This window comes from Sphingobium sp. B7D2B (genome assembly GCF_025961895.1).
GTDB lineage: Bacteria > Pseudomonadota > Alphaproteobacteria > Sphingomonadales > Sphingomonadaceae > Sphingobium.
The window spans coordinates 2,215,957-2,671,836 of record NZ_JAOQOM010000001.1; the positions used below are offsets into that span (position 1 = coordinate 2,215,957).

The following is a 455,880-nucleotide window of genomic DNA, read 5'->3' on the forward strand; positions in this document are numbered from 1 at the left end:
TTCCACCGTGAGAAGCTCGTTAAGACGTTTGGTGCCGTGGCGCGGGGATTTATCGCATCGGTCCGCCAAGGCGATCTCTGCCGCTTGCACCCAAGGATCTCCCTTAACAGCATCACTCCGCCATATGTACGCGAGAGCCCTTTCTGGATCACGCAAACTCTCAAACAGTTGTGCCGCACTGCGCAGCACGAACCTATTGTCGGGTGCCAATCGGAGCGCCATCTCGAGGGCTGCTTGTGCCTGCCGATGCTGACCCGAGAGAAAATACAACCGCGAGAGTTCTGTGTACGAAATAGCATCGCGAGGATGCTCTAGCAGCAACTTTTTCAGCGATCCAATTAGCCTCGAGCGGCCAGCGTGATTGGAAATCCAAGAACCAGAATAATTTGTAGCTTCGTGCGGCTTGACTTCACCCGTTATGCATCGGGCTAGCCGGACCGCATCAGGTTGAACGCGTTCCTTATTCCGCAAAATCCATATCGCTGCTTCTTCGCCAGTTGCCTCATTGCCGAGCAGTATTGACAGCTCCATCATCTCGCAGGCGGTTTCGACGGTCTTTGCGCCTGACCATCTTCGCGACTCAGACGAGCGGTGAATATCCACCACAGGAGTAGGTAAAGACCTCCGCTGAGCAGATTTCAGTTCATGAGCCGGCGTATTCGGCAACGTGCGCCACCGAGGAAGAACCTGTCGTTCATTAGATTGAGAAGAATCATCCATCTATTTTCAGCTCGGCTTTCCTTCGCATGCTATCGAACATGGAAATGTACCGTTCAACGCTGTACCGGTTCTGCGTTGAACTTCTACTAAGAGGATGCCCTCGCAACTCTGGCTGAGGCTCGCACAACTCCGACACAACTTTGAACAGTTGATGCCTTAAATCTGCAAGGTGCTCAGGCACCACCGAATTCAGCCTCTCACTAAAGTCAGTCATCAGGCGAGCAAAAGCTTCGCGCCAATATGGCTCTACGTCCTTGTAACTGCCGTTCCATCCGCCAGAGTGAAGTGGTGGCCGATGTTCGCGCGCCAAGCGGCTGAGAACCTGGGGGGTCATCATCGTCCCGGTCATCAAAAAATAAATCATACTGCCCAAATTATAGAGGTCGGCGGCGCGTCTCTCGTCAAACCGACACAATGCAGCTTTCTCTCCTTCATTGGCAGCATAGATGATTTCCGGTGCAGCATACTTCGGATCACCAGCATCATGGCTATCTTCATAGAGACTCTGTTCGTGGGCCCTCGTGGCACAACCCAAATCTGCGATCTTGTGGAAAATCTTTTCAAAAACTAAACAATTAGCAGGCTTGATATCGTTATGAGTTACGTTGCCTAAATGCAGTTGCTTAACCCCTACGGCAAGTTCGTGCATGGCGCTGAGGCACCATGCCAAACTGAAATCTCGCGCTTTATCTGTACGAACCCGCATATCGTGATCTGCGAGCTCGAAAATGATAAAAAAAAGAAACTCGTCTCGGCCGTCAAATGGGAGCATCGTCTCCCCGTAGTCTATAGCAAGAACGACTCTATCCATTCTGCTTCCGCGACAGTATTCTAATAGTTCTCGCTCAAATTTATGGCTTAGGGTCGCGGCGAAAATACGGTCGACGTAACTTCCTTCCTCAATCGTAAGTAGAGACAAGTCGCTGGCTTTTAAAAAGGCCTGCCGCCCGTCAGCGCTTCGAACACGGTAACCAACGGAGCATTTCGCGTTCGATTTTTCTTCCTCGACCCACAACCTCTCTTCTACGGTCCATATTTTCTTGGATTTCATCCCCTGTAAACTGCGGCCTACGAGGCATTCGGCCAACGTCGATTTGCGATCAGCTAGCACCGCACTACTCCCCGCGGCGTTCACTGATTATTCCCCTTCGTAAAGCCATATGAGAGGGCTGCACCACCTATGGACGAAATAATACCTGTCGCCCATGCTCTCAATGCCGCATCATCAGTGATAAAAGATAGAGCAAGAATTGTGCTTGCAATTGCTAGACACAAATAAACAATGACAAGTGCAGCTTTAGTCTTGGTAATGTGAACATTCTGCACCTCATTATCAGGGATCACTCTGTCTGAGATTATAATCTCTTTTTCTTCCCCCCTTTGCATCAATTCTTCTCCTAACTATCAAGAATTCCTACGATTTCAGCATCGAGCTTATCTGCATCGCTCGTAAAGCCTATGTGATTTCGGCCTTTGCCCTTCTGTGTTTTGTAAGCCTTCAAAACCGAGATTGCGCGCCGAACGATCTCCGTTTTTGTGGTTGCTTCCTCGGAGGCAATCTGCTCGAGAAATGAAGCAACATCTTGACTTACCTCGATATTCATCCGAACCTTTGACATAGAGCGACTCCATTTACACACATATAATGCGGATTATATACACATTTTCTGCGCATTTGCAAGGTCGCGCTCGCCCGATGGGTACTCAATCGCAACCGTCATTTGGTCGACCGCTCCGGCGTCCGCGCACTTCGGAAATCCAGGTTCGACCTCACGCGTTACAAAAGCGGGACTGCCAAACGGTCACGCAAGGGCGCAAAACGACCCCGCCACAATTGTGTCCGGAGCCCATGGCCGCATGTCCCCCCGGCCATGGGCTCCTACGGGGAACACCCATGTGATCAACCGCCGAGACGTCCAGATCGCCGCCGATATCCGGTTGATGGCGCTCTCGCTGCGCAAGCTGTGCGGCGCCAGTCGCGACAAAGCGCCGGTCATTACTGGCATGACCCGCGTGATCCATGAATGCGACCGCATCATTGCGGCCGGGCCGAGCGAGTTCCACCACATCACCGCCGAAGCGGCCAGCCCTGAAGTCATCGCGCTGGATCTGCGCCAAATGGCTTACGGGCGCCGCCGGGGCTGACCTGAGCGCATAGCGGGAGGCAGACCGTGATCGACATCGATAAGCTGCGCAAAGAAGCGCGCGACAGCCATGAACAGGTTGGTGTGACGCGACGTTGGCTCAAGGCTGTGCTGGTCGAGCTGGAGCAAGCACGCAGCCGCGTGACTGCTGATCTGCTCGACCACGATCCGTCTGGCGGTATTACGCGATGAGCGAGCTGGCCGATCCCGTCCGCGTCATCGATGGCGCCCGCTACATGGTCAACGCCGATGGCGGGCTGATCCCCGAGAGCGTGGTCAAGCCGGTGGACAAGCTGCAGGACGAGCTGGTCCGCAAGATCATCGGCTTCGCCCTGCCCCTTTCGGCCCAAGTGACGCGCTTCCGCCAGCACAGCTTCGGTGATGTCGATGACTTCGTTTCCCTGCTCGAGCAGGAATATGGCGCGCGACGTGGCGGGTCGAAGGGCAACCTGACATTCACCAGCTATGACGGGCTGCTGAAGATCGTCGTGCAGGTATCCGAGCACATCGTGTTCGGGCCAGAGTTGCAGGTGGCCAAGGGCATCATCGATGAGTGCCTCGTGGAATGGTCCGCCACCAGCGGGCCGGAGATCCGCGCAATCATAAATCGGGCCTTTGACGTGGACAATCATGGCCGGGTCAACCGCAACGACCTGCTCTCACTGCTGCGCCTCGAGTTTGCGGACGAGCGCTGGAAGAAGGCGATGCAGGCGATCCGCGACAGCTTCCGCGTGGTGGGCTCGAAGCGGTACATCCGCCTCTATCAGCGCGACGCCGGGGATGGCCAATGGCGGGCGATATCGATCGACATAGCGGCGGGCTGAACCGTCGAGGCCGCACGTCCCTCCCCCCACCCCCCTCGCGGGTCCTTCCGGCGCCGCTGGCTATACGGGGGGCGAAGGCGCGGGAGTTTTCTAGATATAGGGATTTTCCCTACTTCATCATCCTAGGGCGCTAAACTCATGAATTTGGCTGAATATCGGCCAACTTTGAATGAAGTTGCCAAATTGGTGGGGAAATCCTCCCGCTGGATCGCCAACCTCCGCGCTGAAGGCGAATTGCCCGGCGATGGCGCCACGCTGACCGAATGGGTCCAGGCCTGGACAAGTTATCAGGTCGGCGCCGGCAAGCCGAAGGAGAAGGAGGTCAACGAAGCGCGCATCCTCCGCGCCCAGGCCGACATTGCCGAGGCCAAGGCGCAGGAAATGAGGAAGCAGCTGCTGCCGCGCCATGAAGTCTCGAGCGCTGTTCAATCCGCCTTTGCCCGCGTGCGGGCGAAGCTGCTCAGCCTGCCCGCCAAGTGCGCCCCTCTCGTCCATGCCAAGCCGACGATCGCAGCCGTGCAGGACAAGCTGACGGAGCTGGTGCATGAAGCGCTCCTCGAGCTCGCGTCGACGAAAATCGCCACCGCTGATCCCGACCATCACGTCGATGGTGGTGGCGAGCGCGGCGATGGCGGCCACGGTGGCGACCTGGTGGCCGGTCCTGACGCCGCCGCCGAAACTGACGGTCAGCCAGTGGGCGGACACAAACCGGCAACTCAGCGCCGAAGCAAGCGCCGAGCCGGGTAAATGGGACACGTCCCGCGCGGAGTTCCAGCGCGGGATCATGGATGCGGTCAGCGATCCGCTGATCCAGGACATCGTCGTGATGAAGTCCGCCCAGGTCGGGTGGACCGAAATCATCGGAAACGTGGTCGGCTATTTCGTCGACCAGGATCCGGCGCCGATGCTGGTCATGCAGCCGACGCTGGAAATGGGCGAGGCATGGTCGAAAGACCGGCTCGCACCGATGATCCGGGACACGCCGTGCCTGACGGCAAAGATTTCGGACAGCAAGGCGCGGGATAGTGGCAACACCATCCTGCACAAGAAGTTCGCCGGCGGTCATTGCACGATCGCCGGTGCCAACAGCCCGGCTTCGCTCGCTTCGCGTCCGATCCGGGTGGTGCTGGCGGATGAGGTTGACCGTTACCCGGCATCGGCCGGCGCCGAAGGCGATCCACTCAGCCTCGCCTTCAAGCGCACCACGACGTTCTGGAATCGCAAGCGCCTCGCTGGATCGACCCCGACCGTCGCCGGCGCCAGTCGGATCGAGGCAGCCTTCGAGCTGTCCGACAAGCGCTATTACTTCATCCCGTGCCCCAAATGCGGCACGAAACAGCGGCTCAGCTGGTCGCAGGTCAAATGGGAGAAGGACGAGGCAGGCAAACACCTGCACGAGACCGCCTATTACGAATGCGCGGCTGCAGATCCTGAGACGGGCGAGCTCTGCCAGCACCACTGGACCGACGCCGAACGTTGGGAATCGGTCCGCAGGGGCGAATGGCGGGCAACGGCACCGTTCAACGGCATCGCCGGCTTCCATATTTGGGAGGCTTACTCCTCCTGGGTGAAGCTGGCCGACACGGTGAAGGCGTTTCTGGATGCCAAGGGCAACCCGGAAACGCTGAAGACGTGGACCAATACCGCGCTCGGCGAGACATGGCAGGAAAAGGGCGAGGCCCCGGACTGGCAGAGGCTCTACGACCGTCGATCGAGGGAGCTGGTGTTGGAACAGGTCCCGGAATGGGCCGGCGCCATTACCGCCGGCATCGACATTCAGCGCAATCGCATCGAGTGCGATATCTGGGCCTGGGGGCCTGGCCTCGAAAGTGCCCTGGTCGACCACATCGTCATCGATGGCGATCCGGCAAAGGCCGAAATTTGGGAGGAAATGGACGCGCTGCTCGGGCGCGAGTGGGAAACCGCCTCCGGACGGCGCCTGCGGCCGCTGCGCTGGGCGATCGACACTGGCGACGGTTACTCGACCACCACCGTCTATGCCTGGGCACGAAAATATCCGCGCCACGTCATGGCGATCAAGGGCACCGGCAAGTTCGACAGTTCATCGCCAGTCACCGGCCCGACTTGGGTGGATGCCACGGTCAATGGCCGGAAGCTACGCCGCGGCGTGCAGCTCTGGACGATCGCCGTCTCGGTGTTCAAGTCCGAGACCTATGCCTGGCTGAACCTTGATGCTCCGGTCGACGGACAACCGCACCCGCCGGGCTACATCCACCTGCCGCAGGGCACGAACGAGACCTGGATCAAGCAGCTGGTCGCCGAGCAGCTGGTCAGGGTGAAGAGCAGATCTGGTTTTGGCCGGCTTGAGTGGCAAATCACCAGCGGCACCCGCAACGAGGCGATCGACATGCGGGTGTATGCCCGCGCAGCGGCCTATGCGGTCGGTATCGATCGATGGACAGCCCGACACTGGGCCAGGGTTCGCGGCCAGATCAGCGACCCGGGCGCAGTCCCGCAAGCAAAGCCGGCCGAACAACCGGCCCAACCGACTGAAACCCCTCCAGCGCAGTCCCAACAAGGCAGCGACTGGATCAACGGCGGCCGCTCTGACGGCGGCAGCTGGCTTTAGGATTTGAGCATGGCCTTGCAGCAGAGCGATATCGACGCCCTCAAATCAGCGATCGCGACCGGCGCCACGCGCGTGCGCTATCCGGACGGCCGCGAGATCCAGTACCGTACGCTCGACGAGATGCAGCGGATCCTCCGCATGGCGCAGAAGGACATCGCCGCTTCATCGTCCGCTGGCCGCCCGGCGAGCCGCACCAGCGTGGCAGGGTTCTGACGTGAACTGGCTCGATCGCTCAATTGGGTGGGTTTCACCCACCTCGGCGTTGCGGCGTGTCCGCGCGCGCGCAGCGCTGCAGCTCGCCACCCGGGCTTATGATGCTGCACGGCGCGATCATCGCACCATGAGCTGGAAGGCGGGTGGGACCGACGCCAACACCGAGATCGGCGCGGCCGAGGAGACTGTGCGCAACCGTTGCCGGGAGCTCGCGCGCAACAGCGGCTATGCGGTGCAGATCCTCGACACGTTCGCGGACAATGTTGTCGGGACCGGTATCGTTGGCGCACCGACCGGGCTGTCCAAGCGCAACCAGAAGATCGTTGCGGGCCTCTGGACCGCCTTCAAGGACGAGTGCGACTTTGACAACGACCATGATCTCGACGGGCTGCTCTGGCTGGCGTGCAAAGCCATGGCGGAATCGGGCGCAGCGATCATTCGGTTCCGCCGGCAGCGTTTCGACGCCAGCACGACCCGCACGCCGCTCAAGCTGCAGCTGCTCGAGCCGGATCTGATTGACGTCACGAAAACGACCATGCTGGCGGACGGCTATATCGACCGCGGTATCGAATACGACAGCGAGGGGCGCGTTCGTGCATGGTGGCTCTACCCGGGCCACCCGGGAAACATGGCGAGCTGGCGCAGCCGCGCCATGACCAGCGAGCGGATTCCGGCGAGCGAGATCGTGTATCTCTATGACAAGCTGCGGCCGGGGCAGGATCGCGGCATGCCGTTGCTGGCGCCGGCGGTCATGCCGCTGCACGATCTGCGCGGCTATTTCGATGCGGAACTGGTCCGCAAGCGGATCGAGAGTTGCCTGGCGGCCTTCATCAAGCCGGGCCTCGATGGCGCGGACGGGCCGATCGGCACACAGACCGAAGGTGTGCGACCTGGCAAGCTCGCCGAGAAGTTCGAGCCTGGGATGCTCTATCGCCTGCGCGATGGCGAAGAAGTCACTGTCAGCACGCCAGGCAGTTCGCAAGGGGTGGAGGAATTCGCGACGCTCTACCTGCGCGAGATCGCGGCCGGCGCCGGCGTCATGTACGAGCACGTTACCGGCGACTTCAGCCGCGTGAACTATTCCAGCTGGCGCGCCGGCGGGCATGGCTTCCGGCGTCGCATGGAGCGCAAGCAGTGGCACATCATGATCCATCGCGCCTGCAAGCCGATCGGCGCGCGCTTTCGCGAGGCGAGCCTCGCCGCCGGGCTGTTGCCGGCGCAGGATTTCAGCATGCGCTGGACGCCTCCCGGGTTCATCTCGGTCGATAAGTACAAGGACGCCCAGGGCGACCTCCTCGACCTTCGCCTGGGCAAGGTGACCCCGAGCCAGCTCGTCGAGGCCAATGGCTACGACTATCTCGAATTCCTGGAGCAGCTCTCCCAGGATCTGGCCGCAGCCGACAACGCACTCGGTCCCGGCGTCCATTTCGACGGCGACCCCCGGAAGGCCGCACCCAACCAGGCCAGCGCCAACAGCGAGAACAATCAGGACAGCGGCAAAAAGGCCGCCTGACCCCCGGAAAGGACCGACATGTCCCAACGCAATACTGGCGCGGATCCCGTGCCGGCGCAGGAGACGCGCACCCACGATATCCCGATGGTCACTCGGGAGCTTCAGCTCCGGACCGACACCTGGAACGAGGCCGAGCGGACGATCGAGGTGGTCTTCACCACCGGGGCGCGGGGCGCGCGGTTCGACTGGAATCGCTGGGAGTTTATCGACGAGGAGCTCGCGACCGAGCCGGCCAATGTTCGCCTCGAGCGGCTCAACAACGGCGCCCCTGTCCTCAACACGCACGCCCGTTACCAGCTCAGCGACCAGATCGGCGTGGTGGTTCCGGGCAGTGCCCGCATGGAGAACGGCCTAGGCATCGCCACGCTGCGGCTGTCCGATAGACAGGAAGTTGCCGGGATCGTCGTCGATATTGCCGCCGGCATCATCCGCAACGTCTCGGTCGGCTACATCGTTCACACCTACGAAATCACCGAGCGCGACGGCCAGCGCGCGCTCTACCGGGCGATCGACTGGGAACCCTCCGAAATCAGCTTCGTGCCGGTGCCGTTCGATCACGGCGCCCAGTCGCGAAGCCAGACAACCGCGCAGGGCGGCTCCCCCTGCACCTTCCGCCGCATTTCGCCGGCACCCACCGTGGAGAACGAATCCATGCCTGCACGCAACTCGCAGGCCGGTAACGAGCCGGCCAACCAGAACGACCAGACCCGAAACGCGCCGGAGGGCGGCGACCAGGGCAATCAGAGCAACACCAACCAGGAGCGCAGCAACGAGGATGACGCCGGCGCACCGGCTCCCGAAGTGCAGCGCTCGGCTGTTCTGACCTCGGCGACCGTCCTGACGCTGTGCCGCAATGCCGGCCTCGATGCCGACGCACAGACCGCCCTGGTCGATGCGCATGTCGCGACGCCGTTCACTCGCGCGGCTCTCATGGCCGAGCTTGGCGAGCGCTTTGTGGCGCGCGACGCCCCCGCCCCGACCAACGGCCGCGTGCCTGCCCGCGCGGGTAGCGGCGTGACGATGGTGCGTGCGATGACCGACAGCCTCGTCCATCAGATGGCGCCCAACGCGCAACTGAGTGAGGCCGGCCGGGAATTCCGTGGCCTGTCCATGTATCGCATGGCGGAGGAGATCCTCGCGCAGTCCGGCGTGAACACGCGCGGGCTCTCCCGCCTCGAGATTGTCGAGCGCTCGCTTCACAGCACCAGCGATTTCTCGGCACTGATGGGCGAGACGCTCCGTCGCCGGCTGCGCATGGCCTATGAGGAGAATCAGCCGACCTATCGCATCTGGGCGCGCCGGGCGCCGAATGCGCCTGACTTCCGCAAGGTCGACGTCGTACAAATGTCGGCCATGCCCGAACTGCTGCGGACCAACGAAGCGGGCGAGTTCAAGTACGGCACCGCCTCGGATGGCAAGACCAGCTATGGTCTGCTGACCTACGGTCGCATCATCGGCGTATCGCGGCAGCTGCTCGTGAACGACGATCTGCGCGCGCTCGAGCGGATCACCGTCGGTTACGCTGCAGCGGCCGCGCGGCTCGAGAACCGCACTGTCTACGCGCAGCTGACGTCAAATCCTGCCATGAACGATGGAACTCCGCTGTTCCATGCCGACCATGGAAATCTCGCCGGCTCTGGCGGCGCGATCTCGGAGACGACGCTCGGGGCCGGTCGCACCCGTATGCGTCTGCAGAAGGGCATGCAGAAGGAGGAGCTCAACCTTGCGCCTGCCTATCTGATCGCGCCGGCGACGCAGGAGCAGAAGGCCTATCAGTACACCAGCGCGCAATATGTCCCGGCGAAGGCCGCGGACACGAATGAATTCCGTGCCGGTGGCCGCACGTCCGTGGAACCCGTCATCGACGCGGTTCTCGATGGGGTCAGCACCACGGCCTGGTACCTCGCTGCGAGCAACACCGCGGTCGACACGATCGAGTACACCTATCTCGACGGCGCCGAGGGCGTGCAGCTGAGCTCCCGGCCGGGCTTCACCGTCGATGGCATGGAGTTCAAGGCCAGCCTCGACTTCGCGGCCTCCACCATCGACTGGCGCGGCCTCGACAAGAACCCGGGCGCCTGATCGGACGGCTCGATTGATCAGCGACCGGCTTCACTGGCCGCTGATTTATTTCCCCTCATATTGATGGAGACACCGTCATGAAGAATTTCGTGCAGGATGCCGAGACGATCGAAGTCCCGGCCCCTTATGACGTCGCATCTGGCGGGGCCTTCCTCGTCGGCGCGCTCTTTGCCGTGGCCCTCGGCGCGGCCAAGTCCGGCGAGCTCGTGCGAGGCAAGCGCCGCGGCGCGATCACCCTCCCCAAAGCCACCGGCGCGGCGTGGGCGATCGGCGACAAGCTCTATTGGGACAACACCAACAAGGTGCTGACCAAGACAGCCTCCTCCAACACCCTGGTCGGCGTCGCGCTGGCAGTGGCGGCTTCCGGCGACGAGAGCGGCCTCGTGCTGCTCACCGGCCAGATCGCCTGACCCCACAACGACAAGGCGGCGCCGCATCGCTCCGATCGGCGCCGTTGTTCTTCAGCCAGCGTGGAGATCGCCATGGGCCTGCCAACCGCCGGTCTGGCGACCATCCATCGCACCCTGGCCGATCCCATTATTTACACCGGCGCCGGCGTCGTGGAGAAACCGATCACCGGCATCCATAGCGACGTGCCGGCCGACACGTTCACGGGCGCCGGCGCCACGGCCCGACATGTCTCTTTCGAGATCCAGTTTGTCGATCTGCCCGGCATCCCGGCCAAGGGCGACGTGATTGTCCACTCCACGGGACGCTGGGCCGTGATCGATCGCGGCAAGGACGACAGCGTCGGCGCGTGGATCCTATCGGTGGCGGCCGCATGATCGCCATTCGCGACCAGATCATGACCGATGCGGAGGCGTGCCTGCAAGGTAAAGCCGCGGAGATCGAAGTCATGCCGAGCGGCGATCCGATGCAGTTCGATGCGCTCCACATTTACGATGACGGGCAGCGGCCGGACCAGCGCACCGAAACCGGGACGCAACGCCAAGGCATGACGCTCAGCATCGAAGGCTTTGTCGAGGACGCTGGCGGCCGAGCCGCGCTCACGCGCCTCAATGCACTCTACGCCGCAACCGTGAGGGCGATCTTTGCGATGGCCGACGCCTCTTTGCTGATCGAGGACATTGAGGAAGGCGACATGCGGATCAATCGCGTGCCGCTCGGCAGCACCCACCGCCTCGCCTTCTCGATCGACTTCCTCATCACATTCCCGACCCGCCGCGGCGACCCGACCGCAACCTGACCCTCCGACCAGAAGCGAGACACCGACATGGACCAGACGATCCGTCCGGCCAACAGCGTGATGCTGTTCAAGCTGGAAACCAACGAGGGCGTTGACGCAGGCCCGACCGCCGCGAACGCCTTTCCCTTCGAGGCTGATGGCTTCAGCTACAACACGCCGTTTACCGAGGAGCAGAGCAACGAAGCCACCGGCAGTCTGGTCAGTGGCGCGCCGTTGATCGTTGGGCAGCCGGCCGAGGTGACGATCCGCTTCCGGATGAAGGGCGCAGCTGCTGCGTACACGGCGAGCGTCAAGCCGCCGCATCATGATCTCCTGGCCTCGTGTGGCCTGCGCGGCGTGTTCCAGGCCGCGATCGCGGCGGCAGCTTTGACCGCCGGCAGCGCGACCAGTGCGACCCTCGGGACGGGCTTTGCGACCACCGCGCAGCTCTATCGCGGCATGCCGCTGGTCCTCTCCGGCGGACCCGGCGACGGCCGCACGACCCTGATCGCCGATTACACGAGTGGCAAGGTCGCGACGCTGGTCGACACGTTCGACACGCCGCTGACCATAACCACGCAGGCTGCGATCCCGCCGAACTGGACCTACGCCGGCACCTCTCCGGCTGACGCGGCCGCACGGCTTACGGACCACCCGTCGGGCACCCTCTATCTTTACGAGGACGGCGTGCTGCTGAAGTTCGTCGGGTGCCGCGGCATTGTCCAGGAATGGGGTGGCGACACCGCCAAGCCGGGCTTCATGACCGTCAAGCTCATGGGCGTGTTCGCCGGGCGCACGGATGCCGCGGTGCCGGTTGTTTCGGTGGCCGCACACGCCGCGCCCATGCTCGTCCAGGGGGTCAACCAGCCCAATCCCGCCTTCCTCATGAACCGCAAGGGTCTGCCGATCGACCGCTGGTCGATCAACCTGCAGGCCGAACAGGAATCGCCCGGCGACGCTCCGCGAGATCAGCGGCAATGCCAGCGTGGGTGCGGCGACCGCGCGCATGGCCGGCGGCAACAGCCTTGGCGGTGCCTTCGGGGGCGCGATCGGCGGGGAGATCGGCAAGCGCCTTGAGAAACCGCTGACAGACGTGCTCGGAAAGACCCTCGGCTCGATAGCAGGGCCGCTGGGATCGATTGCCGGCGGGCTGCTTGGCGGCGTGATCGGCGGGCTGTTCAAGAAGACGCCGATGGGCTCGACCATCGTGACCGCCAACACAACGAACCCCGTCATCTCCGGGACCAAGGATGCCGGCGTCATCGATTCCCTCACGGGCATGTCCAAGGGTCTGCAGCAGAACATCCAGCGCATCGCCGACCAGTTGGGTGCGGAAGTCGGCCAGTATGCGGTGAGCTTCGGTCAGCGGGGGAGCTATTACCGCGTTGCCGGCACCGCGACCAATGCGGTCGGGAACAAGCACCCGTCACGCACACCGGGAATCGAGCTGCTCTACGATGGCGAGGATCCGGAGACGGCCATGCGGCTCGCGGTGCTCAACGCCCTGCAGGACGGCGCGATCAAGGGCGTCCGCGAAGGCACCCAGAAGCTGCTGCGAGAGGCTGGGGATATCGAGACCGGCCTGAGTAAGGCCCTGAGCTTCGAACAGGCGTTCAAGGATCTGAAGCGCTACACCGACCCGGTCGGCGCCGCGCTGGACGAGGTAAACCTCAAGTTCAAGCAGCTGGTGAAGATCGCCAAGGAAGCCGGCGCAACCGACGAGGAAATGCGGCAGCTCGAGCAGCTTTACAAACTGCAGCGCGACGAGGCGGTCAAGGCGGCCGGCGTCGCCACCGATGCGCTGAAGGACTTCCTGCAGTCGCTGAAGGCAGGCAGCAATTCGCCCCTGTCGCTGCGCGAGCAGCAGGCCAATGCCCGGGCCGCGCTGGATCCGTTCATCACTGACATCAACGCCGGCAAGAACGTCGACACCGCCAAGTTCCAGGAGGCCGCCCAGACCTTCTTGCAGATCGAGCGGGACATCAACGGCTCGACCAAAGAGTATTTCGCCCAGTACGACATGATCACCAAGCTCACCGAGCAGGCGATCAGCGCGATCGACAAGCAGAACGCCAACACCGGTACCGGCACCGAAAACCCGTTCGAGAAGGCGATCGCGAAAAACAGCGAAGCGACCGCCAACATCCTCGAGCAGCAGAGCTCCATGCTGGCCGAACAGACCCAGTTGCTGAAGCAGATCGCCGGCGGCGGCGGCAACCTCGATGCCTGGTGGCAAGCCCAGCGCGGATATTGACGAGGATCCATGGCAGCACTTCCCGAAGACGTCGCCGCTTCATCGCGGGCGGCGGCGATCGTCATCGTGTCCGACACCGCGCTGCTGGACCGCTTTCCCACGGCTCGGGACGGCCAGAAGGCGCCGGCCGAGGGCTATTGCGACAGCGCAGCCGACACCGAGACGATCCTCAATGCGCGGGCCGCGCTGATCGGACAGCAGGGGCGCCGGCGGTTCGCCGTCAAGATCGCCGCGGTCCTGGACGTCAGCCTCGATGGCGGCGTGCCCTGCTTCCGCCTGACCGATGACGAGCAGCTGGTCGACACCCCGATGATGGTCGGCCGCCTCGAGATCGATCTCGAGGAAGAGATGAGCACCCTGGAGCTGTTCGGATGAAGGCGACCGTCTGCAGGATCGATGCCTGGTCGGGTGCGACGCCGACCACTCTGCGGCTTTCCAATGTCGACGACGAACGCGTCTGCCATCTGGACGGTGCCAGCTGGCGGCCGGCGATCGCGCGTCTCCCCAAGCTGCGCTACGATATCTTCGATGGTTCATTTGGCAGCCAGCTGACGGCACCGAGTGGCGAGCTCGCCGTCCAGCTCGCAGCTTGGCCCGAATTGCCAGCGCTGGACCTCTACGATGGCCGCGTGCGCCTGTGGCAGGGCGAGATCGGCGCCTCCTGGAGCAGTTACACGCTGATCTTTGACGGCCGCGTGCGCGAGCAGCCTCCCAGCGGCGAAGGTGCCGTACCCTTGTCGATCGGCTGCGATGACGCTTGGCTGGATGAGCCCCTGCTCGATACCTATGCCGGCACCGGCGGCGTCCAGGGCAGCATCGAGCTCAAGGGCAATGTCATCCCCTGGCTGATCGGATCGCCGCGCTTCGTCGAGGGCGTCCTGATCGACGCGGTCGACAATATCTACCAGCTCAGCGGCGGCAGCATGGCGGGCGGCCAGATGGCGTTCGACCGGCTCAGCCGTCTCGGACCGCCGGCGGCCAACTATGCCAGCTTTGCCGCGCTGAAGGCGGCGACGATCGCCAATGGCGACTGGGCCACGTGCGCGACGCTCGGCCTGGTCCGGCTCGGCGCACCGCCGGCCGGCCTGCTCACCTTCCATGCGCTGGGCGATAATGGCGGCGCGCGCGCCTGGGTGCGCCGGCCCGGGTCGATCATCTATCGCATCGCCGAGCGCCTCGGGAAGCTGGACCGCGTCGTGGTTGCGGATCTCGACGCCCTCGATGCCGCCTGCCCCTACAATTTGTCCCTGGCGCTCACCTCGCAGACCACCGCCCGCGATGTCATTCTGAGCATTGCGCAGAGCGTCAATGCCACGGCTCTGATCGACTGGCTCGGCCGCCTGCGCGTGAAGGCGGTGCAGATCGGGACGCCGATCGGCACGCTCGCCTCGGATGGCAGCAGCTGGCCGCCGGTCGCAACGGTGGAGCAGATGTCGGTCAGCACGCCCTATTGGCGCCTGGCGCAGAAGGCCGCGGTGACCAATCGCGTTCACACCCTTGGCGAAATGGCACTGAACGACCCGGCACTGGCCGCCGCGATCGCTGCCCAGGAAGCAGCGGACGCAGCGAGCGTGCGTATCGGCCGCATCACGTCGGACGGATGGCTGACCGCCGGCGCCGACAAGCAAGGCCTCATGCGCGAGCATGACTCGCTCACCACCCGATTCACCGCCGCCTATGACAAGGCTGCGGATCTCGGCGTGGCAGCATCCGAACGCGCTACCGCACAGGCCGACATGGAGGCATTGCTCGACTTCCTCGAGGCAATCACGCCCGACTGGGATAATGCCGGCGTCGACAGCCCCGTAAACGGGCCGGAACTCGATGCGCTGTTCTACGCTGCGAGCGTGACTGTCGCGATTCTGGAGAGTGCGGTACGTGGCCTTCCGGGTGATCCCGGGCCAGAGGGGCCGCCGGGCGTCGACGGTTACAATACAGCGGTCGTGTTCCTCTTCAGGCGAGCGTCCAGCACTCCTCCTCCCCCGTCCACGGTCGCTACCTACACGTTCGCGACCGGTGTTCTCACAGGTCATAATAGCGGCTGGTCACAAGAGCCGCCGCCAGGCGGCGAGCCGCTGTACATGATATCGGCGACCGCACGCTCGAAGCTCGCGACCGATACGGTCGAGGCCTCTGACTGGAGCACGCCGCGCATTCTCGCCCAAAATGGGGCGCCCGGCGCCGCTGGACCTGCCGGCGCTTCGGCGATCGGCTTCGTGCAGGATGACCATCCAGGCTCTGGCCAGTTCGTCTCACAGACCTGGTACCGCCCAACGTCAAAACAATGGTTCCGGTGGACGGGCGGCGACTGGGAGCGGATCCTCGGCGCCATTTCAGCGCTCGACGTCGTCGCTGACAGCGCATTTCTCGGCAACGCCGTCGTCGTGAACGCGAAGATCGGCAACCTCGAAGTCAACACCATCAAAATTGCCGGGAATTCGGTGACCGACAAAGGCTCAGTCCAGATGGTGTCGGGCGTGACGGTGGCTCGCTTTGCTACGCAAACCTTGATGACGCTCACCAAGACGAAGATCGAATCCGCATCTGACCTCGACTTTGATGTCACGTTGTTCGTTCAGACCAATGACGATCTGAACGGCACTGTTGTTCTGCGCACCGCAGCAGAAACCTTCGACCCGTATTTCGGTTATAATGTGCCACTCTTTCAATATGTCGTGCCGATGCGAGCTGGCGGAACGGGCCCCGGATTTGGGATGCCGTTCAGCTGGGGCATCAGCCTGGGCGGGTTCGCTGCCGGCACCCACACGTGGCAGCTCCTCTACACGAACAATGGCGGCGACTTCGTCAACGCGCTCACCGTTCTGGGCGGATCCAATCTTCGTTATGGAGAGGTGAAAAGATGACACCGGAGCGAGAGTTCTGGCTCGTGTGGTCCGATGCTTCTGGCAGTGTCGTGAGCAAGGGACACGGCATATCAGGCGACTTTGGAAGCCAGCAGTTCACGGATGGATTAAGAGGGGTTCCGGTCGATCAGTCTGCCTGGATCAAAAACGCAAACTGGACGGCTGAGGACGTTCGCGATGCCTTGCTTGCACAGCTGTCGAGGCAATTTGCGCTGGAGGTAGAGGCCGGCTGTCCATCACCGCTCGGCCGGATCTGCTGCGATGATCAGGCGCAGTCTCGCTTCGACAGCACCCTGCGATATCTGAACGGCGCGATCAGGCGGGGCGAACCGGTATCTTCAATCAACTGGACGATGTGGGATCGGTCACAAGTGCCGCACAGTCTCACAGAATTGGAAGACATGGGCTACGCAATGGATGGGGGCTTCCAAGCCAAAATGGCCGTCCGACAAGCTAAGGAAGCTGCCCTGCGTGACCCCGGCGCGAGTTTCACAGCGTTGATGGCAATCGACATTTTCGCTGGTTGGCCGCCGAGCGAATAAGCCTCCGAAAACGCGCCTCTGGCGGCAGCGATCCGCAACGCCGGGATCGCAGCGACCTGCCCTACCGCCTCCCCTAAGCAAACATCGCGAGAACCGACCGATGAGCAACGCAATGATCATGCGGCCGCTGCCGGTCGCCGTCCTGAGCGGGACGAACAGCCTACCCGGGTATCAGCCATCCAATATCGCCAACGACTGGCTCGGCATGGTGTGGAAGGGGCAGGCGGCCGGGACCGCCAGTCAGTCCTTCATCGTCGACCTGCGGGAAGACCTACCGGCTGACACTATTGCCCTGCTGGGCCTCTCCGGCGCGGCAAGCAGCTGGCTGCTGCAGGTGAGTGCCGCGACCGACGCACAAGGTGCGTTTACCGGCGCCAGCCACGCTTGGCCGGCGGTTCCCCTCCTCGCCGGCAGCGTCATGTTCCCGAGCGGACGTGGCCGCTCCTATTGGGAAAAGCCCGCGACCGGACCTAGCGCAGCTCGCTACTGGCGCGTCACGATCACGACGCCGGCGAACAACACGCCGGTTACGGTTGCACGCGTGGTGATCGGGCAGCGCCTGCAGCCGGAGCGCAATTTTTCCTTCGGCGCCGCGTTCGGCATCCGCGATCACGGCAAGGCCGAATGGTCGACCAGGGCGGTTCTTCTTCGTCGCCGAGGTCTAAAGCTGCGCAGCACAGGCCTGTCCTTCGCCTCGCTGTACCGCGACGAAATTGAGAATCTCGTCGACCCGATCCTTGCGGCGGTCGGCGCGACCGATCCAATCCTGCTTGTGACCGATCCGGATCCGCATGCACAACGGCAGAACAGGATCTACTTCGGGCCGCTGATCGGCGACATCGGGACCATATGGGCGCGCGCCAACGCCGGCTTCCAGTGGCAGGCGAATGTCGTCGACCTGGAGCCGATCGGCGACGTCGGCGCCAGCTTCATCCCGCCCACCCCGACGCCGGCGCCGAACTGGACAAGTCCGCCCTCCGTAAGCGGCGCTGGATCCCCGCCGCGCGTCGGCGATGTGCTGACCGCCAACGGCGGAACAATCCTCAATGGTGATCATGCCGGATGGCGCTGGCTCAGAGACGGCGCGCTGATTTCCGGCGCAACAGGAGTGACATATGTGCTGACGATTGACGATCTCGCGGCGCTGGTCGGACCGCGCCAGCTGGCGTCTGGACCGGGCGGTAGCGGCTCCAACGACGGCGACCCTGTCGGGCCGGTCAACCCCACGGTGCCGGCGGTCATTTCCGGTCTGACCGCGACAGCCGGGGATGGTCAGGTGGTGCTCACCTTGTCAGCGCCGGCCAATGGCGGCGCCGCGATCACCGACTATGTGTATCAGTACAAGCTGAACTCCGCGTCGACGTGGACGACTTTCAGCGATGGCGCTTCGGCGACGCCGGGCACGACAATCACGGGTCTGACGAACACACAGGATTACAATTTCCGCGTTGCCGCGGTGAACAGTGTGGGCCAGCAAACAACGTGGTCGAACGTCGCTAATGCCACACCCGTCGCAGCTGTTCCTTCCATGCCGGCGGTCGGCAATCTCGTCATGCACTTCCGTGTCGAGGATATTCCGGCACAAGCGGACAATACGGCCTTTGCCGGCAACTGGGTAGACAGCGTTTCAGGCGCTGCGATTTCGCAAGCAACCACGGCGTGGCAACCGCTTTACCGGACCAGCCGTTCGGGTGGCAAGCCTGCGCTACAGGTCAACGGCACGAGCTACCTGAGCGTGGGCCGGCCGGCTGCGATGATCGCGGCAATGAACAACGCAACCACCGACACTGGCTGCACGGCGTTCTTCGTCCTCAACATCGCAGAGAGCACAGTCGACGATTTCCGGGTGTTCTGGGGTCCAAGGAACGTCAACGACGGCGACCGTAGCTTCATCGCATCGAAGACCAAGGTAACCACCAGAGGGGGTACGGCGGACTTCACCAACCGTGTCGGCTACGCGATTATCGTCGTTCGCCAATCGAGCCTGTTGAACGCACATTTTTTCGATCAGGGGAACGCGCACTTCAGTGCGACGGGCCCCTTGTCGCCGCATAGCTCCAATAACTACGCCTATGGGCACAGCTCTCAGGGGTACGACGGCGTCAACCCGACAGACGAATGGGGTTTCCGTGGCGACCTGATGGATTTCGGCTTTTATAACAAAGCCCTGACCAACGCGGAGATTTTCCGGCTTATCAAAGCGATGAACGCTAAATTCGGTCAGCCGCTGCCTTGGGCTGGGGCTTCATTTTATACCTTCATTGACGGCAATAGCTATACTTCCGGCCGGAAGAACTGGGCGGCGCTGCTGCTCAATAACAAAGGGGTGCCATTCGGCGCGTCGAGCAATCTCGCAATTTCAGGCCGCACGATCTCGCAAATGCGCGGTGCTGTGAATGCGAACTTCGCGGGTGTCGCCGACGAACTTGGTATTCCAATCGTGCTTCTCGCCAACGAGTTCTACAATTCGGCCGATGCGACTTCAGCCAGTTACATTGCTTATCTGAACGAGGTCAAGGCGATCGTCCCAGGCATCCGCAGGGGCTGGCTCGACGCATGGGACAACGCACGTCCTGTAGGACAGGGGCCACGGGATAACCGGGCAGCCTCTAATGCAGCTATGGCATCGGCCACGACGGCAAGAGAGGTGTTGATCCCGATCAGCGGTGACGCCACCGTTGGCTTAGAAGGCGCATGCCCTGAAGAGCCGGGCCCGTACGGCCCCTATTTCGCGGACAATGTGGGCCATCCGACGCCTGCCCTGAGTAGCTATGTCGCATCTTTCGCCGGCCCCTATTGGGATACGCTGGTGACGGGCCTGTGATGGCCAGCACGGGAGCGCCGCGATGATCGATCGCCACGACCTCATCAAGCGCAGCTTCGACGCCGGCGCGATCGCCACCGCCTTTGGAGGCCTTATCGAGATGCTGCCAGCCATCGCCACCAGTCTCTCGATCATCTGGATGGTGCTGCGGATCTACGAGATGGACACCACCCAGCGCCAGCTCGGCCGCGCCCGCGCCACGATCGCGCGGCTCAATGCCTGGCTGAGGAAAGGACGATAGATGGCAGACGCAAAGATGCTCGCGACTGGCGTGGCCAGCGCCATGCTGGCGATCGCCGTGCCCTTCGGGATCAGCTGGGAGGGCATGAAGCTCAACCCCTATAAGGATCTCGTCGGGGTCTGGACCGTCTGCGGCGGCGCCACGCACGTTCCCATGCGTCCCTACACCGAAGCCGAGTGTCGCGAGATCACCCTCGCCCAGTACCGGGACTTTGGTGAGGGCGTGCGCGCCAGCGCGGCCGGGATCGATCGCGAGCCTTGGCAGTGGGCATCGCACACCACATTCGCGTCCAACATCGGGATCTCGGCCTATGCCCGCTCGAGCGTGCGGCGGCTGTTTGTCCAGGGGCGCTATGTGGAAGCATGCCGGGCGATGCGGCTCTACAAATATGCGGGCGGCAAGGTTGTCGCCGGCCTAGTGTATCGCCGCGAGGGCAAAGACCGCCGCGTCGGTGAGTATGAGCTTTGCATGGTCGGCGCGGTACCGGCCGAGCTCGGAGGCGCTTGACCATGTCCTTCCTCATCCGCGCGCTGCCGCATGTCCTGGGCGTCAGTGCGATCCTGGGCGCGCTCTGGTGGCTCGATAACCGCGGATATGTCCGCGGCCAGGCCGACGCCGAACGCGAGCGCATGATCACCGCCGTCATGTTGACGCGCAGCGCGCGCGAGACCGAGCAGGCGATCGGCGAGCAGATCAACGCTGCAAGCGCGCGCTACGAGCAGGGACGCTCCGCCCTGCAGGCGACCAGAACCATCATCCAGCCCACCGTCACGAAGGAGATCATCCGTGAGCCGCGTCTTTCCGATCCTGCTGCTGGCCTCACTGACGGCCTGTACCGTGAAGTCAATCGGGCCCGGGGAGCGGTTGGCGCCTGTGCCTCCACCGCTGCCGGCGGCATTGTCTGCCCCCTGCCCGGCGCCGGCGCAGCTGACGGACAAGAGCATCGGTGAACTGGCGCAGGGCGATATCGACGCGATCCTGGAATCACATGACTGCCGCCTGCGCCATGCCGCGACGGTCAACGCCTATGTGGCGGCCCGCCAGGCCTCGATCGATTGGAACCAAGCGAAGCAGCTGAACGGTAAGCCGCTCAAGGCGCCGGCGGCGCGTAACGGCCAATTGACATCAACTGGCTCGGATAAGGGGCCGCGAGACTGAGTGCATCGTCCAGATCGGTGCGAAGCCAACGGTCATAGTCCTCGGGGTGAAGGATCACGGGGCAGGCCTTCGGATGGATGGCGCCGACAACATGCGTCGCCGGGTCGCCCTCATAGCCGCAGGTGAGAAAGGAATAGACCGGATCGGCTTCGGTCGGCCGCCAGATGCCCGCAAAGGCAAATGTGGGCTGTGAGGGCACTGTGAACCAATAGGGGCGCTTCTTGCCCGTCTCCGGGTCCGCCTGGACGCTCCACTCCTGGAATTCATTGACCGGGACGAGGCAGCGCCGCGCGGGATTGGCCAGCGCCGATTTCCAGAATGGTGAGGTGTAGTTGCGCACGTTGGTGACCGGCTTGCCCTGAAAGGGGAAGCCCCAGTTCATCACCGAGAGAAGGCGCTCGCCATCTTGCTCACGCACAACGTAACCCGGCTTGCCCGGGGCCACGTAATCCTTCTCGACAACGAGGCGATCCGCAGGATCCGGCAGGGCGTCAAACCGCGCGAGATAGTCCTTCAGCCCGACTTTGACGCTGTACAGATTGCACATTGGTGCCCCCTACCCCCTGAACCGATTTGCGGCGCGTCGCCATTCGCTTTTCGGAGGAAGCGGTGGCTGTTCGCCAGTCGGGTCCTCACGCGTCAATCTGACCTGTATCTGCTTAGAGCGGCATTGGGTGCAGCGAAAATGTCGCCCGAGCTGCTTTAGATGATCGTTCCAACCCTTGCGCTGAAACAGCCACCAGAGAGCGTGGGGATCGTAGATCTTCAAATGACCGCAATGCCGACAACGGATCGTGACGGTGTACTGGAACGCAGCTGCCTCGAAAATGCAATCAGGGCCGGTGTGCAAGGGCATGAACGAATGGAGAACATCTAGACCCCGAGTCGGTCAATAGTTGGGGTACCGATTGGGGTATCGGCTCGTCGCAAAGCGCCGAAATGAGCGGCCGGGGCGGAGGGAATATCCGTCCTATACAAGCTAAAAGGGCCGAGGCATTCTACCATCTAGAGACCGCATAAGCGCTGCTAACTCTCTGAGGGCGACCTGAAAGGCCTCATCCGTTTCAACGTCGCGGAGCTTGAAGGCATGAATCGCATTTCGGTTATGTTGGAGCCGCCTGCAGAGGGCCAATTGGTTGTTGGGCAACAGTTCGCTCTTCTCGTACGCATCGAGCATATTGTCGAACGTCAAATTGCTGGGCAAGGTCAGCACCTGATACTTTTTATTGAATGCGCGTGATTCCAGCATTTTCTTATCTTTAAGATAGTCCGCCAGGAAGACGGTGAGAAAAAGGCGCAATGCGCCTTCGAGAACAGCGCCTAAATTGGTCCAAGCTAGAACGAGGTCCCCGTCCGACAGCGGCTCGTCCCGAATCCATTGTTGAGTTGAGTGTGCAAGACTGGCCACTCGCCGAAGATTAGCTTCAGCCAACGCCGCTGCAGCCTCTGCCGGCGCCCACCCATCAACCTTTATCCAAAACCCAGCCCAGTCGTCAGCGATCATCGCTATCCGCTGAGCGATTGCGGAAAGGGGTAGATTCGTGGCCCCAGCCACCCAGTCGCTCTGCTGTGTTTCCAGAAACACCATCATGTCGTCTTTCATGGCGTCACCCTCCTCAAGCGAGATAGTCATGCTCACCAACGCAGCGGTCAAGGCCGCGCGGATCCAGCCGCGCGCCTACAAAATGTTCGATGAGCGCGGGCTCTTCCTGTTTGTCGCGCCTAGCGGCCTCAAGTCCTGGCGGCTCAAGTACCGCGCCGGCGGAAAGGAGCAGCTGCTCTCCCTTGGCCGGTGGCCCGACATGTCTCTGGTCGAGGCGCGCGCCGGCGCCGATCGGGCGCGATCGCTGATCGCGGCCGGGCTTGATCCTCGCGATCGCGAGGCCGCGGCGCATTCCGACCAGTTTGAGACTGTTGCCCGCGCATGGTTTGAGGACCGGCGCGGACGCTGGTCGGCCGAACATGCTCGCGATGTGATCTTGAGCCTCGAGCGCGACGTTTTTCCCCTCCTGGCGAAAAACCCCATCGGCGGAATCGAGGCCGTGCAGCTGCTCGAGATCGTGCAGTCGATCGAGGCGCGAGGCGCCATCGAAACCGCGCGTCGGATCCGGCAACGCCTGGACGCGATCTTCTCCTATGCGATTGTCCGCGAGCTCTGCACGACGAACCCGGCCGCAGCCCTGCGCGCGGAGCTGGCGCCGCCGCCGAGCGTGCAGCGGCACCCAGCGCTGGTCGATATCGAACAGCTGAAGGCGCTGCAGGTCGCCGTTGACGCGCTGGACGCGGCGCCGCGCGTCCAGCTGGCCTCGCGGTTCCTTGCCCTGACCGCCGTGCGCATTGGCGCGCTGCGCCTCGCGCGCTGGGCTGAGATCGAGGGCCTGGACGGCCCTGCCCCGCTCTGGCGGATCCCGGCCGCGCACATGAAGCTGACCCGCGTGCGCAAGGCGGACGCGGCCAATGATCATCTGATCCCGCTGAGCCTGCCGGCGGCCGAGCTGCTGCGCGCTGCCGCCGAGAACGGGTACGATACCCATTCTCCGATCTTTCCGATCGGCGCCGGCGCGATCGGCGATCTCTACAATCGGGCCGGCTATGCCGGCCGGCATGTCCCGCACGGTTGGCGCGCGAGCTTCTCGACCATCCTCAACGAGCAGTGCCCCACCGAAAAGGACGTCATCGACCAGGCCCTCGCGCATGCGCCGACCAACAAGGTCGAGGCTGCCTACAACCGCGCGGAGCATCTGGCGCGCCGACGCGATCTGTTTTGCCGGTGGGCAAAGCTGCTCATTAATTAGTCAGCGGCCCCGCCAGGTTGCCTGTATAACCATGAGATCTCGCAGCTGGATCAAGCCGGCGCGGCCAGCTTCCGTGCAATTTTGAAGCTGCGCTTCAACACCTGCGATTGCAGTCTCCCATGTAAGCGCAGCAACATCCTCGACAGCCTCAGCAAAATCAGTGGCAACTCTGCGCTTCGCTTTCTCGAAACCGCTCTTGGGCAGGTGCGCGCACAAATCATACTCCGACAGGACGACGCCGCGCATTGCCTCAATCACGCCCGGTTCGCCCTCAGTGACGGCATTCCACCCAATCGCGGCGTTGGCGCTCAAATTGTCCCGCCATTGATCTGTGTAATCGGTCATTGGTGATAATCCTCCGGTGCGTCGGGGCGATCATATTCGGTGCCCGTCACGAGCAGCGTCGCTGCGAGCATTAATGACTGCAACAGTTCATGCGGTGACCGGTCGTAAAACTCCCCGAGTAACGCCTCACACCGGGCTACTGCAGCGGTCAGCCTTGTCCGGTCCAGCGGGGAAATTAGACCTTCGACAATGCAGCGCTGATAGGCCGTCGATGATCCGAGTATATTCAACACTTCCGTCGGCGCCAGTTCGGAGAAATCGTCGATAAGCAGCATCAACTCAGAACGCGCCCAGTCGATCATAGCGCGCTGGTCATCAGTCAAACGCCACAGGTGCGGCGGCGCCAGCATAGCAGCGGCGGTGGCAAGTCGGGGTTCCGGAAAGAAGACGCGCGTGATAGGCGCTAGCACAGCTTGGTTCATGGGGTCCTATCCCTGATCTGAGTTAGGAGCGGTGCAAGGTTGCCGCCTTGCGCCGCTCTGCTTTTTTAAGTACACCTAAATCATGAGCGGGTCAAATATAAAAGGTGTGCCTAAAAAGAGGGGCCGTCCGGCTACCGGCAAGGATCCTACGTTGACGTTCCGGGCGCCGGCCGATCTGATCAAACGGATCGAGAAATTCGCCGCAGCGAATGAGGTGCCGCGTTCCGAGGCGCTCCGCCAGCTGGTCGAGAGTGCCCTTCCGGCGAAGGACTGATCTTCTTATCCCAACAATGAGCCTGGGCGTCTGCGCTCTGTCGTCCCGCGACTCCGCTGCGGGATTGGCACAGTTCATGCCCGGTATCCCCCGTGGATACCCCCCGGGCCGGCCCAAGCCGGTTCGGTCCCGCCATTGCAGTGGCAGGATGACATCGCCTCATGGACACTTCTGGTGGGATGACCGCTTAAATTGCGCCTGCCGAAGGCAGTCCTTTTATCCTTTATCTTCTGGGAACCGAGAATAGTGAGCCGTTTATGGACTCGCACTCCCCTTCCCAAGATGCCCGTTGAGCCGCCCCAGATTCAACAGCAGGTTGCGGGTGATGGGGCACTTGATCCCGGCAATGCTTGCCTCGGTTTCACTTTGGCCTTGGACGACACGGCGGGGAGAATCCGCAGCCTTCTGGTTAAATACGCCCAGGAAGATGTGCGCTTGATTCCGCGCTGCTTGTCCGATGCGGGCCAAGTTTCGCTTGAGCGTGCACCAGAAGTCTTGCCAAGCTGCCTTGGACAAACGGCGGCGCAAGTCGAAGTAGTAGGCATTCGGCGCCTGCTTGCGTCGGGGACCGGGTTGTCCATCAATGACGTCGTCACGCTTCTCGCTGCGCCGGACACGAGAGATGAATCCCCAATACTCCAATCGTTCAATGGCGCGGATTGCTGCCTTTCGGTCTTTTCCAATTCTGCGTGCCATCGTGCTGTAATCGACATAGAAGTCGCCGCTGTCGTAGCGCAGGAAATCTAGCGCACGTTCAAGGACGGCGATGTCCGTCCACTGCAGCTTGCCGTAGTCACGGTAGCCCTCTCGATGCTGCCGGATCAGTTCGCGCTTGGCGGCCGCAAGCAATGCGCTTTTGAATGCGCCGCCATGCTCGGCGGAGCCGTTGCCGATCTTTCGACCTGGCTTTGCGCGTCGGTCATCCACGTCATAGCTGCAGCGCATGACGGGATCTCGGACGAGGCGCGCTCCCACGGACGGGAGCATCATGCTCGCGCTCCAGCGAGCTTGTTCAGTCGATCGGGAGCAACGATGCTGCGGGCGGCGCGTCCTTCAGGAGCATGTCCGCCCAAATCTGCGCCAGTTCGCGCCGGCGGGGCATATAGGCGGCCCGATTGTATGCGGCTTCGACGTCGCCACGCATGTGGGCCAGCATCAGGTCGATGATCGCGCGGTCGAGGACGTTGTCGTTCTGCGCGGCCATTTCGTTCATGATGGTTGAGAAGGTCGCGCGCCAGCCATGCGGGACGTGTCGCCCCTGATAACCCGCATCCCGATAGATTTTGCTCAGCGTACTGTCTGAAATCGGCCTGGTTGCCTTCACCGTATTCGGGAACAGATAGGGCCGGCCGTCCGAGACGACAGCAGCGGCCTTGACCACTTCCACGGCCTGCCTCGCTAGCGGTACGACGAACTGATATGCCGCGTCGGCCTTGCTCTCGCGTGACAGCTTCATTTTCGCGGCCGGAATGCGCCAAAGTGGCGCATTCCCGTCGAGATCCTCGAACTCGCCCGGCTCGGCCAGCCGCAACACACCGGGCCGGACCGCTGTCAGCGCCAGCAGCCGCGACGCGAGCTTGGTCCCCACATAAGCGTCGGTCGTCGCCTCCACTGCGGTGATCAGGGCGCGCGCCTCCTCGATCCTGAGCACGGCAGGACGCAACGTCCGCGTGCGCGGTTTCAGCGCCGGCTGGACGACATTTGCTGGATCCGTCTCGGCCAATCCGGCACCAATCGCGAAGACGAAGATCGACGAGATATGTTGCCGGACGCGCTGGGCCATCACCAGCGCATCGCGCGCTTCGATCGACCGGATGACTTTGAGAACCGTCGCTGCGGTGATGTCGGCCAGTGGCATGGCGCCGATGGATGGGAAGACGTCCGTCTCTAGCCGGTCGAGGATCTGGCCGGCATAACGAGGCGCCCGGACAAGAGACTGATGCTTGTGCCAGTCCCGGGCAACCTGCTCGAAGGTCGGCAGCGCTTCCAGTTGCGCCGACTTGGTGCCCGGGTCGCCGCCTGCCCGCAATGTCCTGCGCGCTTCGTCGCGCAGCTCGCGCGCCTTCGCCAACGACACCTCGGGGAATTGGCCGAACGAGAGTTTCTTCTCGACGCCGCCAATACGGTACTTCCAACGCCAACTGCGCGTCCCTGAAGGCAGGACGTGCAAATAAAGCCCATTCGCGTCCGCAAGCTTGTATGGCTTCTCCCGCGCCACGGCATTTCGGCACGCCAAAACTGTCAGCAAACAGGCCCCCACTGGCCCCCAACGGAGCCCCCAATTCGACAGTGCTGCACCGGGACAGCCCGAGACAGCAAGGGAAGGCGAATTGCCTAATTTCATGCATTTGGCAAGAGTTGTGAGAAACTGTGGGAAGAGAGGAGCAGGCCCCGATGCTGCTACTCGGGGAGCCACTTTCCACAGATCGCCGGCCTGCTCGGCCGGACCTGCCGGCCCGCACTGCCGCAAAAAGGGTTAGCCGCGTTGACAGGCTCGCCTCTCCGCTCCCATGAGCGGTCGGCCATGAAACTTGCTTATCTTCTCAACATGTATCCGCTGATCAGCACGACGTTCATCCGTCGCGAGATCGGGGCGATCGAGGCGCTTGGTCAGCCGGTCGAGCGCTTTGCCCTGCGGCACTGGGATGGCGAGCTGGTCGACCCTGAGGATATCGCCGAGCAGGCGCGCACGCACTATATCATCACCGGCAGCAAGGCGGCGCTGCTGTGGGACGTGCTGCTCACCTGCCTGCTGCATCCGGTCAGAACGCTGCGGGTGCTGCCGCTCTGGTGGCGGGTGTGGCGCAACGCGGGGCGAAACCTTGTCGCCCATGTCGCCTATCTGCTGGAGGCCATGGCTTTCGCCCGCCGCGCCAATGCGCAAGGGATCGATCACGTCCACACCCACTTCTCCACCAACGCGACCACCGTGGCGATGCTGGCCCGGCGGCTGGGTGGGCCGTCCTACAGCTTCACGGTCCATGGTCCCGATGAGTTGGTGCCCGGCGAGCCGGCCCGCCTCTCCATCCGCGAGAAGGCACGCGATGCGGTTTTCATCGTCGCCATCACCCGTTACTGCCACGATCGCATCGTAGCGGAGGCCCCAGAGGCGGCCCAGAAGGTCCGCATCGTCCATTGCGGCATCAACCTCTCCGACTTCCCCTATCAGCCTGCCCCGCCCGAGAGCAGCCGAGTGATCTGCATCGGCCGCCTGTGCGCCAACAAGGGCCAGATTCATATTCCGCCCGCCGTCGCTGCCGTGATCGGGGAGTTTCCCGACTTGGTGGTCGAGCTGATCGGCGGCGGGGACGACGAGCACGCGCTACGGCAGGCGATCCGGGCACATGGCGTCAAGGATCATGTCATCCTGCACGGCTGGGGCACCGGTGCCTATGTACGGGAGCAATTGCTGGCCGGTCGCGCCATGCTGCTGCCAAGCTATGCCGAGGGCCTGCCCATCGGGATCATGGAAGCCTTCGCCATCGGCCGACCGGTGCTGAGCACGACCATCGCGGGCATCCCCGAGTTGCTTGACGAGCGCTGTGGCTGGATTTTCGCGCCTGGCGATGAGGACGCCATTGCCGAGGCCCTACGCGGCATCATGCGCGCCACGCCAGAGCAGCGGGCTGCGCTGGGCGCCGAGGCGCGGCGCCGGGTGGAAGAGCGGCACGATCTGTTCAAATCGGCCCTGACCTTGCTCGATTATTTCAAGGCGGACGCAGCCTCCGGCCGGCAGCGTTAAATCAAACAAAAAGGCGCCGGACCCGATGGTCTGGCGCCCTTTTTTAGAAGGCCGACGGTTAGACGGCCATCCGATCAGCCGACGATTTCTTCCGGCTTGAAGAAGTAGGCGATCTCGATCGCGGCATTCTCTTCGCTGTCCGACCCGTGAACGCTGTTGGCTTCGATCGACTCGGCCAGTTCCTTGCGGATGGTTCCCGGCTCGGCATTGGCGGGGTTCGTGGCGCCCATGATGTCGCGATTGCGCTTCACGGCGTCTTCGCCTTCCAGAACTTGCACGACGACCGGGCCCGAAATCATGAACTCGACCAGCTCACCGAAGAAGGGACGCTCCTTGTGCACCGCGTAGAAGCCCTCGGCCTGCTCGCGGCTCATGTGGATGCGCTTGGACGCCACGACGCGCAGGCCGGCTTCCTCCAGCATCTTGGTGACAGCACCGGTCAGGTTGCGACGGGTCGCGTCGGGCTTGATGATCGAGAAGGTGCGGGTCGCCGCCATGAGAAATGCTCCGGTAAAGAAAACGAAAGAGTTGAGGTCGCGCGCGCTCTACCCGCGAAGCGACGGCCGATCAAGAGCAGCAGGCGTCCACGGGTTACGATCAATTAAGCGCTTTGAGTTCACATTGTTAAAGTTTGCCATGATTGGGTGCGCAAAGGGGGAATGGGAACATGCAGGGCGCGGAGGCAAAGGAATCCATTTATCGGATCGACAGGCATGATGACGGGTCGCTGCGCTTTCACAGCATTGCACCGGAACAGCAGCGCTGCTTTCCGGAGGTGGCGACGGTGACGACGCCCTGCCTGACCTTACCAGCAGAGGCGGCGAAGCCAGCACTGGTTCGAGCCGCCGCGCGCAAAAGCTCCTGCAACCGCGCTCCCGAATATCCGGCGATTTGCTGGCCGGATCTCGGACCGGGCGAGAGCCTGAATGCCTTTGGCATGTTCTGGAAACGCGAACTGGTGTCCTGGTCCGGACAACCCCTCCTCCTCGGCCGGCGCACGAAGGGGGCGCCATTGTTCAACTTTGCCCGTCAGGTGGGCCTCTACCTCCTACAGGATGGCGCGCGGACCGTCTATGTCGGGCGTGCGAGCAACGATCTCTATGCGCGACTCAAGACGCATACGACCGACCGACTTGCCGGCCGGTGGAATCGCTTTTCCTGGTTCGGCCTGCGAGACGCCAGTCAGCATTTGCCTTTCGCGCAAAGCGCGTGCTGGAGCGAAGCCAATATGCTCAGGACCATGGAAGCGCTGTTGATCGAAACGCTCGAACCGCCGCTCAACCGACGCGGCGGAGACGGGCTGAGCGGCCGTGAATTTCTTCAGGCCAGCGCACCGACGTCCCTCAAGAGTCGTCATGCAGAAGCGCGCGCCGATACCAGCAAGAAGCCGCGTCACATGCGGTGAGCGAATCCGGCGCGCCGGCGGTGCCTCAAGGCCCTTGGCGCCACCGCCCGCCATCCTGCTTCCAGAAGCGCGGCGTGATGCCCTCGGATCGACTCAGCGCCTTCCAGGCCAGCCGCGCACCGGCCACCGTGGCATCATCGAAAAAGTAGAAAACCCGCTCGAAGCCCAGCGCTTCATCCCGCCACAGGCCATCGGCCAGCGCGACATGGCGCGCACCATTGGCGGCATCACAGCTCGGCGCGAGGAGGATCGGCTGGACCTGCGGCATGGGTGCATCCGCATGATCGTTGGCCAGATAGCTCTCCGGCCCAGCACTCCACAGACCCTCGGAGATACGGTCGAGCTGGTCGCGCTCGGCGGAAACGACCAGCAGGCGCCCGCCGCCATCAAGCACCCTGCGCGCGATGGCGGGCACCGTCGCCTCGACGGGATCCCGGCTGAGCTGATAGAAATCCACCTGCATGTTGCGGCTCTAGCGCGATCCGGCCCGGCTGCGAAGGCCGGGCCGAAATATGCGCAAGACCTCAACCGGCCTGATAGTGATCGCGGATCAACTGATCGAGCAGGCGCACGCCATAGCCGGTAGCGCCTTTCTCCCATGTCGCGCCGGGCTTGTCGGCCCAGACCATGCCGGCAATGTCCAGGTGCGCCCATTTTACGCCCTCCTGCACATAGCGCTTGATGAACTGCGCCGCCGTGATCGAGCCGGCATAACGCGGGCCGATGTTCTTCATGTCGGCAATGGGGCTGTCGATCAGCTTGTCATAAGCTGGCGACAGCGGGAAGCGCCACAATTTGTCACCGCTCTCGCGACCGGCCGCGAGGAGCTGTTCGGCAAGGTCATCGTCATTGCTGAACAGGCCGCCATGCTCGCTGCCGAGCGAGATCAGCATCGCCCCGGTGAGGGTCGCGAGGTCGATCACAGTCTCGGGCTTGTAGGTCTGCTGGGTCCACCAGATCGCATCGCACAGCACCAGACGCCCCTCGGCGTCCGTGTTCAGCACTTCCACGGTCTGGCCGGACATGGTTTTGACGATATCGCCGGGACGCTGCGCGCCGCCGTCCGGCATATTCTCGACCAGCCCGCAAATGCCGACGACATGCGTGGGTGCTTTGCGCAGGGCCAGCGCCTTCATCGCGCCGGCAACTGCCCCAGCGCCGCCCATATCCCACTTCATGTCTTCCATGCCCGCACCGGGCTTGAGCGAAATGCCGCCAGTATCGAAGGTGACGCCCTTGCCGACCAGCGCCAGCGGCTTGGCCTGCGCGCCATTGGTGCCGTCCCAGCGCATCGCAAGAATGCGCGGCTTGCGCACCGAGCCCTGTGCCACACCCAGCAAGGCACCCATGCCGAGATTGGCCATATCCGTCTCATCCAGCACGCTGATTTCAATGCCGAGATCGACCAGATGCCGACAGCGCTCTACGAAGCTCTCGGGATAGATGATATTGCCTGGCTCGGCGACCAGTTCGCGCGTGAATGCAACACCTTGTGCGACGGCTTTGGCATCATCTACGAGCGCCGCCAGATCGCCGGACTCATGAACCAGCGTTACGGTTTCGAGCGTCGGCTTGGCCTTCTCCGCCAGCTTCGTGCGATAGGTGTCGATGCGCCATGCGCGCAATTCCGCGCCCAGCGCGATCCGGGCGAGCGCGTCGGCGGTAAGCCCCGCGCTATCGATCGCGACATGCTTGACGCCGGAGGTCTGCAGCCGTGCCGTCACCGCGCCGCCTGCCTTCTCCAGATCGGCCGGCTTGCCCTCGCCCGTCCCGACGAGCAGGACGCGGAGAGTCTTGCCCGCCTCGGCCACGAACAGTTCCACCACGGCGCCTGCCTCGCCGCTAAAGCGCGATGCCGCCGCCGCCTGCGCCGCCAGAGCCTGCGCCTCGATGCCCGGCGACACGGCGGCGCCCTTTGCGACCGGGAAAACGAGGCAGTCCATGTCGGCAGGGCGACTGGCGGAAATGGCGATGTGCATGGATACAAGCTCCTGGAAAGGAATTATGTGGCCAGATGACCTGGTGTGAATATGGAAGCGGAATAGCGCCTTGCCAGGGGGTATGCCACGGCAAAGGGACCGTTAAGCGCGATTTCACGCTTGGGAAGGCAATTGCGGAGCGGGCGCTGCAGTGCAATAGGGCAGCGTTGCACACGGCGCGCGCAGACCGCGAGCCGCGCTGGGAGAATGACGATTGGTTGCCACGATGAGCCGTGACACGCGCGAGCGGACCATGATGCGCGTGCACCTGTGCATCAGCGCGCCAGCTCTGATTCTGGCGATGGTCATGGCCGCGCCGGCCTACGCCCAGACGCAGGCGGAGCCGCCTGCGCAGGGCGAACCCCCGCTCACCATCGACAATGTGGCGCCTCAGGATATTCCCGCCGGCGCTGAACCCGATTTTCAAGACCGCCCGGCCAAGGCAGAGGCCGAGACTGTCCCCATGCCGGCAGCGCCGGTCTCCAAGAGCGAGATCAATTTCCAGGCCGACCGGATCGACTACGACAGCAATGCCGATATCGTGCGCGCATCCGGCAATGTCCGCGTTGCCCGGCACGATGCCAATCTGTCCGCCGATCAGGTCGAGTGGGATCGCAAGGCCGGCACCGTCATTGCCCGCGGCGACGTGTTGCTCGTCAACGAGCGTGGCGACCGCGCTTATGCCGATGAAATGGACGTCACCGAAAGCCTGCGGGACGGCATCATCGACAATCTGCTGATCGTCACCAACAGCGAGAATCGTCTGGCGGCGGTGAAAGCCCAGCGCAATGACAATATCTACGTGCTGGACAAGGCGGCGTTCACGCCCTGCAAGGTCGAGACGGTCAAGGGCTGCCCCAAGGAGCCGACCTGGCAGATTCAGGCCGATCGCGTCATTCTGGACGAGGCTCGCCAGCGGGTGCGTTATGAGAATGCGCGCGTCAGCATGTTCGGCCTGCCCCTGCTTCCCCTGCCGGGCCTGCGCCACAGCATTGGCGATGAAGGAAGCAGCGGCTTGCTGGTGCCGGATATCGGCTATGATCGGCGCAACGGGGTGCAATATGTGCAGCCTTATTACTGGCGGCTTGCGCCAAATCGCGATCTGACGCTCACGCCCTATGTCTACAGCGCGGTGCTGCCGATGCTCGGCGCCAGCTATCGCGCCCTGCTGTCTAAGGGTGCCTATCAGATCACCGGCTATGGCACGGTCAGCGCCGTTACGCCGGTCACGGGCGAAACCGATGTCACCAGCGATGAGCGTCTGCGCGGCTACATCGCTGCCAGCGGCAAGTTTCAGTTCGACCCGCTCTGGTCGTTGACCGGATCGCTGCGTTACGCGTCCGACCGTACCTTCCTCAATCGCTATGACCTGAGCCACGAGGATCGTCTGCGCTCCACGCTCAATCTGGAGCGGATCGGCAGGCGCAGTTATCTCTCGATTGCCGGTTGGGCCTTCCAGTCGTTGCGCTCGGGGGACCGGGCCGGTCAGGTTCCCATCGCCATTCCCGCCATCGATTACCGCCTGCGCACCACCGATCCGCTGTTCGGCGGACGGGTGGAACTGCAGGCCAACAGCCTGTCGATCCTCCGCACGGATGGGCAGGATACCCAGCGCGCGTTCGTCGGCTTCACCTGGAAGCAGAGCCGGCTGACCGGCATGGGACAGGAAGTCTCGTTGACCGCTTATGCCCGCGGCGACGTCTACAACAGCGCGCAGAACGATCTTTCGCCAACGGTGGTCTATCGCGGTGAGGAAGGCTGGCAGACGCGAGGAATCGCCGCGTTGGCGCTGGATGTGCGCTGGCCGTTCATCGGGCAGGCTTTTGGCGGCACCCAGCGCCTGACACCACGCATCCAGCTGGTTGCCGCGCCCCGCCTCGCCAACCTGAATGTACCCAACGAGGATGCCCGCGCGATTGACCTAGAGGATTCCAACCTCTTCGCGCTCAATCGCTTCCCCGGCTATGACCGCTTCGAGGATTCGACCCGCATCACCTATGGGTTCGACTACCGCTTCGACGTGCCGAATTTCTCGTTCGATACCACCGTCGGCCAGAGCTACCGCATCGATGACCGCCCGTCCCTGCTGCCCAATGGCACCGGCCTGTCCGATCGGCTGTCGGACATCGTTGGTCGGTCGGAAATCCGTTACAAGGATTTCCTGTCCTTCACCCACCGCTTCCGCCTCGACAAGGATGGATTTGCCGTCCGCCGCAACGAGATCGAGGCGACGGTTGGTACGCGCCGCACTTATGCCGAGGTCGGCTATCTGCGGCTGGACCGGAACATCACGTCCGGCGTCGAGGATCTGCGCGATGTCGAGGAAATCCGCCTCGCAGCGCGCGTCGCCTTTGCGCGCTTCTGGTCGGTCTTCGGCTCGACGAACATCGATCTGACCGGCCAGCGGGACGATCCGACGAGCACGCTGTCCGGCTTCGAGCCGGTGCGCCACCGCCTCGGCATCGCCTATGAGGATGACTGCCTGGAACTCGGCTTCACCTGGCGGCGCGATTACCAGACGGTCGGCGATGCCCGTCGCGGCAATTCGTTTCAACTGCGGCTGGTATTTAAGAATCTCGGCCTGTAAAGACTCCAGCTTCGCAAAGGGTGTGAAGGCCGGGCGTCATCCGTCGCTCAGGCCCGGTTCAGCCGCCGCGCATTAATCCGCCGGGCAGGTCGCGGCCTCTTGAGGCCGCCTGCTTCTGAATGGAGAGCAAGTTTGACTGACGTGAACAGCGTGAAAAGGATTTCCTCCCGTTTCACCGCCCGGATTCTTGCAGGCGCCGCGACGGGCCTTTTGGCGTGCTCAGCCATTGCTCAAGCGCCGGAAGGCCAGACCGAGGATGCCGCCGGAGCCACCGCGTCCGCGCTCGATATTCCCGCCTCGGTGGTGCTCTTCGGCAAGCGCGACCCCAATGTCCGCACTGCGACGGCGCTGGTGAACGGCGAGGTCATTACCCAGACGGATGTGGAGCAGCGGCTCGCACTGGTGGTTCTCGCCAATGGCGGCAATGTCAGCGCCGAGGAAAAGGACCGCCTGCGCCTGCAGGTGCTGCGCAACCTCATCGACGAGACGCTGCAGATTCAGGAGGCAGCGGCCAAGGACATTCGCGTCCCCGCCGCCGAGCTTGACGAGAACTTCGCCCGCGTCGCCGCGAACTTCCGCTACACGCCGGACAATTTCGCGAAGTATCTTGCCGCGCAGGGCTCGTCCGCACGCAGCATCCGGCGCCAGATCGAAGGCGAGGTTGCTTGGAGCCGCCTGCTGCGGCGTCAGGTCCAGCCTTTCGTGAACGTCTCCGAGGACGAGGTCCGCTCGACCTATGAGCGCCTCCAGGCCGCCAAGGGCAAGGAAGAGTTTCACATCGGCGAGATCTATCTCTCCGCCAACCCGTCGAACAGCCAGCAGGTGGCCGAAAACGCCCAGAAGATCATGGCGCAGATTCGCCAGGGTGGCTCGTTCCAGGCCTATGCGCGGCAATATTCGGAAGCATCGACCGCCGCGGTCGGCGGCGACCTTGGCTGGGTGCGCGCCGCGCAGTTGCCCGAGCCACTGGCCGAAGCTGCGCAGCAGCTTCAGGTCGGCCAGATCGCCGGCCCGATTGCTATTCCGGGCGGATTTTCGCTCGTCTATCTGATCGACAAGCGCCAGGTGCTGATGGCCGACGCACGCGACGCCGTTCTGAGCCTCAAGCAGGTCGCCATCGACTTTCCCGCCGGCACATCGGCGGCCGAAGCCCAGCGCCGGGCCAACGCATTCGGGGAAGCCCTCAAGAAGCTTCAGGGCTGTGGATCGGTAGAGGCGATGGCCAAGGGCGTCGGTGCGACAGTCATCGAAAACGATATTCAGGCGCGCAACCTGCCGCCGCAGCTCCAGTCCATTCTGCTCTCGATGCAGGTCGGCGAATCCACGCCGCCCTTTGGCTCGGCAACGGAAGGCGTCCGCGCGCTTGTTTTATGCGGCCGGGACGATCCGCCAGACGCGAGCGCACCCTCGGTGGAGTCGATCATGGCGCAGATGGAGGAAGACCGCGTGAACAAGCGTGCACGCACATATCTCCGCGACCTCCGTCGCGATGCGGTGATCGACTATAACTGACGTCTTCCGCACGATGTATTCCGCGTCCGCGCTGCCGCGGCCGATCGCGATATCGCTGGGCGATCCCGCAGGGATCGGCCCGGAGGTCACCGCGAAAGCCTGGGAAGCGCGGGACGCGCACACTCTCCCGCCTTTCTTTGCGGTCGGTGACAGCGCCGCCATCGCTGCGGTCTGGCAAGGCCCGGTAGCGATGATCGGCGACCCGATCGAAGCCGATGCGGTGTTCGGCAAGGCGCTGCCCTGCCTGCAGGTCGCCGACGCCGGTGAGATCATCCCCGGCCAGCCCTCGATCGATGGCGCGCGCTGCGCGTTCCAAGCGCTGGAAGCGGCCACGGGGCTGGTGAGGGCGGAAAGCGCCAGCGCCCTTGTGACCGCGCCCGTCTCCAAATCCCAGCTGTCCCAAGTCGGCTTCACGCACCCGGGTCAAACCGAGTTCGTGGCCGAGCGCTGCGGCGTCTCGCGCGGCAATGTGGTGATGATGCTGGCGGGCCCTTCGCTACGGGTTGTGCCGCTCACCATCCATATTCCCTATACAGAGGTGCCGGAGGCACTCACTGCCGCGCTCATCCGCTCCCGCGCGTTGGCCACCGCGCGCGGTCTCAAGCGCCTGTTCGGCATCGAGAACCCGCGCCTCGCCATGGCCGGCCTCAATCCCCATGCGGGTGAGAACGGGATGCTCGGCGCGGAAGAAACAACGCTGATTGCGCCGATGCTCGAACAATTGCGCGAAGACGGCCTCGACATTTCCGGGCCGCATTCGCCGGATGCCTTGTTCACGCCCCGCGCCCGTGCGCTCTACGATGCAGCCTTGTGCTGCTACCACGATCAGGCGCTGATCCCGATCAAGGCGCTGGACTTCGATGAGGGCGTGAACATCACGCTGGGCCTGCCGATCGTGCGGACATCGCCCGACCATGGCACGGCGTTCGATCTGGCAGGCAAGGATCAGGCGCATCCCGGCGCGATGATCGCCGCCATTCGCATGGCGCAACAGGCCGAGCTCAATCGCCGCGCCTGGGTCGATCCCTGCCAGCCCTCATGACCCCACTTCCACCGCTGCGCGAGGTCATTGCCACGCATGGCCTGCGGGCCAGCAAGGCGCTGGGCCAGAACTTCCTGCTGGACGAGCAGTTGCTGGATCGCATCGCCGCGATTCCGGTGGATCTGACAGGCGCGCGCGTATTCGAGGTTGGCCCCGGTCCCGGCGGGCTGACCCGCGCTCTCCTTCGCGCCGGCGCCCAGGTCACGGCCGTCGAACGTGACGCCCGCTGCATTCCGGCGTTGGCCGAAGTTGCAGCGGCGTTTCCTGGCCAGTTGCGCGTCATCGAGGATGATGCTTTGCGGGTCGACCCCGTGGAGGCCTGCGGCGGACCGGCGCATATCGTCGCGAACCTGCCTTATAATATCGGAACGGCTCTGCTCGTCGGCTGGCTGGAGAGCGGCGTGTGGCCGCCCTGGTGGCTCTCCGCCTCGCTCATGTTCCAGGCTGAGGTGGCCGAGCGGATCGTCGCGCAGCCCGGCAGCGATGCCTATGGGCGGCTGGCGGTGCTGGCCCAGTGGCGCAGCCGTGCGCGCATCGCGATGAAAGTCCATCGGTCGGCCTTCACGCCGCCGCCCAAGGTCATGTCCGCTGTGGTCCATCTCGTCCCGGCCGACGCGCCCGGCGGGGTCGAGGTCGCAACGCTCAGCCGGTTGACGGCCGCCGCCTTCGGTCAGCGGCGCAAGATGCTGCGGCAGAGCCTCAAGGGGCTGCCGGGCGCGCTCGATGCTTTGGCGGAAGCCGGGATCGACCCCAGCCGCCGCGCCGAGACACTCAGCGTGGACGATTTCGTGATGCTCGCGCGCCTGATGGGGCGCTGAGCAAGTTCACAGCGCGAAATTTACTGCTGCTCGACCTTCGGTGCGTTGGTCACCGCCTCAGCCGTCGTCACCGGCGGCTTGGTCGTGGCGATCGCGGACGCCAGCTGATCCGCGCTGGCACATTGCGTCTTGCAGAGCAGGCGCAGCTTGGCGAGCGTCTCGCGGGCGCTTTCCACCGCGCCCTTGTCCAGCATCGCGAGCCCTTCGCCTTGCAGGGCCGCCTGATTGCCGGGCTCCAGATCTAGCGCGCGACCATAATAGCGGATGGCCTTGCCGGGGAGCTTCTGGGCGCGGGCGATCTTGGCCAGCGACATGAAGATGCCGGGCTGATCGGGCGCCAGAAGCAGCGCGGTTTCGTAGGCATCGCGGGCCTTGGTGAGATCGCCAGCATCTGCGGCGGCCTTGCCTTTTGCCATCCATTCGGCTGCGCGCGGGCTGGGCGCGGGCGTCGCGCTCTGCTGGGAAAATCCACTGCTTGCCGACAGGGCAAGCGCACTCGCAAGTAAAATGGAGGCGGGGGTAAACCGCATGATTGTCTCCCAGATCGAGCCCTGCGCAACAGACGCCATGGTCGACGACGCTAGCATGGTTTTTCGAGCACCGCGAAGAAAAAGCCGTCGGTTCCGTCATGTGCGGGCGTAAGCAATGTGCCCTCGCCCCATGAACGACCCGACGCCTGTTCCGACCCGGCAGAGTGTACCGGCTGCCATAGGGGATCGGTCCTGACGATTTGCTGAATTTGATCGCGCCCTTCCTGGTCGATCAACGAGCAGACCGCATAGACCAAGCGCCCGCCCGGCTTCACCAGCGGTAGCGCGAGCCGCAGCAGCCGCGCCTGAAGCGCAACCACGCGGTCCAGCCGCGCCGGCGTTAGCCGCCAGCGCGCCTCGGGGTTGCGTCGCCAGGTGCCCGATCCACTGCAGGGCGCATCGATGAGCACGATGTCGCACTGCCCGGCGAGCGGCTTGAGCGCCGCTTCCTCCCGACCGGAATCGAGCAGCAGCGTTTCGATCTGTCCGTCATAGCCGGCGCGCTCGGCACGCGGCGTCAACCGCGCGAGGCGGTCACGCACCGCATCGGCCGCGACCAGCCGCCCGGCAAGGGCGCCGTCTTTGACCATGTCCGCCGCCAGGGCGAGCGTCTTGCCCCCTGCCCCGGCGCACAGATCGAGCACGGTCAGGCCGGGCGTGGCGTGACAGGCCTGCGCGATCAGCTGACTCCCGGCATCCTGCACCTCGGCCATGCCATCATCGGGCACGTCCGTCCCGGCCGGCAGCGCATAGCCATATGTCGTTGCCTCGATCGGCCGGGCGTCAGGCCAACGCGCCAAAATATCCGCATCGCTTGCCCTCAGCGGGTTACGCCGAACGTGGAGAGGCGCACGATCGAGCAGTGCTTCCTGCTCGGCCTCATCGACCAGTTCCGCGAAAGCCTCGGCGGTCCAGCCCGGCAGACGCGAGCCATCCGGCCCCCGTTCCGCCTGGCCCAAGGGCGTCGGCGCATGGACCGAGCCATCAAACAGCGCCGCCAGCGCCGCATCCGCGCGCGCCAGACCCACCATGGCCGCACGGCCGGACAGCGGCGGATCGCCATAGGCCCGCACAGCGCGATAGACGAGGTCGCGCACCGCGCGGCGATCCTTCGATCCGGCATAGCGGCGCTCGCGAAAATAGCGGGCGATTAGCGTATCGGCGGCGGCGCCATCATCGCGCGCACTGGCGATGATGACATCGAGCAGATCGATGGCGGCCTGCACCCGCGCGGCGGGAGTCATACCGCTGCCCCCAATGCAGGGCTGATATCTTTATCGTGTCGGATAATTCGGCGCTTCACGCGTGATCGTCACGTCATGCACATGGCTCTCGGAGAGGCCGGCATTGGTGATCTGCACGAAGCGGGCGCGCTCCTGCAGTTCGCGGATCGTCTTGCTGCCGGTATAGCCCATGGCAGCCTTCACACCGCCGACGAGCTGATGGATGACATCGCGCGCCGGCCCCTTATAGGGCACCTGCCCTTCGATGCCTTCGGGCACCAGTTTCATCTGGTCCTTAATGTCCTGCTGGAAATAGCGGTCCGCGCTGCCGCGCGCCATCGCGCCGACAGAACCCATGCCGCGATAGCTCTTATAGGCCCGGCCCTGATAGAGGAACGTCTCGCCCGGTGCTTCCTGCGTGCCGGCCAGCATCGACCCGATCATCACCGCAGCGCCGCCAGCCGCCAGCGCCTTGGCAACGTCGCCCGAGGTGCGCAGGCCGCCATCGGCGATCACCGGAATACCGCTCTTGAGCGCTTCCTGCGCCGCATCCATGATCGCGGTGAGCTGCGGAACGCCGACGCCGGCAACCACGCGCGTGGTGCAGATCGAACCGGGGCCGATGCCGACCTTCACGCCGTCAGCGCCGGCGTCGATCAGCGCGCGCGTGGCCTCGGCGGTCGCGACATTACCCGCCACCAGCTGGATTTCATTGGAAAGCTTGCGAATACGCGCGACGCTCTCGGCCACCATCTTGGAGTGGCCATGGGCGGTATCGACCACGATCAGGTCGCATTCGGCGTCGATCAGCGCTTCGGTGCGCTCGATACCTTTGTCGCCGACCGTCGTTGCCGCGGCGACGCGCAGGCGGCCGGAAGCGTCCTTGGTGGCCTGCGGATAGGTGACGGCCTTCTCAATATCCTTCACGGTGATGAGGCCCACGCAGCGGAAGGCATCATCGACCACCAGCAGCTTCTCGATCCGGCGCTGATGCAGCAGGCGGCGGGCCTCGTCCTGCGAAACGCCGGTGCGCACGGTCGCGAGATTCTCATGCGTCATCAGCTCGCGCACCGGCTGTGCCGGGTTTTCGGCAAAGCGCACGTCGCGGTTCGTCAGAATGCCGACCAGCTTGCCGGTCGACTCCACAACCGGAATGCCGCTGATCTTGTGCCGCGCCATCAGCGCCTGCGCCTCGGACAAAGGCTGATCCGGGCCGATGGTGATCGGGTTGACGACCATGCCGCTCTCGAACCGCTTGACCGCGCGCACCGCCGCGCACTGCTCCTCGATGGAGAGATTGCGGTGCAACACGCCGATGCCGCCAAGCTGCGCCATCACGATGGCCATGTCTTCCTCAGTCACGGTATCCATGGCCGAGGAAAGAATGGGGATATTCAGCGAAATGTTGCGGCTGACCCGCGTGGACACATCGGCCTGACTCGGCAGCACATCGGACTCGCCCGGCTGAAGAAGCACGTCGTCGAAAGTGAGGCCGAGCCGAATGTCCATATATGTCGCCACCTGATCTGGAGAGACCCCTTGGGGGAATCAGTGGCGGCCCATGTAACCATTTCCCCCGTGCAGGGCTAGGGGGTCGTCAAAGAGAAGGGCGCGAAGGCTGGTTTGCGCCTATCCGAGGGCGGGACGGACCACCCCGCGTCCTACGCGAACACTGCGGCCCAACATCTGCGTCAGCACGAAGAGCAGAGCGGGCACGGCAAGCGTCCAGACCAGATCGGACAGTGTATCATCGAGGCGCAGCGACCGGTAATAAGCGGCCTGCAAGCTCTCGTTCATTAACTCGGCCAGCGCCACTACAGCCAATGGCAACGCCGGATGGCGGCGCGTGAGCGGCCAGACAGCGACCATAGCATAGAGCAGCAAGCCGCCGATCAGGTGCGCGCGCTCGTGCGAAATAGCGAGAAAGCGCAGGCTCCCCTCCGTCAGGGCGACATAAGCGGCGGGAATATCCATGTAGCGATTCGTAAAGAAAGCAGGTTAGCGATCCGTTACGAAGCGATCCAAAGCCTAGCTGCGCAGATGCTCGGCCCGGTCGATGATCGCCTTGGCTTCCTCGACGTGCATCGCCTCGATCATGCGCCCATCATAGCGCTGGGCGCCGCCGGTAAAGGCGTCGACCAATGCGCGGGCCTGTTCCACCGCCGGGCCGCTGGGCGAGAAGGCATCATTGGCGATGTCGATATGGCTGGGGTGGATGATGGTCTTGCCATCGAACCCCATCTGCCGCCCCTCGTCGCACTCCGCGGCAAGACCGGCCGGATCTTCCAGATTATTGTAGACCCCGTCGAACGCGGCCACTCCTGCGGCGCGCGCTGCCAGCACGATCGACTGCAGCGAATAGGAAATCGCGCTACGCGGCGCATCAGGCGGCACAGCGAGGCCCCGGCGCAGATCGTTGGTCCCGGCGACCAGCGCCGAGACGCCCGGCTCGCGCGCGATGGACAAGGCATTGATGATCCCCGCCGGGCTCTCGATCATCGCGATGACCGGCCGTTGCGTCACGCGATTGACGTCGTGAACCTGCCGCGCCTCGATCACCTTGGGCACGATGACATAGGGCACGCCAGCACTGCGCGCCGCGACCATGTCAAGCCCATGCTCGGGCCGCCCCTCGGCATTGATGCGGATGGCGCAGGGACGCCCATCGAACCCGGCCTGCACAGCCTCCACGGCGCGCTGCCGGGCCGCGTCGCGGTCTTCGGCGATCACCGAATCCTCAAGGTCGAGAATAATGAAGTCACAGTCGAGTTGGCGCGCTTTCTCAATCGCGCGCGGGCGCGAGGCTGGTACGAACAGCAGCGTCCGCACGAGGCGCAAAGGCAAATCAATTCTCTCGACCGGACGACGCTTCTGCATGCCTTTTCAATCCTCTTATCCTGCCGATTCCGCTTTCCGGCACTGTTCTGAAGGGCCATAGTAGCGACCGCAAGCGCAGGAGGCTATCGACCATGGATCTGGTCACGTTCGCAATGTTCATCGCCATTCTGGTGATCTTCTATCTGTTTGCCAGCGTGAAGATCGTCCGACAGGGCCATCGCTACACCATTGAGCGGTTCGGCCGGTTTACCGAAGTCGCGTCTCCCGGTTTCAACATCTACCCCGCCTTCTTCTACCGGGTTGGCCGCAAGATCAATATGATGGAGCAGGTGATTGATGTCCCGTCGCAGGAAATCATCACGCGCGACAATGCCATGGTGGCCGTGGATGCCGTGGTGTTCTTCCAGGTGCTGGATGCCGCCAAGGCCGCTTATGAGGTGAGCCACCTCAATACGGCACTGCTCCAGCTCTCGACCACCAATCTGCGCACGGTGATGGGGTCGATGGATCTGGACGAGACCCTCTCCAAGCGGGATGAGATCAACGCCCGGCTGCTGAGCGTGGTCGATCACGCCACCAATGCCTGGGGCGTCAAGATCACCCGCGTCGAGATCAAGGACATCCGCCCGCCGCAGGACATCGTGAACGCGATGGCCCGGCAGATGAAGGCCGAGCGTGAGAAGCGTGCCAATATCCTCGATGCCGAAGGGTTCAAGAGCGCCGAGATCCTCCGCGCCGAGGGCGCGAAGCAGGCGCAGATCCTCGAAGCCGAGGGTCGGCGTGAGGCTGCGTTCCGCGACGCCGAGGCCCGCGAGCGCGAGGCGGAGGCCGAGGCACGAGCGACGCAAGTGGTGAGCGAGGCCATCGCGGGCGGCAATGCCCAGGCGATCAACTATTTCGTGGCGCAGAAATATGTCGAGGCGGTGGAGAAGTTCGCGACCTCCAGCAACGCCAAGACCATCCTCTTCCCGGTGGAAGCTACCCAGCTCATCGGCACGCTCGGCGGCATCGGCCAGCTCGCCAAGGAAGCGCTGGGAGATCATGGAGCAACGCCGCCTGCACGGCCCGTGTCCGGCACCGGCGTGCCTCACACGCGGACGCCGTGACGCCGATGCTCGACGGCATGCATCCTTCCATCCTCTGGGGTGTGTTTGCGGTGATCCTCGCCGGGGCGGAGATCATCGTGCCCGGCGTGTTTCTCATCTGGCTGGGCGTGGCTGCGGCCCTCACGGCCGGACTCAGTCTGGTCCTGCCGATCAATCCGGCGTTCCAACTGCTCGCCTTCGCCATCTTCACGGCCATTTCGGTAAGCGGCGGACGGCTCTGGTATCTCGCCCGCCCGGTCGCCTCGCAAGACCCGATGCTCAATGACCGGGCCGCGCGCCTTGTCGGCCGCGAGTTGCTGGTGGTCGAACCGATCAATCATGGCGTCGGCCGGGTGAAGGTGGATGACGGAAGCTGGACGGCGACCGGGCCGGATGCAGATGCCGGCAGCTATGTGCGGGTGACGGGCACCAAGGGCGCGGCGCTGATCGTCGAACCCCTGCCCACTCCCCTCGCCCCGTCCGACTTGGCCCGTGACGGCAAGGACATGCCGGAGCCGGAATGACCGCTTTCGCCTTTATCGGCGCGGCGCTGGCAGAGATCGCCGGTTGCTTTGCATTCTGGGCATGGCTGCGGCTCGACAAATCACCGCTCTGGCTGCTCCCCGGCCTCGCCTCGCTGGCGGTTTTTGCCTGGCTTCTCACGCTGGTGGAAGCCGATTATGCGGGGCGGACTTACGCCGCTTATGGGGGTGTTTATATTGCCAGCGCCCTCCTCTGGCTCTGGCTTGCGGAGGGCACCAGGCCGGATCGCTGGGATCTGTTGGGCGGCGTTGTCTGTTTATGCGGCGCCGCGATCATTCTCTTTGGGCCACGCACCGCCTAGCGATCACCCCGCGTTCACGCGTTCGGTTACATCCCGCGCCAGCAGGCCGCGATGGCGGGGCAGCGCCTGAGGCATCTCATCGCGGATGAAGGCGAGCACCTTCTCACGGATTTCGCAGCGCAGGTCGAACGCCTCGCCCGCATTGCGGGCACTGGCGAGACCGCGCACCTCGATAGCGTCCGGGCGCACCTCCGTCACCTGAAGGACCTTCACGCGCCCATCCCAGAGCGGCGAGGCAGCCACGATCGCTTCATAGCGGACCCGCAGCTGATCGATATCGGCCGTTGGGTCGAGATGGAAGAAAACCGAGCCAAGTAATTGACTTGTTGAGCGAGTCCAGTTCTGGAAACTGTCTTCGAGAAAGCGGGAGATAGGCACGACCAGCCGTCGCTCGTCCCACACCGCCACGACCACATAGGTCATGTAGATCGCCTCGATCTTGCCCCATTCGCCTTCGATGATGACAACGTCATCGATGCGGATCGGCTCGGTGAAGGCTAGCTGAATGCCGGCGATCACATTTTTGAGCAAGGGCTGCGCAGCCGCGCCGACCGCCAAGGCCGCAAGGCCGGCCGAGGCCATCAGTGTCACGCCCACCGCCCGCACCGAGGGGATGCTGAACAGCATGAGGCAAAGGGTGATGAAGATCACCAGCACCACGGCGATCCTGCCGAGAATGCCCGTCCGCGTGCGCTTTCGCCGGGCGCGGAGATTGTCGGCCACGCTGATATCCGTCCGCTGCTCGACCACATCCTGCGTGCCGCGAATGAGGGCAACGGCCAGCCAGCCGATCAATCCCGGCACGATCATGGCCGCCGCCTGGCTCCAGATCAGGTGACCGCGCTCTCCCAACGTTAGCGACGGACGGAGGAACGCCAGCGCGAAGGCGACCAGCAGCCAGCGCGACGGCCATTGCGCCCGGCGGAGCAAGGCGAGGCCCCCTTCCGAATGCGCATGGGTCAGCAAACGGCGCAGCACCCTCACGCTGATCCAGTGCAGAACCAGAGCCGCCAGAACGGCGAGAACGCCCAGCATCAGCGATTCCAATAATGGCGGCAGGGTCCAATGGTCGGGAAACATGTCCCTTTTACTGCTCAGGCGCGATCCGGTTCCCGCGGCAGATAGGGAAGCAACGCCGCCAATGCTGGCGTATTCAGGTCCGGCGGCGTGTAGGACAGCCGCGCTTCGGCCGAGAAGAGACGCTCGCGCGACCAGAAATTGAGCGGCCAGTCCCGCGCGCTTTGTGCTGAGGTCAGCAGGCCATTGACCTCATTGAGCAGGTCACCGCCGATATGCTCGGCCCGATAAAGCCGCACTCCCCCGAGAAACGCGCGCGTGATCGTTTCATGATAGCCGTGGCGATCATCGTTCGGCACGCCCACGCTGGCATTGTAGCGACGGATGATCGGCGCGATCTCATGATCCAGATCGATGTCCGGCCGCTCCACCATCAGCCAGAAGCAGGCAGCAAGGTGGGCCTCATGCGTCCAGCGCTCGCGCGGCAAGGTGCAATCCAGCAGCCCCGCTCCAATTGCGTGGATGGGGGCGGCATCGCTGAACAAGCGATGATTGTTATCTGTCGTCACGACGGCGCCCTAAGCTTGCGCGGCATCATTTGCGACCGACAGGCCATTCCATATGCTCATGCGTACCCCCCGCAGATATGAGAACGGCGGCCACCCTAGCATGGGCAGCCGCCGCTCATAAGCCTCGAAAGGCGTCAATCGGCGCGCGTCAGGCCGCGACGGGAGCCTTCAGCACGTCGCGGACGGACGCGTCCACGTCGGCCTCGAACTGCGCGAAGTTGGCGACGAACTTGCCGACCAGTTCGGCGGCTGTCTCGTCATAGCGCGCCTTGTCGCTCCACGCGGCGCGCGGGTCGAGCATATTGGGGTCGATATCTCCCACGGCCACCGGCACCTCGAACCCGAAATTGGGATCGATGCGGAATTCGGCGTTATTCAGGCTGCCGTCGAGCGCTGCGTTGAGCAGCGCGCGCGTCACCTTGATCGGCATACGGCTGATGCCCGGATCGGTTGCCTTGCCGCCGGTCCAGCCGGTGTTGACCAGCCAGCACTTCACGCCGCCCTTGGCGATCCGCTCCTTGAGCAGATTGCCGTAGACGCTCGGGCGACGCGGCATGAATGGCGCGCCGAAGCAGGTCGAGAAGGTCGCCTGCGGCTCGGTCACGCCGATTTCCGTACCCGCGACGCGCGCGGTATAGCCCGAGAGGAAGTGATACATCGCCTGATCGGGCGTGAGACGCGCGATCGGCGGCAGCACGCCATAGGCATCGGCGGTGAGGAAGATGATGTTCTTCGGCACCGGGCCGAGATTGTCGGCCGAGGCATTGGGGATGAAGTCGATCGGGTAGGAACCGCGGCTGTTCTCCGCCAGCGTCGCATCGTCCAGATCGATCTCGCGCGTGTCAGGATCGATCACGACATTTTCCAGCACCGTGCCGAAGCGCTTGGTGGTGGCAAAGATTTCCGGCTCGGCCTCGGCCGACAGGCGGATCATCTTGGCATAGCAGCCACCCTCGAAGTTGAAGACGGCAGTATCCGACCAGCCATGCTCGTCATCACCGATCAGCGTGCGGCTGGCATCGGCGCTGAGCGTCGTCTTGCCGGTGCCGGAGAGGCCGAAGAACACCGCCGTATCGCCATTCGGGCCGATATTGGCCGAACAGTGCATCGGCATGATGCCCTTGGCCGGCAGCAGATAGTTGAGGATGGAGAAGACCGACTTCTTCATCTCGCCGGCATAGGCCGTGCCGCCGATCAGGATCAGCTTCTCGGTGAAGTTGACCGCGATAATCGTCTCGCTGCGGCAGCCATATTTGGCGGGGTCCGCGCGGAAGGTCGGCAGATCGATGATCGTATATTCGGGCTTGAAGCCGGCCAGCTCATCGCGCTCGGGGCGCACAAGCAGCGTGCGGATGAACAGGTTGTGCCAGGCAAACTCGTTGATCACGCGCACGTTGACGCGGTGCTCGGGCTGCGAACCACCGAAAAGGTCGGCGACGTAAAGCTGCTTCTTCTCGCCCAGTGCCGCGAAGAAATCTGCCTTGAGCGTAGCGAACTGCGCCGGCGTCATCGGCACGTTCACGTCGCCCCAGGCGACCGTGTCCTCGGTCGTACCATCGCGCACAATGAACTTGTCTTTCGCGCTGCGGCCAGTGTGCTTGCCGGTCTCGACAACCAGCGGCCCATCCTTGGCCAGCACGCCCTCGCCGTTGCGAACCGCTTCTTCCACCAACGGCGCGGTCAGAAGATTCCATTTGACGTCAGCCGACGTCGATATGCCTTGGTCGCCAAGACCAAAGGAAGAGATAACCTGCACACCTGTCTCCTAAGCAAAAACGCAGGGCGGGCTCCTACGGCCGTCCTCCGCGAGAAAACTTCAAATTCAGCCCCGTCCCCGGCGCATAAGGGTTTGATGGCCCAGCGTCAAACGCCACCCGTTGTGCAGTGCCGCGCATCTGCCGCTTTCGTCCGGTGGCGGGACAAATCAGCGGATTCCCTATCGTCCGCCCGGCCCAGGTTGCACCCGGTCCCGCGTTCGTCTAGGCCGAATGACCAGCAATAGTCAGAGGATCGGCGCAAAGCTCGATGAGCGCTACCATCGCCCTGGTCGACGACGATCGGAACATCCTGTCCTCGCTCAGCATCGCCCTGATCGCGGAAGGGTTCATGACGCGCCTCTATCCGGACGGTCAGGCTGCGCTCAAGGCGCTGATCGAGAACCCGCCGGATATCGTAGTGTGCGACATCAAGATGCCCAATCTGGACGGCATCGAGCTGCTCCGCCGGCTGCGGGAGAAGAGCGATCTGCCCTTCATCTTCCTGACCTCCAAGACCGACGAGCTGGACGAGGCGCTCGGCTTTGCGATGGGCGCGGACGATTATATCGCCAAGCCCTTCTCGCAGCGGCTGCTGATTGCGCGGGTGCGGGCGCTGCTCCGCCGCACGGCACTCAGCCAGCCGCGCGATGACAATGGCGGCGAAGGCGAGACCGAAACCATCGCACGCGGGCGGCTGAGCATGGACCCCGCCCGCCACCGGGTGCAATGGGAGGGCCGGGACGTCGCGCTGACCGTCACCGAGTTCCTGATTCTCGAAGCGCTCGCCCAGCGGCCCGGCATCGTGAAGACCCGCAATCAACTGATGGATGCCGCCTATCAGGACGACATCTATGTGGACGACCGCACCATCGACAGCCACATCAAGCGCCTGCGCCGGAAATTCCGCGAAGTTGCCCCCGAGTTCAACGCAATCGATACGCTCTATGGCGCCGGATATCGCTTCAACGAGGAATGAGGAACGCCTGGCGAGCGGCGAATGGACCACGCGCATCTCGCTCACCCGGCGGATCCTCGCGGTCAACATCTTCGCGCTTGCCATTCTGGCTGGCGGCTTCTTCTATCTCGACAGCTATCGGGCGCGGCTGATCGATGGCCGGCTGGTGTCGATCAGCAGGGAAACCGCCCTGATCGCCGCTGCGATGGAGACAGCCCCGGCCAGCGATCGCGCCCGGTTGCTGCTGCGCACAGCGCAGACCACGGGTTTGCGGCTGCGCATCTATGATGCGGACGGGACCAAATTGGCCGATAGCTTTCGCCTCGTCCCACCCAGCTACACGCTGCGTGATCCGATGCGCGATCCAATCCACATCCAGCTGGCGCGCGTGCTGGACCGCATTGTCGAGACCATCGCCTTGGCCGACCGCCCTGCCTATGTGAAGGAGCCGGCACAGGATCGCCGCGACGCCTGGCCGGAAGCCCGCGAAGCCGCCCGCACTCGCGCGCCCGCTTCGGCCTATCGGTTCGCACCGGACCGCACCCCTTTCCTCAGCGTCGCCCGCCCGCTCGATGAAGCCGGGCGCGGCGACGTGCTGCTCGCCACAGCCAACACGCGGGACATCACGGATATCGTCCGGGCGGAGCGCCTGCGCATTGCGCTCGTCTTTGCGGCGGCAATTCTCGTGTCCGTGCTGCTCTCGCTCTTTCTTGCCCGGACCATCGTGCTCCCGCTGCGACGACTGGCGCGGGCTGCGGTGCGCGTGCGCCTGGGGCGCGCGCGGGAAGTCATCGTGCCGCGCCTGCCGGATCGGCGCGACGAAATCGGGATGCTGGCCCGCGCCGTCTCCGACATGAGCCAGGCATTGCGCCAGCGCATCGATGCGACCGATGCCTTCGCGGCAGATGTGAGCCATGAGCTCAAGAACCCCATCGCGTCGCTGCGTTCGGCGCTCGAGGGGCTGGCCCAGATCAAGGACCCGGCCCTGCAGGCCAAGTTGCTCGCCATCGCACAGGACGATGTGCGCCGGCTCGACCGGCTGGTCAGCGACATTGCCGAGGCAACCCGCATCGACGCCCAGCTCTCGCGCACGCCGTTCGAGACCATCGATCTGGGGCGCATGATCGGAAGGATGGTGCGCAACCATGCGCCGCGGGAGGATGGTCCCGCCGTTCGGCTGAGCTATGCAGGGCCGGGCCGTGGCGCCGTGTTCGTCTCCGGTGACCCGCAGAAGCTGGTCCGCGTGGTGGATAATCTCATCGACAATGCCCGCTCCTTCTCACCCGATGGCGGGCGGATTCGCCTGACGCTGTCAGCCGAAGACGGCAAGGCTATCGCGGCGGTGGAAGACGAAGGTCCGGGCGTGCCGGAGAGCGAGCGGGAAGCGATCTTCCGCCGGTTCCACAGCGTGCGCCCGGAGCGGGACGGCTTTGGCAATCACAGCGGCCTGGGCCTCGCCATCGCCCGCACAATTCTGGAGGGCCACCACGGCTCCATCCATGTCGAGGCGCGCCTCGATGGCAAGGCCGGTGCGCGATTTGTCGTGACCCTGCCGCTGGCCGAGCAGGATGTGGCCCCGCCGAACAGCGCGAAGGCGCGCAGCGGCGCATGAGCGACGATCCCGCCCATTGCCAAACCATCCACGCTACCAGCGTCGCCATCGGGGGCAAGGGCGTGCTGCTGATCGGCGGCAGCGGGTCCGGCAAGTCGGACCTTGCCCTGCGCCTGATCGATCGCGGCGCGATGCTGATCAGCGACGATTACACCCGCGCCTCAAAGCGGGACGGCAGGCTGATCCTTGACGCGCCGGAAACCATTGCGGGCAAGCTGGAAATTCGCCACCTTGGCATTGTCGAAACGCCCCATGTCGGTGGCGTGATTGCGTGTCTTGCGATCAGACTGGATGAAGCGCCCGTGCGCATGCCTGACATCGGGTCCACATTCTCCCTTCTGGGTGTCGAACTACCGCTGGTCGTGCTGGCCGGTCTGGAGCCTTCCGCCCCGATCAAGGCCGAATGGGCATTGCTTAGTCTCGATGGGCAGGCGAAGGGGTAGGCATGGACCAGCCCCCTGCCCTGTCACCTGTCTCCCATGCTCCCGGCGCCAAGCGCATCCTGGTGGTCACCGGCCTTTCGGGTGCCGGCAAATCGACCAGCTTGCGCACGCTCGAAGATGCCGGCTGGGAGACGGTCGACAATCTGCCGCTGGTGCTGCTCGATCGGCTGCTCGCTGCGCCGCTGCCGGCCGGTCATGAGCAACAGGCGGGCCGCCCCGTCGCCATCGGCATCGACAGCCGCACGCGCGGCTTTGCGGCGGATACGATCCTCTCTGCAATTGCCGCCCTGCGCGAGCGCACTGGCTATGAGGTCGAGATGCTGTTCCTCGATTGTTCGGGCACGGTGCTTGAGCAGCGTTATGCCGAGACGCGGCGGCGCCACCCTCTCGCCCTTGATCGCCCGGCGGCGGACGGGATTGCCCGGGAGCGCGAGCTGCTGGAACCGCTGCGCCGCGCGGCCGAGCATGTCGTCGATAGCTCGGACCTCACCAGCAACGGCCTGCAGCAAGCGATCCGCCAGCGCTTCGCCGGCAGTTTCGAATCAACCCTGACCTTGCTGTCCTTCGGCTTTGCGCGCGGCGTTCCGCGCAATGCCGACCTGATGTTCGACATGCGGTTCCTGCGCAATCCCTATTGGGACGAGACGCTGCGCCCGCTCACCGGCCTCGATCCCGATGTCCGCGATTATGTGATGGCCGACACGCTGTTCGAGGCGGCCGTGGGCCAGATCGAGAAGCTTCTGGTCACTATCCTCCCGCGCTACAGCGAGGAGGGGAAAGCCTATGTCACCATCGCCTTTGGCTGCACCGGCGGTCGCCACCGCTCGGTATGCGTGACGGAAGAGATCGCAGAACGCTTGCGCCGGGCGGGCTTTTCGCCCACCATTGCGCACCGCAATCTGGATTCAGTCCAGTTGGACGCCTATGAGAACCGGCGCCAGGGCAAAAAAGAAATCGTACCAACGGAAATCGAAGGGCGGGGCGCACACTCACCATGATTGGACTCGTGCTCGTAACCCATGGCGGGCTCGCGACGGAATTTCGCGTCGCCATGGAACATGTCGTAGGGCCACAACAGGCCATAGAAACCGTCTGCATCGGCCCCGATGACGATATGGAGGTGCGGCGCGCCGACATCGCCGCCGCCGTGCAGCGCGTCGATGATGGCTCGGGCGTGATCCTGCTGACCGACCTGTTCGGCGGCACCCCCTCCAACCTCGCCATTTCCCTGCTCGACGCCGGGCGCGTGGAAGTCATCGCCGGCGTCAATCTCCCCATGCTGATCCGTCTCGAAAGCGCCCGCCGCAATATGAGCGTCACGCAAGCGGTCGCCGCCGCACGGGAAGCGGGCCGCAAATATATCAGCGTCGCCTCGGAGCTGCTCGGAGACGCCACTTGAGCGGCGAGACTGCCAGCGCGACCGTGCGCATCGCCAACCGGCGTGGCCTGCACGCACGGGCCAGCGCCAAGTTCGTCACCCTCGCGAGCAGCCTGCCGGCGACCATCATGGTGCGCAAGGATGGGCAGGAAGTGGTCGGCACCTCGATCATGGGCCTGATGATGCTGGGCGCCGCCATGGGCGATGATATCACCGTCTCGGTGAGCGGTGACGATGCCCCAGCGGCGCTGGCTGCCGTCATCGAGCTGGTCGAAAATCGCTTCGGCGAAGACTGATCCTGTGCGGCCCTGCTGACCATGCCCCGCGAAATCACCGGCTTCTCCAACCCGCTCGTCAAGCGCGTGCGCGGCTTGCGGGAAAAGAAGCTGCGCAAGCGCGAAGGCCTGTTTCTGGCCGAGGGCCTGCGCATCCTCACCGAAGCGCGCGAGCGCGGCATCCTGCCCGAGATGCTCTTCATGGCGAGCGATGCCCGCCCGCATCCGCTGGCCGACGAGCTGATCGCGGCGGTTGAGGCGCAAGGCGGCGATGTCATCCTCACCAGCGCGGATATTCTCGGCAAGATCTCTGGCAAGGACAATGCGCAGACGCTCGTCGGCGTCTATCCTGACCGGCTGACACCCCTCTCCGCGCTCGATCGCAGCGCGGCGCCAATCTGGTTCGTCGCGCAGGCCATGCGCGATCCCGGCAATCTGGGCACGCTGCTGCGCATCGGCGATGCGGTCGGCGCGGGCGGCGTGATCCTTGTGGATGACTGTGTCGATCCCTTCTCCGTCGAGACGGTGCGAGCCTCGATGGGCGCCCTCTTCACCCAATCCATCGCACAGGCAAGTTGGGCTGACTTCCTCACTTGGCTCCGCACGGGGCCGGGCCAGCTTGTCGGCACCAGCCTCAACACCGAGCATGATTATCAGGCGCCGCACTACGAGGCCCCGACCTTTCTGGTGATCGGCAATGAGGCGCGAGGCCTGCCCGCCGATTATGAGGCCGCCTGCGACCTGCTGGTCAAAATCCCGATGATGGGCCGTGCGGACAGCCTCAATGCTTCCGTCGCCGGGGCCGTGATGGCCTATGAAGTGCTGAACCAACAGCGCCGGCGCTGATCCCTCTCCTGTCACCCCCCATTCGCGCCATCTAGCGCTGCTGCCCGGAATTGAGCTAGGGCATCGCCGTCATATGTGAGGGGGGGCCGACTTTGAACGACGCAGCAACCGCCGGAACGCCGGCGCCCAGCGGCCTGTCCGCCATGGTGAAGCACCGCCGCGTGCTCGTCGCGAGTCTGGCCGGCACCACGGTCGAGTTCTACGATTTCTATATCTATGCGACGGCGGCGAGCCTCGTCTTCGGCCCGCTCTTCTTCCCCGCCACATCGCCGACAGCGCAGCTGATGGCGGCTTATGCCAGCTTCGCCCTCGCTTTTCTCGCGCGCCCGCTCGGCGCTGCCGTGTTTGGCCATTATGGCGACCGGATCGGCCGCAAATCGACGCTCGTCGCCTCGTTGATGCTGATGGGCGGCTCGACCTTCCTCATCGCCTTCCTGCCTACTTATGCCATGATCGGCTGGGTCGCGCCGCTGCTGCTCTGCATCCTGCGCTTTGGCCAAGGCTTCGGCCTTGGCGGCGAGTGGGGCGGTGCTGCGTTACTGGCGGTGGAGAATGCCCCGCCGGGCTGGCGCGCGCGCTTCGGCATGATGCCGCAGCTTGGCGCACCGCTGGGCTTTGTCGCCGCGAATGGCCTGTTCCTGCTACTTGGCCTTTGGCTGAGCGATGCGCAATTCATGGCGTGGGGCTGGCGCCTTCCCTTCCTCGCTAGCGCGCTGCTGGTCATCATCGGCCTGTGGGTGCGCTTGAAGATGGGTGAGACGCCCGAGTTCAAAGCGGCCCTGGAGGCCGAGCCACCGGCAGCCGTTCCGTTGGCGGAACTGCTCACCCGCCATGTGCGCGCGACCGTGGCCGGCACGCTCGCCGTCGTCTGCTGCTTCGCGCTGTTCTACATCTCCACGGCCTTCGCGCTGGGCTATGCCACGGTGAACATCGGCATGGCGCGCAGCGAGGTGCTGACCATACAGCTTGCGGCCATCCTGATGCTCGCGCTGGGGATCATCGTGGCCGGCTGGTGGTCAGACATGCGCTCGGCGAGCCGTGTGCTGATCGCCGGGTGCGCGGCGACGGTGCCGCTCGGCATCGTCTTCGGCGCCGGGTTCGACGCCGCCAATCCGCTGGCGCTCTTCCTCATCCTCGCCATGTCGCTGCTGCTGATGGGCTTTACCTACGGCCCGCTCGGCGAATGGTTGACCGCTCTCTTCCCGCCGCGCGTGCGCTATTCCGGCTCGTCCTTCGCCTTCAACGTGGGCGGAATCATCGGCGGGGCCATGGCACCCATTGCCGCGCAATATCTGGTGAGCACGCATGGCGTGGGCGCCGTTGGCCTCTACCTCTCTGGCGCGGCGGTGATCAGCCTCATCGGGCTGGTGTGGCTGGCGCCCAAGGACTCGCAGCCCGACTGACGGCCGCCGGGCGGACGTGACCGGGCTTTCGCCCGGCCATCAGATCCTCGTCAGGGTCGTTGTCAGGCGAGCGCGCCGTGACAATGCTTGTACTTCTCGCCGGAACCACAGGGGCACGGCGCGTTGCGGCTGATTTCCTCACCCGCATAGGGATTGCCCTCACCCACCGCCGCAGCCGTCGCGGCGCGCGGAATGGTCGTGGTGATGAACCCGCGCGTGCCGGCATCGATGTCCGCGCTGTTATCCTCGCCCGTGAACGGGTCGATATGGCTGGTGAGGAAGTCCGGCAGCTCAGGCAGCGGCGGCGGTGCCGGGTCCTGCATCTGGAACTGCACATGACTCACCGTGCGGCTGACATCCTCGCGGATGTTCTCGAGCATCCGCTCGAAGAGCGCGAACGCCTCCTGCTTATACTCGTTGATCGGCGTCTTCTGCGCATAAGCGCGCAGGTGGACGACCTGACGGAGGGCATCGAGCGTCGCCAGATGCTCTTTCCAGTGATGGTCGAGATTCTGCAGCAGGATGCTCTTCTCGATCTGCGCCCAGGTCTCGGGCTTGAGATCATTGACCTTCTCCGCCAGCGCGGCATCGGACAGCGCGGTGAGGCGCTCGACGAACAGCTCCGGATCGACCACGTCCTCGGTCAGCCAGCCATCGATGTCCGGAGTCAGACTCATCACCGCCTCAAGGCGCTCCTTGAGCTGCGGAATGTTCCACTGCTCGGGGTAGGTGCCCGGAGGACAGGCGGCGCCGACGATGTCGTTGATCGTCTCATGGCGCATCTCGGTGACGACGTCGCCGACCGTCTCGGCATCCATGATCTCGCTGCGCTGCTCGTAGATCACCTTGCGCTGGTCGTTCATCACGTCGTCATACTCGACGACCTGCTTGCGGATCTCGTAGTTGCGCTGTTCGACCTTTTTCTGCGCGGTCTCGATCGCCTTGCTCATCCACTTGGAGGGCGGAAGCGCCTCGCCATCCTCAAGGCTGGAGCGCATCATGCGCGCGAACAGCGTGTCCGGGCCGAAGATGCGCAGCAGATCGTCATCGAGGCTGAGGTAGAAGCGGGACAGACCCGGATCGCCCTGACGACCCGAGCGGCCACGCAGCTGGTTGTCGATACGGCGGCTCTCATGCCGCTCCGTGCCGAGCACGAACAGGCCGCCGGCGGCGAGCACCTGCTGGCGCTCTGCCTCGATTTCCGCTTCGATCCGCGCAATTGCGGCATCGCGCTCCGGGCCTTCCGGCATGTCCTTGAGCTCGTCCTCAACCCGGAATTCCAGGTTGCCGCCGAGCTTGATGTCGGTGCCGCGCCCGGCCATGTTCGTCGCGATGGTAACCGCGCCGAGCCGCCCGGCCTGAGCCACGATGCCGGCTTCCTGCTCGTGGAAGCGCGCGTTCAACACCGAGTGCTTGACGCCCTCTTCCTTGAGGAAGCTGGAGAGCAGTTCGGACTTTTCGATGGAGACGGTACCCACCAGCACTGGCTGACCCTTGGCGGCATGTTCGCCAATCGTCCGGGCGATGCCTTTGAACTTGTCCTCAAGGCTCTTGTAGAACAGGTCCTGATCGTCCTGACGCTGCACCGGCAGGTTGGTCGGGATGGTCACCACGTTCATCTTGTAGATGTCGTAGAATTCCGCCGCCTCGGTCGCCGCCGTACCGGTCATGCCCGAGAGCTTGGGATACATGCGGAAATAATTCTGGAAGGTGATCGAAGCCAGCGTCTGGTTCTCCGGCTCGATATTCACGCCTTCCTTGGCTTCCACGGCCTGGTGCAGACCGTCGGACCAGCGGCGCCCGTCCATCATTCGGCCGGTGAACTCATCGATGATGACGACCTTGCCGTCCTTCACGATATAATCGATGTCGCGCCGGAACATGAAGTTGGCGCGCAGAGCCTGGTTCACATGGTGGACGACCTGTGTGTTCTCGAAATCGTAGAGATTGGCGCCCTGAAGCAGCCCTGCGTCCTCCAGCATCCGCTCCACCTTCTCGGTGCCGTCCTCGGTCAGCACGATGGAGCGCTGCTTCTCGTCCTTTTCGTAATCCTCATCCGCGAGGTTCTTCACCAGCGCGTTGACGGACATGTACATCTCGGACTTGTCGTCCGTCGGGCCGGAAATGATCAGCGGCGTGCGCGCCTCGTCGATCAGGATTGAGTCCACCTCGTCGACGATCGCGTAATTGAACGGGCGCTGGACCATCTGGTCACGCTCATACTTCATGTTGTCGCGCAGATAATCGAAGCCGAGCTCGTTGTTCGTGGCGTAGGTGATGTCCGCGTCATAAGCCGCGCGACGCTCCGGCTCGGAGAGGTTGGGCACGATCACGCCCGTGGTCAGCCCAAGGAAGTTATAGAGCTGGCTCATCCACTCGCAGTCGCGCCGGGCGAGATAGTCGTTGACGGTGACGACGTGGACGCCCTTGCCGGGCAGCGCGTTGAGATAGGTCGCGAGCGTAGCGACCAGCGTCTTGCCTTCACCGGTGCGCATCTCGGCGATCTCGCCGCGGTGGAGCACGATGCCCCCGACCATCTGAACGTCATAATGGCGCTGGCCCAGCGCGCGCTTCGCGCCCTCACGCACCGTCGCGAACGCCTCGGGTAGGATCTGGTCGAGCGTCGCGCCGTCAGCGAGCTGGCTGCGGAACTTGGCCGTCTGCGCCTTCAGCTCATCATCGCTCATGGCGACCATCGTCGGCTCGAATGCGGCAATCTGATTGACCGTCTTGCTGAGAGACTTGACGTAACGCTCATTTGAAGAGCCGAAGAAGAATTTGGCAACGCCGCCGAGCATATCGGAAATTCCTGTCTGAAAACGGAAAGGTCGGGCGCCGGTTCACACACCGGCAAGCGAACGCGCCGGGAGCCAGCGCGCGAACAGCAGAATGGCAGACCGGCAACATGGCGGCCTGCGGCGGGCTTAGATCAGCCAGCTCTGCTTCAGAGAAAGATGGGTGCGGCCATTACGGGCCGGCAGCGCGAGTGCCGTAGCCTGATCTGCCCGTACAAGGACGGCCTCGGCCCGCGTGTCAGCACGAGACAAGACTCGCGCGACCGCAATCGCCTGCTCACTGGAGGGGGCCAGCTGCGATTCTGCACTCAGTTCCACCTGCGCAGGCGCCACGCGGCTCTCGCCGACCATCAGGCCGGAGAGCGACGCAAGAAGCGCAGACAGGAGGATCATCAATTGCAAGTCGCAGGCATCCCGGCCGGTAAGACGCACCCCACATAGGATGCGGCAAGCGGTTCGTCTACGCCCTTCACCATGAACGATCCGGAAACGGGCCGTCCATGGCTCGTGCAGGATCAGACGAGCCGGCTCTGCTTGAGCGCCGCCGCAATGAAGCTGGCAAACAGCGGGTGCGGATCGAACGGCTTGGACTTGAGCTCCGGATGGAACTGCACGCCGATGAACCATGGGTGATCCGGCCGCTCGACGATCTCCGGCAGCGTGCCGTCCGGCGACATGCCCGAGAAGATGAGGCCGCCCTGCTCAAGCGGTTTGCGATAGGCTGCGTTCACCTCGTAGCGATGCCGATGGCGCTCGCTGATATCGTCGGCACCGTAGATGCTGGAAACGACGCTGTTGCCGCTGAGCTTGGCCGGATAGGCACCCAGGCGCATGGTGCCGCCAAGGTCGGTATCGACATTGCGGGTCTGCAGCCCCTCGGCGCTCATCCACTCGGTGATGAGGCCCACAACCGGCTCGCTGGTCTCGCCGAACTCGGTGGTCGAGGCGCGCTCGATCCCGGCGGTGTTCCGCGCACCCTCGATGCAGGCCATCTGCATGCCGAGGCAGATGCCGAAGAAGGGCACGCCCCGCTCGCGCGCGAACCGCACGGAGGCAATCTTTCCTTCCGAACCGCGCACGCCAAAGCCGCCCGGCACAAGAATGCCGTGCATCGGCTCAAGCTGGGCCGCGATGTCGCTGTCTTCGGCCTCGAACAGCTCGGCATCGAGCCACTGGACCTTCACCTTCACGCGATTGGCCAGCCCGCCATGCACGAGCGCCTCGTGCAGCGACTTGTAGGCATCCGGCAAGCCGACATATTTGCCGACGACACCGATGGTCACTTCCCCTTCGGGGTGAACCTGCCGGTCCATGATGTCGAACCAGCGGGTCAGGTCCGGCTCGCGCGAGCCTTCGATGCCGAAGGCGCTCAGCACGGCGCGGTCCAGCCCTTCGCGGTGATACTGCACCGGCACGGCATAGATGCTGCTGGCGTCGAGCGCGGGAATCACGGCTTCCGTGCGCACATTGCAGAACAAGGCGATTTTCGCCCGCTCGCTGTCCGGCAGCGGATGCTCAGTGCGGCAGAGCAGAATGTCGGGCTGAATGCCGAGCGAAGTCAACTCGCGCACGCTATGCTGGGTCGGCTTGGTCTTCAACTCGCCGGCCGCCGCAATATAGGGCACCAGCGTCACATGCACGAGCACGGTCTGGCCGTGGCCCAGCTCATTGCGGAGCTGGCGGATGGCCTCCATGAACGGCAGGCTCTCGATGTCGCCCACCGTGCCTCCGATCTCGCACAGCACGAAATCGACATCGTCCGTCTCGGCCAGAGCGAAGCGCTTGATCTCGTCCGTCACGTGCGGGATCACCTGCACGGTGGCGCCCAGATAATCGCCGCGCCGCTCGCGCTGGATGATCGTCTGGTAGATGCGCCCTTGCGTCACATTGTCGGCCTGCCGGCTCGCAACGCCCGTGAAGCGCTCATAATGGCCAAGATCGAGATCGGTCTCCGCCCCGTCGTCCGTCACATAGACTTCGCCATGTTGATAAGGCGACATCGTGCCGGGATCGACATTGAGGTAAGGATCGAACTTACGGGTGCGGACCTTGTAGCCACGCGCTTGGAGGAGCGCCGCAAGCGACGCAGCCATAAGGCCTTTTCCAAGCGAGGAGACCACGCCGCCGGTGATGAATATGAACCGCGCCATGGGAGAGGAGGCTTACGCTGAACTCGAACGGAAGGGCAAGCGAACGAATCCGCTACCGGTGAAAAAAACTGGTGGATCGTTACTGCGCGAGCGGGGCGCCAGCAGCGCCATTGGCAGGCGCCGAGGCCGGACCGGCCGGTGCTGCCGCGCTGTTGGCCGCGCCGGAAATGCCATCACCATCGGCAATCGGCGCCGACATGTCGCTGGTGCCGGACTGGCCGACCAGCGAGGTATCGATCGTCGCTGCCCGGTGCTGCGTGGCGGCAATCACAGCCAGCACAATGCTCATGCCCACGAACAAAGTCGCGAGAATCTTGGTCGCCCGGCTGAGGAAATCCGCCGCGCCACGCGCCGACATCAGGCCGGACGGGCTGCCACCGCCACCCATCCCAAGCCCGCCACCCTCGGACCGCTGCATCAGAATGACAGTGACGAGCGCGAAGGCGATGATCGCCTGGACGACAAGGAGAAAGGTGAACAGCATGAGCGGTTAGGACATCCCGACGGGTGTTGAAGCAGCGCCCTTAGCGCGCATTGCGCCGGGCATCAACCTTTGCGGCAGGCCGGAGCAAATCCGCTCAGCCGTGGAAATAATCATAGACCGTCTGCGCGACCGCCGATGAAACGCCGGGCGCGCGCTGGAGGTCCTCGAGGCTGGCGTTGCGCACGGCGCGCGCCGTGCCGAAATGCATGAGCAGCGCCTTCTTGCGCGCGGGGCCGATGCCGGGGACCTCGTCCAGCGAACTGACAGTGATCGCCTTGGCCCGCTTCTGCCGGTGCGCGCCGATTGCGAAACGATGCGCCTCGTCGCGCAGCCGCTGCAGGTAGAATAGCACCGGGTGATTGACTGGCAGTTGGAAGTCCCGCCCGTCCAGCAGGTGGAACACTTCCCTGCCCTCGCGGCCATGATGCGGCCCCTTGGCGACGCCGACCATCGGCACATCCTCGATGCCCATTTCTTCCAGCGCCTTGCGCGCTGCGTTGAGCTGGCCCCGGCCGCCATCGATCAGCACCAGGTCTGGCCATTCCCCGGATTCGCGATCGGGATCTTCCTCGGCGGCGCGGCCGAAGCGGCGGCCGAGCACTTCGCGCATCATGCCATAATCGTCGCCCGCGACCGTCTCCGGGCGCTTGATGTTGAACTTGCGATAGCCGCTCTTGCGGAAACCCTCCGGCCCCGCCACCACCATGGCCCCCAGCGCGCTCGTGCCCTGGATATGGCTGTTATCGTAAATCTCGATGCGATTGGGCGGCCCTTCCAGACCCAGCAGTTCGGCCATGTCGGCTAGAATTTTGCCCTGCGCGCTGCTCTCGGCCTGACGGCGCTCCAGCGCTTCCTCGGCATTGCGCTGGGCCTGCTTGATGAGCTTCACACGGCCGCCCCGCTGCGGCACCTCGATGCGCACCTTGCGCTCCAGCTTCTGGCTCAGCGCCTCGGCGAGCAGCAGCGTCTCGGATGGTTCGCGGTCGCAGAGCACCAGCGGCGCCGGCGGCACATCCTCATAGAATTGCGCCATGAACTGCATCAGCACTTCGTCCTCGCCCACCTCGGCGGTGTGGACCGGGAAGAAGCTGCGATGCCCCCAATTCTGGCCGCCGCGAATGAAGAAGGCCTGGATGCACATGCCGCCATTGCGGCTGGCGAGCGCGAAGATATCGGCATCGCCCAACCCCTCGGCGTGGATCGCCTGACTGCCCTGGATGAAGGTCAGCGCCTTGAGCCGGTCCCGGTAGACCGCCGCCATCTCGTAATCGAGCGACTCCGCCGCCGCATTCATCGCCTCACCGAGCCGCGCCTGCACCGCCGTGGACTTGCCGCCGAGAAAGTCCTGCGCGTCCTGCTTCAGGGCCGCATAATCGGCCTCGTTGATCCGCCCGACGCAGGGCGCGGAGCAGCGGCGAATTTGGTAGAGCAGGCAGGGCCGCGAGCGATTGGCGAAGAAGCTGTCCGTGCAACTACGCAGCAAAAACAGCTTCTGCAGCGCATTGAGCGTCTTGCGCACCTGCCCTGCCCCGGCGAACGGCCCGTAATATTGCCCCTTGTAGCGCCGCGCGCCGCGATGAAGCTGCACGCGCGGAAAGGCGTGATCCTCGCGCAGCAGGATGAACGGGAAGCTTTTGTCATCGCGCAGCAGCACATTGTAGGGTGGCCGAAAGCGCTTGATGAGCTGCGCTTCCAACAGCAGCGCCTCGGCCTCGCTCTGGGTGGTGACGATCGTCATCGAGCGGGTCTGCGAGACCATGCGCTGCAGCCGGCGCGGCAGGCGATCGACCTGAGTGTAGTTGGACACCCGATTCTTGAGCGCCCGCGCCTTGCCGACATACAGCACGTCGCCGCGCGCATCCTGCATTCGATACACGCCGGGTCGCGTGCCCAAGGTCTTCAGCGTCTCGCGAATCGCCGCGACGCCGGCGTCCACGTCCGGCAGTTCACTGCCACGGATTGTGGAGGTCGCCTTTTCTTCGTTGAAGCGATTGGGGGACGATGGCCGCTCGGTCATCCGCGCCATTTAGGCGCCCGAGGCGAACAGGACAACGGCCTCCTGCCTCAACCGACCGAACCACGACCCTTCAAAAGCAGAAAGGCCGGACCGATCGCTCGGCCCGGCCTTTCTAAGCCATCAATCTGTAGGTCGTTCAGTGCGCGAGCTTGCCGATCACGTCGTCGACGAGGCCCTTGTCGGCCGCGGCACTGTGGGTCTCGCGGATCAGCACGCCGGCTGCTGCCGTCGCCGCTGCAGCCGCCTTGGCGCGCACATCGGCAATGGCCGCGCGCTCAGCTGCGGCGATCTTGTCTTCCGCCATCTTCTGGCGACGGACGACCAGCGCTTCAGCTTCCGCCTGCGCTGCGGTGATGAGATCGGCCGCTTCCTGCTCGGCGGCCGCGCGCATCGCATCGGCTTCCTTGGCGACGGAGGCGATCCGGCCTTCATACTCGGCCTTGAGCGCTTCGGCTTCCTTGCGGAGCCGCGCGGCTTCGTCGAGCTGATTGCGGATCGTCGCGATCTTGGCGTCCAGCGACCGGGCGATGAGCGCCGGCACCTTCTTCCAGATCAACACCGCGATGAAGACCAACATCGAAAGGCTGACCCAGCCCGTCGCGTCCATCCACAGCGCTGTGGGGTCCTGGATGTGCTCCTCAGGCCCGCCGACCGCTTCTGTCGCGGCATGAACGTCGCCGCTCAGGGCCTGGACCTTGTCGGCATTCTCGAGATTGAACTGGACGGCCTGCGATCCATTGTCGCTCGCCGATGCCGCATTGGCGGCCTGTGCCATGTGGGAATTGGCCATATCAGAGTACCGCCTTCACTGCCTTGAGCGCCGCATCCGGCGACACCTGCGTGCCGGCGACCTTCTGCACGATGTCCGCTGCGGCGTCCGCTGCAACGGTTTCGATCTGCGCCAGCGCCTTCACGCGGCCAGCCTCGATCTCGCCCTCCGCTGCGGCCAGCTTTTCGCTGAGCGCCGCGTCGGTCTTGGCCAGCGCAGCCTCGCGATTGCGAGCAGCTTCGGCCTTTGCCTGGGCCAGACGGCCCTGCGCAGCGGCACGCGCTTCATTTTCCTTCGCCCGCCAGTCGGCTTCGAGCGCATCGGCCTTGGCCGAATTCGCACGGGCCGCTTCGAGATCGTCGGCGATCTTCTTGTCGCGCGCATCCACCGTGGACTGGATCTTCGGCACCATGCCGCGACCGATCACGAAAAACACGAACCCGAATGTCAGCAGAACCCAGAAGATCTGCGACGAGTAGGTTGCGGCGAGCTGGGCTATCTGAGGCATATCACCTGTCCGTTTGCGCGGTCCGGCGGCAGCCCGTCATTGGGCAGCCGCCGGCTCCACATCATCGTCTGTCGTCTTGCGGGCGATCAGGCGACGAAGATCAGGATCATCGCGACGACGAACGCCAGCAGGCCGAGAAGCTCTGCGGCGGCGAAGCCGATGAACAGACGGCCCTGCTGGCCGTCGGCAGCGCCCGGATTGCGCAGCGCGCTCTCAAGGAACGAGCCGAAGACGTTACCCACGCCGAGCGCGGCCACGCCGGCACCGATAGCAGCCAGACCGGCACCGATCAGCTTTGCGGCTTCTGCGTCCATGTTACTTAACTCCTTTTCTGAAACTCGATTTGGTCGTTGGTTGAAACTCAGTGCAGATGCTCGGCGTCGTGGATGTACAGCGACGTGAGCAGTGCGAAAACATAGGCCTGGATGCCAGCGACCAGGATCTCCAGCGCGGAGATGCCGACCATCAGGGCAAAGCTGGGGATGCCGACGCCAAGGCCGGGCGCCACGCCGGCAGCCGAAGCGTTGATCACGAAGCCGGCAAGCACCTTGAGCAGAATGTGACCGGCGATCATCGCGACGAACAGTCGCAGGCCCAGCGAGAAGGGACGCACCATGAACGAGACGAACTCGATGATGGGGATCAGCCAGATCAGCCACAGCGGCGTGCCGTGCGGTACGAACAGCGAGAAGAACTTGAGGCCATGCTTCCAGAAGCCTACGATCAGCACGATCGAAAAGCTCAGGATCGCGAGAACGCCGGTGACCGTGAAGTGGCTGGTGAAGGTGAAGGGATGCAGGCCGAAAATGCCGATGGGCAGCAGGCCGAGCAGATTGGCGAAGAGGATGAACATGAACAGCGAGAAGATGTAGGGCACATATTTGCGCCCGCCCTTGCCGATATTGTCATCAGTCAGCTTCGCGATGAAGCCGGTCATCGACTCTACAGCCGCCTGCCAGCGCCCCGGCACCAGATCGCGCTTCATGCCGAGCAGCATGAAGCCCCACAGAACGACGACCGTGATCACCATCCACAGCGCGCTGTTGGTGAACGCAATGTTGTAACCACCGAGGCTCCACTGTTCGGTACCGAACAGCGGCTCGATGGCGAACTGGTGCATAGGATCGATCTTGCCGGGTTCTGCCACGTCTGATTCCCAAAAAGCCGTCTGCGATTATGACGAAAGCGCCCTTACTTCTCAGGACGCTTCATCGAAATCTTCCAAATATTCCTGAAGGCTACGATGATCCCCAGAAAGAGGAAAACCAGCAGGAGCCAGGGCGATGTGCCAATGAACCGGTCCAGGACCCATCCAATCAGCGCGCCGCCGACAAGACCGCCGATCAGCTCCGCAAGAACCCGGTTGCCGAGGCGATAATTCTTATCGCCGCCAACTTCCCGGTCCGCTCCGGTCCTGACCTTTTCGACTGCCTCGGCACGTTCCAACCGCTCGCTGAGCGACTTGATGCGTTCATCTTCGGCAATCGGGTCTCGCCCAGGTTCGGTCTCTGTCATCGTGCCAACTCCCGTTCACGCCAAGAGACGTAAAAACCAGCGCTGCATGACGTGCCTGAGCCGCCCCCGTCAAGGCGCGGCCCGTGTAGAAAGCGTTGGCGTGCAAGTCAACACTGGTGACCGCGCCGGAGGGATCAGGCGGATTTTCGAGGAAAATTAGGCCCTCAGTGGCGCGAATCGCTCAGCGTGTGGCGGTGGCGCAATAATCCGGCAGCGCAATCGGCCCGGCGCCTTTGGTCTGCCACGGACCATTGCCGATCCGGTAGATCTGCCCTTCCGAGACGCGCCCGGCCAGCGTCTGACAACCGGTCACGGCCGCCATGTCCTGCACGGTCACGCCACGCTTGGCCGCCAGATCGGTATAGGCCGCGCGGCGCTTGATGTTGAGCGCATCCACGGCGGCGCGCACATCGCTGCTCACCGAGCCGTTGACGCCCAGATAGCCATCCGACTGCTCACCGACCGTGCCGGCCGACTTGGCGGCGCTCACTACGGCGTCCTGCGCGACGGCCGGAGCCGCTCCGACGACGCTGAGACCGAAAACTGCCGCAAGCGCTGCGGCGCGAATGCTGTGCATATATGTCATTTCGGGAATAGCTCCGGATTGTTCTCGATGAGGTCCTTGGCGTCCTGCTGCAGGCGCACGACCACTTCCTGCTGAATCTTCACGTTGAGATTGATCTCGATCGGCTTTTCGGGCGCGCGCACCTGAATGCAGCCGCCTGCCGCTCCGGCAAGCGCCAGCCCCAAGCCCAGTCGCGTTGCGCGCGATATCCATCGTCGGTGCCTCATTTCCTGTCCCCTTCTATCCTCTTGTCGCTGTCCGCCGGCTGAACGGCCACCCCGGAACCCCGCGTGGACGCCCCGCTGCCGACGGGCACAAACTGGTCGCCCAGACTGCCATTGATGAGCTTGGTCGGATCGGAAAGCCCAGTCGCAGTGTTGAGCAGCCCCCGGAAGGGCGCCTCGATCCGCACATTGAACAGGAAGGGCAGGCCAAGGAACGGTCGCGCCAGGAAGCTGCGGCGCGTTTCTTCCGTGCCCTGATTGACCCCGTTGATGCTGACCTGCGTGACGAACTCGCCATCGATGGCGCCATCCAGCCGGATTGCGAGGCAGCGATAGCCCAAATTCTTGAGCGCATCGAAGGCCAGCCGCGCCATTGCATTGAGCTGCGCATTGGACACCTCACCCACGTAAGAAAGGCGTCCGGCCCGGCGCTCTGGATCGCATGGGATCGTCAGGCCTTGCGTGCTGGTGAGGTAGCGTGGCTCGTCGCCCTCTTGCCGCACAACCAGCAGGCCGCCAACGATCCGCCCGCCATCCTTGTCGAACACCATCGGCAGCAGACCATCGAAGGTGCCCGTCGCGGAAATGTTCTCCAGCTCCAGCGTGTTGATAAAGGCGCCCGCATCCAGCCCGACGACGCGGAAGGTGAGATTGCGCGGCTGGCGCGAATCCAGCGCGAGCGGCGCGGGCATCAGCTCCAGCATACCGCCGGAGAACGGCCAGCGCCCGCCCTCGATCTCCGCCACCTCGCTGGAGAGCAATTGATAGCGAATGGTGCCGTCGCGCACCTCGATGCCCGGGTTGACGCTCTCCACCGTCACCACCTGGCCGGGTTCGGTGCGCAGGCCAAGCAGGTCCGTGAAGCGGATCGTCGTCGACAGGCCGGCGACCGGGCCGAAGGCGGCCGCGAAAGCCATGTTCTCGGTCGAGAATGTCCCGTCGCTGGTCACCTTGTCGCCGGTCCAGCGGATCTGGCCGGCGCCGTTCACAACTCCAGCGACATTGGCGACCACGCCCAGCGAGAGCGGCGTGAGATCGTCCGGCTGAAGCGCATTGCCGAAGCGCAAGTCTTTCACCGTCAGATCGGCGCGGCCTGCGCCACGGCTGAGGTCGTGCCGGATCACCACATCGGCGACCTTGGCCTTTCGTTCCGGGTGCACCAGCACACCGGTCGCCTCGATGCGATTATCGGCCAGGGTCAGGTGCACCTGCTCGCCGGCCAGCGGATTGAAGCGCCGATCGGCTTGCGTATCCGCGACGCGCAGATTGCCATCGACGGCCAGACGTCCGTCGGCGAACTGCCATTGCCCTTCCATGGCGGTGAGATCGAGCGGCACAGAGCCGATCCGCCCACGCCCCGCCGAAATCGTCCCGGCGAGGCCACCCGCCGACCCACGTCCGCCCGTCAGGCGATCGGCAGCGAGCCGGACCGGGGCTTCGGCCGCGCCAATGCGCACGTTCGGCTGCTGGATTTCGAAGCGGCCAGTGGTGAGGCCGTAACGCGCGGCGCTGGCATCAAATGCGAAGGGATTGTCGCCCAGCCGGCCGCGCAATGCCACATCGCGGATCGCGGCCGCGCTCTCCCCCAGCCCGCAAACCTGCAACGCCGCAGGATCGAGCACGAGGCCGGACATGCTGAGCGAAGCCCAGCGCAACGGCACACAAGTCCCTGATAGACTGACCGACCCGCCTGCCCCGATGCGAGCATCCAGCGGCATCTGCAGGCCCTTGACCGCGCCGCCCGGCAAGGGACCGTCCAGCGTCACCTGGGTCTGCACGCTGCCGTGCCCCGCGCCATCCATGGCAAAGCGCAGCGGGGTGAGCGCGAGCCGCGCCCCGCCGGCATTATAAGGTCTCAACGTCGCGGTGCCAAGCACGCCGCCCTGCTCCAGCGTGGCGAACTCGATTCGGCCCTCCGGCAGATCGCCACCGGCGATGTCCAGCCGTCCCGACGCGCGCAGGCCACCGGGCCAGTCGATGCGCACCGCGCTGCCTTCCCAATTCTCGATCCGCGCGCCGCTCGCCGAGCGCAGCGCGAAGCGGTCAAGCCGGGCATTACCTTGCGCGCCAAGCATATTGACCTGGCCTGCCAGTTCGATGTGATTGCGCCGGCCGATCGCCTCGACTGCGCGCGCCAGCTTGTGCGCGATCGGTTCCAGTGGACTGCCATCGGCCGCCGAAGCGAGGCGCGCAAGATTGATCCCGCGAGCCGGCCGGGCATTTTCGATGGTCCCGGTGCCTTGCCACGCCAAAGCGCGATTGCGGGAATCGAGCTGCACCGCGAAATTGCCGCCCAGCTTCGCCGCGTCACTTTCAAGGCCGTCGACAAGCGCGCTAACGGCGGCAAGCGAAGCGCTCCCCCGCAGGGTATCGCCTTCGCCTTTAAAGGTAATGAGCCCGGACAGTTCCTTGAACTCGCGCTTGCCCCGCCCGTCCCCTTGCTCGGCCAATGGCGCTGCGAGGCTCACTGCACCGCCCAAGGGTTCCAACGCCAAATTTGTGCGGATGTTGAGATCGAGCGTGGGGGCCGTCAGCCGGAGCTTCGCCGCCTCGCATCCAACGCCGCTGACATGGGCAGGGCCTTTGAGGTGAATCTCGCCATTCTCGGTCGCCACGTCCACTGGCGCCCGCAGCGCCCGCAGCCTGCAATCGCCAAAGGCTAGCGCCGGGCTCGCGAGATTAAGCTGACCATTGAACCCCGACGATAACGGCCCGCTGCCATCCAGCCCCAGCTCGACCGTGCCGTTGTTGGTAACGATCCGCGCCTGTGCATCCTCGATCACCGCCGTCCAGTCGGGCAGCTTGGGATCGCCCGTGCCGCCTTCCAGCAAGCGACTGACCTGACCCAAGTCCAGCGTGCCATCGGCAATCCGCCCACGCAGCCGAACGCCGCTGGCTTCAAGGCGATCGATATAAGGCCCGGTCAGGCCCCAGGCGAGTTCGAGCTCGATGAAGCGGACCGTGAGATCGGGCGATTTCGGGTCGCCAATGACGAGATTGTCCAGCCGCTGGTGCTGCGGACCGATCCGCGTGATCTCATATCGGCCCTGTACGCCCCGCTTGGCCAGTTCCCGCGCGATGAAGCTGTCGGCAATCGGCTCGCGCGCCAGCCAGAGGCCGCCCGCGACCAGCAGCAGCGCCGTCGCGCTCCCGCCGGCAATCCAGCGCACACGTTGACGGCGCCGGTGCAGCCGCTCTGCTGCACCCGCCTCTAGTCCGTCATCCTCTTCGACCCACTCGGTCAGACGTTTATCCCCGTCATTCCCGCTTGCCGCTCTGCCGGCTCGCGCTTAGCTACAATGTTCATGGGCGAAGGGCGATCCCGGGGCAAGAGCGAGACGAGTCATGATGGCGTTGGCCACCGCGCCCGCCTGCGGCAGCGACTCGCGTCCGGACCGGATGGGCTGCTCGACCATGAACTGATCGAATATCTGCTCGCGCTCGCCCTGCCGCGCCGGGATACCAAGCCGCTGGCAAAGGCCCTGATCGCCCGCTTCGGCTCGTTGGGCGCCGTGCTCAGCGCCGATTGGGCCACGCTGATGCAGGTCGACGGCATGGGCGAGACCACGACCGCCGCGCTCAAGGCGACACAGGCCGCCGCCCTGCGGATGCTCCGCAACGAGGTGGCGGAACGGCCGGTGCTGGCATCATGGCAGGCCCTGCTCGATTATCTGCGCGCCGACATGGCCTATCTCTCGATCGAGCGCGTGCGCGTGCTTCATCTCAATGCCCGCAACATCCTGCTGCGCGACGACCATATGGGGGACGGCTCGGTGGATGAAGCTGCCATCTATGCCCGGCAAGTTGCCCGTCGCGCGCTGGAATTCGGCTCGGCCGGCGTCATTCTCGTCCACAATCATCCCAGCGGTTTGCCCGAGCCGAGCCGGCAGGACATCCTCATGACTCGCGACGTCATCGCCGCGCTCAAGCCCCTCGGCGTTACCGTGCACGATCATGTCATCGTCGCGACGGAAGGCCACCGTTCGATGCGGGCCATGGGGCTGATCTAAGGTCGCGGCGGGCTGATCAAGGCTCTGGTCAGCCCATCGACACGCGCACCGTCGCAGACGATTCGCCTCATGTTTCCGCAACCACCCATCAAAGGGATCGTTGTATTTTATTTATATATCGCAGTGTCTTGATTTGCAACCGCCGCCCTCACCCGCGTGATTTGCCCGTTTCGCCGCAGCCTGCTAGGGGCAGGCCGTCTCCAATCTGTCTCATCAGGAACCCGCCTCATGGTGCCTCGTTACGCCCGCCCGCAAATGACCGCGATCTGGGAGCCGGAAGCTCGCTTCCGCATCTGGTTCGAGATCGAGGCTCACGCGACCGAAGCGCTGGCCGAGTTGGGCGTAGTGCCCAAAAGCGCCGCCAAGGCCCTGTGGGACTGGTGGGCAACCAATCCCTCCATCGACGTGCCCGCCATCGATGCCATCGAGGCTGTCACCAAGCATGACGTGATCGCCTTCCTCACCTGGGTGGCCGAGCAGGTCGGCGATGAAGCCCGCTTCATGCACCAGGGCATGACCAGCTCGGACGTGCTGGACACCTGCCTCAACGTGCAACTTGCCCGCGCGGCCGATCTGCTGATCGCCGATCTCGATGCGCTGCTGGAAGCGATCAAGCGCCGCGCGTTCGAGCACAAGCTCACGCCGACCATCGGCCGCAGCCACGGCATCCACGCCGAGCCGGTGACCTTCGGTCTCAAGATGGCGGAAGCCTATGCCGAGTTCTACCGTTGCAAGGCGCGCCTGATCGCGGCCCGTGAAGACGTCGCCACCTGCGCGATCTCCGGCGCGGTCGGCACCTTCGCCAATATCGATCCCAAGGTAGAAGAGCATGTCGCGGCCAAGCTCGGCCTCACGGTCGAGCCGGTCAGCACGCAGGTCATCCCGCGCGATCGCCACGCCATGTTCTTCTCGACGCTGGCCGTGATCGCGGGCTCCATCGAGCGGCTCTCGGTCGAAGTGCGCCACCTCCAGCGCACCGAAGTGCTGGAAGCCGAGGAATATTTCTCGCCGGGCCAGAAGGGCTCGTCGGCGATGCCGCACAAGCGCAACCCGGTGCTCACCGAGAATCTGACCGGCCTGGCCCGCATGGTGCGCGCTTATGCCCTGCCCGCGCTGGAAAATGTCGCGCTGTGGCATGAGCGGGACATCTCCCACTCCTCGGTCGAACGCTTCATCGGCCCGGACGCCACGATCACGCTCGACTTCGCCCTCGGTCGGCTCACCGGCGTGATCGACAAGCTGCTCGTCTACCCCGAGCGGATGATGAAGAACATGAACCGGATGGGCGGCCTCATCCACTCGCAGCGCGTGCTGCTCGCCCTCACCCAGGCTGGCGTGAGCCGCGAGGACAGCTATGCGATGGTCCAGCGCAACGCCATGCAGGTGTGGCAGTCGGATGGTGCGCATTCGCTGCTCGATCTGCTCAAGGCCGACCCGGCCGTTTCCGCGCACCTCTCCGGTCCACAGCTCGAGGCACTGTTCGACCTCGACTATCATCTGAAGCATGTCGACACGATCTTCACGCGGGTGTTCGGAACCGCTGGCTGACACGCCCGTTCCGGAAGCTCCCATGTCCGCAGGGAGGCGTTGAACTGCGCCCCTAGGCAAGCCGTCGCGGCGCGCTTATGGTCAGGCTCTACGGACCAAGCAGAGGAAGAGAAGCCATGCAGTTCCTCCGGACAGCCTTCTGGGTCGTACTGGCGATCATCATCGTCATTTTCAGCTTCGCCAACTGGACCCCCGTAATGATCAATCTGTGGGGCGGTCTCCAGCTTGAAACCAAGCTGCCGGTTCTCGTGATCGTCGCGTTTCTCGCCGGTTCGCTGCCGTTCTGGGCGCTGCACAAGGCCACCAAATATCGGATGCGCCGGCGGCTCGACAGCGCCGAGCGCGCCCTCGCGGCTTCCGCGCCGGCTGCGACGGCGCCGGTGGTTCACACCCTGGACCACCCCGCGCCAACCGCCACGCCCGATCACATCACCCCCGCGGGATTCGACCCCGCACCGCCCGTTCGCACGATCGATGTGCGGGTGGACGACGATCTCAAACCGGCAGGCAGAACCGACACTCCATGACCAGCATTATCTATATCGCCATCGACACGCCCTCCCTGCCCCATGCGCAGGAGCTGGTTCAGAAGGTCCGCAACCATGTCGGCGGCATCAAGCTGGGGCTGGAATTCTTCTGCGCCAATGGCCACCATGGCGTGCATGAGATGCGCAAGTTCGGCTTGCCGATCTTTCTCGACCTGAAGCTTCACGACATTCCGAACACGGTCGCCAAGGCGGTTCAGGCCCTGCACGCGCTCGAACCGTCGATCCTCACCGTCCATGCCTCTGGCGGACGGGCGATGCTGGAAGACGCCAAGGCCGCGGCCGGGGTCCACACCAAGGTCGTCGCCGTGACGACGCTCACGAGCCTTGACCAGACCGATCTGGAGGAAACCGGCGTCCGCGGCGGTACGCAGGAACAGGTCGAGCGGCTGACCCTGCTCGCAAAGGAGGCCGGTCTCGACGGCATCGTCTGCTCCGGCAATGAGGTCGCCCGCGCGCGCAAGCTGTGGCCCGCCGGCTTCTTTGTCGTGCCCGGCGTGCGCCCGAGCGGTGCCAGCAAGGGCGATCAGAAGCGCGCGGTCACGCCGCGTGAAGCGGTGGATGCTGGCGCATCGCTGCTGGTCATTGGCCGCCCGATCACCCAGTCGCCCGAGCCTGATATGGCGGCACGCGAAATCGAGGCGACGCTTTAGGCGACAGACGACATACTCCCCTCCTCTTCAGAGGAGGGGCCAGGGGGTGGTGGCGATGCGTAGCATCGCTCTATCGGTGAATAACCGAGAGGTTGCTGCACCACCCCAACCCCTCCTCTGAAGAGGAGGGGCTAAATCCGGCCCTGAATACTTCGCGTAATTCAACAGCGGGATGTGCTTGGGCAACACGGCACGCATCGTCCACGACTCCGGCGCAGATCCGGCCCATTGCCCGAGCCGCGTCCCACCGCAAATACGCAAAACCTCGTATCAACAGCAGCGAGCCGCAGGCCGATCACTGGCTTCGCGACGAGGTGCTGCACAGGTTGGTGCGAGTCGGGTCAAGGCCCGGTTCGCCCACCATGGCTCCCCTCACGCAAAGGGGTGACATGGGATATAACCACATATGACAGACACTAACGCGCTGCGCATGAGCAAGCGTGATCTGCTGGCGCTCATTGGAACCACGGCGGGCGCATCGGCGATGTACATGGCGATGTCGAGCCTCGGCCAGGCTCAGGCCTCGACGTTCAAGGGACCGATCAAGCTGGAGGGCGGCGCGAAGGGCGCGAGCGTGCTCATTCTGGGCGCCGGCGTCGCGGGGATGACCGCCGCGCTGGAACTCAGCCGCGCCGGCTACAAGGTTCAGGTGCTGGAGTATAACGACCGCGTGGGCGGCCGCTCCTGGACGCTCAAGGGCGGCGACACCTACACTGAACTCGGCGGCGCGACGCAGAAGTGCGACTTCGCGCCCGGCAACTACATAAATCCCGGCCCGTGGCGCATTCCATGGCACCACCATGGCATCATGCATTATTGCCGAGAACTGGGCGTGGCCCTCGAGCCGTTCATGCAGGTCAACTATAACGCCTATGTTCACTCGACCAAGGCGTTCGGCGGGGCCCCGCAGCGCTACCGGCATGTGCAAGCGGATTTCTACGGCCATGTCAGCGAATTGCTCGCCAAGGCAGTCAACAAGAATGCCCTGGCGGATACGCTCAGCAAGGAGGATGGCGACATCCTGCTGGAATCCCTGCGGAGCTGGGGCGCGCTCGACAAGGATATGCGCTATGTAAAGGGCCGCGAGTCCAGCAACCGCCGTGGCTGGGAGAAGCAGCCAGGCGGCGGCCTGACTGCCGAGCCCATCCCCTCCGAGCCGATGACCGCCGAAACGGTGCTCCGCTCACGCCTGTGGCGCTCGATCGGCGGCAACCTCACCTGGGATCATGAGTTCGCCATCTTCCAGCCGGTCGGCGGCATGGAAATGGTCGCCAAGGGCTTTGAGCGGGCGGTCGGCCATCTGGTTCGCCTCAACAGCAAGGTCACGGCGATCAAGCAGGGCGCGAAAGGCGTCACGGTCGATTATGTCGACACCAAGTCCGGTGCCGCCGCGCAGGCCAAGGCTGACTGGTGCATCTGCACGATCCCGCTGCCCATCCTCGCGCAGATCGACATGAATGTCGGCCCCAAGCTGGCTGGGGCGATCCGTGCCGTGCCCTACTCGACCAGCGTCAAGGTCGGGCTGGAGTTCAAGCGGCGCTTCTGGGAGCAAGACGACCAGATCTATGGCGGCATCACCACCACGGATCTGCCGATCTCGCAGATCAGCTACCCCAGCAGCAATTATGGCGCCAGCGGCCCGGGCGTGCTTCTGGGCGCCTATACCGGCGGCTCGACCGGCTTCGAACTGACCGCGCTGCCGCCGGAAGAGCGGGTCAAGCGCGCGCTCGAATGGGGCGCGCAGATCCATCCGCAATATAAGGCCGAGTTCATGAACGGCGTGGCCGTCGGCTGGCACCGGGTGCCCTGGGTGCTCGGCTGCTTCGGGCAATGGACGGAGGAAGCGCGCGCCGAGCACTACCGGAATATGTGCGAATTCGACGGGCGGATCGTCCTGGCGGGCGAACATACCTCCTATATTGGCGGATGGCAGGAAGGCGGTATCACCTCCGCCATCGATGCGATTACGCGGCTCCATCAACGTGTCACCGCGAGCTAATATCATGAAGATCAGCACATTGGCCTTTGGCCTCGCCGCCGTCATTCTCACCGGCTCGGTTTCCGTCGCACTCGCGCAGGATGCTGCCCAGCCACGCCAGGGCGATCCCGCCGCTCTGGTCGCCCAGCAAGGCGATGCCGACGGGGCATTCGTGATGCCGGGGCGGTTCAGCGAACCCGACGGCGAAAAAATGTACAGGCGGGTCTGTGCCGCCTGCCACATGCCGGACGCAGCCGGCGCAACGGGCGCTGGCAAATATCCCGCGCTCGCCAACAACCCCAATCTCGCCGCCAGCGGCTATCCCATGCTGGTGACGCTCAAGGGCCTGAACGGCATGCCGCCGGTGGGGGAGATGATGACGGACCAGCAGGTCGCCAATGTGGTGAACTATGTCCGCACGCATTTCGGCAATCATTATGAGGACGCGATCACCGCCGAGGACGTCAAGGCGATGCGCTGAGCCGGTGCAAGCCCCGCCCTTAACGGCGGGGCTTGCGCGTCGGCGCATGGAAGTCCGCCGGCTTGCCGGCAACCCAGCGCAGAAAGGCAGCGAGCGCGGGATCACCGCGCAACGCCGCCTGATCGCGCCCCATGCGCGCCAGCTGGCCATTGCTGAAATGCGCGTGGATCGCGCGATGACAGATCGGATGCAGCGGCACCGTCTCCCGGCCGCCCTTGGCCTTGGGCACGGGATGATGCCATTCGATGCGTGCGCCCAATGGCCGCTCGCACAGCCAGCATGAATCAGGCGTGCGCTCCAACGCGTAGCTCAGCGCGCCAGCTTTTCCGCCCGCACCCGCCACGCGTCGGCGAGGACGCGGGTCTCGGCCAATTGTGCGACGCCCGCCGGATCGGCCTTATGTCCGCCTGCGATCAGCAGGTTGAACACCCGCGCAATCGGCCAGTCTTCCAAGGGGCGCTCCAGCAGGATCATCGCATCGCCTGCCTTGGCCTCACCCTGCTCGATCACGCGCAGATAGAGACCGCAATGGCCGCTCGCGATGGCCTGACCCAGCACGTCTTTGCGGCCGAAGCGCGCATTGAGCTTGGCGCAGGGCTGGCGGCCGTGGCTGATCTCCAGCACAGCGCTGCCCAGCGCGAACCGGTCTCCCAAGCACAGATTGGCTTCGGTGGCCCCGCGCGTCGCGAGATTTTCGCCGAACGCCCCCGGCGCGTCGAGCAGCGGATGATCGTCCAGCGCGCCGCGCCACCAGGCATAATGCTCATGCGGCACGAGGTGGACAGCCTTGTCATGCCCGCCATGACGAAGGGGGTCGGCGACGCTATCGCCCTCCAGCCCCAGCCAGCCGATCCGGACAGGCCCGCGCACCGCGCGTTTGCCCATGGCGCTCATCACGCCCGGCGCCAGCAAGGCCGGCGACCCGACCAGCAGCGCTTCGACGGAAAGGGAAAGGGAAAGCTCGTCCATGTCCTGTCATGACACGACCCCTGTGAGTCGCGCCAGTGCAACAACGGACGGACATGTTCCCGCCGACGGTGCAGCAGCACTTTGACCGCACGGCGCGCCTCGCTATAGGGCCTCGATGCTCCCCAGCGACCTCCGCATTGCCCTGTTCAGCGGCAACTATAATTACGTCCGCGATGGCGCCAATCAGGCCCTCAACAATCTGATGGCCTCTGCGCTCGCGAGCGGCGCCAGCGTGCGTGTCTATTCGCCCACCATCGATCCGCCGGCGTTCGAGCCGGCTGGCGAGCTGGTGTCGGTGCCGAGCTGGTCCATGCCGGGCGGCCGGGGCGAATATCGGCTCGCCAAGGGGCTTTCAGCGCAGACTCGGGCGGACCTTGCGGCTTACGCCCCCAATATCGTCCACGTCTCTGCGCCGGACATTCTGGGGCATCGCGCATCGAGTTGGGCGCGGCGGGAGGGCATTCGCTGTGTCGCCTCCCTGCACACCCGCTTTGAAACCTATCCGCGCTATTATGGCCTTGGCGTCATCGAGCCGTTGCTGGTGCGCCTGCAGACCCGCTTCTACAATCGCGTCGATCAGGTGATGGTGCCGAGCGGCAGCATGGCGACGCTGCTGCGCGAATGGGGCGTGACGACGCCGATCGGCATCTGGTCGCGCGGCATCGATCATGCCCGATTCAACCCGCAGCGGCGGGACAATGGCTGGAGGCGCTCGCTCGGCATCGCCGATGACGAGATCGCCATCGGGTTCTTGGGGCGGCTTGTTCTGGAAAAGGGCCTGGGCGTCTTTGCCGATGTGATCGCGGCGCTCAAGGCGCGCGGCGTTCGCCACCGGGTGCTGGTGATCGGTGAAGGACCCGCGCGCCAGTGGTTTGCCGAGCGGGTGCCGGAGGCGGTGTTTGCGGGTTTTCAGGGCGGCGACGATCTCGGTCGGGCGGCCGCCTGCATGGATATCTTCTTCATGCCCTCGGTCACCGAGACTTTTGGCAATGTGACGACCGAAGCCATGGCGGCGGGGGTGCCGGTGGTCGCCGCCCGCGCAACCGGCGCGATTGATCTGGTCGCGGACGGTGTGACCGGCTTCCTCGTTCCGCCGCGCGACGTGCAGGCTTATGCCGACGCCATTCAGCGCCTCATCGAAGATTCCGCCTTGCGCGCAGCGGCGGGGCAAGCTGGGCATCTGCGGGTACAGGATTACAAATGGGATCAGGTGAACGCCGCAATGATCGAAACATATTGCGGCTTGGCGAAACGCCGGGCCGGCTGACCACACCGCGACGAAGACTGAGTGTGACGGCCTGCAACCGTTCATCTCTCGGCGCGTTATGTGTCCGATGAGACAAAGGCCGCCCCTGCCCCGAATTGCGCCATTCCTTTCGCCGCGGCTCGCAAGATCACGCGTTGTATATTGCCGGCACGCGCTGTAAATTCACGGCAATGTCTTTCGATACTGATCCCGGCGTGGCGGAAATCCCGACAACAGCCGCGGCTCAGCCAGTGGCCTTCCATCAAGTCCTGAAGAAAGAGACGCGTGCTTACCACGACGAAGTCGACAGCCTGTTCAGCCAGTTCGATCTGACGAGCCGTGCGAGTTACGGCCGTTTTCTGTCAGCCCATGCAGCGGCGCTGGTGCCGCTCGAGCGCTGGCTGCGCTCAGCCTCGCCGAGTATCGACACGGCCGCGCGCGTACAGGCCCTTACAACCGACTTGAACGCCTTGGGCCAGGCCGTTCCCGAGGCCGAGCCGCTGACATGGGCCCCGAGCACGGCGGCTCATTGGGGTGCCGCCTATGTGACGGAAGGCTCCCGCCTTGGCGGCGCGATGCTCGCACGCCGCGTGCCTGACGATCTTCCGCGTGAATATCTGAGCGCCGTGCATCCCCAAGGCGCGTGGCGCGCCTTCATCGCCGCTCTGGAAGATCAGGCCCTGACTCACGGCCCCGTCTGGCAGCGGGAAACCCGCGCAGCAGCGACCCGGACCTTCGCCCTTTACCGAAATTGCGCCATCGCGATGGGAGCCAGACTTGGCCAATGATCCTGCCGGCTTTCGGGTCGATCTCACCAACTGCGACCGCGAACCGATCCATATTCTCGGGACGATCCAGCCATTCGGTTTCCTGCTCGCGGTGAGCGCCGATTGGATGATCGGTCGCGTCTCGGACAATATCGCCGCGTTCACGGGTAAATCGGCGGATGCGCTGCTCGGTTCCAAGCTCACCGATCTCATCACGCCCGCTGCCCAGCACGACATCCGCAACCGGATCTCGATGCTGCGCGGCAATGATTCCGTAGAACGCCTGTTCTCGCAGCCGCTGTTCGATGATGGCAAGCTCTACGATGTCGCCGTGCATTTCTCGGGCAACAGCATCGTCATCGAATGCGAGCCCGCGCTCGAAGATCCAGGCGAAGCGGCGACGCTGGTCCGCACGCTCATGTCGCGCCTCGCCCAGGCCGACACGCTCACCTCCTTCATTCGCGAGAGCGCCCGGCAGGTGAAGGCGATCACCGGTTTCGATCGCGTGATGGTCTATCGCTTCGATGCCGAGGGCTCGGGCGAGGTCGTTGCCGAGGCGCTGAGCGCTGGCGTCGACAGCTTCCTTGGCCTGCATTACCCCGCGTCGGATATTCCGGCACAAGCGCGCCAGCTCTATGTGCGCAATCCGTTCCGCATCATCGCTGATGTGAATGCAGAGCCGGTGCCGATCGTGCCGCAGACCGATCCCAGCGGCGCGGTCCTCGACCAGTCGCTCTGCCTGCTCCGCGCGGTTTCGCCCATCCATGTCGAGTATCTGCGCAACATGGGCGTCAGCGCGTCGCTGTCGATCTCGATCATCGTCGAAGGCAAGCTCTGGGGCCTCTTCGCCTGCCACCATTATCAGCCGCGCCTGCCTGGCCTCGCCATGCGTACGGCTGCCGAACTGTTCGGCCAGATCTTCTCGCTGATGCTCGAGAGCCGGGAACGCAGCGAGAATGCCGGCTATGAGTCGCGCGCGCGCGGCGCAACCGATCGCTTGATGGCCTCCATCGCGCAGGATGGGAATCTGCTGCGAGACGCGGACTGGCTTGGCGAGGTTGTGTTCGATACCATTCCCGCGGACGGCGTCGGGGCTTATGTCGATGGCTCTGTCTCGCTCAGCGGCCTGACGCCCTCACGCGAGCAGTTCATAAGCCTCGTCTCCATCCTCAATCAGCTTTCGCACGGCGAGGTCTTTGCGACGGACTGCATTACATCCGTCCTGCCCGAGGCGGCCGCCTATGCGGATGTCGCGGCCGGCCTCATCGCCATCCCGCTGTCACGTAAGCCGCGTGACTATGTGGTGTTCTTCCGCAGCGAGCAGATGCGCTCGGTGCGCTGGGGCGGCAACCCGGAAAAGCCGGTCGAGCTCGGCCCCAATGGCGACCGGCTAACGCCGCGCAAAAGCTTCGAAAGCTGGTCGCAACTGGTGAAGGGCCGCAGCCTGCCGTTCACCACGGTCGAACGCCGCGTTGCCGAAGCGCTGCGGGTCGGGATGCTGGAAGTGCTCATCCGCCTTTCCGAGAGCGCGGGCGAGGAGCGGCAGCGGGCGCAGGAGCGGCAGGAACTGCTGATCGCCGAGCTCAATCACCGCGTGCGCAATATCCTCTCACTCATCCGCGGACTCGTGTCGCAGACCCGCGACGGGGCGGCCAGCGTCGACGATTTCACGCGCAATCTGGACGATCGCCTGCAGGCGCTCGCCCGTGCGCACGACCAGGTGACGCGCGATCGCTGGGGTCCGGCGCGGTTGCGGGATCTTATCGACATCGAGGCCAATGCCTTCCTGCGCGACAAGCGGACCAATGTGGAGACCAAAGGCTCCAACATCCTGTTGCAGCCGGTTGCCTTCACCGTGCTCTCGCTGGTCTTCCACGAGCTCATGACCAATGCTGCCAAATATGGGGCGCTCTCCGACAGCGGCACGGTACTGATCAGCTGGCAGCAGGACGAGGATGGCAGCCTGTTGATCGACTGGTCCGAACTCGGCGGGCCGGCGGTCACCCCGCCCTCCCGCCGCGGCTTTGGGTCGACGGTGATCGAAAAGACCGTCCCGCACGATCTGGGGGGCGATGCGAAGATTCACTACCGACTGAGCGGTGTGAAGGCGCATTTCTGCATTCCCTCCCGCTTCGTGGCCGGCGTCGCGCCGGAGGACCGAATCGACGCGACGGACGGCGCGTCTGCCGATCTGCGCGAGCCGGCGAAGCTGCCGCTTGCCGGGCAGCGCGTGCTGCTCGTGGAAGACAGCCTCATCATCGCACTCGACGGGCAGGACGCGTTGATGGAACTCGGCGCCGAGAAGGTCGAGGTCGCCTCCAGCGTCACCGCTGCCCTGCGCGCCTGTGCGACCGTCCCGCTCGATGTGGCCATGCTCGATTATAATTTGGGCGCGGAGACGAGCGAGCCGGTTGCCAGGGCACTGGCCGAACGCGGCATCCCGTTCGTCTTTGCGACGGGCTATGGCAGCGGCCTCGATTCCTCGCGCTTCCACGCCGTGCCGATCGTCACCAAGCCTTATGGCACGGCACAGATCGCGGCCGCTCTTGCGGAACTGAAGACCGAACCGGCGGACTGATCGCGCCGGTTCAAACTCTCAAGACCAGGGGAAGCTGAGCGGCGCTTCACGGAACGCGAAGCGATCGAGATGGCGGGCGACCGTGTTTTTGAGGCCTTCGAGATGCTCCGGGCTGCTGGCGTCGATCGTCACGTCGAGCGTGTCGGGTTGCGCGACCATCGTCACCAGAGCGTCAGCCGGCCAATCGGCGCCGCGCGCATCGCGCGGAAACACGATCGTGCCGCGCTCGGGTGTGAACTCCACCTTGAGGTTGTGCGACCAGTGCTTGCACAGTTGCTGGAGGTAGCGGCTGCCGCTCTGCGTGGGCACCTTGGCTGTTGCGCTGTTCATGAGATTGTCTTTCTGTTGGTGGCTCCACCGTCGGCGGTGGAGCGAATGGAATTATGCTGGGCAGTCTTACAACCGCTCGATCTTCCGCGCTGCCTCATCGAGGATCGCGGCGATCTCGTGCGGCAGATCGTCTGTGGTCTCGCCTTCGCGCAGCCGGCCCATCAGAGCCGTTTTGAGATTGCCCATGGCGCGGCGGACCGGGCCGCTGTTGGATCGATGTTGCTCGGCGCCAAGACCGGCGAGCCGGTTCATCAGGCCGCCGATCTCGTCGGCCTTCTCGGCAAGATGGGCCTCGCCTGCGGGGGTAATCGCGTACAGCTTCCGCGCCCCTTCGCTCTCGCTGTCGGCGATGAGGTCCATTTCCGCCAGCAGGGTGAGGGTGGGATAAACGACGCCGGGGCTGGGCGCATAAGCGCCGCCGGTCAGTTCCTCGATCGCGCGGATGAGGTCATAGCCGTGGCGCGGCCCCTCGCCGATCAATTTGAGCAACACGAGTCGCAACTCGCCGCCATCGAACAGGCGTCCGCGACGGCCGCCGCGCGAACCCCCATGGCCGCCCTGCCCGTCCCACTCTGCGCCGCCCCAGCCGCCGCCGAAACGACCGCCCCGGCCCATCATGGCCTTGAGCGCGTGACGGTGCCCATTCGGGCCGCACCGTCCATGTGTGCGTGTGTGAAACATCAAAGATTCAATCCTTCCAGAATTCAGATTGATCTAAGATATATCTTAGACTGATTTCCACAAGGCCCTTTTGCAATTTTTTTGAGCGTACCCGCGAATGGCCCGCAATGCGGTGCAAGCTGGCCCGTGCAACCGGTGACGGGCCGACCTATATGAGTCCGCATGTCTGATCTCTTCGGCGGCCTTGCCGGCGCCTCCAGCCCTGCCGAGCCTCGCGCGGATGCGCCGCTGGCCGACCGTCTGCGCCCGCGCACGCTCGATGACGTGGTCGGGCAGGACCACCTCACCGGTGCTGACGGCGCCATCGGGCGCATGGTCGCGGCGGGACGGCTCTCCTCGATGATTCTGTGGGGACCGCCGGGCACCGGCAAGACCACGCTGGCGCGACTGCTGGCCGAAGCGGTGGACATGCGCTTCGCGCCGATCTCCGCGGTCTTTTCCGGCGTGGCGGACCTCAAGGCTGCCTTTGCGGCCGCGCGCGACGCCGCCCGTGCAGGGCAGCGCACGCTTCTGTTCGTGGATGAAATTCATCGCTTCAATCGCGCGCAGCAGGATGGCTTCCTGCCTTATGTCGAGGATGGCACAGTCACGCTGGTCGGCGCCACCACCGAAAATCCGAGCTTTGCTCTCAACGCGGCGCTGCTCAGCCGCGCGCAGGTGCTCATCCTGCGCCGGCTGGACGAGACCGCGCTCGATACGTTGATCTTCCGTGCGGAAGTTCTGACCGGCGCGCCGCTGCCGTTGACCGACGATGCCCGCGCCGCGCTCGTGGCTTCGGCTGATGGTGATGGCCGCTTCCTGCTCAATCAGGTGGAGACGCTGCAGGGCATCGGCCTCACCGAGCCGCTGGATCCGGCGGGCCTTGCGGCCCTTCTTCACCGCCGGATGCCCGTCTATGACAAGGATCGCGACGGGCATTACAATCTGATTTCCGCGCTCCACAAGGCGCTGCGCGGCTCCGATCCGCAGGCCGCGCTCTATTATCTCGCGCGGATGCTGGTCGCGGGCGAGGAACCGCTTTACGTCCTGCGGCGGCTGGTGCGCTTTGCCAGCGAAGATGTCGGCCTGGCCGACCCGCAGGCCCTCATCCAATGCCTGGCTGCCAAGGACGCCTATGAATTCCTTGGCTCGCCCGAGGGCGAGTTGGCGATCGTGCAGGCCTGCCTGTATCTCGCGACCGCACCCAAATCCAACGCCGCCTACAAGGCGCAAAAAGCTGCCTTCGCCAGCGCCAAACAAACCGGATCGCTGATGCCGCCCGCGAACATCCTCAATGCGCCGACCAAGCTCATGAAGGAAATCGGCTATGGCAAGGGCTATAGCTACGATCATGATGTGGAAGGCGGCTTCTCCGGCGACAATTACTGGCCCGAGGAGATGGCGCCGCAGACCTTCTACGCTCCTACCGAGCGCGGGTTCGAGAAGCGGATCGCCGAGCGCATCGCCTGGTGGGATGAGCGTCGGCGCGACTTGCGCGGTGACTGATCCCGCCCGCCACCCGTGAGCCGCTTCCGCCATTTCGCCGCAATCGACTGGTCGGGCGCACAGGGGCCGCGACAGCCGGGCATTGCCGTCGCCATCTGCGACGCGGATAGCGGCGCTGGCCCGGCGCTGGTCCGCCCCGGCCACATCTGGTCACGCCCCGACGTGCTCGACTGGATGCGCCGCGACATGCCGCGCGAGACGTTGGTCGGCCTTGATCTCGGCCCGTCCCTGCCCTTCGCCGACAAGGGCGCCTTCTTCCCGGGCTGGGATCGCACTCCACCCAACGCCCGCCAACTCTGGGCGCTTGTCGAGGACATCTGCGCCGACGAGCCGCATCTGGGGGCTGGCGCCTTTGTCGATCACCCGGAGGCCGCGCGGCATTTCCGGCGCCATGGGGGCCGGGAAGGCGATCTGTTCGGCGGGGGACGCGGGCGGCTGCGCCAGACGGAGCTGGCCCAGCAGGCGCAGGGCCTCAACCCCTGCAGCAACCTCAATCTTGTGGGTGCCGCCCAGGTCGGCAAATCCAGTCTAACCGGGATGCGGGTGCTGCACCGTATCCGGGCGGACATGCCGGTCTGGCCGTTCGACGCCGACCCCGGCTCGGGCAGTCTGATCGTGGAAATTTACACCAGCCTTGCCGCGCTCGCCGCCGGCAAGCGCAAGGGCCAGACCAAGGTTCGCGAGGCCGAGTTGGATGCCTGCCTCGCGCGTCTCGCCAGCGGGCCGCATGTGCCGTTCACGGGTCGCTATAGCGACCATGCGACCGACGCGCTGCTCAGCGCGGCCTGGCTGCGGCTGGTGCACGGCGAGCCGGCCCTGTGGGCACCGCAGACGCTGACGCCGGAACTGGCGCGGACGGAAGGCTGGACGTTCGGCGTGCTTTGACACGCGGACCGCGTAGCCGGCCGAGCTAAACTATCACCCCTGCAAAGATCGCTTGATTGCCGGAATCATGCCTCCCGGCTTAAACCCCTCTTGTCCGGAATGACGGGCGGCCCTGCCGCCTCCAGCCCGGAACGCGGCTTTTGATGTTTGTCAGCTTGCTCCGCGTCACCAACCGCTAAAGCGCACGAATCCCACGCGACAACGCCGGCTTCGTGCTCCGTATTGGAGAAACGATATGGCTATCCGTTCCATTCCCCGCCGTAGCCGTAATCATGCCCAGCGAGCCGGCCGCGCGCTGGCGCCGCTTCCGCACCCGAGCTGGCGACTGGCGCCTGCGGCCCCGCACGACTCGCCGCCCCTCGCCAGTGCCAGTGACTTCTGGTCGCGCCTCGGCCTCTGACGCTCATTTCGAGAGGCCAATGACGATGAAGCGCGCGCTTGTGATTCGGCACGTCCCCCATGAGGGCATGGCGGGATATCGGGAGCCGGTGGAAGCGGCCGGCTATGCGATCGACCGGATCGATGTGACCGACCCCGCCTTCGCCACGCTCGACCTGCGAGAACCCGATCTGCTCATCATGATGGGCGGGCCGATGGGGGTGTATGAGCAGGATCGCTATCCGTGGATCGCATGCCAGCTGCGCCGCCTGGCGCTGCGGCTGGCGGCCGACCGCCCCACGCTGGGCGTGTGCTTCGGCGCGCAGATGATCGCGGCGGCGCTCGGCGCGAAGGTCTATCCCGGCCCGGTCAAGGAGGTCGGCTTCCATTCGGTCAAGGTCAACGATGCCGGCCGCACCGGCCCGCTCTCTCATCTTGTCGACGTGCCGGTTCTGCACTGGCATGGCGACACGTTCACCCTGCCGGAAGGCACCCAACTGCTTGCGTCCAGCGACCGCTATACGCATCAGGCCTTCCGGCGGGGACAACATGTGCTGGCCCTGCAATTCCATGCCGAGATGGGCGAGGATGCGCGCTTCTATCAATGGATGGAGGAATGGCCGGAGGCGGCGGCGGAATCCGGCGGCTGCAACGACAGCCTGCGCGCCGCCCATGATCGGCTCGGACCTGGGGCCGTTTCCGCCGGGCGCGCCATGCTCGGCGACTGGCTGGCGGGACTGAAAGCGCCCGCGTGATGGAGCCCGCGTGATCCCCACATCACCAGTCTGACCAGCGCGCGAGCCATGCGTGCACGCCGCCTTTTGCAAGCCTCTCGCAACAACGCGATCCAGCGGTTTGCGCTTGCCAGCCGCGCAAAAAATAGGCAGTAACACAAACGAATTTCAGCAACGAAAGAAGACTTGGGAGACCCGCGCGCATGAGAGACGCCAAAGCCGATCGGCTGGACGAGATCATCGCGAGCCATAGCCGCCGCGAAGGGCCTCTTCTCCCCATCCTCCATGACGTGCAGGCCGAGTTCGGCTGCGTGGACGAGGCGTCCAAGCGCCAGATCGCGCTCGCGCTCAATCTGAGCCGCGCCGAAGTGCATGGCGTGGTGAGCTTCTATCATGATTTCACCGCCGAGCCCAAGGCGGCGCCGGTGCTCAAGCTGTGCCGTGCGGAATCCTGCAAGGCACGCGGCGTCGAAGCTCTGGTCGATGGCGCGGTTGCCGCGGCCGGCGAGCGCGTGAAGATTGAAACCATTTATTGCCTCGGCCTGTGCAGCGTCGGCCCCAATGCGATGATCGGCAATGCCGTTCACGCCCGGCTGGACGCGCCCAAGCTCGACAAGCTGATCCGGGAGATTGCCTGACATGGTCATGGTGCGCATTTCCGACGACGCGCTGGCCGTCGCCTGCGGTGCCGACGCGGTTGCCGAGGCCTTCGCAAGGGCGGGCGCAACCGTCGAGCGGGTTTCGAGCTGGGGCATGCAGTGGCTGGAACCGCTGGTGGAAATCGACGGCAAGGGCTTCGGCCCGGCAACGGCCGATGATGCTGCGGCGATTCTGGACGGCTCGTCGCCGCTCGGCATCGGCGTGATTGCCGAGCATCCGTTCATTGCCAAGCAGCAGCGGCTGACTTTCGCCCGCGCCGGCAAGACGCGCCCGACCGAGCTTGCGGACTATGAAGCGACCGGCGGCTGGAAAGGCCTTGCCCGCGCTCGCGAGATCGGCGCCGAGGCGACGGTCGAGGAAGTCGTGGCCTCGGGCCTGCGCGGTCGCGGCGGCGCTGGTTTCCCCACCGGCATCAAGTGGCGCACCGTCGCGGCGGCGGTAGCGGACCAGAAGTACATCGTCTGCAATGCCGACGAAGGCGACAGCGCGACTTTTGCTGACCGCATGCTGATGGAGGGCGACCCCTATTGCCTGATCGAGGGCATGGCGATTGCCGGCCTCGCGACCGGCGCGACCAAGGGTTATATCTACGTTCGCTCGGAATATCCCCACGCCATCGCCAAGCTGGAAGAAGCGATCCGCCGCAGCGCGCATCTCGTTGCGCCCTTCGTGCTGGAAGTGCGCGTCGGTGCCGGCGCCTATGTGTGCGGCGAGGAAACCTCGCTGCTCAACAGCCTGGAAGGCAAGCGCGGCGAAGTGCGGGCGAAGCCGCCGATCCCGGCACTGGTCGGCCTGTTCGGCAAGCCCACCATCGTCAACAATGTGCTCAGCCTTGCGGCTGTGCCTTACATTCTGGCCGAGGGTGCCAAGGCCTATGCCGATTATGGCATGGGTCGCTCGCGCGGCACGATGCCGATCCAGCTTGCTGGCAACATCAAGCATGGCGGCCTTTACGAAACGGCGTTCGGCATCACGCTTGGCCAGCTCGTCAACGAGATTGGCGGCGGCACGGACGACGGCTCGCCGGTCAAGGCCGCGCAGGTTGGCGGTCCGCTCGGTGCCTATCTGCACCCGGACCAGTTCGACATTCCGTTCGACTATGAGGCTTATGCCGCCGTCGATGCGCTCATCGGCCATGGCGGCATCACCGTGTTCGGCCAAGGTGCGGACATGGCCGGCATGGCGCGCTTCGCCATGGAATTCTGCGCGGCGGAAAGCTGCGGCAAGTGCACGCCCTGCCGCATCGGCTCGGTACGCGGCAAGGAACTGATCGACCGGATCATGGCGCGCGTACCGCGCCAGCGCGATACGCTCGAGGGCCTGCCCCAGATGCACAACGCCCCCACCGCGCCGCGCAGCCTTGAGGACGAGATCGTCCTGCTGGAAGATCTCTGCGAGACGATGAAGTTCGGTTCGCTCTGCGCCCTGGGCGGCTTCACGCCCTACCCGGTGATGAGCGCGCTCAAGCACTGGCCCGAGGATTTCGGCGCCCGCCAGATCCTCCCCGAGGCGGCTGAATGAGCTGCTGCGTCGGCCTGCTTCCCATCGATCGCGCGGCCGTTCTCGGCGCAGTGATCGCTGGCGGCAAGTCGACGCGCTTTGGCAGCGACAAGGCTGTGGCGACCTTCCATGGTCGCGCTTTGATCGACCATGCCATCGACGCCGTGGCCGTGCATAGCGCGCGGACAATCGTGGTGGGGCGTGAGCATGACGGTGTGGCCAGCATTGCCGACCAGCCCGCACCGCATATGGGGCCGCTTGCCGGCCTCGCTGCGGCCTTGCTCGAAGCGCAGGCGCGCGGGCTCCCCGCCGTGCTGAGCGTGCCGTGCGATGCCATCGATCTGCCGCAAGACCTCTTGCAGCGCCTGTCGCCATATCCAGCTTATGTCGAGAGCCTGCCGGTGATCGGCCTGTGGCCCGCCTCGGCGGCCGGCGACGCGCTCGACATCCTCAAGAGCGAGGGCGTGCATTCGATGAAGGCCTTCGCGAACCGTATTTCCGCGCGCGCCGTGCAATTGCCGCGCGAACCTGTTAATATCAACACTGCTGCTGACCTGGAGAGAGTTGAACGACATGGGCTATGAACCTCAGGCCGATTTCGGCACGCCCGCTTCCACATCGGAGAAGATGGTCACGCTGACCATCGACGGTCGCTCCGTCACCGTCCCGGAAGGCACGAGCGTGATGCGCGCGGCTGCCGAATGCGGCGGCGACATTCCCAAACTCTGCGCCACGGACAGCGTGAAGAGCTTCGGCTCCTGCCGCCTCTGCCTGGTCGAGGTCGACGGGATGCGCGGCACCCCCGCTTCCTGCACCACGCCGGCGATGGACGGCATGACCGTTCACACCCAGACTCCGCGTCTGCAGAAGCTGCGCAAGGGCGTGATGGAGCTCTACATCTCCGATCACCCGCTCGACTGCCTGACCTGCTCGGACAATGGCGACTGCGAACTTCAGGACAATGCCGCCGCCGTCGGTCTGCGCGATGTGCGTTATGGCTACACGGGCGATAATCATCTGGGTCTCCAGAAGGACACGTCCAACCCCTATTTTGATTTCGACCCCAGCAAGTGCATCGTCTGCTCGCGCTGCGTGCGCGCCTGTGACGAGGTGCAGGGCACCTTCGCGCTCACGATCGATGGCCGCGGCTTCGGCTCCATGGTGTCTGCGGGTGTCGCGTCCGACGATTTCCTCTCTTCCGAATGCGTGTCGTGTGGCGCCTGTGTGCAGGCCTGCCCCACCGCCACGCTTCAGGAAAAGGCGATGGTCGAGATTGGCAAGCCCGAGCGGGCCGTCGTCACCACCTGCGCCTATTGCGGCGTCGGCTGCACCTTCCGCGCAGAAATGCGCGGCGAACAGCTGGTGCGCATGGTGCCGTGGAAGGACGGCAAGGCAAATCGCGGCCATAGCTGCGTCAAGGGCCGCTTCGCCTGGGGCTATGCCAACCATCAGGACCGCATCACCCAGCCGATGATCCGCAAGAGCGTGGACGATCCCTGGCAGGTGGTGAGCTGGGACAAGGCGATTTCCTACGCCGCCTCTGAACTCAAGCGCATCAAGGCCGCCCACGGTGCGCGCGCATTGGGCGGCATCACGTCGTCGCGTTGCACCAATGAGGAAACCTTCCTGGTGCAGAAGCTGATCCGCGCAGGTTTTGGCTCCAACAATACCGACACCTGCGCCCGCGTATGTCACTCGCCGACCGGCTATGGCCTGAAGACGACCTTCGGCACGTCCGCCGGCACGCAGGATTTCGACAGCGTGATGGACAGCGACGTGATCCTGATCATCGGCGCCAACCCGACGGACGGCCACCCGGTGTTCGCGAGCCGCATGAAGCGCCGGCTGCGTCAGGGCGCCAAGCTGATCGTGATTGATCCGCGCCGGACGGACATGGTCAAGTCGCCACACATCGCCGCTCAGCACCATCTCGCGCTGCAGCCCGGCACCAACGTCGCCGTGCTCACCGCCCTGGCGCATGTGATCGTGACCGAAGGCCTGGCCGACGAAGCGTTCATCCGTGAACGCTGCGACTGGGACGAGTATCAGGACTGGGCCGCCTTCGTCTCGCAGGAGCGCAACAGCCCCGAGACGCTGGAACCTGTCACCCGTGTGCCCGCCGAGGAACTGCGCGGCGCCGCCCGCCTGTTCGCCACCGGTGGCAATGGCGCCATCTATTATGGCCTCGGCGTCACCGAGCATAGCCAGGGCAGCTCGACCGTGATGGCGATTGCCAACCTCGCCATGGTGACCGGCAATATCGGTCGCCGCGGTGTGGGCGTGAACCCGCTGCGTGGCCAGAACAACGTGCAGGGTGCCTGCGACATGGGCAGCTTCCCGCACGAATTGCCCGGCTATCGCCACATCAGCGACGATGAGACCCGCGCGCTGTTCGAGGCGGACTGGGGTGTCACCCTGGATGCCGAGCCGGGCCTGCGCATCCCCAATATGCTGGACGCCGCGATCGACGGCACGTTCCGCGCGATCTATATCCAAGGCGAGGACATCCTTCAGTCCGACCCCAATACCGCGCATGTCGCTGCAGGCCTCAAGGCGATGGAGTGCGTCATCGTGCAGGACCTGTTCCTGAACGAAACGGCGAACTACGCGCATATCTTCCTGCCCGGTTCGACCTTCCTTGAAAAGAACGGCACCTTCACCAATGCAGAGCGGCGCATCCAGCCGGTCCGCAAGGTGATGGAGCCCGCCAATGGCTATGCCGACTGGGAGATCACCCAGCTTCTCGCCAACGCCATGGAGCTTGGCTGGAACTACGAGCATCCCAGCGAAATCCTGGCCGAGATCGCCCGTCTCACCCCGTCCTTCGCAGGCGTATCCTGGGCGCGTCTGGAGCGCGAGGGATCGTTGCAGTGGCCGGTCAAGGACGAGACCCACGAGGGTTCGCCGATCATGCATGTGGACGGTTTCGTGCGCGGCAAGGGCAAGTTCGTAGTCACCGATTATGTACCGACGGACGAGAAGACCGGCCCACGCTTCCCGCTGCTGCTGACCACCGGCCGCATTCTCAGCCAGTATAATGTCGGCGCCCAGACACGGCGCACCGGCAACACCGCCTGGCACCCTGAGGATCTGCTGGAAATCCACCCGACGGATGCCGAGAATCGCGGCCTCAAGGATGGCGACTGGGTAAAGCTCTCCAGCCGCACCGGCGAGACGACGCTGCGGGCGACGATCACTGAGCGGGTGGCACCGGGTGTGGTCTACACCACCTTCCACCACCCCGCCACGCAGGCCAATGTCGTAACCACCGAATATTCGGACTGGGCCACCAACTGCCCCGAATACAAGGTGACAGCTGTCCAGATCACGCCTTCCAACGGCCCGACCGATTGGCAGGAGGATTATAACAGTTGGTCCGAGCGCTCGCGGCGGATCGTGGCCAGCCTCACGGCTGAAGCGGCGGAGTAAGCATCATGGAAGCCAGCCGCCTCATCTACATGGCGAACCAGATCGCGCGGAATTTCGAAGCGTTGGGCCACGACCAGGCGGCCCTCGCCACCGCCGACCATATCAAGATGTATTGGGATCCGCGGATGCTCGCCGGGATCAAGGCCGTCGACCCCACCGACATGTCGCCGCTCGCCGCGCGCGCGATCGCCATGGTGGACGGACCCGTGCCGCACATGACGCGGGCCACCGAATTCGCGAGCGCGGATGAGAACGATCCTGGCTATAACGACGCCGGCTGACCTCGTCGCCCTTCGACCGGATGGCTCCAGCCGTCCGGTCGCGCGCCCTTTTGCGCCGGAAGTGCCAGTCGCGCTGGAATATAACGGCCTTTCCTATGCCGTGATGATGGCCAGTCCGTTCGATCTGGACGACTTCATCACTGGCTTCGCCCTGACCGAGGGTCTGGCCACGCAACCGCGCGATGTCACTGGCATCGATATCGTCGAGACCGATCTCGGTTGGATCGCGCGTGCGACCATCACCTCCCTAGCACTCGAGAAACTCGAAGAGCGCGTGCGCACGCGCGTGGCCGAGTCGAGTTGCGGCCTGTGCGGCATCGATAATCTGGAAGCCGTTTCGCGCGCCCTCCCCCGGGTCGCCGCGCATGAGGCGCTCGCACCAGCGGCGATCTTCGCCGCGCTGGAGGGCCTGCGTGCGCATCAGCCGGGCAATCGCGCCACCGGGGGGATGCACGCCGCTGCCTTTGTGGCACCGGATGGGGCGATCCTGATGGCCCGCGAGGATGTCGGCCGGCACAATGCGCTGGACAAGCTCGTCGGCGCCATAGCCCGCGCAGGGCAGACGATGGACACCGGCTTTGTGCTTTCCACGGCGCGCTGCAGCTATGAGATCGTGGAGAAAACGGTCCGCGCCGGCGCCCACACCCTTGTGACCATCTCGGTCCCAACCAGCATGGCGGCAGCGCGGGCCGAGGCTGCGGGCCTCTCGCTCTATGCGCTGGCCCGGCCGGACGAAGTGCTCCGCGTCACGGCGGGCTGACCGCCTCGACCCCCTGCCCTCGTCACATCAGTCAGTATCTGACGATCCGCCGCCCCGCATAGAGGGGGCGGCGGACCCAGATCTCAGGCCTTGGCCTCGGCTTGAGCAATCGCATCGCCATCGCGCATCGGCAGCAACAGCAGCATGAAGATGGCGCATACCGAGCCAAGGCTCATGATGAGCGATACGGTGAGCAACTCGCCCTTGCCAAGCACGTCGAAGAGCAGGCCAGCCACGATGGGCGAGCCAGCCGCGCCGGCGCGCCCCACGCCGAGAACAAAGCCCGTACCCGTGGCGCGAGCATAGGCCGGGAAGCCCCGCGCGAAGGCGGCATAGAAGCCCACAATGGCCGCGTTGAGGAAGAACATCGACAGGAATGCCGCCACGCGCCATTCGCCAAGCTCGCCATGCCCCATGCCGAACCATGCCACCGCAACCACGCCGGCAATCATCATGGCAATCGTCGGCCCCTTGATGTCCCATTTCTTGAGCAGGAAGCCGAACAGGCCGCCGCCAATCGCACCGCCGATATTGGCCCAGGTGAGCGTGCTGGCAGCATCGGCCTGCGAGAAGCCGGAATCCGCGACGATCTGCACTGCGAACTTGAGGATGTAGTAGAAGGTGAGCGTGTGGAACATGTAGCCGAAGGCCAACAGCCAAGTGACCTTGCGCAGGCCCGGCTTGGACAGAATGTCGGTGACCTTGGGCTGCGGCCCTTCCGTGCGCAGCGGGGGCAGCGCCTCGATGGTCCGCTTGCGCAGCGCGCGGAGCGAGCGGTTGACCTTCTCGATCACGTTCGCGGGCCGGCGCGCGGCGTAGAATGCAGGCGTCTCCGGCACGAGGAAGAAGACAAGCGGGATCATGATCGCGGTCACCACGGCACCGAACATGAACACCGCGCGCCAATCATATTCCACCAGCAGCCAGCTTTGCGCGGCAAAGCCGCCCACCACGCCGCCAATCGGGTAGCCAATGACGTAAAGCGCCATGGCGAGGCTACGGGAGGATTTGCTGGTCGATTCCGCCGTCACGGCGTTGGTCGCCGCCAGCATCCCGCCGATGCCGAGGCCGGTGACGAAGCGCCACACCGTCAGGAGCGTCACGCCGGTCGCGGCATGGGCCAGATACATGCCGATCGCCATGACGACGAGGCAGATCAGCATCGTGTCCTTGCGGCCGATGCGGTCTGCGACACCACCGAGGATGACCGAACCGAAGCCCATGCCGACCAGCTCGGCCGAGAGGACGATGCCCAGCGCCGAGCGCGGGATGCCCCATTCCGCCGAAATGCCCGGCGCCGCGAAGGCGCTCGACAGCACGTCGAAACCGTCCAGCGCGTTCAGCAGGATCATCAAGACCACGACAATCCACTGCCGAACGGACATCGGCGACTCATTAATGATCTCAACAGGATCAGACGATGACATGGTTGGGCTTTCCTCTCCAGGCAGTGGACCGCATCGGCGACCTCACAGGCCGAATCTACTCGTGAATACGGCGCAATAACTCGATGAGCAACGTGGCTTCTTTCTTGGTGAAACGGGACTTGAGCCATTGCTCATGCTCGTCGATGCAGCGCCGCGCGTCGCTCAGGGCCGCCTGCCCGTCGGCGGTCAGCGTCAGCGTCTGCCGGCGCCGGTCCAGCGTGGAGGCGCCGCGCACCAGCAGACCGCGCGCTTCCAACCGGTTGATGATCGCCATCGTCGTCGCCCGGTCCATCTGCAGGCGGCGGCCGATATCGGCCTGCGCGATGTGCGGATGATCGCTGATCAGCCAGAGGACGGAGACCATCTTCTGCGTCAGGCCAAGCTCGGAAAAGGTCTCGGTGAAATGCCGGTAGGCCGCGCCATGGGCAAGGCGGATATGGAAGCCGATAATGTCGTCAATCGCGCCGATATCATCGTCGATCTGCGCGGGCGCAGGCGATGGCGTCGCACTTCCACCACCCTTGGCGGCCACAAGAGGACGTTGACGTGCGCGTGCTTCCAAAATCTTTACCCCCGAGAACCGGAACGGTTCGGCCATTGATTAAGCAATGGGAATTGCCCAATTGGTATGCATAGCATACAAACCTGCGCAAGAGGAGCAAGCTATGGCGCAATTCCCCAATACCCCCGCTTTCACAGGTTTCAACAGCCCGTCGCGCATCGAATGCGACATTCCGAATCTCGTGCATGAGGGCACGATTCCGCCCGAGCTGAATGGCGCCTTCTTCCGCGTGCAGCCGGACCCGCAATTCCCGCCCCGCCTGGGCGATGACATCAGCTTCAACGGCGATGGCATGATCACGCGCTTCCACATTCATGATGGCCAGTGCGACATCAAGCAGCGCTGGGCCAAGACCGCCAAGTGGAAGCTGGAGAACGAGGCCGGCAAGGCGCTCTTCGGTGCCTATCGCAATCCGCTGACGGACGATGAATCCGTCAAGGGCGAGTATCGCTCGACCGCGAACACCAACGCCTTCGTGTTCGCAGGCAAGCTCTGGGCAATGAAGGAGGACAGCCCGTCCCTCGTCATGGAGCCGGACACGATGGAGACCATCGGCTTCGAGAAGTTCGGCGGCAAGATGACCGGCCAGACCTTCACCGCGCACCCCAAGATCGACCCGCACACGGGCAACATGGTCGCCATCGGCTATGCCGCAAGCGGCCTGTGCTCCGACGATGTGTGCCTGTATGAGGTCAGCCCTGAGGGCGAACTGGTCCGCGAACTGTGGTTCAAGGCGCCCTATTATTGCATGATGCACGACTTCGGCGTGACCAAGGATTATCTGGTCCTGCACATCGTGCCCTCGATTGGCAGCTGGGAGCGCCTCGAGAAGGGCCTGCCGCATTTCGGCTTCGATACCACCCTGCCCGTCTATCTCGGCATCATTCCCCGCCGTGACGACGTGAAACAGGAAGACATCCGCTGGTTCAAGCGCGACAATTGCTTCGCGTCGCATGTGATGAACGCCTATCAGGACGGCACCAAGGTCCACATCGACGTGCCGGAAGCGGCGAACAACATGTTCCCCTTCTTCCCGGACGTGCATGGCGCGCCCTTCAACCCGCAGCAGGCGGCGAGCTACCTCACCCGCTGGACGGTCGACATGGCGTCCAACAGCGACGAGTTCGACAGCGTCACCCGCCTCACGGAGACGTCGGGTGAATTCCCCCGCATTGATGACCGCGTCACCGGCCTGCCCTATCGCTATGGCTGGATGCTGGAGATGGACATGAAGCGTCCGGTCGAGCTCAAGGGCGGCAGCGCCGGCGGCTTCCTGATGAACTGCCTGTTCCTGATCGACCACCAGACCGGCAAGGAGCAGCACTGGTGGTGCGGCCCCACCTCTTCGCTGCAGGAGCCGGCCTTCGTGCCGCGCTCCAAGGACGCGCCGGAAGGCGACGGCTGGATCGTGCAGGTCTGCAATCGCCTGGCCGACCACAAGAGCGACCTGCTGATCTTCGAAGCGCTGGACATCGAGAAGGGGCCGGTCGCCACGATCCATATCCCCTTCGCGCTGCGCTTTGGCCTGCACGGCAACTGGGCCAGCGCGGACCAGATCGGCCTGGAACGCGAAGCCGCCTGACCCTAGCGATCATCCAGCCACAGCCCCGGCGCGCGCTTATGCGGGCGCGCCGGGGTTGCCGCCTCAAACTTCAAGTCTCAAGGAAGCACGTTCATGATTCAGCCCGGGCTGGAATTCGTCTATGAAGCCGGCGGCGATCTCGGCGCGCCGGTGCCGCTCGGCAACACCGTCGATGGCACGCGCCGCATCATCCCCATCTTCGAGGGCGGCCGGGTCGAAGGCCCGCTCATCAAGGGCAAGCTGCTCGGCAATGCCGCCGACTTCCAACTCACCCGGCCGGACGGCGTCACCGTCGCCGATGCCCTTTACGCGCTGCAGACCGATGACGGCGTCGTCATCCAGATCCGCAATCGCGGTCTGCGCCATGGCCCGCCCGATGTGATGGCGCGACTGGCGGCAGGCGAGGAGGTCGATCCGGCGGACTATTATTTCCGCACCGTGCCGGAATTCATCGCGCCGGAAGGCAAATATGACTGGATGAACCGCAGCATCTTCGTCTGCTCGGGCGCGCGCTACAAGGCGGGCATCAAATTGTGGGTCTGGCGCGTCACCTGATCCCCAAGCCCCCCGCCTGCGACCGGTTGCGTAGCGGGGATGCCGATCCCATCTTGGATTGATGACCAAACTCAGCTTCCTCGACCTCGTCAACGTTGTCGAAGGCGAGAGCGCCGGCGATGCGATCAAACGCGTCGGCCCGCTCGCCGCCCATGCCGAAGCGCTCGGCTATCATCGCTACTGGATCGCCGAACATCACGGCATGGCAGGCGTGGCAGCAGCGGCAACCGCGCTCATCATCGCCGAGGCCGGGCGGGCCACCAAGACCATCCGCGTCGGCTCGGGCGGCATCATGCTGCCCAATCACTCGCCCTATATCATCGCCGAGCAGTTCGGCACGCTGGATGCGCTCTTCCCCGGCCGTGTCGATCTTGGCCTGGGTCGCGCGCCGGGCGCCGATGGCCGGCTGGCCCGCGCCATCCGCCATGACACCCGGCAGGAGGCCGAGGAGTTTCCCCGCAGCGTGGTGGAACTGCGCGCCCACTTTACCGGTGAGCCTGACCTCGGCCTGTTGGCCGTGCCTGGGCGCGGTGCGCAGATCGACATGTGGATTCTGGGCTCCAGCCTGTTCGGCGCGCAACTCGCGGCGGCACTCGGGATGCCCTACGCCTTTGCCTCACATTTCGCGCCCGATCTGCTGGATGAAGCGCTGACCATCTATCGCCGCGATTTCCGCCCGTCCGCCTCTCTGCGCGAACCCTATGCGGCGGCGGCGATGAGCGTCGTCGCTGCCGACACGGTGGCGGAGGCGGAATATGTCGCCAGCTCGATGATGCAGAACTTTGTCGCGCTGCGCACCGGTCGCCCCGGCAAGTTGCCGCCGCCGGTGGAGAGTTATGTCGCGAGCCTCGATCCATCGCTCAGCGCGACGCTGGGGCATGTCATGCAATGCAGCGCGTTCGGCACGGTCGATGATGTCGCGCGCGGCCTGCGCCAGTTCGTCCAGCGGACGCGGGTGGATGAGGTGATCGTCCACAGCCCCGCTTTCGATCCGCAGGCCCGCACCAAGTCGCTCACGCTGATCGCGCAAGCCTTCCATGAAATGACCGAAGCCGCCTGACGCGCAGGCGGCTTCGTTTTTCGTTCAGCATTGAAGCCGCACGCTGGCCCGTTCAGGCCGGTGCGAGTTTCTTCGCGTCTTCCAGAATCATTTCCGATCCTTTCTCGCCGATCATGATCGTCGCGGCATTGGTGTTGCCGGAGACGATCTTGGGCATGATCGAGGCATCGACCACGCGCAGGCCCTGAACGCCGTGGACGCGAAGACGCGCATCGACCACCGCCTTGGGGTCGCTGCCCATGCGCGCCGTGCCGACCGCATGATACAGCGTGCCGCCGGCGACCTGCGCATAGAAGAACATCTGATCGTCCGTCTCGCCGAACGGATCGGGGCCGGCCAGATATTTGGCGATTGCCGGCTGCTGCCAGATTTCGCGGATGATCTTGAGCTGCGTGACGGCCATCTGCTGGTCGATCGGGTCCTGCAGATAATTGGGCGTGATCTTGGGGGCCTGCGTGCCATCGGGCGAGCGGGCGTGAATGTGACCACGCGATTCCGGGCGAAGCTGGCAGGGGTTCGAGGCCATGCCCGGCTCCTTCTCCAACGCCAGCTGCTGCTTGGCGTTCAGCACTTCCAGATCCATGGACGCCGCCATGGTGTGGATCTGGATGTCCGGCGTCTCCAGCCCTTCGCGCGAGCGCAGGAAGGTGCAGCCATGCGCCACCGCGTAGGAGAGCAGGCCCTTGCGGGTCATGCCATATTTGAGCACCTGGCCGATCAGCGGCAGCCCGCTGGCCATTGAGTTGACCGACGGCGTGCCCGGCTTCAGCCGCGCCTGGCAGCCGATCATATAGTGGTCCTGCAGGTTCTCGCCGACGCCGGGCAGCTCGTGTACCAGCTTCACGCCCAGCTCCCGGACGACCCCGCCCTGCCCGATGCCGGAGATTTCCAGCAGCTTGGGGCTCTCGACCGCGCCGGCGGCGAGGATCACTTCCTTGCGCACCTTCACGCGGCGCAGGCGACCATGCTGGACGAACTCAACCCCCACCGCGCGCTTGCCCTCGAAGAGGATGCGGGTCGTCATGGCGCGCAGTTCGACCGTGAGATTGACCCGATCCATGACCGGATGGAGGAAGCCCACCGCCGTCGAGCAACGCTTGCCGTTGCGCGCGGTCATCTGGAACCAGCTCGTCCCTTCCTGATCGCCGTCGTTCAGATCATCCTTATAGGCATAGCCAGCCTCGACACAGGCATCGATGACTGCCTTGCTGATCGGGTGATGCTCGGGGAAGTCGGAGACAGCCAGCTCACCGCCCTGCGCATGGCCTTCCATGGCGCCACGGGTCTGGTCCTCGCTCTTCTTGAAATAGGGCAGCACGTCGTCCCATGCCCAGCCCTCATTGCCCATCTGGCGCCAGCCATCATAGTCGGCCGACTGGCCGCGCACATAGAGCATGCCGTTGAGGGACGACGAGCCGCCGAGCACCTTGCCCTTGGGCCATTTGTGGGGGCGCCCGCCCGAGCCCTCATCGACCTCGGTCTCGTACAGCCAGTTGACCTTGGGATCGTTCAGCGTCTTGCCGAAACCGATCGGTATATGGATCATCATGTTGGAGCGGAACTGGCTCAATTCCCGCGTCGGGCGATCATCGCCACCAGCCTCGAGCAGGACGACTTCCGTGCCCCGATCCGCCGAGAGCCGGTTGGCGAGAACGCATCCCGCGCTGCCCGCCCCGACGATCACGTAATCGACAGTTCTCTCGTCCGTCATGCTCTTGTCATCCTCTCATTGCACCGCGCACGTCCCCCGCGCGGCTCGACTCAGTTCTTATGACACAAAGCGCCATTTCGAACAAAGTCAACAATGCGAGGATGCTGAGCAGGTCAAAGCATCAGACAGGCTCCCCCGCTTCCCGGGCACGAACCAGAATGAGGCTCTCGTCCTTGCGGATGCGGGTGAGGAGAATGATGAGCAGGATGATGATGGGGATCGCCATCCAGTTGACGCTGAGGATCGCGGTGCGCAGATCGCCTGTGGCATCCGAGATCATCCCGACCAGATAAGGCCCCATGCCGAGGCCGAAAATGGTGGAGATGATGAGATAGGTGCTCGCGGTGATGCCGCGCATGCGAGGCAGCACAAGTCCGTAGATCAGCGAGTAGAGCGGCGGCATCCAGCAGGTGAGGATGACGCTGTAGAGCACGAAGCGGCTGTAGAAGCCGAACGCGTCCGGCGCATGATAGGTCCAGACCCCGATCAGCGGCGAGACGCCGAGCGCGAACAGGGTGAGATACACGCGCCCGGTCGCCGGCATGGACTTGTCGAACCAGTCAGCCAGAGGCCCCGAAATCATCGGGCCGATCACGCCAATCACTAGCGAGAGCAGGCCGAAGGTGACGCCCGTCTCAGCGGGCGAAGTACCATAGGTCTGCATGATGAAGGCGGGCGTGAAGCCCATGATGCCGTAATTGATCACCGTCTGCAGCGCGCCGACCGCAATCGCGATCATCAGGGCCGGCGAGCGCACCGTCACCTGATAGGTCGGCGGATCGGCAAGCGCCAGCCGCTGCAACAGGTTGAAGATCACGATGATGCCAAAACCCATCACGCCCCATTGCAGGATGTGGGGATTGAGCGGCACGCCACCGAAACTGAGCGCCGGGCGCGGCGAGAAAGCCGAAGCCAGATGCACGAACAGCGTCATCAGGCCGACCACGAGCACCATGACGCCGATATTGGCGGTCCAGTGGCGGGCACTGGCCTTGCTGGCGGCAAGGCTCAGCAAATTGGTGCCGGGCGTCACCGCACCGAGCAGCGCGAGGCTCGAGCGGAACGGCGCCGGATCGGGCCGGGACGCGATGCCATCCATCGCGCCGCGCTGAGGCTCCTTGAGGTGCCACAGCAGCAATGCGAGCAGAAATCCGGGCACCGAGGCAACCAGGAACGCAAACTGCCAGCCGGCAAGGCCCAGCGGCGCTGACTGAGCGGAAGGATAAAGCCCTTCCCACCAGCCCGCCGCGACCCCGCCGACCACGTTGGACATGCCAAGGCCGACGGCAATGGAGGCAGCAATCGTGCCCATCACGAGACCGCGCCGATGCTTAGGGAAATAATCGAACAGCAGCGATGTCCCCGCCGGCGACGTCGCTCCCTCGCCGATCCCGACCCCGAGGCGGGAAATGGCAAGCATGGCAAAGCCGCTGGCGAAGGCAGCGAGACCGGCGGAAAAGGACCAGAAGCCGATGGCGAGAGCCAGAATGCGCGTGCGAATCCAGCCATCCGACAGGCGACCGAGCGGCAGGGAAAACAACGCATAGAACAGCGCGAACACCGTTCCGTACAGCAGCCCCAGTTCGGCATCGCCAATCTGCAGGTCCGCCTTGATGCGCGGCGCGAGAATGGCGAGGATGTTGCGATCCAGCAGCGACATGGCGTTGGTGAGAGCCACCAACGCCAGCGCATACCAGGCGGTGCCGGTCACCCGGCCCGACACCGGCGGGGTCGTCACAGGTTGAAGACCCGCTCGGCGTTGGTCTGCATCAGCTTCTTCTTGGCTTCTGCAGAAATGTCGAGATTGTCGTGCGTGCGCACCTCATCGGCGACATATTCATAGGGATAATCCATCGCGTACATCACCCGGTCCTCACCCAGCTGATCGATGCACAGCTTGATCGCCAGCGGGCAGGCCATACCGCTCGTCGTCACGCAGACATTGTTGCGCATGTAGTGGAACAGGTCGTGGTTGAGCGGCTTGAGGCGCTCATAGCGCTTCGAGCGGACGCCTGCCTGATGCATGTAGTTCATGCGGAACAGCCAGTAGGGGATCGCCTCGCCGCCATGGCCGACGCACACGGTCAGGTTGGGATAGCGGTCGAACACACCCGTCGTCAGGATGCGCAGCAGATGATAGCCGGTCTCGACACCGAAGCCGAAGATCGCGCCATCGAGGCCAGCCTCGACCATGCCGGCGATCATCGCATCCGGCGGTGACTGCGGGTGGATGTACAGCGGCAGATTATTGTCGGCGCAGGCCTTCAAGATCGGGTCGAACTGCTCTTCATCGAGATAGTGACCCTTGGTGTGGCTGTTGACCATCACGCCCTTGAAGCCGAGCTCGTTCTTGCCGCGTGCGATTTCCTCGACGGACCACTGCACGTCCTGCGGGACGATGGAGACCATGCCGACATAGCGCGACGGGTGGCGCTCGCAGGCGGCCTTCAGAACGTCGTTGGCATTGCGGACCAGCGTCTTGGCTTCATCGGTCTCGAATGCCTGTCCGCCGGGCGATGTCAGGGAGAGAATGGCGACGTCGATTCCGGTGTCGTCCATCGCCTGGATGCGCAGATCGTCCAGATCGAGCAGCCGATCGCGAATGAACTGGGTCCGCTCGGAAGGCGAGGTACCGTAGAAACCCCAGAGCGATGTGGTCGCCTTGTCGGCCCGGCCCTCTTTGACCAGCTTCAGAAAGGCGTCGAGCTGTTCGGCCGTCGCAAAAGCCTCTTCGGTCGCAATGCGAAGATAGCCGCGATCGCCGCCGGTGTTGAGCGCGTGAGTCATGTTACTCTCCTGAGAAATGGGGAAAGAAAGCCCCGGCACCTGCACGGGCACCGGGGCTTGTATTCTGGATCAGCCTTCGTGGACGACCTTGGTCACGAGGCAGGCGTGGAGGCCCTCGGGGCCATCCTCATGGCCGTGGCCCGACCACTTGACGCCGCCAAAGGGCGAGTCCGCACCGCCGATGGCAACGCTGTTGACGCCGAGCATGCCGGTCTCGACTTCCCGCGCCACGCGGCGCTGCAGCTTGACGTCGTCCGTCCAGCTATAGGCGGCGAGGCCATAAGGCAGGCGATTGGCCTCCGCGATCATGTCGTCGACCTTGCCGAACGGATTGATGAGCGCGACCGGGCCGAACGGCTCCTCGTTCATGATCTCGGCATCGAGCGGGATCTCGCTAAGCACGGACGGGGCATAGAAGAAGCCCTGATTGCCGATGCGCTCGCCGCCCGCGTTGAGCTTGGCGCCGCTGCTGACAGCGCCACCGATGAGGCGCTCCATGGCGTCCGGGCGACGCTCATTGGCCATCGGGCCCATTTGGATGCCATCCTCAAGGCCGTTGCCGACCTTGAGCGCCTTGGCGCGGCTCGCGAACCCGTCACGGAACCGCTCGTAGACATTTTCCTGCACGATGAAGCGAGTTGGCGAGACGCAGACCTGGCCGGCGTTGCGATATTTGTGGCCGACCATGACGTCCAGCACGCGGTCCACGTCGACATCGTCGAACACCAGCACCGGGCCGTGACCGCCCAGTTCCATCGTGGTGCGCTTCAGGTCTTCGGCCGCCAGCTTGGCGAGATGCTTGCCGATCACCGTCGAGCCGGTGAAGCTGAGCTTGCGGATGATCGGCGAGGCCAGCAGGTGGCGCGACACCTCATCGGGCACGCCGAACACGGCCTGCGCGACGTCCTTGGGCAGGCCGGCATCGAGCAGGCACTGCAGCACGCCGAGCGCGGACGCCGGGGTCTCTTCGGCAGATTTCATGATCACCGAGCAGCCCGCCGCAATCGGCGCGCCCAGCTTTCGGCCAGGGTTGCCGAGCGGGAAGTTCCAGGGCGAGAAGGCCGCAACCGGGCCGACCGGCTCATAAGTCACCGTCGAGCGCATGCCGGCCGGGCGCACCAGCGCGCGGCCATAAAGGCGCGAGACCTCGCCGGCGTAGAAATTGAACAGGCCGGCGACCATCATCACTTCGATGCGGGATTCAGGCAGGGTCTTGCCCTGCTCCATCGTGGCGATACGGGCCAGCGTCTCCTGCCGCTCCATGAGCAGACGCGCCGCGCCGGAGAGTACCGCAGCACGCTCCTGCGCCGTGGAGTTGCGCCAGCGATTGAACCCGCGCTGCGCGGTTTCCAGCGCGCGGTCGAGATCCGCCGTGGTGGCCAGTGGCAGCTCGCCGAGGGTTTCGCCCGTCGCAGGATTGACGATGGTCTGCGTTCGACGATCACCGCCGGTCACGGCCTCGCCATCGATGATCATGTGCAGGGCAGGATAATTGGTCATAGCCATCCTCTCGGGACTCTCAGCAAAACAGAGTGACGCCGGACCAAAGCCCGGCGTCGCGCAATATCCCCTGTGAGAACTCAATGATGAGTCGTCAACTCCCCGCAGGCATTGCTTTGCTCACAGCCGCAGCTTCTGCTGCCTCCAGGCGCTCGATTTCCTCACGATAGGGCTTGCAGGCACGCCACATGCTGATCGTGGCGAGCGGCAGCAGCACGAGCGCGGTGATAAAGATCGCCTGCCACAGCCGCGCCTCATCCCGCACGACATATTGCGCCACCACACCGATCACGAGGCTGCCCATCGCGCCGAAGAAGGTGAACATGAACAGGTACAGTGCCGTGACCTGCCCGCGCATGGATTGCGGCGCGACCCGCTGCACGGCGGCATTCTGCGCCGGCGCGCCCGCGAGGCCGAAGAGCGTCGCCACGGCCATCGCGCCCATGGCGAGGTGCCCGGTCGGCATCAGCGGCGCGGCCAGCGTGCAGATGGTGACCGCGGTGAAGCAGATCGCCGCCGTGCGAACGTTCGCATCCTTATACTTGCGGCCGAACCACGAAACCATCAGGCCGCCGAGCACGAGGCCGGCGAGCTGCGCGACCAGAAGCATGGGCGCGAGCACCGCGCCAATCTGCGCCTCGTCCATGCCATAGGTCCGCACAAGAAAAGGCACGCGCCAGAAGCCGATGCCCTGGCTTTCCGTCGCGCTGAGCGCCAGCGCGATGAACAGCGGGTAATAGACCATGCCTTTCGCCTGAATGCCGCGAATGGCATCGAAGCCCATGAACGTGGCGATCTTGCGGCCGAAGCTGGCTTTCTGAGGCACTGCGATCGGGTCGGCCACAGCCGCCCGCCGCGCCGGCTCCTTCACCAGTAGGAACAGCAGCGCCGCCGGGAAGGACAGCAGGCCGAGGGCGATCAAGATCCACTGCCAGTTGAAGATGCGCAGGCCCCACACATAGCTGGTATCCCAATGCGATACCGCGCCGATCATCATACCACCGAACAGCACGCCAAGCGTGGTGCCGCCGATGAAGCCGAACTGCAGCAGCGCGAAGGCAATCGGGATTTTCTTCGGCCGGAACATGTCGACGATGAGAGAATAGGAGCCGGGGCCATGGGCCGATCCGCCCGCGCCCAACAGCATCCGCGCCGCGATGAACTGGCCGAAGCCCTGCGCCAGACCGCTGAGCATGGTGACGCCGCCCGTCACCGCCGCGCTGATCGCGAGGATCATCTTGCGCGGGTAGATATCCACGAGCCGGGCCAGCGGAATGCCGACGAAGACGTAGAAGATGATGCTTGCCGGACCACCCAATATGCCAAGCTGCGTATCGGACAGGCCGAAATCGACCTTGATCCGCTCCGCCAGCATCCCAAACACGGTGGCATCGAAAAAGCTCAGGAAGGTGGCGATGATGATGACAGTCAGCGCAAAATAGGCACGCGGGCTGGAGGGCCATTGCTGCGACGCGGCCCCAGCATCGTCGCCCGGCACGGAGTGTGCCGCCTGAGGTGCCATTGCCATGTCGTGAATTCCTCTCTGCTCGCCCTGGCGCCGCACCGGTTCCATTTCCTGCGGCTCGTTATCCTGCCAGTTTCAACCGCTGAGATTGATTCTGTCCAGCTTTAATTGCACAGGCGAAGCCCCTCGTCTAACCTCTTGCGAGCCTGCGCCATGGCACAGGCAGAGGAGAGGACATCATTATGCCGAACGAAACCGGGCGCCCTACAGCGGCGCAGGAGGATTATGCCGCCGATCGCGCCGCGATCATGCAGCTTGAAGCCGAGTATCTCATGGCGCTCGATTGGGGCGATGCCGAAAGCTACGCCGCCCTGTTCGCGCCCGAAGGCGTGCTGGAATGGGCAGGCGGCACCGCCGTCGGGCCGGAGGAAATCTATAAGGAAATCGGCGTCTACAAGGAAGCCATCAAGCAATATTATGGCGACGATGGCTCAGGCCAGCCTGTCACCCTGCGCCACTTCATCACCAATCAGGCCATCTATGTGCATGGCGATACGGCCAAGGGCGTGATCTACTGGTTCGAGGTAGCCAATAACGGCACGGGACATACCCCGCATATCGGCAGCTACGGCCATTATGAGGATAAGATGCGCAAGGTGGATGGCGCCTGGAAGTTCGTTAGCCGCAAGATCTTCAACGAGCAATTGCCGGGCCGTCGCGCCGGTGCCGAAAATCCGGGACGCGCCGCGCGCCTTCCCTGAGTTAAGACAGAGAATGGAGGGACAAAGGCTTGTGCTCCTGCGAAGGCAGGAGCCCAGGGCAGCCAAGACCTCTCGCGCCATCAAAGGTCGCGGGGCGCCCATATGAGCGCCCCACCCTATCTCAATCCCGATAGCAGACCTTGCGGGCAGCCTTCACGACCCGCGCCGCATCGATCAGCGCCGCCTTTTCGAGATTGGCCGCATAAGGCAGCGGCACATCCTCATTGGTCACGCGCAGCACCGGCGCATCGAGATCGTCGAAGCCCTGCTCCATGCAGACCGCCGCAATCTCGCTGGCGATGGAGCAGACCGGCCAGCCCTCTTCGACCACCACGAGGCGGTTGGTCTTCTTGAGGCTTTCCAGCACCGTCGCGGTATCGAGCGGGCGTAACGTACGCAGATCGATCACCTCGGCATCGATGCCATCGGCGGCGAGCGTTTCGGCTGCCTCGAGCGCCACGCCGACGCCTATGGAATAGCTCACCAGCGTCACATCCTTGCCGGGGCGGACGATGCGTGCCTTGCCGATCGGCAGGACATGATCCTCAAGCTGCGGCACCTCGAAGCTGCGCCCGTAGACCAGCTCGTTCTCAAGGAACACCACCGGATCTTCGCTGCGGATGGCCGCCTTGAGCAGGCCCTTAGCATCCGAGCTGTCATAGGGCGCGATCACGATCAGGCCCGGTACCGCTGCATACCACGGGCCGTAATTCTGGCTGTGCTGCGCACCAACCCGGCTCGCCGCCCCATTGGGGCCGCGGAACACGATCGGGCAGCGCATCTGCCCCCCGGACATGTAATTGGTCTTGGCGGCCGAGTTGATGATCTGGTCCATCGCCTGCATGGCGAAGTTGAAGGTCATGAACTCGACGATCGGCTTGAGGCCGCCCATCGCAGCGCCCGCGCCGATGCCGGCAAAGCCATGCTCGGTGATGGGCGTGTCGATCACGCGCTTGGGACCGAACTCGTCCAGCAGGCCCTGAGTGACCTTGTAGGCGCCCTGATATTCGGCGACTTCCTCGCCCATCAGGAACACGCGCGGATCGCGCCGCATTTCCTCGGCCATGGCATCGCGCAGCGCCTCGCGGACGGTCGTCTTGACCATCTGCGTGCCTCCCGGGATCGCCGGGTCCGTCACCGCGCTGGCCTTGCTGCCGGAGAGATTGGCGGTGCCGCTCTCGGCCTTCTTGGGCGCCTCAGCCTCGTCCGCAGCCTTGGGCGCGGCCTGCGCTTCGGCCTTGGGGGCTTGCGCAGCCGGTGCGGGCGCTTCTTCGCCTTCGCCGGAGAGCATCGCGATCACGGTGCCGACCTTCACATTGTCGGTGCCTTCGGCGATCAGGATCTTCTCGATGGTGCCTTCATCGACAGCCTCGAACTCCATCGTCGCCTTGTCGGTCTCGATCTCGGCCATGATGTCGCCGGCCTTGACCTCATCGCCTTCCTTGACGAGCCACTTGGCCAGCGTCCCCTCTTCCATCGTCGGCGAGAGGGCCGGCATCTTGATCTCGAGACCCATCAATACTGCTCCACCAGCACATCGGTATAAAGTTCAGCCATGTCAGGCTCGGGCGAAGTTTCCGCGAAGTCCGCCGCCTCGCTCACATCCTTGCGGATCTTCGTATCGATGGCCTTCAAATCCTCTTCCTTCACGCCGGCATCGGCGAGAATCTTCTTGAGGCCCTCGATCGGATCGGACGTGTCGCGCATGTGCTGCACTTCGTCGCGCGAACGATACTTCGCCGGATCGGACATCGAGTGACCGCGATAGCGATAGGTCTTCATTTCCAACAGGATCGGCCCCTTGCCGGAGCGGACATATTCCAGCGCCGCCTCGGTGGCGCCGCGCACGGCCAGCACGTCCATGCCATCGACCTGGATGCCCGGAATGCGGAAACTCTCGCCGCGACGATAGAGCTGATCCTCGGCGGAGGAACGCGCCACGGAGGTGCCCATGGCATATTGGTTGTTCTCGATCACATAGATGATCGGGAGCTTCCACAGCTCGGCCATGTTGAAGCTCTCATAGACCTGGCCCTGATTGGCCGCGCCGTCGCCGAAGTACGCGACGCACACGCCGCCATCCTCGTTATATTTGTGACCGAACGCCAGACCGGTGCCGAGGCTGACCTGCGCGCCGACGATGCCATGGCCGCCGAAGAACTTATGCTCGACGCTGAACATGTGCATCGAGCCGCCCTTGCCGCGCGAAATGCCGGCCTCCCGGCCCGTCAGCTCGGCCATGATGATCTTGGGATCGATGCCATAAGCGAGCATGTGGCCATGATCGCGATAACCGGTGATCACGCTGTCCTTGCCGGGCGTCAACGCCGACTGGATGCCGACCGCAACCGCTTCCTGACCGATATAGAGGTGGCAGAAGCCGCCAATCAGGCCGAGACCGTAAAGCTGCCCGGCCCGCTCCTCGAAGCGGCGGATGAGCAGCATCTGACGGTAGAATTCGAGCAGCTCTTCCTGGCTCGCGTCATAGGGATTGGGCTCACCGGGGCGCTCCCGGTTATGGTCCGCAGACGGCGCCGTGGCAGTGGATGCAGGGGCATTTTGCGCGCGTCTGGAAGCTGGCTTCGCCAATGTTTCAGGTCCTTCTCGCGTGGCTGTTACAGCCAGCTATAGGCACGGCACCGGCAGGAGCGCAATGTCCAGATAGGTTAAATGGGTGGCGAAATCTGGTTAGTCGACCGCACCCTTAGTCATTTCATCGGAACGACGACTTCATCGGGGTGCGTGACGCCGAGCTGCTTGCGGACCAGCTCGTCGACCATATCCGGATCGGCATGGCGCGGATCGAGCAGCTTCACCCGATTCTCCAGCGCGGCCTTCTGCTTGTGCAGCGCCGACAACTCGGCCTGCCGCTGCTTGAGCTGCCGGCTGTAATCGGACCAGGCGAGAATGCCGTTCGGGCCAATGATGGCATAGCCGATGAAGAGCAGGAGCAGGAAAATGGCAATGGCCGGCGTGAACGCCGAACCAAGAAGAAACCTCAATTTTGCCAGATGCGCCATAGGCCCTTGGAATCACGCCGACCGTCGCAATGCAAGCCCAAAATGAACGGATGCGACAAATTGCATTAACTTTGTAGACAAGCCGTCGGCCCGGGGGATGCGCAACGGATCGTTCGCCTCCACCCGGACCGTTAAAGCCTCAGCGGAAAATCGACGTTCCCGCATAATAAGCGCGGTCGCCCAGCTCTTCCTCGATGCGGATGAGCTGGTTGTACTTGGCGAGCCGGTCGGAGCGCGCCAGCGAGCCCGTCTTGATCTGACCGCAGTTGGTCGCCACCGCCAGATCGGCAATGGTCGCGTCCTCGGTCTCGCCCGAGCGGTGCGACATTACATTGGTGTAGCGCGCCCGGTGCGCCATATCGACGGCAGCCAGCGTTTCGGTCAGCGAGCCGATCTGGTTGACCTTGACCAGCATGGAGTTGGCCAGCCCCTTCTCGATGCCCATCGCAAGGCGCTTGGGGTTGGTCACGAACAGATCGTCGCCCACCAGCTGGCACTTGTCGCCGATCTTGTCGGTCAGGATCTTCCAGCCCTCGAAATCGTCCTCGCTCATGCCGTCCTCGATCGACTTGATCGGGTAGCGCGCGACGAGGTCGGCGAGATAGTCGGCCATTTCCGCCGGCGAGAGCGTCTTGCCCTCGCCGGAGATCACATAGCTGCCATTCTTGAAAAACTCGGTCGCGGCGCAATCGAGCGCCAGCACGACATTCTCACCCGGCTTGTAACCTGCCTTCTCGATGCTCTGCATGATGAAGTCGAGCGCTTCGACCGTCGAGGCGATGTTGGGCGCAAACCCACCCTCGTCGCCCACGCCGGTCGCAAGACCCTTGTCGTGCAGGCCCTTCTTGAGCGTGTGGAAGATTTCCGAGCCGATCTGCACGGCGTGGGCGATGCTCTCCGCGCCCACCGGCATGATCATGAACTCCTGGAAGTCGATCGGATTGTCGGCATGTTCGCCGCCATTGATGATGTTCATCATCGGCACCGGCAGCACATGGGCGGAGACGCCACCGACATAGCGGTACAGCGGCAGGCCGCGCGCATCGGCAGCCGCCTTGGCCGTCGCGAGGCTTACGCCGAGAATGGCGTTGGCGCCGAGCCGCGCCTTGTTCTCCGTGCCGTCCAGCTCGATCATTGCGGCGTCGACATCGCCCTGATCCTCGGCATCCATGCCGGTGATCGCTTCGGCAATCTCGCCGTTCACTGCATCGACGGCCTGGAGAACGCCCTTGCCGAGATAGACGGACTTGTCGCCATCTCGCTTCTCGACCGCTTCATAAGCGCCGGTGGATGCGCCCGAGGGAACGGCGGCGCGGCCGAAGCTGCCGTCTTCCAGCAACACGTCGACTTCCACCGTCGGGTTGCCGCGGCTGTCCAGGATCTGGCGGGCGTGAATGTCGAGAATTGCGGTCATGGCTGTGCCTTCCCCTTCCGTCTGGCAAATTATCGGCGCGGATTAGCGAGCGGACTCCCTCATGGCAATGGCGGGCGGCTCGGCTTATCTTGCTGTTTCTGTGCAATGGCGGGAACATTTGCCGCCGCAGGTCTGTTAAAGAGGGCGAGCCTTGCTATAACAGGCAAGCCTGTTCTGTATCAAAAGAGGAACCCGCCATGGCCGAGACCAATAGCACTGGAACGACCCGCAAGAGCACCTCGAAGGCGACGTCGGCGCGCAAGGCTGCATCTGATGCGACGAGCGCGAAGTCGGCTGCGCTGTCCACGGCAGCAGAGGCGCGGGGCGCGGAAACCGGATCGAGCTCCGACTGGCGCGAGCAGGCCGGCGAATTTGCCGAGCAGGCCAAGGCGACCGCACGCGGCGCCGCCACGACGGCCAAGAACACGACGGGCGATGCCCTTCATGGCCTCTCCAAGCTGATCGCCGAGACCGCCGAGACCGTCGATTCCAAGCTCGGCCCGCAATATGGCGATTATGCCCGCAAGGCCGCGGAAACCGTCGCCGGCGCGGCGGACTCGTTGGACGCCAAGGATATCGACCAGCTCACCGAGGAAGCGCGCAACTTCGTGCGCAAGAGCCCTGCGGTGGCGATCGGCGCGGCGGCCGTGGTTGGCTTTGTGCTCATGCGCATGATGCGGGGCTCGTCGAGTGACAGCTGAGGCTGGAAGGACCGGCCGGCATTGATCGATGAGTGATCCCGACACCATGCACACTGCGGCGGGCACCCCGCCGGACCCTGAAGACGCGCTTGAAAAGGAGACCATTGGCGAGAGCTTTTCGCGGCTGATTGCATCGGGCCGGGAACTCGCCGAGGCGGAATTGACGTGGGCGAAGCTCAAAGCGGCATTGATCGCCGCTGCGGCCCGACGCGCGGCGTTGTTCGGCGTCCTCGCCTTTCTGTTCGTCAGCCTGGCGCTTGTTACGCTGGTCGCGGCAGCCGTGATCGCGCTCGCGCCTTCTGTCGGTTGGCTCGGCGCCGCTCTGATCGTAGCCGGAGTCCTCCTGCTGCTCGCTCTACTTTGCGGCCTGATGGTCAAGCGTGCCCTCTCTCCCCTCAGCAAGGCAGACCGGCCATGAGTAGTGCGCCCTCCCCTCTCGAACTGGCCGAGGCACGCCAGCGCGCGGATGGTGCGAGAGAGCGCTTCCGCTCTGCACTGGACGGGGTTCGCGAACGGTTGAGCCCGGCGCATCTGAAGGACGACGTCGTCGAAGCGGTTCAGCATAAAGTTTCGCAGGCCAAACAGGCCGCGCGCGGAACGCTGCGTCGCCATCCCGTCCTGACGACGCTGGGCGCGACCGGTGCGGTCGGCCTTCTCTTCTGGCGCCCCGTGCGATTCATCTTGCTCTACGTGATGCGTGGTGCTTGGCTCGTCTGGTTGAATCGCGCTCTGTGGAGCCAGAAAGAGGACAGTTGATCAGACGATGACCGCCCCGAAGATGAAGAAAGGCCGCCCGACGGCTTCTACGCTTGATCAGGTGAAGGACAAGGTCGGGAGCACGCTCGCTACCGTGCGCGAACGGGGCGAGGACGTGGTCGCTGACACGCGCGAAAAGGCCTATCGCGCGGCCAATGAAACCAACCGGATGTTTCAGGAGCATCCCATCGCGGCGGTGGCCGCGGCGGCCGCAGCCGGGGCCGTCATCGCCATTTTCCTGCCGAAGCTCGCCCTGGGGTCAGCTGCGGGCAAGGCCGGGCGCGCCGCGCAGCGGGCCGTGCGAAACTCCGGCGCACGCCAAGCGGCGCAGACCATGTTCGCCAATCTTGCAAAGACGGAAAAGGCCGCGCTTCAAACGGCGGCGGTCGAAGCCGCCCGCCTGATCGGCAAGCGCATCAAGAAGCCGCGTTCGGACAAGAAATCGGACGCCTAGGATCGCAAGGCCAGTGTCGCCATTCTTGGCAGAACCGGCCGAGGCTGCTAGCAAATCGACAACGCCCAGGCGCCTCTTGCCGGGCATAAATCCGGAGCACTTTCTTGAGCCTCATGCACCTCGTGATGGGCGGTCGCGTCAAAGACCCGCAGAAACTCGAATTCGAAGATCTGAACGCCATCGACATCGTCGGCATCTTCCCGAACTATGCCAGTGCCGAAGCGGCGTGGCGCGGCGCGGCGCAGCGGACCGTGGATGACGCGGAAATGCGCTATGTGATCGTCCATCTGCATCGCCTGCTCGATCCGAGCGCGGATGATGCCGAGGATCACGCTCACTAACGGACTGGTTCGGGCGACGGTGCTAGATTAACGTTCGCACGCGCCTGTCAGGACGCCCGGAACCGCCGGGCCAGCAACGGGCGCGCGAGCAGCAGACCGGCGATGAAACCGCCGATATGGGCGCCCACGGCGATCCCGCCGAAGAAACTGTCAAACCCGCCGGCCAGCGCGATTAGCAATTGCAGGATGGTCCACGCCGCGCCAAGCCAGACCATGCGGACGATATAGGCCGGAACAGGCCCGATGGCCTTCACGCCGCGCTGGCTGTAGATGAACGCATAGGTTCCGAGCACGGCGGAAATCGCGCCGCTTGCGCCGATCATCGGCACCCAGCCCTCCCCTTGCGCATAAAAGAAGCTCGAAAGCCACTGCCCGAGCGCTGCGGCATAGGCGCCGACGACATAGATCACCACGAGCCGACCTGGACCGAGCAGATTTTCAACGAAGCGGCCGCAGAAGATCAGCATCAGCACATTGAAGCCCAGATGCATCCACCCGCCATGCAGCAGCGTGGCGGTGAGCGGCGTGATCCACAGCGGCAGCCACGGCACGTTGAAGGTCAGCGCTTCGGACGACGAGAGCAACGTGACGCGCTCGGAAATGAACCCGGCAATCAGCGCCGCGCGCCCCATCTCCCCGGTGAGATACAACGGCAGGAAGACGATAACGATGATCGCCGCCAGAATGTTGGTCGCCGGACCTTTGGGAAGCTGCATCGCGATGTCAGCCGGCTGCGGCGCGAACCGACAGCGTGAACGCTGCCGGTGCGGCAACCAGAAAAGACATAATCATGGCGCGGCTGCGGATCAGATGAATTCGATCTTGTTGACCAGATAGAACTTGTCGCCGGACGGCACCGTCACCTCGACATCCTCGCCGACCTGACGGCCGATGAGGGCGCGACCAAGGGGGCTGTTGTAGCTGATCATGCCCAGCTTCGCGTCCGCCTCGGCCTGGCCGACGATCTGGTAGCGCACCGGCTTGTCATCCTCGTCCAGCAAGGTAACCGTGGCACCGAAGATGATCTTGTCGCCCGACAGGGTTGTGGGATCGATAACCTGCGCGCGCGAGAGCTTGTCTTCCAGATCGGCGATGGTCGCCTCGACCTGGCCCTGACGCTCTTTTGCGGCATGATATTCGGCGTTTTCCGAAAGATCGCCATGGGCGCGTGCCTCCTCGATCGCATCCACGATCTTGGGACGCTCGGCCTTGAGCGCGCGGAGCTGGTCGGTCAGCTTGTCATAACCGACTTGCAGCATCGGCATCTTCTCAACGGTCGCCATCTCGACTCCCTATTTCCAGCGCAACAATGCGCGAACTCCCTAGTCCGCCGGGGATCCGGTCGGCCCGCAACTGATTTCTTGTGTTCTGGAAGATCAGTCGTGCGACGCATGATAATAGGATTGCAGCGACTTCACTTCAAGAGGACGCGCACGCAAAGCCTCAATTGCGTCCACGGCAGCCAGACTTGCCGCCGCGGTCGTGAAGCTCGGCACCTTGCCGCGCAACGCGCTCGTGCGGATCGCCTTGCTGTCCTTGAGCGACTGCCAGCCTTCCGTGGTGTTGAAGATGAGGTCCACCTCGCCATCCGCAATGCGATCGACAATATGCGGACGGCCCTGCGCGACCTTGTTCACCTTCTCCACCGGCAGGCCGTTCTCCGCAAGGAAATCGGCAGTTCCGCCGGTTGCGACGATCTTGAAGCCGAGATCGGCAATCTTGCGCGCGCCCGGCAGGATCACGCTCTTGTCGCTATCCTTGACGGAGATGAACACCGTCCCCTGTTTGGGCAGCACCGTGCCCGCGCCGATCTGCGCCTTGGCGAAAGCAGTCGCGAAATCGCTGTCGATGCCCATGACCTCGCCCGTCGACTTCATCTCCGGGGAAAGGACCGGATCGACGCCAGGGAAGCGATTGAACGGGAACACGGCTTCCTTGACCGCGATGTGGCGGATCGCATTGCGGTCGATCTTGGGCAGGCTCGCGAGCTTCTCGCCGGCCATCACCCGCGCGGCGATCTTGGCGATCGGCGTGCCGATGGCCTTGGCCACGAACGGCACCGTGCGCGAGGCGCGCGGATTGACCTCGATGAGGTAGACCAGCCCATCCTTGACCGCGAACTGGATGTTCATGAGGCCCCGCACGGAGAGCGCGCGGGCCAGCACATCGGCCTGCCGCTCGATCTCGGCGATGAGATAATCCGGCAGGCTGTAGGGCGGCAGCGAGCAGGCGCTGTCACCGGAATGCACGCCGGCTTCCTCAATATGCTGGAGCACGCCGGCGACGACGACATCCTCACCATCGCACAGCGCATCGACATCCACCTCGACAGCGTCGCGCAGATACTGGTCGATCAGCACCGGCGAGTCGCCCGAGACCTGCACCGCCGTGGCGATATATTCCTCAAGCTGCGCCTGGCCGTCGACGATCTCCATCGCACGGCCACCCAGCACATAGCTGGGCCGCATCAGCACCGGGTAGCCGATTCGATTGGCCACCGCGATGGCCTCTTCCCGGCTGCGAGCAATGCCGTTGGCCGGCTGGAGCAGGCCCAATTTCTCGATCAGCGCCGCGAACCGCTCGCGATCTTCCGCAAGGTCGATGGCGTCCGGCGAGGTGCCGAGGATAGGAATGCCGGCTTCTTCCAGCGCCTGCGCCAGCTTGAGCGGGGTCTGCCCGCCAAACTGCACGATCACGCCGACAAGCTCGCCCTTCGACTTCTCGACATGCAGGATCTCCAGCACGTCTTCCGCCGTGAGCGGCTCGAAATACAGGCGGTCGGACGTGTCATAATCGGTGCTCACCGTCTCCGGGTTGCAGTTGATCATGATCGTCTCATAGCCCGCATCCTCAAGCGCGTAGCAGGCGTGGCAACAGCAATAATCGAACTCGATGCCCTGGCCGATGCGGTTGGGTCCGCCGCCCAGGATCACGACCTTGCGGCTGTCGCTCGGCTGGCTCTCGTCCTCCGGCTCGCCGAAGCTCGGCGCCTCGTAAGTCGAGTACATATAAGGCGTCTTAGCTTCGAACTCGGCCGCGCAGGTGTCGATCCGCTTGAACACCGGACGCACGCCGAGCTTGTGGCGCAGCGCGCGCACTTCCTTCTCGGTCACGCCGCCAGTCATCGCCACCACGGCATCGCGGACGAGACCCGAGCCGCGCTTGATCGCGTTGTCCATGCCACCGGGGATGTTGGCCGACTGCAGCGCCAGCCAGGCAAGACGCTTGTCCGAAAAGCCCATGGACTTGAGCTTGCGCATGGCCTCTGCATCGCGCGGCAGGCCATTGGCCAGCACACCCTTCTCGGCCTCGACGATCTCGGCAAGGCGCTGCAGGAACCAGGGGTCGAACTTGGCGACGGCATGGATTTCATCCACGCTCAGCCCTTCACGCAGCGCCTGCGCTGCGATCAGCAGCCGGTCCGGTGTCGGCTGACCCAGCGCCGCAACAATATGCTCCTTGGGCGCCCCGACCAGATGATCGACCTGATTGAAACCGGCGAGGCCTGTCTCGAGTCCGCGCAGGGCCTTCTGCATGGATTCATGAATATTGCGGCCAATCGCCATCACTTCGCCCACGGACTTCATGGCGGTTCCGAGCAGCGGCTCGGCCCCCTTGAACTTCTCGAAGGCAAAGCGCGGGATCTTCGTCACGACATAATCGATAGTCGGCTCGAAGCTCGCCGGCGTAACACCGGTGATATCATTGGTGATCTCGTCCAGCGTGTATCCGACAGCCAGCTTGGCCGCGACCTTGGCGATCGGGAAGCCGGTGGCCTTGGACGCCAGCGCCGAGGAGCGCGACACGCGCGGGTTCATCTCAATGACGATCAGCCGCCCATCCTTGGGATTGACTGCGAACTGTACGTTGGAACCGCCTGTTTCCACACCAATTTCGCGCAGCACCGCAATGCTGGCGTTGCGCATGATCTGATATTCCTTGTCAGTCAGCGTGAGCGCCGGCGCGACGGTGATGGAGTCGCCCGTGTGGACGCCCATCGGATCGACATTCTCGATCGAGCAGATGATGATGCAGTTGTCCGCGCGGTCACGAACCACTTCCATCTCGTATTCCTTCCAGCCGAGCAGCGATTCCTCGATCAGCACTTCGGTGGTCGGCGACGCATCGAGACCGGAGGTCACGATGCGCACGAACTCTTCCTTGTTATAAGCGACGCCGCCGCCGGTGCCGCCCATGGTGAAGCTGGGGCGGATGATCGCCGGCAGGCCGGTGAACTCCAGCGCGGCCATGGCTTCGTCCATGGTGTGCGCGATGCGCGACCGGGCGCTTTCAAGGCCGATCTTGTCCATCGCATCGCGGAATTTGAGCCGGTCTTCGGCCTTGTCGATCGCCTCGGCATCGGCGCCGATCATCTGCACGCCGTATTTCTCCAGCGTGCCGTCGTTGAACAGCGCCAGCGCCGTGTTCAGGGCGGTCTGTCCGCCCATCGTCGGCAGGATCGCGTCAGGGCGCTCCTTCTCGATGATCTTGGCCACGATTTCCGGCGTGATCGGCTCGATATAGGTCGCATCGGCCATTTCCGGATCGGTCATGATCGTCGCGGGATTGGAGTTGACCAGAATGATCCGGTAGCCCTCTTCCTTCAGCGCCTTGCAGGCCTGCGTGCCCGAATAATCGAACTCGCACGCCTGGCCGATGATGATCGGGCCAGCGCCGACGATGAGGATCGAGGAGATGTCTGTTCTTTTTGGCATTATTTGTTCCGAGCCTCGTTCCCGGTGGAACCGATTTGAAGATCCTTGCGCGATCGCACCTTGTCGAGCGCGCATTGAAGGGCATTGGTCTCGCTGACCGATGGCAGGGCCTCGCGTCGCAGCATGTCAAAGCTCACCCTATCCGTGCCATGAGCCACCAGCCGGACGACCTGATCGGCGCGGCAGGTGGCGACCATATGATCGAGCTGACGCTGCAACTGGCCCTGATCGCCCGCCGCGCCCGCCGCAAGGAGCGCGAGCGCAATCACGCCAGCCCCTCCACGAACCGCTGGAACAGATAGAAGCTGTCCTGCGGCCCCGGCGAGGCCTCGGGGTGATATTGCACGGCGAAGGCCGGCTTGTCCGTAAAGGCGATGCCGCAGTTGGAGCCGTCGAACAGGCTCACATGGGTCTCGACGACATTGGCCGGCAGCGTGGCAGTATCAACCGCAAAGCCGTGGTTCATCGAGGTGATTTCCACCACGCCGTCTTCCAACCGCTTGACCGGGTGATTGGCGCCGCGATGGCCCTGATGCATCTTGGTGGTCTTCGCACCGGCGGCCAGCGCCAGCAGCTGATGACCAAGGCAGATGCCGAAGATCGGCACATTCTCGTCGAGCAGCTTTCGGATAACCGGCACGGCATAGTCGGCTGTCGCCGCGGGATCGCCAGGACCGTTGGACAGGAAAACACCGGCGGGGTTGAGCGCCTTGATCTGATCGTAGGAGGCCGTGGCGGGGAGCACCGTGAGTTTCGCACCGGCCTTAACGAGGTTGCGGAAGATATTGTCTTTCGCGCCGAAATCCATGGCGACGACATGGGGCCGCTCGCCCGCTTCCATCGCCTCATAACCGAAACCGAGGCGCCAGGCGCCGCCGGTCCACTCCCGCTGTGCACCGGTCACCTCAATGGCGAGGTCCATGCCCTCCAGGCCCGGCCAGGCCTTCGCCTTCTCATGCAGCGCCGCGAGATCGAACTGGCCCTGCGGATCATGGGCGATCACCGCATTGGGCGCACCCTTCTCGCGGATCAGGCGGGTCAGGGCCCGCGTATCGACACCGGCGAGACCGATCCGGCCGTTGGCCTTCAGCCAGGCATCGAAGGGCTGGACGTTGCGGAAGTTGGACGGCGCGGTCACATCCTCACGCACGATGCACCCAAGCGCCCAGGGCTGCTGGCATTCGACGTCATCGGCGTTGGTGCCGACATTGCCGATATGCGGGAAGGTGAAGGTGATGATCTGCCCGGCAAAGCTCGGGTCGGTCATGATTTCCTGATAGCCGGTCATCGCGGTGTGGAAGCACAGCTCGCCGACCGCATCTCCCTCGGCACCGAAGCCGCGCGCGAAGACGACGGTGCCATCGGCTAGAACCAATACCCCCGTCGCTCCTTTGGGCACGGTCGGGTATTTGGCGTTCGCCATGGCTGTCTGGTCCTTCGCTTTTTGCTTTCTGGCAGGCGCCCCAAGCGCCCGGCTAAACGGCCGGCTCACTATGGGTTCGCACATGCACGGTCAATCTATTAAAAATTCCGCGTCGCCGCTATATCTGATCCTTTCCCGCACGGTGACTCGGAGATTACGTGATGATTCGCGACGGCATCAAGGCTGCCCAGATTGAGGCGATGAAGGCCGGCGACAAGCCCCGGCTGGCCGCTGTGCGCCTGATCCTGGCCAAGCTGAAGGACCGCGACATCGAGCTGCGCACAGCCACCAGCACGCCCGATGACGACGTGATTGTCGTCGATGTGCTGCAGAAGATGGTCAAGCAGCGCCGCGAATCGATCACCATGTACGAACAGGGCGGCCGCGCCGAACTCGCCGCGCAGGAGCAGGCCGAGCTTGAGGTGATCGAAGGCTTCCTGCCCAAGCAGATGAGCGAGGACGAAACCCGCGCCGCGATCGAGGCCATCAAGGCCGAAGTGGGCGCCTCGTCCGTGAAGGACATGGGCAAGGTGATGGCCCTGCTCAAGGACCGCCACGGGACGGTGCTGGACATGAGCAAGGCCAGCGGGCTGGTGAAGGCGGCGCTGGGGTGATTGGGGGGACGGGAGTTTCAACCTGCTCTCTCTGACATTACTCCCTCCCCGTTCGTGTCGAGCGAAGTCGAGACACGGCTGGCACGGCGCTGAGGTGTCTCGACTTCGCTCGACACGAACGGGAAGAGTTGGGCACCACGGATAGAGGTTTTGGATGGCCTTCTGGACGTACATTCTGCGCTGCCGCGACGGCCGATACTATACGGGGCATACCGACGACCTTGAGCGTCGCATTGGCGAGCATCAGACGGGCGGCTTCTGCGCGTTTACAGCCACGCGCCGTCCGGTGACATTGATTTGGTCGGAAAGCTTCGGCTCGCGCGAAGAAGCCCTACAAGCGGAACTGATCGTGAAAAAATGGTCGCGCGCCAAAAAGGAGGCTTTGGCCGCCAGCGACTGGGCCAGATTATCGCACTTCTCCCGCCCGCCCTCAGAGCGTGTCTCGACTTCGCTCGACACGAACGGAGTTTTAGGGGCACGTGGAGGGGAGCAGCTCGGCGCTCAGGGGCAAATACCATGAGCCTCACCCCGCAATGGCTGGACGAACTCCGCGCCCGCACCACCCTCTCCACGCTCATCGGCAAGACGATCAAGGTCCAGAAGGCCGGGCGCGAATATAAGGCGTGCTGCCCTTTCCACAACGAGAAGACGCCCAGCTTCACGATCAACGACGAGAAGGGCTTCTACCATTGCTTCGGCTGCGGGGCGCATGGTGACGCGATCCGTTGGATGACGGATCAGCGCGGCCTGCCCTTCCTGGATGCGGTCAAGGAGCTTGCCGCCGCCGCCGGGATGGAGGTGCCCGCGCCCGATCCGCGCGCCGCCAAGCGGGCCGAGCAGGCGAAATCGCTGCATGACGTGACCGCCGCGGCGCAGAACTGGTTTGAGGATCAGCTTGGCGGGCTCGATGGCGCCGAGGCGCGCGCCTATCTGCATAAGCGCGCGCTTACGGACGCGACCCGCCGCGCGTTTGGGCTGGGTTTCGCGCCGGATAGTCGCGGCAAGCTCAAGACCGCGCTACGCGACTTCCCCGAGGACATGCTGGTCGAGGCCGGCATGCTCATCCGGCCGGAAGACAGCGAGCGAGACAGTTACGATCGTTTTCGCGGGCGTTTGATGATCCCCATCCGCGACCAGCGCGGGCGCGTGATCGCCTTTGGCGGACGGATTCTGGGCCAGGGTGAGCCCAAATATCTCAACTCGCCCGAGACGCCGCTGTTCGACAAGGGTCGCACGCTCTTCAACCTCGACAAGGCGGCGCCTGCCGCGCGCAAAGCGGGCCGCATCATCGTCGTCGAGGGTTATATGGACGTGATCGCCATTGCCCAGGCCGGCATTGCCGAGGCCGTAGCCCCGCTCGGCACGGCGCTGACGGAGGCGCAGATCGAGAAATTGTGGAGCATGGTGGAGACGCCCATCCTCTGCTTCGATGGCGATGGCGCCGGCCAGCGCGCGGCAATCCGCGCTGCCCACCGCGCGTTGCCACTGCTGCGCCCCGGTCATAGCCTCGCTTTTGCGACGCTGCCGGCCGGGCAGGATCCCGATGACCTGTTGCGGGCCGAGGGGCTTCAGGCCTTCGAGGCCGTGCTCGCAAGCTCGATCCCGCTGGCGGACCTCATCTGGCGCAGCGAGCATGATGCCGCGCCGCTGGCCACACCGGAAGAACGCGCTGGCCTCAAGCAGCGTCTCAATGCGCTCGCCGCCACAATCGCCGATAGCGACATCCGGGCGCTCTATTCTCGCCTGTTCAAGGAGCGTTACGACGCGCTGTTCTTCGCGCCGCGCGCCGCGTCCAACGCCCGCTTCGAGGGGCGATCGGCCAGTCGCGGGGGCGGCACGATGAAGGGTGGCCGCTGGATCGCCCCGCCCCCACCGGCCACGCAGGACGCGAAGGCGATCCGCGAAACCGGCGGAGACATGCTGCTTCTCCGCGCCGTTCTGGCCGGCCTCCTGCGCTTTCCGGGCGAGATCCTCGTCCACCGCGAGGCACTGGACAGCCTGTCGCCGCCCGACTCCGGGCTGGCAAAGTTGCTGGACGCGCTGCTCAAAGCGGCCGATCGCCAAGAAACTGTTGAAACCGAGGCGCTCCTTACCATATTGGGCAGCACTGAGCTGTATAATATGGCGAAGGGGTTGCTCCGCGCCGACGCGCTGCATTTCACCTTCACCCAGGCCGAAGCCGACGGATGGCGTGCACAGCGCGATCTGGCGGAAGCCATCGGGGTGCTGGTGGCGATGCCGCGAATCGAAGCGGAGCTGGCGGCGGCGACGAGAGCGATGGCGGAGAATCTGGACGAGGCGAGTTTCGCCCGCCAGCAAGCCCTGCGCAAGCTCAAGGAAGACCTGGCGGCACGAGCCGCCGAGCTGGCCCAACCCCTCGAAGAGTGAATAACTGGCCCGCGCGGCATCGCGCTTGGCCCGGAGCAAGGCAACGCATGGCGACGAAGATCAATGGAAACGCTGGAAACCCGGAGAGTGGCGAAGAAGGCGGCGATGCCCCCCTTCTCGATCTCAACGAAGCGTCCATCAAGAAGCTGATCGCCCGTGCCAAGAAGCGTGGCTACATCACCTATGACGAGCTGAACAGCGCCCTGCCGCAAGGCGAGATGTCCTCCGACCAGATCGAGGACATCACCTCGGCGCTCAGCGATATGGGCATCAACATCGTCGAGAACGAAGAACAGGGCGATGACGGCGAAGAGCAGCCCGAATCCGAAGTCGAGTCCATCGACAATGGTTCGGACGAGGAAGACGGCTCAGGCAACGTCGCCGAGAAGAAGCAGACGACGACCGACCGCACCGACGACCCCGTGCGCATGTACCTGCGCGAAATGGGCGCAGTGGAACTGCTCAGCCGCGAGGGTGAGATTGCCATCGCCAAGCGCATCGAGGCCGGTCGTGACACCATGATCCTCGGTCTGTGCGAGAGCCCGACGACGTTCAACGCGATCATCGGCTGGTCAACCGCGCTCAACAACGGCGAGATGCAGTTGCGCGAGATCCTCGATCTCGACGCGATGCTTTCCAAAGACCCGGCGCCGGAAAGCCTGTCGGAAGACGGCGAGGACGACGATGGCGAGATTTCCGAAAAGACCGCCGGCCCCTCGTTCAAGGACGAGGACGAGGTGAAGGACGAGCCGGAAGCCGACGGTGACGACGATGATTCCATGGTCGAACGCCGCACGGCGCGCCAGGAAGAGGACGACGAGGAGGATAACACCCTCTCGCTCGCCGCCATGGAAGAGTTGCTCAAGCCCGCCGCGCTCGAAAAGTTCGCGAACATCACCGAGCTGTATGGCAAATTCGGCAAGATCCAGCAGGCCCGGCTGGTCGCGCTCGGCAATGGCATGGAATTCCCGGCCAAGGACGAAGCGACCTATCACAAGCTGCGCGAGGACCTGACCGCGGAAGTCGAGAGCGTCCAGTTCCACCAGCAAAAGATCGAATATCTCGTCGATCAGCTTTACGCCTTCAACCGGCGCCTGACGACGCTGGGTGGCCAGATGCTGCGCCTCGCCGAGCGCCACAAGGTGCCGCGCAAGGACTTCCTCGACCAATATGTCGGCCAGGAGCTGGACGACGGCTGGCTGGAGAAGGTCAGCAAGCTCGACAAGAAATGGGCGGCCTTTGCGGCCAATGAGGTCGATGCTGTCGAGCGCATCCGCGCAGAAGTCTCCGAGATCGCGCAGTCGACCGGCACGTCCCTGCCCGAGTTCCGTCGCATCGTGAACATGGTGCAAAAGGGCGAGCGCGAGGCGCGGATCGCGAAGAAGGAAATGGTCGAGGCCAATCTGCGCCTCGTGATTTCCATCGCCAAGAAGTACACCAATCGCGGCCTGCAATTCCTGGATCTGATCCAGGAGGGCAATATCGGCCTGATGAAAGCGGTGGATAAGTTCGAATATCGCCGCGGCTACAAGTTCAGCACCTATGCGACCTGGTGGATTCGTCAGGCGATCACCCGCTCGATCGCCGATCAGGCCCGCACCATCCGTATTCCGGTGCACATGATCGAGACGATCAACAAGCTGGTCCGCACCAGCCGCCAGTTCCTCCACGAGCAGGGCCGCGAGCCCACGCCCGAGGAAATGGCGGAGCGCCTGAGCATGCCGCTCGAGAAGGTGCGCAAGGTGATGAAGATCGCCAAGGAGCCGATCTCCCTCGAAACGCCGATCGGCGACGAGGAAGACAGCCACCTGGGCGACTTCATCGAGGACAAGAACGCGATCATCCCGGTCGACGCGGCGATCCAGGCGAACCTCAAGGAAACGGTCACCCGCGTCCTGGCGAGCCTCACCCCGCGTGAAGAGCGCGTGCTGCGCATGCGCTTCGGCATCGGCATGAACACCGATCATACGCTGGAAGAAGTCGGCCAGCAATTCTCGGTGACGCGCGAACGTATTCGCCAGATCGAGGCCAAGGCGCTGCGCAAGCTCAAGCACCCGAGCCGCAGCCGCAAGATGCGCAGCTTCCTGGACCAGTAAGGTCCGAAATCAGATCAGGCGGCGGAGGCGTTGCGCGCTTCCGCCGCCTTTTTCGTGCGCGCATTACCTGCCAGCCGCAAGAACCCTAGCATGAGCCTGAGCGACCTGCGCGGCCGAGCTAATACTCTGAAATAAAACAGGCTCGCGTTGCTTGGTTGGAGCGTTTTCAACATCTTGTTAACTTCCTGCGCGTTACATCGCCGCGGGGAAAATTGCCGGCCCGTCGGTTCGGCATTCTAAGGCTTGATATGGACCCGCGCCCGCTTGATTTCGTTGAGACCGGCCTTTCCGCCCGAGTGCTTGCGCTTGTGGAGAGCGAAGGGTCCGCGACACATTCCTACTGCGCGCCCGTGCTGGCCGGCGAGCGGATATCCTTTGCGCGGCACTCGGCCGACTTTGCTGACTTCATCCACCTTCTCGTTCTGCTCCACGGCCAGATCCCGGGCGTTGTCGATCATGCCGCTGTTCACACCGCAGAGCCGGTCGCCCGCGATTGGCTGATCCGCTCGACCAGCGCCTTTGCCGAAGAACGCGACTATATGCATCGCCTCTGCGCTGCGGCCGGGCCGGTGCCGAGCACGCCGCGCCATAGTGAGGCGACTGCGGCCATCGCCCAGCAAAGCCATGCCATTGAGATGCTTGCCCAGTCGGAACGGCGCGGTTGCGCGCTCGGCACGGCGATCACGCTGGTGCTGGAATGGCAGGCCATCCGCAAGATCCTCGACGTCGGTGCGCTCAGCCTCGGCATTGAGCCGGCCGAAACCGCCCTCCCCAGCCAGTCCGATACGGTGGCTCTGCTGGACGACCTTCCCCAGGTCGAGCGCTTCTCGCGTGCCGTGCAATTCGGCGCCGATCAGTTGCTCGTGCAGCATCGCGGCATGTGGAACCTGCTCAAGGCCAGGGCCGGCGCGCGACAGAGCAGCCAGTAAGATCGAGTGAACGCCGGGCATATGCCGGCATGGCTTTTTTCCGGCTCATCACCGAGCCCATGCTGGCCGTCACAACCATCGCGATGCCGGCGAGCTGGAGGGTGCTGAGACGTTCGCCCAGCATGAACAGCCCCGCCAGAACGGCGAAGGCCGGTTCGAGGCTGGTCAGCACCGCAAAGTTACGCGCTGGCAACCTCGGCAACGCATAAAGCTCCAGCGACAAGGGAATGGCGGCGGACAGGATCGCCACCAGCAGCGCGAGCGGAAGCAAGGCGGGCGCGAAGAGACCCACCCCGTTCTGCATCATGCCCAACGGCACGACGAGAAGCGCGGCCACGCAGAGCGACAAGGCCGCACCTCCAGCGCCGAAGGATGTGGCCACCCTGCGGCCGCACAGGATGTAGCCTGCCCAGCAGGCTGCAGCGATGAGCGCGAACAACAGTCCCACCGGTTCCAGCGCGCCTTTGGCGCCATCGGCACCCACCAGGCACCAGATGCCGAGACCCGCGAGCGCGACCCATAACAAGTGGACGGCACGCTTCGCCATGCAGGCGGCGAGCGTCAATGGCCCTAGCGACTGGATGGAGATTGCGATGCCCAGCGGCAGATGCGCGATAGCGAGGTAGAAAAAGAGAATAGCCCCCGCAACGCAGGTACCAAGGCCCAGCAGCGCCAGCCAGTCCGGCCGCGCAGGCCACGCCCGCCACGGCCGGACCAACACCAGCAGAATGAGCGCCGCGAACAGGATGCGCAGGGCTGACGCCCCGATCGGCCCGACCAAGGGATATAGTCCCTTGGCGAAAGCCGCCCCGAACTGGAAACAAGCCGTCGAACCCACCACAGCCAGCACCGGCAACAGCGCCAGCCCCGCCGCCGGTTCTGGGCCACCCTTCATCCTCCCACCGCTCAGTAAAGCAGATGGGCCGCGCGGGTCTCCGCCCAGGCACGTTCATCGGCCTCGGCAATATCGTCCAAGTCCGCCGCCGTCGCGGCGCCATCATCCACCCACTCGCGGAGCAAGGGCGATCCATTGATGACGTCGATGGGCAACTTGCCGATCTCATATTCATAAGGGAAATCGCGCCAGAGCGGATAGTCCGGGTACAGTGCCCGGATCGCCTTGAACGCCAGTGCCTGCACCCGCCATGGGCGGAAGGCCTGATGCGCGTAAGCCGGCCCTTCGGCATGGATATGGACGCCCGCGCACAGAGTGCCGACATGCTTGTGAAAGGTCGGCTCGAACCAGCAGTCGCGAAGGATGCATCCGTCCAGCCATTGCGGGGCCAGCGCCTGCATCTTGCCGATCACCTTGCGCGCATCGATATCCGGCGCGCCGAATAGCTCAAGCGGGCGCGTCGTCCCCCGCCCTTCCGATAGCGTCGCGCCTTCCAGCATAACCGTGCCGGCATAACAGCGGGCCATGTTGAGATTGGGCGCGTTGGGACTGGGATTGACCCAGATGCGCTCGGTGGGCCAGCCGAACCCGGGGGCCGCCTCGGGCGCATAATCCTGCATCGCGATCACGCGATAATCCACGTTCAGGCCGAAATGTGCGATGAACCACTGCCCCAGTTCGCCCATGGTGAGGCCATGACGCATCGGCATGGGCCCCGCACCGACGAAGCTCTCCCAGCCAGACCTCAGCGTCAGGCCCTCGATGGGCCGCCCGGCGGGATTGGGCCGGTCCAGCACCCACACGCTCTTGCCGGTCTTCTGCGCTGCTTCGAGCAGATAGAGCAAAGTCGTCACGAAGGTGTAGATGCGGCAGCCTAGATCCTGCAGGTCGACGAGGAATACATCGGCCGAGTCCATCATCTGCGCCGTCGGCCGGCGCACCTCGCCATACAGGCTGAACACAGGAATGCCGTGGGCAGGATCGATGAAATCCGGCGATTCCATCATATTGTCCTGCTTGTCACCCCGCAGGCCGTGCTGCGGCCCCATGGCAGCAGTCAGCCGGATGTCGCCACAGGCCGCCAGCGCATCGAGCGCATGGGTGAGGTCCGCAGTGACCGAAGCGGGATGTGCCAGCAGACAGACGCGCTGGCCGGCAAGCGGTGCACGCAGCGCGGGGTCGGCCAGCAGGCGATCGAGACCAGTCAGAAAGCTCATGCCCGGTCCACTGGCGGAAGCCGCAGCGCGAAGCAATCCCGGTGGTGAAAGTCTGGCCGTCCGGGGGGATGGGCCAGCGACCAATAGCTCAAAGTGCCGTTCGCCTCCTGGATGACCGCGCTGGCGGCGATCGCCCCTGATCGATCCCACACCAGCGCGTCTTCGGTGAGACGAATGGACAGTGACAGCCGCTCGGCATCTGCCGCCTGCAGGATATGCGGCGCGGGGATGTCGAAGGGCCTCATGCCGGTGCGATAATGGTCGAAATGATAGGCCGCAAAGGCGCCGGAGGGCGAGAAATTATACTCGGCATAGGCATCATCGTCCTCCGCCACGAACAGCTCGAAGCAGGTGGTGCGCCATAGCTCATCGGTATGAATGCCTGGTGCGGCCTCGGGCAGACGCAGATCGGCAATCCGGCCCATGGCCACGAAGCCGATCTCCCAACCATGATCGTCGGTCAGCTCAATCTGCATGCCCAGCGCCGCCAGCGCATCGCTGGGCGTATCCGGATGGCAGACCAGAGCGGCGCGGGCCAAAATACTACTCATCCTTCCCATCCCATGCTAAGCGCCCCCGCGTTTCAATAACCCCGCGCTTCCCAAAGGGCGATCATGACAAGCTACAAGTCCGACCTGCTCAACCTGCTCGAAGAGCGGGGCTATATCCACCAGATTACCGACGCAAGCGCGCTGGATGCGCTCGCCGTCCGGCAGGTCGTTCCGGGCTATATCGGCTTTGATCCTACGGCGCCCTCGCTGCACGTCGGCTCGATGGTGCAAATCATGCTGCTGCGTCGCATGCAGCAGACCGGCCACAAGCCCATTGTGCTGATGGGTGGCGGCACCGGCAAGGTCGGCGACCCCAGCTTCAAGGATGAAGCGCGCAAGCTGATGACCGTCGAGACGATCAACAGCAACATCGCGTCCATCAAGACGGTGTTCGAGAACTTCCTGACCTTCGGCGATGGTCCAACTGACGCGATCATGGCCGACAACGCCGAGTGGCTGGACGCGCTCGAATATCTGCCGTTCCTGCGGGATTACGGCCAGCACTTCTCGGTCAACCGGATGCTCAGCTTCGATTCGGTCAAGCTGCGGCTGGATCGCGAGCAATCGCTGAGCTTCCTGGAGTTCAATTACATGATCCTCCAGGCCTATGACTTCCTCGAGCTTTCCCGTCGGGCGGGTTGCCGGCTGCAAATGGGCGGATCGGACCAGTGGGGCAATATCGTCAACGGTATCGAACTCTCGCGCCGGGTGGATGGCACGGAAGTCTACGGCGTCACCACGCCGCTCATCACCACAGCCGATGGCGGCAAGATGGGCAAGACGATGGCGGGCGCCGTCTGGCTGAACGAGGCGATGCTGCCGCATTTCGACTATTGGCAATTCTGGCGGAACACGGATGATCGCGATGTCGGGCGGTTCCTGCGCCTGTTCACCGATGTGCCGATGGACGAAATCCGGCGGCTCGAAGCGCTGCAAGGCGCGGAGATCAATGAGGCCAAGAAGATCCTCGCCAATGAGGCAACGGCGCTTTGCCGTGGCCGAGCCGCGGCGGATAGCGCTGCGGAAACCGCCCGCCTCACCTTCGAGCAAGGCGCGGCAGCGGCGGCGGATTTGCCCACCGTTCACGTAGCCGAAGGCAGCATCGCCCTGGTCACCGCCCTCACCCAGGCCGGGCTGGCTGCCTCCAATGGCGAGGCGCGCCGCAAGATCGCCGAAGGCGCTGTCCGCGTCGATGACGAACCTGTGCGCGACGAAAAGCATCTGATTGCGATTGGCGAGACGCCGGTAAAGCTCAGCCTCGGCAAGAAGCGGCACGCTCTGCTCAGCCGCTAAGCTGCCGGAGCGGGGCGTTCGCGCCTCGATTACGCCGAGTTTATCAGATGTTTACCGGTCCCTGACAGGATCAGACTCCGACTGGGAGTCTGATCCATGACGTTTGCCTTCTCGATGGACGAGCCGCGCCGCTACGAACGGGACGCCGTGGAAAGCCCCGTGCAGATCTGGGGGGGCACCCTCCCGCCATCGCCGGCCGTGCTCATCAACATTTCGCCGAGCGGCTGCATGATCCGCTGCGATCAACTGGTGTCGATCGGCGAAAGCCTCACCATCGATGTGCCGCAGATCGGTATGTTGCGGGGGCGCGCGATCTGGGCGAATAGTGCGCGCCTCGGTGTCGAATTCGAGTCCGCGATCGCGGACAAGGAGTATGACATCATGCTCCTGCGGCTGAAGGGCCCCGATCATCCCGGCCGCTGACCCTCACGCCAGCCGCGCCGGAGCCTGAACGATGGGCGACGAAGCGTGGAGCCGGGCTGTCCGATCCGAGCTGAGTCACAGCCGGCGCCGCGTCGTTTCACGCGATGCCATCTCCTTCCAGACCCATGTATCGCGGCCGCGCGGCGCGGACCCCATTGAGGTCGAGCTGATCGACTTTTAGGTCTGGGGATTTCAGGCCCGCTGCGGTTTCGCACGCTTCGAACGCGGCGAGCCGGTCGCCCTTCGCCTGCCGCTCATCACCACGCAGGATGCGCAAATCCGCTGGAGCCTGCGGGGATGCTTTGGCGCGCAATTCCTCCAGCCCATCGATGCGCGGGCCTATCTCGATATTCTGGCATGCATCACCCGGCCCCAGACCGAGGGCTGACGCTCAGCCGCTGGCCAGCAGACTGATCGCCGCATCCCGCTCGAACAGATAGAGGCAGAGCCGCGCGGCCTGCCCGCGCGGGGAGGCCAGCCCGCCATCGCGGTCCATGAGCAGCCGGGCATCGTCATGCGCTGCATCCAGCAGAGACTGGATCTGTTCCGGGCTGGCCAGCCGGAAGCGCTGCTCGCCCGATTGGCGCGTACCGAGGATTTCGCCAGCCCCGCGCAATTTCAGATCTTCCTCTGCGATGCGGAAGCCATCATTGGTCTCGCGCATCAGGGCGAGACGCGAGCGCGCTGTTTCGGACAAATTACTCCCGTGCAGCAACATGCAGAAACTGCGCTGGTCGCCGCGCCCCACGCGCCCGCGCAACTGGTGCAATTGCGCAAGGCCGAAGCGCTCCGCCGCTTCCACGATCATCAGCGTGGCATTGGGCACGTCCACGCCGACCTCGATCACCGTCGTCGCAACCAGCAGCTTGAGCTGCCCGCGCGAGAAGGCCTCCATGACCGCATCCTTCTCCGGACCGGGCATCTGCCCGTGGACCATGCCGACGACATCCGCGCCGAACCGCGCCTTGAGCATCGCAGCGCGCGCTTCCGCTGCCGCCTCGTCGCCATCCTCGCTTTGCTCGACCAGCGGGCACACCCAATAGGCCTGACGCCCCGCCGCAATATGGCGGCCGAGTGCGGAGACGATATCCTCCAGCCGATCATCACCGATCACCCGCGTGTCGATGCTCTGGCGGCCCGGCGGCATCTCATCGAGCCTTGAGACGTCCATATCGCCATATTGCGCCAGACAGAGCGTGCGGGGGATCGGGGTTGCCGTCATCACCAGCAGATGCGGCGTGCGCTCGGCCTTGGCGGTCAGCATCAACCGCTGCGACACGCCGAAGCGATGCTGCTCATCGATAACCGCGAGGCCGAGATTGCGATAGGTCACGGCCTCCTGAAAGATCGCATGGGTGCCCACGAGGATATGGATGCTGCCATCCGCCAGCCCCATCAGTGTCGACTCACGCGCCTTGCCCTTGTCTCGCCCGGTGAGGATCGCGACGTTCACCGGCAGGCCGGCCAGCATTGTCTGGAGGCTGGCATAATGCTGGCGGGCGAGAATTTCCGTCGGCGCCAGAAAGGTCGCCTGCGCGCCGGCTTCCACCGCATTGAGCAGCGCCATCAGCGCCACCAGCGTCTTGCCCGAACCGACATCGCCCTGCAGCAGCCGGAGCATCGGCACAGCCTGCGCCATGTCGCCCTCGATCTCGGCCGACGCGCGGCGCTGGGCGCCGGTGGGCGCGAACGGCAGGCGCAAGGCGTTGCGCAGATGCCCGTCCCCGGCCAGCGGAAGCCCGCGCCGGCGGCGGGTCGAGGCGCGCAGCAGCATCAGCGCAAGCTGGCTGGCGAACACCTCGTCATAGGCCAGGCGCTCGCGCGCGGCCTTTGCGCCCGGCGTTTCGTGCGTGGCCTTGAGCGCCTCCTGCCAGCTCGGCCAGCCCTTGTGGGCGCGCAGCCCCGGCTCGATCCACTCATCCAGAGCCGGGCCGCGCTCGACCGATTGCGCGACAAGATCGCGCAGTCGGCCATTGGTGATGCCCTCCGAAAGACCGTAGACGGGCTCGCAATCGGCAATCTGACCCGCCTCTTCCACCGGCACCACATGGTCGGGATGGACGATCTGCAACTCCTCCCCGAACTGATCGAGCCGACCGGAGACAAAGCGCGGTTCACCGAGCGGGAAGAGCTTGCGCGGCCATCCGCTGTTCTTGCCGAAATAGACGATGCTCACCGGGTCGCCGGCCATATCCACGGCGCGGATGCGGAACGGCGCCCGTGCCGTGCCCGAGGCGCGATACTCCTGCGCCGTCAGCACCAGCGCGACCATCCGCCCCGTCTCGGCTTCCGCGAGCCGCCGGACGCGCTGCCGCTCGATCCAGCTCACCGGCAAATGGAAGGCAAGGTCGACCACGCGCGTAAGGCCCAGGCGCTCCAGCGGCTTGGCCGAAGCGCTCCCCACGCCCTTGAGCGCCGTGCTTTCCGTGAACAGCGGATTGAGAATATCGGGCCGCATCGCTATCTGCCCTAGTCGAAGCTGGAGGGCCGGAAAAGTGCCCGCCGGCCAATCATGATAAATCGCGCACCCGAGCGCCGCGCGAAAAGGACCGGACATGATCGACGAGACCCGCCTGCGCCGCCTCAAATTCCGCGCCTGGCACCGGGGCACGAAGGAAGCGGATCTGATGATCGGCGGCTTCTTCGATGCCCACGCCGCCAGCTTCACGCAGGAACAAGCCGATCTGTTCGAGGCGCTGCTCGAGGAAGAGGATGTCGACATCATGGCCTGGGCCATCGGCACTCTTCCCTGCCCCGCGCATTACGAAGGCGCGATGATGGAAGCGATGCGCAGGCTTGATTATGTCCCGATTGCGAAGTGATCCCTCCCCTCTCTTGACCCTCCCAACCTCCGTTCGGTTCGAGCGTAGTCGAGAACCAGCGGGCCAACGCCAATCCCAAAGCGCTACCCGTGTCTCGACTTCAGCCTCTGGCTGAAGTTTATCCTGAGCGCCCGCCCTGCGGGCAGTCGAAGGGCTCGACACGAACGGAAGGCAGAGTCGAACACACTAATGACCGACATATCCCGCATCCTCTCGGCCAAGGCGCCGCTCACCCTGTCCGGCGTGCCTGCAGGGTTCCTGCCGGTTCTGCTGGCGGACCTCGCCCGCGCGGCGAAGGAGCGCGCCTGCTTCATCGCCGCCGACGGCCAGATGGCGGACGCGATAGCGCAGACCGTGCATTATTTCGCGCCAGAGCTGGAGGTGGTGAGCATCCCGGCCTGGGATTGCCTGCCTTACGACCGCGCTTCCCCTTCGCTGCGCGCCGCGTCCGAGCGGCTGGCGGGCCTGCACGCCCTGCAGGGCAAGCCCAAGGGTCCGCAGCTGGTCATCACCACCGTCAACGCGGTCACGCAGAAGACACTGACACCCTTCCGCATCCGCCAGATGGTCGCGCGCCTGGCTCCGAACGAGCGGATTGCCATCGACCGGTTGGTCAGCCTGCTCCAGTCTAACGGCTATGTCCGCACCGATACGGTGCATGATGCCGGCGAATATGCCGTGCGCGGCGGCATCGTCGACCTCTATCCCTCGGGCGAACCCGGCCCGCTGCGGCTCGATTTCTTCGGCGACGAGATCGAGACGCTGCGCCGGTTCGATCCCGCGACGCAGCGCACCACCGGTGCGGTCGATGGCTTCATGCTCCTGCCCGCCTCCGAAGCGCTGCTCGATGAGGAGAGCATCAAGCGCTTCCGCAGTCGCTATCGCGAGATGTTTGGCGCGACCGCCACGGGTGACCCGCTGTATCAGGCGGTGAGCGATGGCCGACGTCTGGCCGGCATGGAGCATTGGCTGCCGCTGTTCGAGGACCGGCTCGTCCCGCTCGCCGAACATCTGCCGGAGGGCACGCTGTGGATTCGCGAGGTCGGCACTGCTGGCGCGGCCGAGGCCCGCTTCGAGGCGATCCGTGACTATCACGCCAACCGCACGACCGCCGCAGCCGCCTCGCCGGGCAGCTATCGCCCGCTGGCGCCGGATCAGCTCTATCTGACTGCCGATCAATGGGCGCAAAGTATCGAGGCGCTGCCGATCCACCTCACCTCCAGCTTCCACGAGCCCGAGAGCGCCCATGTGCTCGATTTCGGCGTGGACAGCGCCCGCGACTTCGCGCCGGAGCGGGCGCAGGGCGGCAATGTCTATGAGGCAGTGGCCAAGCATCTGGAACAAAGCCAGCGCAAGGGCCGCAAACGCATCATCGCCAGCTATTCCATCGGCGCGCGCGAGCGGCTGAAGGGCTTGCTGGAAGATCATAAAGTGCGCGGCGTCATGCTGGTGGATAGCTGGCAAGAGGCGCTTGGCGCGCCCGCAGGCCGCGTCGCGCTGGCCGTGCTGCCGCTCGATCACGGCTTTGCCAATGCCGAATTGGAAGTGCTGACCGAGCAGGACATGCTCGGCGATCGTCTGGTGCGGCGTCAGAAGCGGCGCAAGAGCGCGGATGCCTTCCTGGCGGAACTCGCCACGCTCACCCCCGGCGATCTTGTCGTCCATGTCGATCATGGCATCGGGCGCTATGAAGGCCTGACCTCGATCCCGGTCGGCAAGTCGCCGCATGATTGCGTCGCGCTGGCTTATGCCGGCGGCGACAAGCTCTACGTGCCGGTCGAGAATCTCGACGTGCTCTCCCGCTACGGTTCGGGCGAGGATGCGGTCGCGCTGGACAAGCTGGGCGGCGAGGCCTGGCAACGCCGCAAGGCGCGGATGAAGGAGCGCATCCGGGAGATCGCCGGAGAGCTGCTTGCCACTGCTGCCCAGCGCGCTTTGCGCGCTGCCCCTGCCTATGAGGCGGAAAGCGCCGGCTATCCCGCCTTCGTCGACCGCTTCCCCTATGAGGAAACCGAGGATCAGGATCGCGCAATCAGCGATGTGCTGGACGATCTGGCCGCCGGCAAGCCGATGGACCGGCTGGTCTGCGGCGACGTGGGCTTCGGCAAGACTGAGGTCGCGCTGCGCGCCGCGTTCGTCGCCGCGATGGCCGGCGCGCAGGTCGCGTTGATCTGCCCGACCACCCTGCTTGCGCGCCAGCATCACCTCAATTTCGAGGAGCGGTTCCGCGGCTTCCCGCTCAAGGTCGGGCGCCTCTCCCGCCTTGTCGGCACCACCGAGACCAAGGCGACCAAGGACGGCCTGGCCGACGGCACCATCGACATCGTCATCGGCACCCATGCCCTGCTGACCAAGGGGCTGGAGTTCAAGCGGCTCGGGCTGGTGATCGTGGATGAAGAGCAGCGCTTTGGCGTGGTCCACAAGGAGCGGCTCAAGCAGCTCAAGGCGGACGTCCACGTCCTCACCCTCACCGCCACACCGATACCCCGCACGCTACAAATGGCGATGAGCGGCCTGCGCGAACTGTCCGTCATCCAGACGCCGCCCGTGGATCGCCTCGCGGTGCGCACCTATGTCATGCCGTGGGACGATGTCGTGCTGCGCGAGGCGTTGCTGCGCGAGCATTATCGCGGCGGGCAGACCTATTTTGTCGTGCCGCGCATCTCGGACATGCCGGACATGGAGGATTTCCTCCGCGAGAAGGTGCCCGAAGTGCGCGCCATTTCCGCTCATGGTCAGATGTCGGCCAGCGAGGTGGAGGAGCGCATGTCCGCTTTCTACGAGCGCAAATATGACGTGCTGCTCTCGACGACCATCGTCGAATCCGGTCTCGATATCCCGAGCGCCAACACCATCATCATCCATCGCGCCGATCGCTTCGGCCTCGCCCAGCTCTACCAGTTGCGGGGCCGGGTCGGCCGCTCGAAGACGCGCGCCTATGCCTATATGACGACTCCGGCCGACCGGCTGACGACGGAGACGGCAGAAAAGCGACTGAAAGTCCTGTCCGATCTCGATACGCTGGGCGCAGGATTCCAGCTTGCGAGCCATGATCTCGACATTCGCGGCGCCGGCAATCTCGTCGGTGACGAGCAGAGCGGCCACATCAAGGAAGTCGGCTTCGAGCTTTACCAGTCGATGCTGGAAGAGGCGATCATGGAAGCCAAGGCCGGCGGTGCCGCACTCGCCCCGGCACCGGACAAGTCCTCGCCGCAGATCAATGTCGAGGCGCCGATCATGATCCCGGAGGATTATGTGCCGGATCTCGACCTGCGCATGGGCCTCTATCGCCGCATCAACGAGCTGGAGGACAAGGGCGCAATCGAGGCCTTCGCCGCCGAGCTGATCGACCGCTTCGGCCCGCTGCCGGACCCGACCCAGAATCTACTGACCCTGATCGACGTGAAGCTCAATTGCCGCAAGGCGGGCATCGCCAAGATCGACATCGGCCCGCGCGGCGCGCTGGTGAGCTTCCAGAACGACCAGTGCCGCAATCTTCCCGGCCTGATCGGCTACGTCCAGAAACTCGGCGCCATCGCCAAGCTGCGGCCCGACAGCAAGCTGGTCATCCAGCGCGCCTGGGGCGACCCGAAGGCACGGTTGAATGGGGCGCTGAAGCTGAGCCAGGGGCTGGCGAAGAGTATTGGTTGAGGGGTGGATTACCGCGACGGCGCGCGATGTGGAGCATGTGTTGGGGCGGCGCTGGAGGGACGAAGCAGAGAATCCGGATTGTGAGCTTTCCTCGACACTGAGGAGCCATCATGGCTGCTGTCGATAAAAGCTCCCCGCCTGCGAACAAGCTATGGAAACCGGCCTTCTTCAACCGTTCCCGTTCGTGCTGAGTAGGGTCTGAGGAGCGCCGCAGGCGCGTATCGAAGAGCCGTATCGAAGCATCCCAGTGCACGGGCCGGTCCTTCGATACGCCGCTTCGACAAGCTCAGCAGCGACTCAGGACGAACGGAGGGAATTCCGACAATGGCGTCGCGCCTGATCAGTCCGTGTTCAACACCAACGTCGGACCACAGCCGTAGCCGCTTTGAAGCGGTGACGAAGGATCGGTGAACGACATGTTCTAGCGTGGGAAGCGGCCGCTCAAGCCGGAGCGCGTTTGTCGAAGAATGAACAAGGCTCAGGGATTTTGATAAGTGGGCTGAAATCAACCTTCCAAAGATCAAGTTCGTACAGATCCCCGTCTTGGTCCAGAATCAACCCAACCCTAACTTGCATCCCATCTTCGTCGTAAAAGGCGCAAGAGCCAGCCTCGCCTCCATATGTGCGTTCGAGCTTTTGCGATACAAATGACAGGCCTCCCATCCCGCCATCATCCATCTCCTCAACGAGAAGCTCAGGCGGTAGGGCGTTACTGCACTCGTTCACCTCCCAAAGGTAGGCAACCAACGCCCGCTCTTCAGGCTTAAGAGGGCGAGGTGCAGAGTGCATTTAACGTCAAATAAGGGATTCAATATTGACTGCAATGACATGGTATCTGGACAGGCAGGTTTTAAGATTGCCGATGATAGCTGACGTTCTTGCCACCAACCCACTTCACGGCCGCCCCTGGAAGCGTCCCGCCCGAACCGTCCTACTCAATCCATAGCCCATGCGCCCGGTGCCAGTCTTCCAGCCCCTCGTCTGGATAGCCGTCGAAGCACTGGTCATCCGACCCGATCTGCGGCTCGACCCAATTCGCCTTTGATCCGAGCATCATGTGCACCAGCGACGGCGGCTTGGGCAAATCGCCGTCGATCGCGGAAGCGAAAGGGTGGAGCAGGTCGGGATACTCTGGGCTGAACACCCAGAGCGCGCTCGCGCAGGACGGGCAGAAGTGCCGCTCGCCGGTGCTGACGCGGCATCCGCCCTCGCCCCCACCGCCGCCATCGTCCAGCGTTGCGTGATAGACGGCGGTCTCGCCTTTCACCTTGAGCGTGCGCTTGTCGGCGTGGAGATTGATGGCATAGCCGCCACCGCTGGCGGTCTTGCGGCAGATCGAGCAATAACAGCGCAGGAATGGCACCGGCGCGCGGCTGTTGACGGAAAAACGCACGGCGCCGCATCGACAGGAACCTTCGAGCTTGAGGGGCATGGCACGGTCCTCTTGTGGTGATCGTCTCTCGAGCTGAACCGCTCTTATCTCCGCCGGTTCCCTCAGCGCCCATTGCGCGCTTCCCCTTGCGGCCACTTAATCCTTGATCTGCGCGCGCATCCTCCGCATGGCGAGCGCGCCCGGTGCCCGGCCCATGTCCGGTGGCCGCGTGCCCTGGCAGGAGATGTCCGCCCGTGATCGTTCGCAACCGCCTTGGCTTGCTCGAAGTGCTGTTCGCCTATCGCGGCACGATCATGCCGCATATCCAGCATCGGCTGGCAGGCATCGCCGTGGCCAGCGTGGCGGCCATTCTGGCAGCGCGCGCCTGGCCAGGGCTATTCGCGCAGATCAGCGGCATTCCATTCGCCCTGATCGGCCTGTCGCTCTCCATCTTCATGAGTTTCCGCAACAGTGCCTGTTATGATCGCTGGTGGGAGGGCCGCAAGCAATGGGGCGCGCTGATCATCGCGAGCCGCTCCTTCGCGCGGCTCACCTCCTCGCTGCCTGAGGAGGAACGCACCCCGCTGCTCCGCGGCATCTGCGGCTTCACCAACGGTCTTGCTGCCCGCCTGCGTCAGCACGATGAGGCTGCCGCGATCGGCCGGTGGGTGAACGATGGACCATGGCGCACCTCCCCGAACCCGACCGACACCGTACTTTACGAGATGGGTGCGCGCTGCTTGCGCCTCTCCGCAGATGAAAAGATCAACCCCATCCACCACTCACTCATCGAGGCGCAGCTCCAGGCGCTCAGCGATGTGCAGGCGGCCTGCGAGCGGATCGCCAGCACGCCGGTGCCGTTCACCTATTCGCTCATTCTCCACCGCACGACCTACGTCTTCTGCCTGTTGCTGCCCTTCGCATTGGCTGGCTCGCTGGGCTGGTGGGCCCTCATTCCGGTGCTGGTGGCGAGCTATACCTTCTTCGGGCTGGACGCCTTGGGCGATCAGCTGGAAGACCCGTTCGGCTATGATCCCAACGATTTGCCGCTCGATGCGATGACGCGGACGGTGGAACGCGAAATGCTCGCCCGCCTCGGCGCGACCGACCTCCCCGCACCCATCGCGCCCGATCAGCACATCCTGACCTGATTGCTTGCTAGCGCGAGGCTGGAGCGCACCGAAACCTGAGATATTTGGCCGATCCGTGTTGACGTGGCTCGATTCGTTTCCTAAACGTTCTCCGTCCGTTCCATATTGGGGAACCACTCATGTTGACCGCCAAGCAACAGCAACTGCTCAGCTACATCAAGCAGCATCTCGATCAGGGTGGCGTCTCGCCCAGTTTCGAGGAGATGAAAGAGGCGCTGGACCTCAAATCGAAGTCCGGCATCCATCGGCTGATCAGCGCGCTGGAAGAACGCGGCTTCATCCGCAGGCTGCCCAATCGCGCGCGGGCGCTCGAAATCCTCAAACTGCCGGATGGTATGCCCGTGGCAGAGCGGACGGAAGAGCCGGCGGCGGCCACCAACGTGACCCCGCTGCACAAGGCGCCCACCGCGCCGGCGCGGACGATCCCCATCGCCGCCAATGACGTGATCGAAATTCCGCTGCATGGGCGCATCGCTGCCGGTCTTCCCATCGAGGCGATGGAGAGCGACACCATGTTGCCGGTCCCGGCCGCGTTGCTGGGTGCCGGCGATCATTACGCGCTGGAAGTCTCCGGTGACTCGATGATCGAAGCGGGGATTTTCGACGGTGACTTCGCGCTGATCCAGCGGACCGAGACGGCGCGGGATGGCCAGATCGTCGTGGCCCTCATCGACGAGAATGAAGCGACGCTCAAATATTTCCATCATGAGGGCCGCAAGGTGCGGCTCGATCCTGCCAATCGCGACCATGAGCCGCAAACCTATGAGGCGCGGCAGGTGCGCATTCAGGGCCGGCTCGCGGGGCTATTGCGGCGTTATAACTGAGGCGGGCTATATGGGACGCCGGCTCTAGCGCGAGCCGGTACCCACGATCCAGGGATGGCGGCTGCGCGGATCGTGGCCCGCCACGATCTCTCGACTGTCGAGCAGGATCAGTGCGCCGCCCATAGCGCTCAGCGCTGGCCGATCCAGCTTTGCCCAGCGCGGCACACATCCGGGTGGGAGGCGCCGGTCCGCGATCACCAGATCAGCCTGTGCGCAGGCGGCCACCAGCTCGGGATAGGGAACAAGCAGGCGCGAGCGACTGATCAGCAGGTGAACCGGCGGCTGGTCAGCACGGCCCGGCAATGTCATCGCGCACATGTCCCGCGTGCATCGCGTGTCCGGCGCCTGCGCGAGGGACGCAAACTCACCGTCATAGGCGCTCGCTTCAGCCAGAGTCGTGCGAACATAGTCCCCGCTTCGGTCCCGCAGCAGTGCCATGCGCCCATCGCGCAGGCGCACCGCCACATGATGGCCGTCGGCGGTGACGAGCACGTCGGCGGACGGTGCCAGAAATGTCAGGAAAAAGCCTAGCGCCGTCAGAGGCAGGCCCCACCAACGCAGCGCCGTGTGCCAGAGCATCAGCCACAAGAGGCCGATCATGGCGAGCGCAAAGGCCAGTCCGCTGGAGACGGGCAGCGATAGCGTCGCAAAGGGCTGACTGGCGACAGTATGCGCAATCCACAGCAGGAACTTGAGCGCCACACCGACCACCCACCAGACCGGCGCCCCCAGCCCCACAGCGTCGAGCACCAGCGCGAGCACCTCAGCCGGCATCACCACGAAACTTGTGAGCGGAATGGCGATCATATTGGCCGCCGCGCCAAGCAGGCCCGAGCGATGAAAATGGGCAAAGGCAATCGGCGTCAGCACCAGCTCGACCAGCAGCCCGGTCGCCAGCAAGGCGCCGAGGCTGCGGGTCCAGCGCTTTATCCGCCCCTCATCGCGTCGCTCGAACAGCCGCCGTGCGGGGGGATATTCGTAAAGCGCCACGATTGCGGTCACGGCCATGAAGCTCATCTGGAAGCTGGGGCCGATGACAGCCTCGGGCCAAAAGATCATCACGATCAGCGCGCCGGTCGCGATCAAGCGCAGCCCGATTGCCTCGCGGCCCAGAGCCATGCCCGCGATCACCAGCAGAGCGGCAATGCAGGAGCGGATCGTCGGCACCTGCGCCCCGGTGAACACAGTGTATCCGATGCCCGCCGCGCCGCCCACGCAGGCGGCGATCATCAGCACCGGCCAGCGCAGCGCGAGGGCCGGCGACAGCGCAAGCAGACTGACCATGATGAGAATCACGCCGCCGATCAGCGCGGAGACGTGCAAGCCACTGATCGAGAGCAGATGGGCAAGCCCGCTGCGCCGCATCGCGTCCGCATCCGCCTCGCTGATCCAGTTCTGATTGCCCGTGGCGAGCGTGATCGCGATCGTCCCTTCCGGTCCCGGCAACCGCGCGGCGATGTGGTGGGCGAGAGTCGCGCGCGCATCCCCGCCAGGGGGTGCCGCATCGAGGCGCTGCACTTTGTCGAGCGCCCGCCCGGTAGCGCCGAGACCGGAGAAATAGGCCGTCCGCGCAAAATCATAAGCGCCCGGCAGGGCAGCCGGTGCAGGCGGCATCAGCCGCGCGCGTAGGGCAATGCGGTCGCCAGCGGCAATCTCTTCGCCCATCTGAACGGGCGCCGCGTTGATGCGGACCCGCGCCGGCAGATCGGGACGGGACAGCGGCGCGACCTCCAGCCGCACCAGCCCTCGCGCAGCCAAAGGCGTCGCCGTGAGGACGCGGGCCTCCATCTCCACCACGGCAGCACGCGCGAGCGGCGGCTGCGCGACGAGCAGGGCCTTGGCCCAGATCAGCAGACAGCCCGCCGCCAGCAGCACCGCGCCAACGGCGAGCGCAGCGGGCAAGCGTCCTCCGCGCCCCACGGCGCCAAAGGCGGCGGCGACGCCCAGCCAGAAGGCGATCCACGCCATCCACTGCGGTGGCGCAGGCAAGGTGAACCAGGCGATGATCCCGGCGCCCAGCAGGATCGGCACCCACAGCGGTAGCTGCGCCCGCTCGGCCTCCAGCACCGATTCCGTCCACGCATGAAGCCGTCCCAACCAGACACTGCTGCGGCGCAACAACGGTATTTGTCGAGCCGGAAAAGGCGTGCTAGGGGCATTCTCGTTCACTAGGAAACCCACCCGCGACATAAGGGAAAAGCAGGCATAGCGTGGCAGAAGGACGGAAACAAACAGGCACGGTCGTCACCCGCTTTGCCCCCTCGCCTACGGGATATCTCCACATTGGCGGCGCACGCACGGCGCTGTTCAACTATCTTTTCGCCCGTCACCACGGCGGCAAGTTCCTACTGCGCGTCGAGGATACCGACCGCGCCCGCTCGACCGAATCCGCGATCGAGGCGATCTTCGACGGCTTGAGCTGGCTGGGCCTTGCAGGCGATGACGAACCGGTCTTCCAGTTCGCGCGTGCGGCACGCCATGCCGAGGTCGCCAACGCCCTGCTCGACGCCGGCCATGCCTATAAATGCTTCGCGACTCCCGAAGAGCTGGCAGCCCTACGCGAGCAGCAACGCGCCGCGCGTCAGCCGATGCGCTACGACGGGCGCTGGCGCGACCGCGATCCCTCCGAAGGCGGCGATGCCCCCTATGTCATTCGCCTGAAGGCGGCCCGCGAGGGCGAAACCGTCATCGAAGATGCCGTGCAGGGCCGTGTGGTCGTGCAGAATGCCGAGCTGGACGACATGATCCTGCTCCGCTCGGACGGCACGCCCACCTATATGCTGGCCGTCGTCGTGGACGATCATGACATGGGCGTCACTCATGTGATCCGTGGCGATGACCATCTCAACAACGCCTTCCGCCAGCTCGGCATCATCCGCGCGATGGGCTGGCCCGAGCCGGTCTATGCGCACATCCCGCTGATTCACGGGCAGGATGGCGCCAAGCTCTCCAAGCGGCATGGCGCCATGGGCGTCGATGCCTATCGTGACGAGCTGGGCATGCTGCCCGAGGCGGTGAACAACTATCTGCTGCGACTCGGCTGGGGCCATGGCGATGATGAGATCATCAGCCGCGAGCAGGCCGTCGAATGGTTCGATCTGCCGGGCGTGGGTCGCTCGCCGTCGCGATTCGACCTCAAGAAGCTCGAAAATCTGAACGGCCACTACATTCGCGAGGCCGATGATGGTCGCCTCGCTCTGCTCGTCGCCGAGCGGATGGATCCGCTGGACGACGATGCCGCGGCCCAGGCCCGGCTGCACCAGCTTGCGGCGATCATGCCCGCGCTCAAGCCCCGCGCCAAGACGCTGCTGGAGCTGACCGACGGCGCCGCGTTCCTGTTTGCCAAACGGCCGCTCGCGGTCGAAGAGGCTGCCGCCAAGCTGCTCGACGAGAATGCCCGAGCTCTGCTCGGCACGGTGGTCGAGCGGCTGCGGGCGCTGCCCGACTGGTCACTTGAGTCGCTTGAGGCGGCCATCCGCGCGATCGCGGAAGAGGCTGGCCTTGGCCTTGGAAAGATTGCACAGCCACTGCGCGTTGCTTTAACGGGACGGACGACGTCGCCCGGTATCTTCGACGTGCTACTCCATCTTGGTCGGGACGAAACCTTGGGCCGCCTGCAGGATCAGGCCGGACTCCTCCAGGCTTCCGGGTCCGGGCCGCAAATTTGAGCAATAAGGGGTGAAGGAATGAGCGACAGCACAGTCAAAATGACCGTCGAGGGCAAGGATCTCGAATGTAAGGTCGTCGAAGGTTCCGTCGGCCCCAAGGTCATCGACATTCGCAAGCTCTATGCCCAGACGGGCATGTTCACATATGATCCCGGCTTCACCTCGACAGCGAGCTGCGACTCGGCACTGACCTATATCGATGGTGATGAGGGCGTGCTCCTTCACCGCGGCTATCCCATCGATCAGCTCGCGGAGCAGTCGAGCTTCATGGAAGTAGCCTATCTGCTGCTGCGCGGCTCGCTCCCCTCGAAGGACGAGTTCGAGCTGTTCGAGCGGACGATCACGCGCCACACGATGGTGCACGAGCAGCTCTCCACCTTCTTCCGCGGCTTCCGTCGCGATGCCCACCCCATGGCGATCATGTGCGGCGTGGTCGGCGCGCTGTCCGCCTTCTACCACGACTCCACGGACATCACCGATCCGCACCAGCGGATGATCGCGAGCCATCGCCTGATCGCCAAGATGCCGACGCTCGCGGCCATGGCCTACAAATATTCGGTCGGTCAGCCTTTCGTCTATCCGAGCAATGACCTGAGCTACACCGGCAACTTCCTGCGCATGACCTTCTCAGTGCCCGCCGAGGAGTATGTGGTCGATCCCGTCGTCGAAGCGGCGATGGACAAGATCTTCATCCTGCATGCCGACCACGAGCAGAACGCCTCCACCTCGACCGTGCGCCTCGCCGGTTCCTCGGGCGCCAATCCGTTTGCGTGCATCGCAGCGGGCATCGCCTGCCTGTGGGGTCCGGCGCATGGCGGCGCCAACGAAGCGGCGCTCAACATGCTCCGCGAGATCGGCACCGTAGATCGCATCCCGTCCTACATCGCCCGCGCCAAGAACAAGGACGATCCGTTCCGCCTGATGGGCTTCGGCCACCGGGTGTACAAGAACTACGATCCGCGCGCGAAAGTGATGCAGGCGACCGCCAAGGAAGTGCTGGACAAGCTGGGCGTCAGCGACCCCATCTTCGACGTCGCCCGCGAGCTGGAGCAGATCGCACTGCACGACGAATATTTCATCGAGAAGAAGCTCTACCCGAATGTGGACTTCTACTCGGGCGTGATCCTGTCGGCGATCGGCTTCCCGACGGACATGTTCACGGTGCTCTTCGCCCTTGCCCGCACCGTCGGCTGGGTCGCGCAGTGGAACGAGATGATCTCGGACCCAGAGCAGAAGATCGGCCGTCCGCGTCAGCTCTACACCGGCCCGACGCAGCGCGATTATGTCCCGATGGACAAGCGCTGAGCCTCAGCTGGCTTATTCATGGATTAGAAAAAGGGGCGCCCGAAGCGCCCCTTTTTCTTGCCGGTCAATTTCGAAAACCAAGCCGCGCCGCAATGGGCGCGGAAGCTCAGGCGGCTTTGCGGGTCTTGGCAAGCTTCTTGAGCAGCATGTCCCGCTTCAGGCGAGACAGATGGTCGATGAACAGAATGCCTTCGAGATGGTCCATCTCGTGCTGCAGGCAGGTCGCGAGCAGCCCTTCCAGCTCTTCCTCATGAATCCGCCCCTGCCGATCCATCCAGCTGGCGCGGATGCGCGCTGGCCGCTCGACCTCGGCATATTGGTCCGGCACGGAGAGGCAGCCCTCGTTGTAGACCGAGCTTTCCGGGGAGCCATCAAGGATCTCCGGATTGATGAATACCAGCGGATTCTTGACCGGCGGGGCACCTTCCTCCTCGGACTCGGGCTCCTGCAGATCGATCACCAGCACCCGCTTGGGCACGCCGACCTGAATGGCCGCCAGCCCAATGCCCGGCGCATCGTACATGGTGTCGAACATGTCATCGATCAGCGTCTGCAAATCATCGTCGATCGCCTCGACGGGCGTCGAAATCGTCCGCAGAATCGGGTCCGGGGTCTCAAGGATCGGTCTAATGGCCATGCTGTCCAGATATGAAAGCCAAGGCGCGAGATCAAGCCGTTGTTAACGCTTTGTTCCGATCAGGCTGATCGAACGCGGCAGGATCTGCCCGCGTATCCGCCCCTCAACCAATCGGCCGCCGCGCCCGCAGCGCCTGCGCCAGCGTGCCCTCATCAAGATAATCGAGTTCGCCCCCGACGGGCACGCCATGAGCCAGTTGTGTCAGCCGCACCGGATAGGCCTCCAGCCGCTCCGCGATGTAATGGGCCGTCGTCTGCCCCTCCAGCGTGGCGTTCATCGCCAGCACGACTTCATCGATGCCGCCATCGGCGACGCGTTGGACAAGGCTGGCGATCGAAAGGTCTTCGGGCCGCACGCCATCCAGCGCGGAGAGCCGCCCGCCCAGCACATGGAACCGTCCCGGGAACAGGCGCGACTTTTCCAGCGCCCAGAGATCCGCCACATCCTCCACCACGCACAAAGCGCGGGCATCGCGGCGGGGATCGGCGCAAATGGCGCAGGGATCGATGGTATCGACATTGCCGCAGACCGAACAATGAACCATCCGCTCGCTCACGCTTTCCAGCGCGCGCAGCAGCGGCACCATCGCCGCATCGCGCCGCTGCAGCAGATGCAGCACCGCCCGCCGCGCCGAACGGGGGCCAAGGCCGGGCAGCCGGGCAAGCGCCTGCGTGAGCGCGTCGATCTCTGGCGAGGACATGACCGCCAAATAAGGGCTTGCGCTGCGATGATACAAGCGTTTCAGAGGGCCGCATGAAAGAGCCTTTGCGGATCGTCTTCATGGGAACGCCGGATTTCGCGGTGCCGACGCTCGATGCGTTGATTGATGCCGGTCATTCCGTGGTGGCGGTGTATACGCAGCCACCACGTCCGGCAGGTCGCGGCAAGGCGCCTCGCCCGAGCCCGGTGCAAGCCAGAGCGGAGGCGCTAGGCCTGCCGGTGCGGACGCCCCTTTCCCTGAATGACGCGGCCGAACAGGAGGTCTTCGACGCTTTCGAGGCGGACGTCGCCGTGGTCGCCGCCTACGGGCTGATCCTGCCGATCCCGGTCCTCCACGCCCCGCGCCTCGGCAGCCTCAACGTCCACGCCTCCCTGCTCCCCAGCTGGCGCGGCGCGGCACCGATCCAGCGTGCCATCCTCGCCGGCGACGAGCGTACCGGCGTCACCATCATGGCGATGGCCAAGGGTCTCGACACCGGGCCGATGCTGGCAAAGGTCAGCACGCCCGTGGACGGCAAGACCGCCGGCGCGCTGACCGAGGAGCTGGCGCATGCCGGCGCCGCGTTGATGGTCAAGGTCCTCGATCAGATCGGGGCCTATCCGCCGATCGTCCAACCCGAGGATGGGGTGACCTATGCGGCCAAGATCGACAAGGCGGAGAGCCACCTCGATTTCACTGCCGGGCCGGTCGCGGCCGAACGGCAGGTTCGCGCCTTCAATCCCGCGCCGGGCGCATGGTTCGCGCACAAGGGCGAGCGCTACAAGGTTCTGGCTGCCTCAGTCGATTCTCAGCCCGGCCCCGCGGGAACCGTGCTCGACGCGGGTCTGCTGATCGGGTGCGGCGAGCAGGGCTCGCTGCGCCCCACCCTCATCCAGCGCGCCGGCAAGGGCGCCATGGCAACCGCCGATCTGCTGCGTGGCACTGCCATTCCGGCCGGCACGCTTTTGGAATGACCCGCTTCGCTTTCACGGTCGAATATGACGGGCGACCCTATATGGGCTGGCAGCGCCAGGCCCATGGCCCGAGCGTGCAGCAATGCATCGAGGAGGCGCTGGGCCGCATCGCCGGCGGCGCGCCGATCGTCCATTGCGCCGGGCGCACCGACGCAGGCGTTCATGCCCTCGGCATGCGGGCGCATGTCGATCTGGACAAGGCGATCACGCCTTTTCGCCTGATGGAAGCGCTCAATGCCCATCTACGGCCCGAGCCGATCGCCATTCTGACCTGCGAAATCGTGCCGGAGGATTGGCACGCGCGCTTCTCCTGCGTCGCGCGCGCCTATGAGTATCGCATCCTTAACCGCCGCGCGCCGCTCACCTTCGAGAGCGGCCTTGTCTGGCGTGTGCCGCAAGTGCTGGATGCCGAGCGGATGCACGAGGCCGCGCAGGCACTGGTCGGCCGGCATGATTTCACCACCTTCCGCTCCGCGCAATGTCAGGCGGATAGCCCCCATCGCACCCTCGCCCGGCTTGATGTCGTGCGCGTCGGCGAGCGCATCACCGTTCACGCCAAGGCCCGCAGCTTCCTTCATCATCAGGTCCGCTCGATGGTGGGCTGCCTTGCCTTGGTCGGCACGGGCACATGGTCACCCGACGACCTCAAGGCGGCGCTGGACGCGCGCAATCGCGCCGCGCTGGGGCACAACGCCCCGCCGGACGGCCTTTATTTCATTGCGGCGGACTATCCCCTAACCGCCTGACAACACATTGTTAAAGCTCCCGGGCGCAGACTGGATGCTCAGATGGACATGCGAGCGGTGTCGCGAGGCAGGCTAAGACATGGAATTGGGGTATCTTCAGGCTGAACATATGGCGCTGCTCGAGCTGTGCCACCAAGTTACGAGCCCGGCGACGCAGCGATCCGGCGCAGAGGTTGGCGAACTGATCGCGCTGCGCAGCAAGTTGAACCGCATCTTGATCCGCCATCTGGCCAAGGAGGATAAGCACGTCTATCCGGCCCTGCGCGCAAGCGGCAACGGCAGGATCGCCACGCTCGCCTCGCAATATCACGCGGAGACCGGCCATCTGGGGGATCTATGGGCCGATCTGATGAAGGCCTGGCCGGACTGTCGGATTTTCCAGGAACCCGAAGCCTTTCGCGCCGCCCTCAGGCCCGCGCTGGAGGCTCTGGTCGACCGCATCCAGCGGGAAGAGCAGATGCTCTATCCGGCCTATCTGGAGTCGCAGGGCCTGAGTGGGATCGGGATTGCGCCCGATCAGGCATCAGCCGCCTGACGCGCATCAATCCTCTTCGACCAGCAACTCTGCGGCCGGGGCATGGCCCAAGAAGGCCGCCGGACTCGCACTCGCGCCATAAGCGCCGGCCATGAACAGCGCGACGAGATCGCCGACCGCGACAGGCGGGAGCATCACGGCATCGCCGAGCCGATCCAGTGGCGTGCAGAGGCACCCGACCACATGGACCGGCTCGCTCGCCGGCGGCTCATCGAAGCGGTTTGCCAGCGCTATCGGGTAATTGCGGCGGACCACGGTGCCGAAATTGCCGCTGGCCGCAAGCTGATGGTGCAGGCCGCCATCCACCACGACGAAAGTCTCGCCGCGGCTTTGCTTCACGTCGATCACGCGGCTGAGATAGATGCCGGCCTCCGCCACCAAGAAGCGTCCCAACTCGAGCGCGAACCGGCTCTCGCGCAGGATGGCGGGGCGGTCGGCCAGCAGACGGTTCAGCCCGTCGCCGATGACGGAGATGTCGAGCGGCAAGTCACCGGGGAAATAGGGCACCCCGAAGCCGCCGCCGAGATTGACCAGCGGCGGGCTTAGCCCCACCTCCTCCGACAAGCGCGCGACAAGCTCCATGGTGGCCGACTGGGCCGCAACGATGGCCTGCGCATCCAGCGACTGCGAGCCAGCAAAGACATGCCAGCCGCGCCATTCCGCTCCTGCGGCGATCAGGTGGCGGGTCAGTGCGGCCGCACGATCGGCATCCACGCCGAAGGGCCGCGCGCCGCCGCCCATCCGCATGCCCGAGCCTTTCAACTCGAAATCGGGATTGACGCGCACCGCGAGCCGGGGCCGGACATTGGCGCGTGCAGCCAGCGCGAGTGTGCGCTCAGCCTCGCCTTCCGACTCCAGGTTGATCGTCACGCCCGCCGCAAGGGCATCGACAAGCTCCCGGTCGGTCTTGCCCGGCCCCGCGAAGCTGATCCGGCTGCCGGCCATCCCGGCTACCCGCGCCATCTCCAGTTCTCCGGCGGAGGCAATGTCGAACCCGTCCACCAGCCCCGCCATGAGTGAGAGAAGCGGCGCGAAGGGATTGGCCTTCATCGCATAATGAAGGTCGACCCCGGCCGGCATGGCCGCCCGCAGAGCCGCCACGCGCTGGCGGAGCTTGCCGGCGTCATAGAGAAAGGCCGGCGTCTCCCCGACCTGATCGATCAGCGCGGCCACGCCCTGTCCGCCGACCAGCAGCATGCCGCCCTCACTCTCATAACCGGGCGGGATCGGCCCCATCGGCTTGGGCTTAAGGGGCGTCATGCGCCGCCCTCCCCGGCCAGCGCGGCGAGCGCCACGCGGTCGATCTTGCCATTGGGGTTACGCGGCATCTGCGACAAAATCCTGATCTCCGCCGGTTGCATGAAATTGGGCAGCGTCTGCCGCAACTGCGCGGACAGACGCTCGCCGAGCGCGTCGCGATCGGTCTCGCATAATGCCGCTTCCGCCCGCACGAACAGCACGATGGCTTGGCCAAGGCGCTCATCCGCGCGACCAAGCGCACATGCTTCGGCCACGCCCGCGACGGCCACCGCCGCCTCCTCGACCTCGCTGGGGCTGATGCGATTGCCGGCGCTCTTGATCATCGCGTCGTCCCGGCCGACGAAGCGCAGCAAGCCCTCGCCATCGCGCACCACGGTGTCGCCGGACCACACCGCCACGCCGCCATAAGCGGAGGCAGCCGGCGCCGGGCGGAAGCGCTCCGCCGTCCGTGCCGCATCGTGCCAATAGCCTTGCGCCACCAGCGGGCCACTGTGAACCAGTTCGCCGGGCTCATCATCGTCGGTCAAAGTGCCATCTGCCCGCACGACGAGCACTTCCGCGTCCGGTATCGCCTGCCCGATACTGTCAGGGTGGCGATCCAGAAGGTCGGGAGGGAGATAGGTGGAGCGAAACGCCTCGGTCAGCCCATACATGGCGAACACGTCCACACCGGGAAACGCCTCGCGCAGGCGGGCGATCAACGGACGGGTGAGCGCGCCGCCGCTGTTGGTGAGACGGCGCAAGGCATCGCGCGCCTCTGGTGGCCAGTCGATCTCGGTCAATTGCACCCAGAGCGGCGGGACGCCGGCCAGCGTCGTGATGGCGTGCCGAGCTGCGACTTTCGCGACCTCCCGCGGCAGCAGATAATCGAGCGGCACCACGCATCCGCCGGCCCACCATGTCGAGAGCAGTTGGTTCTGCCCATAGTCAAAGCTGAGCGGCAGGAGCGCGAGGGTACGGTCCGTCGCGTCGAGACCGAGGTAGCCGGCCACTGACCGCGCGCCAATCATCAGATTGGCGTGGCTGAGCATTACGCCCTTGGGCCTCCCGGTCGAACCCGATGTGTAGAGAATCTCGGCCAGATCGTCGGGGCGTCCCGTGCCGGGCGGCAACGTCTCGGCGTCCGCATCTTCAATCACTCCGAGCAGCGCGGCCTCTTCCACGCCTGCCACAGCCTCGGCCATATCGCCCGGCTCCAGCGTCCCCAGCCGCGCGGGCTGTGAGATCAGCATCGCCGCGCCACTATCCCGCACGATATGGGCAACCTGCGCACGCTTGAGCAGCGGATTGATCGGCACATAGACATGCCCGGCCCGCACCACGGCCAGGGGCAGCAGCGCTGCCAGAAGGCCCTTGGGCAGCCACGCCGCCACCCGACTGCCGGCGGGCGCGCCTGCCCCGTCGAGACGCGCGGCGAGCAGGTGCGCGAGCCGCCCCACCAACTGCTCCATCGTCGCATAATCGATCGCGCCGAACTTGCCCGCCAGAGCAATGGCAGTCGGCTCGCCCTGCTGCGTCAGATGGTCGAGGGGCGGTGGCATCCTCCGCCCATATCACGTTCTTTCAAGGCATGAATAGGCGCGCACGTGGCGAACGTGGATCGGCCGCAACAGTCGGGCAAGATCGGCCCGGCCCCGCATCGCCATGCTTTCCAAAATGATATCGACCCGCTAGGGGCCGGATGATGCAGACGAGCCAGGATCGAGAGGGCAATGGCGCCTCCAACAGCGCGGCCAGCGATGCGTTGCGCGCATCGCTCGTGGATGTGCTCGGGCTCTCCCCGCAGCGTGTCGATCTGTTCGACGCCGACACGGGTCTGTTCGGGTCGCTGCCGGAACTGGATTCCATGGCTGTCGCCACCTTGCTGACCGATCTTGAGGATCGGCTCGATATCGTCATCGATGATGATGATGTGGATATGGACAGCTTCGAGACATTCGGCAGTCTGGCCGCCATGCTGAGCCGCAAGCTGGACAGCCGCGCCGCCTGACAGGCGTACTCCTCCGTATCCGCTTTTCGCACGTAGCGCTGCACCGCGTCATCGGTTTGCATCAAATGCAATCGCTCCGCCGCTTTTTGCGTTTGTGAGCCATGGTGCAGCGCAGCACTATGACCACGGAAGAACATGGGATGCCGAGCAAGGCTCTTTTGCAACTGACAAAGGAGACTGTTCGTGAAAAATGCTTTTTTTGCCGCCGCACTGCTTTCGTTTGCCGTCGTCACACCCGGCCACGCGAAAGAGGCTGAGAAGACCTTCACGCATGAAGGCGTCAGCTACACCTACACCGTCACCGAACTCGGCGACAGCCGCCGGGTGATCGAGGGCCGCGCAACGCCCGGCTCGACCTTCCGTCTCACCGTCGCCAAGGGCCGCGTGATCGGCAGCGCCAACGGCATGCCGGTATCCTTCCGCGTGAAGGATGCGGTCCTGCTGAATGAGACGCCGCTGACCAAGGTTGCCTCGCGCTAATCGCGACACGTGACCCGTCTGGGCTCGCGCTCAGGCTCAGTACAAAGGAAAGCCGGGCAGACCTTCGCGGTCGCCCGGCTTTTCACATTCTAGTTCACCGTGATGCCGCGCTCAGGCCGGCACATGCTCGCGCTGAGATTCAAAGTCGGCTTCCGCGAGGAACCGCTCGGCATCTAGCGCCGCCATGCAGCCCATGCCGGCCGCCGTCACCGCCTGACGGTAGATCTTGTCCGTCACGTCGCCGGCCGCGAACACGCCCGGAATGCTGGTACGGCTCGTGCCTTTCTCGACGACCAGATAGCCTTCATCGAGCGGCAGCTTGCCCTCGAACAGCTCGGTTGCCGGCTTGTGCCCGATGGCGACGAACGCGCCGTCCGTCTCGATATGGCTCTTCTCGCCCGTCTCGGTATCGATCAGATCGACACCGACGAGACCTTCCGGATCGCCACCGCCGACAAACCGCTCGACGGCCTTGTTCCACACCACCTTGATGTTGGGATGGGCGAACAGGCGATCCTGCAGGATTTTTTCCGCGCGCAGACTGTCGCGGCGGTGGATCAGCGTCACATCATGGCTGTGATTGGTGAGGTACAGCGCTTCTTCGACTGCGGTGTTGCCGCCGCCGATCACCACCACCTTCTTGCCGCGATAGAAAAAGCCATCGCACGTGGCGCAGGCCGAGACGCCCTTGCCCTGCAGCAGATGCTCGCTCTCCAGCCCCAGCCACTTGGCCTGCGCGCCGGTCGCGATGACCAACGTGTCGCCATAATATTCGGTGCCGCCGTCGCCAGTCAGCTTGAACGGGCGCTTGCTGAGGTCGACGTCGACGATCTGGTCGTACATCATCTGCGTACCGACATGCTCGGCCTGCGCCTGCATCTCTTCCATCAGCCACGGGCCCTGAATGACCTCGCGGAAGCCGGGATAATTCTCGACATCGGTGGTGATGGTCAGCTGACCGCCCGGCTGCATCCCCTGCACGACAATCGGCGCCATGCCGGCGCGCGCGGCGTAGATGGCGGCCGAAAGACCGGCCGGCCCGGAACCGAGAATGATCATGCGCGAACTGTGCGTGGCGGTCATGGGTCGATGTCTTCCTTCGCGGACAGATAGGGTTGTTTATGCGCCAGCACGGGGTGGCGATTGTCATTCGCATTTAGGGTGTGCGACGCGGAACTCAATGCTTGGGCGACGAGGTTGGGCTTTTCCAACCTCCCCTCCTCTTTAGAGGAGGGGCCGGGGGTGGTGGCGATGCGCCAGCATCACACCCGCGGTGGATAACAGAAGCGTTGCTGCACCACCCCAACCCCTCCTCTGAAGAGGAGGGGCTAAAGTCTTCAGGATCCCGCGCCGATCATCGAGGGCAGCGAATCGAAGCCGGACTTCAGCACCTCGCCCCATTGCCGGGAAATGGTCGAGAATTCCGGGTCGTCCGCTTCGATCCTGCGACGGACGCTGAACTCATACTGATCGCGCGGGATGATGCTCAGGTCGAGCGGCATTCCGACCGACAGGTTGGAGCGCAGCGTCGAATCCATGGAGACGCATACCGCCTTGGCAGCATCCGACAGCGACGTGGTCGGCTTGATCATCCGGTCGAGGATCGGCTTGCCATATTTGTGCTCGCCGATCTGGAAGAAGGGCGTGTCCGCCGTCGCTTCGATGAAATTGCCTTGCGAGTAGACCAGGTACAGGCGGGGCTTGCCGCCCTTGCGCTGCCCGCACAGCAGGATGCTGGCACTCAGTGAGGGGCTGGTGCCGCTCATCCCCTCTCGCATTTCCTTCTGAACCGCTTTCATCGCCTCGCCGACCAGATGGGCGGCGCGGTGCATGGTGGCGCAGTTCAGCAGGGTCTCGACCTCGGGATTGTCGACCGCGTCCTTCATGGCGCGGGAAAGCTTGGTGCGCACTTCCTGCGTGACCGAAAGGCTTCCGGAACACAGCAGCGCAATCGCCCGCTCGCCGGGGCGCTCATAAGTGAAGGTCTTGCGGAACATGCCGATATTGTCGAGCCCGGCATTGGTCCGCGTGTCAGAGAGCATCACCAGGCCGGCCTCGACCCGCAATGCCACGCAATACGTCATTTTATGCCCCTTTTTCATGCCCGCATTGAGCCGCCCGCCCGACTCACTGTTGCGTCTGGGATTGTGCGGTATCCTCAGATGGCAGACTGGCAATCTGCACGTCGTGCGACAATGCGGTTTCGCCCCCTGCGATCATCACGCCCCGAATCGGCGCGGCATCTGCGGCATCAAGGCCACAGCACAGGCGCACATGCCCCTCCACCGGGCAGAGGCCCAGGGTAATATCGAACCCGATCCAGCCTAGCCCCTCTACCCAGGCTTCCGCCCAGGCATGGGGCTCATGGTCGCTATCCGGCCGCTCGTCGTCCCGCAGATAGCCGACCACATAGCGGGCCGGGATCAACAGGCTGCGGGCCGCCGCAATGAAGACATGCGCCTGATCCTGGCACACCCCCGATTTCTGGGCAAAGGCCTGCGCGGCCGTGGTTTCCATGCTCGTGCTGCCGGATCGATATTCGATCTCCTCGTGCACCAGGTCGGAGAGGGCGTGCAGGCTGGCGAGCACGCCCTCCTCCCGACGCGCGCGCTGGGCCAGATCGGCAATCGCCGCGTCGATCTCGGTCAGCGGCGTCGCGCGCAGGAACAGCTGCGGCCGCACTGCCCCATCGGCAGGCTTGAGCACACCGGCGCAATCGACTGTCCGCACTGTCCCTTCTGACAGGATCGTGACGCTGTCGACGCGACCGGGCGCGCGCCACACGGCCTCCGCATCGCCATAACCGTTGATGATCCAGCGTTCGATGGGCTGGCCGTTCACCGTAACCGTCCATTGCTCGACGGTTTGCGCATTGCTGGTCGCGGGCAACAGGCGCAGGCGCATGACCACGCCGCCAGCCTCCTCCTCATACCGATAGACAGTCTCGTGACGGATCGTGATCCGCATGGCCCGGTCGCCTCCCGCTCAGCCGAAATGATAGGCTTGTGCGATTTCGTGCCCAAGCATGTTGCACTGGACAATCTTGCTCTGGACGGTTTCGTGCAAGCCCCGGCGGAAAATATCTCCGCTATTGGCCTGCGCGAGCGTCTCCACCATCTCCTCGCTGCGCAGATTGGCCGGCGTGCGCTGGCCGTGCCAACTGGCCAGCCGCTGCAGCCGATAGGCGATCTGATCGAAGCAATAGAGCGTGCTGCGCGGAAACTGCCGGTTGAGCATCAAGAAGTCCGTGATCTGCGCGGGCGTGTAGGAGCCGCCATAGACATGGTGATAGGCGCGGCTGCCCGACAGCGCGTGCAGCACCGAAGTCCATTGATAATGGTCGCGGTGGCCGCCGACCACTTCGGTCTCCGGCAGCAGGACGTAATATTTGACGTCCAGCAACCGCAACGTCATCTGCGCCCGTTCCAGCGCGCCGCCCACGCGCAGGAAATCGTGCCCCTCGTTGCGCAACTGGCCGCTCTCGGTGGCGCCCCGGAAGATCATCGCGCGGGTCTTCACCCAGTCGATGATCTCGGCGAACTCGCGGCGCGCATCGTTGACGCCATAGGTTTCGAGCTTGCGCCAGCCCTCGTTGAGCGCTTCCCACATCTCCTGCGTGAGCGCGGTGCGCACCGACTTGCCGTTCTGCCGTGCCCGCGCGAGACAGGCGCGGATGGAAGCAGGGTTATCGGCATTCAGGATAAGATGTTCGACGATGTCGCTCTCGCGGATAATAGCATCCTTGCCGAACACATCCTCGCACTCGGTGACCTGCACGACCGAGCGCCACTCGTCGCGCATCGTCGCGCCGGGCAGGATGGTCATCCGCTGGCCCATGGTGAGCAATCGCGCGGTGGCTTCGGCGCGCTCCATGTAGCGGGCCATCCAGAACAGATTTTCGGCGGTTCGGCTCAGCATGGGCGGCCTCCCTTTGGTTGGACCTGCATGCCGCAAGCGGCCTCGCGCATCATCTCAGCCCCCCTCACCGGAGCACCCACGTATCTTTGACGCCGCCGCCCTGGCTTGAATTCACCACCAGCGATCCTTCCGCCAGCGCAACCCGCGTCAAGCCTCCCGGCACCAGCCTGATCTCCTTGCCAACAAGGCAGAAGGGCCGGAAATCGACATGGCGCTGTACCAGCCCGACCGGCCCGAGTGTGGGCGCGGCCGAAAGGTCGAGCGTCGGCTGCGCAATGAATTCGGAGGGATTGGCGCGGATCCGCCCGGCATAAGCCTCGATCTCGCTCGCGCTGGCCTTGGGGCCAATCAGCATCCCATAACCGCCCGAGCCGTGGACTTCCTTCACGACCAGCTCGGGGAGATGGTCCATCACATAAGCGAAATCGTCCGGCTTGGAACATTGCCAGGTCGGCACATTCTGGAGGATCGCCGTCTCGCCCAGATAGAAGCGGATCATCTCGGGCACATAGACGTAGATCGCCTTGTCATCCGCAATGCCCGCACCCGGCGCGGAGCAGAGCGTCACGCCGCCGCCGCGATAAGCATTGAACAGCCCCGGCACGCCCAGCAGGCTATCGGGCCGGAAAGCGAGCGGATCGATGAAATCATCGTCGATGCGCCGGTAGATCACATCCACCCGGCGGGGGCCGCGCGTGGTCTGCATGAAGACCAGCCCGTCTTCCACGAAGAGATCGGCCGGCTCGACCAACTCGACGCCCATCAGGTCGGCCAGATAGCTATGCTCATAATAAGCGCTGTTGAACGAACCGGGGGTAAGCACCACGACCTGCGGCACGCCCTTGCAGGCGGGCGGCGCCACCTCCTGCAACGAGCGCAGAAGCTGGCTCGGATAATCGTCCACCGGCGCAACCCGCTGCCGGGCAAACAGCTCCGGGAACATCCGCGTCATAATCTCGCGATTTTCCAGCATGTAGGAGACGCCCGAGGGCGTGCGACAATTATCCTCCAGCACCATGAAATCATCGAGACCGGTGCGAACGATGTCGATGCCGACGATATGGCTGTAGACCCTGCCCGGCGGGGTGAAGCCGGCCATCTCCGGCTTGTAGGCCTTGTTCTGATAGACGATGTCGCCCGGCACGATCCCGGCCCGGATGATTTCGCCGCGATTATAGACGTCGAGCAGGAAGGCATTGAGCGCCGCCGCGCGCTGGCGAATGCCGGCTTCCAGGCGCGCCCATTCCGCAGCGGTGAAGATGCGCGGCAGCAGATCGAAGGGAATAAGCCGCTCTGGGTCGCCGCCCTCCCCGTACACAGCAAAGGTGATGCCGATGCGCCGGAAGATCGCTTCCGCCTCGCTCAATCGTCGGTGCAACCCCTCGATGCCGGTCTCATCCACCCATTGCTGAACCACCGCGTAACAATCGCGAACGTCTCCAGCCTCACCCAGCATCTCGGAACATGTCATCAGCGTATGCGTTTCTCTATCTTATTGTGCATTGCAGCATAGTGAGCCGGGGAAATTCAAAATCAAGAGTAAAAATCGCGGGAGGGACGATCGCGTTCCGCGCGGTTAAAAATATCTGGGCAAGGCGCTGCAGCGGATTGACGCACCGCGAAAAATATGGCCGATTACCGCCGTTTTCCTACTTCATGCTGGACGGATGGTGATTTTCCGTGCATGGGAGCGCGCATGGACTTTTGGCTGGCCCTTCGCCTTACGCGACTTACGCGCCCTTAGGCGCGATACCCAAGCGGTTGCCGCAGGCGGCCCGCTGCGCCTAAGGGCCTTTTAGCCACAGAATCAGATCCTCATCAGTGCAAATGGATAGCGCCTGCGTGCATTTGGCTGTGAACAATGAAATGTCCGAACCATGATGCTGAGCGACCCGTCACAGAAATACCGTCCCTTCCCGCAAGTGGACCTGCCCGACCGGCAGTGGCCCTCGCGCACGATCACGCAGCCGCCCCGCTGGCTCTCGACCGATCTGCGCGATGGCAATCAGGCGCTGATCGATCCGATGGATACCGAGAAGAAGACCCGCTTCTTCGAGCTGCTGACCCGCGTCGGCCTCAAGGAAATCGAGGTCGGCTTCCCCTCGGCCGGCGCGACCGAGTTCGATTTCATCTCCGGCCTCGTCAAATCGGGCCGCATCCCGGATGACGTGATCATCCAGGTGCTCACCCAGGCCCGCCGCGACCTCATCGAGCGCACCTTCGAAAGCCTGCAGGGTGCACGGCAGGCTATCGTCCACGTCTACAACGCCGTCTCTCCGGCGTGGCGGCGGATCGTGTTCAACATGGAGCGGCCGCAGATCAAGCAGATCGCCGTCGATGCCGCCAAGATCATTCGCGACGAGGCCGCCAAGCAGCCGAACACCGACTGGCGCTTCGAGTATAGCCCCGAAACCTTCTCCACCGCCGAGCTGGATTTCAGCCTGGAGTGCTGCGAGGCGGTGATGGACATTCTCCAGCCCACGCAGGAGAAGCCGCTGATCCTCAACCTGCCCGCCACGGTCGAGGCCGCGACGCCCAATATCTATGCGGACCAGATCGAATGGTTCTGCCGCCATATCCGGGACCGCGACAGCGTGGTCATCTCGCTGCACCCGCATAACGACCGGGGCACTGGCGTGGCAGCGGCGGAGCTGGGCCTGATGGCCGGCGCCGACCGCGTCGAGGGCTGTCTGTTCGGCAATGGCGAGCGCACCGGCAATTGCGATCTGGTGACCGTGGCGCTCAACCTCTACACGCAGGGCGTCTCGCCCGGCCTCGACTTCTCCAACATGGAGGAGGTCGTGCAGACGGTGACCTATTGCAACCAGCTCCCCGTCCATCCGCGCCATCCTTATGCCGGCGATCTGGTGTTCACCGCCTTCTCCGGCAGCCATCAGGATGCGATCAAGAAGGGTTTCGCCGCGCAGGAACAGCGCAATGACGAGATCTGGGACGTGCCTTATCTGCCCATCGATCCGGCGGATATCGGCTGCTCCTATGAAGCCGTGATCCGCGTCAACTCGCAGTCCGGCAAGGGCGGCGTCGCCTGGGTGCTGCAGCAGGACAAGGGCCTCAAGCTGCCCAAGCGGATGCAGGGCGATTTCTCCAAGGTGGTGCAGGACATGGCGGACAAGTCCAGCCGTGAGCTGCATGCCGCCGACATCTGGGAGGCGTTCGAGCAGCATTACTGCCTCACCGGCGCGCAGCCCTATGCGCTGGTCGATTATGTCGAGAGCGGGCCCGCCGGGAACCGCGTGTTCACCGGCAAGATCGTCCATGATGGCACGGAGCGCAGCATATCTGGCCGGGGCAATGGCCTGATTTCGTCGGCCCTCTCGGCCCTGCGCGATGAACTCGGCATCGGGCTGGACGTGGTCGACTATAATGAGCACGCCATCGGTACCGGCGGCAACGTCCGCGCGGCCGCTTATGTCGAATGCCGCACCGATGATGGCACCACATTCTTCGGGGTCGGCACGGATGAAGACGTGGCGACGGCATCGGTGAAGGCCGTGCTGTCGGTCGTGAACGCCTATTACCGCCGCCAGAATGCTGCAGCAAAGGCTGCCTGACCGGCCCAATCCTTCAGAGCATCGATAAACCCGGCCGGAGCATCCTCCGGCCGGGTTTTTCATATCCCGCACAGGTTAGGCCCGCAGCCTCACACCATCCGGATAATCAGCCCATCCCGCCGGATGAACTGGTGCCACAGCGCCGCGCCGATATGGCCGATCACCAGCGCCCCGAAGATGAGCCCAAGCACCTCATGCGAACCGGCCACAGTTACGATGGCATCGCCCCGCGCCACCGCGAATTTGGGCACGTCGAAGACGTTGAACCAGTTAAGCGGACGCGGACCGGCGGAGGACATGATCCAGCCGGTGAGCGGCATGAGGATCATCAGCGCATAGAGCAAACGGTGCATCAACGCCGCCGCGCGCTTGGTGCGTCTGGATATGGTCGTCGGCAGCGGCGGCGGGCTGTTCATCAGGCGCCAGAGCAGCGCCAGTACGGACAGGACGAGGACGGTCAGCCCGATCGACTTATGGATATTCATGACGCCGGGGATCACCGCACCCAGCGGATCGTGCCCGATGCCGATCGCGATATTGGCGATAATCAGCAGCGCAATGATCCAGTGCAGCCAGATCGCCACCATGGAATAGCGCACCCCCGCGTAAGTCCCCATCACGTCCTCCAACATGCCCAACAATGGGCAGAATGCGGACAAGGGCCCCGCTGCGCAAGAGGCCGCTCAAATATGCGAGGGCGACGGAGGCGCTATCCCGCGATCTGGATGCCGAGCCAGAAGGTCTGCGGCGTGCCGAGGTCTGTGCTCACGGCGCCGTTGGTCGAGGTCACCTGTCGGGTCACCACGCGCTCGTCGAACAGATTCTCGACCCGGCCGACCAGCGCCATCCGGCCGGTCAGGGGCACGCGGGCATAGCCGTCGAGTGTCGTCGCAGGGGGCATCCGGTCGGCCTGCAGATCGTCCTCATATTGCGGGCCGACATGGCGGACGGTGAGCGCGAGGCGGGCAATGCCGGGCGCGTGCCAGCCCAGCGTGGCGCTGGCGCCGTGGCGCGGGCTTTGTGCCGGTTGCAGGCCATCGAGTTGGGATGCCGCGCCGCTCGCCTCCACGCGGCTGTCATTATAGGCATAGGATGCCGAGAGATCGAAATCCCCGAGCGTCATCGTCCCGCTCACTTCCACGCCCTTCGCCACAATCGCATCGACATTGCGGCGCTGGCGCAGATTGGTGCCGATCGTCACGTTCGCGACGGCATCGGCCAGATGATTGTAGAAGGCGGTGGCGGAGAGCGTCAGGCCGGGCGCCGGGGTCAGATCGAACCCGGCCTCGACACCGCGCAGCCGCTCGGGTGCGAGATCGGCATTGGCCTGCGTCGTCACCGGAAACACCGTGAAGCCGCGATACAGCTCGTTGATCGTCGGCAGGCGGAAGCTGGTATAGCCCGCTGCGCGCAAAGCGACTCCCGGCGTCGCCTGCCAGATTAGTCCCGCGCGGAAGCTGCCTTCCCAATCCTCGCGGTCGGCATAAGTCACCGTCCTGACTGCGCCGGAGGCCGGCGTTCGCTCGGTGAAGCGCCCTCCGCTGATCCGCCAATAGTCGAGGCGCGCGCCACCGGTCAGGATGAGGCGCCCGTGCGACCAGTCATCCTCCACATAGATCCCGCTCGTGACCTGCCGCCCGCTGGCTTCACGCCGCGCAGTCGCGGCGCCGGTCGTGGCGTTAAGCGCCTCCTCATACATGTCTGCGCTCGCGAACCGGCTATCGGCGCCGATCCGCAGCAGATGATCCTCGCCCACCGGCGGGCGCACCTCCAGCTTGCCGCCGAGCCCTGTCGACGGGGTGTTGCGCTGGTTCAGCGTCGGGCGAAAGCTCGTCGCGCTGACCACGATGTTGCTGAAGTTGCGCAGTTGCACATAGCCCAGCGCCTCGACCTGCCAGTCGCCGCGCCCCACATAACGGAGGCTGGCGTCCTGCCCTTCCTGCGCGCTATCGGCCCCGGCGAAGCGCAAGGTCCGGTCATCGCGAAAAAGGCCGATCCGCGCCTGAATCTCGCTCGTCTCGCCCACGGCGGCAACGCCCCGCGCGCTCACCGCCCATGTCTCGTAGCCCGCCGGAACGCTGGCCGCGACGCGCTGGTTCGCAGGCGTCGTCCAGAAGCCATCGCCCCGCGCATAGCTGCCGGAGATGGAGACGAAGCCGCTGCCGAGATCGGGACTAAGGCTCGCCTCGATCTGCTGGGCATTGCGCGAGCCATAGAGCGCCCGGGCGCTATAGCGCGGCAATTGCGTGCGATCAGCGCTGAACAGCTCGATGCTGCCGGCGACCGTGCCGGCCCCGAAGCTCCCCGCACCACCACCCCGGGTGATCCGCGCTGCGCCGATCCCGTCGAGCGGCAGGGCATTGAACGGAATGGATCCGAAGAAGGGATCGGCCAGCGGCACGCCATCGAGCAGCACGACCGCCCGGCTGGTCGCATTGCCGCCCAGCGCGCGCAGCGTGACGCCCTGCGCCGAAGGATTGGCCGAGCGGCTGTCCGACCGTCGGAACTGCTGGAAGCCGGCGACATCGCCCAATGCATTTTCGATGGTGCCGGATGCATCTTCCGCCAGCCGCGTCTTCTCGAGCGTCACCGATCCATAAGCCGGCGTGCCCGGCGGCAGCGCGAGCCCCTGCCCCAGCACCACCACATCCGGGCCGGTTTCCTGCGCGTGAAGGGGCATGGAGAGCAGCAGACTGGTGCCGCTGAGCAGCACGATAAAGCGATAGTGGGTCATCATGGGGCCGGGCCATGCCGGATCGGCCCGGCCTTGGCAACGCCGCGATAAATAAGCGGGGATGTCTGACCATTTGCTTTGACAAGGCTCGGCACCTGTCTCAATACAGGATTGGAGTTGAGGAGATGGAAGCAGTCAATCTCGAGGGTCTATCCTCGGTTGTCGACCTGAGCGGCTTTGATCGGGCCAAGCGCGCGGACATATGGGCTGGCGCGGCGCCTAATGTTTTTCCCGGCCTGTGCGTACAGGCGATCGAGGCCAATCCCACAATCGGGGCAATCCTGCATCGCCGTGTTGGCCCGGGCGCGCTGTTCGCCGTGTCCTCCGCCCCGGCCGAGGTGACATACGCGCCCACCGGCAGCCCGGAATCCCACCAGTTTCTTACCATGATGTTGCAGGCGGAAGGCAGCTCTCTTGCTACCCAACGGCAACGCCAGTGCGAAATGGCGCCGGGCGACATCTGCTTTATCGACGAGCGTTACCCATTCCGCCTGTGCGGGCTGGATTACAGCCAGCTGCTGCTGCTGCGCATGCCCCGCGCGCTGGTGATGAGCCGCTTTCCGGACATGGAGCATCTCGTCGCCACGCTCATTCCCGGGCGTGATGCCGGCACCTCCCTGCTCGCTCATACCGTGCTGCACCTGCTGCGCGTGGCGGGCGACCTGCGTGAGGCGCAGCAGCACGCGGCGATGAATGCCGTCATCCAGCTCCTTGGCGCCACCTCCGGCCTCGCGGTGGAGTTGGAGAACGTCCACTGGCGTGTGCAGAAAGCGCTCGACTATATCGAGCTCAATCTCTCGATCCCCGGCCTGACCGCCGAACAGATCGCGCAGGCGCAGCATATTAGCCGCCGCCGGCTCGATCAGCTGATGCGCGATGCGCTCGGCGTCTCGATCACCGGGCAAATCTGGAATCGCCGCCTGCAGCGCGCTGCCGACGATCTGCGCGATGCACGCTGGGCGGGCGCCTCGATCTCGCAGATCGCTTTTGCCAACGGCTTCGAAGACCCGGCCCATTTCGCCCGCGCCTTCAAGCGCCGGTTCGAGACGACGCCCGGGCAATGGCGCGCCCTCGCCCGTCCTTTGGCTCACTGACCAGTCAGGATTCGTCCGGTGCCGCCGCAATCGCGCGGCGTTCATAAGCGCGTGCCAGGAACGCGCCGGTCACGAGCTGGACGATGTGGAACATCATTACCGGCAGGACGACGGCGCCGGCCATGGCTGCGGGGAAAAGCACATTGGCCATCGGCACGCCCGTTGCCAGCGACTTGACCGAGCCGCAGAAGACCAGCGAAGCCTCGTCAGGACGCGCCAGGCCGGTCAGCCGCGCCGCCAGCCGCAGCACGATGACGACCACGGCCAGAATGAGCAGGCAGAAGCCAAGCAGAATGGCGATGTCGATGCCGGAGATCGCCTGCCAAAGGCCGCCGGTCACCGCCTTGCCGAACGCCCCATAGACCATCACCAATATGGCGCCGCGATCCACGAAGGAGGTCAGCATCTTGTGGCGCAGCAGCCAGGCGCCGATCCAGCCGTGCAGCGCCTGACCGATGGCGAAGGGGATCAGGATCAGGCCCACGATTGCCCAGACGGCATCCATGTTGATCGCAGCGCTGCTCGCCAGCAGCAGGCCGGTCAGCAGCGGTGTAAAAACCACGCCGGCAAGATTGGAGGCCGCCGCCGCACACACCGCTGCCGGCACGTTCCCCCGTGCAATCGACGTCAGCGCGATGGACGACTGCACCGTCGAGGGCAGGCAGCACAGGAAGAGAATGCCAGTGAACAGCATCGGCTCGATGACCGGCCCGGAGAGCGGCTTGAGGGCGATGCCGATCAGCGGAAACAGCGCGAAGGTCGCCGCAAGAATGAGCAGTTGCAGCTTCCACTGGCCAATGGCGCCGACCACCGCCTCGCGCGGCAGACGCGCGCCGTGAATGAAGAACAGCGCAATCACCAGCACCTTGCCGAGCAGATCCACCGCCGGCACCAGACTGCCGCGCGCCGGCAAAAAGCTCGCCAGCAACAGCGTGCCCAACAGCATCAGCGTGAAGCGGTCGATCTTCAGCCAGGCAAGGCGACCGGTCTTTTTCAATTGCTATCCCCCAATCGGATGAATGTCTGGCAGGCACCCTTAGGGCCATCCCGGCAAAGCCCATAGGCTCATGGCGCACAAATTCTAGTCGGCAAACCCCGCGGACGGTTGCCGCACGCCTTAGCCCGCCATCCAAAAGCCTCAGCCGGCTAGCCCGTCGCGGAACCATTCGATATGCTCGCGCTATTCCGAAACAGCCGGCTCCCCTCTTTCTTAGCGGATGACCGGCCCATCGAGAGACATGCTTTATGAAGAGGCCGACCTGCGTGACGACATTTGCCCTTGGTTTCATGCTGGCTGCCGGCGGCGTGCCCGCGACGGCGAGCTTCGCGCAGGATGCGCCGATCATCGAGCGGCAGCGCCTGTTCGGCAACCCGGATCGCGCCCAGCTGCGGGTGAGCCCGGATGGCAAATATCTTTCCTGGCTCGCGCCGCGCGATGGCGTGATGAACATCTGGGTCGCCCCGGCCGACCATCCCGATCAGGCCAAGCCGATGACGGCGGAGAAGGACCGGCCCATCGGCGTGCACTACTGGACGGCCGATTCCGCCATGCTGCTCTATGTGCAGGACAAGGGCGGGGACGAGAATTACCTGCTCTACGGGGTCGATGTCGCCACCGGCGCCGAGAAGCTGCTCACGCCCTTCGAGAAAACGCGCGTGATGATCGTCGGCACCTCCACCACGATCAGCGACCGCATTCTCGTCGGCATCAACAACCGCGACGAGCGCTGGCATGATGTCTACAGCCTCAACCTGAAGACCGGGGCGCTGACCGAGGTCATCCGGGGTGATGGCTATGCCGGCTTCCTCGCCGACAATAATCTCGTGCTGCGCATGGCACTGCGGCCCAATGCCGAGGGTGGCTATGATTTCTTCCGGGTCACGAACAACGTCGTGGAAGACAAGCCCCTCTCCCGCACCACGCTGGAAGATGCCCTGACCACCCAGCCCGCCGGCTTCACCACGGATGGCAAGACGCTCTACTGGCTGGACAGCCGGGGCCGCGACACCGCAGCTTTGATTGCGCAGGACGTCGCCACGGGGAAGAGCCAGGTGCTGGCCGCCAATGACAAGGCCGATGTCGGCGGCGCCATGGCCGATCCCGTAACCGGCGAGATCGAGGCTTATTCGGTGGAGTATCTGACCACCGAATGGACGGCGATCGACCCGGATGTCGGCCAGTCGCTGGCTTGGCTGCGCGAGCGGCTGAAGGGCGATTTCCAGGTCACCTCCCGCACCCGCGACGATAGCGTCTGGACGATCTACAACGATCCGGTCACGGCGCCGGCCGCCGCCTGGCTGTACGACCGCAAGAAAGGCGCGCTCACCAAGCTCTATGTCAGCCGCCCCGATCTGGAAGGCGCGCCGCTGGTGCCCATGCATGCGCGGGAGATCCCCGCACGCGACGGCCTCACTCTGGTCTCCTACCTCACCCTGCCGCCGGGCAGCGACGCGGATGGCGACGGCGTGCCGGACAAGCCGGCGCCGATGGTCCTTCTCGTCCATGGTGGGCCGTGGGCGCGGGACAGCTTTGGCTATAACAGCTATCACCAGTGGCTGGCCAATCGCGGCTATGCTGTGCTGTCGGTCAATTTCCGCGGTTCGACAGGCTTTGGCAAAAGCTTCATCACAGCGGGCAACCTGCAATGGGGCCTCAAGATGCATGACGACCTGATCGACGCGGTCGATTGGGCAGTCAGCAAGGGCATCACAGCCAAGGACAAGGTCGCGATCATGGGCGGCAGCTATGGCGGCTATGCGACGCTCGCCGGCCTTGCCTTCACGCCGGACGCCTTTGCCTGTGGCGTCGATATCGTCGGCCCCTCCAATCTGGAGACGCTGCTGAACACCATCCCGCCCTATTGGACCGCCGGCATCGAGCAATTTCACCAGCGCATGGGCAATCCCAATACGCCCGAGGGGCTGGCGCTGCTCAAGGCGGCCTCGCCGCTGCACAAGGCGGGCCAGATCAGCAAGCCGCTGCTCATCGGCCAGGGCGCCAACGACCCGCGCGTGAAGCAGGCGGAGAGCGACCAGATCGTCGAGGCGATGAAAGCCAATAACATTCCCGTCACCTATGTGCTCTACCCGGACGAGGGCCACGGCTTCGCCAAGCCGCAGAACAATATCGCCTTCAATGCGATCACCGAGAGCTTCCTCTCGGCCTGCCTCGGCGGCCGTGCAGAGCCGATCGGCGCCACGGTGAAGGAATCGAGCGCCAAGGTGCTGGCCGGCGCAGACATGCTGCCGGGCCTGAGCGATGCGCTGAAGTAACTCGAAACAAAGGCAGGCCGGTGCCGCCCGGCCTGCCGCGCTCTAGGCGCATGTTCGAAAATGAGACAGTCTGGCGCATCCTTTAGGGAGGCGTTCCATGTTGAAGCCTGTGCTCGCGGCCGCTCTGGCCACCCTGTCTCTCCCCGCTCATGCCATCACCCCATTCGAGATCAGCGGCACTGCCGATGTGTACCGGATCGATCAGGTCGCGCAGACCACGACCTATCTGGGCAAGACGACGTTTTTCGCGAGCGGCGATCTCGCGGTGGGCGGCAATGGCGGTGGCACCATGCCCGGCGATTTCACCTATTCCGCCCTGTTCGGCCATGTGACGCGCTGGGACATCGGCTTTTCGTTCGGGCCGGAGACGGTTGATCCCTTCGATGGGCTGTTTCACGCCACGCAGGGCGGCGGCGTCTTCATGTCCGGCTACGAGGTGTTTGATCGCGCTGATCTGACGATCACCAGCGCGCGCATGTGGCAGGATGAGAGCTGGCCGGCCGAACCCTTCCCCTATATCCGCTTCGGCTCCTTCGTCCCCGAACCCGCAAGCTGGGCCATGATGATGGGAGGCCTGGCGCTGGTGGGTGCGATGATTAGGCGGCGGGAGATGTCGTTGAGCTTGGCGCGGGCCTGAGGACCGAACCTCCCGACCGGTACCACCCGTGCTCCTGCGAAGGCAGGAGCCCAGGGCCCAACCGCAGCACACTATCGCCCTGGGCTCCTGCCTTCGCAGGAGCACAAGAGCGTCTTGGCTGAGCTAGAACTGATGCCAGCGCCCGCCCGCAACAATCGCGGGCGGGCGTCCTACCAGATCAGGCGAAGTAAACCGCCTTCGTCTCGGTGTAGTTTTCGAGACCTTCGATGCCGCCATCGCGACCGAGGCCGGACTGCTTGAAGCCGCCGAAGGGCATGTGGATGTCCACCATCATGCCGTTGATCGTCACCGAACCGGCGCGATACTCGCGCGAGACGGCAAAGCCGCGCTCGGCATCCTGCGTGTAGATCGCGCCGTGCAGACCGTAGACGGTGTCATTGGCCTTGGCGATCATGTCCGCCTCATTGTCGTAATCCACGAACGAGACGACCGGGCCGAAAATCTCTTCCTGGAAGATCGTCATGCTCGGATCGACATCGGTGAACACGGTCGGCTCGATGAAGAAGCCGCGATTGAGGTCCGCCGGGCGACCACCACCCAGCGCTAGCTTGGCGCCCTCGGCCTTGCCCTTGGCGATATAGCCCTGCACGCGATCAAGCTGGCGCTGCATGGTGAGCGGACCCATGCCGGTATCGGCCTCGAACGGATCGCCGACCTTCACCTTGGAGACGGCGCTCGTATAGGCGTCGATGATCTCGCTCTTGCGGCTCTTGGGCACCAGCACGCGGGTCAGCGAGAAGCAGACCTGCCCGGTGATCGGCATGGAGTAGGGCACAAGGCTCTTGAGCACATGGTCCATATCGGCATCGTCGAGGATCATCGCCGCCGACTTGCCGCCAAGCTCCAGGCTGACGCGGGCCAGACGCTCGGATGCGACGCCGGCAATATGCTTGCCCGCCGCAGTCGAACCGGTGAAGCTGATCTTGTCGATACCCGGATGGCGGATGAGGTGATCGCCCACCTCGCGCCCGGCCGGCAGCATGTTGAACACGCCGGCGGGGATGCCCGCTTCCTTGATCGCCTCGGCGAGGATGTGCGCGTCGATCGGCGTTTCCGGCGAGGGCTTGCAGACCATGGTGCAGCCTGCGGCGAGCGCGGCCGCGACCTTGTAGACCAGCAGCACCAGCGGCGCGTTCCACGGCGTGACCGCTGCGACGACGCCGACTGGCTCCTTCACCACGCGCACCTTGTTGCCGCCCATCGAGCCGATGCGCTCATCGACGAACTTGTAGCTGTCGCACAGTTCGCCATAGAATTTGAACAGGCCGGGCACCTGATAGCTGGCCTTGCTGGAGAAGCCGATCACGGCGCCGACCTGGCCCGTCCAGGCTTCCGCCAGCTCGGGCATCCGCGCCATCAGAATGTCGGAGACCTTATTGAGGTAGACGCCACGCTCGGCGGGCGCCATGCGCGGCCACGGGCCGGTGTCGAACGCCTTGCGAGCAGCGGCGACAGCGATGTCCACGTCCGCCGTGGTCGGCTCGAAATAGGTGAGGACGGTTTCCTCGTCATGCGGGGTGACGACCGAAAGCTCGTTGGTGCCGCTGCTCTTGCGCCACTCGCCATCGATGAACAGCTGCGCCGCGCCGCGATCCTTTATGCCTTTGATCGTCTTGTTGAAATTTTCCATGCCGAATCTCCTAAGATCGAACGTCCTCTTCGTGGCGCCTTAATTGGCGATTGGCACGCGAAGGCGCAAGCATGCGATGGCCACTTTCCGGATCGATCCCTGCCTCATGCTGCATTGACAGGGCGCCCGGCCGTGCCGGAGAAGGAGCGGAAGGGCATCGCAAACCGGTGAGAGGGCGAACGCCTGCCGGCAAGGAGAGATCAGCCATTATGACCAGCGAGATGATCACCGTCGAAGCGCTTGTGGAAGCGCCCATCGATCATGTCTGGCGGTGCTACACGACGCCTGAAGACATCATGCAGTGGAACGCGGCATCCGATGACTGGCATACGACGGCAGCAAGCGTCGACCTGCGCGAAGGCGGCGCATTCTCCTCACGCATGGAAGCCAAGGATGGCAGCGTCGGCTTCGATTTCGCGGGCACCTACACCCGCATCGAACCGGAACGCCTGATTGAATATGCGTTCGGGGAGCGCGCCGCCCGCGTGACGTTCGCGTCCGAAGCAAATGGCACCCATGTTCAGGTGCAGTTCGAGCCGGAGGACGAACATAGCCGCGATTTACAGCGGGACGGCTGGCAAGCGATCCTCGACAATTTCGCGCGCCACGCCAAACAGGCGCATCAGGCGGGCTGACCCGCCCGATGGGCGACGGTCAGTCGATCACGTCCATCGCCGTGAGCCGCGCGACCGTCTCGTGCCGGAAGCGCTCGAAACTGCTCCGTGCCTCGGGCACCGGCAGACCTGTCACGAACGCCGCTTCCAGATCCTGATGCATCGCGCGCATTTCCGACAGGAATTCGCTGTGCGTGAGGATGTGCGGGCGGTTCTCGCGGATCGCCTCGACAACCAGCCGGCCCATTTCCAGAGGGTCCATGGCGGCGCGCATCGCAGCCCAGAAGCGCTTGACGAACACGCCCTCCTCGCCCGGCGGGGCACTGCTGTCATCCTCCGGCACCGGCATCAGCGCGCTCTGCACCGCGCCCGGATAGAGGCAAGACACGCCGATGCCATGCGGCGCCAGATCGAGCCGGAGTGTCTGGGTATAGCCACGCACGGCATATTTGCTCGCGGCATAGGCGCCGGCGCCGGGCAGCGGCACCATGCCGGCCATGGAGGCTGTGTTGATGACATGACCGCCCTCGCCCTGCGCCTTGATGATCGGCACGATGATCTTGCAGCCGTTGACCACCCCGCCCAGATTGATGCCGATGGTCCGGTCCCAATCCTCAAAGTCGGGATCATCCGCCGCACCGCCGCCGCCGACGCCAGCATTGTTGGCCAGCAGGTGGATCCTGCCGAACACGTCCAGCGCCTCCTGCGCCGCTGCGCGCAGGGCGGCCCGGTCGGTCACGTCCACCTTGATGAAGTGCGTGGCATTGTTGCCCGTCATCAGCTCGCGGGCGGCATCGAGATGGTCCTGATTGTAATCGGCGATAACGAGCTTCATGCCCTCGGCCAGAAACGTGCGCGCCATGCCGAGGCCAATGCCACTCGCCCCGCCCGTCACGAAGGCCACCTTGCCCGCAAAATTCTTCATGCCCGCCTCTCCTCATGGTCCGTGCGCCTTTGAGCGCCACGCATTGCAAACAGGGTAACCCGCCGAATGACCAGCGCCAAGCGGCTTGACCCATGCCGGACCGGACGCCATCAGGGCGGCGCGTGAAGGCTGCCGGGCAGCGATGGAATAAGGAGACGCAGGTGCAGTCCATTTTGGTGATCGGCGCGGGTTCGATGGGCTGCCTGTTCGCAGCGCGCATTGCCGAGAGCGGCGCGGACGTGCTGCTCATCGATGTCGACAAGACCCGCATCGAAGCGATCGACCGGGACGGCATCCACCTCACCGACGACAATGGCACGCGCACCATCTCGCTGCGGGCCGGGCTTGCGGCCGATGCCCAGCCGCCCATCGATCTCGCTCTGCTCTTCACCAAGGGGATGCACAGCCGCTCGGCGATCCAGTCGATCGCGCATCTCGCGGCCAGCGGCACCTATGTGCTCACGCTCCAGAATGGTCTTGGCAATCCGGAGATTGTGGCGGAAAGTTTTCCTCAGGACCAGATCCTCAAGGGGATTGCCGCACTTCCGGCCGACCTCCATGGCCTCAATGGTGTGGAATCCCACGGCACCGGCCATGTCGAGTTGGGCGCGATGACGCCGGCCGGCGCGCAAGCGGCGCAGGCCGCGACCGCCCTGCTCGCCCGCGCCGGTTTCGACGCGCGCTACAGCACGGACATCGATGTCGCGATCTGGGAAAAGGTCGCCTTCAACGCCGCGCTCAACCCGCTCGGCGCCGTCACCGGCCAGCCCAATGCCGGCGTGGACAACGCCCCCGGCCGCCGCATCATCGCAGCGATCGTCGACGAGGTGGTGGCCACGGCCAAGGCCCATGGGGTGACGGTCGACCATGCTCGCATCACCGCCAGCATCGACCATGCCCTGGCCGAACATCGCGGTCACAAGGCTTCCATGCTGCAGGACATGATTGCCGGCCGTGCCAGCGAGATCGACTTCATCAACGGCGCCATCTGCGACCGCGCCCAAGCGGTCAGCGTCCCCGCGCCCAGCAATCAGACGATGGCCGATCTCGTTCGGTTGATGGAGATGGCCCGGCGATAATCCGAGCTATAACATCTTTTATTGCAGCGCCTTGCACGCCGCATTGAAGACCATCTCTCGCAGTGCCGGAAAATCGTCGATGCCGTAGTCGGCAGCGTCATCGCTGCAGGCGATCTCGACGCGGCCTTTCCACAGGCGCAGGTCGATATCCTCCGGCTTGATCACCCGGCGCGCGGCGATGTCGTAGAAGCTCCAGACGCGCGGCGTGGTATATTCGCCGACATTCTGCTCCACCACCAGCGCCAGGCGCCCGTTGCTCAGGCGCACCACCGAGCCGATGGGGTAGACGCCCACGCTCTCGATAAAGTGATCGAGAATCTCGTCATCCAGCTCGCCTTCCATGCCCCGCATCAGGCCGAGCGCAGCATTGGGGTCGATCCGTGGCCGATGCGGCCGGTCGGAAGTCATTGAGTCATAGACGTCGCATACCGCCGCCATGCGGCCAAACAGGCTGATATTCTCGCCAGTCAGTTGGTTGGGATAACCGGAGCCATCGCAGCGCTCGTGATGCTCAAGGCAGACCAGTGCGACATCCTCGGCGATTTCGCCGCCCATCTGGAGGAACTCATAGCCGAGCGTGGTATGCGTCTCGACGATCTTGCGCTCGCCCTCACTCAGATCATCGCTGATCGTCGCCACGTCAATGGGCAGATGGCCCATGCCCACGTCCATCAGCAGCCCGGCAAGGCCCGCTTCCTTCACTCGAGCATCATCGAGGCCCATCTGCCGGCCCAGCGCGATCATCAGCGCGCTGACGGCGAGGCCGTGCGCGTAGAGCGAACTATTCTCGCGGCGGATGCGCATCAGGCCGTTGAAGGCGTGCGGATTGCGCTGCACGGAGGCGAAGAGATCCTCGATCACCGGTTCCACCTGCCCGCGCGAGATCGCCTTGCCCAGCCGCGCCTGCTCGAAGACGGCGCTCATCACGCGATTGGACCGCGCCACCACGGCCTTGGCATGGCCCACCTCCGCGCCGACGCTCAAGGCCGTTGTGGAGCGGGGGTTGAACGGAACGACGTTCGATCCGCTCGCGCGCTCCGGCACCAGCTTGCGCAGCCGCTCCATGCGCACCCGCTCGGCAAGACCGACACCGCCCGAGGGGGCGGAGGAGCCCGCCGCCACGAGCGGTCGACGCAGCGTCGTCGCCGGCGGACGCGGACCGCCCGCACCCGCGACGTCCTCACCCTTGTCGATGTCGATCATCACGCCCTCGACCTCGCTGGCGCGCAGGTCGGCAAGGATTTGGGGGTCGGTCAGCAGGAATTTCGTCCGCCAGAACGGATGCTTGAGCCACGGCCCTTCAAGTTTGTGAATGAACATGCCGAGTTTCACGTCAGCAACATCGATTCTCTTGAGCATCTGGACTCCGCCGGTCGGGTACGAGCGACGACGATGGCGCCCGCACGATACTGAACGGCTAAGAGCCATGGTTATTTAATGGTTCGCCTTGTCCATGCACCATGATTGTCCGCCTTTTTGCGGCCAGGAACGAAACGGCGCTGCATTGACATCGTGAACAGGACGCAGCACGCAGCGCGCATGGCAAAGGAAACCCGCGCCACTCGCGCGCTGAGCAAGGCCGGCATCGCCTTCACCATCCATCTCTACGATTATGATCCGGCTGCCGCCCATATCGGCTTGCAGGCTGCCGAGGCGTTGGGCGAGCCACCTGAGCGCGTCTTCAAGACGCTCATGACGCTGGTGGATGGCAAGCCGGCCTGCGCCATCGTTCCGGCGAGCAGCGAAGTGGCGATGAAGAAGTTTGCCGCGGCCCTCTCCGCCAAGAGCGCTGCCATGATGAAGCCGGCCGATGCCGAGCGCCTGAGCGGCTACAAGGTCGGCGGCATCAGCCCCTTCGGCCAGATGAAGCCGATCCGCGCGGTGATCGACGAGAGCGCTTTGGCCCAGCCGCACATTTATCTGAATGGCGGCCAGCGCGGCCTGCAGCTGTGCTTGGCGCCAGATCAGGCGATCGCCGCGCTCGGCGCGACGGTTGCGGCCATCACCGCCTGACGCGCAGGATCAGGCGAAATCGCCTTCCATGGGCGCCGATGGTCCGCGCGGCTTCCATCGCGACAGGGTGAGGGTGAAGCAGGAGCCGCCATTGACCGTGCGGTAGGTCGCTGCGCCCCCATGCGCCTCGGCGATGCCGCGCACCACGGAGAGGCCAAGACCGCTGCCTTTCGCCGCTCCGCCCTGCTCCATATAGCGACGGAACGGATCGAAGGCATGGCGGGCGAATTCCTCCGTCATCCCTGGCCCTTCATCGATCACGCTCAGGAGCACGCTGGACGAGGAGATGCGCAGCGTCACGGCCAATTGACCGGGATCGGCATGGCGATGGGCGTTCTCGAGCAGCGCCATCAGGGCCTGCCGAATACGGGCGGTATCGACATAGCATAGGCCGCGGTCGAAGGCGGTGACGATGCTGAAGCCCGCGGCTTCCAGCTCGGGCTGCATCAGCCGGACGACCGTCTCCATTTCTTCGGCGAGATCGACCTGCTGGAAGCGCATGTCCAGCCGGCCGCCTTCCATGAGGCTCACCGTGCGCAGATCCTCGATCAAGCGGGTCAGGGCATTCACTTGCGTGACGAGCGAGCGCAGCAGCGGCGGATCGGGCGCGAACACCCCGTCGGCAAGGCCCTGGAGACGCCCGGAGAGGATCGTCACCGGCGTGCGCAGTTCATGGGCAATGGTCGCGTTCCAGCGGCGGACGGCCTCCCCCGCCTGCTCCAGCCGGTCGGCCAGGAGATTGAAGTCCTCCACCAGCATCGTTGCCTCGGTGGGCGCCCGGTCATCGCTGCGTGCACGGACCTTGATATTGCCGTCCGCAATGATCCGCGCGGTCTGCGCAACCGAAACCAGTGGCTGAACGATCCGCCGGGCCAGCCGCGTCGCCACCAGCACGGCAATGCCGGTCGAGACGACGCAGAACAGCCCGATGAGCAGCCATTCAATGCCGTGCGGGCGCCAGTCGTCCGTCAGCGGAAACAGCATATGCGGCGCCACCCGGATGATGACGCCATAAAAGATATAGAGGCCGATGATCGTGATCAGCACGGAAGCGACCGTGGAAATCACCGTGGACAACACGATCTGCCGCCCCAGACCGCCTGCCGGCTTCTTCATGAAATATCTGCCAGGCGAAAGCCGACGCCGCGCACATTGTTGATGAAGCCATGCGCACCGGCATCCTCCAGCTTGCGCCGCAGCTTGCTCAAATGCGTATCCACTGTCCGGTCGAGCGCATCGCCGCCCGGCAGGCAGGCATCGACCAGCTCGCCACGCGAGAACGCCCGCCGGGGCGCGCGCGCCATGTGCGCAAGAATGCGGAACTCGGTGAGGGTGAGGGACAGGCTCACGCGCTGCGGATCGTCCCCGACGATCACGCTGGCCAGATGGCTGTCCATATCGATTTCGATGGGCCCGACCCGCAGCGTGGAGCCCCGGCTGCCACCCGACCGGCGCAGCACGGCGCGCGCCCTTGCGGCCACCTCCAGCGCATTGAACGGCTTGACGACATAATCGTCTGCGCCGATGCGCAGCGCTTGCAGCTTGTCGATATCCTGATCAAGCGCGGTCAGCATGATCACAGGGGTCGAGCCGCGACGCCGCAACTCGGCCAGCACGTCCCAGCCGTTGAGCCGCGGCATCTGCACATCGAGCATCACGAGGTCCGGCTTGAGGGCAAGGTGCAGTTCCAGCGCGGTGCGCCCGTCAGCGGCACGAACCGTCCGGAAGCCTTCCCGCTCCAGATAGGCGGCGATGACATCGGCGATTTCCGGTTCGTCTTCCGCGACCAGCACGAGCGCGTTTTCGGCATCCATAGCATATCCTTCTGCCTTCAAGCCGTTACCGCAGTTCCAAACGGGGGGCCACCGGCCTCCACAATTTCTCTACACTTGACCAACACTGCCTCGACAAGCCAGTCCCAAAGGGCCAGCGCGGACAAGCAAAAATCAAGAGTCGGACATGATGACAAAATGCCCCCCCAGGCGCTCCGGCGCCTATATCGTTATCGCGTCGATGGCGCTTGTATTGTCCGCCTGCTCAGGAGGTGAGACCCCATCCTCACCTCCGCCGCCAGAGGTATCGGTCGTGAAGGTCTCCCCCTCGCGCGTCGACGTGGCGGACGAACTGCCGGGCCGGGTGATGGCCTTCCGTGTGGCGGAAATCCGCCCGCAGGTGAATGGCGTCATCCAGCGCCGGCTGTTCGAGCAGGGCTCCGAAGTGCGGGCCGGCCAGCCCCTGTTCCAGATCGACGCGACGCCGTTCCGCGCGGATACACAGAGCGCCGCGGCCGCCGTGCAGCGCGCCCAGGCCGCCCTCAACCGCGCTCGCATCCAGGCCGAGCGCCTGGCGCCGCTGGTGAAGGTCGATGCGATCAGCGGACAGGCCTATGACGATGCCGTCGCCGCGCGCGATCAGGCCGCTGCAGACCTCGCCCAGAGTCGCGCCACGCTGGCACGCCAGCAGGTCGATCTCGGCTTCGCCACGATCCGCTCGCCGATCAGTGGCAGGATCGACCAGTCCATGGTGACCGAGGGCGCCCTTGCCGCCGTCGGCGGCGCAGAGCCGCTCGCCACCGTCCAACAGATTGACCGCGTCTATGTGGACGTGCGTCAGCCGGCCGCCCGCCTCGAAACGCTGCGCGAGGCGGCGCGTGCCGGCAATTCCGCCCAGGGCGCGCCCGTGGAGATCCTCTCGTCCGAGGGTAAGCCCTATGCGGCGACCGGACGCCTCCTCTTCTCCGGCATCAGCGTCGATCCCGGCACGGGCGAAGTGATCGCCCGGGTCGAGGTGCCCAATCCCACGCGGGCGCTGCTGCCCGGCATGTTCGTGCGTGCGCGTCTGCCCCGCATGGTCCTTCCCAATGCGCTGACCCTGCCACAACAGGCCGTGCTGCGCGATCCCGCCGGTCAGGCCAGCGTCCGGATCGTCGGGAAAGACGGCAAGGTCGAGCTGCGGCCGGTGCAGACCGGGGATGTGCGCGACGGAAACGTCCTGATCACGCAGGGCATCAAGGCTGGTGAAACCGTGATTGTCGAAGGGCAGGATCGGGTCCAGCCCGGCGCCACCGTTTCGGCCAAGCCATGGCGCCCTGCCGCCGCCGCCAAGCCCGCCGCGCCCGCGGCCGCGCGCTGAAGACGAAAGCGAACCCATGCCCCGTTTCTTCATCGATCGGCCCGTTTTCGCCTGGGTGGTCGCCATCGCGATCATCCTTGCGGGCGTCATCGCCATCCCGCGCCTGTCGCTGGAGCGCTATCCGAGCATCGCGCCGCCAAGCGTCGAGATCACCGCGACCTATCCCGGTGCCACGCCGCAGACGCTGAATGACAGCGTCGTCAGCCTGATCGAGCGCGAACTCTCAAGCGTGCGCAATCTGCTGTACTTCGAGAGCTCGACGGACACCTCAGGGCAGGCGACGATCACCGCCACCTTCCAGCCGGGGACCAACCCGGAACTGGCGCAGGTGGACGTGCAGAACCGACTCAAGGCCGCCGAGCCGCGCCTGCCGCAGATCGTCCGCCAACTCGGCATCCAGGTCGATTCCGCCAATCGGAACTTCCTCAATCTGGTGAGCCTGGAATCGTCCAACGGCCAGCAGAACCTCGAGGAACTGTCGGATTATGCGGCGCGCTATGTTGTCGAGGAGCTCAAGCGTCTCCCCGGCGTCGGCCGTGTCCAGCTCTTCGGCGCCGAGCGCGCGATGCGCATCTGGGTCGATCCGGCAAAACTGGCGTCATACGACATTGCGATGAGCGATATCACGGCGGCGATTGCTGCACAGAACACGCCGGTTTCGCCCGGCGTGCTGGGCGGCGAGCCGATTGCCGAAGGCCAGCGCGTCAAGGTTCCGATCACCGTCGAGGGCCAGCTGAAGACCCCCGAGCAATTCCGGGAGATCGTGCTGCGCGCCGGAACGGATGGCTCCGCCCTGAAGCTGGGCGATGTCGCCCGGGTCGATCTTGGTTCCGCGTCCTACTGGTTCCAGACGCGCCTCAACGGCAAGCCCGTGGCGTTGATGGCCGTCCAGCTCGCGCCCGGCGCCAATGCGGTCTCCACCTCCGCCCGCGTGCATGAGCGCATGGTCGAGCTCTCCAGGGCCATGCCCAGCGGCATGTCATACCGCATTCCGTTTGACACCGCGCCTTATGTGAAGATCTCCATCGAGAAGGTGATCGAGACGCTGGTCGAGGCGATGGTGCTCGTCTTCCTGGTGATGTTCGTCTTCCTCCAGAAGTTCCGCTACACCATCATTCCCGCAGTCGTCGCGCCAATCGCCCTGCTCGGCACCTGCGCGGTGATGATGCTGGCCGGCTATTCCGTAAACGTGCTGACTATGTTCGGCATGGTCCTCGCCATCGGCATCATCGTCGACGACGCCATCGTGGTGGTCGAGAATGTCGAGCGCATCATGGCCGAGGAAGGGCTGCCGCCCAAGGAAGCCACACGCAAGGCCATGGGCGAGATTACGGGCGCGATCATCGGCATCAGCCTCGTCCTCACCGCCGTGTTCGTGCCAATGGCATTCTACAGCGGCTCGGTCGGCGCGATCTACCGGCAGTTCACCATCTCCATGGCGGTCTCCATCCTGTTCTCGGCCTTCCTTGCCCTGAGCCTGACGCCGGCGCTCTGTGCGACATTGCTCAAGCCGGTCACGGGCCATGAGACCAAGAAGGGCTTCTTCGCCTGGTTCGACCGCAAGTTCGACACGATGACGCACGGCTACCACAATTGGGTGACGCGCGCCTTGAAGCGCAGCGCGCGGATGATGGCGAGCTTCGCGGTCATCGTGGTGCTTATGATCGTCGGCTATACAAACCTTCCGTCATCGTTCCTGCCCGATGAAGATCAGGGCTATTTCATGACCGTCTTCCAGCTTCCCTCGGACGCGACGTCCGGCCGGACGCTGGAAGCGCTGGAAGTCTTCGAGAAGCACACCGCGCAGCGCGCCGGCATCGCCGATACCATCTCTGTGCTGGGCTGGGGCTTCTCCGGCGCGGGCGCCAATGTCGGCCTTGGCTTCACGATGCTCAAGGATTGGAGCGAGCGTGACGGCGCGACCGCATTTGGCGAGGCCGGCGCGGCAAATCAGGCCACCGGTGCCGGCGTGCGCGAAGGGCTCGTGATGAGCCTCATCCCGCCCTCCATCGATGGCCTCGGTACCACCGGCGGCTTCTCCGCGCGCCTTGAGGACCGCTCGGGCCGTGGGTTCGATGCCCTGATGGCCGCGCAGTTCCAACTGCTCGGCATGGCCGCGAAAAACCCGGCCCTTGCCGGCGTCTATCCGGAAGGCTTGATGCCCGGCACCAGCGTCGAGATGGTGATCGACCGCCAGAAGGCGCAGGCCATGGGCGTGCCCTTCGAGTCCATCACCTCCACGCTGAGCGGGGCCATGGGCTCGGCCTATGTCAACGACTTCCCCAATAATGGCCGGATGCAGCAGGTCATCGTGCAGGCGGATGCCCCCTTCCGCATGAACCTTGAGGATGTGCTCAAGCTGTATGTCCGCAACGCGGCCGGAAACACGGTCCCGCTCTCGGAGCTGGTCACGCCGCGCTGGGAGACCATGCCGCTGCAGCTGGTGCGTTATAATGGCTATCCCGCCATGCGCATTGCCGGCCAGCCCGCGCCCGGCCACTCCAGCGGCGAGGCCATGGCGGAGATGGAGCGTCTTGCGAGCCAGCTGCCGCCCGGCTTCGCCATCGAATGGACCGGTCAGTCGCTTCAGGAAGTGCTCGCTGGCAATCAGGCGATCCTGCTGCTGGGCCTCTCCATGCTGGTCGTCTTCCTGGTGCTGGCCGCGCTGTACGAAAGCTGGGCGATCCCGGCGGCGGTGATGCTGGTCGTCCCACTCGGCGTGCTCGGCGCCGTGCTGGCGGTCACGCTGCGCAGCATGCCCAACGACGTGTTCTTCAACGTGGGCCTGATCACGATCATCGGCCTCAGCGCCAAGAACGCAATCCTGATCGTGGAATTTGCCAAGCACGCTTATGACAACGGCATGTCTGCGGTCGACGCCGCGTTGCACGCCGCGCGCCTGCGCTTGCGGCCGATCCTGATGACCAGCTTCGCCTTTACGCTCGGCGTCGTTCCGCTGATGCTGGCGGGCGGTGCGAGCAAGGAGACCCAGCGGGCCATCGGCACGGGCGTCTTCGGCGGCATGATCAGTGCCACCATTCTCGCGATCTTCTTCGTCCCGGTCTTCTTCGTGGTGGTGATGAAGCTGGTCGAGCGGCAAAAGCGCAAGAAGCATGTCGATGGTTCATCGCAGACGCCCGCCGCCTACCCCGCATCGGAGAATTGAGATGCGTAAATTTGCCCTCGCAGCGCTGCTGCTGACCAGCGCCTGCTCGATGAACCCGCGGCTGGAGACACCGCCTGCCCCGGTTGCGCCGGTCTACCCGCTCGCCTCTCCCGAAGAGGCAGCCAGTGCCGCGGCACTGGACTGGCGCGAGATGTTTGGCGATCCGCGCTTGCAGCGGCTCATCGAGCTGGCGCTGGAGAACAACCGCGATCTGCGCGTCGCCACGCTCAACGTCGAGGCCGCCCGCGCGCAGTTCCGCGTCGCCAGGGGCGCGCAATTGCCGACGCTGGATGCCAGCGCCGCTTATTCCCGGCAGCGCGTCTCGGCGGCCGCCTCACAAACCGGCGCTGGGGCGGAGTTCAGCCAGTTCTCCGCCAATGCCGCGCTGACCAGCTTCGAGATCGATCTGTTCGGCCGCCTCCGCTCGCAGAGCGAGGCCGCCTTCGAGCGCTATCTCGCCACCGACGAAGGCCGCCGCGCCGCGCGCATCGCGCTGATCGGGTCGATCGTCGATGCCTACCTGGCCGAACGGCTCGCCGAGGAGCAGCTGGCCCTCACCGACCGCACGCTGGGCGATTGGCAGGATTCGCTCGCGATCACCCGCCGTCTCCAGCAGGCCCGGCAGGTCAGCGGGCTCGATGTTGCGCAGGCGGAGGGCCAGGTCAGTCAGACCCAGGCCGACCAGGCGATGCGCACGCGGATGCTGGCCGAGGCGCGCAATGCGCTGCAATTGCTGGTCGGGGCGCCCCTGCCCGCCGACCTGCCCGTACCCATCGCGCTCATGGACCAGCCAATCCGCACCCAGCTGCCGGTCGGCCTGCCCTCAGCCTTGCTTGCCAGCCGGCCGGACATCCGTCAGGCCGAGCATGAACTGGTCGCCTCCAATGCCGATGTCGGCGCGGCGCGTGCTGCCTTCTTCCCGCGTATTTCGCTCACGGGTCTGTTCGGCTTCACCAGCATGGCGCTGGACAGCCTGTTCGATAGCGCAAACCGCAACTGGTCGTTCACGCCGCAGATCACCCAATCGATCTTCAACGGCGGCAGTTTGCAAGGCCAGCTCGATCTGGCGAAGGTTCGCAAGTCGATCGCCATCGCAAACTACGAAAAGGCCATTCAGTCAGCGTTCCGCGAGGTCGCAGACGGGCTGGCCGGGCGGGAGACCTATACCCACCAGATCGAAGCCCAGCGGGGCGTGGCCCAGTCGGCCGCGCGGCGCGCCGAGCTTTCCCGCCTGCGCTATCAGGCCGGGGTCGATGCGCGGCTGGAACTGCTCGATGCGCAGCGCAGCGAATATGCTGCGCGGCTCGCGCTGCTGGAATTGCGGCGTCAGGAGCTCTCCAGTGCCGCCGGCCTCTACCGTGCACTGGGCGGGGGCGATGAGCCGACCGCGGCGACTGCTGGTCAGCCGACGCCGCCGAACTCCCAGTGACCATAGGCTTTCCCGCGCAGCAGTGACGGCACCTGCGACGCCGGAACCGGCTTGCTGAACAAAAAGCCCTGCCCCAGCGTGCAGCCCCGCGCGCGGAGATAGCGGGCCTGCGCTATGGTTTCGACGCCTTCCGCGACCGTCTGCATCCCCAAGCGCCGGGCCATCTGCAACACGGCGTCGATGACAGCGGTCGCGCCGGGGGTGCTGTCCTCGATCCGGTCGATGAATGATTTGTCGATCTTGATCACGTCGACGGGAAATTGCTGGAGATGGCTGAGCGAAGCATAGCCCGTGCCGAAATCATCGAGCGCGACCATCACGCCTAGGCCGCGCAGTTCCTCGAGCATCCGCGCGACTTCTGGCCCCAATTGCCCGATGAGCACAGTCTCCGTCACTTCGAGGTCGATCTGGGCAAGACCCTGCCGATGGGTCCGGGCGGCATCTTCCAGACGTGCTGGCAAACTCGGCGCGCGAAAATCGCCCGCAGACACGTTGACCGCGATCCGCCCCGGCTCCAGCCCATCGGTCCGCCAGCGCGCGATGTCCGCAAAGATGCCGCAGATCATCCGGTCGGTCAGCCGCACCGACATTTCGGCATCCGAGAACGCCGCCTCGATGGCCGCAGGCGGCAGAACCTGGCCGTTCTCGGCCACCCGCAACAGCGCTTCCCAGCCGTCGATCTGCCCGGTCTGGAGGTTCACCTTGGGTTGGTAGAACGGCACGATGCGGTCCTCGTCCAACCCTGCGCGCGCCATGACCAGCATGCGGGTTCGCCGCTCGGATGCCACCTTGAGTGACGGAGAGAACTCCCGGACGGAGCCGGGCATGTCGGCCTTGGCTGCATAGAGAGCGAGGTCCGCCGCGATCAGCAGGTCCCCGGGCTCAAAGCCATCGCGCGGCCAGACGGCGACACCGACGGAAAAGTTGACCGGAATGCGCAGTTCTTCGATCTGCACCGGCACTTCAAAGCAGCGCTTCAAGGCGTCCGCTACCGCGCGATATTCGTCCGCCGCCGACAGGCCAGGCAAGATGATCGCAAATTCATCGCCGCCCAGCCGAGCCGCTGTCGCCCCCTCGGGGATACAGGAGGACAGGCGCCGAGCGACCTCCACCAACACCCGGTCGCCTGCGGCATGGCCAAGCGAATCGTTCATTTCCTTGAACCCATTGAGATCCAGGATCATGAGCGCCACCGGATCACCGGAATCACATGCCGCGTCGATCGCGGCCTGGATGCGAACGCCAAAAAGAGCCCGGTTCGGGAGCCTCGTAAGGTGGTCGTGATACGCTGCCCAGTTCAGCTCGGCCTGCGCCTGCTTCTGCTTGGTGATATCCAGTATCGATCCGACAAGCCGGACTGCTACGCCCTTGTCGCCGCGCACGATGACACTTCGCGCCTTGGTATCGATGAACGTCCCTTTGGCCGTGCGAAACCGAAACTCCTCGAGCCAGAACTTCTGGCCACTCTCCAGGGCCCTCCTCTGGTTGGCGAGGACCCGCTCCCGGTCATCGGGATGAATACGCTCGATCCACCAATCGAAATGCGTGGCCTGATCCAGTTCTGGATAACCCAGGACTTTTTTGTACGCCCCGCTCCAGGTCGTAATGCCGGTTGGCAGGGAGCAGTCCCATATGACGTCGTTCCCAGCTTCCGCAGCCAGGCGGTAGCGCTCCTCGCTCTGCCTGAGCGCGGTTTCGGCGATCACATGGTCGTGGATGTCTTCCAGCGTGCCATACCAGGCGAGGACTTTGCCATCTTCACCCCGGTGAGGCCGCGCCCGCGCCCGGTACCAGCGGTACATCCCGTTCGCCATGCGGATGCGATAGCGGACATCGGCGGCATCCGACTGATTTTTGACAACGTCCGCCCATAAGGCCTGAACGGTCGGAAGGTCATCAGGATGAACGGCCTGCGTCCATCCATATCCTAGCCCGGCCTCTAGATCGAGGCCCACCTGTTCAGCCCAAAGCGGGCCAATTTCGGTGATGCGTCCCTCCGCATCGGCCATCCAGGCGATCTGGGGATTGAGCTCGACATAGGCGCGATGATGCGCTTGCACATGGGCAAGTTCATCGAGCGCCTCGGCAAGCTGGCCGTCATCCGCCGATGCCGCACTGCCACCCATCAATCCACGCCAGGCCAGAACAAGGGCGGTCATGAAGAGCAGACTCGCCACGCCTTCGACGATGATACGATCCATGTCAGGCCCAGTAGTCGTGCCGGCACGCGCACCCAAGGCCGCAACCCCTGTCAGCAGGATCGCCGAAAACGAAACGCCTGTCACCAGCCCGGCCATCACAAGCCAGGCCCGACGTACGCTCTGCGATTTCATGTTGAACGTATGACCGAGAATGGCCGTGGCTGTTAAAATGCCAGACCCGCAAATCGCCACAATGATCAGCATGCCCCGAATCTGCTGATCAACCACGACCAGATGGTAAAAGCTCTCCACGCCGTCCAATCGTCTCTGAGTTTAGGAGAGTGCTAAGCGTTCAAAGGTTAGTAAAACGTTGCCATAGGACGAAACGAACGGGCTATCGTCAGATCGATCAAATGGTGCTCACAAAGCAGGAAAGATGACGCAAAGAAAAATCGCATTTTTCGGCTCGACCGACGAGCCGAATTCCGTAGCGTTTCTCGCTCAATCCCCCTGGAAGCGCGGCACCCGCTTCTCCAGAAAGGCCGCGACGCCCTCCTGAAAATCCGCGCTGTGGCCGGCCGCTGCCTGATTGGCGGCTTCGATGCCCATCGTCTCCGACAGGCTGTGATTGAGTGCGGCAGCGACCTGCTTACGGATCATGCCGATGGCGCGGGTCGGCCCTTGCGCGAGTTTGAGAGCAAGACCGCGTGCGGTTTCGCCGAGCCTCTCGTCGTCGGTCACGCGGGCGACCAGTCCGGCGTCCTGCGCCTCCTGAGCGCTCATCGGCTCACCAAGAAGCGCCAGTTCGAGCGCCTTGGCGCGCCCGGCGCTCTTCGCGACCAGCCATGTCGCCCCGGCATCGGGCACGAGCCCGATATTGACGAAGCCAAGCTGCAGATAGGCAGAGCGCGCCATCACCACGATGTCGGCGGCCAGCGCCAAGGCGACGCCGGCGCCAACCGCCGGCCCGTTGATCGCGCTCACCACCGGGATATCGAGCCCGGCCAGCCGCAGGAACAGAGGATGGTAATAGGTCGCCAGGGTTTCCCCGAGATCGGCGCCGATGCCTTCGCTATCGGCCAGATCCGCGCCGGAGCAGAACGCCCTGCCCGTCCCGGTGATCAACACGGCCCGCGCACCTGCACGCGCGCCCTCATCGAGCTTGCGGGTCAGGTCTGCCAGCAGGCCGGTGGAAAGGGCATTGAGCCGCTCGGGGCGGTTAAGGGCAAGGGTCAGCACCCCATCGTCCAGCGTGGACAGCACGATCTCGCTCAATCGATCCTCCCTTGCGGCGCGGTTGCCGACCGCTGTTCTGACTGGGCGCAGGCTAGCATCGTACCCGCGCGCGGCAAGCGTCGCGCCAGAGCGAGTATGGATCGGCAAACACGAGCAGCAATTTGCGGAATTGCGAAATGAGCTGGTTCCGCTACGGTGCGGGCGTCTTGAAGGACGTCCTGGTTTATCGGCACAGGCGCTAACCCGCGGATGAAAAATTTGCGGATCGTGCCCACTGTCCCGGCCAGTGCGGCGATCCCTCACCCCGACTCGTACCCCGGAGACAGTCCTTGCCACGCGGAAACAGATTGTTCGTTGGCCAGAAAGTGCGCGACCTGCGTCTGCAGAGCCGGCTCGATCAAGCGGACATGGCCCGACTGCTGGGCATCTCCGTCTCTTATCTCTCGCAACTGGAGAATAACGACCGTCCCCTGACCGCACGGGTAAAGGCCGCGCTGGCGGCGGCCTTTCCGCTCGACTGGTCCGATTTCGACGCGCGGCCTGAGGAGCAGTTGCTCGGCGCCTTCAACTGGGCGCTTGCCAATCCGGGGTATCGCTCACCGCCCCCCGATCCCGAGCGGACTGAGCGGCTGCATGTTCAATACCCCGAATTTGCAGCGCGCTATGTCGAGTTACATCACGCGCTCCGACAGACCGAGGGTCGACTGGCCATGGCCGAACAGGCGCTCGGGAACGGCCTGCTGCCGGGCGCACGCGCGACCTTCGATCAGGTGAGCGATCGGCTGCGGCTGTTCGACAATTATTTCCACGATCTCGACACCGCCGCCGAGGATCTCGCCACGCAGCTCAGCATCGGCGCGCGCTCCGATGCGGAAGGCACCTTAGCGGCGCTCAGCGCGGCACTGCGCGACGAGCATGATTGCACCGTCAGTCGCGAACCACTCAAGACCACGCTGTTGCGCGCGCCCTCCCCCGATGGCCGGACCTTGCACGTCAATGATCGCCTGCCCGCCGCAAGCATCGCCTTCCAGCTCGCCAGTCATATCGTGCATTTGCGCGAGCTGGCCGATCCCACGATGCGCGCCGTCATCGCCCAGCATCCGGTCGGCGCGCCTGCCGATGCCCTGCTGCATCACGCGCTCGTCAATTATGGCGCTGCCGCCTTGCTCATGCCTTATGGCCTGTTCCGCGAGACGGCCCGGACGCTCCGCCATGATGTCGATGCGCTGGCGGACTGGTTCGGCGTAAGCATCGAGCAGGTCGCGCATCGCCTCGCCACGCTACAGCGACCGGGACAGCGCGGCATTCCCTTCTTCTTCTGTCGCATCGATCCGGCCGGCAACATCACCAAGCGGCACAGCGCGACGCGGCTCGACTTTGGTAGCTATGGCCCGCTCTGTCCCCGCTTGAGGCTGCACGAGGCGCCAACGCGGCCCGATTACAGCGGAGCGCAGCCCGCGGAAATGCCCGATGGCGTGCACTATATCCTGCTCGCCCGTGCCATCGCACGGCCGGACCGCCGCCATGCCATCGTGCTCGCCTGCGAACGCGATTATGCCGCCCATCTCGCCTGGGCGGACGGGCTGGACCTCGCCGATGATACCGCAGTCACCCCCATCGGGCCCGGGTGTCGCCTGTGCCCGCGCGAAGGCTGCCCCCAGCGCGCCTTCCCGCCCATCGACCGCCCCATCCATGTCGAGCGGGATGGCCGGCACGTCATTCCCTACAGCATCGGCTGAAGGGCGTGCCGGCCTGAACCTTCAGCGCATCAGCACCAGCTCTTCCGCCATGCTGGGGTGCAGCGCCACGGTGGCGTCGAAATCGTCCTTGGTCAGGCCCGCCTTCACCGCGATGGCCGCCGCCTGCAGGATCTCGGGCGCATCCGGGCCGATCATATGGATGCCGACCACCCGCCCGGTCGTTTCCTCGCAAATCAGCTTGTAGAGGCTGCGCTCGTTGCGATTGGCGAGCGTGTTCTTCATCGGCCGAAAATCGGACGTGTAGACCTTGACGGCACCCAGCGTGTTGCGTGCCTCGCCCTCGGTCATGCCGACCGCGCCGATCGGCGGATGGCTGAACACGGCGGAAGGAATGCAGCCATAATCCACCGTTCGCGGATTTCCGCCGAACACGGTGTCGGCAAAGGCATGGCCTTCACGGATCGCCACCGGGGTGAGTTGCACCCGGTCGGTCACGTCGCCCACCGCGTAAATGCTCTCGACATTGGTGCGGCTATACTCGTCGACTTTGATCGCGCCCTTCACCGTCTCCACGCCAACCTTGTCCAGGCCGAGCCCGTCGATCTTGGGATTGCGGCCGGTGGCGAACAGCACCAGATCGGTCTCGATGGGGTCGCCACCATCGATAAAGACCTTGAGCGAGCCATCCTCCTGCTTTTCGATCTTTTCGAGCGGCGCGTTGAACCGGAAGTTGATGCCCTTGGCCATGCTGATCTGCAGCAGGCGGTCGCGGATCTGCTCGTCATAGCCGCGCAGGATCTGGTCGCCACGCAGCACCACCGTCACCTGACAGGCGAACTCGTGAAAAATGCCGGCGAACTCGTTGGCAATATAGCCGCCGCCGAAGATCGCGACGCGCTTGGGCATCTTTTCAAGATGGAAAACCTCATTGGAGGTGATCCCCAGTTCCGCGCCGGGCGCATCGGGCACATTCGGCCAGGCGCCGACCGCGATGAGGATGACCTTGGCGGTCATCAGCTTGCCGCTGGCCAGCCGCACCTCATGCGGCCCCTCCACCGTTGCGCGCTCATGGAAGGTCGTCACCTTGTTATTGTCGAGTGTCTGCTGATAGAGCCCTTCGAGCCGGGAGACCTCGCCGATCACATTGTCGCGCAGGGTCGGCCAATCAAAGCTGCAATCAGAGACATTCCAGCCAAAACGCCGGGCATCCTTGATGTCCTCGGCAAAGTGGGCGCCGTAGACGAGCAGCTTCTTGGGCACGCAGCCCCGGATCACGCATGTTCCGCCGACCTTGTGCTCCTCCGCCACGGCGACCCTGGCGCCATGCGCGGCCGCAATGCGCGAAGCCCGCACGCCGCCCGACCCCGCACCGATTACGAACAGGTCAAAGTCATAGTCGCTCATCAGGAGAGATCCTCGGATTATCTTGATCGTGTCCGCGCATATGGGCGTGAGCGCACCGCGCGCAAAGCAATTTTGCGAGGGGCGCCACCAGATTCGCTACGTCTTCCGGCGCCGCGCAACGCTGTGAGTGGACGGAAAGGCGCCGCGCACGGGGCAATTGCGCCCGCTATCGCTAGCCTCTTGTCACGCCCGGCCCTAGGCTCTAGGGCATCTCCAGATTGAAGACCAAAGTAAAGCAAAGGACCTCTCATGAGTGAGACCGCGGATCGCGTGAAGAAGATCGTCGTCGAGCACCTCGGCGTCGAGGCGGACAAGGTGACCGAAGACGCGAGCTTCATCGACGATCTGGGCGCTGACAGCCTCGACATCGTCGAGCTCGTCATGGCTTTTGAGGAAGAGTTCGGCGTCGAAATCCCCGACGATGCTGCCGAGAAGATCGCCACCGTCAAGGACGCGATCGATTTCATCGACGGCAAGCAGTAAGATAGCGGGAGCCCGGTTCGCGGCCTCGTCGCGGACATGCACCGGCCAGTGAATACACATGGATACGGCTCTCCGGTTGCGGGTTTGACTCGCCATGGGAGGGCCGTTCGTGTTTGATCAGCGCCTGGCGTTCCGGGCAACTGGCCGGGTGACTGGATCAGGAGAGTGAAATGCGTCGTGTCGTCGTAACAGGTCTCGGCATGGTTTCGCCCCTTGGCGGCGACGTGGAGACAAGCTGGAAGAACATCATTGCCGGCCGGTCGGGCGCGGAAACGATTACCCGTTTCGACGCGACCGATTTCCACACCAATTACGCCTGCGAAGTGAAGGCACCGGATCATGAATTCGGCTTCGACCCCAACAAGCGCGTGGACCACAAGGTCCAGCGTCAGGTCGATCCGTTCATCGTCTACGGCATCGACGCGGCCGGCCAGGCCATAGAAGATGCCGGCCTGACCGAGATGAGCGAAGCCGAGCGGCTGCGCACCGGCTGTTCGATCGGCTCGGGCATCGGCGGCCTGCCAGGCATCGAGAGCGAATCGCTGGTGCTGGAGCATAAGGGCCCCAAGCGGGTCTCCCCGCACTTCGTCCACGGTCGCCTGATCAACCTGATCTCCGGTCAGGTCTCGATCAAATATGGCCTGATGGGCCCTAATCACGCCGTCGTTACGGCCTGCGCGACGGGCGTTCACTCGATCGGCGACGCGGCGCGGATGATCGCGCTCGACGATGCCGATGTGATGCTCGCCGGCGGCGCGGAAAGCGCCATCTGCCCGATCGGCATTGCCGGCTTCGGTCAGGCGCGTGCCCTTTCGACCGAATTTCGTGACGAACCCTGGCGTGCCAGCCGCCCGTGGGATCAGGCGCGTGATGGCTTCGTCATGGGCGAAGGTGCCGGCGTGGTCGTGCTCGAAGAATATGAGCACGCCAAGGCGCGCGGCGCGAAGATCTATGCCGAAATCCTAGGCTACGGCCTCTCGGGCGATGCCTATCACGTGACGGCACCCCATCCGGAAGGCTCTGGCGCCTATCGCGCGATGGAAATGGCCATGCGCCGGTCCGGGCTTTCGCTCGCCGACATCGATTATGTGAACGCCCATGGCACCTCCACCCCGCTCGGCGACGAGCTGGAGCTGGGCGCGGTGCGGCGGCTGTTCGGCCCGGCGCTGGAGACCATGTCGATGTCGTCCACCAAATCGGCCATCGGCCATCTGCTCGGCGGTGCCGGCGCCGTCGAGACGATCTTCTGCATCCTCGCCATGCGTGACCAGATCGTGCCGCCCACGCTCAACCTGGATGATCCCAGCGACAGTTGCCAGGGCGTCGATCTCGTTCCGCACACGGCAAAGCAGCGGAAGGTCAAGGCCGTGCTCAACAACAGCTTCGGCTTTGGCGGCACCAACGCCAGCCTTGTGCTCAAGGCTCTCTGACGGCTGCAATGCGCCGCATCGTCCTCACGGTCGCTGCTCTGCTGCTGGCCGGACTGGCCGTTGCGGCGCTTCTCTTCGTCCATGGCTGGTCGAGGCCCGGCCCGCTTGAGGCCGACGCGACGATCATCGTTCCCGAGGGCGCGACGCTGCGCAAGGCGGCCGATGAGCTGGAGGCGCAAGGCGCCGTCGGCTCCGCCACCGCCTTCCTTGCCCGCGCGCGGGTGCTGGGCGGCGATGGATCGATCAAGGCGGGCGAATATCGCATTCCCCGGCGGGCGAGCAGCGCCGACATTCTGGGCATTCTCCAGAGCGGCAAGACCCTCGTCCACCTCGTCACCATCCCAGAGGGCATGCCCTCCATCCTCGTGCATGAGCGGCTGATGGCTAATGCCGAGCTGATCGGAGACATTCCCGTGCCCGAAGAAGGCTCGGTGATGCCGGACAGCTATGGCTATCAGAAGGGCGAGACCCGCGCGGCAGTGCTCGGCCGGATGCAGGCCGCGATGACGAGCTTCATTGCCGCGCAGTGGCCCAAGCGCTCGGCTGCAACGCCAGTCAAGACACCTGAGCAGGCACTCACCCTTGCCAGCATCGTGGAGAAGGAAACCTCCATCCCCGCCGAGCGGCCGACGGTCGCAGGCGTGTACGCCAATCGCCTGCGCGAGGGCATGATGCTGCAGGCTGACCCGACGATCATCTACCCGATCACCAAGGGCAAGCCGCTTGGGCGCCGCATCCTCCAGTCGGAGATTCGCGCGGTGAACGACTACAATACCTACGCAATGACCGGCCTGCCCAAGGGGCCGATCGCGAACCCCGGACGCAGTTCTATCGAGGCCGTGCTGCGGCCGGCGGCAACGAACGCGCGCTACTTCGTCGCGGATGGCAAGGGCGGGCATATCTTCGCCGAGACGTTGGCCGAGCATAATGCGAACGTGCGCAAATGGTACGATATCCGCCGTCAACGCGGCGAAATGTGAGCCTTGCTCAGCGCAGCAGGCCTCTGCCGCGCAATCGAAGTGCATAGCCCAGTTGCAGCAGCGCGATCAGCACGATCAACGCGGGGAACAGCGCCGCGCTCACGCCTTTGATCGCGAGCAGATCGGTGCCGAGGAAGGAATAGCCGAACTGGATCAGTATGGCGATCAGCGCGAGGAGCGAGAACCAGACGGCGGCGGCGCGTCGTGCCAGCAAGGCGATGGCACCGACGAGCGCGGATGCAACGGCCACGCCATAGCTCAGCCAGGCCCAGCGCGGCATGTTCGCCCAGATTTCCGCCTGATAAGGATCGGCCATGGCCAGTTCTTCAAGATTGGCGGTCGACTGGACGATGAAGGCGGCGATGCCGATCAGGCTCCATATCAGAAAAAGCATGGCCGGAATCCGGGCCGATTTTCCGCTGCTCTGATCGTCTCCGCCTGTCATCCCACACCCCCTCCGCATGCCTTGTTGCGCGGCTATCCTAGCCCGGCAGTGACATGACGCAAAGCACCCTTGAACCACCGCGCGGCCCCCTCATTATCACCGCCCAGTTGAAGGATGCCGATCAGGCCTGGGCCGACAGGCTGCGTCAGGCGCATTATCCCGCCGCGCGCAATCAGGTGCCCCCCCACATCACCTTGTTCCACCATCTCCCGCCATCCCTGCATACGGAACTGCGGACGATGCTGAAGGGACTGGTCGATCGTCCCGCGCCCTCGGCCAGTCTGGGTGAGCCGTTCGGGTCTGGCGGCCTTGTCGCACTGGCAGTGGAAAGCGCCGGCCTTCTCGAGATGCGCGCCGCGATCGCCGAGCGGTTCGCGCGGCACCTCATTCCGCAAGATCGCGCACTCAACCGTCTGCACATCACGGTCCAAAACAAGGTCGCCCCGTCTGTGGCGAAGGAAACGCTGGCGCTGTTGCGGACGCAGCACCGCCCCGCCCCTCTCGGCATCGCTGGCCTTGCGGTATGGGTTTATGAAGGCGGGCCGTGGTCGCCGCTGAGCCAGCACCGCTTTCGCCGCTGAGCGCCAAACGAAACGGCCCGCTTCACGAGGAAGCAGGCCGCTGCATCAGCCGGGACTTGCCGGCCGTTTTGTGACAATCAGAACGAGATCGACGCTTGCACGTACCAGCTCCGCGGACGGGCATAGATCTTCTCGGCATAGCCAAGCGTGCCGAGCGACGCATTGCCCTGCACCAGATACAGCTCGTCGAACAGGTTCTGCACGCCACCGGTCAGCTTCCATCCGGTCGCCTTGTTGGCGAGCGTGACGGATGCATTGCCGACGAAATAGCCATCCTGCTCGATCTCCGGCACGCTGCCGGTGATGAACTTGATGCTGGCGCTGTAATTGCCGTCGAAGCGCGGTGTCAGCGTCACGTCGTCATTGAGCGGGATCTCATAGCCGATGCCGAAATTGCCCTGGAACGAAGGCGTGAACGGCAGGTCGTCGCCCGGCTGCACCGTCGCCGTCGCGCCCGGAACAGGCGTGATGCTCAGGATCTCATCGTTGAGCGTGCTCGCCGCAATGTCGATCCGCAGGCCGTAAGCGCGCGGATGATAGCTCAGCTCGCCTTCAAGCCCGCGAATACGCGCCTTGCCGCCGTTGAACAGCAGCGGCACGACACCCTGACGGAAGATCAGCTGGATATTGCTGTAATCCGCCTGGAAAGCCGCCGCGTTGAAGCGGAAATCGCCGAAATCGAACTTGGCGCCGATCTCGTAGCTATCCACCTTCTCCTCGTCGAACGGCGTCGGCACATTGCCCGGAGGCGCCGCATTGTAGCGGGTGTTGAAGCCGCCCGATTTGAAGCTGCGCGAGTAGGAAATGTAGGTGCTGACATTGCGCGTCCACGAATAGCGCACGCTCGCCGAGCCGGTCAGCGCAGAGAAGCTCTGCGAATAGGGGCCCGGATAGATGAACAGCGGGCCACCCTGCGGGATCGCCAGCGTCGGCAGCGGATCCGGGTCCGGCAGCGTGGCTGGGAACAGGTTGAACACGATGCCGTGATATTTCTTCTTGTCCCGCGTGTAGCGCAGACCGCCAGAAATCTCGAGATTCTGGATCGGCTTGACCGAAAGCTCGCCGAATACCGCGATGGAATCCGTTTCCAGATCAGAAACCTGCAGGTCGCGCGAGCCGGGGCCGCCTGCCAGCAGGGACCCGATGACCGGCGGCGACGGCGGGAAGGCCAGCGGCACGGTCGCCCGCTCGTTGGTCTTCTCATTGAAGTAATAGCCACCGATGATGCCGTTGAGCACCGGCGATTCATACTGCAGCTGGAGTTCCTGGCTATACTGGTCGGACTGCGAGCCCACATCCGTGGTGATCAGCAGCAGCGGGGTATTGTCCGCATCGCGCACGCCGCGTGACTGGGTGGAGCGATAGGCGCTGATCGACTTGAGCAGGACATTGGAGGTCACATTCGCGGTGACCGTGCCCGAGACGCCCCAGACTTCCGAAGTACTCAGCACCGGGGCCGTGCCGCCATTGACGAACGGGCCCTTGTCCTGGAAATTGTTGGCGCAGCGAGCATCGTTGATCTGCGGCACGTTCGGCGCACCGAAGCGCGGATCGCCCGGCGTGAGCGGCGCGAACGGGATGGTCGCGCCGGGGCAGCCGGCCGCCACGCTTGCGATCGCCGCGACCGGTGCGTTCCGGTTCACGCCGGCGAAGACGAACGGCGCACCGTTCTCGTCCCGCTTGGTGTAGTCACCGCGGATGTTCACCTTGATGTCCGGGCTGGCTTCCCAATAGAGCGCGCCATTCAGCGTCGCGCTATCGTCATTGCCGAGATCAATGCCATCATATTCGCGGATCACATAGCCATCGCGCTTGCGGAAACCGCCCGAGACGCGCGCCGCCAATGTGTCGCCCAGCGGAATGTTGAGGGCGGCAAAGCCTTCCATCAGACTGTCCGAGCCAAGGCGCAGACGCACATCCGCGCCGAACCGGCCCAGCTCCGGCTGTTTGGTGCGCACGAGAATGGCGCCGCCAATCGTGTTGCGACCAAAGAGCGTGCCCTGCGGGCCGCGCAGCACTTCAACGCCGGCGATATCGCCGAAGTCGATGGCGCCACCGACAGCGCGGCCGACATAGACTTCATCCAGATAGATGCCCACGCCCGGATCGACCGCCGCTGTGGGATCCAGCTGGCCGATGCCGCGGATGAACACCACCGTCGCGGCGGAGTTGCCGGAGAGCTGGCCGGCTGTCTTGAACTGGAGGTTGGGTGTGATCGTCTCGAGATCGGACGTCTGGTTGATCTGGCGATCTTCGAGCACCTGCGCATCGAAGGCGGAGATCGCGACAGGCGTATCCTGCAGGGATTCGGCCCGGCGACGCGCGGTCACGATGATCGTGCCGGCTTCCGATTCCGTATCCATCGCCTGGGGCGTCTGGGTCGCGGCCGTATCCTGGGCCAAGAGCGGCGTGGAGATCAGCGCGCCGAGCGCTGCGCCAATGAGAAATGGGGCTTTCATGATATCCTCCCTGTGGTTTCTTGGCCGGCGCAGCGATGCCGCGCGTGCCCCGCAGGGCATTGACCTGGCCGGGAAAATAAGCCCACCATGCGCAACTAGCAATGCGACATAACAATCAGTGCGGGGCTGTGATATACGCGCAACACACCGTTAGCTGGGAAATGATTTTCGGGCGGCAACCCTCAGCCATGAGGGGACCGCAAGCATGAGGAGGGGAGCCATAGACCAATCTGCCGAACCATCCGATGCTCTCTCGCTCGGTCTTCTGGGCGATCTGGCCGGCTATCATCTTCGCCGCGCCTTCGCGGTAATGTCTGCCGACTTCTCCCGCACCTTTGCCGATAGCGACATGCGGCAAGTGCTCTTTGCTGTGTTGTCGGTCGTCTCCGCCAATCCCGGCATCAGCCAGGGCCGGGTGGGCACAGCGCTCGGCATCAAGCGCACCAATATGGTGACGCTGGTCAATCAGCTCGTCGCGCTCGATTTCGTGACGCGCCGGCCTTCGACCTCGGACCGCAGGGCGTTTTCCCTCACGCTGACGGACAAGGGCGCCGCCGCCTTCACCCAGGCCGCCGCACGCATCCACCGCCACGAAACCCAGCTTCTGGCGCATCTCGATACACAGGAGCAACAGCTGCTGATCGATCTGCTGCGCAAGATCAGGCCGGTGGGCACCGAGGGCTTGTCCCCCTCGGACGCGCCCGACCTCAGCCGCTAGGCGACGCCGACCTCTTTCAACGGAATTTCGCCATCTGCCAGTTGCGCCCGGTCCAGGCGGCTCCCCGCGACGACATGGGCGCGGCCCTGCACATAATCCTTGGTGCGGTTGACGCAGTCGAGCGCAATGACATGCCCCTGCCGCAGATAGACGACCGAGAAGCTGCGCGAAGCCGGATCGCCGCGCACGATGCACTCGTCGAAATCCAGCGACAGGCCGATGGTCTGCAAGCGCAGATCATATTGGTTGGACCAGAACCACGGCACCGCCTCATAAGGGGCGGGGTTGCCCATGATATGCTGCACGGCCGTGCGCGCCTGATCATTGGCGTTCTGCACCGATTCGAGCCGCATCCGGCGCCCCGCCGCAAAGCGGTTCTCATGCGCGGCGCAATCACCGATCGCGTAGACGTCGGGCAGCGAGGTCTCGCAATATTGATCGACATCCACGCCGTTGCCGCCGCTCGCCCCCGCGAGAATCAGCGGCCCGGTCTCCGGCACGATGCCGATACCGACAATCACCGCATCTGCCGGGATCACCTCGCCATCGGCCAGCCGGACACCGGTGGCCTGCCCCTGATCACCGGTCTCGATGGCATCCACCGAGGCCGAGAGGCGCACGTCCACGCCATGGGCGCGATGTTCCTGCGCAAAGAAATCGGACAGTTCCGGCCCTGCAACGCGAGCCAGCAGGCGCTCCTGCGCCTCCAGAAGCGTCACCTGCTTGCCGAGCTTGCTCAGCACCGCAGCCGCCTCAAGGCCGATATAGCCGCCGCCGACGATGGCGAACCGCTCCGCCGTGGGCAGGATGGCCATCAACCCATCGACATCGGCGCGCGATCGCACGGTGAACAGGCCGCTCGCCGTCGAGCCCGGACAGGACAGACGCCGTGCCGAGCCACCACCCGCCCAGATCAGCTTGCCATAGGAAAATTCCGTGCCCTTGGCCGTGACCACCTGATGCGCGACCGGATCGATCGTCTTGACCCGCTCCCCGAGGAACAGCGAAATCGCCTGATCCGTCCAGAAGTTGCCCGGGCGCAGCAGGATGCGCTCGAAGGTCTTTTCGCCGGCCAGATAGTCCTTGGACAGCGGCGGACGCTCGTAAGGAAATTCCGGCTCATCGCCGATCAGGCCCACGGACCCCTCATATTTGAGCTGGCGAAGCAGGATCGCCGCCTGCGCACCGGCATGGCCTCCCCCCACGATCAAGCAGTCGAAATGCTGCACGTCATCTCCCCAATGCAAATTACCCCGCGGCCTTGCCAGAGAAACGAAGGTGCCGCAATCGAACGGTCAACCATTGACCATCCGATTTCGCCTGCGTATAGCGCGCCGGCCTGACGCCGCAAGGCGGCAGCAAGCCCTTGGGGCGGAGTAGCTCAGCCGGTTAGAGCAGCGGAATCATAATCCGCGTGTCGGGGGTTCGAGTCCCTCCTCCGCTACCATCCTTCCAGCAACGTAGATCGCAACGCCGAGGCTGGAAGAGCGCGCCGTAGACGTGGCGCGCCCTCCCCTGCTCAGACGAGTTCCTGAAGGTCTGCCGGGCTGAAGCCCTTGAGGTCGCTCCACGCCTGCTGCTGCACTTTGCGGGGCCATTGCGGATCGCTGATCAGCGCGCGGCCGACGGCGATGAGGTCGAATTCGTCGCGCTCCATCCGCTCGATGAGGCGATTGAGCTCCACGCTTGTCGAGCTTTCACCGCCGAAAGCCGCCAGAAACTCGCCCGAGAGGCCGACGGACCCGACGCTGATCGTCGGCGCGCCGGTTAGCTTCTTGGCCCAGCCAGCAAAATTGAGGCCGGCCTCGCCGTCGATCTCCGGGAATTCAGGCTCCCAGAAGCGGCGCTGCGAGCAGTGGAGGATATCGACGCCGGCATCCACCAGCGGCTGCAGCCAGTCCTCCATCTCGGCAGGCGTCGCGGCCAGCCGGGCGGAATAATCCTGCTGCTTCCACTGGCTGACGCGCAGGATCACCGGGAAATCTGGCCCGACGGCCGCGCGAATGGCGGCGACGACCTCACCGGCAAAGCGCGCCCGCTCGCGGATGGTAGATCCGCCATATCGATCCTCGCGAACATTGGTACCAGACCAGAAGAACTGATCGATCAGATAGCCATGGGCGCCGTGGATCTCGATGGTGTCGAAGCCGAGGCGCTTGGCGTCGGCGGCTGCCTTGGCGAAGGCCGCCACGGTATCGGCGATATCCTCTTCGGTCATCGCGACGCCGCGCGGTTCGCCGGGGGCGAGCAGACCGGAGGGGCTTTCAACCGGCGCGTCCGGCTCCCAGCCGCTACCGGTGCGAGTCGAGCCGGTGTGCCAGAGCTGCGGCCCCATTCGCCCGCCGGCGGCATGGACCGCCTCGATCACTCCCGCCCAGCCGGCCAGCGCCGCCTCGCCATGGAAGAACGGAATGCCCGGATCGTTGCGCGAGGCTGGCCGGTCGATCACCGTGCCTTCCGAGAGAATGAGCCCTGCCCCGCCCTCGGCCCGTCGCCGGTAATAGTCCGCGTTGGGCTGGCCGGGGATGCCGCCAGGCGCCTTCGCCCGCGTCATCGGCGCCATCACGATGCGATTGGGGAGGGAGAGCGATTTGAACTTAAAAGGCCGAAAAAGTACGTCGCCAATGCCAGGCATAGCCGGTAACTCCAGGGTTCAGAGTGGGTCGTCGGCTTGGTAGATAGGCGCGCGACGCCAAATGCCAAATGTCGGAGAGGATTTGCGGGCAGCGACCTTTCCGGCTGTTCGCCGCAAGCGCGGTCATCTGGCGTTCAGGCTGGGATGCGATACCTGCGGCGTGCCGACCGACCGCCTGTACGCGCAACCAACCCGCGCGCTCATCTTCCGCGAAGGCCGGCATTCCTCCCCCGACCATCATTGCCCTGAGTTTCAGGGTGACCCCGCACGCAATGGGCAATAGACTGGCATCATGACCTTTTCCGATATCTTCCGGCCCATCGTTTCCGCGACCGTTGTCCTCGGCCTGATCGCTTCGGCGCCACTGGCCGCACAGGGCGAGGTGCCCGGCCTTCTCCAGCCGCAATCCAAGGCGGGCGAGCCGACGCTCAAGCCCACCGTTCCGGCCGAGCGCCCGTGGCTCTACGAGAAGAGCGACGTGCCCATCGACCCGGCATGGCAGTTCGGCGTGCTGGACAACGGCCTGCGCTATGCGGTCCGCCGCAACGATGTGCCGGCCGGACAGGTATCGATCCGCGTGCGGGTGGATGTCGGCTCGCTGATGGAAGAGCCTGCCGAAGCCGGCTTTGCGCACTTCATCGAGCATCTCTCCTTCCGCGGATCGCGCGATGTGCCCGATGGCGAATCGAAGCGGATCTGGCAGCGGCTGGGCGCCGAGTTCGGCAGCGACAGCAATGCGCAGACCACGCCAACCGGCACCACCTACGCGCTCGATCTGCCGCGCGCGACGAACGAAGGCATTGACGAGAGCCTGCGCATTCTCGCCGGGATGATGCAGCAGCCCAACATCAGCAAGGCGCCCGTGGAGGCCGAACGCGCGGTCATCCTCGCCGAGCGGCGCGAGAGCCTTGGCCCCGGCGCCCGGCTGGGAGACGAGATCCGCGCCTTCTATTTCGCCGGCCAGCGCCTCGCCAGCCACAGCCCCATCGGCACCGAGCAGACGCTGCTCAAGGCGACGCCGCAGGCCCTGCGTGCCTTCCACGACCGCTGGTATCGCCCCGACCGCACCGTGATCGCCATTTCCGGGTCCATGGAGCCGGCCGCGCTCGAAGCGATGGTCCGCGCGCATTTCTCCGGCTGGAAGGCCAAGGGCCGCGCGACGCCGCTGCCCGACTTCGGCGAGCCCGATCCCTCCGCCCCGGCCACCAAGGTGATCGTCGAGCCGAGCGTGCCCTATAGCGTGGGCCTCGCTTATCTGCGGCCATGGGTGTTCAACGAGGATACGATCATCTTCAACCAGATGCGGCTGGCCGACATGGTCGCGCTGGAGCTGATCAATCGGCGCCTCGAAGCCGTGGCCAGCGACGGTGCCTCATTCGTGCAGGCCAATGTGTCGCTGGATAACAGCATGCGCTCGGCCAATGCGACCTATGTGACCATCGTGCCCAATGGCAGCGACTGGGAGAAGGCGCTGCAGGAAGTGCGCGCGATCATCGAGGATGCCCGCCGGGTCGCCCCCAGCCAGGTCGATATCGACCGCGAGTTTCAGGGCATGGAAGCCGGCTTTGCCGCGCTGGTGGCCAGTGCCGCCATTGAGGGTAGTCCCCAGCAAGTCGAGAGCATCGTGCAGGCGGTGGATATTCGCGAGACGGTCGTCTCGCCGCAGGACCAGCTCGCCATCTACCAGTCCTCCAAGAAATATATGACGCCCGAGCAACTGCTCGCGGCGACCAACCGGCTGTTCTCCGCTACGGTGGAACGCGCCCTGCTCAGCCTGCGCGCGCCGCAGGACAATGCCGAACAGCGCCTGCAGACTGCCTTCAGCGCGCAGGTCGAGCCCAATTCCCGCGCGCGCCTGAGCGATTCGCGGGTGACCATGGCCGCGCTGCCCAAGCTGCCCGCGCCGGGCAAGGTGGCCTCGCGCACTGACCTGGGCGTACTGGGCATCCAGAACGTCACGTTCGAGAATGGCGTTCGCTTACTGGTCGCCGGCAATCAGGCCGAACCGGGCAAAGTGCATATCAATGTGCGCTGGGGCCATGGCCGCCAGAGCTTCGCGCCGGACGAGCGCGCCGCCTTGTGGGCGGTGCCCTATGCGCTCACCGCCAGCGGCATCGGCGACCTCGGCCAGCGAGAGCTGAACGATCTAATGAGCGGCCGCCGCCTGTCGCTGAACTTCGGCATTGATGACGATGCGTTCACGCTCAGCGGCACGAGCAGCCCGCAGGATTATCCCGATCAGCTGCGCCTGTTCGCCTCCAAGCTGGCTTTCCCCCGCTGGGACGAGGCACCGCTGCGCCGCTCCATGGCAATGCTAGAGGCCAGCTATGATCCGGTGCCGGCCTCCGCTGCGGAAGCCATTGGCCGCGATCTTGAATGGATGCTGCGGGACAAGGATGCCCGCTTCAGCCCGGCCTCTCCGGATGATCGCACGGCGTTGACGCTGGATGCCTTCCGCAAGGTTTGGGCGCCCCGCCTCGCCAACGGCCCCATTGAAATCCAGGTGTTCGGCGATCTCGATGTCGAGCAGGCGATTGCCGCTGTGGCCGCCAGCTTCGGCGCTCTGCCCAAACGCGCCGATGCGCCGCCGCCGGCCCGTAACCTCGCGCTCAACTTCCCCGCTCATGTGGCGACCCCGGTTCGCATCGTCCATGACGGGCCGGACGAACAGGCCGCCGCGATCATCGCCTGGCCGACCGGCAGTGGCGTCGCCGACATTCGCGAGAGCCGCCAGCTTGAGATGTTGGCCCGCATCATCACCGACCGGCTGTTCGAGCGGCTGCGCTCCATCGACGGTGCGGCCTACACGCCCAGCGCATCCAGCAACTGGCCCGAACGGATGAACGGCGGTGGCTTCCTGGTCGTGCAGACCCAGCTGAAGCCCGAGCGCATCCCTTATTTCTATCAGCTCGTGGATGAACTGGTGCGCGATCTGACCACCAATCCGGTGACGGAGGATGAACTCAATCGACAGATCGCGCCGGTGCGTCAATTGTTGACGCGCGCGGCCTACAGCAATGCCTTCTGGATGGACCAGTTGCAGGGCTTCTCCCGCGACGAGAACCAGCTTGGCTATGCGCGCGCCCTTGGACGCGACCTCACCAGCATCACGCCGGCCGACCTGCAGGCGCTCGCTGCCCGCTATCTCGTGCCGGAGAAAAGCTGGTCCGCGGTGGTTCTGCCCGAGAGCGCGCCGGCCCCGGCGCTCGGCACATCGGCCGGATCGGCATCCGCTCCGACGCGCTAGGCGCCAACTCGCCCCTTGCACGAGCGCCGGTGACGGCCCAAATGGGAGCCAGTCGCATCCTTGGCCGGCGCGCGTTCAAGCCGGCCTCCGTCCTTCGCGCGAGAGCCAGCATGTTCATCGAAACCGAGCAGACCCCCAATCCCGCAACCCTGAAGTTTCTGCCGGGGCGCCCGGTCATGACCTCGGGCACGCGCGATTTCGCAAGCGCAGACGAGGCGACGGCCTCGCCGCTCGCCGAAGCGCTGTTCAACCTCGGGGATGTGACCGGGGTGTTCTTCGGCCGGGATTTCATCTCGGTCACGGCAGCGCCGGGCGTTGCGTGGAGTTCGCTGCGCACCGACGTAATCGCGATCCTGCTCGACCATTTCTCGGCGGACATGCCGCTGTTCGCGCCGGGCACGGCGCACGATATCCGCGTTCCGGCGGAGAATGAGGACGATGGCGCGATGCCCGGCGACGACCCGGCCGACGCCGATATTGTCGCGCAGATTCGCGAATTGATCGATACCCGCGTGCGCCCCGCCGTCGCCAATGATGGCGGCGATATCGTCTATCGCGGCTTTGAGCGCGGCACTGTCTTCCTGCGGATGCAGGGCGCCTGCGCCGGCTGCCCTTCTTCGACCGCGACACTCAAGAACGGCATCGAGCAGTTGCTCAAGCATTATGTGCCGGAAGTGACCGAAGTCCGGGCCGTCTGAGCCGATCGATGCGCCGGATCGTTCCCCCACGCGCACGATGAGCCAGCCCTTGGCGCAGCGCACGCTCATTATCGATTGCGCCACGCCGGCGCTCTCCATCGCCCTTTTCGATGGCGACCGGTTGATTGAGGCGACGCATCGCGAGTTGGGGCGCGGTCATGCCGAAGCGCTGCTGCCCGCTATCGCTGCGCTGCCCGAGGGCGGCCGCGCTGACGCCATTCTCGTGGACATTGGCCCCGGCAGCTTCACCGGTGTGCGCGTGGGGCTGGCTGCCGCGCGCGCGCTGGGCTTCGCATGGCAGGTGCCTGTTTCCGGCTATGGCTGCCTCGATCTGGTTGCCGCCATCGCCCGTGCCCAGCTCGGGCCGACAGAGCCGTTCGCGGTAACGATGGTCGGCGGACATGGCGAAATCTTCTGGGCGGAAGCGGCATCGCCCGTCACACCCGACAGGCCGCCCCTCACCGTCCGATCCACGCCAATCGACGAACTGGCGGCGTCTCTCAACGTCGGCCTGCTCGTCGGCTCGGGCGCCCAGACGCTGGTCGATGCCGGCGCGCGGGGTCAGGCCGTTCCGTTGCTTCCCGATGCCCGCGCGGTGTTCCGCCTGCCGGTCACGCAGCGCACCCGCCCGCCGGTGCCGGATTATGGGCGCGGCGCAGATGCCAAGCCCATGGCTGCCTCAAGCAAGCCTAGACCAGCGCCGGTTCGCTGATGCAGGACAAGGAGGCGCTCCGCATCGTGGCCAGTCTCGATCCTTGTGTGGACGAGATCGGCGCCGCCATGCAGGTGATGTCGGCCGCCTTCCCACCGGAATTTGGCGAAGCATGGTCCTCTGCGCAATTGATGGGCATGATGCAGTTGCCCGGCTCCATTCTGGTGACTGGCTACACCCATGCCGAACCGGTCGGCTTCGGCCTGATCCGCAGTATTGCCGGCGAAGCGGAGCTTCTTTTGCTTGCCGTCCATCCGGATCATCGTGGGCGGACACATGGCCGCCGATTACTTGATCGCTGTATGACAGAGGCCGAGGGAACCGGCGCAGAAACAATTTTTCTGGAAGTGCGATCAGGGAATCCAGCTCTTCATCTTTATATCAAAGCCGGCTTTCATCAGTATAATGTTCGACTTAACTACTATTGTGGATCGAACGGTTCCCGGTTTGATGCTTTGAGTTTGAAACTCGTTTTGGGACAGTCAGCGCCCTGAGTCCGAAACTTCTCTTGCGCTCATCGTTCAATCCCCATAATGTTTAATGGTAGAATATAGCCTAAGAATAGCGATTCTACGGGTCGCAAGTTGATAATGGGAACTTCATATGTCCGATACTAACGCTCAAGACGAAGTGCTGATCACGCTCACCTCGGATATCGTGGCTGCCCACGTATCCAATAACAGCGTGGCTGTGTCGGACGTGCCGACGCTGATCCAGAATGTTTACAGTGCGCTGGCCGGTCTTCAGCAGGACGTCCCGCCGCCGCAGCCCAAGCAGGAGCCGGCCGTATCTGTCCGTTCTTCGATCAAGCCCGATTACATCGTGTGCCTGGAAGACGGGAAGAAGCTGAAGATGCTTAAGCGGCATCTCATGACCCATTATCAGATGACGCCGGAAGACTATCGCGCCAAGTGGGGCCTCCCCGCTGACTATCCGATGGTCGCGCCCAACTATGCCGAACAGCGCCGCACGCTGGCCAAGAAGATCGGTCTCGGCACCACGCGCAAGCGCGGCCGCAAATAATCCCGCGCCCCGCGCGCGAATACAAAAATCGAACGATGCCGCCTTTGCACAAGGGCGGCATTTTTCTTGTCTGCCAATCGTCAAAAAGCCGAAATTGCGGGTTCCAGAACGGGTAAATTCAGCTACACAGTCCCCATGTCCCGGACGATCGACATAGAAGCGCTGTGCGCAGAGCGCGGCCTGCGCATCACCGAGCAGCGGCGCGTAATTGCCCGCGTGCTTTCCGAAAGCGAAGACCATCCCGATGTGGAAAAGCTGCACGAGCGCGCCTCCGCGATCGACAGCAATATCTCCATCGCCACGGTGTATCGCACTGTGCGCCTGTTCGAAGAGGCAGGCATATTGGAACGTCATGATTTCGGGGATGGGCGCGCGCGCTATGAGCCGGCGCCAGAAGCCCATCACGATCACCTGATCGACGTAGAGTCGGGCAAGGTCGTGGAGTTCGTGGACCCGGAGCTGGAGCAGCTCCAGCGCCAGATTGCCGAGAAGCTGGGCTATCGGCTCGTGGATCACCGCATGGAGCTCTACGGCGTCTCGCTCGATCGCGATCGCAGCAAGGACTAAGTGAGCCGCCTGCGCGCGCTCGCGAGGCTTGCGCGCCTGATCGGCGTCGTCATTGCCTACGTCATCCCGCATCTTCTCGCCCGGCGCCGCGGCGTTTCGCCCTGGCCCCAGCGCTTTCTCGCGCGCGCCGCGCACGCGACGGGCTTTGACGTCCGCATCGAGGGCACGCCCTTGCTGCACGATGTGTTCTTCATCGCCAATCATGTGAGCTGGATCGACATATTGGCGCTGGGCGGCGCCACGGGGGCCGCGTTCATCTCCAAGGATGATGTCGCGCGCGCGCCCATCGTTGGCTGGCTCGCCGCGCAGAACAATACCGTGTTCATCACCCGCGAGCGGCGCGGTGCCGTCGCCGGGCAGATCGACGCCGTGCGCACCGCACTGGCCGCGCATCAGCCCATCGCGCTGTTCCCGGAAGGGACGACGGGGGATGGCCAGTCTCTACTGCCCTTCAAGCCGGCGCTCTTTTCGGTTCTTCTCCCGCCGCCCCGCTCGATCCTCATCCAGCCGGTCGTCATCGATTATGGCGCGGGAACCGATCTCGTCGCCTGGAAGGAGGGCGAGAGCGGCATCGCCAATGCGCTCCGCATCCTCGGCGCGCGTGGCCGGCGCACCCTGACGCTGCGATTCCTCGATCCATTCGATCCCGGCGATCATCCCGATCGCAAGGCGCTGGCCGCCAGCGCACGCGCGAGGCTTGCCGAGGCCATGGGCCTGCCCGGCTGAACGGCAGGCCCCGCAGCGCCCTGCCCTTCCCCCCTCGTCCTAACGGCTGTATAGGCGCGGGCATGACCCAGACCCCACCCAAGACCTACCATGTCAAATCCTTCGGCTGCCAGATGAACGTCTATGATGGCGAGCGCATGGGCGAGTTGCTGGCGGCGCGCGGCATGACAGCGGCAGGCGATGGCGCGGAGGCGGATCTGGTGGTGCTGAACACCTGTCACATCCGCGAGCGGGCGGCCGAGAAGGTCTATTCAGACATTGGCAGGCTGCGGCGGGAGGATGGCACGCGCCCGATGATCGCGGTCGCCGGCTGCGTGGCGCAGGCGGAAGGGTCGGAAATCACCCGGCGCACCAAGGCCGTCGATATCGTCGTCGGCCCGCAGGCCTATCACCGCCTGCCCGGCCTCATCGACGATGTGGTTGCGGGTCGCGAGGCCGTCGATACGGACATGCCGGCCGATTCCAAGTTCGACATATTGCCGGGCCGCGCGCGCCGGTCGGCGCCATCCGCCTTCCTGACGGTCCAGGAGGGCTGCGACAAGTTCTGCACCTATTGCGTCGTGCCCTATACGCGCGGCGCGGAAGTCAGCCGCCCTTGGAACGCCATCATGGATGAGGCGCGCGCGCTGGTCGATGCTGGCGCCTGCGAGATCACCCTGCTCGGCCAGAATGTGAATGCCTGGTCCGGCGAAGACGACGCCGGTCGCCCGCAGGGGCTGGACGGCCTCATCCGCGCGCTGGACAGGTTGCCCGGCCTTGCACGCATCCGCTACACCACCAGCCACCCCAACGACATGACGCAGGCGCTGATCGACGCCCATGCCGAGGTGCCGGCGCTGATGCCGTTCCTCCACCTGCCGGTGCAGGCCGGCTCGGACCGCATCCTCAAGGCCATGAACCGCAGCCACAGCCGCGACTCCTATCTGCGCATCATCGAGCGTGTTCGCGCCGCGCGGCCGGACATCGCCCTGTCGGGCGATTTCATCGTCGGCTTTCCAGGCGAGACCGATGCCGAGTTCGAGGAGACGCTGAGCATCGTCAACGAGGCGCGCTATGCGCAGTGCTTCAGCTTCAAATACAGTCCGCGCCCGGGCACGCCCGCTGCCGATATGGAAGGCCAGATCGCGCCAGAGGTAATGGACGAACGCCTCAAGCGCCTGCAGGCCACGCTGAACGTTCATCAACTGGCGTTCAATCAGGCCAGCGTCGGCCAGCGCACGACCATTTTGCTGGAGCGGAAGGGGCGGCACCCCGGCCAGCTCATCGGCAAGACGCCCTGGCTCCAGTCGGTCCACATCGATGGCACGAGCGCGGCCATCGGCGATCTGATCGCGGTGGATATTCTCTCGGCCGGCCCCAACAGCCTCGCCGGCGCGCTCGCCAGTCCGCTTGCCGCCTGAGGTGGGCGGGCGCGGGCAACGGTCCCCTGAAAACACCGCTTCACCTCTTTGCAGAATACGCCACCGTGCCCGCGCGGCATGTGAACGGCTTCACTCAGTGACGATCTCGAGGGTATGAAGTTTTCCCGCTTTTTCAGCTTTTCCGGCCATGATCTCGCCATCGATCTGGGCACCGTCAACACATTGGTTCACGTCGCCGGCAAGGGCGTCGTCCTGAACGAGCCGTCCGTCATCGCGATCGAGACGATCGCGGGCGTCGGCCATATCAAGGCCGTCGGCAATGAGGCCAAACTGATGCTGGGCAAGACGCCGGAAGGCGTGCGCGCCCTGCGTCCGCTGCGTGACGGCGTCATTGCCGACATCGAAATCGCCGAGCAGATGATCAAGCATTTCATCGACAAGGCGCTGGGCAGTGCCCGCATGGGCCGCAACCGCGTGGTAGTCGCGGTGCCCTCGGGCGCGACGATGGTGGAGCGCCGCGCAATCCGCGACGCCACCTCGCGCGCAGGCGCTGCCGACGTGCAGCTCATCGAGGAGCCAATGGCGGCGGCAATCGGCGCGGGCTTACCGGTGGTAGACCCGATTGGCGCCATGGTCGTCGACATTGGCGGCGGCACCACTGAGGTGGCCGTGCTGTCGCTCAGCGGCATCGCCTATAGCGGTTCGGTCCGCGTCGGCGGCGACAAGATGGACGAAGCCATCTCCTCCTACGTCCGGCGCCATCATAATCTGATGATCGGCGAGATAACGGCCGAGCGCGTCAAGCAGCAGATCGGTAATGCCATGACGCCCGACGGCGCCGGCATAGCCCTGGGCGTGCGCGGACGCGATCTGGTCAATGGCCGCCCGGTCGAAATCGAGATCAGCGAAGCCCAGATCGCCGAGGCCCTGCGCGAATCGATCAACCAGATCGTCGGCTCGGTGATGACCGCGCTGGAGGAGACCCCGCCGGAGCTGTCCGCCGACATTATCGACGAGGGCATCACCCTCACAGGCGGCGGCGCGCTGCTGCGGGGCATGGACGAGGCCATTGCGGTCGCGACCGGCTTGCCCGTGAAGATCGCCGAAAACCCGCTGATGTGCGTGGCGATGGGCGCTGGTCGGGCATTGGAAGATTCGATCTACGACGGCGTGCTCGCCCCCGCCTGAGGCTCTGCGTCCGAGCAGGTGCCGGCGCGCCTTCCAATCGCCATTTTAGCTGTCGGTGGAACCCGCTAGTCCTGGGCGACACTGCTGGGGAGAGGACATGGCGCAACCCACGGAAGCCGCCGCGCTCGCGGCCAACAAGCAACTTGTGCTGGCGATGTGGCACGACGTCATCGACGGCCGCAACATCGAGGCTGCGGGCAAATATGTCGCGCCCGATTACATCCAGCATTCGCCCGGCATCGGCCAGGGACTGGCAGCACTCATCGCCTTCCTGCGCACCGAATTTCCAGACATGCAGCCGTTGGAGCCCGGCCCCTATCCGCTGACCCGGTTCGAGTTCGTCCTCGCCGAGGGCGACCTCGTCCAGCTCATGTTCCAGCGGCATTTGCCGGACCCGCACGATCCCGCGCGGCTCACGCCGGTCTGGTGGTACGACACCTATCGCATTCGCGATGGCCTGATCGTGGAGCATTGGGATTCGGCGCACGGCTAAGGGGCGTGCCGCAAAGAAGCGAGTGCCGGCCATTCAAGATCAAAATTTCGAAACGGCGATAGCGCCGACTTTGGATTTTTCCATCGTCATTCCCGCGTGCGCGGGAATGACGAGAAATACTCGTCCCCCCTCACACCTCCCAGGGAAACCGACCCCGCCGCAAGATCACACCCGCGCCCTCACCCAAACCGCCGCCCCTCTTTTCACCTCAAGGTCGAGACTTCCCGCTTGTCGCTCCCCCCGCCCTTCTGGCATGAAGCTTGGCAATGACAGACACTCTCATCGCGCCCCGCGCCCTGAGTCGACCGCTTGGTCGCCCGCTTGCCTAAGCGCCCCGTGCCCGCCCAGGCCGGAGAACGGGCCCGCCTCGAACTGGTCTTCGACAAGCCGTTTCTGCTCGGCGCCTTGTTCGGGGAATATGACCAGAACCTCGTGGCCATCGAGAACCGCCTCGGCGTGTACATCTCCGCACGGGGGAACAAGCTGCAGATCGAGGGGAATGCGGAAGGCGCCGCCCGCGCGCGCGATGTCCTGCAGGGGCTCTATAATCGCCTCGCCGCCGGCCAGACGGTCGACAGCGGCGCGGTGGAGGCGGTGATCGCCATGTCCGCCGAGCCGACGCTCGATGGCATCATCCGGCATGATGTGTCGGAGCCGCCCAAGGTGATGATCCGCACCCGCAAGAAGACCATCGTGCCGCGTTCGGCCAATCAGGGCGTCTATATGGACGCGCTGGCCCGCAACGAGCTGATCTTCGCCCTCGGGCCGGCCGGCACCGGCAAGACCTATCTCGCCGTGGCACAGGCAGTGAGCCAGCTCATCACCGGCTCTGTGGACCGCCTGATTCTTTCGCGCCCCGCCGTCGAGGCCGGCGAGCGACTGGGCTTCCTGCCCGGCGACATGAAGGAGAAGGTCGACCCCTATCTCCGCCCGCTTTACGACGCCCTCTACGATACGCTGCCAGCCGAGCAGGTCGAGCGGCGCATCGCCTCGGGCGAGATCGAGGTCGCGCCGCTCGCCTTCATGCGCGGCCGCACACTCGCCAATGCCTTCATCATCCTCGATGAAGCGCAGAACACCACCATCGCGCAGATGAAGATGTTCCTCACCCGCTTTGGCGAAGGCAGCCGCATGGTGATCTGCGGCGACCCCAAGCAGGTCGACCTCCCGCAGCCGGGTGCTTCGGGCCTCGCCGATGCGGTCGAGCGGCTGGAGGGCATTGAAGGCATCGCCGTCACCCGCTTCACCACGGCGGATGTGGTGCGCCACCCCATCGTCGGACGGATCGTCGCGGCTTATGAGGGTCCGAATGCTTGAGGTGCTGACCGAGGCCAGCCCCGAATGGGCCGAGAAGACCGACTGGAACGCGCTCGCTGATCGGGCGGTGCGGGCCGCGCTCGCGCAAACTTCGCAATCGGTAATCATCGACAGCGATGCTTGCGTCGAACTCTCCATCCGGCTGGCAGACGATGCCGAAGTCCAGCAGCTCAACGCCTCCTTCCGGGGAAAGGACAAGCCGACCAACGTCCTCTCCTTTCCGATGATCCAGAGCGATCTCATAGAATCCATCGAAAATAGCGACGATGGTGAGGTGCTGCTCGGCGACATCATCCTCGCCTACCAAACCTGCGCCCGCGAGGCGCTGGAACGCGCGGTTTCGCTGGAAAATCACGCGACACATCTCATCGTTCACGGCACGCTCCACCTGCTCGGCCACGATCATGAAAATGATGCCGAGGCCGAGGCGATGGAGCGCCTTGAAATACGAGCCCTTGAAACGCTGGGCATTGATGATCCATATGGGGATCGCGAGCCCGGCATGACCGGGCCGATTGACGAAACAGGGAATTGATCCAGAAGATGTCGGAGACATCCGCACCGTCCCCCTCCAAAGAGGGCGACAGTAGTAGTAGCAGCGAAGGCGGACGAATATGGCAGGGCCTCAAAGCCCTGCTTTTCGGCGATAATGGATCGACCAGCCTCAGGCACGAGCTTGAGAGCGTCATCGAGCAATATGACGATCAGGAAGATGAGACGTCCCGCAAGGGCGACCTCACCCCGATCGAGCGTCAGATGCTCCGCAACATGCTGCATTTCAGCGAGCATACGGTGGACGATGTCGCCGTGCCGCGCGCGGACATCATCGCCATTTCGCAGGACGCCAGCTTTACGGAGCTGATGGCGCTTTTCGCGCAGGCCGGCCACAGCCGCATCCCCGTCTACAAGGACACGCTCGATCATGTCACCGGCATGATCCACATTCGCGATGCCTTCGCCATTCTGGCACGCGGAGAAGCGCATCCGGAGTCGCTGGAGACGCTGATCCGTCAGCCGCTCTATGTGCCGCAGAGCATGGGCGTGCTGGACCTGCTCGCCGAAATGCGCGCCAAGCGCACGCACCTCGCCATCGTGCTCGATGAATATTCCGGCACGGACGGGCTGCTGACCATCGAGGATCTCGTCGAGGAAATCGTCGGCGATATCGAGGACGAGCATGACGAGGAACCGGAGGCACTGCTGGTGCCGCTGGAAGATGGCATGTGGGATGCCGACGCCCGCGCCGAGCTCGAAGATATCGCCCGAACCATCGATCCGCGCCTTGCCGAGGTCGATTCCGACGTCGACACCATTGGCGGCCTCGCCTTCGTGATCGCGGGGCGCGTGCCGGAGACCGGCGAAATCATCGAGCATGAGCCGAGTGGCTGGCGCATCGAAATCGTCGAGGCCAATCCGCGCCATGTCGCGCGGGTGCGCCTGCATCCGCCCGAGGCACTGGCCGACGATCTGGAGCAGTAGGCCGCGGCTGCCGCGAGGTTCGCCGGCGGCCGGCCTAACGCGATCTTAAGCGGCGCGCGCCGCTGGCCTGGCCATTTCGCTCTCGGCAATCAGACCCGCCATGACCTGTGCCAGCCAGCGCGCATCATCCTCGGCGCGGTGGCGCCGCGCGCGCTGACGATCGGCTGCATCGAGCAGCCGCGTCAGGACGGTGCGGTCCGTATCGTGAAAGAGGCGAAGCTCGGCGAGACAGCGGGTCGGCAGATATGTGGGTTCGCCCGCTGCAGCAAAGAGCGTGCGCGACCACGCATCATCGAAATAGCTGTCGGCAATCACCTCATGCCCAGCCACGGCCGCGCGCAGTTGTCGTGCGACGCATCGGGCATCCAGCCCATCCCGCTCAAGCTGCGCGCGCGAAATGCCGTGCAGGCTCTCGGCTTCCTCGCTCCATTGCCAATCCGCCCAGTCCGCATGGGGGCGGATAAGCCAGGATCGGCTCCAGCCTTCGGTGCTGGCAATGCCGACTTCGATGGGGAAAGACCGGCCATATTGCGGCAGGCAGGACGCTTCAAAATCAACGGCGATGACGGCCATGCGACATACTCACATAAGGAGCTGCCCCATCACGCTCCATCCTCACCCGTACAGGACGCCCGTTGCCGGATTTTGTTCCTGCCTTTTCTGATCCTGGAAACAGGTCTAGCGGACTGAGGTTAAGATTTCGCGTCATGCCCGGCCCTTCGGGCGCAGGCTGGTGGGTCGCTCACCGATGCGGGAGCAGCGCTCCGACGATCTGCCGGTCTTCCTGTCGCAATACGCCCCAGGCGCGCGCCGCCGCGCGGCTGTCCATGGCCTCTACGCCGATCCCCATGGCTTCGATGGCGCGGACGAACGCTGCCGAGGGCCTGATCAGCCTGGATCCAGTGCCGAGCAGCAGAAATTCCGCCGGCGGGTCGAGATCCAGGATGGGGCGCAGCATCTCGACAGTCAGTTGGTCGATGGTCGCCGGCGCGTCCCACGGGACCACGCCAGACGGATCAATCAGGATGCCGCTGTCGAACACATGATCGCGCACGCGAAAGCCGCGCCCGGCAAAGCCGGTGATGACCGGGCCCGCGGGCTTCTCGTCGCGGAGCAGTTCCATGCTCTTTCCTCCCCGCCCGACGGATGCCGCGAGATCAGCGCGGCATCGTCTCGTTCTTGAGGGTCCGCTCGGCGCCAGCCACCTGACCGCCCGCCTTAGCAACGAAGCTGTCCGAGCCGACCTTGGTCCACACCAGCAGCGGCGCGGACATGTACATCGACGAATAGGTGCCAACGAAAATGCCGAACAACATGGCGGCGGTGAAGCCGAAGATCACTTCCGGCCCGAGGAGCAGCAGCACCACCAGTGTGATGATGATCGTCAGCGAGGTCATCACCGTGCGCGCGAGCGTCTCGTTGATCGATAGGTCAAGCAGCGGGACCAGCTCCATCTTGCGATATTTGCGCAGATTTTCGCGGATACGGTCATAGATCACGATGGTGTCGTTCAGCGAATAACCGATGATCGTCAGCAAGGCCGCGACGATGTTCAGGTTGAACTCCATCTGGGTGAGCGCGAACAACCCGAAGGTGAGCGCCACGTCATGGAACAGCGCGAACAGCGCGCCGAGGCCAAACTGCCATTCGAAGCGGAACCAGATGTAGATGGAGATCGCCAGCATCGCGAAGAACATCGACCAGGCACCGGTCTGGAACAACTCGCCCGAGACCTTGCCCGACACGGTGTCGACGCTGCCGAACTTGGCGTCCGGGTGACTCTTGAGGATTGCCGCCTTGAGCCGCTCGGCGGCCTGGTTCGCGGCATCCTCGCCGCCCTCGGGCAGCGACGTGCGGATCGAGACATCCTGGGCCGAGCCGAACTGCTGGATATTCACCTCACCGGCCACGGCTGCGTCGACGGTGCCGCGCAGCGCATCGAGATTGACGGGTTGCGAGAAAGTGACCCGCATCATCTGGCCGCCGACGAAATCGACGCCCAGATTGAGGCCGCGCGTGGCCACCAGGGCAATCGACGCGATGATCGAGATCATGCTGATCGCCATGGCGACATGGCGCCATTTGAGGAAGCCGATGTTGGTGTTGTCCGGGACAAGCTTGAGCAAGCGCATTGGTCTTGTGCCTCAGATCGTCAGTGTCGTCGGCCGCTTGCGCAGCCAGAAGGAAGCGAACAGGCGCGTCACCGTCACGGCCGTGAAGACCGAGGTGAAGATGCCGATGGTGAGCACGACTGCGAAGCCCTTGATCGGCCCGGAGCCGAAGTAGAACATCAAAGCGGCAGCGATCACGTTGGTCGTGTTGGCGTCAAAGATCGCGCGCTGCGCTTCCTTATAGCCTGTCTCGACGGTCTGCATGATGCTCCGCCCCCGTCGCTGCTCCTCCCGGATGCGCTCGTTGATCAGCACGTTGGCGTCCACCGCCGCGCCGACCGTGAGCACGAACCCGGCGATGCCCGGCAGGGTTAGCGTCGCATTGAACAGCGCCATGATGCCGACGATCATCAGCACGTTGAAGATCAGCGCCAGGTTCGCGTAGATGCCGAAGCGGCCATAAGCCATGACCATGATCAGCAGCACCGCAGCCGTTGCCACGCCGCCGGCAATAATGCCCTTGCGGATGGAATCAGCGCCAAGATCCGGCCCGACCGTGCGTTCTTCTACCACCGTCAGCTTCACCGGCAGCTGGCCGGAGCGCAGCGCGATCGCCAGCTGGTTGGCGCTTTCCACGGTGAAGTTGCCGCTGATCTGCGCCGATCCGCCCAGAATAGGCTCGTTGATGTTGGGCGCCGAAAGCACCGTGCCATCGAGGATCATCGCGAACGGCTTGTTCACGTTCTGCTGCGTAGTGCGCGCGAATTTGTTGGCACCCGAGCTGTTGAAGCGGATGCTCACCACCGGCGCATTGGTCTTGGGATCATAGGATTGCTGGGCGTCGATCAGCTCATCGCCCGCCACCATGGTCTGCCGCTTCACCGCGATGACCGGCTGGCCGAGTGGATTGTCTGGATACGGCACAAGCACGCTGCCCACCGGCGCGATGCCACGCGCCAAGTCGGCCGGATTGGCCGTCGTGTCGACCAGCTTGAACTCAAGCTGCGCGGTCTGGCCGAGCAGATCCTTGAGCTGAGCGGGGTCCTGAAGGCCCGGCACCTGCACGACGATGCGATTGCTGCCCTGGCGGATGATGGTCGGCTCGCGCGTGCCCATCTCGTCGATGCGCTTGCGGATGACTTCCGTCGCCACTTCCATGGCGCTCTCGACGGCGGCGTTGATGCCGGCTTCGGTCGGCGTCACGACGATGGTGCTGCCATCACGCACCTGCACATCGAAGTCGCGCTGGCCCGTGAGGCCGGCACCGCGCGTCAGCGGACGGATGCGCTCGACGGCGGCATCCACCTGCGTGGCATCGCGCACCATGAAGCGCAGCGCGTTGCCCTGCGTCGACATCTCGCCAATGGCGATGCGGCTATCAGCCCGCCGCAGATCGACGCGGATCGCTTCCTCGATATTCTGGATGCGCTGGCGGGCCACGTCCTTCGTGTCCGCCTCAAGCAGAATGTGACTGCCGCCGGAGAGGTCGAGGCCCAGATTGACGCGCGCCTGCATGAAGCGCGGCAATTGCGAATAGGTCTGGTCGGGCAGGAAGCTCGGCACGGCATAGAGACTGCCGACGACCAGCGCCACAAGGACGAGCCAGATCTTCCAGCGGGGAAAGTCGAGCATGGCCCGTCAGTCGTTCGCGGGTTTGGCGGTCATCGGATCGACGACATCGCTCAGGGTCGCCTTGACCGCCTTCACCTTGATGCCCTGGCCGAGCTCGACATCCACATAGGTGTCGTCCACGCGGGTCACCTTGCCGACGAGGCCGCCGCCGGTGACGACCTGATCGCCTTTCTTGACCGCGCCGATCTTGGCGCGATGCTTCTTCATCTGCTGCTGCTGCGGACGAATGAGCAGGAAGTAGAACACCGCAAAGATCAGGATCAGCGGGACGAAGCTCATGAAGCTGGCCATTCCGGAAGAGCCCGGTGCAGCGGCGGCGAGTGCAAAAGTTGTGAACATTGCGATCCTTGAGCAGGGCAATCAGCAGATGGATGAACAGCGCGCCCCGCAGATGCGGCCTCACGCACACTGTTTCAAGGGCGCGCGGCTAGCATATCGCCCCGGTGCAGGCAACCGAGATCGCCGGGCACCCTTCCCCCGCGCTGCCGCCGCGTCGCGCGCCGGCCGAGCAAAGCGCGCCGAACAATCGCCCCGTCACCCCGCCCCGCCTGCCGGTCCCCAGCAAAATGAAAAATCATGCGCAAGGAGGCGCCAACGGACCTTGCAACTTCCGTGCGATACGCCTAGGAGCGCACCTCCGGTCGGGACGTAGCGCAGCCTGGTAGCGCATCACACTGGGGGTGTGGGGGTCGGAGGTTCGAATCCTCTCGTCCCGACCAAATTTTCGCCGTTTCCCCGGACGGCCAGGCAGGCTGAAATTAGCCTAGCATTCACATAGTCCATCACAGTGCTCATTGAGCAGCCGCGCTATTAGGATAGCGCCTAAGGATTATCGTCAACACATCGTTCGGCGACACCGGAGCTTCAAACTTTTCTGGCGATGTCACCCAGCCGCATAGCAGTACTGCGCGCTTTACCACCTCAGGCCATCATGCTTCATCACGTCCAGCAAATTGCCCCCTTTCGCCCCCGCTGGTGCCGCAACGTTTAGTCGGATGGCACTGGGCGAGGTGCGCCTTCAGGAGCAGTTTCGCGCTGTTGTCCTGAAACGCGTCGGCTCAGCACGCTCTTAGCCCAAAGCTGCCCCGGCTTTTCCACGAAGCGGTAAGTGATCTCGGCGAACGCGATGACCCCAGCAAACAAAATCAGCGCAAGCACGTCAGCCATCCACGCCCCGCCACCGACATAATTAATGCCATCGATCGACACGACGAGATCGGCTCCCGTGGCTTTCTCCACCGCGCTGAGGACGTTGACGTATCTGTAGAGCAAGAAAGTGTGCACCATATAGATCGAATAAGACAGTAAACCGAGCCTGACAAAGGCAGCCTTGCGCAAAAGCGCGCTGATGGCGCCTCGCTCCCGCGTAAAGATCAACAGGGCGATGAGAAACAGATAGGGTGCGATCAATGTCAGCGCCCCGACGCCGGCGAATGCCAAAAATGCGATGATCGCCCCCACAATCAGCAGCTCGATCAACGTGTCACGCCCCCTCAAATCGAGCTTTTCCACCTGCGCTATGAGATGCCATGCCACAACGCCGAGTGAGAAGCCGTACAGGCAGCGCACAAGCGCACCATCATGGAACGCCTGCATGTAACGGTCGGTGAGAAATGGAAGGGCCAGCGGAGCACAGATCGCGATCGCAATGCATATTGGGATCATAAAGCGAGACGCATAGCGCATCAGGAGGGCGAAGATGAGATAGGTCCACACCTCCGCCGCGATCGACCAGCTAGGCCCGTTCCATGTCAGGTCGTCTGGCCCCACGAATATGCCGATCAGAGCGAGCTGGGCGAACCAAGCATCGATGGTAAACGGGAAAGCGAAGGGTTTCCGGCCTCCCAGACCGGGCATGATAGTGGCGAAGACGATCTCAAAGGTGAGAAAAAGCAGTAGCACGAACAGATGCAATGGAAAGATCCGGCCGAGACGGAGCCATATGAACTTGCCCACCGGAAACCCATCCGCGAGTTTCCGGCCATAGCTGGAGGCAATTACGAATCCGGACAGCACGAAGAAGAAATCGACGAACAGATATCCGTTCTTGACGACCTCAAGCTGCGAGATGTGATTTTCGCCTTTGATGTGGATGCACACGATCACGCATGCAAAGATACCGCGCAGGCTATCGAGCACGACATATCGATGGCGACCCGAAGCCGATGTATCTGAATTCTCCACGGTCATTCGCGCTATCTTAAGGGCAATTCCGCGTCAACCAACGCCCCCCTCGGCCCGTTCCTCTTTCAGTACATCCATGCTTATTTCGGCTAGCTATAGGCAGACGCAGCTATGACTGCTGGCTTCGAGCCTGCTGGTGGCAAATGGCGGCGAGCGATGACGACAGCAACGAACAATATCACCGGAAGCGCAATTGCGCCCGGCAAGCCTGAGCCTGCCGGGCGCGATGTTGATCGGTTCAACCGGTCGCGCGGCGACCTCAGCCGCCGCGAAACCCCTTAGAACTTGTAGCCGACCGTCAGGCCGTAGGTGCGCGGTGGAAGCCAGGTCACACCGAGCAGGCGGCCCGTGGCGAGAGCGAAGGTGCTGCTCGGGCGGAATACGTCGAACAGGTTCTTGGCCCAGAGCTGCGCGCGGATGCGGCCGTCGTTGGTCTCGTAGGCCAGCGAGGCATCGACCATGGTGTAGGCCGCGCTGCTTTCGATCTCGCGCATATACTCGCTGAAGTAGGTGCGGCTCTTGTAGGAGACGTCCACGCTCGGCGTGAAGGTGCCGATGGGCGCGATCACATCATATTCGCCATGCAGGTTCCACGACCAGCGCGGGCTGTTGCGCGTGTCGTTGCCGGCAAGCTGGATGTTGCCGCCGCCCGGGGCGCCAAAGGCCGTCGGATCGGGGTTGGTCACGGCGTTATACGGCGTGCCACCAGCGATGTTGGCCGGGTTGAGCGGATCGAGCGTCAGATAATCGACGAAATGCGCATCCGTGTAGGAGAGCGCACCGCTCAGGCGCAGGCCGGGCATCGGGCGCAGCATTGCGTCGAGTTCGATGCCCTTCGCACGGGTCTTGGCCGCGTTCTGGAAGATCGTGGTGTAGCCGGTCGGGCCGCCCGCGATCGTCTTGTTCAGCTGCAGGCCGTTCAGCGTATAGGCATAGCCAGCGAGGTTCACGGTCAGCATGCGGCCGAAGCTCGCCTTGATGCCGGCCTCATGGTTGAACATCTTCTCGGGGTTCACGATCGTGGTGCTGCCTGCGGCATTCTCACCCGAGCCGGCCTTGAAGCCTTCCGAATAGGTGTAATAGAGCAGGATGTCCTGATTGGCCTTCCAGACCAGCCCGGCTTCCGGCGTGAAGTCGCGGAAGGTCTTCTCCACATGCGTGCCCGCGGCGGTGTAGCGCAGCACCGGCCCCACCCCGTTGCGGGTGATGATGATGGAGGGGTTCTCCGACTCCACATGCTCACTGCTCCAGCGGCCGCCGAGCTTCACGCTGAGGCCCGCGAGCGCCTCGCTGAACATGCCAAGCCCGATCTCATACTGGCCGAAGATCGAGAAAGCCTCGGTCAGCAGGTTCGAGCGCGTGCAGACGCGCTTGGGCGCGATGATGTTGCTGCCGCCGGTCACGCCGTTGGGCGAGTATCCGCACAGGCCATAGGCCTCGTTGAGATCGATGCCGGCAGCCTGTAGCACGCCGATATTCTGCGCCATGCCGGTCCGGTTAGCGAGACCGACATTGTCAATCGGCCGCTGGCGCTCATGAAAGAAGAACACGCCGATGGTGCCGTTCACCCATTCGGACTGAAGGCCAAGCCGCAGCTCGTTGCTCCACTGCTTGCTGTCGATCCGGCGCTCCTGCACCGTCGTCGCCTGACCGTTGGTGGGCAGGCTGTCGATCACCGCCGAAAGATCGAGATCCTGGAACAGCGAGCTCTTGAAGGAGCGATAGTTGGCGATGTTGGTGACCGTCAGCGCATCGTTGAGCGGTACGTTGAGCGTGCCGGTGAAGGCATAGGTCTCGGTCTCGGTGCCCGGGCTGGATTCCGTTGCGAGATCACGCGGGTTGGTCGCATAGCCGCCCACGCCGAGCGGCGCCAGACGCGCCACGCCGGGGAAGGATGCGCGCAGATAGTGGATCGCGCCGGAGGCATCGCTCTGGCGGAAATATTCGCCGGAGACCAGCAGCGTCGCCTCGCGGCCGAGGTCGAACTCGAGCGAGGCGCGGCCCATGCGGCGGTTGAGGTCGTCGACGTCCTTGCCGGAAACCGGATTGATGCCATAGCCATCGCGGTTCTCGGTCTTGATCGCCAGACGGGCGCGAATGCCCTCGGTGATCGGGCCGCTGATCGCGGCTTCGGTCGTCAACGCATTGTAGCTGCCATAGCCGATGCGGCCATAGCCGGAGAAGATGTCCGTCGGGCGGGCGGTGATGACGTTGATCGACCCACCCACCGCGTTGCGGCCATAGAGCGTGCCTTGCGGGCCGCGCAGCACCTCAATGCGCTCCAGATCGAAGAGCGAGGTGAGCTGGGCCTCGGCGCGGGCCACGTAAGCACCGTCGACGTGGAAGGCCACGCCGGTCGAGCTGCCCGTGGTCGAGGTGTTGGCACCCACGCCACGAATGAAGATCTTCGCCTGATTGAAATCGCTGCCGAAGTTCACCGACGGCACGATCGTCTGCAGGTCAGAGATGCTGTTGACGCCAGCGCTGGCGATCCGGTCGGCGCCCAAGGCACTGACGGCGGCGCCCACATCTTGCAGCGATTGCTCGCGCTTCTGGGCGGTGACGATGATCTCCATGCCGTCATCGGCGGCGGTCGCGGTCTGGGCGGCCTGCGGGGTTTGGGCGAGGGCGCTCGTCGAGGCGAGGAGCAGCGCGGGGATGGACGCTTGGATGGACAGGGAAATCCGTTTCATTCTCTCTCTTCCGTTTCTGTTATGCTGGCCCTGCGGGATGGGCATGCATGTTCAATGCGCCCGCACTCACTGAATGCAAGACCCGACTGCCCCAAAGGGCAGCGATATCGTTCATTCGAGACACAGGTGTAGCCTTTGCGCCACGGCTCGCTTTGACCCACGTCAAACCGCCCCGCGCCTTGTCGACATGCGTTGCAAATGCGCATCTGTGCTCGCGAAGGAGGGGCGCCATGCTGGCATGAAGAGCAGCCATGCGCAGTCCGGACGCTACGGAAACGGGAAGCGCCCGAGCCGGCGGTGGCCGGCTCGGGCGCTTGATGATCGGGCGGATCGTCCGCGACGATCCTCAAGAGAGGGAAACGGTGTCGGGGCTATTCCGGGATGGAGCCGTCCTCGTCGTCCATATTCTCCTCGCCTTCATAGGCGCCCATGTCGATGAGGCCGCTGCGATCCATCTGGTTCATCGTGTCCACCAGGTCCGGCGCATCGATGGGCATCACCTGAGCGGGATTCGGCTTGCCGCCATGTTCGGTTTCGGACTCGCCGCGATAGGGATTGGCCTGCGCATCGGCGGCGACATCCTGCGCCTGCGTGCCGCTCTCATCCTGCTCGGCATTGTCCTTGTCGGGATCGTTGAAGTCCAGCGGCGGGGTTTTCTGACTCTGCGTCATGGATAGGCCTCCTATAATGCCGGGGACCAAGCCCTCAGCCTTCGGAGGAAGAACGCGCCCCTGCCCCATCGGTTGCCGCGCCCTGCACCGGCCGCAAGGCGTCCAGCCCAGCCTCGCCCTCCTGGCCGAACAGACCGCGCACCCGGATTTCCTGCTGCGGCAGCGGGATTTCGATGGCATTCTGGCGCAGGGCATCGTCGATCGCCCAGCAATAGGTCGCCAGCGTGCGCCCCGGTCGTTTGACGGCGGACAGGGTGGGCCAGACGACTAGCTCGAACTTGAGCGCGTTCTCGCCATAGCCGACGAGCCAGACCTGCGTGCGCTTGCGCCCGGCATCGGGCAAAGTCAGCGGCACGGCCTTGGCCGCCTCGATCACGGCGTCGCGCACCTTCTCCTTGTCCGCGTTAAGGGCCGTGCGAAACGGGATATGGACGCGGCGGGTCATGCGGTTGCGCGTCCAGTTGGTCACCTTGCCGTCGATGAGATTGGCATTGGGCACGAGCATGTCGACATCGTCATTGGTCAGCACCGCCGTCGCGCGCGGCCCGATGGAGCGCACCTCGCCCATGGTGCCGTCTTCCAGCTCGACAAAATCGCCAACCTCGATGCTCCGGTCGAACAGCAGCACCAGCCCGCCCACGAAGTTGCGCACGATATCGCGCAGCCCCAGGCCGATGCCGACACCCAGCGCACCGGCGAACAGGGAGAGCGCGGACAGATCGACTCCCAGCGCCGACACCGCCGCTGCAAGCCCGAAGGCGACGATGACATAGCGCGCAATCTGCCCGCCGATATGAATGGCGTGGGAGCGTTCCTCCCCCATGGTCTGCTGCGCGCGGCGCACGAACTTCTTGAGCAGCCACACCGCCAGCAGCGCCGTCGAGAAGACGACGATGGCCGAGATGATCGCGCCGATGGTGAGCCCGGACGCCCCGATATAGGCGATGGGTTGGGTCAGCAGTGCATCGGCGCCGTTCAAAGCCACATGGCCTCCTGTGGAGTGACCGCACCCTGAGGGCCGGCTATCGGGATGTCAAATCGGTGGCTTGGTCGAAAAGTTCCGGTCCTCTTCAAGTGCCTCACTTGTCCCGTTGCAAGACAAGCTGTCGCAAAACGGCTTCGCGCGAGGCCATGTCGTGCTATTCCGCAGGACATGGAAACCCGGCGTGATGCCATTTACTATCAGCAACTCGCCCGGGTGGCGCGCTTGAAGGCCGACAACTGTGGCGATGCAGACGTTGCCCGTCGCTTGCGCGAGGCCGCTATATTGCATGAGCGCACTGCCCGCCGCCTGCAGCGGGAAGGAACGCCGAACCAGCCCGAAGAATAATGCGCGGCATCGACAGCGTCGATTGAGCCATTCGTCGCGATCAGCTAACGCCTCATGGCCTGCGCGATGAGGAGAGACGATTGAAACGGCGTATTTTTGCTTCAGCCCTGCTCTGTGGCCTCGCCCTCTCTGCGGTGGCGCGCGCGGGAGAGACGCCGTTATATCAGCCCTCGCCGGACTGGGTCATCCCCGCACAGCTTCCCGCGCCGTCCGCGCTCGCCGCGAGCGGCCCCGCCATCCTGATCTTCGACCGCCAGCAGCGCATCGCAGACGGCAGCCTGTGGACCTATTCAGACAGCGCGCAGCGCATCACCTCGGCCGAACAGCTCAATCAGCTCGCCAACCTCACCCTGCCCTGGCTGCCGGACAAGGGCGATCTCATCATCCATGAGCTGGCAATCGTGCGCGATGGCCAAAGCATCGATCTGCTGGCCGGTGGCCGCACGTTCACGGTCATCCGGCGCGAGCAGGCGCTGGAGCGGCGCGAACTCACCGGGCTGCTGACCGCGACCATGGCCGTCGAAGGCCTGCGCGTGGGCGACATCCTGCGCCTGCGTGCCTCCACCACCGGCAAGGACGCCGCGCTTGCGGGCCACGTCCAGGCGCTGACGCCGTTGATCACCGCGCCGGTCACGCTCGGTCAGGGTCGCCTCCGCACCCTGTGGGACAATGACAGCCCGGTCAAATGGAAGGTCGGCATCACCGGCATCGAGGCCAAGCCAGTCCGCGGCCCACGCTTCACTGAGCTTAGCTTTGCCCTGCCCGGCCCGCGCCAGACCGAGATCCCCTCCGATGCGCCTGTCCGTTTCCAGCCGCTGCCTTTGCTCGAGGTCTCCACGTTCAAGGACTGGGCTGACGTCTCCAAGACGATGTCCCCGCTGTTCGCGACGCAGGGCCTGCTCAAGCCCGGCAGCGCCCTGCTGCAGGAGGTACAGGCGATCATGGCTGCTGAGCGCACGCCGCTCGGCCGCGCCCAGCGCGCCCTGCGGCTCGTTCAGGACCAGATCCGCTACCTGGCCGTCTCCATGGATGGCGGCAATTATGTGCCGCAAACGCCGGAGCAGAGCTGGGCTTTGCGCTATGGCGACTGCAAGGCCAAGACACTGATGCTGCTCGCGATGCTGCGGGAAATGGGCATCACGGCAGAGCCCGTGCTCGCCCATGCCCAGCTCGGTGACGCCGTCGTGAAGCGCCTCGCCAGCCCGGCTGCCTTCAACCACATTCTCGTGCGCGCGCAGATCGATGGCGAATCCCTGTGGCTGGACGGCACCGGCATCGGCTCGCGGATCGAGGATATCCACGACACGCCGCCCTTCCGCTATGTGCTGCCCCTGCGCCCGGAAGGCGCCGATCTCCTGCTGATCGAGCCACGCAACGCCGGCCGCCCCGCCTTCGACCTGACGATGACCATGGATGAGACCGCCAGCATCGATCTGCCGAGCGTGTTCGATCTCTCGCTGGTGTTGCGCGGCCTCGCCGCCATGCAGCTCAACGTCGTGCGCACCCAGCTGGACAGCGAGAAGCAGCAGGAGGTGCTTGGCGAGTTCCTCTCCAGCGTGGTCGGCGACTCCCAGTTTGCGGACATCAGCCTCACCGGAGACGATCAGGCCGGGATCGTGACGATCAAGGCGCGGGGCGTCACCGATTCTGAGTGGGCGTGGACGGACAAGACCATGCGCCGCGCGGTCGACAAAAGCATCTCGTCGATCAGCTTCGCGCCGGATCGCGCACGTGCGGCCTGGTCCGCCATCCCGGTCGCGACGCCGGCGCCCGAGGGCCGCCATGTTCGCACGACCATCCGCCTGCCCCAGCAGGGCGCGGGCTTCCGCGTTGAGGGCGAGCCTGCGCTGGCCGCCCGCATTGCCGGCTATGATTTCAAGCGCGCGCTCAGCCTTGAGAAAGGCGTGCTCACCATCGATGAAAATGTCGATTCCACCGGCATCGAGATCCCAGCCAGCGAGATCGGTGCCGAGAAGGACCGTCTCGCCACCGCGCAATCGCAGGCGCCGCGCCTGATCGCGCCGGCCAATGCCCTGCGCTCGTGGGACATCACCGGCAAGGACCCTACCGGCGCGACCCAGATCGCCGCCGCGCAAGCCGTCTACGCCAAGGCCATTGCCGCCAATGCCGACAAGGCCGCGCCCTATCGCGATCGGGCGACATTCCTCCGCGCGATCAACGATCGCAAGGGCGCCCTTGCCGATCTCGGCAAGGCCATCACGATCGAGCCAGACATCGACCTCTATCTGATGCGCAGCCAGATCCACAAGGAAATGGGCGACCTCAAGGCAGCGCTGGCGGATGCCGAAGCGGGCCGCGCACTCGACCCCGCATCCGTGGGTGCGGTGTTCAGGGTCGCCAACCTGCGCGCCGAAAGCGGCGATCTGGATGGGGCCGTCGCACTGCTGGATCAACGCATTGCGCTGGGCGGCGAATCCCGCCGAACGTTCCAGGAGGGCAAGGCCGACATCATCGGCACTTATGGCGACCCGGCCACGGCGCTTGCGCTTGTCGACACGCTGCTGGAAGACCGGCCGGGCACGCCGTCACTGCTCAACATGCGCTGCTGGATCAAGGGGACGCGGCAGGTCGAGATCGAAACAGCCGCGAAGGATTGCACATCGGCACTGGAGTTGAGCAACAGTCCCTATGGCATTTTGGATAGCCGTGCGGTCGTCTCCTATCGCCTCGGCCGCTATGAGGATGCGCTCCGCGATCTCAATGCCGTGCTGAATGCCGTCCCCAATCTCGCGGAAAGCCGCTTCATGCGCGGCGTCGTCCTCGCCCGCATGGACCGCGGCGCGGAGGGCCAGGCCGATCTCGCCATCGCCCGCCGCATCAAGCCCCGCATCGACGCGGACTATGCGCGCTTCGGCATTGCCCCGTAAGGCAAGGAAGCGAGCATCGAGCACCAGCCTATCCCACCTTTGTCACCCCGGACTTGATCCGGGGTCCAGCTTTCTTGGTGGGATGCTTGAACCTTCGGCTGCATTGAAGCAGCGGGACCCCGGACCAAGTCCGGGGTGACGAGGAATGGGGAGCAAGCCCGCCCGTCGCTCCAACCGGCGCCCGCAAACCCTCAGGCGCGCGCGAGCAGGCCTTCGGTCAATCCCTCGAACATCCGGCGCCCGTCCGTACTGCCATGGGTCTTCTCGATCGCGCGTTCGGGGTGCGGCATCATGCCGAGCACATTGCCGCCCTCATTGAGGATCCCCGCGATGTTCCGCGCCGATCCATTGACGGCCTCGGCATAGCGGAACGCAACGCGGCCCTCTCCTTCCAGTCGATCCAGCGTCTGCGCATCGGCAAAATAATTGCCGTCATGATGCGCGACGGGGATGTTGATCGTCTGGCCGGCCTCATAGCCGCTGGTGAATGCGCTCTGGCTGTTCTCCACGGTCAGCGCCACGCTGCGGCAAACGAAGTGGATGCCGGCATTGCGCATCAGCGCGCCCGGCAGCAGCCCCGCTTCGGTCAGCACCTGAAAACCGTTGCAGATGCCGAGCACATAGGTGCCACGCGATGCCGCCTGAGCGACGGCCTGCATGATCGGCGAGCGCGCCGCCATGGCGCCGGAGCGCAGATAGTCTCCGTAGGAAAAGCCGCCGGGCACCCCGACAAGGTCCAGACCCTCCGGCAGTTCCGTCTCGCGATGCCAGACCATCTCGGGCTTGGCGCCGCTCACGGCCTCGAAGGCCACGGCCAGATCGCGGTCGCAATTGGAGCCCGGGAAGACGATGACAGCGCTTTTCATCGGAAACGTCCTTCCTGTCGTCGGCTCAGCCGATCGCCTCGATGCGGTAATTCTCGATCACCGTATTGGCGAGCAGCTTGCGGCACATCGCGTCGATCTCGTCCTCGCTGGTGCCGTCGGCCAGATCGAGCTCGATGAGCTTGCCGGCGCGGACATCATTGACGCCGCCAAAGCCCAGCCCTTCCAGCGCGTGCTGGATCGCCTTGCCCTGCGGATCGAGCACGCCGGATTTCAAGGTGACGAACACGCGGGCTTTCATCGGGACTGTCCTTGTCATGTTGATCGGTGATGGTGATCGGATGCGCCGGCCCTAGACCCGGTCTTTCGTCGCCGCAAGGGGTGAGCGCGTGTCGATGCGCTGCGCAGCCAGCGCGTCGCGCCGAAACCCGTCGAAGCAGCGCCCACCGACCTGCGCAAGTTCTGCTTCGCCCAGCTGCAGCACGGCGTCAGCCCGCCCAGCGCCGAACAAGTCGGCAAAGGCGGTCTCGTAGCGGCTCGAGAGGCCGGGTTGCGCAGCCTCCAGCTGGCGGGGCAGCCATTTGCCGGCGCCATTCCAGCAGTCGCGGGTGCGCAGGCTCAGTTCCGCCAGCAGCGGGTGGAGTCGCGCGCCGATGGCCAGCTTCTCGGCGCGGCTGCGCTCGCCGCGCAGATCGTCCAGCGCGTCGGTGATCTGGTAACGGAGGTCTTCGAGCGCCTCGGCACTCAGCGGCCTTGGTCCGGCCGCGAGCCGCGCCGCGACCTTTGCCTGTAGCACCTTGCCGAGCGCGATCCGCCGCCCGATCACTTCGCCCTCGGCCACCATCGAGAGCAAGGAGGGGCGCCCCTTCGCAATGTCCTGCTCCATGAACCAGGCGAGCGTGGAGGAATCATGCACGAACATTTCAACCGGCACGCCGTCGACCGTCTCCGATTCCCGGTGCGCCAGGGGCAGCGCGCGATAGACCACCACCAGATCGATATCCGACCAGGCGCGCCCTTCACCGCGCATGATGGAACCGGCCACAAAGGCGTAATCGGCTCCGGGAAAGCGTTCGAGGAAAATGGACTTGGCAATGGCCAGCGCGCGCGCGGGATCGGTGATCATGATGGCGGCGCCTTATCAGCCCCGCGCGCGGAAGAAAATGCGCCTGAGCCAGAGCGGATCGGGTTTGAGGTGGCGGCGGGCTGGGGCGGATCGGAAGCCCAGGCGCGGACAACTTAGCCCCCACGAACGAACGCGCCCTTCTCCTTCCTCCGTCATTCCCGCGTTCGCGGGAATGACGAGGATGAGGGGCGCTATGCAAGCAACCGTGAAGCGGTGGCTGGCTTATCGAACCCGGTAAAAATCCCCTACCCGATCCAGCGCGAAGCCCAGCACCAGCTTGCCGGCCCGCGCCGGCCAGCCGAGCGCGCGTTCGGCCGCGACGAGGCTTTCGCACGCGCAGACGACCCGCCACAGGATATCCACCAGGCCGGGGCCGGCCGCCGCCAGCGCGCCATTCAGCCGGTCGCGCGCGCTCATTCTTGCGAGCGTCGGCGCTTGCCCCGGCGCCCCGCCCGGCCCAGCGCGAACCGGTACGGCCGCCAGATCCCAGTTCATCGTCACGCGCGCGCCCATGCCGGCCTGCTCCCAATCGCGGCGCAGCGCCTCGGCGGCATCGAACTGCCGCTGGCTCAGCATCCCACGGGCATGGAGCCAGCTCGTCGGCGATTCTGCCATGTTGACCATCACGCGCTCGCGCCGCCCATCGGGTCCTTCGATCACTCGTTCCACTGTCTTACCGCGCCGTTCAGCCATGCCTGCGTCTCCCGCTTCGAGTCGCAAAGACCATTGCCATGTGGCGACAAATGTAGGACATAGCGAACCGATGAGGTTAACAAATCAGGTGAGCCGATGATTACGAGGATCAGAGAAGTCCGCAAGGCGCGGGGCCTCACGCTAGAAGGAGTCGCCGCACGCTGCGAGCCGCCGACCACCGCCCAGACCATCGGTCGCCTCGAAACAGGCACGCGAACCGTATCGGTAAAATGGCTCAACCGTATCGCCGCCGCGTTGGACGTGCAGGCCAGCGACCTCGTCGATCTGCCCGCCAGCGAGAAAGTGCCCGTCGCCGCGCTGGTCGGCCCAGATGGCGCCGGCGCGCCCAGCCGCCCGCTCACGCTGGTGCCGCCCGCCGTGCCCAAGGGCGCGCTCGGCATCCGTATGACCGCCGCGCTGGGCGATTACCGCGCCGGAGACGAATTATGGTGTGAACCCCTGCCGCCGGAGCGGTTCGCCGACGCACTCAACCGCGACGTGCTGGTGCCCCGCCCCGCCGGCCGCTTCCTCTTCGGCCGCCTCATCGGCCGCGACGGCGCCATGCTCCACCTCCTCCCGCTCGGCATTGGCATGCGCCAGCAAGTGGTGAACGACCCTGCCTGGATCGGCCTGCCGTTACGGCTGATCCGGGATTTGTGATCCCAATCGCGGCACCCGACAATGCGCTCGTCGGGGACTAAAGTTGTTGCCGCATCTGCCCCGGCTGCCTGATGCTTTAGCGATGATCTGAACTTATGACGCAACCTGCAGAGCCCTTTTCCCTCACACTCGCAAGAGACGGCGCCGAGCATTTTCATGGCGCCGCTTCAAATTGCCTTGGAGAAATTTGCGAAATATTGAGCACGCTTCCCGGAGGGCAAGCCGGCTTGCGTCTTCGTAACGTAGCGGGCCTCCGGCCTCTTTTGGCATCCACAGGACCAGTAGGATCTTTGGCCGCTTCGGTTCTCGGAGAGCGCTGCCAACCGGTTCGAGCGATCCTGTTCGACAAAACCAACGAGACGAATTGGTCGCTCGCGTGGCATCAAGATCGGACAATATGCGTGCAACGCCGATTGGAGGTCGAAGGCTATGGCCCTTGGAGCAAGAAAAGCGGGATGCAACATGTTGAGCCGCCCTTCGCCCTCCTTGAACGGATGCTGACCCTACGCTGCCACATCGATGATGTTCCAGAAGACAATGCGCCACTTCTGGTTGCGCCAGGCTCACATCGCGCCGGCCGGCTTCCCATAACCCAGTATGATAACGTCGTTCAGAAATGTGGGGTGCGGGCCTGCCTAGCTCAAGCTGGCGATGTCTGGGCTTACGCCACGCCCATTCTACACGCTTCCGCCGCCAAAAAGTCCGCGGGACATCGGCGCGTGTTACAGATCGATTACTCGGCAGACGAACTCAAAGGCGGACTGGAATGGCTAGGCATATAATGCCGGCCGACCTGCAACCAGTCAGCTTTGGACTTCAGGCAACGCTTACTCCGCGGCGTTCGCTACGCCCGCCGCACCCGGCTCCGCCACCGGGATCGTCCAGATCGTCACATTCATGAACATCACCATCGCCGCGACAATCATCAGCCAGCCGCGCTTGGCATCGTGCCGCCAGCCGATCATGTAGATGCCGCCCACGCCCAGCGCGATGCCGGCGAGCATGAGGATGGAGAGAATGGTCCCGCTCATGGCCGCCCGATAGCGCCAGCCGCGCGGCCACGCAATCCACGGTGGCATTCTGGGCCTGCGGATACTAGATAGCGGCGCAAAGCCGACTCGTTCAGATTCAGAGTTGGGCCGGGGACCTTCTGCCATGCATATCGCCATCGCTTCCGACCATGCCGCAACCGACCTCAAGGCCGCGCTGGCCGATTGGCTGCGCGAGCAGGGTCATGATGTGAACGATCTTGGCCCGGCCGCGGGCGAGAGCGTCGACTATCCCGATTATGGCTACAAGCTGGCCGCAGAGATTGCGGCCGGCCGCGCCGAGCGCGGCGTCGCGCTGTGCGGCTCGGGCATCGGCATTTCCATTGCAGTCAATCGCGATCCGGCCTGCCGCTGCGCGCTGGTGAGCGAGCCGCTCTCCGCCCAGCTCTCGCGCGAGCATAATGATGCGAACGTGATCGCGATGGGCGCCCGCCTGATCGGCCCGGAAATGGCCAAGGCCTGCCTTACCGCCTTCCTCACCACCGATTTCGGCGGCGATCGCCACGCTCGTCGCGTCGGTAAGCTCGGCAATCCGCCGGCGCTCGCCACGACGGCGTGATGCCGCGCCCGATCCGTTGAACACAGACGTCTGATAACAAGGAACATCCGCTCATGACTGCCTCGCCAGCCGCTGCCGATCTCGACAACCAGCCCGCCATCCGCGCTCAGGGCTTTTTCTCGACCGGCCTTGCGGACGCCGATCCGGAGGTGTTCGCCGCCATTCAGGGCGAGCTCAAGCGCCAGCAGGACAAGATCGAGCTGATCGCCTCCGAGAACATCGTGAGCAAGGCGGTGCTGGAAGCAACCGGCAGCGTGTTTACCAACAAATATGCCGAGGGCTATCCCGGCAAGCGCTATTATGGTGGCTGCGAGTGGGCCGACGTGGTGGAGAACCTCGCCATCGAGCGCGCCAAGAAGCTCTTCGGTTGCGACTTCGCCAATGTGCAGCCGAATAGCGGCAGCCAGATGAACCAGGCGGTGTTCCTTGCGCTGCTCCAGCCGGGCGACACCTTCATGGGCCTCGATCTGTCCGCGGGTGGCCACCTCACCCACGGCTCGCCGGTCAACATGTCCGGCAAGTGGTTCAATTGCGTGTCCTACGGCGTGCGCAAGGAAGACCAGCTGCTCGACATGGACGAGGTGATCGCCAAGGCCCGCGAGCACAAGCCCAAGCTGATCATCGCGGGCGCCACGGCCTATCCGCGCGTGTGGGACTTCGCGGCCTTCCGGGCGATTGCCGATGAAGTGGGCGCCTATCTGCTGGTCGACATGTCGCACTTCTCCGGCCTCGTCGCTGGTGGCGCGCATCCCTCGCCCTTCCCGCACGCCCATGTCGTGACGACGACGACGCACAAGTCGCTGCGCGGCCCGCGCTCGGGCATCATCCTCACCAATGACGAGGCGCTCGCCAAGAAGTTCAACTCGGCTGTGTTCCCCGGTCTGCAGGGCGGTCCGCTGGTGCATGTCATCGCCGCCAAGGCCGTCGCCTTCGCCGAGGCGCTGCAGCCGGAATTCAAGGCCTACGCCCACCAGATCGTCGCCAATGCCAAGGCGCTGGCCGCCAGTCTCGCTGATGCCGGCGTGGCCGTCGTCTCGGGCGGCACGGACAATCACCTGATGCTGATCGACCTGCGCTCGCGCAACACGACCGGCAAGGCCGCCGAGAAGGCGCTGGATCGCGCCTATATCACCTGCAACAAGAACAGCGTGCCGTTCGACACGGCGAGCCCCTTCGTCACCTCCGGCCTGCGCCTCGGCACGCCGGCGGGCACGACGCGCGGCTTCCGCGAGGCGGAGTTCCGCCAGATCGGCGGCTGGATCGCCGAAGTGGTCGAGGGCCTGCGTCGCAATGGCGATGAAGGCGATGGCCAGATCGAGGCGCATGTGCGCGAGAAGGTGAAGGCCCTCACCGCCGCCTTCCCGATCTACTGAGCAAGGACCGCGACCGATGAGCAAGCCCGACGATATCGCCCAGCGCGCCAAGGCGGAAGCCACCGGCATGGCCAAGCAGGGGCTTGCCCATCCCTCCACCAAGCCAGTGCTGACAGGTGCCGCGATTGGCGCGGTGGCCGGGCTGGTCCTGCCGGTGGTCTCGCTGCCGCTCGGCCTCGTGGCCGGCGCCGGTATCGCCTTCTGGCAGAGGATTCGCCGCTAAATGCGCTGTCCTTATTGCGCCCATGAAGACAGCCAGGTGAAGGACAGCCGTCCCACCGAGGACGGCGCCGCGATCCGCCGCCGCCGCCAGTGCGAAGGCTGCGGCGCGCGCTTCACCACCTTCGAGCGCATCCAGCTGCGCGACATCGCCGTCGCGAAATCGAACGGCACCAGCGAGCCCTTCGACCGGGACAAGCTCGCGCGCTCCATCGAAATCGCCTGCCGCAAACGGGCAATCGACACGGTGCGCATCGAGCGGCTGGTCTCCGGCATCCAGCGCCAGCTCGAAACCAGCGGCGAGACGGAAGTCCCGGCCGCCCGCATCGGCGAACTGGCGATGGAAGGCCTCAAGGGCCTGGACAGCGTTGCCTACATCCGCTTCGCCAGCGTCTATCGTGATTTTACCGAGGCGAAGGATTTTGAGTCCTTTGCGGGGTCGATCCGTGAGGTTGGCCGGGAGTGAGGCACCACGTCGCCCTGAGTAGCTGTACCTGCGTTCGTACTGAGCAGTCCTAGAGTTTCCAGCGGTGCGGCCTCCCCTAAGAGAGGTTTCCCACCTTCCGTTCGCCCTGAGCGAAGTCGAAGGGCATGATCGAGCGAAACGAGATCTGAAGAGAGATGAGTTTCCACACCTACATCCTTCGCTGCGCTGATGGCACCTACTATACGGGTCACACGGACAATCTGGATCTGCGCTTCGCCCAGCATCAGTCTGGCGAGGTCCAAGGCTATACCGCCGACCGGCGCCCGCTTGAACTCATGTGGTCGAAGCAGTTCGCCACGCGTGCCGAAGCACTGGCTTGCGAGCTTCAGATCAAGGGCTGGTCGCGCAGGAAGAAGGAAGCCTTGATCGCTGGAGACTGGCAGGGGCTTAAGGAGGCTTCCGTGTCTGTGAGTGCACCAGCCTCGCCAACGCTCGGCTCGGCCCTTCGACTTCGCTCAGGGCGAACGGAGGAGGCGGATGAGCCAGGCGCGCTTTCCCCACGCCCCGTCATCGTCCTCGTGCGCCCTCAACTCGGCGAGAACATCGGCAAGGCGGCGCGGGCGATGCTCAATTTTGGGCTGACCGAGATGCGGCTGGTTACCCCGCGCGATGGTTGGCCCAATCCGGCGGCAGGCCCCGCAGCCGCGGGCGCGGACGAGGTTTTGGCCAACGCACAGGTTTTTGAAACGCTGGCCGATGCCGTCGCGGACTGTCCGCATGTCTATGCCACCACCGTGCGCAAGCGCGGCGTGACCAAGCCTGTCGTGACGCCGGAAGAAGCCGCGCGGGATATCCACCTTGCGCAGGGGCGCAGTGCCATCGTCTTCGGCCCGGAGCGTTCCGGGCTCGAAACCGACGATGTCGCGCTTGCCCGGGCCATCCTCACGGTGCCGATCAACCCGGAGTTCGGCTCGCTCAACCTCGCGCAGGCCGTCATCCTGTGCGCCTATGAATGGTCCAAGCAGGCGGCGCTCAGCCAGCCGACCCACACCGACCTGCTGCCCCCCGCGCCCCAGGAAGAGCTGGAGGGCATGATCGCCCAGCTCGATGGAATGCTGGAGCAAGCCGGCTATTTCTACCCGCCCGATCGCGCCCCGGCGACACGGCGCACCCTGCGCGGCGTGCTCACCAAGCCCGGCTGGAACAGCCTCGAAGTGCGCACCCTGCGCGGCGTTCTCTCCGCGCTGGCCAATCCGCGTCCCCGCTGACAATCAGGGAAGCCGACACCGAGCGACCGGCCCATTGCCGCCATCTTGCGGGTCAAAACCGACGAACCTCCCTGCCATCGCGGCCAGCCGTGCCACCGCTCTGGTGCCCGAGCGCTTTCTTGTTCAAGGCTGGTGCGCGTCAGGAAGAAGAATGAGAACAGACGTTTCGGGTCGTGAACATCATTGGGACGCCATGCGCGCCCTGCTCATGCTGCTCGGCATTCCCTATCATGTCGCCATGGCCTACCGCGCCAATGACGTGTGGATCGTTAATGCGGGCGAAGGTGATCTCATCTTCACGTGGATCGCTGGGATCATCCACCTGTTCAGAATGCCGGCCTTCTTCGTGATCGCTGGCTATTTCGCCGCGCTGCTACTGATGCGCCGCGCGCCCGGCGCGTGGATGAAGAACCGCCTGATCCGCCTCGGCCTGCCCTTCATCGCGGCGCTGTTCACCCTCAATCCACTGCTAAACCTGTTCTGCGAACTCTCCAATTTCAGCCTCTGGGGCGCTTTGGGCTCGCTGGAGAAGAACAGCCTGCAATCCGGCGGATATTGGGTGCGGCATTTGTGGTTCATCATCGTGCTGCTTTATCTTTGCGGTGCGGCCGCCCTGCTCTGCCATCTCGCGCCGCGCGCCGGGCAGGCTATGCTTCCCACGCGTATCGATGACTGGCTGGGCCGGCATATGGCAGCGGCCGTGATCGGCCTCGGCGTCGTGATCGGCGCTTGGCAGGTCGGGGCCATCGAGCTCTTCTATGCCTGGGGTTTTGCCACCAACCTGCCCCAGCAAATCCTGCGGATCGACCAGTTGATCCAGTTCGCGCCGTGGTTCGCGCTCGGCTGGCTGGTCTGCCGCGCCCCCCAGTTCCGCGCAGAACTGCACAAGCCTTCCGCATTGCTTGCGCTCATCGCCCTCGCCGCCACCCTGCTCTACCTCCAGATCGGACGAGACGTGCATCCGATGACCGAGCGGTTCATCGGCGCCATCGCGGCGATCACCATGACGCAGGCCCTCATTGCCGCGATGAAGCGACTGGCCGACAGGCCAAGCCCGGCGGTGCAGGCGCTGGTGAGCGGGGCCTTCGTGATTTATCTCGTCCATCTGCCCATTACGGCCGGTCTCGTCGTCCTCGGCCAGCACATCCCGATGCCGGTGGTCGTAAAGGCGGGCGTGATCACCGCGCTCACCATGGCACTCAGTTGGGGCTGCTGGCGCATCGTCCAGGCCTCCCCTACCCTGCGCCTGCTGTATGACGGCGTGGGGCCGGAGCTTCCGCGCCTGACCACACCCCCCGCGCGAAAGACCGCCACCGCGACGGCACCTTGACTTTCCGCCCCTCGCCCGCCATAGGCGCGCCTTCGCAATCGGCCCCGCACCCCGGTGCAGCGGCGGCCCTGCCTCTGAAAATGAGTGTCAGGCGAAAGACCGGGATCGACGCCAAACCCTTTCAGGGCGCGGCAGACGTTGTTCGCAATTGAAGGAAAGTCATCATGACGAAGCGCACAAGCGCCAAGTACAAGCTCGACCGTCGCATGGGCGAGAACATCTGGGGTCGCCCCAAGAGCCCGGTCAACAAGCGTGAATATGGCCCCGGTCAGCACGGCCAGCGCCGCAAGGGCAAGATGTCCGACTACGGCATCCAGCTGCGCGCCAAGCAGAAGCTCAAGGGCTATTATGGCGACGTGACCGAGAAGCAGTTCAAGAAGAGCTACATCGAAGCCAGCCGCATGAAGGGCGACACCAGCCAGAACCTCATCGGCCTGCTCGAGCGTCGTCTGGACGCGGTTGTCTACCGCGCCAAGTTCGCGCCGACGATCTTCTCGGCTCGCCAGATCGTCTCGCACGGCCACATCTATGTGAACGGCGTGAAGTGCAACATCGCGTCGCGTCTGGTGAAGCCGGGCGACGAGATCACGCTCGGCAAGAAGGCGCAGGAAATGGCGCTCGTTCTCGAGGCCCAGAGCCTGCCCGAGCGCGACATCCCCGACTATCTCGCCCCCGATGGCGCCACCAAGATCACCTATACCCGCGTGCCCACGCTGGACGAGGTGCCCTATCCGGTGAAGATGGAGCCGAACCTGGTCGTCGAGTTCTACTCGCGCTGATCGATCGGCCTCTCAGGCAGATTTCAAAAAAAGGCGGTCCGGCAACGGGCCGCCTTTTTTCATTATTCTGAACCGGCGCCCTGCCGCTTGAACGCACCCGGAGGCGATGCCATGAGGAGGGCTAACAATTTGAAAGCTCTGTCATGCGCCCCGTTCTTGCCCTGCTCGCCTTACCGCTCATTGCCTTGGCAGGATGTCATTCCCGAGACGTTGTGCAGAGCAGTGCGACGACAGCGCCCGCGCCGATCGCCCAGACGCCGACATCCGACTTCATCCTTCCGGCTCCGCAACCCGGCCGCCTCATCGACATCAACCTGCTCAAAAGCGTCACGCGCACCCTGTCCTCGGACGCTTTCGAAGGGCGCGCCCCCGGGACTGTTGGCGAGGAAAAGACCGTCTCCTATCTCATCGCCCAGATGCGCAAGGTTGGCCTGAAACCCGGCAACAAGGGAAGCTGGACGCAGGACGTGCCGCTGGTCGAACTGACACCCTCGCCGGACATGACCTTGCGGATCGCCGGGGCAAAAACCGCCATCAACCTCGCCTACAAGACGGATATGGTCGCGGGCACCTATCGGGTGGTGCCGGCCAGCACGGTGGCGGCCAGCGACATGGTGTTCGTCGGCTACGGCATCAACGCGCCCGAGCGGGGCTGGAACGATTATGCCGGCGTTGATGTACGCGGCAAAACTGTGGTTATCCTCGTCAACGATCCCGATTACGAGATGGAAGGTCTCGACGGTCCCTTCGAGGGTCGCGCCATGACCTATTATGGCCGCTGGACCTACAAATATGAGGAAGCCGCGCGGCAAGGCGCCGCTGCCGCGCTGATCGTTCACGAGACATTCCCGGCCGCTTATCCATGGGACGTGGTCGTCTCCTCCTGGACCGGGCCGCAGCTCAACATCGATGTGCCGGGCGATCATATGGATCAGTCGGCCGCGGCCGGCTGGTTGACGCTCGATGCTGCCAAGCGCGTCTTCGCTGCGGCCGGCAAGGATTTCGCAGCGCTCAGCGCCGCGGCCAAGCGCTCGGGCTTCCGGGCGGTCCCCCTAGGCGACCTCAAGGCCAGCATCACCATCAACAATACGATCCGCCGCCAACGCTCGCGCAACGTGATCGGCATCCTCCCCGGCACCAGCCGGCCCGATGATTATGTGCTCTACACCGCGCACTGGGATCATCTGGGCCGATGCGAACCGATCGATGGCGACGACATCTGCAATGGCGCGGTCGATAACGCGACGGGCACGGCCGCACTGATTGCGCTGGCCAAGGCTCACCGTGACGCCGGACCCACTGCGCGCACCCTGGTGTTCCTCGCCGTGACGGCGGAGGAAGCCGGCCTGCTCGGTTCGGCTTATTATGCCGAGAACCCCGTCTTCCCGCTCGCGCGGACGGTGGGTGGCATCAACATGGATGCGCTGAACATGGCGGGCCCGACCCGCGACGTGGTGGTCATCGGCGGCGGCAAATCCGAGCTGGAGCTGTTCCTCGAACGCGCCGTCAAGGATGCGGGCCGCGTCATCAAGCCCGAGCCGGCGCCGGAAAAAGGCAGCTTCTACCGCTCCGACCATTTCAGCTTCGCCAAGCAGGGCGTGCCCATGCTGTATGCCGAGAGCGGCGAGGACCTGGTGGATGGCGGCGTGACGGCCGGCCAGGCCGCGGCCGAAGATTACACGGTGCACCGCTATCACAAGCCGCAGGACGAATATGATCCCCGCTGGACCTGGGCCGGCGCGGCAAGCGATCTCCAGCTTCACTATCGCATCGGCCGCGAACTGGCGCAGAGCGACGTGTGGCCCAACTGGTTCTCAACCGCAGAATTCCGGACGATTCGCGACGAGAGCCGGAGTGGAGCGAATGCGCTAAAGTAGACGGAACAGGTTGTTAAGAGCCTTGGTGTTAAAACTTTAAATCATCGCTTTGCTAAGGCCAGTTGTTCTGAGAAAGCGATGAGTTGTTGCGGTGCAAAAATGAGTTGCGCGAAAGCGCAGCCAAAGCTAGCCCAAAGCGCAAATCAGGGAAATTCCGTCGACATGGCTACTGTTCACCCGCGTTCCTTTCACCCTTCCCGGGTAGACCATGAAAGAACGCTCGAGGCGGGCCTTTCCGTTATCACGCAAGAGGCCGCTGGTCTCGCAGCCTTGGCTGCGTCGCTCGATCAGTCCTTTTCGGATGCCGTCAACGTCATCCTGAATACGCCCGGCCGTGTCGTCGTCGCAGGCGTCGGTAAGTCCGGGCATATTGCCCGCAAGATTGCAGCGACCTTTGCTGCGACCGGCACGTCCTCCTTCTTTCTTCACGCCGGGGAAGCAGCCCATGGCGACCTGGGGATGCTGAGCCAAGGCGATGTGCTGATCATTCTCTCCAACAGCGGCTTTTCGCCGGAATTGCGCCCGCTGCTCACTTATGCCGGGCGGCGGGGCGTGCAAGTTATCGGCATCGTCTCGCGGCGTCATTCGCCGCTGGGCGTCGCAGCCGATATCGTCCTGCAACTGCCCAACGCGCCAGAGGCCTGTCCGGTGCGGATTGCGCCGACGACCTCCACCACGATGATGTTGGCGCTTGGCGACGCACTGGCCATGGCGGCCATGGAGCGTCGCGGCCTCACGCGGACCGATATTGCCCAATGGCATCCCGGCGGAGACATCGGCTCCCGCCTCGCGCCGATCGAAGAAGTGATCAACGTCAACGACCCGCTTCCTCTGGTTCGCTGGGACGCGCCGATGCGCGACGTGGTTTTCGAGATGACAAGCGGCGGCAAGGGCGTGGCGGGCGTCCTGTCCGATGATGGCTCGTTGGTCGGCATCATCACCGATGGCGATTTGCGCCGCGCCTTCGACCATGTGCTTACCGCCCGTGCGGCCGATATCATGACCAGCGCCCCCATCACTGTGCCCGTGGGCACGCTGGTGGAAGAAGTTCTCACCCTCATGAACGATGCCAAGATCACGGTGCTGTTCGTCACGGCGCAGGATGACCGCGCAAAGCCCGTCGGCATAGCGCATATTCACGATCTCGCGCCCTGAGCGGGTGCGCCATGATCGCCGGTCAACGTCACGCCCAGATTGACCGCGAGGCTGATGGAACCCGGCTTGCATTCGGCCCGAGATTAGACGACGGGAAGCCGTATGAGTGAGCGCCCTGCCCTGGCTGATGCCCGGACCGTCATCATTATCCCGACCCGCTATGGATCGAGCCGTTATCCCGGCAAACCGCTGGCGCCCATCATGGGCCCTGATGGCATCACGAAGACGCTCATTGGGTGGAGCCATGATGGCGCACTCGCCGTCTGCGGAGACGCGGCCGTCGTCGTCGCGACGGACGACAGGCGGATCACCGACGAAGTCGATGGCTTTGGCGGCCAGTGGCTGATGACGCCGGAAAGCTGCGGCAATGGCACCGAGCGGGTGGCGGCCTGCCTCGACGCGCTGCCCAATGCGCAACTCCTCGTCAACTTCCAGGGCGATGCGCTGCTCACCCCGCCGGCTTTCGTCACTGCCCTGATCGACCATATGAACGCCAATTCGGAGGCGCAGGTCGCGACCGTCGCGGTGCGTTGCTCGGCCGAAACCTATCGCCACCTTGCCGAGGATGCCGCGCAAGGCCGGGTCGGCGGCACCACCGTCGTGGTCAACAACCGTTCCGAAGCACTGTACTTTTCCAAGCGCATCCTCCCCTATCTGCCGGACGGCCGCATGCCGGACGAGGACATGCCCGTCCTGCTCCATCTTGGCCTCTACGCCTATCGCCGCGCCGCGCTTGAGCGCTATGTCGCGCTGGGGCCGACGATGCTGGAGGCAGTCGAGGGCCTCGAACAGTTGCGCTTCCTCGTCGCGGGCATACCGGTCTCGGTCGTCACGCTTGAGGAACAAGGCTATCCCATCGTAGAGGTGAACAACCGCAGCGACGTTCCGCTGGTCGAAGGGATTCTCAGCGCGCGCGCCTTGCCCTAGGTGAGGATCGTGCGCGAGACACAGGATCGTCCGGGCAAGCCGTGCCATACCAGGCGGGGGCGTGCGCGGCAGACCATGGTGCTGTTGGCGTTGCTGGGGATGACGCCGGGCTGTGCGTCTTTGTCTCGCGACGTCCTCTATTCTCCCCATAACAAAGCCGGCGTGACCCAATGGGACGGCGCGCCACCCCAGACCATCAGCGTCACCACGACGGATCATCTCGCACTCACCGGCTATTACTGGCCGGGCGCGCCGGGCGACCCCGACATCTTCGTCATGTTCCACGGCCGCAACTGGAATGCCGAAATGAATGCGAATGCTGCCCAGCATCTGGCCGGGACAGGCAATGCGGTTCTGGCTGCGTCTTACCGCGGCTTCGGCGCCAATCCGGGCCGACCGAGCGAAGACGGCCTGATGACCGATGCGAGCGCGTTCATCGCAAAGGCGAGGGATCTGGCCGGGCCCGGCGCGCGCGTCTGGTTGATCGGCCATTCGCTGGGCTCTTCCGTGGCGCTTCATGCCGCAGCAAGAGAACCGGATATCGCTGGCGTGATCGCGATGAGCGTTTTCGTTCGCATTGCTGCCGCCGCGCCAAAGATCAGCCGCGCCTTCATCCCGGATCGATGGGACAATCGGGAGGCGTTGAAGGCCATCAAGGTCCCTGTGTTGTTCGTCCAAGGCGATCTCGACCGCCTCGTTCCGAAGACCAGCGCCGATACGCTGTTTGCGGTTTATTCCGGCCCCTCCAGTCTGGTCACAGGGGTGGCCTCCCGTCATAATCCCGACATGGCCCTCCTGTCGCCCTGGCTAAACCGCGTGATCGAAGCGATGCGTGCCGATCCCCACGCCGCCGTGCCCAAGCCGCCGACGGGCTGGCTGGAGAAAGTGCATCGCCCATGACGCTCGCCGCACAGACGATCCTCGCCGTTCCTCCTTTTCCCGGCGGAAAACCCTATCCGGTCGTCCTCAGCGCTGCGGGGGGCGAGAGCCATGTCCGCTCGGCAACCGCGGAGCAAATCCTCGCGGCCCTGCGACAACATCGCGTCGGTGGTCCGTTCTGGGCGCCGGACGATCCTTGGACAATCGCACAAGAAAGCGTGACAGGGTCCGCCGACGATCCGCTGATGCTGCTCAGCGCCATCGCAGGCAAGCGCGTTTGCCTTAACGGTGAAGGCGCGTTCGCTGCGCTTGCCGACCGCGCGCCCGGCGCCCCCGAGACTGAGGCCATCATCGCCGCTTTGGTTGAGCGGCATCTAGTGCAGAACGTCGCCTACGCAGACCCGTTCACCGGCCAGCCAACCAGCGCACTCGATTTGATCGAAACGCTGGCGAGCTGGCGGCGCTTGATCGACGCCAACCGCCCGATCGCCGCGGCATTCGGTTTCGCGCATTGGAAGCGCGATACGGTGGACCCCTTGCTCTGGGGCGGGAGGCCCGTGCCTTTCCGGTCCTCCCATCTGGCTGAGCTCAATCGGCTACCCAAAGGCGCGTCTGTAGCCGTGTGGAAGTCGCGCGTGCCCGCTGACTTCCTCGCTGCGCTCGACTCCGGCCCGTGGCGCGTGCTTGAGGTGGAAGATGGCTTCATTCGGTCCGCCGGTCTCGGCGCGGATTGCGTACCCCCGTTGTCCATCGTTGTCGACGATTTGGGCGTCCATTACGACCCTACACGTCCTTGCCGTCTGGAAGCGATGCTAGCTTCAGACGATTTTTCGACCGATTTGCTAACCCGTGCCCGGGCTTTACGCAATTGGCTGGTGCGGGAGGGCATTAGCAAATATGGCATTAGCACTGGCAGCGCGCTGCCTCGCCCGGGCGGCACAAAACGCCACATTTTGGTAGTGGGCCAAGTTGAGGACGACCGGTCGGTGCTTTTCGGTAGTCCAACGGTCCGCTCCAATTTCGATTTGCTGCGTCGCGTGCGCGCGCTCGCGCCGGATGCTCATCTTGTCTATCGCCCCCATCCTGATGTCGAGGCCGGCCATCGCAAAGGCGCCATCCCGAAAAGAGAGGCCCTTGCGATCGCCGATTCTATCGACCCTTCGAGTCCGATAAGCGCGCTAATAGGCATGGTGGATGAGGTTCATGTGATGACTTCCCTCGCAGGTTTTGAAGCCTTGCTGCAATGCAAAACTGTAACCACGCATGGCGTTCCCTTCTTCGCCGGATGGGGACTCACGCGCGACCTCGCAATGACGCCTGATCGACGACGGCCCGGCTGCACGCGTGATGCACTCGCTGCTGCCGTACTACTCGTCTATCCTCGCTATCTCGATCCCTTAACCAACCTCCCATGTAATGCCGAAATAATGATCATGCGTTTACTCTCTGGTGTTAAACGTCAGAATGATGCACTGGTGCCGATGCGCCGCTTCTTAGGGTGGACTAAACGAGCAATGAAACAGTTACCGAACGGGCAATGAAGTTCGAACCGATCCCCCATCGAAATTTTCTCTTCCTTCAGGGCCCTCCTGGACCATTTTTTTGGCAATTGTCCGAGCGCCTCCGTGAACTGGAGTGTGGCATCTTTCGCATCAATCTGAACGGAGGCGATCAGGCCGATTGGACGGGAGAGGCCACCAACTACCGCGGCACCCGCCGCAAATGGACGCTTTTCATTGACCGCTTCCTGAGTGACAATGCAATCACAGATGTTATTCTGTTCGGCGATTGCCGTCCTCTGCATGTTGCAGCACACCGCATGGCGCATTTGCGCAAGATCGATGTGCACGTCTTCGAGGAAGGCTATATCCGACCCGATTGGCTCACCCTAGAACCGAGCGGTGTCAACGGCCACTCCTCGCTTCCACGCGATCCCAAATGGTATCTAGAAGAAGCGCGCAGCTTGCCGCTCTTACCCGATCGCCCGGCAATCACTGCGAGCTTCAGGCGACGCGCTCGTGATGCCTTCTACTATTATTCGCGTGTCTTTCTCACCCGCCCACTTTTCCCATTCTATCAGTCCCACCGTCGAGGATCTCTCTTTTTGGAGGGGCTGGGATGGCTGCGGCGCTTCGCTACCGAAAACCGAGAATCGAGACGGACCGCAAAGCTGGTCGATAGTCTGGACCGGCAGCCCTATTTCTTGTTCCCGCTTCAGTTATCTAACGATTATCAGATCCGCGAGCACTCTCCCTTCCAAGACATGGTGGAAGCGGTCGACTATGTGATTTACAGCTTCGCCCACCGCGCCCCGTCCAACGCATTGCTTGTCATCAAGGAGCATCCACTCGACGCCAGTTTCACCAACTGGCGCGGCCGGATTGCCGAACTAGCTCGCCGCTGCAGCGTGACAGACCGGATTGTTCATATAGATGGCGGCGATCTCTCGAAGCTCGCCGTGAGTAGCTGCGGGATGGTGACGGTAAACAGCACATCTGCGACGCTGGCGCTTGCGGCCGGTATACCGACAATAGCGCTTGGTAAGGCGATCTATAATATCATGGGCATTACCCATCAGGGCCGGCTCGATGATTTCTGGGCTCGCCCCCATGCGCCGGACCGCGCCATTTACGACGCGTTTCGGCGCGTGCTCTATGACCGCTGCCTGATCTACGGCGGCCTCGCTAGCGAGAGCGCCGTCCATACTCTGGTCGAATCAGCGGTAGAACGGCTTGTCGGCGATCGAATTAGCCATTGGGCGTCTGCCCCGGTCGACGGGATCGTCAGTTGAGTTGAGCAAGCCAGCAATCGACCAAGTCGAAATGCGCTTGCCACGTCGGAGCGGTCCACCCGGAAATCCGCTCGACCTGAGCGGATCGCGCGACACTACCATCAACGGTATAATCCTCAATAGCTCGCATCCAGCCGAGGCCGTCGATCGGACTGAGGTAATCTGGAACGTCGCCTGCCACCTCACGAAAAACCGCCAGATCGCTTGCGAGGACGGGGGTGCCATGGCTCAGTGCTTCAACTAACGGGAGCCCATAGCCCTCTGCGAAGGACGGAAACAGCAATGCCCTTGCGGAGACGAGATAGGCGCTAAGTTGCGCGTCGGAGCAGTGTGGCAGTTCGACGATGTGGCCTCGGAGCACCTCACAGCGCTCCAGCATATCGACGACCTGCTCGCACTCCCAGCCGCGACGGCCGATAATGATAAGAAGAGGACATTCCGCCCCCAGCCGGCGCACCATCTCCGCCCAGATATTGAGGATGAGCAGATGGTTTTTTCGCCCCTCAATTGTGCCGAGTAACACGAAATAAGGGCGGGCGGGTAGGACCCAGTCTCCACTGCTTGCCATTTCGGTACTGTACTGCCCGTCTGCACCAAGGAGCGCTACCAGTGTAGGAACCATATCCAGCGGCTTCTGGTGCCCAGCGAAGATCGCCAGTTGATCAAGTGTATCACCGCTGTTCGCGATAATCCCTGCTCCGTGGGTCAGCAGAGACGTCATGCGCTTGAGATGCTTTTCAGGCTCGCCGGACCGACAATATTCCGGATGAGTTAGAGGGATGAGATCGTGCACGAAATAAATCGGCCTGACGCTGGTACGGGCGATCCATGCCATATGTCCAGCCCGATCCAAACCTGTATGCCCCACGTTGAGATAGAATTGCGCTTGTACATCGTTCGCACGAGACGTTAAAAATGCGGAAGCAGCCAAGTGAAGCAGGGCCGCTTTCTTCTCCCGACCCGGCGCTAGCAAACAATCGAATAAGCGCCTTGACGCATCAGCACACAGTATCCGTGTGAAATTCCCACGCTGCACGACCGCACGCGCGTCGCGCCGGTAATGACGCACATAGGCCAGACAGGTTCGATCGATGCCAGTTGGTAACTGCCCACGCCAGGCCCGCCACACCAATCGACTTACATCTAAAAGATAGGAAACGCGGGATTTGTCCTTCATCGCAATCGGCTGATTAGTTAAAAAATATTCGTATTCTGAATCGTGGCGATCGGATAAACGATCTGGGAAACGGCCTGCAGAAATTTTGAGAAATCGACGAGCGGCGCGTTGCTGACGTAAATGATGTCCTTGTCTCTAATGGGAAAGGACTGAGCGACAAAAAGCGTTGAAGGGTTTTTCATATTGACGCGGTAGATGATAGGCACTTTGCCATCCTTAGTGGTTATGAACTCATGCCGCTCAGCCTCAGTGATTGTCCCAATATCTTCAAAACGGAAAATGAAGACGCCTTGGGGATTGGCCCGCTGGTCATCAAGACCACCCATTCGGCCGAGAGCCTGTGACAAGGTCAACCCGGTCGCCTCAAAAACAATCTCCTGGTTTGCTCGTGCTGCGCCAAGGACTGTAAAGCTATAAGGCTGGAATAACAGAGTAACTACGTCGCCAGACCTTAACCGCACATTTTGCGCCGGGTCCCGGATGACCGAATCGAGGGGCATCGCGCTCACAATCGCACCTCGAGTGACCTGGATCGTCATCTTGCCGACAGGTTGGCGAACACCACCAGCACTCGCAAGAGCATCCAGAAGACGCTCACCCTTTGCAGTCAAAGGCATCCGAATACTGTTTGACACCTCCCCAACCACCGTAACGCTGGATGTAAAGTTTTGAGATAAACGTACAATAACTTGAGGATCGTGAGCTTTTCCTTGAAGGCCACTCCGAATATCACTCGCAATATCATCCGTGGTACGTCCGGCTGCGTACACACTGCCAACGAATGGGACGCTGATTGTGCCAGCGTGGCTCACCATTTGTTCCGGCAATGCCGATCCTTGTGCTTGCGTGACCCCGCGTTGAGGTTCCGAAGACTGGGCACCCGCAAAGCTGCCGAAAAGCACAGCTGGTGGCGCCTCCCATATCGCGATATCGAGGGTGTCCCCGCGATTCACAATCATCCCTGGCACTATACCTTGACCGAAAACCTCATCAAAACCCGGTGAATGATTTGCGTCGAGTAACCTTTGCGCAACATCACTGGTCACATCTACAATCTTGATTTTAGAATCTGCGACTGCACCATCCGCCGCGTGCGTGATTGCACCACGAGATGGGCCTGCCGCAGGCAAAACCGCGCATCCAGGCAGAAACGCGGCAAGGGAAGCCGCGCCGAACAACCCAACTAAGGAACGCGCGCGCCCGTATCCGGACGCAGCATTCATATTACCGATTCCAAAATATCTGATATACATCAACAGTCTCTTTAACGCAGCGCTTCCAGCTATAAGACTTAGCCACTCTCAGCCCAGCTTCTATAGCCTTGGTTCGCCATAAGTCATCGGTCAATCCGCGTTCAATCGCGACAGAGAACTTTTCGATATCGTCGGGATCGACTTGCAAAGCTGCCCCCCCGGTGACCTCTGATAGGCAAGAACGGTCCGAGACGATCGCGGGAACGCCGGATGCCATGGCCTCTATAGGAGGTAAGCCAAAGCCTTCATAAATCGAAGGGTAGAGAAACAGCGAAGACGCCGCATAAAGATATGGCAAGTCAGCCTCCGGCACATAGCCGAGCATGCGGACCCATCCTTCTGCCTGAGCACGGCTGACCTCTTCGAAAGCTCGTTCGTTGCACCATCCGGCGCCACCCGCGATGACTAGCGGATAACGCAGGCGAATGTGCAGGGGCAGCAGGCGATAGGCCGCTACAAGCTCAAGGAACTTTTTGCGCGGTTCAAAGGCCGCGACAGACAATGCATATCGGGCATAAGTCAGGCCGTATTTTTTCAAAGTTGAACTGCAAACATCGGACAGATGCGGCGTGAATTCGTCAGATACGCCGAGATTAACAACGCTAACTCTTTCTGGTGGCAGGCCGGAAAAAGCGATGATCTCTCCGCGCATCGTCTTGCTGTCAGTAATCACCTGCGGCGCCCGAGCTAAGGTTCGACTAAACCGCCGATCGAAATCCTGAAGGCGCTCTGTCGGGTGGGTTTCAGGATATTTGAAGACTGACAGATCATGGATAGTTACCACCCCCGTATCTGCCTGATCTGGCAGGAAATAGTTGGGGCCATGGACCAAGGCAGAACGTATCGCCCGCCGCGTCATGAAAGCATCAAAGCGACGACGCCACTTCCTCCTCCGCCTTGTTTCGACCTCGCCCTCAATTAGCGCGGTCGGATCTGCGATCCAACGTGACTGGCGCAAAAATGATGCCTCGCAAATTCTAGGATCGAAACCTACACGTTTTGCTAATTCCAAGCTGTAGCGGCCGATCCCCGTTGGTCGAACAGTGATGGCTTCAACACACAAGACGATCCTCAATGGCCATCCTTCAGCATCCAGGCCAGTGTCTCCTCCAATGAAGGCGAGACGATCGGCCCGATCAGAGCTTCTAAGCGCGCAGGATCTCCACTCATAACCCTTATCTCATTTGGCCGCACCAGCGCCGGATTCACTACAACCTCCATTTCATGGCCGCTCAGGTCAGACACTAGATGGAGTATTTCGCGGAGAGAATATGAGCGTCCGGAGCACAGATTGACAACGCTACCCGACGGACTGGCCGCGTTTAGTAGCCGTGCATAAGCTTCAGCAATAACTCTGACGTCGGAAAAATCGCGCGCGACATCAAGATTGCCGAGCTCGATTATAGGCGCGCGGCGGCGTGCATGATCAACGATCTTGGCAATCAGGAATTCGGTGGACTGCCCAACCCCGGTGTAATTGAACGGCCGGGCAATGGTAATTGGCAGCCGCTCGCGATACACGTTCGCCACAAACTCCATGGCAACCTTGCTGACAGCATAATCATTCTGAGGATTGAGCGGCGTCGTCTCATCAAGCGCGCCTTCCCGAGCACTACCATAGACATTGGCACTACTTGCGAGAATCACCGACGCGCAAGCGATACCGCTCTCGACGATTGATTGCAAAAGCCTGCGCGTTCCGACGACGTTCACGTCATAGATCGCCGAAATATCCGCATGACCAACGAAGGCGATGCCGGCTAGGTGAATGACGCCGTCCGGGGACTCTTCTCGCAATATCGCCGTCAGCGCTGCAGCATTCGAAAGATCAGCCTGATGATAAGAAGACAGACCGACGAGGTGCTCGGCATGATCGGATGCGCCGACACCTATCAAGGTCATGCCCTTATCCGCCAGAACCTTAGCCAAGGCCCGGCCGGTAAACCCCCCTGCGCCGGTTATCAATATCCGCCTCATCGCATAAGCCATCTACTTCGTGTTCGCACCTGGCCACCATCCAAAGCATTATTTCTTGAAAGGATGCTTGTATTAACCCAATAAGGACGGCATCGCCACCTCGATCTAATCAGAACGAATTGCCACGCTCGTTGCGTCGCAGATCGGCTTCGACCATAAAGTTGCACATCTCAGCAACAGGCATGCGTGCCTCCCAGCCCAGCTTTTCCTTCGCTTTCGAAGCGTCGCCGATGAGTAGATCCACCTCAGCCGGCCGATAATAAGAAGGATCGATCCGCAAAACCGTCCTTCCGGTTGCCGTATTTCTCGCAATCTCCTCCTCAGCCGTACCTAAAAATTCTACATCTATCCCCGCAGCTTTAAAGGCCATTCTAGCGAACTCGCGAACTGTCTGAGTTTTCCCTGTCGAAAGAACGAAGGTATCCGGCTCGTCCGCCTGAAGCATTCTCCACATGCCTTCGACATAATCACCCGCAAAGCCCCAGTCTCGCTTCGCATCAATATTGCCGAGGCTGAGACAATCCAGTTGGCCAAGTTTAATACGTGAAACTGCATCCGTGATCTTGCGCGTCACGAACTCTTTGCCCCGCAGCGGACTCTCGTGATTGAACAAAATACCACTTACACCAAAAATATTGAAACTTTCACGGTAATTGACGGTAGCCCAGTGCGCATATAGCTTCGCAACACCGTATGGACTTCTGGGCCAAAACGGCGTTTCTTCGCATTGAGGGATTTCCTGGACCTTGCCGAACATCTCCGACGTGCTGGCTTGGTAAAACCGGATTTTCGGGTTCACTAAACGGATTGCCTCAAGGAGATAAAGGACGCCAACTCCTGTGATTTCCGCTGTAGTAATCGGCTGATCAAAGGATACCCCCACGAAACTCTGTGCAGCTAGGTTATAAACCTCCTCCGCGCCGGACCTTTCAAGCAGACGAATGGATGACGAAATATCCGTGAGATCATGCTCAACGAGCGTCAGGCCCGGATGATCCTTGACCCCAAGCTCCTCCACTCTCCAGAAATTCACACTACTAGTACGCCGGAAAGTCCCAAAAACGCGGTAGCCTTTTTCCAAAAGAAACTTCGCAAGGTACGCTCCATCCTGGCCGGAAACACCAGTAACAATCGCCGTCTTCATGTTTAGCCTTGCCCACTATGCCTTGAGTGCGCGACCAACTCGCGCCCAGAAATTTTTCTTTTTTTTCAGACCAGAAAATTCAACCTGCCGCTCTGAACGCAAGTATTCCTCTGATGTTAGGAAGGCATTGATAATGCCCTGCCTTGAGGCTCCTTGCGCAAGAAGCGTGAGATGGTGCGTGATGCCGGCTGCATCCGGCTCGCGACCGAGAATATGTTTATAGATAAATTCCACGAACGCATAGTCATCCAGCCTTGACAACTCGTCGAAGGAGAATGTCGCCATAGCCCCCCCTGCGGATGATTTTTCGAGATGGTAGAGTCTGCGGAGCCAATCCCGCTCCCTCATCCGCTCGGAAGCCTGCTCATATACCGCTGCAGGATCCACCAAATCGCTCAGGAAATCGAGCAGACCATTGGTCCATTCGGCCCAATCTCCTGCCGAACTATCATCTACACGGGAATGAGCTACCGACAACGCCTTGCTAAGGGCATCCGGCAGCTCCGAATCATCGGCATAGACAAACACGCCTTCAACAGCAGCAAAGCTCGCCATGATTTCGCGCGTCGCCGGGATGTCGCGAGCGACCACCGGCTTTCGCAGCGCTAAAGCGTGCATGATCGAAAACCCGAACCCCTCATAATATGAGGGCAACACGATAACACTACTACCCGCCATCATATCGATCATCGTGTCGTCACTGAGATTGCCCGAGTTCATATAATGAACATTGCCCTCAGAGGAGCCCTCGCCTAAGGCGTGAAAATACAGACTTGGAAAGGCTTTCGACAGAATCTGTGCGCAGCGATTCGACGCTTTATGGCGGAAATGATTACCGGCGATAAAGACGTGCCGCTGGCCATCGCGTACGTTTTTATAACGCTCTTCGTAATCGGCGACCTTGGTTGAGAGCAGCCGCGCATAACTTCTTGTACTAGGCCCGACTTTGAAACGCCTATGGATCGTTTCCTTGCCAAATTCGCTGATGAAAAATAGCCCATTAGAGTGTCGAACAGTTGAGGCCCAAACATCCTCCATCTGCTGCTCAACGCGAAGATAGCCGCAGTCGAGCGAGATCGCATCCAGCATCCCAACGACATTGATCGGCGCGAGAACCTCCAAAACATTGAGGGAATGAAGATCATAAGGCTGACCAAAGGCGATCGCGACCGCATATTGATCGATGATTTCCTCTGTAATTCGAATGTTCTTAAGCTTATCAAGCCCGAAGAAGGCAGCAGCCTCGGCTTCCATGAGAATCGTCACATTGAAACGGCCGTCCCGTGCCTTCCCCATCTCCCGAATTACATTAACGACAAGTTCATTCGTGCCGTTAAAATAGGGACCTATGGCAAGACAGTTCAACACGAGCCCTAACTTGCCGTCCTGATCAGGGACCAAGTTACGAAGCGCCCTCTCCACGCGGTACGAGGAGGAAGATTCATACGCTTTAACAAGCGGCAAAAACTCGGGATGCCGCTCCTTCATCTTAAGGAAATTTCCTCGCCGCTGGCTGTCGAGATTGATGTTTTGCAGCATGAAGGAGGCAGAACCGGCATGGTAAGCATAAGCGTGGTTGGCTAGCACCGCCCGAAAGCCGACCTTGTTGGCGCGCATGACGAAGTCATTCTCTTCCTCATAGCCAAGGCCGAATTCTTCATCCAGGCCACCGAAATCTACGAGAATATTGTACTTGATCAGCATGTAAAAACCGACAGCCGTCGGGGCGAAGGTGTAGCGAGGCAGGAAGCCTTGGACTGACCGCCAGGTCTGATAACAATCCTCGGCCGTTGTAGTGCGACCAGACCGATAGTGCGGGCTCTGAGGAAAGGTACAGATAGACGCATTATTAGAGCGCGGACATACAAAGCCGATCTGGTCGTCAAGATTGGCGACTTCGATTATTTCCTTTAATGTACCCGGGAAGCTGACTGTATCACTGTTCACGAGCAGCGCAGCAGCCTTGCGTTTGCGCGCTTCCGCCAAGCCCGTGTTTACACTTCTCACGAACCCTACATTGCACTCATTGACGATCAACAGATCGATAAGTCCGGATTGGGCCGCCTCCTCCAGATAACGCGATGTGGCCACATCATCTGGAGAATCATTGATCACAATGATCCTGGGGCGATATGCAGCAACCTCATCTTTGATCGCCACTAAAGAATCAACACATGCCTTAACCAGATCGACGTTCTTGTAGACAGGAACTAAAATGTCGATTGCGTCAATCATAGAACTCTCTTGTTAATGACATGAGATATGTGGCTCAGTATGCCACTCAACCAAATGAGTTTCTGTCAACCAGTGGGGTGTAAACAATTTCTTCCTGCGTCGCGAGAGGGAGGGGCTTAGTCACCACAATCAGATCATGAAGCGAAGAACCAATCTGACCACCCATCCAACATCCATAATCCACTTTCGTGATGGCGAGACCGGCATTCCATACCATCTGCTCAAGCAGGTTCTTATCGAAGGCGATGAACGCAAGCGGGTCACTCTTGTGCCCCCACAAAACTTCACCATTATCGACTAGAACCCTGTCGGATAGCGGGAATACCGGTTGTTCGCGGTCGATCATGTAGCGCGAAAACTGCGTGAGTGTGAAGCAGGTAAACAAGAACTTTCCGCCGGGAGCCAGCACCTTCGAGACGGTGGACAGTACATCCTCAAAGTCCTTACGATCAATATGAGTGAAAACAGAAAAGGCATAGCCGTGCGTGAAGCGACCTTCATAATCCTTAGTGAACTGGTCAATCGACTTGCGCGGTTCGTCACCGATGAACCGGTCATAGTGATCGTTAGAACCCTCAATCAATTCAAAACTGGTGCCGGGAAGAGCGGATTCGATATTCTCGCGACAGAACTCAATAACCGGCGGCATGATGTCCACCCCGACAGACTGGGCAGGAACGACGCCCTCCTTATAGAGCGCGAGCATGCCTCGACCGATGCCACAGCCAAAATCTAGCATTCGGGAATTCTCGTCGAACGGTATTAATCGGCGAATAATATCCGCCATAGCATCGCCTACAACTTCCGGATCAGAACCACCAATCCAGTCATTCATCTGACTATCGCGCAATTTTTCGAATATTCTGGAAATATCATTCATAATTTCGCCTGCAGTTTATCCTAATTTCTAACAAATAGACGCACGGCGATTGGACATAGATTTGCATCTATGTGGCGCTATGCATCATATCCTGCTTCACTTTTCACCACACTTACGCATCTCGCAATCTTCTAGGCAAGGGTCTAGCACCTCCTTGATCAAATTCTAGCCAAAAATTGGAACGGACCCGAAGAGAATCGCGTTAAGCTTCAAAGCGATCGCCAAATTCGGAAACCCTCGAGACTTTGTAGTTTTAACTAGGGGTCAGCGTTGACGACGCCCTCCGACAAAGCTAGCGCTTGGAATGACCCATAAGGCGCAAGATGAGCAAACAAGCAGAACAGGGCTACCTCTCGCTAATCGGCGAGGCCGGCCGAACCCACTCGTTGGAAAAGCCATTCTCGAACCACGATTGCGGCCTGACCTTGGCGTCCATCGGCTCGGTGATGACGCTTATGCCCCCCGTCCCGGCCATGGTTCTGGACCTTGGATGCGGGAGCGGTTGGACGAGCGTCTTCTTCGCGAAACATGGCTACCATGTCGTTGGCCAAGACATTGCTGAGGATATGATTGAGCTGGCGAATATGAACAAAGCGGCCAGCAACCTTGGAGACGAACTCATGTTCGTTGAGTCAGATTATGAAGACCTGCCCCATGTTGACCTGTTCGATTGTGCGGTCTTCTTCGACAGCTTACACCATGCAGAGAATACCGAGGCAGCCCTCCGCTCCGCATATACCGCGCTCAAGCCCGGCGGGGTGCTGGTGACGCACGAGCCGGGGGATGGCCATTCGACGGCACCTTGGTCGGTCCAAGCTATGGAGATTTACGGAGTTACCGAGAGGGACATGCCTCCGCGCGTGATCATGGATCATGCGCGGAGGGTGGGCTTTACCGATTTCCGTATCCACCCGATGCAGCATGATCTTCATTCGCTGTTCTACGGCCGTAAGCACCCTCTATTCAGCCGGGCCGGCATGGGCCAGGTGAAGCGCGTGCTGCAAATGCTGTTCGGGAACGACACATCGTCGGGATCAATTATGGTCATGCGGAAATAGACGGACGTAAGCAGGCAGACCCACCCAACGAAGCCGCGCTGAACGCAATCGAGAGACGGACATGCTGAACCTTCATCTGGATCCGGCCTACACCTCCCGCGACACGGCCACCTATTTCGACGATACCGAGTTTGCGGGCGGCACGATTGTCTATCAACCCGAGGTCTATGAGGTCGCTGATTATTTCGCGCGGCAGGCTCGCCGCAGCACCGTCATCGACTTGGGCTGCGGAAATGGCGAAAAGCTCAGGGACGTCGCTGCTCAGCGACACATCGGAGTCGATTTTGGCGGCAATCTCGTCGCCTGTCGGGAAGCCTACGGTGCGTGGGGAGAATGGATCGAAGCCGACTTCTCGTCTCCCGACTGCCTATGCCTTACCGCGCTAGCCGGACCCGACACCGTCATCATCTGCTCCGATGTTATCGAGCACCTCGTGGATCCTGCGCACCTCCTGGCCCTGCTCGCCGCTTGCTATGTCCGCGGCGCGATCATCATCACCAGCACGCCCGACCGTGCCCGCACATGGGGCCCGGACCATATGGGTCCACCTCCCAACCCTGCCCATGTGCGGGAATGGACGCTGCCGGAATATGCGGCCTGCCTTACCGAGGCCGGCCTGCCGGTCGCCTATGCCGGCTACACCCTCGACAACACCGCAGACATGCAACTGGCCACCATCATCACCGTCCACGATGGCTTCGCGCTGGCAGTGCCTGCAGAACTGGGCGTGCGTCCTCTCGCCGTGATCGCAGCCTATAACGAGGCGGACATTCTCGACCAAGTCGTGCGCGACTGGATCGAACAAGGCTGCGACGTTCACGTCATCGACAATTGGTCTGATGATGGAAGCTGGAACCTGCTTGAGGGCATCCGGGCCGAGTTTGCCGACCGGGTGACGATCGAACGTTTTCCCGAGGAGCCGGCTGCGAATTATGAATGGCGCAACCTCCTACGACGCAAGGAAATGATTGCCTCCGCTCACCCCGGCCGCTGGATCATCCACTCAGATGCCGATGAGCTTCGACGGCCACCCTTTCCATGGCTCACCATGGCGCAGGGACTGGCGCTCGCCCAACATGCCGGTGCCAATCGCATCCCGTTTACGCTCCTAAATTTCCGACCGACGGCCTCAGGGCCAGATCTGCTCGCCGGCCTGACTGCCGACGGTCTTTTCTTCGACTATGGCATTCAGCCTGAGCACTCCGTCCAGACGAAGGCATGGCTGCAAGGCGAGCAGAAGGTGGACCTCGTGTCCGTGGGCGGGCACATCGCGCATTTCGATGGCGCCATCGATTTCCACTATAAATTCCTGCTGCGCCATTACCCCATTCGCTCGGCCGATCATGGCCGTCGTAAGGTGATGAAAGAACGCAAGGGCCGCTGGTCGCCCGACGAACGCGCCATGGGCTGGCATGTGCAATATGACGGCTTCCATGCCGGCTCGGCCTATTTATGGGACGAGGCGACACTGTTCCAGCAGACGGAAGACTTCTGGCCCGATCATGGCATCGCCATCATCACCGATGTGGCCGAACGCGGCACCCGGCGCGCCATGCTGCTGGCGGGTGCGGCACAGCTTGCCAACAAAGATGGCCATGACGAAACCAACGAGCCCTTTGCGTCCGTTCCCACGCCCGGAGATGCCGACGCCTCCTTCCCGCCATTTTCGCCGACTGACCTCGCACGCACACTGGCCGAACTAAAGGGTCAGATGGGAGCAATGGCAGATGAGGTGAGAGATTTGCGGCAAAGAGTCGCGCACCTGGAAGCCATTTCAGCGACTGCCATGGCCGACGAGTCCTGACAGTTTATTGCACCCCCTGCTTTCGGGAGGCTGCAAGAATGGCGGGCAAAGGCTATACGCCGCACGTGGAGTCGTATTCGCTCCCCTTGCCTCGACTAATATTCAGGGCGTGATCCAACAACCGGATCACGCCCTGAATTCAACACATCGAAAATCACCGATACGCGGCGCGGTCAGTCCCGCCTAAGATAGAAGCAGTTCGCAGGACTCTGCACGGCGAACCGATAACCTGATCCGGTGAGATATTGGTCGATTTCCCTCGACGCCTTATCCTGCATTGCACCGCCGAGCATCTCAACACAGATGAGCAGAGGACGCCAACGATCCAGCCCCGCAGTCTGGAGAACTTCCAGATCATGCCCCTCCGCATCGACAGACAGTACGCCATAATCGGTCGGGATATTGTGCGCCTCGTATAGATCGGTAAGCGGGCATGTCTCCACGACAGTCTTGACCGACTTCAGACCGAAAGGAACCGCCCCCTCCGACAGGGAGGATCCCATCTGCAGAAGATCGCGATCGGGTTCGGAAGTCAGGAAGAAATCGACCGATCCCCGGCTCGCCGAAATAGCCTTCTCCTCGACGATAACAGCCGAATTCCCGGCATAAAGATCACGCGCGCACTGAGCGAACTGCGGGATCGGCTCCACAAGGAGCAAGGGCCAGTCCAGCTGGCCGAAGAAGTAGCTGTTGCTCCAGCTCCGTCCATCATTCGCGCCGACGTCCACGAACAGCTTGGAATAAGGCGAAGTCGACGCACCCAAAATCGACGCAGTGATAACATCTTCTTTAAACTGACTATAAGATTCCGTGATTATCATGATATTCTCACACCCCTCTGACCGCCCGGAAGCGCTTTAATCCCGAATATTTATTCCCGCTCAACACGATCAAAAGTAGCGAGATCGTAGTGGATACTGGCAAAATTCAAGCGACCATAAGCCTTCACGGTCTCACGATTCATACCGAGATTGAAATAATGCGGCCTGGCGCTGCTCGGGCAGAAATGGCCGACAAGGCTCTGGCGGCTCAGACTGTCATCCGTGACCTTCGAGCCGCCATGCGCCAGATCCGCATGCCAGATCAGAATATCACCCTTGCGAGCCTGGAAGGTCTCCCGCCCGGCCGGATTGGACGCCGCGCAGGCCTGAATTTGGCGACTCCACGCATCATGCGGATCCGGACCATCTTCGGTCGAGATCCAGTGTTTCCGCCCGCCTTCAAACAGAAACTCCGGATCACGATGGCTGCCCGGCACATAAACCAGTTCACCTGAACCGACCTTGATATCCTCAAGCGCGATCCAGCACGCCGCCATTTCCATGGGGCGATCGACCACGACATAGGCCGTATCGCGATGCAGCCCTTGCTGCGAACCCTTGTCGAAGCTCAGGCTCTGGAACAACAAGGCCTTGTCGTCGAAAACAAGTTCGAGAAAATCGAGAAGCCTTGGACTGGAAAAGAGATCCAGAGCTTCCTCGAAGGGCACGAAGGAATCAACGATGCGCGTGCCGAATCGATCGATCGGACCTGCCAGGCTGAGAACGCTCCAACTGCCATGCGGCTGATATTTGACTTGGGCATCGCCCTCGGCAAAGGCCTTGGAAATGCGGTCCTGGAAGGCATCAATCGCGGCCTCATCGGCAGCCTTCCTCAAGATGATGTAGCCCCGATCGACAAATTCGGTAACCTGATCGCGCTGCTCTCCGGACAGACCGCGCGTCACCATCTGTTCGCGCCAGTCAAACCGATCAATCCACATGCCGCCCAGCGCAGAATGATATTCTAAATCTGCCACTCTGTTTCTCCATTATTGACCGGATCCCGGGCCTGCCAACCCCGGATTGAAGCCACTCCGCCCGCCAAAATCATTGCTCTGGCAGAAAAGCGAAAGCAAGAGCCATGCAGAATAATAGTCATGATCCGCGGGGCATCTTCAAGCCCGAAGATACCGATGCCTCATTCCGGACTGTTTGAGGTCCCACGTCCAGCGCAGTCAAAATATCCGAGCACGCTTCTTTCCATCCCGAAAACACGCCGCCCGGTCGGACAGGGTGCCCCGAAATAGTGCTGGAAGCCCGCGAGGTACAGTTCAGAAAAGCCTCGATCGACCGCGCCAATGCGGTGGCGTCATCATCGTCAAAATAAGACAGGCCCGGCGATGCCTGCTCCTGAAACACAGCCAGGTTCCTCGCCAATACCGGGCACCCCCGCGCCAAAGCCTCAAGCACCGGGAGTCCGAACCCTTCAGCGCGCGAGGCGACCAGCAGGCCAGCGCAACCTCCATAGAGCCGCTCCAGACATTCATCACTGACATTCCGAGCCCAGAACAACCGCTTCCCGAATTCCGGATGATCAAGCAAGGCTTGCTGCAGCGATGCAGTCTTCCAACCCGGCTTGCCCACGATCATCAAATTCGGGGCATCCTGCGGGCCCCGCCGCCAGAGCACATCGAATGCCGCCAGCGCACAATCATACCCTTTGCGCGGCTCGACCGTGCCCACCATCAACAGGGTCGGGGCGCCAGCCATTGCCTTGAGCAGACCGGATGACATGGCCGTGGCCTCCGGCAATCCACGCCGCACATCAAACTCGCTCCCCATCGCAAGCCGGGAAATCGCGACATGCCCTGCCCGCCCCGGCCGCGACACCTGCAACCAGCGGGAGAATTCCCGGCGGACATGATCGGAGATGCACAGCGCCCCATCGGCATAGGTCGAGATCATGTCGAGCCATTTCCGAAAGTTCCGGACCGCGCGACGGGTGAACCATTGCGGGTCCGTCCAGGGCAGAAGATCGTAGACGACGACGTGAAATTTGAGGCCCGCGCGCTTCCATTGCGCGATCTGACGCCGTCGGCGCGGAATAATCTGGCTCGATAGATCAAGCCCTAAAAAGATGTCCCCGGGATGCGGGTCCACCTTAACACCGCGCCATTTTCTAACGTCGACGGGACTCTCCAGAAAATCCTTCGGCGCATAAGCATAGGGGCGGCGCTTGCTCCCGATGACTGGAATTACCTCAATGCTGTGGAGATGGGCCTGCGCGAGTTGCGTCCAGATTGCGCGGACCACGCGCTGTATACCCGTACGCGCGTCGTGACGCGCGATGATCGACACATCCACAAGCAGATGGCGGATCGTGCCATCCGGCCCATGCGACGGCGCGACACAGTTCCGGGGCGCCCCGCCAACCAAGGATCGGCAATAGTGAAGCAACCCGCCGACCATCCGGTCAGGACGCACTGGCCATGTAAAACTCATAGGCTTCATCGACAGCGTCGAAATGATGAATACGTCCTTGGGACAGAACAGCCGCGCGGTCGCAATGTTCCCGCACATAGCTGGCGTCATGGGATACGATAATCATCGAGCGATCGGCGCGCTTCTCGAATAGCTCCTCATGGCATTTCTGGTGAAAGCGGGCATCGCCGACCGCGATAATCTCGTCGATCAGAAAGCAGTCGAACTCGATCGCCATCGAGAGCGCGAAAGCTAGTCGAGCGCGCATGCCTGCCGAATAGGACCGCAAGGGCTCGCGTAGATAGCGTCCCAGTTCCGCGAAATGATCGACTTGGTCAACCTTGTCTTCGACTGAAACACCATAGACGCGACAAATAAAGCGCAGATTGTCGATACCCGTGAGCGCGGGCTGAAAAGCACCGCTAAAGGCCAACGGCCACGATGTTGTCATCGTCCGGGTAACGCGGCCCTTGTCCGGGAACTCAGCGCCAGATATCATGCGGATCATGGTTGACTTGCCCGAACCGTTCCGCCCAAGAATACCGATCTTCTCCCCGCGTTTCGCCGTAAGATTTACCTGATCGAGAATGAGCCTTGGACCGGCTCGGGTTGCGTAACTCTTACTAACATTTGCGACGACGATCATAGCGGAATGATCCTGCGCCCGGTGATCCGCGTCTGCGCCAAGGCGAGCACGGTCAAAGTAAGGTTGCAAAGCGCCATATAGCCCATGTCATAATGGGGATTGAAACCAGAGCCGAAATACCCCTCACGCAGATACTCTACGCCGTGCACCATAGGCAGATAAAGCACATACTCCTGCGCAGCCTTAGGCAGGGCGTCAACGAGAAAGGCTGCGCCGGAAAGAGGGAAGAGCAGATAGGAGGCAGGATGCCAAAGTTTCTCTGTAGTCTCCGATATCTCAGACAATGCTCCAAGAAACAACGCGAGCGCAGCCCCGAACCAGGCGAGCATCAACCAGGCAAAAATGACCTGCAGCACATCCTCTGGGAGCGAGAGCCAACCAAGGAAAGAAAAGAATAGCGTCAACACTACAAAGGAGATCGTCGCTCCGACCGCCTCCAAGAGAATGCGTGCCAGAAAGATATCGATGATACGGACCTGGCGGTGATACATCAGTGACAGATTCGGATTGATTGCCAAGATGCAACGGCTCGGCATGTTTCGCCAGAGGAGGATACTGGAATATCCAGTGATGGCGAAGGCTACGATCGGGAGGTCCGATCCGTGGACAGTTTTGGTCGCCGTCCAAAGCGCGGTGACGCCCAGTGTAAACATCATCGGCTCAACAAAGAGCCACAGAAATCCAATATTGTGTCGGCCGAAGCGCGTGAGCACCTCCCGCATCAGCAGCGCGCCTATTACACGTCGCTGGATGACCAGTCCGCTCATCATACCCTTGAAATCAGCACTCCGGATCACGCTTTAGTCCTGATGCTCTTTGATGCCTGCCAGCAGCATAGACAAGATGCCCCAAGCGACCAGTCCCAAGGCGATGGTCGCAAAGATACCGCGCAAGCGCCTTGGCTCTAGCGGCTCGTCCGGCAGGTTGGGCTGTACGATCCTTTCAACATAGGTCTGCTTGCGCCGCGCTTCATTTCGCGCCTCGGTCAAAGCTACCATAGCACTTGCAAGCTGCTTCTCAGCGAATTCATTTTCGAGCGCAAGCCGCTGATACTGAGCGGCCGTCGATGAAAGCGACGCCCGGCCGCCCGCGACTTTACCCAACTCGACATCGATCTGTTCAGACAAGCCGCTGATCTTGGTGCTAAGCACATCGACCTGCGGGTTTTGCGGCGCGAAGGCGCGAAGCTGTAGCAACTGGTTTCGCGCCGTGATGAGTTCGTCCTGCAGCTTAGAAATCATCTGTAACTGCACCGCCGCCTGCCGCTCAGGATCGATCACGCCCTCCCGATTACGATAGATCGATACGGCTTGCGCAGTATCGCGTACCTTTCGTTCAGCTTCCTCCACCTCCGCCGTTGCAAACCGGATCAGATCCTGCCGGCCTCGGGTATTGAGACGATTCACAGTACCTTCGACCATTTCCAGCAAACGCTCGTTGAACAACTGAGCTTCCTGCGGCGTGTAGGCGCGGACCGTCAGTGTCGTGATCGAGGTAGTAGATTCAAATTGAACGTCAACTTTGCGCTTATAGTAGCGGTACAGATCTTCAAACTTGCCGCCTGTGAACGTCGTGTCGAATCTGTCAAACACGGATACGCTGGGATTTCGATAGGCTTTAACCACCGCCCCGTTCTGATTCAGTGCCTGGAGCGCATCCCGGGAAATGAGATAGTCGTGCGCAGCATACATTTCATCGCCGGAACTCGAAAATCCCGCTGATTTCAGGAGCCCCCCGAACATTGAACTCGAAGACTTTTCCGGACTACGAACCACATATTTAGACTCAGATATATAAATGTCAGAGGCTAGAAACCAAAAATAAACAATCGCAACGGACGTCGGCAGTATAACAGTCAGAAAGAAAAGAACCCCTAAATTTCGGACTTTATTCATCGCTATTCCAACCAGAAAAATGACGTCCCAGCGAATGTTATCTGGGATGGTGTGAGGTAAAACCCCATGCCGGACACACTTGCAGCATCGCGGTAAGAACCTAAATCGCGAGCCGCCACGCAATGCCTATGTATCGCGGACATTGCAATGCGAAAGCGAAATGGTGAGCCGAGACTGGCATCAGCTCCCGCTTTTCGGATAAGGCCAAAGGCCGCACCTATCGATGCCAGACTTCTAACCCGCCCCGAACCCGCAGATGCCCGTAAGAGACACAGATATGATCACAGACGCCGAGCGCCCAGAAATCGAGTGGTTTCACTCATTCGACCTAGGCGATGGAGATATTATTAACGGAATCAAACCCCTCGACATTCAGCAGAAGGAAGCTGAACTAATCTTCGCGCAGGACCTTTCTGGAAAATCGGTCCTCGATATCGGGGCGTGGGATGGCTTCTTCTCCTTCGAAGCAGAGCGACGCGGTGCGGCGCGCGTGGTGGCCTCCGACCATTTCTGCTGGTCCGGCGAAGGCTGGGGAAATCGGCTCGGCTTCGACTATATTCACCGGCGCCTAGCATCAAGAGTGGAGGCCTTCGATTGTGATCTGGCTGCGTTACCCGAGGCCGGCCTCGGCCAGTTCGATATTGTACTTTTCCTTGGCGTCTTTTACCATCTTAAAGACCCTTATGCCGGCCTGGAAGCTGCTGCAGCCATGTGCAGCGATCAGTTAGTTATTGAGACGGCTATCGCCCTCCCCCGCGAGGTTCTGCCGGCCATGCGGCTCTATGAACCAGGCGAACTGGGAGAGGATATAACGAATTTTTGGGCGCCCAACATTCCGGCCCTCCGCCTCATGCTAGCCAATTTTGGCTTTAAGCGCAGCACCTTTACAACTATATCGTCGTCAAAACGGCACCCTCTCAACAATGGTATACGCAAGTCCTCAAAAGGCGCGACCCATCGAGTGATCGCTCACGCATGGCGGACCTAAGGAGAAATGTTGCGCCGCCCGCAGACAACCCTATGCTGCCATACTGCTAGTGAATTTACACCAACAGGTTAATACCTAACTACCGAGGAACGTGTTATCCCCCCTCATCGAACCTGACAGGATTGGCGCGTCCAGCTTGCACCACGCACTACGCTGGCCACTATGAGAGCGATTAATTTGCCCATTCTTCTTCTCAATCAACATCGTTCAATGTTAATGTCGTGCCGCTTTATATTACCAAACTCGCGCTGAATTTAAAAAACATTTCTTATTGGACAAATCTGCTCCGGCGGTACGGACTTATGCGGAGGACCTCCCATGCGGCAAATTAGCCACCACATTATTGGCGGCGCCAAACGGATGATCAGCTTACTGACCGATTGGTCCGTTGGTGAGCAGCGAATGGGGTTTCAACTTTCGCCGCATGAGAGCACGATTGTTTTCCGCTTCTATGGCCTCCCGCCCCTACAACGATCATGAAGATCGCTGAAGCATTCTTCGGCACGACCAGAACCATCCGCTGTTCCGGTCTGACAACGGTTAAGTTGGCCAAATTCCTGCCGAGCGACTGTTGCAACCTTCCCCACACGGGCGCCGTTCTAGCCTAGAACTTCAGGCATGGGTTGAGGGTTGTGTGGGAGTCGTCAGTCTCCGGATCATGCTAATCGGAGAAAACGGTATCGCGGCGGCCTGGAGGCGGTGAAACTGTTATGACGTCGGGACTAAATCGTCAGGAGCAATCGACAGAAATGACCTATAGAATGCCGCGTCTCACGCCCGCCGAATGGGCGCCGCAAGAGCATATTTGGATCGGCTTTCCTGGCGATGTAGCGGAGTGGCCAGAGGATCTTCCCGAGGGTCAATTGCAGGGAGCCGCATTCGCCAGCGCCGTTGCAACCCAGGGCCAGCGCGTCATACTTCTCGCGCGCACCGAGCCAGATGCCCTCCACGCCCGCACCCTTGTCTCCCCCGCCGTAGAGGTCCGCCACGAACCCTTCGGCGACATCTGGCTGCGCGATACCGGCCCAATCGGCCTCCTCGGCCCGAATGGCTCCCGCGCCCTCGTCGATTTCGATTTCAACGGCTGGGGCGGCAAATTCCAGATGCCGGGCGATGAGGATATCGGCGCACGCCTTGCCGCTACGACCGGCCTGCCCTGCCGTCACGTCCCCATCATCCTGGAAGGCGGCGCGCTCGATACGGATGGCACCGGCCTTTTCGTGACGACCGAGCAATGTCTGCTCAACCCCAATCGCAATCCCACGCTGGATCGCAAGCAGATCGAGACGATCCTCTCCGGCACCCTTGGCCTGTCGTCCATGCTCTGGCTGGGTGATGGCTTGCTGAACGATCACACCGATGGGCATGTCGACAATCTCGCCCGCTTCGTCGCGCCCGGCATTCTTGCCGTGCCGCAGGCCAGCACCGAGGATGACCCCAACACCGCCATCTATGCCGATGCCACAGCGCGCGCCCGCGCCTATGGGCTGGAGGTCGCCGCAATGCCGTCGGTCGGTCGATACGAGATTGACGGGCACATCGTGCCAGCGAGCTACATGAACTTCTGCATCACCAACGGCGCCGTCATCGTGCCGCAATATGGCGCGGCCAATGATCAGGCCGCGCTGGATGCGCTCGCGCCATTCTTTCCGGGCCGGGCTATTGTCGGCCTGCCGTCCGATGCCATATTGCGCGGCGGCGGCAGCTTCCATTGCATGAGCATGCATCTGCCGGCCGCCGTCTGACCCCTTCCGCCGCAGGATCACGCCATGTCTCATCTCACGGTCGCCGCGCTTCAGCTCGCCTTTTCGGACGATGAGGCCGCCAATATCGCGCTGGTGGAGGAACATGTCGCCAAGGCCGCGGCCCGCGGCGCCAAGATCATCCTGCCGCCCGAACTGTTCGAGGGACTGTATTTCTGCACGGTCGAGGATGAGGCTTTGTTTGCCCGCGCCCGCCCGCTCACCGAGCATCCTGCCGTGCTGGCGATGCAGAAGCTGGCCAAGACGCAGGGCGTCTACATCCCCACCAGCTTCTTCGAGCGGGATGGCCAACACCATTATAACAGCCTCGCCATGATCGACGATCGGGGCGAGATCATGGGCGTCTACCGCAAGAGCCATATCCCGGACGGGCCGGGCTATGAGGAGAAATATTATTTTCGGCCCGGCAACACCGGCTTCAAGGTGTGGGAAACGAAATATGGCACCATCGGCGTCGGCATCTGCTGGGACCAATGGTATCCGGAAACGGCCCGCGCCATGGCGCTAATGGGCGCAGAAGTGCTGCTATACCCTACGGCGATCGGCTCGGAGCCTTATGATGGCGATCTGAATACAAGCCGCATGTGGCGGCGGGCGATGCAGGGCCATGCCGTCTCCAACTGCATGCCGGTCGTCGCCGCCAATCGCATCGGCAGCGAGCAGATCGCCGGCGCCACCGGCGAACAAAGCTTCTACGGCCACAGCTTCATCGCGGACGAATGGGGCGATCTGGTGGCGGAGGCGGAGGACTGGCAGACCGGCGCGCTCATCGCCACGCTCGATCTCGATCGCGCTCGCAAGCACCGCGCCGGCATGGGCTTTTTTCGCGATCGCAGGCCCGAGCTTTATGGACGGCTGGCACAGGATGTGTAACCATCGCTGCATAAGGAGATGTGTATGACCGTGGCTCGCCTCTACATCATTCCCGCCGCAGACGGCAAAAGCGCCGAGATGGAAGCGGCCCTCATCGCCCTCTCTGGAACGGTGAAGGCTGCCGATGGCTGTGAAGGCGTCGAGCTGATGCGGGACCTGGGCAACGAGCACCGCTTCATCTTCATCGAGAAATGGGCCAGCGAAGAGCATCATGCCAAGTCGCTCGCCTCTCTACCGGAGGGCGCCCTGGATGGCGTGCAGGCTGCCGCCGGTGGACCGCCGGATGGCGCTTATTACGATTATCTGCTGCGATAAGCCCGGCGAGCGCGGCGGTAGCTTTCAGTCCCCGCGTTCACCAGCCTCTTGAGCCGGGCCTTTCGCTTGGCGAGATAAGGCCGGTCAGCAATGTCTGCACCCTGGAACCTGTTTGGCATGCGCGTTCTCTCACGACCATCGCTGCGTCGTGAAGGAACACCCGCGCGCAAGGTTGCCGCCCGAACTTCATCCAACGGGCGCAATGCCCGACGGATAAAACCTGCCTATCACCGCGTCGCTTAAAGGCTATCCCGCAAAGCCAGCGCCCGATCGAAAACCGCCTCGAACATCTCCGCCGCCAGCCGCCCGGTGTTCGTATTGTAGCGCGAGCAGTGGTAGCTATCGATCAGCATGCGCCCATCGGGCATCCGGTGCTCGGCGAGATGCGCGAAGCGGGCCTTGGGCAGCCGTCCACCCAGCACTTTCACCGCGGATTGATGCGCGATCTGCCCGAGCGCGATGAAGATGCGCGCCTTGGGCAGCAACGTGACCTCCGCATCCAGAAACGGACGGCACGTGCGGATTTCCTCGGGGGTCGGCTTGTTCTGTGGCGGCAGGCATTTCACGCTCGCGAGGATCGCGCAATCCACCAGCTCAAGACTATCATCCACACGCGCGTCATATGTGCCACGCGAAAGACCGAATTTGTCGAGCGTGGCGAACAGGAGGTCGCCCGCATAATCGCCGGTGAACGGCCTCCCGGTGCGGTTAGAGCCATGTTTGCCGGGCGCCAGTCCCACCAGAACAATGCGTGCATCCGGATCGCCAAAGGCGGGGATTGGACTGTTCCACCAGTCCGGATACTCGATCCGACAGGCCTGGCGAAAGGCGACCAGACGCGGACATAGGGGACAATCGCGCGCCGGTTCGGCGCCGGGCACGGGGCTTATAACAGGACTGGTCATGGACATGCCCTGCGGATAGGCCCTGGCGGATGAACAAGGCAAGCATCCACCCTCTGGCGCGCGACCATCGGTCGCCGGAAACCGGCGAGCAGATCTACGCTGTCGGCATCGGCGCCAATCGTCCGATGGCGGGGATGCGCCCGCGCGACATCGTGCGCGCCGCCTTCGATGCCCTCGACCTCGCGCCCCTCCGCCTTGTGCGAGCCTCCCCCATCATCGACTCGCGCCCCCTGGGCCCGTCCGCGCGCACTTACGCTAATGCGGCAGTCATTGTGAGCACGACGCTGCCACCGCTGGCGATGCTCGACCAGCTTCAGGCCATCGAGCGCACCTTCCATCGCCGCCGCTACCGCCGCTGGGGCCCGCGCACGCTGGACCTCGACCTGTTGCTATGGTCGGGCGGCAACGTGCGCAGCAAACGTCTAACCGTACCGCATCCAGCCATCGCAGACCGTGCCTTCGTCCTCGAACCGCTGTGCGCGATCGCTCCGGATGCACAAGATCCTGTGTCCGGCCTCACCATCCGCCATCTAACCTCCCGCCTGCGCAAACCCACCCCAGCCAGATGATCGCGGCTGTAAAAGCCGCCAAGCCGGTTGACCGCCAGAGCCCGCACCTTTAGGGGATCGCGACACCCGCTTGGGGGCCCTTAGCTCAGTCGGTAGAGCAACTGACTTTTAATCAGTAGGTCGCTGGTTCGAACCCAGCAGGGCTCACCATTTTCCACCGGTATCCCGCGTTTTATCGGTATGGGGCGGACAATCGACTGGCGGGACCAGCCGCCACGGGTTCGTGGGTTCAGAACTAGACAGCGTCAGCGTCAACTGAGACCACCTCAGCACGGCCAGCCCACCAACCCTCGCCAAAAAAACGGCGGCCTCTGAAAGGCCGCCGTTAAGGGGGTCCGCTGACCGGCGGGAGCCAGTCAGTGAGGGAATGATCGGCGCGGCATCGGGTTCCGCCTGCCGATAAAAAATCTCGCTCTGCCGTGATGACGAGCTCCAGATGAGCCGATCTCGCCAGAGACCGGCCAAAGCTCAGATCATCGCCATGCCGCCATTCACATGCAGGGTCTGGCCCGTGACATAGCCCGCCTCGCGGCTGGCGAGATAGACCACCGCCGCGCCGATATCCTCGCCTGTGCCGAGCGCGCCGGCTGGAATGCGCGAGAGGATGGCGTCCTTCTGGGCGTCGTTGAGCGCGTCGGTCATCGCCGAGCGGATGAAGCCGGGCGCGACGCAGTTCACGGTGATGCCCCGGCTGGCCAGTTCCTGCGCCAGGCTCTTGCTCATGCCGATCAGACCGGCCTTGGAGGCGGCGTAATTGGCCTGGCCCGGATTACCGGTCACGCCCACGACGCTGGTGATCGAGATGATCCGCCCCGTGCGCGCCTTCATCATCGGCTTGGCCGCCGCGCGGATCAGGCGGAAGGCCGCCTCCAGATTGATCTTCTGGACGGTGTCCCACTCCTCGTCCTTCATGCGCAGGATGAGGTTGTCGCGCGTGACGCCAGCATTGTTGATGAGGATATCCAGCTTGCCGCCCAGCGCCTCAAGTGCGGCGGGCACCAGGGCGTCCACCGAAGCCGCATCGCTCAGATCGCACGGCACGCAGACATGATCGCCGCCCAGCTCGGCGGCAAAGGACTCCAGCTTGCCGACATTGCTGCCGGAGAGCGCAAGCCGCGCGCCCTGCGCGGCCAGCGCCCGGGCCACGGCAGAGCCGATGCCACCGCTCGCGCCAGTGACCAGCGCGGTCATTCCATTGAGATCGAACATGATGCAGTCCCTCCTGTCTCTCACACGCGGCCGAGCAGCGCCTCGATGTCGTCCATCGAGATCACGCTGGTCACGGTCGCATCCGGCGCGATGCGCTTGACCATCGGGCCGAGCACCTTGCCGCCCAGCTCGACGAAATCGGTAATGCCCGCCGCCCACATGGCCGCGATGCTCTCGCGCCAGCGCACCCGGCCAGTGACCTGCTGGACCAGCAGATCGCGGATCGTTGCCGCGTCACTCACCGGCGCGGCCGTGACATTGGCATAGACGGGAATGAAGGCGCCGGGCGACTGCGTGTCCGCTAGCGCAGCCGCCATCGCATCGGCAGCCGGCTGCATCAGCGGGCAATGGAAGGGCGCGGAGACCGGGAGCAGCACGCCGCGCTTGATGCCATGGTCCTTCACCAGCCCGATCGCGCGCTCGATGGCACCGACATGGCCGGAAATGACGACCTGGCTGGGATCATTGTCGTTGGCGACGGCGCAGACTTCGCCCTCGGCCGCCGCAGCGGCGAGCGCCTCGGCCTTCTCGATGTCGGCGCCAAGCAGGGCAGCCATGGCGCCCTCGCCCACCGGCACGGCGGCCTGCATCGCCCGGCCGCGCGTCTTGAGCAGACGGGCGGTGGTCGCGAGATCGAAGGCGCCCGCCGCGCACAGGGCGCTATATTCGCCGAGGCTGTGGCCGGCCAGCGCATCCCCCTTGTCGCGGAGCACGATGCCGCCCTCCTTCTCCAGCACGCGCAAAGTGGCAAGCGCGTTGGCCATGATCGCCGGCTGGGCATTTTCGGTCAGGGTCAGGTCCGCTTCCGGCCCTTCGGTCATGATGCGAAAGAGATGCTGGCCCAGCGCCTCGTCGACTTCCTGGAAAATCTCGCGCGCCACGGGCGATGCAGCGGCCAGCGCCGACCCCATGCCCACGGCCTGACTGCCCTGCCCCGGAAAGATGAATGCACGCACGGCCCTGATCCCTGCTTGGTCTGTGAAGGCCTGCGCCCTAGTCCGGGGGGGCGCCCCGGGCAAGTCCTGTTGGCTTGACCGGCACGACGGCGCGCCTGGATGGACATTCGCCATTGTGCGCCCTGCTCATGGGGCATAGGGGAAGCCAGGATGTTAAAGCCACGGTTCTCCAACGCGATCAGCCGCGTGGATGCCCGCGTGATGCGGGGCCGCATCGGCGCGATCGGCGGCGCCTTGCTGCTCAGCCTGGTCGCGGTGCTGTTCGCCAAGCTGGGCGAGGCCGCACAAGGCGTGTTTACCGGCGTGGCCGATGCCTTTCCTTATGCGCCGCTGGTCATCACGCCCGGCCTGTTCGTCGCGGTGACCTATGTCACGCGGCATTGGTGCCCGGAGGCGCGCGGATCGGGCATTCCGCAGACAATGGCGGCGGCGCGTATGCCGGATCACCCACAATCCCGCCGCCTGCTCTCGCTGCGGACCGCGCTGTTCAAGCTGTTCGGCACGCTGGGGATGCTGCTCGCGGGTGGCTCAGTCGGTCGCGAAGGACCGACCGTGCAGATCAGCGCCGCCATCATGGCCGCGGTGCAGCGCTGGCTGCGCGTGCCGGTTTCGGCCGGGATTATCATTGCCGGCGGTGCGGCAGGCGTTGCCGCTGCGTTCAATACCCCGCTCGCCGGGGTCGCCTTCGCCATCGAGGAACTGGCCGCTGCCTTCGAGCAAAAGATTGCGATCGTGGTGATGGCCGCCGTGATGATGGCGGGCATCACGAGCCTGTGGCTCTCGGGCGATTACATCTACTTTGGCGCCATGCATCAATCGATGCCGATCTCCTCCATGCTGCTGCTGACGCCCGTCGCCGGGCTGGTCGGCGGCGTGGCGGGCGGCCTGTTCTCCCGCGCGCTGATCGCTCTTGCCTGGTCCCGCAGCCCGCTCACCCGCGCGATGCGGGCCAAGCCGCTGCTCGTCGCGGGCATTTGCGGGCTCGTCGTCGCCATCACGGGCATTCTCACCGCCGGAATCAGCTGGGGCACCGGCTATGAGACGACCCGCGCGCTGCTCGCCGGTGAAGAGGTGTCCTGGAGCTTCGGCCCCGCCAAGCTCGTCGCCACACTGGCCACGGCGCTGAGCGGAGCCCCCGGCGGCATCTTTGCGCCATCACTCTCCGTCGGCGCCGGCCTTGGTCAGCTGCTGGGGCTGCTGATGCCGGACCAGCCGCACGGCGCCATCGTGCTGCTCGGCATGATCGGCTATTTCGCGGGTGTGGTGCGGGCGCCGCTCACCGCCGCCATCATCATGATGGAAATGACCGCAGACCGCACCATGATCCTGCCGCTGTTCGCTACGGCGATCTTCGCCAACTGGGTGAGCGGGCAGATTTGCAAGCCCAAGCTCTATCACGCGCTGGCCCGGCAGTTCCGGCCCTGATCGCTTATCGGCGAGAGCTGGCATTGCGCACTTGCCTTGCGGGCACTTTTCAGCCATAGGCCGCCCCTTCGCCGGGCAGGCTCTCGCTGCGCCCGCCGCGAAGCTTTGTTTGAGACGACAGCCGGAGGGGCATGCGCATGGGGCGTATGTCAGCAATCGGCCAAAAGACAGGACGCATGAACCATGCCCTATTATGAGCATGTCTTCCTTGCGCGTCAGGATCTGGCACAGGCCCAGGTCGATGCGCTCGCGGAAAATGCCACCAAGATCATCGAGGCCAATGAAGGCAAGGTGACGAAGGTGGAAAGCTGGGGTCTCCGCAACCTCGCCTACAAGATCGCCAAGAACCGCAAGGCTCACTACGTGATGCTCAACATCGACGCGCCGGCTGGCGTGGTCGCCGAGCTGGAGCGTCAGACGCAGATCAACGAAGACGTGATCCGCTTCATGACCGTCCGCGTTGAAGAGCTGGAGGGTGGCCCTTCGGTGATGATGCGCAAGAACGAGCGCGACCGTGAGCGTCGTGGTGAGCGCGGCGACCGTGGTGACCGCCCGGATCGCGGCGATCGCGCGCCCCGCCGGGACCGCGAAGAAGCCTCGGACGGCGAATAAGGAGACCTGACACATGGCACGCCCATTTTTCCGCCGTCGCAAGACCTGCCCGTTCTCCGCAAAGGACGCACCGCGCATCGATTACAAAGATGTGCGCCTGCTGCAGGGCTTCGTCTCTGAGCGCGGCAAGATCGTTCCCTCGCGCATCACGGCCGTCTCGGCCAAGAAGCAGCGCGAGCTTTCCCAGGCAATCAAGCGCGCCCGCCATCTGGGCCTGCTGCCCTACATCGTGAAGTAAGGAGGGCGGACCCATGGAAATCATTCTGCTCGAGCGTATCGAGAAGCTGGGTGCAATCGGCGACGTCGTAACCGTCAAGGACGGCTATGCGCGCAACTACCTGCTGCCCAACAAGAAGGCGCTTCGCTCCAACAACGCCAACAAGAAGGTGTTCGAGGCCAACCGCGCCAAGATCGAGGCCGACAACGCAGCCCGTCGTGACGACGCTGCCAAGGCGGCCGAGAAGGTCGATGGCGTTCAGGTCGTCCTGATCCGTCAGTCGTCGAACAGCGGCCAGCTCTACGGATCGGTCTCGGTCCGTGACATCGTGGAAGCGCTCCACGAAGCCGGCCACACCAATGTGAGCAAGTCGATGGTCGTGCTGGAACGCCCGATCAAGACGCTCGGCCTGTTCGACGTGCGCGTCTCTCTGCACCCGGAAGTCTCCGTCACCGTTCAGGCCAACGTCGCACGTTCGCCTGAGGAAGCCGACCTGCAGAAGGACGGCGTGGACGTCATGGCCTCCATGTTCGAGAAGGACGAAGCCGGCTTCACCGAGGATTACGATCCCAATGCCGAGCCGGGCGAAATCGCGACCGAGGCTGCCGAGCCGGCTGCCAACGAGGATACGGAAGAGGCCTGAGCCCCTTCCCTCCGCAAGCTTTAGAAACCCCGCCGGACAGATCGTCCGGCGGGGTTTTGCTTTGTGGGAGATCGGATCGGCCGTCACCGGGCGCTGCCGGGCGGTTCAGGTCTCCAGATGCAGGAAGTCCCGCGCGTAACTGCGCATATGGGCACCGCCATCGACAATGATCGTCAGGCCGGTCACCGACTCCGCCCGCGCCAGATACAGCACGGCCTCGCCCACCGCCTCGGGCGTCGGCAACACGCCGAGCGGCGCGTGGCTGGCCAGCCGCTCCAGTTGCTCGGGCGTATAATCATAGGTCGCGAGCGTCAGCCCCGGCGAGACAGCATTGACCCGTATCGCAGGCGCCAGCGTGCGCGCGGCGATCCGCGTGAACGCCTCCAGCCCCGCCTTGCCCAGCGTATAGGCAAGCTGGTCGCCATGCGGCTGGGCCAGGCGCTGGTCGAGAATATTGACGATCGAGGCACCAGCCCCATCGGGCCGGGCCGCCGCAGCAAAGGCCTGGGTCAGCAACACCGGTGCGACCGTATTGACCTGATGATAATCGGCCAGCTGGCCGGCGCTGACATTTTCCAGCTCGCTCTCGCCGAACAGCGAGGCGCTGTTCACCAGCAGATCCGGTGCACGGCCGAAATGATCGATCACCGCCGGCATCAGCCCTTCGGCGGCCCCCGGCGTCAGGAAATCCGCGACGAAGCCATGCCAGCGCACGCCTGTTTCGGCGAGGCATTCGGACAGGAAGCGATGCGGCTCCGCATCATGCCGGCCATGAATCGCCAGCGCATAGCCGGCACGCGCCAGATGCATGGCGATGCGCGCGCCGAGGCGGCGGTGCCCCCCGGTGACGAGCGCGAGCGGGGCCTGCGCCGTCATTTTACGCCCATGAGGCGCAGCACTTCCTCTCGGCTTTTTTCGTCGCGCTTGAACACGCCCATCATCCGGCTGGTGCGCATGATCGTGCCATGGGTGCGGACGCCCCGCCCGGTCATGCAGCCATGGGTCGCCTCGATCACCACGGCCACGCCGAGCGGCTTGAGATTCTCCCAGATGCAGTCGGCGACCTGCGCCGTCAGCCGCTCCTGGACCTGCAGGCGGCGGGCGAACGCCTCCAGCACGCGAGCCAGCTTGGAGATGCCGACGACATAATCCTGCGGCAGATAGGCGATGTGCGCCTTGCCGACGATCGGCGCCATGTGATGCTCGCAATGCGACTGGAACGGGATGTCGGTGAGCAGCACGATCTCGTCATAGCCACCAACCTCGTGGAAAATGCGCGAGAGGTGATAGGCCGGGTCTTCGGCATAGCCCTCGCAATATTCCCGCCAGGCGCGCGCCACGCGCTTGGGCGTTTCAATGAGGCCTTCCCGCTCTGGATCGTCGCCAGCCCAACGGATGAGGGTGCGGATCGCCTCCTCGACATCCTTGGGAACGTCCGGCTTTGCCGGCTTGGGACTGAGTTCGTTCTGGCTGGCCATGCCTACCCCCGGGAAAAGGACAAGAAGACACGCGGGTGTGCATGTCGATATGCTGATGCGGCGCAGATAGGCCGTTGGAACTTTCTATTCAACCGCAGACGCCCGAGTCGGGCCGCTTGCGCCCAAAAGGGCAGCGCGGACTCGGCATGCACGGCTCGCCCTGGCGCTAAAGATAGGGAAATTATGCCCCGCCCGCGCACCTTCCGTTGACGTTAGGGTAAGGCCGAGGATTGGCGGATTTCTTGGGCTTGCATGGACCACGCAAGTGGCGAAGCCGGCAGCGAGCCCTTGCGCGAAGGCGATCGCATGGCCCATATTGCCCGCACCAAAGGCCCCGCCAGACCTACAGGAGAGCGACCATGGAAGCCTTCATCTATGATGCCGTGCGCACACCGCGGGGACGCGGCAAGCCGGACGGGTCGCTCCATGAGGTGACGCCGGTACAGCTGGCGGTCCAGGTTCTCCAGGCGGTGCGCGATCGCAACGCCATCGACACGGCGGACGTGGACGACGTGATCCTCGGCTGCGTCGCCCCGGTCGGCGAGCAAGGGACGGACATTGCCCGCATGGCAGTGCTGACCGCCGGCTATGCCGAAACCGTGCCGGGCGTGCAGATCAACCGTTTCTGCGCCTCGGGCCTGGAAGCGGTGAACATGGCCCTCGCCAAGGTGATCAGTGGCGAGGCGGAGCTGGCCATTGGCGGTGGCGTGGAGGGCATGAGCCGCGTGCCGATGGGCGCGGACGGCGGCGCCTGGGCCTCCGATCCCAATGTCGCCTATGCCAGCTATTTCGCGCCGCAGGGCATTGGCGCGGACGTGATCGCGACCAAGTTCGGCTTCTCTCGCGACGACGTGGACGCCTATGCGGTCGAGAGCCAGAAGCGCGCCAAGGCTGCCTGGGACGACAAGCGCTTCGGCAAGTCGATCATTCCTGTGAAGGATGTGATCGGCCAGGTGCTGCTCGACCATGACGAGCATATGCGCCCGGAAACGACGATGCAGAGCCTCGCTAGCCTCAAGCCCAGCTTTCTCGCCATGGGCGAGGAGATGCCGGGCTTCGACACCATCGCCCTGCTCCGATACCCGGAGCTGGAACGCGTCAACCATGTCCACCATGCCGGCAACAGCTCCGGCATTGTCGATGGCGCTGCGGCCGTGCTGGTCGGCAGCAAGGCCATGGGCGAGAAATATGGGCTCGAGCCGCGCGCCCGGATGAAGGCCATGGCTTCGGTCGGCTCCGAGCCGATGATCATGCTCACGGGCCCGGAAAACATTGCCGACAAGCTCCTGAAAAAGTCTGGAATGTCGGTCGGCGATATCGACCTGTGGGAGCTGAACGAAGCCTTCGCCAGCGTCGTGCTGCGCTACATGCAGGCGATGGGGCTCGATCACAGCCAGATCAACGTGAACGGCGGCGCGATTGCCATGGGCCACCCGCTCGGCGCGACCGGCGCGATGGTGCTCGGCACCGCGCTCGACGAGCTGGAACGCTCCGGCAAGGGCACAGCGCTGATCAATCTGTGCGTGGGCGCGGGCATGGGCACGGGCATCATTATCGAGCGGGTTTGAATCCAGAAGTCCGTTCGCCCTGAGTAGGGGCTGAGCCTGCCGAAGACCCGTATCGAAGGGTCTTTCCGTGGCTCGATCCTTCGATACGCCACTTCGACAAGCTCAGTGGCTACTCAGGATGAACGGAGGGAAAAAATTGAACGAGTCAGGAGGCACACATGGCTACAACCATCACGACCGAGATCGACGGCGACGGCATCGCCCTTCTCACCATCGACGTGCCGGGGCAGTCGATGAATGTCATCACGCCCGACTTCCTGACCGATTTCGCTGCCGCCATCGCGCGGATCGGCAGCGAGGAGGCCATCAAGGGCGCCGTCATCTGCTCCGGCAAGGACAGTGGCTTCATGGCGGGCATGGACCTCAAATATCTCTCGGCCATGCTGCGCGAGGCAACGAGCGGCGGCGCGGACATGAGCCAGTTGTTCGACAATGTCTTCACCCTCAACGACTTGCTGCGCAAACTTGAGACCTGCGGAAAGCCGGTCGCCATTGCCATCGAAGGCACGGCCATGGGCGGTGGTCTGGAGCTCGCTCTCGCCTGCCATCACCGCGTGCTCAGCAACAATCCCAAGGTGCAGATCGGCCTTCCGGAAATCCTCGTCGGCCTGTTCCCCGGCGGTGGCGGCTCACAGCGCCTGCCCCGCCTGATCGGCATCCAGGGCGCGCTCATGTACATGCTGCAAGGCAAGAGCTGGCGCCCGGCCGAGGCGGCGGCGATGAAGGTCGTCGATGAACTGGCCGACCCGGGCCAGACTGTCGATGTCGCCAAGGCCTGGGTGAAGGCCAATCCCGATGCCCACACCCAGCCATGGGACATCAAGGGCTTCAAGGTCCCCGGCGGATCGGGGCAGTTCAACCCCGGCTTCATCCAGACGATGATGGCCGCGACGGTGATGACCACCAAGCAGACCCAGCGCAACATCCATGCGCCACATGCGCTGCTCAGCGCGGTCTATGAGGGCATCCAGTTGCCCATGGACCGGGCGATCCGGGTCGAGAGCAAATATTTCGCCAAGGTGGTGGCCGATCCGCAGGCGGGCAACATGGTCCGCACGCTGTTTGTCTCCAAGCAGGCCGCCGAACGCGGCGCGCGGCGCCCCGCTGGCGTCGAGAAGGCCCCCACAAAAAAGCTGGCCGTGCTCGGCGCCGGGATGATGGGCGCGGGCATCGCCAATGTCGCGGCGCAGGCCGGTATCGACGTGGTGCTGCTCGACCGCGATCTCGCCTCAGCGGACAAGGGCAAGGCCCATGCACAGGCGCAGATGCAAAAGCGCATCGGCCGGGGCATGACGCCGGATAAGATGGAACAAGCCCTCGCCCGCATCACCCCGGCGGACAGCGTGGACGCGCTGCAGGGCTGCGATTTCGTGATCGAGGCCGTGTTCGAAGACCCGGCGATCAAGGCGGAGATCACCCAGCGGGTCGAATCCGTGCTGGGGCCGGACGTGATCTTCGGCTCCAACACCTCCACCCTGCCGATCTCCGGCCTCGCCAAGGCGTGGTCGAAGCCCGAGAACTTCATTGGCGTGCATTTCTTCTCGCCGGTGGAAAAGATGCCACTGGTCGAGATCATCCTCGGCAAGCAGACCGGCGATGCCGCCGTCGCCAAGGCGCTCGATTTCGTCGCGCAGATCCGCAAGACGCCCATCGTTGTCAATGACTCGCGCGGTTTCTACACCTCGCGCTGCTTTGGCACTTATGTGCAGGAAGGCGCGCAGATGCTGGCCGAGGGCATCAACCCCGCGCTGATCGAGAATGTCGGGCGCCAGCTCGGCATGCCGGTCGGCCCACTCGCCGTCTCGGACGAGGTCTCCATCGAGCTGGCCCATAAGGTGACGCTCGCCGCGAGGGCCGCACTGGGCGATGCCTATGTGCCCGCGAAGGCCGATGATGTCGTCGCGCATATGGTCGAGATCGGCCGCCTCGGCCGCAAGAACGGCAAGGGCTATTATGATTACCCGGCGGACGGCGGGAAAAAGGCGCTCTGGCCCGGCCTTGCGGCGGAGTTCCCCCGCGCTCTCAACCAGCCGACGCCGGCCGAGGTGCGTGAGCGGCTGCTCTACCGCCAATTGGTCGAATGTGCCCGCTGCTTCGCCGAGGGCGTGCTGGTGACGCCGCAGGATGGCGACATCGGCGCGATCTTCGGCTGGGGCTTCGCGCCCTATACAGGCGGCCCGTTCAGCGCGATCGACACGATCGGCCCCGCGAAGGTGGTCGAGGTGCTGGATCGGCTGACCGCGGCACATGGCGAACGCTTCGCGCCGCCTGAGCAGTTGCGGGAGATGGCAGGGAGCGGCCATGGCTATTATGACGGCGCGCAGGTGAAGGCCGCCTGAGAGGATAATCGGCCGAGCAGCCGGATCGCCCTGTACCCTCTCCCCTTGAGGGAGAGGGATGCGCAGGCTTGGCAGCGTGCTGCCTGGCAGAAGCTGGGAGAGGGGTAGGCGATCCACGGGATCGCGCGGATCATGGATCCGCCACCCCTCATCCAACTGCGCCTAGCCGCTCATAGCGGCAAGGCTCCGTATCCTTCTCCCTCAAGGGGAGAAGGATTAAGCTTGTCACAGCCTTTGCCGGCATCAGGGAGGATCACCCATGCTCACGCTCTACATCGCCCCGGGCGCCAGCTCGATGGCGCCGCATATCGCGCTCCTGCACATCGGCGCGCCGTTTGAATTGCGCTCGCTCTCCTTCGCGAAGCGCGAGCAGGCCGAGCCGGCCTATCTGGCGATCAACCCCGAAGGCAAGGTGCCGACCTTGGTGACCGAGGAGGGCACGTTGACCGAAGTGGCGGCCATCCTCTTCTATCTCGCGCGGCGTTTTCCTGAAGCAGGGCTGCTGCCCGACGATGCCATGGGCACCGCGCAGGCTCTGTCCTGGATGTCGTTCGCCGCGTCGACGCTGCATCCCTCCTTCATTGCCGGGCAAGAGCGCGCGGAGGCAGCGCTCGGACATGCCGAGCATCGGCTGGCGGGTCAGGATTGGGCGGTCGGCGGCAGGCTTTCGGTGGCCGACATCCACCTTTTCCGTCTATTCTGGCGGATGCGACACACGCTCGCCCTGCCAGTGGAGAACTGGCCGGGCCTCACCGCTCATTATGACCGGATGATGGCGCTGCCAGCCGTTCGCAAGACCTGCGAGATCGAACAGTCGATCGGCTATGAATTGCGAGGTCTGCGGATGCCCTGAGCGCTACGCCTCAGGTTAGGCGTCCGCCCACACCGGCAGATCGAGCGTGAAGCGGGCGCCCTGCCCCAGCGCGCTCTCGACGGTCAGATCGCCGCTCATCGCGCGGGCAAGGCGGCGCGAGATATAAAGCCCCAGTCCGCTGCCATCCCCGCCGGAGAGGCCCAGTCGCTCGAACCGCTCGAAAATGCGCTGGTGATCGGCAGGGTCGATGCCGCCTCCCTGATCCGCAACGACGACGCGGGCGCGCCCGCCCTCGCTATCGACGCGCACCCAGATGGTGCTGTCGCGCGGCGTGTGCCTCACCGCATTGCCGATGAGATTGACGAGAATCTGCAGCACGCGGCGATACTCACCGCAGCCCATGGCACTCTCCCCCAGCGGCGGTGTCTGGATACGGATGCCGCGCTCGCCGGCGCGGACATGCAGCAGACCGGCCGCGCGGCGCGCCAGATCGGCCAGATCGACGCGCTCCTTCGCCACCCGGAAATCGGGGCGCTCGATGGCGTGAAGATCGGACAAGTCATCGACCAGATCGAGCAGATGGCGGCTGGCCTGGGCGATGTCCGCGCCATAGCCTGCATATTCCTCGCGCAGTTCACCATGGGCCTGCGCGGCAATGCTGCCAGCATTGGCGATGATCCGCCCGATCGGCTGGCGCAGGGCGCGGTCCAGCCGGGGGGCGAAGCCGGCATCGAACATGCCATCGCCAAAGAGATCGTGGATCTCCGCCGACGGCGCCTCTGCCTCCACACGGGGCGCCTGTGCGGGCTGGTTTTCTTGCGGCACGGCGCGGCCGCGATAGCCCATCAGCGCACCATGCTCATCGAACAGCGGCTCGCCGGAAATGCGATAGGAAACCGCATCGTCGGCCCGCAGGCGCGCATGCTGGTCCGTAAACGGCATGCGCAGCGCCAACGCCTCGACCAGCGGCATCGGCGACACATCGTCGGCAATGATCGCATCGAGGCGGAAATAGGCCGTCAGCGGCTCGCCATCGCGGGGCGGCTCATGCCCGATGGCGGCGGCGTCGGCCGCAACCTGCCGGAAGCGCAGTTGCGTATCCACCTGCCACGGCCAGCCCGGCTCGGCGGGCGCCAGACGCCGCGCCATCAGCACGCCCAATTCGCCCGGCCACTGGCGCGGGGCGCGCACCTGCCAATCGACAATGGACATGGCGTAGCCGTCCGCCTCGGGACGGATTTGTACCCACATGCTGAGATCGGCCTCGCCCTGTGCAGCCTGCACCGCGCGGGAAATCGGTATGCGCAGCCGCGCGGCGAGGCGGACGAGCGCGGCCAGCGCAGGAATGGCGAGCGGCCCATGCGGATCGCCGCCTGCATCGGCCTGCAACCGCGCAAGCGGCGCGTCGGCCGAGATGATGCGGCCGTCGCCGTCCAGCCGCGCCAGGATTGGCTCCGTGCCGGGGGGCGCGACTGTCATCGGCCGTCCAGCAGAGCGAGCTTGTCCGCCAGCGCGCGCGGGTTCATCCGGTCGAGCAGCCACTGCATGGCCTGTTCCGCATCGAACGCGCGATAGCTCTCGACGAAAGCGACGAGCGCGGCATCGCCCCCTTCGGCGAGACCGGTGACCGGGCCGAGCATCTCTGCGACCTGAAAAGCGCCGGGATCGTCCACGCCCATGACCCGCAACAGGGCGAAGCGATCGCGATCCTGCGGGCCGATCAGCGCCTCCAGCACCTCGTCCAGCGCAATGCCGCCCTCGCACTCCACGATGGCGGCGAAGAGCAGCAGCCGTGCTTCCGCCAGCGCGTGCGGGGCGATGGCGAAGCGTTGATCCGAATTAAGCGCACGCGCGCAGCGGCGGGCCTGTGCGATGGGGCCCTGCCCTTCATCATGACGGGCAATCAGCCCCTCGGCGGCGCGCGCAATGGCCGTCGTCAGCATGGGATCGGCGCCGGCGGCTTGTGCGCTACTCCCGTTTACCAGCAGGGCCGCGACGGTCCAGACGAGATCGTGATAGAGTTCGGCCGGCAGATCCGGCAGCATCGTCGCGTCGAGCAGCATCGGCCCGCACCAGTTGCGCTCCGCCAGCGCGAGGCCAGCCAGGGCATCGAGATACCGGCCATTGTCACTGGCCTCGCTCTCCAGCCGCGAGCGATCACCATGGCGACCCTCGAGCCGATATTGCCGCATCAGCAGCGACACGCAGGCACGATGACGCAGATGGCGCAGCAAGTCCGGCGAAAGCACGGCGATGTCCCGCTCGATCGCCTGCCGCGCATAACCGGCATCGGGCATAGCGGAGATCGAAGCCACGGGCTCTCGGGCCAGTCCGGCGACCAGCGCCTGCTCGACCGCGTTCATCAGCCCGGCAAGATGGATGCGCGTTTCGGCCAGCAAGGCATCAGTCCAGCGGCCCGGCGCATCGTCGGCCAGCCGCGCGAGATCGGCGCCATGGCGAACCTCCAGCGCCAGCCCACGAGCAAAGCGCGCGGCAAACACCGCGCCTTCCCGCTCGCCGCCATGGCGTTGCTGAACCGGTTCACCCACGCCCGTCATGCCCCATCCCTAGCCAAACAGGCTTAACAGGCCCTAAAATTCGGACCTTCCCACATGGAACAGTCGCGCGGCCAGCAGACCGGCCAGAACCCAGCCGAGCAGCGCAAAGGCTATTCCCACATAGCCGACGATAACGCCGGCCAGCACCATCAGCAATGCCGCCGGGACGCCGGGGCGAAGCTGCACTTCCCAAAGCGCGGTGGGCGTGGTTCGTTCCGACCCGAAGGTGAAAAGAGTGAGGAACAGCGTTACGAACAGCACCGTGGTGAGCGCCAGCGGGTCCGCTCCTGCCGCCCGCAAACCGGTCATGCCCAACAGCAGCAGCGCGCCGCCCTGCACCAGCGCCAGCGGCCAGCGCCGGCCGGTCGCGCGCAGGGTCAGCTGGGCATAACGATTTGCCAGCGCCGCGATGCCGAGCGCCGGCAGCATGAGGAGCAGCGCCGGGAAAGCCCATCCGCTGAGCCCCACTGCCACACTGCCCGCGCACAGCAGCACGGCGAGCAGCGCGATATGTCCCGGTTCCGCCTGCCGGTGCATCAATTCCCGCAGCAACGTGCGCGAGAGCGGCGCCAGCAAGGCCGCAACGCCACCGCCATCGCGCCAGCTTGCGTCGGGGGCGTAATCGCTCAGCGCATTCAGCGCCAGATCGGCACTGGACTGATCGGTGAGGAAGGCCAGCCGCCCCTGCAGCACCGGCTCGGGCGGCAGCATGATCCGCTCCACGCCATCCTGAACGGCGCGGCGCAGCAAGGTGAGCACCAGATCCCACTCGCCCAGCATGTCCAGCGTTGCGAGCAGCCGTGCCCCGGAAACACAGAACGCCCCGCCCCACATGCTGCTGGCATCCAGCCGCTCGAAGCTGGCCGTGCTCGCGCCCGAGGGCAGCACCAGCACCGCCTCGCCGCCGCTGATCGTCAGGGCGTCGAGCGCTTCTGAGGGGATCACCGCCCCTTCCGCCATCAGCAGAACAAGGTCTTCCGGCGCAATCGTGCGGGCCAGTTCCGGCATGTCGCGCACAACGCTCACCGGGCAATCGGTCTCCCGCGCGATATGATCGGCCATGCGGGTGAGGCCGGGCAAGTCCGCCTCGGCCGCTGCCGCATCGGCATGGATGATGAGCTTTTCCGCGCCCGCGCCCAGCGCCAGCCGCGCCTGATATTCGATGAGGCTCTGGCCGCCAAAGTCCAGCAGCGCCGATGACACGGGCGACTGCAGACCGTCCCGTGCGGCATTCCGCGCACTGAGCAGAGCGACCAGCACCATGGATGCTACCTAGAGACCGACATTCGACACAGACCATCTGTCTGGCAATGCGGTGGCCCGATTGCAAGGCCCCCGTTTCGACACATGGGGCTGCCTGGAGAGTAATCAGCCGACACATACGGTCGGGCTGTCAGTCTTCGTTTTCCGCCCCGACCGTCGCGAGCGCCTGGGTGATGCGCCGCAGGATGACCGGATCGCCCGGCGCGCCGACCAGTGCCTCGTCGGCAAGGTTCATCAGGCGATTGACGCCAAAGCTGGCGCACAGCCCCTTGAGTCGCAGCGCCGCCATCGTCCAGTTCGCATCGCAGCGGGAACGGGCGAGAAGATCAACCTGCCGGCCTGCGCTTTCGAGGAATGCACGACGCAAATCCGCGATGAGCGCACGGTCGGAACCGACTGCCGCAGCAAGGGCTGCTTCGAGCGTGCCAGGATCATATGCCATGGCAATCTGATACCCTCTGAAAGGTGAACAGAGTGTAAAACCGGGTTCCCCCTCAGAGGGAACATGTTAAGGAAATGTCATGTCCGACGCCCGAAAAGTCGAAAATCCGTCCCAAAACGGTACGGATGGGCGGGATATCGACCAGATTAGCGGCATCAACAAGGGGCCAGAACACGTGAAACAGGACGGCGTCTCGCGCCGCAACGAGTCGGATGCAGGCTGGGACGCGCCCGCCTTTCCCGATCGTTCCTCTGAGGGAGATCAAGGCATGGCCACATCCTTCGCCAGCGGCGCCGAAGAGCGCGAACCGCTCAGCCCGGCGCGGAAAGCCGCTTTGGGGGGCTTGGGCGTCATTGCCGTCGGCTGGGTCGCGCTTGTGGTCGCCAGCGGGACCGATCCGGACATCGGCGCGCGCTCGGCATGGCTGATCAACCTGATCGCGGTCGCGACGGCCCCCTTGTTGATCCTTGGCGGTCTCGCCGTGGTCCTGATGCGACGCCCGGCCGCGGCTGTAGCCTCGCTCAGCGCCGACGACGCCGCGCTGATCACCAGCGAAGCGCGCCAGGCCCTGACCATGCTCACCGACGTGAACGGCCAGCTTGCCGGCCAGACCCGCGAAACCGCCCGGGCAGCCGAGGCGGCGAGCGAGTCCCTGCGCCGATCCATGACGGAAATCGCCGCGCAAACCGACCTGCTCGGCCAGAACAGCACGACCTCGCTGTCGCGCGTGAGTGCCGTCGGCGACCGTCTCGCCGCGATGGTCGATACGCTGCCCAAGCTGGAGGACCGGCTGGCGACACTGGGCGAAACGCTCGCACGGGTCGGTGGCGATCTGGGCCAGCGCCACGACGCGCTCGATCATCAGTTGCAAGCGACAGCTTTGGTGGCGGAGGAAGTCCGCCTGCAGCTCACCGATGCCGGCAAGGCGCTCTCGGCGCAGATCTCCGGGCTGCGCGACGGCGCGCATGACGCGGGAGAAGAGCTGACCAATCTCTCCGAACTCTCCTCCGCCCGTCTCGACCTCACCATCGACCGCGTGAAATCCGTGCTCGATGCGACCGAGCAGCGCCTCGATGCGCAGAACGCCGCGCTGGCCGCGCTCGTCGAACAGAGCGCCGCGGCGATCGACCGCGCATCCAGCGGCGGCCTGGATCGCTTCGCTTCCACCTGCCGCGAGATGGAAGCCCTGCTCGACGGTCTCGATGCCCGATTGGAAGGGCAGACCGGCAGGAGCACGCAGTGGCTGACCCAGACGAGCGAGCAAGCAGTCGCGCTTGCCCATTCGTTCGATGCGCTGGAGCAGGCCTCGCTCGCCCGCACCCAGCAGCTTTCCGGCACGCTCAGCCGGCTGTCAGGGGAAACCCAGGCCCTGATCGAGACTCTGGGGCGCGGCGATGGCCATGCCGGTCAGCTTATCCAGCGCACTGAAGCGTTGCTGCTCGCCCTCGACAGCAGCGTGCGCGAGCTGGACGAGAGCCTGCCTGCCGCGATCGGCCGGGTTGAAAGCCAGCTTGGCACGATGCACGAACGCATCCGCACGGCAGGGCCTGCGCTTGAAGCCGTGGAAGCGGTGGCGACCGGAGTCGTCAGCCAGTTGCGCGAGTCCGACAGGGCGACCAACACCCAGCTCAGCGTGCTTACCGAGGCTTTGTGCAAGTCTCAGGATGCCCTTTCCGCGCAGCGCCAGCAAATCGCGGCGCTGGCCGATGCGGTCGAGCAGGCAGGTCGTGGCATGGAGGTGCTTGGCGAGACGGTCGGCCCGCGTCTGGCGGAAGCGCTGGGCGAAGTCCGCAATGCCGCCGACGCTGCTGCCTCACGCGCGCGAGAAGCGATGGACAACGTGATCCCGGCAGCCGCGCAGGGGCTCGCAGTGGCCAGCGACAAGGCCATCCGGCAGGTGGTTGAGGCGACCGTCTCGAGCGAACTGGCCCGGCTGGCTCAGGCGGCCGACGAGGCTGCGCAGACCGCCCAGAAGGCCACCCACAAGCTGAGCGGCGACATGCTGACCCTCGCCGAAGCCGGCAAGACGCTCGACCTCGCCATCAGCGCACATCGCGAGAAGCTGGAGACGCAGGACCGCGATCTGATCTCCGAACGATCGGCCATGCTCATCGGCGCATTGGGCGAGCACGCCATCGATGTCGGCAAGTGGTTCGACAAGGATGTCTCGGACAGCGACTGGAACGCCTATCTCAAGGGCGACCAGGGCCTATTCGCACGGCGCGCGACCAAGCTGGTCAACAATGCAGAGGCGAAGCAGATCCACGCCCTCTATCAGGACGATGCCACCTTCCGCGAGCATGTGAACCGCTACATCCGCGACTTCGAAATGCTGCTGCGCACGGTGATGGCCGCCAAGGACGGCAGCACCCTGGCGCTGACAATGATCTCGTCGGATATCGGCAAGCTCTACGTGGCGCTTGCCCAGGGCATCGACCGGCTTCGGCCAAATTGAGGCCGAACTGAGCGGGGCGCGCGGCTGAAACCGCGCGCCCGCCTCCCGCTTATTGCCGGAGGCTCTCCGGCGCGTTCAAAAACCCGTCGAAGCTGCGTATGGTCACCCAGCCATATTCCCAGTTCGCGTAGAACAGCGCGAAGAACAGGGCTGAGAGCACCGTCGTGCGCAGGATCATGCGGAAGAAGCGGAACTCGTGGGGCGCGCTGTCCGCCTGCCCCGGCACCTTCTCCTTCCCAAGCTCGTCGCTGGTGCGCACGCCGAACGGCAACACCAGAAACAGGCTGAGAAACCAGATCAGAAAATAGATCGCCAGCGCGGAGCCGATTTGCATCCTCGCCTCCCTCAGCCGGCTTGCACGATCGTCACGTCGACGATCGGCTTCTTGCCGGTCCACTCGAACGCCACGCGCCGCGCGCCGATGCGCACCGCTTCCCGCAAGGATTCGACGTCCCCACTCGCCTTGCCCTTGGCAACCACTGCGCCCACAGCCTTGGCCGCATCGGCCAGGAACTGCTCGCGATCATCCTCGACCGGCACGCCCTTGGTGCGGATGTCCGGCGCGCCGAGCATCTTGCCCTTGGCGGAAATGGCGAGGCCCACGCTCATATGGCCGTGGATCATGATCTTGCGGCGCTCGTTCATGGTGTTGCCATCGGCCGGCAGGATCACATCGCCATCCAGCACGAGGCGCCCGGCGCGCGTCTCGCCGATCTTGTGCGGCCCATCGGGCGCGAGGCGGATGATGTCGCCATTGGTCTGCACGATGCCGCGCTCGATGCCCTGCTCCGCGGCAAAGCGCGCCTGCTCCGCCATATGGCGCAATTCGCCGTGCACCGGCACAATCATCTCGGGCCGGATCCAGCCATACATCGCCGCCAGCTCCGGCCGCCCGGGGTGGCCGGAGACGTGGATATGCGCGTCATTCTCGGTGATCATCACCACATTCTTGGCCGCCAGCGCATTCTGGATGCGGCCGATGGCCAGTTCGTTGCCGGGAATCTTGCGCGACGAGAAGATCACCGTGTCGCCGGTATCCAGCTTGATCGGGTGTTGATCGGTCGCGATGCGGGCGAGCGCGGCGCGGGATTCGCCCTGGCCGCCGGTGGCGATGATCATCGCCTCGCGCGGCGGCACCGCCATGATCGCGTCGAAGTCCAGCATCGGCGGGAGATTCTGCAGATAGCCGCAGCTCTTGGCGATGGTGATGATGCGATCGAGCGAGCGCCCCGCCACGCAGAGCTTGCGCCCCGTGAGCCGCGCCACATTGGCCAACGTCTGCAAGCGTGCGGCATTGCTGGCGAAGGTGGTCACCACCACCCTGCCCTTGGCGCCGGCAATCGTGCTCAGCAGATCGGCCTGCACTGAGCCTTCCGAGCCGCTGGCCTCGGGATTGAAGACATTGGTGCTGTCGCACACGAGCGCCAATACGCCCTCGTCGCCCACGGCCTTCAGCTCCTCCGCCGTGGAGGGCACGCCGATCTGCGGCTCGTCGTCGAGCTTCCAGTCGCCGGTATGGAAGATGCGGCCAAAGGGCGTCTCGATCAGCAGCGCATTCCCTTCCGGAATCGAGTGCGCCAGCGGCAGATAGCGCATCCGGAAGTCGCCCAGCGTGAAGCTCTCGTCCTCCTGGATGACATGCAGCGTCACGCTGTCCGTCAGACCTTCCTCGGCAAGCTTGCCCCGCACCAGACTGGCGGTGAACGGCGTTGCATAGATCGGCACGTCGAGATCGGCCGCAAGATAGGGCACCGCGCCGATGTGATCCTCATGCCCATGAGTGAGCACGATGCCGAGCAGATCCTTCTGCCGCTCCTCGATGAACGCGGTGTCCGGCATGATGAGATCTATGCCGGGGAAGGACGGATCGGAGAAGGTCACCCCCAGATCCACCATCAGCCATTTGCCACGACAGCCATAGAGATTGAGATTCATCCCGATTTCGCCTGACCCACCAAGGGCCAGGAAGAGAAGTTCATCGCCTGGCGTCATGCACTTTTTCCGCTGCGTTCATAGAGGAGTGCCAGGCCGGTCAATGTGAGATCCGGCACAATGGCATCGAAGAGATCGGTCTTCTGGTCGAACAAAATGGCGAGGCCGCCGGTGGCAAGGACAGTCGCCGGGCGGCCGATCTCCTTGCGCATCCGCATGACCAGCCCCTCCATCATTGCCACATATCCCCAGAAAACGCCAATCAGCATCTGGTCCTCCGTGGTGCGACCGATCACGGAATCATTGTTGTGGGGGGATTCGATGGCGATGCGGGGCAGTTTCGCGGCATTGTTCACCAGCGCATCGAGCGACAGGTTGATGCCCGGCGCAATGATCCCACCCTTATAGGCGCCGGTATAATCGATATAATCGAAGGTGGTCGCGGTGCCGAAATCGATGACGATCAGATCGCCCTCATAAGCGTCATGGGCGGCGATGGCATTGAGCGCGCGGTCCGCGCCGAGCGTTTGCGGCATCGGCACGTCCACATTGATGTGCCACTCCACCGGCGGCTTGCCGGCAATCAGCGGCTCGACGCCGAAATATTTGCGGGCGAGCGTATCGAGATTGTGCATCGCGCGCGGCACGACGGTAGAGACGATCACCGCCGTCACATCCTTCATGCCCAGCCCTTCGAGCTGGAGCAGCTGGTTGATCCACACTGCATATTCATCGCCGGTGCGGCGCGGATCGGTGGCGATCCGCCAGCGCGCGCGGATCGTGCGATCGGGCGCGATCAGCGCGAAGACGACATTGGTATTTCCGGCATCGATGGCTAGCAACATGGGCTGATCCTCTCAGGCGGCGTTGCGCGTTTCCAGCGCCGAATTCAAGGCAATATGCCGACATCGCCGCTGTGGATGACGGCCTGTGTGCCATCCTCACGGGCCAGCATCAGCGCACCATCTTCGCGCAGGCCAGCAAAGCGCCCGTGAACGGGGGCGCTTCCCGCGCCCGTCACCACCAGCGGCGTGCCGATGGGATGCGCCCGCGCAAGCCAGGCCGGCACGAGCGCGGCCATTCCCTCGGCGCGCCAAAGAAGCAGCCAGCGGTCGACCGCGAGAACCAGCGCGTCGAGGACTGTCTCCGCAGTGAGGCCGGCCATGCCCGGCAGTGAATTCAGCGCCACGGTCGGGCGGTCGGCGAGCGACGGCGCGGTGGCGATGTTGACCCCGATCCCGGCGATGATCGCCTGCCCTTCCCGTTCCAGCAACATGCCCGCCAGCTTGGCGCCATCCGCAAGAACATCATTGGGCCATTTCAGCAGGATCGGCGCCTTCTCTGCGAGGCTTGAAAGCGCGTCATGGACCGCGATCCCCATCATCAGGCTGATGCCGGTGACTGGCGGATCGTCCGGCTGCAGCGCGATCAGGGTGGAGGCGTAGAGGTTACCGGTTGGGCTCTGCCAGGCACGGCCGAGCCGCCCCCGCCCCGCCGTCTGGCGCTCGGCGCGCAGCCAGTGCCCATCCGGCCAGCGATCAGCCTGCGCGCGCAGATCGGCATTGGTGGAGCCGGTTTCCGGCACGACATGGATGCGCGCGTGCACCACTAGCCGCGCCCCTGTGACGCCATGCGGTGATCCAGGGTCATCGACGCGCCCATTGGGCACCGCCGCGTGGCCCTGCACGGGAGGCGACGCGCGGCGGTCTCAGAACAGCGAGGCTGCAGCAGCTGCGCTCGCCCGGTCGAGCCAGGGGTTGAGCAGATAGCCCACCACGATGATCGCCGCGCAGGCGGTCATAAGCCCATATTCCAGGGGGCTGCGCGCGGTGCCATAAGGCTCGGCCGGCTGGTCGAAGTACATCGTCTTGACCACCTTGAGATAATAGAAGGCACCGATGACCGAGGCGGCAATACCGATGGCGGCCAGCGGCGTGAGGCCCGCACCGACGGCGGCATCGAACACAAGGAACTTGGCCCAGAAGCCGAACAGCGGCGGAATACCCGCAAGGCTGAACATGAAGATCGCCAGCGCAGCCGCCAGACCCGGCCGCGAGCGCGACAGGCCCGCGAGGCTCGCGATCGTCTCGACCGGATTGCCGTCCTCATCCCGCATCTGCAGCACGCAGATGAAGCTGCCGACCGTCATGATGATGTAGATGAACAGATAGCTCATCACCGCTGCAACGCCTTCGGCCGTGCCGGCCGCCAGGCCGATCAGTGCGAAACCGATGTTGTTGATCGAGGAATAAGCCAGCAGCCGCTTGATGTTGGGCTGGTTGATCGCCGCAACGGCACCCAGCACGATCGAGGCCAAGGCCATGAAGATGATGATCTGCTGCCACGCGACGCCGCTCGGCCCCATCGCGCTGATCGCAACGCGCACCGTCAGCGCGAGCGCGGCCACCTTGGGCGCGCTGGCGAAGAAGGCGGTCACCGGCGTCGGCGCACCTTCATACACGTCGGGCGTCCACATGTGGAACGGCACGGCACTGATCTTGAAGGCCAGACCCGCCAGCACGAACACCATGCCAAACATCTCGCCGGTGCTCAGGCCATCGGCCATCGCCGCGGCGACACCGGTGAAGCTGGTCGTGCCCGAGAAGCCATAGAGCAGCGACATGCCATAGAGCAGGATGCCGCTCGCGAGGCCGCCGAGCACGAAATATTTGAGGCCCGCTTCTGCCGAGCGCGAATCCTTGCGGGCAAAGCTCGCGAGCACATAGGCGGCCAGGCTCTGCAGCTCGAGGCCGATATAGAGCGTCAGCAGATCGGCCGCCGACACCATCATCGACATGCCGATGGACGAGAAGAGGATCAGCACCGGATATTCGGCGCGCAGGCCACCGTCGCCATCGAAGAAGCGCGGGGCCACGACGATGCAGGCCGCAGCCGCGAAGAAGATCAGTGCCTTGGCGAAGCTCGCAAAGGCATCGGCGCGGTAGAGACCCTCGAAGATCAGGCCGCCGGCATTCACCGCCGGCGTGGCGAGCAGCAGGCCGGCCACGGCCAGCGCCAGCACCGAGAGCCAGCTCACCGTGCGACCGGCGCTGTCGCCCGCAAAGGCACTGACCATCAGCAGGACCAGGCCCGAGATTGTCAGCGTGATTTCCGGCAGGACCGAAGCAAATACGCCCAGGCTATCCATCAGTGCGCCCCCTCGGCGTGTTCTTCGTGATGTGTGTCAACGGCTTTGCCGGTGCCTTTGGTGAGATGGGCGTCACCGGCGGGCTTCGCAGCCTCGGTGCGGGCAACGATGCTGGCGACATTGCCGCGCATCGGCGCGAGGAAGCTTTCGGGATAGACGCCCATCCACAGGACTGCGGCGGCAATCGGCACCAGCAGCGCCAGTTCGCGCGCCGAGAGGTCCGGCATGGCGCGGACGTCGTCCTTGACCAGATCGCCGAACACGACGCGCCGGTAGAGCCACAGCATGTAGGCGGCGCCCAGGATGATGCCGGTGGTGCAGACCAGTGCGACCCAGCTCGATGCCTGATAGATGCCCATCAGCGACAAGAGTTCGCCGACGAAGTTGCTCGTGCCCGGCAGGCCGACGGAGGCCATGGTGAAGAGCATGAACAGCAGCGCATATTTGGGCATGTTGACGGCAAGGCCGCCATAGCGACTGATCTCGCGGGTGTGCAGGCGATCATAAATGATGCCCACGCACAGGAAGAGCGCGCCGGAAACCAGGCCGTGGCCCAGCATCACCATCATGGCGCCCTCGACGCCCTGCTGGTTGAAGGCGAACAGACCGACCGTCACGATCGCCATGTGCGCGACCGAGGAATAAGCGATCAGCTTCTTCATGTCGCTCTGCACCAGCGCGACGAGACTGGTGTAGACCACCGCGACCATCGACAGGCCCCAGACCAGCCAGGCCAGTTCGGCCGAGGCGACCGGGAACATCGGCAGCGAGAAGCGGATGAAGCCATAGCCACCCATCTTCAGCAGCACGCCGGCGAGGATGACCGACCCTGCGGTCGGCGCCTGCACGTGCGCATCCGGCAGCCAGGTGTGGACCGGCCACATCGGCATCTTCACCGCGAAGCTGGCAAAGAAGGCGAGGAACAGCCAGGTCTGCGCGTGCGGCGGGAAGTCATAGGCCATCAGCTCCGGAATGGCGGTGGAGCCGGCCGTGCGGACCATCCACAGCATCGCAATGAGCATCAGCACCGAGCCGAGCAGCGTATAGAGGAAGAATTTGTAGCTGGCGTAGATCCGGTCCGCGCCGCCCCATATGCCGATGATGAGATACATCGGGATGAGGCCGGCCTCGAAGAAGATGTAGAAGAGGAAGATGTCCTGCGCCGCGAAGACGCCGATCATCAGCGTCTCCATGAACAGGAACGCCGCCATATATTCGCCGACGCGGTCCTTCACGGATTCCCAGCTCGCGCCGATGCAGATCGGCATCAGGAACACCGTGAGCGCGATCAGCATCAGCGCGATGCCGTCTATGCCCAGCGCCCAGGCGAACCGCCCGAAGATCGGCGCATATTCGGTGAACTGCCACTCCGCCGCACCGGGCGTCATGTCGAAGCTCAGCCAGAGGATAGCGCCCAGCACCAGGTCGGTCAGGGTCGCGGCAAGCGCGATCCAGCGCGCCGACTGCGCCGAGACGAACAGGCAGGCGATGGCGCCGATCATCGGAACGGCGAGCATCAGCGAAAGGATGGGGAAGCTCTGGCTCATTTCGGCATGATCGCCCAGGTGACTGCCGCGGCGAGGCCAATCAGCATCACCAGCGCATAGGAATAGAGATAGCCCGACTGCATGGCCCGCGTGACCCGGCTGCCGGCGACAACGACTGCCGCCGCACCATTGGGACCGAACCGATCGATGACCCCCTGGTCGCCGCCCTTCCAGAAGACGCGGCCAAGCCACATGGCCGGGCGGACGAAGATGAGATCGTACAGCTCATCGAAATACCACTTATGCAGCAGGAAATCGTAGAGCATGTAGAACTGCGCCGTGAATTTGGCCGGCCAGTCGGTGTGGCGGATATAGGCCAGCCAGGCGATGACGAGGCCGGTGAGCATGACGACGGCCGGCGTCGCCTTCACCCAGAACGGCACTTCATGCGCGGCATGGACCAGATGCTCGTTGAAGTAGAGCGTGCTGGCCGCCCAGAAGCGGGCGCCCTCTTCAACTCCGAAGAAGCTGTAGTAGAACACATAACCACCCAGCACCGCGCCAAGGCTCAGCACGATCAGCGGGATGAGCATGACCAGCGGGCTCTCATGGGGGTGATAGCCTGCCGTGCCGGTCGCCTGCGCATCTACGCCATGGCCGTGCGGATCATGACCCGCATCTTCCTGCGCAGGCGGATTCTCCGCGCCATGCTCGGCATGGCCGTGCGCTTCGGCGTGGGCATGGTCGTCGTGACCGTGGCCGTGGGCATCATGCCCATGGGCATCATGCACAGCGTGCTGAATGTGCTCGCTGCCTGCCCAGCGGGGCTTGCCCCAGAAGGTCAGGAACATCAGGCGCCAGCTGTAGAAGCTGGTGAGCAGCGCCGCGAAGGCGCCGACGAAGAACGCGCCCGTGCCATGACCGCCCGCCGCGAAGGCGCTCTCCAGGATGGCATCCTTGGAGAAGAAGCCGGCAAAGCCGAAATAGGTGCCGGGAATGCCGACGCCGGTGATGGCCAGCGTGCCAAGCAACATTGTCCAGAAGGTGATCGGGATCGATTTCCGCAGGCCGCCATAATAGCGCATGTCCTGCTCATGATGCATGGCATGGATCACCGAGCCGGCACCAAGGAACAGCAGCGCCTTGAAGAAGGCGTGCGTCAGCAGGTGGAACATGGCGGCGCCATAAGCGCCGACGCCAGCGGCGAAGAACATGTAGCCGAGCTGCGAGCAGGTCGAATAGGCGATCACGCGCTTGATGTCGGTCTGCACTGTGCCGATGGTGGCGGCGAAGATGCAGGTTGCCGCGCCAACGATGGTAACCACCGCCATGGCCGTCGCGCTCGTCTCGAACAGCGGCGAGAGGCGGCAGACCATGAACACGCCGGCCGTGACCATTGTCGCGGCGTGGATCAGTGCGGAGACCGGCGTCGGGCCTTCCATCGCATCTGGCAACCAGGTGTGCAGGCCGAGCTGCGCCGACTTGCCCATCGCGCCGATGAACAGCAGCAGGCACAGGACCGTCATGGTGTCGAGGCGCATGCCGAGGAAGCCGATGGTCGAACCGGCCATGGTCGGCGCGGCCGCGAGGATCGCCGGAATGTCGATCGTGCCGAACACCAGATAGATGCCGAAGATGCCGAGCATGAAGCCCAAGTCGCCGACGCGGTTGACGACGAACGCCTTAATGGCCGCGGCCCCCGCCGAGGGCTTCTTGTACCAGAAACCGATCAGCAGATAGGAGGCCAGGCCGACGCCTTCCCAGCCGAAGAACATCTGCAGCAGGTTGTTGGCGGTCACCAGCATCAGCATCGCGAAGGTGAACAGCGAGAGATAGGCGAAGAAGCGCGGCTGATCCGGGTCCTCGTCCATATAGCCCCAGCTATAGAGGTGAACGAGCGCGGAGACGCTGGTGATGACCACGAGCATCGTCGCCGTGAGCGAATCCACCCGCAGCGCCCAGCTGACGTCCAGCGTGCCGGAGCGCATCCAGGTGAACAGCTCGACAATCTGCGGCTGCGCATTGCCGGTGAGGTAGGAGATGAAGATCGGCCAGGACAGCGCGCAGGAGAGGAACAGCGCGCCCGTCGTGATGGTCTTGGACGGCACATTGCCGATGGCGCGCTGGCCCAGCCCCGCGATGATCGCGGCCAGCAGCGGACCGAAGACGATGATTGAGATCACGCGATCAGCCCTTCATCTGGTTGACATCGTCAACGGCAATGGTGCCGCGCTGACGGAAATAGATGACGAGGATCGCCAGACCGATCGCCGCTTCACCGGCGGCCACCGTCAGAACGAACATGGCGAAGACCTGCCCGACCAGATCGCCCAAATAGGCGCTGAACGCGACGAGATTGATGTTCACCGCCAGCAGGATCAGCTCGATCGCCATCAGGATGACGATGATGTTCTTGCGGTTGATGAAGATGCCGAGCACGCCGAGCACGAACAGGATCGCGCTGACGACGACATAATGACCAAGGCCGATCATGCGGAAAGACCTCCCTTTCCGTTCGCTTCGAGCGAAGTCGAGAAGCGGGGTGCGCCAAGTGTCTCGACGACGCTCGACACGAACGGAGCGTTGATGCGGAAGAGGCTCACAGCTCTACCCCCTTGCCCACCGGCTGATCGATGTTGCGCACGGCATCCTCGGGCCGGCGGCGGACCTGCTTGCCAATGTCCTGCGAGCGCACGCCGCCCCGGGCGCGATGCGTCAGCACGATGGCGCCGATCATCGCGACGAGCAGGATGAGCCCGGCCGCCTCAAACAGGAAGATGTAGCGCGAGTAAAGCAGCGCGCCGATCGCCTGGATGTTCGGCATGTCCGTCGGTGTCGGCGCGGCCCGCTGCGCGAGCGTGACCTCACCGGCCTGCCAGATGGCGATGCCGAGCACCAGCTCGACCAGCAGGATCAGCGCGATGGCGCCGCCCAGCGGGAAATAACTGACGAATCCCGCTCGCAACTCCGCGAAATCGATGTCGAGCATCATCACCACGAAGAGGAAGAGCACGGCGACCGCACCCACATAGACGATGACGAGCAGCATCGCGACGAACTCGGCGCCGAGCAGCACCATGAGTCCCGCCGCGTTGAAGAACGCCAGGATGAGCCAGAGCACGCTGTGCACCGGATTGCGCGCGAGAATGACCATCGTGGCGGATGCCACGACGATGCTCGCGAACAGGTAGAAGGCGAAAACTTGAACGGTCAAAACGTCCCCCTCTGGTCCCTTCGCGGCGCCTTAACGGTAGGGGGCATCGGCGGCAAGGTTCGCCGCGATTGCCCGCTCCCATTTGTCACCATTGGCGAGCAGTTTCGCCTTGTCGTAATAGAGTTCTTCACGGGTTTCCGTGGCAAACTCGAAGTTCGGGCCTTCCACGATCGCGTCGACCGGGCAGGCTTCCTGGCAGAAACCGCAATAGATGCACTTCACCATGTCGATATCGTAGCGCGTCGTGCGGCGCGAGCCATCGTCGCGCGGCTGCGCCTCGATGGTGATCGCCTGCGCCGGGCAGATTGCCTCGCACAGCTTGCACGCGATGCAGCGTTCCTCGCCATTGGGATAACGGCGCAGCGCATGCTCGCCGCGGAAGCGGGGCGAGATCGGGTTCTTCTCATAGGGGTAGTTGATGGTCGCCTTGGGCTTGAAGAAATACTTCAAGGTCAAAGCGTGCGCCTTCAAAAACTCCCAGAGGGTGAAGGATTTGACGAGATGCGCAATCATGCGCCGCCTCCATAGCGGGTCAACATCAGGAACCCGGACACGAGGAATACGAAGAAGAGCGAGAGCGGCAGGAAGACCTTCCAGCCCAGCCGCATCAGCTGGTCATAGCGGAAGCGGGGCACCGTCGCCTTCACCCATGAGAAGATGAAGAAGAACACGAAGGTCTTGCCCAGCAGCCAGATGATGCCCGGCACAACGTAGAGCGGCGCCCAGTCGATCGGCGGCAGATAGCCACCCCAGAAGAGCAACGCGTTGAGCAGGCACATCAGGATGACGTTTGCATATTCGCCAAGCCAGAAGAGCGCGAAGCTCATCGACGAATATTCGGTCTGGTAACCGGCGACGAGCTCGGATTCCGCCTCGGTCAGGTCGAAGGGCGCCCGCGCCGTCTCCGCCATGGACGAGATGAGGAACACCACCGCCATGGGGAAGAGCAGCGGATTGAAGCCATGGCCGTTGAGGAAGCCATAATAGCTGCGCTGCGTCTCGACGATGGTCGAGAGATTGAAGCTGCCCGACCAGAGCACGACGCTGATCAGCACGAAGCCGATCGAGACCTCATAGGAGATCATCTGCGCGCTGGCGCGCATCGCCGAGAAGAAGGGGTATTTGGAGTTGGACGCCCAGCCCGAGATCACCACGCCGTAAACGCCGAGCGAGCTGATCGCGAGAATATAGAGCAAGCCGACATTGATGTCCGCCAGCACCATCCCGGCATCGAACGGAATGACCGCCCAGGCCAGCAGTGCCACCGTGAAGGTGATGATCGGCGCGAGGATGAACAGCCCCTTGTTAGCCGCGCTCGGGATGATCGTTTCCTGCAGGAAGACCTTGAGGCCGTCCGCGAAGGACTGGAGCAGGCCGAAGGGGCCCACGACGTTGGGACCGCGGCGCAGCGCCATCGCCGCCCAAATCTTGCGGTCGGCATAGATGATCATCGCCACCGCCAGCATGAGCGGCAGCGCGATGAGCAGGATGAGGATCAGGTTGGCGACGAACCAGCCGAAGCCCGTGCCCAGATAGGTCTGGAAAAACTCGGTCATTCCGCGGCCTCCGCGAATTCTTCACCCATGACCAGTTCCGCCGAGCAGCGCTTCATCGTCGGGCTGGCCCGGCAGATGGCGTTGGTGAGATAGAAGTCCTTGATCGGCAGGCTAATCGGGCCGCTCGCATTGCTCGCGAGCGACGGGGCCGACCAGCCGAATTCGACCAGGCCTTCCTGTGCCAGCGCCGGGACGGCGGCATACATGGCAGCACGGAGCGCCTCGAAGCTGTCGAACGGCAGCGTCTTGCCCAGCACATCAGAAAGCGCGCGCAGGATCGTCCAGTCCTCGCGGGCATCGCCCGGCGCGAACACGGCCTTGTCGCCCCGCTGCACGCGACCTTCCGTGTTCACATAGGTGCCGGCCTTCTCGGTGTAGGCCGCGCCGGGCAGTATCACGTCCGCCGCATGGGCGCCCTTGTCACCATGGTGGCCGACATAGACCTTGAAGCTCTTGCCGAAGAGATCGAACGGCACATCGTCCGCGCCCATCAGGAACAGCAGCTTGGGCTCGCTCTGCGCGATCGCCTTCACGCCGCCCTGTGCCGCATAGCCAAGCATCAGCCCGCCCATCCGTGCGGCAGCCATGTGGACGACGTTGAAGCCGTTCCAGTCAGGCTTGATCAGACCGAGCGTGTTCACCGCCGCCAGTGCGGCGCCGTGTACGCCCGCGGCCGCCAGCGCACCGCCGCCCATGATGAGCGCCGGGCGGTCGGCCGCAGCGAAGGCATCAAGCACGTCCTTGGGCAGGTTCGCGAGCAGCGCGGCATCGTTGCCGAGCGAGATCACCTTGTAGGTCAGGTCCACGTCCGGCCCGATGGACCAGACCTTGGCGCCCTTCTTGATGGCCTTGCGGATGCGCGTGTTGATCAGCGGCGCTTCCCAACGCAGATTAGTGCCGACCAGCAGGATCGCGTCCGCCGTCTCGATGCCGGCGAGCGTCGAATTGAAGTTCACCGCCGAGAGGCTGGAAACCTCATAGTCGAGGCCGCCCTGGCGGCCTTCGAGCAGCGAACCGCCAAGACCATGGACAAGCTCACGCGCGGCGAACATCGTCTCGCAATCGAGCTGATCGCCGGCGATCGCCGCGACCGAACCGTTGGCGCTTTTCGCCGCGGCAGCGATGGCCGCAAAGGCCTCGTCCCACGTCGCGGGGACGAGCTGACCGTCCTTGCGAACATAGGGCTTGTCCAGCCGCTTGCGCATCAGCCCGTCAACGGCGTGGCGGGTCTTGTCGCTCGCCCACTCCTCGTTCACGTCATCATTGACGCGCGGCAGCACGCGCAGCACGGCGCGGCCCCGGCTGTCGATGCGGATATTGGTGCCCACCGCATCCATCACGTCGATGGCGAGCGTCTTCTTGAGCTCCCAGGGCCGTGCTTCGAAGGCATAGGGCTTGGACGTCAGCGCGCCGACCGGGCAAAGATCGACCACATTGCCGGATAGCTCGCTCTTGGCGGCATGCTCCAGATAGGTGGTAATCTGCATGTTCTCGCCGCGATAGATCGCGCCGATCTCCGGCACGCCGGCCACTTCCTCGGCAAAGCGCACGCAGCGCGTGCACTGGATGCAGCGGGTCATCACCGTCTTGACGATGGGGCCCATATATTTCTCGGTGACCGCGCGCTTGTTCTCGTCGTAGCGCGATTGGCCACGCCCATAAGCGACGGACTGGTCCTGCAGATCGCACTCGCCGCCCTGATCGCAGATCGGGCAATCGAGCGGGTGATTGATGAGCAGGAACTCCATCACGCCCTCGCGGGCCTTCTTCACCATCTCGCTGTCGGTGCGGATTTCCTGACCGTCAGCGGCCGGCAACGCGCAGCTCGCTTGCGGCTTGGGCGGCCCGGGCTTCACCTCGACAAGGCACATGCGGCAATTGCCCGCAATGGAGAGGCGCTCATGATAGCAGAAGCGCGGAATTTCCTTGCCGGCCAGCTCGCACGCCTGAAGCACGGTGGCTCCGGCGGGCACTTCGATGTCGATGCCGTCTACTTTGACTGTGGGCATGATTACTCCGCTGCCTCCAGCACAGGGGCGCCGCCGCGCTTGGCCGCGATGCGGCGCTCGATCTCGGGGCGGAAATGGCGAATGAGGCCCTGGATCGGCCAGGCGGCTGCGTCGCCGAGCGCGCAGATGGTGTGGCCTTCGACCTGCTTGGTGACCTGGAAGAGCATGTCGATCTCTTCCACCTCGGCATCGCCGCGCACCAGCCGCTCCATCACGCGCCACATCCAGCCCGTGCCTTCGCGACAGGGCGTGCACTGGCCGCAGCTCTCATGCTTGTAGAAGTAGCTGAGCCGCGCGATCGCCCGCACGATGTCGGTCGACTTGTCCATGACAATGACCGCTGCCGTGCCGAGGCCGGAGCCGAGCGCGCGCAGGCCATCGAAATCCATCGGCGCGTCCATGATCTCGGCAGCCGGCACCAGCGGCACCGAAGAGCCGCCGGGGATGACCGCCAGCAGATTGTCCCAGCCGCCGCGAATGCCGCCGCAATGGCGATCAATCAGCTCGCGGAACGGGATGCTCATGCTCTCCTCGATCACGCATGGCTTGTTCACATGGCCGCTGATCTGGAAGAGCTTGGTGCCGCGATTATTCTCACGCCCGAAGCTGGAGAACCATGCCGCGCCGCGCCGCAGGATCGTGGGCGCAACCGCGATGCTCTCGACATTGTTGACCGTGGTTGGGCAGCCATAGAGGCCCGCGCCCGCCGGGAATGGCGGCTTGAGGCGGGGCTGGCCCTTCTTGCCTTCGAGGCTCTCGATCTGCGCGGTTTCCTCGCCGCAGATATAGGCCCCTGCCCCGCGATGGACGAACACGTCGAAATCATAGCCCGAGCCGCAGGCATTCTTGCCGAGGAACCCCTTGGCATAGGCCTCTTCCACCGCCGCGAAGAGCACCTTCGCCTCGTAGATGAACTCGCCACGAATATAGATATAGGCCGCCCGCGCGCGCATCGCGAAGCCGGCGACCAGCGCGCCCTCGATCAGCTTGTGCGGATCGTGGCGGATGATCTCGCGGTCCTTGCACGAGCCCGGCTCGGACTCGTCGGCATTGATGACCAGGAAGCTCGGACGCCCGTCCTTGCTTTCCTTGGGCATGAAGCTCCACTTCATACCGGTCGGGAAGCCGGCGCCACCGCGACCACGCAGGCCCGAGGCCTTCATGATGTCGATGATGCCATCCTGTCCGATTTCAAGCAGCTTCTTAGTATTGTCCCAATCGCCCCGCTTCATGGCGGCGTCGATGCGCCAGTCCTGATAGCCATGGACGTTGGTGAAGATGCGATCCTTGTCTTCCAGCGGGCCGACAAAGGGCGGCGGCGCGGCGGGCGTTTCGTCAGCCATTACCATTCCCCCCGATAATCATGATTCTCGGTGACCATCGCCTTCGTCGCCGTCGGCCCGCCCTCGGGCGCGCTGGTCTGCCGGTCGATCTGCGGCCCGATCTTAGGCTGCTTGCCGGCTGCGAGATCGTCGAGGATCGCCGTCATGCTGTCGAAGGTCAGGTCTTCGTAATTGTCGTCGTTGATCTGGACCATCGGCGCATTGGCGCAGGCGCCGAGGCACTCGACCTCGGTCAGCGTGAACAGGCCGTCCGCGGTGGTCGTGCCCTTCTTGAGGCCGCGCTTGGCGCAGGCGTCCAGCACATCGTCGCTGCCGCGCAGCATGCACGGCGTCGTGCCGCAGACCTGCACATGGAACCGGCCGACCGGCGCCAGATTGTACATGGTGTAGAAGGTCGCGACCTCATAGGCGCGCATGAACGGCATTTCGAGCTGGGCGGCGACATATTCGATCACCGGGATCGGCAGCCAGCCCTGCGTGTTCGTCTCCGCACCGACCTGCCGCTGGGCGAGATCGAGCAGCGGCATCACTGCCGACTGCTGGCGTCCCTCGGGATAGCGCGCGATGACCTTCTTGGCCTGCTCGGCATTTTCCGGCGTCCAGGCAAAGCCGCCCCAGCGGGCGCGGACTTCGGCTTCATCGGGGATCTGGGGCGCGTCAGCCATTCTCGCGGATCCGCTTGCTGTAGGCCGGCGCGCCGAAGGTCAGCCAGAAATAGACCGTGGCGCATGCCAGCCCGGCGACCACGCCATCAGGAACATCGGCCATGCGGTCCAGCACGATCAGCACCATGCCGGCAAGGCTCAGCACCAGGATATGCAACCAGACGGGTGTTGCGTCGCCCCTCATCGAATGAACTCCACGCGCGACACCTTGTCGCCCTCGAATGAATAGACTGCGATCACATCGAACGGCTCGACCAGCTCCGAGCCATCGCTGGCCGGGCCGCGCGTGACATGCTCGCGCATCAGTACGTAATTGCCGATGGCCTGCGCCTCGACGATCTCCGCATGGTTCTGCGGCCATTTGGCGAAAGCGGCGGCGAGGCCCGAGCGGGTCCCTTCCTTGCCTTCGCGCACGACGGCACCGCGATAATTCGCCTCGCAGGCTTCGTCCGTCATCAGCTCGACATAGGCGTCGGCATCCTGACGATTGTAGCGCGCGATCATCTCGCGGGTGATGGCGATGCGCTCGTCAGCGGACAGCATGGTTGCAACGCTCACCGGTCGCACTCCCCGAACACGATGTCCATCGCGCCGAGTACGGCGGTGGTGTCGGCGAGCATGTGGCCCTTCATCAGGAAGTCCATCGCCTGCAGATGGCTGAACGCGGTCGGGCGGATCTTACAGCGATAGGGCTTGTTGGTCCCGTCGCTCACCAGATAGACGCCGAACTCACCCTTGGGGCTTTCGGTCGCCACGTAAACTTCGCCCTCGGGCACGTGGAAGCCCTCGGTGTAGAGCTTGAAGTGGTGGATGAGCGCTTCCATCGACTGCTTCATCTCGCCGCGCTTGGGCGGCACGACCTTGCGATCGAGCGAAGCGACCGGGCCGTCGGGCATCTCATTCAAGCACTGCTTCATGATCCGCGCCGACTGGCGGACCTCCTCCACGCGCACCATGAACCGGTCGTAGCAGTCGAAGTTGGTGCCGACGGGCACGTCGAACTCCATGCGATCATAGACATCGTAAGGCTGGGCCTTGCGGATGTCCCACGGAATGCCCGAGCCACGGAGCATCGGACCGGAGAACCCCCAGCGCAGCGCGTCTTCCTTGGAGCAGACCGCGATGTCGACATTGCGCTGCTTGAAGATGCGGTTGTCCGCCACCAGGCTGATCGCATCCTCGAAGAGACGTGGCAGGCGCGTATCGAGCCAGTCGCCAATGTCCGCGAGCAGCTTGAGCGGCACGTCCTGATGAACGCCGCCCGGCCGGAAATAGGCCGAGTGCATGCGGGCACCGGATGCGCGCTCGAAGAAGTTGAGGCAATCCTCGCGGATCTCGAACATCCACAGGTTCGGCGTCATCGCGCCGACATCCATGACATGAGAGCCAAGGTTCAGCATGTGATTGCTGATCCGCGTCAGTTCCGCGAAGAACACGCGCAGATATTGCGCGCGCAGCGGCACTTCGAGGTTCAGCAGCTTCTCGATGGCCAGCACATAGCTGTGCTCCATGCCGAGCGGCGAGCAATAATCCAGCCGGTCGAAATAGGGCAGCGCCTGCAGATAGGTCTTATACTCGATCAGCTTCTCGGTGCCGCGGTGCAGCAGGCCGACATGCGGATCGCAGCGCTCCACGATCTCGCCCTCGAGCTCCATGACCAGACGCAGCACGCCGTGGGCAGCCGGGTGCTGCGGGCCGAAGTTGATCGTGTAGTTCTGGATCGCGGTGTCGCCGAGCGCCGGATCGGCGTCGTCAACAAGATGCTCCAGCTTGTCGAGATATTCGGACATCAGGCGTCACCCTCGGGCGTCTTGGGCTTGCGCGTACGCTTCGGCTTGTTTTCCACCGGGGGCGTGTCTTCCACCGGCGCAGACGCAACCTCAGCCTTCTTGGCACGCGGCGCACGGGCCTGCTTGGTCGCAGCCTTGTCGGCCGGCGCACCGGCACCGGTATCCGCAGGCTCGTCCGTCGTCTTGGGCGTCTTGGCGTCCGGGGAAGCGGATGCTGACGGGGGTGGCGGCGGAGGAGGTGGCGGCGTGGGCGCACCCGGCGCCTCGCCCTTGGCCTTCTCGTCGCCTGGCAGCACATATTGCGCGCCTTCCCACGGGCTCATGAAGTCGAAGCTGCGGAAGTCCTGCGCCAGCTTCACCGGCTCATAAACCACCCGCTTCTGCTCTTCCGAGTACCGCAGCTCGACATAGCCCGTGAGCGGGAAGTCCTTGCGGAACGGATAGCCCTTGAAGCCATAATCGGTGAGGATGCGGCGCAGGTCCGTGTTGCCCTCGAACAGCACGCCATACATGTCGAACACTTCACGCTCGAGCCAGCCGGCGACCGGCCAGAGGTGCGTGACGGTCGGCACCGCATGATCCTCATCGGTGCGCACCTTGACGCGCAGGCGATGGTTCTTGGTCACCGAAAGCAGGTGATAGCAGACCTCGAAGCGCTCGGCCCGCTCGGGATAGTCGACCCCGGCGATCTCCATGAGCTGCTGATAGTCGAAGCGATCGCGCAGAAGCTGCAACGCATCGGCCAGCGCCTCGCGTTGCACGCCCACGCTCAGCTCGAAATGCGCGTCCTTGATCGCCAGCACGGCATCGCCAAGCGCGGCGCGAATGGCATCGGCCAGACCCTCGATCGGCTCGACCCGCGGTGCGGAATGAACGGCTGTCACCATATCCGCCCCCTCAACGCTCTATCGTGCCGACCCGGCGGATTTTCCGCTGGAGCTGCATGATGCCATAAAGCAGTGCTTCGGCGGTCGGCGGGCAGCCGGGGACGTAGATGTCCACGGGCACGATCCGGTCGCAGCCGCGCACGACGCTGTAGCTGTAATGATAATAGCCGCCGCCATTGGCGCACGAGCCCATCGAGATGACGTATTTCGGCTCGCTCATCTGGTCATAAACCTTCCGCAGCGCCGGAGCCATCTTGTTGCACAGCGTGCCGGCGACGATCATCACGTCGCTCTGGCGCGGAGACGCGCGCGGGGCAGCGCCGAAGCGCTCCATGTCATAGCGCGGCATGTTCACGTGGATCATCTCGACCGCGCAACAGGCGAGACCGAAGGTCATCCACCAGAGCGAGCCGGTGCGCGCCCAGTTGAACAGGTCTTCCGTCGAGGTGACGAGAAAGCCCTTGTCGCTCACCTCGGTGGAGAGCGCCTTGAAGAATTCGGGATCTGGCTGCGTGGCCGGCGGAACCCCGATCAGCGGAGCGCCCAGCGTGCCCGGCCGTTCAAGTTCTACTCCCAATCGAGTGCTCCCTTCTTCCAGGCATAGACGAGGCCGAGCACCAGCTCGAAAATGAAGATCATCATCGCGCCCCAGCCGGCCCAGCCGATCTCAGCCAGACTCACCGACCAGGGGAAGAGAAACGCCGCTTCCAGATCGAAGATGATGAACAGGATCGCGACGAGATAGAAGCGCACGTCGAACTGACTGCGCGGATCCTCGAATGCGGGAAAGCCGCACTCATATTCGCTCAGCTTTTCCGGGTCCGGCTTGTGCGACCCCGTCAGCCGGCCGACGGCCATGGGCAGGAACACGAACGCGCACGACAAGCCCAATGCGACAACCAGAAACAGCAGGATCGGCAGATATTGCGACAGATCGACCACTTGAATCCCCTAGGCTTAATAGCCTTTGATGGGGGCGCTTTAGGACTGCTGCACCTGCGAGGCAACCCTTGGACGGGCTGAGAATGATTCGCAACAAATCAGCCCAGCGTCAGCCCCTCCCCTATGGGCTCAGACCGGCCGGATGCCCAACCATTCGTCGCATTCGATCACGTCGGAGATTGCAAATGCCTCGCAACAACACTATCAACGAATCATGCTTGTCTGTATCTGTAATGCGATCACGGAACAGGAACTGCGCAGCGTTGCTCGCCAGGGTGTGACGTGTCCCGAAAGCGCCTACCGGGCGCTCGGCAAAACGCCGCAATGTCGCATCTGCCTCGATCATGCGGAAGACGTGATGGTGGAAGAGCAATCCTCCTGCCGGGCGCGCTGCAGCCGCAGCCTCAATGCGCCGAGCCAGACCGGCACCTGGGCAACGGCCTGAGCCGACCAGCCAAGCTCCATTCCTGACTATCATTGGCATTAGCGAAGAAGTGCACCGCTATTAAGAACCTATCGCACCCACGGTTGCGAGACGTTCTCGCGTGAATTATTGCCGCTTTGCTGCTAGTTCCGCTCCATCGACTGACGACATGGAGACAGAACATGAAGGGTGACGAAAAGGTCATCGAATTTCTCAATGGCGCGCTCAAGAACGAGCTGACGGCCATCAACCAGTATTTCCTCCACTACCGTCTTCTCGATCACTGGGGCATCTCGAAGCTCGCCAAGTTCGAGTATGAGGAATCGATCGACGAGATGAAGCACGCCGACAAGCTGGCGGAGCGCATCCTGTTTCTCGATGGCTTGCCCAACTTCCAGCTGCTCGGGCGCCTGCGCATCGGCAGCACGGTCGAGGAAGTGCTCAAGGCCGATCTCGATACCGAACTGGAAGCGATCCCGCTGCTGCGCGATGCCATCCAGCATTGCGAGAGCGTGCGCGATTATGTCAGCCGCGACCTGTTCCAGCATATCCTCGACAGCGAGGAAGACCATGTCGACAAGCTGGAGACGCAGTTCGAGATGATCGAGCGCATGGGCCTGGCCAATTATATCCAGCTGAACAGCGAGGCTGTCGAAGGCTGACGCACCGCTCAGACGCAAAAAGGGCGCCCCTGCTGGCCGAATGGCGAGCAGCGGGCGCCCTTTTTTTGTTGGCCGGTAAACGGCGGCAGCGATAGTCGCCGGCGCCGCACCGATCCGCCTCACATGTTGCGCAGCGCGCCTGCAAGCAGCTTGTGGAGCTTGCTGTGCAGCACGTCATTGGCCGCCAGCACCTGGCGCCGCTCGACAGGCTCGGCGCCGCCCCGGAAATCGGTGACGAAGCCGCCGGCCTCGCGGACCAGGAGAATGCCGGCCTGCACATCCCATGCCGACAGGCCGCTCTCCCAGAAGCCATCATAGCGCCCGGAGGCCACCCAGGCGAGGTCGAGCGCAGCGGAGCCATAGCGGCGGATACCCGCGACGGACGGCGCAATGGCGCCGAAAATGCGGCTCCACTCGGTAAAGTCGCCATGGCCGATGAACGGAATGCCGGTGGCAATCAGTGCCTCGGTCAGATCGCGACGCGCCGAGACGCGCAAGCGCTGGTCATGCCGCCAGGCGCCACGGGATTTCTCCGCCCAATAGCTCTCGTCCGTGATCGGCTGATAGATCATGCCGGTGGTCACTTCGCCCCAGCCCTGCCCGGAGCGATGCGGCTCCTGGACGGCGATGGAAATGGCGAAATGCGGGATGCCGTGGAGGAAGTTGGTGGTGCCATCGAGCGGATCGATCACCCAGCGCGGCTTCATGTGATCGCCGGCGATCTCGCCGCCTTCCTCGAGCAGGAAGCCCCAGTCCGGCCGCGCCTTGCTCAGCTCGGCGACCAGCGTGTCCTCCGCCTTCTTGTCGGCGACGGTCACGAAGTCGGCAGGCCCCTTACGGCTGACCTGAAGATGCTGAACCTCGCCGAAGTCGCGCCGCAGTTGCGGAGCCACTTTGCGGGCCGCGCGCTCGATGACCGTCAGCAGGCCGGAATGGGATACCATGTCAATCTGTCTCCTCCGGCGCGGAAGAGCGGCCGGTCAGGGAATGAAATCACTTCTTGGGCGGTGCGACCATCTCGGGCCGCAAACCGCAAACGGCCGCCATGGCGCTGAGCACCTGGGTCGGATTTTTGCGGTCCAGCTTCTTCTCGGTCATCAGCTTGTCGGTATTCTCGCTGATCTTGCTGAACGGATTCCCGTAGGCGCAGGTGAAGAGAATGCTCTTCACCGGCTGCGGAATCTTGTCGGACTGCAGACCGCTGACCATGATGCGGAAATTCTCCGCCGCGTGCTGAAGCTGGGCTTCGCTGGGCTGCCCCGCAGGCCTGGCCGGCTTGGCCTGCGCCAGCAGCGGCGCGGACCAGGCAAGGGACAGGGCCAGCGCGGACCCGGCGACGAGGCGGAGGGCGCGCATCAGTCGGCCCGCTTCACATATTCGCGCTCGTAGACATCGACGATGATCCGGGTGCCGGTGGTGATGTGCGGCGGCACCATCACGCGCACGCCATTGTCGAGAATCGCTGGCTTGTAGCTCGCCGATGCGGTCTGCCCCTTCACCACGGCGTCCGCCTCGACGACGGTCGCCTCGACCGTCTCGGGCAGTTGCACGCTGATCGGGCGCTCTTCATACATTTCGAGCATGACCATCATACCGTCCTGCAGGAACGCTGCGGCATCACCCACGAGATCGTTGGGCAGGTTGATCTGCTCATAGGTCTCAGTGTCCATGAAGACGAGCATGTCGCCCTCGGCATAGAGATACTGGAAATCCTTGGTGTCGAGGCGGATGCGCTCGACCGTCTCGGCAGAGCGGAAGCGCACATTGTTCTTGCGCCCGTCGATCAGGTTCTTCAGCTCCACCTGCATATAGGCGCCGCCCTTGCCGGGCTGGGTGTGCTGGATCTTCACGGCGCGCCACAGGCCGCCTTCATATTCGATATTGTTGCCGGGACGAATATCCACGCCGCTGATCTTCATGGGTCGCGCCTGTCTATTTCAAGGATGGAAAGAGCCGGTGCGCCCTCTAGCCGTGTTGACGCGCAACGGCAAGGGGCGCGGGCAATCCCGCCGCCCATGCGCCAGGGGTGGGCGATGAATTGATCTTGCGCAAGGCGCGCTATCATTCCGCCCGGCACGATCGGATCATTGCCAGCCGGATAAGACCCAGGAGAGCAACATGACCCTTGATACCCGCGAAACGCTCGACGACCTGTTCCCGCATGACCATGAGGTGCTTCACGCCCTGAAGCTCCACAACGCGCATTTCCGCACGCTTGCCGAGCGCCACCACCTGCTCACGCGCCAGATCTACCGGATCGAAACCGACATCGAGCCGGCCTGCGACGAGCATCTGGAGGACCTAAAAAAGGAGAGGCTGGCGATCCTGGACGACATGTCCACTCTGATCGCCCAGCAGCGCAGCTGAGGCACGCCGCGCCCGGCCTTAAGGCTGGGCGGGCTCAGCCGCTGGCTTCGCGACGGGGTCGCTTTTGCTGCCCTTCAGGCGCGGGAACAGCAGCCCGAAGAGATGATCGATCGCGAAGATGGTGATCAGCGCGGTCATGAACATGGTCAGCCCGGCGAAATCATGCAGGAAGCCCTGCGCCGCTGCCTCGCCGCCGTGATAGGTCAGCAGCACAAGCAGCACGATCCGGACGAAATTGGCGAACACGGCGACCGGCACGATCGCCACGATCATCAGCAGCGCATAGCGCACATTCGCGTGGTGACGCAGATAGACGTAGAATAGCGAGATGGCGGAGAGCGAGATGAGCGAGTTGAGGCCCGCGCAGGCCTCCGCGACAAGCAGCTGATACTGGCCCACCTGAATGGTAACGCCCGACGAGGCGACCGGATAACCGACCAGATACAGGAAGCCGACGGCGGATTCGGACAGCATGATCTTGAGCGGATTGGTGACCATGGCCACCAGCGTCTCAGGCGGCGGCAGCACGAACAGCAGGTAGATGAGCGGGAACCAGAGCCGCTTGAGCGCCTCCCAGCCGATGGCGCTGAACAGCGCCGCAACGACCAGGCCATACATGAGAAAGCCCTCTGTCTCGACAATGTTGCTGACCCGCGAGACGAAGTAGAGCGGCAGGAGAATCGCGAAGGCGATGGCAATCGGAAGTCCTGGCGCCGGGCGCGCGACGACCGCGGCGTTCTGCCATTCCCGCCACAGCAGCCACAGGCCGGTGGCCAGCACGATGGGACCATGCGCGCCCTGCTCCGTCGACCAGCTTTCCCTTGCCACGAGCAACAGCGTCGGAACGAGCACCGCGAGAATACCCGCCCCCAGAACAGGGTTGGCCATCAACCAGTTCAGCAGCTCGAAACGGGTTTTCTTTTCGGTAATCACAGGTGCATTCGTCGCCATTGGAACTCTCAGCTCTTTGACCTGCGCCTAACCCGAACAAGGTTAAGAGCTGATGATGATACGGTCAGCCATCGGGATAATTTTGGTTTACGGTAATTTACCTTTACCGCGATCTCCGCCCTCTCGCCAATAGGCAATGGCGCGCGCCTCGACGCTGATGCGCGGCGGCGCCTCGTCATCGCACAGCGGATCATCGAACGCGACGTGCGGCACGCAGCGCGCGACGCCTGCGCGGCTGTCATGCGTCTTGAAGATGATCGCCTCGTCCGTCGTCATATCGGGAAACCATAGCCAGCGATGTGCCGGGTCGTGCGCGACGACATAGCCCTCGAAGCTCCAGTCGCCCGAGGGACTGTCGAAAATTGCATCCGCCAGCAGCAGTTCTTCCCCGGTGACCGACCGCGCATCGCAGATCGCCAGCGGCACATCCTGCGGGGCGGGCGAAAGCACGCGCCAGACATTATAGTGCGCGGCGCGGGCAATGCCCTCCCCGGCCGGCTGACGCTGCGCCGAAAAACCGCGCGCCGTCGCGTCGCTGACATCGACATGGGCGAAGCGCGCGGGATGGCTGTTATCGCTGCTGCCGGCCTTGCCGGAGCGTTCCGAAAAGCGCAGGATCGGCGGCCCGGTGACGATCACCACATCCGCCCCCGTCTCGCGCAGCAGCAGCGCTTCGATCTCCTTGGCATAGGCCGGGAAATTGGTTTTGTCGGCAAAGTCGGTGACCGCCGTGGGCGCCTCAACCAGCGCTACGCCGGCAGTGTCGAGACCGAGCACCTCATGCCGTCCATCGCTGGCGGCCATGCCGTGCTCCTCGATCACCACCGTGTCCCGGCTGTGATCGTTCGCATAATAACGCGGCCGTTCGTCGGTGCGCGCGACATAGTTGATCGTCACAGATGGCCGATCAGCCCGAATTCTGGTCATCCACTCCTCCGTTCCGCCCGGGGTGTGCCTTCGTCGGGCCCGGATCAATGCTGCTTTCGTGCGATGAACTTTGCCGTCAGCGCGGCTCGAACGCAACGGATGTCCTGATGGCATGGAATATTGGGGGCCGACAGTCCCAAGGGACGCGCGTCACTCGGGGTCGCGGAAGCGGATCAGCCCTTCCTGCGCCACGCTGGCCACCAGGCGACCGTCCCGCGCGTAAAAATGCCCGCGCGCGAAGCCCCGTCCATGCCCCGCCCAGGGACTGTCCGTGACGTAAAGCAGCCAGTCGCCGCACTCCACATCGTCGTGGAACCAGACGCTGTGATCGATGCTGGCACTGGCCACGCCGGGGCTACCGATGTGCAGGCCGTGCGGCCGGTAGGCCGTCGCAAGCAACAGCATGTCGCTCATGAACCCCAGCATCGCCCGCTGCATGGGCTGCTCAAGGCCGAGCGGCCCCTCCCCCACGCGCATCCAGCACAGCTGCGGCGCGGCATCGTGCGTCTTGATGATGCCGGATTGGATATCTCCCACCGGACGGAAGCGCACCGGGCTGTTGCGCCCGGCGATCCAGCGCAGCACCGGGCCGGCCGGGAGTTCATGCTGCTCGATGAGATCGCCGAGATCCTTGAGATCATCGGGGTCCGGCACCGGCGGCATGTCGCTCTGGTGCGCCGGGCCACGTTCGGCCTTATGGAAGGACGCGATCATGTTGAAGATCGGCTTCTCCTGCTGCCAGGCCACGATGCGCCGGTTCGAGAAGGCGCGGCCATCCATGTCCGCATCAACCTGATAGTCGATGGGGTAGTCCTCACTGCCCGGTCGCATGAAATAGCAGTGCAGCGAATGCACGGGCCGGTCCGCCGCCACCGTCTTGGCCGCGGCCGCCAGCGCCTGGCCGACCACCTGCCCGCCATAGACGCGCCCTGCTCCGCCGGGCTTGCGATGGCCGAGGAAATGCCCGGGCTCTCCTGCCGGCTCGACATCGAGCAGGCGAATAAGCCCTGCGGTGAGCATGGACATGGGCGTGGCGTCGCTCGACATGAAGAGCATATCCCGTTCTGTTTCAATCGATTCACCGATTGGAATGCCCGTGTTTCCCGCCTCAAGGCAAGCGCTGGACGGCGCCCCGCCCATGCCGTAGCGTCGTTTCATGACAGAACTCTTCGCCTTCAAGCTGTTGCGCCCCGAGGAATGGTCGGCATGGCGCGACTCAGGTGTTTTTACCGGCGCGCCGGTCGATCTGGCCGATGGCTACATCCACCTTTCCGCCCGCGAACAGGTGCGGGAAACGGCAGCCAAATGGTTTGCCGATATCGATCCGGCCATCCTCGTCATGGTCGATCTGCCGCCGCTGGGCGACACCGTGCGCTGGGAAGTTTCGCGCGGCGGCGCTCTGTTCCCGCACGTCTATGGGCCGATCCCGATGAGCGCGGTTGCCGGTCACAGCAAGCTGCGGCTAGGGGCGGACGGGAAACATGCATTCCCGGCAGGATTTGAAGGACCATGACCCATCAGGTGCACATCATCGGCGGCGGCCTCGCCGGCAGCGAGGCGGCCTGGCAGCTCGCCCAGGCCGGCGTGCGCGTGCGCCTCTCCGAGATGCGGGGCAGCGGAGAGCAGACGCCCGCTCACGAATCCGATGCGCTGGCCGAGATGGTCTGCTCCAACAGCTTCCGTTCCGACGATGCCAACAGCAATGCCGTCGGCCTGCTCCATCAGGAAATGCGCGCGCTCGGCTCGCTCATCATGGCGCAGGCGGACAAGTGCAAGCTGCCAGCGGGCTCCGCGCTGGCGGTGGACCGGGACATTTTCGCGCAGGGCGTAACCGCTGCCATCGAAGCGCATCCGCTGATCGAGCTGGTGCGCGAGCGCGTTGATGGCATTCCGGCGGAGGGCCCGACGATCATCGCCACCGGCCCGCTCACCGCCGCGCCGCTGGCCGAGGCAATCGCGCGGACGACCGGCAAGGACCAACTCGCCTTCTTCGACGCGATCGCGCCCATCGTCCATGGCGACAGCATCGACATGTCGATCGCGTGGAAAGCGAGCCGCTGGGACAAGGGTTCGCCCGACGGCGACGGCAAGGATTATATCAACTGCCCGATGGACAAGGATCAGTACGACGCCTTCGTCCAGGGTCTGCTCGATGGTCCCAAGACCGAGTTCAAGCAGTGGGAGAAGGACACGCCTTACTTCGATGGCTGCATGCCTATCGAGGTGATGGCCGAGCGCGGGCGGGAGACGCTGCGCCACGGGCCGATGAAGCCAGTCGGTCTCGACAATCCCCGTACTGGCCGCTGGCCCTATGCCGTCGTGCAGCTGCGGCAGGACAATGCGCTAGGCACACTGTGGAACATGGTCGGCTTCCAGACGAAACTCAAATATGAGGCGCAAGTCGCTCTGTTCAGGACGATTCCCGCGCTTGAGAACGCACAGTTCGCGCGGCTGGGCGGGCTGCATCGCAACACCTTCATCAAGAGCCCGGACCTGCTGGACGATCGCCTGCGCCTGCGTGCCATGCCGCATGTCCGCTTCGCCGGGCAGATCACCGGCTGCGAAGGCTATGTGGAAAGCGCCGCTGTCGGCCTGCTCGCTGGCCTGTTCTGCGCGGCGGACTTGGGCGGACGGGACATGTCCCTCCCCCCACCGCAGACCGCGCTGGGCGCCCTGCTCGGCCACATCACCGGCGGCGCCGATGCGGAGAGCTACCAGCCTATGAACGTCAACTTCGGCCTCTTCCCGCCCATCGAGGACGAGAGCGTGCGCAAGAAGCAACGCAAACAGGCCTACACCGACCGGGCGCGAGAAGCGCTGGCGGGGTGGAAGGCCGGCCTCCATGCCGATGCAATGCCGGTAATGTGACAAAAGACGGCGCGACTGCAGCCTTAGGCCTCGCGCACCTGCGCGCGGAGAGTGAGGCGCATCGGCTGGATGCGGCAGTGGATGCGCTTGTCGGGGAGTGGCAGGCCGTCATTCCGGCGCTGGATGCCGATGTGCGGGCGATTGCGGCGCGGGTCGCGCGGATCGATGATCGGTTGCGCGCGGAGACGGCCGCGGTGCTCAAGGCGTCGGGGCTATCCGATAATGAGTTTCGTCTGCTGGCGGGCCTGATGCGCATCGGCGCGCCGTATCGCGCGGCGCCGACCGACCTCGCCGGGCGCTATGTGCCGGTGACCTCGGGCGGGTTGACCGGGCTGGCGCGGCGGCTGGAGCAGCGCGGCCTGATCCGCCGCGTCTCACATGCCAGCGACCAGCGCTCGCTGCTCATCGAACTCACGCCCGACGGCATCGCGCTGGCCGGGCGGACCATGACCGCCTTTACGGCGACGGAACAGCACCTGATGGGTAGCCTTTCGCTGGCAGACCGGCAGCGCTGCAACGCGATCCTGCGCAAGCTGCTCCACTCGATCGAGGCCGCGCTGCCCTGAACGTGGGCGGCGCGGCGCCGGTCAGGCGTCGGCGAGTTCGACCACCGGGATGGCATCGACGGCCACCGCGCCATCGCCTGCATTCGCGAGACGGACATGACGCACCCAGGCGGTATCTTCCTGCGGGAAATCGGTGCGCCCATGGCCGCTGCGCGTCTCCTCGCGGGCGAGCTTGGCCGTCGCCACCAGTTCGGCGGTGAGCGCGAGATTGCGCAGTTCCTCGGCGGCGACCAGATCGGACTGATCGATATCGGTCGCAGCGATGCGCTGGATCTCCTGAAATTTGGCGATGGCATCGGTCAACTGGGTGCGGTTGGAGACCACGCCGACCTGCGCCCACATGATCTCGCGCACCCTCTCGAACAGGGCGACAGGATCCTGCGCGCCCGTGCTGCGCGCCAGCCGCGCGACCTCGGCCTCCACCGCAGCGGGATCGAGCGCGGGCAAGTCAGTCGTCTTCGCCCGCTGGGCCGCGCTCTGCCCGGCGATTCGGCCGAAGGTCTGCGTCTCCAGGAAGCCGCAGCCCTGCATCCGGTCGCCGCCATGAATGCCCCCGGACGCCTCGCCCGCTGCATAGAGGCCCGGCACCGCCGTCGCAGCGGTCACATCGATGCGCGCGCCGCCCATCAGGCGCTGGAACATGAGGGTGATCTCCACGATCTGCCCGCCTTCATAATTGCCGACCGGCGCGCGCGAGCGAGCGACCTGCCCGTCCTCGACATGCCAGACGACCGGCCCGCGCCCCTCGAAATTCTCGGTATAGACGGCGCGTGCCATCATGTAGCGCGGGGCGCATTCCATATTCTCGGGATCATATTTCTCCATGATCCGTTCGCCGAGCGCATTCACATAGGCGGCGCCGTAGATCGGCCCGGCGGGCGGCGAATCGCGGAATTGAACAAACTCCATGTCGATCAGCGGTGCACCGGCATGGAACGCCAGACTGTAGGAATCGCCCGTGGTGCGGCTGCCATGCTCGACCACTTCGTCGCAGAGCTTCGTGTAGAGCCGGTTCACCCCGCCCGAGGCGAGCACGACGGCCTTGGCGCGGATGATGAAATGCTCGCCATCCGGGCCGACCGCATATGCCCCCACGACGGCGCCATCGCTGAGCAGCAGGCGCGTGATCATGGTTCCTTCTTGCAGCGTCACGCCGGCATCGATCAGGCCGGTGCGCATGGGCGCGATGACATTGGCGTGCTTGCCCTTGCCCAGGCCCTGCGCCTGCAAGGTCCGGCGCACCGAATGGCCAGCGCGGCGAGAGATGAACCAGCTTCCATCGGCATTGCGGATGAAGGGCACGCCGCGCTTTTCCATATCCTCGGCCAGAAAGCGACCATGCTCTGCGCATCGCGCCACAAGATCGCGGTCGCAAATGCCGCCGCTGGCCTTCGCCCAATCCTCGACGAACAACGCGGAGCTATCCGCCTCATCCAGCAGCGGCACGCTGAAGCCAACCAGCGCGTGCGGGCTGGAGCCGCTATCGCCGACCGTGCCCTTGTCCACCAGCATCACGGCCACGCCCGCCGCTGCGGCCTCCAGCGCCGCGCGCGTCGCCGCGGAGCCGCCGCCGATCACCAGAACATCCGTCACCATTTCGCGGGCCACTGCGCATCTCCTAAAACCATCATGGGGGCACCGAGCGCAGCAATGGCGCGCGCAGTGAGTTGCCTGAGGGTATTTTCGCCCTTGCTGCCTGTCAATATATCTTAGCACTAAGATATTTCTGGCGTATGACGAGCGGATGGAAAGCATGATAAAGACTGCCGGTCGTGACTGAGAAACAACCCCTCCCCGATGGCACCATCATCGTCGAACTGGCCCGCTCCGGCCTGGAACTCACCGTGGCGCCGGGCCAGTCGATCCTTGAGGCGGTGCGCGAGGCCGGCGTTCCGGCCAGCTCAAGCTGCGAGCAGGGCACCTGTGGCGCCTGCGCAACGGAAGTGCTCGCCGGGACGCCCGAGCATTTCGACGCGGTGCTGACACTGCAGGAGAAGCGCGAGGGCAAGATGATGATGATCTGCTGCTCCGGCGCGCTGACCGAGCGGCTGGTGCTGGACCTTTGATGAGTGACCAACCGGGCGACTTGCCGGATGACAGCGGATAACTCGTATGGTATACATAATCGTCTACCAATGATTCAGGAGAGGTTTGCTGCGTCCACCTCCTGGTCCTGTTGCGGGAGCCCCGGCTGCCGCGATTAAAATATTGATGGAGTGGTGAGTGCTCTCGATCCTGAAAAACACCTGGTACGCCGCAGCCTATTCCCATGAACTCGGCGAAGGCACGCTGGCCCGCACGCTGATCGACCAGAAGGCCGTGCTGTTCCGCGACAGCCATGGCGAGGCGGCCATGATCCTCAATCGCTGCCCGCACCGCTTTGCGCCGCTCTCCGCCGGCCGGATCATCGATGACACGCTGGAATGCCCCTATCACGGGCTGCGCTTCAACCGGGATGGCGAATGCGTGCTCAATCCGCACAGCAAGACCAAGGCCGGCCTGCCCGCTGCGAACATTCGCGCCTGGCCGCTGCTGGAGCGCTACGGCATCATCTGGTTCTGGCCCGGCGACCCCGCAAAGGCGGACCCGGCGCTGCTGCCGGTCATCGATTTCCTCGAACAGCCCGATGACTATGCCGTGGTGCGCGGGCTGTTGCACGTGAAGGGTCATTACGAGCTGGTGGTCGATAATCTGCTCGACCTCAGTCACGCCGCCTTTATCCACCCGCAGTTCAGCGGGGGCAATTACACGCCCGAGCAATTGCTCGCCGCCACCACGCAGCGGCTGGAGCGTGGCGATCGCTGGATCACCAATCATCGCATCCGCAGCGGCCTTGGCCCCTCCTCGGCGCATGTCGGCCTGTTCGGCATGGACCCCAAGGTTGTCGTGGAGACCGACACCACCATGACCTGGCATCCGCCGGCGATGCTGGACTTCAAGCTCGGCAGTTGGGAGGTCGGACAGCCGCGCGAGAGCGGCGCGCATATCCCGCAGCTCCACATCATCACGCCGGAGACCGAGTTCACCTCCCACTATTTCTTCGTCAACGGCCGCAATCGCCGTCGCGATGAGCCGGAGGTCGACCAAGCCCTGCTCGATTTCTTCGATATGGCTTTCCGCCAGCAGGACGAGCCGATGATCGAGATGGTTCAGGAGAATATGGGCGCGGTCAGCGACATCAACGAGTTGAACCCGATCCTGCTTGCGACGGATACGGCGCCGGTTTCCGCGCGCCGCATGTTGGCCGATCTCATCGCCCGCGAACGCGCCGAGGAGGCCTCCGCCTCCCTGGATGGTCCGCGCGCACCCGCGGAGATGGCGCACTGAAGCTCTCGCGCGCCCACAGGTCAAATATTAGAAAGGCGCACGACCACATGGCATTGACGACGCCAGATTAGTATACTATTTTTTATATTGTTTGCTGCCTAACCGAAGCTTCCCACAGAAGAAAGCGGGGTTGGACCAGCCGCTGCCTGTCCTGCGAGTCTCGCGACACACTGGATCGGGCGCCTGAGGGGAGACGGTCTTCAATGCGCATGCTGCTATCTGCAATCGCCCTGGCCCTGGCCGGCCTCACGCTCGGCATGCCGGCGCGCGCCGCAGAGCCGGAAAAGATCGTCGACTCAAGCTGGACCGATGTCGGCAAGACCGGTTACGCCACCAAGCGTCTCGTCCTCGCCTCCGCCTGCCCGGAAGCCTGCCCCTGGGGCGAACTGGGCGAATTCGTGCGCGATGCGATGGCGCCGGAGGGCTATGAGATCATCCTCTGCCGCAATTGCAACCGCACCGAAGGGCCGCGTCTGGTGGGCAAGGCCGCCCTGCCCCCGCCGCTGAAGGAAGGCGATGTGCGCCACGGCACGACCCAGCGAATCAACGCCCCCATCGACTTTGGCATCACCGAGGCATCGATGATGACCTGGGCTTACCGCGGCCAATATATCTACGCCAAGGACGGTCCCTATCCCGCCCTGCGCCTCATCGCGCGGGTCGAGGACCCGACCTATCTGCTGGTCGCGGTCAAGCCGGACCTCGGCATCAAGAGCCTCGCCGAAATCCGCGCCCGCAAGCTGCCGGTGCGCATTCTCACCGATGGCCAGCCGAGCGAGGCGCCCGTGCTCGCTTATTACGGCCTCGACAAGGCCAGCGTGGAGAGCTGGGGTGGCTCGATCCAGAGCCCGCATGACGTGACGGCGGAGACCCCGTTCGATGTGGTTATCTCCAGTCTTGCCAGCCCGGCGAACAATCCTGAATCCTCTTTCTGGACGACGCTGACCGTCGCGCACAAACTCCACTTCCTCGATCTGCCGGACGATCTGCTCGACAAGATGGTCAAGGAGGCCGACATGGTCCGCACCACCGCCCGCTGGGGCGTGCTGCGCGGCGTGGATCGTGCGATCAAGACGATCGGTCGCTCCGGCGAAGTCGTGTTCGGTCGCGCCGATATGCCGGATGACATTGCCTATGCCGCCGCACGCGGCATCGATCGGGCACGCGGTGAGCTCAAATGGTTCGTGCGGCCCTATTCCATCGATCCGCGCACGGTCGGCGACGGCAAGGGGGTTCCGCTGCATCCCGGCGCCGCGCGCTATTATCGGGAGATGGGCTACATCGACTGAGCGGGCGGCTCGCAAGCCCCGGACATGACCCGCGTATGACACCACCAACGACACAGGTCGAACGACCCCAAGGCGCTCGCCAGCAGAAAGAAGCATCATGACCTCGTCACCCAAGCCGCTGACCACTGGCTTCATCGTTCCGGCCGCGCTGAGCGGCGCCATCGGCCTCTATCTGGCATTCGGCAAGTTCGACACGTTCATGTTCTTCGGCTTCCCGATCCTTGCCGGCATCGTAGGCGCGCTGATCCTGCGGCGGCTGGACCCGAAGCGCACGACGGCGGACCATGTGACGGATGCGATGCGCATCTATTTCGGCCTGCATCTCATCTGGTCGTCCTCGCGCTACTGGCTCACCGACATGCAGCCGGTCGTGCCCCACCCCATCGGCGGACCGTTCATCCAGTCGCTGCTCGATATGGGCCTCTTCCCGGGCATCAAGGCCATGGAGGGCCTTGTCGGCATCGTGTTGCTGACCAACCGGTTCGTGCCGCTAATGCTGGTGCTGCAGGTGCCGACCAGCTTCACGATCTTCTACCTCAACGCCATCGTCGTCGGCCTGCCGCGCCAGCTCATCACAGGACCGCTGGAGATCGGCGTGAACTGCGCGCTGCTGCTGGCCTATTTCCGCTATTACCAGCCTTTCCTGACCGCGCGCGCCTACGCCGCGCCACCGCGCTTCATGGGCGAGAGCGCCCTCGACACGCAGGAGCCGCCCCGCCCCCTTTGAAACCATCCGCCGTGAGCGCGCGACACCAGAATCGCCCCCGGCCACAGACCAACGCCTGACACGGAGAGAGAGCAGCATGGCATCCTTCACCCCAGCAGCCGGCACGGCACTGCCAGCCGAGCCCAGCGGCGCGGCGTCAGCTGTGGTATCGCATGATCTGGGCACGGCCATCGACAATGCGGCGTGGAGCCCGTTCCAGAAGCTGCTGCTCGGCTGTTTCGCGCTGGTCTTCGCGGTCGACGGGCTGGCCAACCAGTCTCTCGGCATCGTGCTGCCGGCCCTGATCGCGGACTGGGGCATTCCCCGTGGGGCGTTCGCGCCGGTGACGGCCGCCAATCTGGCCGGCGTCGCATTGGGCTCGATCATCGGCGGGATCATGGGCGACCGGATCGGCCGCCGCTGGGCCTTGATCGTTGCCATCCTCCTGTTCGGCCTGATGACTGTGGCAGGTGGCTTCACGCATGACGCCACGCAGTTGCTGCTCGTGCGCTTCCTCGATGGCCTTGGCATCGGCGCGGCGATCCCCAATGGCGCCGCGCTCATCTCTGAATTCACGCCGGAAAAGCGCCGGGGCCGCGCCATTGCCATCGGCATGGTGTTCATTCCCATTGGCGGCATCATCGCCGGCGGGCTCGGCGCCTCGGTGCTGGAGATGTTCGGATGGCGGACCCTGTTCTTCGTCGCAGGCGCCCTGCCAATCCTGCTGGCCCTCGCCTTCATCGTCTTCCTGCCGGAATCGCCCAGCTTCCTGCTGCGCGCCGGCCGGCATGAAGATCTGGCGCGGCTGCTCAAGCGCTGCCGTATCTCGCATGACCCGGCCCATCGCTTCGATGCACAGCCGCCAGCCAGCACGGTCATCGCGCCGCTGCGCCTGCTGCTCTCGCCGGCGCTGCGCCACCAGACCCTGCTGCTCTGGGGCGGTTTTTTCACCTGTCTGATGGCCTCCTACACCATCTTCAGCTGGGTCCCGACGATGCTGAGCACGCTGGGGTTCGATCTCACCATGACCAGCCTCGGCATCACCACCTTCCATATGGGCGGCGTGGTCGGCGCGCTGTTCAGCGGCATCCTGCTCGATCGCACCGGGTTCAGCCGCGCACATATGGGCCTGGCCGGCGCCGCTGCCCTGCTCGCGGGCGTTCTCGCCGTGCTGCTCGGCAGTGATGTGGTCTCGGCGCTCATCATCCTGCCCGTGATGGTCGCGCTCGGCTTCTGCATGGCTGGGCTTCACAACACGCTCTACACGCTGGCCGCCACGGCCTACCCAACGGCCGCGCGGGCGACCGGCGTAGGCGTCGCCTCCGCCACCGGGCGGCTGGGCGCGGTACTCAGCTCGTTCACCGGCGTCATTTCGCTCGACCTGGGCGGCTCCTTTGCCTTCTTCGCCGTCGTCGCCGTGCTGCTCGCTCTATGCGGTCTGGCCGGATTTGCCGCCCGCGCCCGCCCCTCGGCCAGTGCGGCCTGAATGGAGATTCCCATGAAGACGATCCCTCTGCTGCGCCGTAGCGCGCTTGCCGCACTCCTCCTCGCCGGCACTGCCGAGCCCCTGGCCGCCGACCCCGGCGCCGGGCCGCAGGTGACCATCCGTCAGGGCGCGCTGAAAGGCGCCGAGGCGGACGGCGTGCGCAAATTCCTCAATATCCCGTTCGGCGCATCGACCGCCGGCGAGCGGCGCTGGAAAGCGCCGGTCGCGGCCCCCGGTTGGAGCGGCCTGCGCGATGCAACCCAGTTCGGCCCGATCTGCCCGCAATGGCGCCCGCCGGTCGACCAGCGGCCGATGAGCGAGGACTGCCTTTCCGTAAATGTCTGGACGCCAGCCGAACACAAAGGCCCGCTCCCGGTGATGGTGTGGATCTACGGCGGCGGCTTCCTGGGCGGCTCCAACCGCGAGCCGGCTTATGACGGCACGGCGCTCGCGAAAATGGGTGTGGTGCTGGTGACCCTCAATTACCGCGTCGGCCCGCTCGGCTTCATGGCACATCCGGGTCTTACCGCCGAAGCGCCTTACAAGGCATCGGGCAATTACGGCATTCTCGACCAGATCGAGGGGCTGAAATGGGTGCGCGACAATATCGCGGCCTTTGGCGGCGATCCGGGCAACGTCACCGTGTTCGGCGAATCCGCCGGCAGCACCGCGATCAGCATCCTGCAGGCTTCGCCCCTGGCCAAGGGATTGTTCCACCGCGCGATCGGCGAGAGCACGTCCCAGTTCGATCCCGATGGTGGCCTCGTCGGCCGCAAGGACATGCGCGAGGCGGAGGCTTATGGCGCGGACTTTGGCCGCAAGCTCGGCGGCGAAACAGTCGCGCAGCTCCGCGCGCTGCCGATGGACGCCTTCACCAAGGAACTGGCCTTCTTCTGGCCCACCGAGCGTGACGGCTATGTGCTGCCGGACATCGTCTACAACATCTTCGCGGCGGGCAAGCAGAACGACGTGCCCACGCTGGTCGGCTCCAACTCCATGGAGGGATCAAACATCCGCAAGGATTGGGTGCAGCGGTCGGACACGAATGGCGCGGCTTACGACCGGATTTACGGGGCATCCAAGGACCAATTGGGCCAATCTTCGACCGATGCGGTCCAATGGCAGATGCGCAGCTGGGCCAAGCTTCAAGCCAAGACCGGTAAGTCGGGCGCGTGGCTCTACTGGTTCGATCAGCCCTGGCCCGGCAAGCCGGAAATGGGCGCCTTCCATTCAGCGGAGATCGTCTATGTCTTCCGCAACCTGCAGGTCGAGGATCAACCGTGGACGCCTGAGGATCACATGCTCTCCGACCTCGTCTCACATTATTGGGTGAACTTCGCGCGCACCGGCAATCCGAACGGCCCCGGCCTGCCGGAATGGCCGCGCTATGACGATGCCCAGCCCAAGCTGATGCGCCTCTCCCCGCAGCCGGCCGTCATCGGCACCCCGCGCGCAGAAGCGCAGGCCTTCCTCGACAGCTATTTCGATGCGCGACGCTAGCGATCCGCGTCCGGCGGCGGCGCCGGATCGGGTCAGAGGACCGCAAAAGATGTGGCTGTGATCGACTGCGGCTTGCTGAGCAGGATCGCGAAATCGATCAGCTCGTTTGCTTCGTCACGGTAACTGAGCGTTCCGCTGCCGGTATCGTAAATGACGAACAGGTCGGGATCCGCAGACTGGGTTGAATAACCGAAGTGACCGCTCAGATCGCTGAGGTTGCTGAGTCGGTCAAAAATGCTCTTGTCGAGCGCGATGACGTCACCCGCGCTGACAGAAAAGTCGCTAATTCGGTCGACATTGCTCGGCCCCAGCGCGGTGTTGAAGATGAACTGATCGGCTGCGCCGCCCCCGGTCAGCAGGTTAGAGACATGGTTGCCGATGATCGTGTCGCGGCCTCCCCCGCCGATCGCGTTTTCGATCACGGCCCCCGCCGCGATTGTATATCCTCCGGATATCGCAAGATTCCGCGATACATAAAGTGTGGGGTCGACGCCGGCCGTGAGCGGATAGGCATTGAGGTTGATGACGCAGTTGAGCGAACTGCCCGCATTGCTGATCGTGTCCACGCCCCCCGCATCCCAGATGCATGCCCAGCCCGTACCCGACTTGCTGGCGGTGGGCAGCGTGTAGACGTCGTTACCGGTTCGGTATGAGAGATTGGCGCCATAGATCGCCTGTATCGCAGCAACATCGAAGACCATCGGCGTCTTCGACAAGCCCCATGCGTAACTGTTTGGCGGCGCCTTCACATCCCAGCCGAAATTGTAGGCCATGATAGTCCAGATGCCCTGATTCAGGTCCAGCGTCCCGAGCGCATAGGCATCATTGGCCGCGACACCCGGAAATTGGGTCTGCCTGACGCCGTTGATCGTATCCGTAAAGGGGTGACCCAGACCAAGGGCATGGCCAAGTTCATGCGCCAGCGTGTCGAACGCGAGGCCGCCTTCGCTCAGATTCTGCCAATAGGATATTTCATAGTTGAAGCGGCCGACCTGAGTGGCATTGTATCCGCCGAAGGGAATGGTGAAGTCGGCCAGAATTCCAGGCTCGGTCCAGGTCGAAGCGGGCGATTTTTCGAGAGCGATATTCGCGCCGCCCGCCGCTTCGCCATAGTCGTCCGTCTCCTGAAAGTCCAAATTCGCGATATTCTCATAAAGAGCCAATGCCGATCGCACGGCGCTCTTCTCACTTTCCGACCAGACCGAAGCGCCCGAGCCGGCGGAGAAAGAATAAGTGATGATGCCACCGGACCAGCCGGCCTCGCCGATAATCAGAGCGTCGACATACTCACTGCCATAGCCGGAGGCCGCCACATCGTTGGTCGTGTAGGCTTGTGCATTGATCTGCAGCGGAACGGTGGTGCTTGAAAGATTACCCGCGTCATCGCTGACGGTGGCCGTAAATGCCTCCGCCCCGATGCCGAACAACACGATGTCCGCGTGCGTGAGATTCAGGGACCATGCCCCGGCGGCATCCACCGTCACCACCCGCTGTTCAGAGGCTCCGAAGGTGACGACGACCTTGCTGCCGGCTGTGCCTGTTCCGTGCAGACTGGTCGCGCCCTGCTGAAGGACAGAAGCGCCAGCCACCGGACTTGTTACGAGGTTGATGATCGCCCCCGTCGACGGGTTGATCGAACTCGCGATCGGAACGAGAAAGCCCGATATCACGGGCGCCACCGGCGGCGTGGTATCGATGGTCAGGACAGTCTCATTGTGCCCGGCTTCGGACAGGTTCCCTGCCGCATCGCGCTGCCGGACCTGAACCTGCTCGGCCGCATAGGTTCCCGCAGCAAGGCTGAAGGCCTCCCCCTCGCCCTTGAGCCAGGTCTGTCCGCCGTCGATACTGTATGTCCAGGATGCTCCCGCCTCCAGAAGCGTGACCAGAATATGGCCGTCATTGGTCAGGCCGTCGGTCTGGGATGTCCCGTTATCGTTGGCCAGCGATAGCCGGGGCGCAACGGGTGCGACCAGATCGACGAACACGCTCGGATCGAAGCCGGCGAGATCCGCTAGAGCGACGTTGGCATCCGCCTTCACCCCTTGGCCGGCCACCTGCGAATGCACAGCCCCATCGGCGAACACGAGCAGATCGTTGAGCGTGCCGCCGCTCGATGCCACAACGACCGTCTCGACGTGCTCGCCCACCGTGCGGGTGAGCGTCAGGCGGGCGCCAATGAGGGTCTTGGTGTAGTCGGCCCACTGTCCCCGGAAGTAAACCACATCCACGCCGCCGCCGAGCGAGGCAGCGTCGATCGTGGTTCCCTCGGCGACGTACACCCTATCGACACCGGCACTGCCGAGGATCTGGAACGCGACGCCCGGCTTCGAAGCGGCGACCGTCTCACCCGCAGGGTCGAAGCACACGATCTTCACTATGGCGTCCAGAACGGCACCGGGCGCAGCCGCGCCTTGAGGGGCTAGTGAGGTTTCGCTGGTCGGCACTGGAACCGCCGTTCCGTCTGCAACATGCGTGTAGAGGGCGTTCACGCTCACGCTGCCATCTGAAAACACCAGCACATCGGGTGCGGTCGTCGCGTTGGCGCCTGCCACATGGACGGTCTCCACTTTACCGTCCACCGTGCGCGTCAGGATCAGAGTCGCGTTATTGCGACTCAGCGTGTGATCGGAGAGCTGACCTTCGACATAAATGCGGTCCGCTCCGCCTCCTGTATTCAGAACATAGCTCGCCCCGGGGCGGAGAAAAACAGCATCGATCAATGAGGAGCCGAGAAACTGGATGTCCTGACCATCCAACGCCAATCCACCATATGTCACAATGAAGTCGATAAACGCGAGGCCATCGCCTCCGCTCTTCATCATGATGTATTTAGAGGTCGTCATTGAAATCCAGGTCGGTTAAGATCGTTATATTAAATTAACAATCGTTAATTAAAATGTTTGATTTATACTTTGGCTTCAGCCCTCTCTGACGCACAAAATTCCGCAAAATTGCAGAGACAGTCATTTACATACATTGACTTTACATGTCAGGAAATAGACCATTATTTCCGTCGCCCTTTTCAATAAGTGCAATCCACCGCCACGCTAAGGGTGGGTTGCGGCGCTTTCGGAAAGCGGCAGGAAGCTGATTAGCGGGGTGTCATCGTCAGATCGGCGAACCAAGCTGCCGCGATGGGCTCCAGCACCGGCGACCCAGCTTGTTCTACAGGTCGCGCTCCGCCAGCCAGCGGGCAATGAAATCGGCGATCAGATGATTGTTGGTCTCGGTCGGGAAGCCATGGGTGTTGCCCACGAAGCCATGCGCGTCGAGCGGGACGAGATCGACCGAGACGCCCGCCTTCTCCAGAAACTGCGCGGTGCAGTGATCGTAACCGGCATGATAGGATGCGCCGCCGACCAGCACGATCACCGGCACCTGCGCCAGATTGACCAGCCGCGGCATTTTGCCCGCCACCGTCCAGCAGCCCACCTTGTGGCCATCCTCCGGCGGCAGTTGGGTGAGCGGCCCGAAGTCGCGCAGTTCCGTGACCGGCGGATCGAAGCGCAGACCGGCATAAGTGATGCCGAAGGGCCGCGCGACCGGATCGCCCGGCGCGCCCATGGGCGGGGCGTTGTAAAAAGGCGGGCCGTTTGGTTCGGCGGCGACGATGGCTTTCACAAGACGGGGGCGTGCATCTGCGATCTGCCAGCCTGTCGTCCCCGCCCGCGAGTGGGTGACGAGAATGGCGGGGCCGATCCTGTCCAGCAGCGCGGCGCCCGCCTCCCGGTCCAGCCGGTCGACATGAACGCTGACCGCCAGCGCATCGCCGGGCGCGCCGAAGGGCACCTCGATGGTGGATTGGCGCGCGCTCCGCATATAGGCGGCGGCGGGATCGTCCGGCGCATTCGTGCCGGGCAGATGCGCCGGCTTGCTGGTCGGCGGAGGCGGTGCCGCCTGCCCTTCCCGCGCGGGAAGTCCGGCGGGAGGCATCAGCTTGCGCCCGTCGACCGCCTCATAATGCGGTGAGCGGCCGAGCGTCGGGCGATCGACCACATAGACGGCATAGCCCTTGCGGAGGAACAGCGTCGCCCAGCCCTCGCGGCCGTCGGGCGTACTCCAGAAGCTCGCCCCGCTGGACGCCCCACCATGAAAGAACACCAAGGGATAGGGATGCGTCTGCTGCGCCGGGATCTGATATTCGACGTACATGGCGCCGGCGATCACCGGCCCGTCCGGCGTCTGCGCCTCATGCCCGCCGACGAAGAAATTGCCCTGCCGCGCAATGACGAGCGGCTGCGTTGCAGCGGCGCTCTGCTGTGCGGACGCAACAGAAAGCGGCAGAGCCGCCAGCAGACAGGCGAGCAGTGGCAGGCGGATAGACGTCATACCCGCTTAGCGCCGAAGATAGACAGTGAGGTAGGTGATGCCGATGGCCGCGGCTATGCCCATAAGCGCGGCGAGGCCGTGCCGCGCGGGCACCATGCGCGAGCCCTGCGCAGCGGTTGAACCGCCGGGCGGACCTGCGCTCCACGCCAGCATCGGACGATAGCGATGGAGATAACCGAACGACATGACCGCGTTCAGCCCAATAATGACCGCCGCCACACCCATGCCGAACGGGCGGCCATGCGATGCCGTGACAAAGGCAATCATTAACGTAATCGGCCAGGCGGCGACCACCGCCAGCGCCGCGAACAGATCGAGCAATAGGACCAGACCGATGGTGACTTCCAGCGCCTTGACCAGCGCCATCACCCCGGATTCTGCCAGTGCGGGCACGAGACCCGGCCCGGGCTGGATCGACCGGTCCAGATAGAATTCCAGCCAGTAGTTCAGCCCGTGGAACAGGAACCAGCCGCCATAGAGAAACTGGCAGGCATAGACGACACTGCCGAAGGTCGTGCGTTCGCCGGTCGGCGAAGCGACTGTGCTAGGTGCCATGGCGGATCGCCTCCGGTGCAACTGACGGACCGGACGAAGCCCTTGGGCTTCGTCCGGGCGCCCCCCTCAGCCGTTAGAACTTCTTCGAGAGCTGGAACGAGATGTACCGGCCCATCGAGCTGGAATAGCTGGAGTCGAACCGGATCGGCGTGGCGCCGCCAGCATTCACCACCAGCGGCGGATCGGCATCGAACACGTTGAGCACGTTCAGCGATGCCGCCAGACCATTGGTGATCATCGATCCGGTTTCGCCGAAATTGTAACGCAGGCTGAGGTCCACCGTCGTGATCGGATCGATGTTCTGATACTGATCGGGCACGGCTGCCGGCAGGAAGTCACGCGTGATCGTGCGCGAATTCACATAGTTGAGGAACACGGTGCCGGAGAAGCCGCCGATGTCCACGCCCGCTTCAACCTTGCCGGTGAAGCGCGCCGGATAGCCGAAGTGGTTCACCTCATCCTTGAGCGCAACGCCGGGAACCGGCGAGGTCTTGTAGTGGAGGACATAATTGGCCCGGGCGCCGAAGCGGAAATCGATGCCATTGCCATAGAGTGTATAGTCGAGCGAGACGTCGAAGCCGTCCGTTTCCACCACGCCGCTGTTATTGCGGCGCGCATCGACAATGGCGATGACCGTCGTCGGGTCGACCAAGCCCAGCACCGGCAATTGCGGATCGGCCGTGATCTGGTTCCAATACGCGACATATTGGGCCAGCGTCTGGTTGGTCTTGCTCGGGAAGTAGACCGGGTTGAACACGATGAAATCGTCATAGGCGCCCGAGTTCAGCACCGCGCCAATCGGCGCGTTGTAGGCGGCCGTGTCGACCTTATCCTTGTAGACGATATTGTAGTAGGTCAGGCTGAAGTTGAAGCCCTTGGCCAGTTCCGGCGTCAGGTCCATGCCCAGCGACCAGGTCGTGGCCGTCTCCGGCTTCAGGTCCGGATTGCCGCCAATCGGATAGACATATTGGAACGAGCCCGCAGCGGGCGACAGGCCCACGGCCGAGCCGCTGCCGGTGCGCGGCAGGAAGCCGGCGGTGGCATATTTGTTGACGTCCACGAGCGAAGGCGCACGGAACGACGTGCCATAGCTGCCGCGGAACTGGATGCCGGATGCCGGGGCGTACGTCACACCAAAGCGCGGATTGGTCGTCGAGCCAACGTCGCTATAGCGATCATAGCGGACGGCGGCGTTGAACTCGAGCTTCTCAAGACCCGGCCGGGCATTATCCGGACCGAACAGCGGCACATAGGCTTCTGCATAGACGGAACGCACGTCGCGCTCGTTAGAGGTCGGCACACCCGCGAAGGTATCGACATTCGCAGTGCGCGTGTTGGAGAGCTGACCGTTGCCGAACAGATAGTCGAAGCGGATCTCGCCACCGACCGAGACGCGCACGTCACCGCCCGGCAGGCGGAAGAGTGAGCCGCCGATATTGGCCGAGCCGCCATAGCTGCGATTGAACACTTCAAGTTCCGTCTGCGCGCGGAAGAGCGCGAGAGTCGCCTCGGAATTACAATCGAACTGCTGCCCGTCGCAGAACGGGTTGAAGAACGGCACGCTCGCCGGCTTGGTGGTGCCGGCGACGGTAGCGCCGAGCGCCCGGTTAAGGCCGTTGGTATTGAGCTGGTTGGTCGCCAGGCTGTAGCCTTTGTTCTCGCTGTAATAAGCGGTGACGTTGGCGTTCCAGCTGTTGCTCAGCTTCATTTCCAGCCCGCCCGAAAGCGACCATATCTGCTCATAGCCTGTGATCGTTTGCGGCCCCAGGTCCTCAAGGAAGCTGTAGGGCACGCTCAGCGTCCCGTTGGCCGGGCAATTGAGCGTGGCACTATCGTCCACCTTGCCGGCCGCGCACGGGCTGAACGGGTTGGTGCTCGGCACCGAGAGCGTCGCCGTCGAGGCAATGCCGCGGTTGGTAAGTTCACGCCGCGAGAAGAGGCCATCGGCCACGAACGTCACGTTATCGTCAAAATCCTGGCGGAAGGTGCCGACCACCGTATGCCGCTTTCCGGAAGGAATGGCATCGGCGCCGATCCATGCATTCTCGCGATTGGGCGTCGCCGTCAGCTTGCCCAGCGTCACGTTCGTGCCATTCTGCCCGGCGGGAATACCATAGAAGCTCGACCCGAACTGAACGTTGCCTGGATTGGTGAGCACCGGGTTGGGCGCGCCGCCATAAGGCGAGAGGTCGCTGTTATACAGGTTCGGCCGGTCCGCAGCTTCCAGCGCGGTGCGGTTCTGATACTCGTAGGCGAGGAAGAAGCCGCCGCTGGACCAGCGCCGCCCGAAGGCGACCGAGCCGATATACTCCTCGACGGAGTCGGCAAAACCGGCGCGGGCCTGCACCTCGAACACATTGTCCGGCCGGCGCATGATGAAGTTGACGACACCGCCGACCGCATCCGACCCGTAAATGGCCGAGCCGCCGTCCGCGACCACTTCGATGCGCTCCAGCGCGATGGCGGGGATGTTATCGGCATCGAAGAGCTGGCCATTGGCGCCCTGCGGGGCGACACGGTGGCCGTTCACCAGGCTGAGCGTCGAGGCCGTGCCCAAACCGCGCAGGTTGATCGACTTCGCGGCGAAGGAATTGAGCGAGGTGTTCTGGATGATCGATCCGCCCTGCTGCTCGTTATTGCCGCCGAAGTTGACGATCTGGGGGAGCTTGCGCAGGGCATCGTTGGTGGTGCTGACGCCGAGCTTCTCGATCTCCTCGCGACCGACGGGGATGACCGGCGAACCGACCGGGGCAACACCCTTGATGCGCGTGCCGGTCACGATGATCGCGGCATCTGCGGCATCCGTGGAACTGCCCTGCTGCGGCGATGCATCCTGCTGCGCCATGGCGGGCGCTGCGCCGAGCGCCGCCAACACCAGAGCCGAAGCGGAGACCGCCAGTTTCAGACCCGTCCGTTCGCGGACAGAAAAATTCCGTGCCTTCATCTCATCTCCCTCCCCTTGCTCCCAATCATGGCCGGGATGCCTGAGCGACTGGCACCTCGCCAGACCGCCGAATTCATCGGTATATTAAATGTTATTTGATTTTGTATAACTATATTGGGCCTTGTCGTCAAGGCGATCCTCGCGTTCCCAAGGCGGCGCGGCGCGCGGCTTTACGCGCAGCATCGGGCGGTAATGCTGGAAATAGGCGAGCATCAGCAGCACGTTTACGCCCAATTCGGTCGGCCCGGTGAGCAGGCCACTAAGCCGCGCAGTGATGAAGGTGTTGAGATAGAACACCGTCATGCTCGTCGGCACTTCCAGCACGAGGGCCAGCGGAACGAAACGGTTGCTCAGCAGCATTACGCCGACAATGCCCTCCAGCACCTTGACCGCCGGGAAAATGCCGGTCGCAAAGAGCGAGGCAAGGAACGGCCCCGCAATCGGATGCATGGGCGCCCCGGAGGGTTGCATGTCCGTGAACCAGAAGCGCAGGCACGACCAGAGCAGATGCCCGCCAAAATAGATGCGCATCACATCGGTCGCCTGATCGATCGTCCGCCAGTCGGAATGGCGGCGCGTGTTCGCCCAGGCCACCGCAACACCGGCCACCATCGGCAGGCCGAAGAAGATGAAGGAATCAAAGCTCAGCAGATTGAACGAGAAGCCCGCGATACAGATCAGTATCGCCGCGACGATCTTTGCCTGGTGCCCCATCGATGCATCCCCTCCAGCGCAGGATCAGGCGGAAGGCACTTCGTCCTCCTTACGCCTTCACCGCTGATGGTCATGCTAGGGCCATCCACTGCATCGTGTCAACATTTTGAATTTAGTTTTGACTAACGATCTTATTTGTTGGGCGGCTGTAGGTCGCCCAGCAGCGCTGCCAGCGGAACGCGCGCATATATCACCTGCCCTGCCGCGCCCGCCGGCCAGCCTGTCCAGGCGGCGTGAAACGCGTCTCTCCCGGCGCCCAGATTGCTGATGAAGTCCCCGCCCGCCGAATAATCCTTTGCCAGCGCGTCCGGCACGCGCGAGGAGGCGGGCGAGACGCGCCGCACCGGCCCGAAGCGCTCACCATCGGTAGACGCCGCGATATAGAGGTCATAGCTGCCGTCGGCATGATAGCCCCGCCAGAGCAGCCCCAGCACGCCTCCGGGCGTATAGGCCAGCGCCGGCCGCGACGACCGCACCACACCTTCAGGCGCGGCCGGGCCATCCAATGTCTGCCAGTGGGCGCCGCCATCCCGCGTGATGCGCACCGCTGGCGTCCCCGCCTTGTCGGACGCCAGCGCGAGCGCATATTGCCCAGCATGGGCCGGATGCGCGGCGATCGGCGGATAATGGACCAGCCGGTCGAAATACTCGACCTGTGTGACGAGGTGCCGCTGCACCGTCGCTCCGCCATCCGCGCTGGTGGCGAAGACCACGCACAAGCACTTGACGCCATCGACCGGCACGGCTTCCGCCAGATAGCTGTAGGCAAGCGTACCGTGGGCGACGACATAATGCCCGTCCCAGCGCTGCGGCCAGCCGGGCGCACCAAAGGCGCGGATCGGCCCCCAGCTTTTGCCGCGATCCTTCGAGACGGTGTAGAAGCGCTGCGAGCGCAGCGCCTCGCCCGGCGGGGCCGGATAGCCGCCGGAGAGGATGATTTCCCCGCTCACCGCGTCGATCACGCCGCGCCCCCCGTCCCATGGCACATGCGTCGCTTCGGCCGGGACCGTGGCATTGGCCTCGAACCGCGCCTCTTCCCCCGTCGCGATGCCGCTGGAGATCGGGGACCAATTATGGCCCCAGTCGGTCGAAAGGCGCATGACTACCCGCCCTGACGCATGCTCGCCCTCCGGCGCGTTCTGCGGCAGCACGCCCGCCAGCGTCGCGCCGATCAGCAGCTCGCCCTGCGGACCAATGTCCACATAAGGCGAGTTGCACACGGGCGTGTCGGCCATCGTCCAGACCAGCGGCTGGGTATCGAAGCTGCGCCCACCGTCCTTGGATAGCGAAAGGTGGCACTGCATGCCCCGCTCGCCGGCGGGTTCGCCAGGCCTTGTCATGGCCAGATCCCGCCAGATGACCGCGACGCGCTGCGGGTTCGCGGGGTCGACTGCGATTTCCGGCACTGAGGCGGAAAAGGCCGCGCCGCCGGTGCTGAGTTGCTGGACCATCGGCATCTCCGCCTCCGGTCGTGCCCCCGCAGGATGACAGCCCGCCACCAGTGCCACTGCTCCTAAGCCAGCAAGCGCCCGCACCCCGCCCTTACCCTGCGCCAGACCGACCATATCCACTCTCCCTCGACCAGCAAAAAGACCGATTTGGACGGCCCCTTTACAATCGATTGTATTCATGTGAGTCTAACAATTCCAGATGCCAATTTGCGATGCGGCACAAAAATCAGACTAAATGAGAGGTTTATATGGGAGAATCATTCGCCAAACGCCCGGCGTACAGCCTGTGGTCGCGACTAGTGGCGCTTACGGGCGCATCGGTGGTCGCGCTGGCCTTCCCCGCCGCCGCACCGGCCCAAACGGCTGACAAGGCGGACAGCAATCCAGTGAAGATCGATGCCGACGGCACAGTGCATGTGCCCGCGATGAGCGTACCGGTTTCCAGTTTCCTGACCGATGAAGCCAAGGCCTATCTGGCCGAGCATCTGCACGACATGCAGGACCGTGAATCGAAGACGCTGCCGGAAAATGGCGTCCCCTTCTTCATGAAGCCCTATATGGCCTCGGCCAAGGCGATGTTCCCGCTGGTCCGGCAGGAAACGACCATCGCAGGCGTGCCCGCCATCACCTACACGCCTACGCAAGGGGTCAAGCCGCAGAACCAGAAGCGCATTCTGCTCAACCTGCATGGCGGCGGCTTCGGCGGCTGCTACCCCGGTTGCGCCGAACTGGAATCGATGCCGATCGCCTCGCTCGGTGGCTATAAGGTCATCACCATCGATTATCGCCAGGCGCCGCAATATCGTTTCCCAGCCGCGAGCGAAGATGTCGCCAGCGTCTATCGCGAACTGCTCAAGACCTACAAACCGGCCGATATCGGCATCTATGGCTGCTCGGCGGGCGGCATGCTGGTCGGCATGGCCATGGCCTGGTTCGACAAGGAGAAACTCCCCATGCCCGGCGCCATCGGCATTTTCTGTGCCGGCATGACGCTGGAGAAAGGCCCCGGCTTCGGCGGCGACGCGCATTATACCACCGCCGCCATCGGCGAGGCGAACCCGCCGGCGGAACAGCCGCCGCCGCTCGGCAAAGGTCTTCCCCCGCTGCAGTATCTCGAGAAGGTCGACATCAAGGACCCGCTGGCCGCACCGGCCAACTCGCTCGAACTGCTGGCCAAATTCCCGCCGACGCTGTTCATCACCGGCACGCGGGCCTTTGAACTGAGCTCCGCAGTCTACTCACATGGCCAGATGGTGAAGGCCGGCGCCGATGCCGATCTGCATGTGTGGGACGGCCTGTTCCACGGCTTCTTCTACAATCCGGTCATCCCGGAATCGCAGGATGCTTACGAGGTTATCGTCAACTTCTTCGACAAGAAGCTCGGCAAGTAGCGGGTGGAATGCGGCGCAGCGGTCTCCCATCTGCGCCGCATGTCAGTAAGGAGCCGGCGGCGGGCCAGCCTCCATGCCGGCGCCCACCCAGTCGAACCGGTCGTCATGATCCTTGGCGATCGGTACCGGCGCAAAGCTGCTGGCAGAGTTGATGTCCCCCCGGCCCGTATAGCGTATCTGCACCGGGAACGGATAGGTTGGGCGGCGGCGGACTGTGCCATCCTCCAGAATGGCAGCGCCTTCCACAGCACCGGGCGCCGCGCCCCGCTCTACCCAATCGACCATCGGCCCGAGCAGGTCGTGCTGGTAGGCGACATAGCCGCCCGCGCAGTGATAGACGCCGGGGAACATGTAGACCCGCATGAACGGATCGGTCCCGGCAAAGCCGCCCATCGCGTCCCGGACGCGCTGATAGTAGTCCGGCAGCAGCCATGATCCTGCGGCATTGTCCGCCTCGCCCTGCCACATGATCAGCTTGCCACCGCGCGCCTTGAATGCCGCGAGATCGGGATTGCTGGCGTTATAATAGCCGCCCTTGTCGATCAGATCGGCCAGGGCGGCCGCATCGGGCTTCCATGTGCGCCAGTCGAAATCCTGATGGGTTTCGCCATTGTAGATCATGAACTTGATCTGGTTCGCCGCCAATTGATAGCCGTCGGCCACGAAACTGCCCGGCCCGGTCCACAGCAATTCGGACCCGTAAGGCTCGCCGCCAAAGAACAACGGCCGGCCCTGTGCATCCCTCGGCCCTTCGTAAAGCCGATGCATCGTCTCGGCCTGCTGCGCCGTCACGCAATCGGCCCGCTGCCCCGGCTTGCAGACGAGCGTGCGCGGATCGAACCGACAGCGACGGGGATTGTCGATCTGGCCATCCTTGAGGCCATCAAGGCCATCGCACGCCGCCATCACTGCCCGATGAAGCAATTGGGTGGATTGCGGCGTGAGAATGGGTTGGCCATCCGCGCTCCTGGCCACCTGAGACTCATGGATGATGCGGACGACGCCCGGCGTGATCCACAGAGCGGGCGCGCCTGCGATGATGCCGTCGAAATCATCAGGATAGCGCTGCGCTTCCATCATGGCTTCGCGCCCGCCATTGGAGCAGCCCATGAAGTAGGAGTAAGCCGGCTTGCGTCCATAGAAGCGGGCGATGATCTCCTTGGCGACACGCGCCGTCACATGCGCCGCGCGATAAGCAAAATCGGCCCGCAATTGCGGGGCATGAGCCGCCCACAGCGTATCGCGCGCGTCCGGCCCGACATGGCCGCTATTGTTGAAGCTCACGGCAAATGCGCCGCTGAAGGCCGTCTGATTATCGCAGGACGGCGACACCGTCTGGTAGATCACGCCACAGGCCCCGCCACAGCCACCCTGCAGGTAGCGACCGGTGTAGGTTTCTGTCGGCAGGTGCAGCTCGAACTGAATCTGCGGCGCGATCATGCCCTTGATCCGGCAGAATGCCACGCCATTGTCACGCGTCTCCAGCGTTGCGCTGCTGATCCGCGCCGGCGCGCCCTCGATGGCCAGCAGATCCTCGGTGGGCAAGGCGTCGCAGGCCATGACCGGCATCACGACCGGCCGCTCGGGCAGCGGTGTGAAATGGACCGGCGGCATCGGGGATTTCGCGGGCTGAGACTGAAGCGACGCGCTGCTGACACAAGCGAGCATGACGCCCACCGCGAGTCGTGCCAGCCTCTTGATCCAACTTGTCCGCATAAGCCTTCCCCCTCTCCGCTACCTTCGCGTTCAACGCGGTTTTATGGTCTGATCCGCTTCGTCGGCCTCGCCGTGATAATGTCGGTCGATGAGGTCGAGCAACACGGGTTCGCGCTCGCCGATCGGCGCCGCGCCTTCCGCACCGAAGCGCAGCGCGACATGGGCCGGCACGCCATGAGCCGGCCATTGCGGCAGACCGGCTCCGTTGGGATTGCCGGTGCGCGCGAAGTTCAGCCAGTATCCGCTCAGCAGCCGATGGATCATCTGCTCCTCGGCATCGAGCGTCCGCCCTGCGGGCTGATAATTGCCGAAGATATAGGCCAGCTCCGCGCCATGATGGGCCGTGCGCGGGCGGCCGGCCGGTTGGGGAGGCGCATAATCAAAGACATAGCGATAGACTGGCGCCCGGCCGGTCTTCGTCTGCAGGCCAGACCACATCGCGGCGGTGAAATTCCCCCACTCGACATTGGTGAGGCGCCAGCGGGCATCGGTGGGATCGGCCTCCCCGTCGGCACCGATGGCGGTAGCGATGGCCGGTGCCAGCGGACCATATTCGGCCTGCAGGCCCGCATTCAGCGCCTCCCGGCTGATCTCGGGCGGGCGCCCGAATTCCTGCGTGGTGCCACCGATAATCATCGGCACATCATTCTGCGCCCCGGCCAGATAAATCTCGCGCACGCTGCGCGGCAGCAGCCAGCCGTCGACATTTGGCTCATATTTCTGATCGTCCGGGATCAGCAGCTTGTCCGTGGGCAACTTGCGCAAGGCGGCGAGGCTGGTCACGCCGCGCTCAGCCATGAAAGCCTTGCCCAAGGCCTCGACCTTCCGCAGCGGCAGGGCCGCCCGCACCCCGAAGGACGAGCCGGATTCGCCGATGGCCTTGGCGAATAGCCCCTTGGCGAGCGGCGAGGCGGTGAGGATGTTCACTGTTTCGGAGCCGGAAGACTGGCCGAACACCGTCACATTCTGCGGGTCGCCCCCGAAGGCGGCGATATTCTCCTGCACCCAGCGCAGCGCGGCGACGGCATCGAGAACGCCGTAATTGCCCGAGGCGCCATGCGGCGATTCCGCACTCAGCTCCGGCGTGGCGAGGAAGCCGAGCGCGCCCACCCGATAGCCAAAGCTCACCAGCACCACGCCCTGCTGCGCCAGCGCGCGTCCATCGAAGATCGGCAGCGCAGTCGATCCACCGCGAAAGCCGCCGCCATAGATCCACACCATCACCGGGCGCTTGGCCTGCGCGCCCATCTGCGGCGTCCAGACATTGAGATAGAGGCAATCCTCGGACGTATCCTTGCGCGCCGGCAGCCCACCGGGGCAAGCTGGCGCAAAGGTCGTCGCCTGCCGGGGCCGGGTCCAGCCCGCCGGCGCTGCAGGCGGCCGCCAGCGCAGATCGCCGGTCGGCGCGGCGGCATAGGGCACGCCCTTGAACACCAGCACGTCATTCTCGCGCGCACCGATAACGGGGCCTTGTGCCGTCTCGGCGCGCGGCGCCTCCGTCGCGGTGCCTTGCGGCTGGGCGAAGGCGGGCGCCGCGACAAGCGTGCCGGCCACCATCAGGGCTGCCAGCAAGCGGCCTCTCCCGGCGATCTTCCTCATGCGATCAACCATTGGCGCGGCCCCCGCGCGCGCAATCATGCGTCGCGAAGAAGTCGAGCGTCTGCGGCAAATAGCGCACCCAGGCATCGCCATGCGTGCCTTCGGGGATCAGTTCCATACGCGCGTCGATGCCGGCAGCTTTCAGGCGCTCAGTCAGTGTCTGCGTGTCGGATGCGTTCGCGCGATCATCCTTGCCGCCATGCACCAGCAGCACGCTGGAGATGGGCTTCAGCTGCTCGACCGGATAGTCCGGCCAGGGCGGCCCGCCGCTCGCCGAGATGGCGCACCAAAGCTGCGGATCGGTCTGTGCGAAATGCAGGACGCCGGTCATGCCCATGGAATTGCCCATCAGATACACGCGGCGCGGATCGATATTATAATCGGTCATCGCCTTGGCCAGCACGTTGCGCACATCCGCCTCAGCCAGCGCGGATTGCTGCTCTGGCGTCATCGTCGCTTTCTTCCCCATGTCGGGCAGCGCCGAGGGGAGCGGGAGATTGGCGCCATAATCGGCCATGCCATTATAGCCATTGGGCGAGACCACCACGAAGCCATGCTTTTCCGCCTCCCGCTGAAGCCCACCCCCGGCATCGTCAAAGGGGCCATCAGCAGTGCTGCCATAGCCATGCAGAATGAGCACCATCGGCCAGTGCCGGTCCGCCCGCCAGTTTGATGGCAGGAAGACCCGGTACGCGATCTCCTCACCCTTGGCCTGCGGCATGGCATAAGTGAGCTTGAGATCGCCGGTCTGTACCGTGCTCGCATTCGCCGCGGCGGCATTGTTCTGCGCATCCGGCGCGGCCCCGTTGCACCCGGGCAGCAGCAAGCCCAGAGCCCCGAGCGCGAAAAGCGCCTTGCCCCCGGAAAACCGCGCAGCTAGCTTGGCGTCAGGCCTTTGAAATGGGGGCATCGTCGCTCTCCTCAATCCTCATCTTGCAATCCATTGCGAATCATCTTTATTCATGATCGTATAACAAAGCGAGATCGGCACCAGCGTTCTTCTGGATAAATTGACCGACCGCTAACCGGACAGGAGACGCGCCATGCCCAATCGCTCTATTTCGCTCTGGGCTTTCACGGCGGCGCTGGCCGGCCTGCTGTTCGGTTTCGACACCGCAGTGATTTCAGGCGCGGAAATGGCCATTCAGCGGACCTGGTCGATGGGCAGCGCGATGCACGGGCTCGCCATATCCTCTGCCCTGTGGGGCACGGTGGTCGGCGCCTTGTTCGGCGCGATCCCCAGCGATCGCTATGGCCGCAAACCGACGCTGATCTGGATTGGCATCCTCTATCTGGTCTCCGCCATCGGATCGGCGCTGGCGTGGGACCCGTGGTCGTTCATGGCCTTCCGCATCATCGGCGGCCTCGCCATCGGCGCGTCGTCGATCGCCGCGCCCGCCTATATCTCGGAGATCGCCCCGTCGGCCTGGCGCGGCAGGCTCGGTATCCTGTTCCAGACCATGATCGTGCTGGGCATTCTCATCGCCTATGTCTCCAATGCCTTCATCAGCGGCATGGGTGCGGCCGATTGGCGGATCATGCTCGCCATCCCTGCCATCCCCGCTGCGCTCTTTCTCCTCGCCACCGTCGTGCTGCCGGAGAGTCCGCGCTGGCTGTTGCTCCACAAGGGCAATGAAGCCGAGGCGCGGCGCGTTCTGGCCATGGCCGGCGGAGATATCGAGGCGATCCGCGCCACGGCCGACCCCGCTGGCGAAAGCCGGATGACGCTGCGCCGCTTCTTCGATGGGCATCTGCGCCGCCCGATCATGCTCGCCTTCCTGGTCGCCTTCTTCAACCAGCTCTCCGGCATCAACGCGATCATCTATTATGCTCCCCGCATCTTCGGCCTTACCGGCGCGGAGGCGAGCGCCACCCTGTACGCGACAGTGGGCGTCGGCGTGGTCAATCTGGTCTTCACGCTGGTCGGCATGGCGCTGATCGACAGTGCCGGGCGCCGGAAGCTGATGCTGATCGGCTCGGTCGGCTACATCGTCTCGCTGGCCATGGTCGCTTACGGCTTTGCGAGCGCGCATTACACGCTGGTGCCGGTCTTCATCTTCCTGTTCATCGCCGCCCATGCCATCGGCCAGGGCGCGATCATCTGGGTCTACATCTCGGAAATCTTCCCGAACAATGCCCGCGCGACGGGTCAGGCGCTCGGCACCGGTACGCATTGGGTGCTCGCCGCCGCCCTCACCCTCATCATGCCCGCCGTGCTCGCCAGCGTCGCGCCGGTATGGATCTTCGGCTTCTTCGCCTTCATGATGGTGCTGCAGTTGCTCTTCACCCTGTTCATGATGGTCGAGACGCGCGGCCGCTCGCTGGAGGAGCTATCGGCGGATCTGGCGAGCGAGCCCGCCCGGCCCTGACCGCCGGGCTACTTGCCGATCAGGCCGACAAACAGGTAGAAATTATAGGCCTGCAGCGCGATGGCGAACCAGCCGAACGCATAGAAGGCGATCCGCAGCCAGCGCCGGCTCTTGGACCGGACCTCGCGGGGCGATGTGGTCTGCACGGTCATAGCCCGGCCTCCTTCGGTGTCGCTTTCCAGGCAAGCATGGGACGATAATAATCGAGGTAGCACCAGATCAGCCACAAATGGATCAGCAGCACGCACAGGCCGCCGATGATCATGTCGCCGATGGCGGCGAGCACCTGCGCATTGGTCACCGTGCCCTTTATCCAGCCCCAGATATCATCGAGGATCAGGGCATCGAGCATGAAGGTGCCGAAAATCACCGGGAAGGCGACCACCAGCATCAGCGGGACGCCCCGGTTGAAAACCAGCGACAGGCCCAGCAAGATTTCGACCACCTTGGCCATCTGGAACATCCAGCCGGTGCGGATCATCTCGGTGATGACCACATGTTTCATTGGGGCATCAAGCGGCATGTAGATGCTCGGCAGCGGCATGAAGCCGAAGAACCAGTTGAGACCGCTCAGCAGGCTGAAGATGCCGAGCAGCATCCGGGCAGAAACCACCATTGGCTTGAACATACCATCTTCTCCCGCTCCGCGACCCCACCCGAATTGCGCCGATTCGAGTTGACAGCGCCCTTGTAACGCGCATGAATTGCTAGGCAATCATGTATTAGGATTTCTCATGACGCCGCAGACTCTGGGCCGGATGACGATCAGTCGTGTCATGGAAATGGAGTCGGCCATGCCGCTGGCGATGATCTTTCCGCAGGTGACGGCGGATGATCTCGCCGGCCTTGCGCGATGGTATCGCGATGACAGCCTGACCGGGGACCCGGCGACCTCCCTCGTCACGCTCAGCATGCACAGCTTCGTCGTCCAGCTCGATGGCCAGAACATCCTGATCGATAGCTGCAACGGCAATTGCAAGGCCCGCAGTGTGCCCGACATCCACATGCTCGACACGCCCTATCTCGAGAATCTGGCGAAGCTCGGCCTGCGCCCGCAGGATATTCACATGGTGCTCTGCACGCATCTCCACATGGATCATGTCGGCTGGAACACCCGGCTGGAAAATGGCCGTTGGGTGCCGACCTTCCCCAATGCCCGCTACATCTTCGGCAAGCGCGATTATGATCATTGGTCCACCCAGCAGGACGTCCCGCCGCATCGCGAAGCCTATGAGGATTCGGTGCTGCCAGTGGTGGAAGCAGGACTTGCCGACATCGTCGATACCGACAATCCGCGCGCGGCGTTCAAGGAGATTGGCGATGGCGTGTGGCTGGAGCCCGCCTATGGCCACTCGCCGGGCAGTTGCCTCGTCCACGCGCAGGGCGGCGGCGCGGCGGCGACATTCTGGGGCGATGTGATCCACCACCCTGTCCAGCTCCTGCGGCCCGACCTGCAGCTGATGTTCGATGACGATGGCGACGCCGCTGCGCAGGTGCGCCAGTCGCTGCTCGCACGGCTGGCGGATACCGATACATTATGCTGCCCCGCGCATTTCAGGGGCAACTCCGTCGGTCATGTTCGCAGTGATGGCGACGCCTATCGCTACGATTTCGTCGGCTGATCGGCCTGTCGCCGGCTAGGCCGTAGGCGGCTTCATCGCGGCAATCCGGAACCGCCGGACCGAGACCAGTTCCAGCACGCCCGCCGCGACATAGGGGTCGGCCTGCGCCGCCGCCTGCGCGGCGTCGAGATCGGCCGCCTCAATGATGACGACGCTGCCGATGGGGCGGTCATCCTCGTCCAGCAAGGGGCCGGTCAGCGGCATGGCTGGCCCGAACCCCTTGCGATAGGCGATATGCTCGGGCCGCTTGGCCTCGCGAAGCTCGGCAGCGCCAAGCTCGCGATACTCGACCAGAAAATGCGCCATCAAGCTGCTGCGCCCACCGGCTGGAGATCATCGCCGAGCGGCTGGATATCCTGCCACTTCTGCGTCGGCTCGAAGTTGAACGTCTCGGCCGTGATCTGGCCCCAGTCGAACTGGCCCTGATCAGCCTCGGGCATCTCGCCGGTCTCTGCCAGCCGCCGCGCCGCCTTCAGCATCATGCGCCGGAATGCCACGACAGCCATGTCCGAGCGCCCGAGATGCTCTTTCGAGCGGTCGGCGATCTTGCCCATCGTCTCGCTCACGGCATGATCCTGCAGGGCGACGCCGATGATGCCGGACATGTTCTGCGTCCGCATCATCTCACGGTCCTGATTGTACCAGACCGACATGCCGTTGGTCTTGAAGAACTGTTCGTCATGCGGCGTGTTCGCCTCGCCCAAGCGGTGCTCGCGGTCGATGGTCTGGCCGGGATCGTAGAAGAACTGGATGTGCCAGGTCGTGTAGTCGTCACGCGGCACGAACGCATTGACCAGCCGGCGATTGCGGCGGAATTCCGGCGCCTTGGGACCATCGGGCGGAATGAAGGTGTAGAAGGGCAGCGGCACCTGCGTCATGCGGCCCTGCTTCTGCTCGCCATCGTTGCGGACGGCGCAATAGCGCATGCCGTAGCGGGTATACTCGATCTCGAGCTTGGGCCGCAGATCCTTCTCGTGCGGCCATTTCGCCGGCTGATCCCAGGCGCTGTCACGGTGCAGGATGCCCGCGTGCGAGCTGTCGACCGCGCCTTCCAGCGCTTGCGCGTAGTTGCACTCGTAGATGACCTTGAAGGCCTCGCAGCTGCCCGGCGGCATATCGAACCAGGGGAAGTGCGGGAACACCGGCTCCTTCTCCTTCGGCCCCATATAGGTCCACACCATTCCGCCCGCGACGCGCGTGGGATAGGCCTTGACCCGCATTGCCTTGGCCAGCTTGGAATTTTCCGGCTCGGCCGGCGTGTCCACGCACTGACCGGTCACATCGAACTTCCAGCCATGAAACAGGCAGCGCAGGCCGCACTCGCCGTTCACGCCCAGCGCCAGCGAGCTGCCGCGATGCGGACAATGCTCGTCCAGCAAGCCGATCCGCCCCTCGCTGTCCATGAAGGCGACCAGCTCTTCGCCGAGCAGCTTGATGCGCACCGGCTTGCCGTCTGCCTGCAACTCCTGAGTCAGCAGGGCCGGCATCCAGAAGCGGCGCATCAACTCGCCCATCGGCGTGCCGGGACCGATCCTGCAAAGCAGCTCGTTATCTTCGTGAGAGAGCATTTGACGCACCTGACATTGTTAGACAATAAGATATAAATATCGTGGCTCGCCCGAAAAGTCACTACCCAAAAGTTGCCGGCATGCGCGCCGGCCCGATAAGGCGGAGCAGCCGCCGCACTGAACTGGAGATACTGCGTGGACCTGGACGATATTCTGCCGGTGGAGAACTTCTCGGACCTGACGATCCAGACGCTGGCCGACCGGCTACAGCGCAGCAGCGGCGCCGAACAATGCATCTACCGCGAGAGCGAGCTGGACGAACTCTGGCGGCTGATCGACATTGCCCTCAAGGCCGGCGGCGACACGCATTATGATTCCGAGCAGCTTCATCATCTGCGCGATCTGGTCCACCGCGCCCATGATCTGGTCGGCATGGAAGACCGCCCCCGGGAGGCGGCGGAAGTGCTGCGCGAGGCGTTGCTGCGGTAGAACGCCGCACCGTCAGGCCGGGAACGGCCGGCTGGCCTTGCGGGTTCTTTGGCCATGAACAGCGCTAAACTCATTCTGCTGATTCCCGCCTTCTCGCTCGCTGCCTGCGGCGGGGCGCCGAGGGGAGAAAATCAGACCCTCGATCCGTCCAACGCGGCCAGTCCGGCAGCGATCAACGCGGAAGGTCCAACCGAGCCTCCGGCCGCCGACGAAGCAGGTGCGGCCAGCAACCGCGCCGCCGCGCCCGACTTCACCCCGCCGGTGCTGACACCGGAAGCGGAACGTACCGTGAAAGGCGCGCGCAACGTGCTGATCTCCTTCGCGCGCGCAGTCGAGCAACGCGCGTTTGATCAGGCCTGGGCGTTGCTCGCGCCGGCAGACAAGGAAAAGTGGAGTAAGAGCGCGTTCGCGGCACTCTTTGCCGACCTCTCCAATATCATGGTCGCAATGCCGGACGGCACGATGGAGGGGGCGGCGGGCTCCAGCTACTACACGGCCCCCGTCACGATCACCGGCAAGGATCGCGATGGGCGACCAGTGCGCATGGAAGGCGAAGCCGTGCTGCGGCGGGTCAATGATGTGGATGGCGCGACGCCCGCGCAATTGCGCTGGCATTTCCAGAGCCTGACGCTCGACTGGACGCACTGAGGCTAGGCGGGCGGCGTCTGCCACCCTCGCCCGGGATTACTTCCAGTAAACGAACCCCATCGCATTGCCCGTCCCGGCCTCGCTGCGATAGCAAGGCACATAATCGAGCACATGGCCCTCCAGCCCAAGCTGCGCCATCGCGCCAGCCACCGGTACCCAGTTCTTCATCTCGGACGTGCCATCGCGGAACGTCTCTTCGCCCATGTTGAAGACCGGATCGAAATCCTTGCTTTCCAGTGCGTTGAGAAACGGCTTGTCCACCGTTTCGTCAATGACGAAATGGGTCAGACCGCCACTGGCGATCAGCGCGACGCGCTTGTCGCTGTCCCAACCGCGGATCGCTTCCAGCAGGGACTGGCCGAACTTGTAGCAGCGCTGGACGCTCGGCTGGTTGGGTGGGAAGAAGGTGTTCACCGTCACCATCACGCTCGGGCAGGGCCGGTCGCGCATGATGCGGCGATAGACGAACCCCCAGGCGTGGGGCGCCTCCGGGCGCGGCATGGCAGACATTGCCGCGACGTCGAACTCGTCCGCCATTGCCTGCTCGATGATCTTGAGCGCCAGGTCCGGGCAGCCGGGATAATCCGCGCCGCCAGCGGGAATATAGCCCTTGAGCGATGGCGCAATGCCCGGCGGCAGTTCACTCAGCCGCTCCGGTGTGAACTCGTAATTGGTGATTGTGTCGCCATAATGCACCGCGAAGGCAGGGTTGAGCGTCTTGCGAAAGATCTCGTCCTGATCGTTGCCGACGATCACGGCCACATCCACCCGCGCCTCCTCGAACAGGTCGGCCAGCGCCTCGATATTCTGCTGGCAGCGCGCCTGCCGCTCGTCCCACACGGATTTGACGGTCTGCTCGCCGAGCCGCTCCCCGGCCCGTGCTTCCACTAGCTCATCGAAGGTCCAGGTGCCGCCCTTCCACGCATGCTTGTTGGCCTTGTCGGCAGGCACGCGCAGGCCCCAGCTCTCGGTTTCGGTGACCAGCATCGGGCCATGGCTCGTGCCGATACCAAGAACGATCTCTGCCATGCTCTGCTCTCCTGCCGATGCTCTTTTGTGGTCGTTGCACGGACGGGCAACGTGGGGTGTTGATGTCCGCCTCATTATCGGATACCTGTTTGTATAACAATCCTGCATCGTGGGTCAATCGCGGGCAGAAGGAGCTGCGGCGCTCAATGAGCCGACGGAAGCCCCGAAGATGAACGCAATGGAGGAAGGATGACGAACATGGCGAGCCAGGCAAACGCGGACGTTGCGACGTTGGATATTGCGGGCCGTTACCCGGTCGTCGAATCCAGTGCGGATGCGATTGCGCGCATTCGGGCGCTGCTCCCGCAAATCGCGGCGGCGGATGCCGAGTCGGAGAGCGCTCGGCGCCTCTCCCCGCATGTGGTCGATGCCATTCGCCAGACGGGCCTGTTCGGAATCGTCATGCCGCGCAACCTTGGCGGATCGGAGCTGGGCTTTGCCGATCTCGTGCGCGTCACGGCGGAGATCGGCACTATGTCAGGCTCGGCGGCGTGGATTTTCGGCGTACTGGCCGGGCATAGCTGGCTCATCAACCTGTTCCCCGAGCAGGCGCAGCGCGAGGTGATGGACGATCCCACCACGCTCATCGGCACCGTCTTCCGTCTCGGTGGCGAGGTCGTGGAGGAAAATGGCGGCTACCGGCTGACCGGTGGCGCCGGGCGCTTCTGCTCCGGCATCGATTATGCGAGCTGGGTGATCATCGGCAACGCCGTCAAGAAGGCCGATGGCCGCATGGAGCCGCGCTTCTTCGTCCTGCCCAAGTCCGAGATCGAAATCGTCGACGACTGGTTCACCATGGGCATGCGCGCGACCGGCAGCCGCTCGATCAAGATCGACAGCGCCTTCATCCCCGCCCATCGCAGTTGCAGCCTGGCCGACATGCTGGCTGGTTCCACCCCAGGTGCGCGCGTGCATGAGGGTGCAGTCTACCGCATGCCTTTCTCCAACATTGCGCCCTTCTCCATCGTCGGCGCGCCGCTCGGCATGGCGCGGGGCATGGTGCAGCGCTTTGCGGCGGATATCGGCAAACGCTTGGACGGCGCCGAGCCGCTGGAAGTCGCCGAGCAATCCGCCACCTTCGCGCGTATCGCGGAGATTGGCGCCGAGGTCGACGCTGCCCTCGCGCTGATCTTGGAGGACGCCCGCATGGTGGATGAGGCCCGCGATCCCGCGGAAATCACGCCGCTTCTGGGCGCGCAAATCTCGCGCAACTGGGCGTGGGGCGTGCAGCGCGCGCGCCATGCCGCGAACCGGATCTTCGAGGCATCGGGCGGCAGCGCCATCTATGATGGCAGCGCCATGCAGCGCCTGTTCCGCGACATGAACTCCGGCGCGCAGCACTTCGCCTTCACCTGGGATCGGGCGATGACCGGCTATGGCCGCGCCGCCGCCGGACTCAAGGCCGGGGCTTTCGCCATTCCCAAGGGGAAGTGAGTCACGAGGGGCTGACCGATATCAGGGGAGGACGCGGCATGAGGGGCGTGATCGAAAAATACGGTGTCGTCTTCTGCCGCTATTATCTCGGCGGCTTCAACCTCGTCTCCGGCCTCAACTACTTCATCCTCTTCTGGCCCCAGCCCAAAATGGGCGCGGCGGCCGGCAATGAGTTCGTGCTCGCCGCCACCGATCTCAACCTGTTCACCTATGCCAAGATCATCGAGCTGACCGCCGGCGCCTGCCTGCTGCTCAATCGCTTCGTGCCGCTTGCGCTGACGCTTCTGATGCCGGTGACGCTGATGATCTTCCTCACCAATGTGCCGTGGGTGCCCCTGCCCCACATCCAGCTCTCGGTGACGCGCAATCTGGTCATGCACCTCATCTTGCTCGCGGCTTATGCCAATTACTTCCTGCCTCTGCTCAAGGCGAAGACCGCGCCGCAGCCGATCTGGAAGCGGCCGTCCCGGCTGATGCGGGCACTTTAGGCAGGGATCGACAGGCGAATGGCGAACTTCAGCTTCAAACTCGACGGCCAAGTCGACATGATGAGTCTCAATCCGCTCGAAATGACGAATTTTGAGATGGTCGGCGCGCTCTTCGGCATTATGGGCATATTGATCACCCTGTACCTCAGCCGAAAGGCCGCCGCACGGCAACGCCCCCATGAGTTCATTCCGCAAGAAACAGACGAAGACGCCGTCGGCTAGCCGGCCACTGCGCGAGCGGACAGACCTGGCTTGAAGCGGTTTCTGTCCCTGAAGAGTCGCGGCGCGATCCTCATTGCGTCGACCGCCATGTTCATGGTCCAACTCGATGCGTCCGTGCTGGCAGTCGCGATCCCGGAGATTTCCACCGACTTTGGCCTGCCTGCCATCGAACTCAGCCTCGCCATCACCATCTACCTCACCATGCAGATTGCGCTGCTGCCGATCAGCGGATGGGCGGCCGAGCGCTTTGGCCCGAAGACCGTGTTCATGATCGCGACGGCGGGCTTTGCCTTCTTCTCCATCTGCTGTGCCGCCGCCCCCTCCTTCTGGCCGTTCATTGCCGCGCGCGCCCTGCAGGGGGCGACGGCCTCCCTGATGACCCCCGTCGCCCGGCTGCTGCTGTTACGGCAGACCAGCAAGGAGGAGTTGGTGGATGCCATGGCGATCGTGGCGATGCCCATGCTCATCGCGCCGACGCTCGGCCCATCGATTGGCGGGTTCATCGTGCAATATGCGCGCTGGGAGTTCATCTTTCTGCTGAACATCCCCGTCACCATTGCTCTGCTGCTCGCAGCATGGCGCACCATTCCGGCCAGCCCGCCCGACGCCTCCAGACGACTGGACATGGTCGGCGCCGCGCTGCTCGGCGGATCGCTCGTCTGCCTGCTCACCGGGTTCGACCGGCTGGCCAGCGGCGTCGGTCGCCCATTGCCCTGGATGTTGCTCGCGGTCGGCACGGTCCTGTGCCTTGCCGGACTGAAGCATATTCGCACCCATCCGGACCCGGTGCTGAAGCTCGATGCCCTCAAGGATCCGAGCTTCCGGACGACGGTGATCGGCGCGGGCGCCATCGTCCGCATCCCGGCGCGCGCGATGCTCTTCGGCCTGCCGCTCATGTTCCAGATGGCCTATGGCTTCACGCCCATTCTGGCCGGCGTCATGCTCATGGCGCTCAATGGCGGCGATCTGCTTGCCAAGCTGTTCATTCGCCCCCTGTTCGACCGCTTCGGCTTCTCGGGACCGGTGATGCTTTCGAGCTTCGCAGGGCTGGCCGCGATCGCCGTGGTCGCCCTGGCCGATCAAGGCCCCTGGCTCGCTGCCCTGATCTTCGTGGCGCTGCTCGTCGCCGGGCTGGCCCGCTCGGTGCTGTTCACCGGCATGACCTCGCTGACCTATGTCAGTCTGGACAAGGACACGATGACGCAGGGCAATGTGCTCGCCAGCATTTCCATGCAATTGTTCGCGGCGCTGGCGGTCTCGCTCACGGCGCTGCTGCTCGGCCTCCTGACGCAATTTGCCGGCCATCCAGAGCCGGGGCTGATGGAGTATCGGGGCGCCATGCTGGCCGTGGCGCTGATCGGGCTCGTCGCGACCCTGCTCATGCGCCGGCGCATCCCGCGCCATTTGAGCCAACTCGCCGTGCGGGATGAGGACTAAGCCGACGGCTAGAATCGCCTAACATTTTACGCTAACGATATCGGCCAACCCCCGGCGATGACAGCCTGTGAGGATATGCCGTGCTCCTGATTGACGCCCATTGCCACGTCTCGCCCCTGTGGTTCGAGCCGGTCGAAACCCTGCTCTTCCAGATGGACCGCCACAATGTCGCGCAGGCGGTGCTGACGCAGATCCTGGGACAATTCGACAATCGCTATCAGCGCGATTGCGTTGCGCGCTATCCGGATCGCTTCGTCAGCGTCGGCGCCATCGATCCGGCTGCGCCTGACGCGGCGAACCAGCTCGGTGCGCTAGCTGATGACGGCATGGCTGGCCTGCGCTTACGTCCTGATGCCCGCAGCCCGGGTGACGACCCGCTGGCCATCTGGCGCGCAGCGGAGCGGCACGGCCTCGTCATTAGTTGCGGCGGGCCGAGCGCGCAGTTTGTATCGCCCGCGTTCGCCGATCTCGTCAGCAGCGTCCCGACCTTGCCCATCGTGCTGGAGCATCTGGCGGGATGGGTCAGACCCGACTGCGACCGAAAGCCCGAGACCTGGACGGCACTGCTCGCGCTCGCGCGCTTCCCTAATATCACGGTCAAGATCCCCGCGCTGGGGCAGTTGATTGCCCGACCCGTCGGTCAGCCTCTGCCTGCATCCGGGCCTGTGCTCGACCCGGCGGGCGGCGCACCGCTGATCGAGCTGCTCGATGCCTTCGGGCCAGACCGGCTGATGTGGGGCAGCGACTTCCCCGTCGTCTCCTCGCGCGAGGGCTATGCCAATGCGCTCGGCTGGACGCGCGATGTGTTCGAGCAGCACCGCCCCGCCAGCGTCGCGGCAATCTTCGGTGGCAATGCCGGCAGAATATTCTTCCGGCGCAAGGCTTGAAGACTGGAATATATTGTTATACAAAACGATATATTCTATTGCTGGAGCACATCCCATGGCAGAGGCTGCCAAATCCACGATCATCTGCATTTCCGCGAACGGAAAGACGAGCTCCGCCAGCCAAAGCGCCGCAAACCGGATGCTGATCGCCACCGCGGACGGCGTGGTGGATTTTCGCCGGGACAATCTTGATGCGCCTTGGACCCGGCAGCCCGATATGCTGCTCCCCGGCCATCATGTCAGCGCGCTCGTCTATGACGAGGTGACGGACATGCTGTTCGCCGGCCTGCATTATGAGGGCGGCCTGATGGTCAGTTCTGACCATGGCAAGAGCTGGGAAGCGCGCAACAACGGCCTGCAATCCGGCCATGTCTACAGCCTGCTCGTGCAGCACGACGGCGACCGGACGATCCTCAATGTCGGGACCGAACCCGTGATGTTCTACCGCAGCTTCGATCTGGGGCAGAGCTGGACCGCTTATCCCGGCTGCACGCAGGTCGAGGGCACCGAGCACTGGTTCTTCCCTCGCTCCCAGCCCCATGTTAAGCATATCGCAGCCCATCCGTCCGAGCCGGACACGATCTACATCTGCGTGGAGCAGGGCGACCTGCTGCGCACCGAAGATGGCGGGGAAAGCTGGACGTCGCTCAACTCCATGGAGCGCCCGGACGACAAGTTCCGCCGCGACCAGCACCGGGTGACCTTCTATCGCGACAACGCCGCCGAGATTTTCCTCACCACCGGCATCGGCCTGTATCACACGGCGGACCGGGGCGAGACCTGGGAGCGCCTCACCGACACCAGCCACCCCTGCGCCTATCCGGACCCGCTGTTCGTGCATCCGCGCAAGGAACTGATGTTCATGGTCGGCGCCGGCATGAACCCCAATCCCAATTGGGGCGCGGAAGGCACGGCCTATCCCAAGTTCATGATCAGCACGGACCATGGCAAGACCTGGCGGACCAGCATGATCGGCATGGCCGATCCGATCGCAGGCAATCTGGAAGTCGCGGCGATGCACGATTCTGCCGAGGGCGGCGTGGAGCTCTTCGCCGGCTCCGCCTGCGGGGAACTCTACGCAAGCCGGGACGAGGCGCAGAGCTGGCAGCGCATTGCCGACGGGCTTCCGGCGATGTCCAAGGGGCCGCACTTCCGCCACTTCCTGCCGCCTGACGAACGCGCGGCTTATGAAGAAAAGCTGCGCGCGCTCAACGCGTTCGCCTGAGCAAGAACGGTCGATCGTCAGCGGGCGACAGACCCGCTGGCGGCTTTCAAGGGGGGAATGGTCTTGGACAGGCTTCAATCGTCGGCTTTGCGCATTGTCGAACGCGCTCGGATGCCGCGGCCTGATCAGGATGCGGCGGCGCACGGCGCCGGTCCCTCGTCTCACTGACGGGTGCAATTTCGCTCATGATCGACTGCCACGCCCATCTTGTTTCCGATGACAAGACCACCTACCCGCCGGCACCGCCGGGCGGCCTGCTGCCGCCAATGGCGTTCGACAACCTCATGACGGCCGAGACGCTGCTGGAGGAGATGGACAAGTCCGGCGTCGAGCGGGCCGTGCTCGTGCAGCGTGGGTCCATCTACGGGTTCGACAGTCGCTATGTCTGCGACAGCGCCGCGCGCTATCCGCAACGCTTCGCCGCCGTCTGCTCCATCGACGCTACGCAGGCCGATTGTGGGGAGGCCGTGCGATATTGGGTTGGCGAGCATGGCGCCGTCGGCATTCGGCTGATGGAACTCATCAAGGGTTCGGACATCGCGTGGCTCGACTCCCCGGTGGCGCGCGATGCCTGGCAAGCCGCCGCCACGCTCGACGTGCCGGTCTGCGTCCATTTCTTCCCGTGGAACCGCGACATCGGGCTGGCGCATCTGGAGCGGATATTGCGCGAGGTGCCCGGCCTGACAGTCGTCATCGACCATCTCAGCTCCATTCAGAGCGATGCCGGCGGCCCGGACCATGGCATCGATGATCGGCTGCGGTCGATCGCGCAGTTCGGCAATGTCGTCGTCAAGTTCACGACCATTCCGCTGGGGCGGCTGGACAAGGCGGGGATCGACCCTTGCCCCGTCATCGAGCGCGTGTGCGATCTGTTCGGCGCGGAGCGGATGATCTGGGGATCGGACATCACCCAATCGCCCGGCAGCTATGACTATATGGCCGCGCTCGGTCGCGCAGCCGTGCGCAATCTTACGGCCGCGCAGCAGGAGATGATCCTGGGCGGAACGGCGATGCGCGTTTACGGCAAGAGCTGGGGCAAGGCCTGAGCGCAACGGGCCTTCGCGACGAGAATTGGAGGGGAATGATGGAATCCGTGTCTCGTGCTGCCGTGAAGATCGATATCGAACGATCTGAAATCAGAGAATTTCTGTTCCCTCCCCTTGGCGACAATGACGGGCTGCTGAAAGTCGAGGCCTCGGGCGTGGGTGGCAGTGACCCCGAAATGTACCGGCGTGAGAACACGGCGCCGTGCATCATGGGGCATGAGAATGTCGGCACCGTCGCCCGCATCGGCGACGCTGCGGCGCAGCGCTGGGGCCTGCGCGCCGGCGATCGCATCGCCCTGCACGAATATCTCCCCTGCTGGCATTGCCACTGGTGTCGCCAGGGCGATTTCCGCCTGTGCATGGAGGCCGACTTCTTCAACGTGAAGGATCGGTTCAACACCCTGCGCTACGGCACCTGCAATGCGGACATTCCGCCGCATCTATGGGGTGGTTTCTCGGAATATATGTACCTCGCGCCCAATGCCGTCATCCACAAAATCCCGGCAGACATGGATGCCCGGCTGGCGACGCTCGCGGTGCCGCTGGGCAATGGCGTGCAATGGGCAGTGCTGGATGGCGGTGCGGGACTGGGCAAGACCGTGCTGGTCTTCGGCCCCGGCCAGCAGGGCCTCAGTTGCGCGCTCGCCGCCAAGCAGGCGGGCGCGCTCACCGTCATCATCGCCGGCATGACGCGCGACCGCACCCGGCTGGACCTTTCGCTCAGCCTCGGCGCCGACATCGCCGTGGACGTGCAGCAGGAGGATCTTGCAGCGGTGGTCATGCGGGCGACCGGCGGCATGGGCGTGGATGTGGTGGTGGATACCACCGGCGATCCCGATGGCAAGATCGCCGAGCAAGCGGTGGCGCTGTCGGCCAAGGGCGCCTGGCTCAGCCTCAATGGCCTTAGCGCTTCGGTGCCGCTGGGCGAGATCAAGAAGCGCTACCTCACCGTGCGCGCACCGCGAGGCCACAGCTATCGCGCGGTGCAGATGGCGCTCGACATTCTCGCCAGCGGCAAGTGGCCAGCCGAAAAGCTGTGCAGCCACGATTTCCCGCTGGAGCAGGTGCATGAGGCGATCCTCGCCACGGCCGGGCGCGGGATCGAGGGCGCCATTCACGTCACCGTCTCCCCGCACAAGAGTTGATCGCAGCCCCCTCCCCGCCTCCCGCTCTGCCTATTGCCTCGCCCGCCAAAATCCTCTTCCATGGCGCACTGCCACCAGCCGCAAGGAGCATCTATTTGGCCACGCAGATCGACATGGGGGACTCCCTGCCCAATGTGGTGGCGGATGAACTGCGGGCGCTGATCGTGCGGGGCACGTTGCTGCCGGGCGAACATCTCGGGCAGACCCAGCTTGCCGACCGGTTCGGGCGCAGCAAGGTGCCCATCCGCGAGGCGCTCAAGCTGCTGGCGGCAGAAGGCTTCCTGCGCCACGACCATAACAGGGGCTATTTCGTGGCGCCGCTGGAGCTGGAGGAAGCCCGCCAGCTCTACAAGCTGCGCCGCTGGCTGGAAGCCGAGCTGCTCGCCACAGCGGTCTGGCCGACGGACGCACAGATCGCCGAATTCCGCCGCCAGTTCGATGCGCTGGATGCCATGGATCAGGTGAGCGATTTCACCAATTGGGCGCTGGCGCTGGAAAATCTGCGCCTCGCCCTGTTCGCTTTATCGCCCGAGCGCATCCTGCTGCGCGAAGCCACCCGCCTCTGGCGGCTGACCGACCGCTATCGCTCGCTCATGCCCCGCACGATGGGCGAGAGCCCAGAGCGCAAGCTGATCGACGCCTTGGCCGCACGGGACCGCGACGCGCTGCTCGCCGATTATATGCAGGCCCGCGCCAAGATCGAGGGTGCGCTGGAGCAGGTCTTCCAGCACGGCCGCTAGGGCCAATCGACACTCAGCCCTGCACGCGTGTCTGAAGGCTGTGATATTTGAACTGCGCGCGGGCCTCATCGAGGCGCATGCCGGTGCGGCAGGCGGCGCGGATGCTCTCCTCGGCAGCGTGGATTTCCTCGGCGGCGGCGAGGACGGCCTCCTCATGCGCCTGCGGGATGACGATGACGCCATCCGGATCGCCACGCAGGATGTCGCCCGGCGCCACGCGCGCGCCGCCGATGTTGACCGGGCAGTTGGTGACCTCGACCTGCACCCGATCCTTGCCGGTGCGCATCCAGTGGCCCTTGCTGAACACGGGGTAACCCAGCGCGCGGCAGAGTGAGACATCGCGGCTGATGCCGTCGATCACCGTGCCGGCAAGGCCGCGGCGATGCGCGATCTCGGTGAGGATATCGCCCCAGATGGTCGCATCCTCGCGGCCGCCATTGTCGATCACCACGACATGGCCGGGGGGCACGTCATCGATATAATCGCCGACGGTGCCGGGGGGCGTCGAGGCGGGGCCGCAGAGCATGGTGTAGGCGCGGCCGGCCATGCGGAAATCGGGGTCGCGGCCGGCGATCTTATAGCACTGGCCGACGATGCCGAGCCGATCGAGGGCGTCGCTCAAGGTGGCGGTATCGAGCGCGGCGGCGCGGGTGACGTTGCTGTCGTCGGTCATTGATGGTCGCCCTTGAGCATATATTCGTAGTTCGCGCCGAGCACAAAGCTGGCGCTCTCGCCGGTGGCGAGGCGGCGGGTCATCTCGCCCTCGCGGCGGACGATGTCCTCCGCGGCATCGAGCACGCGGGCGATGTCATCCGGCGCGATGAACACGGCGGCGCTGGAATCGCAGATGACGTAGAAACCGGGCTCGACGGTGAAGTCGCCCACGGTGACCGGCACGTCGGTCGCGTCCTCATAGACGCGGTTGCGCGCGGTGCGGGCCGTGTAGCCTCGGCAGAAGACCGGGAAGCCGATCTCGCGAGCTTCATCGACATCGCGGGCCAGGCCTTCGCAGATCACCCCAGCCACGCCCTTATGCTGGGCGCCGCGCGACAGGATGCCGCCCCAGCAGCCGGCATCGATGCCGGTGCGCTGCTCGACCACGATCACATCGTCCGGGCCGCTGGCATCGATGGCCGCAGCGCCCAGATGCACCGGCGGGCGATCGGCGGGCGCGTTGCCGGCCTTGAGCTTCACGGTGTGCACGCGCCCGGCAATGCGGCGGCCCGGCGAGGCCGAGCGCAGGCCCGTCACGCAGCCGGCAAGACCCAGCTTATCCAGCGTGTCCGACACCGCGCAGGCATCCAGCTGGCGCAGCCGCGCGACATGGAGATCGCCCGCGCTCATGCTGGCGGCAAGTCCAGCTTGAAAAGGCGCGCGGCGTTGCCGAACATGATCTGGTCCTTCTCCGCCTGGCTCAGCCAGTCGAAGCCGGTGATGAACGGGGCAATGTCGTCCAGCGTCTTGCCGGTCGCGGGGTCGACCGCAGAGCCGACGCCGGGGCATTCCGCGCCGAACAGGCAATTGTCGGCGCCGACGGTCTTGATCAGCAGCCGCAGCGCTTCCTCCGAGTAAAGCACGGTATCATAATAGATGTGCCGCATCTTATCGAGGAACTCCTCGCCCTTGCGCAGTCCGGACGCCCGGAAGCGGCCGATATGATAGGGGATCGCGCCGCCGCCATGGCTGCAGACGATCTTGAGGCTGGGGAAGTCCTTGAACACATCGCTTTCCAGCAGGCCATAGACGGCCATCGTCTCTTCCAGCAGGAAGTTGAGCGTGTACGGCGCGCGGCGGCTGCGCGACCCGGCGGAGTGGATGTGTGCCGGCACGTCCAGCTCACACAGCTTCTCGTACAGCGGATACCAATAGCGGTCGCCCATCGCCGGCGGCTCGGTGCCGCTGTTCTCATAGGGATCGGGGTTGAGCAGGCAGCCCTTGAAGCCCAGCGTTTTCACACAGCGCTCAAGCTCGGGCAGAACGTTCTCGATCGGCTCGCCGGCGGCTTGCGGCAGACCGCAGATGGGCGCGAAGCGGTCCGGCAGAAGCTGGCACTGCCGCGCGATGATGTTGTTGGTGGCTTCGGTAAACCAGTGGACCAGAAAGCCCGGCTTTTCCGAATGCATCATCTGGAACGGGCGGGGGCTGAGCAGCTGGTAATTGGTGCCGACCCGGTCGAGCATATCGAGATGACCGCAGGGCGCCATCTCCTTCTTGTTGGTGTAGGCGAGAATTTCCTCATCCGTGAGGTCGGGGAACTTCTTGCCGTGCTCGCCGCGATGCGAGAGCAGCATCGACTTGTAGATCCACAGTTCCGCCGGCGCACTCACATGGCCATGACAATCGACAATCATCGCAAAATCCCCACCCGCAGCTGGTTATCAGATCATAGGTATACATTTTTGTATACCTATCCTGAATTTCCGGTCAAGCGGGTGGAGGGTGTTTGTCGGCCAAAAGCCTCGCGCGACCGTGCCGGGATTCCTAGCGCGTGAAAATGTCTACATTTTTGTGAGACACCACGCTAGGGATGCCCGGAACGACCATAATCTCAAGGCCGCTGGCTCTTCGGCCAACCAGGAATGCCCATGATGCAGGAAACAGTGAAATCCGAACGCGGAGTTCCCGCCAAGATCGCCAATGAGCTGCGGCTGCTCATCGCCCGCGGCACGCTGGCACCCGGGATGCGGCTGGGGCAGACCGAACTGGCCGAGCAATTCAATGCCAGCCGCGTGCCGGTGCGCGAGGCGCTCAAGCTGCTCAGTTCCGAAGGCATCATCGAGCACGACCCCAACCGGGGCTTCTTCGTCACGCGGCTTTCCCGCGATGAGGCCGAGCAATTGTTCGCCCTGCGCCATCTGGTCGAGGACGAATTGCTCAAATCCGTCGACTGGCCGGACGCCGAAGAGCTTGCCGAACTCGAACGCCGCGAACAGCGCCTCGAAGAGCTGCTCGACGAAGGCGACCGCACGAGCTGGTGGAACGAGCATCGCGAATTCCACACGATGATTTTCAACCTCTCCCCCAAGAAGACCATCGTGCGCGAGGCCATCCGCCTGTGGGCATTGACCGATCGCTACCGCGCTCTCCTGCCGCTGCCGCGCCGGAACAGCGAAGAGCGCAAGGTGGTGGACAAGCGCGAACTGCTGAACGCCATCCGTCAGCAGGACAGCAAGAAGCTGCTCGCCGCCCGCCGCACCCGCCGCGAATCCTTTGAGCGAATGCTGCTGGAAACGCTGGAAGCACGCGGGCTCTAAAGCCAGCCACCTGCCACGCTCAGCTCTAGCGGGCGATCCTCACGCGTCGCGGGCGCAGCGAAACCCGATATGCGATGTGGAGGTATCCACCGTCTGCGGATAGCGCGCGGCGGGGCGATAGCGCTGGCAATAATTGGGGGCGCACAGATGCGATCCGCCCTTGAGCACGCGGCGGGGAAAGCCGCTATAGGGATCACGGCTGGCATCCTCGCTGGCGCCCCGCGGATTATGCGGCGCGCAACAGGGCTTGGTCGGCGCGTCGTACCGATCGACATACCAGTCGCTCGTCCACTCCCACACATTGCCGATCATGTCCCAGAGGCCATAGCCATTGGCCGCATAGCTGCGCACCGGCGATGTACGCAGATAGCCGTCCGAAAGATCATTCTGGTGCGGGAAATCGCCCTGCCAGGTGTTAGCCAGCATGGCCCCGCCGGGGTGCAGTTCATCGCCCCAGGCGAAGGCCTTGCGATCCAGCCCGCCCCGCGCGGCGAATTCCCATTCCGCTTCCGTCGGCAGCCGCTTGCCCGCCCAGGCCGCATAGGCCTCCGCATCGGCACAGGCGATGTGGACAACGGGATGATCCGCGAGCCCGTCGATGGAACTCTCCGGCCCCCAAGGGTGGCGCCAGTCTGTCCCGAACGAGAATGTCCACCACCCCATTGGATCGTGCAGCGGCACGGGGGTCGGCGGCGGCGTGAACAGGGATGAGCCGGCCTTCAGCATCGCGGGATCGGCACCGGGATAATCGGCCGCATCGGGCACCGTTTCGGCCACCGTCACATGGCCGGTCGCTTCCACGAACCGCGCGAACTGCGCATTGGTGACCGGCGTTTCATCGATCCAGAAAGCATCGACCGAGGCCGGATGCGCGGGGCCCTCATCGGGATAATGGTCGTCCGACCCCATCCAGAACTGCCCGCCCGCCACACGGATCATGCCGTCCTTCATCTCTGGCGCACTCATCATGCCACCCTGCGCCTGATCGGTCATCGCGTCTGCTTGCGTCCTTCCTGCGCCTCGATCCGTCGGTCCTCGAGACTGCGGCGGACGAGATAAGCGTCAATGGCGTCGACCTGTGCCGGCGTGAGCTGGCCTGCGAAGCTGGGCATGCCCATCTCCGCCAGCGCGCCGCCCAGAACGACCTGCGAAAAACCCTTCGTGCCGAGCAATCCCGTCCGGCGCAAGTCCGGATAGGCGCCGGCGCTCACCGCCCCGCTGCCATGACAGCGCAGGCAGAAGCGGCCGAACAGCCCGTCGCCCTGCGCGATTTGGGCCGGCGTCCCCTTGTCCACCACATCGGGGAACGGCAGCGGCTCGGCCGGTGTGAAGGCAGGCAGCTTCGCCGCCCCATCCAGTTTGAACACCAGCAGCCGGTTGGGGCCGATGGTCTTGCCGGCCTTGAGCGCCATCACCCCGCCGGTGAGTGGCCAGCCGCCGCCCCAGCCGGCCATGACCGCGATATATTGCACCCCGTCCAGCCGATAGCTGATCGGCGGGGCGACGATGCCGGTCTGCGCCTCGAACGACCAGAGCCGCTTGCCGCTCTCGTCATCATAGGCGACCAGCCGCCCCTGCGCGTTGCCGGCAAAGACGAGGCCGCCCGCCGTGGCGAGCACGCCGCCATTGAAGGGTGCCGCTTCCTCGCTTGTCCAGCGCGGTTTGCGGGCAATCGGGTCCCAGGCGATCAGCCGCGCCTTCATGCTGTCGTACAGCGCCTTGCGGTCCGCCGCGCTCATCGCGCCACCGCCGCTCATCGCCACACCCGACGTGTAGGCGCCGATCACCTGCGCCTCCTGCGGGTTGGGGCCGAACGGCATGCCGACGTCCTGCGCCGGAATATAGACCAGCCCCGTGCGGGAACTGAAGGCCATCGGTGGCCAGTTATGCCCGCCGCCTGAGCTCGGGAATTGGAAATGCGGCTTGCCGGTGCGGTAATAGCGTGCTTCCGGCACGATGTCCGGACGGCCAGTCTTGGGATCGATGCTCTTCGCCCAATTCTGCGGCACATAAGCGGTGGCATTCAGGAACTCGCCGGTCGCGCGGTCGAGGATATAGAAGAAGCCGTTCTTGGGCGCCTGCATCAGCACCTTGCGCGGCCTGCCGTCGATCTCCATGTCCGCCAGCACGATATTCTGGGTTGCGGTATAATCCCAGGCATCGCCCGGAACCTGCTGGAAATGCCAGACATAGTCGCCGGTCGAGGCGCGCAGCGCGACGATGGAGGACAAGAAGAGATTGTCCCCCTTCCCGTCCGAGCGCATCTGATGATTCCACGGCGAGCCATTGCCCGTGCCGATGTAGATGAGGTCCAGCGCGGGATCATATTCGATCGCATCCCACACCGTGCCGCCACCGCCATAGCGCCACCATTGCCCTGCCCAGCTTCCCTGCGCCTTGGCCAGCACCGCGTCGGACGCGGCACTGTCCTTCGTACCCGGCTTCCCGGGGACGGTGTAGAAGCGCCAGGCCAGCTCACCAGTCGCGGCATCATAGGCACTCACATAGCCGCGCACGCCGAACTCGGCGCCGCCATTGCCGATGACGACATTGCCCTTGATGACGCGCGGCGCCCCGGTGATCGTGTAATTCACCGCAAAGGGGCCGGACGGGTCGATCGTCTGCGTTTCCCAGACCGGCTTGCCGCTTTTGGCATCCAGCGCGATCAGCCGCCCATCGAGCGCGCCGACATACACCCGGCCCTGCGCCACCGCGACACCGCGCGAGACCGGCCCGCAGCATGAACGCGCAGATGCCGCGCGGACTTCTGGATCGTAGGTCCACAGGCCCTTGCCGGTGCGGGCATCGATGGCGGAGACGACATCATAAGCGCTGACCACATAGAGCACGCCATCAACCATGATCGGCGTCGCTTCCTGCCCGCGATCCGTCTCCAGATCGAAGGACCAAGCCAGGCCCAGCCGTGACACGGTCTCGCGATCGATCTGATCCAGTTCGGCAAAGCGCTGCGCCGTCTCGGTGCGACCATGCAGCGGCCACTCGACATCGCCGCCGGCCTGACCACCGTCTGCGGCATCGCGGCAGGCGGAAGGGAGGACAAGCAGCAGCGCGGTCAGCGCCATCATGCGCCTGAACATCAAACCCACGATTAAAATTCCCTCTCCCTCGACCCACTGCCACCCGTCGGCCGCTATGCGGTCCGTTCCGCATCCGCCAGCGCCCGGCCGAGCACGGGATGCGCGAAGTGCATCGCCAGTTCCTGCCGATAAGGCCATGTCTGCCGCTGATTGTCGACCAGTTCATCCGGGCCGAGCGGGTCTTCCGGGAAGGTCTTCGTCAGCGGCTGGAGATGCGCGATGGTCTTGTACCAGCCGGCATCATAATCCGCCTGCCATTGCACGACATAATCGAGCCGCTTGATCTTCCAGACGCCGTCCTCGCGCACATAATCATTCTCGTACATGCCGGCTTCGTAGAACTGGTCGGGCAGGCCCTCCGGGCGATAGTCGCGGCTCTCATGATTGCCGCCGAGCAGCAGCGCGCGAAACCGGCCCTTGGCGGTGCGGCGATCCGGCGCGACGGTGATGATGTCCTGCATCTGGAAATGATCGAGCAGGAAGCCATAGACTGGGCCGGGGCGCCCTTGCGTGAAGAACTGGCGAAACCAGTCGCCATAGAGCCGCCGCGCACCCACCTTGCCGCGATAGATACCGGAGAGAAAGATGATCTCGGCATCGTCGGAGAACAGCTCGGCCAGCTCGTCCGAACGGTTATAATCGGTATAATAGCCATAGGCATTATGGAGCCGGCGGATCGCATTGAGATCCTCCAGCATCCCGATCCGCTCGGTCAGGGCCTTCACATCGCTGCGCAGCGCTTCGATCTCGCTCATAATCCTGCTCCTGATTGCTCTTTTGCTCTGTGCGGGCCGCCCGGATCATCGCCGAGACGCCTCATTCCCAAGGCATCGGTTGCTCCCGATTGCAAAGCAACGGCCCGGTCCGCTATCAGTTATAAGGGAGGGGCTATCGCTTATGGCATTCACGATCCGGCAATTGGAGATTTTCGTCGAAGCGGCGAAGGACGAGAATTTCCGTATCACGGCCGATCGGCTGGGGATCAGCCAGCCCTCGATCAGCAATCATATCAAGGCGCTGGAGCAGAAAGCCGGCGCTCGCTTGTTCGATCGTCAGCGCGGATCGACAGCGCGCCTCTCCCCTCTGGGCCGCGATTTGCTGGATCAGGCGCGGTTGCTGCTGCGTGAGGCGAACAAGGTTCAGTTGGGCGCCACGGCCGGCAGTGCGCAGAGCTATGTGCTGCGGGTCGCCGCCGGCCCTTATCTTATCGATCAATGGATCAGGCCGTGTCTGCCGGATTATTATGCGCGCGGCCAGGTGCCGAATGTGGAGCTGATCCTCTCCGCGCCGGGCGAAGAAATGCTCTCCATGCTCCGCAGCGGCAAGGTGGACGTCGCCTTCTTCACCGGCCGGCCACCGGTCGCCCCGGATCTCACCATCGAGACACTCCGGCGCGTGACCAGCAGCCTCTTCGGAACGTCCGCGCTGGTCGGGGCGGTGGGGAGCGATCCTGTCAGGATCAGCGCCGCCCCGATGATCATGATGCCGGACAACACACCGCATAACGACTGGCTGATCAACGCGCTGGCCGATGCGTGCATCTACCCTTCCAATGTCGTCGCGCGACCGCAATTCACCGATGTCGCGATGGGGCTGGCGCTCAATGGGACGGGCCTTGCCATGCTGTTCGATGAGGAAGCCGCACCTGCCACCACGCGCGGACAACTCCATCGCGTCCCGGTCGATTTCGAGCCGGGCTATCGCCTGATGCTCTCGCGCAAGGGGTTCGACGATGCCCGCGGGCGTCTGGCCATCGATCATCTCCGGCGCACGCTGCAGGCCGGACGCGCCGCCAACTGAGGGTACCGACAGACGCCTGTCCTCTTCACTCCGGCGCATCTCAATGGCGCGGCACGGAACGCTCCGCGCTCTTGCTCATTGTGCTAGCGATCAAGGAGACCGCACATGATGAAAACTTTGCTCGCCGGCGCGGCGATTGGTTATTTCGGCAAGAAGCTCTACGATGAAGGCAAGCTCGATCCCTATATCGCGCGCGCCAAAAGCACGCTCGCCGAGCTTTCCCCAGAACAGGCGGACACGCGCGCCCCGCGCGGCGTGGGTCAGGACGAACAGCCCAATATGGCATTCTGAACGGGGTCGCGGGCGCGAGCTGGCTACCACCTTCGAATGAGAGGCACGAAAAAAGGGGCGCGGTCATTCCGCGCCCCTTTCGTTTTCAGCTTAGACGCGTCTGAGATCAGAAGCTGTAGCTAAAGCCGATCTTGACGCCGTGGTCCTTCCACTGGTCGCCGATGTTGCCCACGTAGGTGGCGCCGATGGAGCCGCCGGGCATGATGTTGGCCTGAACGCCGCCCTCGAGACGCAGGGTATCGCGCGTCGTGGGCAGGCCCGCGACCGAGAAGGCCTCACCGGTCGAGAGGATGTTGCGGCTGGTCGCATCGACATCGCCGAAGCTGCGCAGCCAGGCTGCCGAGACGCGCGGGCTGAGCACCGTGGTGGCGCTGACCGGCACTGCCCCGCCCAGACGCAGACCCAAGGTGGTGTAGGTCACATCGCGGGTGCTGTCCGTGACGCCCAGCGCGGTCAGGGCGCTGCCCGTCTCGGTGAAGGCATCGCTCTTGAGATGGACATGGGTCACGCCGGCAAAGGGCTCGGCCGTCACAGCGCCCAGCGGGAGAGCATAGCTCACCTCACCGAAGGCAGAGGCGCTCCTGGCATCATAATCGCCTGCCAGCGCATCATTGACGCCCAGGAACGCCACCTTGCGCGTCCCGTTGACATCCAGCCAGCTATAGGAGGCACCGATCCGGGCGCGCAGGGCGCCCCAGCCACCGCCGGCATAGACCAGCGCGCTGTTGCCGTTGACGGTCGCCTCACTGCTGCGCCCGTCGACCCGCACCTTGTTCTGCTCATGCGCGAAGGCCACGCCCAGACGCCAGCCACCCAGGCCCGTATCGATACCGGTGATGAAGCCGAAGGTGCTCTGCGTCGCCTTGATCGCATTGCCATTGCTCTTGAGCGTGCTCCACGCACCAATGCCCTGGCCCCAGACCGCCGTGCTGCCATCACGCAGCGTGCGGGCCGAGGAGCCGGCACCGGCCAGCGTGCGGCTGACGACATCGGCCTGCTCCATGCGGCCGATCACCATATCGCCGAGACGGCGAGTGCCGTCCACCATCAGCGTGCCCGTGGTCGCCCACAGCTCGCCCGAGAGCGCATCGAACGCGCGGACGGCGCCGGCTTCCTCGAGCTGCCCCGCCACCGCGCGGGACAGGCTGGCATTGTCATCGCTGGCATCCAGCGCGAGCGCCACGGCCAACTGGTTGGGCGTCACCGCCACGCTCTCGAAGCTGCGATTGTTGCGCGTCAGCACCAGCCTGACATTATTGGCGTCATAGCTCAGCTCCGGTGTCAAGAACGGCAGATCGACATCGGTGGCCGCAAACTGCCCGGTCACCCCGCCCGCGGCCGTGATGATCGTGTACTCATTGCTGAAGCGATAATTGCCTGCAGCCGCCAGCACCGAAACCGTGCCGCCCTGGATGGTCGCCGTACCGCCGACGATCAGCTTGTCGCTCTCGCCCTCGGCATTGACCTCCACCTCATAGGTCGAGCCCGCCTGGAACACGACATTGCCCGCTGCGGTGAGCGTGCCGATCGAGTTGCCCGGCAGCAGCGTGCCGCCATTGCCGACCACGATATTGTTCACCTGCCCGCGACCGCCCAGGGCCGCATCGCTGCCGACCGTGATCGTGCCGCCCATCGAGCCGTTCACCCGCGTCACGATGCCCTCGAGGTTGAGCGCACCGGTGAACGAGCCAAAGCTCTCGCCGGTCAGGTTGATGCTGACGGGCGCGCTGGACGGACCGTTCAGCGCAATCGTTCCGCTGCCGCTGAAGCTGCCGCCGAACAGCGTGTTGCTGCTCTGGTTGACGGTCAGCGTGCTCGTGCCCAGGCTCACCGTCCCGCCCGCGCCGCTCAGGCCCGCAACGGTCTGGTCGGTGCCACTGAGGTCAAACTCGCCATCGTCCACGACCAGATCGGTCGCGCTGTCGAGCTGCGCCAGCAGCCGCACCCGGCCCGCCTGCACCACCGTCGACCCGGTATAACCATAGTCGCCCGAGAGCAGCAGCGTGCCCTCGCCCTGCTTGATCAGGCCACCATTGCCGGACAGCGCGCCGGTATAGTCATAGTCGCCAATCTGGTTGAAGATCAGCGTGCCATTGTTGGTGGCATCGGCCAGCAGATCGCCATTCTTCAAGCCATTGCCCACCTGCAGCGTACCTGCGGTGTCGATCAGCAAAGTGCCGCCCAGCTTGCCCGTCAGCAGCACCGTGCCGCCATCGATGGTCGCATCGCCCGCAAAACCGCTGCTGTCACCCGAGAAGGTGATCGTGCCCGTGCCCGTTTTCAGCACTGTGCCCGTGCCGCTCAGCCTGCCCTTGTAGCTGGTGGTCGCGGGGTTGGCGAACACCAGCTCGCCCTGTTCGGCGACATTGACATTGTTGCTGATCGTCCCAACAAACAGGGCCGTACCCTGCTGCACGTCAAGCTGGACGCCGCTCATCGAGCCGCCGAAGGTCACTCTATTATCGCCGGTCTTGATCACCGTGCCTTGGCCGGAAATCTGGCCGAGATAGCTCACATCGTCCGCACGATCGAACAGCAGCGTGCCGTAATTGGTGACATTGGCAGTGATCGAGCCGGTCGTGCCGCCGTTGCCGAGGTTGACCGTGGCGCCGTTGCTGATCCCCAGACCGCCTTCGAAATCGCTGGCGTTGGTCAGGGTGAGCGTGCCGGCAGACACGTTCAAACCGCCCGTTCCGGTGATCCGTCCGGAAAAGACCTGCGAGGCATTGGCCAGCATCAACCCCGCATCACCGACGATCACCGTTCCGCTGCCGCCAAGATCCTTGATCTGTGCGCTGGCTGCACTGGTCAGGTCGAAGGTACCATTGACCGTTACGGAACTCGATTGGTTCACCCGGCCCTGATTGGAGAGGGCCAGTGTGGCATCGGCATCAATCGTCGTGGCGCCCGTGAAGGTATTCATCCCGCTCAGGGTGATCACCCCGCCCGCCACGGTCAGATCGCCCGTGCCGGAAATGACCCGGTTGTGATGAAGCGCATCGGAGCGATCGAACACCAGCAGACCGTTGTTCACAAGGTCGCCGTCGAAGGAGCCACTGGTGCCGCCATTGCCGATCTGCAGCGTGCCGTCCTGCCCTATGATCGTGCTTGCGGCACTCGTCGTGTTGGCCAGCACCAGCAGGCCGCTGTCCACATTTAACGAGCCAGAATAATTGCTGCTGTCACCAGACAGGATCGTCGTACCGGCAAGCACATCGACCACGCCGCTGCCCGACAGGCCTGCAGCCAGCACATAATCCGTGCCGGTGTGGTTCAGAACCAGCTTGCCCGCCCCGGCACCGAACTGAATGCCGTTGACGGCATCGATCACGCCGGCCGCCTGGGCCGCATTGCCTGCCGCCGCGCCAATGTTCAGCGTGCCCGTCGAACCGGCCTCATAAGCCAGCGTGATGCCGCGATTGCCGTCAGACTTGAGGGTCGCGCCATCGGAGACGGTGACGACGCCGCTGCTCCCGGCATATGTGCCGACCATGACGTAAGACGTGCCTCGCGCGAGCGTGCCTTCACCGCTGATGTTCAAAGTGCCCTGGCTGCCATCCACGAAGCCGACAATCAGCTTATCGCCGCCCAGCAGCGCCTCGGCCGTCACGGTGGCCGTGCCTGATCCATAGCTGCCGATAGTCATGTTCCGGTCGGTCGTTACGCTGGACCCGCTGCCTGAGACTGTCATCTGACCGTTGCCGTTGGCGCTTGCGCCAAGTCTCACATCCGCATCGCTGCCGGAGGCGGCAATCGTCGCGCCATCTGTCACGGTGAGGATGCCTTCGCCGCTGGTGCCGATCCCCAAGCCGCTTGCACCGATTTCCCAGCGCGTTCCCACGCCGCTGAGGGTGCCGGTGCCGAGCGATCCGGCATTCACGCCGAAACTCCCGCTGGTGGATTGCATCGTCGCGCCGCTGGACAGGATGAGCGTGCCCTGGCCGCTCCCGCCAAACTGCAGGGAGCCGCTCTGCAGATGGCTATTTTCACCCGAAACGGTGATGGAGCCGACACTGCCCTCGACCGCACCGACGGACGTGGAGGTGTTAACCACGACGGTACCGCCATTCTCGATCGCCACGCTGCCGTCGCCATAATAGCCGACCGTCAGGAATTCGGTCGTGACCGTCGACCCCGTTCCCGTGACGAGCAGCGAACCGCTCTCATCTTCCATGCCCGGCATTGCCGAATTCGTGCTGTTGCTGACGATGATGTTGGGGGCGTTGAAGGTGCCGCCATTCACCACGGTCAGCGACGCCCCGTCGAGCCCGCCCAGGAAGACGATGTTCCCGCTCGTCGTACTGCCATCGATGACCGTCGCGCCGCCGGTGAGCATCATGTTGCCAGCAAAAGCGCTATTGTCGCCCGTGAGGGTCAACGCTCCGCTGCCGGTCTTGATCACAGAGCCCGAGCCTGAAATCGCACTGGAGAGCGTGTAATTCTCAGACTGGGCGAATTCGAGTTTCGTGGCACTGGTCGCAACGACGATACCACCGTTCAGCGTGGCGCCGCTGGCGAGTGTCAGCCTGTTGGTACCGCCCGTGAAGTTAAGGGCCGCAGCCCGCTCGCCATTGCCACCAAGGCCGCCGGATACGGAACCGCCAGTCCCGATGGAAAGAGCAAGGTTCTCGCCTTGAATGCCTGCGCCGCCCGCACCGTTGGTGAACATCCCGGCCCCGCCGGCGCCGCCTGTCACCGCTGTGTCGATCGTGAGGGTGGTGAGGCCGCTCATGTTCTCGATCAGGATGCCAAAGCCCCCGGCCCCGCCGAAGTTGCCGCCTTGGGCATCACCGCCCGTGATGCTACCGCCGGAGATCGAAACAGTGCTGCTCCCGGTACCGCCGGTGAGCACAAGGGCAGAGCCGCCATTGCCGCCAAAGGACTGCCCTTCGCGGCTCCCGCCGCCCGCGCCGCCGGTCAATATGCTGTCTGTAATGCTGATGGCCGTATTGCCGGCCGGCTGATCGATAACCAGACCGCTGCCACCATTGCCGCCGACGCCAGCCCAGCCATAGGCGCCGCCTGCGCCGCCGGTGGCACTGACGGTGATTGCGTCGTAAGAGTCGTTAAGACCGGTGACGACCGCGCCAAAACCGCCGCCACCGCCGCCGCCGCCATATCCGGCAATTCCAGCAAGGCCGCCATTACCGCCATTGCCGCCGGTGAGCGTCCCAGATGTCGGCAGATCTGTGATGAGTCCGACAAAGCCATGCGCGCCGCCGCCACCGCCGCCGCCTGAACTGTTGGCCCCGCCGTCGGAGCCATCCGATCCCGCCTCACCGGGCGCCCCCCCTCCCGTCCCGGCAAAGCCGGGGTTGGGACCAGCACCCGCACCGCCATTGCCCCCTGTGATGCCACTGCCGCCGCCCGCGCCGCCAGAGAGATAGCTCGGATCTGTGCCGACCCCGTCCGTGCCCTCACCGCCCGTGAAGGTGGTGCTGGCGCTCCCGCCAACGCTCGTGAAGCTGTTATCGCCCCCCGCACCACCGGTGCCATCCGCGGCGTAGGCGGGCATAGCTCCCACTGCGGCAAGGAACGTCGCGGCCACAGAACAGCGCAGAACAGATTTGAAGGACATAAGACGAATGTCAGCAAGCGGCTGAGCTTCAACGCGGTCAAACTTGTTATAAAAACCCTGCATTCTCAATATCCTTACGGCCATTTATTGGCCTCTGCTCGTGTCGTTTGAGGGGGCTGCCTCGGTCATCGCGAGACTGCTGTGTGGAATTCGGTCAAGAGAGGCGCAGCCGCAGCCGCGCCTCCCGGAGCATCCGTCTGAGATCAGAAGCTGTAGCTAAAGCCGATCTTGACGCCGTGGTCCTTCCACTGGTCGCCGATGTTGCCCACGTAGGTGGCGCCGATGGAGCCGCCGGGCATGATGTTGGCCTGAACGCCGCCCTCGAGACGCAGGGTATCGCGGGTCGTGGGCAGGCCCGCGACCGAGAAGGCCTCACCGGTCGAGAGGATGTTGCGGCTGGTCGCATCGACATCGCCGAAGCTGCGCAGCCAGGCTGCCGAGACGCGCGGGCTGAGCACCGTGGTGGCGCTGACCGGCACTGCCCCGCCCAGACGCAGACCCAAGGTGGTGTAGGTCACATCGCGGGTGCTGTCCGTGACGCCCAGCGCGGTCAGGGCGCTGCCCGTCTCGGTGAAGGCATCGCTCTTGAGATGGACATGGGTCACGCCGGCAAAGGGCTCGGCCGTCACAGCGCCCAGCGGGAGAGCATAGCTCACCTCACCGAAGGCAGAGGCGCTCCTGGCATCATAATCGCCTGCCAGCGCATCATTGACGCCCAGGAACGCCACCTTGCGCGTCCCGTTGACATCCAGCCAGCTATAGGAGGCACCGATCCGGGCGCGCAGGGCGCCCCAGCCACCGCCGGCATAGACCAGCGCGCTGTTGCCGTTGACGGTCGCCTCACTGCTGCGCCCGTCGACCCGCACCTTGTTCTGCTCATGCGCGAAGGCCACGCCCAGACGCCAGCCACCCAGGCCCGTATCGATACCGGTGATGAAGCCGAAGGTGCTCTGCGTCGCCTTGATCGCATTGCCATTGCTCTTGAGCGTGCTCCACGCACCAATGCCCTGGCCCCAGACCGCCGTGCTGCCATCACGCAGCGTGCGGGCCGAGGAGCCGGCACCGGCCAGCGTGCGGCTGACGACATCGGCCTGCTCCATGCGGCCGATCACCATATCGCCGAGACGGCGAGTGCCGTCCACCATCAGCGTGCCCGTGGTCGCCCACAGCTCGCCCGAGAGCGCATCGAACGCGCGGACGGCGCCGGCTTCCTCGAGCTGCCCCGCCACCGCGCGGGACAGGCTGGCATTGTCATCGCTGGCATCCAGCGCGAGCGCCACGGCCAACTGGTTGGGCGTCACCGCCACGCTCTCGAAGCTGCGATTGTTGCGCGTCAGCACCAGCCTGACATTATTGGCGTCATAGCTCAGCTCCGGTGTCAAGAACGGCAGATCGACATCGGTGGCCGCAAACTGCCCGGTCACCCCGCCCGCGGCCGTGATGATCGTGTACTCATTGCTGAAGCGATAATTGCCTGCAGCCGCCAGCACCGAAACCGTGCCGCCCTGGATGGTCGCCGTACCGCCGACGATCAGCTTGTCGCTCTCGCCCTCGGCATTGACCTCCACCTCATAGGTCGAGCCCGCCTGGAACACGACATTGCCCGCTGCGGTGAGCGTGCCGATCGAGTTGCCCGGCAGCAGCGTGCCGCCATTGCCGACCACGATATTGTTCACCTGCCCGCGACCGCCCAGGGCCGCATCGCTGCCGACCGTGATCGTGCCGCCCATCGAGCCGTTCACCCGCGTCACGATGCCCTCGAGGTTGAGCGCACCGGTGAACGAGCCAAAGCTCTCGCCGGTCAGGTTGATGCTGACGGGCGCGCTGGACGGACCGTTCAGCGCAATCGTCCCGCTGCCGCTGAAGCTGCCGCCGAACAGCGTGTTGCTGCTCTGGTTGACGGTCAGCGTGCTCGTGCCCAGGCTCACCGTCCCGCCCGCGCCGCTCAGGCCCGCAACGGTCTGGTCGGTGCCACTGAGGTCAAACTCGCCATCGTCCACGACCAGATCGGTCGCGCTGTCGAGCTGCGCCAGCAGCCGCACCCGGCCCGCCTGCACCACCGTCGACCCGGTATAACCATAATCGCCCGAGAGCAGCAGCGTGCCCTCGCCTTGCTTGATCAGGCTGCCGTTGCCCGAAAGAGCGCCCGTGTAATCATAGTCTGCAACCTGATTAAAGATCAGCGTGCCGTCGTTGGTCGTGCTGGCGGTCAGCTCGCCATTGCGGACGCCATCGCCAACCTGCAACGTGCCATTGGCGTTGACGGTCACGGCACCATTCAGCTTGCCCGTGAGCAGCAGCGTCCCGGCATCAACCTTCGTCTGGCCAGCGAACGTGCTGCTATCGCCGGCCAGTACCAACCGGCCCGACCCGGCGTTCACGATCGTGCCGTGCCCAGTAATGCTGCCGCCATAGCTGGACACATCGCTGCGGTTGAACACCAGCGTGCCGTTGGTGTGGACGTCGCCAGCCAGCGTGCCGGCCGTTCCGCCGTTACCGATCTGCAGGGTGCCATCAGCCGCGATCGCGGTCGAGCTGGCATTCATCACGTTGGCCAGCACCAGCTTGCCGCTATTCACGTTCAACGCGCCGGTATAGGCGCTGCCATCGCCGGTTAGCACCGTCGTGCCCGCAAGAACATCGACCACGCCATTCCCCGACAGGCTGGCGGCAAGTGCATAATCGGTCCCGCTGTGGTTCAGGACCAGCTTGCCAGCCCCGGCACCGAACTGAATGCCATTGACGGCATCGATCATACCGGCCGCCTGGGCCGCACTGCCTGCCGCCGCGCCGATGTTCAGCGTGCCGGTGGAGCCGGCGCGATTGCCGATCTTGATCACTTGGGCGCTGAGTTCTGCGCCATCGGCTAGCGTCAGGACACCGGCCCCCTCGGCACCGATATAGAGGCCTTCCTCCGTCCGGATCGCCGAAGATGCGCCGCTTACCGTTACGCTGCCGCTCGAGGCGACATCATTGCCGATGTAGACGCGCACCGCCTCCACCTTGCCGCCGTCCGAGACCTCCAGCGTGCCGCTGCCAAACAGGCCGACATTGATGTAACCCGCCCAGTTCGTCAGGCCATCATTATAGGCGCTCCAAGTCGAGCCAGCGCCGGTCACGATCATGCTCGCCTGCGATCCCGTGAGATTGCCGAGCGTGCCCTGCACCGCGCGCAATGTGCCGCCATTGGAGATCGAGATCGTCGACTGTGCGCCCGCCTCGTTGCCGGCAATGAACAGCCCGCTCATGTCCCAGACCGAGTTGGCACCGCTGATGTTCGCCGCGCCTGTCGAGCCGCTGACGGTGCCCACATAGCCATCCGTGCTGGTGACCCGACCGCCCTGCGCGATGTTGAGCGTTCCTTCGCCGACGTTGCCGACGTAGAGAATGCCGTCATTGGTCCAGGTGCTGCCCGCGCCGCTCACGATGGCCGTGCCCTGACCGGTGGACTCCCAGCCAATGATCGCACCTTGCGAACTCGCCGAGGCGCCATTGCTGACCATGAGCGTGCCCTCGCCAGAGATGCCGATACCGATGCGACCGCTGCCGATCTCAAGCGTGGAGCCTGCTCCATCGACGCTGACGCTGCCGACAGCGGACTGAGCCCCACCGATTCGCAGGGATTCGCCGGTGACGCGGCCGCCCGCCTCTATGGTCAGCGTACCGCTGCTGCCCTCCTGGCTCGCCACATCGATCAGGGCGGCTGCCGACAGCAGGGCGCCGTTGGAAACCGTGGCGGTGCCCGTGCCGCTGTAGCCGACCCGCATGTTGCCGGCGTAGCCGTTACGGGCGAGAACACTGTAGGTCGTGCCTTCGCCGGTCAGCGTCAGCGTTCCGCTCGAACCGGTGTCGACGCCAAGCGCGCTGGTGTAGGACGTGACTTCTGCGCCGCCGGACACCGTCACATTGCCCTGGCCAACGGTGTCGTTGCCGGTGCCGCCGATGTACAGGCTGAGGCCGTTGCGCCACACCGTGTCGGCACCGTCGACGATCATCGTCGCCGTGCCGGACCCGTTTCCGCCGATATAGCTGCCGTCAGCCTCCAGCAAACCACCGTCGGTCACCGAGATGCTGCCCTCATCCGCACTGAACCAGCCATCGGCCGAAACCCAGTCGGCCGGCAGTTCGGAATGCAGCGTACCGACACGGAGCGCCGAACCCTGACCACTGATGCTGACCGAGCCGCCCGCGCCCATGTAAATGCTGCCATTCACAGTCTCGACCGAGCCGCCATTTGTGATGGTCAGCGACCCGGAGGAATTGGGATTGCGACTGATCTCGATGAGGCTTGAGTTGATCCAGCTCGCGCCGCCATCAACGGTAACGCTCCCCGCGGTGCCATTCATGCCAATGGCCGCCGAGACAGAGTTGAGCTGCCCCCCCGCCTTGATATTGAGCGAAGCCAGCTCCGCGCCGCCCACGGTCACCGTGCTGGCGCTGAAGCCGCCCGTGAGGTCAAAGGCGCCGCCGGTGACATCCAGCGCACCGTTGAAGAGAGCGCCATTGCCGGTGAAAGCGAGCGCACCTTCGCCCGCCTTGACGAACCTGCCCTGGCCGACCAACGTGCCGGCGAAGACGGTGTCGCTGCTCTGGTCGAGCACGAGCACGCCGCCATCGGTGGAGACAAGGCCAGCTTCTCCGACAGTGAGCGAGCCCAGGGTCGCCTGATAGGTGGAGCCCCCCACGCCCAGCACGCCCCCTTCAACGACATAGGCCTGACCCACACCGAATGCGTCGCTGCTGGCAGCGTTCAGCGTCCCTTCGCGGACCGTCCAGCCGGTCGTCCCTGTCCCCGTGAGCGTCCAGGTGCCGGTCCCTACCTTCACGAACTCATCGAAATCATAATATTGCGTGCCGACCAATCCGGCGTCGAATGACGCATTGATGGCGCCGCCCAGCGCCAGGGTATTGGTGCCGCTCGCGATATCCGCATCCGCGACGAGGCCGATGATGTTGGAGCCGGCATGCAACTCCAGCGTCACGTCGCCGGCGCCCATCAGAATGGCGTGGCCGAAGGAAGGCGAGGCCTCGATGGTACCGGCGTTGATGATCGTGGTCGCCGCGCTGTTGGTGACGATACCGGTTTCACCCAGGATCGACCCGGAATTGGTGATCTGGACCATGCCGCTAAGTGTGTCTGCATCGACAGCCGCGATCCCGCTCAGCGATTGCAGCGTGCCGGTGTTGCTGATGACCACATCGCCAAGCGGCGTGCGCGCCTGAACTGCGCTTCCGGTTCTGCCGGTGACAATGCCGCTGTTGGTGATGGTGATTTTACCAGAGCGGGGCGCATCCTCGTCGAAGCCGGCGACGGCGAGAATGCCGGTGGTGCCCTCCGCAATGCCTGCGTTGGTGATGGTGATATTGCCGATCTGCGAGGCGCCCTGAATCGCCGGGCCGTTGGCCGAGATAGCCTCACCCTGCTCCTGATTATCGATCACCACTTCGCCGTTCGGCGTCCAGCCGACCAGCGCCTGATTGTTGACCGAAGACACGTAGGCGTTGTTCGTGATTTTCGCCAAACCGTTGTAATTGACGACGCGGATACCCGCCGCCTGAGCCTCCACCTGGCCAGTGTTCGTCACGGTCACCTCGACCGGCTCGGCATCGTTGAAACCGCCGTCGGCGTAGATTCCCCGCTGGGTGAAGTCTGCGGCCCCGTTGGTTTGCTGGACCGTGATGGCCCCGCTATTGGTGATGTTCACCGATCCTGCGTTGGTGGTGGCAGAGATGCCATTGGTTTCCACGCCTGAGACCGTCAGCGCGGCGCCATTCTCGATCACGATGTCGCCCGCGATCTGGTTGCGAACCCAGATGCCACCGTTGCCACCCACGCTGTCAACCGTGACGTCCGGGCCCAAGGTGACCGAAATGTCGTTCCGACCCTGGATATTGGAACTGACGTTTACGCCGCCATTATCAGTGGTGCTGATCGTGGAATTGGTGATGAGCAGCGTCGACGTAATGTCGCCAGAGACTGTATTGTCCCACGTATAATAGCTGACGCCATCGCCCGTGATACTCCACTCGTCCTGTGCGCCGTTCACAGTGAGGCTGGTATCGCCTCCTTCAATACGAGCCTTAACCGACGAGGGTTCGCAGAAAAACAGGGTCACATCGCCCTCAGCCTGGCAAATGCCAGGCTCGGCGTGGGCGGCCGATGCGCCTGCCAACATCCCCGCAATGCCGACGCTGCTGAACAGACCGGCCTTGAGAGCCTGCCGAACGGCGCCGCGCGTTTTGATTGCCTTGCCCTGCATTACGAAATCCCCTCGTGTGGGCCCACCGCCCAGATGATGTGAAGGGCAAACCGCCATGCAGGTGCGGTTCAACGGGATTTGAGACAGGGATCGAAGCGCGACGACAGGGAGCGCAGCCTGAGGTTCAAACGAACCCCATGACCTTCTCACAGCAGGCTACACACGATATCCGAAAATGCTCTGTTTCATCCCCCGGTAGCCCCGCTACCCCATTGGGGCCGGAGGCTTTGCGTCCCGCCGTTACCGACAGTTTGCCCTTGTCGAAGGCAACGAACGCCCGTGAGGCGGAGCCGTCATCTTCACGAGGAATATTAACGTTAGCTGAGCGGCAGCGCAACAAAAAAGCCCGGCCTTGTCGAGATGGCGCGCATGCAGATCGGAGCCATGCAGCTGATTTGTCGTGTGAAAATTATCGCCCTCGGTCTGGAGCGGGGTCATAACCGGCCGTGTTAAGCCGATAACTATAGTTAACTTCAACGCAAGCACGACGTCGATTGCGCTGCATCCGTCGCTCTAAAATATGGTTGCCCCCCGCGACGTGATCGTTACAGCCGTCGCTGGTCGGGCAACCACGCCGAAAGGCGCCGCACTGCCTCCCGCACTTCGGCTTCCGTGATCGCAAAGCTCAGCCGGATGAACCGATGGCCATTGACCGGATCATGGTCGACACCCGGCCCCGTGGCGAGCCCAGTCTCAACGAGCAGCTTCTTGCAGAACGCCGGGCTATCATCGGTAAAGTCGCTAACATCCGCATAGATGTAGAAGGCGCCATCCGGCGGCGCGATGCGTCGCAGGCCAAGGGCTGGCAAGGCTTCCATGAGAATGTCCCGGTTGCGGGCATAAGTGGCGCGATGCGCTTCCAGCTCTGACGTGCAGTCCAGCGCCGCCAAAGCGGCATGCTGACTGATCGACGGCGCGGTCAGGAACAGGCTGCCCATATAGGCGCGGGCACGCTCGACCATGGCGCGCGGCACATAGAGCCAGCCGAGCCGCCAGCCGGGCATGCAGTAATATTTGGAGAAGCTGCTGACGATCATCGCGTCGGCTGCGAATTCTCCCATCGAGCGGCAAGGCGCGCCATAGCTCAGGCCATGGTAGATTTCGTCCGAGATGATCGCGATGCTGCGCTCTGCGCAGAGTCGGGCAATCGCCTCCAGTTCGGCAGGCGCGATGATCGTTCCGGTGGGGTTGGCCGGGCTGGCGACGATCACGCCCTGCGGCGCTGGATCGAGCGCTGCCAACGCGTATGCGGTCAACTGGAAGCGCGCCTGCTCGCCGCATTCGATCTCGACCGGCGTCATGTTGAGCGCGCGCACCGTGTTGCGATAGGCCACATAGCCCGGCCGTGCCATGGCGATCCGGTCGCCCGCCTTAAACCGGGTGCTCAACGCAAGGACCAATGCCGGCGAGGCGCCGCAGGTAAGCAGGAACTGATCCGGCTCGGCTACCATGCCGTACCGCTCCCTATAGAGTTGGACGAGCCGCGCCTGCAGCGCAGGACTCTCCCAATAGCCCATCGGATCGATGCCAAGCGCGTCGCGCGCGGCGTCCAGCGCAGCCTGCGGCGCCCCCGTGGAGGGCTGGCCAAACTCCATGTGGAGAACTGAGCGCCCCTCCGCACCCAGGCGATAGGCCAACTTGCTCAATTCTATGGCCTGAAACGGCTCGACTTCCATCAGATCATCCATCGCTCGGTACAGCGCCGATAGCCGGCGGGCGCGCAGATGCCAACGATGCAACCCCACCCCGGCCGTCGTTCGTCCTCGCGGCGCATCTGCCGTGAAATCAAAAAATTGCGCCAGCGTCGTCGGGCGCTTCGAAGAATGCTTTCGGCAGAAAGAAAACGGCAGGTCGTATTTTCGGCCTGCGCGTGACGCGCATTTTCAGGCAGTCTGTCAAGTGGCAGCTCGCAGAAACCTGCATCACGGAAGTAGGGCCTCCGACCCCCTTCAGCGGGACGGCTCCCTGAAACCAGAACTCCTTACAGCCTGAGCATAAGGTTTGATCGCCAGATACATGAGGGCCGCCCCGCCGGGGGCCATTACGGCGGCGAAGAACGCCATCGAATAGCGCAGCATGCTCTCGTCCTTCAGCAGGAAATCGGTCACCAGCGCGATGAGCAGCGGCCCGAGACCATTGCCGATGACACTGATGGTGAAGAGATACACAGCGCTGATCTGGGCCCGCATCTCGCTTGGCGTCACCATCTGGATCGCGGCATTCTGCGCAGGGGCGCTGGCGAGGCCGATGATCGAGGAGATCATGCCGCAGAAGAAGGCGAGCCAGGGGCTGGGCATGAGCGAGGTGGCGATCGCGAAGGGAGCGGACAGTGCTTGCGAATAGAAACAGACCCGCGCCATCGCATCGGGATTGCCGCGCTTGCCCATATATTCCGCGAACCAGGTGCCCAGCGTCAACGCAATCGGCGTAGAGATGAGGAGCGACAGCGCCAGCAGTGGCCCGATCTGCGCCGGTCCCCAGCCATAGGTGCGCTCATAAAAGGCCGCGCGCCACGTCATGAGGCCCGTCGTCTCGATCGCGCCGATGCCGATGCTGAGGAACAGGGGCAGGAACAATATGCGGTTTGACAGGAGATACGCCCCCACCTCGCGCAGTGGTACGCTGCCCTTGCCGCGGCGATTGCGGCGCACCGGCTCCCGCACGGTGAAGAGAAAGAGCAAGGCGGTCGCCAGCCCCGGCAGAGCGCAGACGAGGAAGACGAGCTGCCACTCGCGCATCTCGCCCAGGACCGGGATGTGGACCGGCCCCATCCCGGCAAAGAACGCCACCAGCAGGCCACCAGCCAACAACGCCGTGGCTTGGCCAGCGCTGATGCCGAGCTGATAGACCGCGAAGGCACGCGGCAGCTTCGACCGCGGCACCATGTCCGCGATCATCGACATGGACGAGGGGCCGGCGACGGATTCCGCGCCACCGACGACGCCGCGCGCGAAAAACAGCCCGCCGAAGCTCCTGGCCATGCCACAGAGCGCAGTGGCCAGGCTCCACACCGTCAGGCCGGCCGTCAGGATCATTTTGCGGCTGCGCTGATCCGCGACGCGGGCCATCGGCAAGCCGACGACCATATAGGCCGACGAAAAGGCGAAACCGATGATGAGGCTGATCTGGGTATCGCTCAGCGCCAGGTCGCGCTTAATCGGCTGGACCAGCAGATTGATGATGTTCCGGTCGACATTGGAGAGCATGGTCACGAAGGCGATCAGCCAGATCGTGTACCAGGCGCGGGCCGGCGACGGCCAATCGTCGCCGGCTCCAGACGCGCCGGCCGATGCCGGCTGCGTCTCACCCGTGGCTTGCGTGCCGACCGGCTCGCTCATCGCTTGAGACGCACCCCGACGCGGAACGCGCGTCCTACCTGATCGAACAGCACCTGATTGGTGATGCCCACCGCGCTGGGTGCAATCGGCGGATCCTTGTCGAACAGGTTACGGATCGCGATGAAATATTCGAAATCGCTGCGGCCGGCCTTCACATTCCAGCCCAGCGTGAGGTCCGCATAGAAGCGGGCGGCCACGCGATTGGTGCTGATGCTGTTCGCGAGACCGACACTGTAGCCTGTATCCTCGGGGCCGACGAACTCGACGAGGAACTTGCCCTCGGGAATGTAGCGGCCATGCGCACTCACGCTGAAAGGCCCGGCCTTGAGGGTCGCCATACCGTCCAGCACATAGTCCGGCACGCCGGGGGTGTTGCTGGCGCGGAAGCCGGTCTGGCCGGCGCGGTCGACCGAACCGGCGCTGTCGATGATCATGAGATCGAACGTCTTGGTCGCCAGCAGCCGCAGGTCGAGCGATGCGGCGGCACCGATGCGGGTGCGATAGCTCGCCTCGATGTCCAGGCCCCGGGTCTTGAAGCCATTCACATTCTGCAGACGGTCGTTGATCAGCGTCACTTCGCCTGCCCCGTTCCGCGTGATCAGTGGGCAGAACTCGGTCGCGTTGTTCACCAGACAGCGCGTCGCGATGGTCGATGAGCCGATCTGCGCGATCGCGTCGTTTACGCGGATATTGTAATAATCGACCGAGAGGTTGAAGCCGCGCAGAAACGACAGGTTGCTCAGCACCACGCCGGCCGTGAAGGTATCGGCCTTCTCCGGGCGCAGCGTATTGTTCGAGCCCGAGACGATTTCGATCAGGCCCTGCTTGCTCGTCACCGGATCGGTGAAGGACGAGAAGCTGCGCGTGACCGAGCCGAACAGCTCGTTCACATTGGGCGCCCGGATATCGCGAGAGAGCGTGCCACGCAGGCGCAGGAAATCGACCGGCTCATAGACGCCGCCGAGCTTCCAGGTGGTGACCGCGCCGCTCGTGCTGTAGTCGGTGCGGCGCGCGGCGCCGTTCAGCTCCAGGCTTTTGCCCAGCGCACTGTCCTTAAGCAACGGCAGGACCGCCTCAACGAATGCTTCCTTGACCTCGACCTTGCCGTTGGAAGCAGCGAAGTTGGAGACGTAGAAGGCGCCGGTCGGCGAGAGCGGGTCCGTCGAGCCCTTCACCTCGTCGCGGCGATATTCGGCGCCGGCCGCCAGCGACAGCGGGCCGGCCCACAAGTCGATGAGATCGCCCTGCACGTCGAGCGCGGCAACCTGTTGGGTGATCTTCAGGTCGAGCATCGATGTGCCGGTGACATAGGCCAGCGCCTCCTGACTGAAGCGGCCCGCGCCGATCAGGTTGAGCGGCTGGCAGCCATTGGTCGGGTTGGTGAGCGTCGAGCGGCAGATTGGCGTGCCGCCGGGGCCCGAGGTAACATCGGCCGCGAGCAGCAGGCGCGAGCGGATGAGGTTGTTGGTCGCTTCCTGATGATAGGTGCTGCGGCCATATTGATAGTAAGCGTTCCACGTCCAGTTATCAGTGATGGCGCCGGAGAGGCCACCGATGATGCGGAAGGCAGTGCTCTTGGTCGCGCCGCGGGCATTGCCGAGGTCGAGCCCGGCGCGGCCCATGTTGAACTGGGTGATGCCGTTGGCATCCATGACGTCCGTGACCGACCGGGGGAGATATGGATTGTCGCGGCGGACCGGGCCGATCAGCGAGCCTGTGCTGTCGCGCAGCTGTGCACTCACCGAGAAAGCGCGGACTTCGCCATAGGATGCTTCCAGCGTGGCCTTGAGCGCGTCGCTGAATTCATATTCGGCATGGCCATAGGTGCTGAAGCGCTCGACCGGCACCTTGAGAAGCAAGCCGGCGAGGAAGGCGTTCTGGCCCTTCCCACTGCCGCCCTGCTGAAACAGCGAACCCGCGAGCCTGCCGACCTCATAGGGCGCTGTCGTCCCATCCGGCAGGAACTGCAGGCCCTTGAGGGGGCCATTGCTGAGGATAAGGCCGCCCGGGGCTATGGTGGCGGTGTGGACATTGTTGAGAATGCTCAGCGCCGGGGCGCCCGCACCGGCCGCGCCAGCCGGGCGGCCGACAAGCGTCCACTCCTGCGCGCACAGCGAGCGGGCCTGATAGCAGTCCGCCAGGCCATCATTGTCTTCATACTCCCCGCCGAACACGACGTGGCCCCGGCCACCGGCGAAGGATGTGCCGCCGGCCGCCGAGAGGAAGATCGTGCGGTCGTCGCCGCGCTGCGAGATGCCCGACTGGGCCTCGGCCCGAAGGCCATCGAGCTTGTTGTTGAGGATGAAGTTCACGACGCCCGCAACCGCGTCCGAACCATAGGCCGCCGAGGCACCGCCGGTCACGACGTCAACGCGATCGATGAGGATGCCGGGGATATAATTGGTGTCGACCGTCCCGCGCGCTGTCGTCGGCACGAACCGACGGCCATTGACCAGCACCAGGGTGCGCTCGGTGCCAAGGCTGCGCAGTTCCAGCACGCGCGAGCCGACGGCGTTGCCCGGAGTCGTCTGCGTCGCGGAAGGACTGGACGTCGCCCGGAAGCTCGGCAGCTGGCTCAGCACGTCGCCAATATTCGTCGCGGCAGTTGTCTCCAGTCGGTCGCGACCGATCGCGGTGACGGGGGTCGGCGCGGTGAAGCCGCCGCGCGTGATGCGCGAGCCGGTCACGACGATCTCCTGCGAACCGGATGCGGCCTGATCCTCGGCCTGCGGTGCTGGACCGCCCTGATCCTGCGCGTGCGCGGCAGAGGCCACGCCGATCGCAGCCATCGCCAGAATGGCCGCAGAATTTCTCAAAACCCGAACTCGTTGACGAAGCGCCAGCATTGCAATCCTCTCCCCAGTCTCTGCCCACATCGTTCGCTCGACCGCGCCCATGTGGCACGGCGTAGAGCACGTATGGACATGAATTTACTGCCCTAATGTTTAGGGCGACTAGTAATTCATATCCTATCTTTTAAAGTGATGGCAATGGGTGTTGAAGCATCAAGACCAACAAGGCAGGAGGGCGATGATGGGAAGGTCGAAAGACGCAAAGGATTCGCCGAAAATCACGCCCTTTTCTGCAAGGGATGCGAAGGCGCGGTTCGTGCCAGGACCGCCGCCGGCCCGTGGCCAGGAACCCGGTTCGGATGCTGATTTGCGGGTGCAGATGTCGTGGTGGCTGGTCGGCACCGGCCGCGCGTGGCGCAATCTGCTGGATGAACATCTACGCTTCGCGGGCCAGACACAGCCCCGCTGGCGCGTGCTCGCCTGGGCGCGACTGCAGCCGGGGATTACCCAGACCGAACTGGCGGAACATATGTCCGTCACCAGCGCCACTTTGGTGGCCATCGTGGACGAGCTCGTCCGTCAGGGGCTGCTTGAGCGGCGCGAGAGCAGCACGGATCGCCGCGTCAAGAACCTGCACCTTACGCCAGCGGCGCATCCGATCATCGAGGCGATCTCGCAGGAGGTCAGCGACATAAGGGACGCACTGCTCAGCGACGTCTCCCGCTCTGAGCTGGAGACCTGTCTCTCCGTCCTCCAGCGGGTTAGCCAGGCGATCGAAAATTATGGGCGGGGCAAGGGATAGAGCTCACATCGCTCCGTCGAAGACGGCCCCGGCATAGCGCCTCTGGCGAACGTCCCAACCTCTCCCCTGAACCGCAACCGCGATGCGATCAACCGCTGCCTGCTACCCATCCGCGAGGTGCGACACGACTTTGCCGTCCGATATCCATCTCGTGCGCCGATCCCCGCAGCGCCAGAACGAGATATGCACGGCTGGATACCAGCGCAGCGAGCCCGATCAGAAATGATGTGTCTAAAGCAATTTAAGCGACACTTTTCTTGCCTTTGGCCCGGCGCATTGCGAACTTCATCCTCACGTGCCGCACGGTCACGCATCTGCACACGCAACCGGACATCTTCTCTATCAATCGCTTCGTCTTCGGTCTGCAATGGCGCTCTTCTTGCGATCGGACAATCGAGCGCGTCGAGACACCGAGCGATATTGTTCTGCAAGTGCTCCATCCGCCAAGCGACCTTTGCGGCGGTGTCGCTCTTGTCGCGGTTGATGACAGCCTTTGTGACAAGCGTGTGTCCATGTCGCCTAGTGGCCTGGCTCCGTCCGGTGGAGCCAATCAAGAATCTCGGCCCGATTTTCATCGAGGCGAGGCGGGACTTCGCCGACTTGAAGGCCGGGAGTAAGGCGGAAGCCGGCTCCGGGGTAGCGCACTGGTCCCGTAAGAGGTCCCTCGGGGATATCGAAGGATACAAGCGCATCCGGACGCGCCAGTTCGGCCGCTTCATCGACCCGGCGCACCATCCCGCAAGGGATGCCAGCTTCGCTCAATCCTGCTTCCCAGGCGGCCGCATCCCTTGTGGCGAACACCCTCTCCAGTTCCGCCTTCATGGCGTCGAAATTGGCCCGCCGTGCTTCTGGCGTGGCGAACAGCGGATCAGTCAGCCAGTCCTCTCGTCCGGTGAACCGGGCAAGCGCGGCAAACTGGTTGGGCTGCACGACGCCGAGCGAAATCTGCCGCCCGTCCCTAGCTGTGAACAACGAAGCGGTGGGCAGGCCGCTATAGCCCGTATTGCCCATGCGAGACATCGCTTGCCCGGTCAGCAGATAAGGCGTCACGGCCGACGTCATGAAGGCCAGGCTGGCATCGAACATCGACACATCGATATAACTGCCGCCGCCACCCTGCAGTCGCCGCACCAGTGCGGACAGGATGGCAAGTGCCGCGGTCTGGCCGGTCAGCGTATCGACAATGGGAAAGCCGACGCGCACCGGCGGGTCACCCTCTTCACCGCTCAGCATCATCATGCCGCTCGTCGCCTGCACGATATTGTCGATGGCCGGCCAGTCGCGCTGAGGACTGTCCTGCCCATAGCCGGACACCGAGCAAAAGATGATATCCGGCCGCAGTTCTCGCGCCGCTTCGTAGCCGAGGCCAAGCCGTGTGATAACGCCGGGCCGGAAGTTCTCGAGCATCACGTCACACCGCGCCACGATCGCGTGGGCGATGTCGAGGTCGGCAGGATCCTTGAGATCCAGCATGATCGACTTCTTCCCTGCATTGGCCGCAATGAATGCAGGTGAGAGACCTTCAAAGCGCGGATCCGATCCGTAACTGCGGAAATTGTCGCCCTTGGGCGACTCGATCTTGATGACGTCGGCCCCCATCAGCCGCAACAGGTGCGACGCATAAGGCCCGGCCATTACATGGCTGAAGTCGGCGATGCGGATGCCCGCAAGCGGTTGGGTCATGGTTTTTCCGGAAATTGTTTGCGAACGATCGTCCATGCGGGGTCTTTGCAAAGGCCGCAGGACGCCCCCGTGAAGAGTTGACCCGCCTTCGCGTCACGCTTGAGTTGCCAGTCGAGCCACGCCACCGCGATCCGGCCATAGTCCCCGCCGTTCACCGCGCCGAACGTTCCGCCATGGCCCGTGTTCTTGTTGGCGTAGAAGACGGGCACATGATCAATGCGGCCCACATCGTCATTGCCGTTGGGATAGGCGATGTCGGTCGGTCCGCCCAAGATGTAGGCGACCGGTGTATGCAGCTTGCGCAGATCGTCCTTGGCGATCGAGACGCGGCTAAGGCCATTGCCTGGCCGGTTGTACACACCGCTGTTGAAGATGACGGCCGTGCGAATGCGCTGATCGGCAGCGGCGGCAAGCGCCTGCAGGCCACCGCAACTATGTCCCATCACGGCAACCTGCTTGGTATCGACGTCGCGTCCGTAGGGGCTACCCTTCACCCAGTCGATTGCAGCGAGGAGCTGGTCCACTGAGGTTTCGTCCGCGGTTGCGGGTGGCGGCATGGGCGGCTCGGGTCCCCGCTGGTTTCCAGCAGCCGGTTCCGTCGAGGGCCTCTCCCCTTTCGGAGCCCCATTGGCGATGACGATGTAGCCATGGCTGGCGATCTCGCGCAGGAAGCCACTGGCCGACAGCCCGTCATTGCGGCAGCCACCATTACCCCACAGCACCAGCGGCAGGCGTCTTTGTGGCAGCTTCGCCGGGCGATAGATGGTGTAGCCGGGCGCGTCCGCTCGCCCTTCCGCGATCGCCGGCAGATCGCCTGTTCCGCCGGGCGCTCCGATGATGCCAGAAGGTATCTGGGCCGATGCGGACGGGGCCTGCAGGATGGCAACCAAAGCACAGAGCAGCCGGCCGACGTGCTTCATTGATTTCCTCCACACTGGATTTTGTCGCGACCCTGCACGGAAGCGCGTGCGGTGCGGAACGCCCTGAGACCATCAATGCCGAAGCGGGACAGGTCGCGGGCATTGCCCTCCGAATCGCGCAGATAGAGCGCATCGAACCGCGCCTGCTCCTGACGCGACACGCCATTGATCGTCACATGCTGGGCGCGCGCTTCTTCCAGTCCCTTTTCAAGCGCAGCATAGATCTCGCGCGCGAGCGCTGCTTCCCAGACCGCTTGCGACTCCTCCAGGATAGCCCGATCCTCCGCACTCAGTCGATTCCAGCGCTCCATCCCCATCGCCCGAGCAGGATAGGCGCCGCGTGGAATAGCGAGATTATTGTAGTGGCGGGCGACCTCGGCGAAATGTAGCGACTTGAACGTGTCGCCAGGTGCAATGACGCCATCGATCACACCCTTCGCCATCGCCGAATAGACGTCAGCCATCGGCATGTTCACCGGATCGGCGCCGAGGGATTCGAGCACGCTCAGCAGCTCCGTCGGCGCGCGCAGACGCAGGCCGCGCAGATCGGCCAAGGTGTTCACCTGTCTGCTGGTGGTGACGACGCCGGCGAGCGATCCGCCCTGCACCGCCAGTACCTTGAGCCCTTCCAGCTCATGGCCAATCTCGGGGTTCGCCGCCGCGATACAACGATAGAGCGCCAGTTGGGATTCGATGCTGTCCGCGCCGCTGTAGAACCCCGTCTGGATGCGGATGAGATGGGCGCCGCCACGCGCGTAGATGGGCGTTATGAGCCCCACATCCGCGACACCGTGGCGCAGTTCCTCCATCGACATGTCGGACGAAAGCAGCGCCCCGGACCAGCTCGGCCGGATGCGGATGCGGCCGTGCGAGCGCTGCTCGACAAACGCCATCCACGCCTGATCCGCTTTGCTGAAAGGATGATTGGGGCTGTAGGGCGTTGCATAAGTGAGTTCCGTCACATCCTGCGGCACGGGCCGGGCGCAAGATGCCAGCAGCAGTAGTAGCGCAGGCAGGAACGCCCGCAGCCTCATGCAAGCCCCCGCTCGGCGAGGAAGCTGGCCACCGTCGCCACCATCCTGTCATGGTCCCAGTTCTTGGCGTCCACCATGTCGGCATCGATGGTCAGCACCGGCACGCCTGCCGCCTCCAGCGACAGCGCGGTCAGCTTTGTGCCCGATTGCGAGAGGCGGTTGTCCGGCGGGAGCAACACAACGCAGGCGTCGATGCCGCAGCGCTCGGCCTCGCTGGTCATCCAGCCATTCATCCACGGCGGCAGGTGCAGCACTTCGTTCATGGAGCAGATACGGCTGGCCAGCGCATCCATCGGCTCGCCCTGCAGTTCACGGATATATTGCGGCCCGGCGAACGGCATATACATCGACCAGACGAAGACCGCGCCGAGCCGTTCCTCCAGGGCCTGATAGAAGCCGGGGTCGTGCCACACACCCGCGCCGATCCACATGAGGCGGACCTTCTCGTTGCTGGCAGAGCCAGTACCATTTGCGATGCGCTCCATCACCTCATCGCGGAAGCGTTTGGCATGGGCGACCGCCCAATCCGATCCGCGATGCCATTGCGGGATCATCGTGTTGGGCATCTGCTCGGCGATCGACACGGGGCAAGGCCGCGCCTGACCGATGGCCTGCGCCGCCTCCCAGATATAGCCCTCCTGCTCGTTGATCCGTTCCATCAGATAGTGGAGCTTCGCCTCGTCGAACTTTCGCCCGGTGCGGTTCTCCAGCAGGGCGATAAGATCACGCATCTCCGCGACCATCAGCGCGATACGATCGGCATCGTAGACCTGGCGCCAGTCGCCCCGGCTATGCTCGAACCAGCGCGGGTCCTTGTGCTCCCATGCCGGCGCCTCCATCGCAAAAAATTCACTGCCCAGCGCCTGCGCCCATTGGCCGAAGACATGCTGGATGCAGTCGCAGGTCAGCCGCGCCACCAGCACGGTCGGCGTGGGCAGGCCTCCCCAAGGGGCGGTCTTAGGATCGTTCGCGAGCGTGCAGGCGAGGCCCAGAGAGCAATATTTGCAGCTATTCTCGGGATAGCCATGCCGGGCCATTACCTCAAAATACTGGTTCGAGAGCTGCTTTGCCGAAATATAGGCCGACCACCACTGGTTGGTGATGATCGGAATATCCATCACGTGGAAGATTTCGTGCGGAGTGTCGGCCTGCACGATAGCAAAAGGCTCGCCCTCATCCACGACCCGTCGCCGCAGATCCGCACCGAACTGCTTCTGATAGGCGCTGGCTGCTGCCGTGCAGGCCAGATCCTTGCGGCTGCGCTGCCCTGTTGCCCGCGTCGTGACATCCTGGCTCATTCAAAAACTCCTGCAGCGTCGAGCTCTGCGATGCGGGCCTCCGAGAGGCCGCAGATGTCGCGGGCGATGGTGTGAGCATGCTCGCCCATGCGCGGCGCGCGGAACGGCTCCAAGCGATCATGCGAAAACTTGATGGGGGTTGCGATGTGGCCGAACGGCCCGAGCAGCGGATGGTCAAGCGTCACCAACGCGCCGCGCCCGGCAAGTTGCGGATCGTGATCGATCATGTCTTCACAATCCTGCACCACACCGCAGGCGATGCCGGCGGCCTGAAGCTCGGCCATAATGGCATGGTCGGCGCGTTGCGCGACCCACGCCGCGACGTCGTCGCCGGCAATGGCGTGGAGTCTGGCAAGCTCTGCTTCGTCCCTCAGGCTGATCGCCACCCATCGATCCTCGCCCTGCGCCTGGAAGACATCCTGAAAGAAGACAGCGGGGTCCGCATTGCCCGAACGCTGCGGGCGCTCGCCGCGCCGCGCCGCCGCCAGATAGTCCCGCATCTGTTGCACGCAGATCTCGTACATCGAGGCATCGATATGACAACCAAGCCCGGTTTCGCGGCGATGCTGCAGCGCCGCCGCCACTGATCCTGCCATGACGAACGGCACGATGACGTCGCCATAGGGAACCGCGCCGGGGATGACGGGATCGCGGTCTGGATAGCCGGTGAGGAAGGTCCGTCCCGAGAGTGCGCCACCGGTCCCGTCGACACCCCATTCCTGCGCCAGCGGACCGGTCTGGCCGAACACGCTGCCCGACACCATGACGATGCCCGGGTTGCGCGCTGCCAGTGCATCATAATCGAGGCCAAGCTTCTTCATCGTGCCGGGGGAGAAATTCTCGACCACAACATCGGCCCAGTCGATCAGCGGATCGATGAGTTCACGCGCCTCCGGCTTCTTCATGTTCAGCGAGAGGCTGCGTTTGGAGCTGTTGAGATGCGCGAACCAGGGCTTGTCGTCCCAATTGCCTGGGCTGGACGCGGAAACCTGCACGTCGAGACGGGCAAGATCGGGCCGCGTGCGGCTCTCGATCTTCACGATCTCCGCGCCAAGATCGCCGAGCGTCTTGGTCGTGATCGATCCGACCAGTGCCCAGGCGAAATCCAGCACCCGAACGCCCGCCAGCGGCCCCGGCCGCTCGCCGGTGTGGATGGCGGGCGCGGCAATGGCAGCGCCCTTGCGGATCGTCGCGAAGCGCTCCGGCAGGCCCGAAGGCGTATCGAAGAAGTGGCGCGCCGCCAGATGCGGATCGGCCAGCACATCGCCCGGCTCGTTCGCCACGCAGGCATTGATGCCGCGCCTCAGCCCTTCGGTCGCGATCTCATGCTTGGTACGCGAGAGGAAGAAGGCGGCGATCGCCGCTTCCCACAGCGCCCGCGTGTCGGCCGGCAGCGTGGAGCGATTGTAGCTCAGCCAGTCGGTGCCGTGCAGCGGATTGGGAACACCGACTTCGTCCATCCAGTCCGAGAGGGCCTGATTGGCGGGCGCGCCGAGCCGCCCGGTCATCAGCGAGTGGAAGCACCAGCCGTCCGCCAGCCGCCAGATGGCCCGCACGGTCGCTTTGCCATAAGCGAGCGCACCGCCCACGCGCGTGAGCTTGCGCCGGTCGAACTGCCAGCACAGCACGCCGTTGAAATTGCGACTGAAGGCCACCTGCTGGATCGAGACATCGACATGTTGCCCCTTTCCGTGCGTGCCGCGCGAATAATGAGCGGCCATTGCCCCGGCCGCAGCCACCATATCCGCGTGGAAGGTGCAGGCATCCCCCGCTTCCTTCACCGGTGCCAGATCCGGCTCGCCGGTGACGCGGAGGGCACCTCCCATGGCGGACGCCACCAGCTCGCCGCCTTTCCATTGCGACCGTGCACCACCCGAGCCGAAGCTCGTCACCGACACGTGTACGGCATTCTCCGGGATGGCAATGCCCCCCAACCCCTCCAGCCCGATATCGTCGATGACGAACGATGCGCCCTCCACCGGACCGCCCAGCTCCGCCCCGATCGAAGCCAGGAAGCGGGCCAGTGGCCGATCCGCCATGCCGCCCAGAATGGCGACGCGATGACCGGATAACGGCATCATGCAGACAGCTCCTTCAGAAATTGCGTCATCTCGCCGGCCGCGCCGTCAGTTCCGCGCCAGTCGCGCCGCGTCATGATGAGGTTGGAAATACCGGCCTGTGACAAGGCCTCACGCTGCGCGGGCAGATGCCAGATGCGCGCCTCATCCTCCTCCGCAAACCAGAGCACGACCGCCGAGGCGCCGAATGTCCGCGCCCTGTCGACCAGATCCGATGCGCGATCGAAAAAGGCGCGGCCGCTCTGCGAGCCGGCATGGAGCTGGCGCGCGATGGCGGTTATCGGATCGCCGCTCGCCTCCTCAACGGCCGCGCCCGGATCTTGCCAAGCGTCCGCCAGCGTCGGTCCGCATGCGGACCAGCGCGCCGCCTCGATAACGGCGTGGAGACGGCGATCAGGCGGCGGCGTGCCGCCGAGCAGGCAACAAGGCACAGCCGTGTCCGCCATCCCGCTGGCCGATGCACGACGCCGGTTCGTTTCGGCGATGCTACGCTCCAATGCAGGGGCATCCAGCCCCAGCCGATTGGCAAGCTGGCGGACAGCGGCCACCATATGCGCCGCGCTGCTCGAGCGGGCGATCCGCGCGACGTCGAAGATCAGCGGCTCGGGGCCCTTGACCTCTCCCTGTCTGCGGAGCTCGCAGATATAGTAATAGAGTCGCTGCGCCGCATCATCCGCACGGGAGAAGATGACGGCGTCGAGACTGTCCAGAGCCCCGTCCGCCCAGTCCTGCACAATAGATCGCGCCCAGAGCGGGAATTTGCTTTCCAGCCAGCGGTCGGCAGTGGGCATGGCGCGATCGACATTCCAGGCCAACGGGCCGGAACACGCGCCCGTCGCGGCGAGCAAGTCTTGCGGCAGATCGGGGCCGACATAAGCGATCATGGTCATTGTCCAAATACGGTGGGCAGCCACAGCACCATGGCCGGGAAGAGAATGATGAGCAGCAGGTGGATCAGATCGCTGGCAAGGAAGGGCATCACGCCCCGGAAGATGCGGCCGAGCGGCACATCCTTCGCCACGCCTTGAATCACGTAGAGGTTCATGCCGAGCGGTGGGTGGACGAAGCCGATCTCCATCGCGCGGGTGATGAAGATGCCGAACCAGATGGGCGACATGCCCACGCTCTCGACGATCGGGAGCAGGATCGGCGTGGTGAGCAGCATCAGCGCAAGGCCATCCAGCACCGATCCGAGCAGCAGCAGCAGGACGGCCACGACGAGGAGCGTGGGGATGGTGCCGAGGCCCATCTGCGTCACGCTGCTGCCCACCGCCTCGGTGAGGCCGGTGACGCTGATGAAGACCGAGAAGGTGATCGCCCCGATGATGACGAGGAAGATGAGGCCCGCCGTGCGCAGCGTTTCCGAGAAGGCGCGGAACAGCACGTCCCGGTTCAGGCGGCCACGCCAGGCCGTGATGACCAGCGCGCCGGCCGTGCCGATGGATGAGGCCTCCGAGGGGCTGAACCAGCCCAGCACGATGCCGCCCAGCACCACAGCGACCAGCAGCAGCATGTCGGCGATCTTGAGCATCGCCCGGCCACGCTCGGGCCAGCTCGCGCGCACGCTGGCCGGCGCGATGGAGGGCTTCCAGCGGCAGAGCAGCCAGATGACCAGGCAATAGAAGAGCATCTGCGAGATGCCCGGGATCAGCGTCGCAGTGAACAGCTTGCCGATCGATTGCTCGGCAATGATGCCATAAACGATCAACGCGCCGGATGGCGGCAGCATCTGGCCCAGTGTGCCGCCCGCCGCGACCGTGCCGGTCGCCAGGGCGTCGGAATAGCCGCGCTGGCGCATTTCCGGCAGGGCGACGAGGCCGATGGTCGCCGCCGTCGCCAGGCTCGATCCGTTGATCGATCCGAAGCCGGCGCACCCGCCCACCGACGCATAAGCGAGGCCGCCGCGCCGGTGACCGATCATCTTGGCCGCGGCATCGAACAGGTCGCTGCTGGCATTGGCGGAAAAGAAGAGATGCGCCATCAGCATGAAGAGCGGCAGCGTCCCCAGCTCGTAGCGGGTCAGCGTCTCGACCACGACGACGCCCGCCTTGATGAGCGCCGCTTCGGGCCCCAGCACGATCATCAGGCCGCCCACGCCGACAAGGCCGAGCGACACGCCGATCGGCAAGCCGGCCATGAGAATAGTCAACAGAATCAGCAGGCCGATAAAGCCTGTCTCGGGTGTGGCGAACATCATGAGCGGGGCCGCTCGGCGAGCTGGCGGACCAGCAGGACAATGACGACGACAAGCGAGGCATTGAGGAAGGCGCGCATCCAGCGCCATGGCACGCCGACCAGTTCGCTCACTTCCTGGCTATTCCAGAGATCGGACGCGAGCCAGCAGGAGCCGGCGAGCAACCCTGCATAGAAGACGATCGAGAGCGCCGTGCAGGTGCGCTCGGCAATGTCGCGCGGAACGCCCGTCAGCCGATCGAGGATCAGATGCACGCGGGCATGGTTCCGGGCGATCGTCGCCGCCACGAGCGCCAGCGCTCCGGCGACCAGAACCGCGACCTGAACCAGCTCGATCGCGCCCTTGAGCGGCAGGCCGGTGTGCCGCCCGATCACGGCGAGCAGGTTCAACAGCGCGGCCGCGATCAGGGCGCCCCCCCCGATCCAGACCATGGCAACCCTGGCAGAATTCATGCGCCAACCTCTTCGACGCGACCATCGGCCGCTATTGTGATGGCAGGCAGTCCCGCCTTTTGCGTGATACGCTCGACATAGGACCGGATGTCCGCCGCGCGGGCTAGCGAGGCGAGCACGGGCCGCCCCGGTGCTTCGACATCGACGGGGATGATGCCCACGTCCATCGCGCCGCCACCATGGAGACGGATGGTGCCGAGAAAGGCGTTCACCGCTTCAGGATGAAAGGGCGCGAGCGTGTAAGCCGGGTCCGGCTCGAAACCGAAGAGCTTGCGCCGCCGCTCCGCCCATTCCGCGCGGGCCGGATGATCCTGCGCCGGACTGAGCGCACTGGTGACGACGCAGCCATTGCCAAGTCCATGGAAAATCGGCTTCCCACGATAAAATTCGATACCGCGCACGATATGCGCATGATGACCAATCACGACGTCCGCCCCCGCATCGATTGCAGTGTGGGAAACCGCTCGTTCGTAAGGCGCGAGTTGCGCGGGTGTGTGGACGATACCCTTGTGGAGCGCCACGAGCACGATGTCCGCCTGCTGGCGCGCGGCCGCGATATCCTCCCGCAAGGTCGCGACGGCCTCTGCGGTCAGCGTGGTGAGCGCAGCCGCCGGCGCAATCGGCGCGCCGTCTGCCGTATCGACCCGCAGAAAGGCGCAGCCGGCAGTATCCTTACCGGCCCAACTGTTTTCCGGGCCAACGCAATTATAGCTCAGCAGCGCGATCCGATGGCCACCGCGCGTCACGATCGCCGGCGCGCGAGCAGCTGCAAGCGTCAGCGCCGCGCCGGTGTGATGCACGCCTTGCGCATCGAGACTGGCCAGCGTGTCGGCAATGCCCTGGGGACCGCAATCGGCGATGTGATTGCCGGCAAGACTAAGCATCCCGAACCCTGCCTGCGCGATGGCGGCAAGATTTTCGGGCGGCGCACCGGGGGCCGGCACATCTCCCTTCAGTTCGACGACACTCGCCGTGTGGGGCACTTCCAGATGCCCCACCGCGAGGTCGGCAGCGCGCAGGGCGGGGGCGATCCCGGCCAGCCAGTAGGCGCCATCTGGCTCATCCAGAACCAGATCGCCTGCCAGCACAATCGAGATCGCCTCCTTCCCCACGCACTCCGCTCCCTTAGAAGGACTTGCGCACGCTGACGGCGAAGAGCCTCCCAATGGGATCGCTCGCCGTCGCGTCGTAGCCACCGCCGCCGTTGCCGTTGGGCGCCAGATTGACATAGGGGGGCGCAATATCGAAGACGTTGCGCACTTCCATCGCGAGCGTGAGCCCCTTCTCGAAGAAGCCGGTAGCCTGCGGATCCCCGATCCGCCACGTCAGCGTCAAATCGACAGGGGTGTAGCTCTTCACGGACTGCACCGGGTTGGAAAGGTTGTTGGTGTATCCACCAACATGCGTGGCCAGAACACGCGCGCTCAGCGGCCCGTGATCCCAGGTGATGCTGGCCCGCGCCTTGAACTTGAGCGGATTGAAGATGACGTTGCGCCGGTCGACCAGCGGCGCGGCGGGCGTCACGGCGATGTTATATTTGGTGAGGTAGGTACCCGACACGTTGAAGAGCAGATGGTCGTCCGCACCGATGTCGGCTTTCCAGGTTCCGCTAAAGTCGATCCCGCGCGTGATCGACACGCCCAGATTCTGGCTGCGTCCGTCCACGAACAGTGTCACATTGGCCGGATCGCCGCCGGGGAAGGAACCTCCGGCCAGCGCGACGCCCTGGCTCAGCAACTGCTGCACCCGCGCCGCCGCCGCCGATCCACGCAGAATTATGCCCGTGCCGGCATACTGCGCCTCGTTGCCCAGGATGGTGAGGTTGGAGAGGTTGGCCAGCACCTGATTCTCATATTTGACATCCCAATAGGTGACGCCGAAACTCAGATTCGATGTGGGCTCGAAGTCCAAGCCGACCGACCAGGTGGTCGCCGTCTCCGGCTTCAGGTCCAGATTGGGACCGGAAAGCGCATAGCCCTGCAGCGGCGCACCGCCCGCCGGGTTCTGGTAGCTCTGGCCGAATATGTTGTTCGAGTTGCCGTAAATCTCCGGGATAGTGGGCGCACGGAACGACGTGCCGTAGCTGCCGCGCAGCTTGACGCCGCGCACCGGCTGCCAGTTCAGGCCGAACTTGGGGTTGGTGGTGCTGCCCACGTCACTATACTTGTCGTGGCGCACGGCGGCGTTGAGTTCCAGCCGCTCGAAACCGGGAACCGCGTTGTTCGCCCCAAAGATCGGGATGTAGAGTTCGCCATAGAAGGAGTCCACCTCGCGGCCGAAATGGCGGTAGGTAATCGGCGTCGTCGGCCCGCCGCGCGCGGAGCCAAGCGCGACGTTGAAATCCTGCCGCTCATAACCCGCCGCCAGCTTCACGTCGCCGCCGGGCAGCGCGAAGAGCGAGCCGTTGAGGCGACCTTCATAGGTCTTCAGGTGGCCATTGGTTGGAGCCAGGAAGATCTGGTCGGCAATCCCGGCCAGCACTGCGGCGCTTGTGCGACCACGGCTGTACGGGTCAAACGCCGTCGCGGGGTTGCTACTGGCGAGCGCAGCGTTCAGCGCGGCGTTATTGATGCCGTGATAAGAGCCTGAGAAATCATTGGTCTTGCCATAGCCGAACAGCACTTCGGCTTCCCAGTCATGGGGCAGCTTGGCACGAAGGCCGGGCGTGATTTGCCAGCTTTCCGCAGAACCGAACGAGTCATTGATCGGCACGCTGCTGCCGAAGTTATAGTCGAGTGTATAGCTGGTCCCGCTAAAGCCAGCGGGCCGCACGAAGAAGGCGTTCGTCTGCGGCACCGTCAGGCGCGCGTTGGAATAGGCGGAATTCCGGTAAAAATTACGCTTTGAATAGAAGCCGTCATAGAAGACGCTCAGCCAGTCGGTCAGGTCGAAGCGACCCGTGCTATTGAATGAGTCGTAGCGCTGCTCCGGAATGAGATCCTGATTGTCCAGCTCGTCGCACCTGTTGAGCGTGCCTGCCGCCAGCGATCCTGCCGTCGCTTGGGTCACGCCCCCCGCCGGGATGGCGTAGGTCGTACCGTTCGCATTGATGTTACCCGGGGCGCACCGCACGATCCGGTAATCCCCGCCGCCGAAGCTCGTCTGGTTGCTGGTAAAGAAGCCGCGATCGTCGCCACTCAGGTTCGAGCGCTCGACATGCTCGTAGGCGACCATGATCTGCCCGCGTTCAAACACCTTGCCGAGGGCGGCGCCCAGCGTCGTCTCATGGAAGTCGCCCCGCGACGATATGCCCGAGCGCGCGAACACCTCGCCGCCGTCGAGTGACCGGCGGGGAATAAGATTCACCACGCCCGCGACCGCATCCGAACCGTAGATGGCGGATGCGCCGTCGGCGACCACCTCGACCCGCTCGACACCCAGTGACGGCAGCACCGACGGATCAATCGAACGGCTGTTGTTGGTCACGCGGTGCCCGTCGATCATCACCAGCGTCGCATAAGGCCCAATGCCGCGCAGGTTCACCGAGTTGCCATAGGTGATGTTGCCGCTTCCGCCCGACTGGCCACGCGAATTTTCCGAGACGCCGAGGTCGAAGACCTGCGGAATTTCCTTAATCATGCGATCGACGGTGACCGCGCTCGAGGCCTCCATCTCGGCCCGGCCAAGTGTCGTGACGGTCGACCCGACCGGCGCTTCGCCGCGCACGCGGCTGCCGGTGATGACGATGTCCGGCGCTGCCGCCTCCTCGTTCTGCGCCACCGCCATGGCGGGCAGAGCCAGTGCCATCAGGCTGCTGCCCAGCTTCAGTGCCGTTCCTAGAGTGATCCCGCCTTTATAATCCTTGCTCATCCCAACCTCCCTCGCCGCCCCTGCGGCTTTTATGTTTAATCGACGTCTCAGTTCGCGACCGGCAATTTGACCCAGGAGCCGCCCGCGCTGCCCCGCTCGACCGTGAAAACCGGGGCGGGAGTCTGTTGTATTTCCTTGAGATTGCGCTGGCGGGGGTCCGCACCGGCGATGGTGACGCGCAAACGCGCGCCAGCCGGCACGATCCGCGACACCGGCGTCAGATCAATCGCCAGATTGGCCTGCTGGCCGATCGGGAGAGGTGCTACATCCGCCTTGCGCCCTGAGTGCCAGGGCAGACCCATGACGTCATAGGGTGCCTTGCCATTCTTGCGATGCGCTAGTGCCAGCCGGCCGAAGGCCACGACCTCCGCCTGTCCGTCGGCCGCCACTTGATCCAGATAGACGAAAACATCGGCATCGGGCTTGTCCGCCGAGACGCGCAGGTTCACGACCGGATAGCCGATCAGCTTGAGCGGCTTGTCCAGCTGGGCGCTGGTATAGCTCAGCCCCTTGTCGTCCATGGGCTTGGCCCAGAAGGCAAAATAGTCTGCGCCCGGCAAGTCGTAGCGCACCGTGAACTTGTCCGCGCCCGCGCGATCCGGCTTTGCACCGAGCGTTCCGTCATTCACTGATCGCGCGGTGCCACTGCGACCGCCGTTCAGGAACCACTGCATTGGCGTGACCTTGGCACCCGGCAACGCGTCGGAGCGGGCATAGCCACCTTTCCCGTCCAGTCCCTCGACCCAATAAGTCGCACGCGGCTCCTTCTCGATGCCGTTGTCCGCGCCTTTGAGATAATGATCGAAATAGCGCACGACTTCGCCAGTGAAGTCGAATCCAGGCGGCGGCACGCAGTGGCTGCCAGGCCCCGCGAGAAACTTCGATCCCTTGAGGTTCGCCGCGCTTAAGAGGGACTGGGCCGTTGGCTCGTCATGCCAGTTGCTCCAGAAATAAGTGGCGATGCCCGTCCGCTGGATCGCGTCGAGATAATTATAGACGCCGACTTCCTCCCAGAAGCGATTTCCAGTGAAAGAGGAAACGCTGTCGCGATAGGGCATACCATACCAGAGCGCGGCCATCGGCGTGTTCTGGGCATGCTGGGCAACGGCTGATTTAAGCTGCTGCCCGTCCGCGTCGCCATCGACCGGGACGCTCGCCAGATCGTCGCTCAATGGCTCGTCCGGCCGGGTGTTGAACTGTGCGGTGATACCGCCGCGCCGCACGAAAGCATATTTATCGAGGTCCGACGCGCCGATGAAAACCGCCTTGAGCGCCGGGGGCGTAGTGGTCGCGGTGTGAAATGTTGTGCCCCCCAGATAGGAGCATCCGATCATGCCGACTTTGCCGGTGGAAAAGGACTGACTTGCCAGCCACTCGACCAGATCATGGCCGTCTTTCGCCTCGGTGCGGTCCTGAAAACCCCGGCGCGCGCCAAAGGACGCGCCCTTGCCGCGAATATCGGCGACTGCGACCACGTAACCGGCCGAAATCAGCGAGCGGAGCGCCAGGCCGTCCTCCAGCGCGACTTCCCTGATCGCGCCGTCCTTATCCTTGAAACGAGCGCGATAGGGCGTGAACACGAAGATAACCGGAAGGCGCTTTTCTTCCACCTTGCCCTCACTAGCCGGTCGATAGATGTTGACGGCCAGCTTCGTCCCGTCCCGCACAGGCACGTAGAGCGAGCTACGCTGCACGTCTGCATAGTCTTTAGCCGGACCCGGCACGGCTGCCGCAACAGCAGCCAGCGCGCCGATCCATCTAACCGCCCGCATCCTCGCCCTCCTATTGTTGACAATTTCATCAGCGATCAAACCGCCGGATGCAATCAAAAAACAGATGACAATATTGTTGACAATATTGTCAGGAGATTAGACGCTCCTCACATGAACGAGCAGTTGGACAAGCGGGCACCCTCGGCCGTCGAGGTCGCCGACTGGGTGCGTGACCGCATTCGCACAGGCCGTTTTGTGCCAGGCCAGCGGTTGGTCGAAGTGGACATCATCCGGCAAACCGGCGCCAGTCGGTCGAAGGTGCGCGAAGCGTTGCAGCGGCTGGAAGGCGAAGGCCTGGTGCTGATTGAGGAATTCCGCGGGGCATCCGTCCGAAACACCAGCCTTGAGGAAGCTGCGCAAATTTATCGGGCGCGTCTTGCCCTAGAAGGTATCTGCGCCGCCGACTTCACACGAAACGCCTCGGAGGAACAGAAGCATCAGTTGTGCATCGTCCAGGAGCAACTCGACAAATGCGTGAACGATCGGGCGCCGGATAAGTTTGGGCGGCTGAATATCGAGTGGCATCGACTCATTGTGGAAGGCTCAGGCAACACGGTCATTGCCGAGTTGCTCAAACGCCTGAATGTTCCCATTCACCGAATGTTGTTCGAGAGTTTCTACGACGAGGAGCGCCTGCGTACCGCGAACGCGGACCACCAGAACATGCTGCGCCTCATTTTGGCCGGAGAGGCCGATGCGGCCGAAACGGCCATGCGCAGCCACATCGGTGACGGGTTCAAAACACTGTCAAAAATCGAGAGTGAATTTTATCGGTGAGGGTCGTGAGTGCGGTGCTCATCGATTGTCAGCAACGGGCCACTGACAGAATCGGCCTAACCCGCGATAAATCCGGGGCGCCCACCTCAGCGCCGTTCCTCTCCGTCATCCTCGACCGCGCTTGAAGCGCTTGCCGCAGCGCGTGGATCGGCGAGCGCCTTCCTCGCCTTGCCGGCGAAGGAGGCCTTCGGGTCCAGCTTCAGGGATCGCTCCAGCAAGGCAATCGCTCGCGCATGATTGGGATCACGACCTTGCTTCCCGTCCAACTCGGCCTTCCCAAGCATGAAGCAGCTTTCCGCCTCCCCGAGCCGGCAGGCCTTGTCGAACATGTCGAGCGCGCCGCTACGGTCTTTACGGACTCCCTGACCCCGGTGGATCATCATTGCGAGATTGCCGCAGGCGCTCGCGTCGTCAGCCTGACACGTCTTCTCGAACAATTCTGCGGCTCGCGCGTAGTCACGCGGCACGCCGAGCCCGTCCCGGTAGAGGACGCCGAGATTATAGCATGATTTGTCATCGCCCGCGTTGCAGCCCTGCCGGAACAGGCGCGCGGCTTCTGCATGATTGCGGCGCAGTCCCTTGCCCAGCGAATAGGCAGCGCCGAGGTTCATGCATCCGTCGGGCGATCCCTTGTCGCAGGCTTCCCGGAAGAGAGCAGCGGCGCGGACGTCATCCTTCGTAACGCCATCCCCGCGAATATAAGCGAGGCCGAGGTTCGAGCATCCGGTGGCATCGCCGCTCCGGCAGGCATAGGCGTAATAAGCGGTGGCTCGGTCCATCGACAGGGCAACGCCCTGCCCCTGCCCATAAGCGAAGCCGGCCATGGTGCAGCTTGCCATGTCACCAAGATTGCACGCCTTGCCCGCAAAATACGTCGCCTGCACCAGATCGCGGCCGACACCCCGGCCTTCCCGGTAGCGCTCGCCCAGTTCGGCGCAGCTGTCCGCATCCTCTCCGTCGCAGCGCGTGGCAAGGTCAGGCACGGAGGTCGGCGCATCCTCCTGTGACGGCTCCATTTCCGGTGGCGCTTGCGTTGCTGTCGCGACTTCCTGCGCCTGCGCAGGAGGCACCGCGGAGGCGATTGCCAGCGCGAGGACGACCATGGGCCGCAAGGTCGGCGTCATCCGCCTTGTCCCTCGGTGCCCTCCCGGACGAGCTGTGCGCGAAAGTGCAGCGATTGCGGCGTAGCCTCAAGCACGTCGATCATGAAGTTGCCGATGTGAACCGTCTTTTGCGCTCGGGGAAAGCGCATGGGCTGGCCGGAACCGGCATGAGCGAGGTCGTCAATGCTGTAGCCGCGCTTCTCGAACACCAACTCGCCATTCTGCACGCCCAGATAGGCAATGTCGTAAATCTGCCCGACCACATCCGTGTCATAATCGCTGACGATGGGGATCTGCGCACCCTTGGCATAATCCCGTGGTGGAACGACGGCATGTCCCGCCAGCGCAATCTGCGGCGTGCCGAAGGTTTCAACGCCGGGCGCCTTCGAGCGAATGACCGGCACCTTGGGATCAAGGCGCATGCGTTCGTGGATTGCCTTCGGGCTTTCCGACGCCTGGGCATCGGCGATCAGGGCCTTGGCAAAAGCGACTTCGTCGATCTGCAGGGGGAAGCCGTCGCCCTGCGCATGATCCGCGGCGCAGACGAACTGCAATTGCGCATCGCCGATTGTTTCGGGCAGGACGGCTTCGGTCGGAAAGCTCACCGCGGTCTCGTCGAGCCGTTGATCCTCAGCGTCATAGCGCATCGCCATATCCCAGCTTTCGGTGCGCTTCTTGCAGTCGGTCACCATATAGGCGCGGATGAGGGCCGCTGGATCATTGGGATCGCGGATCACCTGGCTGGCCTGATACCGGACGATATTGCCCTCACGCTCGATGGAGCCCACATCGACGAACAGAACCCGGTCCCCGCCCTGCGCAACGAACCACCATTGCGAAGAGCGCGCCTGTGCCGCCGTCGGCGCCAGCGCGAGCAGGCCGCATAGCAACGTAGCAATTTTGCCGTTCAGCAGCTGTCCTTTCCTCATAGTCATAGTCATATGCCGGCCTATTCCGCCTCTGGCGCACCGAGCGGCTCAATGGATTTGCCGTCCTTGGTACAGGTAAACCGCGACGCGCGCAGGGGCGGCTTCACGCTCACCGCATCCGCCCGCCAGATTTGCCCTTGCTCCGGGCTGGACGTCATCGCACTGCGGTCGATACGCATGCCCGCCTCGGGCGCCAGCTCCTCTTCGAAAAACCGAACGCACTTCTGAACGGCGGTATCCGTGATCCCAGAAATCGCGACCTCATCTTCGCCGATACCGGTGGGCAGCATGCCGGCGACAGGATCTGCCCTCACCACATCTTGCGGTGGGGCCGCGGCAGCGACCAGCATTGTTATCATGAGCATAGGATGAGACCTCTACAAGCGGAAACAGCCTCTTGTGGCCACCGATGCGCAGGATATGAAACTGTTTTTCCCAATCGATCGTCCAGCCGTGCGACGCTGCCGTTGGCACGACGGTCGACGGAAACACGCACACCCTACTTCGGCCGCCAGTAAGATGCCCTGGTTGCGTGGGCACGCAGGAGCAGCAGCCACCCTGCGCAACTAGCGGATCGGCGTTAAGACCGGAGGTCCGGTGCATGGCCGATCTGTACTATTATTCTTGCTCAGATGCTAACCACCCGGCCACTGGCATGCCCTTTCGCCAAGATGCACTTTTGAAGGTACCAATGCCTAAATACTTATATTATTTCGGAATAATCTGATGATTTTAATTGTCGCAAATTCAAAATCGGCGAATTTTAATCGCCATTTAAAAAACTATACGCGCCGCAAGGGGCCACACTCAGAGGTCGAACCTACTCCACCGTCACGCTCTTCGCCAAATTCCGGGGCTGGTCCACGTCCGTGCCCTTGAGCACCGCGACGTGGTAGGCGAGGAGTTGCACGGGCACGGCATAGACCATCGGCGCGATGAGGGGGTGGACCTTGGGGAGCGCGAGTGTGGCAAGGCAGCCTTCACCGGCGGCGGCGATGCCCTCCTCGTCCGAGATCAGCACGACCTTGCCGCCGCGGGCCTGCACTTCCTGCATGTTGGAGACGGTCTTCTCGAACAGCGGGCCTGAGGGCGCGATGACGATGACCGGCACTGCCTCGTCGATCAGCGCGATGGGGCCATGCTTCATTTCACCCGCCGCATAACCTTCGGCATGGATGTAGCTGATTTCCTTGAGCTTCAGCGCACCTTCGAGAGCCAACGGATAATCGGTGCCGCGCCCCAGATAGAGCACGTCCCGCGCGGGCGCGATGTGCGGCGCGAGGGCCTGGATCGCCTCGTCCTGCATCAGCGCCTGATTGATCGCGGCAGGGGCCTCGGCGAGGTGGCCGACGATCCGCTGCTCTTCCGCGCGCGTCACCCGCCCCTTGGCGCGGGCGAGATTGGCCGCGAGCGCCGCGAGCACGGCGAGCTGGCAAGTGAAAGCCTTGGTCGAGGCGACGCCGATCTCTGGCCCGGCATGGGTCGGCAGCAGCAAGTCCGCCTCGCGCGCCATCGAACTGGTCGGCACGTTGACGACGACGGCGATCTTCTGCCCTTCCGCCCTGGCGTGGCGCAGCGCCGCGAGCGTATCGGCCGTCTCGCCGGACTGGGAGATGAAGAGGGCAAGGCCGCCCGCCTCCATCACCGGCTCGCGGTATCGAAACTCCGAGGCGAAATCGAGGTCAACCGGCACGCGCGCGAACTGCTCGAACCAGTATTTGGCGACCATACCGGCATAGAAACTGGTGCCGCACGCGACAATCGTGACCCGGCCGATGGCAGACAGGTCGAAGTCCGGGATCGGCAGGGAGAGCGTGTCATCGATCCGCCGGAGGTAGCTGCGCAGCGTCTGGGCGACCACCACCGGCTGCTCGTAAATCTCCTTGAGCATGAAGTGGCGGTGATTGCCCTTATCGATCATCGCACCGGACACGCCGGAGATGGTGACCGCGCGCTCGACGGGATTGTTGGCCCGGTCGAACACCTGCGCGCCCTCGCGCGTCACCACCACCCAGTCGCCCTCGTCCAGATAGGCGATGCGCTGGGTGAGCGGGGCCAGCGCCAGCGCGTCCGACCCGAGGTAGGTCTCGCCATCGCCATGGCCGACCACCAGCGGCGAGCCAAGGCGCGCGCCAATCAACAGATCGGGATGGCGACGGAACAGGATGGCGAGCGCGAAGGCGCCGTGCAGACGGGGCAGCACCTGCTTCACTGCCTCCTGCGGCGAGGCGCCCTGCTCGACCAGCTCGCTCACCAGATGCGCGACCACCTCGGTATCGGTCTCGCTGGCGAACACCCGCCCGCGCCCGATCAGCTCATCGCGCAGCGCCTTGAAATTCTCGATGATGCCATTGTGGACCACCGCGACCTCGTCCGTCGCATGGGGGTGCGCGTTGCTCGTGGTCGGCGCGCCATGGGTGGCCCAGCGGGTATGGGCAATGCCGGTCGCGCCCGCCAGCGGCTCGGCGGCCAGCACACGGGCAAGATTGACGAGCTTGCCCTCGGCCCGTCGCCGCTGGATGCGGCCATCCACGATCGTGGCAACGCCGGCGGAATCATAGCCGCGATATTCGAGCCGCCGCAGCCCGTCGAGCAGGCGCTCCGCGACATCCTGCGTGCCGACGATGCCGATGATTCCGCACATGGGGGTGAGCCTTCCTTGAATTCAGATCGTGTAAGGGATGCGGATGCCCGGCATATTGGCCGGGAAATCCCTGCTGTTGCGCGTCACCAATATCCGCCCGCTCAACTGGGCCGATGCCAGGATGATGGCATCGGGCAATTTAAGCGAGCGGCGCTGCTGCCGAAGCGAGGCAGCCCGCCGCCCCACTTCCTCGCTCACTTCCGCGATCGCGAAAAGATCCAGAAAGCGCTCGGTCTCGGCATGGAGCCCGTCCGGGGCGCCGGCCATGATCTCGATCCAGCTGATCCGGCTGATCCAAGGTCGACGGGCGCGCTGCAGTTCCGCCCAGGCCTGCGGGCGTTCATGAAGCGCGTCGATGAGAATATTGGTGTCGAAGTAGAACTCGCTCACGGCTGAGGTGCCCCCTCGGCGCTCTCCCAATCCCGATCCCACTCGCCACGGGCGCGACGTTCATAGGCTAGCCCATCCACTGACGAGCCATGCTGCGCCCAGAGGCCGAAAAAGCGCTCCACCCCCTGCATGGACTGGGCGGCACGATAGCTGCTGACGGCCTCGCGGAGGATCGCCGCGCGGGATGTCCCCTGCTGCGCGGCCTGCTCCTCAAGCCACTTCACATCGTCGTCAGAAAGGTCAGCCAGGAAGCGCATGATATATTGATATCATATCGTGATATCATGTCAACGGTGCGCCTCGACCACGCAAGAAAAGAGGGCGAACCACATAGCTGGCCGCCCTCTTTCCTATCCCAACTGCCCAAATGCACCCGGAGGCGCATTTCCCACGGACAGGTTCGGCTCGCACCGATAAGGATCGATGATCAGCGCTGCACTCCCCACAACCGGGCAAAGCCGATTGCGTCCCACGAAGGATCGCTGCTCATCTGCTGGCTCGACCCTCTCAAAAATGCTGCCAGGGCGATTGGACATTTTCGACAATCGCGCGGAAATTTTCCTCGGTTCGTCGATAAAATGCCACCGGATGGCAAGTGCCTCAGCTGCCTTTCTTGTGCGCCGCACTTTTCTTCTTGCGCATCGCGTCATGGAAGCGATCGGCCCAGCCCGGCTTCACGAACTGTTCCGCGCGGACCAAGCGAAGCTCTCCGTCCCCGACATCACGCGAGACGGCGCTGCCTGCCGCGACAATGGCATCGCGGCCGATCCGCACCGGCGCGATCAGCGCGCTGTTGGAGCCGATAAAGGCGCGGTCGCCGATCACTGTTTCGTGCTTGAAATAGCCGTCATAGTTGCAAGTGATCGTGCCGGCACCGATGTTCACCGCCTCGCCCACCTGCGCGTCGCCGACATAGGAGAGATGGTTTACCTTGCTCCCCGCGCCCAGCACGGCCTTCTTGATCTCAACGAAATTGCCGACCTTGGTCTTTTCACCCAGCCGCGCGCCGGGCCGCAGCCGCGCAAACGGCCCCACCGAAGCATCGCGGCCGACATGGGCGCCCTCCAAATGGCTGAAGGCATGGATCGTCGCGCCCTCCTCCACCACCACGCCGGGGGCGAAGACGACATTGGGCTCGACGGTCACGTCGCGGCCAAGAACGGTATCGTAGGCGAAAAATACCGTCTCCGGCGCGACCAGCGTCACCCCCTCGCGCATCGCGTCGGCGCGCCGCGCCTGCTGCCAGCTCGCCTCAACCGCCGCCAGCTCGGCCCGGCTGTTCACGCCGGCGACCTCGTCAGCGCTGGTTTCGATGACCGCGCTTGCCCGCCCATCGACGGCGGCGAGCATCACGATATCCGGCAGATAATATTCACCCGCTGCATTATCATTGCTGACCCGGTCGAGCAGCGCGAACAGATCCTCGGCGCGCACTGCCATCAGGCCGGAATTGCACAGATCCTCGGCGCGCTCGGCCTCGGTCGCGTCCTTATACTCGACCATCTTGCCAATGCGTCCATCGGCAGTGGCGATGATGCGGCCATAAGCGGCGGGGTCGCGCGGGCGGAAGCCGAGCACGACGCAGGCCGGCGCATCCTCCTCATGCAGGCGCGCAATCATCGCCCGCATGGTCTCGGCGCGCACCAGGGGCACATCGCCATAGAGAATGAGCACATCCCCCACAAAGCCCTGCAGCGCCGCCGCGCTCTGCGCCACGGCATGGCCCGTGCCGAGCTGTTCGGTCTGCACCGCGATGTCGATCCCGCGACCGGCCACGGCGGCCTCCACCTGCTCACGCCCAGCGCCGACCACGACGATCTGCCGCGCCGGATCGAGCGCGCCGGCGCTTGCCAGCAGATGAAGCAGCATCGGGCGGCCAGCGAGCGGATGCAGCACCTTGTGCCTGGCCGACTTCATGCGCGTCCCCTGGCCGGCAGCAAGGATGATGATGGCAAGCGGTCGATTGATCGGATCGGGCACGGGCACTCTCTTGTTGGCGAGATCAAAGGGTGATCGGGACGGGGCAGGCGAGCCTTGCCATGTTTGACTTGATCGCGCCACTGCCCAGAAGGCATGGGGCAGCGATGACCACTTTTGCTTTCGACCTTGTCGGCTTCGATCTTGATGGCACGCTGCTGGATACCGGCGCGGACCTGACCGCCGCCGTCAATCATGCGCTCGCCACGCGCGGTTACGGCCCCTTTCCGGTCGAGACCATCCGCCCGTTTATCGGCAAGGGCGCGCGGCGCATGCTGGCGCGGGCGTTGCAGGAATCGGGCGAGCAGGACGAGGCGCTGGTCGATGCGCTGCTGCCGATCCTGCTCGACCATTATGCCGCCAACATCGCGGTACATACCCAGCCCTATCCGGGCCTGATCGATGCCATGGACGCACTTTCCGCGCGCGGGGTGCGACTGGCAGTCTGCACCAACAAGCGCGAGGCGCTGGCGCGCAGCCTGCTCGATCAGCTCGGCCTTACGCCCCGTTTCGCGGCTATCGTCGGCGGCGACACGCTCGGCCCCAACCGGATGAAGCCGCTGCCCGATCTGCTGCTCGACATGGTCGAGAAGGCGGGCGGCGGGCGCACCATCTTCCTGGGCGATACCGACAATGACACGCTGGCCGCCCGTGCTGCTGCCATCCCCTCGATTGCGGTCAGCTTCGGCTTCGTGCCGTGCACGGCGGAAGAGATCGGCGCGGATGCCGGTATCGACCATTATGACGAGCTGATACCGCTGCTGGAGCGCTGGACGGTCTGAGCCTCTCCTCGCTTTCCGAGCGCCGCGATCTTTGGAATCGCGCTGGCAGTGCGAATCATCTACGGGGGTGGCCATGGCCCGCGTCGATCGCTCGATCTGGATTTTGCTGCTGACGGGGGCGCTCGCGACCGTCATCGTCTATGCCTTGACCGGCAGCGCGGAAGCCACGTTGACGTCGGCGGTGGCCTGCCTGTTCGGCGTCGCACTGCTCTTCGATGCGCTGGAGCGCCGCGCAACGCCGTCCCTGATCTCGGCACCGGCGCCTGACGCAAATGGCGCGAGCCTCAGCCAGATCGACACGCTGCTCCAAGCCTTGCCGCATCCGAGCCTGATCGTGGAGCGCGGGCGGATCGAGCGCTGCAATGACGCCGCGCTGGCGCTGCTCGGCCGCCACATCATCGGGCAGGACGTGCGGCTGGCGCTGCGCCACCCGGCCGCGATCGATCTGCTCACCGGCCCCAATCAGGCGCAGGCCCCCGCCCGCGTTGACATCATCGGCCTGGGTACCGCCGGTCAAAGCTGGGCGCTCGACATTCAGCCGATCGCCAACGGCCGCCTGCTCGCCTTGCTCTTCGACCAGAGCGACAAGCAGGCCGCCGAACGGATGCGCGTGGATTTCGTCGCCAATGCCAGCCATGAGCTGCGCACACCGCTGGCCGGCATCCTCGGCTTCATCGAAACCCTGCGCGACCCGGTCGCGGGTGCCGATGCGGCCACCCGCGAGCGCTTCCTCACCATCATGGATGGCGAGGCGCGGCGAATGCAGCGGCTGGTGGATGATCTCATGTCCCTGTCCCGCATCGAGGCGGACAAATATCGCTCGCCCGACCAGCCGGTGGCCTTCGCCCCGCTGGTGGAGGAAGTGGTGCAGGTCTTCCGCCAGGGGCAGAACAAGCGCGGGCAGGATATCGTGACGCAGGTCGACCCGGACTTGCCCCCCGTGCGCGGCGACCGTGCTCAGTTGAGCCAGCTGCTTCACAACCTCATCAGCAATGCGCTCAAATATGGCGCGGCCGGCACGGCGGTGACGGTGCGGGCCGAGCCGCATGAGCGCAACATGGTGCTGCTAGCGGTGAGCGATCAGGGCGAGGGCATTCCACCCGAACACCTCCCCCGCCTCACCGAGCGCTTCTACCGAATCGACTCAAGCCGCAGCCGCGCGATGGGCGGAACGGGCCTTGGCCTCGCCATCGTGAAGCACATCGTGCAGCGCCATGGCGGAATTCTTCAGTTCGACAGCAAGGTCGGCGTGGGCACCACCGTGCGGGTGGAACTGCCGGTCTTCCGCGCTCTTGCGGGCGAGGACGCCGCTGCCGGCGCCGCCCGGGCCGCACCTGCCGGGGTGGCTGAGTCACAAAAGTGAAACAGAAACGTCACAGAGGCGCGAGGAACCCGGTTCTAAGGCGACGCCGGGCAACACAAGCGCCTCCCGGAGACCAGTCCATGCGTCATGCATTTTTCGCCGCGTCCCTGCTCATGCTCGCGGCCTGCCAGAACCAGCCCGGTGGCGGCGCGCGCGATCAGATCCGCGCGGTCGGCTCGTCCACAGTCTATCCGTTCGCGCAGGAGGCGGTGCGTCTCTTCCAGAATGACAATCCCGGCATGAAGGCGCCGATCATCGAATCCACCGGCACCGGTGCCGGCATCAGCCTGTTCTGCAAGGGCGTCGGCGCCCAGAACCCGGATATTGCCAACGCTTCCCGCCGGATGAAGAAATCCGAGTTCGAGGCGTGCAAGGCAAACGGCGTCAACGAGATCATCGAAATCCAGATCGGCCTGGATGGCCTGGCGCTGGCGGAGTCCGTGAAAGGCCCCAAGATCGCGCTGACCACCAAGCAGGTCTATGAAGCGCTGGCCGCCAATCCTTATGGCAAGGGCCCGAACAAGGCCAAGACCTGGCAGGACATCGACCCCGCGCTGCCTGCCATCGCCATCTCCGTCTTCGGCCCGCCCTCAACCTCCGGCACACGCGATTCGCTGGCCGAGCTGATCCTGACGCCCGGCTGCGACAGCGACCCGGCGATGAAGGAGCTCAAAGCCAAGGATGAAGATAAGCACAAGCAGATCTGCACCCAGATCCGTGAGGACGGCGCCTATGTCGACGCCGGCGAGAATGACAATCTGATCGTCCAGAAGCTGGGCGCGAACCCCGATGCCGTCGGCATCTTCGGCTTCTCCTTCCTCGAGGCCAATCGCGACACGGTGCGCGATATCGCCATCAATGGGCAGGAAGCGACTTATGAAACCGTCGCCGGCGGCTCCTATCCCGGTGCCCGTCCGCTCTACATCTATGTGAAGAAGGCCCATCTCGCGGCCATTCCTGGCCTCAAGGCCTATATGGAAGCCTTCGCTAAGAACTGGGCACCCGATGGCGCGCTGGCCCGCCGCGGCATGGTCGCCGCGCCCGAGGATGTGCGCGCGGCCAATGCCGAGCGCATCGCAAACCTCACCGTGCTGAACGGCGACGAACTGCACTGATCGGACAATCCAACCGGTGACGGCGCGCTGCCGCCACCGGTTCCTGCCAGGTTGAATGGCCAAGGGGGTATGAGCGAATGACCGGCGTAATGATCGTCCTGATCATAGGCGCGCTTGGGGTGATCGGCTGGATCATCGCCCGGGCACGCGCCACCCGGCTGCAGGCGGAAGTCGGCCGTCTGGCAACCAACAGCCGCCCCACCCAGCACGGTTGGTATGTGGCGCTGTGGACCATGCTGCCGGCTTTCGCCTTCCTCGCAGTCTGGGCGAATGTGATGCCGGCGCTGATCGCGGACTCGGTGCTGGCCACGCCCGCGGCCCAGAGCCTGCCGACCGACGATTTCTCCCGCAACGCGATCCTCGCCGAAGCACAGTCCATTGCCACTGGGTCGCAGGCCGCCGCCTTCAATCCCCAAGCCACGGAGCTGGTTGAGCCCTATCGCGTCGCGACGATGCGTTATTCGACCATGGGCGCGATCCTCGCCGCGATCCTGGCCTTTGCCTGCGGCGCCTATGCCCTCTCGCGCGTCCGCCCCACCTTCACCGCGCGCCACCGCGTCGAGAAGGTGGTGATGTGGTCGCTGCTCGGCGCCTCGTTGATCGCCATCGTCACCACCGCCGGCATCGTCGCCTCGCTGGTGTTTGAATCGATGCGCTTCTTCTCGATGGTCAACCCGCTCAACTTCCTGTTCGGCCTCAACTGGAGCCCGCAATCGGCCGCGATGGGCTATGGCAATGAGGACGCCTTCGGCGCGGTGCCGCTGTTCTGGGGCACGATCTTCATCGGCGCCATCATTGCCATGATCGTCGCCATTCCGCTCGGGCTGATGAGCGCCATCTACCTCACCCAATATGCCCGCCCGACGACGCGCAAGTGGATGAAACCCATCCTTGAGGTGCTCGCCGGCGTTCCGACGGTGGTCTATGGCTATTTCGCCGCGCTGACTGTGGCGCCGGCACTGCGTAGCCTCGCGGTCTCACTCGGCATTTCCAACGCATCCTCCGAGAGCGCGTTGGCCGCGGGCCTCGTCATGGGCATCATGATCATCCCCTTCGTCTCCTCCATGGCGGACGACAGCATTGCCGCCGTGCCGCAATCGATGCGCGACGGCAGCCTCGCCATGGGCGCGACGACCAGCGAGACGATCCGCAAGGTGCTGATCCCCGCCGCGCTACCCGGCGTCGTCGGCGGCGTGCTGCTCGCCGTGAGCCGCGCCATCGGTGAGACGATGATCGTGGTGATGGCCGCTGGCCTTGCCGCCAACCTCACCCTCAATCCTTTCTCCAGCGTGACGACCGTCACCACCCAGATGGTCCAGCTCCTGACCGGTGACCAGGAATTCGACAGTGCCAAGACGCTCGCCGCCTTCGCGCTCGGGCTGGTGCTTTTCGTGGTCACATTGCTGCTCAACATCGTCGCCCTGCGGGTCGTGAAGAAATATCGGGAGGCTTACGAATGAGCGGCGAGACTGTTCTCGACCGGGCTGCGGCCAGCGACCGCGCCGAACGGGCGCCGACGGACTGGCGCGGCGACGCGATGAAGCGCCGCATTGCGCGCCGCTACGCCGCCGAGCGCCGGTTCCGCCTCTGGGGCATGGCTGCGGTGCTGGTTTCGGCAGGCTTCCTCGCCTTCCTGCTCATCTCGATGATGGGCAATGGCCTGCGCGGCTTCACGCAGACGGAAGTCGCCGTGCCCATCGATTTCCCGCGCTCACCCGCGCTGATCGATCCGGCCGTGCTCGCGACCAATCCCGAGCAGGCGCTGGCCAATGCCAATGTGCCGGCGGTGCTGGAGCAGGCCACAAGGGAGGCGTTCGGCCTCCCCGAGACCCAGATCCTCTCGCCCAACGCCGTGCTCACCCTGCGCAAGGCGATCATCAGCGATCCAACCATTCTCCAGCGCAAGGCCACGGTGAACCTCCCCGCCTCGACCGGCCTGGACGTGGCGATGAAGAGCGACGGCACGCCCGCCGATGAGGCATTGGTCGCCAAGCTCGGCGATGCCGGCGCGCTCTCCACCGCCTTCAATATCGGCTTCCTCACCGGCAGCGATGGCACCGACCCGACGATGGTCGGCATCTGGGGCGCGCTCAAGGGCTCGCTGATCACGATGGTGATCACGCTCGCGCTGAGCTTCCCCATCGGTGTGTTCGCCGCACTCTATCTGGAGGAATATGCGCCGCGCAATCGCTGGACCGACCTCATCGAGGTGTCGATCAACAATCTGGCGGCGGTGCCCTCGATCATCTTCGGCCTGCTCGGCCTCGCTATCTTCCTTAACGTGATGCATCTGCCCCGCTCCGCGCCGCTGGTCGGCGGCATGACGCTGGCGCTGATGACCATGCCCGTCATCGTCATCGCCGGGCGCAATGCAATCAAGGCTGTGCCACCTTCGATCCGCGATGCGGCGCTCGGCATCGGCGCCTCCCCGGTGCAGGTCGTGTTCCACCATGTGCTGCCGCTGGCCCTGCCCGGCATTCTCACCGGCACAATCATCGGCATGGCCCGCGCGCTTGGCGAGACCGCGCCACTGCTGATGATCGGCATGCGCGCCTTCGTCTCGCAGCCGCCGGGCGGCTTCACCGATCCCGCCACCGTGCTGCCGGTCCAGATCTTCCTGTGGTCGGACGAAGTCGGCCGGGGCTTCATTGAAAAGACCTCCGCCGCGATCATCGTGCTGCTGGCGTTCCTGCTCACGATGAACAGCATCGCGATCTTCCTGCGCAACAAATTCGAGAAGAAATGGTAATGGCCGATATGCAGACCAGCGCACCCAAGATGTCCGCTCGCGGCGTCAAGGTCTTCTATGGTGACAAGCAGGCGATCGACAATGTCTCGATCGATGTGGACCTGGATCATGTGACCGCCTTCATCGGCCCCTCGGGCTGCGGAAAATCGACCTTCCTGCGCACGCTCAACCGCATGAACGATACGGTCGCGAGCGCGCGGGTGGAAGGCGAGATCACGCTCGATGGCGAGGATATCTACGCCTCCGGCATGGACGTGGTGCAGCTGCGCGCGCGGGTGGGCATGGTGTTCCAGAAGCCCAATCCCTTCCCCAAGTCGATCTATGAGAACATCGCCTATGGCCCGCGCATCCACGGCCTTGCCGCCAGCAAGAGTGATCTCGATCAGGTCGTGGAGAAGTCGCTGCGCCGTGCCGGCCTGTGGGAGGAAGTGAAGGACCGCCTCAACGAGAGCGGCACCGCCCTTTCCGGCGGCCAGCAGCAGCGCCTGTGCATTGCGCGCGCGATTGCCGTGGACCCGGAAGTGATCCTGATGGACGAGCCCTGCTCGGCGCTCGACCCGATCGCCACCGCCAAGATCGAGGAGCTGATCCTGGAGCTGCGCGGCAACTATGCCATCGTTATCGTGACCCACAATATGCAGCAGGCGGCGCGCGTCTCGCAGCGGACGGCCTTCTTCCACCTGGGCAAGCTTGTGGAACAGGGGCCGACGACCGAGATCTTCACCAACCCGCGAGAAGAGCGCACCAAGGATTACATCACCGGACGCTACGGCTGACATCGGCCGACTGGATGGACAGGAACGAGCTATGACGGAACACACGCTCAAGGCCTTCGACGACGACATCAACGCCCTGCGGGCGCTGATCGCCGAGATGGGCGGCCTCACCGAGGATGCCATCGACAATGCCATCAAGGCGCTGACGACACGCGATGTGGCGCTCGCCAAGAGCGTCGTTGCCGGCGACGCGCGGATCGACGAGCTGGACGCGCATATCGAGCGGCTGGTGGTGCAGACCATCGCCCTCCGCGCGCCAATGGCGGACGATCTGCGCGAGATCATCGCGGTGCTCAAGATCGCCGGCATCGTCGAGCGCATGGCCGATTATGCCAAGAACATCGCCAAGCGCGTCGAGACGGTGACGGCCTCCAGCCGCATGGAACCGCTCTCGCTGCTCCCCTCCATGGCGCAGATCGCCCGCGAGATGGTCAAGTCCGCGCTCGACGCCTTTGCCGCGCGCGATGCGCAGCAGGCGCTGGCCGTGATTGAGCGGGACCGGGCGGTGGACGATTTCTACAATTCCATCTTCCGCACCATGGTGACGTTCATGATGGAGAACCAGAAGATGATCTCCGAGAGCGCGCATGTGCTCTTCATCGCCAAGAATCTGGAGCGCATCGGCGACCACGCCACCAACATCGCCGAGATGGTCCATTACGTCGCGACCGGCGCCAAGCCGCCGGAGCGGGAGAAGGGAACGTCAGTCGATCTGCTGGCGGAGGACTGAGTGGTGGTCCGCGCAAAGATGTTGCTCGTCGAGGACGATGCGGCGCTGGCGGAATTGCTCATCTGGCACTTCCAGCGCGAAGACTTTGACGTCGCGCAGACGCCCGACGGCGAGGAAGCGCTTATTCTGGCGCAGGAGAGCACACCGGATATCGTGCTGCTCGACTGGATGGTGGAGAATCTCTCCGGCATCGAGGTCTGCCGGCGACTGCGGCGAATGCCAGAGACGGCTAACGTCCCGATCATCATGCTCACTGCGCGCGGGGAGGAGGAAGACCGCGTGCGTGGCCTCGAAACCGGCGCTGACGATTATGTCACCAAGCCGTTCAGCCCGCGCGAGTTGATCGCCCGCGTCAACGCCGTGCTGCGTCGCGTCCGCCCTGCCCTCGCCGGCGAGGTTCTGACCTTTGCCGATCTGGAAATGGACACGGTGGCCCACAAGGTGCGGCGCGCCGGGCAACTTGTGGCGCTCGGGCCGACCGAGTTCCGTCTGCTGCGCCATCTGCTCGAACATCCCGGCTGGGTGTTCTCCCGCGAGCGCCTGCTCGACAGCGTTTGGGGGCAGGATAGCGAGATCGAACTGCGCACGGTCGATGTGCATATTCGCCGGCTGCGCAAGGCGGTAAATGCCGGCGGCCTGCCGGACATCATCCGCACGGTCCGCTCAGCCGGCTACTCGCTGGATGCCGACGCAGCCTGACCGCGCGCTGTCAGCAACGCGCGGGGGCGCTGGCCGTCAGAACTCATACTGCGCGCGCAGCCCGAACACGTCGCTGCCATAATCGTCCCGCGTGCCGGCGACGACCGGTGTGTCGCTCACTTCGACGCGCAGATAATTGGCCAGGAACTTCACCCGCTCGATCGGCACCCAGATGAGCGAGACGCCATAGGTCTGCTCGCGGCCGCCGTTGATCAGGCCATCGTCGAGATCGAGCCAGTCATAGCGCAGGTTGAGCTGCCAGGCGCCCGAGCCGCCCTTGTCCAGCCCGCGTGTGGGCTTGATCGAGCCGAAGGCGCCATTGCGATAGCCCCGGCTGGAGGCGCCGGCGAGCATGTAGCCGACTTCCCCATAACCGCCGAAAAAGGTCGGATCGGCAAGGCCGGGCCGCGCCACTTTCTGCCAGAAGCCTTCCGCCGCCACATGCCACCGTCCCCGCAAGGCCGCAAATTCCAGGCCATAGCCCGTCTCCGCGCTGGCGCTGAACAGGCCGGTGTCGACAAAGCGCACATCGGTCGTCCGCGCGCCGGGCCGGGCGCGATAGTGGAGGACGTCCGTCAGATCGTTCAGCTCCCGGTGATGCAGCGAGCCGCCGAGATGAAGCTGCGTGTCGCCAAGCTTGGGCATGAACACCAGCCGGCCATCCAGCGCATAGCTGTTGCTGGTGACGCCGGACGTGCCCAGCGCCGCGAGATCATCCGCAAAGGCGCCGGCGGAAAGCAGTATGTCGCCGATGCGGTAGGTGGCCGACAGCCCCAGCCGCCGCTCCAGACCAAAGGCCTGCGTATAGGCCGCGCGCTCGAGGAAGCTGGTTTCCAGATCGCTGGTCAGGTCTTCCAGCGTGGTGATGCGGTGATGCCCGACCGTCAGCGTAAGCGGCCCACGCTCATAAGTGAGCCAGGCGTCGGTGAACTGCGCGCTGCCGGACGCGAAATCCAGCTCCAGCCGATAGCCAAAGCCGCCGCCCAGCGTGCCGTCCGCGCCGAGATAGGCGCGGCGCACGTCGGCCGACCAGCCCAAAGTGGGCGCATTGATGCCATCCGGGCGGGAGACGACGTTGGTATCGAGTTGCAGCCGACCGCGTGGTTTGAAGGAAAGCCCCCCCTCGCCGGTAAATTGCGGCGCGCCACGCCAGCTCACTTGGGTGTCCGGCTTGGCGCTCGCTGCGGGCGCAGGGGTGGCCGTCTGGGCAGAGGCGACCGCCGCCTCGGGGGCCGCGGAGGGCGTCGAGGACGCGCCCTGTGTGCCCTCGACCTTGCCGAGCCGGGCCTCCATGCTCTCAAGCTGCGCTCTTAGCCGCGTAATCTCGGCCCGCAGCGCGGCGACGTCATCCGGGGTGGAGGCTTGCGGGGACGCCTGGGCCAGAACAGGCGCAGGAAGCGTCAGCGCACTCGCAGCGAGAAGCGCCGCCATCAGGGGAAATCGCAAGGTCCATGCTCCGTTCAAATGTCGGACGCCGGTATGACAGTTTGATGACAGTTTTGCGACAGTCGGGTGAGAGACCTCGCGGCGACGCGCCTGCCCCTAATCCTCGATCAGCTTCATCAGCCGGCGCTCGACGGGTGCCAGAATTCCGGCCAGTTCCTGCCCCCGGCGCAGGATGACGCCATTCTCGCCGATCAGCGCCCACATGCCCTGGCGGTTGCGCAGAGACGGGCGCTTCTCGATGCGCACCTCCGGGCGTTCCGCCGTGCGGCGGAAGGCGGAAAAGATCGCGACGTCCCGATTAAGATCGATGGCGTAATCGCGCCACTGCCCCGCCGCGACCATGCGTCCGTACAGATCCATGATCCGCGAGAGTTCCAGTCGGTCGAAACTCGTCTGCGTGGGCGGGCTATTGACCGGTGTGGGCCGGGGAGGAAATGGTGTGACGTTGCTCATCAAGCCGAGGTGCGGGACTGGCCATCAGCGCCGTCCGCGCGCCGGGCTTCCTGCTCGGCGACCAGATCCGCCAACCGCTTGCGCAGCACTTCGACTTCGCACTGGAGAATTTCCAGCTTCTGCGTCGCCGGATCGTAGGTCTCGCTGCAGGGCGTACCATAAGGCGTAAACGGCTTCTGATATTCCTTGGCATCGACCAGCGTCGCGCGGGCTGGAATGCCGATCATCACCGCACCGGCCGGCACGTCCTTGGTCACCACGGCATTGGCCCCCACCCGCGCGCGCTCACCCACGGTGATGGGGCCGAGCACCTGCGAGCCCGATCCGATGATCGCGCCGTCGCAGATCGTCGGGTGGCGCTTGCCGGCGATTCCATTCGCCGGATCGGTGCCGCCCAGCGTCACGCACTGATAGATGGTCACATTATCGCCAATCAGCGCAGTCTCGCCGATGACCGTGAAGCCGTGATCGATAAAGAAATTCTTTCCGATCGTCGCACCCGGGTGAATGTCGATGGCGGTCAGGAAGCGGGAAAAATGGTTGACCAAACGCGCAAGGAAGAAGAGCCGCCAGCGAAACAGCTGATGCGCGACCCGATGCAGGCCGAGCGCCCAGACTCCTGGATAAATAAGGATTTCCAGCCGCGAACGCGGCGCGGGATCGCGCTCTTTCACGGAATCGAGGTAGGACAAAAGCCCCATGGCAAAGCGTCCCTTGCTGGCCGACAAGAGCAGCTATCTAGTCGCGATGCGTTGAAATTTCTAGAGCGTTGCCAGGATTAGGCCCAAGGACAATTTCCTTGCCAAGCCGGAAACGGCGGGCCTATTGTCCAGTGAGTTAATTGAGAAAGGCTTGCCCTTGCCCGACGCCTGGATGGATTTTGCGCTGATGCTGTTGCCCTTCGTGGCTGTCGGCTTCGGTGCGCAGATAATCGATGGCGCGCTCGGCATGGCCTATGGCGTCATTTCCAGCAGCCTCCTGCTCGCGCTCGGTGTTCCGCCCAAGGCGGCCTCCGCCAGCGTTCATGCCGCAGAGACCTGCACCACCGCCGTCTCCGCGATTAGCCATGTGCTGCATGGCAATGTCGACTGGAAGCTCTTTTGGAAATTGGTGGTTCCCGGGATGATCGGCGGCGTTGCGGGCGCCTATTTCCTCTCGAATATCGATGGCGAGCTGATCCGGCCCTATATCCTCTCCTACCTCGCGTTCATCGGCCTCTGGCTGCTCTGGCGCGGCCTGCGCCATACCGAGGCGCATGTGCGCGACCCCCGGTTCGTGTCGCCACTCGGCCTTCTCGGCGGCTTCCTCGATGCATCGGGCGGCGGCGGCTGGGGTCCGGTCGTGACCTCTAACCTGCTGATCCAGGGCACCAGCCCGCGCCACACGATCGGCACGGTCAACACAGTCGAATTCTTCCTGACGCTGTCGATCAGCATCACCTTCCTCGTGCATCTCGGCTGGGAAACGTTCACCACCGCCACGACCGGGCTGTTGATCGGCGGCGTGCTGGCCGCGCCGCTCGGCGCCTGGATCGCCAAGCATGTTCCGGCCCGGCCGTTGCTCATCATGGTCGGTTGCGTGCTGACCTTGACCACCGGCTACGGCATCCTGCGCTCGCTTGAACTGATCGGCTAGATCGATTAAATTGCCCCTTTCCAGCGGAAAGGGCGATCAATGTCGATCTACATGCCGACCCTCAAGCAGCTCCAATATCTGGTTGCGCTGAAGGAACATGGCCACTTCGGGCGTGCGGCGGATGCGTGCTTCGTCACCCAGTCGACGCTCTCCGCCGGCATTCGCGAACTTGAATCGCTGATCGGCGTCACCTTGGTCGAGCGGACCCGCCGTATCGTGCGCTTCACGGCGCTGGGCGACCGCATCGTCACCAAAGCCCACCGGGTGCTGCGCGAGGCCGAAGAACTGGCCGCTATCGCGCAGGCATCCGGCACGCCACTGGTCGGCGAATTGCGGATGAGCGTCATCCCCACCATCGCGCCGTTTCTCCTCCCCCGGCTGCTGCCCAGACTGCGCGAGGAGCGCCCGGCGCTGCAGCTTTATCTGCGCGAGGAAACCAGCCATGCGGCGCTCGACTCGTTGCGCCACGGCCATGCCGATTGCGTGCTGCTCGCCCTGCCCTTTCCCTGCGGCGATGCGGAAATCGAGGTGCTGTTCGACGATGCACTGTTCGTCGCCTTCCCCAAGGACGATCCACGCGATCCGCCGGCCCTGATCACGCCCGAGATGATCGACGGCAACCGCCTGCTGCTGCTGGAGGATGGCCACTGCCTGAAGGAACATGCGCTGGCTGCTTGCAACCGCGCGGAGCTGCGCACCGAGGCGACCATCACGGGCACGTCGCTGCATACGCTGGTGCAGATGGTCGATAATGGTCTGGGCCTGACCTTGCTGCCGGACATGGCGATAAGGGGCGGCATTCTTGCCAACACCAAGATCACTGCGCGGCCGATCCAGTCGCCGAGCGCCCATCGCGAGATCGCCCTGGTCTGGCGGCGCAACTCGCCACGGGAAGCCGACTTCCGATTGATGGCGGACATTCTGCGCAACGCCGCGACCAGCCAGCAGGAGACAGCTGAGGCCGCCTGAGCGCGGCGGCCGTCAGATCGGGTCCAGCCGCCCCTGCCGCCAGATCGCCGCGCGCGCGTCGTCGGCACCTTTCGCCTCGACCCAGCCGGCCGAGCCGTCATGCCGGATTTCCTGCTTCCAGAAAGGCGCTGAGACTTTCAGCCAGTCGATGAGAAACGCACAGGATTCGAGCGCGGCGACCCGGTGGGCGGAGGCGGTGCCGACGAAGACGATCCGCGCGCCAACCGGCAGTTCGCCGAACCGGTGGATGACCGTCACGCCGAGCAACGGCCAGCGGGCGCAGGCCTCTTCGACCACCGCTCCGATCTGTGCTTGCGTCATCGCGGGATAATGCTCGAGCCGGAGCGCGCGCAGCCCGCCATCATCGCGTACCAGCCCAGTAAAGCTCGCGATCCCGCCACCATCCAGCCCTTCCAGCCGAGCCAACTCACGACCGGGATCGAAATCCTCCGCCGTGACGCTCAGCGAGATCGAGGGCGTGGCGTCAGCCACCGGTCACGGGCGGAAAGATCGCCAGCTCGCGCGCCTGGCCGACGGCAGTGTCCAAGGGCACAAACTTCTGGTCCAGCGCCGCGCGCAGACACGCCCTGTCCGCAAAGGCCGCCGCATGGCCGGCGCTGCCGGCTGACAGGGCATCGAGAAGCTGCGCCACGGTCGTATCGGGCGAGGGCACGGGCTGCTGCTCTTCGTCCAGACCGATCCGCTCGCGCACCCAGGCGAAATAGAGAATCGTGATGTCGGCCATGATCAGACCGTCATGTGCTTGAGGCCGGCGCGCAGATAATCCCAGCCGGTGAGCAAGGTCAGCAACGCTGCCGCCCACAAGGTGACGAGGCCGGCAAGCTGGATGAACGCAATGTGCGGCAATCCGCCCGCCAGAATGAGCGCACCCAGTGAAACAAGCTGAAACGCCGTCTTCCACTTGGCGAGGCGCGACACCGGGACGGAAATCCGCAGGCCCGCGAGAAACTCCCGCAGGCCGGAGACCGCAATCTCCCGCAGCAGGATCACCAGCGCCGCGATGATATGGACGCCGTTGATGTTCTGGTTGGCACACAGGATGAGAATCACCGCGCCGATCATGATCTTGTCCGCGATCGGATCGAGAAACACGCCCAGCTTGGAGACCGTGCCCTGCGCGCGGGCGAGATAGCCATCGAAATAATCGGTGATGCCCATCAGGCAGTAGAGCCCGAAAGCCGCGAGATAGCCGAGGCGCCAGGCGTGGACAGACTCGGCCGGCCACAAAAGGGCGACGAGCAGGGGCACCGCGAGAATCCGCGAGAGGGTCAGAATGTTTGGCAAGAACTTCACGACAATGCGGGTGCCACAGCCGTTCAGCGCAGACAAGGGGCTGCACGATGCGGCATCCAATGTCTTTTCACCTGCCCATTTCGCCGCTAGAAGCCCGGCGACGGCACGAGTCCGGCCGGATCACAAGAGTTCACGCACTTATGCAGGCATCCCTGCGGCTGCTCGGCCACCGGAAGTTTCTGCCCCTGTTCGTCACTCAGTTCCTCGGGGCCTTCAACGATAATCTCTTCAAGACTGCGATGATCCTGTTCGCGACCTATGGCGTGTTTCAGGACCCGCAGCAGGAATCGGCGTTCAATGCGGTCGCGACCGGGCTGTTCGTGCTGCCCTTCTTCCTGCTCTCGGCGCTCTCCGGCCAGCTTGCGGACAATATCGACAAGTCCAGGATCATCCGCACGGTCAAGCTCGCGGAAATCCTGATCATGACGGTCGGTGCGGCCGGCCTGCTGGTGAGCGCGCGGCACCCGATGACCGGCGTTGGCCTCATGCTGACCGCATTGCTGGCGATGGGCGTTCACTCGACCTTCTTCGGGCCGATCAAATATGCGATTCTCCCTCAGCATCTGGAGCGGGATCAGGTGCTCGGCGGGACGGGGCTCGTCGAAGCCGGCACCTATATCGCCATTCTGACCGGGACGATCGTCGCGGGCTGGATCAGCCCTACCGCCGCGGCGTGCGGCGTCCTCATCATCGCGATGATCGGCTACCTCTCGGGCCGCATGGTGCCGCCCGCCCCGCGCGTCGGGCCGCCGATCGACATGGATTACAATATCTTCCGGGCCTCCTGGCGCCTGATCTCGGCAACCATGCACATCCGCCGCCTGTTCCTGGCGATCATGTCGATCAGCTTCTTCTGGATGATCGCCACGGTGCTGGTCATCATCTTCCCGCCGCTGGTGAAGAACGAGTTCACCGCGACCAAGGAAGTGGCGAGCATGTTCCTCGCGATCTTCTCGATCGGCGTGGCGGTGGGCTCGGTGGCGGTCAACCGCCTGCTCGGTGGCGTCGTCTCGGCCCGTTACTCGCCCATCTCCGTGCTGATGATGGCCGGCTTCATCTGGTTCTTCTCCTATGCTTCCGGCGACTGGGTGCGCGCGCCTGCCGATACGCTCTATACGGTCCGCGATTTTCTCGCCGCACCACATAGCTGGCGCATCGTGATCGCTTTGTTCGGCATCGCGACGTTCGGCGGCATGTTCGTCGTGCCGCTCTACGCCTTCCTCACCACCACAGTGAGCAAGGACCAGACCGCCCGGACGGTCGCCGCCAACAATGTCGTCAACTCAGGCGCGATGGTGTTCGGCGCGCTCGTCATCATGGCCGCGACCAGCGCGGGCCTAAGCAACCGGGAAGCACTGCTTATTATGTGCGGCATGTGCGGCATCTGCGCCCTGCTGGCGCTGAAGCTTCACCGGGCGTGTGAAGCGGACCTGGCAGCCGCGCGGGAAGCCGGCGGCCGCTGAGTCCTCACACGATGAACGTGTAGGCGACCGTAAAGAACGCCGCGAAGCTCAGCACAAACAACTTCCAGTCCTTGTCTTCGTCCGGCGCTGACCGGGCTTGCGACGTCGCGTCCGGCGCAGGCCGGAACACATGGCGGGGAAGCGACTGGCGAAACGGATGTCTCGCCTCTTCGTGAGTCAGAACGGGGGCGCCTCTCATAGTTAAGAACTGTTAACCATTCTGACCCGACAGGGAAGCCCGGAAGATGGTTAACGCGCCATGCGGCACCCCGAAGCGCAAATTTGCGGTGAAATTTTACCGACTTCGCCTCCAACCGTCTCAAAAACGGACCCAGTTCCAAGATGATAAACTTTTCATCAATTATATTTGGCCAACGTCCGGACACGAACCCTCGAACCGTCTCGCGCTCATTAATCCGGAGTTTCGCCCCGTCATGGTCAAGCAGAGCAAGTGGGCCACGCCCCTCCTCATCACTCTTCTGACCACCGCCTGCGGAGGCGGTGGAGCGGGCGGCGTCAATTCCACGCCGACTCCTACGCCGACTCCCACGGCCACCCCGACACCGACGCCGGCCCCGACGCCTACCCCCACGCCGACACCTACGCCGACGCCCACGCCGACCCCCACCCCGACCCCGGCGCCCGCCCCCAGCCCGAACCCGATTGCCGGGCCGAATACGAGCCTGATGGGGCCGCTGCAGAGCCAGACGTTCACCAGCAATGGCGGCAATCTTTCCGGGCGCTTCTATGCCGATGAGCGGCCGGTCGAGAATGGCCAGTCGGCCCGGGGCACGCTCTCGATCTCCTATAACGCCGCCACGCAGAGCTATTCCATCGCCACGGCCAACCGCAGCGCCACCTTCGCCCCAGCCGATCTGGTCGCGTCCGGATCCCCGGCGTTTATCAGCTTCCAGAAGCTCGGCACGACCAGCGAGGCGCTGACGCTGACACGGCCCGGCACATCGGGAGAACTCACCTATCGTTATGTCGGCGGCGGCGCGTGGGAGCGCGCCACGGTCTCCGGTAACACCCTCGACTTCACCTATGATCCGTTCACTTATGGCATCCAGACGCCTGCCGGCCAGCTCCAGCCATCCGGCACCGGGCGTTATGCCGTGAGCCTCGTCGGTGCGCGGGCGATCGATTCTCCCTTTGCGGTCGCGGGGAGCGGCGCCCTGCAGATCGACTTCCAGAGCGGCGCCCTGACCAGCAGCGGCGTGCTGACCACGATTGACGTGGACACCGGCCTCATCAAGGGCATCGGCGCCTATTTCGGTGAGGCAGCGCTGACCAGCGGTACCACCGCCTTTTCCGGCAACTTCTTCATGGATGATGGCAAGCGCTTCAACGGCGGTTGGGACGGCCGCTTCTACGGCCCCAATGGCGAGGAAGTTGGCGCGACCTGGTATCTCTACAGCGCCGATGGCGAGGTGACCGCCGGCTATATGCTGGGCCGGCAGGACAGCACGGTGGCCGGGCTGAACATGTCGCTCACCGCCCTGCAGTTCGACGACAGCTTCGAGCACCGGTTCAGCCAGCTCCGCCTGACCGATACGGGCAGCGGAAACAGCGCGAACAATGCAGCGCTGCTGCGCTCCAACGGGCTGTTCACCTACAACGCCGCGCAAGGCAGCTACCGTTATCAGGATAGCGACCGGGGCATCGACACGACATTCGGCTCCGCCAGCCTGGACTCGGCGGCCTCCTCGAATGCGCTCGCGGTCTACAAGATCACCGGCGGGGATGGCCTGTCCTACACGCTCTCGCTCAACAAGGCCGGCGCGGGCAACACCGCCATTGCGCTCAGCTATGCGAGCTTCGGCCGGTGGGAGCGCGCGCAAGCACCGGGCAGCGACCGGCTCGACCGCTGGTTCGCCTGGGGAATCCGCACCAACGGCTTCCAGATCCCGACCGGATCGGGCAGCTTCACGGGCATCATTCGCGGCACGGCGGCGCAGTTCGGCGGCGGCGCGACCTATGCGCTGAGCGGAACGAGCAACTTCGCCGTCAATTTCGGCGCCGGCACATTTACCGGCTCGCTCAACCCGATCGGCAAGAGCAATTTCGACGGCAGCACCCGCAATTTCGGCACGTTTACCTTCGACCGCGGAGTCATGGACATCGACGCCGGACTGACGGCGGACGTCGTGAACGGCAGCAATGCCTATCTCGGCTTCTTCGAGGGGGCTCTCTACGGCCCGACAGCGACGGAGATCGGCGGCACCTTCGGCTTCCAGACCGCGCCGGGCGATACCAGCAGCACATATTATCTAAGCGGCGCGACGGTGGGCAAACGCACCAATTGATTTGTCCATAGCGCACCGGCAAGGGCCTGCCATGACATTGCGACGACTGAGCTGGCTGGGGCTGATTCCAGGCCTGTGCCTGCATGCCCCACTGGAAGCGCAGGCTCAGGCCCAACCGCCCGCTGGCAGCACGCCGACTGTTTCCCAAGACGCCCGGTCCATCTCCGGCCTCAATGCCGCGCAGCTGTTCGACCTCGCCGATCAGGCGCGCGTCGCGGGGCGGCTGGAGGATGCCGAGACCATCTATCGTGCGCTCGCCCGCGATCCCGATCTCAAGGTCCGCTCCGAAGCGCGCTTTCGCCTGGGCATGATGCTCGATGAGCAGGGCCGGCAGACCGATGCCGCCCTCGCCTTCCGCTCTATCTTGGATGAGGAGCCGGGCGCGACCCGCGTGCGGCTGGAACTCGCGCGCGTGCTGGCGGCGATGGGCGATGAAAGCCGCGCCCGCCAGCAATTGCGGCAGGCGCAAGCCAATGGCTTGCCGCCGGACGTGCAGCAGGTGGTGGATCGGTTCGCCGCGGCACTGCGCTCCAACCGGCACTTCGGCGGCAATTTCGAGCTGGCCATGGCGCCGGACAGCAACATCAACCGCGCCACCGATGCCAAGGAGCTGGATACGGTCATCGCCCCGCTCACGCTGGATGAGGATGCGCGGGAGCAATCGGGCATTGGCCTGCGCCTCTCAGGGCAGGTCTATGCCCGTGTCGGGCTGGGCCAGGGACTGACGCTGGTGCCGCGGCTCTCGGGCGATGGCACCTTCTATCGCGCCAGTCAGTTCAACGACCTTTCCGGCAGTGCCCTGCTGGGGCTGGAGTGGCAGCACGGCCGCAGCCGCCTCATGCCTTCTGCCGGCGTCACCTGGCGCACTTATGGCGGCAAGGCTTATGCTCGCACGGAGACGGCCGATCTCCGCTGGACGCAGCGCATCGGGCGGCGGGCGCAAAGCGATGTCGGCTTTTCCTACGGCCGGTCCCATTACAATCGCAACGCCCTGCAGGATGGCGCGCTCTACAATCTGAGCGCCGGCATCGAGCGCGCGCTGTCTGCCCGCAGCGGCGTCGGCATTCAGCTGAGCGGCACGCGGCAGACCGCGCGCGATCCCGGCTATGCGACCGCCTCGGGCGGGGCGACCTTGCTCGGCTGGCGGGACATGGGCCGAACGACCCTGTTCGCCAATGCCACGGTGCGGCGGCTCGAAGCCGATGCCCGGCTGGCTCTGTTCCCGGAGCGCCGCAAGGAGTGGTTTCTGCGCGGATCGGTCGGCGCGACCTTCCGCCAGATCGAGGTGGCAGGCTTCTCGCCGGTCGTGCGGCTGGCCTATGAGCGCAATATCTCGACGGTCGGCATCTACGATTATCGGCGCACGACCGCGGATCTGGGCATCACCCGCGCCTTCTGACTCTGCCCCATGCGGTGGGGCGTGACGGCGCGCGGGAAAGGGTGTAACGGCTCGCCCATGCCTCGTTTGCTCGCCTCGATCCATGATGTGACGCCGCATTTTGAAAGCGAAGTCGATGCGCTGTTCGACCGCCTCAGCGGCCTGCTCGGTGGTCCGCGCATCGCCATGCTGGTGGTGCCCGATTTCGAAGACAAGGCGCCGCTCGCCGGCAATGCCGCCTTTGCCGGCAAATTGCGCCGTTGGGCCGATGCCGGGGTGGAAATGTTCCTGCACGGCTGGTGCCACCGCGACGATGCCCGCGAAAAGGGCTTCATGCAGAAGCACATGACGGCCGGCGCCGGTGAGTTCGCGCAGCTCTCGCGGGAGGAAGCGCGTCGCCGGCTGGAGCGTGGTCGCCCGATCGTGGAGGACGCCATCGGCCGGCCCGTCACCGGGTTCATCGCCCCGGCCTGGCTCTACTCGCAGGACAGCCTGCAGGCGCTCGCCGATTGCGGCTTCCCGCTCGCCGAGGATCATCTCAAGGTCTGGCAGCCGGAAACGGGCCGCGTCGTCGCCAAGGGGCCTGTGATCACTTGGGCCAGCCGCACGAAGGGACGGATCGCCAGTTCGCTGATGGTCGCCGCCGCCGCCCGCGCCGCGCCCTGGACGCTGCCCAATGCCCGCATCGCGGTGCATCCGCCGGACACGACCGTACCCGCTTTGCTCGACAGCATCGACGCGACCTACAGCAAGTTCATGCGCACCCACACGCCCGCGCGCTATGCGGATCTTGCCGCCTGATGGCTGAGCCACGGCCGTTGCTCGTCCTGAGCGTGCTCCACAGCCTCGAACCGGGCGGGGTCGAGCGCGATCTGCTGCGCTTTACCAAGGCCTGGCGAGAGGCTGGGCTCGATGCCCGCATCGCGCTTGGCCGGTGGGAAGGCCGGCTGCAGGAAGAGGCGCCGGACGTCCCCTATATCATCCCGCCCCGGGGCCGGCTCGCGCGGATCGAGACCGAGAGCCTGTGGATGATGCTCAAGCTGCCCGGCATCGTGCGGCGGTTAAAGCCCGATGTGCTGTTCTTCCCCAGCAACGGGCTGATGGCGGTGGCTGCGGTCACCCGGCTCGTCCTTGGCAAGAGCTGCCCGCCCATTGTGCTGCGCCCGAGCAACAGCCTCGACGAGCGCCACAGCAGCCCGCTGCGGCGGCGGCTGAGCCGGTTCATCATGCACAGCCACAGCCATATCTATGCGGCTGTCGTCGCAATGGCGCCGCCGGTTCGTGACGAGATCGAAACCGAGATGGGAGTCCCGCCCGAGCGGATCGGCATCATTCACAATGCCTCGATGACGGCGGCGGTGGCGCAGCGTCTGGCCAGTCTGCGCGACGCCACGCCCCGCAATCACCCGGGCCGGCATTTCCTCGGCGTGGGGCGCCTCTTCCCGCAAAAGAACTTCGAGCTGCTGCTGGATGCGTTCGCGCGGATCGCGCAGCCGGACGACCGGCTGACGATTGTGGGCGAAGGCCCGCTCCGCGCCGCGCTGGAAGCCAAGGCGCAAGCGCTCGGCGTCGCCACGCAGCTTAGCCTTCCCGGCCATCACAACCCTGTCGACCCCTGGTTTGCGCAAGCCGATGCCTTCATCCTCTCCTCGGACTTCGAAGGCGTGCCCGCAGTGGTCGCGGAAGCGCTGGCCGCCGCGATCCCCATCGTCGCGACGGATTGCACCATCGCCATGCCGATGATGATGGAGGATGTGGGCACGCTGGTTCCGATCAAGGATGTCTCGGCTCTCGCCGCCGCCATGGACCGCGTGTGCGACCAGAAGCCGCAGATATCCGCCATGCGCGCGCGTGCATCGCTGTTCACGATGGAGGCGACGCTAGAGAAGTGGATCGCCCTCTTCCGCCGTGTTGTGGGGAAATAGACTTTGACCCCGGCCAGATTGTTGCTATCCGCAGCGCGGACGCGATCGGGCCTTATCAAGTAAGCAAACACACATGCAGACACCAGCCCCTGCTCCGTCGAGCGACGATCCTTCCAAAGACCCGATCCCGCTTCCTGTCCGCCAGACCTCGTGGTGGGTGTGGATCACCCCGGCGCTGTCCATTGCCATTCTTGCGGTTGTCATCTGGCAGTTCCGCTCGTTCCGCCTTGACGATCTGTTGCAGACCATCCCGGCCGATCCGTTGTTCTGGGTCGCCTTTTTCGGCTATTATTTCACCGGCCTGGCCTTCGATTTCACCATCTTCCGCTGGCTCTGGCATATTCCGGGCGAAGGCCTCATCGCCCTTGCGCGCAAGAACGTCACCAACGAGCTGATCGTAGACTATCTCGGTGAGGCCTATTTCTACAGCTGGGCCCGCAAGAAGATCAAAATGGAGGGCTCGCCTTTCGGCGCCGTCAAGGACGTCGCGATCCTCTCCGCCGTGGTGTCCAACATCTTCACGCTTGCGATGATGGCCTTGGTCTATCCTTATGCGAAGAGCCTGAACCTCGGCATCACCAGTTCCGCCCTGGCCGCATCGGTCGGCGTCATCATGGTCGTCTCCCTGCTGGTCTTCGTGTTCAGCAAGCGCATCTTCAGCCTGACGCGCACGCAACTCTGGGCCATTTCCGGCCTGCATTTCGCGCGACTGCTGGTCGGCAACGTCCTGCTCGCGGTGGTGTGGAGCCTAGCCCTGCCGGACGTGGCGCTGGGCTGGTGGCTGGTGCTGGCCACCGTGCGGATGCTGCTCTCGCGCCTGCCGCTGATCAGCAACAAGGATATCATCTTCGCAGCGGTCGCCGTGTTCGCGGTCGGGCAAGACAGCGAGATCCACATTCTCATCGCGCTCATCACCACCCTTATCCTGCTGACCCATCTCGTCATCGGTGCGGTGCTGGCCATCGGTGATCTCGCCACGATCAGGGTTGGCAGAAAAGAAAAGCGGGCCTGATGGCAGGATCGCGCGACAAGGTGGACGCCATGTGCGCCCGCGCCGGGTGACATCCATGCGCATTGTGGATGTCGCCGCCTTCTACACGCCCTATGGCGGTGGCGTAAAAACCTACATCGATCGCAAGCTTCTCGCCGGACCTGCGGCGGGGCATGAAGTGGTGGTGATCGCCCCAGGGCCGGGTTTCCGCGTTGAGGATCATGGCCCCAATGCCCGGATCATCTACCTGGAAAACCCTCAATTTCCGCTGGACCGGCGTTACCATTATTTCCGCGACGTCGACACGTTGCACGATACGCTGAGCCAACTCGAGCCCCACGTCGTCGAATGCTCCTCGCCCTGGCGCAGCGCCCGCTTTGTTGGCGAGTGGCCAGGCAAAGCACCGCGAGCGCTGGTGATGCATGCCGATCCCATGTCGGCTTATGCCTATCGCTGGTTCGATCCTTTCCTGCCTCGTCCGGCCATTGACCGCGCTTTCGGCATGTTCTGGCGTCACCTCAAGCGGATGGACCAGCTGTTCGACGGCTCGATCACGACTGGCGAAGACCAGACCAATCGCCTGCTGGCGGGTGGGATGAAACGGGTCGTGACCAACCCCATGGGCGTCCAGCCCGGCATTTTCTCTCCGGACTTTCGTGATGAAGACCTGCGCGCTCGCCTCCTTGCGCGCTGCGACCTGCCGCCCGAAGCAACGCTGCTGCTGGGGGCTGGGCGGCACGGCCCGGAGAAGCGCTGGCCTATGGTGATCCAGGCCGTGACCATGGCGGGGAACAAGGCGCCGGTCGGCCTCGTGATTGCCGGCGATGGGCGCGATCGCGCGCGTGTGGCCCGCGCCGCCGCGCAAATCCCGCACGTCCATCTGCTCTCACCAATCTCGGACAGGCAGGCAGTCGCGCGTCTTTTCGCCAGCTGCGATGCCCTGATCCATGGCTGCGAAGCGGAGGTGTTCTGCACCGTTGGCGGTGAGGCGCGCGCGGCCGGCCTGCCCCTTATCATGCCGGATCGTGGCGGCGCGGCGGATCACGCCCGCTTGTGCGAAGGGTGGCTGTACAAGTCAGCCGATCCAACAGCCGCAGCCAAGGCGATCCTGGACTTCATTGCCACGCCCAAGGAAGAGGTGCGCGCCAAAGCCCTCCATTATGCGCAACATGTGCGCACCATCGACGAGCATTTCGCCGATCTGTTCGCTTATTATCAGCAGCTCGTCGACAACCCCGTCGTGCGACGGACGGGCACGCTGGCGGCCTGACTCGCGAGGGCGGCTAGCCCAGCCCTCCCCCTTGCCGCTACTTCTTCAGCGGGCCAAAGCAGACCAGACTGCGACGATACTGCATGGTGACGTTAATCGTGGTCGGGCCGTTGCCGACGGTCGCCCGCGCATCGCGGCCCTTGGGCTGGCCCCAGCACAGCTTGGGATCACCCGGAAAAGCGACGCCATCTACCGACAGGCCGAGCTTGCGGTTGGAATCGCGATCGTGCAGCAGGCTCAGCGTGTAGGTGCCCGCGCTCGGCGCGCGGATGCAGAGCACGACCGGGCCGCTGGCCGGCACCTTCATCTCGGCGCGACGGAAGGGCTTGCCCGCCATGAGCAGGACATTGTCGTCGGCGAGGAAATCCTCGTCACTATTGGGATAAAGCTCAACGCGAACCAGACCCTGACGGTCCTTCAGCCCGTTGATGTTGATCATATAGGCCGGGCCGCTTTCATTAGCGCGGCAGCGCCCTTCGGCCATCCCCAGCGTGGGGCTGGACGGGATATATTGCGGCGATCCTGCGGCCGCCGCCGCGGCAAGCAACACACTCAGTGTCATCAGCACTCATTCTCCTGCACCGGGCAGAGCCCGCACCGCATGGCGCGGGATCCGCACTGGCTCAAACTACCAAAGGCCCGGCTCAAAGCCGGTACCGACAAGGGCGCAGACGCCCGTTGCGACAAGCTGAAAGCCTATCTGCATGACATCATCCGGCTCGGCAATGCCTGACTGGCACGGACAGTTACAGCGTCAGCGCGTCCGTGAACCGTTACAATGCCGCGCCGACCTGAAAGATCCATGGCATGATGCGCCTGAACACAGGATGGATCGGCCCTTGTTCGCCCCTTGTTGGAGCGGCTACCGGATGCTGCGCTTGATGGTCAGATATGCGACCAGGTGACTCTCGCGATGCCGCAGCTCGCGCTCATAGGGCATCAGCGAGCGCCGGTCCGGATCGTAGAAGTCGCGCACGCGCCGCTTGCCGCCATCCAGCAGGTTTTCGCTGCCGAGGGTCACCGTCCAACGAGGATTCGGGCGATATTCGACAAAGGCGGCGACATTGGGCGCGATCCCCCGGTTGAAGTCCACCTCGTCGATCCGATAGCTGTCCGACCCGCTATTGCCGGTCATGCTCGTGCCCCAGGCGAAGCGGCCCAGATCCTGCCGGAAGCGCGCCTCGTAGTAGAAGGGCGCATAGCCGGAAAAGGGGCGGTAGCGCAGCGTGTACGGATCCCGCACGGAGGTATCGATGTAGGAGCCATAAAGGGTGAGCCGCCCGCCTTTGACGCCCAGCCGGGAGAGCGGCAGATCGATATTGGCCGCCGCGCTGAACTGGGTGCCGTCGCCCAGATTGCCCGGTGCATCGAAGCCCTCCGGCGTCGGCACGCGGTCCTGAACCTTGGCAATGAAATCATAGCCCAGATCGAGCGTGATGCGCCCGTCTCGGGGCAAAGCGCGATCGACGCTCAGCTTGAACTCCCAGGCCCGCTGCGGGAGGAGATCGGGATTGCCGCTGTTCACCCGGTCCGCCGATAGCTCCGCGGCGCTGACGAAATCCTCGAAATCGAGCTGGGCCACGGTCCGTTCGGCGCTGATCTGGCTGTGCCAGGCGCCGTGGCGCCAATCCAGCGCGATCTTGGGCTTGACGAAATCGAGAGTCCGACGGGCGCTGACATCGCCCCTTACGCTGAGGCGCGAGCGTTCATAGGCAAGGCCCAAATCGATCCGCAGCCGGGATGACAGTGGCCGGCCCGCATTGGCGAAGGCCTCGCCGCGATCCTCCGTCACCACGGCATGGCTGACAGGCAGATCATAGACAGTGACCGCTCCATCGGGATCGACGGAAAACAGATCCACTTGGCCATCCAGCCGGGTGCGGACGCCCTCCACGCCTGTCTCGACCGTCCAGCCGGAGAATGCCGTGCCGCTCCAGCTCACGCGCGCCAGCGTCTCGTCCCGCCAGTCGTGCTGATTCTGAAAGAGGCCGCCCAGATCGTCCCCTGCCAGACTGGCCTCGGTCGCCTGATCGCGCAGGCTGCGATATCGCCGGGAGGCCAGACCGAGCAGCTTGATGCCACCAGAACCGAGCGGCCGGGTGATGTCGCCGCTCACTTCCATGGTGCGGGTAAACCAACGCTGCACAAGGGCGTCGTTGCGCTCGGATCCGTCAGCGGATTGCACGAAACTGCTTTGCGTCAGGTCATCATAATTGAGGTTGAGACTGGCGCTGAGATTGACCGTGCGATGCTCCCCCTCGTTCAACGTCCACCGCACAGAGCCGGAGGGCTGGGGATTGCGGAAGCGGCTGAACTTCTCGCGATACTCCTGCTCGGCCCCGCCGGGCAGCGCGACCAGCTGGTCGAACCCCTCCTCCGATGTCGCAGCATTTTTTACGGCGAGTGCGACGTTGAAGGTCGATGCGCCCCGATTCCACAGCGCGGAGATGCTGCCTTCAGGAAGGATCGCGCCGCGATATTCCCGGCGCAAGGTCGCCTCGGCTGTCGCTGCAAGCCCGCCCTCCTGCGACAGCACGACATTGGCGACCAGCGCGCGACCGGCATAGTCCGTCCCGAACCGATCGCCCGAGGCAAGTTCGATGCGGACGACGCGGGCGGCGGGTATGCGCGAGAGCAGCGTGCCGAGCGTCTCGCTCTTGGCATTGGGCCGTCGGCCATTGATCACGACATTGCCTGCCGCCTGCCGAAAACCGCGAATCTCGGCATCGCCCTCGTCCAGCGTGAAGCCGGGCACCAGGGAGATCATCTCCAGCGCATTGCTGGGTGCGGAGGGGCTAAAAAAAGCGGCCTCGTAAACGGAGCCGCGCGATTGGTCTGCAGGCTGCCCCTGTGCCGCCGCTGGCACAGCTGCACCGGCCAGACACGCATATCCAAAGATCAGCCACTTGCGGCGTGACAAACCAGATCCCCCAAGGCGATACCCACACCGGCTCTCGGGAAGCCGACCGGCCTGCTCGCTCCCACAGGCCAAGTCCCTCATTATGGTTAACAATTCCTCATGTCATGGCCCGAAGATGCACCTTGCCAAGAAAGCATGAGGGATGTGGCAATCAGATCATAGCCTGCTAAGGAATTTGCGCGTTAAGCGGCAAGGCCCAGCTCTTTATCGGTCGCGGGGCGCCCCCATTTGTCTCGGGGAGGCATGGGGCGGTTGCGCCAGTCGAAATCCGGGGAGAAGCTGGAGATGGCGCGCCCTTCGGGAATGCGGCCGTTGCCCCCGCCCTGGCTGTAATCATAATAGAGCTTGATCAGCTCTTCATGGCTGCGGTGCTGGGCGGCCGGATGCGCGACGCAGGCTGCGCGCCAGCGCAACACCCGGTCGAACTGGGCGGGCACCGCATAATCTTCGTAATATTCGAGGAACCACAGCCGCTTGAACATCGGCGTGAAGGCGACCTCCGCCCAGCCGAAGCGATCCTCGAACAGAAAGTCCGCGCCGGTGGCGTAGCGGCGCAGGAAAGCATCCACCTTGCCGAACTCCGCGTCCACAGCCGCGCGCATGTCCTCACGCTTGTCCGCATCGCGGTTGAGGATCATGCGGTAACCCGCGCCCGAGAACGGGCCGGACAGCTCCGCCAGCATTCCCTCGACGGCGTGGTGGAACGGGTCGGGATGCGCGACGGCAGGCTGCGGGTATCGCTGCTCAAGATAGCGCAGGATGACCATGCTCTCCTTGAGGCTCTCGCCATTCTCTACATCGAGCAGCGGCAGCGCCGTGGTGCCGCCGCTCTTTGCCAGCAGCCAGTCCGGGCGCGGCTTGGAGATGTCGATCTCGACATCCTTCAGCGCCACGCCCTTGAGCGACATCATGATCTCGATGCGCTCCGAGAAGGGGCAGCCGGGAATGTGGTAGATAGTGAGATCCTGCGTCATTGCCCGGTCCGCCTTCTTATCCTTGATGTATGACCGCCGCCCGGTTCAGGCGGCGGGCTGCGGCTTGGCCTTGAGCAGATCCTCGCTCTTGGCCTTCTCGAACATCGCCTTGATCGCCGGACGCTCGTTGATGCGCGCCAGCCAGTCGCACAGGCCGGGCGTCTTCTGCTCGTTCACATAGTCGCCGAAAAAGCCGCCGGGACGCTGCAGGCCATTGGCAATGGCGAAATTGCAGATGTCCGCCAGGCTGAAGCCGCTGTCGACCAGATAATCCTGCTTGGAGAGCGTCTCCTCCAGCCGCTGGACCGACACGCCGACCTTGCGGAACTCCTCGTCCAGCATTTCCTGCGGGAACCCGTTGCGGGCGCGGCGCCACTTCACCTGCTGCTCGGGAATGGTCACCTTGTTGGTGACATGATCCTCGAACTCCTCGTCGGTCATCTTCTGGGCGATCGCCTTGATGCCGAATGCCCAGCCGATGGTGGAGACGCACCAGCAGAAATACTCGTCCACCCACTTGGTCCACACGCGCATTTCCGCGCGCTTGAACGGATCGGCGGGGCGCAGCGATGTGCCGGCTTCCGGAAACACGTCTTCAAGATATTCGCAGATCACGGTGGATTCGGTGACGACCTGGCCATCATGCCAGAGCGCCGGCACCTGGCCGCGCGGGTTGATCTTCTTGAACCAGTCCGAATGCTGCTCGAATTTGGCCGGGTCCACGAACACCGGCTCGAATTCGAGGCTCTTCTCATAGAGCGTCGCGAGCGGCTTGAGCGAATTGGCGCCGGGGCCAAAGCTGTACAATTTGAGGGTCATGTCTCTCTCCGATAGTTCTTAGCGCAACCATGGCTCCGCATGGCGCCCCAGCGCAATTCGATCGCGCAATGCGATTATTCGCCCTTCTTGCCGTCGGCGAAGACGCGCGTGCGGTCGCGACCCCAGTTGATCAACGCCTCGGTGCGCAGACGCGCGCCCTCCGGGTCGCTCTCGATCGGCGCGACGGACTCGATGATCGCCTGGAAATGTTTCTCCAGCCCCTCGCGCACTTCCGGATAGGGAATGATGTAGAGCGCGTTTTCTTGAATGCCCCTCATGATCGCCTCGCCCAGCTTCTCGGGATCGAGCCCGTGCTGGTGGATCGAGTGCAGGGAGGCGATGGAATCGTCATTCTCGACATAGCCGCTCGACCCGAACTTCTCAGGACGCAGGCGGCTCGCCTCGGCAATGTTGGAGCGGATATTGGCCGGCGTGCAGACCGAGACGCCAATATCATATTGCGCCAGACCCTGCCGGTAGCCTTCCATCAGGTTGATGCTGGCCGCCTTTGCCGCCGAATAAGGACCGGCCAGCGCGCTGCCCATGAACCCGCCGAGCGAGGACACGGTCACGATATGCCCCGGCACGCCGGCCGCGATCATGCGCGGGACGAAGGTGACCATGCCGTTGATGACGCCGCCGAGATTGACGCCGACAATCCAGTCAAAGTCATCATAGGTCGTCTTCTCGATCGGCCCAAAGCTGTTGACGCCAGCGGTGTTGGACAGGATCGTCGGTGCGCGCCCGAAAACGGATTCGACCTCGTCCGCTGCCTTCGCATAGGCGTCGCGGTCCATGATATCGAGCTTGATGCCGTGGGCGCGGATGCCCTCTGCCCGCAGCTTCTCAAGGGCGACGTCGATAGCTTCCGCGCGCACATCGGCAATAACAATCTCAGCGCCGGCGCGTCCGAAAACGGTTGCCTGGCCGAAGCCGGCACCCGAAGCGCCACCGGTGATGAAAGCCAGCTGGCCCTTTAAATCCTTCATGCAATCCACTCCTCGCTCCGGTCATCCGACGGGAGACTGACCTGTTATGCCCATCAGGGTGTTCCGTGCTGCTGCGCAAGGCCGCCGGCCCTTCGCTTTGCGCGGAATGATTCCCCATTCCGCGCCCGGTTTTCACTCAATGCCGGACAATGTCAACAATGAGTCGCCGCTGCGCGCGGTCGACGAGGAGCGTGAAGCGGCGACCGTTGGGCAAGTCCGCCTCATAATGGACGAAGCCGGTCTTGGCCGATTCCCAGTCGGCAACGCTCATATCCGCCCCGTCCGCCCGCGACCAGCGTCCCGGCTCGGGAAATGTCTCAAACGCATCGAGATCCGCCGCGCGCGCGGCGGAGAGCGCGCAGGCAAAGGCTTCCAGTGCGGTATCGCGATCGTGCCAGGCAATCCAGGAGAGCGGATTATCCTGCGCGTATGCGTTGTTATTGCCCTGCTGGGTCCGGCCAAATTCATCGCCGGCCGTCAGCATGATCGTGCCTGACGAGGCAAAGAGCGTCGCAAGCAAGGCCCGCAGATCATCCCCGCGCGCCGCGATCACGGCGGGATCGTCACTCGGCCCCTCGACACCGTGATTCCAGCTGAAATTCTCGCCATGCCCGTCGCAATTATGCTCACCATTGGCGAGATTGTGGCGATGGACATACGCCACGGTATCGGCGAGCGTGAAGCCGTCATGAGACGCCAGAAAATTGACGCTCCGGCTCGGCTTGCCGAAGATATCCGATGATCCGGCGAGGCGCGTGACGAACGCGCCGATCCCGCCGTCGCCACGCCAGAAGCGGCGCACATCGTCGCGATACCGGTCGTTCCACTCCAGCCAACTCTCAGGAAAGCGGCCGAGCTGATAGCCGTCCGCGCCGATATCCCATGGCTCTGCGATCAGAACCCGATCCGCCAGCCAAGGGTCGCGCGCGATCTCATCGAAGATTGGCGCCTGCGGGTCGAAGGCCGGGCCGCGCGCCAGCACCGGCGCGAGATCGAAGCGGAAGCCATCCACGCCCGCCTCGCGCACGAAGCGCCGCAACGTCTCCAGCGTGAGCGCCCGCACGGCAGGCTGAGTAAAGTCAAGCGTGTTGCCGGTGCCGGCGACGTTGACGAGGTTGCCATCGGCCTCCAGCGCATAATAGCTCCGCTCGCCCAAGCCGCGCATCGACAGGGTCGGCCCGATCCGGTCGCTCTCACCAGTGTGGTTGAACACAAGGTCGAGAATGACGCCGATGCCGGCCTGGTGCAGGCACGCCACCGTTTCGCGCAATTCCGCCATGCCGCCGGGACAAAGCCGGGGATCGAGGGCCATGGGCGCGATCGGGTTGTAGCCCCAGGCATTGGCCAACCCACGCGCGACCAGATGCCGCTCATCGATCCAGGCGACGATCGGCATCAGTTCGATCGCGCCGACATGCAGCTTCTGGAGATGCGCGATGACCGCCGGGTGTGCAAGCGCCGCCACCGTGCCACGCAGCGCGGGCGGCACGTCCGGGTGCAGCATGGTGAAACCGCGCACGTTCAACTCGTAGATCAGGGCGCCCCTGCGAAAGTGCGGCGGCGCCGGCGGGAGATCGGCGAACGGCGCGGTGACGACGCTGCGCGGCACCAGCGGCGCCGTCTCTACGCCGCGCTCGGCAAGCTGGGGATCGTAGACAAAAGGCCGATCAATGGCGCTCGCCCAGGGATCGACCAGCAGCTTGGCGGGATCGAAGCACAGCCCCTGCTCCGGCGCCCATGGGCCGTCGGCGCGAAAGCCATAACGCTGGCCGGCGGCAACCCCGGCAATCTGCGCCTGCCAGACATCGCCCTGTTGGGCCATGGCATGGCGATGCTCGCATCCGTCATTGTCGAACAGGCACAAAGTGACGGCAGTGGCGTCGGGTGCCCAGACGGAGAATGTCGCCCCCTCGCGGGTGAGGTGAACGCCGTACATTCAGGCCCTGAACGCCTGCGAAGCAAAGGCGCGCCGCCTCATGTCACGACATCCGGGGCATTGCGGCCCGTGTGGCGCGCGATACAAGCAATGGCCTCCGCCGCCGCGATCAGCTCCGCCAGCATGGCGGGCGTTTCTTCATCCAGCGCCCCGCCGACCGGCTCGTAACGCTCCAGATAGACGCGCAGCGTCGCGCCTTCCGTGCCCGTGCCGGAGAGACGAAACACCACGCGCGAACCGCCCTCGAACAGCACGCGCAGGCCCTGATTGGCACTGACCGAGCCATCGACCGGATCGGCGTAAGAGAAGCTGTCCGCCGCCGCGACGGTGAGCGCGCCGAAGCGCGCACCGGGCAGCGCGGGGAGCGCCGCCGTCAGCGCTTCGATGAGCGCATTGGCCTTTTCCGTCTCGATGCCTTCATAATCGTGCCGCGCATAATAATTGCGGCCAAAGCGCGCCCAATGATCGCGGGCCAGGGCATCGACGCTGATCTTCCGCTCGGCAAGGATGTTGAGCCAGAGCAGCACGGCCCACACCCCGTCCTTCTCGCGGACATGATCGCTGCCCGTGCCGGCGCTTTCCTCGCCGCAGATGGTCGCCATGCCGGCATCCAGCAGATTGCCGAAGAATTTCCAGCCGGTCGGCGTCTCGAAGCTCGGGATGCCGAGCGCTTCCGCCACGCGATCCGCCGCCGCGCTGGTCGGCATGGAGCGGGCAATGCCCTTGAGGCCGCCGCGATAGCCCTTGGCGAGATGGGCGTTGGCCGCCAGCATCGCCAGCGAATCCGACGGCGTGACGAAGCGCCCCTTGCCGATGATCAGGTTGCGGTCGCCATCGCCATCCGACGCGGCGCCGAAATCGGGGGCGTCCCCGCTCATCATCAGATCGTACAGCACCTTGGCGTGGACGAGATTGGGGTCCGGGTGATGATGGCCAAAGTCCTCCAGCGGTGTGCCATTGCGGACGGTGCCGGGCGCAAAGCCCAGGCGTCGCTCGAAAATCTCGGTCGCATAAGGGCCGGTGACCGCGCTCATCGCATCGAAGGCGTGCGTGAAACCGCCAGCGGCCATGGCGCGAATGGCGGCGAAGTCGAACAGCTCCTCCATGAGATCGGCATAATCGGCCACAGGATCGACTACCTCGACCGCCATGCCGCCGACCGTGACGGTGCCCAGCGCATCGAGATCGATGTCGCCCGCTTCCACCATCTGCCACTGGCTAATGGTCTGCGTGCGCGCGTAGATCGCCTCGGTCACTTTCTCCGGCGCCGGCCCGCCATTGGAGACATTATACTTGATGCCGAAATCCTCGTCTGGCCCGCCGGGATTGTGGCTGGCGGAGAGGATGAGCCCGCCCAGCGCGCCATATTTGCGAATGAGGTGGCTGGCGGCTGGCGTCGAGAGGATGCCACCCTGCCCCACCATCACCTTCGCAAAGCCATTGGCGGCGGCCATGCGGATCGTCTGCTGGATGACCGTGCGGTTATGATAGCGCCCGTCGCCACCAACGACGAGTAGCGCGCCATCCTTGCCATCAATCGCATCGAAGACCGACTGGACGAAATTCTCGGCATAATTGGCCTGCTGGAACACCCGCACCTTCTTGCGCAGGCCGGATGTGCCGGGCTTCTGGCCTTCGAACGGCGTAGTGGGGACGCGCGTAATCGTCATCTCTGCTCCTTGAGTTGCCGGTAGAGCGCAGCATAGGCAGCGCCGCTCCGTCCCCAGCTATTGTCCGTTTTCATCCCCGCCTGCTGGATCTGTTGCCAGCGCGCTCCCGCCCCATAAAGGCGGATCGTGCGGCTGATCGCGGCTGCAAGGCCTTGATAATCGACCGGCGAGAACAGCACGCCGGTGGCTGCCCCCGCGTTCATGGCAGCCTCATTGGCGTCGATCACCGTATCGCCCAGCCCGCCGGTGCGCGCGACGACCGGCACGCAGCCATAAGCCAGACCGTAAAGCTGCGTGAGACCGCAGGGCTCGAACCGGGAGGGAATGAGGATCGCATCGCCCCCGCCCTGCATCAGATGGGCGAGCGGCTCATCATAGCCGATGCGGATGCCGACGCGACCGGGGTGGCGGCCGGCGGCGGCATGGAGTCCGGCCTCGATCGCCGCATCGCCACTGCCCAGCACCGCGAGCCTGCCGCCGAGGCCAACGAGGTGATCGATCACCTCCAGCAGCACGTCCATGCCCTTCTGCCAGGTCAGCCGCGTGATGACGACGAACAGCGGGCCATCGCCGCTCTCCAGCCCAAACGCAGCCTCGACCGCGCGCTTGTTCGCGACGCGCCCGGAGAGGTCATCCGCCGTGAACGGCGCGGCCAGCGCCGCATCCTTGGCCGGATTCCACTCGGCGGTATCGATGCCGTTGACGATGCCATGCATCCGGTCCTGCCGGCCAAGGACCAGCCCCTCCAGCCCCATGCCGAATTCGGGCCGCCGGATCTCCTCTGCATAGCCGGGACTCACGGTGGTGATCGCATCGGCGAGGACCAGCCCCGCCTTCAGCATCCCCACGCCTCCATGATATTCCACGCCCTCGATCGACCATGCGACCGGCGGCAGGTCCAGCCGGGCAAAGAAAGCCGCGTCGAACCAGCCTTGGAATGCCATGTTGTGGATGGTCATCACGCTGGCGGGTCTGGTCGCCGGATCACCGGAATAGACCAGATAGGCCGGCGCGAGCCCGGCCTGCCAATCATGCGCGTGGAGCACATCGAACGGCTTGAGCCCTGCGCGCCCGGCGGCGAGATCGGCTGCGGCCTTGGCGAAGGCGGCAAAGCGCAGGCCGTTGTCCAGCCAGTCCCGCCCCATGGCATCGGCATAGGGTCCGCCATCGCGCTCGAAAAAGCCGGGGGCATCGAGCACCAGCAGCGGGCGCCCCTCATGCTTGGCAGCGAGAATGCGCGCCGGCGTGCCGAGCAGCGAGTCATAGCGGAAGACGGTGCGCTTGCGCGGCAGGGCCTTCAAGACGGAGGGGTAGCCCGGCAGAAAGCGCGTCATCGCCACGCCATGCGGCGCCACGGCCGCCGGCAAGGCCCCGGCCACATCGGCAAGGCCGCCGGTCTTGATGAGCGGCCAGCATTCGGACGCGGCGGAGAGGACGGAAAGCTCTGTCATGTTCGTAACAACCCGATGGACGGCGACGTGCCTTAAGGCAAAGGATGAAAAATCCGGTTCGACACGCGCAAGTGCTGCGCGCGGCCCTAGACGCTAGTCCAGCCGGTCGATCATCGCCTTGGTGATCAGACAGATGCCGCTTTCCGTGCGGCGAAACCGCTGCCCGTCCAGGCCCGGATCTTCGCCGACGACCAGACCTTCCGGAATGCGGACGCCGCTATCGATGATGCACCGCTTGAGCCGCGCACCGCGACCGATGTTGCAATAAGGCAGGATCACCGCCTCCTTGACGCTGGCGAAGCTGCCCATCTTCACGCCGGTGAACAGCAGGCTGCGATGCGCCTCGGCGCCCGAGACGATACAATCCTGCGAGATGAGCGAACTCACCGCCATGCCCCGGCGGCCTTCCTCATCATGCACGAACTTGGCCGGCGCGGCGATGATCTGGTCGGTCCAGATCGGCCAGTCGCGATCGTACATGTTGAGCTTGGGCACCACGTCGGTCAGGTCGATATTGGCTTCCCAATACGCATCGAGCGTGCCGACATCGCGCCAATATTCCTCGATCTGCTCGGCGGCGCGGATCGCGCTCGATGAAAACAGATGGGCGACGGCTTTGCCGTGCTTGACGATATAGGGGATGATGTCCCCGCCGAAATCGCGCTTGCTTTCCGGATCGTCGGCATCGCGGCGGAGTTGCTCGAAGAGAAATTCGGTCGTGAAGACATAGATGCCCATCGAGGCGAGCGCGACATCTGGCTTGCCGGGCATGGCTGGCGGGTCGGCGGGCTTCTCGAGGAAGCTGGTGATCTGGCCCTTGTCATCGACATGCATGACGCCAAAGGCTGTCGCCTGCATGCGCGGCACTTCCAGGCAGCCGACGGTGACATCGGCATTTTCCTGCACATGCTGCTGCAGCATGAGCTCATAATCCATCTTGTAGATGTGATCGCCGGCCAGGATGACGATATATTTGGGCGCGTGGCTGGCGATGATGTCGATGTTCTGGAACACCGCGTCGGCCGTGCCCTCATACCAGTGAAACTCGTCGATGCGCTGCGAGGCGGGCAGGATGTCGAAGCTCTCGTTGCGCTCGGGACGCAGGAAGTTCCAGGCGCGCTGCATGTGGCGGATGAGCGAGTGGGCCTTGTACTGCGTCGCCACCCCGATGCGCCTGATGCCGCTATTAATCGCATTGGAGAGCGCGAAATCGATGATGCGGGACATGCCGCCGAAATAGACCGCAGGCTTCGCGCGATTGTCGGTCAGTTCCATCAGGCGGCTGCCGCGCCCGCCGGCCAAGACATAAGCCATCGCATCGCGTGCCAGAGGTTGTTTGCGGCCTTCTCTTTGTGTCACCTGTTCCCACTCCTTCCTCTGGCGCGCCATTATGACGGCAGACGCCTCAATCCTCTCCGTGCAGCATGATCGTGGCGAGCGGCGGCAAGGTCATCCTGGCCACGCCTTTCTCAGCCTGCACCGCACCCAAATTACCGACACCGCTGCCCCCATAGATCGCGGCATCGGTGTTCATCACCTCCTGCCAGATGCCGTCATGGGGCAGCGGCACGCGATAATCATAATGCACTACGGGCGTCATGTTCGCGATCACCGCGACAGGCGCCGCGCCGGGTGCCTTGCGGACCCAGGCGAACACCGAATTCTCGCGATCGTCCACGATCAGCCATTCGAAGCCCTCGCCTTCGCAATCGCGCTGATACAGGGCGGGAAGAGAGCGGTACAAACCGTTGAGATCACGAATGAGCGTCTGGAGGCCGGCATGGGCGGGCGCGTCCAGTAGCTCCCAGTCGAGCGCGCGCGCTTCGCTCCACTCCCGGCGCTGCGCGAACTCCTGCCCCATGAACAGCAGCTTCTTGCCGGGATAGCCCCACATGAAGGCATAATAAGCCCGCAGATTGGCGAATTTCTGCCAATCATCGCCGGCCATCTTGTTGAGCAGCGAGCCCTTGCCGTGGACCACCTCGTCATGGCTGAGCGGCAGCACGAAATTCTCGGTATAGGCGTAGGTGAGCCCGAAGGTGATTTCTTCATGATGATAGCGCCGGTGGATCGGATCGCGCGCCATGTAACTAAGCGTATCGTTCATGAAGCCCATGTTCCACTTGAACCCGAAACCCAGGCCATTGTCATGTACGGGATGCGTGACGCCCGGCCATGTGGTGGATTCCTCGGCAATCGTCATGATGCCGGGATGGGCACCGTAGATCGCCTTGTTCATGGTCTGGAGGAAGGCTGCGGCCTCCCAGTTCTCGCGCCCGCCCTCAGCGTTGGGCACCCAAGCGCCCGGCTCGCGGCTATAGTCGCGGTGGAGCATCGAGGCGACAGCATCGACCCGCAATCCGTCGACATGATAGCGCTCGGCCCAGAACAGAGCATTGTTGACGAGGAAGCTCGCCACCTCGCGCCGCCCGAAATTGTAGATCGCCGTATTCCAGTCCGGATGGAAGCCCTGGCGCGGGTCTTCATGCTCATAAAGTGCCGTGCCATCGAAGCGGGCCAGCCCGTGGGCATCGGTCGGGAAGTGCGCGGGCACCCAGTCGAGCAGCACGCCAAGGCCGGCGCGGTGGGCGCCATCGACAAAGCGGGCAAAGCCGGCCGGATCACCGAAGCGGGCCGACGGCGCATAAAGGCCGGTGGTCTGGTAGCCCCAGCTCGGGTCATAGGGATGCTCGGAGACCGGCAGGAACTCGATGTGCGTGAAGCCCATGTCCGCGACGTAGGGGATCAGTTCCTCGGCCATCCGGTTCCATGACAGGAACCAGCCGTCCTCGTCCCGCCGCCAAGACCCGGGGTGAACCTCATAAATGCTCACCGGCACACGGCGCGGATCGACCGAGGCCCAATGCGCGCGGTGGGCAGCATCCCCCCAGTCCGGCTTGGCAGGAGAGAAGGTCATCGACGCGGTTTTCGGCCGAAGTTCGGAGGCGAAGGCGAACGGATCGGCCTTGAGCGGCTGGACCGTGCCGTCCGGCCCGACGATCAGATATTTATACGCCTCCCACGCCCCCAGGCCGGGCATGAAGATTTCCCACACGCCATTGTCACTGCGACGGCGCATCACATGGCATTGGCCGTTCCAATCGTTGAAGTCGCCGACCAGCGCCACGCGCTGTGCGTTGGGCGCCCAGACGGCAAAGTGAACGCCACTGGCGCCTTCATGTTCAATGAGATGCGCGCCGAGCTTGTCGAACAATCGGAAGTGCGTGCCTTCCCCGATCAGCAGATCATCGAGCGGCCCCAGGACCGGCCCGAAGCTGTACGGGTCCGTGATTGTCCACTCGGCCCCCTGCCCCTTCGCACGATAGCGCAAGGGCTGACGCGGTCCCGACACTGCGCCTTCGAACAGACCGCGCGCATCGACGCGCTCCAGCGTGCCCAGCCGCGCTCCGGCCAGGTCATGCACCTCCACCTGCTCAGCCCCCGGCACCACAGCGCGCACGAATATGCCGGTCGGCCCTTCGTGCGGCCCGAGCAGCGAAAAGGGGTCGGCATGGGTGCCAGCCAGCAAGGCTTCAAGGGCCGCTTTGGGCGGCTTCACATAACTCCCCAGATGTCTTTGGCATATTCCGCGATGGTGCGGTCTGAGGAGAACCATCCAACGTTCGCAATGTTCCGCAGCGCTGCACTTTGCCAACCGGCCGGGTTCGACCAGCGGGCATCGACAGCGCGCTGGGCCTGGCTGTAGCTCTCGAAATCGGCGGCGACCATGAACCAGTCATGGTCATACAGCCCACCGATCAGTTCGACATACCGATTGGGGTCGTCCGGCGAGAAGACGCCCGAGGCAATCGCTGAAACCGCCTGCTGCAACTCGCGCGACTCCTCGATGATCTGGCGCGGATTATACCCATTGGCCCGCTGGTGCGCGACTTCATCCGCCGTCAGACCGAAAATGACGATATTGTCGTCGCCGACCCGGTCCTTGATCTCGATATTGGCGCCATCGAGCGTGCCGATGGTCAGCGCGCCGTTGAGCGCGAACTTCATATTGCCAGTGCCCGAGGCCTCCATGCCAGCGGTGGAAATCTGCTCGGAGAGGTCGGCCGCCGGGATGATCTTCTCGGCCAGGCTCACATTATAGTTTGGCACGAATACGACCTTGAGCAACCCGCCCACCGAGGGATCGCTGTTGATCCGCCGGGCAATGTCATTGGCCAGTTTGATGATGAGCTTGGCATTATGGTAGCTGGGCGCCGCCTTGCCGCCGAAAATCTTGACGCGCGGCACCCAGTCGATCTCCGGGTGGCTGCGGATCTGGTCGTAGAGCGCCACCGTCTCGATGAGATTGAGGAGTTGGCGCTTATATTCGTGGATGCGCTTGATCTGCACGTCGAACAGCGCGGAGGGATCGAGGCGGATGCCCATATGCTCGCGCAGATGCTGCGTGAGCGCCTCCTTGTTGGCGCGCTTGATGGCCCCCAGCCGCTGCCCGAGCGCGGCATCATCGGCGAACCGGTTCAGCTCGTGCAGCTTCTCGGCATCGTCCATGAACCCGTCGCCGATCGTCTCGCGAATGAGCGCGGTGAGGCCGGGATTGCACTCCAGCAGCCAGCGGCGCGGCGCGACGCCGTTGGTCTTGTTATTGATCCGGTCCGGGTAGAGCCGATGCAGATCGGCGAAGACGGTCTGCTTCATCAGCTCGGTATGCAGCGCCGCCACGCCATTGACGCTATGCGCACCGGCGAAAGCGAGATTGGCCATGCGCACGCGGCGCTCGCCATTTTCGTCGATCACGGAAATGGCGGAGATGGCTGCATTATCGAGCTGTTTGCTGGCCCGCGCCTCACGCAGCACCAGCGCGTTGATGGCGTAGACGATCTGCATATGCCGGGGCAGCATCCGCTCGAACAGCGGCAGGGGCCAGCTCTCCAGCGCCTCTGGCAGCAGGGTGTGGTTGGTGTAGCCGAAGGTAGCGCGCGTGATGGTCCACGCATCCGCCAGTTCCAGCCCGTGATCGTCCATCAACAGGCGCATCAGTTCCGCGACGGACACCGCCGGATGCGTATCGTTGAGCTGGATGGCGACCTTGTCCGGCAGGGTGCGGATGTCGCCATGATATTGCATGTGCCGCCGCACGATGTCCTGAATGGAGGCCGACGAGAAGAAATACTCCTGCCGCAGGCGCAGTTCCTGCCCGGCCTGCGTCGAATCCGCGGGATAGAGCACGCGCACCAGGCTTTCGGCGCGCACCTGTTCGGCCAGCGCGCCGGCATGGTCGCCAGCATTGAAGGCATCAAGCCGCAGCGGATCGACCGGAAAGGCATTCCACAGCCGCAGCGTGTTCACGCGACGTCCGCGCCAGCCGACCACGGGGGTGTCGACCGCCATGGCGATGACCTTCTCGGCCGGATGCCATTCGACGCGCCCATCGACATCGCCGACGACTTCGCCACCAAAGCCGACGCGATAGGCGCTCTCACGGCGCTCGAACTCCCAAGGATTGCCATGGGCCAGCCAGTTTTCGGGCAGTTCGACCTGCCAGCCATCATCGATGCGCTGGCGGAACATGCCGTTCACATAGCGGATGCCATAGCCATAAGCGGGGATGTCCAGCGTCGCGAGGCTCTCCATGAAGCAGGCCGCGAGACGCCCGAGACCGCCATTGCCCAGCGCAGCATCCGGTTCGATCTCCACGATCTCGTCCAGATCCACCCCATGTTCGGCCAGCGCGGCGCGCACCTCCTCGACCACGCCGAGATTGCTCAGCGCGTCGCGCAGCAGCCGACCGATCAGGAACTCGAGGCTGAGATAGTAGACTCTCTTCGCACCTGCAGCATGAGCCGCCTTGGAAGATTCCATCCACCGCTCGATGATCTCGTCGCGCAGGGTATAGATTGTCGCGGCGAGCCAGTCGTGCGGCAGCGCAGCTTGACTATCCTTGCCAATCCGGTGGACCAGCGCGTCGACAATCCGCATCTGAAGCGCCTTGTCCGACCTGCTGTCTCTGCTCGCCATTAGCCCTGCCCCTTTTCGATTCATGCCGCGTCGCGGAATCACCCATCGATAACACAGACGCACGCATGCGCCAGCCTTGCTTTCAATGCTTTTCCTCTACCCCCCGGGATCAGTGCAGAGCCCAAATTTCGATTGAATCTTAGTAGTTGCCGTCTGCATTTATTTGAATAGCATTCATTTGAAGCTGACCTTTCGAGTCGGCGACGCAGACGGGGAGGATATGGCTGCGCGGCACAGGTTAGCGCAGGCAGATGGCGTTCGCTCATTCGATGTTCCTGCGCACGATGACGCGTATCCACGCCGCTCACTCTTCCTCGAGAGACGACCACGCTGCGCGAATAGCTCGCGCGACGCAGGGGAGGAAGACTGATGAACCCACGAACTGACAGATGGACGGCGCGTGCCCTGGCGAGTTGTACGGCGCTCGCCTTTGCCTTCAACGCGCCAAGCCCGGCAAAGGCCCAGTCCACCGAGGCGGACGCGCAGGAAACGCAGGCGATCGTCATAACCGGATCGCGGATCGTACGCCGCGATTATACCTCAGCGACGCCGCTGACCACCGTGACCAGCGACACCTTGCAGTCCTCATCGGATCTCAGCATCGACCAGGGGCTGAAGGAAATGCCGCAGTTCACAGGCGGCGTGGGCGCGACCGGTCGCGGCGGTGCCGGCCTGACCGGCCTGGCCGGATCTGACGTGCAGGCCACACCGACCAACAGCCCCGGTATCGCGACGCTCGACCTGCGCGGCATCGGCGCCAATCGAACGCTGGTCCTCCTGGATGGACGGCGCACTCAGCCGGCCAATGCGACACTGGTGGTCGACATCAACACCATTCCGAAGGCAGCGCTCGACAGCGTCGAGGTCATCACCGGCGGCGCGGGCGCAACCTATGGCGCGGATGCCGTTGCCGGCGTCGTCAATTTCAAGCTCAAGCGCGACTATTCCGGCGTCACGATCGATACCAGCATGGGAATCAGCGAACGTGGCGATGGCCGGCAGTTCGAGATATCCGCCCTTGTTGGTGGCAATTTCGCCGACGGACGCGGCAACGCCATGCTGGGCGTGACCTATCAGGACCGCGACATCATCTATCAGGCGGATAGCCCCTTCTATCAGGCCGGGTATACCGATCCCGCCAGCAGCGGCGGCGCGGTCTTCTTCGGCAGTAGCTTCGGCGTTACGCCGCGCACCAACACGACCGGCGTTCCGGGCGTGGTGGCCGGCTTCGACTTCGGTGCACCAGCCGGCAACCCGTCCCAGGTGGCCGTCAATCAGGTGTTCGCGCGCTACGGCTTCGCGCCGGGCGAAGTCACGATTGCCGGGCCGGGGCTGTCGACCAGCTTCTTCTTCAATAAGGCGGCAAATCCGCTCGATGCCACGATCTTCTCGGGCGTCGTCGGCCGCGTGACAGGTGCGGCCGCACCCAATTACAACGGCACCGACCCCAATGTGAAAATCCTGGAGAACGGCAATGCCTCCTTCGTCAGCAAGGAAGGCTATCTCCAGTTGCCGCTGCGGCGAATCTCTTTCTTCGGCAGCGCGCATTACGACATCACGGATGGCATTACGGCCTATGTTCAGGCCAAGTTCGACCAGAACAACGTCCAGACCCAATCCACCTATGCCACGGCGTTCAGTCAACTGAATGCCGGTATCACTTTCGACGCCGCGACATGCGGCGCGGCGGTGGGGCATCCTGTGCCGCAGGACCTCTGCGACATCCTGCGCAGCCGCGCCCGCCCGAATGCGCCATGGTCGCTCAATCAATCAATGACGTTCATGGGCCCCTCCCGCACCGAAACGAACACCTATAATTATGAGGTGATTGGCGGCTTCCGCGGCAATGTCGGCATTCGCGACTGGACGTTCGATGTCTTCGGCGGTCACGGCAAGAGTTCGCAAGTTACGCGCTATGAGAATTTCATCGATCTGGATGCCTACCAGACGCTCATCGGCCTCCCCAATTACGGCGCCGGAACAACCTTCCTGCACCCCAGTCTCGGCATGTCCGCAAGCTGCACGAGCGGCCTCAACCCGTTCACCACCGCCCCGGTCTCGCAGGACTGCCAAGACCTGATCCAAGCGAACATCAAGGCTGAGACGGTCGTCGGGCAGACGCAGGCGGAAGTGAACTTCCAGGGCGGACTGTTCGACCTGCCGGCCGGAGAAGTGCGCTTTGCGGCCGGCGCGTCCTATCGCGAAAACAACTTCTTCTATGAGCCCAGCGGCCCGCTCAACGCGCAGACGATCAACAGCGGCGTCATCAGCCTGCCCGGCGTCTCGCGAACGGAAGGCAAGATCTTCGTCAAGGATTTTTACGGCGAGGTCCTGATCCCGCTTCTGTCCGATCTGCCCTTCATTCAGGCACTGAACCTCAATGCGGGCTATCGTCATTCGAGCTACAACACGGCAGGCTCGGTCGGCACATGGAAAGTCATTGGCGATTGGGACGTGAATGACTGGCTGAAGTTCCGCGGCGGCTACCAGGTCGCCAACCGCGCACCGAACATCGCGGAAATCTTCCAGCCGGGCATCTACACCGTGGTCAATTGGCCCGGCGGCGATCCGTGCGCGACCCACGCCAACAATTCTGCTTATCCCGGCTATGGCAATCGCGCCGACAACCCGGATCGCGCGCAGGTTCTGGCACTCTGCTCCGCGATCTCAGGCGGCTTTCCGATCGGCCCGGATTTCGTCGGCAATCAGCCGCAGTTGTTCCCGCTCGGGCGGGATGTCACATTGGGCAACCCAGGTCTCAAGTCCGAGGAAGCCCGCACCTTCACGGCCGGCATGATCATCCGCTCGCCATGGCGGGATTCCCCGTGGCTCAGCCGGCTGACCCTCTCGGTCGACTATTATAATATCAAGATCGCAGGTGCCGTCTCGACCCTGTCGACCGATTATGTCTACCGCCAGTGCTTCAACTTTGATGGCACAAGCAATCCCACTTACGATCCCGGCAATGAGTTCTGCACCCGGATCATCCGTGAGCCCCAGAGCGGCTTCTGGTCGGCGACACGCGCTTTCTTCGAGAATTTGGGTAAAATCCACACCGCAGGCATCGACGCCAATCTTAACTGGACGGTCCCGGCGCCCGGACTGTTCGGAGATGAGGGATCGTTCACCACCAATATCGCGTTCAACTATCTCGACAAGTTCGACGTCCAGAGCTTGCCGGGCGGGCTGACGGCCGATTACCGCGATACCATTGGCAGCAACCAGTATAGTGCGCAGTTCAAATGGAAGCTGTCGACCAACGTCGCCTATAATTTCGGGCCGGGGGCGATCAGCCTGACATGGCGTCATCTGCCCAAGGTTCGCTACTTCACCTACGCGACCAGCACGACCGCGACCGAACTCCCAATCCCCGCCTATGACATCTTCGATCTCTCGGGGCGGATCGCAGCGACATCCACTGTGGAGTTGCGGTTCGGCGTGGACAATCTGTTCGACAAGCAGCCCCCGCGCCTCGGCGTGCGGGCGGGCACGCTCGCGCAGGGAGGCTCTTCGCAGTCCGGTGTCACGGACCCGAGTACCTACGATGTGCTTGGCCGGCGCTTCTTCCTCGGCGCGCGGTTGCGCTTTTGACAAGGGTGTGGCGGGCGCATTGGGCGTCCGCCACTTGCCTCCCAACGCGCCCCTGAACGGTTGCAGACAAGACAGGTCGCGCGGGCGGTTGCACATTGGTCACGCGCAAACTAATTTTGCGGACCGCAGAGATTTTTGCGACTTTTTTGGGCGATCGCGCCCTTCTGGCAAGGTTACGAAGGAACGGCATCGCATGAAAAGCGCTCCCAAGACGGCAGGCAGCGAAGCTGAAATCTTCGGGAAGGTCCTGCCACCGAAATCGGGCTATCCTTCCCCGGACATGGCGCTGACCATCACCATTGTGATGCTGGCCCGCCGCTGGCGCGCGCTGGTCGATGAGAAGCTGCGGGATATCGGCCAGAGCGCATCGCGCATGGAGGCGATGTCCTCCATCGCCTATGCACCGCCCGGCACGACCCAGATCCAGATCGCCAAGCGCGTCGGGATCGAAGGCCCTACCCTCACCCGCACGCTGGACCTGCTGGAGGCCGAAGGGCTGGTGGAGCGGCTGCCCGACCCCAGCGACCGGCGCAACAAGCTGATGCGCCTGACGGCCGAAGGCTACCAGACGCTGGCCCATATGCTCCAAATCGCCGCCAGCCTGCGCGCGCATTTGCTTGAGGACGTCTCCGAGGAGAAGGTGCGGGAAGGCTATGACTTCTTCTCGATGCTGCTCCAACGCATCGAATCCGGGCTCGATTTGCCCGCCGACCAGATCGGGAAGCTGCCGGGATTCGCAAATAACGGACTGCCACCCGCCACCCGCTGACGATTTATGGGCTCGGATGGTCCGCGCCGGATAAGCGGGCCAACGGACAATGCAATCGATCGCGCTGATTCAGACTTCCGTCCCGGGGACGCGGTTTCAACTGATCATCATGGGAGATGGTGGAAGGGGCTGGATTCGAACCAGCGTACGCTCACGCGGGCAGATTTACAGTCTGCTGCCTTTAACCACTCGGCCACCCTTCCAGAGGCGCCTGACCCGGACGGCGGGGCCGTCAAACGGATTGGAGGCGGCTCAATGGCGAATGGGGCCTTGCCTGTCAATGCCATGGTGTGGAAAAGCGCACGCATGAAACGGGGACACAGAACAGGAAAGCCGAAAGGCGGGTATCCGAGGCTCTATGGGCGCCACGCCATCACGGCCGCGCTCGCCAATCCGGAGCGGGTGATTCGCAAGATCTGGGGCACGCGCGAGGCATTGGCCGCGCTCGATCTGCCGCCGGTGCTGCCGATCGTCTATTCGGACGTGGCGGATCTGGGCCGCATGGTGCCAGGCGACGCGCCACATCAAGGCCTTGTGGCCGAGGTGGAAGCGCTGGAGGACATCTGGCTCGGCGATCTGCTGGAACAGGGCGTGCCGGATGAACAGGCGCGCAGGCCGATCCTGGTGCTCGATCAAGTGACCGACCCGCACAATGTCGGCGCAATCCTGCGCTCGGCCGCCGCCTTCAATGCGCTCGGCATCGTGACGCAGGACCGCCATGCACCGCCCGAATCGGGTGTGATCGCGCGCGCGGCAGCCGGCGCGCTGGAAATCGTTCCCTGGGTGCGGGTGGTGAACCTCGCCCGCGCGCTCGATGAAATCGCCGAGGCCGGCTATTGGCGCATCGCGCTCGATGGCGACGCACGCGATACGATCGCCGGTGCGCTGGACAATACCACTCGCGTCGCGCTTGTGCTGGGTGCGGAGGGTGAAGGCCTGCGCCTGAACAGCGTCAATCATTGCGACATGGTCGCCCGCCTGCCGATCAGTCCGCGCATGGAGAGCCTCAACGTTTCCAACGCCGCTGCAATCGCGCTATACGCCTGCATGACGCGCTAGGCGCAAGCCTGGCGCCGTGCCTCGCGGGGGATGAGCGATTGACGAACCGGGCGATGATCACGCGCTGGCTGCTGGTGCTGATCGCGCCCCTGCTGCTTTCGAGCTGCCTGCTGGTGCCGACGCGATTCGCGGCGACGCTCGACATCAAGGCCGACCGCAGCTTCACCTTCGCCTATGTGGGTGAGGTGCAACTTCTCAAGAGCAGTCCGTCCGACTTGACCGAGGGGCTGCTCGATGAGGACAATGCTGCAGAGGACGACGCCACCGATGCCGCGACGGACGATGCGCAGATGTTCAGGATCGCCAGCGAGCCGCAAAGCAAGAGCGGCACTGCGGACGATGCCGATGTGGACGATGAGGCGCAACTGCGGCGCCTCGCCGAGGCGCTGAGCAAGGAATATGGCTACCGCTCCGCCCGCTACATCGGCGACCGCAAGCTCGCCATCGATTACCGGATCAGTGGCCGGCTCGACCATGGCTTCGTCTTCCCGTTCAACCCGGACGGGGAAGTCGTGCTCCCCTTCCTCGCCATCGAACTGCGCGGCAAGGATCGCGTGCGCGTCAAAGCCCCCGGCTTTGCCAATGATGGCGATGCCGCTACCCTGCCGATGGGCACCGCAAGCGGCCGGGAAAGTCCCGGCGGGCTTCTCGATGGCACATTCACGCTGACCACATCGGCAGAGATCGTCAGCCAGAATCAGGAAGAAGGCGCCGAAACCATGACGGATGGACAAAGACGGATCGTCTGGAAGGTCACCCCGGCCACCAGGGATGCACCGATGGCCGTGCTGCGCGTGGCGCCGCTGCCATGAGGGCGCGCGCAAGCCTTGCGCTGCTTGTCGTAAGCGCTGCCCTGTCTGCCAGCGCAGCCCGCGCTGCTGACAGCGAATCGCTTGGCATCTGGACCAATCCGCAGCGCAGCGTGCAGGTGCGCGCGCATCGCTGTGGCACGGCGACGTGCGGGACGGTGATTCAAGCCAGCGAAAAAGCCCGCGCGGATGCGCGCAAGGGCGGGATGGACAATCTGATCGGCGCGCGCCTGTTCAGCGGCTTCGTGCCGGAGAAGGAAAATGTCTGGCGCGGCAAGGTGTTCGTACCGGATATCGGCAAGACCTTTTCCGGCACCATCACCCTGGTCAACGAGCGGACGCTGAGCGCGCAAGGCTGCCTGATCGGCCGCATCGGCTGCCGATCGCAGGTCTGGACCCGGGTGGACAACTAGACCCGGCGGGCGCCCCCTGGCGCGCACCGGGCCAAAGCGCTCAGTCTTCCGGCGCGATCGTGACGACCATGCCCTCGAGCTCCGGGCTGACCGGGATCTGGCAGGAGAGACGGCTGGAGGCATTGCGATGCTCGGAGCTGTCGAGCAGATCGTCCTCGTCGCCCTTGAGCGGCGGGAGCTTGTCCGCATAGGCCTCGTCAACATAGACATGGCAGGTTGCGCAGGAACAGCAGCCGCCACAAATGGCCAGCAGTTCGTCGATTCCGTTGTCGCGGATCACTTCCATGACCGTGTGGCCATTCTGGGCCTCGATCTCGTGGCGCGCGCCGTCCCGTGTCACAACCGTCAATTGCGGCATTTTTATCTCCAAACCATGGTTTGGCTCGCTATGAGGGGCTGCTGGACAGAAATCAACCCGGCGACGCGCGCCGCTCTTTATCCTGGGACGAACCATGCTCGATGATGCCGCATTGCGGACTTCGCTGGATGCGCTGGCGGCAGATCAGCCGGCGATCGCCGCGTTGATCGAGCGGCTCGGTTACCCCCCATCCCGCCAGCGTGAGCCGGGATACGAAACGCTGCTGCGCACCATCGTCGGCCAGCAGGTGAGCGTCGCCGCGGCGGCCTCCGTATGGAGCAAGCTGGAGGCCGCACTCGGCACCGGCTGCGCGCCCGACGCCATGCTGGCGCAGGATTTCGATACGCTGCGCGCCTGCGGCCTCTCCCGCCAGAAACAGGGCTATGCCCGCAGCCTTGCTGAACTGGTGGTCAGCGGCGGGGTGGATCTCCACGCGCTGCCGCAAGATGATGAGGAGGCCATTGCAGCGCTCGTGCGGATCAAGGGCATCGGCCGCTGGTCTGCGGAAATCTATCTGCTGTTCGCGGAAGGCCGCAGGGACATCTGGCCGGCGGGCGACCTCGCCGTGCAGATCGCGGTGGGGCAGATCATGGGCCTCGATGCGCGCCCGGCCGAACGCGAAACCCGCGCGCTGGCCGAGGCATGGCGTCCGCACCGCAGCGCCATGGCGCTGATGGCCTGGCACCATTATAACACCCCGGTCTTCTAATGCGCTGTCTCCCCCGCCCCCTTCCCGTCAGAGCAGTGCGTCGATCGCCTTGGCGAGGGCAATATCGCGCGCGCTCAGGCCCCCGGCATCATGGGTGCTCAGGCGAATATCCACGCGATTGTAGACGTTCGACCATTCCGGGTGATGATCGGCGCGTTCGGCCAGCAGGGCGACCTTGCTCATGAAACCGAAAGCGGCGACGAAATCATCGAACCGCAGGCTGCGCGAAATGCCGCTGGCATCATCCGACAGGCGCCAGGCCGGGACGGTGCTGAGCGCTTGCGCGCGCTCCTCGTCGGAGAGACGGGCGATCCTTGGCATGGCGGTCTCCTTTTCGCGCGCGCCCTTCTCGGCCACGCGCGCATGGACCGTCAAGCCATGAGCGGCGCGGCGCTCCGGCTGGAGGATGTCGCCTGCCTGCGCGGGGGACGGCTGCTGTTCGCCGGCGTCAATCTCAGCCTGACTGCGGGCGGCAGCGCCCAGATCGCTGGCCCGAACGGCATCGGCAAATCGAGCCTGCTGCGCATCATTGCCGGGCTGCTGCGGCCCTTTGCGGGCACCGTGACCTGCGAAGGCGCGGTGGCGCTGACCGACGAGCTCGATGCGCTGGACCGGGACCGCACGGTGCACGATGCCCTCGCCTTCTGGGCCAAAGTGGATGAGGCGCCGTCCGCGCGCATCGACGCCGCGCTCGATGACCTCGCCATTGCACATCTGCGCGATATTCCGGTGCGGATGCTCTCCACCGGCCAGCGCAAGCGCGCCGCGCTGGCTCGCACGCTGATTACCGCGGCGCCGATCTGGCTGCTGGATGAGCCCGCCAATGGCCTCGACGTCGCCTCGGCCGCGCAACTCGGCACCCTGGTCGACGAGCACCGTGCGCGCGGCGGCCTCGTGCTCGCGGCCTCGCACATGCCGCTCGCGTGGACGCAGGATGCGGTGATCAACCTTCATGCGCCGGCCCCGGATGCGGGCGAGGAGCGCGACGCATGATCGGCCCGATCATCCTGCGCGACCTTGGCCGGGCGTGGCGGAGCGGTGGCATCTGGCTGCCGCTGGCCTTTCTGCTGCTGATTGCGGCGCTGTTTCCTTTCGCGGTCGGCCCCAATGCCACGCTGCTCAGCCAGACCGGCGGAGGACTGCTGTGGGTCGCCGCGCTGCTGGCCAGCCTGCTGCCGATCGACCGGCTGATCGAGCCGGACCGCGACAGCGGCGTGATCGACCAGCTCGTGCTGCGCGGCGTGGGGGAAGGCACGATCCTGTTCGCCAAGGGCGTCGCGCATTGGCTGAGCTTTGGCCCGCCGCTTCTGATCGCCGCGCTGCCGGCCGGGGCCCTGCTCAAGCTGGAGCCGGAGATGCTGCGGCTGGTGATGATCGGTCTGGCGCTTGGCACGCCCGGCCTTGCCGCGCTCGCCCTGCTGGTGGCAGCGCTCACCGCCGGCCTGCGGGGCAGCGGCGCGCTGACCGGCCTGCTGGTGCTGCCGCTGGCGGTGCCGATCCTGATCTTCGGTGCCGGGGCCCTGCAATTTGGCGGCGACAGCGCCCTCAAGATGGTCGCCGCCTGCTCGCTGCTGCTGTGTGTGGTGGCGCCGGTCGCCGGCGGGGCGGCGCTAAGGGCGGGACGGGATTAGGTAGGGCGGGATTGAGGGGCGCGGCATACCAGGCCTTCCCTCTTCCCCCTTCGTGTCGAGCGAAGTCGAGACACCAAACTCAGCGCCAGACGTGTCTCGACTTCGCTCGACACGAACAGAAAGGTGGGCAGGTTTACGCAGGCGCTTGCGGTCCGCTAACTCTACGAGCGAACCCCTCCCCCCGAAAGCCCCTCAGTCCCGCGTCCAGCGCGCCCAGATTGCGGTTGGGAGCAGCAGCCCCCGTGCCTCCTCCCGCACGGCCAGCTCGCCGCATTCGATCCGCCCCGGCAGATCGCCCAGATGCGCGCGGAGCAGTTCGCCGATCGCCAGGGCGGACATGCGCACGGCGTAGACCGTGAGGAACAGGAAGCGGCTCTCGCCATCCAGCAAGCGGCGGCAATCGGCGATCAGGCCGGGCAGGTCTTCCTCAAGGCGCCAGATTTCGCCATCCGGTCCCCGGCCATATTTGGGCGGATCGAGCAGGATGCCATGATAGCGCCGCTCGCGCCGCACCTCGCGTGCCACGAATTTGGCGGCATCGTCGATGATCCAGCGGACGGGATTGCTCTCCATGCCGGAGAGCGCCGCATTGGCACGCGCCTGCGCGACCGATTTCTTGGAGGCATCGACATGCACGCACTGCGCCCCGGTGGCGGAGAGGGCCAGCGTGCCGACGCCGGTATAGCCGAACAGGTTGAGGAAATGGGGCGCGTCGACGCCGTGCAGCCGCTCGCGCGCCCATTGCCAGACCGGCGCCATGTCCGGGAAGAAGCCGAGATGGCGGAAGGGCGTGCAGTTCGCCTGAAAGCGCGCCTCCTCCCAGCGCAGCGGCCAGCCATCGCGCGGCACGGGTTTATCAAAATGCCAGCGCCCGCCGCCATCCTCGTCCGATGCCGGAATGAAGCTGCCATGCGCATCCCAGTCGGCCTGCGCCGGCTGCCACATCGCCTGCGGCTCCGGGCGGATGAAACGATAGGGGCCGTAGCGCTCCAGCTTGCGGCCGGCGCCGCTATCGATGAGGCCGTAATCGCCCCAGGGCTCGCCGACCATTGTGGTGAGTGGGAGGGCGGGTGGCAGGGTTATAGACATCTATCCCCTCCCCTTCAGGGGAGGGGTTCGGAGGTAGGTGCTTACGTAGCGCTCTGGAGCCGACGTAGCCGACACCACCCCAACCCCTCCTCTAAAGAGGAGGGGCTTCAGAAAGGACGTCCTACCCACGGCGCGGCGTGGCGCGTTCCGCGATATATTCGGTCACTGCCTCGAACGTACCGGGCAGCGTCGCATAGCGCTCCTCGCGCCCGAACAGATCGCCCACGCGTGACGGCAGCGAGGGACGCACGCCGGTGGCCCGTTCCACGGCATCGCGGAACTTGGCGGGATGCGCCGTCGCCAGCGTCACCACCGGCACGGACGGATCGAGCGGCACGGCATGGGCCGCAGCGAGGCCGACCGCGCTGTGCGGATCGATGACCTGAGAGGCCGCATCATAAGCCCAGCGCATCGCCCGCGACATGTCGTCGCCATCGACGCGTGCGGAAGAGAAGAGCTTGGCCCCCCCGTCGCGCTGCGCGTTCGTGAGGCGCATGGCCTTAGTCGCCTCAAAACCCTTCATCTGCTCGGCCAGCGCCAGCCCATCGCGCCCACCGAGATCGAACAGCAGCCGCTCGAAATTCGAGGAGACCTGAATGTCCATGCTGGGCGTGGCCGTCGGCACAACGCCTTCCTGGCTGTAGTCGCCCTGCGAGAGCGCCCGGTGGAGAATGTCGTTCACATTAGTGGCGACGATCAGCCGCTCGATGGGAAGTCCCATGCGCGCTGCGACATAGCCGGCAAACACGTCGCCGAAATTGCCGGTCGGCACCGAAAAGGCAACCTGCCGATGCGGCGCGCCGAGGCGCACGCCGACATAGATATAATAGACCACCTGCGCCACGAGTCGCGCCCAGTTGATGCTGTTCACGGCCGACAGATCGAAGCGGCCGGCGAACTCGGCATCGTTGAACATGCGCTTCACCAGCGCCTGCGCATCGTCGAAGCTGCCTTCAATGGCGATGTTGTGGACGTTGGGCGCCAGCACCGTCGTCATCTGCCGGCGCTGCACATCCGACACGCGATCTGCGGGATGGAGCATGAAGATATCGATCTTCGCTCGGCCCGCAACGGCATCGATGGCCGCCGAGCCGGTGTCTCCCGACGTCGCGCCGACGATGGTCAGATGGGTATCGCGGCGGCTGAGGAACTTCTCGAACAGCAGGCCGAGCATCTGCAGCGCAACGTCCTTGAACGCCAGTGTCGGCCCGTGGAACAACTCGAGCAGCCAGTGCTGATGATCGAGTTGCACCAGCGGTGTCACCGCGGCGTGAGAGAAGCGGCCATAAGCCTGCGTGCACAGTTCGCGAAGTTCGTCTTCGCTCAGACAATCGCCCACGAACGGGCGAATGACGCGAACGGCAGTCTCGACATAAGAGAGGCCGCGCATCGCCTCCAACTCGTCGGCGGAAAAGCTCGGCCAATGCTCGGGCAGATACAGCCCGCCATCGCTCGCCAGCCCTGCCAGCGTTGCGCCCTCGAAATCCAGCGCAGCCGCGCGCCCTCTGGTGCTCACATATTGCATGACCGGCCCTTAGCCTTATGGCTGCCGTAGCGCAACGGAGTGGATCAACCCTCGCGCGGTTCGCCCCGCCAGCGCTTGCGCAGCGCCAGCGCATAAATCACCAGCGCGATGGTGGCGAACAGGAACCACTGCACCGCGTAGGAGCGGTGATTATTGGGCACCGAAGAGGGATCGGGCGGCGCAGAGGCGAGCAGCCCGGGCGCCGGCTCCTCCGCGACGATCATCAGCCGCAAGGGCGATACCTTGCCCTGCACCCGGGCCATCAGTGAGGAATTGTCCGGCTCATGCGTCGCTGTGCCGGTCACCGGACCGCCCTGCCAGTCGGTCTTGCCATCCGGCCGCACGCTCACGCCCATGTCCACCACAAGTCCCGGCCCTTCGGTACCGGTCGCGCAATATGCGATGTGCCGCCATCCGGTCTCGCCGCTGCGCGCCCGACCGCCGATCACCTGCCAGTCGACCACGCGCAGACACTGGGCCGCGAGACGGCGAAACATGTAGCTTTGATCGGTTGGGTTCTGCCGGGGATAGGCTGTCAGCGGCAGATGCAGATTCGCGCGCCAGGCATCCAGCGCGGCCTCCTTCTGATGCGCCCGGCCGATCTGCCAGATGCCCAGCGCGATCATCACGGCGACGGCGAGGCCGACCAGAACGGTCGGCACCAGCGGGACGCGGCGGCTCATGGCGCGCCCTCGCCCGGCTGACGCGCATCGGCAATGCGCCCCTCGCGCGCCTTGTTGCGATATTCGATGATCAGCAGTGCTGCCTTGGACAGGCGCAAACAGCCGATGACCAGCGCGGTGGTGAGCGGCACCCAGAGCAGGATATGCACCCAGAATGGCGGATCGGCGGCCAACTGGACCATCAGGGCCAGCGCCGTGACCAGCCCGCCGACGATCAGAATGAGGAAGGCCGCCGGGCCATCGCCAACATTGAACGCGGCCAGATCCAGCCCGCAGGCGCGGCAGCGCGGCGCGAATCGCACCCAGCCATCGAACAGCGGCCCGACGCCGCAGCGCGGGCAGCGGGCCTTGACGCTCGCCTGGACCAGATAAGCCGGTGTGACCGCGGCTGCCTTTGGCGCCTCTGCGGGCTTAGTCTCGCTCATCCATCCTGTCCTTCGCAAATGCCGCGTGCCGAAAACGAAGCGACGCGCGGAAGGGCTTTCCGCGCGTCGCCTTTGCTATCGATAGATGAGGAGCAAGCATGGGCCTTGGCGCCGCACATGCCGTGCTCCCCGGCCGATCAGCCCGCGTGCATCGGAGCTCCCCAGCCGCCCCACACATAGATGGAGACGAACAGGAACAGCCACACCACGTCGACGAAATGCCAGTACCAGGCCGCCGCCTCGAAGCCGAAGTGCTGGCGCGGCGTGAAGTGACCCTTATAGGCCCGCACCTGGCAGACGATCAGGAAGATCGTGCCGACCAGAACGTGGAACCCGTGGAAGCCGGTCGCCATGTAGAAGGCCGAGCCATAAGGCGTCGTGCCGAAGGCAAACGGCGCGTGGGCATATTCATAGGCCTGCACGCAGGTGAAAACGATGCCGAGGATGATCGTGAGCCACAGGCCCTTCTTCAGGCCGTCCCGGTCGCCATGGATGATCGCATGGTGCGCCCAGGTAATGGTGGTGCCCGAGCAGAGCAGGATCAGCGTGTTGAGGAGCGGCAGCTCGAAGGGATTGAGAACCTCAATGCCCTCGGACGGGAACAGGCCGTCAATCGGCGGCAGGGCCGTCGGGAAGAGGCTGAAATCGAAGAACGCCCAGAACCAGCCCACGAAGAACATGACTTCCGACGCGATGAACAGGATCATGCCGTAGCGCAGGTGAAGCTGCACGACAGGCGTGTGATCGCCGGCATGCGCCTCACGAATAACGTCCGCCCACCAGAAGAACATGGTGGCGAGCACGCCGGCCAGACCGAGGAAGAAGCCCGCGCCGCCCCAGCTGCCCATTTCAGAGGGGTGCATCCAGGCAACGGCGCCCAGCGCCATCACTAGGGCCGACATCGAGCCCATCAACGGCCAGAAACTGGCGGGGAGAATGTGATAATCGTGATTCTTGGCGCCGGCCATATCGTATTCCCTGTATCTAAGTGCTTTATCCGAGCGCTCGTTTGCGCGCTTCTTTAGCTCTGGTCGTCCGGCTTCTCAACCGGATAGAATGTGTAACTCAGCGTGATTTCCTGGACGTCCTTGCCGTCAGAATCATCAAGGAACGCCTTGTCGACGTAGAACAGCACGGGCATCCGCACCTGCTGCCCCGGCTGCAAGGTTTGCTCCGTGAAGCAGAAGCACTGCACCTTGCTGAAATATTTGCCGACATATTCGGGCGTGACGTTGAACACGGCCCGCCCGGTGACCGGCTTGTTCGAGGTGTTCTTGGCGATGAAGATCGCCATCGACTTGCCACCGACGCCCACGGTCACGCGGCGCTTCTCGGGATAGAATTCCCACGGAATGCCGCCGCCGATATTCGAGTCGAACCGAATCGACAGCTGCCGGCCCTGCGTCTGCAGCGAGACCGCCTTGGCGGCCTCTGCGGCATCGACGCGCTGGGTGGTGCCGCCGAAACCGGTGACCTGACAGAAGAGCCGGTACAGCGGGACCGCCGCGAAGCCGAGGCCAAGCATCGCCACCGCCACCAGCGCCGCCAGCAGGGCTGTCTTGCGGTTACTCACGCGCTTTCCGGCAATCGTCGTCATCGCACCGCTCCTCAGGCCATTTTCGCGATGGTGATCGCAAAGAACAGCACGACCAGTGCCGCGAGAATCCACGCCATGATGCGCGCCCGCGCCCGCTGGCGCTCCTGAATGAGTTTCTGGTCTTCAGGGGTCATGCCGCAAACACCCAATGGTCGACGACAACCGCGCCGAAGAGCAGGAAAAGATAGAGAACCGAATATTTGAACAGCCGCCGCTCCGGCTTCATTTGCGCGGGATCGCTCTCCCGGCGCAGCGAGACCTGCAGGGCCATGGCCGCGAACACCGCCGTCGCCAGCAAAGCGGTCACGCCGTAGATCGGGCCGGTCAGCCGCAGGACCACCGGCGCCAGCGCAGCAACGCCCATGATGCTGGTATAGCCCAGGATCTGGCGGCGGGTGGTCACCTCACCGGCAACCACCGGCAGCATTGGGATGCCGGCATTGGCGTAATCCATCCGCACGAACAGCGCGAGCGACCAGAAGTGGGGCGGCGTCCAGAAGAAGATGAGCATGAACAGGGCGATGGGCAGCAGCGCCACATCGCCCGTCACCGCCGCCCAGCCGATCAATGGCGGAAAGGCGCCGGCCGCACCACCGATCACGATATTCTGCGCCGTGCGTGGCTTGAGCCAGACAGTGTAGATGAACACATAGAAGAGGATCGACGTCGCCAGGATGCCGGCGGCGAGCCAGTTGGTCGCAAAGCCCATCAGCAGTACGGAAAAGGCAGCGAGGCCAACGCCGAAATGCAGTGCCGTTTCCCGGCTCATCCGGCCGGCCGGCAGCGGACGACCCGCGGTACGCTTCATCTTCGCGTCGCGGTCGACTTCATACCATTGATTGAGCGCACCTGCCGCACCAGCGCCGAGGGCGATGCAGAGAATAGCGGTAAAGGCGAGCACCGGAGACAGGCTGCCGGGTGCGACCAGCAATCCGCACAGGCCGGTGAAGACCACGAGCGTCAGCACGCGCGGCTTGGTCAGCGCGAGCAGATCGCGCCAGTCCGCCGGGAGCGGAACCGTCGACCCGCCAAGCGGAGACTGTTGTGGCGCGGTGCCCATGATCGATGCCTTGCTCGCCAAAACCTCTGACCTTGCGTTCAGTTCAACTCGTCAGTTCATATCGCAAGCGGGAGCGCTTCCGCGCCCCCGATCGCCATCCTGTCTGTTCAAGCCGCCACCCTGAAGACGGCGGCTCGCGGGTGAAACCCGTTGCCGATCAATCGATGACCGGCAGGGTCTCGAACTGGTGGTACGGCGGCGGGCTGGACAGCGTCCATTCCAGCGTCGTGGCACCCTCACCCCACGGATTGGCAGCGGCCTTCTTGCCGGCCAGCAGCGAGATGAAGACGTTCACGAAGAAGATCAGAACGCCCACGCCCATGATCGCATAACCGAACGAGGCGATGCCGTTCCAGTAGGCCAGCGCATCGGTGTAGTCCGGCACGCGGCGCTGCATGCCGCTCATGCCCAGGAAGTGCATCGGGAAGAACATGATGTTCACGCCGATGAAGAACACCCAGAAGTGGAGCTGGCCCAGGAACTCGTTGTACATCTTCCCGAACATCTTCGGGAACCAGTAGTAGAAGCCTGCGAACAGCGAGAACACGGCGCCGAGCGAGAGCACATAGTGGAAGTGCGCGACCACATAGTAGGTGTCGTGCAGGTTATCGTCGATGCCGCCATTGGCGAGCACCACGCCGGTCACGCCACCAACGGTGAACATGAAGATGAAGCCAAGCGACCAGACCATGGGGGTCTTGAAGCTCATCGAGCCGCCCCACATCGTGGCGATCCACGAGAAGATCTTCACGCCGGTCGGCACCGCGATGACCATGGTGGCGGCCGTGAAGTACATCTTCATGTTCACGGTCATGCCGGTGGTGAACATGTGGTGCGCCCACACGATGAAGCCGACGACGCCGATGGCGACCATGGCGTAGGCCATGCCGAGATAACCGAAGACGGGCTTGCGGCTGAAGGTGGACACGATCTGGCTGACGATGCCGAAGCCCGGCAAGATCATGATGTACACTTCGGGGTGGCCGAAGAACCAGAACAGGTGCTGATAGAGAACCGGGTCGCCACCGCCGGCCGCGTCATAGAAGACGGTGCCGAAGTTACGGTCGGTCAGCAGCATGGTGATGGCCGCGGCCAGCACGGGCAGTGCGAGCAGCAGCAGGAAGGCGGTGACCAGCACCGACCACACGAACAGCGGCATCTTGTGGATGGTCATCCCCGGTGCGCGCATGTTGAAGATGGTGGTGATGAAGTTGATCGCGCCCAGGATCGAGCTGGCGCCCGCGATGTGCAGCGAGAGAATCGCCATGTCGACCGCCGGACCAGGGCTGCCGCTGGTGGACAGCGGCGCATAGACGGTCCAGCCGGTGCCCGCACCATTGCCGGTGCCGCCGGGCACGAAGGCCGAGCCGAGCAGGAGCAGGAAAGCCGGGATGAGCAGCCAGAAGCTGATATTGTTCATCCGCGGGAAGGCCATGTCCGGCGCGCCGATCATGATCGGGACGAACCAGTTGCCGAAGCCGCCGATGATCGCCGGCATCACCATGAAGAACACCATGATGAGGCCGTGGGCCGTGATCAGCACGTTCCAGAGGTGATAGGCCTGATCGATCGTCGCATCGGGACCGTCCGCGAAGGTGGCCCAATGCTGGAGATACTGAATACCCGGCTCAGCCAGCTCGAGACGCATGAGGCCCGAGATGGCGCCGCCAATGACGCCGGCCATGATCGCGAAGATCAGGTAAAGCGTGCCGATGTCCTTGTGGTTCGTCGACATGAACCAGCGGACGAAGAAGCCCGGCTTGTGATCGGCATCATGATCGCCATGGGCGTGCGCCCCGTGGAAATCGTCTGCGGT

The 455,880-nt window shown here is 64.1% G+C and carries 424 protein-coding genes, 4 tRNA genes and 1 riboswitch (2 of these 429 cut by a window edge); of the genes, 205 read left to right on the forward strand and 223 right to left on the reverse strand.

The window, feature by feature from the left end:
- The 4 genes in view from M2341_RS10200 to M2341_RS10215 are tightly spaced (at most 11 nt apart) and all read right to left on the reverse strand, a layout consistent with a single transcriptional unit that may run on beyond the window.
- Positions 1 to 720, reverse strand: partial view of a hypothetical protein gene (locus M2341_RS10200; RefSeq protein ID WP_264585156.1) — the start only. The gene continues 939 nt to the left of window position 1, outside the view; only the first 720 of its 1,659 coding nucleotides appear in the window; the start codon lies at positions 718 to 720; the stop codon falls past the left edge of the window.
- The gene (locus tag M2341_RS10205) at positions 713 to 1,855 is read right to left on the reverse strand and encodes a protein kinase domain-containing protein (protein WP_264585157.1); all 1,143 of its coding nucleotides are present in this window, start codon (positions 1,853 to 1,855) and stop codon (positions 713 to 715) included. The genes M2341_RS10200 and M2341_RS10205 overlap by 8 nt, the downstream gene beginning before the upstream one ends.
- Positions 1,852 to 2,106, reverse strand: coding sequence for a hypothetical protein (locus M2341_RS10210; protein ID WP_264585158.1), 255 nt, complete (start codon positions 2,104 to 2,106; stop codon positions 1,852 to 1,854). Before M2341_RS10210 ends, M2341_RS10205 begins: the two co-directional genes overlap by 4 nt.
- 11 nt (positions 2,107 to 2,117) lie before the next feature.
- A complete protein-coding gene (locus M2341_RS10215; protein ID WP_264585159.1) occupies positions 2,118 to 2,339 on the reverse strand; it encodes a hypothetical protein in 222 nt (73 codons plus the stop codon).
- A 277-nt stretch (positions 2,340 to 2,616) separates the two neighbouring features.
- Between M2341_RS10215 and M2341_RS10220 the strand changes: the two genes are divergently transcribed.
- The 20 genes from M2341_RS10220 to M2341_RS10315 all read left to right on the forward strand — a co-directional run bounded on the left by M2341_RS10220 (position 2,617) and on the right by M2341_RS10315 (position 20,947).
- Complete coding sequence (locus M2341_RS10220) at positions 2,617 to 2,865, forward strand: hypothetical protein (protein ID WP_264585160.1); 249 nt, start codon at positions 2,617 to 2,619, stop codon at positions 2,863 to 2,865.
- Between the two features lie 26 nt (positions 2,866 to 2,891).
- Positions 2,892 to 3,056, forward strand: coding sequence for a hypothetical protein (locus M2341_RS10225; RefSeq protein ID WP_264585161.1), 165 nt, complete (start codon positions 2,892 to 2,894; stop codon positions 3,054 to 3,056).
- Positions 3,053 to 3,688 carry a DUF3164 family protein gene (locus M2341_RS10230; RefSeq protein ID WP_264585162.1) on the forward strand — a complete coding sequence of 212 codons (636 nt, stop codon included), beginning with the start codon at positions 3,053 to 3,055 and terminating at the stop codon, positions 3,686 to 3,688. The genes M2341_RS10225 and M2341_RS10230 overlap by 4 nt, the downstream gene beginning before the upstream one ends.
- A 138-nt stretch (positions 3,689 to 3,826) precedes the next feature.
- Positions 3,827 to 4,435, forward strand: coding sequence for a hypothetical protein (locus M2341_RS10235; protein ID WP_181559821.1), 609 nt, complete (start codon positions 3,827 to 3,829; stop codon positions 4,433 to 4,435).
- Complete coding sequence (locus M2341_RS10240) at positions 4,317 to 6,278, forward strand: phage terminase large subunit family protein (RefSeq protein ID WP_264585163.1); 1,962 nt, start codon at positions 4,317 to 4,319, stop codon at positions 6,276 to 6,278. Before M2341_RS10235 ends, M2341_RS10240 begins: the two co-directional genes overlap by 119 nt.
- Positions 6,279 to 6,287: 9 nt before the next feature.
- On the forward strand, positions 6,288 to 6,491 hold the full coding sequence (locus M2341_RS10245) for a phage head-tail joining protein (protein ID WP_264585164.1): 204 nt from the start codon (positions 6,288 to 6,290) through the stop codon (positions 6,489 to 6,491).
- A 1-nt stretch (position 6,492) separates the two neighbouring features.
- Positions 6,493 to 8,004 (forward strand): phage portal protein, encoded by a 1,512-nt coding sequence (locus M2341_RS10250; RefSeq protein ID WP_264585165.1) that lies wholly within the window; start codon positions 6,493 to 6,495, stop codon positions 8,002 to 8,004.
- An 18-nt stretch (positions 8,005 to 8,022) separates the two neighbouring features.
- Positions 8,023 to 10,086 carry a prohead protease/major capsid protein fusion protein gene (locus M2341_RS10255; protein WP_264585166.1) on the forward strand — a complete coding sequence of 688 codons (2,064 nt, stop codon included), beginning with the start codon at positions 8,023 to 8,025 and terminating at the stop codon, positions 10,084 to 10,086.
- Between the two features lie 77 nt (positions 10,087 to 10,163).
- Entirely contained in the window at positions 10,164 to 10,496 is a 333-nt protein-coding gene (locus M2341_RS10260) for a DUF2190 family protein (RefSeq protein WP_264585167.1), read from the forward strand.
- Between the two features lie 72 nt (positions 10,497 to 10,568).
- Positions 10,569 to 10,871 carry a hypothetical protein gene (locus tag M2341_RS10265; protein ID WP_264585168.1) on the forward strand — a complete coding sequence of 101 codons (303 nt, stop codon included), beginning with the start codon at positions 10,569 to 10,571 and terminating at the stop codon, positions 10,869 to 10,871.
- On the forward strand, positions 10,868 to 11,293 hold the full coding sequence (locus M2341_RS10270) for a hypothetical protein (RefSeq protein ID WP_264585169.1): 426 nt from the start codon (positions 10,868 to 10,870) through the stop codon (positions 11,291 to 11,293). The genes M2341_RS10265 and M2341_RS10270 overlap by 4 nt, the downstream gene beginning before the upstream one ends.
- Before the next feature lie 27 nt (positions 11,294 to 11,320).
- Positions 11,321 to 12,349: a hypothetical protein gene (locus tag M2341_RS10275; RefSeq protein ID WP_264585170.1), complete on the forward strand. Its 1,029-nt coding sequence runs from the start codon at positions 11,321 to 11,323 to the stop codon at positions 12,347 to 12,349.
- Between the two features lie 85 nt (positions 12,350 to 12,434).
- Entirely contained in the window at positions 12,435 to 13,526 is a 1,092-nt protein-coding gene (locus M2341_RS10280; protein WP_264585171.1) for a hypothetical protein, read from the forward strand.
- A 9-nt stretch (positions 13,527 to 13,535) separates the two neighbouring features.
- A complete protein-coding gene (locus M2341_RS10285; protein WP_264585172.1) occupies positions 13,536 to 13,901 on the forward strand; it encodes a hypothetical protein in 366 nt (121 codons plus the stop codon).
- A complete protein-coding gene (locus M2341_RS10290; protein WP_264585173.1) occupies positions 13,898 to 16,390 on the forward strand; it encodes a hypothetical protein in 2,493 nt (830 codons plus the stop codon). The genes M2341_RS10285 and M2341_RS10290 overlap by 4 nt, the downstream gene beginning before the upstream one ends.
- Positions 16,387 to 16,932: a hypothetical protein gene (locus M2341_RS10295; protein ID WP_264585174.1), complete on the forward strand. Its 546-nt coding sequence runs from the start codon at positions 16,387 to 16,389 to the stop codon at positions 16,930 to 16,932. Before M2341_RS10290 ends, M2341_RS10295 begins: the two co-directional genes overlap by 4 nt.
- A 100-nt stretch (positions 16,933 to 17,032) precedes the next feature.
- Positions 17,033 to 19,756: a fibronectin type III domain-containing protein gene (locus M2341_RS10300; protein ID WP_264585175.1), complete on the forward strand. Its 2,724-nt coding sequence runs from the start codon at positions 17,033 to 17,035 to the stop codon at positions 19,754 to 19,756.
- A gap of 22 nt (positions 19,757 to 19,778) precedes the next feature.
- Positions 19,779 to 19,997, forward strand: coding sequence for a hypothetical protein (locus M2341_RS10305; RefSeq protein WP_264585176.1), 219 nt, complete (start codon positions 19,779 to 19,781; stop codon positions 19,995 to 19,997).
- Entirely contained in the window at positions 19,998 to 20,504 is a 507-nt protein-coding gene (locus M2341_RS10310) for a glycoside hydrolase family protein (RefSeq protein ID WP_264572985.1), read from the forward strand.
- Positions 20,505 to 20,506: 2 nt separating this feature from the next.
- On the forward strand, positions 20,507 to 20,947 hold the full coding sequence (locus tag M2341_RS10315) for a hypothetical protein (protein ID WP_264585177.1): 441 nt from the start codon (positions 20,507 to 20,509) through the stop codon (positions 20,945 to 20,947).
- Between the two features lie 140 nt (positions 20,948 to 21,087).
- Here the strand turns inward: M2341_RS10315 and M2341_RS10320 are convergent, their stop codons facing one another.
- Positions 21,088 to 21,702 carry an SOS response-associated peptidase gene (locus tag M2341_RS10320; protein WP_264585178.1) on the reverse strand — a complete coding sequence of 205 codons (615 nt, stop codon included), beginning with the start codon at positions 21,700 to 21,702 and terminating at the stop codon, positions 21,088 to 21,090.
- 432 nt (positions 21,703 to 22,134) lie between these two features.
- Complete coding sequence (locus M2341_RS10325) at positions 22,135 to 22,758, reverse strand: hypothetical protein (protein WP_264585179.1); 624 nt, start codon at positions 22,756 to 22,758, stop codon at positions 22,135 to 22,137.
- A gap of 28 nt (positions 22,759 to 22,786) precedes the next feature.
- On the opposite strand from M2341_RS10325, the gene M2341_RS10330 reads away from it, so the two are divergent.
- The gene (locus tag M2341_RS10330; RefSeq protein ID WP_264585180.1) at positions 22,787 to 23,950 is read left to right on the forward strand and encodes a tyrosine-type recombinase/integrase; all 1,164 of its coding nucleotides are present in this window, start codon (positions 22,787 to 22,789) and stop codon (positions 23,948 to 23,950) included.
- On the opposite strand, the gene M2341_RS10335 is transcribed toward M2341_RS10330, so the two are convergent.
- Positions 23,951 to 24,295, reverse strand: a complete 345-nt coding sequence (locus M2341_RS10335) for a hypothetical protein (protein ID WP_264585181.1) — start codon at positions 24,293 to 24,295, stop codon at positions 23,951 to 23,953. It abuts the gene before it with no gap.
- Positions 24,292 to 24,717: a hypothetical protein gene (locus tag M2341_RS10340; RefSeq protein ID WP_264585182.1), complete on the reverse strand. Its 426-nt coding sequence runs from the start codon at positions 24,715 to 24,717 to the stop codon at positions 24,292 to 24,294. The genes M2341_RS10335 and M2341_RS10340 overlap by 4 nt, the downstream gene beginning before the upstream one ends.
- 151 nt (positions 24,718 to 24,868) lie before the next feature.
- Here M2341_RS10340 and M2341_RS10345 point away from each other — a divergent pair, with 151 nt between their 5' ends.
- The gene (locus M2341_RS10345; protein WP_264585183.1) at positions 24,869 to 24,991 is read left to right on the forward strand and encodes a ribbon-helix-helix protein, CopG family; all 123 of its coding nucleotides are present in this window, start codon (positions 24,869 to 24,871) and stop codon (positions 24,989 to 24,991) included.
- A gap of 255 nt (positions 24,992 to 25,246) precedes the next feature.
- Here M2341_RS10345 and M2341_RS10350 read toward each other — a convergent pair whose 3' ends face one another.
- Together M2341_RS10350 and M2341_RS10355 are read right to left on the reverse strand one after the other, a co-directional pair.
- Positions 25,247 to 25,981, reverse strand: a complete 735-nt coding sequence (locus M2341_RS10350; protein WP_264585184.1) for a hypothetical protein — start codon at positions 25,979 to 25,981, stop codon at positions 25,247 to 25,249.
- 22 nt (positions 25,982 to 26,003) lie between these two features.
- Complete coding sequence (locus M2341_RS10355) at positions 26,004 to 27,239, reverse strand: tyrosine-type recombinase/integrase (RefSeq protein WP_264585185.1); 1,236 nt, start codon at positions 27,237 to 27,239, stop codon at positions 26,004 to 26,006.
- Between the two features lie 276 nt (positions 27,240 to 27,515).
- On the opposite strand from M2341_RS10355, the gene M2341_RS10360 reads away from it, so the two are divergent.
- Positions 27,516 to 28,733 carry a glycosyltransferase family 4 protein gene (locus M2341_RS10360; protein WP_264585186.1) on the forward strand — a complete coding sequence of 406 codons (1,218 nt, stop codon included), beginning with the start codon at positions 27,516 to 27,518 and terminating at the stop codon, positions 28,731 to 28,733.
- Positions 28,734 to 28,807: 74 nt separating this feature from the next.
- Here the strand turns inward: M2341_RS10360 and ndk are convergent, their stop codons facing one another.
- On the reverse strand, positions 28,808 to 29,230 hold the full coding sequence (ndk, locus tag M2341_RS10365) for a nucleoside-diphosphate kinase (RefSeq protein WP_181559849.1): 423 nt from the start codon (positions 29,228 to 29,230) through the stop codon (positions 28,808 to 28,810).
- 170 nt (positions 29,231 to 29,400) lie between these two features.
- Here ndk and M2341_RS10370 point away from each other — a divergent pair, with 170 nt between their 5' ends.
- Positions 29,401 to 30,138, forward strand: coding sequence for a hypothetical protein (locus M2341_RS10370; protein WP_264585187.1), 738 nt, complete (start codon positions 29,401 to 29,403; stop codon positions 30,136 to 30,138).
- Between the two features lie 25 nt (positions 30,139 to 30,163).
- On the opposite strand, the gene M2341_RS10375 is transcribed toward M2341_RS10370, so the two are convergent.
- Positions 30,164 to 30,601, reverse strand: coding sequence for a DNA polymerase III subunit chi (locus M2341_RS10375; protein WP_264585188.1), 438 nt, complete (start codon positions 30,599 to 30,601; stop codon positions 30,164 to 30,166).
- Positions 30,602 to 30,662: 61 nt separating this feature from the next.
- Positions 30,663 to 32,117, reverse strand: a complete 1,455-nt coding sequence (locus tag M2341_RS10380) for a leucyl aminopeptidase (protein WP_264585189.1) — start codon at positions 32,115 to 32,117, stop codon at positions 30,663 to 30,665.
- Positions 32,118 to 32,343: 226 nt separating this feature from the next.
- Here M2341_RS10380 and M2341_RS10385 point away from each other — a divergent pair, with 226 nt between their 5' ends.
- The 4 genes from M2341_RS10385 to rsmA all read left to right on the forward strand — a co-directional run bounded on the left by M2341_RS10385 (position 32,344) and on the right by rsmA (position 38,076).
- The gene (locus M2341_RS10385; RefSeq protein WP_264585190.1) at positions 32,344 to 34,704 is read left to right on the forward strand and encodes an LPS-assembly protein LptD; all 2,361 of its coding nucleotides are present in this window, start codon (positions 32,344 to 32,346) and stop codon (positions 34,702 to 34,704) included.
- Between the two features lie 141 nt (positions 34,705 to 34,845).
- Positions 34,846 to 36,216, forward strand: coding sequence for a peptidylprolyl isomerase (locus M2341_RS10390; RefSeq protein ID WP_413715701.1), 1,371 nt, complete (start codon positions 34,846 to 34,848; stop codon positions 36,214 to 36,216).
- A gap of 13 nt (positions 36,217 to 36,229) precedes the next feature.
- Positions 36,230 to 37,258, forward strand: coding sequence for a 4-hydroxythreonine-4-phosphate dehydrogenase PdxA (pdxA, locus tag M2341_RS10395; protein ID WP_181559854.1), 1,029 nt, complete (start codon positions 36,230 to 36,232; stop codon positions 37,256 to 37,258).
- Positions 37,255 to 38,076, forward strand: a complete 822-nt coding sequence (rsmA, locus tag M2341_RS10400; RefSeq protein ID WP_264585192.1) for a 16S rRNA (adenine(1518)-N(6)/adenine(1519)-N(6))-dimethyltransferase RsmA — start codon at positions 37,255 to 37,257, stop codon at positions 38,074 to 38,076. Before pdxA ends, rsmA begins: the two co-directional genes overlap by 4 nt.
- A gap of 20 nt (positions 38,077 to 38,096) precedes the next feature.
- On the opposite strand, the gene M2341_RS10405 is transcribed toward rsmA, so the two are convergent.
- The 5 genes from M2341_RS10405 to M2341_RS10425 form a co-directional block, all read right to left on the reverse strand.
- A complete protein-coding gene (locus tag M2341_RS10405) occupies positions 38,097 to 38,606 on the reverse strand; it encodes a tetratricopeptide repeat protein (RefSeq protein WP_264573000.1) in 510 nt (169 codons plus the stop codon).
- A gap of 50 nt (positions 38,607 to 38,656) precedes the next feature.
- Positions 38,657 to 39,850, reverse strand: coding sequence for an RsmB/NOP family class I SAM-dependent RNA methyltransferase (locus tag M2341_RS10410; RefSeq protein ID WP_264585193.1), 1,194 nt, complete (start codon positions 39,848 to 39,850; stop codon positions 38,657 to 38,659).
- A gap of 30 nt (positions 39,851 to 39,880) precedes the next feature.
- Positions 39,881 to 41,338 carry an IMP dehydrogenase gene (gene guaB / locus M2341_RS10415; protein WP_181559858.1) on the reverse strand — a complete coding sequence of 486 codons (1,458 nt, stop codon included), beginning with the start codon at positions 41,336 to 41,338 and terminating at the stop codon, positions 39,881 to 39,883.
- A 120-nt stretch (positions 41,339 to 41,458) separates the two neighbouring features.
- A complete protein-coding gene (locus M2341_RS10420) occupies positions 41,459 to 41,803 on the reverse strand; it encodes a hypothetical protein (protein WP_264585194.1) in 345 nt (114 codons plus the stop codon).
- A 54-nt stretch (positions 41,804 to 41,857) separates the two neighbouring features.
- The gene (locus tag M2341_RS10425) at positions 41,858 to 42,706 is read right to left on the reverse strand and encodes an HpcH/HpaI aldolase/citrate lyase family protein (RefSeq protein ID WP_413714717.1); all 849 of its coding nucleotides are present in this window, start codon (positions 42,704 to 42,706) and stop codon (positions 41,858 to 41,860) included.
- A 92-nt stretch (positions 42,707 to 42,798) separates the two neighbouring features.
- Here M2341_RS10425 and M2341_RS10430 point away from each other — a divergent pair, with 92 nt between their 5' ends.
- The 3 genes from M2341_RS10430 to M2341_RS10440 are packed head-to-tail and all read left to right on the forward strand — an operon-like array spanning position 42,799 to position 44,596.
- Positions 42,799 to 43,773, forward strand: coding sequence for an SPFH domain-containing protein (locus M2341_RS10430; protein WP_181559860.1), 975 nt, complete (start codon positions 42,799 to 42,801; stop codon positions 43,771 to 43,773).
- A 17-nt stretch (positions 43,774 to 43,790) separates the two neighbouring features.
- Complete coding sequence (locus M2341_RS10435) at positions 43,791 to 44,276, forward strand: NfeD family protein (protein WP_264585195.1); 486 nt, start codon at positions 43,791 to 43,793, stop codon at positions 44,274 to 44,276.
- Complete coding sequence (locus tag M2341_RS10440; protein ID WP_181559861.1) at positions 44,273 to 44,596, forward strand: YnfA family protein; 324 nt, start codon at positions 44,273 to 44,275, stop codon at positions 44,594 to 44,596. Before M2341_RS10435 ends, M2341_RS10440 begins: the two co-directional genes overlap by 4 nt.
- Before the next feature lie 3 nt (positions 44,597 to 44,599).
- Here the strand turns inward: M2341_RS10440 and M2341_RS10445 are convergent, their stop codons facing one another.
- The 3 genes from M2341_RS10445 to M2341_RS10455 form a co-directional block, all read right to left on the reverse strand.
- The gene (locus tag M2341_RS10445) at positions 44,600 to 45,676 is read right to left on the reverse strand and encodes a mechanosensitive ion channel family protein (protein WP_264585196.1); all 1,077 of its coding nucleotides are present in this window, start codon (positions 45,674 to 45,676) and stop codon (positions 44,600 to 44,602) included.
- A gap of 14 nt (positions 45,677 to 45,690) precedes the next feature.
- The gene (locus tag M2341_RS10450; protein ID WP_264585197.1) at positions 45,691 to 46,182 is read right to left on the reverse strand and encodes a hypothetical protein; all 492 of its coding nucleotides are present in this window, start codon (positions 46,180 to 46,182) and stop codon (positions 45,691 to 45,693) included.
- A gap of 148 nt (positions 46,183 to 46,330) precedes the next feature.
- Positions 46,331 to 47,938, reverse strand: coding sequence for a phosphoenolpyruvate carboxykinase (locus tag M2341_RS10455; protein WP_181559864.1), 1,608 nt, complete (start codon positions 47,936 to 47,938; stop codon positions 46,331 to 46,333).
- Positions 47,939 to 48,207: 269 nt separating this feature from the next.
- On the opposite strand from M2341_RS10455, the gene M2341_RS10460 reads away from it, so the two are divergent.
- The 8 genes from M2341_RS10460 (at position 48,208) to M2341_RS10495 (ending at position 54,851) form a co-directional block, all read left to right on the forward strand.
- Positions 48,208 to 48,915 carry a response regulator transcription factor gene (locus M2341_RS10460; protein WP_264585198.1) on the forward strand — a complete coding sequence of 236 codons (708 nt, stop codon included), beginning with the start codon at positions 48,208 to 48,210 and terminating at the stop codon, positions 48,913 to 48,915.
- Positions 48,884 to 50,506, forward strand: coding sequence for a sensor histidine kinase (locus tag M2341_RS10465; RefSeq protein ID WP_264585199.1), 1,623 nt, complete (start codon positions 48,884 to 48,886; stop codon positions 50,504 to 50,506). Before M2341_RS10460 ends, M2341_RS10465 begins: the two co-directional genes overlap by 32 nt.
- Positions 50,503 to 50,949, forward strand: coding sequence for an HPr kinase/phosphorylase (locus tag M2341_RS10470; protein ID WP_264585200.1), 447 nt, complete (start codon positions 50,503 to 50,505; stop codon positions 50,947 to 50,949). Before M2341_RS10465 ends, M2341_RS10470 begins: the two co-directional genes overlap by 4 nt.
- A 2-nt stretch (positions 50,950 to 50,951) precedes the next feature.
- Positions 50,952 to 51,947 carry an RNase adapter RapZ gene (gene rapZ, locus M2341_RS10475; protein ID WP_264585201.1) on the forward strand — a complete coding sequence of 332 codons (996 nt, stop codon included), beginning with the start codon at positions 50,952 to 50,954 and terminating at the stop codon, positions 51,945 to 51,947.
- Positions 51,944 to 52,348 (forward strand): PTS sugar transporter subunit IIA, encoded by a 405-nt coding sequence (locus tag M2341_RS10480; RefSeq protein ID WP_181559869.1) that lies wholly within the window; start codon positions 51,944 to 51,946, stop codon positions 52,346 to 52,348. The genes rapZ and M2341_RS10480 overlap by 4 nt, the downstream gene beginning before the upstream one ends.
- Positions 52,345 to 52,623 carry an HPr family phosphocarrier protein gene (locus M2341_RS10485; RefSeq protein ID WP_181559870.1) on the forward strand — a complete coding sequence of 93 codons (279 nt, stop codon included), beginning with the start codon at positions 52,345 to 52,347 and terminating at the stop codon, positions 52,621 to 52,623. The genes M2341_RS10480 and M2341_RS10485 overlap by 4 nt, the downstream gene beginning before the upstream one ends.
- A 21-nt stretch (positions 52,624 to 52,644) precedes the next feature.
- Positions 52,645 to 53,448 carry a TrmH family RNA methyltransferase gene (locus M2341_RS10490; protein WP_264585202.1) on the forward strand — a complete coding sequence of 268 codons (804 nt, stop codon included), beginning with the start codon at positions 52,645 to 52,647 and terminating at the stop codon, positions 53,446 to 53,448.
- A gap of 143 nt (positions 53,449 to 53,591) precedes the next feature.
- A complete protein-coding gene (locus M2341_RS10495; RefSeq protein ID WP_264586026.1) occupies positions 53,592 to 54,851 on the forward strand; it encodes an MFS transporter in 1,260 nt (419 codons plus the stop codon).
- 62 nt (positions 54,852 to 54,913) lie between these two features.
- Here M2341_RS10495 and secA read toward each other — a convergent pair whose 3' ends face one another.
- The 13 genes from secA to M2341_RS10560 form a co-directional block, all read right to left on the reverse strand.
- Entirely contained in the window at positions 54,914 to 57,649 is a 2,736-nt protein-coding gene (secA, locus tag M2341_RS10500; RefSeq protein WP_181559872.1) for a preprotein translocase subunit SecA, read from the reverse strand.
- A gap of 126 nt (positions 57,650 to 57,775) precedes the next feature.
- On the reverse strand, positions 57,776 to 58,048 hold the full coding sequence (locus M2341_RS10505) for a hypothetical protein (protein WP_181559873.1): 273 nt from the start codon (positions 58,046 to 58,048) through the stop codon (positions 57,776 to 57,778).
- Positions 58,049 to 58,161: 113 nt separating this feature from the next.
- Positions 58,162 to 59,796 carry a CTP synthase gene (locus M2341_RS10510; RefSeq protein ID WP_181559874.1) on the reverse strand — a complete coding sequence of 545 codons (1,635 nt, stop codon included), beginning with the start codon at positions 59,794 to 59,796 and terminating at the stop codon, positions 58,162 to 58,164.
- 79 nt (positions 59,797 to 59,875) lie between these two features.
- Positions 59,876 to 60,277 carry a preprotein translocase subunit SecG gene (gene secG / locus M2341_RS10515; RefSeq protein WP_181561429.1) on the reverse strand — a complete coding sequence of 134 codons (402 nt, stop codon included), beginning with the start codon at positions 60,275 to 60,277 and terminating at the stop codon, positions 59,876 to 59,878.
- Between the two features lie 97 nt (positions 60,278 to 60,374).
- Positions 60,375 to 62,297 carry an excinuclease ABC subunit UvrC gene (gene uvrC, locus M2341_RS10520; RefSeq protein WP_264586027.1) on the reverse strand — a complete coding sequence of 641 codons (1,923 nt, stop codon included), beginning with the start codon at positions 62,295 to 62,297 and terminating at the stop codon, positions 60,375 to 60,377.
- 136 nt (positions 62,298 to 62,433) lie between these two features.
- Positions 62,434 to 63,087, reverse strand: a complete 654-nt coding sequence (locus tag M2341_RS10525; RefSeq protein ID WP_413715416.1) for a F0F1 ATP synthase subunit B — start codon at positions 63,085 to 63,087, stop codon at positions 62,434 to 62,436.
- A 1-nt stretch (position 63,088) separates the two neighbouring features.
- The gene (locus tag M2341_RS10530; RefSeq protein WP_181559876.1) at positions 63,089 to 63,574 is read right to left on the reverse strand and encodes an ATPase; all 486 of its coding nucleotides are present in this window, start codon (positions 63,572 to 63,574) and stop codon (positions 63,089 to 63,091) included.
- Between the two features lie 86 nt (positions 63,575 to 63,660).
- The gene (locus M2341_RS10535) at positions 63,661 to 63,888 is read right to left on the reverse strand and encodes a F0F1 ATP synthase subunit C (RefSeq protein ID WP_014076610.1); all 228 of its coding nucleotides are present in this window, start codon (positions 63,886 to 63,888) and stop codon (positions 63,661 to 63,663) included.
- 47 nt (positions 63,889 to 63,935) lie between these two features.
- Positions 63,936 to 64,721: a F0F1 ATP synthase subunit A gene (locus tag M2341_RS10540; RefSeq protein ID WP_181559877.1), complete on the reverse strand. Its 786-nt coding sequence runs from the start codon at positions 64,719 to 64,721 to the stop codon at positions 63,936 to 63,938.
- Between the two features lie 44 nt (positions 64,722 to 64,765).
- Positions 64,766 to 65,089: an AtpZ/AtpI family protein gene (locus M2341_RS10545; protein WP_181559878.1), complete on the reverse strand. Its 324-nt coding sequence runs from the start codon at positions 65,087 to 65,089 to the stop codon at positions 64,766 to 64,768.
- A 181-nt stretch (positions 65,090 to 65,270) separates the two neighbouring features.
- Entirely contained in the window at positions 65,271 to 65,666 is a 396-nt protein-coding gene (locus M2341_RS10550; RefSeq protein WP_413715704.1) for a YdbL family protein, read from the reverse strand.
- A gap of 5 nt (positions 65,667 to 65,671) precedes the next feature.
- Positions 65,672 to 65,881 carry a YnbE family lipoprotein gene (locus M2341_RS10555; protein WP_264570578.1) on the reverse strand — a complete coding sequence of 70 codons (210 nt, stop codon included), beginning with the start codon at positions 65,879 to 65,881 and terminating at the stop codon, positions 65,672 to 65,674.
- Positions 65,878 to 69,048: a YdbH domain-containing protein gene (locus tag M2341_RS10560; RefSeq protein ID WP_264585204.1), complete on the reverse strand. Its 3,171-nt coding sequence runs from the start codon at positions 69,046 to 69,048 to the stop codon at positions 65,878 to 65,880. The genes M2341_RS10555 and M2341_RS10560 overlap by 4 nt, the downstream gene beginning before the upstream one ends.
- A gap of 135 nt (positions 69,049 to 69,183) precedes the next feature.
- Here M2341_RS10560 and radC point away from each other — a divergent pair, with 135 nt between their 5' ends.
- The 6 genes from radC to M2341_RS10590 all read left to right on the forward strand — a co-directional run bounded on the left by radC (position 69,184) and on the right by M2341_RS10590 (position 75,093).
- Positions 69,184 to 69,888 (forward strand): RadC family protein, encoded by a 705-nt coding sequence (gene radC, locus M2341_RS10565; protein WP_264585205.1) that lies wholly within the window; start codon positions 69,184 to 69,186, stop codon positions 69,886 to 69,888.
- 228 nt (positions 69,889 to 70,116) lie between these two features.
- The gene (gene purB / locus M2341_RS10570; protein ID WP_264585206.1) at positions 70,117 to 71,436 is read left to right on the forward strand and encodes an adenylosuccinate lyase; all 1,320 of its coding nucleotides are present in this window, start codon (positions 70,117 to 70,119) and stop codon (positions 71,434 to 71,436) included.
- Between the two features lie 116 nt (positions 71,437 to 71,552).
- Complete coding sequence (locus tag M2341_RS10575; RefSeq protein WP_264585207.1) at positions 71,553 to 71,963, forward strand: hypothetical protein; 411 nt, start codon at positions 71,553 to 71,555, stop codon at positions 71,961 to 71,963.
- Positions 71,960 to 72,634, forward strand: a complete 675-nt coding sequence (gene pyrF / locus M2341_RS10580) for an orotidine-5'-phosphate decarboxylase (protein WP_264585208.1) — start codon at positions 71,960 to 71,962, stop codon at positions 72,632 to 72,634. Before M2341_RS10575 ends, pyrF begins: the two co-directional genes overlap by 4 nt.
- Before the next feature lie 406 nt (positions 72,635 to 73,040).
- Positions 73,041 to 74,633: an NAD(P)/FAD-dependent oxidoreductase gene (locus tag M2341_RS10585; protein WP_264585209.1), complete on the forward strand. Its 1,593-nt coding sequence runs from the start codon at positions 73,041 to 73,043 to the stop codon at positions 74,631 to 74,633.
- A gap of 4 nt (positions 74,634 to 74,637) precedes the next feature.
- Positions 74,638 to 75,093, forward strand: coding sequence for a c-type cytochrome (locus tag M2341_RS10590; protein WP_264585210.1), 456 nt, complete (start codon positions 74,638 to 74,640; stop codon positions 75,091 to 75,093).
- 19 nt (positions 75,094 to 75,112) lie between these two features.
- On the opposite strand, the gene M2341_RS10595 is transcribed toward M2341_RS10590, so the two are convergent.
- On the reverse strand, positions 75,113 to 75,394 hold the full coding sequence (locus M2341_RS10595; protein ID WP_181559887.1) for an HNH endonuclease: 282 nt from the start codon (positions 75,392 to 75,394) through the stop codon (positions 75,113 to 75,115).
- Positions 75,395 to 75,402: 8 nt separating this feature from the next.
- Complete coding sequence (locus tag M2341_RS10600) at positions 75,403 to 76,062, reverse strand: MOSC domain-containing protein (RefSeq protein WP_264585211.1); 660 nt, start codon at positions 76,060 to 76,062, stop codon at positions 75,403 to 75,405.
- Positions 76,063 to 76,177: 115 nt separating this feature from the next.
- On the opposite strand from M2341_RS10600, the gene M2341_RS10605 reads away from it, so the two are divergent.
- The 3 genes from M2341_RS10605 (at position 76,178) to M2341_RS10615 (ending at position 80,653) form a co-directional block, all read left to right on the forward strand.
- Positions 76,178 to 77,329 (forward strand): glycosyltransferase family 4 protein, encoded by a 1,152-nt coding sequence (locus M2341_RS10605; protein ID WP_264585212.1) that lies wholly within the window; start codon positions 76,178 to 76,180, stop codon positions 77,327 to 77,329.
- 134 nt (positions 77,330 to 77,463) lie between these two features.
- Positions 77,464 to 78,096: a biliverdin-producing heme oxygenase gene (locus tag M2341_RS10610; protein WP_181559890.1), complete on the forward strand. Its 633-nt coding sequence runs from the start codon at positions 77,464 to 77,466 to the stop codon at positions 78,094 to 78,096.
- Complete coding sequence (locus M2341_RS10615) at positions 78,086 to 80,653, forward strand: HWE histidine kinase domain-containing protein (protein ID WP_264585213.1); 2,568 nt, start codon at positions 78,086 to 78,088, stop codon at positions 80,651 to 80,653. Before M2341_RS10610 ends, M2341_RS10615 begins: the two co-directional genes overlap by 11 nt.
- Positions 80,654 to 80,671: 18 nt before the next feature.
- Here M2341_RS10615 and M2341_RS10620 read toward each other — a convergent pair whose 3' ends face one another.
- Complete coding sequence (locus M2341_RS10620) at positions 80,672 to 80,983, reverse strand: DUF2218 domain-containing protein (protein ID WP_264573025.1); 312 nt, start codon at positions 80,981 to 80,983, stop codon at positions 80,672 to 80,674.
- Between the two features lie 66 nt (positions 80,984 to 81,049).
- Positions 81,050 to 81,664: a PadR family transcriptional regulator gene (locus tag M2341_RS10625; protein ID WP_413715424.1), complete on the reverse strand. Its 615-nt coding sequence runs from the start codon at positions 81,662 to 81,664 to the stop codon at positions 81,050 to 81,052.
- A gap of 162 nt (positions 81,665 to 81,826) precedes the next feature.
- Between M2341_RS10625 and M2341_RS10630 the strand changes: the two genes are divergently transcribed.
- The 10 genes from M2341_RS10630 (at position 81,827) to fdhD (ending at position 91,776) form a co-directional block, all read left to right on the forward strand.
- Positions 81,827 to 83,149 (forward strand): replication-associated recombination protein A, encoded by a 1,323-nt coding sequence (locus M2341_RS10630; RefSeq protein WP_264585214.1) that lies wholly within the window; start codon positions 81,827 to 81,829, stop codon positions 83,147 to 83,149.
- Positions 83,150 to 83,164: 15 nt separating this feature from the next.
- Positions 83,165 to 84,034: a hypothetical protein gene (locus M2341_RS10635; protein WP_264585215.1), complete on the forward strand. Its 870-nt coding sequence runs from the start codon at positions 83,165 to 83,167 to the stop codon at positions 84,032 to 84,034.
- 235 nt (positions 84,035 to 84,269) lie between these two features.
- The gene (locus tag M2341_RS10640; protein ID WP_264585216.1) at positions 84,270 to 84,434 is read left to right on the forward strand and encodes a hypothetical protein; all 165 of its coding nucleotides are present in this window, start codon (positions 84,270 to 84,272) and stop codon (positions 84,432 to 84,434) included.
- Positions 84,435 to 84,459: 25 nt separating this feature from the next.
- On the forward strand, positions 84,460 to 85,167 hold the full coding sequence (locus tag M2341_RS10645) for a glutamine amidotransferase (protein WP_264585217.1): 708 nt from the start codon (positions 84,460 to 84,462) through the stop codon (positions 85,165 to 85,167).
- Positions 85,168 to 85,349: 182 nt separating this feature from the next.
- The gene (locus tag M2341_RS10650) at positions 85,350 to 85,784 is read left to right on the forward strand and encodes an NAD(P)H-dependent oxidoreductase subunit E (protein WP_181559896.1); all 435 of its coding nucleotides are present in this window, start codon (positions 85,350 to 85,352) and stop codon (positions 85,782 to 85,784) included.
- Between the two features lies 1 nt (position 85,785).
- Complete coding sequence (locus M2341_RS10655) at positions 85,786 to 87,327, forward strand: NADH-ubiquinone oxidoreductase-F iron-sulfur binding region domain-containing protein (protein WP_264585218.1); 1,542 nt, start codon at positions 85,786 to 85,788, stop codon at positions 87,325 to 87,327.
- A complete protein-coding gene (locus M2341_RS10660; RefSeq protein ID WP_264585219.1) occupies positions 87,324 to 87,890 on the forward strand; it encodes a molybdenum cofactor guanylyltransferase in 567 nt (188 codons plus the stop codon). The genes M2341_RS10655 and M2341_RS10660 overlap by 4 nt, the downstream gene beginning before the upstream one ends.
- Positions 87,880 to 90,735, forward strand: coding sequence for a formate dehydrogenase subunit alpha (gene fdhF / locus M2341_RS10665; protein ID WP_264570595.1), 2,856 nt, complete (start codon positions 87,880 to 87,882; stop codon positions 90,733 to 90,735). Before M2341_RS10660 ends, fdhF begins: the two co-directional genes overlap by 11 nt.
- A 5-nt stretch (positions 90,736 to 90,740) precedes the next feature.
- Positions 90,741 to 91,016 (forward strand): formate dehydrogenase subunit delta, encoded by a 276-nt coding sequence (locus M2341_RS10670; protein ID WP_264585220.1) that lies wholly within the window; start codon positions 90,741 to 90,743, stop codon positions 91,014 to 91,016.
- Positions 90,982 to 91,776 (forward strand): formate dehydrogenase accessory sulfurtransferase FdhD, encoded by a 795-nt coding sequence (gene fdhD, locus M2341_RS10675; protein WP_264585221.1) that lies wholly within the window; start codon positions 90,982 to 90,984, stop codon positions 91,774 to 91,776. The genes M2341_RS10670 and fdhD overlap by 35 nt, the downstream gene beginning before the upstream one ends.
- Positions 91,777 to 91,859: 83 nt before the next feature.
- On the opposite strand, the gene M2341_RS10680 is transcribed toward fdhD, so the two are convergent.
- Both M2341_RS10680 and M2341_RS10685 read right to left on the reverse strand, forming a co-directional pair.
- Positions 91,860 to 93,161 (reverse strand): MFS transporter, encoded by a 1,302-nt coding sequence (locus M2341_RS10680; RefSeq protein WP_264585222.1) that lies wholly within the window; start codon positions 93,159 to 93,161, stop codon positions 91,860 to 91,862.
- A gap of 97 nt (positions 93,162 to 93,258) precedes the next feature.
- A complete protein-coding gene (locus tag M2341_RS10685) occupies positions 93,259 to 93,735 on the reverse strand; it encodes a MarR family winged helix-turn-helix transcriptional regulator (RefSeq protein WP_264585223.1) in 477 nt (158 codons plus the stop codon).
- 133 nt (positions 93,736 to 93,868) lie between these two features.
- On the opposite strand from M2341_RS10685, the gene M2341_RS10690 reads away from it, so the two are divergent.
- The 3 genes from M2341_RS10690 to M2341_RS10700 all read left to right on the forward strand — a co-directional run bounded on the left by M2341_RS10690 (position 93,869) and on the right by M2341_RS10700 (position 96,962).
- Positions 93,869 to 95,347 (forward strand): carotenoid oxygenase family protein, encoded by a 1,479-nt coding sequence (locus M2341_RS10690; RefSeq protein WP_264570600.1) that lies wholly within the window; start codon positions 93,869 to 93,871, stop codon positions 95,345 to 95,347.
- 93 nt (positions 95,348 to 95,440) lie between these two features.
- The gene (locus M2341_RS10695; RefSeq protein ID WP_264570601.1) at positions 95,441 to 95,902 is read left to right on the forward strand and encodes a DUF3237 domain-containing protein; all 462 of its coding nucleotides are present in this window, start codon (positions 95,441 to 95,443) and stop codon (positions 95,900 to 95,902) included.
- A 61-nt stretch (positions 95,903 to 95,963) separates the two neighbouring features.
- Positions 95,964 to 96,962 (forward strand): LLM class flavin-dependent oxidoreductase, encoded by a 999-nt coding sequence (locus M2341_RS10700; protein ID WP_264585224.1) that lies wholly within the window; start codon positions 95,964 to 95,966, stop codon positions 96,960 to 96,962.
- A 52-nt stretch (positions 96,963 to 97,014) separates the two neighbouring features.
- Here the strand turns inward: M2341_RS10700 and M2341_RS10705 are convergent, their stop codons facing one another.
- The 5 genes from M2341_RS10705 to M2341_RS10725 all read right to left on the reverse strand — a co-directional run bounded on the left by M2341_RS10705 (position 97,015) and on the right by M2341_RS10725 (position 104,488).
- Positions 97,015 to 98,673 (reverse strand): GMC family oxidoreductase, encoded by a 1,659-nt coding sequence (locus tag M2341_RS10705; RefSeq protein WP_264575633.1) that lies wholly within the window; start codon positions 98,671 to 98,673, stop codon positions 97,015 to 97,017.
- A gap of 121 nt (positions 98,674 to 98,794) precedes the next feature.
- On the reverse strand, positions 98,795 to 100,411 hold the full coding sequence (locus tag M2341_RS10710; protein WP_264585225.1) for an MFS transporter: 1,617 nt from the start codon (positions 100,409 to 100,411) through the stop codon (positions 98,795 to 98,797).
- On the reverse strand, positions 100,408 to 101,460 hold the full coding sequence (locus tag M2341_RS10715; protein ID WP_264585226.1) for an amidohydrolase family protein: 1,053 nt from the start codon (positions 101,458 to 101,460) through the stop codon (positions 100,408 to 100,410). Before M2341_RS10715 ends, M2341_RS10710 begins: the two co-directional genes overlap by 4 nt.
- Positions 101,461 to 101,529: 69 nt before the next feature.
- Positions 101,530 to 102,960: an NAD-dependent succinate-semialdehyde dehydrogenase gene (locus M2341_RS10720; protein WP_181559908.1), complete on the reverse strand. Its 1,431-nt coding sequence runs from the start codon at positions 102,958 to 102,960 to the stop codon at positions 101,530 to 101,532.
- A 94-nt stretch (positions 102,961 to 103,054) separates the two neighbouring features.
- Positions 103,055 to 104,488, reverse strand: coding sequence for an MFS transporter (locus M2341_RS10725; protein WP_264585227.1), 1,434 nt, complete (start codon positions 104,486 to 104,488; stop codon positions 103,055 to 103,057).
- Positions 104,489 to 104,667: 179 nt separating this feature from the next.
- Between M2341_RS10725 and M2341_RS10730 the strand changes: the two genes are divergently transcribed.
- Positions 104,668 to 105,186 carry a nuclear transport factor 2 family protein gene (locus tag M2341_RS10730; RefSeq protein WP_264579084.1) on the forward strand — a complete coding sequence of 173 codons (519 nt, stop codon included), beginning with the start codon at positions 104,668 to 104,670 and terminating at the stop codon, positions 105,184 to 105,186.
- Positions 105,187 to 105,307: 121 nt separating this feature from the next.
- On the opposite strand, the gene M2341_RS10735 is transcribed toward M2341_RS10730, so the two are convergent.
- From M2341_RS10735 to eno, 4 genes are all read right to left on the reverse strand, one after another.
- Positions 105,308 to 106,702, reverse strand: coding sequence for a pyruvate dehydrogenase complex E1 component subunit beta (locus M2341_RS10735; RefSeq protein ID WP_264585228.1), 1,395 nt, complete (start codon positions 106,700 to 106,702; stop codon positions 105,308 to 105,310).
- Positions 106,702 to 107,775, reverse strand: coding sequence for a pyruvate dehydrogenase (acetyl-transferring) E1 component subunit alpha (gene pdhA / locus M2341_RS10740; protein WP_181559911.1), 1,074 nt, complete (start codon positions 107,773 to 107,775; stop codon positions 106,702 to 106,704). Before pdhA ends, M2341_RS10735 begins: the two co-directional genes overlap by 1 nt.
- A 119-nt stretch (positions 107,776 to 107,894) precedes the next feature.
- Entirely contained in the window at positions 107,895 to 108,206 is a 312-nt protein-coding gene (locus M2341_RS10745; protein ID WP_181559912.1) for an FtsB family cell division protein, read from the reverse strand.
- Positions 108,207 to 108,345: 139 nt separating this feature from the next.
- A complete protein-coding gene (eno, locus tag M2341_RS10750) occupies positions 108,346 to 109,620 on the reverse strand; it encodes a phosphopyruvate hydratase (RefSeq protein ID WP_264570610.1) in 1,275 nt (424 codons plus the stop codon).
- 197 nt (positions 109,621 to 109,817) lie between these two features.
- Between eno and M2341_RS10755 the strand changes: the two genes are divergently transcribed.
- The 5 genes from M2341_RS10755 (at position 109,818) to M2341_RS10775 (ending at position 111,872) form a co-directional block, all read left to right on the forward strand.
- Positions 109,818 to 110,321 carry a hypothetical protein gene (locus tag M2341_RS10755; protein ID WP_264585229.1) on the forward strand — a complete coding sequence of 168 codons (504 nt, stop codon included), beginning with the start codon at positions 109,818 to 109,820 and terminating at the stop codon, positions 110,319 to 110,321.
- A 28-nt stretch (positions 110,322 to 110,349) separates the two neighbouring features.
- A complete protein-coding gene (locus M2341_RS10760) occupies positions 110,350 to 110,739 on the forward strand; it encodes a phage holin family protein (RefSeq protein WP_264585230.1) in 390 nt (129 codons plus the stop codon).
- Entirely contained in the window at positions 110,736 to 111,077 is a 342-nt protein-coding gene (locus tag M2341_RS10765; RefSeq protein WP_264585231.1) for a hypothetical protein, read from the forward strand. The genes M2341_RS10760 and M2341_RS10765 overlap by 4 nt, the downstream gene beginning before the upstream one ends.
- 7 nt (positions 111,078 to 111,084) lie before the next feature.
- A complete protein-coding gene (locus M2341_RS10770) occupies positions 111,085 to 111,531 on the forward strand; it encodes a hypothetical protein (protein WP_264585232.1) in 447 nt (148 codons plus the stop codon).
- Positions 111,532 to 111,635: 104 nt separating this feature from the next.
- Positions 111,636 to 111,872 carry a DUF4170 domain-containing protein gene (locus M2341_RS10775; protein WP_181559918.1) on the forward strand — a complete coding sequence of 79 codons (237 nt, stop codon included), beginning with the start codon at positions 111,636 to 111,638 and terminating at the stop codon, positions 111,870 to 111,872.
- A gap of 47 nt (positions 111,873 to 111,919) precedes the next feature.
- Here the strand turns inward: M2341_RS10775 and M2341_RS10780 are convergent, their stop codons facing one another.
- From M2341_RS10780 to carA, 5 genes are all read right to left on the reverse strand, one after another.
- Entirely contained in the window at positions 111,920 to 112,588 is a 669-nt protein-coding gene (locus M2341_RS10780) for a rhomboid family intramembrane serine protease (RefSeq protein WP_264570616.1), read from the reverse strand.
- 90 nt (positions 112,589 to 112,678) lie between these two features.
- Complete coding sequence (gene greA, locus M2341_RS10785; protein ID WP_181559920.1) at positions 112,679 to 113,155, reverse strand: transcription elongation factor GreA; 477 nt, start codon at positions 113,153 to 113,155, stop codon at positions 112,679 to 112,681.
- 93 nt (positions 113,156 to 113,248) lie between these two features.
- Positions 113,249 to 116,587 carry a carbamoyl-phosphate synthase large subunit gene (gene carB, locus M2341_RS10790; RefSeq protein ID WP_264585233.1) on the reverse strand — a complete coding sequence of 1,113 codons (3,339 nt, stop codon included), beginning with the start codon at positions 116,585 to 116,587 and terminating at the stop codon, positions 113,249 to 113,251.
- Complete coding sequence (locus M2341_RS10795) at positions 116,587 to 116,856, reverse strand: hypothetical protein (protein ID WP_181559922.1); 270 nt, start codon at positions 116,854 to 116,856, stop codon at positions 116,587 to 116,589. The genes carB and M2341_RS10795 overlap by 1 nt, the downstream gene beginning before the upstream one ends.
- Positions 116,853 to 118,010, reverse strand: a complete 1,158-nt coding sequence (gene carA, locus M2341_RS10800) for a glutamine-hydrolyzing carbamoyl-phosphate synthase small subunit (protein WP_264585234.1) — start codon at positions 118,008 to 118,010, stop codon at positions 116,853 to 116,855. The genes M2341_RS10795 and carA overlap by 4 nt, the downstream gene beginning before the upstream one ends.
- A gap of 161 nt (positions 118,011 to 118,171) precedes the next feature.
- On the opposite strand from carA, the gene M2341_RS10805 reads away from it, so the two are divergent.
- From M2341_RS10805 to M2341_RS10825, 5 genes are all read left to right on the forward strand, one after another.
- On the forward strand, positions 118,172 to 118,624 hold the full coding sequence (locus M2341_RS10805; protein WP_264586029.1) for a GatB/YqeY domain-containing protein: 453 nt from the start codon (positions 118,172 to 118,174) through the stop codon (positions 118,622 to 118,624).
- 154 nt (positions 118,625 to 118,778) lie between these two features.
- Positions 118,779 to 119,144, forward strand: a complete 366-nt coding sequence (locus tag M2341_RS10810; protein ID WP_264585235.1) for a GIY-YIG nuclease family protein — start codon at positions 118,779 to 118,781, stop codon at positions 119,142 to 119,144.
- Positions 119,141 to 121,012, forward strand: coding sequence for a DNA primase (gene dnaG / locus M2341_RS10815; protein ID WP_264585236.1), 1,872 nt, complete (start codon positions 119,141 to 119,143; stop codon positions 121,010 to 121,012). Before M2341_RS10810 ends, dnaG begins: the two co-directional genes overlap by 4 nt.
- 47 nt (positions 121,013 to 121,059) lie before the next feature.
- A complete protein-coding gene (rpoD, locus tag M2341_RS10820) occupies positions 121,060 to 123,108 on the forward strand; it encodes an RNA polymerase sigma factor RpoD (protein WP_264570622.1) in 2,049 nt (682 codons plus the stop codon).
- A gap of 248 nt (positions 123,109 to 123,356) precedes the next feature.
- The gene (locus M2341_RS10825; RefSeq protein WP_264585237.1) at positions 123,357 to 124,037 is read left to right on the forward strand and encodes a DUF6975 family protein; all 681 of its coding nucleotides are present in this window, start codon (positions 123,357 to 123,359) and stop codon (positions 124,035 to 124,037) included.
- Here M2341_RS10825 and M2341_RS10830 read toward each other — a convergent pair.
- The 3 genes from M2341_RS10830 to M2341_RS10840 form a co-directional block, all read right to left on the reverse strand.
- Entirely contained in the window at positions 124,000 to 124,818 is an 819-nt protein-coding gene (locus M2341_RS10830) for an EamA family transporter (protein ID WP_264585238.1), read from the reverse strand. The genes M2341_RS10825 and M2341_RS10830 overlap by 38 nt on opposite strands.
- 125 nt (positions 124,819 to 124,943) lie before the next feature.
- Entirely contained in the window at positions 124,944 to 126,149 is a 1,206-nt protein-coding gene (locus M2341_RS10835; RefSeq protein ID WP_264585239.1) for a DUF1343 domain-containing protein, read from the reverse strand.
- Positions 126,146 to 126,700, reverse strand: a complete 555-nt coding sequence (locus M2341_RS10840; protein WP_264585240.1) for a DOMON-like domain-containing protein — start codon at positions 126,698 to 126,700, stop codon at positions 126,146 to 126,148. Before M2341_RS10840 ends, M2341_RS10835 begins: the two co-directional genes overlap by 4 nt.
- 63 nt (positions 126,701 to 126,763) lie before the next feature.
- Between M2341_RS10840 and tyrS the strand changes: the two genes are divergently transcribed.
- Together tyrS and M2341_RS10850 are read left to right on the forward strand one after the other, a co-directional pair.
- A complete protein-coding gene (gene tyrS / locus M2341_RS10845; RefSeq protein ID WP_264585241.1) occupies positions 126,764 to 127,993 on the forward strand; it encodes a tyrosine--tRNA ligase in 1,230 nt (409 codons plus the stop codon).
- Between the two features lie 96 nt (positions 127,994 to 128,089).
- The gene (locus tag M2341_RS10850; RefSeq protein ID WP_181559932.1) at positions 128,090 to 128,416 is read left to right on the forward strand and encodes a PilZ domain-containing protein; all 327 of its coding nucleotides are present in this window, start codon (positions 128,090 to 128,092) and stop codon (positions 128,414 to 128,416) included.
- A gap of 97 nt (positions 128,417 to 128,513) precedes the next feature.
- Here M2341_RS10850 and M2341_RS10855 read toward each other — a convergent pair whose 3' ends face one another.
- Both M2341_RS10855 and recG read right to left on the reverse strand, forming a co-directional pair.
- The gene (locus M2341_RS10855) at positions 128,514 to 128,729 is read right to left on the reverse strand and encodes a hypothetical protein (protein ID WP_264585242.1); all 216 of its coding nucleotides are present in this window, start codon (positions 128,727 to 128,729) and stop codon (positions 128,514 to 128,516) included.
- Between the two features lie 78 nt (positions 128,730 to 128,807).
- Positions 128,808 to 130,874, reverse strand: coding sequence for an ATP-dependent DNA helicase RecG (gene recG / locus M2341_RS10860; protein ID WP_264585243.1), 2,067 nt, complete (start codon positions 130,872 to 130,874; stop codon positions 128,808 to 128,810).
- A gap of 97 nt (positions 130,875 to 130,971) precedes the next feature.
- On the opposite strand from recG, the gene M2341_RS10865 reads away from it, so the two are divergent.
- Positions 130,972 to 131,238, forward strand: coding sequence for a succinate dehydrogenase assembly factor 2 (locus M2341_RS10865; RefSeq protein WP_264585244.1), 267 nt, complete (start codon positions 130,972 to 130,974; stop codon positions 131,236 to 131,238).
- A 189-nt stretch (positions 131,239 to 131,427) separates the two neighbouring features.
- On the forward strand, positions 131,428 to 134,889 hold the full coding sequence (gene mfd / locus M2341_RS10870; protein WP_264585245.1) for a transcription-repair coupling factor: 3,462 nt from the start codon (positions 131,428 to 131,430) through the stop codon (positions 134,887 to 134,889).
- Positions 134,890 to 135,330: 441 nt separating this feature from the next.
- On the opposite strand, the gene M2341_RS10875 is transcribed toward mfd, so the two are convergent.
- Positions 135,331 to 135,678, reverse strand: coding sequence for a DUF6984 family protein (locus M2341_RS10875; protein WP_413715440.1), 348 nt, complete (start codon positions 135,676 to 135,678; stop codon positions 135,331 to 135,333).
- 142 nt (positions 135,679 to 135,820) lie between these two features.
- Positions 135,821 to 136,321: a GFA family protein gene (locus tag M2341_RS10880; protein ID WP_264585247.1), complete on the reverse strand. Its 501-nt coding sequence runs from the start codon at positions 136,319 to 136,321 to the stop codon at positions 135,821 to 135,823.
- A gap of 194 nt (positions 136,322 to 136,515) precedes the next feature.
- On the opposite strand from M2341_RS10880, the gene M2341_RS10885 reads away from it, so the two are divergent.
- Both M2341_RS10885 and lexA read left to right on the forward strand, forming a co-directional pair.
- A complete protein-coding gene (locus M2341_RS10885; RefSeq protein WP_264585248.1) occupies positions 136,516 to 137,412 on the forward strand; it encodes a bestrophin family protein in 897 nt (298 codons plus the stop codon).
- A gap of 119 nt (positions 137,413 to 137,531) precedes the next feature.
- Positions 137,532 to 138,236, forward strand: a complete 705-nt coding sequence (lexA, locus tag M2341_RS10890; RefSeq protein WP_264585249.1) for a transcriptional repressor LexA — start codon at positions 137,532 to 137,534, stop codon at positions 138,234 to 138,236.
- 24 nt (positions 138,237 to 138,260) lie between these two features.
- On the opposite strand, the gene M2341_RS10895 is transcribed toward lexA, so the two are convergent.
- Positions 138,261 to 140,333 (reverse strand): ComEC/Rec2 family competence protein, encoded by a 2,073-nt coding sequence (locus M2341_RS10895; protein ID WP_264585250.1) that lies wholly within the window; start codon positions 140,331 to 140,333, stop codon positions 138,261 to 138,263.
- A gap of 113 nt (positions 140,334 to 140,446) precedes the next feature.
- Here M2341_RS10895 and gltX point away from each other — a divergent pair, with 113 nt between their 5' ends.
- The gene (gene gltX, locus M2341_RS10900; RefSeq protein WP_264585251.1) at positions 140,447 to 141,904 is read left to right on the forward strand and encodes a glutamate--tRNA ligase; all 1,458 of its coding nucleotides are present in this window, start codon (positions 140,447 to 140,449) and stop codon (positions 141,902 to 141,904) included.
- An 18-nt stretch (positions 141,905 to 141,922) separates the two neighbouring features.
- Positions 141,923 to 143,209 (forward strand): citrate synthase, encoded by a 1,287-nt coding sequence (locus tag M2341_RS10905; RefSeq protein ID WP_264570636.1) that lies wholly within the window; start codon positions 141,923 to 141,925, stop codon positions 143,207 to 143,209.
- Positions 143,210 to 143,315: 106 nt separating this feature from the next.
- On the opposite strand, the gene def is transcribed toward M2341_RS10905, so the two are convergent.
- Both def and recR read right to left on the reverse strand, forming a co-directional pair.
- Positions 143,316 to 143,846, reverse strand: coding sequence for a peptide deformylase (def, locus tag M2341_RS10910; protein WP_264579111.1), 531 nt, complete (start codon positions 143,844 to 143,846; stop codon positions 143,316 to 143,318).
- Positions 143,847 to 143,949: 103 nt separating this feature from the next.
- The gene (gene recR, locus M2341_RS10915) at positions 143,950 to 144,546 is read right to left on the reverse strand and encodes a recombination mediator RecR (protein WP_264575611.1); all 597 of its coding nucleotides are present in this window, start codon (positions 144,544 to 144,546) and stop codon (positions 143,950 to 143,952) included.
- 65 nt (positions 144,547 to 144,611) lie between these two features.
- On the opposite strand from recR, the gene fmt reads away from it, so the two are divergent.
- The 3 genes from fmt (at position 144,612) to M2341_RS10930 (ending at position 146,801) form a co-directional block, all read left to right on the forward strand.
- Positions 144,612 to 145,520 carry a methionyl-tRNA formyltransferase gene (fmt, locus tag M2341_RS10920; protein WP_264586030.1) on the forward strand — a complete coding sequence of 303 codons (909 nt, stop codon included), beginning with the start codon at positions 144,612 to 144,614 and terminating at the stop codon, positions 145,518 to 145,520.
- Positions 145,517 to 146,266, forward strand: coding sequence for a tRNA pseudouridine(38-40) synthase TruA (truA, locus tag M2341_RS10925; RefSeq protein ID WP_264585252.1), 750 nt, complete (start codon positions 145,517 to 145,519; stop codon positions 146,264 to 146,266). Before fmt ends, truA begins: the two co-directional genes overlap by 4 nt.
- Positions 146,267 to 146,345: 79 nt before the next feature.
- A complete protein-coding gene (locus M2341_RS10930) occupies positions 146,346 to 146,801 on the forward strand; it encodes a hemerythrin domain-containing protein (protein WP_264585253.1) in 456 nt (151 codons plus the stop codon).
- A gap of 6 nt (positions 146,802 to 146,807) precedes the next feature.
- Here the strand turns inward: M2341_RS10930 and M2341_RS10935 are convergent, their stop codons facing one another.
- Complete coding sequence (locus tag M2341_RS10935) at positions 146,808 to 148,061, reverse strand: pyridoxal-dependent decarboxylase, exosortase A system-associated (protein ID WP_264585254.1); 1,254 nt, start codon at positions 148,059 to 148,061, stop codon at positions 146,808 to 146,810.
- Entirely contained in the window at positions 148,058 to 149,602 is a 1,545-nt protein-coding gene (locus tag M2341_RS10940; protein WP_264585255.1) for an acyl-CoA ligase (AMP-forming), exosortase A system-associated, read from the reverse strand. The genes M2341_RS10935 and M2341_RS10940 overlap by 4 nt, the downstream gene beginning before the upstream one ends.
- 143 nt (positions 149,603 to 149,745) lie before the next feature.
- Between M2341_RS10940 and M2341_RS10945 the strand changes: the two genes are divergently transcribed.
- Positions 149,746 to 150,051, forward strand: coding sequence for a phosphopantetheine-binding protein (locus tag M2341_RS10945; protein ID WP_264572267.1), 306 nt, complete (start codon positions 149,746 to 149,748; stop codon positions 150,049 to 150,051).
- Between the two features lie 183 nt (positions 150,052 to 150,234).
- Positions 150,235 to 150,531 (forward strand): hypothetical protein, encoded by a 297-nt coding sequence (locus M2341_RS10950; protein ID WP_264570643.1) that lies wholly within the window; start codon positions 150,235 to 150,237, stop codon positions 150,529 to 150,531.
- A 111-nt stretch (positions 150,532 to 150,642) separates the two neighbouring features.
- Here M2341_RS10950 and trxB read toward each other — a convergent pair whose 3' ends face one another.
- The 6 genes from trxB to M2341_RS10980 form a co-directional block, all read right to left on the reverse strand.
- Entirely contained in the window at positions 150,643 to 151,614 is a 972-nt protein-coding gene (gene trxB / locus M2341_RS10955; RefSeq protein WP_181559950.1) for a thioredoxin-disulfide reductase, read from the reverse strand.
- Entirely contained in the window at positions 151,611 to 151,742 is a 132-nt protein-coding gene (locus tag M2341_RS10960) for a hypothetical protein (protein WP_264573070.1), read from the reverse strand. Before M2341_RS10960 ends, trxB begins: the two co-directional genes overlap by 4 nt.
- A gap of 126 nt (positions 151,743 to 151,868) precedes the next feature.
- A complete protein-coding gene (locus M2341_RS10965) occupies positions 151,869 to 152,615 on the reverse strand; it encodes a peptidase (protein WP_181559951.1) in 747 nt (248 codons plus the stop codon).
- Between the two features lie 43 nt (positions 152,616 to 152,658).
- Positions 152,659 to 153,498: a transglutaminase family protein gene (locus M2341_RS10970; RefSeq protein ID WP_264585256.1), complete on the reverse strand. Its 840-nt coding sequence runs from the start codon at positions 153,496 to 153,498 to the stop codon at positions 152,659 to 152,661.
- Positions 153,499 to 153,516: 18 nt separating this feature from the next.
- A complete protein-coding gene (locus M2341_RS10975) occupies positions 153,517 to 154,449 on the reverse strand; it encodes an alpha-E domain-containing protein (RefSeq protein WP_181559953.1) in 933 nt (310 codons plus the stop codon).
- Positions 154,450 to 154,513: 64 nt separating this feature from the next.
- Positions 154,514 to 155,920, reverse strand: a complete 1,407-nt coding sequence (locus M2341_RS10980) for a circularly permuted type 2 ATP-grasp protein (protein WP_181559954.1) — start codon at positions 155,918 to 155,920, stop codon at positions 154,514 to 154,516.
- Positions 155,921 to 156,326: 406 nt separating this feature from the next.
- Between M2341_RS10980 and leuA the strand changes: the two genes are divergently transcribed.
- Positions 156,327 to 158,021 (forward strand): 2-isopropylmalate synthase, encoded by a 1,695-nt coding sequence (leuA, locus tag M2341_RS10985; RefSeq protein WP_264585257.1) that lies wholly within the window; start codon positions 156,327 to 156,329, stop codon positions 158,019 to 158,021.
- Between the two features lie 89 nt (positions 158,022 to 158,110).
- On the opposite strand, the gene M2341_RS10990 is transcribed toward leuA, so the two are convergent.
- Together M2341_RS10990 and M2341_RS10995 are read right to left on the reverse strand one after the other, a co-directional pair.
- A complete protein-coding gene (locus tag M2341_RS10990) occupies positions 158,111 to 158,638 on the reverse strand; it encodes a cytochrome b (protein ID WP_264585258.1) in 528 nt (175 codons plus the stop codon).
- A 92-nt stretch (positions 158,639 to 158,730) separates the two neighbouring features.
- Positions 158,731 to 160,758, reverse strand: coding sequence for a TonB-dependent receptor (locus M2341_RS10995; protein WP_413715448.1), 2,028 nt, complete (start codon positions 160,756 to 160,758; stop codon positions 158,731 to 158,733).
- Positions 160,759 to 160,880: 122 nt separating this feature from the next.
- Here M2341_RS10995 and M2341_RS11000 point away from each other — a divergent pair, with 122 nt between their 5' ends.
- On the forward strand, positions 160,881 to 161,849 hold the full coding sequence (locus M2341_RS11000; protein ID WP_264585259.1) for a helix-turn-helix domain-containing protein: 969 nt from the start codon (positions 160,881 to 160,883) through the stop codon (positions 161,847 to 161,849).
- Positions 161,850 to 161,853: 4 nt separating this feature from the next.
- Here the strand turns inward: M2341_RS11000 and M2341_RS11005 are convergent, their stop codons facing one another.
- Positions 161,854 to 162,846: a bile acid:sodium symporter family protein gene (locus M2341_RS11005; protein ID WP_264570646.1), complete on the reverse strand. Its 993-nt coding sequence runs from the start codon at positions 162,844 to 162,846 to the stop codon at positions 161,854 to 161,856.
- 266 nt (positions 162,847 to 163,112) lie between these two features.
- Between M2341_RS11005 and M2341_RS11010 the strand changes: the two genes are divergently transcribed.
- Complete coding sequence (locus tag M2341_RS11010) at positions 163,113 to 165,122, forward strand: S9 family peptidase (protein WP_319801051.1); 2,010 nt, start codon at positions 163,113 to 163,115, stop codon at positions 165,120 to 165,122.
- 97 nt (positions 165,123 to 165,219) lie between these two features.
- Positions 165,220 to 165,759: a PEPxxWA-CTERM sorting domain-containing protein gene (locus M2341_RS11015; RefSeq protein ID WP_264573076.1), complete on the forward strand. Its 540-nt coding sequence runs from the start codon at positions 165,220 to 165,222 to the stop codon at positions 165,757 to 165,759.
- A gap of 178 nt (positions 165,760 to 165,937) precedes the next feature.
- On the opposite strand, the gene M2341_RS11020 is transcribed toward M2341_RS11015, so the two are convergent.
- Positions 165,938 to 167,410, reverse strand: coding sequence for an aldehyde dehydrogenase (locus M2341_RS11020; protein ID WP_264585260.1), 1,473 nt, complete (start codon positions 167,408 to 167,410; stop codon positions 165,938 to 165,940).
- Between the two features lie 209 nt (positions 167,411 to 167,619).
- On the opposite strand from M2341_RS11020, the gene M2341_RS11025 reads away from it, so the two are divergent.
- Positions 167,620 to 168,045 (forward strand): SRPBCC family protein, encoded by a 426-nt coding sequence (locus M2341_RS11025; RefSeq protein WP_264585261.1) that lies wholly within the window; start codon positions 167,620 to 167,622, stop codon positions 168,043 to 168,045.
- Between the two features lie 19 nt (positions 168,046 to 168,064).
- Here M2341_RS11025 and M2341_RS11030 read toward each other — a convergent pair whose 3' ends face one another.
- On the reverse strand, positions 168,065 to 168,949 hold the full coding sequence (locus tag M2341_RS11030; protein ID WP_264585262.1) for an SDR family oxidoreductase: 885 nt from the start codon (positions 168,947 to 168,949) through the stop codon (positions 168,065 to 168,067).
- A gap of 161 nt (positions 168,950 to 169,110) precedes the next feature.
- Here M2341_RS11030 and M2341_RS11035 point away from each other — a divergent pair, with 161 nt between their 5' ends.
- Positions 169,111 to 170,028 carry a ketopantoate reductase family protein gene (locus tag M2341_RS11035; protein ID WP_264585263.1) on the forward strand — a complete coding sequence of 306 codons (918 nt, stop codon included), beginning with the start codon at positions 169,111 to 169,113 and terminating at the stop codon, positions 170,026 to 170,028.
- Between the two features lie 18 nt (positions 170,029 to 170,046).
- Here M2341_RS11035 and M2341_RS11040 read toward each other — a convergent pair whose 3' ends face one another.
- Entirely contained in the window at positions 170,047 to 171,387 is a 1,341-nt protein-coding gene (locus M2341_RS11040; RefSeq protein WP_264585264.1) for an HD-GYP domain-containing protein, read from the reverse strand.
- 180 nt (positions 171,388 to 171,567) lie between these two features.
- Here M2341_RS11040 and ybaK point away from each other — a divergent pair, with 180 nt between their 5' ends.
- Positions 171,568 to 172,041 carry a Cys-tRNA(Pro) deacylase gene (gene ybaK / locus M2341_RS11045; RefSeq protein ID WP_264585265.1) on the forward strand — a complete coding sequence of 158 codons (474 nt, stop codon included), beginning with the start codon at positions 171,568 to 171,570 and terminating at the stop codon, positions 172,039 to 172,041.
- A gap of 9 nt (positions 172,042 to 172,050) precedes the next feature.
- Here the strand turns inward: ybaK and M2341_RS11050 are convergent, their stop codons facing one another.
- Together M2341_RS11050 and M2341_RS11055 are read right to left on the reverse strand one after the other, a co-directional pair.
- Positions 172,051 to 173,157 (reverse strand): ATP-binding protein, encoded by a 1,107-nt coding sequence (locus M2341_RS11050; RefSeq protein ID WP_264585266.1) that lies wholly within the window; start codon positions 173,155 to 173,157, stop codon positions 172,051 to 172,053.
- Complete coding sequence (locus M2341_RS11055) at positions 173,154 to 173,855, reverse strand: response regulator transcription factor (protein WP_181559966.1); 702 nt, start codon at positions 173,853 to 173,855, stop codon at positions 173,154 to 173,156. Before M2341_RS11055 ends, M2341_RS11050 begins: the two co-directional genes overlap by 4 nt.
- 271 nt (positions 173,856 to 174,126) lie before the next feature.
- Between M2341_RS11055 and M2341_RS11060 the strand changes: the two genes are divergently transcribed.
- The 3 genes from M2341_RS11060 to M2341_RS11070 are packed head-to-tail and all read left to right on the forward strand — an operon-like array spanning position 174,127 to position 179,768.
- Positions 174,127 to 175,173 (forward strand): efflux RND transporter periplasmic adaptor subunit, encoded by a 1,047-nt coding sequence (locus tag M2341_RS11060; protein WP_264575592.1) that lies wholly within the window; start codon positions 174,127 to 174,129, stop codon positions 175,171 to 175,173.
- 16 nt (positions 175,174 to 175,189) lie between these two features.
- Complete coding sequence (locus M2341_RS11065) at positions 175,190 to 178,339, forward strand: efflux RND transporter permease subunit (protein WP_264585267.1); 3,150 nt, start codon at positions 175,190 to 175,192, stop codon at positions 178,337 to 178,339.
- A gap of 1 nt (position 178,340) precedes the next feature.
- Positions 178,341 to 179,768 carry an efflux transporter outer membrane subunit gene (locus M2341_RS11070; RefSeq protein ID WP_264585268.1) on the forward strand — a complete coding sequence of 476 codons (1,428 nt, stop codon included), beginning with the start codon at positions 178,341 to 178,343 and terminating at the stop codon, positions 179,766 to 179,768.
- On the opposite strand, the gene M2341_RS11075 is transcribed toward M2341_RS11070, so the two are convergent.
- Both M2341_RS11075 and M2341_RS11080 read right to left on the reverse strand, forming a co-directional pair.
- Positions 179,741 to 182,221 carry a putative bifunctional diguanylate cyclase/phosphodiesterase gene (locus tag M2341_RS11075; protein ID WP_264586033.1) on the reverse strand — a complete coding sequence of 827 codons (2,481 nt, stop codon included), beginning with the start codon at positions 182,219 to 182,221 and terminating at the stop codon, positions 179,741 to 179,743. The genes M2341_RS11070 and M2341_RS11075 overlap by 28 nt on opposite strands.
- Before the next feature lie 189 nt (positions 182,222 to 182,410).
- Positions 182,411 to 183,184: an enoyl-CoA hydratase-related protein gene (locus tag M2341_RS11080; protein ID WP_264585269.1), complete on the reverse strand. Its 774-nt coding sequence runs from the start codon at positions 183,182 to 183,184 to the stop codon at positions 182,411 to 182,413.
- 308 nt (positions 183,185 to 183,492) lie between these two features.
- Between M2341_RS11080 and M2341_RS11085 the strand changes: the two genes are divergently transcribed.
- Positions 183,493 to 184,884 (forward strand): helix-turn-helix domain-containing protein, encoded by a 1,392-nt coding sequence (locus tag M2341_RS11085; RefSeq protein WP_264585270.1) that lies wholly within the window; start codon positions 183,493 to 183,495, stop codon positions 184,882 to 184,884.
- A gap of 21 nt (positions 184,885 to 184,905) precedes the next feature.
- Here M2341_RS11085 and gor read toward each other — a convergent pair whose 3' ends face one another.
- Entirely contained in the window at positions 184,906 to 186,249 is a 1,344-nt protein-coding gene (gor, locus tag M2341_RS11090) for a glutathione-disulfide reductase (protein ID WP_264585271.1), read from the reverse strand.
- A 249-nt stretch (positions 186,250 to 186,498) separates the two neighbouring features.
- Here gor and M2341_RS11095 point away from each other — a divergent pair, with 249 nt between their 5' ends.
- The 3 genes from M2341_RS11095 (at position 186,499) to mltG (ending at position 189,142) form a co-directional block, all read left to right on the forward strand.
- Positions 186,499 to 186,732: an acyl carrier protein gene (locus M2341_RS11095; protein ID WP_181559973.1), complete on the forward strand. Its 234-nt coding sequence runs from the start codon at positions 186,499 to 186,501 to the stop codon at positions 186,730 to 186,732.
- A gap of 170 nt (positions 186,733 to 186,902) precedes the next feature.
- On the forward strand, positions 186,903 to 188,162 hold the full coding sequence (gene fabF / locus M2341_RS11100) for a beta-ketoacyl-ACP synthase II (RefSeq protein ID WP_264573090.1): 1,260 nt from the start codon (positions 186,903 to 186,905) through the stop codon (positions 188,160 to 188,162).
- Between the two features lie 8 nt (positions 188,163 to 188,170).
- Positions 188,171 to 189,142, forward strand: coding sequence for an endolytic transglycosylase MltG (mltG, locus tag M2341_RS11105; RefSeq protein ID WP_264585272.1), 972 nt, complete (start codon positions 188,171 to 188,173; stop codon positions 189,140 to 189,142).
- Positions 189,143 to 189,149: 7 nt separating this feature from the next.
- Here the strand turns inward: mltG and M2341_RS11110 are convergent, their stop codons facing one another.
- Positions 189,150 to 189,536: a sugar transporter gene (locus M2341_RS11110; RefSeq protein WP_264585273.1), complete on the reverse strand. Its 387-nt coding sequence runs from the start codon at positions 189,534 to 189,536 to the stop codon at positions 189,150 to 189,152.
- A gap of 104 nt (positions 189,537 to 189,640) precedes the next feature.
- Between M2341_RS11110 and M2341_RS11115 the strand changes: the two genes are divergently transcribed.
- Positions 189,641 to 190,168, forward strand: a complete 528-nt coding sequence (locus M2341_RS11115) for a 2'-5' RNA ligase family protein (RefSeq protein WP_264585274.1) — start codon at positions 189,641 to 189,643, stop codon at positions 190,166 to 190,168.
- A 77-nt stretch (positions 190,169 to 190,245) separates the two neighbouring features.
- Here the strand turns inward: M2341_RS11115 and M2341_RS11120 are convergent, their stop codons facing one another.
- Positions 190,246 to 192,627 (reverse strand): TonB-dependent receptor, encoded by a 2,382-nt coding sequence (locus tag M2341_RS11120; protein WP_264585275.1) that lies wholly within the window; start codon positions 192,625 to 192,627, stop codon positions 190,246 to 190,248.
- 205 nt (positions 192,628 to 192,832) lie between these two features.
- Here M2341_RS11120 and M2341_RS11125 point away from each other — a divergent pair, with 205 nt between their 5' ends.
- Positions 192,833 to 193,345 carry a MarR family winged helix-turn-helix transcriptional regulator gene (locus M2341_RS11125; protein ID WP_264585276.1) on the forward strand — a complete coding sequence of 171 codons (513 nt, stop codon included), beginning with the start codon at positions 192,833 to 192,835 and terminating at the stop codon, positions 193,343 to 193,345.
- Here the strand turns inward: M2341_RS11125 and M2341_RS11130 are convergent.
- Positions 193,342 to 194,574, reverse strand: a complete 1,233-nt coding sequence (locus M2341_RS11130) for an NAD(P)/FAD-dependent oxidoreductase (protein WP_264585277.1) — start codon at positions 194,572 to 194,574, stop codon at positions 193,342 to 193,344. The two genes, M2341_RS11125 and M2341_RS11130, sit on opposite strands and share 4 nt — an antisense overlap.
- Positions 194,575 to 194,715: 141 nt before the next feature.
- On the opposite strand from M2341_RS11130, the gene M2341_RS11135 reads away from it, so the two are divergent.
- Positions 194,716 to 194,792: transfer RNA gene (locus tag M2341_RS11135), tRNA-Met, on the forward strand.
- 72 nt (positions 194,793 to 194,864) lie between these two features.
- Here M2341_RS11135 and M2341_RS11140 read toward each other — a convergent pair.
- The gene (locus M2341_RS11140; protein WP_264585278.1) at positions 194,865 to 195,980 is read right to left on the reverse strand and encodes an NADH:flavin oxidoreductase; all 1,116 of its coding nucleotides are present in this window, start codon (positions 195,978 to 195,980) and stop codon (positions 194,865 to 194,867) included.
- Positions 195,981 to 196,272: 292 nt separating this feature from the next.
- On the opposite strand from M2341_RS11140, the gene M2341_RS11145 reads away from it, so the two are divergent.
- From M2341_RS11145 to M2341_RS11205, 13 genes are all read left to right on the forward strand, one after another.
- Entirely contained in the window at positions 196,273 to 199,227 is a 2,955-nt protein-coding gene (locus tag M2341_RS11145) for a M16 family metallopeptidase (protein ID WP_264585279.1), read from the forward strand.
- A gap of 110 nt (positions 199,228 to 199,337) precedes the next feature.
- Positions 199,338 to 199,925: a NifU family protein gene (locus tag M2341_RS11150; RefSeq protein ID WP_181559983.1), complete on the forward strand. Its 588-nt coding sequence runs from the start codon at positions 199,338 to 199,340 to the stop codon at positions 199,923 to 199,925.
- A 49-nt stretch (positions 199,926 to 199,974) separates the two neighbouring features.
- Complete coding sequence (gene tsaB, locus M2341_RS11155; protein WP_264585280.1) at positions 199,975 to 200,637, forward strand: tRNA (adenosine(37)-N6)-threonylcarbamoyltransferase complex dimerization subunit type 1 TsaB; 663 nt, start codon at positions 199,975 to 199,977, stop codon at positions 200,635 to 200,637.
- Entirely contained in the window at positions 200,637 to 201,131 is a 495-nt protein-coding gene (locus M2341_RS11160) for a GNAT family N-acetyltransferase (protein WP_264585281.1), read from the forward strand. Before tsaB ends, M2341_RS11160 begins: the two co-directional genes overlap by 1 nt.
- Before the next feature lie 109 nt (positions 201,132 to 201,240).
- Positions 201,241 to 201,660, forward strand: coding sequence for a MucR family transcriptional regulator (locus M2341_RS11165; protein ID WP_181559985.1), 420 nt, complete (start codon positions 201,241 to 201,243; stop codon positions 201,658 to 201,660).
- A 135-nt stretch (positions 201,661 to 201,795) separates the two neighbouring features.
- On the forward strand, positions 201,796 to 202,227 hold the full coding sequence (locus tag M2341_RS11170; protein WP_181559986.1) for a Fur family transcriptional regulator: 432 nt from the start codon (positions 201,796 to 201,798) through the stop codon (positions 202,225 to 202,227).
- On the forward strand, positions 202,228 to 202,953 hold the full coding sequence (locus M2341_RS11175) for a lysophospholipid acyltransferase family protein (protein ID WP_264585282.1): 726 nt from the start codon (positions 202,228 to 202,230) through the stop codon (positions 202,951 to 202,953). It abuts the gene before it with no gap.
- A gap of 50 nt (positions 202,954 to 203,003) precedes the next feature.
- Positions 203,004 to 204,353 (forward strand): tRNA (N6-isopentenyl adenosine(37)-C2)-methylthiotransferase MiaB, encoded by a 1,350-nt coding sequence (miaB, locus tag M2341_RS11180; protein ID WP_264586034.1) that lies wholly within the window; start codon positions 203,004 to 203,006, stop codon positions 204,351 to 204,353.
- 114 nt (positions 204,354 to 204,467) lie between these two features.
- Positions 204,468 to 205,502, forward strand: a complete 1,035-nt coding sequence (locus M2341_RS11185; RefSeq protein WP_264585283.1) for a rod shape-determining protein — start codon at positions 204,468 to 204,470, stop codon at positions 205,500 to 205,502.
- Positions 205,503 to 205,599: 97 nt separating this feature from the next.
- Entirely contained in the window at positions 205,600 to 205,995 is a 396-nt protein-coding gene (locus M2341_RS11190) for a nuclear transport factor 2 family protein (RefSeq protein ID WP_264585284.1), read from the forward strand.
- A 321-nt stretch (positions 205,996 to 206,316) separates the two neighbouring features.
- Entirely contained in the window at positions 206,317 to 207,312 is a 996-nt protein-coding gene (locus M2341_RS11195) for a PhoH family protein (RefSeq protein ID WP_264575570.1), read from the forward strand.
- The gene (gene ybeY, locus M2341_RS11200; RefSeq protein ID WP_264570673.1) at positions 207,305 to 207,847 is read left to right on the forward strand and encodes an rRNA maturation RNase YbeY; all 543 of its coding nucleotides are present in this window, start codon (positions 207,305 to 207,307) and stop codon (positions 207,845 to 207,847) included. The genes M2341_RS11195 and ybeY overlap by 8 nt, the downstream gene beginning before the upstream one ends.
- Before the next feature lie 8 nt (positions 207,848 to 207,855).
- Positions 207,856 to 208,791 (forward strand): hemolysin family protein, encoded by a 936-nt coding sequence (locus M2341_RS11205; protein WP_264570674.1) that lies wholly within the window; start codon positions 207,856 to 207,858, stop codon positions 208,789 to 208,791.
- A gap of 45 nt (positions 208,792 to 208,836) precedes the next feature.
- Here M2341_RS11205 and M2341_RS11210 read toward each other — a convergent pair whose 3' ends face one another.
- From M2341_RS11210 to yajC, 5 genes are all read right to left on the reverse strand, one after another.
- Positions 208,837 to 209,364 (reverse strand): hypothetical protein, encoded by a 528-nt coding sequence (locus M2341_RS11210; protein WP_264585285.1) that lies wholly within the window; start codon positions 209,362 to 209,364, stop codon positions 208,837 to 208,839.
- A gap of 169 nt (positions 209,365 to 209,533) precedes the next feature.
- Positions 209,534 to 209,914 (reverse strand): Mth938-like domain-containing protein, encoded by a 381-nt coding sequence (locus tag M2341_RS11215; RefSeq protein WP_264585286.1) that lies wholly within the window; start codon positions 209,912 to 209,914, stop codon positions 209,534 to 209,536.
- A gap of 34 nt (positions 209,915 to 209,948) precedes the next feature.
- A complete protein-coding gene (gene secF, locus M2341_RS11220) occupies positions 209,949 to 210,923 on the reverse strand; it encodes a protein translocase subunit SecF (protein WP_181559995.1) in 975 nt (324 codons plus the stop codon).
- 12 nt (positions 210,924 to 210,935) lie between these two features.
- On the reverse strand, positions 210,936 to 212,534 hold the full coding sequence (gene secD, locus M2341_RS11225) for a protein translocase subunit SecD (protein WP_264585287.1): 1,599 nt from the start codon (positions 212,532 to 212,534) through the stop codon (positions 210,936 to 210,938).
- Positions 212,535 to 212,540: 6 nt separating this feature from the next.
- Positions 212,541 to 212,873, reverse strand: coding sequence for a preprotein translocase subunit YajC (gene yajC / locus M2341_RS11230; RefSeq protein WP_181559997.1), 333 nt, complete (start codon positions 212,871 to 212,873; stop codon positions 212,541 to 212,543).
- A 303-nt stretch (positions 212,874 to 213,176) separates the two neighbouring features.
- Between yajC and M2341_RS11235 the strand changes: the two genes are divergently transcribed.
- A tRNA-Pro gene (locus M2341_RS11235) sits at positions 213,177 to 213,253 on the forward strand.
- 268 nt (positions 213,254 to 213,521) lie between these two features.
- On the opposite strand, the gene M2341_RS11240 is transcribed toward M2341_RS11235, so the two are convergent.
- The 4 genes from M2341_RS11240 to M2341_RS11255 all read right to left on the reverse strand — a co-directional run bounded on the left by M2341_RS11240 (position 213,522) and on the right by M2341_RS11255 (position 219,067).
- Positions 213,522 to 214,724, reverse strand: coding sequence for an acyltransferase family protein (locus M2341_RS11240; protein ID WP_264585288.1), 1,203 nt, complete (start codon positions 214,722 to 214,724; stop codon positions 213,522 to 213,524).
- A 272-nt stretch (positions 214,725 to 214,996) separates the two neighbouring features.
- Positions 214,997 to 217,411 (reverse strand): TonB-dependent receptor, encoded by a 2,415-nt coding sequence (locus M2341_RS11245; RefSeq protein ID WP_264585289.1) that lies wholly within the window; start codon positions 217,409 to 217,411, stop codon positions 214,997 to 214,999.
- Between the two features lie 371 nt (positions 217,412 to 217,782).
- Complete coding sequence (locus M2341_RS11250; RefSeq protein ID WP_264579173.1) at positions 217,783 to 218,082, reverse strand: hypothetical protein; 300 nt, start codon at positions 218,080 to 218,082, stop codon at positions 217,783 to 217,785.
- A 34-nt stretch (positions 218,083 to 218,116) separates the two neighbouring features.
- Positions 218,117 to 219,067, reverse strand: a complete 951-nt coding sequence (locus M2341_RS11255) for a mechanosensitive ion channel family protein (protein ID WP_264585290.1) — start codon at positions 219,065 to 219,067, stop codon at positions 218,117 to 218,119.
- 425 nt (positions 219,068 to 219,492) lie between these two features.
- Between M2341_RS11255 and M2341_RS11260 the strand changes: the two genes are divergently transcribed.
- Positions 219,493 to 222,300: a DUF3857 domain-containing protein gene (locus M2341_RS11260; protein WP_264585291.1), complete on the forward strand. Its 2,808-nt coding sequence runs from the start codon at positions 219,493 to 219,495 to the stop codon at positions 222,298 to 222,300.
- 191 nt (positions 222,301 to 222,491) lie between these two features.
- Here M2341_RS11260 and purQ read toward each other — a convergent pair whose 3' ends face one another.
- From purQ to M2341_RS11280, 4 genes are all read right to left on the reverse strand, one after another.
- The gene (purQ, locus tag M2341_RS11265; protein ID WP_264585292.1) at positions 222,492 to 223,166 is read right to left on the reverse strand and encodes a phosphoribosylformylglycinamidine synthase subunit PurQ; all 675 of its coding nucleotides are present in this window, start codon (positions 223,164 to 223,166) and stop codon (positions 222,492 to 222,494) included.
- A gap of 25 nt (positions 223,167 to 223,191) precedes the next feature.
- Positions 223,192 to 223,425, reverse strand: a complete 234-nt coding sequence (gene purS / locus M2341_RS11270; protein ID WP_264570683.1) for a phosphoribosylformylglycinamidine synthase subunit PurS — start codon at positions 223,423 to 223,425, stop codon at positions 223,192 to 223,194.
- A 51-nt stretch (positions 223,426 to 223,476) separates the two neighbouring features.
- Positions 223,477 to 224,250, reverse strand: coding sequence for a nucleotidyltransferase domain-containing protein (locus tag M2341_RS11275; RefSeq protein ID WP_264585293.1), 774 nt, complete (start codon positions 224,248 to 224,250; stop codon positions 223,477 to 223,479).
- A 222-nt stretch (positions 224,251 to 224,472) separates the two neighbouring features.
- Positions 224,473 to 224,943 (reverse strand): DUF6456 domain-containing protein, encoded by a 471-nt coding sequence (locus M2341_RS11280; RefSeq protein ID WP_264585294.1) that lies wholly within the window; start codon positions 224,941 to 224,943, stop codon positions 224,473 to 224,475.
- 96 nt (positions 224,944 to 225,039) lie between these two features.
- Here M2341_RS11280 and M2341_RS11285 point away from each other — a divergent pair, with 96 nt between their 5' ends.
- The gene (locus M2341_RS11285; protein ID WP_264585295.1) at positions 225,040 to 225,603 is read left to right on the forward strand and encodes a helix-turn-helix domain-containing protein; all 564 of its coding nucleotides are present in this window, start codon (positions 225,040 to 225,042) and stop codon (positions 225,601 to 225,603) included.
- Between the two features lie 95 nt (positions 225,604 to 225,698).
- Positions 225,699 to 226,385 carry a phytanoyl-CoA dioxygenase family protein gene (locus M2341_RS11290; protein WP_181560010.1) on the forward strand — a complete coding sequence of 229 codons (687 nt, stop codon included), beginning with the start codon at positions 225,699 to 225,701 and terminating at the stop codon, positions 226,383 to 226,385.
- Positions 226,386 to 226,430: 45 nt separating this feature from the next.
- On the opposite strand, the gene M2341_RS11295 is transcribed toward M2341_RS11290, so the two are convergent.
- Complete coding sequence (locus M2341_RS11295; RefSeq protein WP_181560011.1) at positions 226,431 to 226,634, reverse strand: hypothetical protein; 204 nt, start codon at positions 226,632 to 226,634, stop codon at positions 226,431 to 226,433.
- Between the two features lie 124 nt (positions 226,635 to 226,758).
- Here M2341_RS11295 and rpiB point away from each other — a divergent pair, with 124 nt between their 5' ends.
- The 13 genes from rpiB to M2341_RS11360 all read left to right on the forward strand — a co-directional run bounded on the left by rpiB (position 226,759) and on the right by M2341_RS11360 (position 240,236).
- A complete protein-coding gene (gene rpiB / locus M2341_RS11300) occupies positions 226,759 to 227,211 on the forward strand; it encodes a ribose 5-phosphate isomerase B (RefSeq protein ID WP_264585296.1) in 453 nt (150 codons plus the stop codon).
- A gap of 53 nt (positions 227,212 to 227,264) precedes the next feature.
- Complete coding sequence (glyA, locus tag M2341_RS11305; protein WP_264570689.1) at positions 227,265 to 228,584, forward strand: serine hydroxymethyltransferase; 1,320 nt, start codon at positions 227,265 to 227,267, stop codon at positions 228,582 to 228,584.
- 16 nt (positions 228,585 to 228,600) lie between these two features.
- Complete coding sequence (locus tag M2341_RS11310; protein WP_264585297.1) at positions 228,601 to 228,807, forward strand: hypothetical protein; 207 nt, start codon at positions 228,601 to 228,603, stop codon at positions 228,805 to 228,807.
- Complete coding sequence (gene nrdR, locus M2341_RS11315; RefSeq protein ID WP_181560014.1) at positions 228,808 to 229,269, forward strand: transcriptional regulator NrdR; 462 nt, start codon at positions 228,808 to 228,810, stop codon at positions 229,267 to 229,269.
- Positions 229,270 to 229,424: 155 nt separating this feature from the next.
- Positions 229,425 to 230,498 carry a TrmJ/YjtD family RNA methyltransferase gene (locus M2341_RS11320; protein WP_264585298.1) on the forward strand — a complete coding sequence of 358 codons (1,074 nt, stop codon included), beginning with the start codon at positions 229,425 to 229,427 and terminating at the stop codon, positions 230,496 to 230,498.
- Positions 230,499 to 230,649: 151 nt separating this feature from the next.
- Positions 230,650 to 231,828, forward strand: coding sequence for an acyltransferase family protein (locus M2341_RS11325; protein WP_264585299.1), 1,179 nt, complete (start codon positions 230,650 to 230,652; stop codon positions 231,826 to 231,828).
- A 164-nt stretch (positions 231,829 to 231,992) separates the two neighbouring features.
- Complete coding sequence (gene rpsD / locus M2341_RS11330; protein WP_181560017.1) at positions 231,993 to 232,607, forward strand: 30S ribosomal protein S4; 615 nt, start codon at positions 231,993 to 231,995, stop codon at positions 232,605 to 232,607.
- A gap of 143 nt (positions 232,608 to 232,750) precedes the next feature.
- Entirely contained in the window at positions 232,751 to 234,484 is a 1,734-nt protein-coding gene (locus M2341_RS11335) for a M28 family metallopeptidase (protein ID WP_264585300.1), read from the forward strand.
- Between the two features lie 270 nt (positions 234,485 to 234,754).
- Positions 234,755 to 235,639, forward strand: coding sequence for a KpsF/GutQ family sugar-phosphate isomerase (locus tag M2341_RS11340; protein WP_319801052.1), 885 nt, complete (start codon positions 234,755 to 234,757; stop codon positions 235,637 to 235,639).
- A gap of 102 nt (positions 235,640 to 235,741) precedes the next feature.
- The gene (locus M2341_RS11345) at positions 235,742 to 236,566 is read left to right on the forward strand and encodes a 3-deoxy-manno-octulosonate cytidylyltransferase (RefSeq protein ID WP_264585302.1); all 825 of its coding nucleotides are present in this window, start codon (positions 235,742 to 235,744) and stop codon (positions 236,564 to 236,566) included.
- 9 nt (positions 236,567 to 236,575) lie between these two features.
- Positions 236,576 to 237,466, forward strand: coding sequence for an alpha/beta hydrolase (locus M2341_RS11350; protein WP_264585303.1), 891 nt, complete (start codon positions 236,576 to 236,578; stop codon positions 237,464 to 237,466).
- Positions 237,463 to 238,986 carry a hypothetical protein gene (locus M2341_RS11355; RefSeq protein ID WP_264585304.1) on the forward strand — a complete coding sequence of 508 codons (1,524 nt, stop codon included), beginning with the start codon at positions 237,463 to 237,465 and terminating at the stop codon, positions 238,984 to 238,986. The genes M2341_RS11350 and M2341_RS11355 overlap by 4 nt, the downstream gene beginning before the upstream one ends.
- A complete protein-coding gene (locus M2341_RS11360; protein ID WP_264585305.1) occupies positions 238,983 to 240,236 on the forward strand; it encodes a capsule biosynthesis protein in 1,254 nt (417 codons plus the stop codon). Before M2341_RS11355 ends, M2341_RS11360 begins: the two co-directional genes overlap by 4 nt.
- On the opposite strand, the gene M2341_RS11365 is transcribed toward M2341_RS11360, so the two are convergent.
- The 7 genes from M2341_RS11365 to M2341_RS11395 form a co-directional block, all read right to left on the reverse strand.
- Positions 240,229 to 241,413 carry a glycosyltransferase family 4 protein gene (locus tag M2341_RS11365; RefSeq protein ID WP_264585306.1) on the reverse strand — a complete coding sequence of 395 codons (1,185 nt, stop codon included), beginning with the start codon at positions 241,411 to 241,413 and terminating at the stop codon, positions 240,229 to 240,231. The genes M2341_RS11360 and M2341_RS11365 overlap by 8 nt on opposite strands.
- 17 nt (positions 241,414 to 241,430) lie before the next feature.
- Positions 241,431 to 242,666: a polysaccharide biosynthesis/export family protein gene (locus tag M2341_RS11370; RefSeq protein WP_264585307.1), complete on the reverse strand. Its 1,236-nt coding sequence runs from the start codon at positions 242,664 to 242,666 to the stop codon at positions 241,431 to 241,433.
- Entirely contained in the window at positions 242,638 to 243,741 is a 1,104-nt protein-coding gene (locus tag M2341_RS11375) for a glycosyltransferase family 4 protein (protein WP_264585308.1), read from the reverse strand. The genes M2341_RS11370 and M2341_RS11375 overlap by 29 nt, the downstream gene beginning before the upstream one ends.
- Positions 243,738 to 244,655, reverse strand: a complete 918-nt coding sequence (locus M2341_RS11380; protein WP_264585309.1) for a GDP-mannose 4,6-dehydratase — start codon at positions 244,653 to 244,655, stop codon at positions 243,738 to 243,740. The genes M2341_RS11375 and M2341_RS11380 overlap by 4 nt, the downstream gene beginning before the upstream one ends.
- 97 nt (positions 244,656 to 244,752) lie before the next feature.
- Positions 244,753 to 245,787, reverse strand: a complete 1,035-nt coding sequence (gene gmd / locus M2341_RS11385; protein ID WP_264585310.1) for a GDP-mannose 4,6-dehydratase — start codon at positions 245,785 to 245,787, stop codon at positions 244,753 to 244,755.
- Between the two features lie 15 nt (positions 245,788 to 245,802).
- The gene (locus tag M2341_RS11390) at positions 245,803 to 248,022 is read right to left on the reverse strand and encodes a DUF4214 domain-containing protein (protein ID WP_264585311.1); all 2,220 of its coding nucleotides are present in this window, start codon (positions 248,020 to 248,022) and stop codon (positions 245,803 to 245,805) included.
- Between the two features lie 46 nt (positions 248,023 to 248,068).
- Positions 248,069 to 248,902, reverse strand: coding sequence for a class I SAM-dependent methyltransferase (locus M2341_RS11395; protein ID WP_264585312.1), 834 nt, complete (start codon positions 248,900 to 248,902; stop codon positions 248,069 to 248,071).
- A 323-nt stretch (positions 248,903 to 249,225) separates the two neighbouring features.
- On the opposite strand from M2341_RS11395, the gene M2341_RS11400 reads away from it, so the two are divergent.
- Both M2341_RS11400 and M2341_RS11405 read left to right on the forward strand, forming a co-directional pair.
- Entirely contained in the window at positions 249,226 to 249,960 is a 735-nt protein-coding gene (locus M2341_RS11400) for a class I SAM-dependent methyltransferase (protein WP_264585313.1), read from the forward strand.
- A 61-nt stretch (positions 249,961 to 250,021) separates the two neighbouring features.
- Positions 250,022 to 251,764, forward strand: coding sequence for a methyltransferase domain-containing protein (locus tag M2341_RS11405; protein WP_264585314.1), 1,743 nt, complete (start codon positions 250,022 to 250,024; stop codon positions 251,762 to 251,764).
- A gap of 173 nt (positions 251,765 to 251,937) precedes the next feature.
- Here M2341_RS11405 and M2341_RS11410 read toward each other — a convergent pair whose 3' ends face one another.
- From M2341_RS11410 to M2341_RS11435, 6 genes are all read right to left on the reverse strand, one after another.
- Positions 251,938 to 252,585 (reverse strand): FkbM family methyltransferase, encoded by a 648-nt coding sequence (locus M2341_RS11410; RefSeq protein ID WP_264585315.1) that lies wholly within the window; start codon positions 252,583 to 252,585, stop codon positions 251,938 to 251,940.
- A gap of 50 nt (positions 252,586 to 252,635) precedes the next feature.
- Positions 252,636 to 253,562, reverse strand: a complete 927-nt coding sequence (locus M2341_RS11415; RefSeq protein WP_264585316.1) for a phytanoyl-CoA dioxygenase family protein — start codon at positions 253,560 to 253,562, stop codon at positions 252,636 to 252,638.
- A gap of 118 nt (positions 253,563 to 253,680) precedes the next feature.
- A complete protein-coding gene (locus tag M2341_RS11420) occupies positions 253,681 to 255,117 on the reverse strand; it encodes a glycosyltransferase family 4 protein (protein ID WP_264585317.1) in 1,437 nt (478 codons plus the stop codon).
- Positions 254,999 to 255,652 carry an ABC transporter ATP-binding protein gene (locus M2341_RS11425; protein WP_264585318.1) on the reverse strand — a complete coding sequence of 218 codons (654 nt, stop codon included), beginning with the start codon at positions 255,650 to 255,652 and terminating at the stop codon, positions 254,999 to 255,001. Before M2341_RS11425 ends, M2341_RS11420 begins: the two co-directional genes overlap by 119 nt.
- On the reverse strand, positions 255,649 to 256,422 hold the full coding sequence (locus M2341_RS11430; protein ID WP_264586035.1) for an ABC transporter permease: 774 nt from the start codon (positions 256,420 to 256,422) through the stop codon (positions 255,649 to 255,651). The genes M2341_RS11425 and M2341_RS11430 overlap by 4 nt, the downstream gene beginning before the upstream one ends.
- A 30-nt stretch (positions 256,423 to 256,452) precedes the next feature.
- On the reverse strand, positions 256,453 to 257,547 hold the full coding sequence (locus M2341_RS11435; protein WP_264585319.1) for a hypothetical protein: 1,095 nt from the start codon (positions 257,545 to 257,547) through the stop codon (positions 256,453 to 256,455).
- A 277-nt stretch (positions 257,548 to 257,824) separates the two neighbouring features.
- Here M2341_RS11435 and M2341_RS11440 point away from each other — a divergent pair, with 277 nt between their 5' ends.
- The 4 genes from M2341_RS11440 to M2341_RS11455 all read left to right on the forward strand — a co-directional run bounded on the left by M2341_RS11440 (position 257,825) and on the right by M2341_RS11455 (position 261,486).
- Complete coding sequence (locus tag M2341_RS11440; protein ID WP_264585320.1) at positions 257,825 to 258,535, forward strand: class I SAM-dependent methyltransferase; 711 nt, start codon at positions 257,825 to 257,827, stop codon at positions 258,533 to 258,535.
- Positions 258,536 to 259,284: 749 nt separating this feature from the next.
- Entirely contained in the window at positions 259,285 to 260,280 is a 996-nt protein-coding gene (locus tag M2341_RS11445) for an agmatine deiminase family protein (protein ID WP_264585321.1), read from the forward strand.
- Positions 260,281 to 260,304: 24 nt separating this feature from the next.
- The gene (gene aguB / locus M2341_RS11450) at positions 260,305 to 261,171 is read left to right on the forward strand and encodes an N-carbamoylputrescine amidase (RefSeq protein WP_264585322.1); all 867 of its coding nucleotides are present in this window, start codon (positions 260,305 to 260,307) and stop codon (positions 261,169 to 261,171) included.
- Positions 261,172 to 261,195: 24 nt separating this feature from the next.
- Complete coding sequence (locus M2341_RS11455) at positions 261,196 to 261,486, forward strand: putative quinol monooxygenase (RefSeq protein ID WP_264573133.1); 291 nt, start codon at positions 261,196 to 261,198, stop codon at positions 261,484 to 261,486.
- 239 nt (positions 261,487 to 261,725) lie between these two features.
- Here the strand turns inward: M2341_RS11455 and M2341_RS11460 are convergent, their stop codons facing one another.
- Positions 261,726 to 262,397, reverse strand: coding sequence for a uracil-DNA glycosylase (locus tag M2341_RS11460; protein ID WP_413715478.1), 672 nt, complete (start codon positions 262,395 to 262,397; stop codon positions 261,726 to 261,728).
- A gap of 23 nt (positions 262,398 to 262,420) precedes the next feature.
- On the opposite strand from M2341_RS11460, the gene folK reads away from it, so the two are divergent.
- Together folK and M2341_RS11470 are read left to right on the forward strand one after the other, a co-directional pair.
- Positions 262,421 to 262,960, forward strand: a complete 540-nt coding sequence (gene folK / locus M2341_RS11465; protein WP_264585324.1) for a 2-amino-4-hydroxy-6-hydroxymethyldihydropteridine diphosphokinase — start codon at positions 262,421 to 262,423, stop codon at positions 262,958 to 262,960.
- Positions 262,961 to 263,034: 74 nt separating this feature from the next.
- Positions 263,035 to 263,110: transfer RNA gene (locus M2341_RS11470), tRNA-Lys, on the forward strand.
- A gap of 318 nt (positions 263,111 to 263,428) precedes the next feature.
- Here the strand turns inward: M2341_RS11470 and fabG are convergent.
- Both fabG and fabD read right to left on the reverse strand, forming a co-directional pair.
- Complete coding sequence (gene fabG / locus M2341_RS11475) at positions 263,429 to 264,169, reverse strand: 3-oxoacyl-[acyl-carrier-protein] reductase (protein WP_264585325.1); 741 nt, start codon at positions 264,167 to 264,169, stop codon at positions 263,429 to 263,431.
- Between the two features lie 20 nt (positions 264,170 to 264,189).
- Positions 264,190 to 265,125: an ACP S-malonyltransferase gene (gene fabD, locus M2341_RS11480; protein ID WP_264585326.1), complete on the reverse strand. Its 936-nt coding sequence runs from the start codon at positions 265,123 to 265,125 to the stop codon at positions 264,190 to 264,192.
- A gap of 150 nt (positions 265,126 to 265,275) precedes the next feature.
- On the opposite strand from fabD, the gene M2341_RS11485 reads away from it, so the two are divergent.
- From M2341_RS11485 to rplI, 4 genes are all read left to right on the forward strand, one after another.
- Positions 265,276 to 266,550 (forward strand): chloride channel protein, encoded by a 1,275-nt coding sequence (locus tag M2341_RS11485; protein WP_181560054.1) that lies wholly within the window; start codon positions 265,276 to 265,278, stop codon positions 266,548 to 266,550.
- 183 nt (positions 266,551 to 266,733) lie between these two features.
- The gene (gene rpsF, locus M2341_RS11490) at positions 266,734 to 267,162 is read left to right on the forward strand and encodes a 30S ribosomal protein S6 (RefSeq protein ID WP_181560055.1); all 429 of its coding nucleotides are present in this window, start codon (positions 266,734 to 266,736) and stop codon (positions 267,160 to 267,162) included.
- 13 nt (positions 267,163 to 267,175) lie between these two features.
- Positions 267,176 to 267,400 (forward strand): 30S ribosomal protein S18, encoded by a 225-nt coding sequence (rpsR, locus tag M2341_RS11495; RefSeq protein ID WP_181560056.1) that lies wholly within the window; start codon positions 267,176 to 267,178, stop codon positions 267,398 to 267,400.
- A gap of 13 nt (positions 267,401 to 267,413) precedes the next feature.
- On the forward strand, positions 267,414 to 268,022 hold the full coding sequence (gene rplI, locus M2341_RS11500) for a 50S ribosomal protein L9 (RefSeq protein ID WP_181560057.1): 609 nt from the start codon (positions 267,414 to 267,416) through the stop codon (positions 268,020 to 268,022).
- A 105-nt stretch (positions 268,023 to 268,127) separates the two neighbouring features.
- On the opposite strand, the gene M2341_RS11505 is transcribed toward rplI, so the two are convergent.
- Together M2341_RS11505 and folE are read right to left on the reverse strand one after the other, a co-directional pair.
- Positions 268,128 to 268,898 carry an SDR family oxidoreductase gene (locus M2341_RS11505; protein ID WP_264585327.1) on the reverse strand — a complete coding sequence of 257 codons (771 nt, stop codon included), beginning with the start codon at positions 268,896 to 268,898 and terminating at the stop codon, positions 268,128 to 268,130.
- Entirely contained in the window at positions 268,895 to 269,500 is a 606-nt protein-coding gene (gene folE, locus M2341_RS11510; RefSeq protein ID WP_264578597.1) for a GTP cyclohydrolase I FolE, read from the reverse strand. Before folE ends, M2341_RS11505 begins: the two co-directional genes overlap by 4 nt.
- Before the next feature lie 359 nt (positions 269,501 to 269,859).
- On the opposite strand from folE, the gene M2341_RS11515 reads away from it, so the two are divergent.
- From M2341_RS11515 to M2341_RS11525, 3 genes are all read left to right on the forward strand, one after another.
- Positions 269,860 to 271,068 carry an acetyl-CoA C-acetyltransferase gene (locus M2341_RS11515; RefSeq protein WP_264585328.1) on the forward strand — a complete coding sequence of 403 codons (1,209 nt, stop codon included), beginning with the start codon at positions 269,860 to 269,862 and terminating at the stop codon, positions 271,066 to 271,068.
- A 158-nt stretch (positions 271,069 to 271,226) separates the two neighbouring features.
- The gene (locus M2341_RS11520) at positions 271,227 to 273,407 is read left to right on the forward strand and encodes a 3-hydroxyacyl-CoA dehydrogenase NAD-binding domain-containing protein (protein ID WP_264585329.1); all 2,181 of its coding nucleotides are present in this window, start codon (positions 271,227 to 271,229) and stop codon (positions 273,405 to 273,407) included.
- Positions 273,408 to 273,666: 259 nt separating this feature from the next.
- Positions 273,667 to 274,260 (forward strand): glutathione S-transferase family protein, encoded by a 594-nt coding sequence (locus tag M2341_RS11525; RefSeq protein WP_264585330.1) that lies wholly within the window; start codon positions 273,667 to 273,669, stop codon positions 274,258 to 274,260.
- A gap of 15 nt (positions 274,261 to 274,275) precedes the next feature.
- Here the strand turns inward: M2341_RS11525 and M2341_RS11530 are convergent, their stop codons facing one another.
- The 4 genes from M2341_RS11530 to M2341_RS11545 form a co-directional block, all read right to left on the reverse strand.
- On the reverse strand, positions 274,276 to 275,700 hold the full coding sequence (locus M2341_RS11530) for an ATP-binding protein (RefSeq protein WP_264585331.1): 1,425 nt from the start codon (positions 275,698 to 275,700) through the stop codon (positions 274,276 to 274,278).
- On the reverse strand, positions 275,697 to 276,779 hold the full coding sequence (locus M2341_RS11535; protein ID WP_264585332.1) for a hypothetical protein: 1,083 nt from the start codon (positions 276,777 to 276,779) through the stop codon (positions 275,697 to 275,699). Before M2341_RS11535 ends, M2341_RS11530 begins: the two co-directional genes overlap by 4 nt.
- A 33-nt stretch (positions 276,780 to 276,812) precedes the next feature.
- Positions 276,813 to 278,042, reverse strand: coding sequence for a hypothetical protein (locus M2341_RS11540; protein ID WP_264585333.1), 1,230 nt, complete (start codon positions 278,040 to 278,042; stop codon positions 276,813 to 276,815).
- A gap of 130 nt (positions 278,043 to 278,172) precedes the next feature.
- Complete coding sequence (locus M2341_RS11545; RefSeq protein ID WP_264570741.1) at positions 278,173 to 278,484, reverse strand: Hpt domain-containing protein; 312 nt, start codon at positions 278,482 to 278,484, stop codon at positions 278,173 to 278,175.
- A gap of 268 nt (positions 278,485 to 278,752) precedes the next feature.
- On the opposite strand from M2341_RS11545, the gene M2341_RS11550 reads away from it, so the two are divergent.
- The gene (locus M2341_RS11550; protein WP_264585334.1) at positions 278,753 to 280,939 is read left to right on the forward strand and encodes a hypothetical protein; all 2,187 of its coding nucleotides are present in this window, start codon (positions 278,753 to 278,755) and stop codon (positions 280,937 to 280,939) included.
- Positions 280,940 to 280,988: 49 nt separating this feature from the next.
- Here M2341_RS11550 and M2341_RS11555 read toward each other — a convergent pair whose 3' ends face one another.
- The 20 genes from M2341_RS11555 to M2341_RS11650 all read right to left on the reverse strand — a co-directional run bounded on the left by M2341_RS11555 (position 280,989) and on the right by M2341_RS11650 (position 299,912).
- On the reverse strand, positions 280,989 to 281,273 hold the full coding sequence (locus M2341_RS11555) for a DUF1467 family protein (RefSeq protein WP_264570743.1): 285 nt from the start codon (positions 281,271 to 281,273) through the stop codon (positions 280,989 to 280,991).
- An 11-nt stretch (positions 281,274 to 281,284) separates the two neighbouring features.
- Entirely contained in the window at positions 281,285 to 282,931 is a 1,647-nt protein-coding gene (locus tag M2341_RS11560; RefSeq protein WP_264585335.1) for a ribonuclease J, read from the reverse strand.
- A complete protein-coding gene (locus tag M2341_RS11565; RefSeq protein ID WP_264585336.1) occupies positions 282,928 to 283,716 on the reverse strand; it encodes a type III pantothenate kinase in 789 nt (262 codons plus the stop codon). Before M2341_RS11565 ends, M2341_RS11560 begins: the two co-directional genes overlap by 4 nt.
- A 44-nt stretch (positions 283,717 to 283,760) precedes the next feature.
- Positions 283,761 to 284,477 (reverse strand): biotin--[acetyl-CoA-carboxylase] ligase, encoded by a 717-nt coding sequence (locus M2341_RS11570; protein ID WP_264585337.1) that lies wholly within the window; start codon positions 284,475 to 284,477, stop codon positions 283,761 to 283,763.
- Between the two features lie 102 nt (positions 284,478 to 284,579).
- A complete protein-coding gene (gene nuoN, locus M2341_RS11575) occupies positions 284,580 to 286,019 on the reverse strand; it encodes an NADH-quinone oxidoreductase subunit NuoN (protein WP_181560072.1) in 1,440 nt (479 codons plus the stop codon).
- Positions 286,019 to 287,566 carry an NADH-quinone oxidoreductase subunit M gene (locus tag M2341_RS11580; RefSeq protein WP_264585338.1) on the reverse strand — a complete coding sequence of 516 codons (1,548 nt, stop codon included), beginning with the start codon at positions 287,564 to 287,566 and terminating at the stop codon, positions 286,019 to 286,021. Before M2341_RS11580 ends, nuoN begins: the two co-directional genes overlap by 1 nt.
- On the reverse strand, positions 287,563 to 289,689 hold the full coding sequence (nuoL, locus tag M2341_RS11585) for an NADH-quinone oxidoreductase subunit L (RefSeq protein ID WP_264585339.1): 2,127 nt from the start codon (positions 289,687 to 289,689) through the stop codon (positions 287,563 to 287,565). Before nuoL ends, M2341_RS11580 begins: the two co-directional genes overlap by 4 nt.
- A gap of 4 nt (positions 289,690 to 289,693) precedes the next feature.
- The gene (nuoK, locus tag M2341_RS11590; RefSeq protein WP_181560075.1) at positions 289,694 to 289,999 is read right to left on the reverse strand and encodes an NADH-quinone oxidoreductase subunit NuoK; all 306 of its coding nucleotides are present in this window, start codon (positions 289,997 to 289,999) and stop codon (positions 289,694 to 289,696) included.
- Between the two features lie 106 nt (positions 290,000 to 290,105).
- On the reverse strand, positions 290,106 to 290,720 hold the full coding sequence (locus tag M2341_RS11595) for an NADH-quinone oxidoreductase subunit J (RefSeq protein WP_181560076.1): 615 nt from the start codon (positions 290,718 to 290,720) through the stop codon (positions 290,106 to 290,108).
- 30 nt (positions 290,721 to 290,750) lie between these two features.
- Positions 290,751 to 291,233, reverse strand: coding sequence for an NADH-quinone oxidoreductase subunit NuoI (gene nuoI, locus M2341_RS11600; RefSeq protein WP_264570750.1), 483 nt, complete (start codon positions 291,231 to 291,233; stop codon positions 290,751 to 290,753).
- Complete coding sequence (gene nuoH, locus M2341_RS11605; protein WP_264585340.1) at positions 291,230 to 292,276, reverse strand: NADH-quinone oxidoreductase subunit NuoH; 1,047 nt, start codon at positions 292,274 to 292,276, stop codon at positions 291,230 to 291,232. The genes nuoI and nuoH overlap by 4 nt, the downstream gene beginning before the upstream one ends.
- Positions 292,273 to 294,285, reverse strand: a complete 2,013-nt coding sequence (gene nuoG / locus M2341_RS11610; protein WP_264585341.1) for an NADH-quinone oxidoreductase subunit NuoG — start codon at positions 294,283 to 294,285, stop codon at positions 292,273 to 292,275. Before nuoG ends, nuoH begins: the two co-directional genes overlap by 4 nt.
- Before the next feature lie 2 nt (positions 294,286 to 294,287).
- Positions 294,288 to 295,628, reverse strand: coding sequence for an NADH-quinone oxidoreductase subunit NuoF (gene nuoF / locus M2341_RS11615; RefSeq protein WP_264573155.1), 1,341 nt, complete (start codon positions 295,626 to 295,628; stop codon positions 294,288 to 294,290).
- Positions 295,628 to 296,293, reverse strand: coding sequence for a complex I 24 kDa subunit family protein (locus M2341_RS11620; protein WP_264585342.1), 666 nt, complete (start codon positions 296,291 to 296,293; stop codon positions 295,628 to 295,630). Before M2341_RS11620 ends, nuoF begins: the two co-directional genes overlap by 1 nt.
- On the reverse strand, positions 296,286 to 296,477 hold the full coding sequence (locus tag M2341_RS11625) for a hypothetical protein (RefSeq protein WP_181560082.1): 192 nt from the start codon (positions 296,475 to 296,477) through the stop codon (positions 296,286 to 296,288). Before M2341_RS11625 ends, M2341_RS11620 begins: the two co-directional genes overlap by 8 nt.
- On the reverse strand, positions 296,474 to 296,836 hold the full coding sequence (locus tag M2341_RS11630; RefSeq protein WP_264574893.1) for a nuclear transport factor 2 family protein: 363 nt from the start codon (positions 296,834 to 296,836) through the stop codon (positions 296,474 to 296,476). Before M2341_RS11630 ends, M2341_RS11625 begins: the two co-directional genes overlap by 4 nt.
- 11 nt (positions 296,837 to 296,847) lie before the next feature.
- The gene (locus M2341_RS11635; RefSeq protein ID WP_264585343.1) at positions 296,848 to 298,083 is read right to left on the reverse strand and encodes an NADH-quinone oxidoreductase subunit D; all 1,236 of its coding nucleotides are present in this window, start codon (positions 298,081 to 298,083) and stop codon (positions 296,848 to 296,850) included.
- On the reverse strand, positions 298,083 to 298,970 hold the full coding sequence (locus tag M2341_RS11640) for an NADH-quinone oxidoreductase subunit C (RefSeq protein WP_264585344.1): 888 nt from the start codon (positions 298,968 to 298,970) through the stop codon (positions 298,083 to 298,085). The genes M2341_RS11635 and M2341_RS11640 overlap by 1 nt, the downstream gene beginning before the upstream one ends.
- Before the next feature lie 10 nt (positions 298,971 to 298,980).
- Positions 298,981 to 299,547: a NuoB/complex I 20 kDa subunit family protein gene (locus M2341_RS11645; protein WP_181560084.1), complete on the reverse strand. Its 567-nt coding sequence runs from the start codon at positions 299,545 to 299,547 to the stop codon at positions 298,981 to 298,983.
- The gene (locus M2341_RS11650) at positions 299,538 to 299,912 is read right to left on the reverse strand and encodes an NADH-quinone oxidoreductase subunit A (RefSeq protein WP_181560085.1); all 375 of its coding nucleotides are present in this window, start codon (positions 299,910 to 299,912) and stop codon (positions 299,538 to 299,540) included. Before M2341_RS11650 ends, M2341_RS11645 begins: the two co-directional genes overlap by 10 nt.
- Positions 299,913 to 300,054: 142 nt before the next feature.
- Here M2341_RS11650 and M2341_RS11655 point away from each other — a divergent pair, with 142 nt between their 5' ends.
- Entirely contained in the window at positions 300,055 to 300,357 is a 303-nt protein-coding gene (locus M2341_RS11655; protein WP_319801053.1) for a (2Fe-2S)-binding protein, read from the forward strand.
- A 161-nt stretch (positions 300,358 to 300,518) separates the two neighbouring features.
- Positions 300,519 to 300,998 (forward strand): bacterioferritin, encoded by a 480-nt coding sequence (gene bfr / locus M2341_RS11660; protein WP_181560086.1) that lies wholly within the window; start codon positions 300,519 to 300,521, stop codon positions 300,996 to 300,998.
- Between the two features lie 119 nt (positions 300,999 to 301,117).
- Here bfr and M2341_RS11665 read toward each other — a convergent pair whose 3' ends face one another.
- The 3 genes from M2341_RS11665 to efp are packed head-to-tail and all read right to left on the reverse strand — an operon-like array spanning position 301,118 to position 302,917.
- Positions 301,118 to 301,942: an inositol monophosphatase family protein gene (locus tag M2341_RS11665; RefSeq protein WP_264585345.1), complete on the reverse strand. Its 825-nt coding sequence runs from the start codon at positions 301,940 to 301,942 to the stop codon at positions 301,118 to 301,120.
- Positions 301,943 to 301,991: 49 nt separating this feature from the next.
- Positions 301,992 to 302,354, reverse strand: coding sequence for a hypothetical protein (locus tag M2341_RS11670; protein ID WP_181560088.1), 363 nt, complete (start codon positions 302,352 to 302,354; stop codon positions 301,992 to 301,994).
- Entirely contained in the window at positions 302,354 to 302,917 is a 564-nt protein-coding gene (gene efp, locus M2341_RS11675; RefSeq protein WP_181560089.1) for an elongation factor P, read from the reverse strand. Before efp ends, M2341_RS11670 begins: the two co-directional genes overlap by 1 nt.
- A 199-nt stretch (positions 302,918 to 303,116) precedes the next feature.
- On the opposite strand from efp, the gene M2341_RS11680 reads away from it, so the two are divergent.
- Positions 303,117 to 303,365 carry a YdcH family protein gene (locus tag M2341_RS11680; RefSeq protein WP_264578577.1) on the forward strand — a complete coding sequence of 83 codons (249 nt, stop codon included), beginning with the start codon at positions 303,117 to 303,119 and terminating at the stop codon, positions 303,363 to 303,365.
- A gap of 18 nt (positions 303,366 to 303,383) precedes the next feature.
- On the opposite strand, the gene xrtV is transcribed toward M2341_RS11680, so the two are convergent.
- The 3 genes from xrtV to M2341_RS11695 all read right to left on the reverse strand — a co-directional run bounded on the left by xrtV (position 303,384) and on the right by M2341_RS11695 (position 306,401).
- Positions 303,384 to 304,316 (reverse strand): exosortase V, encoded by a 933-nt coding sequence (xrtV, locus tag M2341_RS11685; protein WP_264585346.1) that lies wholly within the window; start codon positions 304,314 to 304,316, stop codon positions 303,384 to 303,386.
- An 87-nt stretch (positions 304,317 to 304,403) separates the two neighbouring features.
- A complete protein-coding gene (locus M2341_RS11690) occupies positions 304,404 to 305,243 on the reverse strand; it encodes a CmcJ/NvfI family oxidoreductase (protein ID WP_264585347.1) in 840 nt (279 codons plus the stop codon).
- Between the two features lie 150 nt (positions 305,244 to 305,393).
- A complete protein-coding gene (locus M2341_RS11695) occupies positions 305,394 to 306,401 on the reverse strand; it encodes an acyl-CoA thioesterase (RefSeq protein ID WP_264585348.1) in 1,008 nt (335 codons plus the stop codon).
- Here M2341_RS11695 and M2341_RS11700 point away from each other — a divergent pair.
- Genes M2341_RS11700 through M2341_RS11710 form a run of 3 tightly spaced genes read left to right on the forward strand, consistent with a single transcriptional unit; the run spans position 306,400 to position 308,677 of the window.
- A complete protein-coding gene (locus M2341_RS11700; protein ID WP_264585349.1) occupies positions 306,400 to 306,756 on the forward strand; it encodes a DUF952 domain-containing protein in 357 nt (118 codons plus the stop codon). The two genes, M2341_RS11695 and M2341_RS11700, sit on opposite strands and share 2 nt — an antisense overlap.
- Positions 306,753 to 308,111: a methylenetetrahydrofolate--tRNA-(uracil(54)-C(5))-methyltransferase (FADH(2)-oxidizing) TrmFO gene (gene trmFO, locus M2341_RS11705; RefSeq protein WP_264585350.1), complete on the forward strand. Its 1,359-nt coding sequence runs from the start codon at positions 306,753 to 306,755 to the stop codon at positions 308,109 to 308,111. The genes M2341_RS11700 and trmFO overlap by 4 nt, the downstream gene beginning before the upstream one ends.
- On the forward strand, positions 308,108 to 308,677 hold the full coding sequence (locus M2341_RS11710) for a MarR family winged helix-turn-helix transcriptional regulator (RefSeq protein ID WP_264585351.1): 570 nt from the start codon (positions 308,108 to 308,110) through the stop codon (positions 308,675 to 308,677). Before trmFO ends, M2341_RS11710 begins: the two co-directional genes overlap by 4 nt.
- A gap of 21 nt (positions 308,678 to 308,698) precedes the next feature.
- Here M2341_RS11710 and M2341_RS11715 read toward each other — a convergent pair whose 3' ends face one another.
- Positions 308,699 to 310,285 (reverse strand): FAD-binding protein, encoded by a 1,587-nt coding sequence (locus tag M2341_RS11715; RefSeq protein WP_264585352.1) that lies wholly within the window; start codon positions 310,283 to 310,285, stop codon positions 308,699 to 308,701.
- Positions 310,286 to 310,449: 164 nt separating this feature from the next.
- On the opposite strand from M2341_RS11715, the gene M2341_RS11720 reads away from it, so the two are divergent.
- The 6 genes from M2341_RS11720 to M2341_RS11745 all read left to right on the forward strand — a co-directional run bounded on the left by M2341_RS11720 (position 310,450) and on the right by M2341_RS11745 (position 316,985).
- Positions 310,450 to 310,743 (forward strand): 2Fe-2S iron-sulfur cluster binding domain-containing protein, encoded by a 294-nt coding sequence (locus M2341_RS11720; protein ID WP_264585353.1) that lies wholly within the window; start codon positions 310,450 to 310,452, stop codon positions 310,741 to 310,743.
- Between the two features lie 157 nt (positions 310,744 to 310,900).
- The gene (locus M2341_RS11725; protein ID WP_264585354.1) at positions 310,901 to 312,004 is read left to right on the forward strand and encodes an aromatic ring-hydroxylating dioxygenase subunit alpha; all 1,104 of its coding nucleotides are present in this window, start codon (positions 310,901 to 310,903) and stop codon (positions 312,002 to 312,004) included.
- A 209-nt stretch (positions 312,005 to 312,213) separates the two neighbouring features.
- On the forward strand, positions 312,214 to 313,293 hold the full coding sequence (locus tag M2341_RS11730; protein WP_264585355.1) for a TAXI family TRAP transporter solute-binding subunit: 1,080 nt from the start codon (positions 312,214 to 312,216) through the stop codon (positions 313,291 to 313,293).
- 97 nt (positions 313,294 to 313,390) lie between these two features.
- Entirely contained in the window at positions 313,391 to 314,020 is a 630-nt protein-coding gene (locus M2341_RS11735; RefSeq protein ID WP_264570769.1) for a dipeptidyl peptidase 3, read from the forward strand.
- A gap of 76 nt (positions 314,021 to 314,096) precedes the next feature.
- A complete protein-coding gene (locus M2341_RS11740) occupies positions 314,097 to 315,485 on the forward strand; it encodes an MFS transporter (RefSeq protein ID WP_264585356.1) in 1,389 nt (462 codons plus the stop codon).
- A 12-nt stretch (positions 315,486 to 315,497) separates the two neighbouring features.
- Positions 315,498 to 316,985: a carboxylesterase/lipase family protein gene (locus M2341_RS11745; RefSeq protein WP_264585357.1), complete on the forward strand. Its 1,488-nt coding sequence runs from the start codon at positions 315,498 to 315,500 to the stop codon at positions 316,983 to 316,985.
- A 32-nt stretch (positions 316,986 to 317,017) separates the two neighbouring features.
- On the opposite strand, the gene M2341_RS11750 is transcribed toward M2341_RS11745, so the two are convergent.
- The 6 genes from M2341_RS11750 to M2341_RS11775 form a co-directional block, all read right to left on the reverse strand.
- Complete coding sequence (locus M2341_RS11750; protein ID WP_264585358.1) at positions 317,018 to 319,828, reverse strand: M10 family metallopeptidase C-terminal domain-containing protein; 2,811 nt, start codon at positions 319,826 to 319,828, stop codon at positions 317,018 to 317,020.
- Between the two features lie 322 nt (positions 319,829 to 320,150).
- On the reverse strand, positions 320,151 to 321,314 hold the full coding sequence (locus tag M2341_RS11755) for an alpha/beta fold hydrolase (protein ID WP_264585359.1): 1,164 nt from the start codon (positions 321,312 to 321,314) through the stop codon (positions 320,151 to 320,153).
- A 6-nt stretch (positions 321,315 to 321,320) separates the two neighbouring features.
- A complete protein-coding gene (locus M2341_RS11760; protein WP_264585360.1) occupies positions 321,321 to 321,869 on the reverse strand; it encodes a hypothetical protein in 549 nt (182 codons plus the stop codon).
- Positions 321,870 to 321,942: 73 nt separating this feature from the next.
- The gene (locus tag M2341_RS11765; protein WP_264585361.1) at positions 321,943 to 324,813 is read right to left on the reverse strand and encodes a TonB-dependent receptor domain-containing protein; all 2,871 of its coding nucleotides are present in this window, start codon (positions 324,811 to 324,813) and stop codon (positions 321,943 to 321,945) included.
- Between the two features lie 84 nt (positions 324,814 to 324,897).
- On the reverse strand, positions 324,898 to 325,527 hold the full coding sequence (locus M2341_RS11770; RefSeq protein WP_264585362.1) for a hypothetical protein: 630 nt from the start codon (positions 325,525 to 325,527) through the stop codon (positions 324,898 to 324,900).
- A gap of 131 nt (positions 325,528 to 325,658) precedes the next feature.
- On the reverse strand, positions 325,659 to 327,092 hold the full coding sequence (locus M2341_RS11775; RefSeq protein ID WP_264585363.1) for a sialidase family protein: 1,434 nt from the start codon (positions 327,090 to 327,092) through the stop codon (positions 325,659 to 325,661).
- 134 nt (positions 327,093 to 327,226) lie between these two features.
- Between M2341_RS11775 and M2341_RS11780 the strand changes: the two genes are divergently transcribed.
- Complete coding sequence (locus M2341_RS11780) at positions 327,227 to 328,369, forward strand: alpha/beta hydrolase (protein ID WP_264585364.1); 1,143 nt, start codon at positions 327,227 to 327,229, stop codon at positions 328,367 to 328,369.
- Positions 328,370 to 328,411: 42 nt separating this feature from the next.
- Here the strand turns inward: M2341_RS11780 and M2341_RS11785 are convergent, their stop codons facing one another.
- From M2341_RS11785 to M2341_RS11795, 3 genes are all read right to left on the reverse strand, one after another.
- A complete protein-coding gene (locus M2341_RS11785) occupies positions 328,412 to 329,983 on the reverse strand; it encodes a tannase/feruloyl esterase family alpha/beta hydrolase (protein WP_264585365.1) in 1,572 nt (523 codons plus the stop codon).
- 132 nt (positions 329,984 to 330,115) lie between these two features.
- The gene (locus tag M2341_RS11790) at positions 330,116 to 331,657 is read right to left on the reverse strand and encodes a carboxylesterase/lipase family protein (RefSeq protein WP_264585366.1); all 1,542 of its coding nucleotides are present in this window, start codon (positions 331,655 to 331,657) and stop codon (positions 330,116 to 330,118) included.
- 31 nt (positions 331,658 to 331,688) lie between these two features.
- Positions 331,689 to 332,594 (reverse strand): dienelactone hydrolase family protein, encoded by a 906-nt coding sequence (locus tag M2341_RS11795; RefSeq protein ID WP_264585367.1) that lies wholly within the window; start codon positions 332,592 to 332,594, stop codon positions 331,689 to 331,691.
- Positions 332,595 to 332,727: 133 nt separating this feature from the next.
- Here M2341_RS11795 and M2341_RS11800 point away from each other — a divergent pair, with 133 nt between their 5' ends.
- Positions 332,728 to 334,053: a sugar porter family MFS transporter gene (locus tag M2341_RS11800; RefSeq protein ID WP_264585368.1), complete on the forward strand. Its 1,326-nt coding sequence runs from the start codon at positions 332,728 to 332,730 to the stop codon at positions 334,051 to 334,053.
- 8 nt (positions 334,054 to 334,061) lie between these two features.
- On the opposite strand, the gene M2341_RS11805 is transcribed toward M2341_RS11800, so the two are convergent.
- Together M2341_RS11805 and M2341_RS11810 are read right to left on the reverse strand one after the other, a co-directional pair.
- On the reverse strand, positions 334,062 to 334,205 hold the full coding sequence (locus tag M2341_RS11805; RefSeq protein ID WP_264575467.1) for a hypothetical protein: 144 nt from the start codon (positions 334,203 to 334,205) through the stop codon (positions 334,062 to 334,064).
- Positions 334,202 to 334,681, reverse strand: a complete 480-nt coding sequence (locus tag M2341_RS11810) for a hypothetical protein (protein ID WP_264575466.1) — start codon at positions 334,679 to 334,681, stop codon at positions 334,202 to 334,204. Before M2341_RS11810 ends, M2341_RS11805 begins: the two co-directional genes overlap by 4 nt.
- A 106-nt stretch (positions 334,682 to 334,787) precedes the next feature.
- Between M2341_RS11810 and M2341_RS11815 the strand changes: the two genes are divergently transcribed.
- Complete coding sequence (locus M2341_RS11815; RefSeq protein WP_264585369.1) at positions 334,788 to 335,675, forward strand: MBL fold metallo-hydrolase; 888 nt, start codon at positions 334,788 to 334,790, stop codon at positions 335,673 to 335,675.
- Positions 335,676 to 335,690: 15 nt separating this feature from the next.
- On the opposite strand, the gene M2341_RS11820 is transcribed toward M2341_RS11815, so the two are convergent.
- The gene (locus M2341_RS11820) at positions 335,691 to 335,981 is read right to left on the reverse strand and encodes a YciI family protein (protein ID WP_264585370.1); all 291 of its coding nucleotides are present in this window, start codon (positions 335,979 to 335,981) and stop codon (positions 335,691 to 335,693) included.
- The gene (locus M2341_RS11825; protein WP_264585371.1) at positions 335,981 to 337,243 is read right to left on the reverse strand and encodes an aromatic ring-hydroxylating dioxygenase subunit alpha; all 1,263 of its coding nucleotides are present in this window, start codon (positions 337,241 to 337,243) and stop codon (positions 335,981 to 335,983) included. The genes M2341_RS11820 and M2341_RS11825 overlap by 1 nt, the downstream gene beginning before the upstream one ends.
- A 135-nt stretch (positions 337,244 to 337,378) precedes the next feature.
- Between M2341_RS11825 and M2341_RS11830 the strand changes: the two genes are divergently transcribed.
- On the forward strand, positions 337,379 to 337,672 hold the full coding sequence (locus M2341_RS11830; RefSeq protein ID WP_181560119.1) for a hypothetical protein: 294 nt from the start codon (positions 337,379 to 337,381) through the stop codon (positions 337,670 to 337,672).
- A gap of 54 nt (positions 337,673 to 337,726) precedes the next feature.
- On the forward strand, positions 337,727 to 338,320 hold the full coding sequence (locus M2341_RS11835; protein ID WP_264585372.1) for a hypothetical protein: 594 nt from the start codon (positions 337,727 to 337,729) through the stop codon (positions 338,318 to 338,320).
- A 36-nt stretch (positions 338,321 to 338,356) separates the two neighbouring features.
- Here M2341_RS11835 and M2341_RS11840 read toward each other — a convergent pair whose 3' ends face one another.
- Entirely contained in the window at positions 338,357 to 339,349 is a 993-nt protein-coding gene (locus M2341_RS11840) for a protocatechuate 3,4-dioxygenase (protein WP_264585373.1), read from the reverse strand.
- 198 nt (positions 339,350 to 339,547) lie between these two features.
- On the opposite strand from M2341_RS11840, the gene M2341_RS11845 reads away from it, so the two are divergent.
- From M2341_RS11845 to M2341_RS11885, 9 genes are all read left to right on the forward strand, one after another.
- Positions 339,548 to 340,783 (forward strand): acyl-CoA dehydrogenase family protein, encoded by a 1,236-nt coding sequence (locus tag M2341_RS11845; protein ID WP_264585374.1) that lies wholly within the window; start codon positions 339,548 to 339,550, stop codon positions 340,781 to 340,783.
- A 38-nt stretch (positions 340,784 to 340,821) separates the two neighbouring features.
- Positions 340,822 to 341,271 carry a hypothetical protein gene (locus M2341_RS11850; RefSeq protein WP_264585375.1) on the forward strand — a complete coding sequence of 150 codons (450 nt, stop codon included), beginning with the start codon at positions 340,822 to 340,824 and terminating at the stop codon, positions 341,269 to 341,271.
- 18 nt (positions 341,272 to 341,289) lie between these two features.
- The gene (locus tag M2341_RS11855; RefSeq protein ID WP_264585376.1) at positions 341,290 to 341,493 is read left to right on the forward strand and encodes a hypothetical protein; all 204 of its coding nucleotides are present in this window, start codon (positions 341,290 to 341,292) and stop codon (positions 341,491 to 341,493) included.
- Between the two features lie 30 nt (positions 341,494 to 341,523).
- Positions 341,524 to 342,930, forward strand: coding sequence for an MFS transporter (locus M2341_RS11860; RefSeq protein ID WP_264585377.1), 1,407 nt, complete (start codon positions 341,524 to 341,526; stop codon positions 342,928 to 342,930).
- An 80-nt stretch (positions 342,931 to 343,010) separates the two neighbouring features.
- Positions 343,011 to 343,817 (forward strand): amidohydrolase family protein, encoded by an 807-nt coding sequence (locus M2341_RS11865; RefSeq protein WP_264575458.1) that lies wholly within the window; start codon positions 343,011 to 343,013, stop codon positions 343,815 to 343,817.
- A gap of 55 nt (positions 343,818 to 343,872) precedes the next feature.
- Positions 343,873 to 345,042 carry a WD40/YVTN/BNR-like repeat-containing protein gene (locus M2341_RS11870; protein WP_264585378.1) on the forward strand — a complete coding sequence of 390 codons (1,170 nt, stop codon included), beginning with the start codon at positions 343,873 to 343,875 and terminating at the stop codon, positions 345,040 to 345,042.
- A 185-nt stretch (positions 345,043 to 345,227) separates the two neighbouring features.
- Positions 345,228 to 346,088, forward strand: a complete 861-nt coding sequence (locus M2341_RS11875; protein WP_264585379.1) for an amidohydrolase family protein — start codon at positions 345,228 to 345,230, stop codon at positions 346,086 to 346,088.
- 38 nt (positions 346,089 to 346,126) lie between these two features.
- Positions 346,127 to 347,233 carry a zinc-dependent alcohol dehydrogenase gene (locus M2341_RS11880; protein ID WP_264586036.1) on the forward strand — a complete coding sequence of 369 codons (1,107 nt, stop codon included), beginning with the start codon at positions 346,127 to 346,129 and terminating at the stop codon, positions 347,231 to 347,233.
- A 95-nt stretch (positions 347,234 to 347,328) separates the two neighbouring features.
- Entirely contained in the window at positions 347,329 to 347,973 is a 645-nt protein-coding gene (locus tag M2341_RS11885) for a GntR family transcriptional regulator (protein ID WP_220128545.1), read from the forward strand.
- A 13-nt stretch (positions 347,974 to 347,986) separates the two neighbouring features.
- On the opposite strand, the gene M2341_RS11890 is transcribed toward M2341_RS11885, so the two are convergent.
- From M2341_RS11890 to M2341_RS11900, 3 genes are read right to left on the reverse strand one after another with little or no spacing between them, the layout of a single operon-like run.
- Entirely contained in the window at positions 347,987 to 348,646 is a 660-nt protein-coding gene (locus M2341_RS11890; RefSeq protein WP_264578543.1) for an RraA family protein, read from the reverse strand.
- Positions 348,643 to 349,317, reverse strand: coding sequence for an RraA family protein (locus M2341_RS11895; protein WP_264585380.1), 675 nt, complete (start codon positions 349,315 to 349,317; stop codon positions 348,643 to 348,645). Before M2341_RS11895 ends, M2341_RS11890 begins: the two co-directional genes overlap by 4 nt.
- Positions 349,314 to 350,324, reverse strand: coding sequence for an amidohydrolase family protein (locus M2341_RS11900; protein WP_264585381.1), 1,011 nt, complete (start codon positions 350,322 to 350,324; stop codon positions 349,314 to 349,316). Before M2341_RS11900 ends, M2341_RS11895 begins: the two co-directional genes overlap by 4 nt.
- A gap of 234 nt (positions 350,325 to 350,558) precedes the next feature.
- Between M2341_RS11900 and M2341_RS11905 the strand changes: the two genes are divergently transcribed.
- A complete protein-coding gene (locus M2341_RS11905) occupies positions 350,559 to 351,227 on the forward strand; it encodes a GntR family transcriptional regulator (protein WP_181560131.1) in 669 nt (222 codons plus the stop codon).
- Between the two features lie 39 nt (positions 351,228 to 351,266).
- Here the strand turns inward: M2341_RS11905 and M2341_RS11910 are convergent, their stop codons facing one another.
- The 3 genes from M2341_RS11910 to M2341_RS11920 all read right to left on the reverse strand — a co-directional run bounded on the left by M2341_RS11910 (position 351,267) and on the right by M2341_RS11920 (position 355,080).
- Positions 351,267 to 352,166 carry a formylglycine-generating enzyme family protein gene (locus tag M2341_RS11910; protein ID WP_264586037.1) on the reverse strand — a complete coding sequence of 300 codons (900 nt, stop codon included), beginning with the start codon at positions 352,164 to 352,166 and terminating at the stop codon, positions 351,267 to 351,269.
- A 50-nt stretch (positions 352,167 to 352,216) separates the two neighbouring features.
- Entirely contained in the window at positions 352,217 to 354,313 is a 2,097-nt protein-coding gene (locus tag M2341_RS11915) for a PQQ-dependent dehydrogenase, methanol/ethanol family (RefSeq protein WP_264585382.1), read from the reverse strand.
- A 65-nt stretch (positions 354,314 to 354,378) separates the two neighbouring features.
- Positions 354,379 to 355,080, reverse strand: coding sequence for a nuclear transport factor 2 family protein (locus tag M2341_RS11920; protein WP_181560132.1), 702 nt, complete (start codon positions 355,078 to 355,080; stop codon positions 354,379 to 354,381).
- 142 nt (positions 355,081 to 355,222) lie between these two features.
- Here M2341_RS11920 and M2341_RS11925 point away from each other — a divergent pair, with 142 nt between their 5' ends.
- Both M2341_RS11925 and M2341_RS11930 read left to right on the forward strand, forming a co-directional pair.
- Positions 355,223 to 356,125, forward strand: coding sequence for a LysR family transcriptional regulator (locus M2341_RS11925; protein WP_264585383.1), 903 nt, complete (start codon positions 355,223 to 355,225; stop codon positions 356,123 to 356,125).
- A gap of 105 nt (positions 356,126 to 356,230) precedes the next feature.
- Positions 356,231 to 356,416, forward strand: coding sequence for a hypothetical protein (locus tag M2341_RS11930; protein WP_181560134.1), 186 nt, complete (start codon positions 356,231 to 356,233; stop codon positions 356,414 to 356,416).
- Between the two features lie 106 nt (positions 356,417 to 356,522).
- Here M2341_RS11930 and M2341_RS11935 read toward each other — a convergent pair whose 3' ends face one another.
- From M2341_RS11935 to M2341_RS11955, 5 genes are all read right to left on the reverse strand, one after another.
- Positions 356,523 to 361,931 (reverse strand): autotransporter domain-containing protein, encoded by a 5,409-nt coding sequence (locus tag M2341_RS11935; protein WP_264585384.1) that lies wholly within the window; start codon positions 361,929 to 361,931, stop codon positions 356,523 to 356,525.
- Positions 361,932 to 362,197: 266 nt separating this feature from the next.
- Positions 362,198 to 368,254 carry an autotransporter domain-containing protein gene (locus M2341_RS11940; protein WP_264585385.1) on the reverse strand — a complete coding sequence of 2,019 codons (6,057 nt, stop codon included), beginning with the start codon at positions 368,252 to 368,254 and terminating at the stop codon, positions 362,198 to 362,200.
- A gap of 191 nt (positions 368,255 to 368,445) precedes the next feature.
- Positions 368,446 to 368,520: riboswitch (cyclic di-GMP riboswitch) on the reverse strand.
- A 279-nt stretch (positions 368,521 to 368,799) separates the two neighbouring features.
- Positions 368,800 to 369,930: a pyridoxal phosphate-dependent aminotransferase gene (locus M2341_RS11945; RefSeq protein WP_413715488.1), complete on the reverse strand. Its 1,131-nt coding sequence runs from the start codon at positions 369,928 to 369,930 to the stop codon at positions 368,800 to 368,802.
- A gap of 273 nt (positions 369,931 to 370,203) precedes the next feature.
- Positions 370,204 to 371,592: an MFS transporter gene (locus tag M2341_RS11950; RefSeq protein WP_264585387.1), complete on the reverse strand. Its 1,389-nt coding sequence runs from the start codon at positions 371,590 to 371,592 to the stop codon at positions 370,204 to 370,206.
- Positions 371,589 to 374,381 carry a TonB-dependent receptor plug domain-containing protein gene (locus M2341_RS11955; protein WP_264585388.1) on the reverse strand — a complete coding sequence of 931 codons (2,793 nt, stop codon included), beginning with the start codon at positions 374,379 to 374,381 and terminating at the stop codon, positions 371,589 to 371,591. The genes M2341_RS11950 and M2341_RS11955 overlap by 4 nt, the downstream gene beginning before the upstream one ends.
- A 319-nt stretch (positions 374,382 to 374,700) precedes the next feature.
- Here M2341_RS11955 and M2341_RS11960 point away from each other — a divergent pair, with 319 nt between their 5' ends.
- Entirely contained in the window at positions 374,701 to 375,186 is a 486-nt protein-coding gene (locus M2341_RS11960) for a MarR family winged helix-turn-helix transcriptional regulator (protein WP_264577936.1), read from the forward strand.
- Between the two features lie 519 nt (positions 375,187 to 375,705).
- Here the strand turns inward: M2341_RS11960 and M2341_RS11965 are convergent.
- Genes M2341_RS11965 through M2341_RS12015 form a run of 11 tightly spaced genes read right to left on the reverse strand, consistent with a single transcriptional unit; the run spans position 375,706 to position 390,427 of the window.
- Positions 375,706 to 376,869, reverse strand: coding sequence for a CaiB/BaiF CoA transferase family protein (locus tag M2341_RS11965; RefSeq protein ID WP_264585389.1), 1,164 nt, complete (start codon positions 376,867 to 376,869; stop codon positions 375,706 to 375,708).
- Positions 376,866 to 377,789: an alpha/beta hydrolase family protein gene (locus M2341_RS11970; protein WP_264585390.1), complete on the reverse strand. Its 924-nt coding sequence runs from the start codon at positions 377,787 to 377,789 to the stop codon at positions 376,866 to 376,868. The genes M2341_RS11965 and M2341_RS11970 overlap by 4 nt, the downstream gene beginning before the upstream one ends.
- Positions 377,786 to 378,823, reverse strand: coding sequence for a TRAP transporter substrate-binding protein DctP (dctP, locus tag M2341_RS11975; protein ID WP_264585391.1), 1,038 nt, complete (start codon positions 378,821 to 378,823; stop codon positions 377,786 to 377,788). Before dctP ends, M2341_RS11970 begins: the two co-directional genes overlap by 4 nt.
- Positions 378,820 to 380,121: a 2-hydroxyacyl-CoA dehydratase subunit D gene (locus M2341_RS11980; RefSeq protein WP_264585392.1), complete on the reverse strand. Its 1,302-nt coding sequence runs from the start codon at positions 380,119 to 380,121 to the stop codon at positions 378,820 to 378,822. Before M2341_RS11980 ends, dctP begins: the two co-directional genes overlap by 4 nt.
- Positions 380,118 to 382,202, reverse strand: a complete 2,085-nt coding sequence (locus M2341_RS11985; protein WP_264585393.1) for a CaiB/BaiF CoA-transferase family protein — start codon at positions 382,200 to 382,202, stop codon at positions 380,118 to 380,120. The genes M2341_RS11980 and M2341_RS11985 overlap by 4 nt, the downstream gene beginning before the upstream one ends.
- On the reverse strand, positions 382,199 to 383,083 hold the full coding sequence (locus tag M2341_RS11990; RefSeq protein ID WP_264585394.1) for a hypothetical protein: 885 nt from the start codon (positions 383,081 to 383,083) through the stop codon (positions 382,199 to 382,201). Before M2341_RS11990 ends, M2341_RS11985 begins: the two co-directional genes overlap by 4 nt.
- 2 nt (positions 383,084 to 383,085) lie before the next feature.
- Positions 383,086 to 384,396 (reverse strand): TRAP transporter large permease, encoded by a 1,311-nt coding sequence (locus M2341_RS11995; protein WP_264585395.1) that lies wholly within the window; start codon positions 384,394 to 384,396, stop codon positions 383,086 to 383,088.
- Complete coding sequence (locus tag M2341_RS12000) at positions 384,393 to 384,845, reverse strand: TRAP transporter small permease subunit (RefSeq protein ID WP_264585396.1); 453 nt, start codon at positions 384,843 to 384,845, stop codon at positions 384,393 to 384,395. The genes M2341_RS11995 and M2341_RS12000 overlap by 4 nt, the downstream gene beginning before the upstream one ends.
- The gene (locus M2341_RS12005) at positions 384,842 to 385,957 is read right to left on the reverse strand and encodes a CapA family protein (protein WP_264585397.1); all 1,116 of its coding nucleotides are present in this window, start codon (positions 385,955 to 385,957) and stop codon (positions 384,842 to 384,844) included. Before M2341_RS12005 ends, M2341_RS12000 begins: the two co-directional genes overlap by 4 nt.
- Before the next feature lie 13 nt (positions 385,958 to 385,970).
- Positions 385,971 to 388,655, reverse strand: coding sequence for a TonB-dependent receptor plug domain-containing protein (locus M2341_RS12010; protein ID WP_264585398.1), 2,685 nt, complete (start codon positions 388,653 to 388,655; stop codon positions 385,971 to 385,973).
- A gap of 47 nt (positions 388,656 to 388,702) precedes the next feature.
- Complete coding sequence (locus M2341_RS12015) at positions 388,703 to 390,427, reverse strand: CocE/NonD family hydrolase (protein WP_264585399.1); 1,725 nt, start codon at positions 390,425 to 390,427, stop codon at positions 388,703 to 388,705.
- A gap of 111 nt (positions 390,428 to 390,538) precedes the next feature.
- Between M2341_RS12015 and M2341_RS12020 the strand changes: the two genes are divergently transcribed.
- The gene (locus tag M2341_RS12020; RefSeq protein WP_264585400.1) at positions 390,539 to 391,204 is read left to right on the forward strand and encodes a GntR family transcriptional regulator; all 666 of its coding nucleotides are present in this window, start codon (positions 390,539 to 390,541) and stop codon (positions 391,202 to 391,204) included.
- A gap of 86 nt (positions 391,205 to 391,290) precedes the next feature.
- Here the strand turns inward: M2341_RS12020 and M2341_RS12025 are convergent, their stop codons facing one another.
- From M2341_RS12025 to glmU, 7 genes are all read right to left on the reverse strand, one after another.
- Complete coding sequence (locus M2341_RS12025) at positions 391,291 to 392,328, reverse strand: tetratricopeptide repeat protein (RefSeq protein WP_264585401.1); 1,038 nt, start codon at positions 392,326 to 392,328, stop codon at positions 391,291 to 391,293.
- A complete protein-coding gene (locus M2341_RS12030; protein ID WP_264585402.1) occupies positions 392,325 to 393,236 on the reverse strand; it encodes a hypothetical protein in 912 nt (303 codons plus the stop codon). Before M2341_RS12030 ends, M2341_RS12025 begins: the two co-directional genes overlap by 4 nt.
- A gap of 20 nt (positions 393,237 to 393,256) precedes the next feature.
- Positions 393,257 to 393,586: a hypothetical protein gene (locus M2341_RS12035; RefSeq protein WP_264585403.1), complete on the reverse strand. Its 330-nt coding sequence runs from the start codon at positions 393,584 to 393,586 to the stop codon at positions 393,257 to 393,259.
- A 470-nt stretch (positions 393,587 to 394,056) separates the two neighbouring features.
- Positions 394,057 to 395,880, reverse strand: coding sequence for a glutamine--fructose-6-phosphate transaminase (isomerizing) (gene glmS / locus M2341_RS12040; RefSeq protein WP_264585404.1), 1,824 nt, complete (start codon positions 395,878 to 395,880; stop codon positions 394,057 to 394,059).
- A 21-nt stretch (positions 395,881 to 395,901) separates the two neighbouring features.
- Positions 395,902 to 396,270, reverse strand: a complete 369-nt coding sequence (locus tag M2341_RS12045; protein ID WP_264570817.1) for a type II toxin-antitoxin system VapC family toxin — start codon at positions 396,268 to 396,270, stop codon at positions 395,902 to 395,904.
- On the reverse strand, positions 396,267 to 396,527 hold the full coding sequence (locus tag M2341_RS12050) for a ribbon-helix-helix protein, CopG family (RefSeq protein ID WP_264573219.1): 261 nt from the start codon (positions 396,525 to 396,527) through the stop codon (positions 396,267 to 396,269). Before M2341_RS12050 ends, M2341_RS12045 begins: the two co-directional genes overlap by 4 nt.
- A gap of 343 nt (positions 396,528 to 396,870) precedes the next feature.
- On the reverse strand, positions 396,871 to 398,187 hold the full coding sequence (gene glmU / locus M2341_RS12055) for a bifunctional UDP-N-acetylglucosamine diphosphorylase/glucosamine-1-phosphate N-acetyltransferase GlmU (protein ID WP_264586038.1): 1,317 nt from the start codon (positions 398,185 to 398,187) through the stop codon (positions 396,871 to 396,873).
- 167 nt (positions 398,188 to 398,354) lie between these two features.
- Between glmU and M2341_RS12060 the strand changes: the two genes are divergently transcribed.
- The 8 genes from M2341_RS12060 to phoB all read left to right on the forward strand — a co-directional run bounded on the left by M2341_RS12060 (position 398,355) and on the right by phoB (position 406,461).
- On the forward strand, positions 398,355 to 399,029 hold the full coding sequence (locus M2341_RS12060) for an HAD-IA family hydrolase (protein WP_264585405.1): 675 nt from the start codon (positions 398,355 to 398,357) through the stop codon (positions 399,027 to 399,029).
- 73 nt (positions 399,030 to 399,102) lie between these two features.
- Positions 399,103 to 400,392 (forward strand): sensor histidine kinase, encoded by a 1,290-nt coding sequence (locus M2341_RS12065; protein ID WP_264585406.1) that lies wholly within the window; start codon positions 399,103 to 399,105, stop codon positions 400,390 to 400,392.
- Positions 400,393 to 400,472: 80 nt separating this feature from the next.
- Positions 400,473 to 401,507: a substrate-binding domain-containing protein gene (locus M2341_RS12070; protein ID WP_264585407.1), complete on the forward strand. Its 1,035-nt coding sequence runs from the start codon at positions 400,473 to 400,475 to the stop codon at positions 401,505 to 401,507.
- Between the two features lie 77 nt (positions 401,508 to 401,584).
- A complete protein-coding gene (pstC, locus tag M2341_RS12075) occupies positions 401,585 to 402,967 on the forward strand; it encodes a phosphate ABC transporter permease subunit PstC (RefSeq protein ID WP_264585408.1) in 1,383 nt (460 codons plus the stop codon).
- Positions 402,964 to 404,256, forward strand: a complete 1,293-nt coding sequence (gene pstA / locus M2341_RS12080; RefSeq protein WP_264585409.1) for a phosphate ABC transporter permease PstA — start codon at positions 402,964 to 402,966, stop codon at positions 404,254 to 404,256. The genes pstC and pstA overlap by 4 nt, the downstream gene beginning before the upstream one ends.
- Entirely contained in the window at positions 404,250 to 405,032 is a 783-nt protein-coding gene (pstB, locus tag M2341_RS12085; protein WP_264585410.1) for a phosphate ABC transporter ATP-binding protein PstB, read from the forward strand. Before pstA ends, pstB begins: the two co-directional genes overlap by 7 nt.
- Before the next feature lie 31 nt (positions 405,033 to 405,063).
- Positions 405,064 to 405,762, forward strand: coding sequence for a phosphate signaling complex protein PhoU (gene phoU, locus M2341_RS12090; protein ID WP_181560146.1), 699 nt, complete (start codon positions 405,064 to 405,066; stop codon positions 405,760 to 405,762).
- A gap of 3 nt (positions 405,763 to 405,765) precedes the next feature.
- Positions 405,766 to 406,461, forward strand: coding sequence for a phosphate regulon transcriptional regulator PhoB (phoB, locus tag M2341_RS12095; RefSeq protein ID WP_264585411.1), 696 nt, complete (start codon positions 405,766 to 405,768; stop codon positions 406,459 to 406,461).
- Between the two features lie 36 nt (positions 406,462 to 406,497).
- Here phoB and M2341_RS12100 read toward each other — a convergent pair whose 3' ends face one another.
- From M2341_RS12100 to epsC, 3 genes are all read right to left on the reverse strand, one after another.
- On the reverse strand, positions 406,498 to 407,892 hold the full coding sequence (locus M2341_RS12100) for an OprO/OprP family phosphate-selective porin (protein ID WP_264585412.1): 1,395 nt from the start codon (positions 407,890 to 407,892) through the stop codon (positions 406,498 to 406,500).
- A gap of 111 nt (positions 407,893 to 408,003) precedes the next feature.
- A complete protein-coding gene (locus M2341_RS12105; protein WP_264575406.1) occupies positions 408,004 to 408,360 on the reverse strand; it encodes a DUF2794 domain-containing protein in 357 nt (118 codons plus the stop codon).
- Positions 408,360 to 409,061: a serine O-acetyltransferase EpsC gene (gene epsC / locus M2341_RS12110; protein ID WP_181560150.1), complete on the reverse strand. Its 702-nt coding sequence runs from the start codon at positions 409,059 to 409,061 to the stop codon at positions 408,360 to 408,362. The genes M2341_RS12105 and epsC overlap by 1 nt, the downstream gene beginning before the upstream one ends.
- 172 nt (positions 409,062 to 409,233) lie before the next feature.
- On the opposite strand from epsC, the gene M2341_RS12115 reads away from it, so the two are divergent.
- Both M2341_RS12115 and M2341_RS12120 read left to right on the forward strand, forming a co-directional pair.
- Positions 409,234 to 409,995 carry a sulfite exporter TauE/SafE family protein gene (locus M2341_RS12115; protein WP_181561460.1) on the forward strand — a complete coding sequence of 254 codons (762 nt, stop codon included), beginning with the start codon at positions 409,234 to 409,236 and terminating at the stop codon, positions 409,993 to 409,995.
- Positions 409,996 to 410,034: 39 nt separating this feature from the next.
- Positions 410,035 to 410,964 (forward strand): hydrogen peroxide-inducible genes activator, encoded by a 930-nt coding sequence (locus tag M2341_RS12120; RefSeq protein ID WP_181560151.1) that lies wholly within the window; start codon positions 410,035 to 410,037, stop codon positions 410,962 to 410,964.
- Positions 410,965 to 410,976: 12 nt separating this feature from the next.
- Here M2341_RS12120 and M2341_RS12125 read toward each other — a convergent pair whose 3' ends face one another.
- The 3 genes from M2341_RS12125 to pgsA are packed head-to-tail and all read right to left on the reverse strand — an operon-like array spanning position 410,977 to position 412,314.
- Entirely contained in the window at positions 410,977 to 411,456 is a 480-nt protein-coding gene (locus tag M2341_RS12125) for a molybdenum cofactor biosynthesis protein MoaE (protein ID WP_264585413.1), read from the reverse strand.
- Positions 411,449 to 411,709, reverse strand: a complete 261-nt coding sequence (gene moaD, locus M2341_RS12130; protein WP_264585414.1) for a molybdopterin converting factor subunit 1 — start codon at positions 411,707 to 411,709, stop codon at positions 411,449 to 411,451. Before moaD ends, M2341_RS12125 begins: the two co-directional genes overlap by 8 nt.
- A 2-nt stretch (positions 411,710 to 411,711) precedes the next feature.
- Entirely contained in the window at positions 411,712 to 412,314 is a 603-nt protein-coding gene (gene pgsA / locus M2341_RS12135; RefSeq protein WP_413715497.1) for a CDP-diacylglycerol--glycerol-3-phosphate 3-phosphatidyltransferase, read from the reverse strand.
- Positions 412,315 to 412,418: 104 nt separating this feature from the next.
- Here pgsA and M2341_RS12140 point away from each other — a divergent pair, with 104 nt between their 5' ends.
- Positions 412,419 to 413,741, forward strand: coding sequence for an MFS transporter (locus tag M2341_RS12140; RefSeq protein WP_264585415.1), 1,323 nt, complete (start codon positions 412,419 to 412,421; stop codon positions 413,739 to 413,741).
- Between the two features lie 4 nt (positions 413,742 to 413,745).
- On the opposite strand, the gene M2341_RS12145 is transcribed toward M2341_RS12140, so the two are convergent.
- On the reverse strand, positions 413,746 to 413,940 hold the full coding sequence (locus M2341_RS12145; protein WP_264585416.1) for a hypothetical protein: 195 nt from the start codon (positions 413,938 to 413,940) through the stop codon (positions 413,746 to 413,748).
- A 235-nt stretch (positions 413,941 to 414,175) separates the two neighbouring features.
- Here M2341_RS12145 and M2341_RS12150 point away from each other — a divergent pair, with 235 nt between their 5' ends.
- From M2341_RS12150 to M2341_RS12175, 6 genes are all read left to right on the forward strand, one after another.
- Positions 414,176 to 416,047: a transferrin-binding protein-like solute binding protein gene (locus M2341_RS12150; RefSeq protein ID WP_264585417.1), complete on the forward strand. Its 1,872-nt coding sequence runs from the start codon at positions 414,176 to 414,178 to the stop codon at positions 416,045 to 416,047.
- A 31-nt stretch (positions 416,048 to 416,078) separates the two neighbouring features.
- Positions 416,079 to 417,446, forward strand: a complete 1,368-nt coding sequence (locus tag M2341_RS12155) for a surface lipoprotein assembly modifier (protein ID WP_264585418.1) — start codon at positions 416,079 to 416,081, stop codon at positions 417,444 to 417,446.
- Positions 417,447 to 417,503: 57 nt separating this feature from the next.
- The gene (locus M2341_RS12160; protein WP_264585419.1) at positions 417,504 to 418,226 is read left to right on the forward strand and encodes a DUF2334 domain-containing protein; all 723 of its coding nucleotides are present in this window, start codon (positions 417,504 to 417,506) and stop codon (positions 418,224 to 418,226) included.
- Positions 418,226 to 419,350 carry a glycosyltransferase gene (locus tag M2341_RS12165; RefSeq protein WP_264585420.1) on the forward strand — a complete coding sequence of 375 codons (1,125 nt, stop codon included), beginning with the start codon at positions 418,226 to 418,228 and terminating at the stop codon, positions 419,348 to 419,350. Before M2341_RS12160 ends, M2341_RS12165 begins: the two co-directional genes overlap by 1 nt.
- Before the next feature lie 73 nt (positions 419,351 to 419,423).
- On the forward strand, positions 419,424 to 420,362 hold the full coding sequence (locus M2341_RS12170) for a hypothetical protein (protein ID WP_264585421.1): 939 nt from the start codon (positions 419,424 to 419,426) through the stop codon (positions 420,360 to 420,362).
- Between the two features lie 55 nt (positions 420,363 to 420,417).
- Complete coding sequence (locus M2341_RS12175) at positions 420,418 to 421,611, forward strand: glycosyltransferase (RefSeq protein ID WP_264585422.1); 1,194 nt, start codon at positions 420,418 to 420,420, stop codon at positions 421,609 to 421,611.
- 37 nt (positions 421,612 to 421,648) lie between these two features.
- Here M2341_RS12175 and M2341_RS12180 read toward each other — a convergent pair whose 3' ends face one another.
- Positions 421,649 to 422,173 carry a DUF2141 domain-containing protein gene (locus M2341_RS12180; protein ID WP_181560162.1) on the reverse strand — a complete coding sequence of 175 codons (525 nt, stop codon included), beginning with the start codon at positions 422,171 to 422,173 and terminating at the stop codon, positions 421,649 to 421,651.
- Positions 422,174 to 422,212: 39 nt separating this feature from the next.
- On the opposite strand from M2341_RS12180, the gene M2341_RS12185 reads away from it, so the two are divergent.
- Complete coding sequence (locus tag M2341_RS12185; RefSeq protein WP_264585423.1) at positions 422,213 to 422,344, forward strand: hypothetical protein; 132 nt, start codon at positions 422,213 to 422,215, stop codon at positions 422,342 to 422,344.
- Between the two features lie 129 nt (positions 422,345 to 422,473).
- Here M2341_RS12185 and M2341_RS12190 read toward each other — a convergent pair whose 3' ends face one another.
- The 10 genes from M2341_RS12190 to M2341_RS12235 form a co-directional block, all read right to left on the reverse strand.
- Positions 422,474 to 424,378 (reverse strand): TonB-dependent receptor, encoded by a 1,905-nt coding sequence (locus tag M2341_RS12190; RefSeq protein WP_264585424.1) that lies wholly within the window; start codon positions 424,376 to 424,378, stop codon positions 422,474 to 422,476.
- 335 nt (positions 424,379 to 424,713) lie between these two features.
- Positions 424,714 to 425,505 (reverse strand): glutathione S-transferase family protein, encoded by a 792-nt coding sequence (locus tag M2341_RS12195; protein ID WP_264585425.1) that lies wholly within the window; start codon positions 425,503 to 425,505, stop codon positions 424,714 to 424,716.
- Between the two features lie 45 nt (positions 425,506 to 425,550).
- Positions 425,551 to 426,324, reverse strand: a complete 774-nt coding sequence (locus tag M2341_RS12200; protein WP_264585426.1) for a glutathione S-transferase family protein — start codon at positions 426,322 to 426,324, stop codon at positions 425,551 to 425,553.
- Positions 426,325 to 426,398: 74 nt separating this feature from the next.
- On the reverse strand, positions 426,399 to 427,313 hold the full coding sequence (locus M2341_RS12205) for an SDR family NAD(P)-dependent oxidoreductase (RefSeq protein ID WP_264585427.1): 915 nt from the start codon (positions 427,311 to 427,313) through the stop codon (positions 426,399 to 426,401).
- 136 nt (positions 427,314 to 427,449) lie between these two features.
- Positions 427,450 to 429,249 (reverse strand): glycogen debranching protein GlgX, encoded by a 1,800-nt coding sequence (gene glgX / locus M2341_RS12210; RefSeq protein WP_264585428.1) that lies wholly within the window; start codon positions 429,247 to 429,249, stop codon positions 427,450 to 427,452.
- Between the two features lie 38 nt (positions 429,250 to 429,287).
- Entirely contained in the window at positions 429,288 to 430,919 is a 1,632-nt protein-coding gene (locus M2341_RS12215) for an alpha-D-glucose phosphate-specific phosphoglucomutase (protein ID WP_264585429.1), read from the reverse strand.
- Complete coding sequence (gene glgA / locus M2341_RS12220) at positions 430,916 to 432,370, reverse strand: glycogen synthase GlgA (protein WP_264585430.1); 1,455 nt, start codon at positions 432,368 to 432,370, stop codon at positions 430,916 to 430,918. Before glgA ends, M2341_RS12215 begins: the two co-directional genes overlap by 4 nt.
- 93 nt (positions 432,371 to 432,463) lie before the next feature.
- Positions 432,464 to 433,729, reverse strand: a complete 1,266-nt coding sequence (gene glgC / locus M2341_RS12225) for a glucose-1-phosphate adenylyltransferase (protein ID WP_264570843.1) — start codon at positions 433,727 to 433,729, stop codon at positions 432,464 to 432,466.
- A 46-nt stretch (positions 433,730 to 433,775) separates the two neighbouring features.
- Entirely contained in the window at positions 433,776 to 435,929 is a 2,154-nt protein-coding gene (glgB, locus tag M2341_RS12230; protein ID WP_264585431.1) for a 1,4-alpha-glucan branching protein GlgB, read from the reverse strand.
- Positions 435,926 to 438,346, reverse strand: a complete 2,421-nt coding sequence (locus M2341_RS12235) for a glycogen/starch/alpha-glucan phosphorylase (protein WP_264585432.1) — start codon at positions 438,344 to 438,346, stop codon at positions 435,926 to 435,928. Before M2341_RS12235 ends, glgB begins: the two co-directional genes overlap by 4 nt.
- Before the next feature lie 369 nt (positions 438,347 to 438,715).
- Between M2341_RS12235 and M2341_RS12240 the strand changes: the two genes are divergently transcribed.
- Positions 438,716 to 441,937 carry a TonB-dependent receptor domain-containing protein gene (locus M2341_RS12240; RefSeq protein WP_264585433.1) on the forward strand — a complete coding sequence of 1,074 codons (3,222 nt, stop codon included), beginning with the start codon at positions 438,716 to 438,718 and terminating at the stop codon, positions 441,935 to 441,937.
- 193 nt (positions 441,938 to 442,130) lie between these two features.
- Positions 442,131 to 442,706, forward strand: coding sequence for a MarR family winged helix-turn-helix transcriptional regulator (locus tag M2341_RS12245; RefSeq protein WP_264585434.1), 576 nt, complete (start codon positions 442,131 to 442,133; stop codon positions 442,704 to 442,706).
- 117 nt (positions 442,707 to 442,823) lie between these two features.
- Here the strand turns inward: M2341_RS12245 and M2341_RS12250 are convergent.
- Positions 442,824 to 442,909, reverse strand: a tRNA-Tyr gene (locus M2341_RS12250).
- 103 nt (positions 442,910 to 443,012) lie between these two features.
- Here M2341_RS12250 and M2341_RS12255 point away from each other — a divergent pair.
- Genes M2341_RS12255 through M2341_RS12265 form a run of 3 tightly spaced genes read left to right on the forward strand, consistent with a single transcriptional unit; the run spans position 443,013 to position 444,987 of the window.
- Positions 443,013 to 443,765, forward strand: coding sequence for a TrmH family RNA methyltransferase (locus tag M2341_RS12255; RefSeq protein WP_181560175.1), 753 nt, complete (start codon positions 443,013 to 443,015; stop codon positions 443,763 to 443,765).
- A gap of 38 nt (positions 443,766 to 443,803) precedes the next feature.
- Positions 443,804 to 444,577, forward strand: coding sequence for a hypothetical protein (locus M2341_RS12260; protein ID WP_319801054.1), 774 nt, complete (start codon positions 443,804 to 443,806; stop codon positions 444,575 to 444,577).
- On the forward strand, positions 444,574 to 444,987 hold the full coding sequence (locus tag M2341_RS12265; protein WP_264585435.1) for a DUF2147 domain-containing protein: 414 nt from the start codon (positions 444,574 to 444,576) through the stop codon (positions 444,985 to 444,987). Before M2341_RS12260 ends, M2341_RS12265 begins: the two co-directional genes overlap by 4 nt.
- A gap of 40 nt (positions 444,988 to 445,027) precedes the next feature.
- On the opposite strand, the gene M2341_RS12270 is transcribed toward M2341_RS12265, so the two are convergent.
- Complete coding sequence (locus M2341_RS12270) at positions 445,028 to 445,345, reverse strand: 2Fe-2S iron-sulfur cluster-binding protein (protein ID WP_264570850.1); 318 nt, start codon at positions 445,343 to 445,345, stop codon at positions 445,028 to 445,030.
- A gap of 94 nt (positions 445,346 to 445,439) precedes the next feature.
- On the opposite strand from M2341_RS12270, the gene M2341_RS12275 reads away from it, so the two are divergent.
- Positions 445,440 to 446,054, forward strand: coding sequence for a DNA-3-methyladenine glycosylase family protein (locus M2341_RS12275; RefSeq protein WP_264585436.1), 615 nt, complete (start codon positions 445,440 to 445,442; stop codon positions 446,052 to 446,054).
- Positions 446,055 to 446,081: 27 nt separating this feature from the next.
- Here the strand turns inward: M2341_RS12275 and M2341_RS12280 are convergent, their stop codons facing one another.
- Complete coding sequence (locus M2341_RS12280) at positions 446,082 to 446,375, reverse strand: 4a-hydroxytetrahydrobiopterin dehydratase (RefSeq protein WP_264585437.1); 294 nt, start codon at positions 446,373 to 446,375, stop codon at positions 446,082 to 446,084.
- A 57-nt stretch (positions 446,376 to 446,432) separates the two neighbouring features.
- Between M2341_RS12280 and ccmA the strand changes: the two genes are divergently transcribed.
- Together ccmA and M2341_RS12290 are read left to right on the forward strand one after the other, a co-directional pair.
- Positions 446,433 to 447,047 (forward strand): heme ABC exporter ATP-binding protein CcmA, encoded by a 615-nt coding sequence (gene ccmA, locus M2341_RS12285; protein ID WP_264586040.1) that lies wholly within the window; start codon positions 446,433 to 446,435, stop codon positions 447,045 to 447,047.
- Positions 447,044 to 447,685, forward strand: coding sequence for a heme exporter protein CcmB (locus tag M2341_RS12290; protein ID WP_264585438.1), 642 nt, complete (start codon positions 447,044 to 447,046; stop codon positions 447,683 to 447,685). Before ccmA ends, M2341_RS12290 begins: the two co-directional genes overlap by 4 nt.
- A gap of 192 nt (positions 447,686 to 447,877) precedes the next feature.
- Here the strand turns inward: M2341_RS12290 and M2341_RS12295 are convergent, their stop codons facing one another.
- From M2341_RS12295 to ctaD, 9 genes are all read right to left on the reverse strand, one after another.
- Positions 447,878 to 448,774 (reverse strand): class I SAM-dependent methyltransferase, encoded by an 897-nt coding sequence (locus M2341_RS12295; protein ID WP_264585439.1) that lies wholly within the window; start codon positions 448,772 to 448,774, stop codon positions 447,878 to 447,880.
- A 121-nt stretch (positions 448,775 to 448,895) separates the two neighbouring features.
- Positions 448,896 to 450,299, reverse strand: coding sequence for a threonine synthase (gene thrC, locus M2341_RS12300; RefSeq protein ID WP_264585440.1), 1,404 nt, complete (start codon positions 450,297 to 450,299; stop codon positions 448,896 to 448,898).
- Positions 450,300 to 450,343: 44 nt separating this feature from the next.
- Complete coding sequence (locus M2341_RS12305; RefSeq protein WP_264585441.1) at positions 450,344 to 450,982, reverse strand: SURF1 family protein; 639 nt, start codon at positions 450,980 to 450,982, stop codon at positions 450,344 to 450,346.
- Positions 450,979 to 451,407, reverse strand: a complete 429-nt coding sequence (locus tag M2341_RS12310) for a DUF983 domain-containing protein (protein ID WP_264585442.1) — start codon at positions 451,405 to 451,407, stop codon at positions 450,979 to 450,981. Before M2341_RS12310 ends, M2341_RS12305 begins: the two co-directional genes overlap by 4 nt.
- A gap of 137 nt (positions 451,408 to 451,544) precedes the next feature.
- Positions 451,545 to 452,375 (reverse strand): cytochrome c oxidase subunit 3, encoded by an 831-nt coding sequence (locus tag M2341_RS12315; protein WP_181560186.1) that lies wholly within the window; start codon positions 452,373 to 452,375, stop codon positions 451,545 to 451,547.
- Positions 452,376 to 452,428: 53 nt separating this feature from the next.
- Positions 452,429 to 453,004, reverse strand: coding sequence for a cytochrome c oxidase assembly protein (locus M2341_RS12320; protein WP_264573258.1), 576 nt, complete (start codon positions 453,002 to 453,004; stop codon positions 452,429 to 452,431).
- Between the two features lie 11 nt (positions 453,005 to 453,015).
- Complete coding sequence (locus M2341_RS12325; RefSeq protein WP_264570860.1) at positions 453,016 to 453,138, reverse strand: hypothetical protein; 123 nt, start codon at positions 453,136 to 453,138, stop codon at positions 453,016 to 453,018.
- On the reverse strand, positions 453,135 to 454,064 hold the full coding sequence (locus M2341_RS12330) for a heme o synthase (protein ID WP_264586041.1): 930 nt from the start codon (positions 454,062 to 454,064) through the stop codon (positions 453,135 to 453,137). Before M2341_RS12330 ends, M2341_RS12325 begins: the two co-directional genes overlap by 4 nt.
- 157 nt (positions 454,065 to 454,221) lie before the next feature.
- A protein-coding gene (gene ctaD / locus M2341_RS12335; protein ID WP_181560188.1) for a cytochrome c oxidase subunit I crosses the window boundary here: on the reverse strand, positions 454,222 to 455,880 show its 3' portion. Its footprint extends 12 nt past the window's final position; 1,659 of the gene's 1,671 nt are visible here — the last part of the coding sequence; the start codon falls outside the window, past its right edge — the gene reads right to left on this strand; the stop codon is at positions 454,222 to 454,224.

Excerpts from the sequence above, each read along its gene's own strand:
- M2341_RS11360 (WP_264585305.1), top strand. The coding sequence starts at position 238,983 with ATGAAGTTCGAACCGATCCCCCATCGAAATTTTCTCTTCCTTCAGGGC.
- truA (WP_264585252.1), top strand. The coding sequence starts at position 145,517 with ATGACCCGCTTCGCTTTCACGGTCGAATATGACGGGCGACCCTATATG.
- pdxA (WP_181559854.1), top strand. The coding sequence starts at position 36,230 with ATGTATTCCGCGTCCGCGCTGCCGCGGCCGATCGCGATATCGCTGGGC.
- M2341_RS12025 (WP_264585401.1), bottom strand. The coding sequence starts at position 392,328 with ATGACGCCGACCTTGCGGCCCATGGTCGTCCTCGCGCTGGCAATCGCC.
- M2341_RS11855 (WP_264585376.1), top strand. The coding sequence starts at position 341,290 with ATGGCGAACTTCAGCTTCAAACTCGACGGCCAAGTCGACATGATGAGT.
- M2341_RS12105 (WP_264575406.1), bottom strand. The coding sequence starts at position 408,360 with ATGAGCAACGTCACACCATTTCCTCCCCGGCCCACACCGGTCAATAGC.
- M2341_RS12325 (WP_264570860.1), bottom strand. The coding sequence starts at position 453,138 with ATGACCCCTGAAGACCAGAAACTCATTCAGGAGCGCCAGCGGGCGCGG.
- M2341_RS12015 (WP_264585399.1), bottom strand. The coding sequence starts at position 390,427 with ATGCGGGCGGTTAGATGGATCGGCGCGCTGGCTGCTGTTGCGGCAGCC.
- M2341_RS11355 (WP_264585304.1), top strand. The coding sequence starts at position 237,463 with ATGACGCTCGCCGCACAGACGATCCTCGCCGTTCCTCCTTTTCCCGGC.
- M2341_RS11950 (WP_264585387.1), bottom strand. The coding sequence starts at position 371,592 with ATGAGCGAGCCGGTCGGCACGCAAGCCACGGGTGAGACGCAGCCGGCA.
- M2341_RS10535 (WP_014076610.1), bottom strand. The coding sequence starts at position 63,888 with ATGGACGCAGAAGCCGCAAAGCTGATCGGTGCCGGTCTGGCTGCTATC.
- M2341_RS11065 (WP_264585267.1), top strand. The coding sequence starts at position 175,190 with ATGCCCCGTTTCTTCATCGATCGGCCCGTTTTCGCCTGGGTGGTCGCC.
- M2341_RS10370 (WP_264585187.1), top strand. The coding sequence starts at position 29,401 with ATGCAGGGCGCGGAGGCAAAGGAATCCATTTATCGGATCGACAGGCAT.
- M2341_RS10490 (WP_264585202.1), top strand. The coding sequence starts at position 52,645 with ATGCCCCGCGAAATCACCGGCTTCTCCAACCCGCTCGTCAAGCGCGTG.
- M2341_RS10835 (WP_264585239.1), bottom strand. The coding sequence starts at position 126,149 with ATGAGCTTTCTGACTGGTCTCGATCGCCTGCTGGCCGACCCCGCGCTG.
- M2341_RS10275 (WP_264585170.1), top strand. The coding sequence starts at position 11,321 with ATGGACCAGACGATCCGTCCGGCCAACAGCGTGATGCTGTTCAAGCTG.
- M2341_RS10215 (WP_264585159.1), bottom strand. The coding sequence starts at position 2,339 with ATGTCAAAGGTTCGGATGAATATCGAGGTAAGTCAAGATGTTGCTTCA.
- M2341_RS11210 (WP_264585285.1), bottom strand. The coding sequence starts at position 209,364 with ATGGCCGTCATCGCCGTTGATTTTGAAGCGTCCTGCCTGCCGCAATAT.
- M2341_RS10385 (WP_264585190.1), top strand. The coding sequence starts at position 32,344 with ATGAGCCGTGACACGCGCGAGCGGACCATGATGCGCGTGCACCTGTGC.
- M2341_RS10255 (WP_264585166.1), top strand. The coding sequence starts at position 8,023 with ATGTCCCAACGCAATACTGGCGCGGATCCCGTGCCGGCGCAGGAGACG.
- M2341_RS11780 (WP_264585364.1), top strand. The coding sequence starts at position 327,227 with ATGGGAGAATCATTCGCCAAACGCCCGGCGTACAGCCTGTGGTCGCGA.
- gor (WP_264585271.1), bottom strand. The coding sequence starts at position 186,249 with ATGAGCGACTATGACTTTGACCTGTTCGTAATCGGTGCGGGGTCGGGC.
- M2341_RS11055 (WP_181559966.1), bottom strand. The coding sequence starts at position 173,855 with ATGGATGCCGAAAACGCGCTCGTGCTGGTCGCGGAAGACGAACCGGAA.
- M2341_RS10245 (WP_264585164.1), top strand. The coding sequence starts at position 6,288 with ATGGCCTTGCAGCAGAGCGATATCGACGCCCTCAAATCAGCGATCGCG.
- M2341_RS10905 (WP_264570636.1), top strand. The coding sequence starts at position 141,923 with ATGAGCGACAGCACAGTCAAAATGACCGTCGAGGGCAAGGATCTCGAA.
- M2341_RS11920 (WP_181560132.1), bottom strand. The coding sequence starts at position 355,080 with ATGAGCGAGATCGAAGCGCTGCGCAGCGATGTGAAGGCCCTGACCGAG.
- M2341_RS12275 (WP_264585436.1), top strand. The coding sequence starts at position 445,440 with ATGCTCGATGATGCCGCATTGCGGACTTCGCTGGATGCGCTGGCGGCA.
- M2341_RS11655 (WP_319801053.1), top strand. The coding sequence starts at position 300,055 with ATGCCCAACCATTCGTCGCATTCGATCACGTCGGAGATTGCAAATGCC.
- M2341_RS11980 (WP_264585392.1), bottom strand. The coding sequence starts at position 380,121 with ATGAGCCAGGATGTCACGACGCGGGCAACAGGGCAGCGCAGCCGCAAG.
- M2341_RS11285 (WP_264585295.1), top strand. The coding sequence starts at position 225,040 with ATGATTACGAGGATCAGAGAAGTCCGCAAGGCGCGGGGCCTCACGCTA.
- M2341_RS11240 (WP_264585288.1), bottom strand. The coding sequence starts at position 214,724 with ATGACCGTGGAGAATTCAGATACATCGGCTTCGGGTCGCCATCGATAT.
- M2341_RS11740 (WP_264585356.1), top strand. The coding sequence starts at position 314,097 with ATGGCATCCTTCACCCCAGCAGCCGGCACGGCACTGCCAGCCGAGCCC.
- M2341_RS11215 (WP_264585286.1), bottom strand. The coding sequence starts at position 209,914 with ATGGAACTGCTCCGCGACGAGAAGCCCGCGGGCCCGGTCATCACCGGC.
- M2341_RS11890 (WP_264578543.1), bottom strand. The coding sequence starts at position 348,646 with ATGACCGACGACAGCAACGTCACCCGCGCCGCCGCGCTCGATACCGCC.
- tyrS (WP_264585241.1), top strand. The coding sequence starts at position 126,764 with ATGACAAGCTACAAGTCCGACCTGCTCAACCTGCTCGAAGAGCGGGGC.
- M2341_RS10700 (WP_264585224.1), top strand. The coding sequence starts at position 95,964 with ATGACCAAACTCAGCTTCCTCGACCTCGTCAACGTTGTCGAAGGCGAG.
- M2341_RS11995 (WP_264585395.1), bottom strand. The coding sequence starts at position 384,396 with ATGATGTTCGCCACACCCGAGACAGGCTTTATCGGCCTGCTGATTCTG.
- M2341_RS11730 (WP_264585355.1), top strand. The coding sequence starts at position 312,214 with ATGCTGCTATCTGCAATCGCCCTGGCCCTGGCCGGCCTCACGCTCGGC.
- M2341_RS10735 (WP_264585228.1), bottom strand. The coding sequence starts at position 106,702 with ATGGGTCTCGAGATCAAGATGCCGGCCCTCTCGCCGACGATGGAAGAG.
- M2341_RS10335 (WP_264585181.1), bottom strand. The coding sequence starts at position 24,295 with ATGACCGATTACACAGATCAATGGCGGGACAATTTGAGCGCCAACGCC.
- M2341_RS10695 (WP_264570601.1), top strand. The coding sequence starts at position 95,441 with ATGATTCAGCCCGGGCTGGAATTCGTCTATGAAGCCGGCGGCGATCTC.
- M2341_RS11880 (WP_264586036.1), top strand. The coding sequence starts at position 346,127 with ATGGAATCCGTGTCTCGTGCTGCCGTGAAGATCGATATCGAACGATCT.
- M2341_RS11425 (WP_264585318.1), bottom strand. The coding sequence starts at position 255,652 with ATGATCGTCGTCGCAAATGTTAGTAAGAGTTACGCAACCCGAGCCGGT.
- lexA (WP_264585249.1), top strand. The coding sequence starts at position 137,532 with ATGTTGACCGCCAAGCAACAGCAACTGCTCAGCTACATCAAGCAGCAT.
- M2341_RS11845 (WP_264585374.1), top strand. The coding sequence starts at position 339,548 with ATGGCGAGCCAGGCAAACGCGGACGTTGCGACGTTGGATATTGCGGGC.
- M2341_RS10780 (WP_264570616.1), bottom strand. The coding sequence starts at position 112,588 with ATGCAGCTTCCCAAAGGTCCGGCGACCAACATTCTGGCGGCGATCATC.
- pyrF (WP_264585208.1), top strand. The coding sequence starts at position 71,960 with ATGACCAGCATTATCTATATCGCCATCGACACGCCCTCCCTGCCCCAT.
- M2341_RS10230 (WP_264585162.1), top strand. The coding sequence starts at position 3,053 with ATGAGCGAGCTGGCCGATCCCGTCCGCGTCATCGATGGCGCCCGCTAC.
- M2341_RS10705 (WP_264575633.1), bottom strand. The coding sequence starts at position 98,673 with ATGACGGACGAGAGAACTGTCGATTACGTGATCGTCGGGGCGGGCAGC.
- M2341_RS10210 (WP_264585158.1), bottom strand. The coding sequence starts at position 2,106 with ATGCAAAGGGGGGAAGAAAAAGAGATTATAATCTCAGACAGAGTGATC.
- M2341_RS11700 (WP_264585349.1), top strand. The coding sequence starts at position 306,400 with ATGACAGAACTCTTCGCCTTCAAGCTGTTGCGCCCCGAGGAATGGTCG.
- mfd (WP_264585245.1), top strand. The coding sequence starts at position 131,428 with ATGACCGACATATCCCGCATCCTCTCGGCCAAGGCGCCGCTCACCCTG.
- pstA (WP_264585409.1), top strand. The coding sequence starts at position 402,964 with ATGAGCGGCGAGACTGTTCTCGACCGGGCTGCGGCCAGCGACCGCGCC.
- M2341_RS11765 (WP_264585361.1), bottom strand. The coding sequence starts at position 324,813 with ATGAAGGCACGGAATTTTTCTGTCCGCGAACGGACGGGTCTGAAACTG.
- M2341_RS11380 (WP_264585309.1), bottom strand. The coding sequence starts at position 244,655 with ATGGCTTATGCGATGAGGCGGATATTGATAACCGGCGCAGGGGGGTTT.
- rapZ (WP_264585201.1), top strand. The coding sequence starts at position 50,952 with ATGGACCAGCCCCCTGCCCTGTCACCTGTCTCCCATGCTCCCGGCGCC.
- M2341_RS10360 (WP_264585186.1), top strand. The coding sequence starts at position 27,516 with ATGAAACTTGCTTATCTTCTCAACATGTATCCGCTGATCAGCACGACG.
- uvrC (WP_264586027.1), bottom strand. The coding sequence starts at position 62,297 with ATGACCGAGCGGCCATCGTCCCCCAATCGCTTCAACGAAGAAAAGGCG.
- M2341_RS10660 (WP_264585219.1), top strand. The coding sequence starts at position 87,324 with ATGAGCTGCTGCGTCGGCCTGCTTCCCATCGATCGCGCGGCCGTTCTC.
- M2341_RS10380 (WP_264585189.1), bottom strand. The coding sequence starts at position 32,117 with ATGCACATCGCCATTTCCGCCAGTCGCCCTGCCGACATGGACTGCCTC.
- leuA (WP_264585257.1), top strand. The coding sequence starts at position 156,327 with ATGATGCTGAGCGACCCGTCACAGAAATACCGTCCCTTCCCGCAAGTG.
- M2341_RS10470 (WP_264585200.1), top strand. The coding sequence starts at position 50,503 with ATGAGCGACGATCCCGCCCATTGCCAAACCATCCACGCTACCAGCGTC.
- M2341_RS12235 (WP_264585432.1), bottom strand. The coding sequence starts at position 438,346 with ATGGCGAGCAGAGACAGCAGGTCGGACAAGGCGCTTCAGATGCGGATT.
- M2341_RS12270 (WP_264570850.1), bottom strand. The coding sequence starts at position 445,345 with ATGCCGCAATTGACGGTTGTGACACGGGACGGCGCGCGCCACGAGATC.
- M2341_RS11825 (WP_264585371.1), bottom strand. The coding sequence starts at position 337,243 with ATGCTCTCTCACGAAGATAACGAGCTGCTTTGCAGGATCGGTCCCGGC.
- M2341_RS11150 (WP_181559983.1), top strand. The coding sequence starts at position 199,338 with ATGTTCATCGAAACCGAGCAGACCCCCAATCCCGCAACCCTGAAGTTT.
- nuoF (WP_264573155.1), bottom strand. The coding sequence starts at position 295,628 with ATGGCTGACGAAACGCCCGCCGCGCCGCCGCCCTTTGTCGGCCCGCTG.
- M2341_RS11460 (WP_413715478.1), bottom strand. The coding sequence starts at position 262,397 with ATGTCCATGACCAGTCCTGTTATAAGCCCCGTGCCCGGCGCCGAACCG.
- M2341_RS10765 (WP_264585231.1), top strand. The coding sequence starts at position 110,736 with ATGAGTAGTGCGCCCTCCCCTCTCGAACTGGCCGAGGCACGCCAGCGC.
- M2341_RS11870 (WP_264585378.1), top strand. The coding sequence starts at position 343,873 with ATGGCAGAGGCTGCCAAATCCACGATCATCTGCATTTCCGCGAACGGA.
- nuoI (WP_264570750.1), bottom strand. The coding sequence starts at position 291,233 with ATGATTGCGCATCTCGTCAAATCCTTCACCCTCTGGGAGTTTTTGAAG.
- M2341_RS12060 (WP_264585405.1), top strand. The coding sequence starts at position 398,355 with ATGACCACTTTTGCTTTCGACCTTGTCGGCTTCGATCTTGATGGCACG.
- M2341_RS11040 (WP_264585264.1), bottom strand. The coding sequence starts at position 171,387 with ATGCTCAAGAGAATCGATGTTGCTGACGTGAAACTCGGCATGTTCATT.
- M2341_RS10375 (WP_264585188.1), bottom strand. The coding sequence starts at position 30,601 with ATGCAGGTGGATTTCTATCAGCTCAGCCGGGATCCCGTCGAGGCGACG.
- dnaG (WP_264585236.1), top strand. The coding sequence starts at position 119,141 with ATGAGCCTCACCCCGCAATGGCTGGACGAACTCCGCGCCCGCACCACC.
- M2341_RS11695 (WP_264585348.1), bottom strand. The coding sequence starts at position 306,401 with ATGAAACGACGCTACGGCATGGGCGGGGCGCCGTCCAGCGCTTGCCTT.
- M2341_RS12245 (WP_264585434.1), top strand. The coding sequence starts at position 442,131 with ATGAAAAGCGCTCCCAAGACGGCAGGCAGCGAAGCTGAAATCTTCGGG.
- recR (WP_264575611.1), bottom strand. The coding sequence starts at position 144,546 with ATGTCCTCGCCAGAGATCGACGCGCTCACGCAGGCGCTTGCCCGGCTG.
- M2341_RS11580 (WP_264585338.1), bottom strand. The coding sequence starts at position 287,566 with ATGAGCCAGAGCTTCCCCATCCTTTCGCTGATGCTCGCCGTTCCGATG.
- M2341_RS10265 (WP_264585168.1), top strand. The coding sequence starts at position 10,569 with ATGGGCCTGCCAACCGCCGGTCTGGCGACCATCCATCGCACCCTGGCC.
- M2341_RS12180 (WP_181560162.1), bottom strand. The coding sequence starts at position 422,173 with ATGACACTGAGTGTGTTGCTTGCCGCGGCGGCGGCCGCAGGATCGCCG.
- xrtV (WP_264585346.1), bottom strand. The coding sequence starts at position 304,316 with ATGGCGACGAATGCACCTGTGATTACCGAAAAGAAAACCCGTTTCGAG.
- M2341_RS10405 (WP_264573000.1), bottom strand. The coding sequence starts at position 38,606 with ATGCGGTTTACCCCCGCCTCCATTTTACTTGCGAGTGCGCTTGCCCTG.
- M2341_RS12265 (WP_264585435.1), top strand. The coding sequence starts at position 444,574 with ATGAGGGCGCGCGCAAGCCTTGCGCTGCTTGTCGTAAGCGCTGCCCTG.
- M2341_RS10465 (WP_264585199.1), top strand. The coding sequence starts at position 48,884 with ATGGCGCCGGATATCGCTTCAACGAGGAATGAGGAACGCCTGGCGAGC.
- M2341_RS11435 (WP_264585319.1), bottom strand. The coding sequence starts at position 257,547 with ATGAATAAAGTCCGAAATTTAGGGGTTCTTTTCTTTCTGACTGTTATA.
- rsmA (WP_264585192.1), top strand. The coding sequence starts at position 37,255 with ATGACCCCACTTCCACCGCTGCGCGAGGTCATTGCCACGCATGGCCTG.
- M2341_RS11535 (WP_264585332.1), bottom strand. The coding sequence starts at position 276,779 with ATGACGGGCGTGGGTGAACCGGTTCAGCAACGCCATGGCGGCGAGCGG.
- M2341_RS11640 (WP_264585344.1), bottom strand. The coding sequence starts at position 298,970 with ATGGTGACAGCCGTTCATTCCGCACCGCGGGTCGAGCCGATCGAGGGT.
- M2341_RS11455 (WP_264573133.1), top strand. The coding sequence starts at position 261,196 with ATGACCGTGGCTCGCCTCTACATCATTCCCGCCGCAGACGGCAAAAGC.
- M2341_RS11910 (WP_264586037.1), bottom strand. The coding sequence starts at position 352,166 with ATGATCCGTGTGGCGGGCGGGCAGTTCTGGATGGGGTCGGACGACCAT.
- M2341_RS11370 (WP_264585307.1), bottom strand. The coding sequence starts at position 242,666 with ATGTATATCAGATATTTTGGAATCGGTAATATGAATGCTGCGTCCGGA.
- carA (WP_264585234.1), bottom strand. The coding sequence starts at position 118,010 with ATGGCGAACGCCAAATACCCGACCGTGCCCAAAGGAGCGACGGGGGTA.
- M2341_RS11405 (WP_264585314.1), top strand. The coding sequence starts at position 250,022 with ATGCTGAACCTTCATCTGGATCCGGCCTACACCTCCCGCGACACGGCC.
- M2341_RS11925 (WP_264585383.1), top strand. The coding sequence starts at position 355,223 with ATGGCATTCACGATCCGGCAATTGGAGATTTTCGTCGAAGCGGCGAAG.
- M2341_RS11445 (WP_264585321.1), top strand. The coding sequence starts at position 259,285 with ATGACCTATAGAATGCCGCGTCTCACGCCCGCCGAATGGGCGCCGCAA.
- gmd (WP_264585310.1), bottom strand. The coding sequence starts at position 245,787 with ATGAAGACGGCGATTGTTACTGGTGTTTCCGGCCAGGATGGAGCGTAC.
- bfr (WP_181560086.1), top strand. The coding sequence starts at position 300,519 with ATGAAGGGTGACGAAAAGGTCATCGAATTTCTCAATGGCGCGCTCAAG.
- M2341_RS11310 (WP_264585297.1), top strand. The coding sequence starts at position 228,601 with ATGAGCAAGCCCGACGATATCGCCCAGCGCGCCAAGGCGGAAGCCACC.
- phoU (WP_181560146.1), top strand. The coding sequence starts at position 405,064 with ATGACGGAACACACGCTCAAGGCCTTCGACGACGACATCAACGCCCTG.
- greA (WP_181559920.1), bottom strand. The coding sequence starts at position 113,155 with ATGGCGACCGTTGAGAAGATGCCGATGCTGCAAGTCGGTTATGACAAG.
- M2341_RS11250 (WP_264579173.1), bottom strand. The coding sequence starts at position 218,082 with ATGACGCAGAGTCAGAAAACCCCGCCGCTGGACTTCAACGATCCCGAC.
- M2341_RS11115 (WP_264585274.1), top strand. The coding sequence starts at position 189,641 with ATGACGCAAAGCACCCTTGAACCACCGCGCGGCCCCCTCATTATCACC.
- M2341_RS11805 (WP_264575467.1), bottom strand. The coding sequence starts at position 334,205 with ATGACCGTGCAGACCACATCGCCCCGCGAGGTCCGGTCCAAGAGCCGG.
- M2341_RS12240 (WP_264585433.1), top strand. The coding sequence starts at position 438,716 with ATGAACCCACGAACTGACAGATGGACGGCGCGTGCCCTGGCGAGTTGT.
- M2341_RS11690 (WP_264585347.1), bottom strand. The coding sequence starts at position 305,243 with ATGACCAGAATTCGGGCTGATCGGCCATCTGTGACGATCAACTATGTC.
- M2341_RS10430 (WP_181559860.1), top strand. The coding sequence starts at position 42,799 with ATGGATCTGGTCACGTTCGCAATGTTCATCGCCATTCTGGTGATCTTC.
- M2341_RS11625 (WP_181560082.1), bottom strand. The coding sequence starts at position 296,477 with ATGAGGGGCGACGCAACACCCGTCTGGTTGCATATCCTGGTGCTGAGC.
- M2341_RS12310 (WP_264585442.1), bottom strand. The coding sequence starts at position 451,407 with ATGAGCGAGACTAAGCCCGCAGAGGCGCCAAAGGCAGCCGCGGTCACA.
- M2341_RS12280 (WP_264585437.1), bottom strand. The coding sequence starts at position 446,375 with ATGCCAAGGATCGCCCGTCTCTCCGACGAGGAGCGCGCGCAAGCGCTC.
- M2341_RS10875 (WP_413715440.1), bottom strand. The coding sequence starts at position 135,678 with ATGCACTCTGCACCTCGCCCTCTTAAGCCTGAAGAGCGGGCGTTGGTT.
- M2341_RS11775 (WP_264585363.1), bottom strand. The coding sequence starts at position 327,092 with ATGGTCGGTCTGGCGCAGGGTAAGGGCGGGGTGCGGGCGCTTGCTGGC.
- M2341_RS11320 (WP_264585298.1), top strand. The coding sequence starts at position 229,425 with ATGAGTTTCCACACCTACATCCTTCGCTGCGCTGATGGCACCTACTAT.
- M2341_RS11485 (WP_181560054.1), top strand. The coding sequence starts at position 265,276 with ATGTTAAAGCCACGGTTCTCCAACGCGATCAGCCGCGTGGATGCCCGC.
- nuoK (WP_181560075.1), bottom strand. The coding sequence starts at position 289,999 with ATGATCGGCCTTGGTCATTATGTCGTCGTCAGCGCGATCCTGTTCGTG.
- M2341_RS10770 (WP_264585232.1), top strand. The coding sequence starts at position 111,085 with ATGACCGCCCCGAAGATGAAGAAAGGCCGCCCGACGGCTTCTACGCTT.
- M2341_RS10305 (WP_264585176.1), top strand. The coding sequence starts at position 19,779 with ATGATCGATCGCCACGACCTCATCAAGCGCAGCTTCGACGCCGGCGCG.
- M2341_RS11205 (WP_264570674.1), top strand. The coding sequence starts at position 207,856 with ATGTCGGAGACATCCGCACCGTCCCCCTCCAAAGAGGGCGACAGTAGT.
- M2341_RS12295 (WP_264585439.1), bottom strand. The coding sequence starts at position 448,774 with ATGTCTATAACCCTGCCACCCGCCCTCCCACTCACCACAATGGTCGGC.
- M2341_RS12305 (WP_264585441.1), bottom strand. The coding sequence starts at position 450,982 with ATGAGCCGCCGCGTCCCGCTGGTGCCGACCGTTCTGGTCGGCCTCGCC.
- M2341_RS10630 (WP_264585214.1), top strand. The coding sequence starts at position 81,827 with ATGTCTGATCTCTTCGGCGGCCTTGCCGGCGCCTCCAGCCCTGCCGAG.
- M2341_RS12185 (WP_264585423.1), top strand. The coding sequence starts at position 422,213 with ATGGCGCGGGATCCGCACTGGCTCAAACTACCAAAGGCCCGGCTCAAA.
- ybaK (WP_264585265.1), top strand. The coding sequence starts at position 171,568 with ATGGCAAAGGAAACCCGCGCCACTCGCGCGCTGAGCAAGGCCGGCATC.
- M2341_RS10605 (WP_264585212.1), top strand. The coding sequence starts at position 76,178 with ATGCTCCCCAGCGACCTCCGCATTGCCCTGTTCAGCGGCAACTATAAT.
- M2341_RS10410 (WP_264585193.1), bottom strand. The coding sequence starts at position 39,850 with ATGACTCCCGCCGCGCGGGTGCAGGCCGCCATCGATCTGCTCGATGTC.
- M2341_RS11680 (WP_264578577.1), top strand. The coding sequence starts at position 303,117 with ATGACCCTTGATACCCGCGAAACGCTCGACGACCTGTTCCCGCATGAC.
- fabG (WP_264585325.1), bottom strand. The coding sequence starts at position 264,169 with ATGTTCGATCTCAATGGAATGACCGCGCTGGTCACTGGCGCGAGCGGT.
- M2341_RS11515 (WP_264585328.1), top strand. The coding sequence starts at position 269,860 with ATGGAAGCCTTCATCTATGATGCCGTGCGCACACCGCGGGGACGCGGC.
- M2341_RS11770 (WP_264585362.1), bottom strand. The coding sequence starts at position 325,527 with ATGGGGCACCAGGCAAAGATCGTCGCGGCGATACTGATCTGTATCGCG.
- M2341_RS10755 (WP_264585229.1), top strand. The coding sequence starts at position 109,818 with ATGGCCGAGACCAATAGCACTGGAACGACCCGCAAGAGCACCTCGAAG.
- carB (WP_264585233.1), bottom strand. The coding sequence starts at position 116,587 with ATGCCAAAAAGAACAGACATCTCCTCGATCCTCATCGTCGGCGCTGGC.
- M2341_RS11810 (WP_264575466.1), bottom strand. The coding sequence starts at position 334,681 with ATGTTCAAGCCAATGGTGGTTTCTGCCCGGATGCTGCTCGGCATCTTC.
- trmFO (WP_264585350.1), top strand. The coding sequence starts at position 306,753 with ATGACCCATCAGGTGCACATCATCGGCGGCGGCCTCGCCGGCAGCGAG.
- M2341_RS12160 (WP_264585419.1), top strand. The coding sequence starts at position 417,504 with ATGCCTCGTTTGCTCGCCTCGATCCATGATGTGACGCCGCATTTTGAA.
- glyA (WP_264570689.1), top strand. The coding sequence starts at position 227,265 with ATGACTGCCTCGCCAGCCGCTGCCGATCTCGACAACCAGCCCGCCATC.
- M2341_RS11505 (WP_264585327.1), bottom strand. The coding sequence starts at position 268,898 with ATGACGGCGCAGGCCCCGCTCGCGCTCGTCACCGGGGGGCACCGCCGC.
- M2341_RS11895 (WP_264585380.1), bottom strand. The coding sequence starts at position 349,317 with ATGAGCGCGGGCGATCTCCATGTCGCGCGGCTGCGCCAGCTGGATGCC.
- M2341_RS10530 (WP_181559876.1), bottom strand. The coding sequence starts at position 63,574 with ATGCCTCAGATAGCCCAGCTCGCCGCAACCTACTCGTCGCAGATCTTC.
- M2341_RS11025 (WP_264585261.1), top strand. The coding sequence starts at position 167,620 with ATGACCAGCGAGATGATCACCGTCGAAGCGCTTGTGGAAGCGCCCATC.
- M2341_RS11745 (WP_264585357.1), top strand. The coding sequence starts at position 315,498 with ATGAAGACGATCCCTCTGCTGCGCCGTAGCGCGCTTGCCGCACTCCTC.
- M2341_RS10340 (WP_264585182.1), bottom strand. The coding sequence starts at position 24,717 with ATGAACCAAGCTGTGCTAGCGCCTATCACGCGCGTCTTCTTTCCGGAA.
- M2341_RS10930 (WP_264585253.1), top strand. The coding sequence starts at position 146,346 with ATGGAATTGGGGTATCTTCAGGCTGAACATATGGCGCTGCTCGAGCTG.
- folK (WP_264585324.1), top strand. The coding sequence starts at position 262,421 with ATGAACAAGGCAAGCATCCACCCTCTGGCGCGCGACCATCGGTCGCCG.
- M2341_RS11800 (WP_264585368.1), top strand. The coding sequence starts at position 332,728 with ATGCCCAATCGCTCTATTTCGCTCTGGGCTTTCACGGCGGCGCTGGCC.
- guaB (WP_181559858.1), bottom strand. The coding sequence starts at position 41,338 with ATGGACATTCGGCTCGGCCTCACTTTCGACGACGTGCTTCTTCAGCCG.
- fdhF (WP_264570595.1), top strand. The coding sequence starts at position 87,880 with ATGGGCTATGAACCTCAGGCCGATTTCGGCACGCCCGCTTCCACATCG.
- M2341_RS10725 (WP_264585227.1), bottom strand. The coding sequence starts at position 104,488 with ATGGCAATGGCACCTCAGGCGGCACACTCCGTGCCGGGCGACGATGCT.
- M2341_RS11290 (WP_181560010.1), top strand. The coding sequence starts at position 225,699 with ATGACGCAACCTGCAGAGCCCTTTTCCCTCACACTCGCAAGAGACGGC.
- glgA (WP_264585430.1), bottom strand. The coding sequence starts at position 432,370 with ATGACAGAGCTTTCCGTCCTCTCCGCCGCGTCCGAATGCTGGCCGCTC.
- M2341_RS11750 (WP_264585358.1), bottom strand. The coding sequence starts at position 319,828 with ATGACGACCTCTAAATACATCATGATGAAGAGCGGAGGCGATGGCCTC.
- rpsR (WP_181560056.1), top strand. The coding sequence starts at position 267,176 with ATGGCACGCCCATTTTTCCGCCGTCGCAAGACCTGCCCGTTCTCCGCA.
- M2341_RS11565 (WP_264585336.1), bottom strand. The coding sequence starts at position 283,716 with ATGTTGCTAGCCATCGATGCCGGAAATACCAATGTCGTCTTCGCGCTG.
- M2341_RS11545 (WP_264570741.1), bottom strand. The coding sequence starts at position 278,484 with ATGGCATATGATCCTGGCACGCTCGAAGCAGCCCTTGCTGCGGCAGTC.
- M2341_RS10425 (WP_413714717.1), bottom strand. The coding sequence starts at position 42,706 with ATGCAGAAGCGTCGTCCGGTCGAGAGAATTGATTTGCCTTTGCGCCTC.
- secA (WP_181559872.1), bottom strand. The coding sequence starts at position 57,649 with ATGCTCGGCGGCGTTGCCAAATTCTTCTTCGGCTCTTCAAATGAGCGT.
- M2341_RS11410 (WP_264585315.1), bottom strand. The coding sequence starts at position 252,585 with ATGATAATCACGGAATCTTATAGTCAGTTTAAAGAAGATGTTATCACT.
- M2341_RS10715 (WP_264585226.1), bottom strand. The coding sequence starts at position 101,460 with ATGACTCACGCGCTCAACACCGGCGGCGATCGCGGCTATCTTCGCATT.
- M2341_RS11785 (WP_264585365.1), bottom strand. The coding sequence starts at position 329,983 with ATGCCGCCGGTCCATTTCACACCGCTGCCCGAGCGGCCGGTCGTGATG.
- M2341_RS11945 (WP_413715488.1), bottom strand. The coding sequence starts at position 369,930 with ATGGAAGTCGAGCCGTTTCAGGCCATAGAATTGAGCAAGTTGGCCTAT.
- M2341_RS11390 (WP_264585311.1), bottom strand. The coding sequence starts at position 248,022 with ATGATTGACGCAATCGACATTTTAGTTCCTGTCTACAAGAACGTCGAT.
- M2341_RS10310 (WP_264572985.1), top strand. The coding sequence starts at position 19,998 with ATGGCAGACGCAAAGATGCTCGCGACTGGCGTGGCCAGCGCCATGCTG.
- yajC (WP_181559997.1), bottom strand. The coding sequence starts at position 212,873 with ATGTTCACAACTTTTGCACTCGCCGCCGCTGCACCGGGCTCTTCCGGA.
- M2341_RS11395 (WP_264585312.1), bottom strand. The coding sequence starts at position 248,902 with ATGAATGATATTTCCAGAATATTCGAAAAATTGCGCGATAGTCAGATG.
- M2341_RS12120 (WP_181560151.1), top strand. The coding sequence starts at position 410,035 with ATGTCGATCTACATGCCGACCCTCAAGCAGCTCCAATATCTGGTTGCG.
- M2341_RS11125 (WP_264585276.1), top strand. The coding sequence starts at position 192,833 with ATGAGGAGGGGAGCCATAGACCAATCTGCCGAACCATCCGATGCTCTC.
- M2341_RS10260 (WP_264585167.1), top strand. The coding sequence starts at position 10,164 with ATGAAGAATTTCGTGCAGGATGCCGAGACGATCGAAGTCCCGGCCCCT.
- rpsD (WP_181560017.1), top strand. The coding sequence starts at position 231,993 with ATGACGAAGCGCACAAGCGCCAAGTACAAGCTCGACCGTCGCATGGGC.
- moaD (WP_264585414.1), bottom strand. The coding sequence starts at position 411,709 with ATGGCCGACATCACGATTCTCTATTTCGCCTGGGTGCGCGAGCGGATC.
- secF (WP_181559995.1), bottom strand. The coding sequence starts at position 210,923 with ATGCGCTTGCTCAAGCTTGTCCCGGACAACACCAACATCGGCTTCCTC.
- M2341_RS11670 (WP_181560088.1), bottom strand. The coding sequence starts at position 302,354 with ATGCGCGCCCTCCGCCTCGTCGCCGGGTCCGCGCTGGCCCTGTCCCTT.
- M2341_RS12190 (WP_264585424.1), bottom strand. The coding sequence starts at position 424,378 with ATGATCTCCCTGGTGCCCGGCTTCACGCTGGACGAGGGCGATGCCGAG.
- M2341_RS10325 (WP_264585179.1), bottom strand. The coding sequence starts at position 22,758 with ATGAAAGACGACATGATGGTGTTTCTGGAAACACAGCAGAGCGACTGG.
- M2341_RS11755 (WP_264585359.1), bottom strand. The coding sequence starts at position 321,314 with ATGACGTCTATCCGCCTGCCACTGCTCGCCTGTCTGCTGGCGGCTCTG.
- M2341_RS12065 (WP_264585406.1), top strand. The coding sequence starts at position 399,103 with ATGGCCCGCGTCGATCGCTCGATCTGGATTTTGCTGCTGACGGGGGCG.
- M2341_RS11760 (WP_264585360.1), bottom strand. The coding sequence starts at position 321,869 with ATGGCACCTAGCACAGTCGCTTCGCCGACCGGCGAACGCACGACCTTC.
- M2341_RS10290 (WP_264585173.1), top strand. The coding sequence starts at position 13,898 with ATGAAGGCGACCGTCTGCAGGATCGATGCCTGGTCGGGTGCGACGCCG.
- M2341_RS11555 (WP_264570743.1), bottom strand. The coding sequence starts at position 281,273 with ATGCAAATCGGCTCCGCGCTGGCGATCTATTTTCTGATCTGGTTTCTC.
- M2341_RS11400 (WP_264585313.1), top strand. The coding sequence starts at position 249,226 with ATGAGCAAACAAGCAGAACAGGGCTACCTCTCGCTAATCGGCGAGGCC.
- glmS (WP_264585404.1), bottom strand. The coding sequence starts at position 395,880 with ATGTGCGGAATCATCGGCATCGTCGGCACGCAGGATGTCGCGGAGCGC.
- M2341_RS11070 (WP_264585268.1), top strand. The coding sequence starts at position 178,341 with ATGCGTAAATTTGCCCTCGCAGCGCTGCTGCTGACCAGCGCCTGCTCG.
- M2341_RS10850 (WP_181559932.1), top strand. The coding sequence starts at position 128,090 with ATGACGTTTGCCTTCTCGATGGACGAGCCGCGCCGCTACGAACGGGAC.
- M2341_RS11345 (WP_264585302.1), top strand. The coding sequence starts at position 235,742 with ATGAGTGAGCGCCCTGCCCTGGCTGATGCCCGGACCGTCATCATTATC.
- M2341_RS11835 (WP_264585372.1), top strand. The coding sequence starts at position 337,727 with ATGAACAGCGCTAAACTCATTCTGCTGATTCCCGCCTTCTCGCTCGCT.
- M2341_RS10300 (WP_264585175.1), top strand. The coding sequence starts at position 17,033 with ATGAGCAACGCAATGATCATGCGGCCGCTGCCGGTCGCCGTCCTGAGC.
- M2341_RS11275 (WP_264585293.1), bottom strand. The coding sequence starts at position 224,250 with ATGATCACCGATCCCGCGCGCGCGCTGGCCATTGCCAAGTCCATTTTC.
- M2341_RS11915 (WP_264585382.1), bottom strand. The coding sequence starts at position 354,313 with ATGATGGCGCTGACCGCGCTGCTGCTTGTCCTCCCTTCCGCCTGCCGC.
- M2341_RS11120 (WP_264585275.1), bottom strand. The coding sequence starts at position 192,627 with ATGAAAGCCCCATTTCTCATTGGCGCAGCGCTCGGCGCGCTGATCTCC.
- M2341_RS10585 (WP_264585209.1), top strand. The coding sequence starts at position 73,041 with ATGACAGACACTAACGCGCTGCGCATGAGCAAGCGTGATCTGCTGGCG.
- M2341_RS11420 (WP_264585317.1), bottom strand. The coding sequence starts at position 255,117 with ATGACGCCAGCTATGTGCGGGAACATTGCGACCGCGCGGCTGTTCTGT.
- def (WP_264579111.1), bottom strand. The coding sequence starts at position 143,846 with ATGGCCATTAGACCGATCCTTGAGACCCCGGACCCGATTCTGCGGACG.
- M2341_RS11020 (WP_264585260.1), bottom strand. The coding sequence starts at position 167,410 with ATGGAAAATTTCAACAAGACGATCAAAGGCATAAAGGATCGCGGCGCG.
- M2341_RS10575 (WP_264585207.1), top strand. The coding sequence starts at position 71,553 with ATGCAGTTCCTCCGGACAGCCTTCTGGGTCGTACTGGCGATCATCATC.
- M2341_RS11110 (WP_264585273.1), bottom strand. The coding sequence starts at position 189,536 with ATGCTTTTTCTGATATGGAGCCTGATCGGCATCGCCGCCTTCATCGTC.
- M2341_RS10825 (WP_264585237.1), top strand. The coding sequence starts at position 123,357 with ATGGACCCGCGCCCGCTTGATTTCGTTGAGACCGGCCTTTCCGCCCGA.
- M2341_RS10690 (WP_264570600.1), top strand. The coding sequence starts at position 93,869 with ATGGCGCAATTCCCCAATACCCCCGCTTTCACAGGTTTCAACAGCCCG.
- M2341_RS11850 (WP_264585375.1), top strand. The coding sequence starts at position 340,822 with ATGAGGGGCGTGATCGAAAAATACGGTGTCGTCTTCTGCCGCTATTAT.
- purS (WP_264570683.1), bottom strand. The coding sequence starts at position 223,425 with ATGAAAGCCCGCGTGTTCGTCACCTTGAAATCCGGCGTGCTCGATCCG.
- eno (WP_264570610.1), bottom strand. The coding sequence starts at position 109,620 with ATGACCGCAATTCTCGACATTCACGCCCGCCAGATCCTGGACAGCCGC.
- M2341_RS12150 (WP_264585417.1), top strand. The coding sequence starts at position 414,176 with ATGGTCAAGCAGAGCAAGTGGGCCACGCCCCTCCTCATCACTCTTCTG.
- M2341_RS12170 (WP_264585421.1), top strand. The coding sequence starts at position 419,424 with ATGCAGACACCAGCCCCTGCTCCGTCGAGCGACGATCCTTCCAAAGAC.
- folE (WP_264578597.1), bottom strand. The coding sequence starts at position 269,500 with ATGGCCAGCCAGAACGAACTCAGTCCCAAGCCGGCAAAGCCGGACGTT.
- M2341_RS10945 (WP_264572267.1), top strand. The coding sequence starts at position 149,746 with ATGCAGACGAGCCAGGATCGAGAGGGCAATGGCGCCTCCAACAGCGCG.
- fabF (WP_264573090.1), top strand. The coding sequence starts at position 186,903 with ATGCGTCGTGTCGTCGTAACAGGTCTCGGCATGGTTTCGCCCCTTGGC.
- M2341_RS12035 (WP_264585403.1), bottom strand. The coding sequence starts at position 393,586 with ATGCTGGTCGCTGCCGCGGCCCCACCGCAAGATGTGGTGAGGGCAGAT.
- M2341_RS10315 (WP_264585177.1), top strand. The coding sequence starts at position 20,507 with ATGTCCTTCCTCATCCGCGCGCTGCCGCATGTCCTGGGCGTCAGTGCG.
- ndk (WP_181559849.1), bottom strand. The coding sequence starts at position 29,230 with ATGGCGGCGACCCGCACCTTCTCGATCATCAAGCCCGACGCGACCCGT.
- secD (WP_264585287.1), bottom strand. The coding sequence starts at position 212,534 with ATGCTCGACTTTCCCCGCTGGAAGATCTGGCTCGTCCTTGTGGCGCTG.
- nrdR (WP_181560014.1), top strand. The coding sequence starts at position 228,808 with ATGCGCTGTCCTTATTGCGCCCATGAAGACAGCCAGGTGAAGGACAGC.
- M2341_RS10975 (WP_181559953.1), bottom strand. The coding sequence starts at position 154,449 with ATGCTGAGCCGAACCGCCGAAAATCTGTTCTGGATGGCCCGCTACATG.
- M2341_RS12175 (WP_264585422.1), top strand. The coding sequence starts at position 420,418 with ATGCGCATTGTGGATGTCGCCGCCTTCTACACGCCCTATGGCGGTGGC.
- M2341_RS11430 (WP_264586035.1), bottom strand. The coding sequence starts at position 256,422 with ATGATGAGCGGACTGGTCATCCAGCGACGTGTAATAGGCGCGCTGCTG.
- M2341_RS11965 (WP_264585389.1), bottom strand. The coding sequence starts at position 376,869 with ATGACCCAACCGCTTGCGGGCATCCGCATCGCCGACTTCAGCCATGTA.
- M2341_RS11540 (WP_264585333.1), bottom strand. The coding sequence starts at position 278,042 with ATGGTGCTGGTCGCTCTGCTCAGTGCGCGGAATGCCGCACGGGACGGT.
- M2341_RS11550 (WP_264585334.1), top strand. The coding sequence starts at position 278,753 with ATGGCCACATCCTTCGCCAGCGGCGCCGAAGAGCGCGAACCGCTCAGC.
- thrC (WP_264585440.1), bottom strand. The coding sequence starts at position 450,299 with ATGCAATATGTGAGCACCAGAGGGCGCGCGGCTGCGCTGGATTTCGAG.
- rpsF (WP_181560055.1), top strand. The coding sequence starts at position 266,734 with ATGCCCTATTATGAGCATGTCTTCCTTGCGCGTCAGGATCTGGCACAG.
- M2341_RS12100 (WP_264585412.1), bottom strand. The coding sequence starts at position 407,892 with ATGGCGGCGCTTCTCGCTGCGAGTGCGCTGACGCTTCCTGCGCCTGTT.
- M2341_RS11000 (WP_264585259.1), top strand. The coding sequence starts at position 160,881 with ATGGAAGCAGTCAATCTCGAGGGTCTATCCTCGGTTGTCGACCTGAGC.
- M2341_RS10760 (WP_264585230.1), top strand. The coding sequence starts at position 110,350 with ATGAGTGATCCCGACACCATGCACACTGCGGCGGGCACCCCGCCGGAC.
- M2341_RS10935 (WP_264585254.1), bottom strand. The coding sequence starts at position 148,061 with ATGACGCCCCTTAAGCCCAAGCCGATGGGGCCGATCCCGCCCGGTTAT.
- M2341_RS10880 (WP_264585247.1), bottom strand. The coding sequence starts at position 136,321 with ATGCCCCTCAAGCTCGAAGGTTCCTGTCGATGCGGCGCCGTGCGTTTT.
- M2341_RS11295 (WP_181560011.1), bottom strand. The coding sequence starts at position 226,634 with ATGAGCGGGACCATTCTCTCCATCCTCATGCTCGCCGGCATCGCGCTG.
- M2341_RS10655 (WP_264585218.1), top strand. The coding sequence starts at position 85,786 with ATGGTCATGGTGCGCATTTCCGACGACGCGCTGGCCGTCGCCTGCGGT.
- M2341_RS11325 (WP_264585299.1), top strand. The coding sequence starts at position 230,650 with ATGAGAACAGACGTTTCGGGTCGTGAACATCATTGGGACGCCATGCGC.
- dctP (WP_264585391.1), bottom strand. The coding sequence starts at position 378,823 with ATGAGGCTGCGGGCGTTCCTGCCTGCGCTACTACTGCTGCTGGCATCT.
- M2341_RS10650 (WP_181559896.1), top strand. The coding sequence starts at position 85,350 with ATGAGAGACGCCAAAGCCGATCGGCTGGACGAGATCATCGCGAGCCAT.
- M2341_RS11735 (WP_264570769.1), top strand. The coding sequence starts at position 313,391 with ATGACCTCGTCACCCAAGCCGCTGACCACTGGCTTCATCGTTCCGGCC.
- M2341_RS10645 (WP_264585217.1), top strand. The coding sequence starts at position 84,460 with ATGAAGCGCGCGCTTGTGATTCGGCACGTCCCCCATGAGGGCATGGCG.
- M2341_RS11815 (WP_264585369.1), top strand. The coding sequence starts at position 334,788 with ATGACGCCGCAGACTCTGGGCCGGATGACGATCAGTCGTGTCATGGAA.
- M2341_RS11190 (WP_264585284.1), top strand. The coding sequence starts at position 205,600 with ATGGCGCAACCCACGGAAGCCGCCGCGCTCGCGGCCAACAAGCAACTT.
- glmU (WP_264586038.1), bottom strand. The coding sequence starts at position 398,187 with ATGAAGTCGGCCAGGCACAAGGTGCTGCATCCGCTCGCTGGCCGCCCG.
- M2341_RS10320 (WP_264585178.1), bottom strand. The coding sequence starts at position 21,702 with ATGTGCAATCTGTACAGCGTCAAAGTCGGGCTGAAGGACTATCTCGCG.
- M2341_RS11990 (WP_264585394.1), bottom strand. The coding sequence starts at position 383,083 with ATGATCGCTTATGTCGGCCCCGATCTGCCGCAAGACTTGCTCGCCGCG.
- nuoG (WP_264585341.1), bottom strand. The coding sequence starts at position 294,285 with ATGCCCACAGTCAAAGTAGACGGCATCGACATCGAAGTGCCCGCCGGA.
- recG (WP_264585243.1), bottom strand. The coding sequence starts at position 130,874 with ATGCGGCCCGATATTCTCAATCCGCTGTTCACGGAAAGCACGGCGCTC.
- M2341_RS10235 (WP_181559821.1), top strand. The coding sequence starts at position 3,827 with ATGAATTTGGCTGAATATCGGCCAACTTTGAATGAAGTTGCCAAATTG.
- M2341_RS11520 (WP_264585329.1), top strand. The coding sequence starts at position 271,227 with ATGGCTACAACCATCACGACCGAGATCGACGGCGACGGCATCGCCCTT.
- M2341_RS12195 (WP_264585425.1), bottom strand. The coding sequence starts at position 425,505 with ATGACGCAGGATCTCACTATCTACCACATTCCCGGCTGCCCCTTCTCG.
- M2341_RS11245 (WP_264585289.1), bottom strand. The coding sequence starts at position 217,411 with ATGAAACGGATTTCCCTGTCCATCCAAGCGTCCATCCCCGCGCTGCTC.
- M2341_RS11030 (WP_264585262.1), bottom strand. The coding sequence starts at position 168,949 with ATGAAGAATTTTGCGGGCAAGGTGGCCTTCGTGACGGGCGGGGCGAGT.
- M2341_RS12290 (WP_264585438.1), top strand. The coding sequence starts at position 447,044 with ATGATCGGCCCGATCATCCTGCGCGACCTTGGCCGGGCGTGGCGGAGC.
- M2341_RS10495 (WP_264586026.1), top strand. The coding sequence starts at position 53,592 with ATGGTGAAGCACCGCCGCGTGCTCGTCGCGAGTCTGGCCGGCACCACG.
- fdhD (WP_264585221.1), top strand. The coding sequence starts at position 90,982 with ATGAGAACGATCCTGGCTATAACGACGCCGGCTGACCTCGTCGCCCTT.
- purQ (WP_264585292.1), bottom strand. The coding sequence starts at position 223,166 with ATGAAAAGCGCTGTCATCGTCTTCCCGGGCTCCAATTGCGACCGCGAT.
- M2341_RS11620 (WP_264585342.1), bottom strand. The coding sequence starts at position 296,293 with ATGGCTGACGCGCCCCAGATCCCCGATGAAGCCGAAGTCCGCGCCCGC.
- M2341_RS11185 (WP_264585283.1), top strand. The coding sequence starts at position 204,468 with ATGAAGTTTTCCCGCTTTTTCAGCTTTTCCGGCCATGATCTCGCCATC.
- glgX (WP_264585428.1), bottom strand. The coding sequence starts at position 429,249 with ATGTACGGCGTTCACCTCACCCGCGAGGGGGCGACATTCTCCGTCTGG.
- M2341_RS11985 (WP_264585393.1), bottom strand. The coding sequence starts at position 382,202 with ATGATGCCGTTATCCGGTCATCGCGTCGCCATTCTGGGCGGCATGGCG.
- M2341_RS10670 (WP_264585220.1), top strand. The coding sequence starts at position 90,741 with ATGGAAGCCAGCCGCCTCATCTACATGGCGAACCAGATCGCGCGGAAT.
- rpiB (WP_264585296.1), top strand. The coding sequence starts at position 226,759 with ATGCATATCGCCATCGCTTCCGACCATGCCGCAACCGACCTCAAGGCC.
- M2341_RS11440 (WP_264585320.1), top strand. The coding sequence starts at position 257,825 with ATGATCACAGACGCCGAGCGCCCAGAAATCGAGTGGTTTCACTCATTC.
- M2341_RS11905 (WP_181560131.1), top strand. The coding sequence starts at position 350,559 with ATGATGCAGGAAACAGTGAAATCCGAACGCGGAGTTCCCGCCAAGATC.
- M2341_RS11840 (WP_264585373.1), bottom strand. The coding sequence starts at position 339,349 with ATGGCAGAGATCGTTCTTGGTATCGGCACGAGCCATGGCCCGATGCTG.
- M2341_RS12050 (WP_264573219.1), bottom strand. The coding sequence starts at position 396,527 with ATGCGCTTCCTGGCTGACCTTTCTGACGACGATGTGAAGTGGCTTGAG.
- M2341_RS11170 (WP_181559986.1), top strand. The coding sequence starts at position 201,796 with ATGTCCCGGACGATCGACATAGAAGCGCTGTGCGCAGAGCGCGGCCTG.
- radC (WP_264585205.1), top strand. The coding sequence starts at position 69,184 with ATGGGCGAAGGGCGATCCCGGGGCAAGAGCGAGACGAGTCATGATGGC.
- M2341_RS10730 (WP_264579084.1), top strand. The coding sequence starts at position 104,668 with ATGCCGAACGAAACCGGGCGCCCTACAGCGGCGCAGGAGGATTATGCC.
- M2341_RS10940 (WP_264585255.1), bottom strand. The coding sequence starts at position 149,602 with ATGCCACCGCCCCTCGACCATCTGACGCAGCAGGGCGAGCCGACTGCC.
- epsC (WP_181560150.1), bottom strand. The coding sequence starts at position 409,061 with ATGGGGCTTTTGTCCTACCTCGATTCCGTGAAAGAGCGCGATCCCGCG.
- M2341_RS11530 (WP_264585331.1), bottom strand. The coding sequence starts at position 275,700 with ATGACAGTCGCGCCCCCCGGCACGGAGCCAATCCTGGCGCGGCTGGAC.
- M2341_RS10435 (WP_264585195.1), top strand. The coding sequence starts at position 43,791 with ATGCATCCTTCCATCCTCTGGGGTGTGTTTGCGGTGATCCTCGCCGGG.
- M2341_RS12145 (WP_264585416.1), bottom strand. The coding sequence starts at position 413,940 with ATGAGAGGCGCCCCCGTTCTGACTCACGAAGAGGCGAGACATCCGTTT.
- M2341_RS10350 (WP_264585184.1), bottom strand. The coding sequence starts at position 25,981 with ATGATGCTCCCGTCCGTGGGAGCGCGCCTCGTCCGAGATCCCGTCATG.
- M2341_RS12255 (WP_181560175.1), top strand. The coding sequence starts at position 443,013 with ATGAAACGGGGACACAGAACAGGAAAGCCGAAAGGCGGGTATCCGAGG.
- M2341_RS10640 (WP_264585216.1), top strand. The coding sequence starts at position 84,270 with ATGGCTATCCGTTCCATTCCCCGCCGTAGCCGTAATCATGCCCAGCGA.
- M2341_RS10590 (WP_264585210.1), top strand. The coding sequence starts at position 74,638 with ATGAAGATCAGCACATTGGCCTTTGGCCTCGCCGCCGTCATTCTCACC.
- M2341_RS10680 (WP_264585222.1), bottom strand. The coding sequence starts at position 93,161 with ATGTCCGTTCGGCAGTGGATTGTCGTGGTCTTGATGATCCTGCTGAAC.
- M2341_RS12330 (WP_264586041.1), bottom strand. The coding sequence starts at position 454,064 with ATGGGCACCGCGCCACAACAGTCTCCGCTTGGCGGGTCGACGGTTCCG.
- M2341_RS12165 (WP_264585420.1), top strand. The coding sequence starts at position 418,226 with ATGGCTGAGCCACGGCCGTTGCTCGTCCTGAGCGTGCTCCACAGCCTC.
- M2341_RS11015 (WP_264573076.1), top strand. The coding sequence starts at position 165,220 with ATGTTGAAGCCTGTGCTCGCGGCCGCTCTGGCCACCCTGTCTCTCCCC.
- M2341_RS12010 (WP_264585398.1), bottom strand. The coding sequence starts at position 388,655 with ATGAGCAAGGATTATAAAGGCGGGATCACTCTAGGAACGGCACTGAAG.
- M2341_RS11160 (WP_264585281.1), top strand. The coding sequence starts at position 200,637 with ATGCAGGACAAGGAGGCGCTCCGCATCGTGGCCAGTCTCGATCCTTGT.
- trxB (WP_181559950.1), bottom strand. The coding sequence starts at position 151,614 with ATGACCGCCACGCACAGTTCGCGCATGATCATTCTCGGTTCCGGGCCG.
- rpoD (WP_264570622.1), top strand. The coding sequence starts at position 121,060 with ATGGCGACGAAGATCAATGGAAACGCTGGAAACCCGGAGAGTGGCGAA.
- M2341_RS10440 (WP_181559861.1), top strand. The coding sequence starts at position 44,273 with ATGACCGCTTTCGCCTTTATCGGCGCGGCGCTGGCAGAGATCGCCGGT.
- M2341_RS11970 (WP_264585390.1), bottom strand. The coding sequence starts at position 377,789 with ATGAAGCACGTCGGCCGGCTGCTCTGTGCTTTGGTTGCCATCCTGCAG.
- ybeY (WP_264570673.1), top strand. The coding sequence starts at position 207,305 with ATGCTTGAGGTGCTGACCGAGGCCAGCCCCGAATGGGCCGAGAAGACC.
- ccmA (WP_264586040.1), top strand. The coding sequence starts at position 446,433 with ATGAGCGGCGCGGCGCTCCGGCTGGAGGATGTCGCCTGCCTGCGCGGG.
- M2341_RS12000 (WP_264585396.1), bottom strand. The coding sequence starts at position 384,845 with ATGAATTCTGCCAGGGTTGCCATGGTCTGGATCGGGGGGGGCGCCCTG.
- M2341_RS10550 (WP_413715704.1), bottom strand. The coding sequence starts at position 65,666 with ATGCACAGCATTCGCGCCGCAGCGCTTGCGGCAGTTTTCGGTCTCAGC.
- M2341_RS11280 (WP_264585294.1), bottom strand. The coding sequence starts at position 224,943 with ATGGCTGAACGGCGCGGTAAGACAGTGGAACGAGTGATCGAAGGACCC.
- M2341_RS11140 (WP_264585278.1), bottom strand. The coding sequence starts at position 195,980 with ATGCCTGGCATTGGCGACGTACTTTTTCGGCCTTTTAAGTTCAAATCG.
- M2341_RS11635 (WP_264585343.1), bottom strand. The coding sequence starts at position 298,083 with ATGTCCGAATATCTCGACAAGCTGGAGCATCTTGTTGACGACGCCGAT.
- M2341_RS10620 (WP_264573025.1), bottom strand. The coding sequence starts at position 80,983 with ATGAACAGCGCAACAGCCAAGGTGCCCACGCAGAGCGGCAGCCGCTAC.
- M2341_RS10840 (WP_264585240.1), bottom strand. The coding sequence starts at position 126,700 with ATGAGTAGTATTTTGGCCCGCGCCGCTCTGGTCTGCCATCCGGATACG.
- M2341_RS10970 (WP_264585256.1), bottom strand. The coding sequence starts at position 153,498 with ATGCGGATCACGATCCGTCACGAGACTGTCTATCGGTATGAGGAGGAG.
- M2341_RS11365 (WP_264585306.1), bottom strand. The coding sequence starts at position 241,413 with ATGAAGGACAAATCCCGCGTTTCCTATCTTTTAGATGTAAGTCGATTG.
- M2341_RS12315 (WP_181560186.1), bottom strand. The coding sequence starts at position 452,375 with ATGGCCGGCGCCAAGAATCACGATTATCACATTCTCCCCGCCAGTTTC.
- rplI (WP_181560057.1), top strand. The coding sequence starts at position 267,414 with ATGGAAATCATTCTGCTCGAGCGTATCGAGAAGCTGGGTGCAATCGGC.
- M2341_RS10600 (WP_264585211.1), bottom strand. The coding sequence starts at position 76,062 with ATGGACGAGCTTTCCCTTTCCCTTTCCGTCGAAGCGCTGCTGGTCGGG.
- M2341_RS12155 (WP_264585418.1), top strand. The coding sequence starts at position 416,079 with ATGACATTGCGACGACTGAGCTGGCTGGGGCTGATTCCAGGCCTGTGC.
- M2341_RS11665 (WP_264585345.1), bottom strand. The coding sequence starts at position 301,942 with ATGGTATCCCATTCCGGCCTGCTGACGGTCATCGAGCGCGCGGCCCGC.
- M2341_RS11935 (WP_264585384.1), bottom strand. The coding sequence starts at position 361,931 with ATGCCCGCCTACGCCGCGGATGGCACCGGTGGTGCGGGGGGCGATAAC.
- M2341_RS11335 (WP_264585300.1), top strand. The coding sequence starts at position 232,751 with ATGCGCCCCGTTCTTGCCCTGCTCGCCTTACCGCTCATTGCCTTGGCA.
- M2341_RS11525 (WP_264585330.1), top strand. The coding sequence starts at position 273,667 with ATGCTCACGCTCTACATCGCCCCGGGCGCCAGCTCGATGGCGCCGCAT.
- M2341_RS10995 (WP_413715448.1), bottom strand. The coding sequence starts at position 160,758 with ATGATGACCCACTATCGCTTTATCGTGCTGCTCAGCGGCACCAGTCTG.
- nuoH (WP_264585340.1), bottom strand. The coding sequence starts at position 292,276 with ATGACCGAGTTTTTCCAGACCTATCTGGGCACGGGCTTCGGCTGGTTC.
- M2341_RS11795 (WP_264585367.1), bottom strand. The coding sequence starts at position 332,594 with ATGCCCCCATTTCAAAGGCCTGACGCCAAGCTAGCTGCGCGGTTTTCC.
- M2341_RS10625 (WP_413715424.1), bottom strand. The coding sequence starts at position 81,664 with ATGTTTCACACACGCACACATGGACGGTGCGGCCCGAATGGGCACCGT.
- M2341_RS12020 (WP_264585400.1), top strand. The coding sequence starts at position 390,539 with ATGAACGAGCAGTTGGACAAGCGGGCACCCTCGGCCGTCGAGGTCGCC.
- M2341_RS10295 (WP_264585174.1), top strand. The coding sequence starts at position 16,387 with ATGACACCGGAGCGAGAGTTCTGGCTCGTGTGGTCCGATGCTTCTGGC.
- M2341_RS10240 (WP_264585163.1), top strand. The coding sequence starts at position 4,317 with ATGGCGGCCACGGTGGCGACCTGGTGGCCGGTCCTGACGCCGCCGCCG.
- M2341_RS10865 (WP_264585244.1), top strand. The coding sequence starts at position 130,972 with ATGATCGACGAGACCCGCCTGCGCCGCCTCAAATTCCGCGCCTGGCAC.
- M2341_RS11050 (WP_264585266.1), bottom strand. The coding sequence starts at position 173,157 with ATGAAGAAGCCGGCAGGCGGTCTGGGGCGGCAGATCGTGTTGTCCACG.
- M2341_RS10510 (WP_181559874.1), bottom strand. The coding sequence starts at position 59,796 with ATGGCGCGGTTCATATTCATCACCGGCGGCGTGGTCTCCTCGCTTGGA.
- M2341_RS10270 (WP_264585169.1), top strand. The coding sequence starts at position 10,868 with ATGATCGCCATTCGCGACCAGATCATGACCGATGCGGAGGCGTGCCTG.
- efp (WP_181560089.1), bottom strand. The coding sequence starts at position 302,917 with ATGAAGATCAGCGGCGTGGATATTCGTCCCGGCAACAATATCGAATAT.
- M2341_RS10460 (WP_264585198.1), top strand. The coding sequence starts at position 48,208 with ATGAGCGCTACCATCGCCCTGGTCGACGACGATCGGAACATCCTGTCC.
- M2341_RS10480 (WP_181559869.1), top strand. The coding sequence starts at position 51,944 with ATGATTGGACTCGTGCTCGTAACCCATGGCGGGCTCGCGACGGAATTT.
- M2341_RS10525 (WP_413715416.1), bottom strand. The coding sequence starts at position 63,087 with ATGGCCAATTCCCACATGGCACAGGCCGCCAATGCGGCATCGGCGAGC.
- M2341_RS11095 (WP_181559973.1), top strand. The coding sequence starts at position 186,499 with ATGAGTGAGACCGCGGATCGCGTGAAGAAGATCGTCGTCGAGCACCTC.
- M2341_RS11900 (WP_264585381.1), bottom strand. The coding sequence starts at position 350,324 with ATGATTGTCGATTGTCATGGCCATGTGAGTGCGCCGGCGGAACTGTGG.
- M2341_RS11875 (WP_264585379.1), top strand. The coding sequence starts at position 345,228 with ATGATCGACTGCCACGCCCATCTTGTTTCCGATGACAAGACCACCTAC.
- M2341_RS11630 (WP_264574893.1), bottom strand. The coding sequence starts at position 296,836 with ATGCTGTCCGCTGACGAGCGCATCGCCATCACCCGCGAGATGATCGCG.
- M2341_RS10545 (WP_181559878.1), bottom strand. The coding sequence starts at position 65,089 with ATGACAGAGACCGAACCTGGGCGAGACCCGATTGCCGAAGATGAACGC.
- mltG (WP_264585272.1), top strand. The coding sequence starts at position 188,171 with ATGCGCCGCATCGTCCTCACGGTCGCTGCTCTGCTGCTGGCCGGACTG.
- M2341_RS11930 (WP_181560134.1), top strand. The coding sequence starts at position 356,231 with ATGATGAAAACTTTGCTCGCCGGCGCGGCGATTGGTTATTTCGGCAAG.
- pstC (WP_264585408.1), top strand. The coding sequence starts at position 401,585 with ATGACCGGCGTAATGATCGTCCTGATCATAGGCGCGCTTGGGGTGATC.
- M2341_RS12205 (WP_264585427.1), bottom strand. The coding sequence starts at position 427,313 with ATGAAGGATTTAAAGGGCCAGCTGGCTTTCATCACCGGTGGCGCTTCG.
- M2341_RS10420 (WP_264585194.1), bottom strand. The coding sequence starts at position 41,803 with ATGGATATTCCCGCCGCTTATGTCGCCCTGACGGAGGGGAGCCTGCGC.
- M2341_RS10555 (WP_264570578.1), bottom strand. The coding sequence starts at position 65,881 with ATGAGGCACCGACGATGGATATCGCGCGCAACGCGACTGGGCTTGGGG.
- M2341_RS12320 (WP_264573258.1), bottom strand. The coding sequence starts at position 453,004 with ATGACGACGATTGCCGGAAAGCGCGTGAGTAACCGCAAGACAGCCCTG.
- M2341_RS12200 (WP_264585426.1), bottom strand. The coding sequence starts at position 426,324 with ATGACCCTCAAATTGTACAGCTTTGGCCCCGGCGCCAATTCGCTCAAG.
- M2341_RS11145 (WP_264585279.1), top strand. The coding sequence starts at position 196,273 with ATGACCTTTTCCGATATCTTCCGGCCCATCGTTTCCGCGACCGTTGTC.
- M2341_RS11955 (WP_264585388.1), bottom strand. The coding sequence starts at position 374,381 with ATGGCTGCGATCGGCGTGGCCTCTGCCGCGCACGCGCAGGATCAGGGC.
- M2341_RS10445 (WP_264585196.1), bottom strand. The coding sequence starts at position 45,676 with ATGTTTCCCGACCATTGGACCCTGCCGCCATTATTGGAATCGCTGATG.
- M2341_RS10990 (WP_264585258.1), bottom strand. The coding sequence starts at position 158,638 with ATGGGGACTTACGCGGGGGTGCGCTATTCCATGGTGGCGATCTGGCTG.
- M2341_RS10965 (WP_181559951.1), bottom strand. The coding sequence starts at position 152,615 with ATGACGTATTGCGTGGCATTGCGGGTCGAGGCCGGCCTGGTGATGCTC.
- M2341_RS10330 (WP_264585180.1), top strand. The coding sequence starts at position 22,787 with ATGCTCACCAACGCAGCGGTCAAGGCCGCGCGGATCCAGCCGCGCGCC.
- M2341_RS10810 (WP_264585235.1), top strand. The coding sequence starts at position 118,779 with ATGGCCTTCTGGACGTACATTCTGCGCTGCCGCGACGGCCGATACTAT.
- M2341_RS10980 (WP_181559954.1), bottom strand. The coding sequence starts at position 155,920 with ATGACATGTTCCGAGATGCTGGGTGAGGCTGGAGACGTTCGCGATTGT.
- M2341_RS10720 (WP_181559908.1), bottom strand. The coding sequence starts at position 102,960 with ATGACCAATTATCCTGCCCTGCACATGATCATCGATGGCGAGGCCGTG.
- M2341_RS10745 (WP_181559912.1), bottom strand. The coding sequence starts at position 108,206 with ATGGCGCATCTGGCAAAATTGAGGTTTCTTCTTGGTTCGGCGTTCACG.
- aguB (WP_264585322.1), top strand. The coding sequence starts at position 260,305 with ATGTCTCATCTCACGGTCGCCGCGCTTCAGCTCGCCTTTTCGGACGAT.
- pstB (WP_264585410.1), top strand. The coding sequence starts at position 404,250 with ATGGTAATGGCCGATATGCAGACCAGCGCACCCAAGATGTCCGCTCGC.
- nuoN (WP_181560072.1), bottom strand. The coding sequence starts at position 286,019 with ATGGATAGCCTGGGCGTATTTGCTTCGGTCCTGCCGGAAATCACGCTG.
- M2341_RS11165 (WP_181559985.1), top strand. The coding sequence starts at position 201,241 with ATGTCCGATACTAACGCTCAAGACGAAGTGCTGATCACGCTCACCTCG.
- M2341_RS10285 (WP_264585172.1), top strand. The coding sequence starts at position 13,536 with ATGGCAGCACTTCCCGAAGACGTCGCCGCTTCATCGCGGGCGGCGGCG.
- M2341_RS11940 (WP_264585385.1), bottom strand. The coding sequence starts at position 368,254 with ATGCAGGGCAAGGCAATCAAAACGCGCGGCGCCGTTCGGCAGGCTCTC.
- M2341_RS11560 (WP_264585335.1), bottom strand. The coding sequence starts at position 282,931 with ATGACGCCAGGCGATGAACTTCTCTTCCTGGCCCTTGGTGGGTCAGGC.
- M2341_RS11820 (WP_264585370.1), bottom strand. The coding sequence starts at position 335,981 with ATGGCGCATTTTCTGGTCGAGTATCGCGAGCTTGGCGCTGCCGAGCTT.
- M2341_RS12030 (WP_264585402.1), bottom strand. The coding sequence starts at position 393,236 with ATGAGGAAAGGACAGCTGCTGAACGGCAAAATTGCTACGTTGCTATGC.
- M2341_RS10805 (WP_264586029.1), top strand. The coding sequence starts at position 118,172 with ATGATTCGCGACGGCATCAAGGCTGCCCAGATTGAGGCGATGAAGGCC.
- M2341_RS12215 (WP_264585429.1), bottom strand. The coding sequence starts at position 430,919 with ATGACGATTACGCGCGTCCCCACTACGCCGTTCGAAGGCCAGAAGCCC.
- M2341_RS12140 (WP_264585415.1), top strand. The coding sequence starts at position 412,419 with ATGCAGGCATCCCTGCGGCTGCTCGGCCACCGGAAGTTTCTGCCCCTG.
- M2341_RS12070 (WP_264585407.1), top strand. The coding sequence starts at position 400,473 with ATGCGTCATGCATTTTTCGCCGCGTCCCTGCTCATGCTCGCGGCCTGC.
- purB (WP_264585206.1), top strand. The coding sequence starts at position 70,117 with ATGGTGCCTCGTTACGCCCGCCCGCAAATGACCGCGATCTGGGAGCCG.
- M2341_RS12115 (WP_181561460.1), top strand. The coding sequence starts at position 409,234 with ATGGATTTTGCGCTGATGCTGTTGCCCTTCGTGGCTGTCGGCTTCGGT.